General features: G+C 64.1%; 433 protein-coding genes, 1 tRNA gene and 7 pseudogenes (2 of these 441 cut by a window edge). 267 read left to right on the top strand and 174 right to left on the bottom strand.

What is annotated here, in order from left to right; translation table 11 throughout:
* Window positions 1-1,557, bottom strand: the 5' portion of a protein-coding gene (locus tag AC0L20_RS03325) for an aspartate-alanine antiporter-like transporter (protein WP_473287407.1). It extends 132 nt beyond the left edge of the window; 1,557 of the gene's 1,689 nt are visible here — the first part of the coding sequence; it begins with the start codon at window positions 1,555-1,557; its stop codon lies beyond the left edge, outside the window.
* Between the two features lie 130 nt (window positions 1,558-1,687).
* Between AC0L20_RS03325 and AC0L20_RS03320 the strand changes: the two genes are divergently transcribed.
* The 6 genes from AC0L20_RS03320 to AC0L20_RS03295 all read left to right on the top strand — a co-directional run bounded on the left by AC0L20_RS03320 (window position 1,688) and on the right by AC0L20_RS03295 (window position 9,820).
* Complete coding sequence (locus tag AC0L20_RS03320; RefSeq protein ID WP_473287406.1) at window positions 1,688-2,362, top strand: YoaK family protein; 675 nt, start codon at window positions 1,688-1,690, stop codon at window positions 2,360-2,362.
* Entirely contained in the window at window positions 2,362-4,080 is a 1,719-nt protein-coding gene (locus AC0L20_RS03315) for a SulP family inorganic anion transporter (RefSeq protein WP_473287405.1), read from the top strand. The genes AC0L20_RS03320 and AC0L20_RS03315 overlap by 1 nt, the downstream gene beginning before the upstream one ends.
* A 169-nt stretch (window positions 4,081-4,249) precedes the next feature.
* Window positions 4,250-7,003, top strand: a complete 2,754-nt coding sequence (locus AC0L20_RS03310; RefSeq protein ID WP_473287404.1) for a decarboxylase — start codon at window positions 4,250-4,252, stop codon at window positions 7,001-7,003.
* Between the two features lie 15 nt (window positions 7,004-7,018).
* Window positions 7,019-8,719: an aspartate:alanine exchanger family transporter gene (locus AC0L20_RS03305; RefSeq protein WP_456764929.1), complete on the top strand. Its 1,701-nt coding sequence runs from the start codon at window positions 7,019-7,021 to the stop codon at window positions 8,717-8,719.
* 31 nt (window positions 8,720-8,750) lie between these two features.
* Window positions 8,751-9,188, top strand: a complete 438-nt coding sequence (locus tag AC0L20_RS03300) for a hypothetical protein (RefSeq protein ID WP_007592965.1) — start codon at window positions 8,751-8,753, stop codon at window positions 9,186-9,188.
* Window positions 9,189-9,364: 176 nt separating this feature from the next.
* Window positions 9,365-9,820: a hypothetical protein gene (locus tag AC0L20_RS03295; RefSeq protein WP_473287403.1), complete on the top strand. Its 456-nt coding sequence runs from the start codon at window positions 9,365-9,367 to the stop codon at window positions 9,818-9,820.
* Window positions 9,821-9,917: 97 nt separating this feature from the next.
* On the opposite strand, the gene ppk2 is transcribed toward AC0L20_RS03295, so the two are convergent.
* A complete protein-coding gene (ppk2, locus tag AC0L20_RS03290) occupies window positions 9,918-10,718 on the bottom strand; it encodes a polyphosphate kinase 2 (RefSeq protein ID WP_473287402.1) in 801 nt (266 codons plus the stop codon).
* 36 nt (window positions 10,719-10,754) lie between these two features.
* Window positions 10,755-11,207 carry a hypothetical protein gene (locus AC0L20_RS03285; protein WP_085351234.1) on the bottom strand — a complete coding sequence of 151 codons (453 nt, stop codon included), beginning with the start codon at window positions 11,205-11,207 and terminating at the stop codon, window positions 10,755-10,757.
* 181 nt (window positions 11,208-11,388) lie between these two features.
* On the opposite strand from AC0L20_RS03285, the gene AC0L20_RS03280 reads away from it, so the two are divergent.
* The 6 genes from AC0L20_RS03280 (at window position 11,389) to AC0L20_RS03255 (ending at window position 18,271) form a co-directional block, all read left to right on the top strand.
* Entirely contained in the window at window positions 11,389-11,799 is a 411-nt protein-coding gene (locus AC0L20_RS03280; RefSeq protein WP_456769659.1) for a hypothetical protein, read from the top strand.
* Window positions 11,792-13,024: an HlyD family secretion protein gene (locus AC0L20_RS03275; protein WP_473287401.1), complete on the top strand. Its 1,233-nt coding sequence runs from the start codon at window positions 11,792-11,794 to the stop codon at window positions 13,022-13,024. Before AC0L20_RS03280 ends, AC0L20_RS03275 begins: the two co-directional genes overlap by 8 nt.
* Window positions 13,025-13,137: 113 nt before the next feature.
* On the top strand, window positions 13,138-14,481 hold the full coding sequence (locus AC0L20_RS03270) for a TAXI family TRAP transporter solute-binding subunit (RefSeq protein WP_473287473.1): 1,344 nt from the start codon (window positions 13,138-13,140) through the stop codon (window positions 14,479-14,481).
* A gap of 149 nt (window positions 14,482-14,630) precedes the next feature.
* Entirely contained in the window at window positions 14,631-15,623 is a 993-nt protein-coding gene (locus AC0L20_RS03265; RefSeq protein WP_473287400.1) for an ABC transporter substrate-binding protein, read from the top strand.
* Window positions 15,624-15,728: 105 nt separating this feature from the next.
* On the top strand, window positions 15,729-17,357 hold the full coding sequence (locus AC0L20_RS03260; RefSeq protein ID WP_473287472.1) for a DUF3300 domain-containing protein: 1,629 nt from the start codon (window positions 15,729-15,731) through the stop codon (window positions 17,355-17,357).
* Window positions 17,354-18,271: a DUF2950 domain-containing protein gene (locus tag AC0L20_RS03255; protein ID WP_473287399.1), complete on the top strand. Its 918-nt coding sequence runs from the start codon at window positions 17,354-17,356 to the stop codon at window positions 18,269-18,271. The genes AC0L20_RS03260 and AC0L20_RS03255 overlap by 4 nt, the downstream gene beginning before the upstream one ends.
* 114 nt (window positions 18,272-18,385) lie before the next feature.
* On the opposite strand, the gene AC0L20_RS03250 is transcribed toward AC0L20_RS03255, so the two are convergent.
* The 3 genes from AC0L20_RS03250 to AC0L20_RS03240 all read right to left on the bottom strand — a co-directional run bounded on the left by AC0L20_RS03250 (window position 18,386) and on the right by AC0L20_RS03240 (window position 22,727).
* A complete protein-coding gene (locus AC0L20_RS03250; RefSeq protein WP_473287398.1) occupies window positions 18,386-20,080 on the bottom strand; it encodes an MASE4 domain-containing protein in 1,695 nt (564 codons plus the stop codon).
* A 102-nt stretch (window positions 20,081-20,182) separates the two neighbouring features.
* On the bottom strand, window positions 20,183-21,550 hold the full coding sequence (locus tag AC0L20_RS03245; RefSeq protein WP_473287397.1) for an amidase: 1,368 nt from the start codon (window positions 21,548-21,550) through the stop codon (window positions 20,183-20,185).
* Complete coding sequence (locus AC0L20_RS03240; RefSeq protein WP_473287396.1) at window positions 21,531-22,727, bottom strand: MFS transporter; 1,197 nt, start codon at window positions 22,725-22,727, stop codon at window positions 21,531-21,533. Before AC0L20_RS03240 ends, AC0L20_RS03245 begins: the two co-directional genes overlap by 20 nt.
* 26 nt (window positions 22,728-22,753) lie before the next feature.
* Between AC0L20_RS03240 and AC0L20_RS03235 the strand changes: the two genes are divergently transcribed.
* The gene (locus AC0L20_RS03235; RefSeq protein ID WP_473287395.1) at window positions 22,754-23,089 is read left to right on the top strand and encodes a hydroxyisourate hydrolase; all 336 of its coding nucleotides are present in this window, start codon (window positions 22,754-22,756) and stop codon (window positions 23,087-23,089) included.
* On the opposite strand, the gene AC0L20_RS03230 is transcribed toward AC0L20_RS03235, so the two are convergent.
* The 4 genes from AC0L20_RS03230 to AC0L20_RS03215 are packed head-to-tail and all read right to left on the bottom strand — an operon-like array spanning window position 23,090 to window position 26,959.
* Window positions 23,090-23,905, bottom strand: a complete 816-nt coding sequence (locus AC0L20_RS03230) for an ABC transporter permease (protein ID WP_473287394.1) — start codon at window positions 23,903-23,905, stop codon at window positions 23,090-23,092.
* Window positions 23,905-24,768: an ABC transporter permease gene (locus AC0L20_RS03225; protein WP_473287393.1), complete on the bottom strand. Its 864-nt coding sequence runs from the start codon at window positions 24,766-24,768 to the stop codon at window positions 23,905-23,907. Before AC0L20_RS03225 ends, AC0L20_RS03230 begins: the two co-directional genes overlap by 1 nt.
* Window positions 24,769-24,787: 19 nt before the next feature.
* Window positions 24,788-25,834 carry an ABC transporter substrate-binding protein gene (locus tag AC0L20_RS03220; protein WP_008138281.1) on the bottom strand — a complete coding sequence of 349 codons (1,047 nt, stop codon included), beginning with the start codon at window positions 25,832-25,834 and terminating at the stop codon, window positions 24,788-24,790.
* 30 nt (window positions 25,835-25,864) lie between these two features.
* Window positions 25,865-26,959 (bottom strand): ABC transporter ATP-binding protein, encoded by a 1,095-nt coding sequence (locus tag AC0L20_RS03215; protein ID WP_473287392.1) that lies wholly within the window; start codon window positions 26,957-26,959, stop codon window positions 25,865-25,867.
* Between the two features lie 88 nt (window positions 26,960-27,047).
* On the opposite strand from AC0L20_RS03215, the gene AC0L20_RS03210 reads away from it, so the two are divergent.
* Entirely contained in the window at window positions 27,048-28,439 is a 1,392-nt protein-coding gene (locus AC0L20_RS03210; RefSeq protein WP_473287391.1) for an amidase, read from the top strand.
* Here AC0L20_RS03210 and AC0L20_RS03205 read toward each other — a convergent pair.
* Together AC0L20_RS03205 and AC0L20_RS03200 are read right to left on the bottom strand one after the other, a co-directional pair.
* Window positions 28,436-29,185, bottom strand: coding sequence for an aspartate/glutamate racemase family protein (locus AC0L20_RS03205; RefSeq protein WP_473287390.1), 750 nt, complete (start codon window positions 29,183-29,185; stop codon window positions 28,436-28,438). The two genes, AC0L20_RS03210 and AC0L20_RS03205, sit on opposite strands and share 4 nt — an antisense overlap.
* A gap of 2 nt (window positions 29,186-29,187) precedes the next feature.
* The gene (locus AC0L20_RS03200; RefSeq protein WP_473287389.1) at window positions 29,188-29,898 is read right to left on the bottom strand and encodes a GntR family transcriptional regulator; all 711 of its coding nucleotides are present in this window, start codon (window positions 29,896-29,898) and stop codon (window positions 29,188-29,190) included.
* 205 nt (window positions 29,899-30,103) lie between these two features.
* Here AC0L20_RS03200 and AC0L20_RS03195 point away from each other — a divergent pair, with 205 nt between their 5' ends.
* From AC0L20_RS03195 to dusA, 19 genes and pseudogenes are all read left to right on the top strand, one after another.
* Complete coding sequence (locus AC0L20_RS03195; RefSeq protein WP_473287388.1) at window positions 30,104-30,844, top strand: maleate cis-trans isomerase family protein; 741 nt, start codon at window positions 30,104-30,106, stop codon at window positions 30,842-30,844.
* An 11-nt stretch (window positions 30,845-30,855) separates the two neighbouring features.
* Window positions 30,856-32,265 (top strand): dihydropyrimidinase, encoded by a 1,410-nt coding sequence (gene hydA, locus AC0L20_RS03190; RefSeq protein ID WP_473287387.1) that lies wholly within the window; start codon window positions 30,856-30,858, stop codon window positions 32,263-32,265.
* Between the two features lie 251 nt (window positions 32,266-32,516).
* Window positions 32,517-33,179 carry a response regulator gene (locus AC0L20_RS03185; protein ID WP_473287386.1) on the top strand — a complete coding sequence of 221 codons (663 nt, stop codon included), beginning with the start codon at window positions 32,517-32,519 and terminating at the stop codon, window positions 33,177-33,179.
* Window positions 33,179-34,600, top strand: a complete 1,422-nt coding sequence (locus tag AC0L20_RS03180) for a sensor histidine kinase (RefSeq protein WP_473287385.1) — start codon at window positions 33,179-33,181, stop codon at window positions 34,598-34,600. Before AC0L20_RS03185 ends, AC0L20_RS03180 begins: the two co-directional genes overlap by 1 nt.
* Window positions 34,601-34,687: 87 nt before the next feature.
* On the top strand, window positions 34,688-35,764 hold the full coding sequence (locus AC0L20_RS03175; RefSeq protein WP_473287384.1) for an ABC transporter substrate-binding protein: 1,077 nt from the start codon (window positions 34,688-34,690) through the stop codon (window positions 35,762-35,764).
* Window positions 35,765-36,040: 276 nt separating this feature from the next.
* Window positions 36,041-37,348: a tricarballylate/proton symporter TcuC gene (gene tcuC / locus AC0L20_RS03170; protein WP_473287383.1), complete on the top strand. Its 1,308-nt coding sequence runs from the start codon at window positions 36,041-36,043 to the stop codon at window positions 37,346-37,348.
* Between the two features lie 77 nt (window positions 37,349-37,425).
* Window positions 37,426-38,223 (top strand): substrate-binding domain-containing protein, encoded by a 798-nt coding sequence (locus AC0L20_RS03165; protein ID WP_473287471.1) that lies wholly within the window; start codon window positions 37,426-37,428, stop codon window positions 38,221-38,223.
* A gap of 35 nt (window positions 38,224-38,258) precedes the next feature.
* Complete coding sequence (locus AC0L20_RS03160; protein ID WP_473287382.1) at window positions 38,259-39,581, top strand: MFS transporter; 1,323 nt, start codon at window positions 38,259-38,261, stop codon at window positions 39,579-39,581.
* 63 nt (window positions 39,582-39,644) lie between these two features.
* Window positions 39,645-40,682 (top strand): isocitrate/isopropylmalate dehydrogenase family protein, encoded by a 1,038-nt coding sequence (locus AC0L20_RS03155; RefSeq protein WP_473287381.1) that lies wholly within the window; start codon window positions 39,645-39,647, stop codon window positions 40,680-40,682.
* Between the two features lie 74 nt (window positions 40,683-40,756).
* Window positions 40,757-42,415: an acetolactate synthase large subunit gene (locus AC0L20_RS03150; protein WP_473287380.1), complete on the top strand. Its 1,659-nt coding sequence runs from the start codon at window positions 40,757-40,759 to the stop codon at window positions 42,413-42,415.
* Between the two features lie 72 nt (window positions 42,416-42,487).
* Window positions 42,488-42,856 (top strand): phasin family protein, encoded by a 369-nt coding sequence (locus AC0L20_RS03145; protein WP_473287379.1) that lies wholly within the window; start codon window positions 42,488-42,490, stop codon window positions 42,854-42,856.
* 141 nt (window positions 42,857-42,997) lie between these two features.
* The gene (locus tag AC0L20_RS03140; RefSeq protein WP_473287378.1) at window positions 42,998-43,612 is read left to right on the top strand and encodes an adenylate kinase; all 615 of its coding nucleotides are present in this window, start codon (window positions 42,998-43,000) and stop codon (window positions 43,610-43,612) included.
* On the top strand, window positions 43,609-44,781 hold the full coding sequence (locus tag AC0L20_RS03135; RefSeq protein ID WP_473287377.1) for an iron-containing alcohol dehydrogenase: 1,173 nt from the start codon (window positions 43,609-43,611) through the stop codon (window positions 44,779-44,781). The genes AC0L20_RS03140 and AC0L20_RS03135 overlap by 4 nt, the downstream gene beginning before the upstream one ends.
* Before the next feature lie 22 nt (window positions 44,782-44,803).
* Window positions 44,804-45,478 carry a poly(R)-hydroxyalkanoic acid synthase subunit PhaE gene (locus AC0L20_RS03130; RefSeq protein ID WP_473287376.1) on the top strand — a complete coding sequence of 225 codons (675 nt, stop codon included), beginning with the start codon at window positions 44,804-44,806 and terminating at the stop codon, window positions 45,476-45,478.
* The gene (gene phaC / locus AC0L20_RS03125; RefSeq protein ID WP_473287375.1) at window positions 45,475-46,596 is read left to right on the top strand and encodes a class III poly(R)-hydroxyalkanoic acid synthase subunit PhaC; all 1,122 of its coding nucleotides are present in this window, start codon (window positions 45,475-45,477) and stop codon (window positions 46,594-46,596) included. Before AC0L20_RS03130 ends, phaC begins: the two co-directional genes overlap by 4 nt.
* Window positions 46,596-48,518, top strand: coding sequence for an acyl CoA:acetate/3-ketoacid CoA transferase (locus tag AC0L20_RS03120; protein WP_473287374.1), 1,923 nt, complete (start codon window positions 46,596-46,598; stop codon window positions 48,516-48,518). Before phaC ends, AC0L20_RS03120 begins: the two co-directional genes overlap by 1 nt.
* A gap of 82 nt (window positions 48,519-48,600) precedes the next feature.
* The gene (locus tag AC0L20_RS03115) at window positions 48,601-49,452 is read left to right on the top strand and encodes an alpha/beta fold hydrolase (RefSeq protein WP_473287373.1); all 852 of its coding nucleotides are present in this window, start codon (window positions 48,601-48,603) and stop codon (window positions 49,450-49,452) included.
* 56 nt (window positions 49,453-49,508) lie between these two features.
* A pseudogene (locus tag AC0L20_RS03110) lies at window positions 49,509-49,984 on the top strand (aldehyde dehydrogenase family protein); the annotation flags it as partial.
* 624 nt (window positions 49,985-50,608) lie between these two features.
* On the top strand, window positions 50,609-51,598 hold the full coding sequence (gene dusA, locus AC0L20_RS03105) for a tRNA dihydrouridine(20/20a) synthase DusA (RefSeq protein ID WP_473287372.1): 990 nt from the start codon (window positions 50,609-50,611) through the stop codon (window positions 51,596-51,598).
* Between the two features lie 33 nt (window positions 51,599-51,631).
* Here dusA and AC0L20_RS03100 read toward each other — a convergent pair whose 3' ends face one another.
* The 5 genes from AC0L20_RS03100 to AC0L20_RS03080 all read right to left on the bottom strand — a co-directional run bounded on the left by AC0L20_RS03100 (window position 51,632) and on the right by AC0L20_RS03080 (window position 56,368).
* Entirely contained in the window at window positions 51,632-52,186 is a 555-nt protein-coding gene (locus AC0L20_RS03100; RefSeq protein WP_473287371.1) for a TIGR02281 family clan AA aspartic protease, read from the bottom strand.
* A gap of 28 nt (window positions 52,187-52,214) precedes the next feature.
* Window positions 52,215-52,418, bottom strand: a complete 204-nt coding sequence (locus AC0L20_RS03095) for a DUF1289 domain-containing protein (protein WP_473287370.1) — start codon at window positions 52,416-52,418, stop codon at window positions 52,215-52,217.
* Between the two features lie 44 nt (window positions 52,419-52,462).
* On the bottom strand, window positions 52,463-54,058 hold the full coding sequence (locus AC0L20_RS03090; protein ID WP_473287369.1) for a sensor histidine kinase: 1,596 nt from the start codon (window positions 54,056-54,058) through the stop codon (window positions 52,463-52,465).
* Window positions 54,059-54,195: 137 nt separating this feature from the next.
* The gene (gene nhaD, locus AC0L20_RS03085; RefSeq protein WP_473287368.1) at window positions 54,196-55,473 is read right to left on the bottom strand and encodes a sodium:proton antiporter NhaD; all 1,278 of its coding nucleotides are present in this window, start codon (window positions 55,471-55,473) and stop codon (window positions 54,196-54,198) included.
* 22 nt (window positions 55,474-55,495) lie between these two features.
* The gene (locus tag AC0L20_RS03080; RefSeq protein WP_354127830.1) at window positions 55,496-56,368 is read right to left on the bottom strand and encodes an NAD(P)-dependent oxidoreductase; all 873 of its coding nucleotides are present in this window, start codon (window positions 56,366-56,368) and stop codon (window positions 55,496-55,498) included.
* 182 nt (window positions 56,369-56,550) lie between these two features.
* Here AC0L20_RS03080 and AC0L20_RS03075 point away from each other — a divergent pair, with 182 nt between their 5' ends.
* The 4 genes from AC0L20_RS03075 (at window position 56,551) to AC0L20_RS03060 (ending at window position 60,266) form a co-directional block, all read left to right on the top strand.
* Entirely contained in the window at window positions 56,551-56,988 is a 438-nt protein-coding gene (locus tag AC0L20_RS03075; protein ID WP_027517244.1) for a VOC family protein, read from the top strand.
* Between the two features lie 53 nt (window positions 56,989-57,041).
* Window positions 57,042-58,184 carry an Mrp/NBP35 family ATP-binding protein gene (locus AC0L20_RS03070; RefSeq protein WP_247360352.1) on the top strand — a complete coding sequence of 381 codons (1,143 nt, stop codon included), beginning with the start codon at window positions 57,042-57,044 and terminating at the stop codon, window positions 58,182-58,184.
* A 217-nt stretch (window positions 58,185-58,401) separates the two neighbouring features.
* A complete protein-coding gene (locus AC0L20_RS03065; protein WP_007592593.1) occupies window positions 58,402-59,493 on the top strand; it encodes a TRAP transporter substrate-binding protein in 1,092 nt (363 codons plus the stop codon).
* 422 nt (window positions 59,494-59,915) lie between these two features.
* A complete protein-coding gene (locus AC0L20_RS03060; RefSeq protein WP_473287367.1) occupies window positions 59,916-60,266 on the top strand; it encodes a YunG family protein in 351 nt (116 codons plus the stop codon).
* Here the strand turns inward: AC0L20_RS03060 and AC0L20_RS03055 are convergent.
* Together AC0L20_RS03055 and AC0L20_RS03050 are read right to left on the bottom strand one after the other, a co-directional pair.
* A complete protein-coding gene (locus tag AC0L20_RS03055; protein ID WP_473287366.1) occupies window positions 60,263-60,754 on the bottom strand; it encodes a GNAT family N-acetyltransferase in 492 nt (163 codons plus the stop codon). The two genes, AC0L20_RS03060 and AC0L20_RS03055, sit on opposite strands and share 4 nt — an antisense overlap.
* A 150-nt stretch (window positions 60,755-60,904) precedes the next feature.
* Window positions 60,905-61,963 (bottom strand): alpha/beta fold hydrolase, encoded by a 1,059-nt coding sequence (locus tag AC0L20_RS03050; RefSeq protein WP_473287365.1) that lies wholly within the window; start codon window positions 61,961-61,963, stop codon window positions 60,905-60,907.
* Between the two features lie 313 nt (window positions 61,964-62,276).
* Between AC0L20_RS03050 and AC0L20_RS03045 the strand changes: the two genes are divergently transcribed.
* Window positions 62,277-62,951 carry a response regulator transcription factor gene (locus AC0L20_RS03045; RefSeq protein ID WP_007592584.1) on the top strand — a complete coding sequence of 225 codons (675 nt, stop codon included), beginning with the start codon at window positions 62,277-62,279 and terminating at the stop codon, window positions 62,949-62,951.
* Between the two features lies 1 nt (window position 62,952).
* On the top strand, window positions 62,953-64,407 hold the full coding sequence (locus AC0L20_RS03040) for a sensor histidine kinase (RefSeq protein ID WP_473287364.1): 1,455 nt from the start codon (window positions 62,953-62,955) through the stop codon (window positions 64,405-64,407).
* A 122-nt stretch (window positions 64,408-64,529) separates the two neighbouring features.
* Here the strand turns inward: AC0L20_RS03040 and AC0L20_RS03035 are convergent, their stop codons facing one another.
* Window positions 64,530-65,831 carry a M20/M25/M40 family metallo-hydrolase gene (locus AC0L20_RS03035; protein WP_473287363.1) on the bottom strand — a complete coding sequence of 434 codons (1,302 nt, stop codon included), beginning with the start codon at window positions 65,829-65,831 and terminating at the stop codon, window positions 64,530-64,532.
* Window positions 65,832-66,108: 277 nt separating this feature from the next.
* Here AC0L20_RS03035 and AC0L20_RS03030 point away from each other — a divergent pair, with 277 nt between their 5' ends.
* Complete coding sequence (locus AC0L20_RS03030; RefSeq protein WP_473287362.1) at window positions 66,109-67,197, top strand: TRAP transporter substrate-binding protein; 1,089 nt, start codon at window positions 66,109-66,111, stop codon at window positions 67,195-67,197.
* Between the two features lie 79 nt (window positions 67,198-67,276).
* Here AC0L20_RS03030 and AC0L20_RS03025 read toward each other — a convergent pair whose 3' ends face one another.
* The 5 genes and pseudogenes from AC0L20_RS03025 to AC0L20_RS03005 form a co-directional block, all read right to left on the bottom strand.
* Complete coding sequence (locus AC0L20_RS03025; RefSeq protein WP_473287361.1) at window positions 67,277-68,932, bottom strand: TRAP transporter large permease; 1,656 nt, start codon at window positions 68,930-68,932, stop codon at window positions 67,277-67,279.
* A 28-nt stretch (window positions 68,933-68,960) separates the two neighbouring features.
* Window positions 68,961-69,542: a TRAP transporter small permease subunit gene (locus tag AC0L20_RS03020; RefSeq protein ID WP_473287360.1), complete on the bottom strand. Its 582-nt coding sequence runs from the start codon at window positions 69,540-69,542 to the stop codon at window positions 68,961-68,963.
* Between the two features lie 169 nt (window positions 69,543-69,711).
* A complete protein-coding gene (moaA, locus tag AC0L20_RS03015; protein ID WP_456764883.1) occupies window positions 69,712-70,746 on the bottom strand; it encodes a GTP 3',8-cyclase MoaA in 1,035 nt (344 codons plus the stop codon).
* A 108-nt stretch (window positions 70,747-70,854) separates the two neighbouring features.
* Window positions 70,855-71,354 (bottom strand): annotated as a pseudogene (locus tag AC0L20_RS03010) (hypothetical protein).
* A gap of 136 nt (window positions 71,355-71,490) precedes the next feature.
* Entirely contained in the window at window positions 71,491-72,180 is a 690-nt protein-coding gene (locus AC0L20_RS03005) for an HAD-IA family hydrolase (RefSeq protein ID WP_473287359.1), read from the bottom strand.
* 176 nt (window positions 72,181-72,356) lie between these two features.
* Here AC0L20_RS03005 and rpiA point away from each other — a divergent pair, with 176 nt between their 5' ends.
* The 3 genes from rpiA to gor are packed head-to-tail and all read left to right on the top strand — an operon-like array spanning window position 72,357 to window position 75,035.
* Window positions 72,357-73,070 (top strand): ribose-5-phosphate isomerase RpiA, encoded by a 714-nt coding sequence (gene rpiA / locus AC0L20_RS03000; RefSeq protein ID WP_473287358.1) that lies wholly within the window; start codon window positions 72,357-72,359, stop codon window positions 73,068-73,070.
* A gap of 2 nt (window positions 73,071-73,072) precedes the next feature.
* Window positions 73,073-73,591: a DUF2059 domain-containing protein gene (locus AC0L20_RS02995; protein ID WP_456764880.1), complete on the top strand. Its 519-nt coding sequence runs from the start codon at window positions 73,073-73,075 to the stop codon at window positions 73,589-73,591.
* A gap of 55 nt (window positions 73,592-73,646) precedes the next feature.
* Window positions 73,647-75,035 (top strand): glutathione-disulfide reductase, encoded by a 1,389-nt coding sequence (gene gor, locus AC0L20_RS02990; RefSeq protein ID WP_473287357.1) that lies wholly within the window; start codon window positions 73,647-73,649, stop codon window positions 75,033-75,035.
* Window positions 75,036-75,041: 6 nt separating this feature from the next.
* Here gor and AC0L20_RS02985 read toward each other — a convergent pair whose 3' ends face one another.
* From AC0L20_RS02985 to AC0L20_RS02955, 7 genes are all read right to left on the bottom strand, one after another.
* The gene (locus AC0L20_RS02985) at window positions 75,042-76,181 is read right to left on the bottom strand and encodes a hypothetical protein (RefSeq protein WP_473287356.1); all 1,140 of its coding nucleotides are present in this window, start codon (window positions 76,179-76,181) and stop codon (window positions 75,042-75,044) included.
* A gap of 585 nt (window positions 76,182-76,766) precedes the next feature.
* The gene (locus tag AC0L20_RS02980) at window positions 76,767-77,993 is read right to left on the bottom strand and encodes a carboxylate-amine ligase (protein WP_473287355.1); all 1,227 of its coding nucleotides are present in this window, start codon (window positions 77,991-77,993) and stop codon (window positions 76,767-76,769) included.
* A gap of 21 nt (window positions 77,994-78,014) precedes the next feature.
* The gene (locus tag AC0L20_RS02975; protein WP_473287354.1) at window positions 78,015-78,842 is read right to left on the bottom strand and encodes a class II glutamine amidotransferase; all 828 of its coding nucleotides are present in this window, start codon (window positions 78,840-78,842) and stop codon (window positions 78,015-78,017) included.
* A 92-nt stretch (window positions 78,843-78,934) separates the two neighbouring features.
* Window positions 78,935-79,561, bottom strand: a complete 627-nt coding sequence (locus AC0L20_RS02970) for an FMN-binding negative transcriptional regulator (protein ID WP_473287353.1) — start codon at window positions 79,559-79,561, stop codon at window positions 78,935-78,937.
* Between the two features lie 73 nt (window positions 79,562-79,634).
* Window positions 79,635-81,101, bottom strand: coding sequence for a MocR-like pyridoxine biosynthesis transcription factor PdxR (pdxR, locus tag AC0L20_RS02965; protein ID WP_473287352.1), 1,467 nt, complete (start codon window positions 81,099-81,101; stop codon window positions 79,635-79,637).
* A 50-nt stretch (window positions 81,102-81,151) separates the two neighbouring features.
* Entirely contained in the window at window positions 81,152-81,748 is a 597-nt protein-coding gene (locus AC0L20_RS02960; protein WP_473287351.1) for a redoxin domain-containing protein, read from the bottom strand.
* A 15-nt stretch (window positions 81,749-81,763) separates the two neighbouring features.
* The gene (locus tag AC0L20_RS02955) at window positions 81,764-83,521 is read right to left on the bottom strand and encodes an MOSC domain-containing protein (RefSeq protein ID WP_473287350.1); all 1,758 of its coding nucleotides are present in this window, start codon (window positions 83,519-83,521) and stop codon (window positions 81,764-81,766) included.
* A gap of 170 nt (window positions 83,522-83,691) precedes the next feature.
* Here AC0L20_RS02955 and AC0L20_RS02950 point away from each other — a divergent pair, with 170 nt between their 5' ends.
* The 5 genes from AC0L20_RS02950 to AC0L20_RS02930 all read left to right on the top strand — a co-directional run bounded on the left by AC0L20_RS02950 (window position 83,692) and on the right by AC0L20_RS02930 (window position 86,420).
* On the top strand, window positions 83,692-84,072 hold the full coding sequence (locus tag AC0L20_RS02950; RefSeq protein WP_473287349.1) for a nuclear transport factor 2 family protein: 381 nt from the start codon (window positions 83,692-83,694) through the stop codon (window positions 84,070-84,072).
* A gap of 259 nt (window positions 84,073-84,331) precedes the next feature.
* Window positions 84,332-84,805: a tellurite resistance TerB family protein gene (locus AC0L20_RS02945; protein WP_473287348.1), complete on the top strand. Its 474-nt coding sequence runs from the start codon at window positions 84,332-84,334 to the stop codon at window positions 84,803-84,805.
* A gap of 2 nt (window positions 84,806-84,807) precedes the next feature.
* A complete protein-coding gene (locus AC0L20_RS02940; RefSeq protein ID WP_027569423.1) occupies window positions 84,808-85,170 on the top strand; it encodes a hypothetical protein in 363 nt (120 codons plus the stop codon).
* Complete coding sequence (locus AC0L20_RS02935; protein ID WP_473287347.1) at window positions 85,167-85,802, top strand: TerC family protein; 636 nt, start codon at window positions 85,167-85,169, stop codon at window positions 85,800-85,802. Before AC0L20_RS02940 ends, AC0L20_RS02935 begins: the two co-directional genes overlap by 4 nt.
* 33 nt (window positions 85,803-85,835) lie before the next feature.
* On the top strand, window positions 85,836-86,420 hold the full coding sequence (locus AC0L20_RS02930; protein WP_027517271.1) for a TIGR00645 family protein: 585 nt from the start codon (window positions 85,836-85,838) through the stop codon (window positions 86,418-86,420).
* A gap of 37 nt (window positions 86,421-86,457) precedes the next feature.
* Here AC0L20_RS02930 and AC0L20_RS02925 read toward each other — a convergent pair whose 3' ends face one another.
* Window positions 86,458-87,405, bottom strand: coding sequence for a helix-turn-helix domain-containing protein (locus tag AC0L20_RS02925; protein ID WP_473287346.1), 948 nt, complete (start codon window positions 87,403-87,405; stop codon window positions 86,458-86,460).
* A 130-nt stretch (window positions 87,406-87,535) separates the two neighbouring features.
* Window positions 87,536-88,474, bottom strand: a complete 939-nt coding sequence (locus AC0L20_RS02920; RefSeq protein ID WP_473287345.1) for a LysR family transcriptional regulator — start codon at window positions 88,472-88,474, stop codon at window positions 87,536-87,538.
* Window positions 88,475-88,632: 158 nt separating this feature from the next.
* On the opposite strand from AC0L20_RS02920, the gene AC0L20_RS02915 reads away from it, so the two are divergent.
* Complete coding sequence (locus AC0L20_RS02915) at window positions 88,633-89,208, top strand: hypothetical protein (RefSeq protein WP_473287344.1); 576 nt, start codon at window positions 88,633-88,635, stop codon at window positions 89,206-89,208.
* 30 nt (window positions 89,209-89,238) lie between these two features.
* On the opposite strand, the gene AC0L20_RS02910 is transcribed toward AC0L20_RS02915, so the two are convergent.
* Complete coding sequence (locus AC0L20_RS02910) at window positions 89,239-90,321, bottom strand: substrate-binding domain-containing protein (RefSeq protein ID WP_473287343.1); 1,083 nt, start codon at window positions 90,319-90,321, stop codon at window positions 89,239-89,241.
* A gap of 112 nt (window positions 90,322-90,433) precedes the next feature.
* Here AC0L20_RS02910 and AC0L20_RS02905 point away from each other — a divergent pair, with 112 nt between their 5' ends.
* Together AC0L20_RS02905 and AC0L20_RS02900 are read left to right on the top strand one after the other, a co-directional pair.
* Window positions 90,434-91,918, top strand: coding sequence for an aldehyde dehydrogenase family protein (locus tag AC0L20_RS02905; protein WP_473287342.1), 1,485 nt, complete (start codon window positions 90,434-90,436; stop codon window positions 91,916-91,918).
* A 187-nt stretch (window positions 91,919-92,105) separates the two neighbouring features.
* Window positions 92,106-92,369 carry a hypothetical protein gene (locus tag AC0L20_RS02900; protein WP_473287341.1) on the top strand — a complete coding sequence of 88 codons (264 nt, stop codon included), beginning with the start codon at window positions 92,106-92,108 and terminating at the stop codon, window positions 92,367-92,369.
* Window positions 92,370-92,376: 7 nt separating this feature from the next.
* Here AC0L20_RS02900 and AC0L20_RS02895 read toward each other — a convergent pair whose 3' ends face one another.
* Window positions 92,377-93,273 (bottom strand): alpha/beta hydrolase family protein, encoded by an 897-nt coding sequence (locus tag AC0L20_RS02895; RefSeq protein ID WP_473287340.1) that lies wholly within the window; start codon window positions 93,271-93,273, stop codon window positions 92,377-92,379.
* 181 nt (window positions 93,274-93,454) lie between these two features.
* On the opposite strand from AC0L20_RS02895, the gene AC0L20_RS02890 reads away from it, so the two are divergent.
* From AC0L20_RS02890 to AC0L20_RS02880, 3 genes are all read left to right on the top strand, one after another.
* Window positions 93,455-94,843, top strand: a complete 1,389-nt coding sequence (locus AC0L20_RS02890) for a class II 3-deoxy-7-phosphoheptulonate synthase (protein WP_247297630.1) — start codon at window positions 93,455-93,457, stop codon at window positions 94,841-94,843.
* Between the two features lie 4 nt (window positions 94,844-94,847).
* Entirely contained in the window at window positions 94,848-95,201 is a 354-nt protein-coding gene (locus AC0L20_RS02885; RefSeq protein ID WP_473287339.1) for a diacylglycerol kinase, read from the top strand.
* Between the two features lie 92 nt (window positions 95,202-95,293).
* On the top strand, window positions 95,294-97,051 hold the full coding sequence (locus AC0L20_RS02880) for an NAD+ synthase (protein ID WP_473287338.1): 1,758 nt from the start codon (window positions 95,294-95,296) through the stop codon (window positions 97,049-97,051).
* 210 nt (window positions 97,052-97,261) lie between these two features.
* On the opposite strand, the gene AC0L20_RS02875 is transcribed toward AC0L20_RS02880, so the two are convergent.
* Together AC0L20_RS02875 and AC0L20_RS02870 are read right to left on the bottom strand one after the other, a co-directional pair.
* Window positions 97,262-98,443, bottom strand: coding sequence for a DUF2865 domain-containing protein (locus AC0L20_RS02875; protein WP_473287337.1), 1,182 nt, complete (start codon window positions 98,441-98,443; stop codon window positions 97,262-97,264).
* Window positions 98,444-98,573: 130 nt separating this feature from the next.
* Complete coding sequence (locus AC0L20_RS02870; RefSeq protein ID WP_473287470.1) at window positions 98,574-98,879, bottom strand: hypothetical protein; 306 nt, start codon at window positions 98,877-98,879, stop codon at window positions 98,574-98,576.
* Between the two features lie 292 nt (window positions 98,880-99,171).
* Here AC0L20_RS02870 and cysS point away from each other — a divergent pair, with 292 nt between their 5' ends.
* The 4 genes from cysS to AC0L20_RS02850 all read left to right on the top strand — a co-directional run bounded on the left by cysS (window position 99,172) and on the right by AC0L20_RS02850 (window position 103,296).
* Window positions 99,172-100,554: a cysteine--tRNA ligase gene (cysS, locus tag AC0L20_RS02865; protein WP_473287336.1), complete on the top strand. Its 1,383-nt coding sequence runs from the start codon at window positions 99,172-99,174 to the stop codon at window positions 100,552-100,554.
* 115 nt (window positions 100,555-100,669) lie between these two features.
* Window positions 100,670-101,179 carry a GNAT family N-acetyltransferase gene (locus tag AC0L20_RS02860; RefSeq protein ID WP_473287335.1) on the top strand — a complete coding sequence of 170 codons (510 nt, stop codon included), beginning with the start codon at window positions 100,670-100,672 and terminating at the stop codon, window positions 101,177-101,179.
* On the top strand, window positions 101,176-102,774 hold the full coding sequence (gene cimA, locus AC0L20_RS02855; RefSeq protein ID WP_473287334.1) for a citramalate synthase: 1,599 nt from the start codon (window positions 101,176-101,178) through the stop codon (window positions 102,772-102,774). The genes AC0L20_RS02860 and cimA overlap by 4 nt, the downstream gene beginning before the upstream one ends.
* 144 nt (window positions 102,775-102,918) lie before the next feature.
* On the top strand, window positions 102,919-103,296 hold the full coding sequence (locus AC0L20_RS02850; protein WP_473287333.1) for a VOC family protein: 378 nt from the start codon (window positions 102,919-102,921) through the stop codon (window positions 103,294-103,296).
* On the opposite strand, the gene AC0L20_RS02845 is transcribed toward AC0L20_RS02850, so the two are convergent.
* A complete protein-coding gene (locus tag AC0L20_RS02845; RefSeq protein WP_018459347.1) occupies window positions 103,293-103,898 on the bottom strand; it encodes an LOG family protein in 606 nt (201 codons plus the stop codon). The genes AC0L20_RS02850 and AC0L20_RS02845 overlap by 4 nt on opposite strands.
* A 201-nt stretch (window positions 103,899-104,099) precedes the next feature.
* Here AC0L20_RS02845 and AC0L20_RS02840 point away from each other — a divergent pair, with 201 nt between their 5' ends.
* The 4 genes from AC0L20_RS02840 to AC0L20_RS02825 all read left to right on the top strand — a co-directional run bounded on the left by AC0L20_RS02840 (window position 104,100) and on the right by AC0L20_RS02825 (window position 108,662).
* Window positions 104,100-106,055 carry an ABCB family ABC transporter ATP-binding protein/permease gene (locus tag AC0L20_RS02840; protein ID WP_473287332.1) on the top strand — a complete coding sequence of 652 codons (1,956 nt, stop codon included), beginning with the start codon at window positions 104,100-104,102 and terminating at the stop codon, window positions 106,053-106,055.
* 77 nt (window positions 106,056-106,132) lie between these two features.
* Window positions 106,133-106,837, top strand: coding sequence for a phosphatidylserine decarboxylase (locus tag AC0L20_RS02835; RefSeq protein WP_473287469.1), 705 nt, complete (start codon window positions 106,133-106,135; stop codon window positions 106,835-106,837).
* Window positions 106,838-106,923: 86 nt separating this feature from the next.
* Window positions 106,924-107,805: a CDP-alcohol phosphatidyltransferase family protein gene (locus AC0L20_RS02830; protein WP_247408117.1), complete on the top strand. Its 882-nt coding sequence runs from the start codon at window positions 106,924-106,926 to the stop codon at window positions 107,803-107,805.
* A 137-nt stretch (window positions 107,806-107,942) separates the two neighbouring features.
* Window positions 107,943-108,662, top strand: coding sequence for an RraA family protein (locus AC0L20_RS02825; RefSeq protein ID WP_473287331.1), 720 nt, complete (start codon window positions 107,943-107,945; stop codon window positions 108,660-108,662).
* A gap of 18 nt (window positions 108,663-108,680) precedes the next feature.
* Here the strand turns inward: AC0L20_RS02825 and AC0L20_RS02820 are convergent, their stop codons facing one another.
* Window positions 108,681-108,974 carry a hypothetical protein gene (locus AC0L20_RS02820; RefSeq protein ID WP_473287330.1) on the bottom strand — a complete coding sequence of 98 codons (294 nt, stop codon included), beginning with the start codon at window positions 108,972-108,974 and terminating at the stop codon, window positions 108,681-108,683.
* A 336-nt stretch (window positions 108,975-109,310) separates the two neighbouring features.
* On the opposite strand from AC0L20_RS02820, the gene AC0L20_RS02815 reads away from it, so the two are divergent.
* The 7 genes from AC0L20_RS02815 (at window position 109,311) to AC0L20_RS02785 (ending at window position 117,973) form a co-directional block, all read left to right on the top strand.
* Window positions 109,311-110,084, top strand: coding sequence for a motility protein A (locus AC0L20_RS02815; protein WP_018459340.1), 774 nt, complete (start codon window positions 109,311-109,313; stop codon window positions 110,082-110,084).
* Between the two features lie 23 nt (window positions 110,085-110,107).
* Entirely contained in the window at window positions 110,108-110,938 is an 831-nt protein-coding gene (locus AC0L20_RS02810) for an OmpA/MotB family protein (protein WP_007608835.1), read from the top strand.
* A 272-nt stretch (window positions 110,939-111,210) separates the two neighbouring features.
* Complete coding sequence (locus AC0L20_RS02805) at window positions 111,211-113,109, top strand: potassium transporter Kup (protein WP_473287329.1); 1,899 nt, start codon at window positions 111,211-111,213, stop codon at window positions 113,107-113,109.
* A gap of 140 nt (window positions 113,110-113,249) precedes the next feature.
* Entirely contained in the window at window positions 113,250-115,178 is a 1,929-nt protein-coding gene (locus tag AC0L20_RS02800; RefSeq protein ID WP_473287328.1) for a potassium transporter Kup, read from the top strand.
* A 171-nt stretch (window positions 115,179-115,349) separates the two neighbouring features.
* Window positions 115,350-115,676, top strand: a complete 327-nt coding sequence (locus AC0L20_RS02795) for a rhodanese-like domain-containing protein (protein ID WP_473287327.1) — start codon at window positions 115,350-115,352, stop codon at window positions 115,674-115,676.
* Between the two features lie 8 nt (window positions 115,677-115,684).
* The gene (locus AC0L20_RS02790) at window positions 115,685-116,863 is read left to right on the top strand and encodes an aminotransferase (RefSeq protein ID WP_473287326.1); all 1,179 of its coding nucleotides are present in this window, start codon (window positions 115,685-115,687) and stop codon (window positions 116,861-116,863) included.
* A gap of 3 nt (window positions 116,864-116,866) precedes the next feature.
* Entirely contained in the window at window positions 116,867-117,973 is a 1,107-nt protein-coding gene (locus AC0L20_RS02785) for a polyamine ABC transporter substrate-binding protein (RefSeq protein WP_473287325.1), read from the top strand.
* Window positions 117,974-117,983: 10 nt separating this feature from the next.
* Here the strand turns inward: AC0L20_RS02785 and AC0L20_RS02780 are convergent, their stop codons facing one another.
* The 6 genes from AC0L20_RS02780 to AC0L20_RS02755 all read right to left on the bottom strand — a co-directional run bounded on the left by AC0L20_RS02780 (window position 117,984) and on the right by AC0L20_RS02755 (window position 122,825).
* Window positions 117,984-118,916 carry a lipid A biosynthesis lauroyl acyltransferase gene (locus tag AC0L20_RS02780; RefSeq protein WP_473287324.1) on the bottom strand — a complete coding sequence of 311 codons (933 nt, stop codon included), beginning with the start codon at window positions 118,914-118,916 and terminating at the stop codon, window positions 117,984-117,986.
* Window positions 118,917-118,924: 8 nt separating this feature from the next.
* Window positions 118,925-120,202 carry a beta-ketoacyl-ACP synthase gene (locus tag AC0L20_RS02775; RefSeq protein WP_027569448.1) on the bottom strand — a complete coding sequence of 426 codons (1,278 nt, stop codon included), beginning with the start codon at window positions 120,200-120,202 and terminating at the stop codon, window positions 118,925-118,927.
* A gap of 99 nt (window positions 120,203-120,301) precedes the next feature.
* Window positions 120,302-121,507, bottom strand: coding sequence for a beta-ketoacyl-ACP synthase (locus AC0L20_RS02770; RefSeq protein ID WP_473287323.1), 1,206 nt, complete (start codon window positions 121,505-121,507; stop codon window positions 120,302-120,304).
* On the bottom strand, window positions 121,504-121,974 hold the full coding sequence (locus tag AC0L20_RS02765) for a 3-hydroxyacyl-ACP dehydratase FabZ family protein (RefSeq protein WP_473287322.1): 471 nt from the start codon (window positions 121,972-121,974) through the stop codon (window positions 121,504-121,506). Before AC0L20_RS02765 ends, AC0L20_RS02770 begins: the two co-directional genes overlap by 4 nt.
* Window positions 121,975-121,984: 10 nt before the next feature.
* The gene (locus AC0L20_RS02760; RefSeq protein ID WP_007592476.1) at window positions 121,985-122,272 is read right to left on the bottom strand and encodes an acyl carrier protein; all 288 of its coding nucleotides are present in this window, start codon (window positions 122,270-122,272) and stop codon (window positions 121,985-121,987) included.
* A 211-nt stretch (window positions 122,273-122,483) separates the two neighbouring features.
* Window positions 122,484-122,825: a hypothetical protein gene (locus AC0L20_RS02755; RefSeq protein ID WP_247360403.1), complete on the bottom strand. Its 342-nt coding sequence runs from the start codon at window positions 122,823-122,825 to the stop codon at window positions 122,484-122,486.
* A gap of 270 nt (window positions 122,826-123,095) precedes the next feature.
* Here AC0L20_RS02755 and AC0L20_RS02750 point away from each other — a divergent pair, with 270 nt between their 5' ends.
* Together AC0L20_RS02750 and AC0L20_RS02745 are read left to right on the top strand one after the other, a co-directional pair.
* Window positions 123,096-123,719, top strand: a complete 624-nt coding sequence (locus AC0L20_RS02750; RefSeq protein ID WP_456764845.1) for a ParB-like protein — start codon at window positions 123,096-123,098, stop codon at window positions 123,717-123,719.
* A gap of 59 nt (window positions 123,720-123,778) precedes the next feature.
* Window positions 123,779-124,012 carry a hypothetical protein gene (locus AC0L20_RS02745; protein WP_473287321.1) on the top strand — a complete coding sequence of 78 codons (234 nt, stop codon included), beginning with the start codon at window positions 123,779-123,781 and terminating at the stop codon, window positions 124,010-124,012.
* A gap of 16 nt (window positions 124,013-124,028) precedes the next feature.
* Here the strand turns inward: AC0L20_RS02745 and AC0L20_RS02740 are convergent, their stop codons facing one another.
* The 3 genes from AC0L20_RS02740 to AC0L20_RS02730 form a co-directional block, all read right to left on the bottom strand.
* On the bottom strand, window positions 124,029-124,970 hold the full coding sequence (locus tag AC0L20_RS02740; protein ID WP_473287320.1) for a hypothetical protein: 942 nt from the start codon (window positions 124,968-124,970) through the stop codon (window positions 124,029-124,031).
* Between the two features lie 200 nt (window positions 124,971-125,170).
* Window positions 125,171-125,749, bottom strand: a complete 579-nt coding sequence (locus AC0L20_RS02735; RefSeq protein ID WP_473287319.1) for a peroxidase-related enzyme — start codon at window positions 125,747-125,749, stop codon at window positions 125,171-125,173.
* Between the two features lie 103 nt (window positions 125,750-125,852).
* Entirely contained in the window at window positions 125,853-127,592 is a 1,740-nt protein-coding gene (locus tag AC0L20_RS02730; protein WP_007592463.1) for an ATP-binding protein, read from the bottom strand.
* 439 nt (window positions 127,593-128,031) lie between these two features.
* Between AC0L20_RS02730 and AC0L20_RS02725 the strand changes: the two genes are divergently transcribed.
* Entirely contained in the window at window positions 128,032-128,994 is a 963-nt protein-coding gene (locus tag AC0L20_RS02725; protein ID WP_473287318.1) for a catechol 2,3-dioxygenase, read from the top strand.
* Between the two features lie 3 nt (window positions 128,995-128,997).
* Here the strand turns inward: AC0L20_RS02725 and AC0L20_RS02720 are convergent, their stop codons facing one another.
* Together AC0L20_RS02720 and AC0L20_RS02715 are read right to left on the bottom strand one after the other, a co-directional pair.
* Window positions 128,998-132,528 (bottom strand): molybdopterin cofactor-binding domain-containing protein, encoded by a 3,531-nt coding sequence (locus AC0L20_RS02720; RefSeq protein ID WP_473287317.1) that lies wholly within the window; start codon window positions 132,526-132,528, stop codon window positions 128,998-129,000.
* Window positions 132,528-133,010 (bottom strand): (2Fe-2S)-binding protein, encoded by a 483-nt coding sequence (locus tag AC0L20_RS02715; RefSeq protein ID WP_473287316.1) that lies wholly within the window; start codon window positions 133,008-133,010, stop codon window positions 132,528-132,530. The genes AC0L20_RS02720 and AC0L20_RS02715 overlap by 1 nt, the downstream gene beginning before the upstream one ends.
* Before the next feature lie 282 nt (window positions 133,011-133,292).
* Here AC0L20_RS02715 and AC0L20_RS02710 point away from each other — a divergent pair, with 282 nt between their 5' ends.
* From AC0L20_RS02710 to AC0L20_RS02670, 9 genes are all read left to right on the top strand, one after another.
* Complete coding sequence (locus AC0L20_RS02710) at window positions 133,293-134,750, top strand: 6-hydroxynicotinate reductase (RefSeq protein ID WP_473287315.1); 1,458 nt, start codon at window positions 133,293-133,295, stop codon at window positions 134,748-134,750.
* Window positions 134,747-135,643 (top strand): UPF0280 family protein, encoded by an 897-nt coding sequence (locus AC0L20_RS02705; protein WP_473287314.1) that lies wholly within the window; start codon window positions 134,747-134,749, stop codon window positions 135,641-135,643. Before AC0L20_RS02710 ends, AC0L20_RS02705 begins: the two co-directional genes overlap by 4 nt.
* A gap of 27 nt (window positions 135,644-135,670) precedes the next feature.
* Window positions 135,671-136,255, top strand: a complete 585-nt coding sequence (locus AC0L20_RS02700) for an amino acid synthesis family protein (RefSeq protein WP_473287313.1) — start codon at window positions 135,671-135,673, stop codon at window positions 136,253-136,255.
* Window positions 136,256-136,280: 25 nt separating this feature from the next.
* Window positions 136,281-137,483 carry an ABC transporter substrate-binding protein gene (locus AC0L20_RS02695; protein WP_456764837.1) on the top strand — a complete coding sequence of 401 codons (1,203 nt, stop codon included), beginning with the start codon at window positions 136,281-136,283 and terminating at the stop codon, window positions 137,481-137,483.
* Between the two features lie 152 nt (window positions 137,484-137,635).
* A complete protein-coding gene (locus AC0L20_RS02690) occupies window positions 137,636-139,525 on the top strand; it encodes an ABC transporter permease (RefSeq protein ID WP_473287312.1) in 1,890 nt (629 codons plus the stop codon).
* Window positions 139,522-140,313: an ABC transporter ATP-binding protein gene (locus tag AC0L20_RS02685; protein ID WP_473287311.1), complete on the top strand. Its 792-nt coding sequence runs from the start codon at window positions 139,522-139,524 to the stop codon at window positions 140,311-140,313. Before AC0L20_RS02690 ends, AC0L20_RS02685 begins: the two co-directional genes overlap by 4 nt.
* Window positions 140,310-141,014 carry an ABC transporter ATP-binding protein gene (locus tag AC0L20_RS02680; protein WP_473287310.1) on the top strand — a complete coding sequence of 235 codons (705 nt, stop codon included), beginning with the start codon at window positions 140,310-140,312 and terminating at the stop codon, window positions 141,012-141,014. Before AC0L20_RS02685 ends, AC0L20_RS02680 begins: the two co-directional genes overlap by 4 nt.
* Window positions 141,015-141,028: 14 nt before the next feature.
* Entirely contained in the window at window positions 141,029-141,484 is a 456-nt protein-coding gene (locus AC0L20_RS02675; protein ID WP_007592445.1) for a MarR family winged helix-turn-helix transcriptional regulator, read from the top strand.
* A gap of 42 nt (window positions 141,485-141,526) precedes the next feature.
* A complete protein-coding gene (locus AC0L20_RS02670; RefSeq protein WP_473287309.1) occupies window positions 141,527-141,916 on the top strand; it encodes a hypothetical protein in 390 nt (129 codons plus the stop codon).
* A 57-nt stretch (window positions 141,917-141,973) separates the two neighbouring features.
* Here the strand turns inward: AC0L20_RS02670 and AC0L20_RS02665 are convergent, their stop codons facing one another.
* Entirely contained in the window at window positions 141,974-143,170 is a 1,197-nt protein-coding gene (locus AC0L20_RS02665; RefSeq protein ID WP_456764835.1) for an amidohydrolase family protein, read from the bottom strand.
* A gap of 156 nt (window positions 143,171-143,326) precedes the next feature.
* Between AC0L20_RS02665 and AC0L20_RS02660 the strand changes: the two genes are divergently transcribed.
* The 8 genes from AC0L20_RS02660 to AC0L20_RS02625 all read left to right on the top strand — a co-directional run bounded on the left by AC0L20_RS02660 (window position 143,327) and on the right by AC0L20_RS02625 (window position 147,191).
* Window positions 143,327-144,100, top strand: a complete 774-nt coding sequence (locus AC0L20_RS02660) for a ferredoxin--NADP reductase (RefSeq protein WP_473287308.1) — start codon at window positions 143,327-143,329, stop codon at window positions 144,098-144,100.
* 104 nt (window positions 144,101-144,204) lie between these two features.
* Window positions 144,205-144,531: a hypothetical protein gene (locus AC0L20_RS02655; protein WP_027517320.1), complete on the top strand. Its 327-nt coding sequence runs from the start codon at window positions 144,205-144,207 to the stop codon at window positions 144,529-144,531.
* Between the two features lie 89 nt (window positions 144,532-144,620).
* Entirely contained in the window at window positions 144,621-145,877 is a 1,257-nt protein-coding gene (locus AC0L20_RS02650; protein WP_473287307.1) for a cytochrome P450, read from the top strand.
* Between the two features lie 133 nt (window positions 145,878-146,010).
* Window positions 146,011-146,193 (top strand): hypothetical protein, encoded by a 183-nt coding sequence (locus AC0L20_RS02645; RefSeq protein ID WP_007592434.1) that lies wholly within the window; start codon window positions 146,011-146,013, stop codon window positions 146,191-146,193.
* A gap of 9 nt (window positions 146,194-146,202) precedes the next feature.
* Window positions 146,203-146,403: a hypothetical protein gene (locus AC0L20_RS02640; protein WP_473287306.1), complete on the top strand. Its 201-nt coding sequence runs from the start codon at window positions 146,203-146,205 to the stop codon at window positions 146,401-146,403.
* A gap of 3 nt (window positions 146,404-146,406) precedes the next feature.
* Entirely contained in the window at window positions 146,407-146,634 is a 228-nt protein-coding gene (locus AC0L20_RS02635; protein WP_027517322.1) for a hypothetical protein, read from the top strand.
* A 15-nt stretch (window positions 146,635-146,649) separates the two neighbouring features.
* Window positions 146,650-146,913 (top strand): hypothetical protein, encoded by a 264-nt coding sequence (locus AC0L20_RS02630; protein WP_473287305.1) that lies wholly within the window; start codon window positions 146,650-146,652, stop codon window positions 146,911-146,913.
* Window positions 146,914-146,948: 35 nt separating this feature from the next.
* The gene (locus tag AC0L20_RS02625; RefSeq protein ID WP_027517324.1) at window positions 146,949-147,191 is read left to right on the top strand and encodes a hypothetical protein; all 243 of its coding nucleotides are present in this window, start codon (window positions 146,949-146,951) and stop codon (window positions 147,189-147,191) included.
* 37 nt (window positions 147,192-147,228) lie between these two features.
* Here AC0L20_RS02625 and AC0L20_RS02620 read toward each other — a convergent pair whose 3' ends face one another.
* Window positions 147,229-148,479 carry a DUF763 domain-containing protein gene (locus AC0L20_RS02620; RefSeq protein ID WP_473287304.1) on the bottom strand — a complete coding sequence of 417 codons (1,251 nt, stop codon included), beginning with the start codon at window positions 148,477-148,479 and terminating at the stop codon, window positions 147,229-147,231.
* A gap of 127 nt (window positions 148,480-148,606) precedes the next feature.
* On the opposite strand from AC0L20_RS02620, the gene AC0L20_RS02615 reads away from it, so the two are divergent.
* Window positions 148,607-149,755, top strand: coding sequence for a mechanosensitive ion channel family protein (locus AC0L20_RS02615; protein ID WP_473287303.1), 1,149 nt, complete (start codon window positions 148,607-148,609; stop codon window positions 149,753-149,755).
* 1 nt (window position 149,756) lies between these two features.
* Here AC0L20_RS02615 and AC0L20_RS02610 read toward each other — a convergent pair whose 3' ends face one another.
* Together AC0L20_RS02610 and AC0L20_RS02605 are read right to left on the bottom strand one after the other, a co-directional pair.
* Window positions 149,757-150,557, bottom strand: coding sequence for an ABC transporter substrate-binding protein (locus tag AC0L20_RS02610; RefSeq protein ID WP_473287302.1), 801 nt, complete (start codon window positions 150,555-150,557; stop codon window positions 149,757-149,759).
* Between the two features lie 10 nt (window positions 150,558-150,567).
* Window positions 150,568-151,548, bottom strand: a complete 981-nt coding sequence (locus AC0L20_RS02605; protein ID WP_473287301.1) for a tripartite tricarboxylate transporter substrate binding protein — start codon at window positions 151,546-151,548, stop codon at window positions 150,568-150,570.
* Window positions 151,549-151,663: 115 nt separating this feature from the next.
* Here AC0L20_RS02605 and AC0L20_RS02600 point away from each other — a divergent pair, with 115 nt between their 5' ends.
* From AC0L20_RS02600 to AC0L20_RS02570, 7 genes are read left to right on the top strand one after another with little or no spacing between them, the layout of a single operon-like run.
* The gene (locus AC0L20_RS02600) at window positions 151,664-152,374 is read left to right on the top strand and encodes a TetR/AcrR family transcriptional regulator (RefSeq protein ID WP_473287300.1); all 711 of its coding nucleotides are present in this window, start codon (window positions 151,664-151,666) and stop codon (window positions 152,372-152,374) included.
* Window positions 152,375-152,403: 29 nt separating this feature from the next.
* Entirely contained in the window at window positions 152,404-153,288 is an 885-nt protein-coding gene (locus tag AC0L20_RS02595; RefSeq protein WP_473287468.1) for an amidohydrolase family protein, read from the top strand.
* Complete coding sequence (gene dctA / locus AC0L20_RS02590; protein ID WP_473287299.1) at window positions 153,285-154,586, top strand: C4-dicarboxylate transporter DctA; 1,302 nt, start codon at window positions 153,285-153,287, stop codon at window positions 154,584-154,586. Before AC0L20_RS02595 ends, dctA begins: the two co-directional genes overlap by 4 nt.
* A 39-nt stretch (window positions 154,587-154,625) precedes the next feature.
* The gene (locus AC0L20_RS02585; RefSeq protein ID WP_473287298.1) at window positions 154,626-155,339 is read left to right on the top strand and encodes a PIG-L deacetylase family protein; all 714 of its coding nucleotides are present in this window, start codon (window positions 154,626-154,628) and stop codon (window positions 155,337-155,339) included.
* Window positions 155,336-156,019 carry a 4-carboxy-4-hydroxy-2-oxoadipate aldolase/oxaloacetate decarboxylase gene (locus AC0L20_RS02580; protein ID WP_473287297.1) on the top strand — a complete coding sequence of 228 codons (684 nt, stop codon included), beginning with the start codon at window positions 155,336-155,338 and terminating at the stop codon, window positions 156,017-156,019. Before AC0L20_RS02585 ends, AC0L20_RS02580 begins: the two co-directional genes overlap by 4 nt.
* 19 nt (window positions 156,020-156,038) lie before the next feature.
* Entirely contained in the window at window positions 156,039-156,908 is an 870-nt protein-coding gene (locus tag AC0L20_RS02575; protein WP_473287296.1) for a substrate-binding domain-containing protein, read from the top strand.
* On the top strand, window positions 156,908-157,831 hold the full coding sequence (locus AC0L20_RS02570; RefSeq protein ID WP_473287295.1) for a DUF1932 domain-containing protein: 924 nt from the start codon (window positions 156,908-156,910) through the stop codon (window positions 157,829-157,831). The genes AC0L20_RS02575 and AC0L20_RS02570 overlap by 1 nt, the downstream gene beginning before the upstream one ends.
* 12 nt (window positions 157,832-157,843) lie before the next feature.
* On the opposite strand, the gene AC0L20_RS02565 is transcribed toward AC0L20_RS02570, so the two are convergent.
* Entirely contained in the window at window positions 157,844-158,155 is a 312-nt protein-coding gene (locus tag AC0L20_RS02565; protein WP_473287294.1) for a hypothetical protein, read from the bottom strand.
* A 213-nt stretch (window positions 158,156-158,368) separates the two neighbouring features.
* Window positions 158,369-159,607, bottom strand: a complete 1,239-nt coding sequence (locus tag AC0L20_RS02560) for an amidohydrolase family protein (RefSeq protein ID WP_473287293.1) — start codon at window positions 159,605-159,607, stop codon at window positions 158,369-158,371.
* Between the two features lie 143 nt (window positions 159,608-159,750).
* Here AC0L20_RS02560 and AC0L20_RS02555 point away from each other — a divergent pair, with 143 nt between their 5' ends.
* The 5 genes from AC0L20_RS02555 (at window position 159,751) to AC0L20_RS02535 (ending at window position 164,591) form a co-directional block, all read left to right on the top strand.
* Window positions 159,751-160,170, top strand: coding sequence for a nuclear transport factor 2 family protein (locus AC0L20_RS02555; RefSeq protein ID WP_247360432.1), 420 nt, complete (start codon window positions 159,751-159,753; stop codon window positions 160,168-160,170).
* A 178-nt stretch (window positions 160,171-160,348) separates the two neighbouring features.
* Window positions 160,349-161,257 carry an amino acid ABC transporter substrate-binding protein gene (locus AC0L20_RS02550; protein ID WP_473287292.1) on the top strand — a complete coding sequence of 303 codons (909 nt, stop codon included), beginning with the start codon at window positions 160,349-160,351 and terminating at the stop codon, window positions 161,255-161,257.
* 216 nt (window positions 161,258-161,473) lie between these two features.
* Window positions 161,474-163,525, top strand: coding sequence for an FUSC family protein (locus tag AC0L20_RS02545; RefSeq protein WP_473287291.1), 2,052 nt, complete (start codon window positions 161,474-161,476; stop codon window positions 163,523-163,525).
* Complete coding sequence (locus AC0L20_RS02540; RefSeq protein WP_027517340.1) at window positions 163,522-163,728, top strand: DUF1656 domain-containing protein; 207 nt, start codon at window positions 163,522-163,524, stop codon at window positions 163,726-163,728. The genes AC0L20_RS02545 and AC0L20_RS02540 overlap by 4 nt, the downstream gene beginning before the upstream one ends.
* Window positions 163,725-164,591 carry an efflux RND transporter periplasmic adaptor subunit gene (locus AC0L20_RS02535; RefSeq protein WP_456764814.1) on the top strand — a complete coding sequence of 289 codons (867 nt, stop codon included), beginning with the start codon at window positions 163,725-163,727 and terminating at the stop codon, window positions 164,589-164,591. Before AC0L20_RS02540 ends, AC0L20_RS02535 begins: the two co-directional genes overlap by 4 nt.
* A gap of 21 nt (window positions 164,592-164,612) precedes the next feature.
* On the opposite strand, the gene AC0L20_RS02530 is transcribed toward AC0L20_RS02535, so the two are convergent.
* On the bottom strand, window positions 164,613-165,824 hold the full coding sequence (locus AC0L20_RS02530) for an acyl-CoA dehydrogenase family protein (protein ID WP_473287290.1): 1,212 nt from the start codon (window positions 165,822-165,824) through the stop codon (window positions 164,613-164,615).
* A gap of 41 nt (window positions 165,825-165,865) precedes the next feature.
* A complete protein-coding gene (locus tag AC0L20_RS02525; protein WP_473287289.1) occupies window positions 165,866-167,491 on the bottom strand; it encodes a long-chain fatty acid--CoA ligase in 1,626 nt (541 codons plus the stop codon).
* Window positions 167,492-167,668: 177 nt separating this feature from the next.
* On the opposite strand from AC0L20_RS02525, the gene AC0L20_RS02520 reads away from it, so the two are divergent.
* The 14 genes and pseudogenes from AC0L20_RS02520 to AC0L20_RS02455 all read left to right on the top strand — a co-directional run bounded on the left by AC0L20_RS02520 (window position 167,669) and on the right by AC0L20_RS02455 (window position 179,542).
* Complete coding sequence (locus AC0L20_RS02520; protein WP_473287288.1) at window positions 167,669-169,522, top strand: flavin-containing monooxygenase; 1,854 nt, start codon at window positions 167,669-167,671, stop codon at window positions 169,520-169,522.
* Between the two features lie 39 nt (window positions 169,523-169,561).
* The gene (locus tag AC0L20_RS02515; RefSeq protein WP_473287287.1) at window positions 169,562-170,380 is read left to right on the top strand and encodes a lytic murein transglycosylase; all 819 of its coding nucleotides are present in this window, start codon (window positions 169,562-169,564) and stop codon (window positions 170,378-170,380) included.
* A gap of 196 nt (window positions 170,381-170,576) precedes the next feature.
* Window positions 170,577-170,798 (top strand): hypothetical protein, encoded by a 222-nt coding sequence (locus AC0L20_RS02510; RefSeq protein ID WP_007592399.1) that lies wholly within the window; start codon window positions 170,577-170,579, stop codon window positions 170,796-170,798.
* Between the two features lie 12 nt (window positions 170,799-170,810).
* Window positions 170,811-171,233 (top strand): hypothetical protein, encoded by a 423-nt coding sequence (locus tag AC0L20_RS02505; RefSeq protein ID WP_473287286.1) that lies wholly within the window; start codon window positions 170,811-170,813, stop codon window positions 171,231-171,233.
* Window positions 171,234-171,636: 403 nt separating this feature from the next.
* Window positions 171,637-172,083 (top strand): MaoC family dehydratase, encoded by a 447-nt coding sequence (locus tag AC0L20_RS02500; RefSeq protein WP_247297582.1) that lies wholly within the window; start codon window positions 171,637-171,639, stop codon window positions 172,081-172,083.
* A gap of 93 nt (window positions 172,084-172,176) precedes the next feature.
* Window positions 172,177-172,689 (top strand): hypothetical protein, encoded by a 513-nt coding sequence (locus AC0L20_RS02495; RefSeq protein ID WP_473287285.1) that lies wholly within the window; start codon window positions 172,177-172,179, stop codon window positions 172,687-172,689.
* Window positions 172,690-172,932: 243 nt separating this feature from the next.
* On the top strand, window positions 172,933-174,090 hold the full coding sequence (locus AC0L20_RS02490; protein WP_473287284.1) for a helix-turn-helix transcriptional regulator: 1,158 nt from the start codon (window positions 172,933-172,935) through the stop codon (window positions 174,088-174,090).
* A gap of 229 nt (window positions 174,091-174,319) precedes the next feature.
* Window positions 174,320-175,291 (top strand): helix-turn-helix transcriptional regulator, encoded by a 972-nt coding sequence (locus AC0L20_RS02485; RefSeq protein WP_473287283.1) that lies wholly within the window; start codon window positions 174,320-174,322, stop codon window positions 175,289-175,291.
* An 82-nt stretch (window positions 175,292-175,373) separates the two neighbouring features.
* Window positions 175,374-175,622, top strand: a complete 249-nt coding sequence (locus AC0L20_RS02480) for a DUF6894 family protein (protein WP_247286603.1) — start codon at window positions 175,374-175,376, stop codon at window positions 175,620-175,622.
* Window positions 175,623-175,788: 166 nt separating this feature from the next.
* The gene (locus AC0L20_RS02475) at window positions 175,789-176,907 is read left to right on the top strand and encodes a helix-turn-helix transcriptional regulator (protein WP_473287282.1); all 1,119 of its coding nucleotides are present in this window, start codon (window positions 175,789-175,791) and stop codon (window positions 176,905-176,907) included.
* Window positions 176,908-177,019: 112 nt separating this feature from the next.
* Window positions 177,020-178,139: pseudogene (locus tag AC0L20_RS02470) on the top strand (helix-turn-helix transcriptional regulator).
* Window positions 178,140-178,369: 230 nt separating this feature from the next.
* Entirely contained in the window at window positions 178,370-178,627 is a 258-nt protein-coding gene (locus AC0L20_RS02465; protein ID WP_473287281.1) for a hypothetical protein, read from the top strand.
* Window positions 178,620-178,799: a hypothetical protein gene (locus AC0L20_RS02460; protein ID WP_473287280.1), complete on the top strand. Its 180-nt coding sequence runs from the start codon at window positions 178,620-178,622 to the stop codon at window positions 178,797-178,799. Before AC0L20_RS02465 ends, AC0L20_RS02460 begins: the two co-directional genes overlap by 8 nt.
* Before the next feature lie 14 nt (window positions 178,800-178,813).
* Window positions 178,814-179,542, top strand: coding sequence for a sulfite exporter TauE/SafE family protein (locus tag AC0L20_RS02455; protein ID WP_007592375.1), 729 nt, complete (start codon window positions 178,814-178,816; stop codon window positions 179,540-179,542).
* Here AC0L20_RS02455 and AC0L20_RS02450 read toward each other — a convergent pair.
* Both AC0L20_RS02450 and AC0L20_RS02445 read right to left on the bottom strand, forming a co-directional pair.
* On the bottom strand, window positions 179,539-182,727 hold the full coding sequence (locus AC0L20_RS02450) for an efflux RND transporter permease subunit (protein WP_473287279.1): 3,189 nt from the start codon (window positions 182,725-182,727) through the stop codon (window positions 179,539-179,541). The two genes, AC0L20_RS02455 and AC0L20_RS02450, sit on opposite strands and share 4 nt — an antisense overlap.
* A gap of 148 nt (window positions 182,728-182,875) precedes the next feature.
* On the bottom strand, window positions 182,876-184,117 hold the full coding sequence (locus AC0L20_RS02445; protein ID WP_473287278.1) for an efflux RND transporter periplasmic adaptor subunit: 1,242 nt from the start codon (window positions 184,115-184,117) through the stop codon (window positions 182,876-182,878).
* 201 nt (window positions 184,118-184,318) lie between these two features.
* Between AC0L20_RS02445 and AC0L20_RS02440 the strand changes: the two genes are divergently transcribed.
* Window positions 184,319-184,924 carry a TetR/AcrR family transcriptional regulator gene (locus tag AC0L20_RS02440; protein ID WP_473287277.1) on the top strand — a complete coding sequence of 202 codons (606 nt, stop codon included), beginning with the start codon at window positions 184,319-184,321 and terminating at the stop codon, window positions 184,922-184,924.
* Between the two features lie 22 nt (window positions 184,925-184,946).
* On the opposite strand, the gene AC0L20_RS02435 is transcribed toward AC0L20_RS02440, so the two are convergent.
* A complete protein-coding gene (locus tag AC0L20_RS02435) occupies window positions 184,947-186,461 on the bottom strand; it encodes an amidase (RefSeq protein WP_473287276.1) in 1,515 nt (504 codons plus the stop codon).
* Window positions 186,462-186,711: 250 nt separating this feature from the next.
* Here AC0L20_RS02435 and rnz point away from each other — a divergent pair, with 250 nt between their 5' ends.
* Window positions 186,712-187,614: a ribonuclease Z gene (gene rnz, locus AC0L20_RS02430; protein ID WP_473287275.1), complete on the top strand. Its 903-nt coding sequence runs from the start codon at window positions 186,712-186,714 to the stop codon at window positions 187,612-187,614.
* A 9-nt stretch (window positions 187,615-187,623) separates the two neighbouring features.
* Here the strand turns inward: rnz and AC0L20_RS02425 are convergent, their stop codons facing one another.
* Window positions 187,624-188,457 carry an IclR family transcriptional regulator gene (locus AC0L20_RS02425; RefSeq protein WP_473287274.1) on the bottom strand — a complete coding sequence of 278 codons (834 nt, stop codon included), beginning with the start codon at window positions 188,455-188,457 and terminating at the stop codon, window positions 187,624-187,626.
* A 121-nt stretch (window positions 188,458-188,578) separates the two neighbouring features.
* Between AC0L20_RS02425 and AC0L20_RS02420 the strand changes: the two genes are divergently transcribed.
* The 7 genes from AC0L20_RS02420 (at window position 188,579) to AC0L20_RS02390 (ending at window position 195,520) form a co-directional block, all read left to right on the top strand.
* The gene (locus AC0L20_RS02420) at window positions 188,579-189,493 is read left to right on the top strand and encodes a dihydrodipicolinate synthase family protein (protein ID WP_473287273.1); all 915 of its coding nucleotides are present in this window, start codon (window positions 188,579-188,581) and stop codon (window positions 189,491-189,493) included.
* Window positions 189,494-189,517: 24 nt separating this feature from the next.
* Window positions 189,518-190,963 carry an FAD-binding oxidoreductase gene (locus AC0L20_RS02415; RefSeq protein ID WP_473287272.1) on the top strand — a complete coding sequence of 482 codons (1,446 nt, stop codon included), beginning with the start codon at window positions 189,518-189,520 and terminating at the stop codon, window positions 190,961-190,963.
* Window positions 190,960-192,066, top strand: coding sequence for a four-carbon acid sugar kinase family protein (locus tag AC0L20_RS02410; protein ID WP_473287271.1), 1,107 nt, complete (start codon window positions 190,960-190,962; stop codon window positions 192,064-192,066). Before AC0L20_RS02415 ends, AC0L20_RS02410 begins: the two co-directional genes overlap by 4 nt.
* The gene (pdxA, locus tag AC0L20_RS02405) at window positions 192,063-193,100 is read left to right on the top strand and encodes a 4-hydroxythreonine-4-phosphate dehydrogenase PdxA (protein WP_473287270.1); all 1,038 of its coding nucleotides are present in this window, start codon (window positions 192,063-192,065) and stop codon (window positions 193,098-193,100) included. The genes AC0L20_RS02410 and pdxA (AC0L20_RS02405) overlap by 4 nt, the downstream gene beginning before the upstream one ends.
* Before the next feature lie 14 nt (window positions 193,101-193,114).
* Window positions 193,115-194,245 carry an iron-containing alcohol dehydrogenase gene (locus tag AC0L20_RS02400; protein ID WP_473287269.1) on the top strand — a complete coding sequence of 377 codons (1,131 nt, stop codon included), beginning with the start codon at window positions 193,115-193,117 and terminating at the stop codon, window positions 194,243-194,245.
* A 59-nt stretch (window positions 194,246-194,304) separates the two neighbouring features.
* On the top strand, window positions 194,305-195,276 hold the full coding sequence (locus tag AC0L20_RS02395; protein WP_473287268.1) for a Bug family tripartite tricarboxylate transporter substrate binding protein: 972 nt from the start codon (window positions 194,305-194,307) through the stop codon (window positions 195,274-195,276).
* Between the two features lie 170 nt (window positions 195,277-195,446).
* Window positions 195,447-195,520: transfer RNA gene (locus AC0L20_RS02390), tRNA-Gln, on the top strand.
* Between the two features lie 41 nt (window positions 195,521-195,561).
* On the opposite strand, the gene AC0L20_RS02385 is transcribed toward AC0L20_RS02390, so the two are convergent.
* Together AC0L20_RS02385 and AC0L20_RS02380 are read right to left on the bottom strand one after the other, a co-directional pair.
* The gene (locus AC0L20_RS02385) at window positions 195,562-196,125 is read right to left on the bottom strand and encodes a CocE/NonD family hydrolase (RefSeq protein WP_473287467.1); all 564 of its coding nucleotides are present in this window, start codon (window positions 196,123-196,125) and stop codon (window positions 195,562-195,564) included.
* Complete coding sequence (locus AC0L20_RS02380; RefSeq protein WP_473287267.1) at window positions 196,040-197,902, bottom strand: caspase family protein; 1,863 nt, start codon at window positions 197,900-197,902, stop codon at window positions 196,040-196,042. The genes AC0L20_RS02385 and AC0L20_RS02380 overlap by 86 nt, the downstream gene beginning before the upstream one ends.
* A 203-nt stretch (window positions 197,903-198,105) precedes the next feature.
* On the opposite strand from AC0L20_RS02380, the gene AC0L20_RS02375 reads away from it, so the two are divergent.
* Window positions 198,106-198,468 carry a DUF1428 domain-containing protein gene (locus tag AC0L20_RS02375; protein ID WP_473287266.1) on the top strand — a complete coding sequence of 121 codons (363 nt, stop codon included), beginning with the start codon at window positions 198,106-198,108 and terminating at the stop codon, window positions 198,466-198,468.
* A gap of 165 nt (window positions 198,469-198,633) precedes the next feature.
* On the opposite strand, the gene AC0L20_RS02370 is transcribed toward AC0L20_RS02375, so the two are convergent.
* From AC0L20_RS02370 to AC0L20_RS02360, 3 genes are all read right to left on the bottom strand, one after another.
* Window positions 198,634-199,206: an invasion associated locus B family protein gene (locus tag AC0L20_RS02370; protein WP_473287265.1), complete on the bottom strand. Its 573-nt coding sequence runs from the start codon at window positions 199,204-199,206 to the stop codon at window positions 198,634-198,636.
* A 66-nt stretch (window positions 199,207-199,272) separates the two neighbouring features.
* The gene (locus AC0L20_RS02365; protein WP_456764786.1) at window positions 199,273-202,419 is read right to left on the bottom strand and encodes an efflux RND transporter permease subunit; all 3,147 of its coding nucleotides are present in this window, start codon (window positions 202,417-202,419) and stop codon (window positions 199,273-199,275) included.
* Window positions 202,416-203,588, bottom strand: coding sequence for an efflux RND transporter periplasmic adaptor subunit (locus tag AC0L20_RS02360; RefSeq protein WP_473287264.1), 1,173 nt, complete (start codon window positions 203,586-203,588; stop codon window positions 202,416-202,418). The genes AC0L20_RS02365 and AC0L20_RS02360 overlap by 4 nt, the downstream gene beginning before the upstream one ends.
* Window positions 203,589-203,964: 376 nt before the next feature.
* Here AC0L20_RS02360 and AC0L20_RS02355 point away from each other — a divergent pair, with 376 nt between their 5' ends.
* From AC0L20_RS02355 to AC0L20_RS02330, 6 genes are all read left to right on the top strand, one after another.
* The gene (locus tag AC0L20_RS02355; RefSeq protein ID WP_456764784.1) at window positions 203,965-204,204 is read left to right on the top strand and encodes a hypothetical protein; all 240 of its coding nucleotides are present in this window, start codon (window positions 203,965-203,967) and stop codon (window positions 204,202-204,204) included.
* A 218-nt stretch (window positions 204,205-204,422) separates the two neighbouring features.
* Window positions 204,423-206,954 carry a TonB-dependent receptor gene (locus tag AC0L20_RS02350; RefSeq protein WP_473287263.1) on the top strand — a complete coding sequence of 844 codons (2,532 nt, stop codon included), beginning with the start codon at window positions 204,423-204,425 and terminating at the stop codon, window positions 206,952-206,954.
* 19 nt (window positions 206,955-206,973) lie between these two features.
* Window positions 206,974-207,663 (top strand): Fe2+-dependent dioxygenase, encoded by a 690-nt coding sequence (locus tag AC0L20_RS02345; protein WP_473287262.1) that lies wholly within the window; start codon window positions 206,974-206,976, stop codon window positions 207,661-207,663.
* Window positions 207,660-208,574: a tonB-system energizer ExbB gene (gene exbB / locus AC0L20_RS02340; RefSeq protein WP_473287261.1), complete on the top strand. Its 915-nt coding sequence runs from the start codon at window positions 207,660-207,662 to the stop codon at window positions 208,572-208,574. The genes AC0L20_RS02345 and exbB overlap by 4 nt, the downstream gene beginning before the upstream one ends.
* 3 nt (window positions 208,575-208,577) lie before the next feature.
* Window positions 208,578-209,033 (top strand): TonB system transport protein ExbD, encoded by a 456-nt coding sequence (gene exbD, locus AC0L20_RS02335; protein WP_018459254.1) that lies wholly within the window; start codon window positions 208,578-208,580, stop codon window positions 209,031-209,033.
* A gap of 9 nt (window positions 209,034-209,042) precedes the next feature.
* Window positions 209,043-209,858 carry an energy transducer TonB gene (locus AC0L20_RS02330; RefSeq protein WP_456764781.1) on the top strand — a complete coding sequence of 272 codons (816 nt, stop codon included), beginning with the start codon at window positions 209,043-209,045 and terminating at the stop codon, window positions 209,856-209,858.
* On the opposite strand, the gene AC0L20_RS02325 is transcribed toward AC0L20_RS02330, so the two are convergent.
* The 8 genes and pseudogenes from AC0L20_RS02325 to gntR all read right to left on the bottom strand — a co-directional run bounded on the left by AC0L20_RS02325 (window position 209,846) and on the right by gntR (window position 217,415).
* Window positions 209,846-210,268 (bottom strand): hypothetical protein, encoded by a 423-nt coding sequence (locus AC0L20_RS02325; RefSeq protein WP_473287466.1) that lies wholly within the window; start codon window positions 210,266-210,268, stop codon window positions 209,846-209,848. The two genes, AC0L20_RS02330 and AC0L20_RS02325, sit on opposite strands and share 13 nt — an antisense overlap.
* Window positions 210,269-210,333: 65 nt before the next feature.
* Window positions 210,334-211,014, bottom strand: coding sequence for a site-2 protease family protein (locus tag AC0L20_RS02320; RefSeq protein ID WP_473287465.1), 681 nt, complete (start codon window positions 211,012-211,014; stop codon window positions 210,334-210,336).
* Window positions 211,015-211,175: 161 nt separating this feature from the next.
* Window positions 211,176-211,568 carry a GFA family protein gene (locus AC0L20_RS02315; RefSeq protein ID WP_473287260.1) on the bottom strand — a complete coding sequence of 131 codons (393 nt, stop codon included), beginning with the start codon at window positions 211,566-211,568 and terminating at the stop codon, window positions 211,176-211,178.
* Window positions 211,565-212,561, bottom strand: a pseudogene (locus tag AC0L20_RS02310) (serine hydrolase domain-containing protein). The gene AC0L20_RS02315 and the pseudogene AC0L20_RS02310 overlap by 4 nt, the downstream one beginning before the upstream one ends.
* A gap of 183 nt (window positions 212,562-212,744) precedes the next feature.
* Window positions 212,745-213,491, bottom strand: a complete 747-nt coding sequence (locus tag AC0L20_RS02305) for an SDR family NAD(P)-dependent oxidoreductase (RefSeq protein WP_473287259.1) — start codon at window positions 213,489-213,491, stop codon at window positions 212,745-212,747.
* A 27-nt stretch (window positions 213,492-213,518) separates the two neighbouring features.
* Entirely contained in the window at window positions 213,519-214,250 is a 732-nt protein-coding gene (locus AC0L20_RS02300) for an SDR family oxidoreductase (RefSeq protein ID WP_456764778.1), read from the bottom strand.
* Window positions 214,251-214,362: 112 nt separating this feature from the next.
* Window positions 214,363-216,192 (bottom strand): IlvD/Edd family dehydratase, encoded by a 1,830-nt coding sequence (locus AC0L20_RS02295; protein WP_473287258.1) that lies wholly within the window; start codon window positions 216,190-216,192, stop codon window positions 214,363-214,365.
* Between the two features lie 122 nt (window positions 216,193-216,314).
* Window positions 216,315-217,415: an HTH-type transcriptional regulator GntR gene (gntR, locus tag AC0L20_RS02290; protein ID WP_473287257.1), complete on the bottom strand. Its 1,101-nt coding sequence runs from the start codon at window positions 217,413-217,415 to the stop codon at window positions 216,315-216,317.
* Window positions 217,416-217,616: 201 nt separating this feature from the next.
* On the opposite strand from gntR, the gene AC0L20_RS02285 reads away from it, so the two are divergent.
* From AC0L20_RS02285 to AC0L20_RS02220, 14 genes are all read left to right on the top strand, one after another.
* The gene (locus AC0L20_RS02285) at window positions 217,617-218,678 is read left to right on the top strand and encodes an ABC transporter ATP-binding protein (protein WP_007592328.1); all 1,062 of its coding nucleotides are present in this window, start codon (window positions 217,617-217,619) and stop codon (window positions 218,676-218,678) included.
* 77 nt (window positions 218,679-218,755) lie between these two features.
* The gene (locus AC0L20_RS02280) at window positions 218,756-220,069 is read left to right on the top strand and encodes an ABC transporter substrate-binding protein (RefSeq protein ID WP_027517383.1); all 1,314 of its coding nucleotides are present in this window, start codon (window positions 218,756-218,758) and stop codon (window positions 220,067-220,069) included.
* A 66-nt stretch (window positions 220,070-220,135) separates the two neighbouring features.
* Complete coding sequence (locus AC0L20_RS02275) at window positions 220,136-221,083, top strand: carbohydrate ABC transporter permease (RefSeq protein ID WP_456764775.1); 948 nt, start codon at window positions 220,136-220,138, stop codon at window positions 221,081-221,083.
* Between the two features lie 2 nt (window positions 221,084-221,085).
* Window positions 221,086-221,961, top strand: coding sequence for a carbohydrate ABC transporter permease (locus AC0L20_RS02270; RefSeq protein WP_007592322.1), 876 nt, complete (start codon window positions 221,086-221,088; stop codon window positions 221,959-221,961).
* Window positions 221,962-222,040: 79 nt separating this feature from the next.
* A complete protein-coding gene (gene denD, locus AC0L20_RS02265; RefSeq protein WP_473287256.1) occupies window positions 222,041-223,027 on the top strand; it encodes a D-erythronate dehydrogenase in 987 nt (328 codons plus the stop codon).
* Between the two features lie 23 nt (window positions 223,028-223,050).
* Window positions 223,051-224,031, top strand: a complete 981-nt coding sequence (locus AC0L20_RS02260; protein ID WP_473287255.1) for a sugar kinase — start codon at window positions 223,051-223,053, stop codon at window positions 224,029-224,031.
* A gap of 13 nt (window positions 224,032-224,044) precedes the next feature.
* On the top strand, window positions 224,045-224,695 hold the full coding sequence (eda, locus tag AC0L20_RS02255) for a bifunctional 4-hydroxy-2-oxoglutarate aldolase/2-dehydro-3-deoxy-phosphogluconate aldolase (protein WP_473287254.1): 651 nt from the start codon (window positions 224,045-224,047) through the stop codon (window positions 224,693-224,695).
* 59 nt (window positions 224,696-224,754) lie between these two features.
* Window positions 224,755-225,924 carry an acetyl-CoA acetyltransferase gene (locus AC0L20_RS02250; RefSeq protein ID WP_007592314.1) on the top strand — a complete coding sequence of 390 codons (1,170 nt, stop codon included), beginning with the start codon at window positions 224,755-224,757 and terminating at the stop codon, window positions 225,922-225,924.
* A gap of 198 nt (window positions 225,925-226,122) precedes the next feature.
* Window positions 226,123-226,329 carry a hypothetical protein gene (locus AC0L20_RS02245; RefSeq protein ID WP_473287253.1) on the top strand — a complete coding sequence of 69 codons (207 nt, stop codon included), beginning with the start codon at window positions 226,123-226,125 and terminating at the stop codon, window positions 226,327-226,329.
* A 120-nt stretch (window positions 226,330-226,449) separates the two neighbouring features.
* Complete coding sequence (locus AC0L20_RS02240; RefSeq protein ID WP_473287252.1) at window positions 226,450-227,673, top strand: CaiB/BaiF CoA transferase family protein; 1,224 nt, start codon at window positions 226,450-226,452, stop codon at window positions 227,671-227,673.
* Window positions 227,670-228,806 carry a thiolase family protein gene (locus AC0L20_RS02235; protein WP_473287251.1) on the top strand — a complete coding sequence of 379 codons (1,137 nt, stop codon included), beginning with the start codon at window positions 227,670-227,672 and terminating at the stop codon, window positions 228,804-228,806. The genes AC0L20_RS02240 and AC0L20_RS02235 overlap by 4 nt, the downstream gene beginning before the upstream one ends.
* Complete coding sequence (locus AC0L20_RS02230) at window positions 228,803-229,162, top strand: Zn-ribbon domain-containing OB-fold protein (RefSeq protein WP_473287250.1); 360 nt, start codon at window positions 228,803-228,805, stop codon at window positions 229,160-229,162. Before AC0L20_RS02235 ends, AC0L20_RS02230 begins: the two co-directional genes overlap by 4 nt.
* Before the next feature lie 608 nt (window positions 229,163-229,770).
* Window positions 229,771-230,298 (top strand): carboxymuconolactone decarboxylase family protein, encoded by a 528-nt coding sequence (locus AC0L20_RS02225; protein WP_473287249.1) that lies wholly within the window; start codon window positions 229,771-229,773, stop codon window positions 230,296-230,298.
* Window positions 230,299-230,324: 26 nt separating this feature from the next.
* A complete protein-coding gene (locus AC0L20_RS02220; protein WP_007609049.1) occupies window positions 230,325-230,627 on the top strand; it encodes a nucleoside triphosphate pyrophosphohydrolase family protein in 303 nt (100 codons plus the stop codon).
* Between the two features lie 5 nt (window positions 230,628-230,632).
* Here the strand turns inward: AC0L20_RS02220 and glsA are convergent, their stop codons facing one another.
* The 4 genes from glsA to AC0L20_RS02200 all read right to left on the bottom strand — a co-directional run bounded on the left by glsA (window position 230,633) and on the right by AC0L20_RS02200 (window position 236,171).
* A complete protein-coding gene (glsA, locus tag AC0L20_RS02215) occupies window positions 230,633-232,480 on the bottom strand; it encodes a glutaminase A (protein WP_473287248.1) in 1,848 nt (615 codons plus the stop codon).
* A gap of 22 nt (window positions 232,481-232,502) precedes the next feature.
* Entirely contained in the window at window positions 232,503-234,578 is a 2,076-nt protein-coding gene (locus tag AC0L20_RS02210; protein WP_473287247.1) for a TRAP transporter permease, read from the bottom strand.
* Between the two features lie 37 nt (window positions 234,579-234,615).
* Entirely contained in the window at window positions 234,616-235,782 is a 1,167-nt protein-coding gene (locus tag AC0L20_RS02205) for a TAXI family TRAP transporter solute-binding subunit (RefSeq protein ID WP_473287246.1), read from the bottom strand.
* 167 nt (window positions 235,783-235,949) lie between these two features.
* Window positions 235,950-236,171: an acyl-CoA carboxylase biotin carboxyl carrier protein subunit gene (locus tag AC0L20_RS02200; protein WP_473287245.1), complete on the bottom strand. Its 222-nt coding sequence runs from the start codon at window positions 236,169-236,171 to the stop codon at window positions 235,950-235,952.
* Between the two features lie 91 nt (window positions 236,172-236,262).
* Here AC0L20_RS02200 and AC0L20_RS02195 point away from each other — a divergent pair, with 91 nt between their 5' ends.
* The 6 genes from AC0L20_RS02195 (at window position 236,263) to AC0L20_RS02170 (ending at window position 245,183) form a co-directional block, all read left to right on the top strand.
* Window positions 236,263-237,237, top strand: a complete 975-nt coding sequence (locus AC0L20_RS02195) for an IclR family transcriptional regulator (RefSeq protein WP_473287244.1) — start codon at window positions 236,263-236,265, stop codon at window positions 237,235-237,237.
* Window positions 237,167-238,726, top strand: coding sequence for an acyl-CoA carboxylase subunit beta (locus AC0L20_RS02190; RefSeq protein ID WP_473287243.1), 1,560 nt, complete (start codon window positions 237,167-237,169; stop codon window positions 238,724-238,726). The genes AC0L20_RS02195 and AC0L20_RS02190 overlap by 71 nt, the downstream gene beginning before the upstream one ends.
* A gap of 420 nt (window positions 238,727-239,146) precedes the next feature.
* The gene (locus AC0L20_RS02185) at window positions 239,147-240,844 is read left to right on the top strand and encodes a GMC family oxidoreductase (protein WP_473287242.1); all 1,698 of its coding nucleotides are present in this window, start codon (window positions 239,147-239,149) and stop codon (window positions 240,842-240,844) included.
* A gap of 261 nt (window positions 240,845-241,105) precedes the next feature.
* Window positions 241,106-242,620, top strand: coding sequence for an ATPase domain-containing protein (locus AC0L20_RS02180; protein ID WP_473287241.1), 1,515 nt, complete (start codon window positions 241,106-241,108; stop codon window positions 242,618-242,620).
* Window positions 242,617-244,326 carry a response regulator gene (locus AC0L20_RS02175; protein ID WP_473287240.1) on the top strand — a complete coding sequence of 570 codons (1,710 nt, stop codon included), beginning with the start codon at window positions 242,617-242,619 and terminating at the stop codon, window positions 244,324-244,326. The genes AC0L20_RS02180 and AC0L20_RS02175 overlap by 4 nt, the downstream gene beginning before the upstream one ends.
* A 176-nt stretch (window positions 244,327-244,502) precedes the next feature.
* Window positions 244,503-245,183 carry a hypothetical protein gene (locus AC0L20_RS02170; protein WP_473287239.1) on the top strand — a complete coding sequence of 227 codons (681 nt, stop codon included), beginning with the start codon at window positions 244,503-244,505 and terminating at the stop codon, window positions 245,181-245,183.
* Window positions 245,184-245,899: 716 nt separating this feature from the next.
* Here the strand turns inward: AC0L20_RS02170 and AC0L20_RS02165 are convergent.
* Window positions 245,900-247,063, bottom strand: a complete 1,164-nt coding sequence (locus tag AC0L20_RS02165; protein WP_473287238.1) for a patatin-like phospholipase family protein — start codon at window positions 247,061-247,063, stop codon at window positions 245,900-245,902.
* Between the two features lie 230 nt (window positions 247,064-247,293).
* Between AC0L20_RS02165 and AC0L20_RS02160 the strand changes: the two genes are divergently transcribed.
* The 3 genes from AC0L20_RS02160 (at window position 247,294) to AC0L20_RS02150 (ending at window position 250,619) form a co-directional block, all read left to right on the top strand.
* Window positions 247,294-248,076 carry an acetoacetate decarboxylase gene (locus tag AC0L20_RS02160; RefSeq protein WP_473287237.1) on the top strand — a complete coding sequence of 261 codons (783 nt, stop codon included), beginning with the start codon at window positions 247,294-247,296 and terminating at the stop codon, window positions 248,074-248,076.
* Between the two features lie 109 nt (window positions 248,077-248,185).
* On the top strand, window positions 248,186-249,205 hold the full coding sequence (locus AC0L20_RS02155; RefSeq protein WP_473287236.1) for a transporter: 1,020 nt from the start codon (window positions 248,186-248,188) through the stop codon (window positions 249,203-249,205).
* Between the two features lie 73 nt (window positions 249,206-249,278).
* Window positions 249,279-250,619, top strand: coding sequence for a carbohydrate porin (locus AC0L20_RS02150; RefSeq protein WP_473287235.1), 1,341 nt, complete (start codon window positions 249,279-249,281; stop codon window positions 250,617-250,619).
* On the opposite strand, the gene AC0L20_RS02145 is transcribed toward AC0L20_RS02150, so the two are convergent.
* The 3 genes from AC0L20_RS02145 to AC0L20_RS02135 form a co-directional block, all read right to left on the bottom strand.
* A complete protein-coding gene (locus tag AC0L20_RS02145; protein ID WP_473287234.1) occupies window positions 250,616-251,911 on the bottom strand; it encodes an MFS transporter in 1,296 nt (431 codons plus the stop codon). The two genes, AC0L20_RS02150 and AC0L20_RS02145, sit on opposite strands and share 4 nt — an antisense overlap.
* Window positions 251,912-252,018: 107 nt before the next feature.
* Window positions 252,019-253,215: an acetyl-CoA C-acyltransferase gene (locus tag AC0L20_RS02140; RefSeq protein ID WP_473287233.1), complete on the bottom strand. Its 1,197-nt coding sequence runs from the start codon at window positions 253,213-253,215 to the stop codon at window positions 252,019-252,021.
* A gap of 264 nt (window positions 253,216-253,479) precedes the next feature.
* Complete coding sequence (locus tag AC0L20_RS02135; RefSeq protein WP_473287232.1) at window positions 253,480-254,250, bottom strand: enoyl-CoA hydratase; 771 nt, start codon at window positions 254,248-254,250, stop codon at window positions 253,480-253,482.
* A 149-nt stretch (window positions 254,251-254,399) separates the two neighbouring features.
* Between AC0L20_RS02135 and AC0L20_RS02130 the strand changes: the two genes are divergently transcribed.
* A complete protein-coding gene (locus AC0L20_RS02130) occupies window positions 254,400-254,939 on the top strand; it encodes a PaaI family thioesterase (RefSeq protein ID WP_473287231.1) in 540 nt (179 codons plus the stop codon).
* A 59-nt stretch (window positions 254,940-254,998) separates the two neighbouring features.
* A complete protein-coding gene (locus tag AC0L20_RS02125; RefSeq protein ID WP_473287230.1) occupies window positions 254,999-255,619 on the top strand; it encodes a TetR/AcrR family transcriptional regulator in 621 nt (206 codons plus the stop codon).
* Window positions 255,620-255,748: 129 nt separating this feature from the next.
* On the opposite strand, the gene AC0L20_RS02120 is transcribed toward AC0L20_RS02125, so the two are convergent.
* Entirely contained in the window at window positions 255,749-256,663 is a 915-nt protein-coding gene (locus AC0L20_RS02120) for a LysR family transcriptional regulator (RefSeq protein ID WP_473287229.1), read from the bottom strand.
* Between the two features lie 101 nt (window positions 256,664-256,764).
* Here AC0L20_RS02120 and AC0L20_RS02115 point away from each other — a divergent pair, with 101 nt between their 5' ends.
* From AC0L20_RS02115 to AC0L20_RS02080, 8 genes are all read left to right on the top strand, one after another.
* The gene (locus AC0L20_RS02115) at window positions 256,765-258,261 is read left to right on the top strand and encodes a CoA-acylating methylmalonate-semialdehyde dehydrogenase (protein WP_094896561.1); all 1,497 of its coding nucleotides are present in this window, start codon (window positions 256,765-256,767) and stop codon (window positions 258,259-258,261) included.
* A gap of 118 nt (window positions 258,262-258,379) precedes the next feature.
* Window positions 258,380-259,525, top strand: a complete 1,146-nt coding sequence (locus tag AC0L20_RS02110; RefSeq protein ID WP_473287228.1) for an isobutyryl-CoA dehydrogenase — start codon at window positions 258,380-258,382, stop codon at window positions 259,523-259,525.
* A complete protein-coding gene (locus AC0L20_RS02105) occupies window positions 259,522-260,589 on the top strand; it encodes an enoyl-CoA hydratase/isomerase family protein (protein ID WP_473287227.1) in 1,068 nt (355 codons plus the stop codon). Before AC0L20_RS02110 ends, AC0L20_RS02105 begins: the two co-directional genes overlap by 4 nt.
* A 30-nt stretch (window positions 260,590-260,619) precedes the next feature.
* The gene (mmsB, locus tag AC0L20_RS02100) at window positions 260,620-261,510 is read left to right on the top strand and encodes a 3-hydroxyisobutyrate dehydrogenase (protein WP_473280960.1); all 891 of its coding nucleotides are present in this window, start codon (window positions 260,620-260,622) and stop codon (window positions 261,508-261,510) included.
* On the top strand, window positions 261,510-263,228 hold the full coding sequence (locus AC0L20_RS02095; RefSeq protein WP_473287226.1) for an AMP-binding protein: 1,719 nt from the start codon (window positions 261,510-261,512) through the stop codon (window positions 263,226-263,228). The genes mmsB and AC0L20_RS02095 overlap by 1 nt, the downstream gene beginning before the upstream one ends.
* Window positions 263,229-263,705, top strand: coding sequence for a MaoC family dehydratase (locus tag AC0L20_RS02090; RefSeq protein ID WP_473287225.1), 477 nt, complete (start codon window positions 263,229-263,231; stop codon window positions 263,703-263,705).
* Between the two features lie 226 nt (window positions 263,706-263,931).
* A complete protein-coding gene (locus AC0L20_RS02085) occupies window positions 263,932-264,849 on the top strand; it encodes an SDR family NAD(P)-dependent oxidoreductase (RefSeq protein WP_473287224.1) in 918 nt (305 codons plus the stop codon).
* Window positions 264,846-266,072 carry a BaiN/RdsA family NAD(P)/FAD-dependent oxidoreductase gene (locus AC0L20_RS02080; protein WP_473287464.1) on the top strand — a complete coding sequence of 409 codons (1,227 nt, stop codon included), beginning with the start codon at window positions 264,846-264,848 and terminating at the stop codon, window positions 266,070-266,072. The genes AC0L20_RS02085 and AC0L20_RS02080 overlap by 4 nt, the downstream gene beginning before the upstream one ends.
* 8 nt (window positions 266,073-266,080) lie before the next feature.
* Here AC0L20_RS02080 and AC0L20_RS02075 read toward each other — a convergent pair whose 3' ends face one another.
* Window positions 266,081-267,298, bottom strand: a complete 1,218-nt coding sequence (locus AC0L20_RS02075) for an MFS transporter (RefSeq protein WP_473287223.1) — start codon at window positions 267,296-267,298, stop codon at window positions 266,081-266,083.
* A gap of 91 nt (window positions 267,299-267,389) precedes the next feature.
* Between AC0L20_RS02075 and AC0L20_RS02070 the strand changes: the two genes are divergently transcribed.
* The gene (locus AC0L20_RS02070) at window positions 267,390-268,292 is read left to right on the top strand and encodes a LysR family transcriptional regulator (protein ID WP_473287222.1); all 903 of its coding nucleotides are present in this window, start codon (window positions 267,390-267,392) and stop codon (window positions 268,290-268,292) included.
* Here AC0L20_RS02070 and AC0L20_RS02065 read toward each other — a convergent pair whose 3' ends face one another.
* From AC0L20_RS02065 to AC0L20_RS02055, 3 genes are all read right to left on the bottom strand, one after another.
* Window positions 268,293-269,372 (bottom strand): alanine racemase, encoded by a 1,080-nt coding sequence (locus tag AC0L20_RS02065; protein WP_473287221.1) that lies wholly within the window; start codon window positions 269,370-269,372, stop codon window positions 268,293-268,295.
* A gap of 63 nt (window positions 269,373-269,435) precedes the next feature.
* Window positions 269,436-271,241 (bottom strand): ABC-F family ATP-binding cassette domain-containing protein, encoded by a 1,806-nt coding sequence (locus AC0L20_RS02060; RefSeq protein ID WP_473257398.1) that lies wholly within the window; start codon window positions 271,239-271,241, stop codon window positions 269,436-269,438.
* 8 nt (window positions 271,242-271,249) lie between these two features.
* A complete protein-coding gene (locus tag AC0L20_RS02055; RefSeq protein WP_473287220.1) occupies window positions 271,250-271,747 on the bottom strand; it encodes a YaiI/YqxD family protein in 498 nt (165 codons plus the stop codon).
* Window positions 271,748-271,888: 141 nt separating this feature from the next.
* Here AC0L20_RS02055 and AC0L20_RS02050 point away from each other — a divergent pair, with 141 nt between their 5' ends.
* The gene (locus tag AC0L20_RS02050) at window positions 271,889-272,689 is read left to right on the top strand and encodes a hypothetical protein (RefSeq protein WP_473287219.1); all 801 of its coding nucleotides are present in this window, start codon (window positions 271,889-271,891) and stop codon (window positions 272,687-272,689) included.
* A 128-nt stretch (window positions 272,690-272,817) separates the two neighbouring features.
* Here AC0L20_RS02050 and AC0L20_RS02045 read toward each other — a convergent pair whose 3' ends face one another.
* The gene (locus AC0L20_RS02045; RefSeq protein ID WP_473287218.1) at window positions 272,818-275,187 is read right to left on the bottom strand and encodes a xanthine dehydrogenase family protein molybdopterin-binding subunit; all 2,370 of its coding nucleotides are present in this window, start codon (window positions 275,185-275,187) and stop codon (window positions 272,818-272,820) included.
* Window positions 275,188-275,399: 212 nt separating this feature from the next.
* Between AC0L20_RS02045 and AC0L20_RS02040 the strand changes: the two genes are divergently transcribed.
* Together AC0L20_RS02040 and AC0L20_RS02035 are read left to right on the top strand one after the other, a co-directional pair.
* Window positions 275,400-276,467, top strand: a complete 1,068-nt coding sequence (locus tag AC0L20_RS02040; RefSeq protein WP_473287217.1) for a Ppx/GppA phosphatase family protein — start codon at window positions 275,400-275,402, stop codon at window positions 276,465-276,467.
* 1 nt (window position 276,468) lies between these two features.
* Window positions 276,469-277,155, top strand: a complete 687-nt coding sequence (locus AC0L20_RS02035) for an RlmE family RNA methyltransferase (RefSeq protein WP_007592230.1) — start codon at window positions 276,469-276,471, stop codon at window positions 277,153-277,155.
* A 104-nt stretch (window positions 277,156-277,259) separates the two neighbouring features.
* Here the strand turns inward: AC0L20_RS02035 and AC0L20_RS02030 are convergent, their stop codons facing one another.
* Window positions 277,260-278,750 (bottom strand): MFS transporter, encoded by a 1,491-nt coding sequence (locus AC0L20_RS02030; RefSeq protein ID WP_473287216.1) that lies wholly within the window; start codon window positions 278,748-278,750, stop codon window positions 277,260-277,262.
* Between the two features lie 392 nt (window positions 278,751-279,142).
* Here AC0L20_RS02030 and guaB point away from each other — a divergent pair, with 392 nt between their 5' ends.
* The 3 genes from guaB to AC0L20_RS02015 all read left to right on the top strand — a co-directional run bounded on the left by guaB (window position 279,143) and on the right by AC0L20_RS02015 (window position 282,388).
* Window positions 279,143-280,633 (top strand): IMP dehydrogenase, encoded by a 1,491-nt coding sequence (gene guaB, locus AC0L20_RS02025; protein ID WP_007609139.1) that lies wholly within the window; start codon window positions 279,143-279,145, stop codon window positions 280,631-280,633.
* Window positions 280,634-280,917: 284 nt separating this feature from the next.
* Window positions 280,918-281,940 (top strand): NADP-dependent oxidoreductase, encoded by a 1,023-nt coding sequence (locus AC0L20_RS02020; protein WP_473287215.1) that lies wholly within the window; start codon window positions 280,918-280,920, stop codon window positions 281,938-281,940.
* A gap of 151 nt (window positions 281,941-282,091) precedes the next feature.
* Window positions 282,092-282,388: a hypothetical protein gene (locus tag AC0L20_RS02015; RefSeq protein WP_473287214.1), complete on the top strand. Its 297-nt coding sequence runs from the start codon at window positions 282,092-282,094 to the stop codon at window positions 282,386-282,388.
* A gap of 16 nt (window positions 282,389-282,404) precedes the next feature.
* On the opposite strand, the gene AC0L20_RS02010 is transcribed toward AC0L20_RS02015, so the two are convergent.
* A complete protein-coding gene (locus AC0L20_RS02010) occupies window positions 282,405-283,247 on the bottom strand; it encodes a metallophosphoesterase family protein (protein WP_473287213.1) in 843 nt (280 codons plus the stop codon).
* Window positions 283,248-283,317: 70 nt separating this feature from the next.
* On the bottom strand, window positions 283,318-283,977 hold the full coding sequence (locus AC0L20_RS02005; RefSeq protein ID WP_473287212.1) for an acriflavin resistance protein: 660 nt from the start codon (window positions 283,975-283,977) through the stop codon (window positions 283,318-283,320).
* A gap of 168 nt (window positions 283,978-284,145) precedes the next feature.
* On the opposite strand from AC0L20_RS02005, the gene AC0L20_RS02000 reads away from it, so the two are divergent.
* Both AC0L20_RS02000 and AC0L20_RS01995 read left to right on the top strand, forming a co-directional pair.
* Window positions 284,146-284,568, top strand: a complete 423-nt coding sequence (locus AC0L20_RS02000) for an MAPEG family protein (RefSeq protein WP_473287211.1) — start codon at window positions 284,146-284,148, stop codon at window positions 284,566-284,568.
* Between the two features lie 34 nt (window positions 284,569-284,602).
* Window positions 284,603-285,901, top strand: a complete 1,299-nt coding sequence (locus tag AC0L20_RS01995; RefSeq protein ID WP_473287210.1) for an RsmB/NOP family class I SAM-dependent RNA methyltransferase — start codon at window positions 284,603-284,605, stop codon at window positions 285,899-285,901.
* Window positions 285,902-286,026: 125 nt separating this feature from the next.
* Here AC0L20_RS01995 and AC0L20_RS01990 read toward each other — a convergent pair whose 3' ends face one another.
* The 3 genes from AC0L20_RS01990 to AC0L20_RS01980 form a co-directional block, all read right to left on the bottom strand.
* A complete protein-coding gene (locus AC0L20_RS01990; RefSeq protein WP_007592195.1) occupies window positions 286,027-286,236 on the bottom strand; it encodes a cold-shock protein in 210 nt (69 codons plus the stop codon).
* A 258-nt stretch (window positions 286,237-286,494) separates the two neighbouring features.
* Complete coding sequence (locus AC0L20_RS01985; RefSeq protein WP_473287209.1) at window positions 286,495-286,827, bottom strand: DHCW motif cupin fold protein; 333 nt, start codon at window positions 286,825-286,827, stop codon at window positions 286,495-286,497.
* Window positions 286,828-286,983: 156 nt separating this feature from the next.
* Window positions 286,984-287,355 (bottom strand): nuclear transport factor 2 family protein, encoded by a 372-nt coding sequence (locus AC0L20_RS01980; protein WP_473287208.1) that lies wholly within the window; start codon window positions 287,353-287,355, stop codon window positions 286,984-286,986.
* 148 nt (window positions 287,356-287,503) lie between these two features.
* On the opposite strand from AC0L20_RS01980, the gene guaA reads away from it, so the two are divergent.
* Both guaA and AC0L20_RS01970 read left to right on the top strand, forming a co-directional pair.
* Window positions 287,504-289,102, top strand: coding sequence for a glutamine-hydrolyzing GMP synthase (gene guaA / locus AC0L20_RS01975; protein ID WP_473287463.1), 1,599 nt, complete (start codon window positions 287,504-287,506; stop codon window positions 289,100-289,102).
* Window positions 289,103-289,119: 17 nt separating this feature from the next.
* On the top strand, window positions 289,120-289,509 hold the full coding sequence (locus AC0L20_RS01970; RefSeq protein ID WP_473287207.1) for a hypothetical protein: 390 nt from the start codon (window positions 289,120-289,122) through the stop codon (window positions 289,507-289,509).
* A 90-nt stretch (window positions 289,510-289,599) separates the two neighbouring features.
* On the opposite strand, the gene AC0L20_RS01965 is transcribed toward AC0L20_RS01970, so the two are convergent.
* The 5 genes from AC0L20_RS01965 to AC0L20_RS01945 form a co-directional block, all read right to left on the bottom strand.
* Window positions 289,600-290,232: a class I SAM-dependent methyltransferase gene (locus AC0L20_RS01965; RefSeq protein WP_473287206.1), complete on the bottom strand. Its 633-nt coding sequence runs from the start codon at window positions 290,230-290,232 to the stop codon at window positions 289,600-289,602.
* 11 nt (window positions 290,233-290,243) lie between these two features.
* Window positions 290,244-290,654: a nuclear transport factor 2 family protein gene (locus AC0L20_RS01960; RefSeq protein WP_473287205.1), complete on the bottom strand. Its 411-nt coding sequence runs from the start codon at window positions 290,652-290,654 to the stop codon at window positions 290,244-290,246.
* A gap of 84 nt (window positions 290,655-290,738) precedes the next feature.
* Complete coding sequence (locus tag AC0L20_RS01955) at window positions 290,739-291,338, bottom strand: NADPH-dependent F420 reductase (RefSeq protein WP_473287204.1); 600 nt, start codon at window positions 291,336-291,338, stop codon at window positions 290,739-290,741.
* A gap of 32 nt (window positions 291,339-291,370) precedes the next feature.
* Window positions 291,371-292,123, bottom strand: a complete 753-nt coding sequence (locus AC0L20_RS01950) for an SDR family NAD(P)-dependent oxidoreductase (RefSeq protein WP_473287203.1) — start codon at window positions 292,121-292,123, stop codon at window positions 291,371-291,373.
* A 50-nt stretch (window positions 292,124-292,173) separates the two neighbouring features.
* The gene (locus AC0L20_RS01945; protein WP_473287202.1) at window positions 292,174-292,908 is read right to left on the bottom strand and encodes an SDR family NAD(P)-dependent oxidoreductase; all 735 of its coding nucleotides are present in this window, start codon (window positions 292,906-292,908) and stop codon (window positions 292,174-292,176) included.
* Between the two features lie 265 nt (window positions 292,909-293,173).
* Here AC0L20_RS01945 and AC0L20_RS01940 point away from each other — a divergent pair, with 265 nt between their 5' ends.
* The 3 genes from AC0L20_RS01940 (at window position 293,174) to AC0L20_RS01930 (ending at window position 294,859) form a co-directional block, all read left to right on the top strand.
* The gene (locus AC0L20_RS01940) at window positions 293,174-294,070 is read left to right on the top strand and encodes a LysR family transcriptional regulator (protein WP_473287201.1); all 897 of its coding nucleotides are present in this window, start codon (window positions 293,174-293,176) and stop codon (window positions 294,068-294,070) included.
* Window positions 294,071-294,175: 105 nt separating this feature from the next.
* The gene (locus tag AC0L20_RS01935) at window positions 294,176-294,418 is read left to right on the top strand and encodes a type II toxin-antitoxin system Phd/YefM family antitoxin (RefSeq protein ID WP_473287200.1); all 243 of its coding nucleotides are present in this window, start codon (window positions 294,176-294,178) and stop codon (window positions 294,416-294,418) included.
* A gap of 3 nt (window positions 294,419-294,421) precedes the next feature.
* On the top strand, window positions 294,422-294,859 hold the full coding sequence (locus AC0L20_RS01930) for a PIN domain-containing protein (protein WP_473287199.1): 438 nt from the start codon (window positions 294,422-294,424) through the stop codon (window positions 294,857-294,859).
* Between the two features lie 45 nt (window positions 294,860-294,904).
* Here the strand turns inward: AC0L20_RS01930 and AC0L20_RS01925 are convergent, their stop codons facing one another.
* Complete coding sequence (locus AC0L20_RS01925; RefSeq protein WP_473287198.1) at window positions 294,905-295,810, bottom strand: LysR family transcriptional regulator; 906 nt, start codon at window positions 295,808-295,810, stop codon at window positions 294,905-294,907.
* A gap of 111 nt (window positions 295,811-295,921) precedes the next feature.
* Here AC0L20_RS01925 and AC0L20_RS01920 point away from each other — a divergent pair, with 111 nt between their 5' ends.
* From AC0L20_RS01920 to AC0L20_RS01910, 3 genes are all read left to right on the top strand, one after another.
* Window positions 295,922-296,566 (top strand): DsbA family protein, encoded by a 645-nt coding sequence (locus AC0L20_RS01920; protein ID WP_473287197.1) that lies wholly within the window; start codon window positions 295,922-295,924, stop codon window positions 296,564-296,566.
* Between the two features lie 72 nt (window positions 296,567-296,638).
* Complete coding sequence (locus AC0L20_RS01915) at window positions 296,639-297,535, top strand: MBL fold metallo-hydrolase (RefSeq protein WP_473287196.1); 897 nt, start codon at window positions 296,639-296,641, stop codon at window positions 297,533-297,535.
* A gap of 1 nt (window position 297,536) precedes the next feature.
* On the top strand, window positions 297,537-297,941 hold the full coding sequence (locus tag AC0L20_RS01910) for a nuclear transport factor 2 family protein (protein ID WP_473287195.1): 405 nt from the start codon (window positions 297,537-297,539) through the stop codon (window positions 297,939-297,941).
* A 74-nt stretch (window positions 297,942-298,015) separates the two neighbouring features.
* On the opposite strand, the gene AC0L20_RS01905 is transcribed toward AC0L20_RS01910, so the two are convergent.
* Window positions 298,016-298,660, bottom strand: coding sequence for an NADPH-dependent F420 reductase (locus AC0L20_RS01905; protein ID WP_473287194.1), 645 nt, complete (start codon window positions 298,658-298,660; stop codon window positions 298,016-298,018).
* A gap of 142 nt (window positions 298,661-298,802) precedes the next feature.
* Window positions 298,803-299,249, bottom strand: coding sequence for an Rrf2 family transcriptional regulator (locus AC0L20_RS01900; RefSeq protein WP_219683236.1), 447 nt, complete (start codon window positions 299,247-299,249; stop codon window positions 298,803-298,805).
* A gap of 266 nt (window positions 299,250-299,515) precedes the next feature.
* Here AC0L20_RS01900 and AC0L20_RS01895 point away from each other — a divergent pair, with 266 nt between their 5' ends.
* Window positions 299,516-300,088: a suppressor of fused domain protein gene (locus AC0L20_RS01895; RefSeq protein ID WP_473287193.1), complete on the top strand. Its 573-nt coding sequence runs from the start codon at window positions 299,516-299,518 to the stop codon at window positions 300,086-300,088.
* Window positions 300,089-300,130: 42 nt separating this feature from the next.
* Here the strand turns inward: AC0L20_RS01895 and AC0L20_RS01890 are convergent, their stop codons facing one another.
* Window positions 300,131-300,478, bottom strand: a complete 348-nt coding sequence (locus AC0L20_RS01890; protein ID WP_473287192.1) for a hypothetical protein — start codon at window positions 300,476-300,478, stop codon at window positions 300,131-300,133.
* A 324-nt stretch (window positions 300,479-300,802) separates the two neighbouring features.
* On the opposite strand from AC0L20_RS01890, the gene AC0L20_RS01885 reads away from it, so the two are divergent.
* The 3 genes from AC0L20_RS01885 (at window position 300,803) to AC0L20_RS01875 (ending at window position 303,981) form a co-directional block, all read left to right on the top strand.
* Window positions 300,803-301,684: an AraC family transcriptional regulator gene (locus AC0L20_RS01885; protein WP_473287191.1), complete on the top strand. Its 882-nt coding sequence runs from the start codon at window positions 300,803-300,805 to the stop codon at window positions 301,682-301,684.
* A 168-nt stretch (window positions 301,685-301,852) separates the two neighbouring features.
* Window positions 301,853-302,611: an SDR family oxidoreductase gene (locus AC0L20_RS01880; RefSeq protein ID WP_473287190.1), complete on the top strand. Its 759-nt coding sequence runs from the start codon at window positions 301,853-301,855 to the stop codon at window positions 302,609-302,611.
* 110 nt (window positions 302,612-302,721) lie between these two features.
* Complete coding sequence (locus tag AC0L20_RS01875) at window positions 302,722-303,981, top strand: serine hydrolase domain-containing protein (RefSeq protein ID WP_473287189.1); 1,260 nt, start codon at window positions 302,722-302,724, stop codon at window positions 303,979-303,981.
* A 6-nt stretch (window positions 303,982-303,987) separates the two neighbouring features.
* On the opposite strand, the gene AC0L20_RS01870 is transcribed toward AC0L20_RS01875, so the two are convergent.
* Window positions 303,988-305,538 (bottom strand): carboxylesterase/lipase family protein, encoded by a 1,551-nt coding sequence (locus tag AC0L20_RS01870; protein ID WP_473287188.1) that lies wholly within the window; start codon window positions 305,536-305,538, stop codon window positions 303,988-303,990.
* 124 nt (window positions 305,539-305,662) lie between these two features.
* Between AC0L20_RS01870 and AC0L20_RS01865 the strand changes: the two genes are divergently transcribed.
* From AC0L20_RS01865 to AC0L20_RS01855, 3 genes are read left to right on the top strand one after another with little or no spacing between them, the layout of a single operon-like run.
* On the top strand, window positions 305,663-306,460 hold the full coding sequence (locus AC0L20_RS01865; RefSeq protein ID WP_473287187.1) for an AraC family transcriptional regulator: 798 nt from the start codon (window positions 305,663-305,665) through the stop codon (window positions 306,458-306,460).
* A 55-nt stretch (window positions 306,461-306,515) separates the two neighbouring features.
* Complete coding sequence (locus AC0L20_RS01860) at window positions 306,516-307,178, top strand: SRPBCC family protein (RefSeq protein ID WP_473287186.1); 663 nt, start codon at window positions 306,516-306,518, stop codon at window positions 307,176-307,178.
* Window positions 307,178-307,540 carry an ArsR/SmtB family transcription factor gene (locus AC0L20_RS01855; protein ID WP_473287185.1) on the top strand — a complete coding sequence of 121 codons (363 nt, stop codon included), beginning with the start codon at window positions 307,178-307,180 and terminating at the stop codon, window positions 307,538-307,540. The genes AC0L20_RS01860 and AC0L20_RS01855 overlap by 1 nt, the downstream gene beginning before the upstream one ends.
* 38 nt (window positions 307,541-307,578) lie before the next feature.
* On the opposite strand, the gene AC0L20_RS01850 is transcribed toward AC0L20_RS01855, so the two are convergent.
* From AC0L20_RS01850 to AC0L20_RS01835, 4 genes and pseudogenes are all read right to left on the bottom strand, one after another.
* Window positions 307,579-307,983 (bottom strand): MAPEG family protein, encoded by a 405-nt coding sequence (locus tag AC0L20_RS01850; RefSeq protein ID WP_473287184.1) that lies wholly within the window; start codon window positions 307,981-307,983, stop codon window positions 307,579-307,581.
* A pseudogene (locus AC0L20_RS01845) lies at window positions 307,974-308,418 on the bottom strand (GFA family protein). Before AC0L20_RS01845 ends, AC0L20_RS01850 begins: the two are co-directional and overlap by 10 nt.
* Before the next feature lie 110 nt (window positions 308,419-308,528).
* Window positions 308,529-308,627 (bottom strand): annotated as a pseudogene (locus AC0L20_RS01840) (peptide deformylase); the annotation flags it as partial.
* Window positions 308,628-308,684: 57 nt separating this feature from the next.
* Complete coding sequence (locus AC0L20_RS01835; protein WP_473287183.1) at window positions 308,685-309,566, bottom strand: LysR family transcriptional regulator; 882 nt, start codon at window positions 309,564-309,566, stop codon at window positions 308,685-308,687.
* A gap of 153 nt (window positions 309,567-309,719) precedes the next feature.
* On the opposite strand from AC0L20_RS01835, the gene AC0L20_RS01830 reads away from it, so the two are divergent.
* Window positions 309,720-310,373 (top strand): hydrolase, encoded by a 654-nt coding sequence (locus AC0L20_RS01830; RefSeq protein ID WP_473287462.1) that lies wholly within the window; start codon window positions 309,720-309,722, stop codon window positions 310,371-310,373.
* A gap of 132 nt (window positions 310,374-310,505) precedes the next feature.
* On the opposite strand, the gene AC0L20_RS01825 is transcribed toward AC0L20_RS01830, so the two are convergent.
* A complete protein-coding gene (locus tag AC0L20_RS01825) occupies window positions 310,506-311,006 on the bottom strand; it encodes a peptide deformylase (protein ID WP_473287182.1) in 501 nt (166 codons plus the stop codon).
* 76 nt (window positions 311,007-311,082) lie between these two features.
* Between AC0L20_RS01825 and AC0L20_RS01820 the strand changes: the two genes are divergently transcribed.
* The 3 genes from AC0L20_RS01820 (at window position 311,083) to AC0L20_RS01810 (ending at window position 313,841) form a co-directional block, all read left to right on the top strand.
* On the top strand, window positions 311,083-311,667 hold the full coding sequence (locus tag AC0L20_RS01820; protein WP_473287181.1) for a TetR/AcrR family transcriptional regulator: 585 nt from the start codon (window positions 311,083-311,085) through the stop codon (window positions 311,665-311,667).
* A 100-nt stretch (window positions 311,668-311,767) separates the two neighbouring features.
* Window positions 311,768-312,346 carry a DUF308 domain-containing protein gene (locus AC0L20_RS01815; RefSeq protein ID WP_473287180.1) on the top strand — a complete coding sequence of 193 codons (579 nt, stop codon included), beginning with the start codon at window positions 311,768-311,770 and terminating at the stop codon, window positions 312,344-312,346.
* A 274-nt stretch (window positions 312,347-312,620) separates the two neighbouring features.
* Window positions 312,621-313,841 carry an MFS transporter gene (locus AC0L20_RS01810; RefSeq protein WP_473287179.1) on the top strand — a complete coding sequence of 407 codons (1,221 nt, stop codon included), beginning with the start codon at window positions 312,621-312,623 and terminating at the stop codon, window positions 313,839-313,841.
* A 22-nt stretch (window positions 313,842-313,863) separates the two neighbouring features.
* On the opposite strand, the gene AC0L20_RS01805 is transcribed toward AC0L20_RS01810, so the two are convergent.
* From AC0L20_RS01805 to AC0L20_RS01795, 3 genes are all read right to left on the bottom strand, one after another.
* Window positions 313,864-314,250 carry an ester cyclase gene (locus tag AC0L20_RS01805; RefSeq protein WP_473287178.1) on the bottom strand — a complete coding sequence of 129 codons (387 nt, stop codon included), beginning with the start codon at window positions 314,248-314,250 and terminating at the stop codon, window positions 313,864-313,866.
* A gap of 56 nt (window positions 314,251-314,306) precedes the next feature.
* A complete protein-coding gene (locus AC0L20_RS01800; protein WP_473287177.1) occupies window positions 314,307-315,179 on the bottom strand; it encodes a bifunctional helix-turn-helix transcriptional regulator/GNAT family N-acetyltransferase in 873 nt (290 codons plus the stop codon).
* 75 nt (window positions 315,180-315,254) lie between these two features.
* Window positions 315,255-315,608 carry an MmcQ/YjbR family DNA-binding protein gene (locus tag AC0L20_RS01795; RefSeq protein ID WP_247286471.1) on the bottom strand — a complete coding sequence of 118 codons (354 nt, stop codon included), beginning with the start codon at window positions 315,606-315,608 and terminating at the stop codon, window positions 315,255-315,257.
* Between the two features lie 162 nt (window positions 315,609-315,770).
* Here AC0L20_RS01795 and AC0L20_RS01790 point away from each other — a divergent pair, with 162 nt between their 5' ends.
* The 6 genes from AC0L20_RS01790 (at window position 315,771) to AC0L20_RS01765 (ending at window position 319,249) form a co-directional block, all read left to right on the top strand.
* Window positions 315,771-316,118: a Lin0512 family protein gene (locus AC0L20_RS01790; RefSeq protein ID WP_027517469.1), complete on the top strand. Its 348-nt coding sequence runs from the start codon at window positions 315,771-315,773 to the stop codon at window positions 316,116-316,118.
* 4 nt (window positions 316,119-316,122) lie between these two features.
* A complete protein-coding gene (locus tag AC0L20_RS01785; protein WP_473287176.1) occupies window positions 316,123-316,815 on the top strand; it encodes a GNAT family N-acetyltransferase in 693 nt (230 codons plus the stop codon).
* Window positions 316,816-316,890: 75 nt separating this feature from the next.
* On the top strand, window positions 316,891-318,075 hold the full coding sequence (locus AC0L20_RS01780) for a serine hydrolase domain-containing protein (protein WP_473287175.1): 1,185 nt from the start codon (window positions 316,891-316,893) through the stop codon (window positions 318,073-318,075).
* Window positions 318,076-318,170: 95 nt separating this feature from the next.
* Window positions 318,171-318,380, top strand: a complete 210-nt coding sequence (locus AC0L20_RS01775) for a YgaP family membrane protein (RefSeq protein WP_473287174.1) — start codon at window positions 318,171-318,173, stop codon at window positions 318,378-318,380.
* Window positions 318,377-318,898 (top strand): RNA polymerase sigma factor, encoded by a 522-nt coding sequence (locus AC0L20_RS01770; RefSeq protein WP_473287173.1) that lies wholly within the window; start codon window positions 318,377-318,379, stop codon window positions 318,896-318,898. The genes AC0L20_RS01775 and AC0L20_RS01770 overlap by 4 nt, the downstream gene beginning before the upstream one ends.
* 3 nt (window positions 318,899-318,901) lie before the next feature.
* Complete coding sequence (locus AC0L20_RS01765; RefSeq protein ID WP_473287172.1) at window positions 318,902-319,249, top strand: carboxymuconolactone decarboxylase family protein; 348 nt, start codon at window positions 318,902-318,904, stop codon at window positions 319,247-319,249.
* A gap of 41 nt (window positions 319,250-319,290) precedes the next feature.
* Here the strand turns inward: AC0L20_RS01765 and AC0L20_RS01760 are convergent, their stop codons facing one another.
* Window positions 319,291-320,631, bottom strand: coding sequence for an RtcB family protein (locus AC0L20_RS01760; RefSeq protein WP_473287171.1), 1,341 nt, complete (start codon window positions 320,629-320,631; stop codon window positions 319,291-319,293).
* Between the two features lie 311 nt (window positions 320,632-320,942).
* Here AC0L20_RS01760 and AC0L20_RS01755 point away from each other — a divergent pair, with 311 nt between their 5' ends.
* From AC0L20_RS01755 to AC0L20_RS01745, 3 genes are all read left to right on the top strand, one after another.
* Window positions 320,943-321,608, top strand: a complete 666-nt coding sequence (locus AC0L20_RS01755) for a DUF429 domain-containing protein (RefSeq protein ID WP_473287170.1) — start codon at window positions 320,943-320,945, stop codon at window positions 321,606-321,608.
* Window positions 321,609-321,722: 114 nt separating this feature from the next.
* The gene (locus AC0L20_RS01750) at window positions 321,723-321,866 is read left to right on the top strand and encodes a hypothetical protein (RefSeq protein ID WP_007609210.1); all 144 of its coding nucleotides are present in this window, start codon (window positions 321,723-321,725) and stop codon (window positions 321,864-321,866) included.
* A 93-nt stretch (window positions 321,867-321,959) separates the two neighbouring features.
* The gene (locus AC0L20_RS01745) at window positions 321,960-322,664 is read left to right on the top strand and encodes a glutathione S-transferase family protein (protein WP_473287461.1); all 705 of its coding nucleotides are present in this window, start codon (window positions 321,960-321,962) and stop codon (window positions 322,662-322,664) included.
* 2 nt (window positions 322,665-322,666) lie between these two features.
* On the opposite strand, the gene AC0L20_RS01740 is transcribed toward AC0L20_RS01745, so the two are convergent.
* The 3 genes from AC0L20_RS01740 to AC0L20_RS01730 form a co-directional block, all read right to left on the bottom strand.
* Window positions 322,667-323,449 (bottom strand): sulfite exporter TauE/SafE family protein, encoded by a 783-nt coding sequence (locus AC0L20_RS01740; protein ID WP_473287169.1) that lies wholly within the window; start codon window positions 323,447-323,449, stop codon window positions 322,667-322,669.
* A gap of 3 nt (window positions 323,450-323,452) precedes the next feature.
* Window positions 323,453-324,085, bottom strand: a complete 633-nt coding sequence (locus AC0L20_RS01735) for a TetR/AcrR family transcriptional regulator (protein WP_473287168.1) — start codon at window positions 324,083-324,085, stop codon at window positions 323,453-323,455.
* Between the two features lie 218 nt (window positions 324,086-324,303).
* Complete coding sequence (locus AC0L20_RS01730; RefSeq protein ID WP_473287167.1) at window positions 324,304-324,675, bottom strand: tRNA-binding protein; 372 nt, start codon at window positions 324,673-324,675, stop codon at window positions 324,304-324,306.
* 105 nt (window positions 324,676-324,780) lie between these two features.
* Here AC0L20_RS01730 and AC0L20_RS01725 point away from each other — a divergent pair, with 105 nt between their 5' ends.
* Window positions 324,781-325,134, top strand: a complete 354-nt coding sequence (locus tag AC0L20_RS01725; RefSeq protein ID WP_473287166.1) for an ArsC family reductase — start codon at window positions 324,781-324,783, stop codon at window positions 325,132-325,134.
* Between the two features lie 39 nt (window positions 325,135-325,173).
* Here the strand turns inward: AC0L20_RS01725 and AC0L20_RS01720 are convergent, their stop codons facing one another.
* Window positions 325,174-325,857, bottom strand: coding sequence for a hypothetical protein (locus AC0L20_RS01720; protein ID WP_473287165.1), 684 nt, complete (start codon window positions 325,855-325,857; stop codon window positions 325,174-325,176).
* Between the two features lie 335 nt (window positions 325,858-326,192).
* On the opposite strand from AC0L20_RS01720, the gene AC0L20_RS01715 reads away from it, so the two are divergent.
* From AC0L20_RS01715 to AC0L20_RS01685, 7 genes are all read left to right on the top strand, one after another.
* Complete coding sequence (locus AC0L20_RS01715; RefSeq protein ID WP_247376035.1) at window positions 326,193-326,948, top strand: ABC transporter ATP-binding protein; 756 nt, start codon at window positions 326,193-326,195, stop codon at window positions 326,946-326,948.
* Window positions 326,941-327,687, top strand: coding sequence for an ABC transporter ATP-binding protein (locus AC0L20_RS01710; protein ID WP_473287164.1), 747 nt, complete (start codon window positions 326,941-326,943; stop codon window positions 327,685-327,687). Before AC0L20_RS01715 ends, AC0L20_RS01710 begins: the two co-directional genes overlap by 8 nt.
* 33 nt (window positions 327,688-327,720) lie before the next feature.
* Entirely contained in the window at window positions 327,721-328,944 is a 1,224-nt protein-coding gene (locus AC0L20_RS01705) for an ABC transporter substrate-binding protein (protein WP_473287163.1), read from the top strand.
* Between the two features lie 72 nt (window positions 328,945-329,016).
* Window positions 329,017-329,880 (top strand): branched-chain amino acid ABC transporter permease, encoded by an 864-nt coding sequence (locus tag AC0L20_RS01700; protein WP_007609236.1) that lies wholly within the window; start codon window positions 329,017-329,019, stop codon window positions 329,878-329,880.
* A gap of 1 nt (window position 329,881) precedes the next feature.
* A complete protein-coding gene (locus AC0L20_RS01695; RefSeq protein WP_027517484.1) occupies window positions 329,882-330,850 on the top strand; it encodes a branched-chain amino acid ABC transporter permease in 969 nt (322 codons plus the stop codon).
* Window positions 330,851-331,008: 158 nt separating this feature from the next.
* Window positions 331,009-331,653, top strand: coding sequence for a DUF47 domain-containing protein (locus tag AC0L20_RS01690; RefSeq protein WP_027517485.1), 645 nt, complete (start codon window positions 331,009-331,011; stop codon window positions 331,651-331,653).
* Window positions 331,654-331,668: 15 nt separating this feature from the next.
* Window positions 331,669-332,676: an inorganic phosphate transporter gene (locus AC0L20_RS01685; protein WP_007609242.1), complete on the top strand. Its 1,008-nt coding sequence runs from the start codon at window positions 331,669-331,671 to the stop codon at window positions 332,674-332,676.
* Here AC0L20_RS01685 and sugE read toward each other — a convergent pair.
* Entirely contained in the window at window positions 332,669-332,983 is a 315-nt protein-coding gene (gene sugE, locus AC0L20_RS01680) for a quaternary ammonium compound efflux SMR transporter SugE (RefSeq protein WP_473287162.1), read from the bottom strand. The genes AC0L20_RS01685 and sugE overlap by 8 nt on opposite strands.
* Before the next feature lie 167 nt (window positions 332,984-333,150).
* On the opposite strand from sugE, the gene AC0L20_RS01675 reads away from it, so the two are divergent.
* From AC0L20_RS01675 to AC0L20_RS01640, 8 genes are all read left to right on the top strand, one after another.
* A complete protein-coding gene (locus AC0L20_RS01675; protein ID WP_247360559.1) occupies window positions 333,151-334,770 on the top strand; it encodes a peptide chain release factor 3 in 1,620 nt (539 codons plus the stop codon).
* Window positions 334,771-334,993: 223 nt separating this feature from the next.
* Window positions 334,994-335,572: a hypothetical protein gene (locus AC0L20_RS01670; protein ID WP_473287161.1), complete on the top strand. Its 579-nt coding sequence runs from the start codon at window positions 334,994-334,996 to the stop codon at window positions 335,570-335,572.
* A gap of 71 nt (window positions 335,573-335,643) precedes the next feature.
* The gene (locus AC0L20_RS01665; RefSeq protein ID WP_473287160.1) at window positions 335,644-336,225 is read left to right on the top strand and encodes an NnrU family protein; all 582 of its coding nucleotides are present in this window, start codon (window positions 335,644-335,646) and stop codon (window positions 336,223-336,225) included.
* Window positions 336,226-336,298: 73 nt separating this feature from the next.
* On the top strand, window positions 336,299-337,891 hold the full coding sequence (locus AC0L20_RS01660) for a class I adenylate-forming enzyme family protein (protein WP_473287159.1): 1,593 nt from the start codon (window positions 336,299-336,301) through the stop codon (window positions 337,889-337,891).
* 169 nt (window positions 337,892-338,060) lie between these two features.
* Entirely contained in the window at window positions 338,061-338,714 is a 654-nt protein-coding gene (locus AC0L20_RS01655) for a tetratricopeptide repeat protein (RefSeq protein ID WP_473287158.1), read from the top strand.
* Between the two features lie 28 nt (window positions 338,715-338,742).
* Window positions 338,743-339,291 carry a hypothetical protein gene (locus tag AC0L20_RS01650; RefSeq protein ID WP_247360563.1) on the top strand — a complete coding sequence of 183 codons (549 nt, stop codon included), beginning with the start codon at window positions 338,743-338,745 and terminating at the stop codon, window positions 339,289-339,291.
* Between the two features lie 104 nt (window positions 339,292-339,395).
* On the top strand, window positions 339,396-340,778 hold the full coding sequence (der, locus tag AC0L20_RS01645) for a ribosome biogenesis GTPase Der (protein ID WP_473287157.1): 1,383 nt from the start codon (window positions 339,396-339,398) through the stop codon (window positions 340,776-340,778).
* Window positions 340,775-342,028, top strand: coding sequence for a TCR/Tet family MFS transporter (locus tag AC0L20_RS01640; protein ID WP_473287156.1), 1,254 nt, complete (start codon window positions 340,775-340,777; stop codon window positions 342,026-342,028). Before der ends, AC0L20_RS01640 begins: the two co-directional genes overlap by 4 nt.
* 119 nt (window positions 342,029-342,147) lie before the next feature.
* Here the strand turns inward: AC0L20_RS01640 and AC0L20_RS01635 are convergent, their stop codons facing one another.
* The 6 genes from AC0L20_RS01635 to radA all read right to left on the bottom strand — a co-directional run bounded on the left by AC0L20_RS01635 (window position 342,148) and on the right by radA (window position 349,450).
* Entirely contained in the window at window positions 342,148-343,374 is a 1,227-nt protein-coding gene (locus tag AC0L20_RS01635; RefSeq protein WP_473287155.1) for an ABC transporter substrate-binding protein, read from the bottom strand.
* 170 nt (window positions 343,375-343,544) lie between these two features.
* Entirely contained in the window at window positions 343,545-344,693 is a 1,149-nt protein-coding gene (locus AC0L20_RS01630) for an NHL repeat-containing protein (protein WP_473287154.1), read from the bottom strand.
* 78 nt (window positions 344,694-344,771) lie between these two features.
* Window positions 344,772-345,512 (bottom strand): SDR family NAD(P)-dependent oxidoreductase, encoded by a 741-nt coding sequence (locus tag AC0L20_RS01625; protein ID WP_473287153.1) that lies wholly within the window; start codon window positions 345,510-345,512, stop codon window positions 344,772-344,774.
* Window positions 345,513-345,675: 163 nt separating this feature from the next.
* The gene (purF, locus tag AC0L20_RS01620; RefSeq protein WP_007609288.1) at window positions 345,676-347,181 is read right to left on the bottom strand and encodes an amidophosphoribosyltransferase; all 1,506 of its coding nucleotides are present in this window, start codon (window positions 347,179-347,181) and stop codon (window positions 345,676-345,678) included.
* A gap of 27 nt (window positions 347,182-347,208) precedes the next feature.
* A complete protein-coding gene (locus tag AC0L20_RS01615) occupies window positions 347,209-347,838 on the bottom strand; it encodes a CvpA family protein (RefSeq protein WP_007592055.1) in 630 nt (209 codons plus the stop codon).
* 166 nt (window positions 347,839-348,004) lie between these two features.
* Window positions 348,005-349,450, bottom strand: coding sequence for a DNA repair protein RadA (radA, locus tag AC0L20_RS01610; protein ID WP_027517500.1), 1,446 nt, complete (start codon window positions 349,448-349,450; stop codon window positions 348,005-348,007).
* A gap of 217 nt (window positions 349,451-349,667) precedes the next feature.
* Here radA and AC0L20_RS01605 point away from each other — a divergent pair, with 217 nt between their 5' ends.
* Together AC0L20_RS01605 and AC0L20_RS01600 are read left to right on the top strand one after the other, a co-directional pair.
* On the top strand, window positions 349,668-350,825 hold the full coding sequence (locus AC0L20_RS01605) for an ABC transporter substrate-binding protein (protein WP_473287152.1): 1,158 nt from the start codon (window positions 349,668-349,670) through the stop codon (window positions 350,823-350,825).
* A complete protein-coding gene (locus AC0L20_RS01600; protein WP_473287151.1) occupies window positions 350,825-352,894 on the top strand; it encodes a putative bifunctional diguanylate cyclase/phosphodiesterase in 2,070 nt (689 codons plus the stop codon). The genes AC0L20_RS01605 and AC0L20_RS01600 overlap by 1 nt, the downstream gene beginning before the upstream one ends.
* An 11-nt stretch (window positions 352,895-352,905) precedes the next feature.
* Here AC0L20_RS01600 and AC0L20_RS01595 read toward each other — a convergent pair whose 3' ends face one another.
* Window positions 352,906-353,631, bottom strand: a complete 726-nt coding sequence (locus AC0L20_RS01595; protein WP_473287150.1) for a sulfite exporter TauE/SafE family protein — start codon at window positions 353,629-353,631, stop codon at window positions 352,906-352,908.
* Window positions 353,632-353,822: 191 nt separating this feature from the next.
* Here AC0L20_RS01595 and AC0L20_RS01590 point away from each other — a divergent pair, with 191 nt between their 5' ends.
* From AC0L20_RS01590 to AC0L20_RS01575, 4 genes are all read left to right on the top strand, one after another.
* The gene (locus tag AC0L20_RS01590) at window positions 353,823-354,701 is read left to right on the top strand and encodes a L,D-transpeptidase (protein WP_473287459.1); all 879 of its coding nucleotides are present in this window, start codon (window positions 353,823-353,825) and stop codon (window positions 354,699-354,701) included.
* A gap of 120 nt (window positions 354,702-354,821) precedes the next feature.
* Complete coding sequence (locus tag AC0L20_RS01585; protein WP_473287149.1) at window positions 354,822-355,517, top strand: alpha/beta fold hydrolase; 696 nt, start codon at window positions 354,822-354,824, stop codon at window positions 355,515-355,517.
* A gap of 308 nt (window positions 355,518-355,825) precedes the next feature.
* Window positions 355,826-356,194 carry a GFA family protein gene (locus tag AC0L20_RS01580; protein WP_473287148.1) on the top strand — a complete coding sequence of 123 codons (369 nt, stop codon included), beginning with the start codon at window positions 355,826-355,828 and terminating at the stop codon, window positions 356,192-356,194.
* 98 nt (window positions 356,195-356,292) lie between these two features.
* Window positions 356,293-357,108, top strand: coding sequence for a hypothetical protein (locus AC0L20_RS01575; RefSeq protein WP_473287147.1), 816 nt, complete (start codon window positions 356,293-356,295; stop codon window positions 357,106-357,108).
* A gap of 1 nt (window position 357,109) precedes the next feature.
* On the opposite strand, the gene AC0L20_RS01570 is transcribed toward AC0L20_RS01575, so the two are convergent.
* Entirely contained in the window at window positions 357,110-357,880 is a 771-nt protein-coding gene (locus AC0L20_RS01570) for an exodeoxyribonuclease III (RefSeq protein WP_473287146.1), read from the bottom strand.
* A 40-nt stretch (window positions 357,881-357,920) separates the two neighbouring features.
* On the opposite strand from AC0L20_RS01570, the gene AC0L20_RS01565 reads away from it, so the two are divergent.
* On the top strand, window positions 357,921-358,139 hold the full coding sequence (locus AC0L20_RS01565; RefSeq protein ID WP_473287145.1) for a cysteine rich repeat-containing protein: 219 nt from the start codon (window positions 357,921-357,923) through the stop codon (window positions 358,137-358,139).
* Between the two features lie 12 nt (window positions 358,140-358,151).
* On the opposite strand, the gene alr is transcribed toward AC0L20_RS01565, so the two are convergent.
* The 3 genes from alr to AC0L20_RS01550 all read right to left on the bottom strand — a co-directional run bounded on the left by alr (window position 358,152) and on the right by AC0L20_RS01550 (window position 362,998).
* Window positions 358,152-359,432, bottom strand: coding sequence for an alanine racemase (gene alr / locus AC0L20_RS01560; protein WP_473287458.1), 1,281 nt, complete (start codon window positions 359,430-359,432; stop codon window positions 358,152-358,154).
* Window positions 359,433-359,483: 51 nt separating this feature from the next.
* Window positions 359,484-360,992 carry a replicative DNA helicase gene (locus AC0L20_RS01555; RefSeq protein WP_027569657.1) on the bottom strand — a complete coding sequence of 503 codons (1,509 nt, stop codon included), beginning with the start codon at window positions 360,990-360,992 and terminating at the stop codon, window positions 359,484-359,486.
* 755 nt (window positions 360,993-361,747) lie between these two features.
* Window positions 361,748-362,998 (bottom strand): class I SAM-dependent methyltransferase, encoded by a 1,251-nt coding sequence (locus AC0L20_RS01550; protein WP_473287144.1) that lies wholly within the window; start codon window positions 362,996-362,998, stop codon window positions 361,748-361,750.
* Window positions 362,999-363,279: 281 nt separating this feature from the next.
* On the opposite strand from AC0L20_RS01550, the gene AC0L20_RS01545 reads away from it, so the two are divergent.
* Window positions 363,280-364,296 carry a hypothetical protein gene (locus AC0L20_RS01545; RefSeq protein ID WP_473287143.1) on the top strand — a complete coding sequence of 339 codons (1,017 nt, stop codon included), beginning with the start codon at window positions 363,280-363,282 and terminating at the stop codon, window positions 364,294-364,296.
* A 26-nt stretch (window positions 364,297-364,322) separates the two neighbouring features.
* Window positions 364,323-364,562 (top strand): annotated as a pseudogene (locus tag AC0L20_RS01540) (hotdog family protein); the annotation flags it as partial.
* A 38-nt stretch (window positions 364,563-364,600) separates the two neighbouring features.
* Here the strand turns inward: AC0L20_RS01540 and rplI are convergent.
* The 4 genes from rplI to rpsF form a co-directional block, all read right to left on the bottom strand.
* Window positions 364,601-365,206, bottom strand: a complete 606-nt coding sequence (rplI, locus tag AC0L20_RS01535) for a 50S ribosomal protein L9 (RefSeq protein WP_473287142.1) — start codon at window positions 365,204-365,206, stop codon at window positions 364,601-364,603.
* Between the two features lie 63 nt (window positions 365,207-365,269).
* Window positions 365,270-366,247, bottom strand: a complete 978-nt coding sequence (locus AC0L20_RS01530; RefSeq protein WP_247360586.1) for a DUF2232 domain-containing protein — start codon at window positions 366,245-366,247, stop codon at window positions 365,270-365,272.
* Window positions 366,248-366,376: 129 nt separating this feature from the next.
* Complete coding sequence (gene rpsR, locus AC0L20_RS01525; RefSeq protein ID WP_007592020.1) at window positions 366,377-366,616, bottom strand: 30S ribosomal protein S18; 240 nt, start codon at window positions 366,614-366,616, stop codon at window positions 366,377-366,379.
* Window positions 366,617-366,621: 5 nt separating this feature from the next.
* Complete coding sequence (rpsF, locus tag AC0L20_RS01520) at window positions 366,622-367,137, bottom strand: 30S ribosomal protein S6 (RefSeq protein ID WP_473287141.1); 516 nt, start codon at window positions 367,135-367,137, stop codon at window positions 366,622-366,624.
* A 356-nt stretch (window positions 367,138-367,493) separates the two neighbouring features.
* Here rpsF and AC0L20_RS01515 point away from each other — a divergent pair, with 356 nt between their 5' ends.
* The 9 genes from AC0L20_RS01515 (at window position 367,494) to gmk (ending at window position 376,191) form a co-directional block, all read left to right on the top strand.
* Window positions 367,494-368,198, top strand: coding sequence for a TetR/AcrR family transcriptional regulator C-terminal domain-containing protein (locus AC0L20_RS01515; protein ID WP_473287140.1), 705 nt, complete (start codon window positions 367,494-367,496; stop codon window positions 368,196-368,198).
* Between the two features lie 3 nt (window positions 368,199-368,201).
* Window positions 368,202-369,227 (top strand): fatty acid desaturase family protein, encoded by a 1,026-nt coding sequence (locus AC0L20_RS01510; RefSeq protein ID WP_456764666.1) that lies wholly within the window; start codon window positions 368,202-368,204, stop codon window positions 369,225-369,227.
* A gap of 173 nt (window positions 369,228-369,400) precedes the next feature.
* Window positions 369,401-370,360, top strand: coding sequence for an ACP S-malonyltransferase (fabD, locus tag AC0L20_RS01505; RefSeq protein ID WP_456764665.1), 960 nt, complete (start codon window positions 369,401-369,403; stop codon window positions 370,358-370,360).
* 102 nt (window positions 370,361-370,462) lie between these two features.
* Window positions 370,463-371,200 (top strand): 3-oxoacyl-[acyl-carrier-protein] reductase, encoded by a 738-nt coding sequence (gene fabG / locus AC0L20_RS01500; protein ID WP_456764664.1) that lies wholly within the window; start codon window positions 370,463-370,465, stop codon window positions 371,198-371,200.
* Between the two features lie 309 nt (window positions 371,201-371,509).
* The gene (locus AC0L20_RS01495; RefSeq protein ID WP_006020277.1) at window positions 371,510-371,749 is read left to right on the top strand and encodes an acyl carrier protein; all 240 of its coding nucleotides are present in this window, start codon (window positions 371,510-371,512) and stop codon (window positions 371,747-371,749) included.
* A gap of 107 nt (window positions 371,750-371,856) precedes the next feature.
* Entirely contained in the window at window positions 371,857-373,122 is a 1,266-nt protein-coding gene (gene fabF, locus AC0L20_RS01490) for a beta-ketoacyl-ACP synthase II (RefSeq protein ID WP_456764663.1), read from the top strand.
* A gap of 125 nt (window positions 373,123-373,247) precedes the next feature.
* A complete protein-coding gene (mltG, locus tag AC0L20_RS01485; protein ID WP_473287139.1) occupies window positions 373,248-374,522 on the top strand; it encodes an endolytic transglycosylase MltG in 1,275 nt (424 codons plus the stop codon).
* A 118-nt stretch (window positions 374,523-374,640) separates the two neighbouring features.
* Window positions 374,641-375,528, top strand: coding sequence for a YicC/YloC family endoribonuclease (locus tag AC0L20_RS01480; protein WP_247396299.1), 888 nt, complete (start codon window positions 374,641-374,643; stop codon window positions 375,526-375,528).
* Between the two features lie 3 nt (window positions 375,529-375,531).
* The gene (gene gmk / locus AC0L20_RS01475) at window positions 375,532-376,191 is read left to right on the top strand and encodes a guanylate kinase (RefSeq protein WP_018459113.1); all 660 of its coding nucleotides are present in this window, start codon (window positions 375,532-375,534) and stop codon (window positions 376,189-376,191) included.
* Here the strand turns inward: gmk and AC0L20_RS01470 are convergent.
* The 5 genes from AC0L20_RS01470 to AC0L20_RS01450 all read right to left on the bottom strand — a co-directional run bounded on the left by AC0L20_RS01470 (window position 376,124) and on the right by AC0L20_RS01450 (window position 380,397).
* Window positions 376,124-377,311, bottom strand: a complete 1,188-nt coding sequence (locus AC0L20_RS01470; RefSeq protein WP_473287138.1) for a hypothetical protein — start codon at window positions 377,309-377,311, stop codon at window positions 376,124-376,126. The genes gmk and AC0L20_RS01470 overlap by 68 nt on opposite strands.
* Window positions 377,312-377,461: 150 nt before the next feature.
* Entirely contained in the window at window positions 377,462-377,956 is a 495-nt protein-coding gene (locus AC0L20_RS01465; protein WP_473287137.1) for a hypothetical protein, read from the bottom strand.
* Between the two features lie 27 nt (window positions 377,957-377,983).
* Window positions 377,984-379,330, bottom strand: a complete 1,347-nt coding sequence (locus AC0L20_RS01460) for a caspase family protein (protein ID WP_473287136.1) — start codon at window positions 379,328-379,330, stop codon at window positions 377,984-377,986.
* 108 nt (window positions 379,331-379,438) lie between these two features.
* Window positions 379,439-380,161: a Crp/Fnr family transcriptional regulator gene (locus tag AC0L20_RS01455; RefSeq protein ID WP_473287135.1), complete on the bottom strand. Its 723-nt coding sequence runs from the start codon at window positions 380,159-380,161 to the stop codon at window positions 379,439-379,441.
* The gene (locus AC0L20_RS01450) at window positions 380,158-380,397 is read right to left on the bottom strand and encodes a hypothetical protein (RefSeq protein ID WP_473287134.1); all 240 of its coding nucleotides are present in this window, start codon (window positions 380,395-380,397) and stop codon (window positions 380,158-380,160) included. The genes AC0L20_RS01455 and AC0L20_RS01450 overlap by 4 nt, the downstream gene beginning before the upstream one ends.
* Before the next feature lie 173 nt (window positions 380,398-380,570).
* Here AC0L20_RS01450 and AC0L20_RS01445 point away from each other — a divergent pair, with 173 nt between their 5' ends.
* Window positions 380,571-381,308, top strand: a complete 738-nt coding sequence (locus tag AC0L20_RS01445; protein ID WP_027517529.1) for a Crp/Fnr family transcriptional regulator — start codon at window positions 380,571-380,573, stop codon at window positions 381,306-381,308.
* On the opposite strand, the gene AC0L20_RS01440 is transcribed toward AC0L20_RS01445, so the two are convergent.
* From AC0L20_RS01440 to lptF, 10 genes are all read right to left on the bottom strand, one after another.
* The gene (locus tag AC0L20_RS01440; RefSeq protein ID WP_473287133.1) at window positions 381,287-382,039 is read right to left on the bottom strand and encodes a Crp/Fnr family transcriptional regulator; all 753 of its coding nucleotides are present in this window, start codon (window positions 382,037-382,039) and stop codon (window positions 381,287-381,289) included. The genes AC0L20_RS01445 and AC0L20_RS01440 overlap by 22 nt on opposite strands.
* A 368-nt stretch (window positions 382,040-382,407) precedes the next feature.
* Window positions 382,408-382,644 (bottom strand): hypothetical protein, encoded by a 237-nt coding sequence (locus AC0L20_RS01435; protein WP_007609339.1) that lies wholly within the window; start codon window positions 382,642-382,644, stop codon window positions 382,408-382,410.
* 73 nt (window positions 382,645-382,717) lie between these two features.
* Window positions 382,718-382,879, bottom strand: a complete 162-nt coding sequence (locus AC0L20_RS01430; protein WP_007609340.1) for a Flp family type IVb pilin — start codon at window positions 382,877-382,879, stop codon at window positions 382,718-382,720.
* Between the two features lie 161 nt (window positions 382,880-383,040).
* On the bottom strand, window positions 383,041-384,099 hold the full coding sequence (locus tag AC0L20_RS01425; RefSeq protein WP_027569676.1) for an alcohol dehydrogenase: 1,059 nt from the start codon (window positions 384,097-384,099) through the stop codon (window positions 383,041-383,043).
* Window positions 384,100-384,115: 16 nt separating this feature from the next.
* Window positions 384,116-384,976, bottom strand: a complete 861-nt coding sequence (gene rsmA / locus AC0L20_RS01420) for a 16S rRNA (adenine(1518)-N(6)/adenine(1519)-N(6))-dimethyltransferase RsmA (RefSeq protein WP_473287132.1) — start codon at window positions 384,974-384,976, stop codon at window positions 384,116-384,118.
* On the bottom strand, window positions 384,973-385,986 hold the full coding sequence (gene pdxA, locus AC0L20_RS01415; RefSeq protein ID WP_473287131.1) for a 4-hydroxythreonine-4-phosphate dehydrogenase PdxA: 1,014 nt from the start codon (window positions 385,984-385,986) through the stop codon (window positions 384,973-384,975). Before pdxA (AC0L20_RS01415) ends, rsmA begins: the two co-directional genes overlap by 4 nt.
* A complete protein-coding gene (locus tag AC0L20_RS01410; protein ID WP_456764652.1) occupies window positions 385,986-386,912 on the bottom strand; it encodes a peptidylprolyl isomerase family protein in 927 nt (308 codons plus the stop codon). Before AC0L20_RS01410 ends, pdxA (AC0L20_RS01415) begins: the two co-directional genes overlap by 1 nt.
* A gap of 69 nt (window positions 386,913-386,981) precedes the next feature.
* Window positions 386,982-389,471, bottom strand: coding sequence for an LPS-assembly protein LptD (locus AC0L20_RS01405; RefSeq protein WP_456764651.1), 2,490 nt, complete (start codon window positions 389,469-389,471; stop codon window positions 386,982-386,984).
* Window positions 389,471-390,568 (bottom strand): LPS export ABC transporter permease LptG, encoded by a 1,098-nt coding sequence (gene lptG / locus AC0L20_RS01400; protein WP_027569681.1) that lies wholly within the window; start codon window positions 390,566-390,568, stop codon window positions 389,471-389,473. The genes AC0L20_RS01405 and lptG overlap by 1 nt, the downstream gene beginning before the upstream one ends.
* Window positions 390,565-391,734 (bottom strand): LPS export ABC transporter permease LptF, encoded by a 1,170-nt coding sequence (gene lptF, locus AC0L20_RS01395; protein ID WP_027569682.1) that lies wholly within the window; start codon window positions 391,732-391,734, stop codon window positions 390,565-390,567. Before lptF ends, lptG begins: the two co-directional genes overlap by 4 nt.
* A gap of 340 nt (window positions 391,735-392,074) precedes the next feature.
* On the opposite strand from lptF, the gene AC0L20_RS01390 reads away from it, so the two are divergent.
* The 3 genes from AC0L20_RS01390 to AC0L20_RS01380 all read left to right on the top strand — a co-directional run bounded on the left by AC0L20_RS01390 (window position 392,075) and on the right by AC0L20_RS01380 (window position 394,690).
* Entirely contained in the window at window positions 392,075-393,574 is a 1,500-nt protein-coding gene (locus AC0L20_RS01390; RefSeq protein ID WP_473287130.1) for a leucyl aminopeptidase, read from the top strand.
* Between the two features lie 6 nt (window positions 393,575-393,580).
* Window positions 393,581-394,033, top strand: a complete 453-nt coding sequence (locus AC0L20_RS01385; RefSeq protein ID WP_473287129.1) for a DNA polymerase III subunit chi — start codon at window positions 393,581-393,583, stop codon at window positions 394,031-394,033.
* 165 nt (window positions 394,034-394,198) lie between these two features.
* Entirely contained in the window at window positions 394,199-394,690 is a 492-nt protein-coding gene (locus AC0L20_RS01380; RefSeq protein ID WP_473287128.1) for a hypothetical protein, read from the top strand.
* A gap of 176 nt (window positions 394,691-394,866) precedes the next feature.
* Here the strand turns inward: AC0L20_RS01380 and AC0L20_RS01375 are convergent, their stop codons facing one another.
* Entirely contained in the window at window positions 394,867-395,691 is an 825-nt protein-coding gene (locus AC0L20_RS01375) for a hypothetical protein (protein ID WP_473287127.1), read from the bottom strand.
* Window positions 395,692-396,061: 370 nt separating this feature from the next.
* On the opposite strand from AC0L20_RS01375, the gene AC0L20_RS01370 reads away from it, so the two are divergent.
* From AC0L20_RS01370 to AC0L20_RS01355, 4 genes are all read left to right on the top strand, one after another.
* Window positions 396,062-398,908 carry a beta strand repeat-containing protein gene (locus AC0L20_RS01370; RefSeq protein ID WP_473287126.1) on the top strand — a complete coding sequence of 949 codons (2,847 nt, stop codon included), beginning with the start codon at window positions 396,062-396,064 and terminating at the stop codon, window positions 398,906-398,908.
* 29 nt (window positions 398,909-398,937) lie between these two features.
* The gene (locus tag AC0L20_RS01365) at window positions 398,938-401,070 is read left to right on the top strand and encodes a type I secretion system permease/ATPase (RefSeq protein ID WP_473287125.1); all 2,133 of its coding nucleotides are present in this window, start codon (window positions 398,938-398,940) and stop codon (window positions 401,068-401,070) included.
* Window positions 401,057-402,511: an HlyD family type I secretion periplasmic adaptor subunit gene (locus AC0L20_RS01360; protein WP_473287124.1), complete on the top strand. Its 1,455-nt coding sequence runs from the start codon at window positions 401,057-401,059 to the stop codon at window positions 402,509-402,511. The genes AC0L20_RS01365 and AC0L20_RS01360 overlap by 14 nt, the downstream gene beginning before the upstream one ends.
* 166 nt (window positions 402,512-402,677) lie before the next feature.
* Entirely contained in the window at window positions 402,678-403,643 is a 966-nt protein-coding gene (locus AC0L20_RS01355; protein ID WP_473287123.1) for a tripartite tricarboxylate transporter substrate-binding protein, read from the top strand.
* A 159-nt stretch (window positions 403,644-403,802) separates the two neighbouring features.
* On the opposite strand, the gene AC0L20_RS01350 is transcribed toward AC0L20_RS01355, so the two are convergent.
* The 3 genes from AC0L20_RS01350 to AC0L20_RS01340 form a co-directional block, all read right to left on the bottom strand.
* Entirely contained in the window at window positions 403,803-405,665 is a 1,863-nt protein-coding gene (locus AC0L20_RS01350; protein WP_473287122.1) for an ABC-F family ATP-binding cassette domain-containing protein, read from the bottom strand.
* A gap of 71 nt (window positions 405,666-405,736) precedes the next feature.
* The gene (locus tag AC0L20_RS01345; protein ID WP_007609361.1) at window positions 405,737-405,910 is read right to left on the bottom strand and encodes a hypothetical protein; all 174 of its coding nucleotides are present in this window, start codon (window positions 405,908-405,910) and stop codon (window positions 405,737-405,739) included.
* A 252-nt stretch (window positions 405,911-406,162) separates the two neighbouring features.
* The gene (locus tag AC0L20_RS01340; RefSeq protein ID WP_473257158.1) at window positions 406,163-406,426 is read right to left on the bottom strand and encodes a sulfur globule protein precursor; all 264 of its coding nucleotides are present in this window, start codon (window positions 406,424-406,426) and stop codon (window positions 406,163-406,165) included.
* A gap of 310 nt (window positions 406,427-406,736) precedes the next feature.
* Between AC0L20_RS01340 and ndk the strand changes: the two genes are divergently transcribed.
* Window positions 406,737-407,159, top strand: a complete 423-nt coding sequence (gene ndk, locus AC0L20_RS01335; RefSeq protein WP_456764643.1) for a nucleoside-diphosphate kinase — start codon at window positions 406,737-406,739, stop codon at window positions 407,157-407,159.
* A 44-nt stretch (window positions 407,160-407,203) separates the two neighbouring features.
* Complete coding sequence (locus tag AC0L20_RS01330) at window positions 407,204-408,064, top strand: TerC family protein (RefSeq protein WP_027569692.1); 861 nt, start codon at window positions 407,204-407,206, stop codon at window positions 408,062-408,064.
* 59 nt (window positions 408,065-408,123) lie between these two features.
* Here AC0L20_RS01330 and ppx read toward each other — a convergent pair whose 3' ends face one another.
* The 4 genes from ppx to AC0L20_RS01310 all read right to left on the bottom strand — a co-directional run bounded on the left by ppx (window position 408,124) and on the right by AC0L20_RS01310 (window position 413,276).
* Window positions 408,124-409,626: an exopolyphosphatase gene (gene ppx, locus AC0L20_RS01325; RefSeq protein WP_247816116.1), complete on the bottom strand. Its 1,503-nt coding sequence runs from the start codon at window positions 409,624-409,626 to the stop codon at window positions 408,124-408,126.
* 15 nt (window positions 409,627-409,641) lie between these two features.
* Window positions 409,642-411,834: an RNA degradosome polyphosphate kinase gene (locus AC0L20_RS01320; RefSeq protein ID WP_473287457.1), complete on the bottom strand. Its 2,193-nt coding sequence runs from the start codon at window positions 411,832-411,834 to the stop codon at window positions 409,642-409,644.
* A 128-nt stretch (window positions 411,835-411,962) separates the two neighbouring features.
* Window positions 411,963-412,640, bottom strand: coding sequence for a P-loop NTPase family protein (locus AC0L20_RS01315; protein ID WP_473287121.1), 678 nt, complete (start codon window positions 412,638-412,640; stop codon window positions 411,963-411,965).
* A 93-nt stretch (window positions 412,641-412,733) separates the two neighbouring features.
* On the bottom strand, window positions 412,734-413,276 hold the full coding sequence (locus AC0L20_RS01310) for a CDP-alcohol phosphatidyltransferase family protein (protein ID WP_027569696.1): 543 nt from the start codon (window positions 413,274-413,276) through the stop codon (window positions 412,734-412,736).
* A gap of 155 nt (window positions 413,277-413,431) precedes the next feature.
* On the opposite strand from AC0L20_RS01310, the gene purM reads away from it, so the two are divergent.
* Window positions 413,432-414,505 carry a phosphoribosylformylglycinamidine cyclo-ligase gene (gene purM / locus AC0L20_RS01305; RefSeq protein WP_027569697.1) on the top strand — a complete coding sequence of 358 codons (1,074 nt, stop codon included), beginning with the start codon at window positions 413,432-413,434 and terminating at the stop codon, window positions 414,503-414,505.
* Window positions 414,505-415,158, top strand: coding sequence for a phosphoribosylglycinamide formyltransferase (gene purN, locus AC0L20_RS01300; RefSeq protein WP_007591940.1), 654 nt, complete (start codon window positions 414,505-414,507; stop codon window positions 415,156-415,158). Before purM ends, purN begins: the two co-directional genes overlap by 1 nt.
* Window positions 415,159-415,253: 95 nt before the next feature.
* Here the strand turns inward: purN and AC0L20_RS01295 are convergent, their stop codons facing one another.
* Window positions 415,254-415,460, bottom strand: coding sequence for a cold-shock protein (locus AC0L20_RS01295; RefSeq protein WP_007591938.1), 207 nt, complete (start codon window positions 415,458-415,460; stop codon window positions 415,254-415,256).
* Window positions 415,461-415,839: 379 nt separating this feature from the next.
* Here AC0L20_RS01295 and AC0L20_RS01290 point away from each other — a divergent pair, with 379 nt between their 5' ends.
* Window positions 415,840-416,985 carry an autotransporter outer membrane beta-barrel domain-containing protein gene (locus tag AC0L20_RS01290; protein ID WP_473287120.1) on the top strand — a complete coding sequence of 382 codons (1,146 nt, stop codon included), beginning with the start codon at window positions 415,840-415,842 and terminating at the stop codon, window positions 416,983-416,985.
* A 79-nt stretch (window positions 416,986-417,064) separates the two neighbouring features.
* On the opposite strand, the gene AC0L20_RS01285 is transcribed toward AC0L20_RS01290, so the two are convergent.
* Window positions 417,065-418,105, bottom strand: coding sequence for a LysR family transcriptional regulator (locus tag AC0L20_RS01285; RefSeq protein ID WP_473287119.1), 1,041 nt, complete (start codon window positions 418,103-418,105; stop codon window positions 417,065-417,067).
* A 71-nt stretch (window positions 418,106-418,176) separates the two neighbouring features.
* On the opposite strand from AC0L20_RS01285, the gene AC0L20_RS01280 reads away from it, so the two are divergent.
* The 5 genes from AC0L20_RS01280 (at window position 418,177) to AC0L20_RS01260 (ending at window position 421,732) form a co-directional block, all read left to right on the top strand.
* Window positions 418,177-418,794 carry a hypothetical protein gene (locus AC0L20_RS01280; protein ID WP_473287118.1) on the top strand — a complete coding sequence of 206 codons (618 nt, stop codon included), beginning with the start codon at window positions 418,177-418,179 and terminating at the stop codon, window positions 418,792-418,794.
* On the top strand, window positions 418,781-419,401 hold the full coding sequence (locus AC0L20_RS01275) for a GNAT family N-acetyltransferase (protein WP_007591919.1): 621 nt from the start codon (window positions 418,781-418,783) through the stop codon (window positions 419,399-419,401). The genes AC0L20_RS01280 and AC0L20_RS01275 overlap by 14 nt, the downstream gene beginning before the upstream one ends.
* A gap of 25 nt (window positions 419,402-419,426) precedes the next feature.
* Complete coding sequence (locus AC0L20_RS01270) at window positions 419,427-419,990, top strand: isochorismatase family protein (RefSeq protein WP_247360631.1); 564 nt, start codon at window positions 419,427-419,429, stop codon at window positions 419,988-419,990.
* A gap of 30 nt (window positions 419,991-420,020) precedes the next feature.
* Window positions 420,021-420,191 (top strand): hypothetical protein, encoded by a 171-nt coding sequence (locus AC0L20_RS01265; protein WP_473287117.1) that lies wholly within the window; start codon window positions 420,021-420,023, stop codon window positions 420,189-420,191.
* A 158-nt stretch (window positions 420,192-420,349) separates the two neighbouring features.
* A complete protein-coding gene (locus tag AC0L20_RS01260; RefSeq protein ID WP_027569703.1) occupies window positions 420,350-421,732 on the top strand; it encodes an aspartate aminotransferase family protein in 1,383 nt (460 codons plus the stop codon).
* A gap of 134 nt (window positions 421,733-421,866) precedes the next feature.
* On the opposite strand, the gene rnd is transcribed toward AC0L20_RS01260, so the two are convergent.
* From rnd to AC0L20_RS01230, 6 genes are all read right to left on the bottom strand, one after another.
* Window positions 421,867-423,018: a ribonuclease D gene (rnd, locus tag AC0L20_RS01255; protein WP_027517566.1), complete on the bottom strand. Its 1,152-nt coding sequence runs from the start codon at window positions 423,016-423,018 to the stop codon at window positions 421,867-421,869.
* A gap of 917 nt (window positions 423,019-423,935) precedes the next feature.
* A complete protein-coding gene (locus AC0L20_RS01250; RefSeq protein WP_473287116.1) occupies window positions 423,936-425,267 on the bottom strand; it encodes an ABC transporter substrate-binding protein in 1,332 nt (443 codons plus the stop codon).
* A gap of 11 nt (window positions 425,268-425,278) precedes the next feature.
* Window positions 425,279-426,148: a carbohydrate ABC transporter permease gene (locus AC0L20_RS01245; RefSeq protein WP_473287115.1), complete on the bottom strand. Its 870-nt coding sequence runs from the start codon at window positions 426,146-426,148 to the stop codon at window positions 425,279-425,281.
* Entirely contained in the window at window positions 426,145-427,095 is a 951-nt protein-coding gene (locus AC0L20_RS01240; protein WP_473287114.1) for a carbohydrate ABC transporter permease, read from the bottom strand. The genes AC0L20_RS01245 and AC0L20_RS01240 overlap by 4 nt, the downstream gene beginning before the upstream one ends.
* Before the next feature lies 1 nt (window position 427,096).
* Window positions 427,097-427,948 carry a phosphodiesterase gene (locus tag AC0L20_RS01235; RefSeq protein WP_473287113.1) on the bottom strand — a complete coding sequence of 284 codons (852 nt, stop codon included), beginning with the start codon at window positions 427,946-427,948 and terminating at the stop codon, window positions 427,097-427,099.
* Between the two features lie 173 nt (window positions 427,949-428,121).
* A complete protein-coding gene (locus tag AC0L20_RS01230) occupies window positions 428,122-429,597 on the bottom strand; it encodes a protein adenylyltransferase SelO (RefSeq protein ID WP_473287112.1) in 1,476 nt (491 codons plus the stop codon).
* A gap of 196 nt (window positions 429,598-429,793) precedes the next feature.
* Between AC0L20_RS01230 and aspS the strand changes: the two genes are divergently transcribed.
* Window positions 429,794-431,566: an aspartate--tRNA ligase gene (gene aspS / locus AC0L20_RS01225; protein WP_456764626.1), complete on the top strand. Its 1,773-nt coding sequence runs from the start codon at window positions 429,794-429,796 to the stop codon at window positions 431,564-431,566.
* Between the two features lie 137 nt (window positions 431,567-431,703).
* On the opposite strand, the gene AC0L20_RS01220 is transcribed toward aspS, so the two are convergent.
* Window positions 431,704-433,674, bottom strand: a complete 1,971-nt coding sequence (locus AC0L20_RS01220; RefSeq protein WP_473287111.1) for a hypothetical protein — start codon at window positions 433,672-433,674, stop codon at window positions 431,704-431,706.
* Window positions 433,675-433,919: 245 nt separating this feature from the next.
* Between AC0L20_RS01220 and AC0L20_RS01215 the strand changes: the two genes are divergently transcribed.
* Together AC0L20_RS01215 and AC0L20_RS01210 are read left to right on the top strand one after the other, a co-directional pair.
* Window positions 433,920-436,229: an NADP-dependent malic enzyme gene (locus AC0L20_RS01215; RefSeq protein ID WP_473287110.1), complete on the top strand. Its 2,310-nt coding sequence runs from the start codon at window positions 433,920-433,922 to the stop codon at window positions 436,227-436,229.
* A 298-nt stretch (window positions 436,230-436,527) separates the two neighbouring features.
* Window positions 436,528-436,980, top strand: a complete 453-nt coding sequence (locus tag AC0L20_RS01210; RefSeq protein ID WP_027569710.1) for a DoxX family protein — start codon at window positions 436,528-436,530, stop codon at window positions 436,978-436,980.
* 4 nt (window positions 436,981-436,984) lie between these two features.
* Here the strand turns inward: AC0L20_RS01210 and AC0L20_RS01205 are convergent, their stop codons facing one another.
* The 4 genes from AC0L20_RS01205 to AC0L20_RS01190 all read right to left on the bottom strand — a co-directional run bounded on the left by AC0L20_RS01205 (window position 436,985) and on the right by AC0L20_RS01190 (window position 440,988).
* Window positions 436,985-437,545: a dihydrofolate reductase gene (locus tag AC0L20_RS01205; RefSeq protein WP_473287109.1), complete on the bottom strand. Its 561-nt coding sequence runs from the start codon at window positions 437,543-437,545 to the stop codon at window positions 436,985-436,987.
* A 7-nt stretch (window positions 437,546-437,552) separates the two neighbouring features.
* Window positions 437,553-438,578, bottom strand: coding sequence for a polysaccharide deacetylase family protein (locus AC0L20_RS01200; RefSeq protein WP_473287108.1), 1,026 nt, complete (start codon window positions 438,576-438,578; stop codon window positions 437,553-437,555).
* A gap of 164 nt (window positions 438,579-438,742) precedes the next feature.
* Window positions 438,743-439,309, bottom strand: coding sequence for a glutathione peroxidase (locus tag AC0L20_RS01195; RefSeq protein WP_473287107.1), 567 nt, complete (start codon window positions 439,307-439,309; stop codon window positions 438,743-438,745).
* Between the two features lie 92 nt (window positions 439,310-439,401).
* On the bottom strand, window positions 439,402-440,988 hold the full coding sequence (locus AC0L20_RS01190; protein ID WP_473287106.1) for a L,D-transpeptidase: 1,587 nt from the start codon (window positions 440,986-440,988) through the stop codon (window positions 439,402-439,404).
* Between the two features lie 208 nt (window positions 440,989-441,196).
* On the opposite strand from AC0L20_RS01190, the gene AC0L20_RS01185 reads away from it, so the two are divergent.
* The 3 genes from AC0L20_RS01185 (at window position 441,197) to AC0L20_RS01175 (ending at window position 442,967) form a co-directional block, all read left to right on the top strand.
* Window positions 441,197-441,745 carry a CreA family protein gene (locus AC0L20_RS01185; protein WP_247360644.1) on the top strand — a complete coding sequence of 183 codons (549 nt, stop codon included), beginning with the start codon at window positions 441,197-441,199 and terminating at the stop codon, window positions 441,743-441,745.
* Between the two features lie 659 nt (window positions 441,746-442,404).
* Entirely contained in the window at window positions 442,405-442,569 is a 165-nt protein-coding gene (locus AC0L20_RS01180) for a hypothetical protein (protein WP_167552240.1), read from the top strand.
* A 35-nt stretch (window positions 442,570-442,604) separates the two neighbouring features.
* Window positions 442,605-442,967, top strand: a complete 363-nt coding sequence (locus AC0L20_RS01175) for a hypothetical protein (protein WP_007609442.1) — start codon at window positions 442,605-442,607, stop codon at window positions 442,965-442,967.
* A 3-nt stretch (window positions 442,968-442,970) separates the two neighbouring features.
* On the opposite strand, the gene AC0L20_RS01170 is transcribed toward AC0L20_RS01175, so the two are convergent.
* Together AC0L20_RS01170 and pdxR (AC0L20_RS01165) are read right to left on the bottom strand one after the other, a co-directional pair.
* Window positions 442,971-443,219 (bottom strand): DUF6719 family protein, encoded by a 249-nt coding sequence (locus AC0L20_RS01170; protein ID WP_473287105.1) that lies wholly within the window; start codon window positions 443,217-443,219, stop codon window positions 442,971-442,973.
* Window positions 443,220-443,286: 67 nt separating this feature from the next.
* Window positions 443,287-444,759: a MocR-like pyridoxine biosynthesis transcription factor PdxR gene (pdxR, locus tag AC0L20_RS01165; RefSeq protein WP_473287104.1), complete on the bottom strand. Its 1,473-nt coding sequence runs from the start codon at window positions 444,757-444,759 to the stop codon at window positions 443,287-443,289.
* A 74-nt stretch (window positions 444,760-444,833) separates the two neighbouring features.
* Between pdxR (AC0L20_RS01165) and AC0L20_RS01160 the strand changes: the two genes are divergently transcribed.
* The 7 genes from AC0L20_RS01160 to AC0L20_RS01130 all read left to right on the top strand — a co-directional run bounded on the left by AC0L20_RS01160 (window position 444,834) and on the right by AC0L20_RS01130 (window position 451,402).
* Window positions 444,834-445,559, top strand: coding sequence for a pyridoxamine 5'-phosphate oxidase family protein (locus AC0L20_RS01160; RefSeq protein WP_473287103.1), 726 nt, complete (start codon window positions 444,834-444,836; stop codon window positions 445,557-445,559).
* A gap of 55 nt (window positions 445,560-445,614) precedes the next feature.
* Window positions 445,615-446,892 carry an ArgE/DapE family deacylase gene (locus tag AC0L20_RS01155; RefSeq protein ID WP_473287102.1) on the top strand — a complete coding sequence of 426 codons (1,278 nt, stop codon included), beginning with the start codon at window positions 445,615-445,617 and terminating at the stop codon, window positions 446,890-446,892.
* A gap of 250 nt (window positions 446,893-447,142) precedes the next feature.
* Window positions 447,143-447,952, top strand: a complete 810-nt coding sequence (locus AC0L20_RS01150) for an alpha/beta hydrolase (protein WP_473287101.1) — start codon at window positions 447,143-447,145, stop codon at window positions 447,950-447,952.
* 33 nt (window positions 447,953-447,985) lie between these two features.
* Window positions 447,986-448,825 carry a tryptophan 2,3-dioxygenase gene (gene kynA / locus AC0L20_RS01145; protein ID WP_473287100.1) on the top strand — a complete coding sequence of 280 codons (840 nt, stop codon included), beginning with the start codon at window positions 447,986-447,988 and terminating at the stop codon, window positions 448,823-448,825.
* A 20-nt stretch (window positions 448,826-448,845) separates the two neighbouring features.
* On the top strand, window positions 448,846-450,048 hold the full coding sequence (gene kynU, locus AC0L20_RS01140) for a kynureninase (RefSeq protein ID WP_473287099.1): 1,203 nt from the start codon (window positions 448,846-448,848) through the stop codon (window positions 450,046-450,048).
* Window positions 450,049-450,220: 172 nt separating this feature from the next.
* On the top strand, window positions 450,221-450,622 hold the full coding sequence (locus AC0L20_RS01135) for a PaaI family thioesterase (protein WP_473287098.1): 402 nt from the start codon (window positions 450,221-450,223) through the stop codon (window positions 450,620-450,622).
* A 150-nt stretch (window positions 450,623-450,772) separates the two neighbouring features.
* Complete coding sequence (locus AC0L20_RS01130; RefSeq protein WP_007591845.1) at window positions 450,773-451,402, top strand: GNAT family N-acetyltransferase; 630 nt, start codon at window positions 450,773-450,775, stop codon at window positions 451,400-451,402.
* A 79-nt stretch (window positions 451,403-451,481) separates the two neighbouring features.
* Here AC0L20_RS01130 and AC0L20_RS01125 read toward each other — a convergent pair whose 3' ends face one another.
* Window positions 451,482-451,586, bottom strand: the 3' portion of a protein-coding gene (locus AC0L20_RS01125; RefSeq protein WP_007591844.1) for a hypothetical protein. The gene runs 201 nt beyond the window's last position; only the last 105 of its 306 coding nucleotides appear in the window; its start codon lies off the right edge, out of view; it ends in the stop codon at window positions 451,482-451,484.

Raw genomic sequence — 451,586 nt, 5'->3', positions numbered from 1 at the left:
GGCGTCGACAGTCATGGCGCCGGCCAGCGCGCCGCAAATGATGACCGGGTTCATGCGGAGCACGCGATGGGCAAACAGGGTCGTCACGATCAGCGGCACCAGCGTGACCACCAGGCCCATGCCCACCAGCAGCATGCCGTGCGACTGGATTGCGACCCAGGCCGCGTGGCCGTTCCCGAGCCCGATCGCGGCGATGAAGCCGCCAAGGCCGAGATCGCTCAGCGTCTGCTGCGCTGCAGGCGGGATTGCGCCCATGGTCGGCCGCCGCGAGCGGAGCCAGCCGCAGAAGAGCCCCGCAATCAGGGCGCCACCGCCACCGCCCAACGTCAGGGGCACCGACCCGATCTTGACGCTCGCGAGACCGGCGAGCAGACCCACGGCGATGCCTGCGGCAAGGAATGCGATGTCGGTGCGGTCTTCGGAGCTCAGGATCTGTCCAACCTGCGAGGCGGCGCGCTCGATGTTGCGGGTGCTGCCGACCAGCGTCATGACGTCACCGACATAGACGCGGGTGTCGGCGCTCAGGGGGACCTCGCGTCCCATCCGCGTCAAGGTGCGCAGGAACACGCCGCGCGCGGCGTCGCCGACGCGTTCAGCCATGTCCTTGACGGAGCGGCCGTGGAGTTTGCGGTTATCGACGAGGACGTCGACCACATTACCTGGAAGAGCCTTCAGGATCTCGTCAGCGTCGATTTCGGTGCCAACAATCGGCTTTGCGGCGACAATGGCCGCCGTGCGACCCGCGATGACGATGTCGTCGCTCGCTTCAAGCACCGTGTCGCGATGCGGCTCGACGTCAGCTCCCCCGCGCACGATCCGCTCGATCACGCTGCGGCTGCCGATCTCGTCTTCAACGGCGCCGACGGTCCGACCGGCCGCGGCCGACACTCGATAGGCGCGGGCCTGGAATTTGCGATAATGCAGATTCTCAGTTTGTGGCGGGTTGCCACCTGAAAGCTCCGCCTCGAGCTTTGCAGCTTCCGCTTTCAGATCGATCCGCATCAATTTCGGCGCGACAAACGGCACGTACAGGAGTGTGAGGATATAGCCGAGCACGTAGGTGACGGCGTAGCCGGCGGCGATATTGGCGTCCTGCTGCTGCAGCAACTCTTTGGGGAGTCCGAGCTGAGCTAGTGCGCCAGACGCGGTGCCGATGACCGACGACTGTGTCAGGGCTCCCGCAGCAAGACCGGAAGCGGTGCCGGGACCGAGCGCGAACACATGGGCAAATACGAGAACGATGACGAGGCCGGTGCCGCCAAGCACGAGTGCGAGCGCAACCTGCGCCAGGGTCCGGATGCTCAGCGAGGCGAAGAACTCAGGTCCGGACCGGTAGCCGATCGTGAACACGAACAGGCTGAAGAGGATGACCCTGAGCAAGGATGGAAACGTGAAGGTGCCGAGCTGCCCGATCAGAACGGCAACGATGAGCGTGCACGCGGTGGTGCCGATCGAAAAACCGCGAATCCGGACGCGGCCAAGAATGGTGCCCAGCGCGACCGACAGCAGCAGAAAGATTTCCGGAGCGGCGGAGATGATCCATCTGACCGTGCTCATGGTGCAGGCCCTCCAGCCATTTGCACCAAATCTGGTTGGTGATAGCCGGCGATGCTTGATCCAGATCAATCCTCGCGGTCGGCCAGTCGCTCCCTGTTGAGCCGCAGGATTCCAAAGCCGACGTTGGGACATGAGCACGATGGATACCGCCGTTGCTTCGTCGATACGCCGCGACGAAACGGTGCCGGTCGCGCTGTTGCTGGCGTTCGCGGGCGGCTATCTCGACGCCTATACGTGGATCATGCACGGCGTCATGGCTAACGCCCAGACTGCAAATCTCGTGCTGCTGTGGGTCTATGGATCGATCGGCGACTGGGCGAAAGCGCTCCACTTCGTCCCACCGATCCTTGCGTTCGCGGTCGGTATTGGCGTCGCGTCATGGCTGCGCCGGGCGGCGCGACAGCGCGCCAGTGCCATCAGCACGCTGGTCGAAATCCTCCTGCTGGTCACCATCGCCATTCTGCACAACCGCTTGCCGGATCTCGCCGGAACACTCGGCATTTCCTTCGTCGCCGCCGTGCAGAGCGCGGTCTTCACGAGGGTCGAGGGCGTGCTCTACAGCTCCGTCATGATCACGGGCAACATGCGGCAGGCGATTGAAGGGCTGTTCGCTGCGGCCTCCGGCAATGGGACGCTCCGTCCCCCCGGCATTTTCGCCACCCTATGCGTCACCTTTGGTCTAGGGGCGGCTGTGGGCGCCTTCGCGACCAAGCAAATCCCAAATCTGGCGCTCGGTCTCCCCGTGATCGCGCTGCTGGTCGTGCTGTTGCTCTGCGAAGTCTCAAGCGAGGAGGGCAGGCTCTGATGTCTTCCGGGCGGAAATGGCGCTGGATCTTCCTGTTCCCGCCCGCAACCTGGCTGGCGCAGTATCACCGTGCCTGGCTGCGTTCGGACGCCATCGCCGGCATTACGCTTGCGGCTTACGCCATTCCGGTGTCGCTGGCCTATGCCACGCTGGCGGGCCTGCCGCCCCAAATCGGCATCTACGGCTACATGCTCGGCGGCATCGGCTATGCGCTGCTGGGGTCGTCGCGCCAGCTTGCAATAGGTCCGACCTCGGCGATCTCGCTGATGATTGCGGCGACCGTCGGGACGCTGGCCGGCGGAGACGCGGCGAAATACGCCGAGATCGCGAGCCTGGCCGCCTGCGCGGTGGCGCTGCTTTGTCTTATTGCCTGGTTGTTTAAGCTCAGCGTTCTCGTCCGCCTGGTGAGCGACAGTATCCTGGTCGGCTTCAAGGCCGGCGCGGGGCTCACGATCATGATGAGCCAGCTGCCGAGCCTGTTCGGCGTCGCCGGAGGCGGTCACAATTTCTTCGATCGCGCCATCAAGCTCGCCGGTCAGCTCGGCGGCATCAATTGGCTGGTTCTGGCGATCGGAGCCATCGCGCTCTTGTTCCTGCTGGTGGGAGAGCGGCGGCTGCCCGGAAGGCCGGTCGGGCTCACGATCATGGCGTTGTCGATTGTCGTGGCGACATTGCTTGGCCTTCCGTCCCTTGGCGTGCCGGTCACCGGGAAAATCCCAGAGGGATTGCCGGCTATCGGGTTGCCGAGTTTTGGCCTGTTGGAGCCGGACGAACTGTTCCCGCTGGCTGCGGGATGCGTGCTGCTGGCTTATATCGAAGGCGTCTCCGCCGCCCGCAGCTTTGCTGCCAAGCACGGCTATGCCCTCGATGTTCGCCAGGAGTTTTTGGGGTTGGGCGCGGCGAACCTCGTCACCGCCTTCGGCCACGGCTATCCCGTGGCCGGGGGACTGTCGCAGTCTGCGGTCAACGACAATGCCGGGGCGCGCACGCCGTTGGCCCTGGTGATCTGCTCGGCAACGCTTGCGCTATGCCTGCTGTTCTTCACGGGGCTTTTGACGAATCTGCCAAAGGCGGTGCTTGCGGCGATCGTCTTTGCCGCCGTCTACCGGCTGGTGGACATCCGCGCGCTGTTGCGGATGTGGCAAGTCAGCCGCATCGACTTTTACGCTGCGACAATTGCCCTCCTATCCGTGTTGCTCCTGGGGATCCTGCAGGGCGTCCTGCTCGCGGCGGTCGCTTCGATCGTCCTCCTCCTGGCGCGAGCTTCACGCCCGAACGTCGCTTTCCTCGGTCGCCTCCCGGGTACCGGCCGTTACTCCGACGATGCGAGGCACGAAGGGGTCGAGCCATTGGTCGGCATTATCGCCTTTCGACCGGAAGCCTCGCTGCTTTACATCAATGCCGAAACAATCCTGGAAACAGTGTCGGATGCCTTGCTGAAGTCAGCCGATGTCAGATTGGTGGTCTGCGATCTCTCCGCGTCGCCGTACATCGATCTGGCTGGGGCGCGCATGTTGCACGACCTTTACGACAAACTCGCCTCGGCGCATATCGCCTTCTGCATTGTCGGCGCGCACGCACAATTGCGCGATCTGCTGCGGGCTGAGGGATTGGCGGAAAAGACCGACAGTGCGGCTTGGCTTCGCTCGGTCGACGACGTGCTCGGTGAGAACAAGCAATCGTCTGATCCGATATCGCTATTGCCCAGCCAGCTCTGATCCGATCTCCCGCCCGAAACCGGACGCCGGCAGCCACTTTGGCGATATTGCATCGCGAGGTGCATCGCACCTTCTTCAAGATGCGCGTCCGTTGACTTGGATCAATAGACCGACGTGAGCGGGCACCACGATCCCGGCCGAGACGTCGCAAAAAGATCCGGAGAGAGACATGTCCAAGGACGCCAAGGCTGCAGAAAAGCGCATCGATCAGTTCATCTCCGGGCCCGGCGGACGGGCGGACGACTGGCGCGATCTGGTCGAAGCAGCCAAAGCATGGGCGCGCGGCGGCGACCGCGCCAAGTATGATGCGGCGCTGGCCGATCTCTCCGTCATTGAAGAGTTTCACGGCTATCCCGGGCTACAACTGATGGCCGCTTTGCGCGAAGCGGCCTCGGCCGGGGATGCGGCGGGTTCACTTGGTCTTGCGACGCGGATTACGCAGGCCCTGATGACAAGATCCTTCCGCCAACATGCCGGCGATTGGGATCCCAAGGACGACGGCAGTGGCGATGCACCCGAGCTCGTGTCCTCGAGTTTCGGCTCACATGCAGCCCGGCGACCCTATTTCGAAACGCTCGTCGTCACCGGCGTCTCCTCCGAGAAGTGGCCGGCGCTCGCCGCCGAATGGCGCAAGTTGCGCCGTCCAGTCGATGCTTTTGTCTATGAGCCGGTGATCGTCGGCAGCCTCGAAGACGCCTTCTGCGCGACGATGCTCAACCCGAACATCGCGGCCGTCGTCATCAACGAAGGGTTCGGGCTGCGCTCGCGTCACGACGCGCCGGTATTGCGCACCATGACCGCCGCCGCGGGGATCAATGACGAGTCGGACGCGTCCGCTCTCCGGCTCGCACACATCATCAAGCGGGTGCGCCCCGAACTCGACCTTTATCTGATGTCGAATCGCGACGTGGAGGAAATGGCGGGGAACCCCGAGGCCAATGTGGTTCGGCGGATATTCTACTCCATCGAAGAGCTCCTCGAACTCCATCTCTCTATCCTCGAGGGTATCCAGGATCGCTTCGATACGCCGTTCTTCGACAATCTCAAGAAATACGCGCAACGCCCGATCGGGACGTTCCATGCGCTGCCGATCGCTCGCGGCAAATCTGTCTTCAGGTCGGACTGGATCCGCGATATGGGCGAGTTCTACGGCTTGAACCTGTTCCTGGCCGAAAGCAGCGCGACCACCGGCGGCCTCGACAGCCTGCTGGAGCCGACCGGCACCATCAAGAAAGCACAGGACAAGGCGGCGCGGGCGCTTGGCGCCGATCGCGTGTTCTTCGTGACCAACGGCACCTCGACGTCGAACAAGATGGCAGTGCAGGCGCTGCTCGGGCCAGGCGACATCGCGATCGTCGATCGCAACTGTCACAAATCGCACCATTACGGCATGGTGCTGGCCGGCGCCCAGCCGATCTATGTCGAAGCGTTCCCGATGACGGAATATTCGATGTATGGCGCGGTGCCGCTGAAGACCATCAAGCAGGCCCTGTTGAACGCGAGGGCCGACGGCCGGCTGGACCGCGTCAAGATGCTGGACCTGACCAACTGCACCTTTGATGGCCACATCTACAACACCCGCCGGGTGATGGAGGAATGTCTCGCGATCAAGCCCGATCTCATCTTCCTGTGGGACGAAGCCTGGTTCGGCTTCGCGCGCTTCTCGCCGTTCCTGCGTCGGCGGACCGCGATGGGCGCCGCGAATGAGATCGAGACGTGGATGCACGACCCGAAATCGGTCGCGGCTTACGAGAAGCAGCAGGCCGAGCTCGGCAAGACTCCCTCGGACGACGTGCTGCTCAAGACCCGTCTGATCCCGGATCCGCGCCAGATCCGCTTGCGCGTCTATCAGACCAACTCGACCCACAAGTCGATGTCGGCGATCCGGCAGGGTTCGATGCTGTCGGTCAAGGACGTCGAATTCCACACCGTCGAGCAGCAGTTCAAGGAAGCGGTGTTCACGCACGCGTCGACCAGCCCCAACCAGCAGCTCATCGCCAGCCTCGATGTCTCGCGGCGCCAGATGGAGCTCGAGGGCTACGGTCTCGTCGCCAACGCGATCGAAATTGCGTTCGCGATCCGGAGGGCGGTCAACAGCAATCCGCTGATCTCGAAATACTTCCGGATTCTCGGTGCGGACGCGATGGTGCCGGCGCAATATCGCCAGAGCGGCTTCACCGACTATCTCGCAACTGGCATGAACTGGGCGAACATCCTGAAGAGCCTGGACGACGACGAGTTCTGCCTGGATCCGACCCGCATGACCTTGGTGTGCGGCACCGCAGGTTACGACGGTACGCAGTTCAAGGGCATCCTCGCCAACGACTACAATATCCAGATCAACAAGACATCGCGCAACTCGGTGTTGTTCCAGTCGAACATCAACAACACCCGCAGCGACGTCGCGCATCTCGTGAGGGTACTGGCCGAGATCGCGGGAGAGGTCGACCGCGGGTTGGTTCAGGGCGGCGCCAATGCGAAGAAGACCTTCGAGGCGCGGGTCAAGAGCCTGATGACCGATGTGCCCGACCTGCCGAACTTCTCGCAGTTCCACGACAGTTTCCGTGGCGATGCCGGCACCAGGACCAACGAGGGCGACATTCGTAGCGGCTTCTACTCGGCCTATGATGCGGCGGGATGCGAATATATCCGGCTCGGCGATTCCGAGATCGACCGTCGCCTCAAGGCCGGTCCCGACCTCGTCTCGGCCAGTTTCGTGATCCCGTATCCGCCGGGTTTCCCGATCATGGTGCCGGGGCAGGTCATCACCCAGGAAACCATCGACTTCATGCGCAAGCTCGATGTGAAGGAAATCCACGGCTACGACGCCAAGGAAGGGCTGAAGCTCGTGCGTGCCGAGGCCCTGGCGAAGATTGGGCGGCCCAAGCCGGGCGCCGCGCCGAAGCTGAAGGCGGCATCGTAATAAAAGGGGACGGATATGCAGAGCTTTTTCACGTTCTTGCAGCAGAACCCGTTTCTGTTGCTGTTCTTCGTCGTCGGGCTCGCCGTCTGGATTGGCCGGGCCAGCATCAAGGGTTACGGCCTCGGCATGGTCGCCGGCGCCATCGTGGTGGGCGCAGCCCTTTCGGTTTGGGCGTCGGTCTACGGCGTGAAGCTTGAGCTGAACGCGTTCGCCAAGAGCCTGTTCTACTATTTGTTCATGTATGGCGTCGGCTTACGTGTGGGACCGTCCTTCATCAACAGCCTGAAGGGCGATGGTCTCAAGTTCTGCATCCTGGCACTGGTTTCGAGCGTTCTCGGTCTGGCGCTTGTCGTTATGCTTTCGAAGCTCTTTGCGCTGCCAATTGGTGCTGCCGGCGGCATGCTGGCAGGATCGCAGACCATGTCTGCCGCGATTGGCTCGGCTGAGCAGGCCATCACCTCGGGCGTCGTGAAGCTTCCCGAAGGCATGAAGCCCGAGGACGCGTCGGGCATGATCGCGCTGTCCTACGGCATCACTTATATCTGGGGCACCGTTGGCATCATCCTAATCTGCAAATATCTGCCGCGCTGGTGGGGCGTCGACGCCAAGGCCGCAGCCAAGCAGTACGAGCAGGAGTTTGGCGTCAAGGACCTCGAGGGTGGTGGCCTGACCGGTTACCGGCAATTCGGCCTGCGTGCCTACCGGCTCGATAATCCGGCCCAGGTCGGCATGAGCATTGCCAAATTCCGTGTGATGAATCCCGAATACCGCATCGTCAACGTAGCGCGCGGCGGAGAACCGCAGGGTGCCGATCCCGAATTCGTCCTGCAAAAGGGCGACGTCGTCGCGCTCGGCGGCTCGACCGAACATCTGACCGACAAGATGGGCCTGCTCGGGCCGGAGGTCGCCGACGCCAAGGCGCTCGGCATTCCCATGGATCAGGCGGACATCCTCGTCACCAACAAGGAGATGGCCGGGCGGACCTTTGAATCCTTCCGCGATACGGCCATCGCCGGCCAGCTGCAGGTCACCAAGGTCGAACGTGGCGGCGTGCAGATTCCGGCCGGTCTCAAGACCGAGTTGCAGCGGATGGACATCGTCTCGGTGGTCGGCATCAAGTCGGCTGTCAACGAGCTCGGCGACATGTGGGGACGCATTGCGCGGACCAACACCTCGACCGACCTGTTGACGCTCGCCGCCGGCATGATCATCGGCTTCCTGATCGGGATGATCGAATTTCCAGCCTTCGGCGCCAAGATCGGCCTTGGCAATGCCGGCGGATTGTTGCTGTCCGGCGTGATCGTCTCGTCGCTGGTCTCGCGGCTGCGCTTCTTCGGCAATACGCCGAACGCGGCGCGCAACGTGCTGGAGGATCTCGGCCTCGTGGTCTTCGTCGCCATCGTCGGCATCAATGCCGGCGCCGGACTACTGGCGCAGCTGACCGGGGCCGTGGCGCTGAAGATCTTCGTTGCCGGCTTCATTGCCTGCACGATTCCGCCGTTCATCGTCTGGGCGATCGGCTTCCACGTCTTCAAGATCAACCCGGCCGTGTTGATGGGCGGCGTCGCCGGTGCGCGGTCGCACTCCGGTCCGTGCCGCGAAGCCGCGGTGGAAATCCAGAGCTCCGTGCCCTGGATCGGATTCCCGGTCGGCTACGCCGTGTCGGGCATTCTGCTCACCGTGTTCGGCTATTTCGCAATGATCCTGGCTCAATAGCTCGGCGTCACAACCAGAGGAAAGAAAAGTCATGAGAAAAGTCGCTATCTATGCCGCCCTGGTCGCTTCGCTGGCAGGCGTCGCCGGCTTCAGCACGCCGTCGCGGGCAGAGACCGGCCAAGTTGCCGTTGTCTTCACCAAGGGCGGTTTCATCGTTGGCGTCGGTGGCGGCGAGGGCGTTCTGCTGTATCGTGGCCACAAATATCCCTTCACCGTCTCGGGCATGAGCGTCGGCTTTACGATCGGCGCCTCGACCACCAAGCTAGTCGGCCGCGCCCTCAACCTGAGGGGGCCGGAGTCGATCGAAGGCTCATACGCTGTCGGCGGTGCGGGCGGTGCTATCGCTGCCGGCGCAGGTGCCGTTCAGCTACAAAACGGCAATGGCGTGATTCTGCAGCTTAGCGGGCCGAAGGTTGGTGCGGAGCTGTCAGCCGCTGTGGGGGGCGTGACGATAGCCTTGAAGCGGTAGAGCGGCAGTCGCGCCGCTTCGGCGGTCGCGGCGCTCTAGCTGAATGGCGGCTGCTTTTCTCATGCACGTAAGTCAGTGAAGCCGCCGCAACTCAGTGCCAGGTTCGGGTGCCAATCGCGTTCCGCGAGGCATCGTCGAAAGCGGATCACGGTGCCCATAACGAGGGAGGACATGCCATGCTTCGTTATCTTCTCGCTCTCGCTGCGGCCGTCGTTCTTCTCGCGGCCGCGCTCGTTCCCGATGATGCCTATGCCCGCCGCGGAGGTGGCGGTGGAGGCTATCGCGGAGGTGGAGGGGGCATGCGCGCCGGAGGTTTCCATGGCGGCGCCGTTCACGCCGGACGGATCCATGGCGGAGGCGGACGCCATTACGCAGGAGGTCCGCGGCCGAGCCATCCCATAGCCGGTCGTCCGGGCCGCCCCGGTTACCCCGTTGCGGGCCGTCCCGGCCGTCCCGTCGCCGGTTATCCCGGAGGCTATCCGCGATATGGCTACCGAGGCGCCGCTTACGGTGCTGCCGCCGTCGGTGCGGCTGCCGCGGGCGCCTACGGATACTACAATAACAACTACAACAACGGCTGTTATCAGGACACGTACGGCAACTGGGTCTGCCCCAACCAGTACCCATATTGAAAGAATGCGCGGCTGACGGACCCAGCGAAGTCCGTCAGCAGCATCGATCTGACGGACAAGGATCGGATCGCGCGGGAGCGCGGCCCCGATCACCTCGTCAATATCGCTCGGTAACGAAGTTCATCCCACGCAGGCCGGCCTGGTCGTTGTAGCGTCCTTTGTCGGAGCGCTTCGGCAGCCTCACCTTGTCCTTCTTGATCCGCTTGTGCGGGATAGCCTCCAGGATGTGCGCGATACAGTTCAGCCGCGCCCGCCGCTTGTCGTCGGAGCGAATGATGTACCAAGGCGCCTCCTTCGTGCTCGTCTTCTTGAGCATCAGGTCGCGCGCGCGCGAATAATCATACCAGCGCTTGAAGGATTCGAGGTCCATCGGGCTCAGTTTCCATTGCCGCACCGGATCGTCGATGCGGGCGTTGAAGCGGCGCTCTTGCTCCTCCATCCCGACCTCGAGCCAGATCTTGATCAGGATGATGCCGCCGTCGATGGCGTACTTTTCCACCTGCGGGCAGAGCGACAGGAAACGATCGTGCTCGGCGGGCGAGCAGAATCCCATGACATATTCGACGCCGGCGCGGTTGTACCAGCTCCGGTCGAAGATCACGATCTCGCCGCCGGCCGGAAACTGCTTCATGTAGCGCTGGAAGAAAAGCTGCGTCTTTTCGCGATCCGATGGCGCCGGAAGCGCCACCACCCGGAATACGCGCGGGCTGACCTTTTCGGTGATCGCCTTGATCGTGCCGCCCTTGCCGGCCGCGTCGCGGCCTTCGAACAGGACGATGACCCGAAGCTTGTTTTCCTTTACATAATCCTGGAGATGGCAAAGCTCGATCTGGAGCTTTTCGAGCTCCTTCTCGTAGTCCTTGCGCTTCATCCGCTCTGAGGCTTCGTCCTTTGCCATGCCGCTCCGCCTTCTCTTAACTCGGCCGAAACGTGATCAGTCGCCCCACGAAATGATGACGCCGATGTCGCCGGGGACGCCGTCAGGAAAGTCGACGACCTGGTAGCCGATGCGATAGCCGCGCGGCTTGAGGTATTCGGTCCAGAGTTCGAAGATCTCTTTTGGAATTCCCGTCAGCGTTTTCTCCCAGCCCGCCTCCATCTGGTTGATCGCACGGCCCTTGTCCGTGCACAGCGTATTCGGGAAGCGATAGACCTGCACTTCGGTCAGGCCGTTGCGAACCGCGCGCTGGATGATGGTCGAGGCGAGCTTGATTTTCTCCTCCTCGGATTTGCCAGACGGTTTGCTCAGCCGTTCGATCAGAGCGCGTTTCTCGGCTTCGGCCGCGGCGGCGAGGCGAACATATTCCTCGGCCTTTCTGGCTTCCTCGAGCGCAGCTTCCTTGCGAATTTGCAGTGCGTTGGGAATGAGCTCATCGATGCCGGGCATGATTGGTGCGTTCCTGGCTTGCTGTGGGATCGGAGTCAGGGCTAAGCTAAGTTTCGCGCCGTTCGGACCTTTGATTCATATCAAGCAATTTTCTCACCTGCGCGGCCACAGTGACGAGCCGGCGCGCAGACCGCCCTGATCCCTTCCGTGGAGGCGACCATTGAGCGAGCAACTTCATCCGATGGCTCCGCATCATCTGCCGTTCTACCTCGCGCCGGGAAGCGGCACGGACGTTCTGATGGTGGTGATGGGGATCTTCCTGATCGGCACCGTACTCTGGGTTGGCACGCTCTATTGGAAGCTGCACAGCCTGCCCGAACGAATGGCGCACAAGTCGCAGAAGTTGCAATTCGAGATCGTGGCCGTGCTCGGCATCATCTCGCTCTTTACGCACATGCACATTTTCTGGGTGGCCGGCCTTCTGCTCGCAATGATCGACTTGCCGGATTTCGGCACGCCGCTGCGGAGTATCGCAGGCTCGGTCGAGAGGATCGCCGACGCCGCGCCCGGCGAGAGCCGCGAGCCAGAACTCCCCAGCTTGCCGCCGGTCGAAAAGCCGATCGTCAAGGGAAAGGAACACAGCCATGTTTGAGCTCATGTTCTGCTCCCTCCTGACCATCCTGCCGGACTACCTCTACCGCCGCTATGCCCAGGGCAAACGTTTCGGCAAGGAAATCACCTTCTTTTCCATCTGGTATGAATTGCGATGGGGCATCACCGGCTGCTTGATGCTGACGATTTCGCTGATCACCATGATCTTCTACTTTCACCCGTCAACGACCTCGGCCGCGCTCTATTTTCGGACAGTCCCGATCCTGCCTGAAGGCTCCGGCCGCGTCGCGGAAGTCAATGTCGGCTACAGCGAGGCAGTGAAGAAGGGCGACGTGCTGTTCAGGTTGGACAGTTCGAAGCAGAAGGCTGCTTTGGAGACGGCCACCCGCAAGATCGCCGAGGTTGACGCCGCGATGACAAGCGCCGAAAACGACGTGGTCAAGGCCGAAGCGCAGATCCAGGAAGCCAAGGCCAGCCTTCAGCAGGCCAAGGACGAGCTGGACGTCAAGACGGAGCTGCAGCGCCGCAATCCCGGTATCGTCCCGCAACGCGATATCGAAAAACTACAGGTCGTGGTCAACCAGCGGCAGGCTGGTGTGGACTCGGCCACCGCGTCCAAAACGTCGGCGACATTGCGGCTTTCGACACTGTTGCCGGCTGAAAAAGCGAGCGGCCAGGCGGCGTTGGCTGAAGCGCAGGTCGATCTCGACAAGACCTTCGTTCGCGCCGGCGTCGACGGTCGGGTCGAGCAGTTCCTCGTTCGGACGGGCGATCTCGTTGCCCAGATCATGCGACCAGCCGGCGTGTTGATACCGGCGGATGCCGGCAGGGGTAGGCTGCAGGCCGGGTTTGGACAGATTGAAGCGGGGGTAGTGAAGGTAGGGATGGTCGCAGAAGCGACCTGCATCTCCAAGCCATGGGTGATCATTCCGCTCCTTGTCACCGATGTGCAGGATTACATCGCCGCCGGCCAGGTCCAGGCTGGCCAGGAACTGATCGAAGCTCAGAATGCACGTAAGCCAGGTTCAATACTCGCCTTCCTGGAGCCGCTGTACAAGGGCGGCCTCGACGGCGTGACGCCGGGCAGCAGTTGCATCGTCAACGCCTATACCAGCAACCACGAGGAGATCTCCGCGAAGGAGACGGGCACGGCTCGTGCCGTCGCCCTGCATGTCGTCGATGGCGTCGGCCTCGTGCACGCCATGCTCTTGCGAATTCAGGCGCTGCTGCTGCCGATCAAGACGCTGGTGCTCAGCGGGCACTGACAGGCTTCGCTTTGGCTTGAATCGCACTTCGGTTCAGCGATGCGCCTCAGTTGAGCCGGTCTGGCGTCATGAGCCAGTCCGACCAGTCAGCGCATATTCACTGTGAGTGCCACATGGTCCCCGCGAAAATGCCGATCTGGCTCCGTTCCTTCATAGTCGCCAGCGCTGTTGTGCTCGTGCTTGGAGCTGGCCTGTTCGGCTACCGGTGGTATTCTCGCCCCACGACGCTGACGATCGCCGTCGGATCGCTGGACGGTGAGGCCGCGCGTCTGGTCTCGGCACTGGCGAGCCGGCTTGCCGTGGTGAACGCCTCGGTCCGGCTCAGGCTGGTGGAAACGACCAACGCGGTTGATGCTGCCGAGCAGTTTGCGGCGGAAAAGGTCGAGCTTGCTGTCGTCCGGGGCGACGTCGGCGATCTGTCGCAGGCGCAGGCTATCGTGGTTCTCGCCCACGCCGTTGTCCTGCTGGTTGCGCCGCCGGGCTCCTCCATTACCGAAATCGCTGGTCTGAAGCGCACCAGCGTCGGCGTGATCGGCGGCGAGATGAATCGCAAGGTCGTCGACGTCCTCAGCGACGAATACGGCCTTGGACGCGCCAACGTGACATTCCGAAATCTCCAACCGGCAGACGCGCGGCGGGCACTCGATGCCAAGGAGGTACGGGCGATTCTGATCGTCGTTCCTCTTGCCGACAGGTATCTGGCCCTCTTGCGCGGCCTCTTTCTGCAGACGCCGAAGACCGCGCCGGTCCTCCTTCCCGTCGAGGCGGCTGGTGCCATCGCTGAAAAGCAGCGCGCCTATGAAAGCTTCGATGTCCCGAAGGGCACGATGCGCGGTTCGCCGCCTGTCCCGAGCGAGGATCTCACCACGCTGCGGGTGTCGTTCTATGTGGTCGCGCAAAAGCAGCTCAGCGCAGAGGTGGCGGGCAGCCTGGCCGACGCGCTGATGAAGGCGCGCAGGGACCTGCTCGGCGAATTGCCGATCCTCTCGCAAATGACCGCACCGAGCACGGATTCGGACGCCTTCCTCCCGGTTCATCCTGGCGCCGCAGCATTCTACAACGGAACGCAGCAGAGCTTTCTGGACGAATGGGGAAACGCGATCTTCCTCGCGCCCATGATTTTCGGCGGCCTCATCTCCGTATTGGCGGCGGCGTGGAAATTCCTTCAGGTGCGTGATCCCTCTAAGGACGAACGGGGCCTGGACTTGCTGTATGCGCTGGGCGCGCGGATACGCAGGACGGAGGCGGAGGCCGAACTGTCCGATATCGAGGTCGAGATCGACCGGGTGCTCCAGGGCCAGCGCGCCAAGGCCGCTGCAGGAGACGAGAATGCGCTCGATGTCACGACATTGAATGTCGCTGCGCATCGTCTTCAGAGCCTGATTCACGACCGTCGGATCCTGTTGTCCGCGAACGGACATGAGCAAGCGCTCGGTCAGCCAGTTGACCGCACCTGACGGTGGTCACTCCAGACCAAGTCGAATCACGGCCGCACCCAAGCTCAGCGACCTTGATCTTGATCAAACCCTCCGACCGCGAACCCCGTTTCCTTCAGCAATCGCGTCATGCGAAGGGTGCGGGACATCAGGGGGATAGCGGACGGGCAATGAAGCGTCGTGAGTTCATGGCCTTGGTCGGTGCTGCAGCCGCTTGTCCGGTTTTCGCGCACGCTCAGGACGGGGCACCGCGGCCGATGCCGTCGGTCGGCGTGCTGACTGGCAATTTGGTGGGCGATGGCGGCGCTCAGATGCGCGTCAATGCCTTTCAGCAGGGTCTCGCCGACCTCGGCTGGATCGCCAATCAGAACTACCGACTCGATGTGCGCTGGCCGGGCTCCAATCCGACATGGCAGGAACGTGAAGCTCGCGAACTTGTTGCCACCGGACCCGACGTGCTGTTTGCGACCAGCACGGCGACGACACGGGCGCTGCGGGCTGCAACGCAGATCATTCCGATCATCTTTGTCGGGCTCTCGGATCCAGTCGGGACAGGCCTCGTCGTCGATCTGGCAAGGCCGACCAGCAATCTTACCGGCTTCTCGCTTTACGAGCATGCTATGAGCGGGAAATGGCTGAGCCTGTTGAAGGACATGGTGCCCAGCATGAGCAGTGCGATGCTTCTGTACAATCCCGAGACCGCGCCATATGCGCCCCTTTATCTTCAGGCCGCACACCAGGTGGAAAGTCGCCTGCGCATGACGGTTACCGGCGCCTCCGTCCGCAGCGGCGCCGAGATCGCGGGGGTCATCGAGACGGCGGCGCGGAATGGCAGCGGGATCGTCGTACTGCCGGACGGCGGCTTCTTCAGTACTCAGAGCGCCATGGCAATCCCGTTGCTGGCCCAGCGCCGCGTGCCGGCGATCTTCGCCGTCCGCTTCTATACTGTGAATGGCGGGCTGATGTCCTATGGCGCCGACCTGACGCAACAGTTTCGCGACGGCGCTGGCTATGTCGCTCGCATCCTTCGCGGCGCCGAGGTCCGCAGTCTTCCGGTGCAATTCGCCACAAGGTTTGATCTCGTTATCAACGTGAGAGCGGTCCACTCACTTGGGCTGGCGATCCCGGAACGATTGCTGATGGAGGCTGAGCTGATTGACTAGCTTGCTCGGGCGTCGCGGGGGATGAGGCAGCGTTTCGTTGATCTCGATCAACAAACGCCAGCTCTCGGGTCTGATGATCGCCGGAACATGTGTATGGAGGATCTGATGTTTTGCTGCGGCAGGACCTTGATGGCGCTTGCGCTCGTGATCGCGATTCCGCTGGCGGCGGCGGCGCAGACCGCAGATAAGGCGCCCGCCTCCAGCCCGCAGCAGGCAAATCCCCCCGCGCAAGCCGCAGAGCTTCTGAAACCGGAGCAGCTCGAAGCTCTGGTCGCGCCGATTGCGCTCTACCCCGACGAGTTGCTTGCCAACGTGCTCGCGGCTTCCACCTATCCTCTGGAAGTCGTTCAAGCCGATCGCTGGCTGAAAGAGCGCAAGACTCTGAAGGGTGATGTCCTGAAGACTGAAGTCGAGAAGCAGCCGTGGGATGACAGCATCAAGGCGCTGGCCTCGACTGCTGAGGTCTTGGCCATGATGAGCGACAAGCTCGACTGGACCAAGGCGCTCGGCGACGCCGTGCTGGCACAGCAGCCGGATGTGATGGATGCGGTCCAGCGGCTGCGGACCAAGGCTTATGACAACAAGAAGCTGGTGACCACCAAGCAGCAGAAGGTGAGCGTCAAGACCGAGGAAAGCAGGCAGGTGGTCGTGATTGAGCCGGCGGTTCCCGATACGATGTATGTGCCGTATTACGAGCCTGCGACAGTCTACGGCGCGTGGCCCTACACCGAGTATCCACCATATTACTTCGGCTACCCGTCCTACATCGGCGCAGGCGTCGTCGCGGCGGGTCTCGCCTTCGGCACGGCCTGGGCCATCGGTCGCTGGGGCAATTATTGGGGCGGCGGCTGCAACTGGGGCAACCGCAACGTCTATATCAATCACCGAACCACGAATATCGGAAATGGCTGGCAGCACAATCCCTCGCATCGCCAAGGGGTACGCTACAACAACGCCAACGTTCAGCAGCGCTTCGGCAATAGCAATCTGAAGGCCGGGGCCGCCGACCGGATGGATTTCCGCGGCCGCGACGGACAGCAGAAGCCGGGACAGGATCGGCCAGGTGCGGGAGATCGTGCCGGCGATCGCGCAGGTGATCGAGGCGGTGACCGACAAGGCGCGGGGGATCGTGCCAAGGCGGGAGGCGATCGTGCCAAAGCTGGTGGCGATCGCGCGGCCAAAGGCGGTGGTGCCAAGAATGCCGGCGCAAAGAGTGCTGGCCCTAAAGCGGGCGGTGCCAAGGGCGGCGGCACCAAGGCCGCGAACCGCGGTGGTGGCGGAAGCGCGCTGAACGTGTCGTCGGGGCGCTCGGCGGCCGCAGCGTCGGCCCGTGGCCAGGCGAGCATGGCGAGCATGGGACCGCGCGGCGGCGGTGGCGGAGGTGCGAGCTTCGCCGGCCGAGGCGGCGGCGGAGGCTTCCAGGGTGGAGGTGGCGGAGGCCGGGGTGGTGGTGGTGGCGGTGGACGGCGTTCCGATATCGCACTGAAGCACGATGTCGTTCTGCTCGGCCATCTCGCAAGCGGCCTTGGTTATTACCGCTTCAGCTATATCGGCAGCGACAAGGCCTATGTCGGCGTCATTGCGCAGGAAGTCGAGGAAGTGAAGCCGGTAGCCGTCACCCGCGAAGCCGACGGCTATCTCCGGGTGTATTACGAAAAGCTCGGTCTGAAATTCCGTACCTATCGCGATTGGCTCGAGAGCGGCGCGCGGATTCCTGCGGGGGTGACGCAATGATGGGTCTGAAGTCGCTTCATCGTGCGGCGTTGCCGGCCATCATGGCGCTGGCGCTCCTGAACTCGCCATCCCTTGCGCAGCAGTTTTATCCGACACCGGAGGATGCGGCAGCGGCGCTCGCTGCCGCCGTCAAAAGCGGGCCGGACCGGGCCATCCTGAAAGTCCTCGGCAGCGCTGCCGAGGACATCGTCTCGTCCGGTGATGAGGTCGCCGACGTCGACATTCGGAAACGCTTCACCTCGATGTACGACGCCAAGCATTCGATCAAGGCGGAGGGTAACAAGAAGGCAATGCTGATGTTGGGTCCGGACGACTTCCCGTTCCCGATCCCGCTCGTCAACACCAGGACCGGCTGGGAATTCGATGCCGCCGAAGGCCGCATCGAAGTGCTGTATCGCCGCATCGGCCGCAATGAGCTCGACGCGATTCAGACCAGCCTCGCGTTTGTCGATGCCGAGAACGACTACGCCGACAAGGATCGCGGCGAAGGGGCCGGCGTGTACGCACAACGCATCGTCAGCAGCGCGGGCAAGAAGGACGGGTTGTTCTGGCGTGACGACAATGACCAGAGCCCACTCGGCGCATTGGCAGCGCAGGCTTCGGCTGAAGGCTACAAGGCCGAGGAGGGTGCGGCGCCCTATCACGGCTATTATTTCCGGATCCTGAAGGGGCAGGGGTCGAACGCGCCAGGCGGCGCGCTCAACTATGTGGTCAAGGGCAAGATGATCGGAGGTTTTGCATTGGTCGCCTGGCCTGCCGAGTACGGCAATTCCGGCGTCATGACCTTCCTGGTCAACCATGCGGGCGTTATCTACCAGAAGGATCTCGGTTATCGGACCAAGGTTCTCGTTTCCCGCATGACTGCATTCGATCCGGACCAGACCTGGAAGAAGGTCGATGGTGCAAAACCCTGAGCGACGCACGCAGATAGTGCGTCTGGCACCCTCGTATCGGTCGCCAACCTCAGCACGATCATGATCTCTATGAAGTGAGCGAAAGGCGGAACGATCGTGACGGTCTCGTAGTGTTCATTGCGACGAAGTGGGAGCGGAGATTGGGATCTCCAACTCGAAAACGGAGCCCCTGACACCCGATTTGACCAGCCTCAACCTTCCTCCGCACCTTGCGACCAGGTTGGAGGAGATGGCCAGTCCCAACCCCATACCGCCTTGCTTCGTCGTAAAGAAAGGGTCGAAGATGCGCTCTTGATGACGCGGTGTGATGCCGGTGCCCGAGTCCTCGACGGACAAATGAACCGCTGTACCACCATCGAGGGCAGTTTTCAGACGGAGCTCTCGTTGGTCGGCGGGGACAGAGCTCATTGCGTCAATCGCGTTTTTGCAGAGGTTCAGGACAATCTGCTGAAGCTCAGTGCCGTCCAGTGCGACTGGAGGTATGTTGCCCTGAAGCTCCATCGTCACTGATACGCCATTGGCCAGGAGATCGTGCTTCAACAGTCTCAGCGTAAGCTCCGCGATGTCCTCGACGTTTGCCGAAGCGCCGCCGCGCGCCGTTTTGATTGTCATCTCGCGAATGCTCGATATGATGTCGGCCGCCCGACCGCCGTCGGCTTCGATGTCACAGAGGATGTTCTCGAGTTCCTCGAGTTCAGGGGAGGCAGCTCGCAAGTGACTCAACCCTGTCGCAGCATTGAGCGAGATGGCCCCCAATGGCGATCTCAGCTCATGGGCGATCGCGCCAGTGACCGCGTCGATGCTGAGAAGCCGGTTCGCTCGTTCGCGTCGCTGCAGGGCAATGACGCTGGCAAGGCGCGAATAGATAAACATCGTTTCGATGAGCAATACGGTCAGCAACATGCAACTGCCGACCAGAACGAAACCGCGTGCTGCGTACCAACCGATGGTGAAGCGAACCGAGCTGCCGATGATCGCTACCAGAAAGTTCGGCAAGTAGGCGAGCAAAGTCACCATCAGCCAAAGGTCAAGAATGGTGCGCATGCGCGCAAACAGGACGGTGAGAGCAGTCACATTCCAAAGCAAAAGTATCAGGTTGACTTGATTACCGAGAGGCGTCTGATGCCTGACGTCGTTCACGTAGAAGCTAGGGAGAAATTCGGCTTTCGCAGTCACCATCCACGTCAGTGCTGCCACGGTGGCAGCGATGCAGCCGAAGGCTAGTACGATCACGGCTATTGCCGGTCTGCCTGGTCGGCCGGCGGTGGAGTGATCCTTTGTGAATCCGTACACCAGGATAGCCGCGGGAAAAGCCGTGTGCCAAAGCACGTAAAGCCAAGCGGGGCTATCCAGTCCATTTCCAATGACACCTGCGGTAGCGTATCCGTTCGGAAAGGCGAGCGTTTGCAAGAATGCGAACGATCCGCTGAAAACGTATCCACTTGCGAGTGCGAGAAGTGCCCGTTGGGGCTGGATCGCAAATTGAGCAAACAGCAGGGCTGCCGTGATAAACTCGGCCAGGGCCAACGCGGTCTGCAATACTGGAACGAAACCATTGATCTGGCCCAACTGGATCCGGGCGAACGGCGCGATGGCCGCTGCAAGGACGATGAGCAAGACGGCGACACCCACCGCCCAGGCCTTTTGGCGAGGGGTTGCGGGCATGTTCGCGATGATCAATGGGAATTCTTGCTCATCATCGTACGGGGGCTCGGCGGCTGCATTGGCCGATCGCTGGCTCGCTCGCGCAATGCCCGGCCCTGATGCTGTCGCACCGCCGCCAAGTCCCATGAACTTGCGCTGGCTCATTCCGCCTCCGGGACCACGAGACAGCATCTTACTCGTCCCCGCGCCCGTTGAAAGCCCATAAGGGGGATCGGCGTGTTCGGAAGAGACATCTGACGGCCGGACTTATGTTCGCAACATGGCCTCGATCTCTTGCGCCGCTTCAAGCAGCGTGCGGTCTTGTCCGCGCGCGGCGATGACCTGAAGACCGAATGGAAGTCCGCACCGATCCGTTCCGCACGGTATCGAAATCGCCGGCAGGCGGGCATGATTGACAAAGGGAGTTAACGCCGCGTGCGCGCGCGGACTCGCCACGCGGCCACCGATCGTGTCGGGTCCGGACTGGGTGAATGGCCAGGCGACACAGGGCACGGTTGGCGCCAGCAGCAGATCGACCTCCGTGAAGAATGCAGCGAAAGCATTGGCGATCGCGGCGCTTGCCAGCAGCGCACCGGTAACGTCGACGCCCGACCACGACAGCCCTCGCTCGATCTGCCTGGCGATGTCAGGATCGAAGACGGCCGGATTCTCGCGGAACGCGTCTCGATAGAGTGCGGCGAGCCCGGCGTGCTGAAGCGGCATGATGGCCTCTTCCGTCGCGCCCGCCGGCCAGACGGGATCGCGCTGCGCGATGCTGAGGCCTGCGGCGGAGAGACGCGCGATGGCGACAACGAGCCCGTGAGCGACAACATCATCGACGGCGACGTCGAGCCCAAGGCGTGGCGAGAACGCGATGCGCAGACCGGCGATGTTTTTGGCCTCTTTAGCGATGTGGGCTGAATCCGGGTCGCGCGGATCGATACCGGCCATCGCCTCGAACGCCAACGCGATATCGGCGATATCGGTGGCGATCGGCGCGATGACGGAGAGGCCGAAGAACGGTTCGGCGAAGCCGGGCCCATAGGGGATCGCGCCATACGACGGCTTGAACCCGGCGATGCCGACATGAGCCGGCGGCCTGCGGCTCGATCCGCCCGCATCGGTGCCGATCGCCAGCGGCACGAGGCCGGCCGCAACCGCGGCAGCAGGGCCGCCCGACGAGCCGCCGGGCGTCAAGGTGGGATCGAGTGGATGCCGCGTTGGCCCATACAGCGGCGAGGTTGTCACGCCCTTGCAGGCGAATTCTGACGTTGCGCCGATGCCGACGACGACGGCGCCGGCCTTGCGCAGCCGCTCGATCGCAATCGCGTCCCGCGGTGCGACGAATTCGGCGAACAAGCGCGAGCCCTGTGTCACACGCCAGTCGCCGACCCAGATGTTGTCCTTGACGATGACGGGGACACCGGCGAGCGGCATCGTCTCGCCGGCACGCAAGCGATCGTCGACCGCTGTGGCATCGGCAAGCGTACGTGCGGGAGCGGTCGTCACCACCGCGTTCAGCGCCTTGGCGGCCTCGATGCGCGTAAGCGCGGCCTTGGCAGTCTCGACCGCACTCGTTCGACCGGCAGAAACGTCGGCCGCAATCTCGCACGCGCTACTTTTTCCCTTTGTCATGGCATCCCCAGATCAGTGCCAATGTGCCGCAGAGGGCGAGGCACGCCAAGGCGACGAAGGCGGCACCGAGACTGGCTGCGCCGTCCAGGAGCGACACCAGCGCCGGCGCCGCCAAGAGGCCGGCATAGGATGCGGTCAGCACCGCGCCGGTCGTTTCGCCAATCCTGTCCTGCGGGGCGAGGCGTGCGATCTCGGCCACGAAGACACCGTTCCAGCCCGAGGCCGTCAGGCCGAACAGAGTTGCAATCGCAAACTGGCCCGTCCGTCCGAGCGATGCGCCGTCGAGGCCGAGCAGCGCGGCGCAGAAAGTCATGCCGAGGCCGATGACGACGAGAACTCCGCGTGAGGCGTTGAGGCGCATTGCGACGAGGCCCCAGCCGAGCCGGCCGACTAGCCCGCCGGCCTGGGCGCAGGCAAGCGCCATGCCGGCCTCGACATGGCTGAGGCCGAGTTCGCGGGTGCCGAGCGTGACGAAGACCGTATTGAGCGACACCTGCATCGCGCTGAACGGCATCGAGGCCAGCGCCAGCATTGCGATGCGCCGGTCCGCGGTCACCAGTGCCAGCCGCGTTCGAAGGCCAAGCTCTGGCAGTGGAACGACCTTCACGGCGTAGGCCGGCCGCAGGCGCTCGAACCATGCTGTCGCCAGCAGCGCACAGGCGCCGACGACTGCGTAGCACCAGGCCGCTCCCAGCGAGATTGCGATCACGGGCAGAACCAGCGAGCCGCAGACCGCGCCGATCTGGTTTCCGGTCTGGCGAACCGAGAACACGAACGCGCGCCGCTCGGCCGTCACGAGCCGCGCCAGCAGCGCCGCGCTTGCGGGGGTCTCCGGTCCGAAGGCGAGGCCAAGACAGAGGCCGGCTGCGAGCAGGGCCGCCGTCGAGCCGAGGGAAGCCAGCGCCATGCTGGCGATGATCGCCGCCGCGCAGAGGCTCGCGATCCGCAGCGAGCCCAGACGGACGATGAACCCGCCGCCCCAGAACGAGGCGGGGATGCCGACCGCGAACACGGCGCAGGAGAACATCGAGAGCTGCCAGACCTCGATATGGGCGCGCGGTGCCACCACGCCCGGCGCGAACAGAGCTAGCGCCACCAGCGCCTGAAGCGAGGTCATAGCGCCAAGCGCCGGCAACAATGCGGGCGCTGGCCGAACGGCCGTGTTTGCGTCTACCATGGTGCTGCGTTCATTGGAGGAACATCGTGGCAGGCGGCATTTCCATTCACGCGGTCGATGTGGCGAGCGGACGCCCGGCGCAGGGTCTGCGTGTCGATATCTGGCGGATTGATCCGGACTCGCTGCGCGTCGCCGACGGACGGCTTGCTGCCAACGGCGTGCTCGATCATCCCGTTGCGCAGGGCGCGGGCGTGACGACAGGCGAGTACGAGGTCCTGTTTCATCTCGGCGAGTTCTTTGGCGAGCGCGACGGGTTTCTCACGGTGACGCCGTTCCGCTTTCGCATCAAGAATGTTGACGAGCATTTTCACCTGCCGCTGAAATTCACGCGCTGGGGCTATTCGCTGTTCCGCGGCGCCTGATCAGTTGGTCAGCCGCCGCGACAACCCCGTGACGCGCTCCATGATCGCGACCAGCGCGACGGTCGCAATGATCAGCACGCCCGACAGCGCGGCGATGGTGACGTCGAGCTTGCCCTCGAGGTCCTGCCACATCCGGATCGGTAGCATGTCGGTTGCTGCATCGCGCAGGAATAGCGACACCGGGACGTTGTCGAACGACGACATGAAGGCGATGAAGGCGCCCGCGATGATGCCCGGCCGGATCAGCGGCAGCACGATGCGGCGGAACGTGTAGATGCGGCTGGCGCCCAGCACGGCCGAACTTTCCAGGAGGGTCGGCTCGAGCTGGGCCAGCGCCGCAATCGTGTTGCGCACGACATAGGGCACGCACACCACGGTATGGCCGATCACCAATGTCAGCGGCGACACCGGCAGTCCGACCAGCGAGAACAGCATCAACGCGGCGAGACCGAAGGCCAGCGCCGGCAGCACCAGAGGGGACATGAACAGGGAATCGAGCAGCCGCGCCGACAGCTTCGGCGAGCGCGAGATCGCGAGCGCTGCGGCAACGCCGAGCACCACTGACAGTCCCGTCGCCCATACCGCCACAATGAGGCTGTTCTTGGCGGCGAAGTGCAACTGCCAGGCGTTCCACAGCTCCGCGTACCAGCGCAGCGAATAGCCCGGCGGCGGGAAACGCAGCGAGAAGCCGCTGGTGAAGGAGACGATCAGCACCACCAGCGACGGCGCGATGATGATGACCAGCGCGATGATCGCGACCACGGTCATGACCAGCTCGAAGCTGAACGCCTCCAGGGTACGCTTGCGCCCGCTCATCAGGCGCCTCCATAGCCGCGCGACAGGCGGCCCAGCGTAGTGAAGACGGAGACGACCGCGAGCACGGCGAGCAGGAAGATGATCGAGATCGCGGATGCAAACGGCCAGTTCTGCAGCGTGGAGGCCTGCTGATAGAGATACATCGGCATGAACAGCATCTGTCCGCCGCCGATCAGCGACTGGGTGATGAAAGCAGTGATGGCGGCGGCATAGGTCAGCGTGCAGCCGGCGATCACGCCGGGCAGCGACAGCGGCAGCACGATCTTGAAGAAGGTGCGCCAGCTTCCGGCGCCGAGCGAGCAGGAGGCATCGTCGAGATTGGAATCGATCCGGTTGAGCGCGGTGATCAGCGGCAACGTCATCAGCGGCATTTGCACTTGCGCCAGCGCGATCACCACGCCGAACTGGGTGTAGAGCAGCTTCAAGGGCGTATTGATGATGCCAAGCGATTGCAGCGTCGCGTTGATAATGCCTTGGCGGCCGAGAATGACGATCCAGGCGAAGGTGCGCACCACGACGCTGGTCAGGAGCGGTAGCAGCACGATCAGGATGATGATGGTCTGAAGCCGCGGCCCGACCCGTTGGTAGAGCCAGGCGATGGGAAAGCCGAGCACGAGGCAGACGGTAGTCACCTCCGCCCCCAGCAGCAGCGTCGAGCCGAGCACGCTGAGGCTGAAGGGGTCGGTGAGGAAGTGCAAATATTGGCCGAGCCCCCAATGGAGCGCGGCCGTGTCGTTGTGGAGCGAGAGCCAGAGCAGTTGCAGCAGCGGCGCCACGAAGAAGACCAGGAAGAACAGCGCCAGTGGCACTGCCAATCCCATCCCGTAGGAGGTGACGTCCCGTGGTGCCGGTGCTGCGCCCATCGTCAGGTCCCTAAAGCTCTTAGATCTTGATCTCGCGGTTGAAACGCTCGATCCAGGCCGAGCGCTGCTCGTTGATCTTCTTCCAGTCCTGGAACACGAATTTCTGCTTCAGCTCCGCGGTGTCCTTGGCGAGCACGCGCGCAATCTCGCCGCCCATCGTCACCTTGGAATTGGTCGGCACGATCAGATAGGGCGGGTTCATCAGCGTGGTCTGCACCTCGGGCGTCAACGACGCCTCGATCAGCTTGAAGGCGAGCTCGCGGTTGGGCGAGTTCTTGACGATGTGGATCGTGGTCTTGAAGGCGATGGCGCCTTCCTTCGGGGCCACGAACTCGACCGGCACGCCGCGCGCTTTCAGGATCTGGATGGCGTTGAAATTGCCGGGCGAGATGTCGATCTGGCCCTGCTGGAACAGGGTGGCGAGCGCGCCGGGATTGGCGGCCACCGCAGCGAGATTGGGCTTCAGCTCCTCGATCGCCTTGAAGCCGGGATCGACATTGGCCTCCGAGCCGCCGCGCATCTTTGCGATCTCGACCAGCCATCCGGTCCCGAGCGTCGAGTTGAGGTTGGTGATGCCGACGCGGCCCTTGAACTCGGGCTTCCACAGATCGGCCCACGATGTCGGCGGCGTCTTGACGGCCTCCGGATTGTAGGTGAGGCCGACGACCTGAAAGAACGGGGCAGGGCCCATCGGCTCCTGGGCCTCGGCGATCAGGTCCTTGTAATAGGCGCTCTTCTCGACGGGGTATGGCTCGACCAGATCTTGGCCGATCGCGACCAGGGCCGGGCCGGGATCGTGCAGCATGACGTCGATCGGCGGATTGGCCTTGGCGGCGTTCACCTTGGCGATCTGGTCAACCGAGAGCATGGGGTCGAGCACCATCGCGGCGTCCGCGTTGGCCTTACGGAAGGCCGGCACCAGCACGGCCTTGTGCGCCTCCTCCCAGCTTCCGGTGAAGGTCGCAAACACCAGCGGGCGGGCCTGGGCATAGCTCAATCCGGGAAACGCCTTCATGGCACCGAGTGTGAGTGCGGTCGTCATCAGGCTTCGGCGGTTCATGATCATGGTCGAACTCCCTTTGGACAAATGCTGAATTTAAAGCGTTGCAGGAAAAGCGTTGGCCAGCGACGGGGCGAGCGGCGCGAGGCGTACCGCGGCGCCGCTCTCGAGCGTGCGCGCCTCGCCGATGCGCGCCTGCGAGATCTTGACGCCGGAGCCGTCGGCGGTGGTGATCTCGTGCACGACCGTGGCCCCGAGCGGCAGCGACATGCCGACCACGCCCGCAAAGCCGGTCTCGTCGCCGACGAATTGCAGATGCTCGGGTCGGATACAGACGGTGACGCGGCCGCCCTCGGCAAGCGCGCCACCCGCCGGCCGCGCAATGATCTCAGCGCCGGCATCGAGACGGACTTTTGCTGCCGTCCGGTCCGCCGAGACGACCACGCCGGGCATGCGGTTGCTGGCGCCGACGAAGGTGTTCACGAACAGCGTCTGCGGCCGGTCATAGACGTCGGACGGCGATCCGAACTGCTCGAGCTTGCCGTGGCTCAGCACCGCGACGCGGTCGGCCATCGACAGCGCTTCTTCCTGGTCATGGGTCACGATCAATGTGGTGATGCCGGAGACGCGCTGGAGCCGCTTGACCTCGATCTGCATGTCGAGCCGCAAATTCTTGTCGAGCGCGGCAAAGGGCTCGTCGAGCAGCAGGATCGACGGCTTGATCGCCAGCGCGCGAGCGAGCGCCACGCGCTGCTGCTGGCCGCCGGAGAGCTGCCGTGGCAGTCGTTCCGACATGGTCGGCAGCTGCACCAGATCCAGCAGGCGTTGCGCTTCGCGCTGGCGGGTTGCCTTGTCGATGCCGCGCGCGGCAAGCCCGTAAGCGACATTCTCGCTGATGCTAAGATGAGGAAACAGCGCGTAGTTCTGGAACACGATGCCGACGGCGCGGCGGTTCGGCGGCAGCGCATCGACGACGTCGTCGCCGATGATGATCCGTCCCTGCGTCTGCGCGATGAAGCCGGCGATGATGCGCAGCAGGGTGGTCTTGCCGCAGCCGGAGGGGCCGAGCAGGGCGATGATCTCGCCGCCCTTGATGTCGAGATTGATGTTCTCGACCGCGAGCGCGCCGCTCGGATAGCGGTGGGTGACGGCGTCGACGACGAGCGATCGGCCGCCTTGCACTTCAGCCATGATGCTGCCTCCCGTTGGCCCAAAGCAGAAAGCAAGTCTTGTGCCCGCCGCGCTCGCCTTTCGATGCGAGGTTTGGCATGGTGGGGCGATGACATCGGATCGATCGGTTTGCGACCTCACCGCCACAACCCTTGCATGCGCCATTGCGAAGGGCGAGCTGTCGTCGCGCGAGGTTGTCGAGGCGCATCTCGAACGGATTGCGCACCGAGACGTGCAATTGGCGGCATTTATGACTGTCGATGCGGAGGGCGCCCACCGTGCCGCGGAAATCTGCGATGCCGCGCCCGCGCCATTCGGTCCGCTGCACGGTGTGCCCGTAGGGATCAAGGACCTCACGGACACGGCGGGGCTCGCGACCACCTATGGGTCGGTTCTGTTTCGTGATCACGTCCCGGCCGAGGACGATCTCGTGGTCGCGCGGCTGCGGCGTGCCGGCGCGATCATCCTGGGCAAGACCAACACGCCGGAATTCGGCTTCGGTGCGGTCTGCACCAACAAATTGTGCGGGCCGACTCGCAATCCGTTCGATTCCGCGCTGACCTCGGGCGGTTCGTCCGGCGGCTCCGCTGTCGCGGTCGCGGCCGGCATGGTGCCACTGGCGCACGGCACCGATTTCGGCGGCTCGGTGCGCACGCCTGCGAGCTTCTGCGATGTCGCCTCGATCCGGCCGACGGCCGGCCGCATTCCATCGCCGCGCCGCCCGCTCGGCTGGGACATGCTGGCCTCCCAAGGTTTTCTGGCCCGCGGCGTCGACGATCTCGAACTTGCGCTGTCGATCTGTGCGGGAGGCGATGTGCATGACCCGCTCTCGATGGGCGTCGTCAATGACGAGCGGCCGGTTGCAGCACGTCCCCGGATCGCAGTGACGCCCGATTTCGGTGTCGCGCCCGTTGCGCGCGACGTCCGTGCGCGTTTCGCCGCGGCCTGCGAGGCGCTCGCGGGTGTTGCCGATGTGGTGCCGTCCGCGCCCGATTGCGGCGGTGCGATCGAGACATTTCGGACGCTGCGCGCCGCGCACATCGCCAACAGTTATGGCGAGCTGCTGAGGACGCGCCGCGCCGAGCTCACGCCCACCGTGATCTGGAACATCGAGGCGGGCGCAAAGCTCGCCGCGGAGGACTATCTCAACGCCGAACGGCGCCGCACCGACATCTACCGCAGCTTTCGCGAGCTGTTCAGCCACGTCGATTTCCTGGTCGCGCCGGCGGCGTCCGTTTTCCCTTGGTCGAATGAGATCAGCGACGTCACCGCGATCGATGGCGCAGCACTGGAGACGCCGATCGACTATCTCGCCATCACCTTCATCGTATCGCTGGTCGGTTTCCCGGTGCTGACCCTGCCGGCGCCGCGAGAGGAGAGCGAGCTGCCGTTCGGCATCCAGATCATTGCGCCACCGGGATGCGAATCCCGCCTGTTTGCCTTCGGCCGTGCCATCGAGAACGAACTGGGTTTTTCGCATCGCTGGCCGAAGCTCCCCTAGTTGTCGCGATGTTCGAGCCGGGCGGCGAGCGCATCGGCAAGGCCAAGGGTGGGTTTGGCGGCGGGGCGGCGGTACGTGCCTGCAGTTGCCTTGCGCAGGCGTAGCGCCACCAGCGCCTCCGCTTGCTTCACTGCGGCGACGACCTGATCGACGACAGGAACGGGGATCCGTTCGGCGACGCGCTCGGCAAGGCCCGAAAGTGGCGCGCCCGCGAAAATCAAAACATCGGCGTCGTTCTCGACGATCGCACGCTGAGCAAGTCCGACAAGCACATCTTCCTTCTCGGTGCCGACCTCCGAGATCGCCTGGAACGGCGTATCGAGCATGCGGATACCGGCGCAGCGCTCCCACAGCCCGTGGGCGCGGACGCATTCCTCGTACCAGGGGCCGAGCGCCTGGGCGAAGGTGACGATTGCGAAGCGGCGCCCGGCCATGCAGGCGGTCAGCATCGCCGCTTCCGCCATGCCGACCACAGGAATGTCGAAGGTTTCGCGCGCGGCGAACAGGCCGGGATCGCCGAAGGCGGCGATGATCGCTGCGTCGACCTTGCGGTGCTGCTCGGCCAGCATTTCCAGTGCGATAGCGCCGCCGATCTGTGCCTCGGTGCGCGTCGAGATATAGGGCACGCCGCGGGTCGCGGTGCAGGGGATCAGCTCGGTCCCGGGCGCAGCCGCGCGCTGCCCGACATCCGTCATCAACTGGGTGACAGCGGTGCTGGTGTTCGGGTTGAGCAGCAGCAGCTTCATGATTACGCCGCCGTCTGCTTGGCTTGAGAGGTGCCGATCACTTCGAGCAGGGCGGTGCCGGTGCGCCGGACATGGGCGCCGAGCAGGCGTCCTGCGGTTTCGCTATCGCGCGCCTCGATCGCGGCAAGGATGCCGGCGTGCTCGTCGACCGAATTGCTCCAGCGGCGGTCGGCGCCGAGCGCGAGGTAACGCGCGCGTTCGGCGCGGGAGATCAGCGTCTCGTGCGCTTCCCGCAACGGCGTGTTGCGCGCCATGCGGACGATGGTGTTGTGGATCTCGCCGTTGATGGCGAAGTACTCGTCGAGCTTGCCGTTGCGATGATGACCTTCCATGCGGGTCTGGAGCGTGCGCAGGCGGGCGAGATCGCGCACGGTGGCGCGCTCCGCGGCGAGCTCGGCGGCCAGCCGCTCGATGCCGGCCAGCGCCTCGAACAATTCCGAGATGCCGTCGACCGCGAGGCCCGCGATGCGCGGGCTGCGGTTGGGGCGCAGTTCGATCAATCCCTCCGCTGCCAGCACCTTCATCGCCTCGCGCAGCGGCGTGCGCGACACGCCGAGCTCCTTCGACAGCCTGGTTTCCTGGGTCTGCGATCCCGGCGGCAGCTCGCCGCGAATGATCATCGTCCGCATCCGCGCGGCGGCGCGCTCGTGCAGACCCATCCGCTTGAGTTTGGGCGACTTTCGGCCCGTAACCGGTTCGGATTTCTGCTGCACGCCGACCTTCCTGCTGACGTGCGATCGTAACCAATTTCCTTCGTATGAGGTGCCCAAATAGAAGACGTATGTGGCTCAAAACACATGCATATCGAATAAATTGTATGCAGCATGCAGATTGCGGGTTGCGTGGACGGATGCGGACGCGGATGATCTTTTGAGGAAGCGGAGGAGCGCTTTCGCCGCAACGGAGCGACTGCGATCGATGTCAATTATGCGCAAACGCCTCGGCATGATCACGCCCTCCTCCAATTCGGTGCTGGAGCCCGTCACCAGCGCGATGCTCGCCGACATTGATGGCGTCACCGCGCATTTCTCGCGCTTCCGGGTCACCGAGATCGCGCTCGACGCCGCGGCGCTGAACCAGTTCGATGCCTCGGTGATGCTGCCGGCGGCGGACCTGCTCGCCGACGCGAAAGTCGATGCCATCGCCTGGAACGGCACGTCCGCAAGCTGGCTCGGCATCAGCCGAGACCGGAGCCTTTGCGAGGCAATCACGGGGCGCGCCGGCGTGCCCGCGACAACGTCGACGCTTGCCTGCATCGATGCCGCGCGTGCGCTCGGCGCCAAGCGCGTTGGTCTCGTATCGCCCTATACCGACGACGTGCAGCGGCGTATCGGTGACGTCTGGGCCGAGGAGGGGATCGCCCCGCACGCGGAGCGGCACCTCGGACTGCGCGACAATTTCTCTTTCGGCGAGGTGGCGCCTGCGACGATTGCTGGCATGATCCGCGCGGTGGCGGCTGACGGCGCTGATGCTGTCGTCATCCTCTGCACCAACCTCGATGGCGCCGCGCTGGCGGCCTCGCTCGAACGGGAATTGAATGTCGCGGTGCTCGATTCGGTCGCGGTCACGCTGTGGCGAACCCTGGAGCTCGCGGGCGGCGACATCGGAGCTCTTGCCGATTGGGGCCGGATCTTCCAGACATCGGCGGTCATCAAGTGATGGAGACTCCTGTGACGCAGCTCGACCTCGCCATTCGCGGCGGCACCATCGTGACGGCCAGCGACGAGTTTCGCGCCGATATCGGCATTCGCGACGGCCGCATCGTCAGCATTGCTGATCATATCGAGGGTGCTGCCCGCGAGATCGACGCGGCCGGGCTGCTGGCGCTGCCGGGCGGGATCGATAGCCATGTCCACATCTCGCAGGCCTCCGGCCCCGACGTGGTGATGGCCGACGACTTCGCCTCGGCGACCCGTTCGGCAGCCGCCGGCGGCAACACCATGGTCCTCCCGTTTGCGCTTCAGGAGAAAGGCACGTCGCTGCGGGCCTGCGTCGAGAACTACCGCAAGCTCGCCGAAGGCGAGTGCTATATCGACGCGGCGTTCCATCTCATCATCTCCGATCCGACCGCGGTCGTGCTCGGGCAGGAGCTGGCGGCGCTGGTCAAGGACGGCTACACCTCGTTCAAGGTGTTCATGACCTATGATGACCTCGTGCTCAGCGACCAGCAGCTGCTCGAGGTCTTCGAGGTCGCGCGCCGCGAGGAAGCGCTGGTGATGGTCCATTGCGAAGGCTACGACGCCATCCGCTTCCTGACCAACAGGCTGGAACGCGAGGGCCATATCGCGCCCTATTATCACGGCGTGTCGCGGCCACAGGCGGTCGAGCGCGAAGCCACGCATCGTGCCATCAGTCATGCCGAGGTGATCGGCGTTCCCATCATGATCGTGCATGTCTCCGGGCGCGAGGCGATGGAGCAGGTGCGCTGGGCCCAGCAGCGCGGATTGCCTGTTCATGCCGAGACCTGCCCGCAATACATCACGCTGACGGCCGACGACATGAAGGGCCTGAACATGGACATGTCGGGCGCGAAATATGTCTGCTCGCCGCCGCCGCGCGATGCCGAAAGCCAGCAGGCGATCTGGGAGGGCATCACGTCAGGCGTGTTCCAGACCTTCTCGTCCGATCACTGCCCGTTCCGCTACGACGATCCCAAGGGAAAGCTGACGCCGAACGGCCGTACCTCGTTCCGCTGGGTGCCGAACGGCATTCCGGGTGTCGAGACCCGGCTGCCGATCCTGTTCTCCGAGGGCGTGTCGAAGGGACGAATCAGCCTGCAAAAATTCGTCGAGCTAACCGCGACCAACCATGCGCGCATCTACGGCCTCTATCCGCGCAAGGGCTCGATCGGCGTCGGCTTCGATGCCGATATCGTGCTGTGGGACCCCAAATTGAAGAAACCTATTCGGCAGGCCGATCTGCATCATGGTTCGGATTACACGCCATGGGAAGGCTTCGACGTCACGGGATGGCCGGTAACGACGATCGCCCGTGGTCGGGTGGTGTACGAACACGGCAGGATCGTCGGCGCCAAAGGTGCAGGCGACATTCTCAGCCGCGGCAGGTCGAGCCTGATCTGATCGAGCTCAACACATTGCTGCTCAACTGTGCCGCGCGTGCGCGGGCGCGATGGCTGTCTCAAGTCCGGTCATGCTGAAGTCGGAAAAGAACCCGGGGTGGGCTGCCGATCGAGGTGTTCGACGGATACCTTCTGTCTGCGCCAGGACCTAGTATCCGCGAGGAAGCTCCGATTTGATCTTTCGATACTGTCCTTCTAGCCTCACGGTGACGTCTCCCTCGCACGGGTGGTGCGAACGCAAGGGCTTGTTCAGTGAGGATTCTGATTGTCGAGGACGATGCCGCCATGGCGCGGGGCCTTGCCGAGCGGCTCAAGCTGTCCGGGTTCGCCGTCGATATCGAGGCTGACGGGGCTTCGGCGGCGCAGACCGCGTTGCTGGAACCCTACAGCCTCATCATCCTGGACATCAACTTGCCGAACGTGTCGGGTTTCGGAGTCCTGCACAAGATACGGCAAGCCGGGTCGACCGTTCCGGTCATGATTCTGACTGCCCGTTATACGGTCGGCGACAAGGTCAGCGGGCTCGATCTCGGCGCCGACGATTACCTCTCCAAGCCGTTTGATATCGCCGAGTTTGATGCCCGCGTCCGTGCGCTCGTGAGAAGGGGGCAGGGGCTGCCCAATCCGACCTTGATCTGCGGCCCGCTCGCGTACGACCGCGCCGCGGGCACGATTACGCTGAGCGGCCGGCCGCTTGAGTTGCGACGGCGCGAGTTTGCCGTGTTGGAAGTGCTGATGACCCGCGCCGGCAAAGTCGTGTCCAAGGAGCGTCTGATCGCGGAGGTATTTGGCTTCGACGAGGCGGTAGCGCCTAACGCGGCGGAACTCTATGTTGGTCGCGTTCGCCAGAAACTCGGTCCCGACGGGCCGCGGATCCGCACCGTCCGCGGGCTAGGGTATCTGCTGGAGGTATAGTGATCGCCACCTGGCGGCCGTCGTTGAGGCGAACGCTCCTCACCAATCTGGTGGCGCCCGCCATTGTATTGGCGATCGTGCTTGGAATCGGCGGTATGTTGCTGATCCAGCGCGTTGTCCAGACAGTCCATGACCGGTTGCTCGATGGGTCGGTTCTCGCCATCGCCGAACGCGTCGGCGTGGAAGATGGCGAACTGACCGTCGACTTGCCGCAGGTTGCGCTCGGCATGCTGGAAAGCCAGTCGCACGATAGCATTTACTACAGCGTGACTTACCTCGGCGAATTGATCACCGGGTACAAGGATCTTCCATTGGCCGGCTTCGATCGATTGAAGGCTGGCGAAACCGGCCATCGCGATGGTGCGTATCGCGGCAAGACGGTTCGTATCGGCGCGCAGGCGCGGCAGGTCTACGGCAGGCCAGGGCTGGTCCTCGTCGCAGTGGCCGAAACGGTGCAGGCGCGCCGCGTCGTCGAACGTGAAATGCTGATCGGACTAGCGATGCTCGAGGCCGGGTTGATTAGCCTCATCGCTTGCCTCGGCTGGTACGCGGTCGATCGAGGCCTGAGGCCGCTTGGCGAACTCAAGCAAGAAATCGACGCGCGCGGTATTCAGGGCGGTCCAAATCTCAGTCCGCTCGACCTTTCCCGGGTGCCGCGGGAAGCTTTAGCACCGGCGCTCGCGGTAAATTCCCTGCTACAGCGGCTGGATCTGGCCATTGGACTGGTGCGCCGATTCACCGCCGATGCCTCGCATCAGATGCGAACGCCGTTGGCGATATTGCGGACGCATCTCGATCTGGTGCGACGCCTGGGGTCGGAGACGCCGGCGGGCCAATCTGCTCTCAACGAGGTCGATAACGCCATCAACCGTCTTGAACGGCTGCTCGGGCAGCTCGTGACACTGGCTCGGGCCGACGAGCAGAACATTGCGCAGCCGGCCGCCGAGAGCGTTGACCTGAACGAGGTCGCCTTCAATGTCCTGTCGGAGCGTGCCCCACAGGCTTTCGCGCGCGATATCGACGTCCAGTTCGATCGATCTGACGGTCCGGCGGTTATCGCCGGTAATACCGTCCTGATTGGCGAATTGCTGGCAAACCTGATTGACAATGCCATCCGCTACAACCGCCCCGGGGGGATGGTCCTGGTTCGCGCGGTTGCCGACGCCACGACCGCGCGAATTGAAGTCGAGGATACCGGTCCGGGAATTCCGGAGGCCCATCTGGCCCGTGTCTTCGAACGTTTTTATCGGATTCCGATGGCAAACGGCCCTGAGGGTAGCGGCCTTGGACTGGCCATCGTGAAAGCCTTGTCGGACCGTCTCGGAGCTCAAATCGTGCTTGCACCTGGCCCGGAAGGCCGGGGCCTGCGGGTTTCCGTGAGCTTTCCTCTTGCCAAGCGTGATGGTGAAAGCTCAAGTTGAGGCCGGATTGTGCGCTGCCGTACAAGTGGCTGCAGTCCCGAACAAACTGAGGTCCGCAAAGCGGATCATCGATGAGGAAGCGTCCCGATGGGGGCTGCCAAAGCCTTGGTCTTGTGCGTTGGAGTCTTGCTCGCATGGCCTGCCATGTCGGAGCAGGCGCAAGTAAGTCCTCCCAAGGAGCAAGCATCCGCTATCGCCGGAGTTCGAGAGCAACTCAACATCGTATCGACAACCCAGGACGCGGACGTCGCCGACTTGCTTGCCGATTTCCGGGCAAGTCATCCGGACATCGAGATCGTCCATACAAAGATCAATTCCAACGACATCTACAATCAAGTCGTGGATCCCTCGACCTCCAGCGCAGCACCCGGAGACATTGTCTGGAGCTCCGCGATGGATCTGCAGATTAAGCTCGTCAATGACGGCTATGCCCAACCCTATGTGTCGAAGGAAATTGCGCATATCCCGGATTGGGCAATCTGGAAAGACGAAGCCTATGCCATCACGGCGGAGCCGATTGTCATTGTTTATAACAAGAACCTCGTTGCGGAGTCCGACGTTCCCCGAACCCGCGCCGATCTGAAGAGCCTTCTAACCCGAAAGCCTGATACCTATCGGGGCAAGATCGCAACCTATGACCCGGAGCAGAGCGGGACCGGATTCCTGTTCATCACGCGTGATGCCGGAATCACCAGGACGACCTGGGATATGGTCCGCGCGTTTGGCAGCGCCGGCATCAAGCTTTATTCGACCACCGGAACGGTACTGGATCGGATTTCATCTGGCGAACATCTGATCGCCTACAATATGATAGGGTCTTACGCGATCGAACGGGCCAAGGAAGATGCCTCAATCGGAATAGTGTTTCCTGCCGACTACATCACGTTGATGTCGCGCATAGCCTTCATACCGGTCACCGCGCCGCACCCGGAATCCGCGAAACTGTTCCTCGATTACTTGCTTTCGGAACGCGGTCAGAAGTTTCTCCTGGCCCGATCGGTCGGTCCTGTGCGCCTCGGCCTCGGTGCAGAAGGTGTCATACCTGCGGATCGCAGCAACGCGGTCAAGCCGATCCATATTGGTGCGGAATTGCTCACCTATCTCGATCAAGCAAAACGAGCGAGCTTTCTCAAAGAGTGGCGCCGCGCATTGCAGGATCGATAGAGATCCACGGATTTGGATTTCGAACGGAATAACATCCGAGAGAAACCCCATATCTGCCGGCTCGCCAAGCGCACCGTCTTCACTCCGACTTCGACCAGATTTTCCTGCAGGGTGCATCAGCGACAGGTTGATGACAGGCAGCTGATATACGGTGAGGCAGCCTAGCTTGAACGATAGCGCCTCGCGTATCGGTCAATCCGGCCGCGATCAAGTTTGCAACACCTGCCAGACGGGTGAACAAGACAAAGAATCACAAACGATAAAAGGGAGGACGGCATGACGGCTACCACCGGACAGTCGAAGCTTGGCATGGTGCTCCGCGTCACCAGTGGCAACTTTCTTGAGATGTTCGATTTCTTTCTGTCAGGCGTCTACGCGTCGTACATCGCCAAAGCATTCTTCCCGCTGGAAAATGAATACGCGTCACTGCTGCTGACCTTTGTCGCGTTTGGCGCAGGCTTTCTGATGCGTCCGCTCGGCGCCATCATCCTCGGCGCCTACGTGGATCGGATCGGCCGGCGCCAAGGCCTGATCGTTACATTGTCCATCATGGCTGCCGGGACGGTGCTCATCGCGTTCGTGCCAAGTTACGCAACCATTGGCATATTGGCCCCGATTCTCGTCTTGATTGGACGCCTGCTGCAGGGCTTCTCGGCTGGCGTCGAGCTTGGTGGTGTTTCCGTCTATCTCTCGGAAATGGCCACACCGGGAAAGAAGGGTTTTTACGCCAGCTGGCAATCGGCAAGTCAACAAGTCGCGATCATTGTCTCGGCCTCGCTGGGATTCGCTCTGAATGCCTGGCTTGCACCGGCGCAGCTTGACGATTGGGGCTGGCGCATTCCGTTCTTCATCGGCTGCCTGATCGTTCCTTTCGTATTTTTCATTCGACGCTCGCTGCAGGAAACCGATGAATTCCTGGCGCGGAAGCATCATCCGACACCCCGCGAGATCTATCGCTCCATCCTCGCAAACTGGAGCATTGTTCTTGCCGGGATGATGATGGTGATCATGACCACGGTGTCGTTCTACCTCATTACCGTCTACACGCCGACGTTCGGCAAATCGGTCCTCAAGCTGACCGCGGGCGATGGCCTGATCGTGACGATTTGCGTGGGAATATCGAACTTCATCTGGCTTCCCATCATGGGCTCGTTGTCCGATCGGATTGGTCGTCGGCCGATCCTCATCGCCTTTTCGACTTTGGCATTTCTGACTGCATATCCCGCGCTTTCCTGGTTGGCCGCAGGCCCGACGTTCCCGAAGATGTTGACCGTCCTGCTTTGGTTGTCTTTCATCTACGCCAGCTACAACGGCGCGATGATCGTCGCATTGACCGAAGTCATGCCGGTGGGTGTACGAACGTCGGGATTCTCCCTCGCCTATAGTCTGGCAACGACGTTCGGTGGGTTTACGGCAGCGATCTGCACCTGGCTGATCGCTGCCACTGGTGACAATGCGTCGCCGGGATATTGGATGAGCGCGGCAGCACTCTGTGGTCTGGCCGGGACGTACCTCGTTTACAGGCCGCAGGAACGACGCGCGCTATCCGGGGCCAATTCGGCCGAGACAGTGATAGGGACGTGACCACCAAAGTGCTCGATGACGTCGATCGTCATCGAGCAAGCACAGTCCCCGACCAACTGCATCGAAGGAAATTGCCGATGAGCGTGACGATCGTCGTGCGCAGGCTAGTTGCGCTGAGCTTGCTGATTGTTTTGACGGCCGCGGCGGGACTAGCCGGGGCGTCCGAGGTCAGGGTCATGATCTCGGGAGGCTTGGCGACGCCTTATAAGGAGCTCGTACCGCAATTTGAACGCGCGACGGGAAACACGGTCGTCACGGCCTATGGCCCTTCGATGGGTAGGACGGAGAATGCCATCCCCGTGCGACTGGCACGCGGCGAGGCAGCGGACGTGCTCATCATGGTTGGCGACGCGCTTGGCGAAATGATCGAGCAGGGCAGGGCGGTCGGAACCAGCCGGGTCGACCTGGTACGCTCGCCGATCGGGATCGCGGTACGCGCCGGCACGCCAAAGCCTGACATCGGTACGCCTGATGCATTGAAACAGGCACTGTTGAACGCGAAGTCGGTTGCCTACTCCGATAGCGCCAGCGGCGTCTATGTCGGCACCGAGCTGTTCAAGCGTCTCGGGATTGCCGCCGAGATGAAGGACAAGGCCAAAATGATTCCGGCCGAGCCGGTCGCGAGTGTTGTTGCTCGCGGTGATGCCGAACTCGGCTTTCAACAGATCAGCGAACTTCTGCCGATCGCTGGAGCCGACCTTGTCGGGCCGCTCCCGCCAGACGTCCAGAAAATCACGATCTTTTCTGCAGGCATAACCTCCAGTGCCAGTCAGCCGGAAGCCGGACGGGCTCTCATTGCCTTCCTCGCTTCAGCTGCAGCCGCTCCAACCTTGAAAAAAGCGGGTCTCGATCCCTTTGCGGCATCGGAAAAATAGACCGGCTTCAGATCTGCGGGAGGCGAGAGGACGTCATGACTTCAACTGCTGCGCAGCCATCGCGCATGGAAAAGGAAACAATGCGGAAGGTGACGTTCCGCATCATTCCCTTCCTGATGGTCTGTTACTTCATCGCGTTCGTCGACCGCGTCAACGCCGGTTTCGCCGCGCTACAAATGAACCAGGATATCGGCCTCTCGTCGGCCGCGTTCGGCCTCGGAGGCGGGCTGTTCTACATCACCTATGTCCTTTGCGAGGTGCCGAGCAATCTGGCGATGGAGAAGGTGGGAGCTCGGCTCTGGATCGCGCGGATCATGATCACATGGGGCATCGTCGCCGCATGCATGGCGCTGGTGGTTGGGCCCAACTCGTTTTATCTCGTGCGGATGCTCCTGGGGGCTGCCGAGGCAGGGTTCTTTCCGGGCGTCATTCTCTACTTGACCTATTGGTTTCCCGCCGAATACCGCGGCCGGATCGTCGCGGTCTTCATGGTTGCGATTCCGATCTCGAGTTTCCTCGGCTCGCCGATTTCCGCCTCGTTGCTGCAGCTTGAGGGATATCTCGGCTATCACGGCTGGCAGTGGATGTTCGTGCTGGAGGCGGTACCTGCGGTACTTCTCGGTATAGCCTCGTTCTTCGTGCTGCCCAACGGGCCTGCCAATGCGCGATGGCTCACCGATGCGCAGCGCAACTGGCTGGCCAATCGACTGGCCGCCGACACTTCTTCGCCGAAAAAGGCCGCGGGGCATTTGTCGCTTTGGCAGGTCGTGTCGAACAAATATGTTCTCGCCGCCTCGCTGATCTATGCCGGCGCGTCCGGCTCGAGCCAGGTTCTTTCGCTGTGGCAGCCCCAGATCATCAAGTCGTTCGGCCTGAGCAACATGGAAACCGGATTGGTCAATTCCATCCCGTTCGGAATTGCGTCGGTGCTGATGGTGCTCTGGGGCCGGAATTCGGATCGCACGCGCGAGCGAACCTGGCATACAGCGATTCCGCTGCTGCTATTGGCGATCAGCCTTTCGGTAGCTCCATTCACCAGCGCGCTGCTTCCGGTCGTTCTGTTGCTGTGTGTCTCGGTCACGGCCACCTACATCGTCAAGGGGCCGTTCTGGGCCCTTGCCACGGAATGGATGTCGGCTGGCGTTGCCGCCGCTGCGATCGCCCAGGTCAACGCGATCGGAAACATCGGCGGATTTCTGGGGAGCTATCTTCTTGGCGTGATCAAGGACGCTACCGGCAGCTACTCACTGGGGCTGCTCCCGCTTGCCGCTCTTTCCGGTGCGGGGTGCATCATGGTGCTGGCGCTCAGCCGAAATCCACAACGCCACGCCGCGACCGTGCAGGAGCCGGTCCATTGAACGCGGGGCCAACGTTTCGAAGGACGCCGGCTGAAAACGCCGTTTCATTCATGGGGATTTGCGATGACCACAGCTAGATCACTGCAGAAGCGGCCCGCTACGCTCATTCCAGGCGATGGTATCGGCCCCGAGATCGTGAAATCGGCCGTCGACATTCTCGAAGCGCTCGGCTCTCCGTTCGAATGGGACATCCAGCAGGGTGGCCTGGCCGCGATCGAGGAAAGCCGTGATCCGCTGCCGCAGGCGACGCTGGACAGCATCCGGCGCACGCGGCTTGCCCTGAAGGGCCCGCTAACGACGCCGGTGGGGGGAGGATTCCGGTCGATCAATGTTCGTCTGCGCGAGGAGTTCGGCCTTTACGCCAATTTGCGGCCGGTTCGCAGCATGGTTCCCGGAGGACGATTCGACGAAATCGATATCGTGCTGGTGCGAGAGAACCTCGGCGGCCTCTATGTCGCTTTCGAACACTACATCCCGATTGGCGACGATCCGCACGCGGTCGCCATTTCGACCGGGGTCAACACCCGCGAAGGATCGCGCAAGATCATCGAATTCGCATTCCACTACGCGCTCAAAAACGGTCGCAAGAAGGTGACCGTCGTACATAAGGCCAACGTGCTGAAGGCGCTGACCGGCATCTTTCTCGAGGTTGGTCACGAGGTTGCAAAGAAGTACGAGGGCAGGGTCAAAATGGACGATCGCATCGTCGATGCCACGGCGATGCAGCTCGTCATGAATCCCTGGCAGTTCGACGTCATCGTCACCACCAATTTGTTCGGCGACATTCTGTCCGATCAGCTCGCCGGGTTGGTCGGCGGTCTCGGCATGGCTCCCGGTGCCAACATTGGACCGGATGCGGCCATCTTCGAGGCCGTGCACGGCTCGGCGCCGGATATCGCCGGCAAGGGAATCGCCAATCCGCTCGCTTTGCTGCTGGCGGTCGGGCTGATGCTGGAGCACATTGATCAGCCTGATCTTGCGAACCGTCTCAGAACGGCGATTGATCAGGTTTTACGGAAGGACGGAGTTCGTACTCCGGATCTTGGGGGTAAAGCATCCACCACCGATTTCACCCAAAGCATCATTCGTCGGTTGGGATAACCGGCAACCGGGAGAGCCGTCCTCGCTTGAGCACGATTGGTGCCACCTCGTTACCGCAAGATCAGGAGAACAAGATGCCGAAGGGTTCAGATTTATTGGTTGCCGCACTCGAGAACGAGGGCGTCGACCGAATTTTCGGCGTTCCCGGTGAAGAGAACCTCGATGTCGTGGAAAGCCTGCGCAACTCGTCGATCAAGCTGATCCTGACACGCCACGAGCAGGGCGCGGCCTTCATGGCCGCGACATATGGACGACTGACCGGCAAACCCGGCGTGTGCATCACCACGCTGGGCCCGGGCGCATTGAACCTGACGACTGGCGCCGCCTATGCGCTGCTCGGCGCCATGCCCATGATCATGCTCACGGGCCAGAAGGGCATCATGAGCAGCCGGCAGGCCAAATTCCAGATCGTCGACGTGGTCAGCGCTTTCAAGCCGTTGACCAAGCTGTCGCTCCAGATCGTCAGCACGACCAGCATTCCGACGATCGTTCGCGATGCCTTCCGGATCGCCATGGAAGAACGCCCGGGTCCGGTGCTGCTCGAATTGCCGGAGGACATCGCCGGCGAAGAATCCGAGGATGTCGCGATGGTGGCGCAGCATCCGATCGAGATCCCGGTCGCCCATCGTGCCTCGCTGGACCGCGCCGCCGACATGATCCTCAAGGCCAAGCGGCCATTGATCATGCTCGGTGCCGCGGCATCCCGGCCGCGGAGCACGGCGGGCATCGGCGGCTTTGTCCGCCGCACGCAGATTCCGTTCTTCACGACGCAAATGGGTAAGGGGACCGTACCCGGGGGCGGCAATCTCTATATGGGGACGGCGGCGCTCAGTGAACGTGACTACGTCCACGAGGCCGTTGATCGTGCCGACCTCATCATCGCGATCGGCCACGATACGATCGAGAAGCCGCCGTTCATCATGGGGCCGAAGGGTCCCCAGGTGATCCACGTCAGCTACACGCCGGCCAATGTGGAGCGGGTTTACTTTCCGCAATGCGAGGTGGTTGGCGATGTCGGGCCCAGCCTGGAACTGCTAGCGGATCGCGTGGAGGGTCGTCTGCACAACGCCGGCGCATTGCTCGGGCTTCGCGAAGGCATTTTGAAGCGGATCACCGACCGAAATACCGAGGATCGCTGGCCGCCGACCCCGCAACGCATCGTGCACGATGTGCGAAAGGTCATTCCTGAGGACGGCATCGTCGCGCTCGACAACGGAATGTACAAAATCTGGTTCGCCCGCAACTACCGCACTTATGTGGCGAACACGCTGCTGCTGGACAATGCGCTGGCGACAATGGGCGCCGGGCTGCCATCCGCCATGATGGCGGCGATGCTGTATCCGGAACGTCGCGTGCTCGCGGTCTGCGGCGACGGCGGCTTCATGATGAATTCGCAGGAGATGGAAACCGCGGTTCGCCTTAAATTGAATCTCGTCGTGCTGATCCTGGAAGACTCTGCTTATGGCATGATCCGCTGGAAGCAGGCGGTCGATAGTTTCCCGGATTTTGGCCTCACGTTCGGCAATCCGGATTTCGTCAAATATGCCGAGAGCTACGGCGCGAAAGGCTCGCGGGTCGAAAGTACGGATTCATTGATTCCGACGTTCGAAAACGCGTTCAAGGGCGGCGGTGTGCACCTCGTCGTGGTGCCGATCGACTACAGCGAAAATACCCGAGTGCTGGTGGATGAACTTCGCGAGAAGCTGAAACAGGTCGTTGAGCCGACCGTGTGAGCCGTCGGCAGGGTCAACTGATGAGCTGAGCTGAAATTGGCGTGGTCGCAAACGCCGGCTATGGAGAGTGCAATGAGTGAGCAGATCAACGAGCAGGCCGAGAAAATGCGGGAAATGGCGCAGACCACGCTCGATAAGGCGAAAGAGGCTGTGTCGAAGTACATAACCGAATCCCAGAAGTTGAGAGAGAAGGCCGATTCCAGCGTCCGCTCAACCTATTCGGCGGCGAAGGAGATGAACGAAAGGGCAGTCGCGTTCGCCGAGGAAAATGTGGCTTCGGGCTTCGAGCTTGCGCAACGGCTGTTGCGGGCCAAGGACCCGCAGGAAATGGGTGCAGTTTATCAAAGCCATCTCAAGGAGCAGATGGAAAAAATGAACGCGCAGTTTCGCGAGCTTGCAAGTGCAATGAGCCAGCCGCCGACGGTTGACCTGAATAAGTAGGGCCGGTCGCCTCAGAGCGAAATCAAATCGCTTGATCACGGGATGCTGCCTGGACGCGGTCCGAGCGCGGACGATCTGCGCCGGCTGATCGTCGAGGCGATCGCGCGGGCAAAGAGCTGAAACCGAGATATGGGCAACGATATGAGACTGGTTCTGTTGGGGCCGCCAGGCGCAGGCAAGGGCACGCAGGCGACGAGGATCGTCACTCGATTTGCGATCCCGCAATTGTCGACCGGCGACATGCTGCGCCGGGCGGTCGCGGAAGGCACGGCTGCGGGATTGCGCGTCAAGCACATCATGGATCGAGGTGAACTTGTGCCCGACGATGTCGTGGTGTCCGTGATCGCCAACCGTATCGATCATTCCGACGCGGCAAACGGCTTTGTTCTCGACGGCTTCCCGCGCACGGTCGCCCAGGCCGAAGCGCTCGATCGGGAACTCGCCACCCGGGGCATCAAGCTCGATGCGGTACTCGAGCTCGAGGTCGACGAAGATGCACTGCTCGACCGCATCAAGGGGCGTGCCGACGAGGCGGCAAGCCGCGGCGAGCCGGTGCGCCGCGACGATAATCCCAAGGTCTTCAAGACCCGGCTCGACGTTTATCGCGAGCAAACCGCGCCGGTCACGGAATACTACCGGTCGCAGGGACTGCTCAATATCGTCGACGGTTTGCAGCCGATTGACGCCGTGACCGAACAGCTCGCCGCGCCGCTTGGGGCAGTAACGTCCGATCAGATCAGGAGTGATGTCAGATGAAAGCTTTTACCTTCCAGGCGCCGCCCAACATCCTGTTCGAAGCAGGCGCATCGAAAAAGCTGGCGGAGTTGGTTGCGGGATACGTGGCAAAACGTGTCCTGCTGGTGACCGACAAGGGTGTACGCAATGCCGGCCTTACGAAAAACGCCGAGGCTGGCCTGATTGCCGGCGGTTGCGAACTGACAATATTCGAAGATGTGGAGGCGGATCCACCGTCGCATATCATCGAGCGGGCGGTCGCACTTTGCCGTGACAAGGACATCGAGCTGGTTGCCTCGATCGGCGGCGGCAGCGCGCTCGATACCGCGAAGTTGGTGGCCTATCTGGCCAAGACGCCTGATCGCCTCGAAGATATCTACGGCGTCGGCCTCGCGAAGGGCGAACGCCTTCCGCTGCTGCTGGTGCCGACAACGGCCGGAACGGGCTCGGAGGTGACCCCCATCGCGATCGTCACCACGCCGACGACTGAGAAAAAGGGCGTCGTTGCGTCCCGCCTGCTTCCGGACTGGGCGATCCTTGATCCGGAGCTGACGCTCGGCCTGCCCGCGCATGTCACCGCGGCGACCGGCATCGACGCCATGGTCCATGCGATCGAAGCCTATACCAGCAAGCACCGGAAGAATCCGATGTCGGACCAGTTGGCGCGGCAGGCTCTCGCCCTGCTGTCGGCGAATGTCCGGACAGTCTGTGCGGACGGATCCAATCTGGAGGCGCGGTCGCAAATGCTGCTGGGTTCGATGCTGGCCGGCATGGCGTTCGCGAATTCCCCGGTCGCCGCCGTGCATGCGCTGGCCTATCCGATCGGCGCGCTGTTTCACGTGCCGCATGGCTTGTCGAACGCCTTGGTGCTGACGCAGGTGCTGCGGTTCAATTTGCCGGAGGCAGAAGGGCTCTACGCTGAACTGGCGCCGATCGTCGATCCCAAGTCGGAAGGAATGAGTGTCAGCCAACGGGCACGGTTGTTCGTCGATGCGATCGCGGCGATCTGCCGGGATTGCAACGTGCCGGCCTCGCTGGCCGATGTCGGCATTGCGAGGGGCGACCTGAAGAAGCTCGCCGAGGACGCGATGAAGCAGACGCGGCTTCTCGTCAACAATCCCAGGGAATTGAGCTTCGACGATGCGTTGGCGATCTACACCGAGGCGTTCGGCAACCGCGCGGCGGCCTGAGCGGGCACAAAGAGTGAGCAGCATGAGCGAGAACGACAAATCGGCTTCCGCTGAGTCCGACCCCGGCCTGGAATGGGCGAAGCTTTGGCAGACGATGGCCGAATCCTCGAACCGCATGGTCGAGGCGTGGTCGGGGTCGATGGCACCGTTCATGCTGGCGCGTCTGTCGGAAAAGCCGGGTGGTTTTGGCGACGGCAACGAATTGTCGGCGGCGATCGAGCGGATGGCGCAGGGGCCGCGGCTTGCCGACGTCTGGGACATCGACCGGAAAATGGCGTTGGCCTTTGGCGCCTGGATCGAGATGCGTCAGCGGCTTGCGAGCTACAATGCGGTCGCCGCCGCTCCGTGGCCTGAAGCGTCGAAGCGGTTTTACGAGACGATGTCCGCAAGCGGTAGCGGTGGCTCCCCGCATCCGGAGTGGCGCGAGGCGTTCGCCAAATGGAGCGAAATCTCCAACGAGGAACTGATCCGAAACCAGCGCACCGACGGGTTTTTGCAAGCTCAGAAAGAGCTACTCCAGGCGGGACTCAAATTGCGGAGTCGGCAGGATGACGTGGCTGAAGCGGCGTCAGCCATGTTGGGTCTGCCGAATCGCAAGGATTTCGACGATGTGACGCGGCAATTGACCGAACTCCGCCGTGAAGTTCGTACGCTCACGCGCCAGATGCGGGACCAGAAGAGCGAAGGCGCACGATGAGCGGCCAGGAGAATCGGACCTCGCGCTTCGCCCGCGACATGGCGGCCAACGCCGAGAAAATGTTCAAGGCGACACAGCTGATCGCCAACACGCGGGATGAAGACGTCGCCATCGGTACGACGCCGAAGCATCTGGTCATGCGTCGCGACAAGGTCGAGCTGTTCCATTACGAGCCGATGGCGCAAGCCAGTGCGAAGACGCCCGTCCTTTTGGCCTACGGCCTGATCGGGCGGTACACCATGGCTGATTTACAGCCCGACCGCTCGCTGGTGCGCAGCCTGCTCGCAAAAGGGCTCGATCTCTGGTTGATCGACTGGGGTCAGCCGGGCCGAACCGAGCGATGGCTGAAGATCGATGATTACGTCGATGACTACATCGATGCCGCGGTCGATCGCATCGCGCAGGAAACCGGCCATGACAAGATCACGCTGCTCGGCATCTGCGAAGGTGGCGTCTTTACGACGTGCTACGCTGCTTTGCACCCGGAGAAGGTGAAAAATCTCGTCATCACCATCACGCCGATCGACTTCCATGCCGACGTCAAGGACAAGGCCGCGCACCACGGCTTCCTCAACATCTGGACCCGCAGCCTCGATCCTGATGACATCGACAAGTTGGTCGATACGTACGGCGTGCTGCCGGGCGAGTTCATGAGCTCGGTGTTCTCGATGATGACGCCGATGCGCTCGCTGACGAAGTACAATGTCGATCTCATCGACGTCGTCGATGACGAGGCGAAGTTCATGAATTTCCTCCGTATGGAAAAGTGGCTCGCGGACCGTCCGCATCATCCTGGCGAAGCGGCGAAGCAGTGGCTGAAGGATCTCTACCAGGAGAACCGCCTGGTCGATGGCAGCTTTGAACTGTCCGGCCGTCGGGTCGATCTGAAGTCGATCACGGCTCCCGTGCTGAATGTTTTTGCGCTGGATGACCATATCATTCCGCCGGACTGCTCGCGCGCGCTCGGGGCGAAGATCGGCAGCACGGATTACACCGAAATTCCGCTGCCCGGCGGCCATGTCGGCCTGTTCGTCTCCAGCAAATCGCAGGGCAAGCTGAGCCAGAGCATTGCCGACTGGCTGATGGCCCGCGACGCCAATCCCGGAAGTGAGGCCTGATGCGCAACAAGATCGTCGACGCCGCCGAGGCAGTGGCCATCATCCGTTCCGGTGACACCGTCGCATCGTCCGGCTTCGTCGGCGTGGGAACGCCTGACGAAATCATCAAGGCGCTGGAGCGGCGCTTCGTGCAGACCGGAGAGCCGCGGGACCTTTCGCTGGTGTTCGCGGCGGCGCCGGGGGACGGCGCCGATCGCGGCCTCAACCGCCTGGCGCATCCCGGCCTGATCAAACGCCTGGTCGGCGGACATTTCGGCCTGGTTCCGAAGCTCGCCCGGATGGCGGTCGACAATCATGTCGAGGCCTATAATTTGCCGCTCGGATGCGTATCGCATCTGTTTCGCGAAATTGCGGGGCGCAAGGCCGGGCTTCTCTCCAAGGTCGGGCTCGGCACCTTCGTCGACCCGGCCAATGGCGGCGGAAAGCTGAATGCGCGCACCACCGAAGAGCTGGTGCGGTTGATCGAAATCGACGGCGAACAATGGCTCTTCTACAAGGCATTTCCGATCAACGTTGCGATCATCAGAGGTACCACCGCCGACCACAATGGCAATATCTCGATGGAGAAAGAGGCGTTGACCCTCGACAGTCTGGCGTTGGCAACGGCCGCCAAGAACTGCAAGGGATTCGTCATCGCGCAGGTGGAGCGCATCGCCGCCTCCGGCTCGCTCAATCCACGTCATGTCAAGATTCCGAGTGTCTTGATCGACTGCGTCGTCGTTGCCCAGCCCGAAAACCATGTTCAGACCTATGCCACTGGCTACAACGGCGCGTTCTCGGGTGAATTGCGCGCGCCGGCCGATCGCAATGTTCCGATGGCGCTGGACAACCGCAAGATCATTGCGCGCCGCTGCGCCCTGGAATTGCCAATGGGCGGCGTGGTCAATCTCGGCATCGGCATGCCCGAGGGAGTTGCGTCGGTTGCCGCCGAGGAGAAGCTGTTCGACTTTGTGACGCTGACTGCCGAGCCCGGCATCATCGGCGGTATTCCGCAAGGCGGCCTCGATTTCGGTGCCTCGATCAATGCAGAATCGATCATCGACCAGAACCAGATGTTCGATTTCTACGACGGCGGCGGGCTCGATCTGGCCTGCCTCGGCATGGCTCAGGTCAATGGCCGCGGCGATGTCAACGTCAGCCTGTTCAATGACCGCCTGGCCGGCGCCGGCGGCTTCATCAACATATCCCAGAATGCGCGCCGGCTGATCTTCGCAGGCACCTTCACCACTGGCGGCCTCAAGACATCGGTCGTGGATGGCGAGCTCAAGATCCTCAGCGAAGGCAAATCATCGAAATTCATCGACAACGTCGATCAGATCACGTTTTCGGGCAAGCTTGCCGCAACCAACAGGCAGCCGGTTCTCTATGTGACCGAGCGATGCGTGTTCAAGCTTACCCAGGAAGGTCTCGAACTAACGGAGATCGCGCCGGGTGTCGACATGGAGCGCGACATCCTCGCGCTGATGGGCTTTCGCCCCATCATCCAAGCGCCGAAATCCATGGATGTTTCGCTGTTTAGCGAAGCGCTGATGCAGCTCGACGACCGGCTGCTCAACAGGCCTCTGGCGGAGCGGCTGTCGTACGATGCCCATCGCAACACACTATTCCTCGGGCTCGACGGCTATCGGGTCCATAGAGATGCCGACGTCGAGGTAATCCGGGCGTCGATCCTCGAGCTCTTCCATCGTGTCGGACGCCGGTTTTCCGCAGTCGTCAATTACGATTCGTCTTACATCGCTCCCGACATGGCGGAGAAATGGTTTTCGATGGCCGCGGAGGTCGAGCGGACCTGCTACGATCATGCCTCGCGCTACACCACCAGCGCATTCATGCGCCTGAAGCTCGGCGATGCGCTCTCCCGCCGCGACGTCGCGCCGCATATCTTCGAAACCTCGGCCGACGCCCACCGGTTTGTCGAATAGACCGATGCGGCTGAAATCCACCGAGGTGCGCCCCGCGGATTGGCCTGAAGGACGGCAGATGGCGCCCGACCGTATCGGATCGGTGCGCGGGCTGACCCGCCGCAGCTTCCATCGCATCGCATTCACGGATTGGGGGCCGGCGTCCGCGGTGCGGCCAGTACTCTGTGTCCACGGATTGACGAGAAACGGCCGGGACTTCGATCATCTCGCCGCAGTTCTCGCCCGCGCGGGCCGGCGCGTCATTTGCCCGGATTTGCCGGGCCGGGGACAAAGCGAGCGGCTGCAGGACAGCAGCGACTACGCATTGCCGCAATATTGCAGCGATATGACAGTGCTGATGGCAGGCCTCGGTGCAACGGAGATCGACTGGGTTGGCACGTCGCTCGGTGGCCTGATCGGGATGGTGCTGGCCGCCCTTCCGGGCAGTCCGATCCGTCGCATCGTCATCAACGATATCGGACCCTATCTGCCCTGGACTGGATTGCTTCGCCTCGGCGCCAAACTCAACGATGCGCCAAGATCCTTTGAGACGCTCGAACAGGCCGAAGGCTACTACCGGCGGGTTTTGGCGCCTTTCGGGCGATTGGAGGATGCGCACTGGCGGCATCTGACAACGCATAGTGTGATCTGGAGCGCGGAGGGGCGCTGCTTCAGGCCGCTGTGCGATCCGAATATCGCCCACGCCTTTCGTAACCCCTGGCACTACAGCGTCGATCTCTGGAAATACTGGGACGCGATCGACGTCCCCATTCTTGTGATACGCGGGCAGCAATCGGATTTGCTTCTCGAAGCCGTCCTCAGGGACATGATGCGGCGCAATCGTAATGTCCGCGTCCACACCATTGCAGATTGCGGCCATGCGCCGGCCCTGATCGCTGACGACCAGATCGAGGTCGTTGCCACGTTCCTCAGCAGCGAGCGCGGAACGCTTTAAGCGGTTTTGCGCCGGTGGCGGATCGATTCACTCCATTCATTTTGGCGGTCTTCATCATGACTTCGAAACTCACGCTCAAGGATCCGCCCCTGTTGCGCGATGCCTGTCCGGTGGCGGGGCGCGTGGGGAGCCGTCGATAACGGCGCCACCATCGCAGTCGATAATCCCTCGACCGGCGCCGTGGTCGGGCATGTCCCCAAGATGAGAATGGCCGAGACCCAGTGCGCGATCGAATTCGCCGACGCTGTGCTACCGGCGTGGCGCGCCCGGACCGCGAAAGAGCGCGCCGTGATCCTGCGACGCTGGTTCGATCTGATCATGGCGAACCAGGACGATCTCAGCGCGATCATGACTGCGGAGCAGGGGAAACCGCTTGCTGAAGCCAAAGGCGAGATCGAGTGATACGATTCCCGACTTCACGGCCGACCGCCTCATTATCGTGCTGAAGCAGCCGATCGGCGTTTGTGCCGCAATCATCCCGTGGAATTTCCCGGCCGGGATGATCACCCGCAAGGCCGGCCCGGCGCTTGCCCGTTGCAGGTGAGCTGAGCAATCAGCTGAGCCAGACGATTGATCCAGTTTGGTCAGGCCGTTCACCTTCTATTGAGGCGCTTCCTCAATCACGCTGAAACTGGTCCATCATCGATCTCTCACGGATGAGCTTGATCGATACGGATCTCGTTGCGGAAGACGATCTTTATTCCGGTTGAACGCTTGAGCTTCTCCCGTTTTTCATCTCGCCGCTCGCTAGCGTGAGTAAGTGGGACGGAAGATGTTTCCAGCAAAAATCTACATCGGTCAGATTACTGTCGTCTATTGCCGCCGCCGGCGGCATCGCAGACGTGCTGTTTGCGATGCAACCGGAGCTTCGACGATCCGTTGCGGTCTATGTCGCGCTCCATTTCGAGCGGCCATTCTTCGCCATCCTTGCGCTGTCGGAAAGTCTCAGCCACATAACGGGCTTGCGGTGGACTTGGACGCGTCAGTTTCCCGATGCCATTGAGTGAGGGTCGCCACGCGTGTGCACTCCGGCTTTCGTTTGCACTATGCGTGCATTGAGAGGTCAAAACGGGTACAAACGTGTGTAATTCCGGCTAGGTTGGAGTGCACATTTTCGTGTTTCATCCTATTGAGGCGGTAAGGTAAGTCATTGAAAATGCAGGGCTATCGTTTTTCTGTGGCGCCCATGATGGATTGGACCGACCGGCATTGCCGGGTGTTCCACCGTCACCTGACGCGGCGGGCGCTGCTCTATACGGAGATGCTGACCACCGGTGCCATCATTCATGGTGACCGGGAGCGGCTGCTTGGGTTCGACGTGGTCGAGCACCCGGTCGCGCTTCAGCTCGGCGGGTCGGATCCGCGCGAGCTGGCGCTGGCGGCGCGGATCGGCGAGGAGTTCGGTTATGACGAGATCAACCTCAACGTCGGCTGCCCCTCCGACCGCGTGAAGGACGGCCGTTTCGGCGCTTGCCTCATGGCGGAGCCTGATCTCGTGGCGAGGTGCGTCGAGGCGATGAAGGGTGCGGTTGCCGTGCCCGTCACCGTGAAGTGCCGCATCGGCATCGACGACCAGGATCCGGAGGTCGCGCTCGACAACCTTGCGCGCGCGGTCGTCGCTTCCGGCTGCGATGCGCTGATCGTGCATGCCCGGAAAGCATGGCTCAGCGGTTTGTCGCCGAAGGAAAATCGCGACATCCCGCCGCTCGACTATGATCGCGTCTATCGCCTCAAGCGAGCGATGCCCGATATGCCTGTCATCATCAACGGCGGCATCCCCGGTGTCGACGAGGCCAAAGCACATCTCGATCACGTTGACGGCGCGATGCTTGGACGAGCCGCCTATCAGGAGCCGTGGCGGCTGCTCTCGGTCGATACCGACATTTTCGGCGAGGCGGCGCCGCATGCCTCGATGCAGGATGCGCTCGAAGCGATGATGCCCTACATCGAACGACAGCTCGCGCGCGGCACGCGGCTGCACTCCATGACGAGGCATTTCGTCGGCGCATTCCATGCCGTGCCCGGCGCGCGCGCCTTCCGCCGGCATCTTGCCGAGCAGGGGGTGAAACCGGGCGCCGGCCTCGAGGTGCTGCGTGATGCGATTGCGCGTGTCGGTGCCCGCGCGCCGGCGGAGGCGGCGGCCTAGCCGGAGTCACATGGCGAGCCGGATCGGAGAAGTCTAGTCGACTGCCAGGCGCGAGCGGCGGTGACTGGTCTGGAGCTCCGGATAACCGGTGAGCATCAGCTTGTCGGCGCGCACGCCCCAGCTCTCCAGGCGATCGAGGAAGCTCATGCCGAGCAGGTTGGTCTTCATTTGACCGCGCGGCACGACGAGGGCGGGGACCGATTTCTCGACGAGGTGGCCGACCGAGAGGCGGTCGATCGTGAGGCGGGCCGCCTTGGTGCGACCGCCCGCGGTTTCGAGATCGACGTCGTATTCGAGCATCTCGAGCGGCAGCCCGATCGCTTTCGCAGTCTCCCAGGTCAGCACCACCGAAGTCGCGCCGGTGTCGATGACCATCGGTGCGGCCACGCCGTTGATCTTCGCGCGCAGCGCGAATTCTCCGCCCTGGCCGCGCGGGATCTGCACGGCGGGGGCGGGCGCTGCGGTCTGCGTGCGAAAGATGTGCGAGACCTTGCTGCTCGCGCGCGCGATCTGGTCGGAATCGCCATAGGCGACGACGGCGCCGGCCGTGCAGGCGAGCATGATGAGAACGAGCAGGAACCGGATCATTGCGCACCTCCCGATGCGCTCAGGCCGGTCAGGTGCGATCCGGCGATCCCGCGATGGGCGCAAGTCCAGCCTGATTCATGCGCGCCGGCAACAGCGCCATGACCGCGAGCCGTTCCGCGCTCTCCATGGCGTGCCAGCGCGCGATCTCCGGCAATGTACGTCCGCAGCCGAAGCACAGCCTGGTTTTGGGATCGATCATGCAGACGGCCACGCACGGCGTTTCTTTGCTCATTCGGACATAGTGGCGGATGGTCGGGCATGTCTGCAAGCATCTCGTTACGAGCCCGTACCTGCGCTCATGATAGGCTTGCGACGCGGCCGGCGCTTCTCGTCCGCTACCGCGGAACTCTCGGGCTGGAGCGGCGGAGAATCATCCGACATCGGCGCCAGCGCGCTCATCACGCGCTCGGGCGGGAAGGTGACGATCACCTCGGTGCCGATGCGCAGCTTCGATTTCAGCGTGAACGTACCGCCATGCAGGTCGACCAGATTCTTGGCGATCGGCAGGCCGAGACCGGCGCCCTGTTCGGCCGACTTGATCGAGTTGGAGCCTTGGCCGAACGAGGCCAGCACGACCGGGATCTCGTCCTCGGGGATTCCGGAGCCGGTATCCTTCACCGAGAGATATTGTCCGCCTGAAGCCGTCCAGCCGGCCTTGAGCCAGATCTCGCCGCCCTGCGGAGTGAACTTGATCGAGTTGGAGAGCAGATTGAGCACGACCTGGCGGATCGCGCGCTCGTCGGCCCACAGCCGCGGCATTGCCTGCTCGAACACCTCGTGGATGGTGATACCGCGGCTCGAGGCGCGCAGCTTCATCAGATGATGGCAGTCGGCGACAATGCCGACCAGCGAGACCGCCTCCTCGTTGAGCTCGTAGCGGCCAGCCTCGATCCGCGACAGATCGAGGATCTCGTTGATGAGGTTGAGCAGATGAACGCCGGAATTGTGGATGTCCGCCGAGTACTCCTTGTAGACCGGCACGGCATGCGCGCCGAAAATCTCGCTCTTCATCACCTCGGAGAAGCCGAGGATCGCATTGAGCGGCGTCCGCAGTTCGTGGCTCATCTGCGCCAGAAAGCGCGATTTGGCGACATTGGCGGATTCGGCGCGGTGGCGCGCTTCGTCCGAGATTGCCTTGGCCTGTTCGAGCTCGCCGATCAGCGCGTCCTTCTCGGCCCGCGCCTCGAGCGTGGCGAAGGTCGAGGAGTGCAGGCGGTGGGCCAGCAGCACGAAATAGCCTTCGGCGGCGAGGGCGAGCGCGGCCAGGATGTAATTGTCCAGCGAGCCCGTCATCACGAAGCTCAGCGCCATCGCGACCGCGACCGGTGCGGTGGCGGCGAGGGCGGCGATCGGCAGATTGGCGGCCAGCATGCTCGATACTGCGATCACCAGCAGCATCAGGAACATCATCAGCGATTCCGTGATCATGTCGAGCACGGGATGGATCAGGATCGCCATCCAGCAAAGGCCATAGAGCAGGTCGAGCACGACGAAGCGCGTCTGCCATGCGCGCGTTGCCGCGGGCGAGGCGGGCTCGGCCAGGAAGCGGTGGCAGCTGCGGATCATCGCGGCATGGATGCACAGCATGCCGACGGTCCAGGCCGCGGCGGGGATCGGCTGCATCCACAGCCCAAACAGCACGCCCGTCGCGACCACAAGCAGCATCACGACATAGGAGGCCGACAGCCGGGTCTGGGCGTAATGGCGCAGCATCTCGGCGTCGAAAGCCGGCCGGGTTCCACTGGTCGACGTTAACTTGTCGCGCGCTTCGCGCACCCGCTGTGCCGCAGCCCGGCGATGGCTCGCCGACGGTACGCTCACCGGCTCGGCCGGAAGCTGCACAACCTCGGGCTTTTCAGCGGGTTTACTCATCGCACAACAACAATTCCTGCCCGCGCGGGACGGGCCTTCTGCATTGTCTATCTCTGGCAAGAAATCCTTAAGAGGTGACTTAAGGAGCTAAAGAATTACGTTAACCCGGCGTTAATTTTGGATCCGGCGTGAGCGGCTCAATGCAGCGCCGCGTGCTGCGCGATGTACACCACGGCTCCCGCCAGATAGCCGGCGAGCGCCGGGAGGGCGATGCGACGGGCGTACCAGAGGAACTCGATGCGCTCGAGCCCCATGGCGGCGACGCCCGCGGCCGAGCCGATGATCAGGATCGAGCCGCCGGTTCCGGCGCAATAGGCGATGAACTCCCAGAGGAAGCTGTCGGGTGGATAATGCGCGAGGTCGTACATGCCCATGGTCGCGGCGACCAGCGGCACGTTGTCGATGACGGCGCTGAGCAGCCCGAGCACGATCACGATGATGTCCTGTCGGCCGATTGCGGTGTCCAGCCATTTGGCCAGCATGGAGAGCAAGCCGGCATGTTCGAGGCAGGCGACCGCAAGCAAGATGCCGAGGAAGAACACGATCGAGCCCATGTCGATCCGCGTCAGCGCATTCGCAAGCGTGAGCGGACCACGGACATGCTCGTCCTTGTCGCGATGAACGATCTCGCCGACCAACCACACGAGGCCAAGCCCGAGCAGGACGCCCATGAAGGGCGGCAGGTGCGTGACCGTCTTGAAGGCGGGCACCGCGATCAGTACGCCGAGACCGAGATAGAACATCACGTTGCGCTCGAACGGATCGACGCCCTGCAATCCGTCCTCTTTCGGCGGCGGAGCGATGGTCTTGCCCTTGAGCGAAAAGCTGATGAATGCGAGCGGCACCAGCAGGTTGAGCAGGGAGGGCAGGAACACCGCGCCCATGATTTTCAGGGGCGAAATCTGTCCGCCGATCCACAGCATGGTCGTGGTGACGTCGCCGATCACGGTCCATGCTCCGCCGGCATTCGCGGCGATGACGATGAGGGAGGCGAACAGCAGCCGGTCGTCGCGCTTGGCGATCAGCCGCTGGATCAGCGAGACCATGACGATGGTGGTGGTCAGATTGTCGAGGATTGCGCTGAGGAAGAAGGTCACGAAACCAATCAGCCATATCAGACGGACCTGGCTGGTCGTGCTGATGCGGGAGGTAATGACTTCGAAACCATCATGGGCGTCGATCACCTCGACGATCGTCATCGCGCCAATCAGGAAGAACACGATCTGCGCGGTGGAGGCGACGGACTCATCTAGCTGATGGCCGACCAGCGTGTGGTCGCCGGTCGCGAGCGCGTAGATGGTCCAGAGCACGCCTGCGCCGAGTAGTGCAGACGCGCTCTTGTTCACCCCGATCGGATGCTCGAGCGCGATCGCCGCATAGGCGAGGACGAAGATTGCGGCGAGTGCGATCAGCAAGGCAGGATCACTTCGTCAGAGGTCAGCGATTGAGGCGCGCGAGCAGGCTCGACGTATCCCAGCGCTTGCCGCCCATCTTCTCGACCTCCGCGTAGAACTGGTCGACCAGCGCGGTCACCGGCAAATTGGCGCCATTGCGGCGGGCTTCGGCCAGCGAGATCGAGAGATCCTTGCGCATCCATTCGACCGCGAAGCCGAAATCGTATTTGTCCTCGTTCATGGTCTTGTAGCGGTTTTCCATCTGCCAGGACTGCGCGGCGCCCTTTGAGATGGTTTCGATCACGGCGGCGACATCGAGGCCGCTCTTCTTGGCGAAGTGAATACCCTCGGAGAGGCCCTGGACCAGGCCGGCGATGCAGATCTGGTTGACCATTTTGGTCAGCTGGCCGGAGCCGGCCGGCCCCAGCAATTTGCACATCCGCGCATAGGCGCCTGTGATGATCGGCTCGGCACCCGCATAGGCGTCCTGCGTGCCGCCGCACATCACCGTCAGCACGCCGTTCTCTGCGCCGGCCTGGCCGCCGGACACGGGTGCGTCGATGAATTTGAAGCCGGCCTTGGTCGCGGCCGCATCGAGCTCACGGGCGACCTCGGCGGACGCGGTGGTATGGTCGACGAAGGTCGCACCCTTCTTCATGCCGGCAAACGCGCCGTCGGCACCGATCGTGACCGCGCGCAGATCGTTGTCGTTGCCGACGCAGCACATCACGAAATCCTGGCCCTCGGCTGCAGCTTTCGGGGTCGCCGCGGTCTTGCCGCCGAACTTGTCCGCCCACTCCTTCGCCTTGGCCGCGGTGCGGTTATAGACGGTGACCTCATGGCCCCCTTTTTTCACGAGGTGTCCGGCCATGGGGAAGCCCATCACGCCGAGACCGAGGAAAGCGACTTTAGCCATCTGTGGTACCTTGTCCGTAGTTTGGGTTTTACGGTTCTTGCCGGGCGAGGGCCGCCCGGTTCCGCCATTGCGGCAGATCGGCCGCACCATAAACCCTTGAGGCCGGAGGGCAACGGGTTCGTTTAGCCCCCGCTTGTGCTAGGATGGCGGACCTAAGGACTTCAAAAAAAGGGAGCGAAGGCATGGGCGGCGTAAGCGTGGGCGTGCTCGATCATTTCAACATCCGGACCCGGAATCTGGCCGAGACCGTCCGCTTCTACGAGGACGTGCTGGGCCTGGAAAAGGGCGCCCGGCCGAATTTCGCCTTCCCCGGCGCCTGGATGTACAGCGAGGGTAAGCCGGTGGTGCACCTCGTCGATATTTCTCCGACGGCCGAGCCACAAAAGCCGGATTCCGGCGTTGTCCACCACGTCGCCTTCGCCAGCCGCGGCTTTGACGGCATGAAACAGCGGCTGGCCTCAAAAGGGATGAAGTTCGACTCCCGCCAGGTGCCCGGCGGCGAGCTCTGGCAGATCTTCGTCCACGACCCCAATGGGGTCATGATCGAGCTCAACTACGAGGCTGCCCTGGAGCAGGGCGCGGCGCCCGCCGAGATGGCTGACGATATCGGCAGGCAGTAGCCTTTTGGGCGTTTCCGCTCTAATGGGGCATCTTGAATTCTAGGAGATGCGCTTTGAGCGTGACGCAGCAACAGGTTCTCGACAGCCTCGCCAGGATCAAGTCGCCCCGCGGGGTCGCGCTCACCAATGCCAATGTGCTGAGCGCGATCAGCGCGGCCGACGGCAAGGTGTTCTTCTCGATCAATGTCGATGCCGCCGAGGCGCGCGCCTGGGAATCCGTCCGGGCCGAGGCCGAGGCCGCGGTGCGCGCCATTCCCGGCGTCACCACTGTCATGGTGGCGCTCACGGCCGAGCGGAAGGCGGGCGCGGCACCACCGCCGCCGCCAACGCCCAGTCGCGGCACGCCGGGCGTGCAGCCGGTCCACGCCCATAAGCCGCCGCCGCAGGGCGGCGCCCAATCGCCGATGGCGCGGCAGTCCGAGATTCCGGGCGTCGCGGCCGTGATCGCGGTTGCCTCGGGCAAAGGCGGCGTCGGCAAGTCCACCACCGCGCTCAATCTTGCGTTGGGCCTGCGCGATCTCGGCCTCAAGGTCGGGCTGCTCGATGCCGACATCTACGGCCCCTCGGTGCCGCGGCTGACGGGCCTGCATGAGAAGCCGGAGCTGGATGGCGAGCGCAAGATGATTCCGCTCAGGCGCTTTGGCCTGGCCATCATGTCGATCGGCTTCCTGGTTGAGGAAGAGACCGCGATGATCTGGCGCGGGCCTATGGTGATGTCGGCGGTGACGCAGATGCTGCGCGACGTCGCATGGGGCCAGCTCGATGTGCTCGTCGTCGACATGCCGCCGGGCACCGGTGATGCCCAGCTCACGCTGGCGCAGAACGTCCCCTTGAAGGGCGCCGTGATCGTCTCGACCCCGCAGGACCTGTCGCTGATCGATGCAAGGCGGGGGCTTGCGATGTTCAAGAAAGTCAACGTGCCCGTGCTCGGCATCGTCGAGAACATGAGCTATTTCCAGTGCCCGCAATGCGGCACGAAATCCGACATTTTCGGCCATGGCGGCGCGCGCCACGAGGCCGAGAAGCTCGGGGTACCGTTCCTGGGCGAGGTCCCCCTGCACATGGCGATTCGCGCCACCTCGGACGCCGGCACGCCCGTGGTGGACAGCGAGCCGGACGGTCCCCATGCGGCGATCTACCGCGCCATTGCGGGACAGGTGCGGGACCAGCTCAAGGGCGTCATCGCCGCGGCCTGAGCGGATCCAGGCAATCCCTTCAAACCAGTACCTTGGGGACATGCGACTTTCGTAGAGCCCTGTCATGCCAATGTCGCGTTTCGAAAGCGGGGCTTCCGTGTTAAAGGCCCACGGCAGTCAAGCCCCTTCGGTTCGACGCGGCCCAAGAACGCGTCGCCGGAATGAGCGGCAGCAAAGAGGAAGTTAGGGGAAACGCCCCAACAAGGAGAGACTGAAGATGAAGCGTCGTGATTTTCTGAAAGTGTCGGCAGCCGGCGCGGCGGCGACCGCCGCGGTGGCCTCGCCGGCGATCGCGCAGTCCTCGCCCGAGATCAAGTGGCGCCTGACGTCGAGCTTCCCGAAGTCGCTCGACACCATCTATGGCGGTGCCGAGCAGATGGCGAAATACGTCGCCGAGATGACCGACAACAAGTTTCAGATCCAGGTCTTCCAGGCGGGTGAAATCGTTCCGGGCCTGCAGGCGCTGGATGCGACGCAGAAGGGCACCGTCGAGATGTGCCACACGGTGTCGTATTACTACGTCGGCAAGGACCCGACCTTCGCGATCTTCGCGTCGGTGCCTTTCGGCCTGAACGCACGCCAGCAGAATTCCTGGCTCTACCAGGGCGGCGGCAACGAACTCGCCAACGAGTTCTTCAAGAAGTCGAACGTGATGGGCTTCCCCTGCGGCAACACCGGCACCCAGATGGGCGGCTGGTTCCGCAAGGAGATCAAGACCGTTGCCGACCTCTCGGGCCTCAAGATGCGCATCGGCGGCATTGCCGGCCAGGTGCTCCAGAAGGTCGGCGTGGTGCCGCAGCAGCTCGCCGGCGGCGACATCTATCCGTCGCTCGAGAAGGGCACCATCGACGCGGCCGAATGGGTCGGCCCCTACGATGACGAGAAGCTCGGCTTCGCCAAGGTCGCCAAGTACTACTACTACCCGGGCTTCTGGGAAGGCGGTCCGACCGTTCACGCCTTCGCCAACATCGACAAGTGGAACGAGCTGCCGAAGAACTACCAGGCGATCCTCACCAACGCGACCGTCAACACCAACACCTGGATGGCCGCGCGCTACGACATGGTGAACCCCGGCGCGCTGAAGCGTCTGGTCGCCGGCGGAACGCAGCTTCGCCCGTTCACCAATGAAGTTCTGGAAGCCTGTCTCAAGGCGACCAACGAATTGTGGGGCGAGATCTCGGCCAAGAATCCCGACTTCAAGAAGTCGATCGACGCCATGCAGGCCTACCGCTCCGACGAATATCTGTGGTGGCAGGTCGCCGAATACACCTACGACAGCTTCATGATCCGCTCGCGCACCCGCGGCTGATCTTCGAACAAGTCGTAAGACGACACGCCCGGTCTCGTTCGCGAGGCCGGGCTTTTTCTTTGGGACGACGCGATCGGAATAGGCGAGGCGGAAGCCGCCGAGCGGCGTCGTCGCCGGGGTACGGGTGGGGCGCCAACAAAAAATCTGAAAAACAACCCCATGCACAGTAGACGAGGGGTGAGCGGACAAGGCGCCGCGAGTGCAGCCAACAGCTTGATGCGATGGAGCTAATTGGCAGGCACGCCAGAGCATCGCGGGGGCGATGAGAACTTCGCAATTTTGGGCGTCAAAGCGGGGCTGCCCAGGAGTACCAAGCGAGCGCTTCAGCGAGGGCCGTTTGACTCGTCGGGCAAAACAGTGGCATAAAGGCATTATCGCAAAATCCGAAATCAACGACTCGGGTGGCCAGCCTGGGATTGACGATGAGCTTCGATCCCGATGAGGTTCAAAGCGCGTTGCGCAAGGCCTGGTCGTTGGCAACCGCCAGTCAATGGACGGCGAGCAATCCCGCGGCAGGACAATGCAACGCTACCTCGCTGCTGATTCACGAGCTCTTCGGCGGCGACTTGCTGAAGACGCCGCTGCCGGCCGGCGACCATTTTTACAATCGCATCACAGGCCGGCGGTATGACTTCACGGCGAGCCAGTTCGATCAGCCGATTGCTTACAAGGATTTACCTGCAAGCCGTGCCGATGCGGAACGGGGAGCGACAAGCGATGAACTGGCCGAACTCAGAGCTGCTTTTCACAAGCACCGTACCAAGTCAGGTTAGGAGCACCTCCGAACCCAAAGGTTAGTCTGTGGGCAAAGATTCATCGCAAGTTTCGGCAGTGTTCTTCCCGGCACCGACCCTGATGGCACTTGGCCGACATCGTGAGCTCCCATTTTGCGGTAAAAGGGAGCTGCACCGGGATCCGCCTCGATTGTTAGCCGCTTGGCACCCAGTTTCCTCGCGACATCGGAAGCCCAAGCGAACAAGGCCTTACCCGTGCCGCTGCGAATCGCACTCGGCTCGACGAACAGCTTCAGCAAATCGGCCTCGTGATAGACGATTCTTAGCTGTGCAACTCCGATGGGTCTCCCGTGATTTTCGGCAACCGCGATGGACGTCACCTCCAGGTCGCGCGGTTCAAAGGAAAGCTCGCCACGACAGGCTTCCATGAACTCATTGTCGTAGCCCCAGACGGTTTTAGACCTGAAACACAAATCGGAAAGCCCGGATAGCTCATCGATCGTTGGCGGCCGGATGATCAGAGGCAAGCTAAACCTCCCTGCACTGAGGAAGTGTAGCACTTCGGCTTGCCGAAGTCTCCGTGGGTCAACCGGGTCGGTCTGCCTCTAACTGGACGGCTTCACAACCGCCGTCGTAGGCGCCGGCATGTCTTGGCGTAGGCGGCTCGGCCACGCTGCTCAGGCGTCCGAGGTCTGCCGAGCCTGTATTACGGGTGAGTCTTCCCTCCCATGAGTCAACACGGCCTCGGCAGCAGCTTCGTCGATGGCCGCCATCACATCAGCGGTTGCGGAATGATGAATCATGTGTCCCGCTCCGTCGATCCGGTGCAATTTGCTCTGCTTGAGCTCGCCATGCAGCCTGACCGACTGCTTGATATCGATCAGACGATCGTCCTGGCCCGCGATAATGATCGTGGGCATCTTGAGTTCTGCATAAGTCTTCGAACCTGAGAATGCGGCGGGGACCAACATCGTCGCTTCGGCCGCTGCGGCCCGCATCTGTGATGGGCGGAGCGCCATTTCTTTCGGAAAGCCCGCGAACTTGTTCGGGACCGGCCGCGGGCCAAACAGCTTGCGCAACATCGCGGGCCACATCATCCGACCGGCTAACGGCGAGATCGTGGAGCTGATGACGTCGCCGACCACCGGTAGGGCGGATAGCAGGGACGTGGCGCTGTCTGAGCGGGGCGTCGGGAAATAATAGCCCGAGGCCAGCACGAGAGCCTGCACGAACGAAGGATGTCTTGTCGCCAGCGCAACCGCAACCGACGCTCCCCACGAATGGCCGAGGACAATCGCTTGAGAGACGCCCAACTGATCGAGCGCCTTCTTGAACAAATCCGCTTGGGCATCCGGGGTCCAGAGGACGTGTCTCGGCCGCGAGCTATGCCCAAAACCGGGACGATCGAACACCATGACCCTGTAGTTCTCGGCTGCGAGATCGATCAATCCACTCGAGTCGAAATCCTGGACCATGCTGCCATTGCCGTGAAACAAAACCAGCGGCTTGCCCCTGCCGCGTTCCAGATAGTGCAGGCGAACCCCCTCGACGTCGATGAACCGACCCTGCGGAGGATTATCGCGTTGCGCTTTGTTCGCGAGCCGCCGATTTATGATCGCGGTAGCCGCAACGAGGGTCCCTGCGGCAGCAAATGCGGCGGCGCCCGGATGTCGCGTGATGGCGGTCAAGCAATCGGATAGGAGGGAGCTGGAACGTGTTCGTCGTGCAAGGCGCATGTGCATTACCTTAGGTGGTCTGCACGACGCCCCATCAAATGAGAAATGTTGCAGTTGAGCTAAACGGTCCGCGGGGGTGTTCGTTCCTTGGCAGGGTCGATGCGACGCGGACGGCAGGGCTCACGGAGGCAAGCTTCCGCGCCATGCGCGACCTCATCCGCGCATGCCCTGGTTGGCTTACAGGAACCTGACGGGAGGGAGCGGCCGGCCCGCCGGGCGCTTTTTCGCTGGCCGAGATGCCCCGGATGGTGGAAGACAGCCAACATGCGGCGCGAGCCGTGCGGTGTACCGGAACATCCCGCGGGACAATGCGATGCGCCTTCTGATCGTCGAGGACAATGCCGAGCTGTCGCGGCTGGTTGCCGGCGGGCTGTCGGCGGCCGGCTACGAGAGCGACATCGTCGGCAGCGCCGCCGAAGCGCGCGAGGCGGTCAGCAGCGTCAGCTATGCCGCGATGATCCTGGACCTCGGGCTGCCCGACGGCGATGGCCTGTCGGTGCTGCGCGAGCTGCGCCGGCAGATGGAGCCATTGCCGGTGCTGGTGCTGACCGCGCGCGGCGGCTTGCAGGACCGCGTCAGCGGCCTGCGCAGCGGCGCCGACGACTATCTGGCAAAACCGTTCGCGATGGAGGAGCTGGTGGCGCGGCTGGAAGCGATCCTGCGCCGTCCGGGCCAGTTGCTCGGCCGCTCGCTGCGCCTCGCCAACCTCGTCTATGACACCGAAAGCCGCCAGATCTTCGTTGACGACCAGCCGCGCATCATCTCCGCGCGCGAGACCTCCGTGCTTGAGATCCTGCTGCGCCGGCAGGGGCGGGTGGTGCCGAAGAAGAACGTCGAGGACCACATCTTCGGCCTCGATGGCGAGGTCGCCTCAAACGCGGTCGAGGTCTACGTCTCGCGGCTGCGCAAGCAGCTCGCCGAGCACGGCGCCAAGGTCGTGATCCACACTATCCGTGGCGTCGGCTATCTCATGGCCGAGGAGAAATAGCGTGGCCCCGATCGGATCTCACGACGGATTCCGCGCCGGGATCCATGCGAGGTCGCCCACGTTCAAATCGCTGATCTGGCGCATCGTGTTCCTGCACATCGTGGCGGTCGCGGTGGTCGCGATCTTCCTGCCGCTGGTGCTGTTCTGGCTGCTCAATTCCGAGATCGACCAGCTGCATCGCGATGCCATGCGCGCGCAGGCCGAGGTGTTGGCCGAGCGCATCGTCGCCCAGCCCGACGGCTTGTTGACGTTCAACCTGCCGGACAGTCTCAAGGGCCTTTATTCGGAAGCCTATGGCCGCTACCAGTACGACATCCGCGATGCCGAGGGGAATCTGCTGTTCTCGTCGCGGCGCAAGACCGGAACTGCCACGGCTGCGCCGCCGTCGCTCTCCGAGACGATTTCCGGCGCTGGCGTCACCCGCACCATCGACGGCAAGGTGATACGCATTCGCGTCGCGGAGGACCTCGCGCACCGCGACGTCATCATCGACGACATCGTGTCGAACTTCTTCCGGCGGGTCGGGTGGATCACCATTCCGATCCTGCTGGTCCTGCTCGGCATCGACATCATCATCTTTCGCCGCGCTGTCGCGCCGCTGTGGAAGGCCTCCGAGGAGGCCAGCAATATCGGCCCGGCGCGCACCGACATCCGCCTGCCGACGGAGCAGATCCCGCGCGAGATCATGCCGCTCGTCACCGCCGTCAACCAGGCGCTCGACCGCCTCGAGGACGGCTTTCGGGTGCAGCGGCAGTTCACGGCCGACGCCGCGCATCAATTGCGCACGCCGCTCGCGATCCTGCGCACGCGGATCGAGACGCTCGGCGACGGCGCTGCAAGGCAGGCGCTGCATGCCGACATCGAGGGCATGAGCCGCATCGTCGCGCAGCTGCTGGAGATCGCCGAGCTCGACACGCTGGTGCTCGATCCCGGCGAGACCGCGGATTTGCGCGCGGTCTGCGCCGAGGTGGTCGGTTCGATCGCGCCGCTCGCGATCGCGCAGCACAAGGATATCGCGCTGAGAGGCACCGAGGCGCCGGTGCTGATCCACGGCAACTCCGCGATGCTCCAGCGTGCGATCTTCAACCTCGCCGAAAACGCCATCAAGTTCACGGCAAAGGACACGTCGGTCGATGTCGATGTGAGCGAGGATGGTGCGGTGCGCGTGCGCGATTGCGGCCCGGGAATTGCGGAAGCCGAGCGCGAATTGATCTTCCAGCGCTTCTGGCGCGCCGACCGCCAGCGCAGCGACGGCGCCGGCCTCGGGCTGTCGATCGTGCGTGCGGTGGCGGATGATCACGCGGCGACGGTTGCGGTGGAGAATCTTCCGGGCGGCGGCGCGCAGTTCACGCTGCGGTTCAGGCTGGCGGAGGCAACCAAGGCGATTGAGAAGAACCGGCGCGTCATTGACGCTGCACCCTCTCCCCTTGTGGGAGAGGGTGGCTCGCCGCGGTAGCGGCGAGGCGGGTGAGGGGTTCTCTCCGCGAGTCCGACTGCGAGTTGAATGTGCGGGGGCAACCCCTCATTCGGCGCTTCGCGCCACCTTCTCCCACAAGGGGAGAAGGAGGAAAGCGATAGTTATTTCAGCTTGCCGGTGGACAAATCCATGATCATGCGCGTGGTCAGATAAAGCCGCGGCACGATGCTGTTGAGCTGCACATATTCGGCATCGTTGGAATGCGCGCCGAAGCCCGACAGGCCCATGCCTTCCACCACGGCTCCGCTGGTCTTCAGTGCGGCAAACGCCGCATCCGTGCCGCCGCCGGTCGCCTTCTCGTCGACCTTGAGGGGCAGTCCGAGCTCCCCATAGATCGTCTTGCCGTGGGCCGCGACGCGACGTGAGGCGTCGTTGGCCTCAAGCGGCGGACGGCGCACCTCGAATTTCAGCGCGACCTTGGAGTCGGGCAGCAGGTGATTCTTGATTTTGTCCTGAAGCGTTTTCTCCAGCTCGTCGAAATCGGCGACCTTGAGCGCGCGCGCGTCGGCCTGGGCCGTGGCCTCCGCGGGGATCACGTTGCGGTTGGTGCCGGCCTTGGAGACCGTCCAGTTCAGTTTCAGGCCTTGCTCTGGTTTGGACAGATCCTTCATCTGCAACAGCTGGTGCGAGAGTTCGTACAGCGCGTTGACGCCGCCCTCGGGCCGCGAGCCTGCATGCGACGACTTTCCCTGCACCGTGAGATAGGCCGAGCCGATGCCGCTGGTGGCCAGCCGCAGCGTGCCGTCGGTGCCGCCGCCTTCGAACGAGAACACCACGTCCTGATCCGCGGCGAACCTGGTGATGGTGCTGCGCCAGCCCGGCGACGAGATCTCCTCGTCCCCATTGGTGAGCACCGTGAGCGTGCCGTAATCCCGGAAGCTCAGCTTCTGCAGCAACGCCACCGTGTGAAGAATGAGCGCGACGCCCTGCTTGTCGTCGGCAATGCCGAGGCCGTAAGCCTTGTCGCCATCGATGCGGAACGGTTGATCCTTCAGCATGCCCTTCAGGTACACGGTGTCCATGTGGGCGATCAGCATGATCTTCTTGCTGCCCGTGCCCTTGAATACGGCGTGTACGGCCGGGCCGATCTTCTCGGGTGTGTCGTCGAGGCGATAGACGTCGGTGGGTTGCAGGATCTCCACCGTGCCGCCGAGCTGCTTGAGCTGGCCGGCAACGCGCTCGGCGATCTGATTCAAGCCTTCGACATCCTTGCTGCCGGATTCGATGCTGACGAGATCGCGCAACGTGTCGAGCAGCGGCTGCTGCTCCTTTTGCGCCAGCGCATGGACGTCGGCCATGACATTGGCGCTGGGCTCGGCATGGGCGGGCATTGCCGCACATGCCAGCCAGAGCGACGCGATCAAGGGACCAACGAACGATGGAGCAGGGTGCGATCGAGGCATGCGCGGCGGTCCTAGGGTTGGGGGATGGCGCGGTATGCCCGTGTTTCCGGCGCTTGTCACGCGCCCGGCGCACCCATCAGGCACCGCCGAGGCGAACGTGACGTGGAGGGCCAGGGCCGGTCGTCTAAGCCTAAAGTCGTAGGATCGGATCGCGCGGGAGCTGGGCATTTTTGTCCCTCACATCGTGAGGGATGGAAATCGGGCGACACATGTTCCATGCTGGCCGCCAAGCCTCGGCAAGAAGGCCCACCGTCACAATCCATCAGGGTAGGAAATCATGAAAAGACGAGATTTCATCAAGGTCACCGGGCTTGGTGCGGCGGGTGTCGCCACGCTCGCCGCTCCAGCGATCGCGCAGACGACGCCCGAGATCAAATGGCGCATGCCGACGAGCTGGCCGAAATCACTCGACACGCTCTATGGCGGTGCCGAGATGATGGCCAAGATGGTCGCGGAAGCGACCGACAACAAATTCCAGATTCAGACATTTGCCGGCGGCGAGATCGTGCCGGGCCTCCAGGTGCTCGATGCCGTGCAGAACGGCACCTGCGAGATCGGCCATACCGCGTCCTACTATTATTTTGGCAAGGACCCGACCTTCACCTTCGGCTCGGCGGTGCCGTTCGGACCGAACATGCGCATCAATCAGGCCTGGTACACACTCGGCGGCGGCAGGGACATCCTCAACGAGTTCTACAAGAAGTACAACGTCGTCTCGCTGCTTGCCGGCAACACCGGCTGTCAGATGGGTGGCTGGTTCCGCAAGGAGGTCAAGACGCCTCAGGACTTCAACGGGTTGAAATTCCGCATCGGCGGTTTCGCCGGAAAAGTGATGGCCAAACTCGGCGCGGTGCCGCAGCAGATCGCCGGAGGCGACATTTATCCGGCGCTGGAGAAGGGCACCATCGACGCTGCCGAATGGGTCGGGCCGTATGACGACGAGAAGCTCGGCTTCGTCAAGGTCGCGCCGCATTATTACTTCCCGGGCTGGTGGGAAGGCGGGCCGATGCTGCTGGCCTTCGTCAACCAGGACAAATGGAATGCGCTGCCGAAGCACTATCAGAGCATCCTCGAGCAGGCGGGGCACTACGCCAACAACTGGATGATGGCGAAGTACGACCAGTCCAATCCACCGGCGTTGCGGCGCCTGCTCGCCGCCGGAGCCAAGCTGCATCCGTTCTCGCCCGAGGTCATGCAGGCCTGCTTCAAGGCGTCAAAGGAGCTGCACACCGAAGTCTCGGCCACCAACCCGGACTTCAAGAAAGTCTATGAATCGCTGACCGCGTTCTCGAACAACGGATATCAGTGGTTCCAGGTCGCCGAAGTCGGCTATGACAACTTCATGGCGCGCAACTCGCAGAGCTGATCGCAGGGCGCGCGATCGGCCCAAACGAAAAAACCCGGAGCAAAAGCTCCGGGTTCTTTTTTTGCAGGCGGGCCGGGCGCTATTGCTTCGGCTGGCCGAAATCGAGCGGCGGCAGATCGATCTGGGGAATGTCGATCTTGATACTGTTGGGATCGACGGTGGACTGCACGCCCTTGTAGTGCATCACCATCGACGGGAACATGATCACGAGCAGCACCATGATCATCTGGATCACGACGAACGGCACCGCACCCCAATAGATCTGTCCCGTCGTGACCGGCTCCATGCGCTTGCCGGTGACGCGATCGGTATAACGTTCCTTCGGCGCGACCGAGCGCAAATAGAACAGCGCAAATCCGAACGGCGGATGCATGAACGACGTCTGCATGTTGACGCCCAGGATGACGCCGAACCAGATCAGGTCGATGCCGAGATGCTCGGCAGCCGGCCCGAGCAGCGGGATCACGATGAAGGCAAGCTCGAAGAAGTCGAGGAAGAACGCCAGCACGAACACGAAGGCGTTGACGAAGATCAGGAACCCGATCTGGCCGCCGGGCAGGGAGGTCAGCAGGTGCTCGACCCAAACGTGGCCACTGACGCCATAGAAGGTGAGCGAGAACACGCGCGCGCCGACCAGGATGAAGACGACGAAGGCGGACAGCTTCGCCGTCGACTCGGTGGCCTGACGGATCAGGTCCCAGGTCAGTCGTCGCTTCGCGGCTCCGAGAATGAGGGCGCCGGCTGCACCCATGGCGCCGCCTTCGGTGGGAGTCGCGACGCCGATGAAGATCGTGCCCAGCACCAGGAAGATCAGGAATAGCGGGGGCACCATGACGAAGGTGGTCTGTTGCGCCATCTTCGAGAGGAAGCGGTAGCCCGTCAGCTTGTCGAGGACCCAGTTCGCGATGGCGACGAAGAACGCGAAGAGGATGCCGAAGAACATGCTGAGCACGACGAAGTCGGCGCCGTGTGTCTCCGAATTCCGCATCATGAGCCAGCCGAACACGCAGCTCGCCAGGAACAGCACGCCGAGCGACTTCAGGCCGCGGTCGCCGCTCTCCTCGCGGAAACCGATCGCTTCCTTGGGCAGGCCCGGCGCCGCCTTCGGGAAAATCATGGTCACGAGGAACGCGTAACCCGCATAGAGACCGGCGAGCACCAGGCCCGGAATGAACGCGCCCTCGTACATGTCGCCGACCGACTTGCCGAGCTGGTCGGCCATCACGATCAGGACGAGCGAGGGCGGAATGATCTGCGCCAGCGTGCCGGACGCCGCGATGATGCCGGTCGCGACGCGGCGGTCGTAGCCGTAGCGCAGCATGATCGGCAGCGAGATCAGGCCCATCGAGATCACCGAGGCCGCCACGACGCCGGTCGTCGCCGCGAGCAGGGCGCCGACGAACACCACCGCGTAGGCGAGACCGCCGCGGATGGTGCCGAACAACTGGCCGATGGTGTCGAGCAGATCCTCCGCCATGCCGGAGCGCTCGAGCACCAAGCCCATGAAGGTGAAGAAGGGAATGGCGAGCAGCGTGTCGTTGTTCATCACGCCGTAGACGCGCTCGGGCAGGGCCTGGAGAAAGTCCGGGTGAAATTGCCCGAGCTGAACGCCGATGATGGCGAAGAACAGGCCGACGGCGCCGAGCGAAAATGCCGCCGGATAGCCGAGCAGCAGCACGATCACCAGCGTCGCGAACATGATGGGCGCCATATTGGCGACGATAAACGCGGTCATTGAATCCCCCTACGATGCCGCTTGGCGATCACTTCTGTTCGATCGCTTCAACGAGATGCTCGACTTCGGCTTCCAGCGCCGAAATCTGCGACTCGTGGGGATCCGGAATCATGCCACGCATGATGGCGATCCGCTTGATCAGTTCGGAGATGCCTTGAACAAGCAGGAGCGCAAAGCCGATCATGATGAGCGACTTGGCCGGCCATTGCGGCAGGCCGCCCGCATTGCCGGATTGCTCGTTGATCTGGAGTGAGCGCAGGAAGAACGGTATCCCGGTGACGATCATGACAACGGTCAGCGGGATCAGGAAGAAGATGTGCCCGATGATGTCGATGATGTTGCGCGCCCGCTTCGGCATCATGCTGTTGAAGATGTCGATCCGGATGTGCTCGTTATCGAGCAGCGTCCAGGACGCGCACAGCAGGAACACGATGCTGAAAAGCACCCATTGCAGCTCGAGCCACGAGTTGGAGGACGTGTCCAACGTCTTTCGAATGATCGCATTGACCGCCGAGATGACGACGGCGACCAGGATCAGCCAAGCCAAACGCTTGCCGGTCCAACGTGTGAACGCGTCAATTCCATTGCTCAGCTTCAGGAGCGCTTGCAAGATTGGTCCTCCCCGATTTGCCCCGGCCGTCTTGACTGCGCCGAGTGGCGCGTTGGCTTGTCTCGCCGCGCAGGCATGAGGCAGCCGCACCAAACCAGCGAGTTTGCCGCCAGTCAATCGGAAGTTTGTTGATAGTTAAGGGGAATAAGCCGCGGCCGGGCAGCCGATGCTAGCCGCCGGTGACGCTCATGTGCCTGCTGACGCTGGGGCGGTCGTGGCGGCGGTCGATGATGAAATCGTGGCCCTTGGGCTTCAGCCCAATGGCGCGATCGATCGCATCCGCAAGCAGCGAATCGTCGTCCGATGCACGCAGAGGTTTGCGCAAATCGGAGGCATCCTCGTGGCCGAGGCAAGTGTGCAACGTTCCCGTGCAAGTGACGCGCACGCGGTTGCAGGATTCGCAGAAATTATGAGTCATCGGGGTGATGAAGCCGAGCTTGCCGCCGGTCTCGGCGACGCTGACATAGCGCGCCGGCCCGCCGGTGCTCTCGGCCAGATCGGTCAGCGTGAACTGCTGGGCGAGGCGCGCGCGCACCAGCGACAGCGGCAGGTACTGGTCGATTCGTCCCGATCCGATCTCGCCCATCGGCATGACCTCGATCAGCGTTAGCCCCATGCTCTTGCCGTGGGCCCAGCGCATCAAGTCGGGAAGTTCGTCCTCATTGAGGTTCTTCAGCGCGACGGCGTTGATCTTGACCGCGAGACCCGCAGCGCGTGCGGCCTCGATGCCTTCCAGCACCTTGTCGATCTCGCCCCACCGGGTGATCTCGCGAAACTTCTGCGGATCGAGCGTATCGAGCGAGACGTTGATGCGACGGACGCCGCAATCGGCGAGCTCGCTTGCGTGTTTCGCAAGCTGGGTGCCGTTGGTGGTCAGCGTCAGCTCGCTCAGCGCGCCGCTCTTGAGATGCCGCGACAGCGAGCGCACCAGCGTCATCACGTTGCGGCGGACCAGCGGTTCGCCGCCGGTGAGCCGCAGCTTCTTCACGCCCTTGGCGATGAAAGCCGAGCAGAGCCGGTCGAGTTCCTCCAGCGTCAGCAAGTCCGCCTTGGGCAGGAACGTCATGTCTTCCGACATGCAGTAGAAGCAGCGCAGGTCGCAGCGGTCGGTAACGGAGACGCGCAAATATGAGATGGTCCGTCCGAACGGATCGGTCATCGCGCTCGACAGCGCGGCGCGGGGGCTCGCGGAAAGTCCGTTCATACCAAATGCCTTGTCACTTGCGGCGACCGGAACAGCTTTGCTTCAGCTGCGCCCTGAACGCAATCTAAGCATCGGTGGCGTCAGAGACAATTGGGGGGATGACGGAGGTCAGCGCTTGCCCGTGTTCGGATCGGGGAACGGCGAGCCCGCGGCCGGTGCGGCAGCAGCCGCCGGGGCAGCGGCGGGCGCCGCCGGTTTCGGCTTCTTCGGCCGGTGCGGCTTGCGGACCGGTTTCAGCGGAACGGCCGGCTGGAGCTCCGCGAAGACCGGGTTGGGGTCGGTGGTGACCGAGGCGGGGGTCGTGAAGTCGCCGGGATTCCTGATGACGTTCACCGGCACGCTCGCCGGCTGGTATTTCGGCAGCGCGAAAGCGACCGTGAAGGGGGCGTCGGGGGCGGGAACCGACACGGAGCAGGGGGTCTTGCAGCCTCCACCGAGTGAGGTCGTGGCGTCAGCGCCCGGAGGATTGGATTCGAGCCGGACCTGGACGGTCGGCGGGGCCGATTGAACATGTCCCAGGAAGTCGAAGACATTGAGGAGCAGCCGGCAAGGCTTGTTGCTCCGAGGACGCTCACTCCGGCTAATGCAAACGAGATGATACGACGCATAACATCCACCTGATGCGGCGAACCGCCACATCCCCAGACAAACTTAGGAGTGTCGTTCCAAGCGAGCAACCGGCGGGCCGCGCATAGTTAGTAGATGGTTAACGCGGGACTTTGCGGAATAACCAAGCTATCTCAGCTACTTGAGAGCTTCCTGCGTAGTCATCAGGCTGTGGGCTGCGGCCGGCAGGTCGCGCATGTGATGGATCAGCCGGTCCGGCTTCAGCTCGGCGATCGGCACGTCCGTATAGCCGAAGCTGACCCCGATCACGGGAACTCCGGCGCGCCGGGCCACGCCGACATCCGGTCCGGCGTCGCCGACCATGATGCTGGCTTTGACCTCGCCGCCGGCCCGCGCCACCGTTTCGCGGAAAATGGTCGGATCTGGCTTCTGGACGCCAAACGTGTCGGCGCCGCAGATCGCGGCAAAGCGCCGGCTCAGGTCGAGCTGATCCAGCAGGCGCTTCGACAACCATTCCAGCTTGTTGGTGCAGACCGCGAGGCGATGGCCTTGGACCGCAAAATGGTCGAGCGCGGCCTCCAGCCCGTCGAACGGCCGGGATTCGACGGCGATATTGTCGGCGTAATAGGCGATGAAATCGGCCGTCATCCGGTCCATGTCGGCAACCGTGACGCTGCGGCCCTCGGCCTCCAGCCCCCGCTCGATCAGCTTGCGGGCGCCGGCGCCGATCATGTTGCGGGCCGAGGCCATCGGCACGGGCGGCAGCCCTTCGCGGTCGAGCACGTAATTGAGCGCGGTGATCAGGTCGGGCGCCGTATCCACAAGCGTGCCGTCGAGATCGAAGACGATGGTGTGGGAGGGGATCATGGCCCAGCGCTACCGGCCCGGCCCCGCCCGCGCAAGGGCCGAAGCCATAAGATCACCTTATAAGGTGGACCCGGAGGCCCGTTCCCCCAGACCCTGTTCTCCGAGGGAAAACGAGGCTACACAGGCCGCCGCGAGCCTATCGGGCAGCACACTCGTAATTCAGGGACGGCGCAAACGTGAATATGGACCAGTTGAAGCGGCAGGCAGCGGCGCGCGCCCTCGAGGACGTCCGAGACGGCATGCAGCTCGGGCTTGGGACCGGCTCGACCGCCAAACATTTCGTCGAGCTGCTCGGCGAGCGGGTCCGCGCCGGACTGAAAGTGATCGGCGTGCCGACCTCCGAGGCGACGCGCCTCGATGCAATCCGCTGCGGCGTGCCGCTGACCACGCTGGATGAGATCGACCATCTCGACATCACCGTTGACGGCGCCGACGAGATCGACCCCGAACTCAACCTGATCAAGGGCGGCGGCGGCGCGCTGTTGCGCGAGAAGATCGTGGCGGCCGCCTCGGATCGCATGATCGTGATCGCCGACGACACCAAATGGGTGCCGACACTCGGCCGCTTCCCGCTGCCGGTCGAGGTCATCCCGTTCGGGCTCGGCGCAACGCGACGCGCGATCGAGAAGGCGTTTGCGGAATGCGGCGTTTCCGGGCAGATGGCGATCCGCAACGGCAAGGATGGCCACGTTTTCGTCACCGATGGCGGCCACTGGATCGTCGATGCCCAGCTCGAAAAGATTGCGGATCCCGCCCACCTCGCCACGGCGTTGAGCGCGATCCCCGGCGTCGTCGAGCATGGTTTGTTCATCGGCTTGGCCAGCTCGGCTGTTTTGGCGGGTGGCGAGGGAATTCGCGTGATTGAACGGCGAAAGCCGAAAGGAGACTAGGAATGAAGAGCGTTTTGAAATTGTTGCCGGTCGCGACCCTCGCTGTGGGACTGGCCCTCTCGGTCGCCCCGGCCGTGGCTCAGCAGGCCGCCGGGCCGAAATCGACGCCGGCGGCCATCGCGGCCGCCAAGGAGATCCTGGCAATCAAGAACGCCAGTGCGATGTACGCGAACGCCGTGCCCGGCCTGGTCGAGAAGACCAAGATCGCGCTGATCCAGCAGAACCTGAATTATCAGAAGGACCTCACCGAGGTCGCCCAGGTCGTCGCCCAGCAGCTCAAGGGCCGCGAGAACGAAATCGGCGAGGGCATGGCGCAGGTCTATGCCAGCGAGTTCACCGAGCAGGAGCTGAAGGATCTCGTCACCTTCTACAAATCGCCGCTGGGAAAGAAGCTGATCGAGGCCGAGCCCCGCGCCATCGGGCTGAGCATGGCCTTCATGAACTCCTGGGCCCAGAACTTCTCCGAGACCGTAATGGGCAACTTCCGGGCCGAGATGCGCAAGCGTGGCAAGGAGATCTGACAGTTCCTATCTGATCAGAATCCGGATCATGTTCTGAAAGAGGTCGGAGTGGACAATGGCTGAATTCGACGTCGACCTCTTTGTCATCGGTGGCGGTTCGGGCGGCGTGCGTGCCGCCCGCATCGCGGCCGGCTACGGCGCCCGCGTGATGATCGCGGAAGAGTACCGCATGGGCGGGACCTGCGTGATCCGCGGCTGCGTGCCGAAGAAGCTGTTCGTCATCGGCTCGCATTTCCGTCATGAGATCGAGGACGCCGCCGGTTTTGGCTGGACCGTTCCGCCTGTGACCTTCGACTGGCCGACGCTGATCGCCAACAAGGACAAGGAGATCGCACGTCTGGAGGCGGCTTACACCGCCAATGTCGAGAAGTCGGGCGCGCAGATCGTCAAGAGCCGCGCGGTGATCGAGGACAAGCACACGGTCCGCCTGCTCGAGAACGACAGGAAGATCACCGCAAAATACATTTTGATCGCCACCGGCGGCGCGCCCAATCACGGCGCTCCGATTCCCGGCATCGAGCACGTGATCTCCTCCAACGAGGCGTTTCACCTGACCAAGCTGCCGAAGCGGATCGTGATCCAGGGCGGCGGCTACATCGCGCTGGAGTTTGCCGGCATCTTCGCCGGCTTCGGCTCCGACGTCAGCGTGATCTATCGCGGCGACAACATTTTGCGCGGCTTTGACGAGGATGTTCGCGCCCACGTCCGCGCCGAGATGGAGAAGCAGGGCATCACCATTCTCACCGGCTGCACGGTGACGAAGGTCGATCGGCACGGCGAGGAATTCACCACGCATCTGTCGAACGGATCGAGCCTCGCCTCCGACCAGGTGATGTTCGCGATCGGCCGCCATCCCGCGGTCGCCAATCTCGGCCTGGAGAAGGCCGGCGTCGCCATCAACCCGCGGAACGGCGGCATCGCCGTCGACCATTTCTCGAAGAGTTCGGTCGACAGCATCTATGCAATCGGCGACGTCACCCATCGCTTCAACCTGACGCCGGTCGCGATCCGCGAGGGCCATGCGTTCGCCGACACCGTGTTTGGCAAGCGCGAGGTGCAGGTGGATCACGCCAACATCCCGACTGCCGTGTTCTCGCAGCCGGAGGTCGGCACCGTCGGCCTCACCGAGACCGAGGCCCGCGCGCAATTCAGCCATGTCGACATTTACAAGACCACGTTCCGCCCCATCAAGGCGACGATGTCGGGCCGCGATACCCGCGTGCTGATGAAGCTCGTCGTCGACGGTTCAACCGATCGCGTGCTCGGCTGTCACATCGTCGGCGACGCCGCGGCGGAGATCACGCAGGCGGTCGCGATTGCTGTGAAGATGAAGGCGACCAAGGCCGATTTCGATGCGACGATCGCGCTGCATCCGACCGCGTCCGAAGAGCTCGTCACCATGCGCACCCCGACCGCCCGCCACGTACGCCAGGCGGCGGAGTAACTCCGCTCAGTCGTAGAGATACCCGACGGGCTTGCCCTCGGTGCGCAGGGGACGGATGTCCTTCTGTGTGATGATCTGACCGGCGAGGCCGTCGATCTCGTCGCGTTGCGTCGGCGTCCAGCTGCGGAGGTCGTTCATGCCTTTGAGGAGGCCGAGCCGAAGGACCTGCGTGTTCTCACCCACGCCGACGAGACTTGTGGCGTTCTTGCCCGCCGTCACCACATCGCCGGCCGCGAGCTCAAAGGTCTCACCAGTCTTGTTCCTGAATTCGGCCGTGCCGCGGATGACGCGGTAGATCACGACCTCGCCCTTGGCGAAACATGTGGTGTCCGCCGCTGCCGCCGTGCTCTTGGGCAAGAGCGATTGGCCGCGCGGATCGGTTGCGATGATGTGGCCGGCGACGAGGTGACCGCTCGGGACTTCAATGCCGATGTCGCGCACATAGACCGGCATCGATGATTTGACCGGGCTGTCGGTGAGCGGTTTGAACAGCGCATCCAGCGCCAGCGGGTCCTGGAGCCAAAAACCTGCGTCCGCAGGGCGATCATGCAGAGAGTGGCTCCATGCCACCCGTGGCGTCTCGTCTTCGTTGATCTGATCCGGGCCGACAATGGTCGGGTTTGGAAACGTCGTCGGATCGGTGATGAAGGCTTCGAGGAATTTGCCGGAATAGCCCATGGAAATTGGATCCGGCGCCACCGTCTGCGGCGTCTTCAAATTCTCTTCGGTCGACAATCCCGACCAGGTGTAGAACAGCTGGCGATGCACGATCGCGCTTTGCAGCATCACCGCGCCGGGGCCGACATTGTAGAAGCGCCCGTCATAGTCAAAGGTGAACGCGCCCGAGGTGACCAACACGAGCTGAAAGCCGCCCGGCGGCAGATGAAGATGGAAATCTGTCGGACCGGTGTCGGGCAGATAGATCGGCAGATTGGTCGCGACTTCGTGTAGCAGGAAGGTTTCGTTGTTGGCGTGGAAACCCTCGTTGGCGCGATTGTAGAGGGCTTGCGGCCGGTACGTCGCCTCGAACTTCGCATTCCGGTCGCGGTCGATCGCCACGAAATCCTGAGCGTTGAGGCGAAGGGGGGCGCCGTCCGGGCGGGTGAGGCCGGTGATTTTGAGATCGCCGGCGGCATGCAAGTTCATGGCATTCTCCGATTCCAGACCGCTCACCCGGTCTCTCGGCGCACGCATCTTGCTGCTCCAATCGGGAGAGCAGGGATCAGGCCTGATGCTGCCTTGCGAATTTTGGGCCAGTCGAAGTGCTGTGCGGCATGCAAGGCTTGGCGACGAGCCGCCACGCGAGGAAAAATCGAGGTTGCACCTGAGGTTAGATGATACGCTTCGCCGGCCTGCATGGCCGGGTTCGCCCGGTCCGCAAGCCTGGCGACGAGAGGTGTCTTGTCTAATTTGTCGGCATTCTGGCGCGGACGTGCAGCCGCGCCGATCAGGCGAAGTCGGCGGCCGGATGTCTGAAGCCGTTCATTCGAAAGATCGACGGGCGGTCCGCTCGGGCTTGCCGTACGGGCTGTCAGCCCACTTCGCCATGTCCACTGCACGCGCCTCGATGAGCTCGCACCACAGGCAGCTGAGCTCCGCGCGCCCTTTGGCCGAGAGCATCGGAATAAGGCCATGGCCACAGCCGGCGCAACATTTGACGCGATTCATGGTTCTCTCCGCGACCTTCCGGATTCAGGAGCAACATCGTTGCTCCCGAAGCTTGCGCGGGCGCTATGAGGGCGCAGCGACGCCTGCGGCCGGGGTGCTCGTCCCCGAGATCGTCGCGTCTGCGATCCAGCGCGACACGGCGGCGATGTCTTCCGCATTGTCGCGGAAGGCGCGAAGCTGGAATTCAGCCGAGCTGCCACGTTCGACGATGGTACGACAGTGTTCGACCTCGGCGGCGCAGTTCAGCGCGGCGGCGTCTTCGGCGATGTCCTCGATCACGCGGGAGAGCAGCTCGGAGATCTCGACCGGCCCGTCCTTGGAGGCAAAGATGCAATCGGTGCCGTAACGCTGGGCGCGCCATTTGTTCTCCACCGCGATCGCGCGTTCGACCGCGGTGACCTCCTTCGACAGATGAGGTCGCAGGTAGAGATAGCGGGTCAGGCAGCGATAGAGCGAGGCGATGGCAACGGCGTCGTCGACGAAGGTGCAGGTATCGGGCGCACGCAGCTCGAGGGTCGGGTGCTTCATGGAGGGGCGCATGGCCCACCAGATGTGGCTTTCATCGGGGATCACGCCGGAGCGCTGCAACGCGCCGACATATTCGTCGTAATCCTGCCTGCTCTCGAACAATTCTGGCAGGCCGGTGCGCGGCAGCTCGGAATAGGCGGCGAGCCGATAGCCCTTCAGCCCTGTCTTGTGTGAATTCCAGAACGGGGAGGAGGCCGACAGGGCGATGAACAACGGCAGATGCGGCAGCATCGCTCGCATCACCGCCATGCGCTTCTCCGGATCGGGCAGCTGGACGTGGACATGCATGCCGCACATCAGGTTGCGGTGGCCGATGCTGCGCAGATCCTCGATCATCTCCTCGTAGCGCGGCTTCGGGCTCGGCTGCGACATGCGCCAGACCGCGGTCGGATGTGTGCCGCAGGCCATGATCACGAAGCCATATTGTGCCGCGACGTTTGCGACTTCGCGACGCAGGAAGCGAAGCTCTTCGCGCGCGTCGGCAACGTCGACATGAACGTTGGTGGCGACCTCGAGCTGCGACTGCAACATCTCCCGCATCGCCTGGCCGCCGGTGGACCAGTTCGCAGATTCGAACAGGGCATTTGGAGTTTCGATCGCAACGTCCAAAGTTTGCCGATCGGCGAGGAAGTATTCCTCTTCGATGCCGAACGAATATTCCGCGGCCTTGCCGCGTCCGCCGGCCGAGCGAATGACAAGGTGTTGCCTGTCCTCGGAGGAATCGAGCCGCAGCAGTTTCAAAACGTCTGATGCAAATGTCATTGTGCCACCCGGCCAAGGTATTTACCTGCGGGCGATAATCCTTCTGACAGGGGCGGGTTCCGCATCGGCCCCACCGGAAATTGCAAGGTCGAACGGAACAATCTTCGCGCTTTCGGACGCACGCGCAACCAGCGCGTGATTAGCGGGCACTTCCGTCCAGTCCGTTTCCTTGTCGAACGGCTCGGACACGACGATCACCTGGCCGCCAGCCTCGCGGAAATACAGCGTGTTGGCGGCATCGTTAACCGCAACCCGGAAGGCATAGAGATCCCGGCCGTTGGCGATGGCGCTGGTGAAGCGTAGCCGCTCGCGAAGCTCGCCTTCGTTGACGAGGCCGACGAGGGCTCGCAGCACGCGATGCGTTGCGCCGAGCGGATCAGCGTCGAGCCCCGCGCCCATCATGGCGAGAAATACGGCTTCCGAATCGGTCGTGCCTGTCCGCGAGGGGTAGTAGGCGTCGGGGATCAGCGCCTCGACCTTGCGCCGCAGGCGATTCCAGCTGCCGACGAAGCCGTTGTGCATGAACATCCACTGGCCGCAGGCAAAGGGATGACAGTTCTGCCGCGTCACCGCCGTGCCGGTGGCGGCGCGCACATGGGCGAAGAACAGATGCGAGCGCAGATGGCGGCAGAGGTAGCGGAGATTCTCGTCCGACCAGGCCGGCCGTGTTTCACGATAAAGACCAGGCTCCGGATGCTCGCCATACCAGCCGAGACCGAAGCCGTCGCCATTCGAGCCGGCGGTCGACTGGAGCGAGCGGATGCTTTGCGCGATCAGCGAATGCTCGGGCTCGGTGACGTAGGGTTCGAAAGACGTGGTCTCGCCCCGGTATGCGATCCAGCGACACATGGGAATCCTGTCAGGAGATGCTTGCTGAAATGTATCAACGAACCTGACAGGACGATGGTTCCCGACAGCGAGTGTCGGGAACCAAGTGGCCACTACACCGGAACCGGAATCAATGGCGCGACCTCGCGATCATCTGCATTCTCGCTCGCTGCGAGACCTTGTGCGACGCCGACCCGGTCGGCCTCGGGACGGTTCTGGCTCATCTTGCGCTTGCCTTCGAACCGCACGACTGGAATGCGCACGCCGACGATTCCGCGCAGCTGCGCGGCGATGAAATCCGCAGGGGCATCGGTCACGGCCCAAGGCTTGGCACGCGATCCTTCGTGCCTGTTCGTGAGCCGCGTCACGGCGTCGAGCAGGCGCTCGGGCTCCTGGAAGAATTCGACCGGGCCGTAGGCATGCACGGCGACGTAGTTCCAGGTCGGCACGACCTTTTCGGTCTCCTGCTTGGTCGCGTACCAGGACGGCGTCACATAGGCGTCGGGACCGCTGAAGATCGCCAGCGCATTTCCGATCGGCGGCAGTTTCCATTGCGGGTTGGCTTTCGCCACATGCCCATACAGCACGCCATGCTCGCCTTCGCCCTCGTCGAGAAAGAGCGGCAGCGGCGTGGCGACCGGGCCTTCGCTGGTGGCCGTGACCAGGCTGGCGAGGCGGGCGCCGTGAATGGTCGCCCGGATGCTCTCGATGTCGTCCTTGAAGGCGGGAGGGATGTACATGGTTATCTCCAGTGTTGGTCTGAAGATAGCCGGAATCTGGCCTGTAAGAAACTGCCAGTTATCGTCTATTTGATCAGTCCAGTTCGGCGACCGCCTGTGCGAGAAGCCTGCAGCCGCGCTCGATCTGTGACACCTCCAGTGCCGAATAGCCCATGACGAGGCCGACTGTCTTCCGCGGTCGGCGAGGTCCGACGAACAGTGCCGAGACGGGATAGATGCCGACGCCCTTGGCATGGGCCGCTTTGATCAACGCGTCCTCACGCTTCTGCGGCAGGTCGTCGAACCACGCCACGATGTGCAGGCCAGCGGCTGTGCCCTCGATCCGGACGCGATCCCCGAACCGGCGGCGAAGCGCGTCGAGCAGCGTGCGCTGGCGTTCGGCGTTGCGCCGGCGCACGCGCCTGATGTGGCCGTCATAGGCGCCGCTTTCGAGCATCGACGCGAGAGCGTCCTGTTCGATCAGTGGCGTGTGCCGGTCCATGATCTGCTTGGCGGCGGCGAACAGGGATCGCAGGGCGGCGGGCACCACCAGATAGCCGATCCGCAAGGTCGGCGAGAGCGTCTTGGAGACGGTGCCGAGATAGATCACGTTGCCGCCGCTTTCCAGCGCGTGCAGCGGCGGGATCGGCCTGGTGTCGTAGCGATACTCGCTGTCGTAATCGTCCTCGATCACGTAGGCGTCGTTTGTCCTGGCCCAGGCAAGCAGCTGGTGCCGGCGTCCGATCGGCATGACGCCGCCGAGCGGATATTGGTGCGACGGCGTGACATAGGCGAGGCGGGCTTCGACGCCGTCGAGCCGCGCTGTCTCCAGTCCATCCGCGTCGACCGGAATCGGGATCGTCTCGGCGCCCGTCGCCGCGAAAGTATGCCGCGCCATCTGGTAGCCGGGATCCTCCATCACGAAGCGGTCGCCGGCGTCGAGCAGCAGGCGCGCGCAGATGTCGAGGCCCTGCTGCGAGCCGTTCACGACCACGATCTGATCGACCTCGCAGCGGACGCTGCGCGACCGCCAGAGATAGCCTTGGAGCGCGGTCCGCAGCCGCAGCGCGCCGCAGGGATCGTCATAGGCCAGTCGCTCGGGTTTGCGCGCCATCGCGGCAGTCACGGCCTTCTTCCATGCCAATACCGGGAAATCCGACGGCGCGAGCTCGCCATAGCGGAAGTTCGCGACGAGCCCGCGCGGCGGCTCGGTCCAGCGCGGCGGGTCTTGAAGCAACCGGTCCCCGAAGGCCGACAGCCGCACCTTCCGCGCCGGCGGCCGTGATGCTACGCGCGCGTGTCCCCGCTCGACGACGGCGCGAGCCACCCGCGGCCGCGCCCCATGGCGTGTCTCGATGAAGCCTTCGGCGGCGAGCTGTTCGTAGGCGATCGTGACGGTCGAGCGCGCCACGCCCATCTCGCCGGCCAGCGCGCGCGAGGACGGCAGCAAGCCGTCGATCCCGAACACCCGCGCCATGATCTGATCCCGCAGGGCTTCGTAGATCTGGCGCGCGCCCATGCGGTCGGCACGGGCAGCGCGATTGGTCTTCATCTGGATCATCCACATTCCAAGCCGACATTCGCCCGAGCGGACCATGTCGGAATGTGGTTCTAATCCCGTTCGCCGAGAGTTTCGACGTAAGCCTTGCCGTAGGGATGAAAATGCTCCTTGCGGCCCTGGTCCCACAGGACCCTGAGGCCGGGCGCCGTAATGTCCCAATCCGGCCGGCACTTCATGCCGACTGCCCTGAGGTCCTGGCGGAGTTCTTCGACGGTTGGACGGCCGAAGAACCAGTAGCCGTTGTAGATCTTGTGAACCACGAGACCGGGCTCGAGGACGATCACGTGCGGAATCATCGGATTGTGGACGGGATCGGTGTATTCGGCGATGTCGAGATCTTTCTGAACGAGGCGCCGCGAATCCGAGAGGAAGGGCCAGTGCGCTCCGACGCCGCTGCGATATTCGCTGGTCTGGGTGATGTTGTCGGTCGTGATCGTGACCATCCGGCAATAGCCCACCTCCATCTCGCGATGGAGTTGCAGCAAGCCTTCGGCCTGGCGACGATCCTTCGGACAAAATCCGCCGCGGCCGAGCACGAGCACCATCGGATCGCCCGCCTGCAGTTCGGAGAGCTTCCGGTGCTTGCCGGTGTGGTCGCTGAGTTCGTAATCCGGGAAGGTTACTCCCGGCATCATGTCAGGTCGCATTACGCTCTCCCGGTTTTACAGATCAATCACGACGTCGTTTCGGGGCCGTGAGCAGCAGATCAGGACATTGCCGTCCGCCGGCGGATCGAGCGGATCCGGCGCATAGTCGACCGTCCCCGCGATCAATCCGCTCTCGCAATTGTGGCAGACGCCGGTCCGGCATGACCAGCGCACGGGGACGTCGCAAGCTTCGGCCAATTCCAGCAGGCTGGCGTAGGCCGGTCCCCAGCGGACATTGAGGCCACTGCGGGCGAACGACACCATCGGGCCGGGGCCGGGGGCGCCGACCGGCGAGTGCGCTCGCTTCTGCGGGGAGGACGCTATGCCGGGCGTCAAGGATGGTCCGGCGCCGAACAATTCGGTGTGGATGCGATCCGGTGCGACGCCCAAGGTGGCGAGGCCAGCTTTCAGATCGCTCATGAAAGCTGCCGGTCCGCACAGATAGAAATCGCCGTCACGCGGCACGCTCAGGCTCTGGAGCAGACGTGCGTCGAGATGTCCGACTGTGTCGAACGCCACATTGAGACGATCGTCCGGGTCAGGCGCGCTGTAGCAGACGTGGCTATGGTGACGAGAGAGTCCTCCCAGCAATTCGCGCGCCTCGGCGGCGAACGCATGTTCGCGGCCGTTGCGGGTGCCGTGCAGCCACCAGACGTCCCGCGCCGTCCCTTCGGCGGCGAGGGCGTGGAGCATCGCGAGGACCGGCGTAACGCCGATACCGGCGCTCAACAGGACGACGGGGCGCGCATCTTGCCGGAGCGTGAAACTGCCGCGTGGCGCACCGAGCTGCACGGCAGCGCCGTCCACCAGCTCGTCGGCGATGTAGCGGCTGGCGGCGCCGTGCGCTTCGCGCTTGACGCTGATGCGATAGGACGCGGCATCGGCGCCGCTCGACAGCGAATAGCTGCGCGTCATCGCCTGCGCACCGGAAGGCGCGAGCCGGATGACGACGAACTGACCGGGCAGGGCGGCCGCCACGGGACGTCCGTCGGCGGGTTCGAGGATCAGCGACGTCACGTTGCCGCTTTCCGCGATCTTGCGCGCCACGCGAAAGGAGCGGAATCCGCGCCAGGCCGGAGGAGGGCTCGCCGCCGGCCCAAGCCCGGCGTTTCCCGCGGTTTTGTTGACGTTCTGCTGCTCGAGCAGCGCCGCGAAGGAACGGTGCCAGCCGCGGCTCAGTGCGGGAATCCGCAGCGCGCGCTCCAGGCGTTCGCGCGGATGCGGCGGCAGGTAAAGCAGCGCATTGATCTCGAACACGCTCATGCGCTCGGGTCCCACGGCAATCTGCGTGATCTCGTCGCCGGCTTCGACGTCGCCTTCCTCGATCACACGAAGATAGAATCCGGGCCGGCCGTGCCTGACCAGCAGCGCGGGCATGTCCGGCTCGTCCATGCGAATGCCGAGCCGGTAACAGGTGACGCGCGGTTGCGTCACTTCGAACAGGGCAGAGCCGATCCTGTAGCGGTCCCCGACGCACACGTTGGTGTCGGCGAGGCCCTCGACCGTAAAGTTCTCGCCGAACTGGCCATGAACGAGGTTCGATCGACCGAGATGCTCCTGCCAGTACTGATAGGATTCGTCCTGATAGACGAATACGGCACGATGTTCGCCGCCATGACCGGCCGTATCGCCCTGGCCGTCGCCGTCGATGTTGAGCCGGCGCACCCTGCGCGGGCCTGTGACCTGCGCCTTCCAGATGCCGGTGTGGACGGTCCGACCCTGCCAGGCGACGTCGCGCGGCAGGCCGACATTGACCGAAAGTAGGCGTGCCATTGCGTGTTCCCAATCTCAGTGCGCCGCTCGGCCGTCATCCTTGCATCGGGAGGAGGTTTTTGGCTCGTTAGTCCTTGTTAGACGTTGCGAGCAAGCCTTGCCACCGGCGGCCTTGAGGCCAATCTGAGATGGCGTAAAGGAAAACGCAGTCGGGACAACGGGAGATCGCGATGGATGATCAGGGCAAGCTGGCCGCGCTTCAGCGCCATTGGGACGCTTCGGACGCGAACGATTTCGAGGCCGAGCACGACATCTATCGCGAGGACGCGGTGCTCGACTATCCGCAATCCGGCGAGCGGATCCGCGGTCGCAGCAACATCCAGCAGAGCCGGTTCGTGCAACCGAACAAGAAGCGCTTCACGGTTCGGCGCATCGTCGGCGGCAACGATCTCTGGGTGAGCGAATTCGTGCTGACCTATGACGGGGTGCCGTCTTACGTCGTGAGCATCATGGAATTCCGCGACGGCCTAGTGGCGCACGAGACGCAGTATTTCGGCGACAGGTTCGAGCCCTCGCCCTCGCGGGCGCATCTTCTCGAGCGGGTGGAGTAACACGGGAACCCGATGCGGCGGCTGGTCGCAGTCTCATCGCCTTGATTCCGACAGCCCCATCTTTATGTGTGGAAGGAACAAGAATCCGGGCCCCTCTGGCGAGGACGCCGACGCTGTCGGCAAACCTCGTGATGTCGGATGACCTGTCCCGCGCGAATGCGATGGATCGGCCGATCGTCGGGCCTTCTTGAGAGTCTCTCCGACCCAATCGTCCCCATCGCAGCTCCGTGCGGTCATTTCGCAAGATAAGGGAGCAACGATGTCTGACGCCAAGCATTCAAATCCGATCGAAATCGAGATCACCGAGCCGTCCAGCCTGAACGAGCAGGCTGCCGTGGCGCTGGTGATCGTCGGCGCGCTGGTTGCGGTTGCCGACCGGCAAGTTTCGCCGGTCGAACGCGACGAGGTCGTCCGGTTCATCCGCGATCGCAAGCTTGCACCGCACATATCGGAGGACCGGCTCTACGCCATGTTCGACGAGCTTGCCGAACGACTTGAGGAGCCGGATTTCGCCAATGTGGTGATCGACAATTTGCGCCCGGTTTCGAACCTGCCGCTGTCGGCTCATTTGATGGAACTGTCGGAACGCGTCGCGGCCGCGGACGAGGACGTGCATCCCCACGAAGTGCAGGCGATCAAGCTGTTGCGCCTGCTGACGCTGGTGCTGCCCCGCGCAAAGCAGGTGGCGCAGGGTGCAGTGCGGGCCGAACAACGCATCGCCGCCGAGGAGTAAGCATGAGCGTAGTTTCGGACGAAGATAAGACAGGGACTGCGGGCGCTACCGGCCAGATGGCCGGCGGCGACCCGCGCCTCGACAAGCTCGTCCGTCGCCTGCCGCCGCGTATGGGTGACACCGTCACCTATCTGCTCAAGCCGTCCAGCCGCTGGGTGAGAATCCCCTCGGGCGCGCTGCTCATTGTCGGGGGCGTGCTCTCGTTCCTGCCGGTGCTCGGAATCTGGATGCTCCCGCTCGGCCTCGCTTTGCTCGCGGAAGACGTGCCCGCGTTGCGATCCTCGCGCGGCAAGGTTCTGGATTGGGTCGAGCGGAAGAAGCCGCAATGGCTCGATCCTGCCGCACCGAAAAATGACCAATCATGACCGAATTCATCACCACCGAAGCGCTAACCGCGCTGCTTCAGGTCGTCCTGATCGACCTCGTGCTCGCCGGCGACAATGCCGTCGTCATCGGCCTTGCCGCAGCCGGCCTGCCGGCCGAGCAGCGCCGGCGCGCCATCGTCGTCGGCATCATCGCCGCCACCGCCCTGCGCATCGTCTTTGCCGGCGTCGCGACCCAGCTTCTGCAAGTGATCGGGCTGTTGCTCGCCGGCGGCGTGCTGCTGCTCTGGGTGTGCTGGAAGATGTGGCGCGAGCTGCGCGAGCAGTCCGCGCATGCGAACGAGCTCGCGTTCAGCCATGGCGGCAGCGGCGCTGCTCCTGCCTCCCAAAAGACCTTCAGACAGGCGGCCGTGCAGATCGTCGCCGCCGACGTGTCGATGTCGCTCGACAACGTGCTCGCGGTCGCGGGCGCTGCGCGCGAGCATCCCTACATCCTCGCCTTCGGCCTGTTGTTGTCGGTCGCGCTGATGGGCGTCGCCGCCGATTTGCTCGGCCGCGTGCTCCAGAAGCAGCGCTGGATCGGCTATGTCGGCCTCGCCATCATCGTTTACGTCGCCTTCGAGATGATCTATCGCGGGTCGCTCGAGCTCGCGCCTGTGATCGCGAGTCTCTGAGGCAACGTGCCTGTCCATCATCCGGAGTGATCAATGACGTCCGAACCCAAAGCACCTTCGGCGGTTTCCGTGCCGGCGCCGCAAATCGGCGCGTTTGCCCAACTCATCTTTGGCTCGCGCTGGCTGCAGGTGCCGCTTTATGTCGGCTTGATCGTCGCGCAGGCCGTCTATGTGCTGCTGTTTCTGAAGGAGCTCTGGCACCTGGTCGTGCACTCGTTCGACGCCAGCGAGCAGCAGATCATGCTCGTCGTGCTCGGGCTGATCGACGTCGTGATGATCTCGAACCTGCTGGTGATGGTGATCGTTGGCGGTTACGAGACCTTCGTCTCGCGCCTGAACCTCAGCGGTCATCCGGACGAGCCGGAATGGCTGAGCCACGTCAATGCCAGCGTGCTCAAGATCAAGCTTGCGATGGCGATCATCGGCATCTCCTCGATCTCGCTGCTCAGGACCTTCATCGAGGCCGGCAATCTCGGCACGACGCGGAGCAATTTCACCGAGAGCGGCGTGATGTGGCAGGTGCTGATCCACCTGACCTTCATCATCTCCGCGATCGGCATCGCCTGGGTCGACCGCCTCGGCGATAGCGGCCAGCGCAAGGGAGCCGGTCACGGCTGAACGTGACACACGGCCGCTCAAAGACCGAAGGCTGCGCTCAGGGACGTCGGCTTCGCGCCAGCGTCTCGGAGGGCGTCTCGCCGAACGCCAATCTGTAGCCGCGCGAGAACTCACCAAGATGCCAGAAGCCGTTGCCGAGCGCCGCGGCCTTGACGCTCATGCCGCCACCTCCGACCACGAGCTGGATGCGGGCGGACCACAGCCGCTTGAGGCGCAGATAGTGGTGCAGGCTCACGCCGTGCACCGCATGCGCGGCGGTCTGGAGCGTACGCACGGATACGCCGAGCGCAGAGGCGAGGTCGTCACTGTAGAGTGCCTTGCTGCCGGACCACATGACCATTTCGTCGAGGCGCGCGATCAGCTTGCGGTGCTTGGCGAACGATCCGCGTCGCGCGGTCAGCCCGCCGGCCGGCGCCATGGCGTCGTCGAGGCAGGCGAGCAGCGTCTCCTGGATGGGGCGGTTGAGCGCCTCGAACTGCCGGGGATCGTTGCACGCCGAGGCGAGCGAGAACATCTCCAGGATAGCGGCGCGCAATCGCGCCATCGGTTGGTCCGGCGCGCGAACATATGCGAGGCCCGTGTCGAAATCCGTCCAGCCGCGATGACGCATGTCCGAGTTGAAGCGCAGCATCAGGTAAGTGTTGGGATGATGCTCGATCGCGTCGACGGGGGCTTTTCCGCGCATCACGGCAATCGTTGAATTGTCAACCTCGCGGCCGTTGGAGGTGGAGTGAAACGCGAGGGGGACAACGAGGCCGACACCATTGTCCGTGCCGATCTCGGCCTCAAACCGCCGCGCAAAGGAGCGCTGGAGCACGAATAGCCCATCCTGGAGCGGCAGGATGGCGCGAGACAGCGAGAATTCGCGCGGGCGGAGCGGCGTGCTGATGCCGAGGCCGAGCACCTCGTTGGCGCGAAACTCGGCGAAATCCGAGAAGCGCTCGATGCCGAGGATTCGCGAAGGCTTCAGCCGACATAGCGGCATTTCGGAATCCTTGGGGCGTCAAAGTTGAGCAGGTTTGAAGAGGGTATCAATGGCCGGCCATCGGCCATATTCCGGAAAACTACTGTCGGCGCGATCACGTCCACGCGCATCGAAAGTTGATTTTGTTTGATCAGGCGATCTGCGGATGCGCCGCGTTTTCGCGCCGCTCGCGCTCGGCCAATTCGCGCACCAACTCCTGGAGGAAGGATTCCGTGTAGGCGGGCAGTGTGCGCTCGGCGCGAACGTAGATGCCGAGATCTGACCACACCGGACTGCCGGCGTTGTCGAGCGGCAGGAAGACGAGCCGGCTGTCGCGCGACAGTCGGTCGATGCCGAGCTGGGTCTGGAAGGCGATGCCGACGCCGCGCGCGGCGAGCTCGCGCATCAGGTCGATCGAGTTGGCCTGGATCGCCGGCTCCGGCGTCTCGGACAGCTGTGCGATCAGCGGCTGGAGCAGATGGTAGATCGACAGCTCCGGCAGTGCGTGGATGACGGGAAAGGCGAGACATTGGGTTAGCGTGACCGTCTTGCCGCGCGCGAGTGGATGATCGCCCGCCACGATTGCGCCGAGGCGAAACCGTTTCAAGGCGACCTGGCGCAGGTCCGGCGGATGCCGCAGCGCCATGGCGATACCAATGTCGGCCTCGCCGCGGCTCAAGGCCTCCAGCACATCCGACGATCCCTTCACCTCGGTGGTGAAGCTGACGCGCCGGGCGCGGCCACGATGGGAGGCGATCAGGTCCGGCAGCACCGACTCCGTGAGCGACTCGATGCAGGCGATGCTGACAGTGCCGTGCCAGGTCCCGGACAGGGACGCGACGTCCGAGCGGAAGCGGTCGAGGTCCTGGAGCACGTTCATGACGTGCCGGGCCAACATCTCGCCGACCGTCGTCAGCGTCAGGCCGCGTGCATTGCGCTCGAACAACGGTGACCCAACCTCTTGTTCAAGCTTGAGAATCTGGCGGCTTACGGCCGACGAGGCAACGTTCAGCAAACGCGCCGCGGCCCGGATCGAGCCGGTGCGGCGGACGGCGTGGAAGTACTGGATAGCCGGTGAGTGAAAGCGCATGGGACCCCTGGCCCGACTATAGCTGTTGCCGAAACGGCATCAATATGTACGAAATTCTGTGCTTTTCGAGCGCGCTCCTCCCACTTAGGTTCGCGCCCGGCTTGGCCGGTCCCGCCGGACCGTCATGCCATGCGCAACGAGGCGCCAGGGGATCCGGGGTGGACGAGAACATTGTTTGCGAGGTCGCGCCGGATACGCGTCTGGTCGATCGCCGTCGCGCGGCGGCCTATGTCGGCGTGACCGCCGGACGCTTCGAGCAACTGGTGCGCGACAGCGTCGTGCCACCGCCGGTCATGGTGGACAACAAGCGGCGCTGGCCGCTCGCGTTGCTCGACGTCGCGAAGGACGCGGTTGTCGGCAGCAGCATGCCGTGCCTGCCGCAGGTGACGGTCGAGATTATGCAGGATGCGCGTCCCTGCGAACGGACCCCGGCACCGGCCTCGCACGAACTGCCGGACCAGGCCTGGTTCGAGCAGCGCGCGCGGTTCGTTCAGCGCGTGCGCCGGTCGCTGCTGTCGGGCAACGAGATCCGTCTCTTGCGCGAGTTCAAGCTGCTCAGGCAGAACCAGATCAGCATGTTCGGCTATTACGGCAGCTTCGAAGCCCTGATGGTGCGCGGCTACATCGTGGAGCTCTCGCGAAAGCCGCCGTCGAGCCGTCCGCTGGTGACGTACCGGCTGACCGCGCAGGGCGAGCGGGTCCTGTCGGCGCTGAAGGACGAGCCGGCGATCTGACCGGCGCGGACAAGGCGACGGCATCCTTCATCATCGCACGGCGTGCATCTCCAGAAACGCCTTCACACCGGTGACGGTGCCCGTGTCCGACGGCACATAGCCGGGTAGCGTCGCGACAGACGCGCGAAAATCGGCGCTGCGGATGATCTCCAGGATGCGCTGCATCGGTCCGGTGTCCAGGAACGCGCGCTTGCAGACGAAGAAATAATCCTCGGTCAGGAGCCGGATGAAATCGAGGCCGAAATGGCGCGCAGCCGCCTCGACGCCAAAACTCGCATCCGCCATGCCGCTCGCGACATAAGCCGCGACGGCGGCGTGGGTGAACTCGATCTGCTGCGCGCCTTTGATGCGGCTCTCGTCGATGCCGTTTGCCGCGAGCAGTTGGTCGAACAGAAGCCGCGTGCCGGAATCGTGATCGCGGTTGACGAAGCGGACTTTGGGTCCGGTGAGATCATCAAGCGAAGCGATGCGTAGCGGATTGCCGCGCGCGACCATCAATCCCATTTCGCGTGTGACGAAGCTGATGATGCGATCCTCGCGTGGATCGAGCCATTCGCGCGCAGCCTTGATGCCCTGGGCACGCAGCGCGCCGTGCGGCAGATGCAGGCCCGAGAGATCGCAGGCGCCCTGCGCCAGCGAGACCAGCGAATGCTGGTTGCTGACATAGCGCAGATCGACGCCGATGCCGGGTTCGCGGTCGAGGAATTCGCGCAGTTTTGCGACCGCAAAGCCGTGGCTGGCATGAACGCGGATCACCGACGGGCGCTGCTCGAGGAATGGCTTGATCTCGCTCGCCAATTCCTGCGCCAGATTCTCGAGCTGAGGTCCGAGCCGGGCCTGCATGCGCTCGCCCGCCCACACCAGCCGCTCGCCGAACGGTGTGAGCTTCGAGCCTTTGCCGCGCTGCGTCTCCACCAGCGGCGTGCCGAAGAACTCCGACCATTGCTCGATCAGATTCCAGACGTGGCGATAGGAGAGGTGCGCGTCCTTGGCCGCGCTGGTGATCTTCCCGGTACGCCGGATTTCGTTCAGGACGCCGAGCATGACGATGGCGGTGCGCGGATTGCCCTCGCGGCGAAACCGCCAGACGGCCTCGATCTCGATCTGAAGCATTGGGCTTCCTTATGAACTGTACTTCATATGCGGACCGTCCACTTGCAATTCATATCATATTTACTCCCGCGTAAGGGCGCCTAGTCTGGTATACCAGAACTGGAGGAATATGATGTCTGTTGCATATGACTTTGCACACTCGCCGGCCACCGAGTTCATGTCCCGGCCACAGCATCTGCTGATCGACGGTCGCCGCGTCGCCGCAAGCTCCGGGCGCACCTTCAAATCGCTCAATCCGGCCACCGGGCAGGTCGTCGCCGTCGTCGCCGAAGGCAACGAGGCCGATGTGGAGTATGCGGTCGCCGCCGCGCGCCGGGCTTTCGAAGGCTCCTGGCGCACGATGCGGGCGTCCGAGCGCGGCCAGATCCTGCTGCGCTGGGCAGACCTGCTCAAGGCTCACGCCGAGGAGATCATCGAACTCGAGTCGATCGATGCGGGCAAGCCGATCGCCGCGACATCGCGGCAGGATTTTCCGGCCGCCGTCGACACGCTGATCTACTACGCCGGTTGGGCCGACAAGATCAGCGGCGACGTCGTGCCCGTGCGCGATGATGCCCTGACCTACACCGTGCGCGAGCCGGTCGGCGTGGTCGCCGCGATCGTGCCCTGGAATTTCCCGCTGATGATCGGGATGTGGAAGCTCGCGCCGGCGCTGGCCTGCGGCTGCACCATCGTGATGAAGCCGGCCGAGCTGACCTCGCTGTCGGCGCTGCGCATCGCCGAGCTCGCGCTCGAAGCCGGCCTGCCGGCGGGCGTCTTCAACGTCGTCACTGGCCCCGGCCGCGTCGTCGGCGACGCGCTGGTCAATCACCCTGACGTCGACAAGGTCACCTTCACCGGCTCTCCCGGTGTGGGCCGGGGAATCATGAAGGGCGCCGCAAGCAACTTCAAGCGCGTCTCGCTCGAGCTGGGCGGCAAGTCGGCCAACGTCATTTTCGACGATGCCGATCTCGAAGCCGCATCGAAAGCTGCGGCTTCCGGCATCTTCTTCAATGCCGGCCAGGTCTGCTCGGCCGGCTCTCGCGTGCTGGTGCAGGAGAAGGCCTATGACGAGGTCGTCGAGCGGCTGGTGGCGCGCGCAAAGTCGCTCAGGATCGGCGACCCGCTCGACCGCAAGACGACGCTCGGTCCCGTGATCTCAGAGAAGCAGATCAAGTCGATCCTCGACTATGTCGAGATCGGCCGGAAGGAGGGCGCGACCCTCGTCACCGGTGGCGAGAAGGTGGGCGATCGCGGCTACTTCATCAGCCCCGCGGTGTTCGCGAATGTCGCGCACGAGATGCGGATCTCACAGGAGGAGATCTTCGGACCCGTCGTCAGCGTCATCAAGTTCAAAGACGAGGCCGACGCTTTGCGCATCGCCAACGGCACGGCTTACAGCCTCGCCGCCGGAGTCTGGAGCCGCGACGTCGGCAAGCTGCAGCGCTTCACCAAGCGGGCGCGCGCGGGTACGGTCTGGATGAACACCTATGGCTATACCGACGTGCGCCTGCCCTGGGGCGGCGAGCGCGACTCCGGCCTCGGCCGCGAGCACGGCACCGCCGCGCTCGACAATTTCACCGAGCCCAAGGCTGTCTGGATGAATCTGGCCGTCTGATACCTCCCGAGCGGCCAAGCCTGGAGCCCGCCTGACCACCCGTGCAGGCGGGCTCTTTTTTCGAGATCGATAAAATTGTCTTCATTCCGCTCAGCGGCGGCAAACCCTGCGGACAAGAACTGTGCGGCCTTAAACCCCGGCTTTGGAACCGGCGTGCATCCTGCCTGCAACAGGGTGGGGCATCAGCATGTCAGTTCTCAGGGAGGTCGTCGTCGCGGTCGCGGGAGTCTATGCGCTCCTGTTCGCGTGCGACGCAGTGTTCGGGGTCGGCGAGGCACGCTTCGACGACACTTATTACCGCGCCAGCTTCTACGCGCCGCGGCCAAAGGAGTTTCGTTTCGCCGGCGATACGCCGCCGGCCGTCCGCGTCAGCGAGGCGTTTGCGCAATTCGCGCCGGGCGAGGCCAAGCCGAACAAGCGCTACTCGTCGCTGGCCACGATCCTCCGGTAAGCGCCGTCTACTCTCCCTGGATCCATTCAGCGAGGCCGCGCCACAATGTGTCGCGGTGGTCGGGGCGGAAGAAGCCGAAATGGCCAATCGTCTTGGCGCCGACGTCGGACGGCTTCACGTTGAGCACCTCCGGCTTGATTGCGGTGAACCCGCTCGCAAGCAGCTCGACCGCGGGCCGCGTCGCCCAGGGATCGTCGGAGAAGCAGAGTGTGCGCAGCTCGCCCTTGAACTTGGCGAAATTCTCCAGCTCAGGCAGCTTTGAATCGAAGAGATAGCGGGGGCTCGAGACCCACTCGGCCCATTGCAGGAAGACGCCCTTGGGCAAATCCTCACCTATACTAGCCCAGCCCGGCGCGTAACCGAGCGCGTGGGCGAGCGGCACGCCGACAAAATTCATGAAGGCGAAGACGCGGTATTTTTCCGGCGACGTCATCAGCCGCCAGGTCGCCGCCTGCGAGGCCACGAACGCGGCGCGCGAAATGTCCGTGTTGTTCGCGAGCAACCCGAGCGCCTGGCCGCCAAAGGAGTGCCCGACATAGGCCAAGGGCAGGGTGTTGTAGCGCTCGCGCATCCAGTGCACTGCGGCGGTGACGTCGAGCGCGGCCCAGTCCGACATCGAGGCCTTGAAGCCGACCAGCGATTTCGCCTGGTTGTAGCCGACCATCGCCGGCAGCCGGGAGTCGCCGATGCCGCGATAGTCGTAGGTCAGGACCGCGCAGCCGCGATGGGCGAGATAGGAGGCAAAGCCGCGATAGATTTTTCGCGGGACGGCCGTCGCCGAATTGACCAAGACGGCATGACGTTTGGTGCCGCGCGGCAAGAATAGCGTACCGCTCAGCGCATACCCGTCGGTCGCCGGGAAGCTGATCTCGTCGATAAAAACGTCGTCCAGTGCCACGTCCATGGGCCGAAGGTATCTTGCCAGTTTCCGAGCCGTTTCCCAGCAAATGCGAATTTGGCTTTCCCCGCAAGGCTTTGCAGTGCCAGACGGATTTACAACTGGCGGCCGGTGGTCAGCCTGTGTATAAGGCGACCCTCGCAACCCACAGATCAGGTTGTGCTTTTTGCTTCACGGAGAGATTGCGATGTCCGAGCGGTGGACGCCCGAATCCTGGCGCAGCAAGCCGGTGCTACAGGTGCCCGATTATCCCGACGCCAAGGCCCTGGCCGACGTCGAGGCGCAGCTTGCGACCTTTCCGCCGCTGGTGTTCGCGGGCGAGGCGCGCAATCTGAAGAAGGCCTTAGCGCGGGTCGCGGCCGGAGAGGCCTTCCTGCTGCAGGGCGGCGACTGCGCCGAGAGCTTTGCCGAGCACGGCGCCAACAATATCCGCGACTTCTTTCGCGTGCTGCTCCAGATGGCGGTGGTGCTGACCTATGCCGGCGCCGTCCCGGTGGTGAAGGTCGGGCGCGTCGCCGGCCAGTTCGCAAAACCCCGGTCCTCGCCAATGGAGAAGATCGACGGTGTCGAGCTGCCGAGCTATCGCGGCGACATCGTCAACGACATCGCCTTCACCAAGCAAGCGCGAATCCCTGATCCGCAGCGCCAGCTGATGGCCTATCGCCAGTCGGCCGCGACGCTGAATCTGCTCCGTGCGTTCGCCACCGGCGGCTACGCCAATCTCGGCAGCGTGCATCAGTGGATGCTGGGCTTCCTCAAGGACAGCCCGCAGTCCCGTCGCTACAAGGAATTGGCCGACCGCATCTCGGATGCGCTCAACTTCATGCGCGCCTGCGGCCTCGATCTCGAGGCCCATCCCGAGCTGCGCGCCACCGATTTCTACACCAGCCACGAGGCCCTGCTGCTCGGCTACGAGCAGGCCATGACCCGCGTCGATTCCACCACCGGCGACTGGTACGCGACCTCGGGCCACATGATCTGGATCGGTGACCGCACCCGCCAGCTCGACCACGGCCATATCGAATATTTCCGCGGCATCAAGAATCCGATCGGGCTCAAATGCGGCCCGTCGCTCAAGCCTGACGAGCTGCTGAAGCTGATCGACGTGCTCAATCCCGACAACGAGCCGGGCCGGCTGACGCTGATCGGCCGCTTCGGCTCCGACAAGATCGGCGAGCACCTGCCGAACATGATCCGCGCCGTGAAGCGCGAGGGCAAAGTGGTGGTCTGGTCGTGCGATCCTATGCACGGCAACACCATCACCTCGACGTCAGGTTACAAGACGCGGCCGTTCGACCGCATCCTGTCCGAGGTGAAGTCGTTCTTCGCGATCCACGCCGCGGAAGGCACCCATGCGGGCGGCGTGCATCTGGAGATGACCGGCCAGGACGTCACCGAGTGCCTCGGCGGCGCCCGCGCGATCACCGACGAGGATCTCAACGACCGCTATCACACGGTCTGTGATCCCCGGCTCAACGCCGAGCAATCCATCGACATGGCGTTCCTGGTCGCAGAACTGCTCAAGCAGGAACGCGCCGGCAAGGTCAGGCCGATGCCGGTCGCAGCGGGGCTCTGAGACCTTGCTGCGGATCTGGAAGGCCACGATCAATTCCCGTAACGGTCTGGCCTTTGCGTTCCGCTCGGAGCAGGCGGTCCGCGAGGAGATCGTCGCGCTCCTCTTGTCGCTGCCGCTTGCATGGTTGGTCGGCGCGACCGCAATGCGCGCGGTCGAGCTGATCTGCGCGGTGGCGTTCGTGCTGGTGGTCGAGCTGCTCAATACGGCGATCGAGAAGCTTGCCGACCGCCTGACCATGGATCACGACAAGCAGATCGGACGGGTCAAGGACATGGGCTCGGCCGCGGTCGGTATTGCGCTCCTGATGGCGGGCGCGTTCTGGATCATCGCCATCATCGAGCGATTGGGATTTCTCTAAAGCGCGTCTCGCGCTTTAGGTTGTTGTTTTGAGCATGATCTTTTCGGAAAACCGCTTCACACTTTTCCGGATCATGCTCTGATCGGAGTGCCATGACCGAACGTCTCAACGCATTCGCGGTCACGCTCGCCCAGCTCAATCCGACCATGGGCGACATCGAGGGCAATGCCGCGAAAGCGCGCGCGGCGCGCGTGCAGGCAGCCGCCGACGGCGCCGATCTCGTGCTGTTTCCGGAATTGTTCATCGCCGGTTACCCGCCGGAAGATCTGGTGCAGAAGGCTTCCTTTCAGGCGGCCTGCCGCGCCGCGATCGAAGCGCTGGCGCGCGAGACCGCCGATGGCGGGCCGGCCATGCTGATCGGCACGCCTTGGGTCGAGGAGGGCAGGCTCTACAATGCCTGCGCGCTGCTCGATGGCGGCCGTATCGCTGGCCTGCGCTTCAAATGCAATCTGCCGAATTACGGTGTGTTCGACGAGAAGCGGCTGTTTTCGCGCGGCCCTGCGGCGGGCCCCGTCACCGTGCGCGGCGTGCGCATCGGTGTGCCGATCTGCGAGGACATCTGGCTGGAGGAGTCCGAGGACTACGAGAACGTGGTCGAGACGCTGGCCGAGACCGGCGCCGAGATCATCCTTGTGCCGAACGGATCTCCTTACGCCCGCAACAAGGCCGACGTGCGTTTGTCGGTCGCGGTCGCGCGCGTCACCGAGAGCGGTCTGCCGCTGGTCTATCTCAACCAGGTTTGCGGCCAGGACGAACTGGTGTTCGACGGTGCTTCCTTCGCGCTCAACGGCGACCTTTCGCTCGCCGCGCAATTGCCGGCGTTCGCGGAGAGCGTCACCACACTGCGGTTTACACGAAGCGGCGACGATTGGCGCTGCACCGGTCCGATCGCCGCGCAGCCCGAGGGCGACCACGCCGACTACGCGGCCTGCGTGCTGGGTTTGCGCGACTACGTCGCCAAGAATGGCTTTCCTGGTGTGCTGCTCGGGATTTCCGGCGGCATCGACTCCGCGCTGTGCGCCGCGATCGCGGTCGATGCGCTGGGTGCGGATCAGGTGCATGGCGTGATGCTGCCTTATCGCTACACTGCGGCAAGCTCGATTGCGGACGCCGGCGAGCTCGCCGGCCATCTCGGCATCCGCTACGAGGTGCTGCCGATCGCGGAAGCGGTGACCGGGTTCGAGACCATCCTGTCCGGCGTCTTCAAGAATCTGCCGCCCGATGTCACCGAAGAAAATCTCCAGGCCCGGACCCGGGGCACGCTGCTGATGGCGATCTCCAACAAGACCGGCCTGATGGTGGTGACAACCGGCAACAAGTCGGAAATGTCGGTCGGCTACGCCACGCTTTACGGCGACATGAACGGCGGCTTCAATCCGATCAAGGACATCTACAAGACGCAGGTGTTTCGGTTGGCAAGCTTGCGCAATTCGTGGAAGCCCGAGGGGGCGCTGGGGCCGGCCGGCGAGGTGATCCCGCCCGACATCATCACGCGTCCGCCGACCGCGGAGCTACGCGAGAACCAGACCGACCAGGATTCGTTGCCGGCTTACGACGTGCTCGATGCCATCCTGGAGCGTCTCATCGAGCGCGAAGAGCCGCTCGACACGATCATCGCCGCCGGCTTCGACCGCGAGACGGTCACCCGCATCGATCATCTCCTCAACGTGGCCGAATACAAGCGCCGCCAGGCCGCGCCGGGCGTCAAGGTCACCGCCAGGAATTTCGGCCGCGACCGCCGCTATCCCATCACCAACCGTTTTCGCGACAAAGGCGAGCAGCTCGCCGCCCCGGACGAGACGCTGGTGTCGCGTGGGAGCAAAGCCTCGATGGACGCGTTCGAGGGGTGAGGCTGGCGCTTGCGCTGCCGTTTCCGCAAGCGAGATGGGCGTTGTTGTGCCCTCGCCCCTTGCGGGAGAGGGCAGCTCCGCCGTCGAAGCGAACTCATTCGGGTGAGGGGTCTATCTCCGCGTACTCATGTGCACATGTGGGCGCGGATAGAACCCCTCATCCGGCGCTTCGCGCCACCTTCTCCCGCAAGGGGAGAAGGGAAGAGCCGCCTACTTCTGCTGTTGCGGCAGGAAGCTTGGCCCGACCGAACGGATCGGCTTGTTCTCGGACGAGGTCGTAGCGGTGCCCGTTTCCGCCGGCGGCGTTGCTGCCGGCGCGGTTGCCGTTGCCGGCGCTGCGCCCTTCTTGGCATTCGCAGGCGTGCCCTTGTTGAGCTGCCGCTGCTGCATCTTCTTGGCGCTCTCTTCGGTGACGATGATGTCACCCTGCTGCTCGGCCGATGCCTTGTCGTCTGCCGATTTGAGTGCGTCCGCCCAGGTCTGGCCCGCGGCCTTGCAGGAGCAGGACGGGTTGAACTCGCTGCGGAATTTGAAGGCGGTCGGCAGCGCCGTGTAGGGCTGGCCGCTGGTGGAGACCGCGGAGTTCATGTCTTCGCCGGGATTGCGATGGGTGTAGAGCACGGCTTCGGCGGCCGGGCACAGCGCCTTGCAGGTCTTCTCATCGTCGGGGAAGCGCGCCGGCACGGTCGCAAATGAGACCGGGAAGTAGGCGCCGTCGCAGGTGCGTACGCACACGGTACGATAGGTGCCTGATTGCGGGCCGAGATCGGACGGCGGCACGCCTTGCGGATTGTTGGGGTTGTTGCCGCCGAACAGATTGCTCAGGAAATTGCCGCCGCCTTGCGACTGCGCGGCGTTGGCATATTGCGGGCCGCAATTGTTCTGCGCCAGCGCTGCCAGCACCGAGCGGCGCTGGTTGTCACGCTCGGGGCTGAAGCCGCCGGCGCCACCGCGCAGGCGTTCGAGATTGCCGGTGATCTGGTCCAGATTGGCGCGCATCTGCTGGATCTGGGTGTTGACCGGACCGCATTGCGCCGACTGGCCGCTAAACAGCGAGAAGAAGCCGGAGGAATCGCAACCCATGCGCTTGGCCTGCATGGTGACGCGGTCAAGCTCGGCCTGCTGCTTGCTCTGGGACTCCTGATAGCGGCGGATCTGGTCTTCGCGCGCGGGATCACCGCCGCCGCCACGATCGAGACCGGCGAGCTGGCCTTCCAGGCGCGCGCACATCGGGTTGGGTCCGAGCCCGTTCTGGCCGGGCTGAGGCGGCGGTCCCGGCGGGCCGGCCTGTGCGGAAGCACCATTGGCGAGCGCGACCGTGCTCAAGAGCACGGCGCAGGCAAGGATCGAGCGAGCACGGGAGAGAGACAAAAATTCAGGCATATCCGCCATTCTAGCGAGGTCACGGCCACGCGTGATGTGGGGGGCCGAAGCGCGCCCTCCCATAGCCGCTTCCTGCGGCATCGTCACGTCGTTTCAGAGGCCGGGGATTGGACCTAAGGTACGCCAGTTCCGAGCGAATTCAGCGCTGGCAGGTGATTGCGACATATTCATCGCAATGGCCATGGGAGCAGTTTGCGCCGGATTTGGGGACAGAGCCGGTAATTTCGTCGGGATCGACCCGGCGATAGGCCGAAGCCTGGGCAAAATCGCGTGACTGGCAGTAGGTGCGGGCGACCTGCGCGCCGCATTTGTCGCTTTTGGCCAGGCACTGATCGAGGCCGTAGCCATCCGCCTGGTTGGGGATGATGAAGACGCGGGTCTCGGCGAGAGCGCTGGAAACGACAAGAATGGAGGCGCAGGAAATGAGCGCGAGCAATGATCGCATGAAAACACCGGGGCAAAAAAATGGGAACTGCCAGTTCCAGAATGGGCTCAAATGGTTAAGGAGATAAGCCATCTGTGTGCGGCGGCTGCGCATTGCGGAGATAAAACGGCGTTTTCGCGGCTCTCTTGACGCGGGGCCGCCTCATAGCCCATATGTTCCGTCATGAACGGTCTCCTCGTCATTTGCGCCATTTGCCGCGAGATTACGAGCTAGCGATTCGCTGGCTGGAGCCGTCTTTTCTCAAAACCATTGAGAGCACTGGACGCCCGGCCAACAGCCGACGGGTATCCTTATGGAATTGCGCCTTTACGATACGCTGAGCCGGGAGAAGCGCACCTTCGTGCCGCTCGATGCCGAGGACGTCCGCATGTATGTCTGCGGACCGACGGTCTATGACTTCGCCCATATCGGCAACGCCCGGCCGGTGATCGTGTTCGACGTGCTGTTTCGGCTGCTGCGCCATCTCTATGGCGCGGCCCACGTCAAATATGTCCGCAACATCACCGACGTCGACGACAAGATCAACGACCGCGCCGCGCGGGATTTCCCCGGCCTGCCGCTGAACGAGGCGATCCGGAAAGTCACCGAGCAGACCGGCAAGCAGTTTCACGCCGACGTCGACGCACTCGGTGCGCTGCGGCCGAGCGTCGAGCCGCGTGCCACCGAGCATATCGGCGAAATGCGCGAGATCATCGAGCGGTTGGTCGCCGGCGGCTTCGCCTACGTTGCGGAGGATCACGTGCTGTTCTCGCCGCAGGCGATGAATGCGGCGAATGCCGGGCTGCCGCGCTATGGCGCGCTGTCCAATCGCTCGCTGGACGAGATGGTCGCCGGCGCCCGCGTCGATGTCGCGCCCTACAAGAAGGGCAACACCGACTTCGTGCTATGGAAGCCGTCCAAGCCCGGCGAGCCGTCATGGCCGTCACCGGCCGGCGTCGCCGCGCAGGGGCGCCCGGGCTGGCATGTCGAGTGCTCGGCCATGGCCTGGAAGCATCTCGGCGAGCACTTCGACATCCATGGCGGCGGCATCGATCTCGTGTTTCCGCATCACGAGAACGAGGTCGCGCAGACCTGCTGCGCCTTCCACCGGGAGCGCATGGCGAACTACTGGATGCATAACGGCTTCCTGCAGGTCGAGAGTGAGAAGATGTCGAAATCGCTCGGCAACTTCGTCACGATTCACGAGCTGCTCGCGGACTGGCCGGGCGAAGTGCTGCGCCTGAATATGCTCAAGACGCATTACCGCTCGCCGATCGACTGGACGATGAAATCGCTGGAGGAGAGCGCCAGGACGCTCGACGATTGGTATCGGGTCGCGGCTGACGTCGCGCCCGGCAAGCCGGCTCCATCAGTGATCGAGCCGCTGCTCGACGACCTCAACACGCCGCTGGCCATCGCGGCGCTGCATGGCCTGCGCGGCAGCGACGTTGGTGCCCTCGCGGCTTCGTTGCGGCTGCTCGGCTTTCTCTCCGAGAGTGCCGCGCAATGGGAAGGGCGCAAGCAGCAGGCGAGCGGCGTCGATGCCAAGGAAGTCGAGCGCCTGATCTCGGAGCGGACGGCGGCGCGTGCGCGCAAGGACTTTGCGGAGTCCGATCGTATCCGCGATCTGCTTGCCGCGATGGGCGTTGCGATCAAGGACTCCAAGGAAGGCACGACGTGGGAGGTCGCGCGATGAAGCGGCCCGACACGCCTTTTCCGCGGCACTGGTTCTATTACATCGCGCTGAAAATCCTGCTGCTCGGCGCCGCCGTGGCGCTGGCGCTGAAACTCTATGGGATGTGGTGAAGACGATGGCACAAGCACTCCCAAAGCCCGGCTTGCGGCCCTTCCTGCCGGAGGACGTGCCGGTTCTTGCCGCGATCTTCACCGCCAGCATCGAAGAGCTGACCGGCGACGACTATAGCGAAGCGCAGCAGCAGGCCTGGATGGCCGCAGCCGAGGACGAAGAATTCGGCAAGCGGCTCGCCTCCGACCTGACGCTGATCGCAACGCTGGAGGGATCGCCCGTGGGCTTCGCGTCGCTGCGCGGCAAGGATCACATCCGCATGCTCTATGTGCATCCGGCCGTGGCCGGGCAGGGACTCGCGACGATGCTCGTCGATGCGCTGGAAAAGCTTGCGGGCGGCCGCGGCGCCGACAAGCTGACGGTCGACGCCAGCGACAACGCGCAGGGCTTTTTCGCCAAGCGCGGCTATGTCGCCATGCAGCGCAACAGCATCACCGTCAACGACGAGTGGCTGGCCAACACCACCATGCAGAAGACGCTCGGCAGCGGGCCTGCGTCGGGAGCCCTGCAATGAGCAAGGAGCGTCTCTATCTGTTCGACACCACGCTGCGCGACGGCGCGCAGACCAATGGCGTCGATTTCACGCTGACCGACAAGCAGATCATCGCCCAGATGCTCGATGAACTCGGCATCGACTATGTCGAGGGCGGCTATCCCGGCGCCAATCCGACCGACACCGAGTTCTTCGGCGCCAAGCCCAAGTTTTCGCATGCGCGCTTCACTGCGTTCGGCATGACACGTCGGGCAGGGCGCTCGGTCTCCAACGATCCCGGCGTGGCCGGGCTGCTGGAAGCCAAAGCCGACGTGATCTGCTACGTGGCGAAGTCGTCGGCCTATCAGGTGCGCGTTGCGCTGGAGACGACCAAGGAGGAGAATCTCGCCTCGATCCGCGACAGCGTCGCAGCAGCGAGGGCCGCCGGCCGCGAGGTCATGCTCGACTGCGAGCATTTCTTCGACGGCTACAAAGAGGATTCCGGTTTCGCGCTCGCCTGCGCGAAAGCCGCCTATGAAGCCGGCGCGCGCTGGGTGGTGCTGTGCGACACCAACGGCGGCACCATGCCCAACGAGGTCGAGTCCATCGTTGCTGAAGTGACCAAGCACATCCCCGGCGACCATCTCGGCATCCACGCCCATAACGACACCGAGCAGGCGGTGGCGAATTCGCTCGCCGCGGTGCGCGCCGGCGCGCGGCAGATCCAGGGCACGCTGAACGGCCTCGGCGAGCGCTGCGGCAACGCCAATCTGTGCTCGCTGATCCCGACCTTGAAGCTGAAGGCCGAATTTGCCGACGCCTTCGAGATCGGCGTCACGACGGAGAAGCTCGCAACCCTCGTCAAGGTGTCGCGCACGCTCGACGACATGCTCAACCGCGTGCCGAACCGGCATGCGGCCTATGTCGGCGAGAGCGCCTTCGTCACCAAGACCGGCATCCATGCCTCTGCCGTGCTGAAGGATCCGCAGACCTACGAGCATGTCTTGCCGGAGCTGGTCGGCAATCATCGCAAGGTGCTGGTGTCCGACCAGGCCGGCCGCTCCAACGTCATTGCCGAGCTCAATCGCGCCGATATCGCCTATGAGAAGAGCGATCCGAAGCTGTCGCGGCTGGTCGAGGAGTTGAAGGAGCGCGAGGCGCAGGGCTACGCCTATGAATCCGCCAATGCCTCCTTCGAGCTGCTGGCGCGGCGCACGCTCGGCAAGGTGCCGCATTATTTCGAGGTCGAGCAGTTCGACGTCAATGTCGAGCAGCGCTACAATTCGCATGGCGAGCGCGTCACGGTGGCGCTGGCGGTGGTCAAGGTCGACGTCGCCGGCGAGCATCTGATCTCGGCGGCCGAAGGCAACGGTCCCGTCAACGCGCTCGACGTCGCGCTGCGCAAGGATCTCGGCAAGTACCAGAAATATATCGAAGGCCTGACGCTGATCGACTATCGCGTCCGTATCCTCAACGGCGGCACCGGTGCGGTCACGCGCGTCCTGATCGAGAGCGAGGATGAGAACGGCGACAGCTGGACCACGGTCGGGGTGTCCCCCAACATCATCGACGCCTCGTTCCAGGCACTGATGGATTCGGTGATCTACAAGCTGGTGAAGTCGGGCGCGCCGGCATAGGGGATGGTGGCGTGAGCTATGGCGGTGCCATATACGCCGTCATTGCAGGAGCGAAGCGACGAAGCAATCCAGACTGCTTCCGCTGAGCCAGTCTGGATTGCTTCGCTTCGCTCGCAATGACGAGGAGAGAGGGGAGCGCGACCCATGATCGATCACATCTCCGTCGGCGTCAGTGATCTCGAACGCTCGGCGACATTTTACGAAGCAACGCTCGGGGCCCTCGGACTCACGCGCGTCGTCACGCGGCCGCGGACGATCGGCTTTGGCAAGGCCTATCCCGAATTCTGGATCAATCTGCGCGAGGGAATGCCGCACGTCGCGCCGGAGAGCGGCGTGCATATCTGCCTGCGGGCCAGGACGACCGCCGAGGTCGATGCATTTCACGCCGCGGCGCTGTCCGCCGGCGGCGCGTCCGACGGCGCGCCGGGTATCCGCCCGCACGATCGCGTGCGTTATTACGCAGCTTTCGTCGTCGACCCCGATGGTAACCGGATCGAGGCGGTGACGTTTCCCGCGGACTAAAGCTTGCGCGCCATTTCCGGGGCGAGCTGCTTTTCCGCGTCTTCGATCTGCGCTGCAGCCGATTTCAGCTTCGGCAAAATCTCTTCGATCCGATCGGCCTTGAGGATGTCGACCGAAAGCCCGGCGCGGATGAACTCGGTCTGGCGCATGTGCGACAGCAGCGAGAATAGCGGCTCCCAGAAATTATCGATGTTGGCAAGCAGCACCGGCTTGGCGTGACGTCCCAACTGCTTCCAGGTCAATTGCTCGACCAGTTCCTCCAGCGTGCCGACGCCGCCCGGCAGCGCCACGAAGGCGTCGGAGCGTTCGAACATCAAGCGCTTGCGCTCGTGCATGTCGGGGGTGACGATCATCTCCTGCACGCGGGTCAGCGCGTTTTCGCGCATCCGGAGGAAATCGGGGATGATGCCGGTGACGGTGCCGCCGTGATCGAGCACGGAGGTCGCGACCGAGCCCATCAGGCCGAGCGAGCCGCCGCCATAGACGAGGCGGATGTTGTTCTCGGCGAGCGCCTTGCCGAACGCCTTGGCGCCTTCGGTGAAACGGGGATTTGTTCCTGGGCCGGAGCCGCAATAGACACAGACGGTTTTGATCGTGCTCATTGGTGCCATGATGCATTGCAGCGGAGAGGCGTCAAGCCCAATCGGTGATTCGGGACTTCCGGAAATCTACCGGTAAACGACGGCGAACAATCGAAGATTCGCCATCTGGCGGGTGCATGGGCATCGGTAAGGCTCTATATGACAAACGAAAATCCTTAATGGCAACACAGCCCGCATCCGACGGGCTTTTCAGGCTTCTTGATGGACCAAGCTCAATCGCCCGCCGGCCCCAACGTTCCTGATCCCGCCGGAGGGCCGCTGGAGCGGGCCACGCTGATGGGCACGCTGGCGCATCTGTGGCCCTATATCTGGCCGGGCGACCGCTTCGACCTGAAGATGCGCGTGGTCTGGTCGATGGTGCTGCTGCTTGCCGCCAAGCTGATCACGCTGACGGTTCCTTTCAGCTTCAAATGGGCGACCGACGCGCTGACCGGCGCCAACACCGCGCCGGTTCAGGCCGACAATTGGCACCTCTGGGTGATCGCCTCGCCGCTGCTGCTGACCGCCAGCTACGGCGTGATGCGTATCGTGATGGCGGTGCTGACGCAATGGCGCGACGGCATTTTCGCGCGCGTCGCCATGCACGCGGTGCGCAAGCTTGCCACCATCACCTTCATCCACATGCACGAGCTGTCGCTGCGCTTCCACCTGGAGCGCAAGACCGGCGGCCTGACGCGCGTGCTCGAGCGCGGCCGCGAGGGCATCGAGGTTATCGTGCGCATGGTGATCCTGCAGTTGATCCCGACCATCGTCGAGGTCTCGCTGCTGATGGCCGTGCTGCTGTGGCAGTTCGATTGGCGCTACGTGCTCGCGACCCTCGTCACTGTCGCGGTCTACATGTACTACACCTACATCGCGACCGAGTGGCGAATCGGTATCCGCCGCAAGATGAACGACGCCGACACCGAGGCGAACACCAAGGCGATCGACTCGCTGCTCAACTACGAGACCGTCAAATATTTCAGCGCCGAGACCCGTGAGGCGCAGCGCTACGACCGATCGGTCGCGCGTTACGAGGAGTCGAGCGTGCAGGCTTATACTTCGCTTGCCGTGCTCAACACCGGGCAGGCCGTGATCTTCACGCTGGGGCTGACCGCGACCATGCTGATGTGCGCGATCGGTGTGCGCAACGGCACCAACACGGTCGGCGATTTCGTGCTGGTCAACGCCATGATGATCCAGCTTTACCAGCCCTTGAACTTCATGGGCATGGTCTATCGCGAGATCAAGCAGGCGATCATCGACATCGAGAAGATGTTCAACGTGCTGGGGCGCGAGGCCGAGATCAAGGATGCGCCGGGCGCGAAGCCGCTGGTGGTCTCCGCGGGCAATGTGCGTTTCGAGGACGTGCGCTTCGCCTATGAGCCTGCGCGCCCGATCCTGAAGGGCATCAGCTTCGAGGTGCCAGCCGGCAAGACGGTGGCGATCGTCGGCCCGTCCGGCGCCGGCAAATCGACCATCTCGCGGCTGCTGTTCCGCCTCTACGACATCTCCGGCGGCCGCATCCTGATCGATGGCCAGGACATTCGCGAGGTCACGCAGGCGAGCTTGCGCGCGTCCATCGGCATGGTGCCGCAGGACACCGTGCTGTTCAACGACACCATCCGCTACAACATCCGCTACGGTCGCTGGGACGCCAGCGATATCGAGGTCGAGCAGGCAGCGCAGCTGGCGCAGATCGACCATTTCATCCGCATGGCGCCGAAAGGCTACGAGACCCAGGTCGGCGAACGCGGCCTGAAACTGTCCGGCGGCGAAAAACAGCGCGTCGCGATCGCGCGGACCGTATTGAAGGCGCCGCCGATCCTGGTGCTGGACGAGGCGACCTCCGCATTGGACACCCACACCGAGCACGAAATCCGGGGTGCGCTCGAGCGCGTGGCGAAGAACCGTACTTCGCTGGTGATCGCCCATCGGCTCTCGACCATCGTCGGCGCCGACGAGATCATCGTGCTGGACCAGGGCCGCATTGCCGAGCGTGGCACCCACGCAAAACTGCTCGCGGAGGGGGGACTTTACGCCAGCATGTGGAACAGGCAGCGCGAGGCCGAGGCGGCGCGCGAGAAACTGGCCAGGATGGCCGACCCTGACGAGGCGCCCAACCGGGAGCCACCGCCGGTCGCCGATGTCCTGACGGCGCCTGCGGCGGCGGAGTGACCTTGTCTCCGGTCCCAACTCTGGCCTAAACAACACCACCGCGCGGGACGACCTGCGCCATCAACCCTGAGCGGCAAATAGCGATGTCCATTCTCGATTCGATCCAGCGTCAGATCCCGCCGATCCACAAGGAGGGTTATCCCTTCATCGGCGGCTTTGCGCTGGCAAGCCTGGTCCTGTTCTGGCTGTGGTCGCCGTTGGGGTGGATCGGCACCATCCTGACCGTGTGGTGCGCGCTGTTCTTCCGCGACCCCGTGCGCGTGACCCCGGTGCGCGAGGGGCTCGTGGTGTCGCCCGCCGACGGCCGCGTCTCGATGATCACCATGGCGCTGCCGCCGGCCGAACTTGGGCTCGGCGACCGGCCGCTGCCGCGCGTCTCGGTGTTCATGAGCGTGTTCAACTGCCATGTGAACCGCAGCCCGATCGCGGGCCGGGTGGACCGTATCGCCTACCGCCCCGGCCTGTTCATCAATGCCGAGCTGGACAAGGCGAGCGAGGACAATGAGCGCAACTCGCTGGCGATCACGACGCCGACGGCGCGGATCGGCGTGGTCCAGATTGCAGGGCTCGTCGCCAAGCGCATCGTCTGCTTCGTCAAAGAAGGGCAGACGATCGGCGCCGGTGAGCGCTTCGGCCTGATCCGCTTCGGCTCGCGGCTCGACGTCTATCTGCCGCTGGGCACCAGGGCGCTGGTCTCGGAAGGGCAGACCGCGATCGCCGGCGAGACGATTCTGGCCGATCTCGCCGGAGACGACCCGAGCCGCGCCTACCGCTCCAATTAGCCAATAAGTCGGCCCGAGGGGCCTTCCGCCGCAATGGCGGAGGGGAACGCGGCTTGCTATATCTCGCCCCAAGGTGAGGACGAGCCATGACGCCCTACGACTCTAGAGATCCAGACGTGCGCCGCCGGCGGTTCCGCCCGATCCCGGTGCGCATGCTGGTACCCAACGTCATCACACTGCTGGCGATCTGCGCCGGCCTGACCTCGATCCGGCTCTCGATCGAGGGGCGGATGTCGCTCGCGGTCTACGCCATCGTGTTTGCGGCGGCGCTCGATGGGATCGACGGCCGCATCGCGCGCATGATCAAGGGGCAGTCCAAGTTCGGCGCCGAGCTCGACAGCCTCGCCGACTTCGTCAATTTCGGCGTGGCGCCCGGCCTGATGCTGTATTTCTGGCAGCTGCACGAGCTCGGCAATGCCGGCTGGATCGCCGCCATGGTGTTCGCGATCTCCGGTGGCCTCCGCCTGGCGCGCTTCAATGCCACCATGGACGATCCCAACAAGCCGGCCTTTGCCGCGAATTTCTTCACCGGCGTGCCGGCGCCGGCCGGCGCGATCACGGTGCTGCTGCCGATCTATGTCGCGTTCCTCGATCTCGGCCGGCTGCCTGCGGCGGTGACGGCTGCGTATACGCTGCTGATCGCCTTCCTGATGGTGTCGCGCCTGCCGGTGTTCTCCGGCAAGACCAAGCGCATGCGCGTGCCGCCCGAACTGGTGCTGCCGGCGTTCGTCGCGGTGGTCGTGTTCATCGCGATCCTGATCGCCTATCCCTGGCACGTGCTGTCCATCGGAACGGTGCTGTATCTCCTCGCTTTGCCGCTCGGCTACAAATCCTATCGCGACCAGGCGCGCGCGATGGAAGCCACGGCGCCGGCGGGAGGCGAGGTCTCGTCGCCGCCCTCGGCACCGACGCTGGCAAATCTGTCGGAGCCGCCGCGCGAAGACGACCGGCCCGACCGACTGCACTGAACGGCAAGGTCCTGAGCGGCAAGACTTGGATATCTGCCATGAGGCGCCCTGAGTTGGGTTGAGGCCCGATCTCGGCTATATCGCCCGGTGCAGGCGGCACCGCGCCAACAGCGGCCGCCAATCTGGGAGAGAACGCCGTGACGAATAACGCGACCGGGCCGCTGCCCGCTTCCGTCCTCGAAGCGCTGGGCCGCTATGACACGCCGACGATCTGCAATGCCATGGAGATCGTGGCGCCCGAGCGCCGGCTGATCGGCTACACCACCAAGCCGCTGGTCTGCCCATTTCCCGATCTGCCCCCGATCGTCGGCTATGCCCGCACGGTCGCGATCCGCTCGGTGCTGAAAAATTCGCTACCGCCGGAAGAGCAGTCCAAGCGCCGCATCGAATATTACGAATATGTCGGTACCGGCCACGGTCCGCGCATCTCGGTGATCCAGGACATCGACGGTCCCGACGTCGGCTACGGCGCGTTCTGGGGCGAGGTGCAGAGCAACGTGCACAAGGCGCTCGGCTGTCTCGGCGTCATCACCGACGGTTCGATCCGCGACATTCCGCAATGGGCACCGGGCTTCCAGGCACTGGCCGGCTCGATCGGCCCGTCGCATGCATGGGTGCATGCCGAGAGCTTTGGCGGCGAGGTGCGCGTCGCCGGCATGACCGTGAAGTCGGACGATTTGATCCACGCCGACCAGCACGGCGCCATCGTGATTCCGCACGATATCGCCGCAAAGCTGCCCGAGGCTGCCGAGCTCTGCGGCCGTCGCGAGACGCCGATCCTCGAGATCGCCCGCAGCCCCGACTTCTCGCTAGAGAAGTTGAAGGCCGCGCTGAAGCGCTCGGCGGAGATTCACTAACGGCGGGACTGGAACGATCTACGGCTGCGACGCCGCTCGCAGGCTGCCCTGTTCCGTCAGGAACAAGGCAGCTTGATCCGGCTCGCCGAGCACCGCGGCAGCGCATCCGATCAAGGTGAACCCGCCGGCAAAATCCCACAGGGTGATATCGTCTGCATTGTCCGGGATGTGGATCAGGCGCGCTGCGATCACGGCCAGGGCCGCCTCGACAAAGAGCAGCACGCTGAAGGCCGGCAGGACGAGCCCGGGTTCGAGCATGTGGAGCGCCAGCACTGCGGGAAGCGCGGTGAGAAGACTGAACAGCGTCACCATTGCGATGCCTTCCGCCCTGAGGAGCCGGCCCGCTCCAGAATACCAACTGATCGGTCGCCCCCGATGTGGCGCAGGGCCGCAGCCGAAGGGATCGCGCGCGCACGGCCTTGAGTGATGGGGTACGCGCAACGCCCTATGGTTAGCGAAATGTTGAAATCCCTGTCGGCACTCGGCAAAAGCCGGCGCCTTTCAGCGCGCTGCGGCCGCCAGGCGCGACGGCTCCACTTAACCTTTACGCGTCTTTAATCGCGGCTCACTAGGGTTTCCGATGCGGTTCGGGGTTGGGCCGCGCCATCGGCCAGGACGGCCGTTGTTGCGTTCGCGTTGGAGTCTCCCATGGATATCATGACGAGCATCGGGCTCGTGGCGGGTATTGTCGTCATCGCGACGATGATGCTGCTGGGCGGCGATCTCCACATGTTCGTTTCCGAGCATGCGATGATCATCATCTTCGGCGGCTCGACGGCTGCGACCATGATCCGCTTTCCGCTCTCGACGCTGATCCACGGCCTGCCGCTCGGCGCCAAGTTTGCCTTCACGATGAGCCGTCTGTCGGCGCACGATCTGGTCGACGAACTCGCCCGTATCGCCGAGATCGCCCGCAAGCAGGGCCCGGTGGGGCTGGAAAAAGTCGAGACCGACGAGCCGTTCCTCGCCAAGGGCATCCGCTACGTCGCCGACGGCTACGACCTCGATTTCATTCGCGACAATCTCGAGCGCGACCGCGATAATTTTTTGATGCATCTGGACGAAGGCAGCAAGATCTACCGCGCCATCGGCGACTGCGCCCCGGCCTTTGGCATGGTCGGCACGCTGATCGGCATGGTGCAGATGTTCGCCAACATGACCGACCCCTCAAAGCTCGGCCCGTTCATGGCGACCGCGCTGCTCGCGACTCTCTACGGCGCGCTGGTCGCCAACCTGTTCTGTACCCCGATCGCCGACAAGCTGCATGGCAAGCTCCTGGACGAAGAGACCAACCGCACGCTGATCATCGACGGCATCCTGATGATCCGCGACTCCAAGAGCCCGACGTTGGTCCGCGAAATGCTGCTGGCCTATCTGCCCGAGAAGCACCGCCACGCCGAAGGCGAGCCGGTGCCGGCCTGAGGCCGCGCATCGGGATTTGAGACATGGCCAAGAAGAAGCGCGGCGATTCACACGGAGGCGGTCACGGCTGGTTCGTGACCTTCGCCGACCTGATGGGCCTGATGATGAGCTTCTTCGTGATGCTCGTCGCGTTCTCGACCCAGGATGCCAACAAGCTCAAGGTCGTCGCTGGCTCCATGCGCGACGCCTTTGGTGTCCAGACCGAAGCGCGCTATTCCGGTATCGTCGAGTCCGACGGCCTGCCGACCCGCCCACGGCTGAAGAACGTCGATCACATTCAGCCCGAGGACTCCTCCAACACGCCGACGCCGGACCAGGAGGATCGTGACCGCACCTCGGGCGCCAAGATCAAGGTCGACCGCAATTTTGCACTGGCGGCGGCCTCGCTGCGCCAGGCATTGCAGGACATGCCGGAACTAACCGAGATGTCCAAGCACATCATGTTCGAGGAGACCAAGCAGGGCCTCAACCTCGAGATCGTGGACCAGGACGGCCGCTCGATGTTCGCCGACGGCTCCAAAGTGCCCTATGACCGCACCCGTCGCCTGATCGAGAAGCTCGCTGTCCCGCTCAAGGCGACGCCGCTGCGCGTCTCCATCGCCGGCCACACCGCGGCTGGATTCGTGCCGACCCGCAGCGACTACGGCGCCTTCGACCTGTCGGCCGACCGCGCCAATGCCGTGCGTCAGATCCTCGAACGCGAGGGCCTGCCGGGCGCCCATGTCTTTGCCGTCTCCGGCAAGGCGGACACCCAGCCGCTGTTTCCTGACGATCCCTCGCTCGCTGCCAACCGGCGGGTGACCATCACCCTGATGCGCGAAGATCCGCCGCTGCCGCCGAATCTGAAGCCGTAGGGCGCATTCGAGCGAAGCGGACCTGTTTCGCGCGAAGAAAACGCGACAAAACAAGGATGTAGAGCCAATTCCCGTTCGGTCGGGGACGGAAAGGCTCAGGGCTCTTGTGCCACAATCTTACCTGAGGCATGTCGTCGCGTGGGCGACGACCGTTGCTGCGCCGTCACAGCATCTGCCCCGGCGCCTGCTATGGTGATGTGCCGATTGACAGAGGCGCCGGAACCGTCAAAAGGCGCCGGATCAATTCTCGGGCAAAAGCGTTCCAGTTTCATATGACGGCGAGCATCACATCGACCGAAGCTCCGGACGGACCGGTCAGCTCGGGTTTCTGGGGCCTGACGCTCGGGAGCATCGGCGTCGTCTTCGGCGACATCGGGACGTCGCCGCTCTACGCATTCCACGAGGCCGTCAGGGGCGCGGCCCACGGTCAGCCGGTCTCGCGGGTCATGGTGCTCGGCGTGCTCTCGCTGATCCTCTGGGCGCTGCTGATCGTCGTCACCGCCAAATACGTTCTGCTGCTGCTGCGCGCCGACAACAACGGGGAGGGCGGCACGCTTTCCCTCATGGCCCTCGGTCAGCGCGCGCTCGGGCGGCGGAGCTGGTTCCTGACGGCGCTTGGCGTGGTCGGCGCCTCCATGTTCATCGGCGATTCCATGATTACGCCGGCGATCTCCGTGCTGTCGGCGGTCGAAGGTCTGAAGCTCGCAACACCCGCTTTCGAGCACTATGTCGTTCCCCTGACCGTTCTCATCCTGGCGCTGCTGTTCGCGGTCCAGAGCAAGGGGACGGCGCTGGTCGCCTCGGCCTTTGGGCCGGTGATGGTCGTCTGGTTCACCGTTCTTGCCGTGTTGGGCGCCGTTCACATCGCTGACGATCCGTCGGTGCTGGCAGCAATCAATCCCTATTACGCGCTGCAATTCCTGCTGTCGCACGGCACGATCGGCTTGGTGACACTGGGCGCGGTGTTCCTCGCGGTGACCGGCGGCGAGGCGCTTTACGCAGACCTCGGCCATTTCGGCCGCAAGCCGATCCAGTCGGCCTGGATGTTCTTCGTGCTGCCCGCGCTCCTGATCAACTATTTCGGGCAGGGCGCACTGGTGCTGTCGGATCCCAGCGCGATCGAGCACTCCTTCTATCGCATGGTGCCCGAGCATTTCGTGCTGCCGCTGGTCGGACTTGCGACCGCGGCGACCGTGATCGCGAGCCAGGCGGTGATCACCGGGGCCTATTCGCTGGTCTATCAGGCTGTGCAGCTCGGCCTCCTGCCGCGCTTCGAGGTGCGCTTCACCTCGGAAACTCATGCCGGCCAGATCTATCTGCCGCGTGTAAACCGGCTGCTCCTGATCGGGGTGATGCTGCTGGTGCTGTTGTTCCACACGCCCAGCAATCTAGCTTCGGCCTACGGCATCGCGGTCTCCACCACCATGGTTGCCGACGGCATCATGGGCTTCATCGTGATCTGGAAATTGTGGAACTGGCGCGCGGCGACGGCCGCGGCGGTGATCCTGCCCTTCGTCGTGGTCGACATCAGCTTCTTCAGCGCGAATCTTCTGAAGCTGCTGGAAGGCGCCTGGGTGCCGCTGCTGTTCGGCGTGCTCATGGCCGGGACAATCTGGACCTGGCGGCGAGGGTCCGCGATCCTGATCCAGAAAACGCGCCGCATCGAGGTGCCGCTGGACGATCTGATCCGGAGCCTGGAGAAGCGGCCGCCGCACATCGTCAAGGGCACCGCGGTGTTCCTGACCAGCGATCCCTCCTTTGTGCCGACCGCGCTGCTGCACAATCTCAAGCACAACAAGGTGCTGCACGAGCACAACGTGGTCCTGACCATCGAGACCGCGCACACGCCGCGGGTCGATCTGTCGGAGCGTTTCCGGATGGAGAAGATCAGCGACAAGTTCTTCAAGGTCCGCCTACGCTTCGGTTACATGGAGCAGCCAAACGTGCCCAAGGCGCTCGCGATCGCGCGCAAGCAGGGCTGGCAGTTCGACATCATGTCGACGTCGTTCTTCGTGTCGCGGCGCTCGCTGAAGGCGTCGGCGCAGTCCGGCATGCCGCTTTGGCAGGACCATTTATTCATCGCGCTGAGTCGGTCCGCCAACGACGCCACCGACTATTTCCAGATTCCCACCGGGCGGGTGGTTGAAGTCGGAACCCAGGTCACCATCTAGGCGATGATTGGCGAAGCCATGCAAAATTGCATGTCTAGGCCTCAAAATCGGGCTAGGCTATGCCGGTAGCGCAGGCCTATAAGCCGCGCGCCCTTCTGCCGTTGTGCAGTGAAGCATTTCAGAGGCCATCAGGCTCTCCCATGACAAGTGATGTAGCGATTTCCGCCCCGGAAACGGCGGCGGCCAATGGGCATGGTGACGCCCACACCACCGCCGGTTTCGGTGCGCTGACACTCGGCAGCATCGGCGTCGTGTACGGCGATATCGGCACCAGCCCGCTCTACGCGTTCCGCGAGGCGGTCATGGCGGCTTCTGGCGCGGAGGGGCTGCCGACGCCGGCGGCCGTGCTCGGCGTGCTCTCCCTGATCCTGTGGGCGCTCATCATCGTGGTGACGCTCAAATACGTCGTGATCCTGCTTCGCGCCGACAACAACGGCGAGGGCGGGACGCTGGCGCTGATGGCGCTGGCCCAGCGCGCAGTCGGCACCCGCGGAACAACCATCGTCCTGCTCGGCATCATTTCCGGCGCCCTGTTCTACGGCGACGCCGTGATCACGCCGGCGCTCTCGGTGCTGTCGGCGATCGAAGGCATGAAGGACGTCACCCTGCACTTCGAGCCCTACATCGTACCGCTGACCATCATCATCCTGGTCGGTCTGTTTGCAGTGCAGTCCCGTGGTACCGCTCGCGTCGCCGCCTTCTTCGGCCCGATCATGTGCGTCTGGTTCGCCGTGATCGCGATCGCGGCGATCCACCCGATCATCCAGCAGCCGCAGGTGCTGTTGGCGCTGAACCCGCTCTACGCCGTGTCCTTCATGATCCACCATGGCATCATCGGCTTCGTGACGCTCGGCGCGGTGTTCCTGGCGGTCACCGGTGCCGAGGCGCTCTATGCCGACCTCGGCCATTTCGGCAAGCGGCCGATCCAGACCGCCTGGCTGTTCATCGTGGTGCCGTCGCTGGCATTAAACTATCTGGGGCAGGGCGCCCTCGTGCTCGGCGATCCCGGCGCGATTGTCAGCCCGTTCTTTCAGCTCTTCCCGCAAGGTTTTTTCCGCGGCTGCATGGTCGTGCTGGCGACCGCCGCAACTGTCATCGCAAGCCAGGCGGTCATCACCGGTGCCTATTCGCTGACGCGCCAGGCGATCCAGCTCGGTCTGTTGCCGCGTTTTGAAATTCGCCATACGTCCGAAGCCCATTCGGGCCAGATCTTCATCCCGCGCATCAACCAGCTCCTGCTGGTGGCGGTGGTCCTGCTGGTGCTGCTGTTCCGCTCTTCCACCGCGCTGGCCTCGGCCTATGGCATCTCCGTCACCGGGACCATGGTGGTCACGGCGATGATGGGTTTTGTGGTGATCTGGAAGGTCTGGAAATGGTCGCCGTTTACGGCCGCCGCCCTGATCGCGCCGTTCCTGTTCCTCGACCTGACTTTCCTCGCCGCCAATCTGCTGAAGGTGTTCGAGGGCGGCTGGGTGCCACTGGCGCTCGGCGCAGTCATGATCATGCTGATGTACACGTGGCGGCGCGGCAGCCGGCTGCTGTTCGAGAAGTCGCGCAAACTCGAATTCCCGCTCGCCGACCTCGTGGCGATGCTGGAGAAGCGGCCGCCGCAGCGCGTGCCCGGCACCGCCGTGTTCCTGACCAGCGATCCCCTCAGCGCCCCAACCGCGCTGATGCATAGTCTGAAGCACTACAAGGTGCTGCACGAGAAGAACGTCATTCTCACCATCGAGACCGCACAGACCCCTCGGATCGATCCGGCCGAGCGGGTGAAGCTGGAACAGATCTCGCCGACCTTCTCCAAGGTGACGCTGAAGTTCGGCTTCATGGAATCGCCCAACGTGCCGAAGGCGCTGGCGATCGCCCGCAAGCTCGGCTGGCAGTTCGACATCATGTCGACCTCCTTCTTCCTGTCGCGGAGGGCGCTGAAACCGGCCGCCCATTCCGGCATGCCGCGCTGGCAGGACCGGCTGTTCATCTCGCTCAGCCGTTCCGCCAACGACGCCACCGACTATTTCCAGATCCCCTCCGGCCGCGTCGTCGAGGTCGGCACCCAGGTCACCATCTGAAGCGACGATCTGATCCTCCATTTGAAGGTCGCGCTTCAAGTCGCTGCGATTTAGCTTTAACTTGCGCAAGACAGCTCAAGCCTTTGTAGCGCTTGATTTTCACCGGCCGAGAGGCGAGGTTGCCGGCCGCCGGGATCGCCCCGGCAGCGGCCCGCGACGTTGGAGGATGATGTGGCAAATCAAGTACAGGATCTGACCCCGGACGAGGTCTCCAAGGGTGTCGCGGAAGGGCGCTATCTCCTCGTCGACGTGCGCGAGCCGAACGAGGTCGAGGCTGAGGCCTATCCTTTCGGCGTGGTCGTGCCGCTCTCGACCTTCGATCCCAAGGCGATCCCGGATCCGCAGGGCAAGGAGGTCGTGTTCGCCTGCCGCTCGGGCAAGCGTTCGGTGACGGCCTCGCTGGCGGCGCAGGCCGCGGGCCTGCCTTACGACAAGCATCTGGCCGGCGGCATGCTGGGCTGGAAGGCGGCGGGTCTTCCCAGCAAGGTCGGCGGCTGACCCCGCCGATGTCCAAGAGCTCGTCCCTCAACAAGGTCTTCGCGGACCTTCCCGTCACCATCTTCGAGGCAATGTCGCAGGCCGCGCGCGACAATGCCGCCATCAATCTTGGCCAGGGCTTTCCCGACGATCCGGGCCCCGAAGACATCCGCCGCGCCGCGGCCGAGGCCTCGCTGAACGGCTACAACCAGTACCCGTCGATGATGGGCCTGCCGGAGCTGCGCCAGGCGATCGCGACCCATTACGGACACTGGCATGGCCTCGAGCTCGATCCGACGAGCGAGGTGATGGTGACCTCCGGCGGCACCGAGGCCCTGACCTCGGCCATCCTCGCCGTCGTCCAGCCCGGAGACGAGGTGGTGTGCTTCCAGCCGGTGTACGATTCCTATCTGCCGATCATCCGCCAGGCCGGCGGCATTCCGCGCCTGGTCCGGCTCGAGCCGCCGCATTGGCGGCTGAATGAAGACATGCTGAAAAGCGTCTTCAATTCAAAGACCAAGGCGGTGCTCTTCAACAATCCCCTGAATCCGTCCGCGGTGGTGTTTCCGCGCGAGGACCTCGAGCTTTTGGCGCGCTACTGCCAGGAGTTCGACGTCATCGCGATCTGCGACGAGGTCTGGGAGCACGTCACTTTCGACGAGCACAAGCACATCCCGCTGATCACCATCCCGGGCATGCGCGACCGCACCATCAAGGTCGGCTCGGCCGGCAAGATCTTCTCGCTGACGGGCTGGAAGATCGGCTTCGTCTGCGCCGCGCCGCCGCTGCTGCGCGTTGCCGCCAAGGTGCACCAGTTCCTGACCTTCACCACCGCTCCGAACCTCCAGGCCGCCGTCGCTTACGGGCTCGGCAAGCCGGACGAGTATTTCCTGTCGATGCGCAAGGACCTGGCGCGGAGCAGGGACCGCCTCGCCAAGGGACTGGAGAGTCTCGGCTTCCCGGTGCTGAAGTCGCAGGGCACCTACTTCCTCACCGTCGACCTGTCCCCGCTGGGGCTGAACGAGAGCGATACCGAGTTCTGCTGGCGGATCGTGAAGGACTACAAGGTCGCGGCAATCCCGGTGTCGGCCTTCTACGAGCAGGACCCTGTGACCTCGGTGGTGCGCTTCTGCTTTGCCAAGAAGGACGAGACGCTCGACACCGCGCTGGAGCGGCTGTCGGACGCGGTGCGCGGGCGCAAGAGGTAGCAGATGACGATCGTCAGCCGCTTTGGTTTTGGCCTCGCGATCGCCGCCGCGCTGACGTTGCTCTCCGCCCCCGCAGGGGCCGAGGAGCGGGTCGTCAACTTCTACAATTGGTCGAACTATGTGGCGCCCGACGTCCTCGAGGCCTTCACCAGGGAGACCGGCATCAAGGTGGTCTACGACACTTTTGACGCCAACGAGACGCTGGAGACGCGCCTGATGGCTGGCAAGTCCGGCTATGACGTCGTGGTGCCGACGGCCTATTTTCTCCAGCGCCAGATCAAGGCCAACATCTTCCAGAAGCTCGATAGGTCGAAGCTGCCGAACCTGGCCAATGCCTGGCCGGTGGTGACCGAACGTCTCGCGATCTACGATCCCGGCAATGTCTACGCCGCCAATTACATGTGGGGCACGACGGGCATCGGCTACAACGTCGCCAAGCTGAAGCAGATACTCGGAGCGGATGCGAAGATCGACAGCTGGGACATCGTGTTCAAGCCGGAGAATCTCGCGAAATTCAAGGATTGCGGCGTCCACATGCTGGATTCCGCCGACGACATCTTTCCAGCGGCGTTGAACTATCTCGGGCTCGATCCGAACTCGACCAAGCAGGCCGACCTCGAAAAGGCCGCCGATGTCGTCGCCAAGGTCCGGCCCGCCGTGCGCAAGTTTCACTCGTCCGAATATTTAAGCGCGCTCGCAACGGGCGAGATCTGCTTCGTGGTCGGCTGGTCCGGCGACATCATGCAAGCCCGCGCCCGCGCTGCCGAAGCCAAAAGCGGCATCGAGATCGGCTATGCCATCCCGAAGGAGGGCGCGCAGATGTTCTTCGACAATCTCGCGATCCCCGCGGATGCCAGGAACGTCAAGGAAGCCTACGAGCTGATCAACTATCTCTACCGTCCGGACGTGGCCGCCAAGAATACGGACTTCCTGTCCTACGCCAACGGCAATTTCGCCAGCCAGAAGCTGGTCGACCCGAAGATCCTGAACGACAAGAATATCTATCCGGACGAGGCGACGCTCGCAAAGCTGTTCGTCATCACGGCGCGCGAGCCGGCGACGCAGCGGATCATCAACCGGCTCTGGACCAGGGTGAAGACGGGGCGGTAAGGACTGTCCGCTACCGCCACCTTCGGTGCAGCCACAACCACTGCTCCGGATGCTCGCGGACCCAGGCTTCTACCACGCTGGTGATCGCCTGAGTGGTGCCCTGGATGTCGATCTTGCCGTCGGCGTCGCGCACCGGGTGGACCTCTTCGGTGATCTCGGCGGTGAAGCGGCCGCCGGGCAGGCGGATGACGCGGACGCCGTGGATCGGGCATTCGATCTGGCGCAACAGGCGCGCCAACATCGGATTGGCGCGGGTCTTGCGGCCGAAGAAGGTGACCTCGACGCCGCCGGTCAGATACTGGTCGATCAGCATGGCGACGTGCTTGCCGTCCTTGAGCGCCTGCGCGAGCCGCAGCGGCGCGTCGCGCCCCGCGGGGATCAGCGTGCCCATGTTGACCTGGCGCATCTCCTGGATGATGCGGTCGGCGGACGCGATGTTCGGGCGGCGGTAGAGGATCGCCGCGTCGAGCCCGTGTGCGACGGCGGCGAGCGCCGGCAATTCCCAGTTGGCGAGATGCGCGGCGAAGATCAGCGCGGGTTTGCCGTCGTCGCGGATCTGATCGAACAGCTCGATGCTGCGCCTGGGCAGTTCGATCCGACTGTTTTCCGGATGATCGCGGTCATAATCCCAGACGTGATCCATATGAGCGAATTCGGCGCCGACGCGACCGAGATTGTCCCAGACGCCCATCAGGATGGATTCGATTTCCTCGGGCGATTTCTCCGGAAAGGCCGCGCTGAGGTTGGCGCGGCCGATGCGGTGCTCGCGTAGGCGCGGACCGATCGTCTTGGTGACGCGCGCGAAAAAGTCCGAGGTCTTGACCGGATCGAAATAACGCGTGGTGCGCAACATGCCGACGGTGGCGGCGCCGATCAGCCCTCCACCGATCGATTTGGCCGTCTCCCGCGCGCGGGCCTTCGTCCTCGCAGGAAGCAGCGCCATGCGTCCGGTCAGGCCGGTTCGCGGGTCAGGATCAGCGAGGCGTTCTGGCCGCCGAAGCCGAACGAGTTCGACATCACCGCGGTGACGCGGGCATCGCGTGCCTTGTTGCCGACGACGTCGAACAGGATCGTGGGATCCGGATTGTCGTAGTTGATCGTCGGCGGGATGCGCTGATGCTCCAGCGTCAGCAGCGAGAAGATCGCCTCGACCGCGCCGGCGGCCGAGATGGTGTGGCCGACCATCGACTTGTTGGAGGTGACCGGAATCTTCGAGACGAGATCGCCGAACACGGCCGATGTCGTATTGTACTCCATCTTGTCGTTCTCGGGCGTCGCGGTGCCGTGCGCGTTGATGTGGTCGATCTGGTCCGGCGTCATGCCGGCATCGGCCAGCGTCTTGTTCATGCAGCCGATGATCGGCTTGCCGTCGGGCGAGGAGCGGGTGCGATGGAAGGAATCGGTGAGCTCGCCGCAGCCGGCGATCACGCCGAGAATTTTTGCGCCGCGCGCGGTGGCGGCTTCATAGCTTTCGAGCACCAGCGCACCTGCGCCTTCGGCCATGACAAAACCGTCGCGGTTCTTGGAGAAGGGACGGGAGGCCGCCTGCGGCGGGTCGTTCTGGGTCGACAGCGCCGACAGCAGCGAGAAGCGCACCAGCGCCTCCGGATTCACGGTACCGTCGGTCGCTACGCACAGCGCGGCATCGGTTTCGCCGCGGCGGATCGCCTCGACGCCGAGCTGGATCGAGGTCGCGCCGGACGCGCAGGCCGTCGACAGCGAGATCGGCGAGCCCTTGGTGCCGAAGGTCTCGGCGAGGTAGGCCGCGACCGAACCGAACATGAAGCGGTGGTGATAGGCGCTGTACTTGCCGCCGCCGGAGATGCGCAGCAGATCGTCGTAATTGAAGTCGAGCTTACCGACGGCGCGGCCGAGCTCGCGGCGCTGCGGCCATTCGACTTCGACAGGTGCGACCGCAAGGAAGAGAGGACCCGGGAAATCCGCCTTGGCGCCGATGCCGGCCTGGTCCAGCGCTTCCTGCGTCACCAGTTCGGCCATCCGCTCGGACAGGCCGGTGGAGGAGAAAGGATCGACGCTGACGAAATCCACCGTGCCGGCCATCGTGGTTTTCAGGCCGTCGACTGGAAAGCGCGTGATGGTGCGGATGCCGGATTCGCCGGCGACGAGTTTCGCCCAATTGTCGGTCTTGCCGTTGCCGAGCGAGGTCATGATGCCCATGCCGGTGACGACGACGACGGGACGCCCGAGTTTGTCGCGTGGTGCAGTCATGTTGATCCCCGCTTGAGCTGGAGCATGATTCGAAAAAGCGTGACGCGATTTTCCGAGAAGATCATGCTCAAACAATAACCTGCCAAAGCGCAACGCGCTCTAGCTTACTGCCTCGACCAGCGCCATGCCTTCGCCGCGCCAGTGTCCGGCCCCCACCACCACAATCTGGGTGGGCGCTCCTTGCATTTCAATCTCGGTGCCCGTGGAATCGTTCGGCGGAAACAGCGCGCCGCGAGAGATCGACAGCGCGGCGAGCGCGATGCCGAGCGGGAATTGCGTCTCCATGGTGTGGCCGAACATCGTGCCGGTCGAGCGCACCGGGAACTCGGCGTGGCCCTTCAGGAAGCCGCGCTCTTCTGACGTCGCCGGCTCAGCGCCGGTCGCACCGGATATGATCGCGCCCTTGCCGTCGCGCTTGGGCAACTTTGCCCAAAGCTTCTCCAGCGTCGCGGCCATGTCGCCGGGGGTCTTGCGCCGGGCGAGGTCGGCAACGACGCTCGACAGCTTCGCGAACGGCTTGGCACCGCGCGCTTCCGCATGCGCCTTGGACTCCAGCACCAGAAACGCGCCAGCCGAGCCGAGCGCGAAGCCGGCGTTGTCCTCGCGCGCCCACACGGGTGCGAACTTGTCCTTGAGATTGAAGTCGCCGAATTCGTAGAGGACCATCAGGTCCTTGCGCTCGCCATTGTGCGAGCCGCCGATCAGCGCGATGTCGCTCTCGCCCGAGGCGATGCGCGACAATGCAATGCGGGCGGCATCGGCGCCGGCAACCTCTTCACCCATGAAGGTGCGCGAGGTGCCGCCAATGCCGTGCACGATGGCGATGTTGCCGGCGAGCAGGTTGGAGAGCTGGGCCAGGAACAGCGTCGGCCTGAGATCGCTCATCAGCCGCTCGTTGAGGAAGCCGGGCGCGTTGGCACCCTTGGCCTCGGCCGTGAGCACGCCGGTGTCGACGTTGAGATCGCGCTCACCGCCGCCAGCGGCGACCACCATGTCGATCTTCGACAGGATATCCTTGTTGCCCTTGATCCCGGCGGAGTCGAGCGCAAGCCCGGCCGCATAGGTGCCGATGCGCTGCCAGGCTTCCATCTGACGCTGGTCGCCCTTCTTCGGGATCTGGCTGTCGAAGGTAACAGGCATCAGGGGGTGCACGATGTAGGGCGCAAAGCCCTTCTCGTCGACATTGATGCGCTTCTCCTGAAGCGCGGCCCAGTTGGCGTCCAGGCCCTCGCCGAGCGAGGTGGCCAGGCCAATGCCGGTGATCCAGACTTCCGTCTGGGCGGGCTTCGAAGCAGTCTCGGTCATTGCGATACGGCCTGTTGCGGAAAGCCGACGCGCTTGGCGACCGCGTCCATGTGGGCGCGCATATCCGCATGGGGAAAGGGAATCTGCGTGAAGGTCAGCGTCGAATTCGCGCGCAGCTTGCCGCCGACCTTGATCTTGGCTTCGGTCACGGCGTAGCCCGAGCCCTGATGGGCCAGGCTCGCCTCGATGCTCATGAGATCGCCGGGGAAGACCGAGCCGCGGACCTTGGCCTCCTTGACGGCAGCCAGGATCGGCATGCGCTCGAATTTGAGCACGCCAAGCTGAAGCCAGCCAGAGGCCTGCGCCATCGATTCGATCAGGAGCACGCCGGGCATCAGGGGATAGCCCGGGAAGTGCCCCTCGAAGATGGTGCTCTCCATCGGGACCTGAGCCTCGACGACAATCGTCTTCGCGTCGACGTTGAGGTCGACGACGCGATCTATCATGTGGAAGTATTCGAGTTGCATGACCGCGCGCTTAGGCGCTCGCGCCCTTGGCCGCAACCAGTTCGTCGATGCGCGCGCACAGGTTTTTCAGCACGAAATACTGCTCGGTGGTCGCTTTGCCGTCGTTGACCTCCTGGGTCCACTTTTCCAGCGGCAGCTTGATACCGAACTGCTTGTCGATCGCGAACGCGATGTCCAGGAAATCGAGGCTGTCGATGCCGAGGTCATCGATGGCATGGCTATCCGGCGTGATCGTGTCGCGCGGGATGTCGCAGGTTTCAGCGATGATCGTAGCGACCTGATCGAATGTGGAGGACATCACTAAGCCTTTGATATATTGCAGTTGTTTGTCAGATTTTCCAGAGTGGAACGGTGGGTGGGCATCGCGCCCCGATGACGCCCTCAACCCCCCTCTGGCCGGGTCGAAAGCCCGTATATCGGAGCGCCGCCCTGAGTTCAATGGAGCCGGCGGGTGTGGGGACAGGGCTGGGGACGCCCCGGCTGAGCCGCTTCGGCCGAAGGACCGTCGCCTAGATGTGCGGCGTCGTGATCTTGACGCAGTCGCGGCGGCCCATCAGCACGCAATCCTGGGTCCGGCGCAGGTCGGCAATGCTCACCGCGAGCCAGATCCCGATCGCGGTCAGCGCGATGGTGAAGGCCAGCGCCGCGATGTTGGCGAGCATGCGATGGCGGAAATCGTCCGGTTCAGTGCGGGGCTGCTCGTAGCGCGACAGGTCGAGCGGCTCGGGCGCGACGCGCAATTGCTGCACGCTAGCGTTGCCGCGGTAGCCCGTCGGGGAAGGCGAGGTGCGCGGCCTGAACTGGAGCACCCGGTGCTCGTCATCCGAGCTTATGGGCCGCTGGGTTGTCATGGTGCAGGGATCACTCCGAAGCAGCGATTTTTAGATAGCATACGTGGGTAACACGTTGCAGAAAATCTTCTCAACGCGCACGTGCATTGTGCGTTCGCACTATCTTGCAGGGTTGCGAACGAAGGACCGTGGAACCGTGGTCGTTCCGGGCCTGCAGAGGGTGCGATGCAATATCTCCGCCCAGCCGAATGCATTGCCGGCACGATGCCCATGGCATAGTCCCAGGGAACCTGACCACGCAGCTGCAACCATGTGAAGGGCGTTTCGACCATGACCAATCCGCGCGAACCGAGAGTGCATCCGGTGTCGATCCTGTCGCTGCGGCCGACGCAGATGACGGTCGGGATGCGCGAGGTCAAGGAGAAGCGCAAGCGCTGGCGCGAGCACGACAAGAAGAAGCAGGCCGATCTGCTCGGCAAGCATATGATCCCCGTCGTGCATGGCCCCGACGAGCGCTATTACGTGATCGACCATCATCATCTCGGTCGCGCGCTGCACGACGAGGGCGTCAAGGAGGTGCTGGTCACCATCGTCGGCGACCTCAGGATGGTCGAGCGCGAAGCGTTCTGGGGCGTGATGGACAACAAGCGCTGGGTTTACCCCTACGACGCCAAGGGCGAACGGCGACCGTTCCGCGATTTGCCCAAATCCGTCGTCGATCTCAAGGACGATCCCTTCCGGAGCCTTGCCGGCGAGCTGCGCCGCATGGGCGGCTTCGCCAAGGACACCACGCCGTTCTCCGAATTCCTGTGGGCCGATTATCTGCGCCGAAAGCTGTCGCGCAAGGCTGTGGATGCCAATTTTGACAAGGCGCTCGAAAAGGCGATGTCCTCAGCCAAGAGCAAGGACGCGATCTATCTGCCCGGCTGGTGCGGTCCGGCTGACGATGATTAGGCGCAACGCTCACGTCAGTCCGGCATGTGGCCCCGCAAATCGGATCTGATCACAGCCTCTTGAGTGAAACCATCTTCCGTCCGCGCGAAGCAGTGCTGAAACAAAGCCGTGCCATCTGTGGGATTGTCGAGCTCACACAGGAGGCCGAAATGCGCCGTCTGGTTTTCACCGTTGCCCTGCTCGTGGTCGCTTCAGCCGGGATATCGGCATCGTTTGCCGCAGTACACCATGCCAAGACGTTGACGTTTTCCGAGCGCTTTGCCCCCGCGCTCGAGTTGATGGCGAAGCATTAGGACAGATCCCGCCAGTTCAACCAGCAGCGTCGCGATCGATTTTGCGCAGCCGCACAAAGGCGGCCCAGGCCCGCGGATAATCCTTGTCGGCGGGATCAATCGTAAGTAGCGCGCGGCATGCTTCCTTGATCTCCTCAGGCGAAGGACGCTTGGCCGGAACCCGGGATGATTTGGCGTCTTCCCAGCGAGCCTCGACATCTCTTGCAAAAGCCAGGGCCTCGGCGCTGGTCCGCTTCTGCGTCGATTTCGTCAGCGGATCGTCGGAGGGGAAATTCGGCCATGCGGCCGGCGGCTGGTCGACACGCCACGTCAGCTCATCTGCTTGTCGCGCCTCCACGCCTGAACTTGAATGCTGCGCTGCTGGCGCCCATCCTGCCCCTGCTGAGGCTGCCGAACCCGACGAGCCGGCTGATCTCCGCGCGACCGCCGAACCTGGCGCGACCGCCGCGGTCTGTCCGGCGAGCTGGCCAAGCTGTTGTTCCATCGTTCCGCCGCTGGACTTGGGGATGATTTTTTCGACGGTCTTGATCATCGACAGCGCGCCTGGCGATATCAGCGTGTTCTGGTCGGCAATTTTGTCTTCGGCCGCGCCCGGGCAGGGCTTGTAAGCAGAGCGCTGCGACGTCATCCGGCCGTCGTCGTCGATACGGGCAAAATCGATCGCGACGGTGTAAACGAACGCGGCCTCGACATACTGCCTCTCCTTGTCCATCGCCTTTACGGAGCCGCATACGTATTTTGCCTGGTTTGCATCGATCGTTCGCAGGCCGTTGAAGTGAGCTGAATTCGGCGCAATGAGGACGCGTAAGACAGCAGCCCGCGCCTTGCCATGCTCCGATTCGAACATGCTCCATATCTCGTTCGCGTTGATGATCTCCGGTTGATAGTTCCATGCGTATCCGGCCGCGAAGAATGCCGTGCCGATACAGGTCGCGATCACAAATGCCCGCACGTTCATGAGAAGCCCCTCAACAGGCACGACTCATCGGCGTCTCCGGTGACGGAAACTGCGCAAGTTGTGCCAAAGCGATTGTGCTAGTTGGGGGTGAGATTCTTAATTAAACGTGTGCGATTGCGAAAACATAGAGTTCCCGTAAAGCGGGAACTCATCCGCTGCATTTGTCGGTGATGCGTTCCTTCCGCGCTCGCGGCGGGCGCTCATTTCTTCGGCAGCCGTCCCATCAGATAGAATTCGTCGTTCGGCCGCATGCCGGTGAAATTCGCCAGCCGGTTCGACAGTGCGAAGAAGGCGGAGATTGCGGCGATGTCCCAGACGTCGTCGTCGCTGAACCCAAGCGGCGCGAGCGCGGTGAAATCGTCCTCGGAAATCCGCTGCGCATCGGCCGAGACCTTCATCGCGAAGTCGAGCATCGCCTTTTGCCGCGGCGTGATGTCGGCCTTGCGGTAGTTCGTGGCGATCTGGTCGGCGATCAGCGGGTTCTTGGCGCGGATCCGCAGGATCGCGCCATGCGCGATCACGCAATACTGGCACTGATTGGCTGCCGAGGTCGCGACCACGATCATCTCGCGCTCGGCCTTGGTGAGGCCGCCGTCCTTCTCCATCAGTGCGTCGTGATAGGCGAAGAAGGCACGGAACTCATCCGGGCGGTAGGCCAGCGTCAAGAACACGTTCGGCACGAAGCCGCTCTTCTCCTGCACGGCGAGGAGCCGTGTGCGGATGTCGTCGGGGAGCGCATCGAGGGCGGGAGCGGCGAAGCGTTGCGCGGGCTTTGTCATGGGCATGGATTCCGGCTTGGGGCCGGCAACCATAGTCGATGCCGGCGCCATGCTCAACGTGACGCCAGGCTCGCAATGCCGGAGCTGGAAAACGAGCGTTGCTTTACCGCAGCGGCTTCTTCAGCAGCGAGAAGCGGTCCGGATCCAGCCCCATCGACGGTTGCAGCATCGGGGCTTCGACGTTGGAGAGCGTCTTCGCGGGGGGCGCCGAGAACACTGGATCGTTTGGCACGTCGCGCTGCGAGGTGGCACCGCGCCAGCGCTCGAGCACGGCGCCGACAAAATGCATGTCGTGACCGGAGGTGACGGACGGCACGCTGCTGATGGTGGCTTCGCCGCGCGGCAATTGGTGCGGCGGCACCTCCTTGAAGCGCAGCCGCGTCGGCAGCGCGACACCTTCGCCGAAGGCCAGCACTTCGCGGGTGCCGAGCGAGGGCACGAACGAGAGCAGATTCGCGGCCGCATCCGACACCGCGGCGCGCAGCAGCGCCTGGTCGCGCTCGTTGGCAAGACGCATCGTGAACAGCGTGTTGCACTGGGAGATGATGGTGGCGTCGAGCTCGGCCGGACGCTGGGTGATGAGGCCAAGATAGACGCCGTATTTGCGGCCTTCCTTGGCAATGCGCGACACCGCCTTGCGGGTCGGCCCGAAGCCGACATTACGATCGGCGGAGGCGTAGCGGTGAGCCTCTTCGCAGACGAACAGCATCGGCGAAACGCCGTCGCTCCACAGGCCGAAGTCGAAGGCCATGCGGCAGAGCACCGAGACGACGGAATCGATGACCTCGGCCGGGAAGCCGGCGAGCTGCATCACCGTCATCGGCTTGCCGTTGGCCGGCAGGCGGAACAGATGGCTGATCACCTCCGCCATGGTGTCACCGCCGACATTGGCGTTGTCGAACATGAAGGCGTAGCGCGGGTCGTTGCGGACCGCCTCGATGCGGGAGATCAGCTTGTGATAGATGATGCGCGAGGAGCGGTTCTCGAGCTTGCCCATGCGCTCGTCGATCAGCGACATCAGGTCGACCAGGCGATAGGGCACCGGCGTATCGACGGTGTAGCCGATCTGCTTGGGATCGATGCGCTTCAGGCCAATGCGGTCGGCGTTCTGGTACTGGGTGTAGACGCCCTTGGCCAGCGGAATGACCTCGGCGAGGACGTCGAGCTCCTCGGGCACGCCGGCGCGGCCGCCGAACAGCACGTCGACGATTTCCTCGAAATTGAACAGCCAGAATGGCAGTTTCAAATTGCGCGGGTTGAGCACCAGCGCGCGGTCGCCGAAGCAGCGGCCATATTCGTTGTGCACATCGAGCAGGAAGATGCGCAAATTCGGGCGTGCCTTGAGGATCTCGTTGAGCAACAGTGACACACCAGTCGATTTGCCGACGCCGGTCGATCCCAGCACCGCAAAGTGCTTGGAGAGCATTTCCTCGATGTCGACATAGGCGACGACGGAGCTGTCCTGCTGAAGGAAGCCGACATTGATCTGGTCGGAGCCGGTAGGCGCGTAGATCGTGCGCAGCTCCTGGCTCGTGATCAGGTCGACGGAATCGCCGATGGTCGGATAGTTGGTGACGCCGCGCTGGAATTTGGCCTTGCCGGTGGCGTTGAGAATTTCGCCGAGCAGGTCGACCGAGGCGATGGCGATCAAATTGTCGTTGCTCGAGAGGTTCTCGCAGGACACTTCGGTGATCATGGCGACGATGACCGAGCTGGCGCAGCGGATACTGACGAAGCGGCCGACGGTGGCCCGCACTTCCGAGACCGGCATCCGGCTTTCAGCCAGCAGCCCGACCCGGGCGAGCGATCCGCGAACCGAAATCACGCGTCCAAAGGATGTCACAATGAATGAACCTGACAAGAGCAACGGGTTGCCCGGACTATGCACGGCCGTCGCTGGACAAACGGTTAAACGGCAGGCGCCGGCGCTTCGTTAAATCCGCGACAATTCGGGTGCGAGGTTTGTTCCCAATGGATATCCCTGGCGGAAGCGGCCGGAAAATGCTGCTTTTTCCCGGCCGACGGGTCCCGGAGTGTTTAAGGAAGATTTTACCATTCGGGCAGTCGGTCCGCGGTTCCGGGACGGGTTGGTCATCCGAGATGGCCCGTCATCTGTTCCGGGCGGCGATGCCTGATTTGTTGACGGGACCTAATCATTTGTACATTGGTACAAATGAACCGGCGGCTTCGGCGCCGCCCACCGGCGCGTGAGCGGATTACAGCCTGCGCCGGATCGCGAGGATCCGGTCCAGCGGATCGCAAGCCACCTCTTGGAGGACACCATGCAACCCGAACCGATCCTCGATCTCGCTCATCTCGGCCACATGGAGTTGTTGACACCGAAGCCGGACGAGAGCCTGAAATTCTTCGTCGACGTCATGGGCATGACCGTCAGCGGGCAAAAGGGCGATTCGGTCTATTTGCGCGGCTGGGACGATTACGAGCGCTATTCGCTCAAACTGACGGCGTCGAAGACGTCAGGCATGGAGCACATGGCGTTACGCGCGCGCAGCCAGCAGGCGCTGGAGCGCCGCGTCGCGGCGCTGAAGGGGTCCGGCTTCGACATCGGCTGGATCGACGGCGACATGGGGCAGGGGCCGACCTTCCGCTGCCGCGATCCCGATGGACACATCGTCGAGCTCTATTACGAGACCGAATGGTATCAGGCGCCGCCGGAATTGAAGCCGGCGCTGAAGAACCAGGCGCAGCGCTTTCCCGCGCGCGGCGTCAATGTCCGGCGCCTCGACCACCTCAATTGCCTCGCCGTCGACATCAAGGCCAACCGCGAGTTCTTCGAGAACTATCTCGGCTGCCGGCTTACCGAGCAGATCGTGCTCAACGACGGCCGCGAAGCGGCGATGTGGCTGACGATGTCCAACAAGAGCTACGATTTCGCCTATTCGCTCGACCATTCCGGCACGCCCGGCCGCTTCCACCACGTCACCTACGCGCTCGACAGCCGCGAAGAGATCCTGCGCGCCGCCGACATCTTCCTGGAGAACGGCATCCACATCGAGACCGGCCCGCACAAGCACGCGATCCAGCAGACCTTCTTCCTCTACGTCTACGAGCCCGGCGGCAACCGCGTCGAAGTCGCCAATGCCGGCGCGCGCCTCATCCTCGCGCCCGACTGGAAGCCGATCGTGTGGACGGAAGAGGAGCGCAAGAAGGGGCAGGCGTGGGGCCTAAAGACGATCGAATCGTTCCATACGCACGGCACGCCGCCGGTGGAGCACAAGAAGTAGCGCTCAGTTCGCGGCGGCTCTCACACGCGCGATCGTCTCCTTCACGCCGGTCCATGCCGGCCTCTCCGGGGCGAACTGCTTGCGCAGGAAGGTGACCAGTTCCTCGACCTGCGCATCGCTCATGCTGCCCTTGAAGGCCGGCATGTAGCCGAGATCGCTCGACGCCGGCTCGGCGATGCCATGCAGGATGATTTGGACGAGATTGTCCGATGTGACGCTGTGCAGATTGCTGTTGAGTGCCAGCGAAGGCCGGCTGCCGAACAGCGGCAGGCCGCCGACCTCATGGCAGACGGCGCAGGCGCCCTGATAGAGCCGTCCGCCGGTGGAGGACGCCATCGTGACTTGCGTTGAAGCTTCTAGCTTCAGAGCGATCGCATCCTGCGCTTTCGCGTCGGTCGCGGTGTCATTGAACGAGTTGAGATAGACCGCCATGGCGCGGATGTCCTGGTCGGGTAGGGCTTTGAGGTCCCTGACAACAGGCGCCATCGGCCCGGCGGCGACGCCATGATATCGCGAGTGGCCGGTACGCAAATAGGCGAAAAGCTCACCCTCGCTCCATGGGATCGGCGCGTGCGAGAGTGAAGTCAGCGGCGGCGCCTCCCAGCCCTCGGCAAAGCCGCCGGCGAGATAGGCGCCACGCTGCTCGGCGCCGAGCGCGTTGCGCGGCGAATGGCAGGCGCTGCAATGGCCGAGACCTTCGACCAGATAAGCGCCGCGATTCCAGACTTCGGACTTGGCAGGATCAGGCTTGAACTCGCGCGTCTGGTGGAACAGCGCATTCCATCCGGCAAGTAGCGGGCGGAGATTGAACGGGAAGGCGAGCGTATTCGCAGGCTGCGTCGTGCGCACCGCAGGTTGCGCCATCAGATAGGCATAAAGCGCCTGCATGTCGGCATCGCCAGTCTTCGCAAAGTGCGTGTAGGGGAAGGCGGGATAGAGTTGCCGTCCGTCGCGATGCAGCCCGTCGCGCATCGCGCGCTCGAATGCGGGATAGGACCAGGCGCCGATGCCGGTCTCGACGTCGGGCGTGATGTTGGTTGCGTAGATCGTGCCGAACGGCGTCTCCAACGCGCGGCCGCCGGCGTTGAGCGCACTGCCGATTGTAGTGTGGCACTCCGCGCAATTGCCGAGCGCCGCAAGCTGTGCGCCGCGCGCGATCGTCGCCGCGGAATAGACCGATGGATCGGGTCGGGTGATCGGCGCGATGGCGCGGCCAGGCAAAAGAGCCGCACCGATGCCGATCGCCGCGGTGCAGACGGCCGCAATCGCCGTGAAGATGCCGGCGCGTTTGGCGAAGGGATTTTCCCAGATGCGGGATGGCTGTGGCGCAGCGGGAGCGGGCAGCGCCTGCGGCGTGGCTGGTGCGCCGCCGTGCAAGCCCTTCAGGATGCGCTCGGGCGTGAACGGCGGCTCGCGAAAGCGCACGCCGGTGGCGTCGAAAATCGCGTTCGCAATCGCAGCCGCGCTCGGGACCGAGGCGGATTCGCCGACGCCAAGCGGCGGCTGGTCCGGCCGCGGCAGCAACAACACGTCGATCTTGGGCACGTCAGGGAAGGGGATGATCGGATAGGCACCCCACTCACGCGCCGCGACTGCGCCGCGCTCGAACGAGACCTCCTCCATCAGCGCGCGACTGGTGGACTGGATGACGTTGCCGTGGATCTGGTGGCGCACGCCGTCCGGGTTGATCATCAATCCGGAGTCCTGCCCGGCGACCACGCGCGTCACGCTGACGTCGCCGGTCGACTTGTTCACGGCAACGTCGGTGACCCAGGCCGACCACGCCGCGCCATAACCGGGAAATTTGCTGTGGACGTAGAGCGCATAGGCAAAGCCGCGCCCATGCACGATCTCGCCGTCTTTCTCTTGTCGCACCGGCCGCGGCGTCCAGCCCGCACGCTCGGCGACCGCATGGACGAGATCGACGGCGCGCTGATCCCTAAGGTAACGCAGGCGATATTCGATCGGGTCGACGCCCGCTTCTGTCGCGGCCTCGTCGATATAGGATTCATGCGCAAAGGTGTTCGGCAGGGCGGAGACGCCGCGAAACCAGGAGGCGCGCACGATCGGCGCCATGTCGTGGGCGACGACGCGCATATGGTCATAATCGTAAGGCGGGATCGCGGTGCGGTCGCCCATCTGGAGGACGTCCGGCTTCGGCGATATCAGCCCCGTCAGCAACAGCGCCAACGTCGGGGCGGCATTCGACGGATACCGCGTGGCAAGATCGTAGGCAGCGACGTCGCCTTCTGCGTTCAGACCGCCATTGACGTCGATGAGCTGCGCGGCGCCCTTGGGCTCCCAGGCGTGTTCCTGCTCGCGCGTCAGCTGCACGCGCACGGGCCGGCCGACCGCGCGCGAGAGCAACAGCGCGTCCGCGGTGACATCGTCGGCGCAGTTGCGGCCGTAGCAGCCGGCGGCCTCCAACCTGATGACCTCGATCTCGCTTTCGGGACGCTCGATCAGCAGCGCCAGGTCTGCGCGCAGCAGGTGCGGATTTTGCGTGCCCGACCAGACGCGGATGTTGCCGTCCTGGAAGTCGGCGACCGCGCAGGACGGGCCGATCGAGGCATGCATCTGATATGGCCAGACGTAAGTGCGCTGCATCGGCTTGGCCGCGCCGGCAATGGCAGCATCGACGTCGCCCTTGTCGATCAGCGTGCGCGGCGTCGATGGATTGGCGCGAAGCGCCGTCTCGACGTCGGCGAGATCCGTCAGTTCAGGCGTCGGTCGCCAGCTCACCGCAAGCTGCTCCGCCGCGCGGATCGCGTTCTCCTCGCGCTCCGCGACGATTCCGACGAAATCGCCGATGCGCACGACGGCTATGATGCCGGGAATGCCGCGCACCGAGGATTCATCGACCGAAATCAGGCTGGTGCCGACAAACGGGCCGGCGTCGACGCCGGCATAGGGCGGTCGTACCACACGGCCGTGCAGCATGCCGGGCATACGGATGTCGTGCACGAAGGTCAGCTCACCCGTGGCCTTGGCCGGCAGGTCGACGCGGGGCATCGATTGGCCGACAATGGCGTAATCGCCGACGGGCTTGACGGCGACGTCGTCGGCAAGCTCGAGACGAATGGTCTCGCCGCCGATCAACTCGCCATAACTGACGCTGCGATTGTCGTGCCCGCGCACGAGGCCGTCTTCGATCCTGAGATCGGCTGCCGGCAGCTCCAGGCGCTCGGCCGCACGTGCGATCAGGAAGTGTCGCGCCTGCGCGGCGGCTTTGCGCAGGGGAATGGCGGTGATCTGGATGGTCTCGCTCGCGATCGTGGCGCCCTGGTTCGGCACCGTTGCGGTGTCGCCGAGCACCACGACCACGCGGGCAAAGGAGACGTCGAGCTCTTCAGCAACGATCTGGCCAAGCGCCGTGCGGATGCCGGTGCCGAGGTCGACATGACCATTGTAGGCTGTGACCGAACCGTCCGCGGTGATGCGAACGAAGGTCTCGGATGTGCACTCGTCCACCGTGCGGACGACGACGAGCGAGCCGGATTGCAGCTCAGCTCCGTTCGAGGTAGGGGAGGCCATCAATCACCGGCCTCGGCGAGCTGGCCAGACGCACGCATCACGGCGCGCAGGATTTCGATATGCGTGCCACAGCGACAGAGATTGTAACGTAGCGCCGCCAGCGCCTCCTGTTCGGTGGGCTGGGGGTTGATCGCAAGCAGCGCTTTGGTGGTCATGATCATGCCGTTGAGGCAATAGCCGCATTGCGCGGCCTGTTCGTCGATGAAGGCCCCCTGCACCACATCTGGCTTGTCGCGGGTACCGAGCCCTTCGAGCGTCACGATGTCGCGGCCGGCGCAGCCACTGATCGGAATGACGCACGAGCGTGCCGCCGCGCCATCGATCAAGACAGTGCAGGTGCCGCATTCACCGAGGCCGCAACCGTATTTCGGACCGTTGAGCGCGAGATCGTTGCGCAGCACGTAGAGCAGCGGCGTGTCTCGCGCCGCAGTGATCTCGTGGATCCTGCCGTTCACGGTGAGGCGGATCGGTGTCTGCGTCATCCTCGTTCCCAAATCGACTCGTTGAGCGCCGCGGCCAAAGCTTCGCGAAATTCCAGGTCCGCTCAAAATCTACATTGCGACGATACCGTTTGTACACAAACGTGCAAGCCGCGCATGCCGCAGTGCAGCGCGAATGCCTTCTTTGTGGACAGGGCGGATAGGCAAATGAGGTTTTATGCGGCAGGCGTATGTTTTGCGCCGCACCGCCGCTTGACAGTCATCGGGAGGGCGCGCAACATCGTTCGTGTACAAATGATAACTGCACTGTCGGCTGGCTTTGACATGGTGACTGAACCTACGAGCGCCGCCATCGACAAGATCCGCTGCGATGCGTGTCCGGTGATGTGCTACATCAAGCCGGGCGCGGCGGGCGCCTGCGACCGCTATGCCAATCACGAGGGCAAGCTCGTTCGCGTCGATCCGCATGTGATCCTGGAGCGCACCGTGTCGCATGGCGGCAAGCTCGTTCCGTTCAGCCGCACCGAAGATTGGGACGGCAAGATCGTCCACGAGCCTTCCACCTTTGTAACGGCGATCGGCGCGGGGACGACCTATCCCGACTACAAGCCGGCGCCGTTCATCGTCTCCGCGGAAGTCGCCGGCGTCGACATGGTGACTGTCGTCACCGAGGGCATCTTCTCCTATTGCGGCATCAAGGTGAAGATCGACACCGACCGCTATCTCGGGCCGGAGACCGCGACCGTCCGTGCACAAGGCGAGGCGGTCGGTCATGTCACCACCAGCGAATACGGTTCGCAGATGCTGTCGCTCGGCGGCGTGCATCATCTGACCGGCGGCTCCAAGAAGGAAGGCCGCGTCACCTGCGACACGCTGATGGACCTCGCAAATTGCAAGGCGGTCGAACTCACCATCGACGGCGGCGCGAGCGTGGTGGTGCAGGCCGGCCAGCCGCCGATCGTCAACGGCATGAAAGAAGAGCGCATGCGCGTCGGCTGCGGCTCGGCGACGATCGGCATGTTCGCCAAGCAATGGCACGGCAAGGTCGACGAAGTCGTCGTGGTCGACGACCATATCACCGGCGTGCTCTCGGAGCACCAGGCCGGCAAGCTGCTCGATATCGCCGACACCGGCATCAAGATGAAGGGGCGCCGCTCGACGCCCGGCCGCTATTTCCAGGTCGCCGATCCCGGCACCGGTTGGGGCGGCACCAATATCTCCGATCCGCTCGCAATCCTCGGACCGTTCGACGCGAAGGAGGCCAGGGCCGGTCTTTCCATGCTGATGGTCTCCACGACCGGCGAGCATTCGTCCTATTACGTGCTCGACGAGGCCTTAAAGCCGGTCGAGACCGAGATGCCGGATGACCTCAAGTTTTCGGTCGAGCGCATTCAGGAGAATTGCGAGCCGGCGCTGTGTACAGTGCTGTTCATGGCGGGCGCCGGTGGTTCCTTGCGGGCGGGCGTGACCGACAATCCGGTGAGGCTGACGCGCTCGGTGAAGGACGCGCTCACGCGCGTCACCAGTGGCGGCGCGCCGGTCTATGTCTGGCCGGGCGGCGGCATCACCTACATGGTCGACGTGACGCAGATGCCGGCGGGCGCATTCGGCTACGTGCCGACGCCAGCGCTGGTCGCGCCGATCGAATTCACGATGAAGCTGTCGGACTATGCGGCGCTCGGCGGGCATATGGACTACGTGAAACCGCTGTCCGAGGTGCAGGACGGCGACGATGTCCGCCAATTGCCCTGGCAGAACCCGATTCCGGGACCTCGAGCATGACAAGGCTCCCGCAGATCGCGTTGCTGTCTGATGGCCGGCGGCTGCATTTGCAGGATGGACCGATTGATCTGATCGTCGAGGCGAGGGGGGCCGCCGACGCAGTGCGCGCGGCCTATGAGGCTGCGGCCGAACGGTTCACCGGACTTCTCGACGAGCTCTGCGCGGAACTGCCGGCACTGCGGACCGCTGTCGAGGAGCGGACCTCGTTGAGAGGCGTTGTGGCGCGTCGCATGCACGCCGCGGTGGCGCCCTATGCCGGTGATGGCTTCATCACGCCGATGGCCGCTGTGGCCGGCAGCGTGGCGGAGGAGGTGTTGGGCGCAATGTTGGACGCTGCGGCGCTCGATCGGGCCTATGTCAACAATGGCGGCGACATTGCCCTGCATCTCGGCGAGGGCGAGCATTTTTCGGTCGGCCTGATGGACCGGCCTGATCGCGACGGCGTGATGCGGACAATCAGGGTGGACGCCGATGATCCCGTGCGCGGCATCGCGACCAGTGGACGGCACGGCCGCAGCTTTTCGCTCGGGATTGCCGATGCGGTGACCGTGCTGGCCGGAACGGCGTCGCAAGCCGATGCCGCCGCGACGATCGTTGCGAATGCCGTCGATCTGCCGGGGCATCCCGCCATCATCAGAAAACCAGCGAGCGAGCTTCAGCCCGATAGCGATCTCGGCGCGCGGCTCGTGACCCGCAGCGTTGGTGGATTGTCGCAGGACGAGATCACCACCGCGCTCGAATCTGGCGCGGAATGTGCACGGCAACTATTCGATCGCGGATTGATCGAGGGTGCCGTGTTGCAGCTTTGTGGTGATATGCTTGTCATCGGGACCAAGGATATTGAACGGCAACGATCGCGCCCGCTTGTGCCGGAAATCGCGGTTCATGCCTGAACAGGGAAGCGGCTTGAGGAAACAATCATGAGCGCGATCATCCGCAAGATCGTCACCGTCGTCGAAGAGACGCAGATGGAGATGGGCCGCCAGGTCTCGCCGCCGACGCGGCGTGCGGCGGCAATCGCCGTGATCGAGAACCCGTTTGCTGGAAAATATGTCGAGGATCTCTCGCCGCTGATCGCGATCGGCGAGGAGCTTGGCGAGCTACTCTCGAAGCGCGCGGTGGCGGCGCTTGGCATCGACGGGTCCAAGGCGCAGAGCTATGGCAAGGCCGCGGCCGTCGGCGAGAACGGCGAGCTGGAGCATGCCGCCGCCATCCTTCACCCGAAAATGGGCGCGCCGGTCCGTAAAGTGCTGTGCAAGGGCGCTGCGTTGATCCCGTCGTCGAAGAAGCGCAGTGGACCCGGCACGACGCTGGACATTCCGCTGGGCCACAAGGATGCAGCCTTCGTGCGCAGTCATTTCGACGGCATGGAAGTGCAGATCAACGACGCGCCGCGCGCCAACGAGATCATGGTCGCGGTCGCCGTTACCGACAGCGGCCGTCCGCTGCCGCGCGTCGGCGGGCTGACCGTTGCGGAGATCAAGGGCGAAGACGGACTGCGTTAATCTTTTCAGAAAAGTGGAGGTTGGGATGCGAGCAAAGAACTATTTCGCCGGCGCGGCGTTCGCGCTGTTGGCAAGCGGCATGGCTCATTCGGCCCTGGCGGAAGACATCAAGATCGGTGAGATCAACAGTTATTCGTTGCTGCCGGCGTTCACGGAGCCCTATCGCAAGGGCTGGCAGCTCGCGGTCGAAGAGATCAACGCGGCCGGCGGCATCAACGGCAAGAAGCTGGTCGTCGTCTCCAAGGACGACGGCGGCAAGCCGGCGGATGCGCAGACCGCGGCCAACGAGCTGGTGTCGAGCGAAGGCGTGGCGATGCTGACGGGTACGTTCCTGTCGAACATCGGCCTTGCGGTCAGCGACTTCGCCAACCAGAAGAAGGTGTTCTTCCTGGCGGCCGAGCCGCTGACGGACGCCATCACCTGGTCCAAGGGCAACAAGTACACGTTCCGACTGCGTCCTTCCAACTACATGCAGGCGGCGATGCTGGTGGAAGCAGCCAGCAAGCTGCCGGCAAAGCGCTGGGCGACGATCGCGCCGAACTATGAATACGGCCAGTCCGCGGTCGCAGTGTTCAAGAAGCTGATGTCGGAGAAGCGGCCCGACATCCAGTGGGTCGATGAGCAGTGGCCGCCGCAGGGCAAGATCGACGCCGGTCCGGTGGTGCAGGCGGTTGCCGCGGCCAATCCCGAAGCGATCCTCAACGTCACCTTCGGCGCGGATCTCGTCAAGCTCGTGCGTGAAGGCAACACCCGCGGCCTGTTCAAGGGACGCGAGGTCGTCTCGTTCCTCACCGGCGAGCCCGAATATCTCGACCCGCTCAAGGAGGAGACGCCCGAGGGCTGGATCGTCACGGGCTATCCCTGGTACTCGATCAAGACGCCCGAGCACGACGCGTTCCTGAAGGCCTATCAGGCCAAGTACAACGACTATCCGCGCCTCGGCTCGATCGTCGGCTATCAGACCATCAAGTCGGCGGCGGCGATCCTGGCGAAGGCCAATTCGACCGATCCGGAGAAGCTGATCAGCGCGGCGGAAGGACTGTCGATGCCGTCGCCGCTGGGCGAGATCACCTTCCGCAAGATCGATCACCAGTCGACGCTCGGTGCCTATGTCGGCAAGACCGCGCTGAAGGACGGCAAGGGCGTGATGGTGGACTCGTCTTACAAGAAGGGCGCGGACTATCTGCCAAGTGATGCCGAAGTCGAGAAGCTGCGTCCGAAGGATTGATGCAGGGAGAGACCGGGGCCTCGTGGTTCGAGACGCGCGGCGCCGCCGCGCTCCTCACCATGAGGTCCCCGGACCTCATCCTGAGGAGGCGCGTAGCGCCGTCTCGAAGGATGAAGCCCAATACTGAGATTTATGCTTAACCCGGACCGCAGATGGCCTTTTACGTCGTACAGTTTCTGACCGGTCTCGCCAGCGCAGCGTCGCTGTTCCTGGTGGCGTCGGGCCTGTCGATCATCTTTGGCGTGACGCGGATCGTGAATTTCGCGCACGGCGCCTTCTACATGATCGGTGCCTATATCGCCTTCACGCTCACCGAGCGCCTATCGGGGACGTTCGGCTTCTGGGGTGGGATCGTCATCGCAGCGCTTGCCGTGGCAGTGATCGGTGTCATTGTCGAGATGGTGCTGCTCCGGCGCATCTATCACGCGCCCGAGCTGTTCCAGCTCCTTGCGACCTTCGGCCTGACCTTGATGGTCGAGGACCTCGTCGTCCTGATCTGGGGCCCAGACGATCTCGTCGGGCGCCGTGCACCCGGGTTCAAGGGGGCGATCGACTTTTTCGGCCAGAACATCCCGAGCTATGATTTGTTCCTGATCGTGCTCAGCCCGGTCGTGCTCGGCATCCTCTGGCTCCTGTTCCAGCGCACGCGCTGGGGCGTTCTGGTGCGCGCAGCGACCCAGGACCGCGACATGGTCGCAGCGCTCGGCGTCAACCAGAAATGGCTGTTCACGAGTGTGTTTGCGGTCGGCGTTTTCCTCGCCGCTCTCGGCGGTGCGCTCCAGATTCCGCGCGATGCCGTGCATCATGCGATGGATTTGCGTATCATCGTCGAGGTCTTCGTCGTCGTCGTGATCGGCGGCCTCGGCAGCATCATCGGCGCTTTCGTCGCGGCGGTGCTGGTCTCCGAGCTCAACGCCTTCGGCATCCTGATCTTTCCAAAAATCTCCATCATCCTGGTCTTCCTGGTGATGGCGGCAGTGCTGATCGTGCGGCCCTGGGGCCTGTTCGGTAGGCCCGAGGCGCCGGCGCGCAAGACGCCGGGTCTCACCGTCAATCCCTGGCGACCGCTGACGTCGAATGAGCGGCTGGCTGCACTTGCAGCGCTCGTCATCGCCGCGACGCTGCCGCTGTTCGCCGGCAATTATGCACTGACCGTCGGGTCGGAGATCGCGATCTCCGTGATCTTCGCCGTCAGCCTGCACTTCCTGATGTCGGTCGGCGGGCTCGCGTCCTTTGGCCACGCCGCCTATTTCGGCCTCGGCGCTTACGGCGTCGCTTTCCTCGCCAAGATGGCGGGACTGCCGATGATCGCCTGCCTGTTGCTCGGGCCGCTGCTGGGCTGCATGGGCGCTGCCGTGTTCGGCTTCTTCGCGGTGCAGCTCTCCGGCGTCTATTTTGCAATGCTGACGCTCGCCTTCGCGCAGATCGTCTGGTCGATTGCGTTCCAGTGGGTGAGCGTGACCGGCGGCGACAACGGCATCCTGGGCGTCTGGCCGGCGAGCTGGGCGGCGAGCCCATCGCATTTTTATTGGCTGTCGCTCGGCGTTGCGGCGCTCGTGACGATCGCGTTGCGGGCCATGGTGTTCTCGCCGTTCGGTTATGCGCTGAGGGCGACGCGCGACTCGCTGCTGCGCAGCGAAGCGGTCGGCATCAACGCCAAGCGCATCCAGTGGACGGCCTTCGTGATCGCGGGCACGACCGCCGGCATCGGCGGCGCGCTGTTCGCCTATCTCAAGGGCAGCGTCTTCCCGGACAATCTCGGCATCTCGCTCTCGGTCGATGCGCTTGTCATGGTGCTGCTCGGCGGCGTCGAGACGGTGTCGGGCGCGGTGATCGGCGCCATCGTCTACAAGGCGTTGAACATCTGGCTGGTCAGCCAGACCGACCTGTCAAAATTGGTGCTCGGCGGCTTCATCGTTCTGATCGTCGTCGTCTTCCCCAAGGGCATCGTCGGCATGCTGGAGATGCTTGCGCAGCGCCGCAGGAAGGCGTCGCCACCGGGGTCACCCTTGCTTGCCAAGCCGATCGAGTCCGCCGAATGAGCGTCGCCCCACCACTTCTCGCGGTCGAAAGCCTGACCAAATCCTATGGCGGCGTCCACGCCGTGCGCGGCGTCTCGTTCTCGTTGCGATCAGGCGAAATCCTGGCGCTGATCGGACCGAACGGCGCGGGCAAGAGCACCTGTTTCGACATGCTCAACGGCCAGAACAGGCCTGATAGCGGCCACGTCCGCCTGCTCGGCGAGGACACAACCGGCAGGAAGCCGCGCGAGATTTGGCGGATGGGCGTGGGCCGCACCTTCCAGATCACCGCGACCTTCGCGACCATGACGGTGCGCGAGAATGTGCAGGTCGCGCTGATCTCGCACGGCAAGCAATTGTACAATCTTTGGGGCTCGGCGCCGAACTTCGACCGCGGCGAAGCCGGGCGACTGCTCGAGCTGGTCGGCATGGGCGGCTATGCCGATCGCCCCTGTGGCGAGCTTGCCTATGGCGATCTCAAGCGGCTCGAGCTCGCCGTCGCGCTCGCCAATCAGCCGAAGCTGCTGCTGATGGACGAGCCGACCGCCGGCATGGCGCCGCGCGAGCGCGTCGATTTGATGCGGCTGACCGCGCAGATCGCCCGGGAAAAATCGATCGGCGTTCTCTTCACCGAGCACGACATGGACGTGGTGTTCGAGCACGCCGATCGCATCATCGTGCTCAATCGCGGCACGCTGATCGCCGAGGGCTCGCCCGCCGAGGTCCGCGGCAATCCGCAGGTGCAGGCGGTCTATCTCGGCGAGGGCCTCCTTTACGAGGCCGGGCATCGCGAGGGAGCATCGGTATGAAGCTCACGGTCGAGGGGCTCAATAGTCATTACGGCCCGGCGCATATCCTGTTCGACATCGGCTTCGAGGTCGGCGAGGGGGAAGTCGTGGCGTTGCTCGGCCGCAACGGCGCCGGCAAGTCGACGACGTTCCGCTCGATCGTCGGGCTGGTCGCGCAGCGCTCGGGGCGGATCATGTTCGAAGGCAAGGATGTCTCGGCGCGTCCGACACATGAGATTGTGCGGGATGGGCTTGGCTATGTGCCGGAGGAGCGGCGTATCTTCACCGACCTGACCGTGGAAGAAAATCTCGAAATCGGCCGCCAGCCGAAGCGCCCGAACGCGCCGCACTGGACCCGCGACAAGCTGTTTTCGCTGTTTCCTAACCTCGGCGAGATGAAAAATCGCCCGGGCGGCCGCATGAGCGGCGGCGAGCAGCAGATGCTCACCATCGCGCGCACGCTGATGGGCAATCCGTCGCTGGTGCTGCTGGATGAGCCCTCGGAGGGCCTGTCGCCGAAGATCGTGGAGCAGATGGTCGATGCCATCCTGACCATGAAGAAGGAGGGCGTGAGCATCGTCGTCTCCGAGCAGAATCTGCACTTTGCGCGGCTGATCTCCGATCGCGCCTATATCATCGAGCGCGGCCGCATCTGTTTCGGCGGCACCATGGCCGAGCTCGACGCGCGTCCGGATATCCGCGACGCGCATTTATCGTTGTAGGGGGCGGGGAGCGGATGGCGAGAAGCGTCGCGGCGAAGAAAAGCGTCAAACCGGCAAAGCCGCCTTACGTGCTCGACGAGCAGGTTGGCTTCATCCTCCGCCAGGTCTGGCAGCGCCACAGCGCGATCTTCTCTCGCGAGATCGGCACCAATATCACGCCGACGCAATGGGCGGCACTGTCGAAGCTCGCCGAGGCCGGGCCATGCTCGCAGAACCAGCTCGGGCGCCTGACGGCGATGGATGTGGCGACCATCAAGGGCGTGATCGATCGCTTGACGGCGCGCGGTCTCACCGAGACCAGCCAGGATCCCGAGGACGGGCGGCGGCTGCTGGTCAGCCTGACGCGCGCGGGCCAGCAGCTGGCGGAAAAGGTCGCGCCGAATGCGCTCGCGATCACCCGGGAGACGCTGGCGCCGCTCGAGGCAAAGGAGCGCGAGATGCTGATGGCGCTGTTGAACAAGCTGCGGTGAGGCGCGACTAACCTCGGTGAAGGTCTTGTCGAGGTTTTTGATATGAGAGCGGCGGCGCGGTTTGCGATGGCTCTGAGTATGAGTGCGGTGCTGGCGGGCCAGTGTGCTCCCGCCCTGGCGGCGCAAGCCTATGAGGGGTTCTGGGCGTCGACCAAAAAGGATTGCCGCGACCAGGACAGCGCCAACCGCATGAGCATCGAGGGTGGCAACCGCCTCTATTGGTACGAGACCAGGTGCCGTGCGAGCGAGATCACCGCCGATGGAAAGCTCAGCTGGAAAATGAAGCTCGCCTGCGAAGGCGAGGGCGAGAAGTATCGCTCCAGTCCCCGGGTTTCCATTGCTGCGGATGGCAAGCTGGTGATGGACAACAGCCCGGTCGGGCAAGGCAAGCGCCAGACCTACGTGCGTTGTGAAATCGCTAAGCGCCGTTGATTGGGTGATCAGCTTTTCCCGAGGGACCGCGCCGAGCGGCGAGCCGCTCCGGCTGCGTCACTTCGCCACCACCTCCGGCACCCGGCCGGCCGGCGGGGTGTTGCGGCTGCGCTGCGTGCGCACGATACCGTCGATGATGGTCATGCCGATGCCGGGGAGGTCGCCGAGCTGGACGCTGTCCAGGATGTTCTTGCCGGCCGAGTGCTGCGCCTTGTCCATGATGACGAAATCGGCGGAACGGCCGACTTCGATCAGGCCGCAATCCAATTCGCGCATCCGCGCCGTATTGCCGGTGGCCAGGCAAAACGCGACCTCGGCCGGCAGGTCGCCAAGCGAGGACAGCATCGACACCATGCGGAGAATGCCGAGCGGCTGCACGCCGGAGCCCGCCGGCGCGTCGGTGCCGAGGATGACGCGGTGCAGATCGCCCATCTCGCGCGCGATGCGCAACGTGAACAGCGCCGACCGCTCATTGCCATTGTGCACGAGCTCGAGGCCGCGTTTGCAGCCCTCGCAGATGCAGCGGATCTGGTCGTCGGGAAGCGCGGTGTGGCCGCCGTTGATGTGGCCGACCACGTCGGTGTCGGCCTCCAGCACCACGTCCTTGTCGATCAGGCCGGAGCCGGGGATCGAGGGTCCGCCGGTGTGGATCGTGCTCTGGATGCCGTATTTGCGGGCCCAGCCAACCATTTTTCGCGCTGTGGGGCCGTCCTTGACGCCGCCCAGGCCCACTTCGCCGAGTAGCTTGACGCCGGCTGCGGCCAACTCCTTGAAGTCCTCCTCCACCATCTCGCACTCGATCACAGGCGCGCCGGCGTGAACCTTCACGCCGCCAGGCCGCAGATTCCAGAATGCGCGCTGGGCGAAGATGGCCATCGCCTTCAACCCGACGACGTCGCGCGGGCGGCCGGGCATGTGCACCTCGCCTGCGGAAACCATCGTGGTGACGCCGCCATGCAAATTGCTGTCGATCCAGCCGATCTGGTTCTGGCGCGGCGTCCAGTCGCCCGCAACTGGGTGAACATGGCTGTCGATCAGGCCGGGCGCCACCGTGGTGCCGTTGGCCTCGACGATGGTGGTCGCGCCTTCGGTGTTGAGGTCCTTGAAGCGGCCGATCGCGGTGATCTTGCCGTTCTCGGCGACGATGGTGTCGCCGTCCAGGATCGGCTTTTCCAGCGCGCCGGACAGGATCAGGCCGATATTGCGGATCACGAGCTTCGAGGGTCCGGTGGCCTGGGGTGCGTCATGCGCCATGGAATGGGTCCTTATCCTTAACTGCAACGCTTCCGATCTTGGGCAGCCTTGACCGCGGGATCAAGCCGGATTATTCATTAGTATACAAATGATCGTGTACAAACGACGCATAGCTGCCGCCTTGAGAACCGCCACGACGCGCCACGGAAGGGTGAGATGAGCAATTTCAATCAGGAAGCCGTTTTGAGCGTCCACCACTGGACCGACACGCTGTTCTCCTTCAAGACCACCCGCAGCCCGACCTTCCGCTTCCGCAACGGCGAATTCACCATGATCGGGCTCAAGGTCGGCGAGAAGCCGCTGTTGCGGGCCTACAGCGTCGCCAGCGCCAATTACGAGGACACGCTGGAGTTCTTCTCGATCAAGGTGCCCGACGGCCCGCTCACCTCCCGGCTCCAGCATCTGAAGGAAGGCGACGAGATCATCGTCAGCCGCAAGGCCACCGGCACGCTGGTGATCGACAATCTGGAGGACGGCCGCAACCTCTACCTCATCGGCACAGGTACGGGCCTTGCGCCCTTCCTGAGCGTGATCAAGGACCCCGAAACCTACGAGCGGTTCGAGAAGGTGGTGCTGCTGCACGGTTGCCGGCACGTGAAGGAGCTCGCCTATGGCGAGATGATCACCGAGACGCTGCCCAAGGACGAGCTGATCGGCGAGTACATCCGCAACCAGTTGATCTACTATCCGACCGTGACGCGCGATCCCTTCCGCAATCGCGGCCGCATCACCGACCTCATCACCTCGGGCAAGCTGTTTTCCGATATCGGCCTGCCGGCCCTGGAAGCCGCCCACGACCGCGTCATGATCTGCGGCAGCCCGGCGCTGGTGGCGGACACCCGCGTGCTCCTTGGCGCGCGGGGGCTCGTCGAGGGTAATCACGGCGAACCGGCCCAATTCGTGGTCGAAAAGGCTTTCGCCGAGCGCTAGGCCGGAACCTCGCGCAGTAAGACCGTATTTTCGCCGCCGCGCGCCCGTTGCGGCGCCGATTCGGCACGCGATACACTGTGGGAACGAATCAGCGGAGTTCCCACATGGTTGCGGACAGCGACAGCAACATCGCCTGGCACCGGGTTCAGTTGAAGAAGAACCGCGCCGAGCTGAAGGCGCTCGAGACCGCGCGCTTCACGATGGGCGAGATCGCGTCTTCGAAACGGAACGGCCAGACCCAGAAGGCGGTTGGGGAACTCAAGCGCAAGATCGTGCAATCCGAGCGCGTGATCGCCGATCACGACAAGCGCACGCGCCGTCCGCTCACCACCGACCTGCGAAGCCTCAGCAACGGCAGCTGGAGCAATTGGGACGCTTACACCAACCAGCAGCAGCGCAAGATCGGCCCGCGTTCGCCCGGGCGGGGCTAGGCACTCAGCTCATCGCGCCGCTTCCGGCCCTTGCGGGCCGTCGCGTGCGCACCATCTGGTTGAGGCGCCACCAGCCACTCGGTGATCCCATGACACCGCGCCTCGATTTCACCAGCGAGGCCTTCTTTCGCGATCCGCCCAAGGCGATCGCAACGTTGCGCATGTCCGGTCCTGTGGTCGCGACGCGATTTCCTCTCGTCGGCGATGTCTGGATCACCACGACCCACGATGCCACGGCGCAGGTCCTGAAGGACGGCACCAATTTCACGCTGCGCAAGGAGGATGGCGACGTCGCAGGTCTGCGCTGGTGGATGCCGAACTACGTCAGAACCATCGCCAACAACATGCTGACGATGGACGAGCCGGACCATACAAGGCTGCGCAGCATCGTGGACGAGGCCTTCCGACGCCGCGCGATCGTCGCGATGGAGCCGCGTATCCGCGCCATCGCGGACGGTCTCGCCGACGAGCTATTCTCGGCAGGAAGCCCGGCCGATCTCGTCCAGCGCTATGCCCGCATCCTGCCGCTCGCGGTGATCTCCGAGCTGCTTGGGTTGCCGTTGGCCGATAGCCCTCGCTTCATCGCCTGGGCCAATACGATGTCCTCGCTCACGAACGTCGCCAGCTTCTTCCGCCTGCTGTTCGCGTTCCGAAAGATGCGAGCCTACCTCGAACGGCAGTTGCAGATTGCGCGCGTGCGGGGCGGCGACGGCTTGATCGCGGAGCTGGTCCAGGTCGAGCGCGAGGGCGGCCAGATCACGCCGGACGAAATGGTGTCGATGGTGTTCCTGCTGCTCGCGGCGGGCTCCGAGACCACCACGCATCTCATCAGCGGTTCCGTCTACGAGCTCCTCAGAAATCCCGGCGTCCGCGACTGGCTGGCACAGGACTGGAGCCGCGTCGGACTTGCAGTGGAGGAATTCCTGCGCTTCGTGTCGCCGGTGCAGTTCTCCAAGCCGCGCTATGTGCGGCGGGATATCGAGCTCGCGGGCGTGCGGCTCAAGAAGGGCGATCGCGTCATGGTGATGCTCGCCGCGGCGAACATGGACCCGGCGGCGCATGATCGTCCCGACAGCCTCGATCTCGCGCGCAAGCCGAACCGTCACATGTCCTTCGGAACGGGAATCCATTTCTGCCTCGGTCATCAACTTGCCCGGATCGAGGCAGCGTGTGCCTTGCAAGCGCTGTTTGTGCGATGGCCGAAACTTGGCTTTGCTGTGGACGTGTCTCAGATCCACTGGCGCAAGCGACCGGGCATGCGTGCGATCGCGAACCTCCCCGTTGTGCCCGACGGCCACGGAGCAGCTGGATCGATGATGGTTCGTTCCCAGCCAGCGGCCTGCTGAGACTTACACGCTTGCGGAATTTCTCTGGACTCGTCGGTAGGAACGGCATGCCGTTGCTCTCGTTGTTTTTGCGACATCGAAAGCCGGATGAGTTCCTCCGGTCGATGTCGTGTCAACAACAGGAGACAGCATCATGACCGGCAAGATGCCACCTGTTCCCGCCGAGAACCAAAGCCCGAAGGGAACCGGCGACAGCAAGCAAGTGTCCTCGACTGCCCCGCACGGCCAGCAGCGTGCGCAAAATCCGGACCAGCAAGGGCAGCAGGGCAACATCAAGCAGAACACCACCAACCAAGGCTATCAGCAAGATCGCTGAGGAGGTGACATGTCGACATCCACCAAGACACCGAACAGCATCCGTCAGGGCGGACCTGGCGCATCGCATGAGAATGCGAAGGCACCGCTCGAAGTGAAGAAGCCACCGGCGGATGACCCGCAGCGCGACCACAGCCGCGTCTCTGGCGGGGGTGGCGAGCACGATTCACATCACAGACATGACGAGGCCGGAAAGGGCGGAGGCAGGTGAGACATGACCAATAAGCAACCCAAACTCTACGCACCGACCGAAAAGGATCTGCACGAAAATCCCATGATCGGCGGATCGAAGGGCGCAACGATGGCCGGTATCTCGCCTGACGACCTCGAGGACGCCCTGGGCGAGAACACGATCGAAGGCGATGTCGAGAACGACGTGAACGCCGCTGGCGGCATCGACAAGGACGTCGCGCGCAGCGGCGCGCGCCGACGAGACCGATAGCTCCGGAGGACGAGCATGCAAGGCAAGAAGACCCACGAGCAACAGGTTCGCATCCTCGAGCGCAAGCCGGATGTTCCAGACGCGCGAGAGCTTGACCAGGCGATCGGCCACAATCCGGAGGACACGGCCGTTCATCGCGCGCGACTTGAGGCGCGGCAGAGTGAATTTCCGGTGAGCCGAGGCGGCCTCAACCAGGAAAGCGACCACAACAAGCACAATGATTCCGGCCAAAGCGGACACAAGCCCCCGAAACCGACGCCGGCACAGCAGAAGCACTGAGCTTCAGCGGGCGATCAAAGCAAGAGGAGAAAAAGATGCCAGGTGGTCATGGCAGCAAGACGCATTTCAGATCGGGCATGCACGGCAAGGGCGACGGCACCGGCGCCATGACGGACGTGCCCAAGGACAAGATCGGCGACAACATGGTGCTGTCCAACCGCGACAAGAAGCAGCATTCGGACATTCGCGGCATGGACGGCAAGTCGATCCAGACCGACCAATATCAGGACCACTCGGCCAACCGGCTCGACGAGGAGCCGGGCACCGACGAAACCTGAGAGAGGCGTTCCTCCCGACCAACTCGCGGACCGGTGTTCAGCCGGTCCGCTTTTTTGTCGATGCCAGGTCGCGTTCCCAGCCGAACACTGAGCGGCCGTCGAGATCGGGTGAGGCCGCACGCTCACCGGCGATGAACGCATCGACAGATGGCCCGTGCGCGGTGCGCTCCAGCCGCCGCGCCTGGTCGTCGAGGCGCTTGACGGCTTGCATCTCTTCCTCGCGTCCGAGCTTTGCGTTCTGAATCGCCCCTTTCAGCACGCGAATGGTTTCGTCATAGACCTTGATTGGAACCGGGTAGGGATGCCGGTCCTTGCCGCCGTGGGCGAGCGAGAAGCGGGCGGGATCGTTGAAGCGGTAGGGCGCGCCGTGCACCACTTCGGCGACCATCGCCAGCGAACGCACGGTGCGCGCGCCAACGCCGGGCGTCAGCAGCAGCTCCGGAAAGTCGACCGGGCCGCGCTCGGCCGCCGCGGCAAGTGTACCGTGCAGGCGGCGTGCGAACACATCTTTCGGCCGGACGTCGTGATGTGCCGGCATGATCAGGTGCGGCAGCATCGCCTGCGCGGGCTCTGGCGCAGTCCCGCTGAGCCGCTCGAATTCGGAAAGGATGCGATCCGGGCCGAGATCGCTCAGAAGCTCGAGCTGCGCGCTCCGCGAGAGACCGGCGCGATGGTCGGTGAGATTGACGATCTCGCCTTGCAGCGGCCCGTCGATCGCGCTGTGCGGGGTGTCGACAAAACTCTTCAGCGCCTCGGAATGCCAGTGATAGCGGCGGGCCTGTCGCTTGTCGCCGTTCATGCCCTGCTGCACCACGGTCCATTTGGCATCGGCGGTGACGAAGAAGCCGTGGAGGTAAAGGTCAAAGCCGTCCTGGACCGCGGCGCTGTCAACCTTGGCCACGAGGCGACTCGCACGCGTGAGCTTTGCGCCGTCGAAGCCGACGCGGTCGCCGAGCTGCATCAGTTCGTCCGGGGTCTTGCGCGAGTGCTGGCCACGTCCGCCGCAGACGTAGATTCCGAGCTCATCCTGGAGCGGGCCTAACCCCCGCTTCAGCGCCCCTATCACGGAGGTCGTGATGCCGGAGGAGTGCCAGTCCATCCCCATGACGGCGCCGAACGACTGGAACCAGAACGGGTGCGAGAGCCGCTGGAGGAATGCATCTCGTCCGTAGTGATGCACGATCGCTTGCGTGACGATCGCGCCCAGCGACGACATGCGGGTCGCCAGCCAGGGTGGAACCCGGCCGGTGTGAAGGGGAAGATCGGCGCTGCCGGTCCGTCGAGTCATGATTAACCAGAAATAGCGCAGTTCGGCGACGATTGCACCAGAGGGATGCTGCATTGCACAGAGCGGGGGAGCGAACCACGCTGCGACGCGTTGAACGGCAAGCGCGAATACAAATGCGGGGACTTTAATGAATCGGCAGACCCTTTTGGCCGACATCGACAGGATGTTCGGGTGGATACCGTCGTGGTTCGTCGGCCTCTGTCTGGTCGCTGGCGCTATTCTGATGGCCCTGTCGATCTATCGCCTCTCGGTTTGGCTGTTCAACCGCGCCTTCGGAACCCGTCTCCCGCTCGTGAGCGTGTTCATCGAGCGCACGGCTGGCCCTGCTCAGTTGGCCCTCAGTCTTGCCGCCGTAGCCTTGGTGCTGCCGCTCGCGCCACTGGACGATGCCTTCCGCACGCCGCTGACGCGCCTGTTCGTGGTCGCCTTCATCGCGCTGATCGGCTGGATCTCGATCCGGATCGTCGATATGAGCGCGGCACGGTATCTCCTGAACTTTCGCGACGTCACCGAGAATTTCGTCGCGCGCAAGCACGTCACCCAGGTCCGCGTCTTCAAGCGCGTCACCGATATCATCATCGTCATCATCACGGTGTCGACCGCGCTGATGACATTCGACTCGGTCAGGCAATACGGCGTCAGCCTGTTCGCCTCCGCCGGTGCCGCGGGTATCATCGTCGGTCTTGCCGCCCGGCCGCTGCTGAGCAATCTGATCGCGGGCATGCAGATCGCGATCACCCAGCCGATCCGCATCGAGGATGCCGTCATCATCGAGAACGAGTGGGGCTGGGTCGAGGACATCGCCTCGACCTATGTGGTGATCCGGCTGTGGGACTGGCGCCGCATGGTGGTGCCGCTGTCTTATTTTATCGAAAAGCCATTCCAGAACTGGACCCGCGACACCGCGTCCCTGATTGGCGTGATTGCGTTCCATGTCGATTATCGTGCCGACGTGCCGCGGATCCGGCGCTGGCTGGAAGAAGCAGTGAAGGAGTCCAAGCTCTGGGATGGCGAGGTGGTCAATCTCCAGGTGGTTGACGCGGATTCGCGCACCATCGAGCTCCGCGCCCTCGTCAGCGCCAGGAATGCGCCGCAGTCCTGGGACCTGCGCTGCGAGATGAGAGAGAAGCTCATCGCCTTCATCCGCGACGAGATGCCGGAAGCGCTGCCGCGCGAGCGCGCGATCCTGATCCCATCGGGAGGAGGCGACGATGACGCCGATTTCGTGCGGCGTCCCGCGCCGCCGGAGAAGATGCGGGCGAGCGCACGCAATTGACCTACTTGCGCGTCGCCTTCGTAGCGCCGCGCAAGCCTGCCTGCTGCTGGATCGAGTCCAGCGCGCCGGACGACTGCTCTTCAGTGACGAAGCGGTTGAGCAGTGGCAGGGCCGCCTCGCGTCCTTTGGGGATAGCGATGGCCATATGCTCCAGGCCCCAATTGCCGTCGAGGATCCGCGCGCCCGGCATCTGGTCGGACATCTCAAACAGTGTGGGCTTGTTGGTCGCGTAGAGATCGATCTCGCCGCGGCCGAACATGGCGACGGCAACCTTGACGCTTTCGGCGGGAACGATGGTCGCGTTCTTGAACTTGGCCGGCAGCGTACGCTCGGAGGTCGAGCCTTTGGTGACGCCGATCTTGACGCCTGGTTTGTCGATATCCTCGACCTTACCGATCGACGAGTTCGCCGGCACGAGATAGCCGAGCTCGATCGCCAGCACGGGCTGGCTGAAGCTGACCTCGGTAGCGCGAGCCGGCGTGGCATTGGTCACGGTGAAATCGACCTGGCCGTCATGGATCGCGGCGACGATGTCGGCGACGCGTTGGAACTTGACGTAATCGACGTTTACGCCGAGCCGTTTTGCAAGCTCGCCGCCGAGATCGTAAGCGAGCCCGTGCGGCTTGCCGGTTGCATCCGTCACCATCGAGGTCGGGCTGCCCGGGTAGACGCCGACGCGTAACATGCCACTCGGCGCCAGCAGCTTTGCTTCGCCGTCGGCATGCGCTGGCGCCCCAAAGAAGCTGATGACTACCGCCGCGAGCAGGGCGGCGCGCGAAAGCCGCGCGGAGGAGGTCCTCATGTGAAGAGCCTCACTGCGCTCGGATGTCGGCAGCCTTCAGCACCGGCTCCCATTTGGTCGCCTCGGCATGCATGTAGGCGTCGAAATCCTTGGACGAAGAGCCCACTGGAGTTGCGCCGATCTTGCCGAGCGTGGACAGCACGTTCGGGTCCTGCAGCGCCGCCTTCAGATCAGTTTCGAGCTTCGCCACGATCTCTGGCGGCATTTTCGCCGGGCCGAGAACGCCCCACCAGACGGAGACGTCGTAACCCGGCACGCCCGACTCGGCGACGGTCGGAACATTGGGTAGCGCCTTCGAGCGTTCGGCCGAGGTCACCGCGAGCGCGCGCACCGGACCGCCTTCGATTTGGCTGATGGCCTCGGCAAGCGGATTGATGCTGAGCGGGATGTCGCCGGCGATCACGGCAGTCAGCGCGGGCGCGCCGCCCTTGTAGGGGATCGCGACGATCTTGGTGCCGGACATGTATTTCAACAGTTCACCGGCGAGATGCGCCGAGGTGCCGTTGCCGGACATGCCGTAGGAGAGCTTGTCAGGGTCCTTCTTCGCCGCAGCGAGGAGATCGCCGAGCGTCTTGTAGGGGCTGTCCTTGGCGACGACGATTGCGAGCGGTGAGGAGGCGACCTCGGTGATCGCGGTAAAATCCCTAAACGTGTCGTAAGGCACGCTCGGATAGATGAACTGGTTGAGGGGATGACCGCTCGCGACCAGGATCAGCGTATAGCCGTCGGGGGCGGCCTGCGTCAGTGCCTGCGAGGCGACGACGCCCCCGGCCCCGGGGCGGTTGTCGACCACAGGCTGCTGGCCCCAGGTCTTCGCCAATGCCTGTCCGAGCGTGCGCGCGAGCACGTCGACCGCGCCGCCGGCAGCGTAGGGCACCAGGATGTGAACCGGCTTGCTCGGATAGCTGTCGGCGGCCTGCGCGGCGCCGCCTCCCAGCAGCAGACCGGCACCCAGCATCAAGCCGCCGATCTTCTTGTTCAAACCCAGCATTTTCCAGCACTCCTTGCGAGCATTGCGTGTGGACCGTCGGTCTTTTGAGCCGTCCGGACGCCGCCCATGGTTCTTGTTGACGAGACCTGATCTTTTGTACGATAGTACAAATCACATGACGCGCAACCCCGCCAGCAAGGAAACGGCCCGCAAGCCGAACATGCGCGAGGCTATCCTCGCCGCGGCCGAGGAGCTGTTCGCCACCAACGGCTTCAACGCCGTGTCGGTGCGCGATATTGCACAGGCCGCCGGCGCCAATCCCGGCAGCGTCACCTATCATTTCAAGACCAAGGACGGCCTGCTGCTGGAGATCTACCGGCGCCATTGCGGGCCAATGAACTTGCGCCGTTCCGAGCTGCTCGCGGCCGCCAAGCGCGTGCGCGATCTCCAGGACCGGCTCGAGGCGGTGGTGCGGGCCTATGTCGTGCCGGCCTTCACCTCGGGCAGTGATCTTGCCGGGGGCGGGGCGCGGTTCACGCGGCTGCGCGCGGTGATGTCCGCGGAGGGCAATGAGGTCGCGCGAAAGATCATCGCACAGACTTTTGACGACACCAGCCATGCCTTCATCGATGCTGTTCACGAAAGCCTGCCGCACGTTCCGCGCACCGATATCGTCTGGCGCAGCCACTTCCTGCTTGGCGCACTCTATTATTCGCTGGTGACGCCGGATCGCGTCTCGCGCCTGTCGCGCGGCGAGGCCGACGGCAGCGATGCCGCCAGCGCCATCGAGCAATTGGTGCAAGCCACCGTGGCCGCGTTCCAGGCGCCGGCGCTCGATCAGGCTGGACCGGCACGGCGACGACCGGTCGTCAGCAGCAAGACTTGAAGACGCGGTCCCGTTCGGCGGTTTATCTGATGGCAATGATGTACACGCCGACCATTCCGCCGCCCAACCCGAACACGCGCACGCCGAAGTTCAAGCTGCCGAAGCTGGCATGCGATGCGCATTGCCACATCTTCGGGCCCGGCGCGAAATACCCTTACGCGCCGGACCGTTCTTACACGCCGCCGGATGCGCCGCTCGAGGATTTCCGCGCGCTACATGCCAAGCTCGGCGTTGGACGTGCCGTCATCGTCAATGCCAGTGTGCATGGCACCGACAATACGGTGGCGCTCGACGCCATCGCGCAGAGCAACGGGGCCTATCGCGCGGTTGCCAATATCGACGACACCATCACCGAGCCCGCGCTCCGCGTGCTGCACGAGGGCGGCTTCCGCGGTTGCCGCTTCAATTTCGTCCGCCATCTCGGCGGCGTTCCCGATAAGCGGGGGTTCGACCGTATCGTCGCGATGGTCGCGCCGCTCGGCTGGCACATCGACCTGCATTTCGACGCGATCGACCTGCCCGAATATGCCGACACGCTGACAAGGCTGCCGCTGAGCTACACGATCGACCATATGGGACGGGTGAAGGCGTCCGAAGGGCTCGATCAATTGCCGTTCAATATCCTGATCGAGCTGATGCAGCGCGACGAGAAGTGCTGGGTCAAGATCTGCGGCTCAGAGCGGGTGTCCTCCAGCGGTCCGCCGTTCACCGAGGCCGTGCCGTTCGCACGTAAGATCGTCGAGACCGCGCCCGACCGGGTCATCTGGGGCACAGATTGGCCGCATCCCAACGTCAAGGCGATGCCGAATGACGGCGATCTCGTCGACCTGATCCCGCTGTTCGCGCCGGAGCCGGAGTATCAGCAGAAGATCCTCGTCGATAATCCGGCGCGCCTGTTCGAGTTCGACCAATGACGGCGCTTGCGATCGACAAGCCACGCGGCCGCGCCTGGTGGAAGGAGCTCTGGATCCAGGTGCTCATCGCCATGGCGGCCGGTATCGCGCTTGGGATCGTCAATCCCGAGGTGGGCGCCAGGATGCAGCCGCTTGGCGACGCCTTCATCAAAGCGATCCGGATGCTGATCGCGCCGATCATCTTCTGCACGGTCGTCCATGGCATCGCGCATATGGCCGACATGGCGCGGGTGGGGCGCGTCGCCGTCAAGGCGATCGTCTATTTCGAGATCATGACCACGATCGCGCTGATCATCGGCCTCATCGCGGTGAACGTGCTCAAGCCCGGCGTCGGCATGAACATCGATCCCGCCAGCATCAACGCCAGCGCGATCGAGCCCTATGTCAAGCAGACCGGCGTGATCGGCTTCGTGCCGTTCCTGATGAACATCGTGCCCGTGACGTTCGTCGGCGCCTTTGCCGAGGGCAACATCCTCCAGGTGCTCTTCATCGCCGTCCTGTGCGGGTTTGCGCTGGTGCAGCTCGGCGAGCGCGCCGCGCCGTTGGTCAATCTCATCGATATCGCCGCCAAGATGGTATTCACCGTCGTCGGATTCGTGATGTGGGCCGCGCCGATCGGCGCCTTCGGTGCCATCGCCTTCACGGTCGGCAAGTTCGGCGTGGGCTCGCTGGCCTCGCTCGGCAAGCTGCTCGGCGGCTTCTATCTCACCTGCGTGATCTTTATCATCGTGGCGCTCGGCCCGGTCGCGCGGCTGTGCGGCTTCTCGCTGCTCAAGCTGATCCGCTACATCTGGGAAGAGCTCCTCATCTGCATCGCCACGACATCGTCCGAGACGGTGCTGCCGCGCATGCTGACCAAGCTGGAGCAGGCCGGCTGCGAGCGCAGCGTCGTTGGGCTGGTGATCCCGACCGGCTATTCCTTCAATCTCGACGGCACCTGCCTCTACCTTGCCGCCGCCTCGGTGTTCCTGGCGCAGGCGACCAACACGCCGTTCGGTCTCGCCGAGCAGATCGAGCTGCTCTTGATCCTGCTCGTGACCTCCAAGGGCGCGGCGGGCATCGCGGGCGCCGCCTTCGTCGTGTTGGCGGCAACGCTGTCCGCCACCGGCAGCATTCCGGTGACGAGCGTGGCGCTCGTGCTCGGCATCCACCGCCTGATGTCGCAGGGGCTGACGCCGACCAATCTGATCGGGAACGCGGTCGCGACGATCGCGATTGCCAAATGGGAAGGCGCGCTTGATGCCGACCGCCTGAAGCGCGTGCTCGACGGCGAGGAATCCGCTGTCGCGGCTCGATGAGCCGATGACGTTGACGAACGAAAGAGGGGAGTTTGTCCCATGAAAACAGGTCTCGTGATCACGGCCCATCCGGGCGATTTCGTCTGGCGCGCTGGAGGTGCCATCGCGCTGCATGCGAAGAAGGGCTATCGCATGAAGATCGTCTGCTTGTCCTTCGGCGAACGTGGCGAGAGCCAGTTCGCTTGGAAGGAGAAGGGCGCGACGCTGGAGTCAGTCAAGGCCGGCCGCAAGGATGAGGCGGAGCGCGCTGCAAAGCTGCTCGGCGCCGAGATCGAGTTCTTCGATTGCGGCGACTATCCGCTGAAGCTGACGGAATCGCATTTCGACCGCATGGTCGACATCTACCGCGAGCTCAATCCAAGCTTCGTGCTGACGCATGCGCTGGAGGATCCCTATAATTTCGACCATCCGAACGCGGCGCATTTCGCGCAGGAAACCCGCGTGGTCGCGCAGGCCATGGGCCACAAGCCCGGTGCGCAGTACAAATACTCCGCACCCCCGCTGTTCCTGTTCGAGCCGCACCAGCCCGAGCAGTGCAATTACAAGCCGGACCTGCTCCTCAAGATCGACGAGGTCTGGAAGGAGAAGTATGAGGCATTCCAGATCCTCGCCGCGCAGAAGCATCTGTGGGGCTATTACGAGCGCGTCGCGCTCAATCGCGGCATTCAGGGCAGCCGCAACACCGGCGTGCCCATGACGTATGGCGAGGCCTATCAGCGCCTGTTTCCGACCGTTGCGGAGGAGCTGGCATGAAGCCGGTCGTCGTTCGCAACATTGCGCGTGCCGATCCCGCTGGGATGGCGGAGTACGGCGTCTCGACCGTGCACGAGGCCTATGGCCGCATCGGCCTGATGAAGCCGTATCTGCGGCCGGTCTGGGCCGGCGCGTCGATGGCCGGACCCGCCGTCACCGTGCTGGCGCAGCCGGGCGACAACTGGATGATCCATGTCGCGGTCGAGCAGTGCAGAAAGGGCGACATCCTCGTCGTCGGCTGTACCACCGACAACACCGACGGCATGTTCGGCGAGCTGCTCGCAACCTCGCTGCAGGCGCGCGGCGTGCAGGGGCTGATCATCGATGCCGGCTGCCGCGACGTCAGGGCGCTGCACGAGATGGAGTTTCCGGTGTGGTCGCGCGCGGTCTCGGCCAAGGGGACGGTGAAGGCGACGCTCGGCGCGGTCAATGTCCCAGTGGTCTGCGCCGGCGTCAATGTCGATCCCGGCGACATCATCGTGGCCGATGACGACGGCGTCGTGGTTGTGCCGAAGCGCTACGCGGCCGAAGTCGCCGAGAAGGCGAAGAAGCGCAACGCGGACGAAGCCGGCAAACGCACGCGGCTGGCTTCGGGCGAACTGGGCCTCGACATGTACAGCATGCGTGAGGCCTTGGCGAAGGCCGGGCTGGTCTATGTCGACAATCCCGAGGAAGTGTGAAGAGAAGCGGAGCGGGCCGATGGATCGTCTCAAGCTGAAGGCCGTGCTCGGCAGTCACCCCCATGTCCAGGCGGTGAAAAGCGGCGAGCTCCGCTCCGACCTGTTCGATCTCGATTTCATCGCGTACACGCCGACCAACACCGCGTTCAAGCCGATGGTGCGCGAGCAGGCCTTCGACGTCTGCGAGATGGCGATTGTCACCTATCTGATGGCGAAGGCGCATGGCAAGCCGCTCGTGCTGCTGCCTGCCGCCATGCTCGGCCGCTTTCAGCATTCCTACGCGCTCTATAATCCTGCGCGTGGAACGCTTGGGCCGTCCGATCTGGAAGGCAAGCGCGTCGGCATTCGCTCGTTCACGACCACGACGGGCGCCTGGATCAGGGGCATCCTCGCCAACGACTGCGGCGTCAATCTCGACGACATCCGCTGGGTCACGTTCGAAGACCCGCATGTCGCCGAATATGTCGACACCACCGAGCGCGCGCCGAAGGACAAGAAGATCCTCCAGATGCTGCTCGACGGCGAGCTCGATGCCGTCCTCGGCGAGGCCTCCGATGATCCCAAGCTGAAGACGCTATTCCCCGATCCGGCCGCGGAAGCCGCCGAATGGTACGCCCGTCGCGGCGTCGTGCCCGTCAACCATCTCGTAGTGGTGACCGAACAGCTGGCGAAATCGCGTCCTGACGTGGTTTCTGGCATTTATGATCTGCTCAAGCGAAACAAGGCGCAGGCGGGACCGGCGGCAACGCCCGATCTCGTTCCGTTCGGGATCGAGGCGAACAGGAAGCCGCTGGAGCTGATCGTCGACTATGCGTTCCAGCAGGCGCTGATCCCGCGCCGCTATGCGGTCGAGGAGCTGTTCGACGCAACAATACGAGGACTGAACTGATGGCGGGTGATCCCAAGCGATGGCAGATTGGACTGGTCGGTTACGGCGAGGTCGGCAGGATCCTGGCCGAAGATTTGCGCCAGCAGGACATCAAGGTCTCAGCCTATGACATCAAGCTCGGGGGCGAGCAGGGCGGTTCGCTGAAGGATCATGCGGAAAAATTCGGTGTGGCGCTGGCGGCGTCTCACACCGAACTGACCGCCAAATCCGATTTCATCATCTCCGCGGTCACCGCGAGTCAAACCGTGCCGGTGGCGAAGGCCTGCGCGGCCGCGATCAATCAAGGCACCTGGTTTCTCGATTTCAATTCGGCGTCTCCCGGTGCCAAGCAGCGCGCCGCCGCGCTGATCGATGGCGCCGCCGGACGCTATGTCGAGGGTGCTGTCATGACGTCGGTGCCGCCTTATCGCATCAAGGTGCCGTTGCTGCTCGGTGGTCCCGACGCCAGGGAGCTGGAGCCGCTCTTGAACGCGATCGGTTTTGCGGCAAAGGTTGCGAGCGACAAGCTCGGTGTTTCCTCGGCGGTGAAGATGTGTCGCAGCATCATGATCAAGGGCCTTGAGGCCATGGTGATCGAAAGCTTCACCACCGCGCGCGCCTATGGCGTCGAGGACGCGGTGCTGGCTTCGCTGGCGGAAACCTTTCCCACGATCGATTGGGAGATGCAGGGCGCTTATTGCTTCCAGCGCGTGATCGAGCATGGCCGCCGCCGCGCCGAGGAGGTCCGCGAGGTCGCCGAGACCGTGCGTGAAGCGGGGCTGACGCCGTGGTCCGCGCAGGGCACCGCCGAGCGGCAGGCCTGGGTGGCGGACCTCGCCGATGAGGGCCTGTTCGGAATGAAAGGTACCGAGGAGTTCGCCCGCAGCGCTGATTGGCGCACCGAGGCGGACCGAATCCTGGCGAGGATCAATCGCGAGAAATAGGGTGGCTCCTGCTCAGGACTTTGCCGTGCGAGAGCCAGTGAGCTCGTCGCGGGTGCGTTCGATCAACCCCATCAGGTCTTCGGCCTTGCGGGCCAGCCGATCGTTCGCGACTTCGGTCCGGAATTCTGCGCGGATCGATCGAATACACTTGTCGGCGGTATCGAGCGTCAGGAGCATGCGCGTCAGGTCATCCTGTGTCCGGACGCCCGCCAGATCGAGGTCCGACAGGACGTGCCCGATGCCGTCGAGCCGCTTCACGGCGACCTCGCTGGGCGTTCTCGCTCGAATGGAGTGAGTGTCGATGCCGCTGAATGCGCTGAACATGTCGATGCTTCCCCGTTGAATGCAGACATCAGTGCCGGTCCTACTATGACCGGCACCGCGGGACTTGCAATGCGCGCAGCTATCGAGAATCAGCAAGAATCTACTATCCGGGAATCTACCGGATTCGGAATTACGGAACGATGAGCGGTAACATCGAACGGAAGCTGCTCGGAAATAAGCCGCCCTTCAATGCAGATATGCATCAAGAGCGGATCAGCCGGGGCTGAACAGAGTGGGCCGTTGACGCGCAAAAGTCTGCCGGCCGCTCTTGAAGCCCATCACGACATCCGGCAACTCGGCGATGGCGAAGCGGCTGTCCTGCGTGTCGAGCACGACGAGATCGGCTGGATTCCCAACCTCGATGCCGTAATTCCCGAGGTTCATCAGCCGCGCCGGCAGCTCGGTCACGAGATCAAGGCAGGTATCGAAGTCGTTGACCGAGGCATGCGCGACGTTGGCGTAGAAATTCGCCATTCGCAGCAGTGAGGCATCACCGAACGGCGTGAAGGGATTGAGCACGTTGTTGGTCGCGATCGAGCACACCACGCCTTCGCCGGCGAGCTTGTGGGCGAGCGTCAGCCCGCGCGGCGCGTTGTGGGTCGCCTCGCGCCCCATCAGATAGAGATCGGTAGCCGGCAGCACGGTGACGGCAACGCCGGCCTTCATCAGCTGCGCGGTGGCGGCCTTCAGCCGCTCCGGCGGCAGCGCGGAGAGTTTCGTGGCATGGCCGATTGCCACGCGCCCGCCGTAGTTGCGCCGCTCGGTCTGCCGGCAGACCTCGTCGAGGTGCCACCAGGAGGGATCGAGATCGAAATCGAGATGGAGATCGACGTCCACGTCGAACGCCTCGGCGAGGTCGAAGATGCGTGCGAGATGGGCGTTCGGATCCGTGTCCGTATAGGGACAGCCGCCGATCACCTCGCCTCCGTCGCGCAGCGCCTGGACCAGAAGCTCCTCGCTGCCGGGATCGTTGGTGAGGCCTTCCTGCGGAAAGACACAGAGCGACAGGTCGATCGCCCAGGCATAGTCACGCTTCAGCGCCTTCACCGCCTCGAAGCCGCGCAAGCCGATGCGCGGATCGATCTCGACGTGGGTTCGCATGCGCGTGGTGCCGTGGACGATGGCACGTTCGAGCACCCGGGCGCCGCGCGCGTAGACGTCCTCGACCGAGAAATCCTTCTTCATCCCGGAGACGGCGCGGATCGCTTCCGAGACGCTGCCGTGATCATGCCCGCAGCGGCCGAGCAGGCAGGCCTTGTCGAGATGGATGTGGCTGTCGACGAAGCCGGGCAGGGCGAGACGCCCGCCGACATCGACTTCGACGGCCTCGCAGGCGAGCGTGGGTTCGATGGCGGTGATCCGGCCACGCGTGACGCCGATATCCATCGGGTCGGCGGCACCACGCAGCAAGGCGTTGCGAAAGATGAGGTCAAAGGCGGGTTGCGCGGTCATGGCTCTTGCGGAAGGAATTTAGTGCATTCGGCCGCGTTTGGCGGCTCCAGATTGTCGGCAGTGTAGCGACGGAATTGTTCAAAATATATGCACGTATTCCCCGGGAGCGGCGTTAGTATTCCGCAAGCCCGGGAGAATGAGCCATGTCCGCTGCCGCAAAAGCCGAAGCCGGTCCGTCGTCCGACGCCGAGATCGTTGAAGCCTATCTCACGGCGTCGATGATCCCCGATCCGGACGCCGCGGCGGCCTATATGGCGCCGGGCACGGTGATCACCTTTACCGGCGGGCGCGAGTTCGATCATCCGCGGGGCCCGACCGGGTTCAACGCCAAGCGCTACCGCTGGGTCAAGAAGAAGATGGATCGGTTCGACGTCTGCCCCGGCGACGGCGAGACCGTGGTCTATAGCGTCGGCACGCTCTACGGCGAATGGATGGATGGGACCGCGTTCGAGGGCAACCGCTACGTCGACCGCTTCGTGGTGCGGAATGGCCAGATCACCAAGATGGACGTCTGGAACGACAGCGCCGAGCGGATCCTGGTCCAGCGCGGCATCGACGCGTAACAGCCATCCTGGCGCTTGAGGAGCCTCGACTCCAGGCGGACAAAAGGCCGGTCACCATATCGCAAGCCGCGATAGCTGATAGATGCAAGCTCGTGTGGCGGCTGTCGCGGGCCTGCGCTATCAACGGTGCGATTGCTGCGCCCGGCATGGAGGCGCGAGCCTCCTCGAGGAGTTCCCGATGCGTTTACCCACTGTTGTCCTGGCCCTCACATGCCTTGCAACTGCCGCCTCCGCCGAAGACCTGTCGGGTACGCTTCAAAAGGTCAAAGAGACCAAGAAGATCACGCTTGGCTATCAAGAGGCCTCGGTCCCATTCAGCTATCTCGACGGCAACCAGAAGCCGGTCGGCTTTGCCATGGATATCTGCCTCAGGATCGTGGATGCCGTGAAGAAGCAGCTCGGTATGCCCGACATCGCGGTCGACACGCTCGCCGTGACGTCGTCGAACCGGATTCCGCTGATGGTCAACGGGACGCTCGACCTGCATTGCTCGGCGACCACCAACAATGCCGATCGCCAGAAGCAGGTCGCCTTCACCAACACGCACTTCCTCAGCGCAACGCGATTTGCAGCCAAGAAAGCCGCAAAGATCAACACCATCGACGATCTCAAGGGCAAAGCGGTGACGGCGGTGGCCGGCTCAGTCAACCTGACGCAGCTCGCCAAGGTCAACACCGAGCGCAATCTCGGCATCAATGTGATGCCGGCCAAGGACCAGGCCGAAGCCTTCCTGCTGCTGGAAACCGATCGCGCCCAGGCCTACGCGCTCGACGACGTGCAGCTCGCGGTCGCGATCGCGCGCTCGAAAGAACCTCAGCTCTTCATGATCAGCGAGGAGACGTTCTCGAAGCCTGAGCCTTACGGGATCATGCTGCGGCGGGAGGACGCGCCGTTCAAGGCGCTCGCCGACCGCGCGACTGCAGAGCTGTACGCGAGCCAGGAGATCGAGGTCCTCTACAAGAAGTGGCTGCAATCGCCGACGCCACCGAACGGCCTCAACTACAACGTCCCGATGTCGGGCGCCTTGCGCAACGCCTTCAAGAAGCCGAGCTCCAGCTTCGATCCGGATGTGTACGTCGTGAATTGAGGCGAGGACTGTCGCCGCCGGAGGCGTGTCGCGCGCGAGCGGTCCGCCGAGATGTCAGTAGGCCGTCGGGAACCCCCGCCGCGCCCCGGGTCCGGCCGGGGGCGGGCCAGCCTGCTGCATGATATCGGCCCCGAGGAACTTGCGGTCACCTTCGCGACTCTCCAGCGCATAGAACGGTGGGCAAGCCGCCAAGACCGACGCCGAAGCGAAATAGCCATGCGCGCAAATGAACCCTTCCTGGTCCGCCACGCGGACCTGATTTTCGCTTTGAAGACGTTCGCCGCGTCGATCCTGGCGCTCGTCATCGCGCTGGCAATGGATCTGCCGCGGCCTTATTGGGCGATGGCGACCGTATACATCACCTCGCAGCCGCTGGCGGGGGCGACCAGTTCGAAGGCGTTCTTCCGCGTGATGGGCACGCTGGTCGGCGCGATCACGACGGTGGCGCTGGTCCCAAACCTGATCGATGCACCCGAGTTGCTGTGCCTCGCGATCGCGCTCTGGGTCGGGCTCTGTCTTTATCTCTCGCTGCTCGATGGCACACCACGCAGCTACGTCTTCATGCTGGCCGGGTACACGGTGGCGCTGATCGGCTTTCCCTCGGTGTCCGAGCCGGGCGCCATTTTCGAGACCGCGGTGGCGAGGCTCGAGGAAATCTCGCTCGGCATCATCTGCGCCAGCCTGGTTTCGACCATCGTCTTTCCGCGCAGCGTCGCGCCGGCTGTTGCCAATCGGATCGAGAATTGGGTGGCGGACGCGCAGCGCCTAAGTCAAGTCGTCCTGCTGCGCCACGGGACGAACGAAACCCGCCGCGGCAAGCGCATCAAGCTTGCGACCGACGTCGTCGAAATCGACACGCTCTCCACCCATCTTGCTTATGATCGGTTGACCGACCGCAATGCCGTCGTCGGATTGGGTGAAATCCGGCTTCGCATGCTGATGCTTTTGCCGGTGATCGCTTCGCTCGAGGACCGGCTCGCCGCGCTGGGCGAGGAGGCGTTGAGGCGGCAACCCGAGCTGAGGCGGCTCCTGGAAGATCTCGCGGGATGGATCACCGGCGACGCCAACGCACGGCAGCCGGCCGAGCGAATTCGCGCCATGATCGCACGGCAGCAGGCGGTCCTAGACGACAGCGCGTCCTGGGAGCGGATCATCGTCACCAGCCTGTTGTCGCGGCTGCGCGAGCTGGTCGACCTCTCGCGCGATTGCCGCGCCCTGACGGAAGCGATCGTCGAGAACCGGAACGTCTCGACCCTCGATCTGGATTTCCAATCCGAAGCAGGTGCCGCGCCGGTGCGCCATAGGGATCGCGGCCTTGCCCTGTGGTCGGCTGCCGGCGCGTCGGCGGCCATCCTGATCTGCTGCGCGTTCTGGATCGGTACCGGATGGCCGGACGGCGCGTCTGCGCCGATGATGGCGGCCGTCGCCTGTTCGTTCTTCGCCGCGCAGGACGAGCCCGCGCGCTTCATCCGCAGTTTTGGCCTGTGGTCCCTGGTCGCCATTGTCGTCGTGGCGATCTACCTTTTTGCGCTGGTGCCCGCGATCTCGCATCTCGAGGTTTTGGTCGCCGCGCTCGCGCCAACGTTCCTCTTCTATGGCTTCCTGATCGCACGGCCCGCAACGACCGGAACCGGCATGGCGCTCGCGGCCAACACGGCGACGCTGCTGGCGCTGCAATCGACCTACAGCGCGGATTTCGCGTCCTACGCAAATTCCGCTGTCGCCTTCTTCGTCGGTGTCATCATTGCCGAGCTGGTGACGCGGATCGCGCGTGGGGTGGGGGCGGAGTGGATCGCCAACCGCCTGGTGCTGTCGAACTGGACGGCGCTCGCGGTCGCCGCCGAACGGCGCGGCAAGCGGGATCGCGCGGAGTTCGCGGGCCTGATGCTGCACCGGCTCGGCCTTCTGGTACAGCGCATCGCGTTTCTCTCCGAGAGTGACCGCCGCGACGCCGAGAGCCTGGTCCAGCTTCGTATCGGAATCAACATCATCGATCTGCGGCGCGCCCGCTACGGGCTTGCGGTATCCACCATCGCCGTGATCGACGACATGCTCGATCAGCTCGCCATCGCCTGCCGCAGATATGCGGGTGATGGAATGCCGGCCGAACTTCTGACAAGCGTCGATCGGGCACTGGCCCGGGCGGTGAAGGATCCCAACGGAAAGGCGCGCGAGGACGCCCTGGTCGGCCTCGTGGGCATAAGGCGCGGCCTGTTTCCGGACGCACCGGCCTATCGGCCGCGGGCAGGCGAGAGTGTTGCGGCATGAGATACGTGATCGATATCTACGGTGTGCTCGTGCCAGCGCTGCTGTTGTGGATCATCATCGCCTACGCGCTGAGTGCTCTGCTGCGCCGCTTCATGCAGCGCTTTGATCTTTACCGGCTGGTCTGGCACCGCGCGCTGTTCGATTTCGCGATCTACGTCTGCATTCTCGGCGTCGTCGTCTATCTCTCGGAGTATCTTGCATGAAAGGGAATGTTGCCTGGCTCGGGCGCCTCGCGTTGACGCTCCTTGCCGTTGTCGCCGCGCTCGCTGTCGGCCGCGAGCTCTGGGTCTATTACATGGAGCAGCCATGGACCCGCGACGGCCGGGTGCGCGCCGACGTGGTGCAGGTCGCGCCCGATGTGTCGGGCTTCGTGACCGAAGTGTTGGTCAAGGACAACCAGAAGGTCCATCGCGGTGACGTCCTGTTCAAGATCGACCGCGAGCGTTTTGCGCTGGCGCTGCGCCAGGCCGATGCGTCGGTGGCCGGTCACCAGGCTACGCTCGATCAGGCCAATGCCGATTTGAAGCGCTATAGCGCGCTGACGACCGACGCCGTGTCGCAGCAGAAACAGGAGCAGGTGCTGGCCACCCAGCTCCAGGCCAAGGCGGCTTTCGATGCGGCCGTTGCCGACCGCGCGGTCGCCCAGCTCAATCTCGATCGCAGCGAGGTGCATGCCTCCGTGAACGGCGTGATCACCAACATGGATCTGCGTCCCGGCGCCTATGTCACGGCCGGGAAAGGCGTGATGGCGCTAGTCGACAGCGATACGCTGCATGTGGAAGGCTATTTCGAGGAGACGAAACTCGCGCGCATTCGTATCGGTGACAAGGTGCAGGTCCGCCTGATGGGCGAGAAGGTGACGCTTTCAGGCCATGTCGAGAGCATTGCCGCCGGCATCGAGGACCGCGACCGCGTCGAGGGCGCCAGCCTGCTTGCCAACGTCAACCCGACCTTCAGTTGGGTGCGCCTCGCCCAGCGCGTGCCGGTACGCATCGCGCTGGATCATGTGCCTGACGGAATGTCGCTGGTGGCCGGGCGTTCGGCGACGGTGGAGGTGCTGAACTAGAAGCGATTGGCATCGCCCGATTCAGGCATTCGAATATTTCTTCAGCTCGAACCGCGCGATCTGGTTCCTGTGGACCTCGTCCGGGCCGTCGGCGAGACGCAGCAAGCGCGCGGTCGCATAGGCCTGCGTCAATCCAAAGTCGTTCGACGTGCCGCCGCCGCCATGGGCCTGGATTGCCCAGTCGATGATCTGGCAGGCCATGTTGGGCACGGCGACCTTGATCATCGCAATCTCCGCTTTCGCCACTTTGTTGCCGACGGTATCCATCGCGTAGGCGGCGTTGAGCGTCAGCAGCCGGGCCTGCTCGATCATGATGCGGGCTTCTGCGATGCGTTCCTGCGTCACCGTCTGCTCGGAAACCGGCTTGCCGAAGGCGACGCGGCTGCGCACCCTCCGGCACATCTTCTCCAGCGTGCGTTCGGAGAGCCCGATCAGCCGCATGCAGTGGTGGATACGCCCGGGGCCGAGGCGTCCCTGCGCGATCTCGAAACCGCGGCCTACGCCGAGCAGCATGTTCTCCTTGGGGACACGCACGTTGGTGAAGACGACCTCGGACGCACGGTCGGGCACGCCGTAGAAGCCGAACACGGGCAGGGCACGCTTGACCTCGACGCCCGCTGTGTCCATTGGCACCAGGATCATGGATTGCTGCTTGTGGCGGTCCGCATTGTCGGGATCGGTCTTGCCCATGAAGATGCAGATCTTGCAGCGCGGGTCGGTCGCGTTGGTGGTGTACCATTTGCGGCCGTTGATGACGTAATGGTCGCCCTCGCGAACGATCGAGCTTTCGATGTTGGTCGCATCGGACGAGGCGACAGCAGGCTCGGTCATGGCGAAGCAGGAGCGGATTTCGCCTGCGAGGAGCGGCTTCAGCCAGCGCTCCTTGTCCTTCTCCGTGCCATAGCGCTCCAGCACCTCCATGTTGCCGGTGTCGGGCGCCGAACAGTTGAACACTTCGGGTGCGAGATGCGAGCGGCCCATGACCTCGCAGAGCGGCGCATATTCGAGATTGGTCAGGCCTGCACCGTGGCCGGAGTCCGGCAGGAACAGATTCCAGAGGCCTTCGGCGCGCGCCAGCGGCTTCAGCTCCTCGACGACCGGATAGACTTTCCAGGGACCCAGCTCCTCCCCCTCGCGATAAAAGCGTTCCTCGTTCGGATAGATGTGCCGGTCCATGAAACTTTCGAGCCTGCGCTTGAGCTCGACGACTTTGGGCGACATCGGGTAGAGCATCTTTGTCTCCTTGATCAATCGACAGGCCGGGTGCAATCGGCTCAGGCGACGCGATACCCTTTGAATTTCTCGCGCAACGCTGATTTGAGCACCTTGCCGGTGCCGGTCATCGGGAACTCGTCCATGAACTCGACGGCGTCGGGCATCCACCAGCTCGCGATCTTCGGGCGCATGTGCTCGAGCAGCGTCTTGCCGTCGACGGTCGCGCCCTTCTTGCGGACGACGAGGAGCAGAGGCCGCTCCTGCCATTTCTCGTGGTTGATCGCGACCACGGCGGCTTGCAGCACATCGGGGTGAGACAAGGCGACGTCCTCGAGCTGGATCGAGGAGATCCATTCGCCGCCGGACTTGATCACGTCCTTGGAGCGGTCGGTCAGCGTGACGTGGCCCTGTGGGTCGATCACGGCCATGTCGCCGGTGACCAGCCAGCCGTCGCGGTCGAGGCCTTCGTCGAGCTTCATGTAGCCGGACGCAACCCACGGTCCCCGCGCGCGCAGATGGCCGACGCTCTTGCCGTCGCGCGGCAGCTCGTTGCCGCCGTCGTCGACGATGCGCAGGGCGGTGCCGAAACAGGCGCGGCCGGACACCTGGCGGCGGTCGAACTTCTCCTTGTCGTCGAGATGCTCGGAGCCTGGCCGCAAGCCCGGCATCGAGCAGCCCAGGGCTTCAGTCATGCCCCAGGCCTGGACGTAGTCGATGTCATACTCGCGCTTGAGCTTCTCGACCATGGTGCGCGGCGGCGCTGAGCCCGACGACAATGTTGCACGAAGTGTCGAGAACCTGTTGCCGGTCCGTCCGAGCCAGTCGAGCAGGATCAGCCAGAAGCTCGGCACGCCCGCCGACAGCGTCACCTTCTCGCCTTCGAGCAGCTCGTAGAGCTTGTCGGCCTCGTAATTGCGGCCGGGCAGCACCAGCTTCGAGCCGGTATACGGGGCGGTGAACGGCATGTTCCAGCCGTTGCCGTGGAACAGCGGCGCCATCGGCATCATCACCTCGCGCACGCCTTCCAGGTGGCCGGGCAGGAAGTCGAAATTGCAGGAGACCATGGTCTGCAGGATCGCGGCGCGGTGCGAATAGATCACGCCCTTCGGATTGCCGGTGGTGCCGGAGGTGTAGCAGATGGTGGACGCCGATTTTTCGTCGAACTCCGGCCAGGCGAAGCCGGCGTCGTTCTCCTTGTCCAGAAACTCCTCGTAGCAATGCACGTTGGCAAGCTTTGTCTCCGGCATCCGCTCGCGCGAGCACATCACGACGTAGGCTTCGATCGATTTGAGCTGCGGCGCGATCGCCTCGACGATCGGCAGTGTGGCGCGGTCGATGAACAGCAGCCGGTCCTCGGCGTGATTGACGATATAGACGAGCTGCTCGGGGAACAGCCGCGGGTTGATGGTGTGCAGCACATAGCCCATGCCGGGCGCGGCGTAGAACATCTCGAAATGCCGGTGCGTATTCCAGGCCAGCGTGCCGACCCTGTCGCCCGGCATCATGCCGAACCTCTTGAGCGCTAATGCCATGCGCTTGATGCGCGGATGGGCGTCGGCATAGGTGTAGCGATGGATGTCGCCTTCGATCTCGCGGGCGACGACCTCGGCCTCGCCGTGATAATCGGCGGCATACTGGATCAGGCCGCTGATCAGGAGCGGCATGTCCATCATCAATCCCTGCATCGTCTCCTCCGGACCGCCATGTCATTGCATGACGTACGCTTGTGATGTGCGTTTGAGGTTAGCGGAACGCCACGCCACGTTCACGCAAAAAGCGAGAGACGTGATTGCATGAGTCACTTTTTCAGGGCTAAGTGATGCGAGCTGCCGGCGAGGCAGTGCCCGCCGGGGAGGAAACGGATGTCAGCGGAAAGACACAAGACCGGTGCAGCCGGCGAATCTACAATCGACATTGCCGCACTCCGTGCGCGCTATCGCGACGAGCGCGATCGCCGCCTGCGCACTGAGGGCAAGGCGCAATATGTCGAAGTGACCGGCGAGTTCGGGCGCTATCTCGACGATCCCTGGGCCAATTCCGGATTTGCGCGCGAGGCCGTCAGCGAGCAGACCGAGGTGCTCATCGTCGGCGGCGGCTTCGGTGGCCTTCTGTGTGGCGCGCGACTGCGCGCGGCCGGCATCGATGATTTCCGGGTCGTGGAAAAGGCCGCCGATTTCGGCGGCACCTGGTACTGGAATCGCTACCCTGGTGCGGCCTGCGATACCGAGAGCTACATCTACCTGCCCTTGCTGGAAGAGACCGGCTACATGCCGGTGCGAAAATATGCGCGAGCCCCCGAGATCTACGAACATTCGCGCCGCATCGGCCGTCACTTCGGCCTCTATGAGCGTGCGCTGTTTCAGACCGTCATCACGCGCATGGAATGGCAAGAGCAGGAGGCAATTTGGCTGGTCGAGACCGATCGCGGTGATTGCATCCGCGCGCGCTTCGTCATCCTTGCTGGAGGCCCACTGAGCCGTCCGAAGCTGCCGGGCATTCCCGGTATCGAAAGCTTCAAGGGGCACAGCTTCCACACCAGCCGCTGGGATTACGCCTACACCGGCGGCACGGCCGAAGGTGATCTTAGTGGTCTTGGCGACAAACGCGTCGGGATCATCGGCACCGGTGCCACCGCCGTGCAATGCGTGCCGCATCTCGGCCGCTCGGCCAAGGAGCTCTACGTTTTCCAGCGTACGCCATCGGCGATCGGCGTGCGGGACGACCGCCCGACGGATCAGAGCTGGGCGCAGCGGCTCAGGCCTGGCTGGCAGCGCGAACGCATGGACAATTTCACCGCCGTGATCTCGGGCGAGCCATTCGAACAGGATCTGGTGCAGGACGGCTGGACCGGCCTGCTCGGCGAGATCCTGCTGGCGCCGCGCCGCCAGCCCCAACCGGTGACCTCGATCGAGGAAGCGCTCAAGGTCATCGAGCAGGCCGATTATCGCAAGATGGAGGAGATCCGAGCGCGCGTCGATGCGATCGTCAAGGACGAGGCGACGGCTTCGGCGTTGAAGCCCTGGTACAAGGCCTTCTGCAAGCGGCCGTGTTTCCACGACGAATATCTCGACACCTTCAATCGTCCCAACGTGCATCTCGTCGACACCAGGGGGCAGGGCGTCGAGCGCATCACCGAGAACGCCGTCGTGGTCGGCGGCAAGGCCTATGAGCTCGACTGCCTGATCTATGCCAGCGGTTTTGAAGTCGGCACCGATTACGCCCGTCGTATGGGCTTCGAGATCTATGGACGCGATGGCACGAGCCTGTCCGAGCGCTGGCGCGACGGCGTGAAGACGATGCATGGCTTCTACAGCCGCGGCTTCCCGAACTGCTTCCTGATCGTCATGGTGCAGGCCGGCCAGAGCGCCAATTTCCCGCACATCATCGACGAGCAGTCGCAGCACATCGCCTACGTGATCGCCGAAGCGCGCAAGCGCAAGGCGCGAACCCTCGAGCCGACGCTGGCGGCCGAAAACGCCTGGGTCGAGGAGGTGGTCAAAGCCGCGCTCGGCCGCCAGACCTATCTCGCCGAATGCACGCCCGGCTACTACAACAATGAAGGCGTGTTCGATCCGATCGCGGCGAGAAACAGCCAGTATTGGCGCGGGCCGGTGGCATTCCTGCGGCTGCTCGACAAGTGGCGCAAGGAGGGCAATTTGGATGGACTGGAACTGTCGTATGATCACGCCATGGAGTCGGCGCCTTCGTCCGGGTAAGCTCGGGCATTGGATCGCGCCAGAAAGAGGACATCGGACATGATCAGGGGCAGAACTGTAGTTGGGGCAGTTTTTGGGGCGATGACGCTGCTCAGCTGCCTGGCGCCCGCCGCCCACGCCGCGCAATGCGGCAGTTCGTCGGCCGGCTTCGAGGCCTGGAAGCGCGAGTTCAGCGCGGAGGCGCAGGGCAAGGGCGTTGGCCAGACCGCGCTCTCGGCGCTGATGCAGACCAATTACGCCAGTGCCACCATCGCGGCCGACCGCGGCCAGCGCAGCTTCTCGCTGTCGCTCGACCAGTTCCTCGCCAAGCGCGGTGCCACCACCATCGTGGCCAAGGGTCGCCAGCTCAAGCAGTCGCAGGCGGCCTTGTTCGCCTCGATCCAGCAGCGCTATGGCGTCCCGCCGGGGCCGCTGATCGCGATCTGGGGCATGGAGACCGGGTTCGGCAGCCAGCGCGGCAAGCAGAACATGCTCTCCTCGATCGCGACGCTCGCCTATGACTGCCGCCGTCCCGAATTCTTCACCGAGCAGCTCTATGCGGCGCTGAAGCTGATCGATCGCGGCACGCTGTCGGGGGCAACCCGCGGCTCGATGCACGGCGAAGTCGGTCAGACCCAGTTCATGCCCAAGAACATCCTGGCCTATGGCACCGGCAATCTCGAGGTTGCCGCCAATGCGCTGAACTCGACGGCGAATTTCCTCAAGGCCCATGGCTGGCGTGCAGGAGCCGGTTACCAGCCGGGTGAAGCGAATTTCGTCGCCATCGAAGCTTGGAATGCCGCCGGCGTTTATCAGAAGGCGATCGCCCTCATGGGACGGCAGATCGACGAGGGCGGAGGAACGGCCGCCTCGCGTTGACGCGAGCCCCGTTTCGAACGGGGCTCTCGATTCTTGTTTTGACGCGTTTTCTTGACGCGAACCGGCATCCACTTCGCTCGAAAACGCTTTTGCTCAGCAAGGCGTGATGCGCGGGCAAGAGAAAGTTGTTGCCATCTGGAACCGACGGCACGAGGTTTGCTTTGATCGAACAGGGCTGGGCATGAGGAGACTCAACATGGCAACCCAGATCGTGATGGACCAGACTGGCGACACGCGCCACGAGTTTGATCCTGGCAATGCCGAAGCGCTGGCGCGGGCCGAACGGCGCTTTCGGGAGCTGACCGGAGCGGGCTTCACCGCCGCGCTGCGAACCGGACCTGGCGAAGTCACCCGGATCCGATCGTTTGACCCGACCGCGCAGGAAACGCTGTTCTATCCCCGCCTGGTCGGCGGTTGATCTGAGCTGCTCATGATCGCGGCGGTCTGGCTCCGCGCGCCGGCGCGTGCGCGTCTGCATGCGCTACGCGAACTCTATCGGCGCTTCTTCGGCGAGAACACGCCGGATGCCCGCGGCCGCCGGCTCCTGGCCGAATGGCTGTCACCAGCGCAGCGCGCCCAATTCGAGCAGTACCGGCATTTCGATGTCGTCGGCTGCGATACCGGCAAGACCTATCGCATCCATTATGGCACCGCCGCCAATGTCCACGAGATCGACGCCGCCGGAAACGCGACGATGGGGTGGTGCTTCGTCCCGTCAGGCTTTCTCGTCCCCGGCGACGTCATGCTCGCACAGAAGATCGCGCTCGAAACCGACGAAAAGGGAGCTCTCGCGCTCGCCAACAGGTTTCCGCCGGCAACACATTCGGAGCACTTCTACCGGCGGCCGTTCTAGGGCAAGGCTATCAGCCTAGAGCAAGGCTATCAGCGCAAGGTTATCAATAATGTGTGGTGCGATAGGCATCCACCGCGTGCGCTGCAAAAACGCCGACGCTGCAAAGCGCGAGCAAGGCCGAGATCAGCTCGATCATAGCTCACCCTCCTGCGGCGGCAGGGTGACGAGGTGCTGGCAGCAGGAATAATCCCAGATCAGGTCGAGGAAGAATTGCATGGTGGCCGTCCCTGTATGATTTTGACAACCAGATAACCGACCATCTGTTTCAGGCGTGTTTCGTCGCATCTGGAAACGGGTTTCTTGGGGAACCCCGGGCTGGTTTGTGCACTGCGGAGCCGCTACATCCTGCCCTTGCTCAATCTCATTAGCCGCGAGGCGGCACATCGCATGGCGAGGCGAAATCATGGCGCAGGTCGAGTGGTTCGACGATCTCACCATTGGAATGCAGTTCAAATCCCCCGAAGTTCACGTCACCGAGGCCGACATCAAGCGGTTCGCGGCGGAGTTTGATCCGCAGCCGATGCATCTCGACCACGAAGCCGCCAAGCAGACGCTGTTCAGGGGTCTCGCTGCCTCGGGCTGGCACACCGCCGCGATTGCCATGAGCCTCGCGATCCAGACCCGCCCCTTCGGCCCGCATCCGCTGATCGGCGCCGGCGTCGACGGGTTGCGCTGGACCATCCCGGTACGGCCCGATGACCGCCTGCATCTGGTTGGGGAGGTCATGAGCCTGACGCCGTCGAAGTCGAAGCCGCAGGGCATCGCATTGGTGAAATGGACCATGTTCAACCAGAACGGCGAGGAGGTTTACACCTTCACCCCGATCGCGATCGTGCCGCGGCGGGAGTAGGGCAAGGTCGGCGCCCTCCGCAACCGCCCGAAGCCCTTGCGGGTCACCGGCAGAGGTGGTCATCTCAGTCCGGGCAACACGCTGGAGGCTGACATGAAACGATCTCTTCTCGCCGCCGGGCTGCTGGCCGGCGCCTTGAGCGCCGTCGTTTTGACCGCGAGGCCGGTGCAGGCGCAACAATCCAAGGTCGGCGACTGGACCATCGAAAAGCGTACGCAAGACGCACATTGCAATGCGAGCCGCGGCTACAAGGACAAGGAAGACGAGAACCGGGACTACGTCATCGTCATCACCTATTCCGAGAAGGCTATCGTCATCGTGATGATCTATGACGGCTGGGAGTGGGACAAGGTGGGCGAGATTCTCCGGGCCGATGTCGGCACCGATGACGCCGATATCATGAAGAAGGCGAAGTGGGAGGTCATGGATAAGACCACCGTGCGCGGCATCTTCGAATACGAACAGTCCATGATGGACCGGCTGTCCAAGGCCAAGCGTCTCTCGCTCGATTTCGAGGACGATGACGACGATAGCATCGAGATGCAGGTGCCGCGTGCCGGTGAAGCGCTGGCGGCGCTGAAATTCTGCGAGGAGAATCGCAAGTAGATTGCCGGAGCCGGATGCGGGGCCGGCGGCATCGGGTGAAGACAGGGTTCTGCAGCGCGAACGGTGCCTGACGCATCGCACGCGTGACTCATCGCACACAGTCCGCGCGCTGTTCGCTTTAATCCTAGTCTTTGGCGAAAACGTCCAAGCCGCATCCTGCGGTTGACGTTACGCAAGGGCGATGTTCGATATTCCAGCATTTCGTTGCAACGTTTTCTCGGTGTCGATTGCGTCGTCCGGCCGATGACAATCCTCCACGCAAATCGATTCTCGTCCCTCGTCGGCGAGATCTACGACGCGGCGGTCGATCCCGCGCTGCGCAGCGGGGTGCTGGAACAGGTTTCGCATTTCGTCGGCGGATGTGCCGTGACCATCCTGTCCAGGGACAGAGCCAGGCTCTCGATCGAGATCCATGAGCATTTCGGCAGCGAACCCCACTTCCGCCAGCTATATCGCGACCGATATGTGGAACTTGACCCTCTGCTCGATCGTCATCTCACGCTCGCGGCGGAACAGACGATCGGCATCGCCGACATCATGTCTCAGGCGGATTTCCTGGCAACGAGCTTCTATCGCGAGTGGGTGGAACCGCAAGGAGCGATAGACCTTGCAACCGTTGCCCTCGAGAAGTCGGAGACGCGCACCACGATCCTGCAGGTGTTGCGCCACCGGTCGCGCGGAATCGTTGACGAGCCGATGCGTGAGCGCATGCGGCTGCTTGCTCCGCACCTCCAGCGCTCCAGGATCATGGGCCGGCAGATCAGGGCGCGCTCTCATACCGTGGACGACCTTGCCGATGTCTTGGATGGGCTGAGAACGGCGATCTGCCTGCTCGACGCAGATGGCCGCGTCGTGCATGCCAACGCAGCATGCCGCGGGCTCTTCGCCGATGCCAGCCTGCTCGCAATGGTCGGCGACCGGATCGTGGCCCGCAACACCCAGACCGACAAAATATTCCGCGGTCTGTGCGAAATCGATTCAGGCAGCGAAACTCGTTCCGCTGCCCGCCGCCAGATCGAGCTTGCGACATCAGTTGATGGGCAGCACTATCTGCTCCACGCTTTTCCCCTGAAGCGCGATCGCATTCCATCGCGAGATGCTGCAGCCACGGTTCTGTTCGTGCAGAAGGCCTCGGCAGCGACATGGCTGGCAGCCGATGCGATCGCTGCGGCCTTCAGGCTGACACCGTCCGAACTGCGCGTATTGATGGCCATTATCGAGATTGGCGGCGTTCCCGATATCGCTGCAAAGCTCGGCATCGCAGAAACCACGGTGAAGACGCATCTCGGCCGCCTGTTCGAGAAGACCGGCGCCGGCAGGCAGGCCGACCTGGTCAAGATCGCCACCGGCTTTGCCGTTCCGTTCGCGCGGCGAACGAACGGTGATGGCGACGCGATGTGATCCATTTCACATGGTTCGCCGGTATGTGCCGCGATCTCAATCCATTGTGATGAGCCAAGCTCCCGTGTCCTCCGAATGCAGGACGCGAGTCATTTGATACTTTCGTATATCGCGATCCAGAAAAGTGAAGAGCAGCAAGCGCCGCGAAGCGATGCCACGACGGCGTCAAACGCGAGTGTGAGGAAACGACAGCGCACGGCCGGACCTGCTCGTCGGTTGGAGGATTGCAGTGAGCCAATTTGATTTTTCCGTTATCAATGTTTCAACGAACGAAATTCCCGAAAACGAGCGTATCCCGCTGCTTCGCGATTTCTACTGCCGCGGGGTATTGAAGGCGGAGGTCGAGGTGAGGGAAGGAAAGCCGTTCGCGGCGAGCTTCACCTCCCACGTCTTGCCGGAAGCCCAATTGCTGATGGGAGGATTGTGCGGAGCGCGGGTCATGCGCACCAAGCACCTGGTTGCCGACGGCGATGACAGTCTGGCCCTGATCGTGAATCGATCTGGCGTGCTTGGGATATCCGAGCGGGGACACGATCTGAGCCTTCGGGCGGGAGAAGCCGTCCTGACCAGCGCGGAGGACGTCACGACGTTCGAGCGATTGTCCCTGGGTAGCTGTTTCTCGCTCCGTGTGCCGAGACGCGTGCTGGCGCCGATGATCGTGGATGTCGATGACGCCGTGATGCGGGTGATGCCGGAGAGCTCTACGGGACTTCGATTGCTGGTCGATTACGCGGTGACACTGGTGCGGGAGAATGCGTTCGCGATGCCAAATTTGCGCAAGCTCGGGGTCGGGCATCTGCACGATCTTCTGGCAATCGTCCTCGGTGCCACCAACGAGCCGCGGGAGCTGGCCGGGCGGCGCGGCGTCAAGGCGGCACGGCTGCAGAAGGCCAAAGTCTCCATCGCCAACAATTGCTGGCGGCAGGATCTCTCCGTTGCCACGGTCGCCCAGGAGCTCGGCGTCACGCCGCGTTATCTCCAGCGCCTGTTCGAGGCCGACGGCAAGACGTTCTCGTCCTTCCTGATCGAACAACGCGTCAAGCGTGCGCATCGCATGTTGCGCGAACCCGGATACGCCGAGCGGACGGTCAGCTCGATCGCCTACGATGTCGGTTTCGGCGATCTCTCCTATTTCAACCGCTGCTTCCGGCGGACTTATGGCGCCACGCCCAGTGACGTCAGGAGCCGCGAGATGTCGTGACCGCGCGCGATTGAATGTCAGGTCAAATGCCGATTGGAGACGGCACGGGCGTGCGCCGCCCGCAGTTGGAGTGTTGTGTTGCATGCGCCGTTTTTTCTTTGATCTTATGCTCGGCAATATCGTGAAGATCGATCCGGGTGGCATGGTGTTCGAATGCCCCGAAGCGACATTCGTGGTGGCCAACGAGATGGCAAGCCACCTGTTCGTCTGGCGCGACGATTTGCGCGGCCGCGATGCCTGCATCCGGGTCAGAGACACCGACGGGCGCGAGATCTATCGCGCCGCGGTCTGGTCGGAGAATGTGGAGAAGGTCGGCTGGGACGAGACGTGAGCATCCCGGTGCGGTATCGCAACCCCGCATCGGTAGCGCCCGAAACGGATATCCGTTCGTTCCGGCCGGGCTCGCTCCGCCGGGCCAGCCTCATCCGATCGGAGGATGCCGCATGCTGAGGTTGTGGTATGCTTGGTGATATTGATCACTCAGGCCATTTATAGCCATGCATGGACCACGGAAACTGCCCGACCTGGTCGAGGCCATCTACGATGCCGGACTCGATCCCTCGCTGTGGAATAACGTCGTCACCGGCATCCGCGACTTCGTCGGCGGCCAGGCCTGCGGGCTGTTTTCCAAGGACTCGATCAGCAAATTCGGCGTCACGCACTATTATTGCGGGGCGGACCCGCACTACATCCGGCTCTATTCCGAGACGCATTCGAAGTTCGATCCGCTGACGGTCCTGCCGCCGCATGGCCAGATCGTCAGCATCCCGGATCTCGTCAATTTCGATGAATATCGGCGGGGACGCTTTTACCAGGAATGGATGCGGCCGCAGGGTTGCAGCGATGCGGCCAACGTCGTGCTCGAGAATTCGAATGCGAACTGCCCCGTGATGATGACGGTGCTGTCGGGCCGCCGGATGGTGGATCCGGTGATGAAGCACCGCCTCTCGCTGGTCGTCCCGCACGCCAGCCGCGCGTTGCTGATCAACCGCGCCATGACCTCGCAATTGACGCTGGCGACGGCGCTGGCGGAGGTCCTGGACAATCTTGCATGCGGCATCTTCCTGCTCGATGGCTTCTGCCGGGTGGTGCACGCGAATTCCGCGGGGCACGACATGCTTGCGGCCGACGATCTGGTTCGGTCCGTTGCGGGGCAATTGGTGACCAGCAGTGCGGAGGCCAATCAAACGCTGCGGGAAGCGTTCGCGACCCGCAATGAAATTACCCTGCTTACCACAAAGGGGCATGCGTTTTCGCTGCTTTCGCCTTCGGGCGAGCGCTACGTCGCGCACATCCTGCCGCTGTCGTCCGTCCTGCGGGACCGCAGCGAGCGGGTGGTCGATGCCGTCGGTGCGCTGCTGCTGCGCAAGGTATCGCTCGGCGGACAGTCCTACGGCGAATTGATCGCGCGGACATTCGACCTTACGCCGGCCGAGCTGCGCGTGTTCCTGTCAATCGTCGAGGTTGGCGGCGTCCCGGAGACGGCGGTCGCGCTCGGTATCGCAGAAACGACGGCGAAGACGCATCTGCATCGCGTGTTCGCCAAGACGGGCGTTTCGCGTCAGGCCGATCTCGTCAAGCTTGCGGCAGGATTCTCCAATCCGCTCGTCAACTAGACCGTCGATTTTGCCTTCACGATTGAACCTTTCGCTCCCGCGAAAGACTCACGGAAGCCGCCAGGCATGAAGAACATGTCGCCATCTCCATGTGTCAATATTGGCTCTTCCGATGCCCCGACCTCCAAAGCCGTCCGAGTTGATCGAGACTATCTATGACGCGGGTCTCCACCCAGAGTTGTGGAGCGAGGTCGTTGTCAAACTCAATGCCTTCATCGGCAGCCAGGCCTGTGGTCTGATTTCGAAGGACCCGGTCAGCAAATCGGGCGCGACGCATTATTACTGTGGAGTCGATCCGCACTACATTCAGCTCTATGCGGAGACCTACTCCCGGTACGACCCGCTCGCTCGGCTTCCGCGCTACGGCGAGGTGCGCAACATCCCCGATCTCGTGGATTTCGACGAATATCGCCGCGGCCGCTTCTACCAGGAATGGCTGCGCCCCCAGGGCTGCGTCGACGTCGCCAACGTGGTGCTGGAGCAGTCGAAGTCGCCCTGTCCGATGCTGATGACGGTGATCCCGGGCAGGGGGATGCTCGACGCCGAGCAACGGGCGCGGATGCAGTTCCTGGTTCCGCATGCGAGCCGGGCGTTGCTGATCAACCGGGCGATCGACCGGAAGCAGCAGCGCGCGATCGCGCTCGCCGACGTCGTGGACCAGTTGAATGCGGGCGTCATCCTGCTCGATTCGACCTGTCATATCGTCCACAGCAATCCGGCCGCGGAGACAATCCTGGCCGTCGATGATGTCCTGCGGTCTGTCTCGGGCCGGTTGGTGGCAAGCTCCTCCACTGTAAATTCGGGCGTTGCGCGATATTTTCCGCGACACAAGCGAAGTTGCGTTGGCGGCATCTTCGGGTCGGAAAATTCCGCTGATATCGCGTGACGGTTCCTACTACGTCGCGCAAATCATCGCGCTGCCATCATTGCTGCGAGAGGGTAGGGCCGAGCGCAGTTCGGCCGTAGGAGCCTTGTTCATCTGGAAAGCGGAACTCGACGGCCGCTCGAGTGCCGGTCTCATTGATCGCACCTTCGAACTCACGCCTGCGGAACTGAGGGTCTTGCAGTCGATCGTCGATGTCGGCGGCGTGCCGGAGACCGCGGTTGCGCTCGGCATCGCGGAGACGACGGTGAAGACGCATCTGCATCGGGTGTTCGCCAAGACCGGCGTTTCTCGTCAAGCCGATCTCGTCAAGCTCGCAGCTGGATTCTCCAATCCGCTCGTGCACTGAGACGCGTTCAAAAACGCAGGCGAGTCGCTGCAGCTCGCAATAGGTTCAATCAGAAGCATCATTAGAAAGTTATCGCGCGTCGTTCGATCGAATGACGCGATTTTCCGCGCTCTATTCTACTGAACATCACACGGTCTGTTGTTCGACGTATCGGGCATTTGTGTGAAGCAATTCACTGCAGGCGGAAGTGGATCCCGTCAACCTCTCGAACAGGTTGAGAGGAGATTGTCATGCGAACGGCGTCACCGGTTTTTGCAGGCAGGTTCCGCGATATCGTCGCCCGCATAGGCGCGGTGCTCCGCGCGCAGCGGGAAATCGACGCGCAGCGCGTGTTGCATCGCTATCGCCATCTGCTGGAGCAGCCGCACGAAACATTGCGTTTGAATGAAATCATTCCGGTCAGCAACGAAGAGGATATTGCAGAAAATGCCAACGGATCTGATGGGTGCGAGTGCGCCGCCGGACACCCCAAATTCGAACGTGCGTAACGTCAACGTCGTCGCGATCGCGCTGACCGCGGCGCTCGTCACGCTCCAACTGGTCGGCCTCGCGATGGTGGAGCGATCTCACGCTTACGCGATGCATCCGTCGGCTCCACTCGAGCCGGCCGCTTGCACGGAGAGCGCCGAGGTTCCTGTCTCGCAAATTCCCCACGATTGACCGGAGGGCGGATTGTGCCTGATGTCACGACTCTGATGCTGCTCAGCGTTGCCGTGTTCGCCGGTGCCTTCGTCTCGGGGCTCTCGGGATTTGCCTTCTCGGCGGTGGCGGGCGCCATCCTGCTCCGGGTGTTTCAGCCGCTCGAAGCCGTGCCGCTGATGATGGCGTGCAGCATCGGCGTGCAGGCCACCAATCTGTGGGCGCTTCGACGCAATATCCGCTGGGAAGGCAGCCTGCTGCTGATCGTCGGTGGCTTGATCGGAGTTCCCATCGCGGTATCGCTGCTCCAGAGCACCGATACGCATCTGCTCCGGCGCGGCTTCGGCATCATCGTTGCACTCTATGCGGCCTACATGTTGCTGCGGCCGACGTTGGTGACGGCCGGCGAGGCGGTCGGGCGGCATTGGGTTGCCTTGATCGGGTTCGGGGGAGGGCTGGTCGGCGGGCTGACCGCGATGCCCGGCGCGATCCCGACGATCTGGTGCGACATGCGCGGCATGCCCAAGAGCGAGCAGCGCGGCCTGGTGCAGCCGTTCATCGCCGCGATGCAGCTGTTCGCGATCGCGCTGCTGGTCGGACATCAGGATCTGTCGTCAAAAGTCTTCGTCGATCTCGCGGTCAGCCTGCCGGCGCTCTTCGCAGGCTCCGCGCTTGGCGTGATCGCCTTCCACAGGGTCAACGAGACGGTCTTTCGCAAGACCGTGCTCGTTTTGTTGTTGCTGTCGGGGATTTCCCTGATCTAGTGCCCGACGGGTTGCACCGGCGCCGCGCTGGTGTCGCTGCCGTGATGCGTCAGCGGCTTCATGCCGGTGACGGTCCGCAGCAGCACATAGAACACCGGCGTCAGGAACAGGCCGAATACGGTGACGCCAATCATGCCGGAGAACACGGCGACGCCCATGGCGCGCCGCATCTCCGAGCCTGCGCCGGTGGACAACACCAGCGGCAGCACGCCCATGATGAACGCCATCGACGTCATCAGGATCGGGCGCAACCGCAGTCGGCTCGCCTCGATCGCTGCCCGGATCGGCGTGCGGCCTGCGAACTCGAGCTCGCGCGCGAATTCGACGATCAGGATCGCGTTCTTGGCCGAGAGTCCCACCAGCACGATCAAGCCGATCTGGGTGAAGACGTTGTTGTCGCCCTTGGAGATCCAGACCCCGAACATCCCAGCCAGCAGGCCCATCGGCACGATCATGAGGATCGAGAGCGGCAAGGTCAGGCTTTCATAGAGTGCGGCCAGCACCAGGAACACCAGCAGGATCGCCAGCGGGAACACCCAGAGGCCGGAATTTCCGGCGATGAACTCCTGATAGGTCAGGTCGGTCCATTCAAAGGCGAAGCCGGGCGGCAATGTCTCCGCCGCGATCCGCGTCGCGACCTCCTGTGCCTGGCCGGAGGAAAAGCCGGGCGCAGCCGCCGCGTTGATGTCGGAGGACAGAAAGCCGTTGTAGCGGATCGCGCGCTCGGGGCCGGCGCTCTGGCGGATCGTGAGCAACGCCGACAGCGGCACCATGTCGCCGGAGGACGAGCGCACCTTCAACTGCCTGATGTCGTCGGCACGCGCGCGGAAGGGCGCGTCGGCCTGCACGTAGACGGAATAGGTGCGGCCAAACTTGTTGAAGTCGTTGACGTAGTAGGAACCGAGATAGATCTGGAGGGTGTTGAACACCTCCGTCACGGGGACCCCGAGCTGCAGCGCCTTGGTGCGGTCAATGTCGGCAAAGAGCTGGGGCACGTTGACCTGGAAGCTCGAGAACACGCCGGCGATCTCCGGTGCTTTCTGCATCGCCGCCATGAACGCATTCGTCGCCTGGTTCAGCGCCTCATAGCCGAGGCCGGCGCGATCCTCGATCTGCAGCTTGAATCCGCCGATGGTGCCGAGACCGTTGACCGGCGGCGGCGGGAACATGGCGATAAAGGCTTCCTGAATCCCGGAGTATTTCTTGTTGAGGTCGGCCGCGATTGCATTGCCGCTCAGCGCGGGGCTCTTGCGCTCGTCGAACGGCTTCAGCGTCGAGAACACAATGCCGGCGTTGGAGGAGTTGGTGAAGCCCGAGATCGACAGGCCCGGGAATGCAACCGAGCTCTCGACACCGGGCTGGGTCAGCGCGATGTCGCTCATCTTGCGGATGACGTCTTCGGTGCGGTCCAGCGTTGCGCCATCAGGCAGTCGTGAGAACCCGACCAGATACTGCTTGTCCTGACCCGGCACGAAGCCGCTCGGGACCTGCTGGAACAGGAGGGCGGTGAGGCCGACCAGGACCACATAGAGGCCCATGACGGCCGCCTTGCCCGAGATCACCTTGGTGACGGTGCCGCTGTAATTCTCCGACGAACGTGTGAACACCTTGTTGAAGCCGCGGAAGAACCAGCCGAGGCCCTTTTCCATGATGATCGTCAGCCGGTCCTTCGGCTCGTTGTGTCCCTTGAGCAGCAGGGCCGACAGCGCCGGCGACAGCGTCAGCGAGTTGATGGCCGAGATCACCGTCGAGATCGCGATCGTCAGCGCGAACTGCTTGTAGAATTGCCCGGTGAGGCCGGAGATGAAGGCGAGCGGCACGAACACGGCGATCAGAACCATGGCGATCGCGATGATCGGCCCCGACACCTCGCGCATCGCCTGGTAGGTCGCATCGCGCGGCGACAGCCCGCCCTCGATGTTGCGCTCGACGTTCTCGACCACGACGATGGCGTCGTCGACCACGATGCCGATCGCAAGCACCAGGCCGAACAGGCTGAGCGCGTTGATGGAGAAGCCGAAGACGTGCATCACCGCGAAGGTGCCGACGATCGACACGGGCACCGCCAGCAGCGGAATGATCGAGGCGCGCCAGGTCTGGAGGAACAGGATCACCACCAGCACCACCAGCGCGATCGCCTCCAGCAGCGTGTGGATCACGGCCTCGATCGACGAGCGGACGAATTGGGTCGGGTCGTAGACGATCTGGTAGGACACGCCTTCCGGCATGTTCTTCTTGATTTCGGCCATGGTGGCGCGAACGTGGTCGGAAATCTCGAGCGCATTGGAGCCGGGCGCCTGGAAGATCGGGATCGCAACCGCCTGCTTGTTGTCGAGCAGCGAACGCAGGCCGTATTGCGAGGCGCCGAGCTCGATGCGTGCGACGTCGCGCAGCCGCACCACCTCGCCACGCGTGCCGGTCTTGACCACGATGTCGCCGAACTGCTCCTCGTTCGCCAGCCGTCCCTCGGCGTTGACGGACAGTTGCAGGTCGATGCCCTTGACGTTCGGAGAGGAGCCGACCACGCCGGCGGCGGCTTCGACGTTCTGCGCCTGGATCGACTTGACGATATCGCTCGCCGTGAGGCCGTGCTCGGCTGCCTTCTGCGGATCGACCCACACCCGCATCGAATAGTCGCCGGCGCCATAGAGTTGAACGTCGCCGACGCCGTCGATCCGCGCCAGCCGGTCCTTGACGTTGAGCACGGCGTAGTTGCGCAAATACGTCATGTCGTAGCGATTGTTCGGCGACAGCAGATGCACGACCATGGTGAGGTCGGGCGAGGACTTCTTGGTGATGATGCCGAGCTGCCGCACCACAGCGGGCAGGCGCGGCTCGGCCTGCTGCACGCGGTTCTGCACCAGCTGCGTCGCCTTGTCAGGATCGGTGCCGAGCCGGAACGTCACCGTCAGAGTCATCGCGCCGTCGGTGGTCGCCTGGCTCGACATGTAGAGCATGTTCTCGACGCCGTTGATCTGCTCCTCGATCGGCGTCGCCACCGTTTCCGCGATCACCTTCGGATTGGCGCCGGGATAGGTCGCGCGCACCACCACCGAGGGCGGCACGACGTCGGGATATTCCGAGATCGGCATCGCGAACAGCGAGATCAGGCCCGCGAGAAAGATCAGGACCGACAGCACGCCGGCGAAAATCGGACGATCGATGAAGAATTTCGAGAGATTCATGGCCTTGCCCCTGCGCGAGAGACGACTCTCCCGTCATTCCGGGGCGCAGACAAAGCCGCGAACCCGGAATCCAGAAGTATGTCTAGGTAGTTCAACGATTTCGACATTCCGGTTCGCGCTGCCCGCGCGCTCCGGCATGGCGGAGACGCTAACGCTGCACGACGTCCTGATTGCTGTGGTTGGATGCCTGCTGCGGCCCGCGCGCGCCCATTGCCGCGATCTCCGTCTTGAGCAGGGCACCCGGGCGCACGCGCTGGAGGCCGTTGACGATGATGCGGTCGCCGGTCTTCAGCCCCGCCGTCACGATACGCAACCCGTCCACCGAGCCACCGAGCGTGATCGACCGGTAGACCGCGCGGCTATCGTCGCCGACCGCCATCACGAACTTCTTGTCCTGATCGGTGCCGATCGCGCGCTCGTCGATCATGACCAGCGATTGCTGCTTGGGTTGGCCCATGCGCACGCGGGCGAACTGACCGGGGATGAGACGCCCGTCCTCGTTGTCGAACACCGCGCGGACACGGATGGTGCCGCTCTGGCCGTTGACCTGGTTGTCGATGAGCTGGATGTGCCCCTTCGCCGAGAGACCGCCGGAGGTCGCCATCGCGACCGGGATCTGATCGAGATTGCCGCGCTTGCCGGAGTCCTCGGAAATCGAGTTCAACGCCCGCACCACCAGCTCTTCATCCGCATCGAACGACGCATAGATCGGATTGACCGAGACCAGCGAGGTCAGCACCGGAGAGGCGGTGCCGGCGGCGACGAGATTGCCGACGGTGATTTCGATCTTGCCGACGCGGCCGTCCACGGGCGCACGTACCTCGGTGTAATCGAGATTGAGTTTTGCGGTCTGGAGCGTCGCCTCGGCCGCCTTCACGTTGGCGATGGCCTCGCGGTTGGCGTTGTCGCGCTGGTCGTAGTCGCGCCGCGTGACTACCGCGTTGCCGACCAGTTGCGCGCCGCGCTCGAGCTCATTCTGCGTGAACACGACGCGCGCTTTCGCGGCTTCGAGCTGGGCCGCGGCCTTGTCGACCTCGGCCGCGTAGGGCGCTGGGTCGATCTTGAACAGGACGTCGCCTGCCTTCACCAGCGCACCTTCGGTGAAGTTGGTCGACAGGATCGCACCGGCCACGCGCGGGCGAAGCTCGACGCGTTGGATGGCCTCGAGCCGGCCGGAGAAATCGTCCCACAGCACCGTCTGCTTTGGTTCGATCAGAGCGACAGTGACGGGGACGGCTTGCTCGGCCGCGGCGGTCGCGGTCGCCTGCGCGGCACGAAAGTAATGGCCGGTCGCGATCGAGCCGGCTGCGACGAGAGCGCCCACGATGGCGACGCCGCCGAGAAGGCGGCGGACACGGCCAGGGCGAGAGGTATTTTGGGAGGGGGGCATTTGCGCGCTCCAGATATGTAGTGTTGACTACAGATGTGGAGCTGGATACCGCAGCGCAAGATACTTATGTACCGTCCGCTAAGAAAATTGTAGCCGCTTACCGCAAGAGTTGGCAAGTGGAAGAGAAAATAAAGCGAGAACAAAGAGATAGGATCAGGCGTTAGGTTGAGAGACGACGCCGATTTCGAGGAGAACAGGCACATGGGCATGGGACGCCCCCGCGAATTCGACGCCGAAACGGCGTTGGACCAGGCGATGGAAGTGTTTTGGCGCCATGGCTACGAGGGTGCCACGATCGCTCAGTTGACCGAGGCCATGGGGATCAATCCGCCCAGCCTCTATGCCTGTTTCGGCAACAAGGAAGGGCTGCTGAAGGCCGCACTCGACCGCTATACCAAACTGCGCAACGTCTGGATGGACGAGGTGGTGGCGGCACCCACCGCCCGCGAGGTCGCCGAGCGGATGCTGATGGGCATCGCCGACAAGCAAACCGATCCGGCCAACCCGCCCGGCTGCCTGCTCGTGCAGGGCGGTATTGCGTGCGGCACCGGATCAGAGAGCGTCCCCTTCGAGCTCGCCGCCCGTCGCGCCCAGAACGAGGACCAGCTTCGCGACCGTTTCATCCACGCCAAGACCGAAGGCGATCTCAAGCCGGGCTCGGATCCCGCAGCACTTGCGCGCTATGTCTCGGCCGTCGCGGTCGGCATGGGCGTGATGGCGTCCTCAGGCTCCGATCGCGAAGCGTTGCAGCAGGTCGCGAGCGTCGCCGTGCAGGCGGTCGAGGCGCAGTCGACTGAAAGAACCTGACGACCGTTGCCGCCTTCCTCTCTCAACTCACCGATTGCGTGGCAGCCAACGACGGCGGCGGAACGAAGCCGCCGAACGCGCGTTCGATCAATCCGGCGAGCGCAATCGTGGTGCGATCCTCGAGATAAGGCCCGATGATCTGGACGCCGATCGGCAGGCCCGACGGCGTGCGCTCGATCGGAACGGCGGTCGCAGGCAGTCCGCAGGTCGAAGCGGGGTCTGCCCAGATGAAGCATGCATCGGCATAGTTGTAGAGCTGTCCGTCGATATCGAGTTGCCGCGCGTCGAACGGCTCGGACTGGTCCTGTGGAAACGCCGGCACGGCCGCGGCCGGATAGATCACTGCGTCGAAATCTCGGAACAGCTCCTGCCACCGTTGTTGCAGCCGCAAGCGCGCCGCATCGGTCGCCAGCCATTCGCGATGGACCATCGCCCAGCCGCGCGCGCGCTCGGCCTGCAGGCTGCGGTCGTCGGGCGAAAGTGCCGCGGCAACTCCTTGCGCCTCTGCGAGGGCGGCCGGTGTCAGGCGTGGACTTCGCGCCGCGTTGAGCAGCTTCATGTAGAGCCGCGCGGATTCGGCGAGGTCGGGCAGCGACGCACTCGATCGCGAAACCCGCGCGCCTGATCGTTCGAGCCGTTCCGCCAACCGCCCGATGGCGGAACGCACGGCATCGCCTGTCGGCATCAACGGATGCGTATCGATCACGAGAATCCTGAAATCCCTGAGCTGGTCGTGGCGCGGGGCCGGCAACGCAAGACGATAGCCGATCCCCTCGCGCGTCTCGTCGGGGCCGGCGATCACGTCGAGGGCGAGCGCGAGGTCCGAGGCGGTGCGCGTCATCGGCCCGACGACGGCGAGATCACCCTGGCCAGGCACAGGCGGCGCCGGCGGCAGGCTGTATCCGCGCAGCGGGACCAGGCCGAGGCTCGGCTTGTGTCCGAACACACCGCAGAAATGCGCGGGCACCCGGATCGAGCCGCCGATATCCGAGCCGATCGAGAGCGGTCCGAACCCTGCGGCCAGCGCCGCGCCGGATCCGCCTGAGGAGCCGCCGGGCGATCGGCCGAGATCCCATGGATTGTTCGTCGTCCCGTAGATCTCATTGTAGCTCTGGAAATCTCTGAGACCGATCGGGATGTTGGTCTTGCCGATGATGACAGCGCCCGCTGCCTTCAACCGCGAGACGACAAGGGCGTCCTCCGCCGGCTGGAAATCCCTGGAATGCGGAAAGCCCCATGTCGTCGGCAGGCGGGCGACGTTGAACGGTTCTTTCAATGTCACGGGGATGCCAAGCAATGGCAGCCGCTCGCCGCGGCCAAGTGCGGCATCGGCGGCGCGTGCGGCGTCTCTTGCGCCATCGAAATCGCGAACGACGACGGCATTGATCCGCCCGTCCAGCGCCTCGATGCGCGCGATCGTATGCTCGATCAACTCCGACGCGGAAACCTTGCGCGCGTGCAGGGCGCTCAGCATTGTGCTGATCGAACCGTAGTCCCAGTCGCTGGCGGTCAGTCCGGGCGGCATCACGATCTCCATTGTCTCGCCTCGCCGCGTCGATGTCTCGGCTGCAAACCTATCCGAGCATCGAGCATGCAATTTGGCAGATGTAATGAGGAGGCCGCGCAACGGGAACCAGATCTGTCCGCCGGTCGGGGGCCGAAGGCGGCGTCCGACCGCCAGATCGCGGGATACGCACTTCTTGCCGCGGTCTATGCGCGATCGATGGGCTCTGTACGCGCTGCTGCTCGCGTGGCATTGGGGGTGGTGAAGCCTGGATACTGACAGCATGTTCGCCCTGACATTCCTTGGGACCTCGGCAAGCGTTCCGTCGACGGAGCGCAACCATCCGGCTCTCCTCGTGGAGGCAGCGGGCAAGCGCGTCCTCATCGATTGCGGCGAGGGTACGCAGCGTCAGTTGCTGCGCAGCGGTGCGGGGTTTCGGCGGCTTGACCGCATTCTGCTGACGCATGCCCATCTCGATCACGTGCTCGGCATTCCAGGTCTCTTCTCGACGCTGGGGTTGCGCCAGCAATCGGACGTGATGACCGTCCATGGAGGGCAGGGGACACTCGACATCGTCATCCGCATGCTTGCCGGCCTGTGGGGCGCGGGCAGGGCGCCGATCCCTGCGGAGTTCGCGCCGCTGATTGAAGGACAGGTTATCGACGCCGGTGACTTCACCATCGACTGCTTTCCGGTCCGCCACCGGGACACCGACAGCTTTGGTTTTTCCTTCCGGAGCCCCGCACGTCGCCATCTGGAGCGGGAGCGCCTCGCCGAGCTCGGTGTTCCCGATGGGCCCATGCGCGGAGAACTGGCCGCGGGACGACCGGTCGTGATCGCCGGCCGCACGATTGATCCGGAAGACGTTCTGGGGCCGCCGAGCGGCGGCAGGAAGCTCGTGGTAATCGGCGACACCGAAACCACCGACGGGCTATCCAAACATGTCGTCGATGCCGATCTACTGGTGGTCGAGGCGACCTTCCTCGATCGCGACGCTGCGACCGCACGGGACTATGGCCACCTCACCGCCCGCGAGGCGGCTTCATTTGCCGCCGCGAACAACGTCGGGCAACTCGTGCTGAATCACATGTCGGGGCGTTATCGGGACGAAGAAATTCTGGCCGAAGCGATAGGGGTTTTTCCAAACACGCGGATCGCCGCCGACTTCGATCACATCGTGATTTGAACGCCGCCCTCAGCTCGTCAATCCCGACTTGATCGCGAGGTCCTGCACCTCTCGCGTCGCCTGCATCAGCCTTGGCAGTGCCTGGTCGCGGAAGGTCTGCATGTCCATGCGCATCGCATCGACCGTGACGCTCAATCCCCCGATCACGAGACCCCGGGCATCGAAGATCGGCGTTGCCAGCGTGCGCAGGCCATAGGCGTTCTCGCCGTCGGAGACGGCATGGCCCTTCTTCTTCACCTGATCGAGCCGGGCGAGCAGGGCATCGAGATCGGTCAGCGTTCGCTCCGACAACTTGACGCGAGGGCGCGCTTCTAGTCGCTCGATCTGCTCGTGCCGCGCCAGATGCGCCAGCATGGCATGGCCGAGCGCGGCGCTGTAGGCGGGAATGCGCGTGCCCGGCCGGCGATCCATCTTGTGGCGGTCGAGGCCCGCGCCGATGCGCGCGAGATAGATCACGTCGCCGCCGTCGAGGATCCCGAGCGAGGCCGCATCGCCGACATCAGGCACGAGATCGCGCAGCAGCGGCTCGACGATCGGCCGCAACGATCCGTGCGACAGCACGGTGTAGCCAAGGTCGAGACAGGCAACCCCGAGGCGGAACCGGCGGCTTTGCGGAACCGCCTGGACATAGCCGAGCTCGACCAGGGTCTGGATCAGCCGGAATGCCGTCCCGCGATCGAGATCGGCGCGTGCGGCAATCTCACTCAGGGTCAACTCGAAGGCCTCGCTGGTGAAGCCCTTGAGCACAGCGAAGGCCTTGCCGACGGAAGCGACATAATTCTTGGGATTCTTCGGGGTGGTTTCCGGTGCGCGCTTCGTGGCCTTCTTTTCGATCTTGGCCATGCTCTAATGTCTCGCCATGACATGTCGCCCTTGACGTGGCGCCAAGCTGATTTTACGACAGGTCAAGCCAATAACAAATGTTCGCATTCCGAACAATATTGATTTGACGATCGGAGGAAGTTTGTCGACATCATCGCTGCACCCTCATGGCGTGTTCTCCGCCGCGCTGACGCCGCTCGACGCCGAGCTCGCCCCCGATCATGCGCGCTTCATCGCGCATTGCCGCCATCTTCTGGACGAGGGCTGCGATGGCATCGCGTTGCTGGGCACGACAGGCGAGGCGAACTCCTTCTCGGCAGCCGAGCGCATGGCACTGCTCGAGGCGGTGGTCGCCGCCGGCAACGCACCGCAGCGGCTGCTGCCGGGCACCGGCGTTGCCGCGCTCAGCGAGACCATTGCCCTGACGCGCCACGCGCTTTCGGTCGGCGTCGATACCGTCGTGATGTTGCCGCCGTTCTACTACAAGGGCGTCACCGATGACGGCATCTTCGCCTCCTACAGCGAAGTCGTGCAGCGCATCGGCGATGCCAGGCTCAAGGTCGTGCTCTATCACATCCCGCAGATGTCGGCGCAGCCGATCTCGCATGCCCTGATTGAGCGGCTGCGCGCGGCTTATCCGTCCACCTTCACCGGCATCAAGGATTCCTCCGGCGACTTCGCCAACATGACCGCGATGGTCGAGCGCTTCCCGGGCTTTTCGGTCCTGGTCGGGGCCGATCCGCTGCTGTTGCCGCTGCTGCGCAAGGGCGGCGCCGGCTGCATCACCGCCACTTCCAATCTCGTCGCGCGCGATCTCGCCTATGTCTACAAGCATTTTCGCGATAGCGACGACGACGCGGCACTCAAGACTGCGCAGGCGCGCATCGTGAAGGCGCGCGAATTGGTCTCGCGTTTCCCGCAGATGGCCTCCCTGAAGGCGCTGGTGGCCGAGCGCACCGGCCATGCCGGATGGCAGCGCCTGCGGCCGCCGCTGGAATCCTTGCCGTCGGAGCAGGTCAAACAGCTGCTCGCGAACGCGACGGCAATCGCTGCCTAGCGCGGCGCGCGACGAGGCGATCCGATGTCCGACCCTTTCCGTGATGCGTTGACCGGGCTTGCCGCCATCGTCGGCGACAAGAACGTCATTGCGTCCGGGCCCGACCAGGAGCCGTACGTCGTGGACTGGCGCGGGCGTTATCACGGTCGCGCGGCCGCCGTGGTGAAGCCCGGCTCGACCGCGGAGGTCGCCTCCGTCGTCGAGTACTGTGCGGCAAGGCAGCTCGCGATCGTACCGCAAGGTGGCAACACCGGGATGTGCGGCGCCGCGACCCCGGATGATCGTGCGGGCAATGTCGTGATCCGGCTCGACCGGATGCGGGCCGTGCGCGACGTCAGCCCGCTTGCCAACACCATCACGGTCGAGGCCGGATGCATTCTCGCCGAGGTGCAGAACGCGGCCCGGGACGTCGATCGCTATTTTCCCCTGAGCCTGGGTGCCGAGGGCTCCTGCCAGATCGGCGGCAACATCTCGACCAATGCCGGCGGCACGGCCGTGCTGCGCTACGGGCCGACGCGCGATCTCGTGCTCGGGCTGGAGGTCGTGCTGCCCGACGGGAGAATTTTCAACGGCCTGCGTGCGCTTCGCAAGGACAACACAGGTTACGCGCTCAAGCAGCTTTTCATCGGCGCAGAGGGGACGCTCGGCATTGTCACCGCTACCGTGCTGAAATTGTTCTCGCCACCGCGCAGCTCGGCGCTGGCGCTGCTCAAATTGCAGGGCGTCGAGCAGGCGCTGGAGATCATGCAACGCCTGCGCGGTGCGGTCGGCGACCGGCTCGGCAGTCTCGAGATCATGTCGCGATCACAGATCGAGGCGATCGCTGAGACCGTGCCGCATGTCACGATCCCGTTCGAGCTGACGACGCCGTGGTATCTGATCGTCGAGCTGACCGACACGCTCGCGGGCGTCGACCTTGATGAGCCGCTCGGCACGGTGCTCGTGGAGGCGATGGAGGCGGGGCTCGCCGAAGACGTCATCCTGGCGTCCAACCTGGCGCAGGCGAAGGCGATCTGGGCCGTCAGGCACAGCGTGTCCGAAGGCAACAAGCGCAGCGGTTATGTCGTGTCGCACGACAGCGTGGTGCCGTTGGAGCGTCAGGCCGCCTTCGTCACCAATGTCGAGGCCCGGATCAACGCCGCCGTGCCGCATGCGCGCGTCGTGATGCACGGCCATATCGGCGACGGCAACATCCACGTGATCGCCCTGATCGACCGCGCGCATGGCCGGAATCCGGATGCGATGGCCGCGCTGGTGGCTGAGATCAACGAGATCGTGGACGACGAGACCGTGGCGCAGGGCGGGGCGATCAGTGCCGAGCATGGCATCGGGATCACCAATCGCAGCCGGCTTGCCCGCGTCACCGATCCCCTCGAGATCGAGCTGATGCGCGATATCAAGCAATTGCTCGATCCCAAGGGCCTGATGAACCCGGGTAAGATCTTCAATGCCGGAGGCGCGCGACGATGACGAGCGTCCGCCTGCTTGCCGATGATCTCACCGGTGCGCTCGACACCGCGGCGGAGTTTGTCGGCCTGTGCGGACCGTTCAACGTCACCTGGCCGGAAGCGTCTGCGTCGCAGGATTCCGGAAGCCTCGCAATCGACAGCGGCAGCCGCGAGCGGTCGAAGGCCGAGAGCACCGAGATCGTCGGACGGCTGGCGCCGCGGCTTCAGGGTGGGACGATCGCCTACAAGAAGGTCGACAGCCTGCTGCGTGGCTCATGGGCCGCTGAGCTCGGGGCCTGCCTGCGCAGCGGCCATTGGGCGTCATGCGTTGTCGCACCCGCCTTCGACTATCAGGGGCGCCGCACCGTGGGTGGACAGCAATTTGCGCGTACGGTGCAGGGCGACTGGCATCGTGTCGGAGAGAATCTCCTGACCCAGTTGCAGGTGGAGGGCATCGAAGCGCGGCAGGGCCGGGCCGATACGCTCTCGCAGGGCGGCGTTCAGGTCTTCGATGCCGAGAGCGATATCGAGCTCGATCGTGTGGTCGAGATGGGACGGCGCATGCCGGGGCCCGTGCTCTGGTGCGGCAGCGGAGGGCTGGCCGGCGCGCTCGCCCGCAGTCATCGCGCCGATGCGCCGGACCAGTTGAAGCTGCCGGTGCTGGGGCTGTTCGGCTCCGACCAGGTTGCCACCGCCTCCCAACTTGCAGCATGCGGTGAGGCAACCATCACGCTTGCGGGAGCCGAGGGCACGCCGCGCGTCCAGCGCAAACTGGCCGCCGACGGCGTTGCGCTGGTCAGGTTCTCCCTCGCCGACGGTCTGACCCGCGCCGAGGCAGCGCGACGGATCGCGCGCGAGATGACGGCGCTGATCGCGGCACTTGAACCGCCGGGTACGCTGATCGTTGCCGGCGGAGAGACTTTGAAAGCCGCATGCGTTGCCCTCGGCGCGCATGCGTTGCAGGTGACAGGACGTATCGTGCCGGGATTGCCGCGTTCGATCTTGCAGGGCGGCCGCTGGGCCGGCGTCGATGTGATCTCGAAATCCGGCGCGTTCGGCCCCAGCGAGCTGTGGCGCGATCTGCTTCGGACCAATCATTTGCTCAACATGGAGAGTCCGACATGACCTCTCGCCATCTTGCCATCACCATGGGCGATCCGGCCGGAATCGGGCCGGAGATCATCGTCAAGGCCTGCGTCGGCCTGAAGGACCGGATCGCGACGGGCGATCTGCGTCTGTTGATCATCGGCAGCGGCGCGGCGCTCGATGGTGCGAAAGCCACGCTCGGTGCGGGCATTGCGATCCCGGAGGTTACGCCCGACGATCGCGAGTGGCCAAACCTGTGCTTCCTCCAGGCCGACGCCGAAGGCAACCCGATCAAGCCCGGCGTGCTCTCGGCCGATGGCGGCCGTTTTGCCTACAAGGCGATCGAGCAGGGCGTCCGCCTGACGCAGGCGGGACGGACCGCGGCCATCGTCACGGCACCGCTCAACAAGGAAGCGCTCAACAAGGCTGGCTATCATTTCCCCGGTCATACCGAGATGCTGGCGCATCTCACCGGTGTGCGCGGCTCGGTGATGCTGCTCGCCCATGGCAACATGCGCGTCAGCCATGTCTCGACCCACGTGGCGCTCGAGGACGTGCCGAAGCGTCTGACGCCGGAGCGCCTGCGCATGGTCATCGACCTCACCAACGATGCGCTGCTCAGGCTCGGCATCGCCAAGCCGAAGATCGCCATCGCCGCGCTCAATCCGCACGCCGGCGAGGGCGGCCTGTTCGGCCGGCAGGACATCGACGTGTCCGCGCCGACGATTGCGAGGGCGGTCGCCGACGGCCTTGATGTCGTCGGTCCCGTGCCCGGCGACACCGTCTTCGTCAAGCTGCGGGCTGGCCAGTACGATGCCGTGGTGGCGATGTATCACGACCAGGGGCACATCCCCGTCAAGCTGCTCGGCTTCCAGATCGATCCTGCGACCGGGCGCTGGCAGGAGCTCTCCGGCGTCAACATCACGCTGGGCCTGCCGATCATCCGCACCTCCGTCGATCATGGCACCGCCTTTGATATCGCCGGCAAGGGCATCGCCAACGAGCACAGCCTGATCGAGGCCATCGACTATGCCGAACGGCTGGCCGTGGGCGCCTCCGCATCCAAATCATGAGATCGATCGCGACGATGACCAACGCTTTCACACCCATCGAAATCCTTCGTCCGACCGTCCTCGAGTTCGGCTGCGGCACGATCGCCGCAGCGGCGCGCTTCGCCGAGCGCATTCGCGCCAAACGACCGCTCGTGATTTCCGATCCGTTCAACGCGCGCCGTGTCGACACGCTGGCGCTGCCGGGTGCAGTGAAGGTGTTCGGCGAGGTCAAGCCCGAGCCGGACCTGCCCAACCTCGACAAGGCCGTGGCGATGGCGCGCGACGTCAAACCCGATCTCGTCATCGGCTTCGGTGGTGGCAGTGCGATGGATCTCGCCAAGCTGGTCGCGGTGCTGTGTACCTCCGAGGTAGCCTTTGCCGATATCATCGGTCCCGAGAAGGTGGCCGGCCGCAGCGTGGCGCTGATGCAGATTCCGACGACGTCTGGCACCGGCAGCGAGGCCGGCACCCGCGCGCTCGTCACCGATCCCGTCAGCCAGAACAAGCAGGCGGTGCAGAGCCGCTTCATGCTGGCAGATATCGCCATCGTGGATCCGGACCTGACGATGACCGTGCCGAAGGAGGTCACTGCCGCCACCGGCGTCGATGCTCTGGCGCATTGCGTCGAGGCCTATACCAGCCGCAAGGCGCATCCGGCGATCGACCTCTACGCGCTCGAAGGCGCCCGGCTGGTCGGCCAATATCTCAAGCGCGCGGTCGCCGACGGCGGCGATCGTGAGGCGCGCGCGGGTCTGGCGCTGGCCTCGCTGTACGGCGGCTATTGCCTCGGACCGGTGAACACGACCGCCGGCCATGCGGTGGCTTATCCGCTCGGCACGCGCCATCATGTGGCGCATGGGCTCGCCTGCGCGGTGATCTTCCCGCATACGCTGGCGTTCAACATGCCGGCGGCCGAGGCGAAGACGGTGGCGGTGCTGGCGGCACTCGGACTGCCGGCGCAGAGTGATGCGAAGCTTGCGTTCGAGGCGACTTATGGATTCTGCAGGAATCTCGGAATCGAGATGCGGCTGTCCGCACTCGGCGTGCCCCGGGACGATCTCGGCGTGATGGCTGGCGAGGCGCACGCAATTCGCCGCCTGCTCGACAACAATCCGCGCGACCTCGGCCGGGATGCGATCCTGAGCATGTACGAGGTCGCGTTCTAGCCATCTCCGCGCACGCGCGCGTCAGCCAATCAACAACAGGAAATGCAGAGGAAACTTCGATGAGATCGATGTGGCTTGTTCTTGCCTCGGCCGCGCTGCTGGCGACGTCGCCGGCGAAGGCCCAGGACGGCTATCCGTCCAAGCAGGTGACCGTGATCGTTCCCTTCGCCGCCGGCGGCACCGCGGACATTTTCGCACGTATGGTCTCGAACCATCTGCAACTGAAGTTCGGCAAGCCGTTCGTGGTCGAGAATGTCGGCGGCGCCGGTTCGATCCTCGGCGTGACGCGGCTGGCGAAGTCGGCGCCTGACGGCATCACGCTCGGGCTTGCCAGCACGTCCGCGCTCGCAATCAACCCCACTCTCTACGGACCGAAGCTCAGTTACCAACCGGACAAGGATCTGGCGCCGGTTGCCCAGATCAGCGTGGTGCCCAACGTTCTCGTCGTCAACCCCGACAAGATCAAGGCGCGCACCGTGCCGAAGTTGATCGCCTATCTCAAGGCGAACCCGGACAAGGTCTCGTTCGGCTCGGCCGGCGTCGGCACTTCGCAGCATCTTGCCGGCGAGTTGTTTCAGCAGATGACCGGCACCAGGATGGTGCACGTGCCCTACAAGGGCTCGAGCCAGATGCTGACGGATCTGCTCAGTGGCCAGATCGATCTGGCCTTCGACAACGTGCCGTTGCTGCTGCCGCAGGTGAAAACCGGCCAGCTCGCGATGCTTGCGACCGCAACGCCCAAGCGCGCCGCCTTCGATCCGGAAACGCCCGCGGTCGCCGAATTCCTGCCCGGCTTCGAGGCCGTCGCCTGGCATGGCTTCTTCGTTCCCGCCGCGACGCCGAAGCCGATCGTCGAAAAGCTCTCGGCCGAGATCCGCGCCTTCATGCAGCAGCCGGAGACGGTGCAGAAGATGGCCGAGCTCGGCGCAACCGCGGCTGCGGTGGATTCCGAACCGTTCGCGGCCTATATCGCCGCGGAAACGGCGCGCTGGAAGAAGGTGATCGAAGCTGCCAACATCAAGCTGGAGTAGCTGTCCGCGGGATCTCCGGGGGAGGCACGCAGCCCATCCACTGCAGCGCTTGCCAGCCCACGGCCGAGCGGGTAGAACGCTGCCACGCCTGAGCCGTGATTTGCGCCGAATGCGCTTCCGGCCCCAGCCGGGCTGTTCAATAAGCCATTGAATTTGTTCGGCTATTCCGTTGGGGAATGGTGTAACGGTAGCACAACAGACTCTGACTCTGTTTGTCTAGGTTCGAATCCTAGTTCCCCAGCCAATTCCGGCGCCTTTCTGTTTCCCCGCTGCGCCGTCTCGGCGCTACCTCGAATTTCTCCGCTCCGGATTCTTTGCTTTTTTCGCTGCTGATTTCTTTTTCTTCGCTACGGGCTTCTTCGTCTTGGCCAGGGTGAAGGGGCGGGCGGCCATGAAGGCCGGATTGCTGGCGCCCACCAGCGACAGTTTGGGTGACTGATCCGGCGGCATCTTGGCGCCGATGGCGGTGTGGAAGCGCCGGTAAGATCCCTTGAATGTCCCGCCGTTCCAGACCGCCTTCAGCGTTCCCGTGAACAGGCCGTTGAATGTGCCGTCCTGCGAGAGCTGGTTGTCCTGGCAGCCGGAGATCAGCAGCACCGACGCCTTGATCTTGGAGAAGGCCTCGGAAAGGTCGCGCCGCTTCAGGATCGGATCATAGGTCTTCCTGTTGGCCTGGTAGACGCGCAGCGCCATCTCGTCCGGCATCGCACGATAGATGGTGCCGGGGACGGTGCGTGCCCTAGCCTGATCGCGCGATGCTTTGCTATCTCTTCTTTCTCGTCGCCTTCTTTGTCGCCGGCGCCTGCTTGCGCCCCGTCTTACGCGGCCGCCTGGACGGTGTTTTCGCAGCAGGCCTGGCGGACGCCGCGCCTTGCGAATTGCCCCACGGCACGGGAGCCGCACAGCGAACCTTGGCGCCGACCAGATTCGGCGTCTGGCTGTATCGCATCCGCCTCAGTTTCTCCGTGACCAGCTCGTTGAGCGTCTTGAACGAGGGATTTTCGCCCTTGGCCCTCAGTTCGCGCAGAGTCCCGGCCATGGAGTAGGTGTAGACGCCGTAAGACGTCGCGCCGTCCCGGTATTCGTAGGAGAGCTGCTGCTCCTGACAGGCCTCGAGCAGGATCGGCATGTACGGGCCGAGATGGTCGAGCTCCTTGCGCGTCTTGTCGTAGTCCTTGTCCGGCTTGGTTCGCAGCATCATGGCGCGCCCCAGCCGTTGTGTTGCCCCGTTCTCCCCGAGGAAGTCGGCGCCATTTTTCCTGTCGTTCAGGCTCCTGTTCAGAGGCGTGAAGTCGCGCGGCACCCACATCCGCTCGGCCGCATCCCACTTCAGCGCACGGTGGCGGATGTCGTCTGGAGGGCTCAAGCCCCGGACACGGGGACCGCCGTCGCGCGTCAACCCGCCCGAATGGCAGCAATCGAACATCGCCACGAAATAGCTGTCATAGGGCAGTTGCGAGTACAGCTCGGCGAACTGGCGGTCCAGAATGGCGTGGGCCGGGGACCAGTCGAAATCATAGGGAACGAGACATTCGTCGACGTGATCAGGCTCGCCCTGGATGTTGTAGCGGGGAATTTGGGCGCCGTGCCCCGAATAGAACAGCATGCGCTCGTCGCCGCCACGAACGCCGTCGAGCAACCAATGCAACCGGTCCATGATCCCTTGCGTCGTCGCGCGGTCGTTGAGAACGATGCGGATATCTTCCGGCTCGAAACCGCTCTCCTGGAGCACCGAGCTCATCAGGAACACATCGTTGACGCAGCCTTCGAGCCTGCTGGCCGGGTCAGGATAGTCGTTGATGCCGATCAGCAGCGCGCGGCGGCCGGGTTTGACAGCAAGGCTCGCCATCTCGCGCGCGGCGCTCACGATCGCACGCGGGGCAGGCGTCGGAACGCCGTCATGCCAGACGGTCGCAATTGTGCTGGTGTGCGACAGGTACCACGTCGCATCGTGATTGAGCGCGTCGTTGGGAACGTCGAAGGACACGATGACCTGCTGGTAATTATCCGCACGAATGTCGAGCGGATAGGTCAGCACGTGATCGCCGGGATTATAGAGGTGATACCATTTTCGGCAGGTTAGGGGCTGAATGCGGCCGGCAAAGACGTCGCGCACCGCCGGGTTGCCGATTTGCGAGCCGAAGCTGACGAAGATCGCGTCCTTGATCGCGTCGCCGTCGTGCAGGAAGGTGTCGTAGCAGATCAGCGAGCCGAGGCTGTGCGCCAGGACCATGTCGTAGGTCTTGCCGTCGATCTTGTCGAGAATGAGCTGGCGGAGGTCCTTGCGGAGCTGTTCGTCGGTTGACCACTGGGCGATCATGCCTGCGGTCCATTTGATGACGGCGGGGATGTCGCCGATGCCGCGTGCGCCAGTCAGGAGATCGCCGATGCCGTGAACGACCGCGCTCGCCAGCAGCTTGGCCGCGGCCGCGGCGTAGGTGAGGGAATTGAGCGGGGCCTTCTCGAACAGATCGTCATAGCGAACGAAATCAATATCGAGCTGGACTCCCTGGTCGACCTGCTCGACGGCACGCGTGATGACTTCGGACCAGGACTGCTGAAACCCGGCATCGATCTCCGCGTGACCGACGCCGTGGACGCAAAGCAACGACAGGCGGGTCCTCATGAAAGCGGCCTCCCCAAATACAATCTGAAATAGCGGCTGTGCGGATGCAAACGTCAGGGATGATGTCACGGAGCCGCGACGGACGAATGTGAAGTAGCGCACGAATTGCTCGCGACAGTTTGCCTCACCTTGTGGGTGCCACGACGAGTCGGGCCGCCGCGCGCTGGATCGTCCTCCGGACACACAACCCAAGGAGATCCGTGATGCCCTATGTCGATGGTTTCGTGCTGGCCGTGCCGAAGGACAACATCGAGGCCTACAAGGCGCTGGCGACAACGGCCTGCGCGATCTGGATGGAGCACGGTGCGGTCGATTGTGTCGAATGCATTGGCGACGACGTGCCCTATGGCGAGCTGACCTCGTTTCCGCGCGCGGTGATGGCGAAGGAGGACGAGATCGTGGTGTTCTCATGGATCGTCTATCGCGACCGGGAGACTCGCGACGCCGTCAACAAGAAGGTGATGGCGGACCCGCGGCTGAAGTTGGAGGGCATGCCGTTCGACGGCAAGCGCATGATCTATGGCGGCTTCACGACGCTGCTGAGGGCGAGCGATCCCGTGGAGTGAGGGCGCCGACCCGGCCTACACATCGGTGCTTGCCCATGCAGCAGCATCGTGGCTAGCCGTTTCACTTGCTTTCGCGCGTCACTGTCATCATGCACGACGACCAGAAGCTCGACGGCGACTCCGTCGGCAACGCGCAGATGGCGCGGCAGTGAACGCGCGAAAGAGCTACTTGATCTTGTCGTAGGCCGCCGCGAAATCGCTCAGCGGCATCGGGATCGCGATCGTTTCCTTCGCCATGTTCTGGAAGGAGACCTTGAGCTGCTTGCCCGACCGCAAGGTCGCAAGCAGGTCTGGCGCGATCGGCGTCGAGGCGTAGCAGCCGCGGTTCTCGCAGGTCTGGATTGGGAGATCGACCGTCTTGCCGTCGTCGACCTGGAGCTTGGCGCCGATGGGAAGGTTGAGGCCGAGCGGCAATTGCAGCAGCGCCACGGGTGTGCGGGTGTCGGGCGCGATGCGGATGTTGATCAGGACGATGGTCTGGCCGGTCTTGGTGAGCACCGCGTTCTGCTCCATCGCGCATTCGAGCGGTGCGTCGCGGCTGACGCTGGTGCAGCGCACGACCCAGCCGGGCTGCTGCGCCGCAGCGCCGTCAGCCTGCGGCTGCGTCGGAGCCGGCGCGGGCTGTGCCGCCGGGGCAGAGGGAGCCGCGCTCTTCTTGGCGCCTTGCTGGGCATGCGCGGCACTCGCCGACAACAGGACAGCGGCGGCAAGGGCGACAAGTCTGGATTGCATGCACATAGCAAAACCGCGTTGACGTGAACCGAGGGCCTCGCTGTAACGTCGCGAGGCGCGCGGTGCAAGCTACTACTCGGCAGCTTCCTTAACGCTGCCGTGCTCGACCGTCTCGTCGCCTTCGCCGTCACCCTTACGGCCCCAGCCCGAGAACCAGTTGTTGAGCTCGTCGAGATAGAGATAGACGACCGGGGTGGTGAACAGCGTCAGCGCCTGGCTGACGATCAGACCGCCGACCATGGCGTAGCCGAGCGGCTGGCGAATCTCGGCGCCGGTGCCGTGGCCGAGCATCAGCGGCACGCCGCCGAGCAGGGCAGCCATCGTCGTCATCATGATCGGACGGAAGCGCAACAGCGCCGCCTGCCGGATCGATTCCGCCGGCGTCTTGTGCTCGTCGCGCTCGGCGGCGATGGCGAAGTCCACCATCATGATGCCGTTCTTCTTCACGATGCCGATCAGCAGAATGACTCCGATCAAAGCAATGAGGCTGAACTCGAAGCCCGCCGCCATCAGGATCGCGAGCGCGCCGACGCCGGCCGAGGGCAGGGTCGACAGAATCGTGATCGGATGGATGTAGCTCTCGTAGAGGATGCCGAGGATCAGATAGACCACGACCAGCGCGGCGAGGATGAGGAGCGGTACGGTGCCGAGCGATTGCTGGAACGCCTGTGCCGTGCCCTGGAAGCTCGAATTGAGCGTCGGCGGCGCGCCGAGATCGGCCATCGCCTTCTGCACGGCCTCGGTGGCCTGGCCGAGCGCGACGCCCTGGGCGAGGTTGAAGCTGATCGTGATCGCCGGGAACTGGCCCTGGTGGCTGATCGAGAGCGGGCGCACCGGATCGGTGCTCCAGGTCGCGAAGGTCGACAGCGGCACCTGGTCGCCGGTCAGCGGAGATTTCAGGTAGAGCTTGTTCAGGCTCTCGAGGCTGCCCTGCATCTCCGGCAGGATCTCGAGGATCACCTTGTAGGTGTTGAGCTGGGTGAAATACTGCGTGACCTGGCGCTGTCCGAAGGCGTCGTACAGCGTGTCGTCGATCAGCTGCGGCTGGATTCCGTAACGCGCTGCAGTATCGCGGTTGATCTTGAGCTGAACCGTGGTGCCCTGGGTCTGCTGGTCTGTCGCAACGTCGCGCAGTTGCGGCAGGGTCTGCATCTTGGCGAGGATCTTCGGCGCCCAGTCATTGAGCTCGGCGAGATCGGCGTCCTGCAGGGTGAACTCGAACTGCGTACGCGTCGGCCGGCCGCCGAGCCGGACGTCCTGGGCCGCCTGCATGTAGAGGCGGGCGCCGGACACCTTCTCGAGCTTGGGACGCAGCCGGGCGATGATCTGCTGCGCAGAGGCATTGCGGACGCTGAGCGGCTTCAACGTAATGAACATGTTGCCGTTGTTGCCGGCGCGGCCGCTGCCGCCGATGTTCATTGCGATCGTTGCGACGTCGGGATCGTCCATCACAATCTTGCCAAGTTCGACCTGGCGACGCTGCATCTCCGCGAACGAGATGTCCTGGGAGGCTTCCGAGGTCGCGGTGATCAGGCCGACGTCCTGTTGCGGGAAGAACCCTTTCGGGATCAGGACGAACAGATAGATCGACAGGGCAAGGGTCGCGAAGAAGATCGTGAGCGTCGTGCGGCGCCAGCTCAGGGCATGGTCGAGCACCCATTCATAGCCGCGCAGCATCGCATCGAAGCCGCGCTCGCTCCATTGGTAGAACTTGCCGTGGGTGACCTCGCCATGGGCGCGCAGGAAGCGCGAGGCCATCATCGGGGTCAGGGTCAGCGACACGAACATCGAGACGAAGATCGTCATCGCCAGGACGACGGCGAATTCGCGGAACAGGCGTCCGATGATGCCGCCCATCAGCAGCAGCGGAATCAGCACCGCGACCAGCGAGATGCTGATCGACACGATGGTGAAGCCGATTTCCTTGGAGCCCTTGAAGGCGGCCGCCATCGGCGATTCGCCTTCCTCGATGTAGCGCGTGATGTTCTCGAGCATCACGATGGCGTCGTCGACCACGAATCCGACCGCGATGGTGAGGGCCATCAGCGACAGATTGTCTAGCGAATAGCCGACGACCCACATCAAGGCGCACGCGCCCAGCAGCGCCAGCGGCACCGTGATGGTGGGAATGACGGTCGCCCAGAAACTGCGCAGGAAAATGAAGATGACCATGACCACCAGCGCAATGGTCAGCAGCAGCGTGAACTGGACGTCCTCGACCGCGGCGCGGATTGTCGTGGTGCGGTCGCTGATGAGCTCTATCTTGATCGCGGGCGGGATCGCGGCGACGAGGCGAGGCAGGGTGGCCTTGATCCGGTCGACAGTCTCGATGACGTTGGCGCCCGGCTGCTTGAATATCACCAGGAACACGCCGCGCTTGCCGTTGGCCCAGGCCGCCTGCTTGGCGTCTTCGGCGCCGCTGACCGCCTGGCCGACATCGCGGATTCGCAAGGGACCGCCATTGCGGTAAGCGATGATGACGTCGTTCCAGTCCTTGGCCTGGGTGAGCTGGTCGTTGGCGTAGATCGTGTAGGCGCGCTTCGGACCGTCGATGTTACCCTTCGGGCTGTCGACCGTGGTGATCGCGATCTGGCTGCGCACGTCCTCCATCGACAGGCCCTTGGCGACGAGCTTCGCCGGGTCGATCTGAATGCGGATCGAGGGCTTCTGCTGGCCGCCGATGAAGACCTGCGCGACGCCGGAGAGCTGGCTGATCTGCTGGGCGAGCTGGGCGTCGACCGCGTCGCTGACACTGGTCAGCGGCAATGTCTCGGAGGTCGCCGACAGTAGCAGGATCGGAGCGTCGGCCGGGTTGACCTTGCGGTAGGTCGGTGGCGAGGGCAGGTTCTTCGGCAGCTGACCGCTCGCGGCGTTGATGGCGCCCTGCACGTCGTTGGCGGCGCCGTCGATGCTGCGGTTGAGATCGAACTGGATGGTGATCGACGCGGTGCCCAGATAGCTCGTCGAGGTCATCTGGGCGATGCCCGGGATCTGGGCGAATTGCCGTTCGAGCGGCTGGGCCACCGACGAGGCCATGGTCTCGGGGCTGCCGCCCGGCAGATTGGCGGTGATCTGGATGGTCGGGAAGTCCACCTGCGGCAGGGGCGCGACGGGCAGCAGAGGATAGGCGACGAGACCGACGAAGAGAATGCCGGCCATCAGCAGCGAGGTGCCGATGGGATAACGGATGAAAGGTGCCGAAATCCCGCCCGCGTTCATTCCTGTCGAACCTTGTTCTGCGCCGGATCCGTACTCGCCACGGCCGTGGAGACGAGGCTTCCGGGCTGGACCTTGAATTGGCCCCCGGTGATCACCTGCTGCCCGGGCGCCAGCCCTTCGTCGACGACCGAACGTCCGTCGATGGCGTAGCTAACCTTGATCTTGTGCACCTCGGCCTTGCTGTCCTGATTGACGGTATAGGCGTAGAGGCCATTGGTGGAGTGCTGGACCGCGTCATCCGGGACAACGGTCGCATCCTTCAGAGTGCGCACCAGCAGGCGCGTCGACACCGACTGCCCGGGCCACAGCGCGTGGTCCTTGTTGTCGAACACCGCCTTGAGCCGGATCGTGCCGCTGCTGGTGTCGACCTGGTTGTTGATGACGGCGAGCTTGCCCTCGGCCAGCGTCTTCTTGCCGTCGGTGGTGAAGGCGATCACCCTGAGTGCGCCGGCCTTCTGGCCCTCGCTGATATAAGGCAACTGATCTTCCGGCGCCGTGAAGATCACCGAGATCGGCTCGACCTGCGAGATCGTGACGATGCCGGTCTGCGTCGAGGCGTTGACGATGTTGCCGACGTCGACCTGGCGCAGGCCCGCGACGCCGGTGATCGGCGCCTTGACCTGGGTGTAGTCGAGCTGGGTCTGCGCGTTGGAGATCGAAGCTTCGTCGGCGGCGATCTGGGCGGTGAGCTGGGCGACCGTGGAGCGCTGGGTGTCGACCCGCTGGGCGGTGGCGAATTCGCCGAGCTTCATGGCGCGCTGGAGCTCGAGATTGGCGTTGGCCAGATTTGCCTCGTCCTGCGCCTTCTTGGCCTTGGCCTGGTCGAGCGTGGCCTGATAGGGGCGGGGATCGATCGAGGCGAGAAGCTCGCCTTCCTTGACGATCTGGCCTTCGGTGAAGGCGATCTTGTCGATCTGGCCATCCACCCGGGTCCGGACTTGGACGGTGTTGAAGCCCGCAACCGTGCCGAGACCGGTCAGGTAAACCGGAAAGTCCACCTTCTGGACCGGGGAAACGCTCACGGGGACGGCGGGCGGGCGCTGCGGCCCCTTCTGTGCGGTCTGGGTTTTCCCGGCGTCGGGCGCGCCGAATTTCTGCCAACCATAGTAACCCGCGGAGGCCACGGCCGCGATGATCAGAATCCAGAGGATCGGCCGGGACTTTTTCATATCGTCTCGTGTCGGCTCTTATGCCTTAAGCTACGAATTATGAGGCAATCATAGGGTTCCAGGGCGCTTGTATAATACACGCCAAGTTCCAGTGTAAACAGCACTATCGGCTGAGAATCCTAAACAATTGGAAAGCTTTGCACTGCCTAGGCAGCTCCGTGTCACTACGGTGTGCAGTGCTGCATTTTCCTGTCAGGAACGATCAGCGTGCAAAGCTTGTGCAATGCTCGAAAGCGGTGTGCTCTGGACCGAGCGGCGCTGCGCATAGGCCGCAAGGCGTCGGCTCGCGAGAACGGTTCTAAATCGTGCGGAGGCCGTTTCGGTTGTCAGGAAAACCGGCATCAGTCATATCGGCGCTCCACAACGGGAGCGCAGCATGGACGAACTGAACGGCAAGCTGATCGCGTGTCAGATCCTGATCACGGGACTGATCGCACGCGTCGCCAACGAGCAGCGTGATCCCTTGCGCTTTCTCACCGACTTCCGCGACGAGATCAGAGCCGTCGTCGGCGGCGTCAACATTGCCGGCATGGACGACAGCGATCGCGTGCGCGCGGTGGCGCAGAAGACCGTCGACGAATTGTTCTCGCTGATGAAGCCGCCCAGCAGCGATTGACGATGCGCGCGCGACCGCCGATTCTCGCGCTCTCTTTAGAACAAATCCAATCTTGATTTAGAACGATTTGAAACTGCAGTTTAGAATCGTTTTGATCTGGACTTATTCAAGCGTTCTCGCGGCTTGCTCGCATTGACCCGCTATTTTGCGGCCGATACCAACACTCCAATCGCTCATCGAAGTGAATGGGCGAACAGGAATATGGGGCGTGTTTGGTAATGGGGCAGGTGGTCGCACCGAAGTCGTTGCGTTCGGTCGCAGCATTCGATGAAAAGTTCACGGGCGTTTCCGGCAAGAAGGTCTCCGCTGTCGCGGGCCTGATCGCGGCAGCATCGGTGTCGAGCGGTGCGGAGGCGCAGCAGTCGAACCTGCCGCCGGTAACGGTCGATGCGCCGGTCGCGCGTCCGCGCCCGGTGGCTTCGAAGCCGACGGCGGACCAGGTCCGCGCGCGCAATGCGCTTCGCCGCGCCGCGCAGCGGCAGCAGGCGGCGCAGCAGACCGCTCCCACCCGGCCGTCCGGTTCGGCCGACGCCAATCCGTATGCGGATCCGGCCGCGCCCTACAAGGTCGATCACGTGCAGGCCGGCGGAAAATTCCCGGAGAAGCTGGTCGATACGCCGAAATCCATCACGGTTCTCAGCAAGGAAGTGCTCGCGGACAAGAACGCCACGTCGCTGAAGCAGGCGATTCTGAGCACGGCCGGCGTGACGCTCGGTTCAGGCGAGGGCGGCAATGCGTTCGGCGACCGCTTTTTCATTCGCGGCTTCGATGCTCGCAACGACATCTTCATCGACGGCGTACGCGATTCCGGCGTGAGCGTTCGTGAGAACTTCTTCACCGAGCAAGTTGAGATCCTGCGGGGCCCCGGCTCGACCTTTTCCGGCCGCGGTGTCGCTGGCGGTGCGATCAACATCGTCACCAAGCAGGCAAATTCGGACAAGAGCTTCTACAACATGGACACGACGTTTGGCACCGACCAGACCAAGCGTGTCACGCTCGACGTCAACCAGGTGATCAATCCGACGCTCGCCGTTCGCGCGGGCGGTCTGTTCCAGGACGCCAATGTCGCCGGTCGTGACTACGTCAAGGACGACCGCAACGGCGCCTTCGTCGCGACGACCTGGAAGCCTGTCGACGCCGTCAAGGTCACCGCTGGCTACATCCATACCGAATTGACGGGAGTTCCGGACTTCGGTGTGCCCTATTATCGGCCGAGCACCTCGACCACCGCCGGCGGTCCATTCCCGGACTTCGGTGCCAACCGCAACAATTGGTATGGTCAGATCAACCGGGACTTCTTCCGGACCGGTCAGGACATCGGCACGCTCAACGCCGAGGTGCAGATCACCCCGGACCTGATCGTCAGCAACAAGTTCCGCGCGTCGCGTTCGACGCAGAATTATGTCGGAACGCTGCCGGAGAGCCCGGTCATCGCCACTCCGCTCTCGGCGTCGACGCTCACGATGAATCCGCAGAGCCGCCTGCAGATCACCGACGTGCTCGCCAACCAGACGGAGGCGACCTACAAATTCCAGGATGGGGCCGGCTTCAAGCATACCGCGCTGGCAGGAATCGAAGTCGATCGCGAGAGATCGTCGATCGATAAGTACCTCGGGCTTACCTCGGAGGGAAATGGTGTTCTCGTAACGCCAGGTGGCTCGCCGACGGGCGTCAGTGTGTTCTCTCCCCAGGACACTTATCTGCCAGGCAAAGCGCTCGCACTGGCAGGTCTGCCCATCAGCGTCGGCATCGACACCGTCAGCGGCTACGTCATGGACAGCGCGAATTATCGCGACCTGCTGATCCTCAACGGCGGCTTTCGCTACGACAATTACAGCATCAATTCATCCGGCTATGCGGCAAATGGCACGCTCGGCCAGCAGTCGGCGGAATTCCTGATCCCCAACTTCAATCTCGGGCTGACGCTCAAGCCTGCTCCGAACGGCAGCGTCTATGTGGCCTATGCCACTTCGGCGAACCCCGTCGGTGCCGAGTTCGACGGCACCAGCACGCCCTATGGCGCCTTCAATCCGACTCTCGCCGGCGGCAACACCCAGATCTTCGGGCCCGAGAAAAACAAGGCGATCGAACTCGGCACCAAATGGGAGCTGTTCGATCGTCATCTTTTGCTCACCGCGGCGCTGTTCCAGACCACCAAGGACAATGCGCGCGAGTCGCAGAACGTCGGTAGTGCGGCCGCCGCTGCGCCCTTGGGATGCGTCTATCCGACCGGAACGACCGGCAACATATCTTGCATTACCGCCGGTGCAGCCTACCGCATCCGCGGCATCGATCTCGGTATCGGTGGCAAGATCACCGACAAGTGGAGCGTGTTCGGCGGTCTCGTGCTGATGCAGTCGGAGGTGACGCAGTCGCTGGCGCCGTCGGCGAACAAGGCGCTGTATCCGACAAATGTCGGGCGTCCGCTCGCCAACGTCGCCCATGAGTCCTTCAGCTTGCTCACGAAGTACCAGCTCACCGACGTCTGGGAACTGGGTGGACAGGCGGTCTACCGTTCGAAGATCTACGGCGGCACTTTGCTCGCGGCGAACGTGGGCACGTCGCTTCCGAGCTATTGGCGTTTCGACATGTTTGCTGAGGCCAAGATCAACAAGAACTGGCAGGTCAAGCTGTTCGTGAACAACATCTTCGACAAACGCTATTACGACGCGCTGTACCAGAGCGCTGCGCCCTTCGTGCTGGAAGCACCGGGCCGTGCCGCCTATGTGGTGCTCTCGGCGCGCTACTGATGGAGCGACAGCCAGTTTCATGCTGACATGCATAGAAAACGTTCTGAGCAAAGATGATGTGGCGGATTTCCGCCGCATCATGGACGCCAGCGAATGGGAGGACGGCCGTTCCACCGCCGGCTCGCAGTCGGCCATGGTCAAGCGCAACGAGCAACTGCCGCCCGATAGCGAAATCGCGCGAAAACTCGGCAACCGCATCATCTCGGCGCTGACGTCGAACCCGCGCTTCATCGCGGCGGCGATCCCGCTCCAGATATTCCCGCCGCTGTTCAACCGCTATGCGGCCAGCAGCGGCCACCATTTCGGCCTGCATGTCGACAATGCCATCCGCGGCGACCGCCTGACCGGCCTTCGCATCCGCACAGACCTGTCGGTGACGCTGTTCCTGGCCGAGCCGGAGGAGTACGACGGTGGCGAACTTGTGATCGAGGACAGCTACGGTTCGCACGAAGTCAAGTTGCAGGCCGGGGACTGCGTGCTCTATCCCTCGACCAGCCTCCATCTCGTGACGCCGGTGACCAGGGGAACGCGGGTTGCGTCTTTCTTCTGGCTTCAGAGCATGATACGGGACGATCAAGCCCGGAGCATGATCTTTGACCTCGACACCGCGATACAGGCGCTGGTGGAACGGCTCGGGCGTGACGATCCCGAAACGGTCAAATTGACGGGTATCTATCACAACCTCATTCGCTACTGGGCCGAAGTATGAAGATCATGTCCTTCCAAGCAAGCCTTGCCGCAGCTCTGGTGCTGGCGGCCGCCTGGCTTGCATCCCCTGTTTCTGCCCAGACACAAGCCGCGCCCGCGGCACCGGTCCAGTCGACGGCTCAGCCGTCCGCGGTCAGCCCGGCCCCGGTTGTTGCTCCGCCTGCGGCGCCCCAAGCTGTCGCGCCCGCAAAGTCCGATCCGGCGGCCGGCATCGCGCCCGCCATGAAGGAATTGTCGCCCTGGGTGATGTTCCAGTCGGCGGACATCATCGTGAAGGCGGTGATGATTGGGCTCGCTTTTGCATCGCTGATGACCTGGACGGTGCTGATCGCCAAGTCGATCGAATTGTCGATCGCCGCGACCAAGCTTCGTTCGGCGCTGAAGAAGATCGCAGAGGCGCGCTCGCTCGCGGAAGCGCAGATGGCGCTCGGCGCCAAGGAGGGCATCCTGCCGTCCTTCCTGGCGGCGGCGCTGCGGGAGGCGCGGATGTCGGCCGGGCTCTCCAGCGACACCGGCATCAAGGAGCGGGCGGCTTCGAGCTTCTCCGAGATCATGCGCGCGGAGGCGCGGCGCATCCGCGTCGGCATGGGCGTGCTCGCCACCATCGGCTCGACCTCGCCCTTCGTCGGCCTGTTCGGCACGGTGTGGGGCATCATGAACAGCTTCATCGGCATCTCGAAGTCGCAGACCACGAACCTCGCCGTCGTCGCGCCCGGCATCGCCGAGGCGCTGCTCGCCACCGCGATCGGTCTGGTCGCCGCCATTCCCGCCGTCATCATCTACAATTACTTCTCGCGCGTGACGAAGAGCTATCTCGAGCTCGTCAGCCGTGCCTCGGGCGCTGCGGGGCGGTTGCTCTCGCGCGATCTCGACCGCAGCCACGGCAGCGTGCATTCGCGCGCGGCGGAGTGAACCATGGGCGTTTCGCTCGCAGACAATGATGACGACGACGATTTCGGCGAAACGCATGAAATCAACGTCACGCCGTTCATCGACGTCATCCTGGTGCTGCTGATCATCTTCATGGTCGCAGCGCCGCTGTCGACCGTCGACCTGCCGATCGATCTGCCGACGTCGAGTGCGACGCCGCAGAAGAAGCCGGACAAGCCGACCTATCTCAGCATCAAGCCCGATTTGACGCTTGCCATCGGAGAGAACCCGGTTCACCGCGCCGAGTTGATCGGCACGCTGGACGGTCTGTCCGACATGAGCAAGGACAAGTATGTCTTCCTGCGCGCCGATCGCTCGGTGCCGTATGGCGAATTGATGGGCGTCATGGAGCTGTTGCGCTCAGGCGGCTATTCGCGGGTGAAGCTGGTTGCGCTGGAAGGCGCTCCGGGAGCGCCTGCGGCAGGCGCCGCTCAGCCTTAGAGGCCCGCGATGTCGGACGAGTCCAGACCAGCCCGGACGCTTTGGATTTTGGCAGCTCTGGCGGCGCTCGCGCTCCATCTCGGTGGTGCCGCGCTCGCGCTGGCGCACCTGCGGGCCGATGACGGCGACGATGGCCTCGGCGCGGCCGGCGCGGAGTTCGCTGTCGAGATGGCCTCGCCGAAGGCGCCCGACACCGACCTTCCGCCGGGACCGGATAGCGAAGCGATGCAGGAACAGCAGGCGCTTCCCGAGCAAAAGGCCGAGACCAAGGAAACCGAGCTTCCAAAGGATCAGTCGCAACAGGTCGACGATCCCGATCGGGTCGTCACCGAGAACATCTCGAAGAAGCCGCAGGACGAGGATCCGAAGATTGCGGCGGTCGAAACGCCCGCTGCGGAAGCCTCGCCGAAGTCCGTTGCGACGGCGCGGCAGACGCTCGACGAGGACGCGCGCGAGGCCGAGAAGGCGCTGGCGCCCGTGCTCGGCATCGGCAAGGACATTCTGAAGCTCACGGCGGATTGGAATCGCAAGATCAGCGCGCATCTCACGGCCCACAAGGTCAACCCGGAGGGCAAGGAGCCCAACAATCAGAAGGTCAAGGTTAGCTTTGCGATCAACCGACGGGGCAACGTGCTTTCAGTCGACGTTGTCGAGTCGTCCGGGGATGCAGCTTACGATGCGGCGGCGATCTCGATTGTCCGCAAATCCGATCCCATCCCGCAGCCGCCCGCCAGCCTGACCGACGACCGGTTCGAGCGCACCGTCGACATCATCTTCACGCCGCCGGACGCAAAGAAAAAGAAGAAGTCGGCTCAGCGCCAGTAGAGCCTGATCCCGACATAGACCACGACCAGGCAGGCGAAGATCAGCGCCACCGGGAGCGGCCGTTTCTGGGTTGCGCCAGCGGTCGCTGCCGCGAAGAAACTGGTCTTCTTCGGCTTCGGGTCTGGGCGACGGAAAGCGGTAACATTGTCCGCCGCCGGTTCGGCCGCCCGGGGGCGGACGTCAGGCGGGGTTCCCGCGCCGCCCATCTCGGCATAGTAGGCCTTGTAGATGGCACCGATGGTGGCCTCGGTAGCCTCGCCCTCGTTCATCTGCGCCTGCAGGTTCTTGTAGCTCACGAGGAACTCCTGCGCCCCCGGAGGCAGCGCGGACGACCCGTTGAGCTTGGCCATCATCTTCCAGGTGGCGAAATCGGCGCGGGCGCGGGTGTCGGCGCGTCGCGCGATCAGCATATCGGCAGCTTTGACCAAGTCGGCCTCGAGCCCTTCGGCTTGTGTTCGGGTGTGTCGCTGTTCAACTACGCATTGCCGGTCAGAATGAGAACACCCTGAATCACATAACCGGTCAACGTTCGCAGTATTGCTGAAATAACATCAAGATTTAGACCGAACTGGGAGCCCGCCAGCGGTAGCAGGATCAGCAAGCCGATCAGGATCAGCATCCCGAACGGTTCGAGCCGGGCCAGCGGCAAGGCGAGCGCGCGGGGCAACAGCCCCACCGCGACGCGCCCGCCATCGAGCGGCGGGATGGGCATCATGTTGAACACCGCCAGCACCGCGTTGATCAGCAGTGCGTTCTTGAGATTGTCGAAGATCCATTGCGCCGAGTTGGCCGGAGCCCAGGGGAGGGCGTGCAGGGCAAGAGCTGCGGTCAGCGCCAGCAGGATGTTGGTGGCGGGCCCGGCCAGCGCCACCCATACCATGCCGAGCCTGGGGTCGTTGAGCTTGCGGAAATTCACCGGCACAGGCTTGGCATAGCCGAACAGGAACGGCGAATGCGCGAACAGCAGCATCGCCGGCAATATCAGCGTGCCGAACGGGTCGATGTGGCGGAGCGGGTTGAAGCTGACACGGCCGAGCTGCCATGCGGTGTCGTCACCGAGACGGTATGCGACGAAGGCGTGCGCAGCCTCGTGGAATGTGATGGCGAGCACCAGCGGCAGCACCCACACCGAGAGGTCATACAAAGAAATGTTCACGGCTCGTCCGTCCCGGTTTGCCTGCGGTCTTGCAGCCGACCCAGCCAACCGGTGGTGCAGCAACGCTTCACCCCAACATAGGGTGGCCGGCTCCGAAATGCCACGCTGCAAATGATCGGCGAGACCGGCGGCCATGACGTCGAGCCTTGGCGCCGGATGAGCTACGTCGGGATCGTCCCCTCATATCGGATCATGCCGTCCTCGATCGTCACCCAGCCCATCTTTTCGCTGACCCAGATGTGCTCGGTCGGTACAAACGCGTTGCGATCGTCGAACGTCGCCAGCGCGACGCCAGCCAGCGTGCCGTTGCGCCGCCAGGCGAACAGGCGCGTGCCGCAGTGCTTGCAGAACACGCGGTCGATGTTCTCGGAGGATGCATAGCGGGCGGTGTCGCCCTCGACGGTCAGCGCGCGCTGGTCGAACTGCGCGCGGGCGAAGTAGGGCGAGCCCATCGCCTTCTGACACATGCGGCAATGGCAGATGCGAACGTTGAGCGGCTCACCTTCCGCCTTGAACCGCACCGCGCCGCACAGGCATCCGCCTTCCCGGATCATGCGACCCGCCACTCGGCGACCTGACGCGCCATGTTCCAGTTGAGATTGTCGAGATCGCCATCCATGCTCGAATTCCCCCGTCTGGTGTTGGTGAAGGCGGCCCAGCAGAAGCCGCCATGGGTTCTGACCGCAATGGTGCTGGTGCCCGGCAGGCTGCCATTGTGCCACCAATTGTCCGACCTGTTGACGCAAAAGCCCTTGGCGTAGTTCGGGCTGTCAGCGGGCGCGGTGGTCATGATCTCTATGGTGCGCGGCCGTAGGATGTTCGCGGGCTTCGTGTAGCCGTCGACATGCATCAGAAACTGAACCAGGTCCGCCGGCGTCGCGATCCAGCCGCCATGGGAATCCATCCGCGGGACGTTCATGCCGTAGGGATTTTTCGCCTTGGCCGTAATAGACGACTTCGCCGGCCTGGCGCTGCTCGCGCGTATTGCCCGCGATCGTCATGTCGGTGACGCTGCAGCGCGCCAGCACCTCACTGCGGACATGCTCGGCGTAGGGCCAGCCGGTGAGCTTCTCGATGACGCGGCCGAGCACGCAATATCCGAAATTAGAATAGGCGTAGCGCTGCCCCGGCGGGCGGTCGAGCGGCCGGTTGGCGAGCGTCCAGGCGATCAGCCCGGCATGATCCATCCGGGGATGACTGAACATGGGATCGCGGTTGTCGTTGCTCCAGCCGCCGGCGGTGTGCGTCAGCAGATGCTCGAGCGTGATCTGGTCGATACCGGGCGAGTAGGGCGGTTGGCCATAGTCGGTGCCGAGCAGTGCGCCTGGGCCGAACACGCTGTCTGTCAGCTTGAGGCGGTTCTCCTCGATCAGGCGGAAGATCGTGACCGACGTGATCATCTTGCTGACGCTGGCGATCCGGAACAGATGCCGCGGCGTCACGGCCTCGTTCCGCTCGACATCAGCAACACCGAAGGCGTCTTCGTAGACAACATTGCCGGCATAGCCGATCGCAAAGGACAACGCCGGCACGCCGTATTTGCCCATGAAGCTGTGCGCGAGCCGTGCCATGGCGTCGCGCTCGGCCGGCGAGGGCGCGCGGATGCTAGCCGGGTTGGGCGCAAGTTGCGCAAGCGCATCGTGCGAAAGCAACGGCAGCGCGCCCGCTGCGAGCTTCACAAAATCCCGCCGTCCAAACCGCATGGTGCACCCCTTCGGACGGCCGTTGCCTCAGTACGTCGCCCGTCCCCCGGAAATATCAAACACCGCGCCGGTGGAGAAGGCACAATCTGCGGACGAAAGCCACGCCACCATCGCGGCGAGCTCGTCCACCAGCACGAAGCGGCCTTTTGGAATCTTCGACAGCATGAAGTCGATATGCTGCTGCGTCATCTGGTCGAAGATCGCGGTCTTCGCAGCCGCGGGCGTCACCGCATTGACGAGGATGTCATGTGCCGCCAGTTCCTTGCCGAGCGACTTCGTCAGCGCGATCAAGCCGGCCTTGGACGCCGAATAGTGCGAGGCGTTGGGATTGCCTTCCTTGCCGGCGATCGAGGCGATGTTGACGATGCGCCCGTATTTCTGCTTGAGCATCGCGGGCACGATCGCCTTGCAGACGATGAAGGGGCCGTCGAGGTTGATGCGCAGAACTTTCCGCCATTCCTCGAGATCGGTCTCCCAGACCGGCTTGTTGACGCCGGCGATGCCGGCATTGTTGACGAGGATGTCGATCTTGCCGAAGGCGGCAAGCGTCGCGTCGCGGGCCTGCTCGACGGCCGCGGCATCGGTGACGTCGACCTTGAAGACGCGGGCATTGTCGCCGATTTCCTTTGCCGTCTTCTCGGCGAGGGCTGCATCAAAATCCCAGATCGCGACGTTGGCGCCGGAGGCGACGAAGCGCTGAACGATGGCGCGGCCAAAACCCTGCGCGCCGCCGGTGACGATGGCGACACGGCCGTTGAGATCGATCTTGTTCATGCTGGATGCCTTCTGGATGCCTTGGCGTCAGAGCATGTAGCCGCCGTCGACGACGAGGTCGACGCCGGTGGTGAAGGCGCTCTCGTCACTGCCGAGATAGACCGCCATGGACGCGATCTCGTCGGCGGTGCCGAGCCGGCCCATCTTCTGGCGGGAGACGAACATCTCCTTGCCCTGCGGCCCTTGCGCCGCGGCGCGGTCGAGCATCGAAGGCGTCTCGACGGTGCCCGGGCAGATGCTGTTGCAGCGGATGCCCTTGGTGATGAAGTCGAGCGCGACCGCGCGCGTCAGCAGCGACACCGCGGCCTTCGAGGCGCTGTAGACGTAGCGGTTGGCCGGCGGCCGCAGCGCCGCGCAGGAGGAGATGTTGACGATGCTGCCGCCGCCGCCCGCGAGCATGTCCGGCAGGAAGGCCCTGATCGTCCGGTGCATCGACTTGACGTTGAGGTCGAACGAGAAATCAAAATCCTCTTCCGAGCATTCGAGGATGGTGCCGTGGTGCACGAAGCCGGCCGCGTTGAGCAGGATGTCGACCTTGCCGACGCGCTTGGCGAAGGCGTTGACGTCGGCGGTGTTGCGGACGTCGAGCTTGGCGACCTCGGCGATACCTTCCTTGGTCAGGCCCGCGATGCCGCTCTCGTTGATGTCGGTGGCGATGACGGTTGCGCCTTCACGCGCGAATGCGATGGCGCATGCGCGTCCGATGCCTGCCGCTGCAGCCGTGATGACGGCGCGCTTTCCCTTGAGGCGGTCTGCCATTTGTTGTTCTCCTTGATACTCAGTGCCGTAGCCCGGATGAGCGCGCGAGCGCGATATCCGGGAGCGGATGTCCCGGGTGTCGCTTCGCTCACCCGGGCTACGTGTTCCTAACTCAGTGATTATCCCGCGCCACACCAAAGCTGCCGGCGACGTTCTGGTAGCGCGTGGCGAGCTCCATGCAGGCGCCGGTCGCGTGCTGGCCGACGGTGTTGCGATAAAGCTCCTGCCACGGCGTCTGGTTCGGCGGATGCTTGAAGCCGCCATTGGCCTTGAGCTCGGCATGGCGCTTCTTCACCTCGTCGTCGGAGATAAGAATGTTGGCGCTGCCCTTGTTCAGATCGACGCGCACCTTGTCGCCGTTCCTGAGGATCGCGAGCCCGCCATTGGCGGCGGCTTCCGGCGAAGCATTGAGGATCGAAGGCGAGCCCGAGGTGCCCGACTGCCGGCCGTCACCGATGCAGGGGAGGGACATGATGCCGCGTTTGATCAGCGCCGCAGGCGGCTGCATGTTCACGACCTCGGCGCCGCCGGGATAGCCGATCGGGCCGGTGCCGCGGATGAACAGCACGCAGCGCTCGTCGATCTCGAGCGAGGGATCGTCGATCCGCTCGTGATAGTCCTCAGGCCCCTCGAACACGACGGCGCGGCCCTCGAAGGCATTGAGATCGGTCGGATTGCTGAGGTAGCGATCGCGGAATTCCTTGGAGATCACGCTGGTCTTCATGATCGCGGAATCGAACAAATTGCCCTTCAGCACCAGGAAGCCGGCGTCCTTCACCAGCGGCTTGTCGTAAGCCCAGATCACGTCGTTGTCCGGCTTTGGCGCATTGGCGCAGTTCTCGCCGATGCCGCGGCCGTTGACCGTGACAGCGTTCTCGTGGATCCGCTTGTGCTTCATCAATTCGCGTACCACGGCCGGCACGCCGCCGGCGCGGTGGAATTCCTCGCCGAGATAGAAGCCGGCCGGCTGCATGTTGACCAGCAGCGGCACGTCGTGGCCGACCTTCTGCCAGTCGTCGATCGAGAGCTCGACGCCGATGTGGCGCGCCAGCGCGTTGATGTGGATCGGCGCGTTGGTCGAGCCGCCGATCGCCGAGTTGATCACGATGCAGTTCTCGAACGCCTCGCGGGTCAGGATGTCCGAAGGCTTGAGGTCTTCCCAGACCATGTCGACGATACGCTTTCCCGTCTCGTAGGCGATCTGGCCGCGCTCGCGGTAGGGAGCGGGGATCGCCGCACAGCCCGGCAGGGAGAAGCCGAGCGCTTCCGCGAGCCCGTTCATGGTGGAGGCGGTGCCCATGGTGTTGCAATGGCCGACCGAGGGCGCCGAGGACGCCACGATCTCCATGAACTCTTCATAGTCGATCTCGCCGGCGGCGAGCCGCTCGCGCGACTTCCAGACGATGGTGCCGGAGCCAGTGCGCTCGCCATTGTGCCAGCCGTTCAGCATCGGCCCGCCCGACAGCACGATCGCGGGTAGGTTGACGGTCGCTGCCGCCATCATGCAGGCCGGGGTGGTCTTGTCGCAGCCGGTGGTCAGCACCACGCCGTCAAGCGGATAGCCGTAGAGGATTTCGACGAGGCCCAGATAAGCGAGGTTGCGGTCGAGCGCCGCAGTCGGGCGCTTGCCGGTCTCCTGGATTGGATGGGTCGGGAATTCCATCGCAATGCCGCCGGCCTCGCGGATGCCTTCGCGGACGCGATGGGCAAGCTCGATATGGTGGCGGTTGCAGGGGGAGAGGTCGTTGCCGGTCTGCGCGATGCCGATGATCGGTTTGCCGGACTGGAGCTCGGAGCGGGTGAGACCATAGTTCAAATAGCGCTCCATATAGAGCGCGGTCATGCCCGGGTTATGCGGATTGTTGAACCATTCCTGCGAGCGGAGGTGGCGGCGAGCGCCGTTGCCGGCGGGGGCATGCCCATTAGTTGGTTTTTTTGTCATTGGTTTCTCCTGCAATGCAAACGCACTGGCGTCCGTTTTATGGTATCGGCTTGTGCGATGCCCAACGGCGCGAGCGACGATTTGCCTGCCCGCTGGCGGGTCGTTTCCTCACAAATCCGATACTAATCATGGCCGCTTGGTAACGCTACCATTTTGTTCGCAGCGCCCGTGCCTGAAGCGGCTGGCCGGTTGTCCGACCGCCGGGCCAACGAGCTTTGCCGCTCGATCACCTTGAAGCCGAGATCGAGCACCGGATGCTCCGGGCGCCGTCCGTCGATCGCGTCGATCAACATGCTGGCGGCCGTGTTGCCCATCTCGTAGCGATTGGTGCGCACGCTCGTGAGAGTCGGGACGGCGGAGGCCATGAATTCGAGATCGTTGAAGCCGACGATCGCGATCTGTTCGGGGATGGCGATCTCGCGGCGCCTGCATTCGAACAGCACACCCAGCGCGAGGTCGTCATTGGCGCAGAACACCGCGTCCATGCCGGGCTCCCGCGCCAGGAGATCGGTGAACAGGGCGCCGCCGAGCGTTACCGAGGTCGGTGTCGCCGTCGTCACGACGAGGCGTTGCTCGAACAGTCCTGCGTCCTTCATGGCCGAGACATATCCGTCGAGCCGCCGCTGCACCCGCGGATCCATCCGCGCGCCGACGAAGCCGATCTTGCGGTGACCTTGCGCGAACAGATGCGCAACCGCCGCACGGGCTGCGTCATAGTGCGAAAAGCCGATCATCATGTCGACCGGATGGGGTCCGATCTCCATGATTTGCACGATCGGGCAGTCGGCGGCATCGAGCATCGCGCGCGATTCCGTGGTCTGGTCGATGCCGGTGACGATCAGCCCGGCCGGCTTCTGCGCAAGAAACAGCCGCAGCAGCTTCTCCTCCTGGAGAATACTGTAGCGTGTGTTGGACAGCTGGATCGAGTAACGGCTGTTTTCGGAGGCGTCGTAGATGCCGCGCAGCACGTCGGAGAACACATTATTGGTCAGTGACGGAATCAAGACACCGATCACCTCGGTGCGCTGCGAGGCCAACGCACGTGCCGCCAGGTTCGGCACATAGCCGAGCTCCCTGGCCGCGCTCTCGACCCGGGTCCGCTTGGCGACCGACAGCGCCTCGGGATTGCGGAAGAAGCGGGACGCCGTGATCGGGCTTACGCCGGCGAGCTCGGCGACTTCCGCCAGCCGGATTTTGCCTGACTTGGTGCGGTTTCGACCCATTTGCTGCTCTTAACACACTCACTCTCGCAAACAAAGGAACGTTGACAGCGCTACCAGCACAGACTAACCAAAGACAAATTGCCAAAACCGCACAAACTGCCGACAATGTCGCCCGCTAAGGTTGGGCTTCGTCGGTGAAGTCTGAAAAAACAAGACGGTCGCGGCGCGAGATGCGTCGTGGACTTTCGAGGAGGGAGCTAGATGTCGTCTGTGCAAATCCGCGACGTGCGGAAATCGTTCGGCAATTTTGAAGTCCTGCACGGCGTTTCGATTCCGATCGAGGACGGCCAGTTCGTCGTCCTGGTTGGCCCCTCCGGCTGCGGCAAGTCGACGCTTCTGCGCATGCTCGCCGGTCTCGAGAACATCACCTCAGGCACGATCTCGATCGGCGACCGCGTCGTCAACAATGTCCAGCCCAAGGAGCGGGACATTGCGATGGTGTTCCAGAACTACGCGCTCTATCCGCACATGACGGTCGGCGAGAACATGGGCTTCTCGATGAAGCTGCGGGGCGAGAGCACCGAAGAGATCAACAAACGCGTCAAGCGCGCCGCCGAGATCCTTGCTCTGTCGCCGCTGCTCGAACGCTATCCCCGCCAGCTCTCCGGCGGCCAGCGCCAGCGCGTCGCCATGGGCCGCGCCATCGTGCGCGATCCGCAGGTGTTCCTGTTCGACGAGCCCTTGTCGAACCTCGACGCCAAGCTGCGCGTCGCCATGCGTACCGAGATCAAGGAGCTGCACCAGCGGCTGAAGACCACGACGGTCTACGTCACTCACGATCAGATCGAGGCCATGACCATGGCCGACAAGATCGTCGTCATGCACGATGGCATCGTCGAGCAGATGGGTACGCCGCTCGAGCTCTACGACAAGCCCGAGAACCAGTTCGTCGCCGGCTTCATCGGCTCGCCGTCCATGAACTTCCTGAAGGGGCATGTGCGCGTCAACGGCGTTGCGACCTTTGAGGGGCCGAATGGGGTCAAGCTGCCGCTCAGGAACGCGCCGGCGGCGTCCGACGGGCGTCCTGTCGTTTACGGCGTGCGTCCCGAGCATTTCACCATCGCTGACGACGGCGCCGATGCCGAGATCGTGGTGGTCGAACCGACCGGCTCGGAAACGCAGGTGTTTGCGAAGCTCGGCGGTGAGCAGGTCGTCGCGGTCTTCCGCGAACGTCACCAGTTCAATCCGGGTGACAAGGTCAAGCTGAAGCCCGATCCCTCCGTGATTCATCTGTTCGACGAGGCGACGGGCAAACGCGTGTAGCGACGCCGAAGAACTGCCCAAGTAGAACTGCCCAATACAAGACGACCCAATACAAATATAAAATTAGGGAGAGAACGATGAGCGATTTCGACAGGCGAAGTGTGCTTAAAGTCGGTCTGGGCGGCGCGGCGCTGCTGGCCGGCCCGGGCATCGTCCCGGTGCGCGCGGCGGAGTGGACCAACACGCCCGAGCCGAACGCTTCCATCCGCGTCTTGCGCTGGAAGCAGTTCATTCAGGCCGAGTTCGACAAATTCGCCGAGCAGACCAAGGCGTTCTCCGAGAAGACCGGCGTCAAGATCAAGCTCGAGGCCGAGAGCTGGGAGGACATCCGCCCGAAAGCTGCGGTCGCCGCCAATGTCGGCGCCGGTCCCGACCTGATCATCGGCACGCTCGATGATCCCCACAAATTCCCGGAAAAGCTGATCGACATGACTGACGTCGCCGACTATCTCGGCGCGCAGTATGGCGGCTGGTATCCGGTTGCCGAACGCTACGGCAAGAAGGGCAACAGCTGGATCGCCATTCCGCAGGGCGCGACCGGCGGCTGCCTGAACTACCGCGTCAGCCACGTGAAGGCCGCCGGCTTCGATGAATTTCCCAAGGACACCGCCGGCTTCCTCAAGCTCTGCCAGGCGCTGAAGAAGAACAACACGCCGGCCGGCTTCGCGCTCGGCCACGCCACGGGCGACGCCAACGGCTGGTGCCAGTGGGCGCTGTGGGCCTTCGGCGGCAAGGTCGTCAACGACAAGAACGAGGTCGTGATCGACTCGCCGGAGACGATCGCCGCGCTCGAATACGTCAAGCAGCTCTACGAGACCTTCATCCCCGGCGTGCTGTCGTGGAACGACTCGAACAACAACAAGGCGTTCCTCAACGGCGAGCTCAGCCTGACGCTGAACGGCATCTCGATCTGGACCGTCGGAAAGAACTCGACCGATCCGAAGCAGCAGGAAATCGCCAAGGACATGAACCACGCGCCGATGCCGATCGGTCCCGTGGGCGTGTCGACCGAGCAGCAGAACGTGCTCGTCTATTACGGTTACAAGCACTCCAAGTACCCCAAGGCGGTCAAGGAATACATCAAGTTCATGATGGACAAGGCGAACTACGACGCCTGGGAGGTCTCCTCCAACGGCTACGTGTCGCCGCCGCTGCCGGCCTACAACGACAACCCGGTTTGGACGTCGGATCCCAAGATCACGCCGTATCGCGACTGCCTGAAGCGCTGCCGCGACAACGGCTATGCCGGCGATCTCGGCTATGCCTCCGCCGCCGTCATGGGCGACTTCGTCGTCGTCGACATGTTCGCGGAAGCCGCGTCGGGCTCCGTGACGCCGAAGGCGGCAGCCGCGCGCGCGGCCGAGCGCGCCAAGCGCTACTACCAGGTCTGATCAGCTCCAATCTACGCGGCGTCCGGTTCGCCGGACGCCGCGACTTTTCGTCAAGGGGAATCCGACATGGCAGTTATGGCCGAGTCCACTGTCGCGCAGGTCAAGCGCAGCAGCTTGTGGACCAGAGCATTCGAGAGCCGGCATTTCCTCGGCGCGATGTTCATGGTGCCGGCGATCGCCATCCTCATCCTGTTTCTGGCCTACCCGCTGGCGCTGGGCTTCTGGCTCGGCATGACCGACACCAAGATCGGTGGCGCCGGGCGCTACATCGGCTTCCAGAATTTCGTCTCGCTGGCGAAGGACTCGGTGTTCTGGCTTTCGGTGTTCAACACCATCTTCTACACGGTCGCCGCCAGCGCGGTGAAATTCGCCATCGGCCTCTATTTGGCGCTGCTGCTCAACGAACGGCTGCCGATGAAGTCGATGGTCCGCGCCATCGTCCTGTTGCCCTTCGTCGTGCCGACGGTGCTCTCTGCGATCGCGTTCTGGTGGATCTATGACAGCCAGTTCTCGATCATCTCCTGGGTGTTGATCAAGGCCGGCCTGATCACACGCTATATCGACTTCCTCGGCGATCCCTGGAATGCGCGCTGGTCGGTCGTTGCCGCCAATATCTGGCGTGGCGTGCCCTTCGTGGCGATCACGCTGCTGGCGGGATTACAGACCATCTCGCCCTCGCTCTATGAGGCCGCCAATCTCGACGGCGCCACCAATCTGCAGCGCTTCCGCCACATCACGCTGCCGATGCTGTCGCCGATCATCGCGGTCGTGATGACGTTCTCGGTGCTGATGACCTTCACCGACTTCCAGCTCATCTACACCATCACGCGGGGTGGGCCGATCAACTCCACCCATCTGATGGCGACGCTGTCGTTCCAGCGTGCCATCACCGGCGGCAATCTGGGCGAGGGCGCGGCGATCTCGAACGCGATGATTCCGTTCCTGGTCGCGGCGATCCTGCTCAGCTTCTTTGGGCTTCAGCGTTCCCGCTGGCAGCAGGGCGGGAGGGACTGACAATGACCACGGCAGACGACCAAAGCGTCGGAATGGACTACCTCGAGAGCTTCCCTCGGAAGTTTTTTCGGGTCTACCTTCCGCTCGGCTTGATCATCTTCTTCCTGCTGTTCCCGTTCTACTGGATGGCGGTCGCGACGTTCAAGCCGGACGCGGAAATGTACGACTACGAAAAGTACAATCCGTTCTGGATCGTGCACCCGACGCTGGAGCACATCAAGAAGCTGTTCTTCGACACCGACTATCCGCTCTGGATGTGGAACACCGTGATCGTCTCGGTGTCGTCGACCTTCATTTCGCTGTTCGCCAGCGTCTGCGCCGCCTACGCGATCGAGCGCCTGCGCTACAAGGGCTCGCGCTATGTCGGCCTTGCGATCTTCCTCGGCTATCTCGTGCCGCCCTCGATCCTGTTCATTCCGCTGGCGGCGATCGTGTTTCAGCTCGGCCTGTTCGACGGCAATCTGGCGCTGATCCTGACCTATCCGACCTTCCTGATCCCGTTCTGCACCTGGCTGCTGATGGGCTATTTCCGCACCATCCCCTATGAGCTGGAGGAGTGTGCGCTGATCGACGGGGCGACACGGCTGCAGATTCTGATGAAGATCACGCTGCCGCTGTCGCTGCCGGGCGTGATCTCGGCGGGCATCTTCGCCTTCACGCTATCCTGGAACGAGTTCATCTACGCGCTGACCTTCATCTCCTCGTCCGAGAACAAGACGATCCCCGTCGGCGCGATCACCGAGCTCGTCAATGGCGACGTCTACCATTGGGGCGCGTTGATGGCGGCGGCTCTGACCGGCTCGGTTCCCGTAGTTATCCTTTATTCCTTCTTCGTGGAGTACTATGTGTCGGCGATGACCGGCGCCGTGAAGGAATGATCGCGGGGCCTGCCTTGAGAGCGCGCCAGGACGAATCGCCGAAATCGGCGCGTTCCGGCCAATAAAAAGGAGTAGGCTCTTGCACATTCTGGTTCTGGGCGCCGCCGGCATGGTCGGCCGCAAATTGTGCGAACGGCTGTTGCGCGACGGCCGGCTCGGCAAGAGCGATATCACCAAGCTGACCATGCATGACGTGGTCGAGCCGAAGACGCCGGAAAAAGCCGGCTTTGCCGTCGAGACAGTTTCGAGCGATTTCGCCGTGCCGGGTGCGGCCGAAAAGCTGATCGCCGGCCGTCCGGACGTGATCTTTCATCTCGCCGCGATCGTCTCGGGCGAGGCCGAGCTCGATTTCGACAAGGGCTACCGCATCAATCTCGACGGCACGCGGATGCTGCTCGATGCCGTCAGGCTCGCGGGCGGCGGCTACAAGCCGCGCGTGGTCTTCACGTCCTCGATCGCGGTGTTCGGCGCGCCGTTCCCCGATGCCATCGGCGACGAGTTCTTCCACACGCCGCTTCTGAGCTACGGTACGCAGAAGGCGATCGGTGAATTGCTGCTGGCCGACTATTCCCGCCGCGGCTTCCTCGACGGCATCGGCATCCGCCTGCCGACCATCTGCATCAGGCCCGGCTTGCCCAACAAGGCGGCATCGGGCTTCTTCTCCAACATCCTGCGCGAGCCGCTGGCCGGCAAGGAAGTGGTCCTTCCCGTGTCCGAGGACGTCCGCCACTGGCATGCCACGCCGCGCTCCGCCGTCGGCTTCCTGCTGCATGCCGGCACCATGGACCTCGCCGCGGTGGGGCCGCGCCGTAATTTGACCATGCCGGGCCTGTCGGCGACGGTTGGCGAGCAGATCGCTGCGCTGAAACGCGTTGCCGGCGACAAGGTCGCCGCCCGCATCAAGCGGGAGCCCGATCCTTTCATCGTCGGCATCGTCGGCGGCTGGCCACGCAACTTCAATGCAAAGCGGTCGCTCGAGCTCGGCTTCACCACCGCCGAGAAGACTTTCGACGACATCATCCGCATTCACATCGAAGACGAGCTCGGCGGCAAATTCGTCGCGTGATCTCTGACTGAGCGGGTAAAGTGATGGCGAGCGTTGCTTGCATCGGCGAATGCATGGTCGAGCTCCGGCAGGCCCAGGGTGGACAATCCGCCGGACATTCCAGCGGGCAGGGCGGGGGCCTCTACTCGCGTGGATTCGGCGGCGACACTCTCAATACGGCCGTGTACCTCGCGCGGCTCGAGGTCAAGGTCGATTATCTCACGGCGCTCGGCGACGATGCCCTGAGCGATGAGATGATCGCGGCCTGGACTGCCGAGGGCGTCGGCACGAGGCGCGTCGCGCGGCTGCCCGGCAAGCTGCCCGGCCTCTACATGATCCAGCTGGACGCGAAGGGCGAGCGCCAGTTCTTCCACTGGCGCGACAGTGCGGCGGCGCGCCAGCTGATGAATCTGCCGGAGACGGACGATCTCCTCAACTCCCTGATGAGCTACGACATCATCTATCTCTCTGCCATCACGCTCTCGATCTACGACGCGGCCGGGCGCGAGCGTCTGTTCGCGGCGATCAAGCGCGCGCGCCTGCTCGGCACCCGCTTCGTGTTCGACACCAATTTCCGTGCGCGGGGATGGCCCGATCACGACGTCGCGCGCGAGGTGTTTTCAGCCGCCTTCGCGGCTGCCGACATCGTGCTGACCTCGACCGAGGATCTGCTCGCCCTCTATCCCGGCGAGAGCCACGAGCAGTTGATGGCGCGCATCCCGAGTCCCGAGCTGGTGTTCCGGCTCGCGGAGCCGGTCAGCCTGCTGCGCTTTCCCGGGGGGCCCTACGAGGTCCGCGCCGAGCCCATGACCAAACCCGTGGTCGACACCACCGCGGCCGGCGACAGCTTTGCGGCGGCCTATATCGCGGCGCGGCTTGCCGGTTCCGACCCGGTCGAGGCCGCCCAGGCCGGGCACCGCCTCGCCAGCCTCGTGATCTGCTATTCCGGCGCCATCATTCCGGGTTATGCCATGCCGCCGAAGAAACGGCACCGGTCGGCGACGACGCGTCAAGCGACCAAGTGAAACGAAAGCCAAGATGACCACGACTGCCCAACAGAACCACCTCGCCGCGCTGTTCAAGGCCGCGACCGTCATTCCCGTCCTCACCATCGAGCGTATCCAGGATGCGGTGCCGCTGGCGCGTGCGCTGGTGGCCGGCGGCGTCCGTACGCTGGAGGTGACCATGCGTACCCCTGTTGCGATCGAGGCTGCGAGGGCGATGATGGCCGAGGTGCCCGAGGCGATCGTCGGCATCGGCACGATTCTCAATCCGGCCGACTTTACGCGTGTCGAGAAGCTCGGCGTCGCGTTCGGCATCAGCCCGGGCTTGACCCCGGACCTGTTGAAGGCCGCCACCCATAGCTCCTTGCCGTTTGCGCCGGGTATCGCCACCGCGTCCGAGCTGATGATGGCGCTGTCCTACGGCTTCGACATTGCAAAATTTTTCCCGGCCGAGCAGGCCGGCGGCATCAAGGGGCTGCGCTCGCTGGGTGGGCCGTTCCGGAACGTGCGGTTCTGCCCGACCGGCGGGGTCGGCGAGGCCAATGCGGCAACCTGGCTCGCGGAGCCCAATGTGGTCGCGGTCGGCGGTTCCTGGCTGTGCCCGGCGGCGGAGATTAGGGCCGGGAACTGGGCCGGCATAACTGCCATCTGCCAGCGCACCCTCCAGGCCCTTAAACCCGCGTGAAGTCTTGCCATCGCTGGGCTAAGACTTAGGTCAGCAAGAGACCGCCAGGGAGAAAGACCATGACCGCCAGTATCGTCGGATGGGCGCATACGCCGTTCGGCAAGTTCGACACCGAGACCGTGGAAAGCCTCGTGGTGAAGGTCGCCAATGAGGCGCTGGCGGATGCCGGCATTTCGGCTGGCGATGTCGACGAGATCGTGCTCGGTCATTTCAATGCTGGCTTCTCGCCCCAGGATTTTACCGCCTCGCTGGTGCTCCAGGCCGACCCGCAGCTGCGCTTCAAGCCGGCGACCCGGGTTGAGAACGCCTGCGCCACCGGCTCCGCCGCCGTCCATCAGGGCGTGCGCGCGATCGCGGCCGGCGCGGCCAGGATTGTCCTCGTCGTCGGCGTCGAACAGATGACGCGCACGCCGGGGCCGGAGATCGGCAAGAACCTGCTCAAGGCGTCCTATCTGCCTGAGGACGGCGACACCGTCGGCGGCTTCGCCGGCGTGTTCGGCAAGATCGCCAGCTCCTATTTCCAGAAATACGGCGACCAGTCCGACGCACTGGCGCTGATCGCGGCCAAGAACCACAAGAACGGCGTCGCCAATCCCTTCGCCCAGATGCGCAAGGACTTTGGCTTCGAGTTCTGCCGCGCCGAGAGCGAGAAGAACCCCTACGTTGCCGGCCCCCTGAAGCGCACCGACTGCTCGCTGGTCTCAGACGGTGCCGCTGCCCTGGTGCTGGCCGACGCGGAAACCGCCAAGGGCATGAGCAAGTCGATCGGCTTCCGCGCCACCGCGCACGCCCAGGATTTCCTGCCGATGTCCAAGCGCGACATCCTCCAGTTCGAGGGCTGCACGGTCGCCTGGCAGCGCGCGCTGGAGAAGGCGGGCGTTACACTTTCCGATCTCTCCTTCGTCGAGACCCATGACTGCTTCACCGTCGCCGAGCTGATCGAGTACGAAGCGATGGGCCTGACGCCGAGGGGGCAGGGCGCCCGCGCCATCAAGGAAGGCTGGACGCTCAAGGATGGCAAGCTGCCGGTCAATCCGTCCGGCGGTCTGAAGGCCAAGGGCCATCCGATCGGCGCCACCGGCGTCTCCATGCACGTGATGACCGCGATGCAGCTCGCTGGGCAAGCGCCCGAGGGCATGCAGCTCAAGAATGCAAAGCTCGGCGGCATCTTCAACATGGGTGGTGCGGCGGTTGCCAACTACGTCTCCGTGCTGGAGCCGTTGAAGTAAGGTTGCGTAGGGTGGGTTAGCCCTGCAGATGCGCGACGCGCATCTGCTCGGCGTAACCCACCACCTTTCTTTCCTCGGCGACAAAGTTGGTGGATTATGCCTTCGGCTAATCCATCCTACGGCCTTTGCGCTAGATCATGGTGGGCACGCTTCGCTTTGCCCACCCTACGGCTCTGATTGATTCGCGGGACATGCATCATGAGCAATGACTACGAAGATTCGCTGTCGATGGACGCACTCAACGATCGCATCGCGATTCTCGAGGACAATATCCGCCAGCTCATCGAGCAGGCCGCGGCCGCCTCGGGTGAGCAGAACGAGTCGCGGATCGCGGACCGCATCAACCATCAGAACGAGGAGCTCGACCGTCTCCTCAAGATTCGCGAATCCCGTCAGAAGAAATAGCGGCCCTTCGCCGCCGGCGCATGCGGCCATACGCCGGCCGCCCTTGCGCACGCGACGCCGCTGCCGTTAGCTGGACCGAAATCGCGGGGTCATTTGAGCCCGCGCAATCGGGAGCGAACGATGGGACCGCTGAAGGGCATCAAGGTCGTCGACATGACCACCGTGCTGATGGGGCCCTATGCGACCCAGATGCTCGGCGACTACGGCGCAGACGTCATCAAGGTGGAATCTCTGGACGGCGACGTCACCCGCCTGATCGGTCCGATGCGGCACGCCGGCATGGGCCCGGTGTTCCTCAACACCAACCGCAGCAAGCGCTCGATCTGCCTCGACCTGAAGAAGCCCGCCGGCCGCGAGGCCGTGCTGCGCTTGCTGAAAGACGCCGACGTTCTCGTATACAATGTCCGCCCGCAGGCGATGGCGCGGCTTCAACTGGGCTATGACGTTGTTGCTAAGATCAATCCGCGTCTGGTCTATGCCGGCGTGTTCGGCTTCGGCCAGGACGGGCCGTATGCTGCAAAACCCGCCTATGACGATCTGATCCAGGGCGCCACCGCGCTGCCGGCCTTGATGGCGCAGACCGGTGACGGCGTGCCGCGCTATGTGCCGAACGCACTGGTCGATCGCATCGTAGGCTTGACCGCCGTCGGCGCGATCTGCGCCAGCCTCGTGCACCGCGACCGCACCGGACGCGGTCAGCGCGTCGACATCCCGATGTTCGAGACCATGGCCGGCTTCGTCATGGGCGATCACATGGGCGGGCTCACCTACGAGCCCCCGCTCGACAAAGGCGGTTACGCCCGCCATCTCTCGCGCGACCGCCGGCCCTACAAGACGTCGGACGGCTATCTCAGCGTCATCGTCTACAACGACAAGCAGTGGGAGAACTTCTTCAAGGCGACGGGACGCGACGATCTGCGGGCCGACGCGATGTTCGCGACATTCGCCGGCCGCGCCGCCAATATCGACGTCGTCTATGCCGAGCTCGCGCGCATCTTCGAGACGCGTTCCACGGCGGAATGGATCGACCTGCTCACCAAGGCCGACGTGCCTGTGATGCCGATGCACGACCTCGCGTCGATGCTGCACGACGAGCATCTGGAAGCGACCAACTTCTTTCCGGTGGTGAACCATCCAACCGAAGGGCCGATTCGGAGCATGAGGGTGACGGCGACCTGGTCCGAGACCGAAGCCGAACCGGTGCGGCTCGCGCCGCAGCTGAACGAGCACGGCGCGGAAATCCTGCGTGAGGTCGGCTATTCCGCCGACGAGATCGATGCCATGGTCCGCGAAGGCGTCACCCGTTCGCCGCCCCAGAATGACGATGCGCAGGTGCGCCCGTGAGCTTCATCACCGGCGTCGGCCTCACGCCTTTCGGCAGGCACGAAGGCTCGTCCTCGCTCGACCTAATGAGCAAGGCCGCGCAGGCCGCGCTCGACGATGCCGGGCTCGAGCGCGCCGAGATCGACGGCATCCTCTGCGGCTATTCCACCGTCTCGCCGCACATCATGCTGGCGACCGTCTTTGCCGAGCATTTTGGCATCCGGCCCGCTTACGCCCATGCCGTCCAGGTCGGCGGCGCGACCGGGCTCGCGATGACCATGCTCGCCCATCATCTCGTCGAAGCAGGCATCGCCCGCAATGTGCTCGTCGTCGCCGGCGAGAACCGTCTCACCGGGCAGAGCCGCGATGCCTCGATCCAGGCGCTGGCGCAGGTCGGCCATCCCGACTACGAGATGCCGCTCGGCCCGACCATTCCCGCCTATTACGGTCTGGTCGCCAACAGATACATGCACGAATACGGCGTGACGGAAGAAGATCTCGCCGAATTCGCGGTGCTGATGCGCGCCCACGCCTGCACCCATCCCGGTGCGCAATTCCGTGATGCCATCACTGTTTCCGACGTCATGGCGTCGAAGGCGGTGGCGATGCCGCTGAAGCTGCTCGATTGCTGCCCGGTGTCCGACGGCGGTGCCGCCTTCGTCATCAGCCGTGAGCGGACCGGGGAGGCCGGCGTGCGCATTCGCGGCTGTGCCCAGGCCCATACCCATCAGCACGTCACCGCCGCGCCGCGCTTAAGCGAGCTCGGTGCCGAGATCTCCGTCGCCCGCGCCAGGGAGGCCACCGGCCTCGCGATTTCCGACGTGCGCTACGCGGCGATCTACGACAGCTTTACGATCACGCTCGCGATGCTGCTGGAAGATCTCGGCCTCGCTGGCCGCGGCGAGGCAGCCGAGCGCGTGCGCGCCGGCCATTTCAGCCGCGACGGCGCGATGCCGCTGAACACCCACGGTGGCCTGCTCAGCTACGGTCATTGCGGCGTCGGTGGCGCCATGGCGCATCTGGTCGAGGCCCATACGCAGATGACGGGGCGGGCGGCGAATCGTCAGGTGCGCGACGCCTCGATCGCGCTGCTGCACGGCGATGGCGGCGTGCTGTCGTCTCACGTCAGCATGTTCCTGGAGCGGGCGCGATGAGCGAGCGAATCGCGGATTGGACCCAAGGTGAGCAGGTCATCACCTTTCAGACCTGCACCGCATGCAGCCATGTGCAGTATTTTCGTCGCGCCTTCTGCGCGGCCTGCGGCGCGTCCGATCCGCGCGCGCAGCGCGCCAGCGGCAAGGGCACGGTCTACGCGACGTCGCTGGTCTGCCGCGCCGCCACGCCCGAGACGCGCGCGCACGTGCCCTACAACATCCTGCTGGTCGATTGCGCCGAGGGTTTTCGCATGATGGCGCATGGTGAGAATGATCTCGCCATCGGCGATGAGGTCAATGCGAGCTTCAAGCTGTTCGCCGGAAAGATTGTGCCGTTCTTTGCCAAAGACAGATAGCGAACTTTGGATGCTCGAATGTAGCCCGGATGGAGCGAAGCGAAATCCGGGTTTTCACCTCACCGACAGACTTTCCCGGATTGCGCTGCACTCCATCCGGGCTACCGCAGCAAAGCAAACGGTGGGATCCGTCATTCGGGGGCGGTCCTGAGAGACCGAGCCTGGAACGGGAATTCTGGGCCTGGCCTGTGCGAGGGCCACCCCGGAATGACGAAAGCTCTCATCCGACTCTTAACTAGCGCCCGTAGAACAGGATGCTGGCGATGACGAGCATCGCCATCACCGCCAGCATATGCGCGAACGCTTCCGAGGCAGCCCCCTTGGTGGCTTCCTTCATGCCGTTTTCTCCCTAGACTTGGGCGTGACTCATCGATGCGCGGTTAGCGCCCAACGGCCAATTGTTTTTACTCGGAACACCCCTTGCGAGTATCCGCCGCGATCAAGTCCCCACGCGGCGAATATCGACTGTCCCAAGGTCGTTCAGCAATGCGGCGGCATTTTGACTCGATGTTGTTGCTCCTGCGGACGCGCAAGAATACAGTTTCGTGGAACTTTCGCCGCTAACGACAAAAAGCATCAAAGGCTTAGGGAAAAACTTCAGGAAAATCATGGCCCGCATCAACTACAGCGACCCATCCAAAGCATCCGACCGCACCCGCGAAATCCTCGACAAGAACCGTAATGCCAACATCTTCCGGATGATGTCGCATTCGCCGAGCTATTTCGAGCAATACTGCCGGCTCGGCGGCGCCATCCGCCACAAGGGCGAGCTCGATCCGATCGTGCGTGAGCTCGCGATCACTCGCACTGGCATCCTGTGCGAGGCGCCGTATGAGATCGTCGCGCACAAGCGCATCGGCAAGAATGTCGGCGTCACCGACGAGCAGAATGAGGCGCTCGAGAACTGGCAGACCGCGAGCTGTTTCGACGAGACCCAGCGTGCCGCGCTCGCCTTCACCGACGAGATCGTGAAATTGAACAAGCCGACGGATGCGACCTTCAAGGCGATCTCATCGAAACTGACGTCGGCCGCGCTTGTCGAGCTGCAGCTCTCGGTCGGCTTCTACATCATGACATCAAAGTTTCTGGAGACCTTTGAGATCGACCTTCAGCCGGTCACCGAAGTGGTAGGCTGATCGAGGCATTGCTGTGAGGGATGCTCATGACGATCGATGAATATGCCGCCTGGGCTGCAACGATTGCGAAAGTCGATGAGCGTCCGTCCAACGAACGGCTGGCCTATCTGGGCCTCGGTCTCGCCGGCGAATCCGGCGAGGTGGCCGAGCACATCAAGAAGCTGCTCCGCGATGACTGGCTCGATCAGGCCGGCCTCGTCGATGAACTGGGTGATGTCATCTATTACTGGGCATGCCTGTGCGTGGCGACCGGCCAGCAGCCATCCGAGCTGCTCAAGACCAGTGCCGCCAAGATCAAGCGGCGGATCAGCGAGGCGGCGAGCCGCTAGGCCGCTCAGGTCGACGTCAAGATATCCACCCTGGCGTTGGCGACGATCAGGCGGTCGGCGAGAAGCTGCGCCAGATTGCGCATGATGCGTTCGCTGGCGTGGGGGTGCTGCTTACGGAAGCGCTCAAACGCTTTCAGGGGCGCCTCGAACGCCGTCGCCGCCATGTCCGCGAACACGTCGGCGGAGCGAGTGGTCTCGATCAGGGCCATTTCGCCGAAGGCCATGCCGGCGGTGAGCGTCGCCAGCCGCACGCCGTCCGGCAGGGTGACATGCACCGCGCCGCTGCGCAGGAAGAACAGGGAATCGGCCGCGGCGCCAGTGGTGAGGATTTTCGCGCCAGACTGATAGGTCCGGATCGTGCAGATGGAGGCGAGGTCGGTCAGCTCTTCCTCGCTCATGCCGGCCAGCAGCGGCTGCTCGGCAAGCTCGGTGGTCTCGTGGAAATCGATCGAGCCTCCGTACCGATAGATGATCTGGTCTTCGGCCCATTCGATCGCGGTGTCGAGCAAATAGAAGTCGCGGACGTTCTTGAGCTCGGCGGTCCATTCCCGCAGGCTGTCCCATTCCTTAGAGGCGCGCCTGACGCCTGACAGTACGACGGTCACATTCAGCGCCGCGAGTTCCTCGAACGCTTCGGCCACCAGCCGCGCCCCGGCGCGTGTGGTGGAGGTGACGCGGTGGAGATCGAAGATCACGAATTGCGGCCGCGGCCGACCCGCAAGCCGGCGCGAGACATAGTCAACCGCCGACAGCGACAGCGTGCCGACCAGCTCGATGATCCTCACCTCCTGCTCGTGGGCTGCGAGAATATCGCGCTCCTGCGGGCGGCGCACGCGCCGCGACGGACTCTTGCCGATGTCGTAATCGGCGATGACGGCGTTGCGCGCGTCGTCGCTGCGGTTGAGCATGTGCAAATCGTAATGCGAGGACAGCGCCTCGCACACCTTGATGCCGCGCACGCTGTTGCCGTGCTTGTCGAGTCTTGGCGAATAGCTGCCGAGCCCGAGGCGAGCGGGGAGGGCGGCGAGAATTCCGCCGCCGACGCCACTCTTGGCGGGGATGCCGATCCGGTAGATCCATTCGCCGGCATAGTCGTACATGCCCGACGACGTCATCACCGAGAGCGTGCGCGAGATCGCATACGGCGTCAGCACCTGCTCGCCGGTGACGGGGTTGACGCCGCGGTTGGCGAGGGTTGCCGCCATCACGGCGATGTCGCGCGCGGTGACCAGCACCGCGCATTGCCGGAAATAGACGTCGAGCACGGCGGCGACATTGTCCGAGATCACCGCATTGGTCTTGAGGAGATAGCCGATGGCGCGATTGCGGTCGCCGGTCTGGCTTTCGGAAGCGTAGACGGCCTCGTCGACGGCGAGGTCGCGGCCGGCAAACCGACCGAGCGCGAGGCGAATGTGCTCGAAAGCGTCCGGACCCTTGCTGTCGTGGATCAGCCCGGTGCACGCGATGGCGCCGGCATTGACCATCGGGTTGAACGGATGGTTCTCCGAGTTGAGCCGGATCGAGTTGAAGGGATCGCCGGAAGGCTCGACGCCGATCGCGCTCTCGACCCTGTTTGCGCCGAGCAGGTCCAGCGCCAGTGCGAACACAAACGGCTTTGACATCGACTGGATGGTGAAGGGCGCCCTGGAGTCGCCGACCTCGTAGACATGACCGTCCAGGGTCGCGAGGCTGATGCCGAAACAGGCAGGATCGGCCTTGCCGAGCTCGGGAATGTAGTCGGCGACCGCGCCCGAGGTCTCCGCCGAGAATTCGTTGAGGCAATTGTCCAGAAACCGCAGCAAAGGCGGCTTCGAACGGGTCCATGCGGTGGCGAGAGGCGAAAGCGGTTTCATCGCCTCTCTTTGTGCAACGCAATCAGGGCACGCGCAACCCGTTCGGCACCATGGCTTGTCGCCGGACCAGCAGCAGGGCGAGCAAAACCGTGGGCACGAGGATGGCGAGGCCGAGCGCCGTCACCTGCATCTGCGACAGCGGCATGATGCCGCCGCCGGGGGTGGCCACCACGAACCCGCCGATCACCAGCAGCACGCGGATCGGCCATTCCAGCGCACCGGCGCCGCGGAGATCGCCGACGAAGGGCTGGTAGCCCTGGATGCCGCCGCAGATGAACAGCGTGCCGAACGCCGCCAGCGCCATCAAGCCGAGGCCGGCGAAATAGGGGCTCGGCCCCTGCAGCACCAGCGCGGGATTGAGCACGAAGAAGAACGGGATGAAATAGATGATGCTGCCGACCCACATCGATTCCCAGCCCGTCTTCATCGCCGGCGAGCCGGCAATACCTGCCGCTGCGAACGAGGCGATGGCCACCGGCGGGGTGATCGACGACAGCATGCCCCAGTAGAAGATGAACATGTGCACGGCCATCCTGTTCAGCCCGAGCTTTTCCAGCGCCGGCGCGACCAGGATCGCGAGGAAGATGTAGCAGGCCGTCGTGGTCAGCCCGAGCCCTAGGATCAGGCTGGTGAGGGCACACATGCCGAGCAGCAGGAACGGATTGTCACCGGCAATGCGCAGCAAATCGTTGGCGAGGCTCGACACCACGCCGGTCATCGAGAAGGCGCCGATCAGCAGGCCGCAGCCGGCGAGGATGCCGACCAGCTCGACGAAGGTGCGGCCGTTGACCTCGAGGAATTTGCCGATGGTCGCGACAGTCCAGCGCGTGTCCTTTGCGAACAGCTGGTTGAGGACCAGAAGCAGGGCGGTGGCGTAGAACGGCGCATGGCTCTCGCGCTTGAAGTAGAGCAGCATGACGATCAGGAGCGCGATCACGAAGACGTAGTACCAGCCGTCCTTGATTGTATCCATGACCCGCGGCAGCTCCGCGCGCGGAATGCCCTTCAGCCCGTGTCGCGCGGCATAGGAATCGACCTGCATGAAGAGGCCGATGTAGTAGAGCGCGGCCGGAATGATGGCGGCGATCGCGACATCGGCGTAGCTGACATTGAGGAATTGCGCGATCACGAAGGCGGTCGCGCCCATCACCGGCGGCGCCAGCACTGCGCCGGTCGAGGCACAGGCCTCGATCGCGCCGGCATAGGAGGCGCGAAAGCCGCTCTTCTTCATCACCGGAATGGTCATGGTGCCGGCGGTGAGCACGTTTGAGATGATCGAGCCCGACATCATGCCGAGCAGGCCGCTGGCGAAGATGCAGACCTTCGCCGCGCCGCCGCGGAAGGTACCGCACAGCGCGAAGGCGAGATTGATGAAGAACTTTCCGGCGCCGGTCATCATCAGCGCGGTGCCGAATACCAGGAATCCGATCACGGTGTCGGCAAAGGCCTGGATGGGAATGCCGAGCAGGCTCTCGCCTGACAGCACGTGATAGGCGGTCGCCTGCTCCAGCGTGGACTGCGTGCCGCGGAACGGACCTAACCAGCTGGATTCCGCGAACAGCGGATAGACGGTGAAGGGAAGCACGCTCAGGAGCAGGCTCCAGCCGCCGGTCCGGCGCAGCGCCTCCATCAGCATCACCCACATCACGAGACCCGCGGCTGTCACGCTGTTCGGCGCGCCGCCGAATTCCCAGCCGGCCTCCGCGGCCTTGCGGACGTTCAACATCAGCAGCAGCGCCGCGGCAAAGGTCACGACAAAGCAGAGAAGGTCATACCATGGAATGCGGTCGAGCGGCGCGCGCGCGGTTCCCGGGAAGATCAGGAACGTGAACGGCAGCATCAGCGCGATCAGGAGATAGAAGTACTCGGTGTTGAGCTGGGTGTAGCCGACGAAGAAGCGCAGCGAGAATTGCTGGTTGATGCAGAGCAGGATGGTCGCGGCGGTCGCGACGACGAGCATCCAGCGCCACGCGCCGGGCAAGCTTCGGACGCGCGTGACCTCCGCTTCCTGCATGTTGCCGGCGGCGCCATGCGGATCGTCGAACACGATCCGCTTGGCCTCGTCCTGCGCGGCGGTGGAGACTGAAGCAGACGACATGATCGACCCCCGCGCGTGGGCAATTGACTGCTGAGAATTAATCCTCGAACCCGTTCGGCATGTCGGCCTTCGCAAGCGCTGCGGCACGCGCTTTCATCCAGCCGTCGAGGAACGCCTTGTCATCCGCAGGCGGATTGGATTTTCCGTAGTCGGTCCACGCTGCGCCAAGCACCTCCTGGCGCTTGATCAGTCTGTTGTTGTGCGCGTCCTGCGCGTCGCTCCACTGCCCGGCTTCCTTCAGCGCCTTCACCGCGCCGGGATGCACCGGCACCACCCAGTTCTTGGTCTGGCGATCGGCCGCAAGCCCGCCGGCGCCGGGCGCGGAGTCCTTGTAGGAATCGTAGTTCACGATCATCGCCTTGGTGATCGCATAGACCTGGTCGGGGGCTTGCGAGGCGTAGGCGACGAAGATCGGGTAGGGGTAGTTGCCGAGCTCGATCGGTTTGTCCGGCGAGATCCCGGCGCCGCAGGTCGCGGTCTGCGGGAAGAAGAACGAGCCGACCTTCTGCATTCGCGCCCAGCCTTCCTTGTCCTTGGCGGGCAGCGGCGGCCAGATCAGGCCGCGCGGCGACGTCTCGGCTTCCTTGGCGGGGCCGGTGATCGTGGTGCCGAAGGCCGCGTCGGTGTCGTTGTTGATCAGGCCCTTCCACATCGCGCCGTAGCTTGCGAACTCGACGACCTTGACGTCCTTCTGCGTCAGGCCGGCAAAGGCGAGCACCGCGAGCGAGTTCTGGTTCAGCGCCGGCGAGCCGACGACGAATCCGACGCGCTTGGCCTTGAGATCCTTCAGCTCCTTCACGCCTGTATCCGCAGCCACGCCGAGCGTGCCGCAATTGCAGTCGACGGATGAGAGCAGGATCTGGAGCGGTTGCGGACCCCATTCCCTGGAGCCGAACTCGAACACGCCTTCCTGCGCGAAATAGGTCCCCGATCCCATCGCCGCGGAGACCGCACGCTTGGCGCGCAGCGGCGCCAGACGCGCGACGTCGTTGCCTGCGGGGAGCACGCGCACGTCGGTTGAGTATTTGTCCTTCATCATCTTGCCGACGCCGACCGCGATGTTGAAGCCGGCGGTGCCGGTGTCATAGGCCGTGAACGTCAATGTCGCCGGCAGCTTGATGTCTTCGGCGGCTGCATAGCGTGTAGACACAAAAGAAAGGCCCGCCACCAAGGCAGGCGCGAGCATGACCAGCCCACGAAGCATGTTTCCCTCCAATGATCCTCGCGTTTGCCGCGACGATTTTCTTTCTTTGTTTGAAACAGGTTTTGTTTGAAACGGATCATGTCATCGCGATCAGGCGATGGCAACGCCGTACCGCGAATGCCGCAATGAGGCTGACAGATTGTCGCGGAAACGACGGATAATTGCAGTCAGCTCGCGATGATCGCGATCGCCTGTCCCTCGGCAACGACGTCGTCGAGCTTGACCAGAAGCGATGTCATCTCGCCGCTCGCAGGAGAAAGCACAGGTATCTCCATCTTCATCGCTTCGACCACCACAATCTCATCACCATCCGCAACGGTTCCTCCAACTTGCACGGGAGTTGAGCAGATGCGACCCGCGATCTCCGTGACGACCTTAATCTCTGGCATGCCATCGCCTTCTTGTGGTCGCAAAATGCCTGAGGTAGTTTCTTCTGCAAGCGGAATTTAATTCCGCACAGCGGAACAAGCGGTAGGGATCATGGGACGACGTTCAGAGCGGTTGAGTAGACAAGGTGCGCTCGCCGGCGATGCCGGTGAGGGTGATGTCATCCAAGTGGTGTCGCGCGCGTTCGACGTGTTGCGATGCTTCGAGGGCCACGATAGCAGGCTCGGCAATCTCGAAATTTCAAACCGCTGCGGCCTGCCGCGCTCGACCGTGTCGCGGCTCACGCACACGCTGACGCGAATGGGTCAGCTGGTCTATCTGCCGCGCGATCAGAAATATCGCATCGGGCCGAGCGCTGTGGCGATGAGCGCCTCGATGATGAAGGGCGCGCAGCTGCGCAGCATGATTCGCCAGCGGCTTCAGGAAGTCGCCGAGCAACTGCCCGGCACCGTCGGCTTCGTGGTCCCCGATCGCTTCCATCTGGTCTATCTCCAGTTTGCACGCTCGGCCTCGGCACTCGGCCTGCACGAGGGCACCGGCAGCCGCATCTCGATGGCCTCCACTGCCGCGGGCGCAGCCTACACCGCGGCATTGGCGCCCGAGGTCGGCGATGCCTTCATCGCGGACATGGAGCGGGAAGCTCCCGAGGCCGCGAAGATCCTGCGGCCGCGCATTGACGCCAACCGGCAGTCGCTGCATGAGCGCGGCTATGTCGTGGCCTGTGGCTTGTGGAGCCCGCATATCAACGGGCTCGCGGTGCCGATCTGGTCGCCGCAGTATCAGACGTTTGTGGTGATCACGATCGGTCTTCTGTCGTCGATGTATGACGAGCAGCGTCTGCATGCCGAAGTCGCCCCGTTGATGGTCGCGCTCGGCCGCTCGCTCGGCAGCCTGATGGACGGCGCGGAGGGCGACGTATTCAACGCCCGCATCCCGCGCAAACCGGTCGCCATGGCCGTGCACAACAATAACAAGCCGATCAATTCGGAGGGAGTGAATGAACTGGAAGTCGGAACTCGACGAGCTCGCCCGGCGCGAAGCCTTCGCGCGGGAGATGGGCGGCGTTGACAAGGTCAAGCGTCAACATGACCAGGGCCGACTGACTGTTCGGGAACGTATCGACAGACTGACCGACAAAGGCAGCTTTCACGAAATCGGCGCCGTCTCCGGCGTCGGCGAGTACGATTCCAGCGGCGAGTTGCAGAAATTGACGCCGGCGAACTGCGTGTTCGGCCGCGCCCGCGTCGAGGGCCGTACCGTCGTCGTTGTCGGCGACGATTTCACCGTGCGCGGCGGCTCGGCGGACGCGTCCATCTCCGCAAAACCGCTGATGGCGGAGGAGATGGCGCATGATCTCCGCCTGCCCATCGTCCGCATCATCGAAGGCTCGGGCGGCGGCGGCTCGGTCAAGACCATCGAGACCAAGGGCGCGGCGAACTTGCCGGGCGGCATCGGCGGCACACGCTGGTATCGCTTCACGACGGAGAATTTGTCGCGCGTGCCCGTGGTCGCGCTCGGCCTCGGCTCGGTCGCAGGGCTCGGTGCCGCGCGTCTTGCCGCCAGCCATTATTCCATCATGACCCGAAAGTCGGCGATGTTCGTCGCAGGTCCGCCGGTGGTGAAGGCGCTGGGGCAGGACCTCTCGAAGGAAGAGCTCGGCGGCGCCGACATCCAGACCCGCGCCGGCGCGGTCGATCATGCCGTCGACACCGAGGAGGAGGCGTTTGCTTGCGCGCGGCGATTCCTGTCCTATCTGCCGTCGTCGGTTGACGGGCTGCCGCCGACCTTGCCCTGCACCGACGATCCGGAGCGCACCGAAGAGGCGCTGATGAACGCAGTGCCGCGTAACCGCAAGCAGGTCTACAAGATACGGCCGATCGTCGAGCAGGTCGTGGACAAGGGCTCGTTCTTCGAGGTCGGCAAGAATTTCGGCAAGCCGATCATTGTCGGCCTCGCGCGCCTCGAGGGCAGGGCGGTGATGGTGCTTGCCAGCGACAGCTTTCACTATGGCGGCTCCTGGACGGCGGATGCCTGCCAGAAGGTGGTGCGCTGGGTGGACTTCGCCGAGACCTTCCATTTGCCGATCGTCTATCTGATGGACTGCCCCGGCTTCATGATCGGCCTCGATGCGGAGAAGGCGGGCACCATCCGCCATGGCGTTCGCGCCATGGCCGCGGTCAACCAGACCACGGTGCCCTGGTGCACGGTGATCCTGCGCAATGCCTTCGGCGTCGCCGGCGTGGTGCATCAGCCCGCCGACCGCTTCTCGATCCGCTACGCCTGGCCGTCGGCCTATTGGGGCTCGCTCCCGCTCGAAGGCGGCATCGAAGCGGCCTACCGCGCGGACATCGACGCGGCCGAGGACAAGGCGGCCAAGCTGGAGGAGATACAGGATCGCCTCAACAAGCTGCGCTCGCCGTTCCGCTCGGCCGAAAAGTTCTGGGTCGAAGAGATCATCGATCCCAGGAAGACGCGGTCGCTGCTGTGCGAGTTCGCGCGGCTGGCGGAGCCATTGCGAAAGCCAGGGCCGCCGGGGAATTTTTCGATCAGGCCGTAGCTTCGGCCGTCACTGCGAGCTGCTGATACCGGCCTCAGCCCAATGGCAGTTGGGCAAAATTGATCTAGCGCAACGCCTCGCGTCCCATTGTCTGCAAGCGTCTCGTTTGAAACGAGGGAGAGACGTCATGACAAATGCGGGTAACGCGCTGCTTTGGACGGCCATATTTTCCTGCCTGTCGTTTGCTTCAATTTTTGTAGTCTGGTTTGCCGAGCGGTTGCGCGCGGGCTTCGTGAGGAAGCCGTAAAGCCTCCGGGGTTCGGTAGCTCGTCAGTTGCTGACCCGACGATGGGTGCCCGCCGATAGGGCGCCTTCGATGTTGCCGGCGTCTGTGCTCCGCTTTGCCGCGGCAGTGATGACGTGACCTCAAAACAATAACGCGCTACGCTTCTTGGGCAAGAACAAGAGGAAGCGCCAATCGTGTACGACTTCATTATCGTGGGCGGCGGCTCGGCGGGATCCGTGCTGGCCCACCGGCTCTCCGCGAAGAGCGCCAACAAGGTCCTGCTCTGCGAGGCCGGACAGGACACACCGCCCGGAGACGAGCCGGCCGAGATCAGGGACAGCTATCCCGGGACGGCCTATTTCGATCCGCGCTTCCACTGGACCGAGCTCAAGGTCACGACCCAGATCGTCAGCCACAACAATCCAAACGAAGGACGTCCGCCCTTACGCAAATACGAGCAGGCACGCGTGCTTGGCGGCGGCTCTTCGATCAACGGCCAGATGGCCAACCGCGGTGCGCCGACCGACTACGACGAATGGGACGCGCGCGGCGCTGCGGGGTGGAGCTGGAACGATGTGCTGCCCTTCTTCAAGAAGGTCGAGCGCGACCTCGATTTCGACGGTCCCTACCACGGCAAGGACGGCCGCATTCCGGTCCGCCGAATTCCAAGGGAGCACTGGACGCGGCATTCGCAGGCGTTCGCGCAAGCCTTCCAGCAGGCCGGACATCAGTTCGTAGCCGACCAGAATGGCGAGTTCGTCGACGGGTTTTTCCCGGTGACGCACTCGAACCAGGCCGAGCAACGCGTCTCGGCTGCCATGGGCTATCTCGATCGCGACACGCGCAAGCGCGCCAACCTCACGATCTCCACCAACACGCAAGTCAGGGAATTGCTGTTCGAAGGCACGCAATGCGTCGGCGTGAAGGCTGTGGTCGACGGGCGGGAGCAGGAATTCCGCGCCCGCGAGATCATTCTCTCCAGCGGCGCCATCCATTCGCCGGCGCATCTGTTGCGCGCCGGCATCGGCCCGGTCGGTCACCTCAAGGACATGGGCATTCCCGTGCTGATGGGGCTACAGGGCGTCGGCCAGCGGCTGATGGATCATCCCTCGATCTCTCTGTCGTCCTTTGTCCGCCGCGGCGCGCGGATGAACGAGCATACCAGGCGCCACATGCAGCTTGGCCTGCGTTACTCGTCCGGGCTCGAAGGCGTACCGAAAGGCGACATGTTCGTCGTCCTGCTCAGCAAATCGGCCTGGCACGCCGTCGGCGAGCAGATCGGATCGCTGCTGACATTCGTCAACAAGACCTATTCCGAGACCGGACAGGTCAAGCTTGCCTCGCGCGACCCGGCAGCCGAGCCGATCGTCGAGTTCAACCTGTTGTCCGACCGGCGCGACCTCGATCGCCTGATGAGCGGTTTCCGCAAGATGGCGGCCGTGCAGATGAGCGACGCCGTCAGGGCCGTGACGGACAAGCCGTTCCCGGCCTCCTATACCGACCGCGTGCGCAAGATCGGGGTGGTCAACACCAAAAATCGGATTCTGACCAAGATCGCCGCGGCCCTAATGGACGGGCCGGCGGCGCTGCGCCACTACATGATCGACAATTTCGTGGTCGAGGGCTTCACCTTCGACGATGTCATCAACGACGACGAGGCGCTGGAAGCCTTCGTGCGCAAGGCCACCATCGGCGTGTGGCACGCCTCCTGCTCGTGCCGCATGGGGCGGGCCGACGATCCGATGGCGGTGGTCGACCCGGAGGGGCGCGTCAAGGGCGTGCAGGGCCTGCGCGTCGTCGATGCCTCGATCTTCCCGGTGGTGCCGTGCGCCAACACCAATTTTCCAGTCCTGATGTCGGCGGAGAAGATCTCGGCCGCGATGATGCAGTGAGCTGGCGCGGCTTTCGGGGCAGCGAACTGGCTTGTCGACGCTGACGCCTGGGACCGCCAGTCAGACCGCAAAAGCTAAAATCGGGGGCGAGAACGGTTCCGCGGCGAACGGTCTGGCGGACATGCGTCCGAAGGCGGAACTTGGAACCCGGCTTGGGCGTTCTTTGCCAGATTTCGCCTTACGGCCGGGGCCGGACCGCTGACCGCGCGTCCATCTCCGGGCCGGAGCGCACTTTTGGCGATGGAGCTTCACGGGGGTTCAATGATCAATTCATCGAGCCGGGCGCAAACCAGCGACCCCGGAGAGTTGCCCAGGATTTCGACCGGCAGTGACGGCCTCGACGATATCCTCTATGGCGGGCTCGATCCCAATCGCATGTACCTCTACGAGGGTCGGCCCGGCTCGGGCAAGACCACCATGGCGCTTCAATTCCTTCTCGAGGGCGCCCGCTGCGGTGAACGCGTGCTCTATATCTCCTTGTCGGAAACCAAGCGTGAGCTGACACTGGTTGCACAGCGGCACGGCTGGTCGCTGCAAGGCGTCGACATCTTCGAACTGGTGCCGCCGGAGACGACGCTCGATCCGGAGCGCGAGCTCACCGTCTTCCACCCCGCCGAAATGGAGCTGAGCGAAACCACGAGCCTGATATTCAAGGAGGTCGAACGGATCAATCCCGCGCGCGTGGTGCTGGACAGCCTGTCCGAACTGCGCCTCCTTGCGCAGAACCCGCTGCGGTACCGGCGCCAGGTTCTGGCCCTGAAGCACTTTTTCACCAACCGCAATTGCACGGTCATCCTCCTCGACGATCTCTCGTCCTCCCAGGACGATCTGCAACTCCATTCGATCGCGCATGGCGTCGTGATGCTCGAACAGCTCGCCATTGATTATGGCGCGGAGCGCCGGCGGCTTCGCGTGATCAAGATGCGCGGCATTCGATTTCGCGGCGGCTTCCACGATTTCACGATCGAAGCGGGAGGGGTGCGGATATTCCCCCGTCTGGTGGCGGCGGAACATCACACCTCGTTCATCGGTGAGTTGACGCCCAGCGGCAATGCGCAACTCGACCAGCTCCTGGGAGGAGGGCTGGAGCGCGGCACCAGTGCGCTGCTTTTGGGCGCCGCCGGTGTCGGCAAGTCGTCTCTCGCGCTGACCTATGCGATCGCGGCGGCGGATCGCGGTGAGCATACGGTGTTCTTTGCCTTCGATGAAGGTCGCGGTACGGTGGAGGCCCGGGCTCGAACGCTGGGCCTGCCCCTTGAAAGCCATCTGCAATCGGGGCTCATTCGGTTTAAGCAGATCGATCCCGCCGAGATGTCGCCCGGCGAATTCGCCGCCAATGTGCGCAACAGCGTCGAACAGGATAACGCCCGAATTGTTATCATCGACAGTCTGAACGGCTACCTCAACGCAATGCCGGATGAGCGATTTCTCATCCTCCAGATGCACGAGCTCCTGAGCTATCTCGGGCAGAAAGGCGTGCTGACCGTCCTGATCCTCGCCCAGCATGGGCTGGTCGGTCCGATGGAAACGGCTCTCGATATCAGCTATTTGAGCGATGCCGTGCTGATGCTGCGCTATTTCGAAGTCGGCGGAACGGTGCGGCGCGCCCTCTCGGTCGTGAAGAAGCGCAGCGGCAATCATGAAAATTCCATCCGCGAGTTTCGTCTTGGCCGTGCGGGCATTACGGTCGGTCCTCCGCTGACCGGATTCAGCGGCATCTTTTCCGGGAATCCGCGTTACTCGGGCACGGAGATGCCGGAAGGGCTGTCGGAATGAGCGCTGACCGCGATCATTGCGTCCTCGTGTTTGCTCCCATCGGCCGCGATGGACCGGCATCGGTCGAGCTTTTCCGCAATTCGAATCTCCTGGCAATCAATTGTCGGGGTCTGCCTGAGTTGGTCAGCGAGATGTCGGCGGGCGTGGGCGCGGTCCTTCTCGCCGAGGAGGGCTTGTTCGGGAAGGATACCCAGCCGCTGGCACATTGGATCGAGCGGCAGCCGCCCTGGTCCGACCTGCCCTTTGTCATTCTCACCAGCCATAGGGAGCAGCCGGCGGTGGTTGCCTGGCGCCGCAGCATCGTCGAGACACTCCGCAACGTTTCGCTGCTCGAGCGCCCGGTCCAGCCGATCACGCTGACGAGCGCAATTCAATCCGCAATGCGGGCCCGCCGGCGGCAATATGAAATTCGAACCTTGCTGCAGGCGCGCGAGCGGACGGCCCAGGAGCTCGAGAAGCTCGTGGTCGAGCGCACCCGTGCCCTCGAGGAAGCCAACAAGCATCTGCGGGCCGAAATGGAAGAGCGCGCCCGCGTCGAGGAGACCCTTCGTCAGGCCCAGAAGATCGAAGCCATCGGACAATTGACCGGCGGAGTAGCTCACGACTTCAATAATCTGCTGATGGTGATCTCCGGTGGATTGGACATGCTCGATCGGCAGACCGATCCTGATCGGCGGCGTCGGCTGTTGGAAGGAATGGTTCAGGCGGCGCAGCGTGGTGCCGGCCTGACCAGGCAGCTTCTGGCTTTTTCGCGGCGGCAGAAGCTGCGGCCCGAGGCCGTCGACATCCCGGCGCAGATCGGCGGCATGCGCGAATTGCTCGATCGGAGCCTGAGAGGCGACGTTCACGTCGAGTTCGATTTTCCGGAGGGGCTTTGGCCGGTGGAGGTCGATCCGGGAGAGCTCGAACTGGTCGTTCTCAACCTGGCGGTCAACGCCCGCGACGCGATGCCGAACGGTGGCACGATCGTTGTCCGTGGCGAGAACCTGGCCGGCCTGAACGAGAACGAGATCGCGGGCGATTACGTTCGTCTGTCCGTGGTCGACAGGGGCGTTGGAATGAGCCCCGAGATCCTGGCGCGGGTCTTCGAGCCGTTCTTCACGACCAAGGATGTCGGGAAAGGCTCGGGTCTGGGGCTTGCGCAGGTGCACGGATTTGCCACGCAATCACGCGGGATGGTTCGAATAAAATCGGTCGTCGACGAGGGCACCAGCATCGAGCTGTATTTGCCGCGATCCAGGAATATCCCTTCGGGTGAACGGCATCTCATCGACCTGAACAGGGCCCGGCCCAAGAAGGCCAATCATGGCAGGATCCTCCTCGTCGAAGACGACGACGAGGTCGCCGCGCTGGTCAGCGAGATGCTTGCGCAGCTCGGTTACCAGGTCACGCGCGCGGCCAGCGCTGCGGCGGCTCTCGGTGCCCTAGCGGACGGCCGTTCCGTCGATCTGGTGTTTTCCGATATCATGATGCCGGGCGGCATGAACGGTGTCGAACTCGCGCGCGAAATTCAGCGACGGCGAAGCGACATCCCGGTCCTGCTGACGAGCGGATACGCCGAAGCCGCGGTTCACGACGCCGAAATGGCCGGGATCCGGATCCTGTCGAAACCCTACCACATCGACGAGCTCGCCGCAGCGCTCAGTGCTGCAAAATCGGACTTTGCGACAACCGCAGGATCTGCCTTAGCGAAGACTCGGGGCTGACCATTCGCGCGACAATCATCGGCCGGGCTATGGCTTCCGGGAGCCCCTGCGCAATTGCGCGCTCGGCCGATCGTGCCACGGCGTACAACGATACGAGGAACGAATGCAAAGCAGTTGCGAAGACACGCATTCGTTCTCTGCGAGTTAAACATTTCCGCCGCTACGTGTGGGCTGTGATGATTGCCAAAATCGGCCCGCAAAGCAGCCACTTTCAGCCGCTATTTGAGACCATTTCAGCCAAACTGTTGTTGGTTTCTTTGCAGGGGCAGGGACCTTCAGTTTGGAGCCCTGCAATGTTCAAGTCGGTTCTTTCCGCGTGTCTCTTCGTTGCCCTTAGTTTCGTCGCTTCCGAAGCGCGGCCCTATCGCATTCATCAAGCAACCGAATGCAACGTCACGATGCCCTGCGACTTCTCGTATTCGCAAACGCGCCGTGAGCGGACTTCCAGGTCGTTCCTAACTCCCAGGTCGTCACTCCAATCCTATCGCGCGACGCAACTGATAGCGACCGACGCAGGCGGCGCCGCGACGGCGAGCCTCTCGGGTGGTCGCATCGTCGGTAGTCGTCCCGCAGGTTGCCCTTCCTCCTTCTGCGGCTGCGGCGCTGCTCTGCGCGTGTTCGGCCGTATCGTGCCGGAATTGAATCTTGCGTCGAACTGGCTGCGCTTCCCGCGGACGTCACCCGCACCGGGAATGGTCGCAGCCCGACACGGACATGTGTTCGTCCTCGAGCAACACCTAAGCGGGGATACCTGGCTGGCGTACGACGCCAACTCGGGCGGACACGCGACGCGAATGCATGCGCGTTCATTGCGTGGCTACACGATCGTCAACCCGCGCGGCGGTTCGGTCGCTTGAGACGCGGGCCGACAGGTGCGTCACGAGACCTGGTGCGCCATCGCGCGAAACACCTTGTCAACCCCGCACTGAAATAATATTCGTATTTACAGAAGTTCGGATAAGGCGTAGTTTGCGCGCATCCCGGCCTGCTACAAGGGCGTTTCGCGATCGTCACGAGACGCGGGCCGGGAGGCGGTGGCCGCGACTGCGTCGACGCGCTGGGCAGGCTGCAGGGCGGGTTTCCCGTGAGCAGCTGCACACGCGGTACGACACGGCGCTGACAGCCTTCTCGTTCGGTCTCGATGGCGAGCGCACGCCAGGCATCGAGGACAGGGACGGGGAGGTGCGCGGACGGCAAAATCGTGTGGTCCTGACGCCCGGGGTCTGTGCGTCAAGTCTTGTGGTGATGCTCTGCCCAACCGGGTCAGCACATCAGCGATCCGCAAGGCGACGGGGGCAATAGTGCATCGCTCCCCGGGGAGAGCGCGTCATAAGCCTTAAAACCATTCGCGCAGGGAAGGCCGGTTGCCGGCGTCACCTGTCGTCCACCCCGTGCGCGTCTTGCTCGCACACGGGACTACGGGTGCCAGCCGGCGCCCGGCCTTCCCTGCGCCCTTTCTTTCGAGAGGGTGCGAAGACGAGAGCAAAGCTCGGGCAAAATGAGCCGCGAGAATGCGAAAGTGTGCCTGCAACCCGGGAACGGGAATTGGGTGATCGCGATGGGGTCGATAGAGCTACGCGCTCTCCGTCTCACGGTGCACGTCGTGCACCACGAGGCCCATGCCTTCGTCGGGCATCTTGATCCAGTCACGGCGCTTCAGGGTACGCTTGGTGTCTTCGTAGCCGGAGGTCCAGTGCTCGCGCATCGAGGTGCCCGAGAATTCGTGGTCCTTGGCGTCGCCCTCATAGGCCTTCTGTTGGTAGATCAGATGCAGGATCGCGATCTCCGGCATGTGGCGCAGGTTTGACTTGAGTTTGCGCTCCTCCTCGGAGAGCTGCTCGCCGGGCAGCTTGGCCAAGGCCTTGTAGAGCAGGACCTTGAGGTTGTGGGTTCGGCGGTAGACGTCGGTGTTGTGGCGGGTGCGCGAGGAATACATGATGTCCTTGTGGCGGGCCATCACGTCCTGGATCGAGCGCGGCAGCACGCCCCGCGCACTGAAGAGGTCGACCTGGAACACCAGGGAATTGAGCGCGTCCTCCTGGTCGAGCAGGTGCTGAAGCGGCGTGTTGGAAACGATGCCGCCGTCCCAGAAATGATCGGTGCCGATCCGTACCATCGGCAGTGCCGGGGGCAGGGCTCCGGAAGCCATGATGTGCTCCGGCTCGATCTCGTCATGGGAGTTGTCGAAATAGATGAAATTGCCGGAGAGCACGTTCACGGCGCCGACCGCGAAGCGAACCTTCTTCTCGTTGATGAGGTCGAAGTCGACCAGCTCGAGCAGGCTCTCCTTCAGCGGCATCGTGTCGTAATAGCTGGTGGCGGTCCGGGCTCCGACCGGGCTGAGCCAGGGATTGACTTGATGCGGGCTGAAGAAGCCCGGCTGGCCCATTGCCGACGTCATCCAGGCGCTGGTGAGATTGCGCCACTGGCGGAAGATGTCTCCGTCAGGCGTGTAGTGCCAGATCTTGCGGTTGGTGATGCGCTCCCAGAAGATGCGCAGCGCCTCAAGTCGCTTCTCCGGCTTGTTGCCGGCGATGATGGCGGAGTTGATCGCGCCGATCGAGACGCCGCAGACCCAGTCGGGCTCGATGCCGGCTTCGTGCAGTGCCTGGTAGACGCCGGCCTGGTAGGCGCCGAGCGCGCCGCCACCTTGCAGTACCAGCGCGACGCGGTCGCAGCGCTCGGGCCGCCAACCTCGTGAAGAAGGCTGATGTGTCTGATATGTGCGGGCGTCCATGGTCGGTGCTCCCTGTTTCGCCAAACGATTGCGTCCGGCGGTGACGGCGTAATGACAATTCCGGCGCCGATGCATCGCTTGCATGCGCCATGATCGCCTTGGGAATGGCTGCGGTCGTGCGGCTGACGGAAATCCTTCACATCGCAGTCAATGACGGCGGCTAGCAATCTGCATCGCCGCCTGACGCTGCCGGGCGGGCATCACATGAGCACCACGAGAGGAGACCGGCGATGCGCAGGGAAGATTTACTGAGACTTCCGTCGATGCCGGCGGCCGGGCCGAGCTATCCGGCCGGGCCCTATCGCTTCGTCAACCGCGAATTCCTCGTCATCACCTACGAGACCGATCCGGACCTGATCCGCGCCGGCCTGCCTGAGCCGCTGGAGCCGATCGACCAGCCGATTGTGCATTACGAGTGGATCCGGATGCCGGACTCTTCCGGCTTCGGCAGCTACACCGAATCCGGCCTCGTCATCCCCGCGCGCTTGCACGGCGAGGAGGTTAATTTTGTCTCGCAGATGTATCTGGACGACGATCCGCCGATCGCCGCCGGGCGCGAGATCTGGGGCTTCCCCAAGAAATACGCCCATCCCAAACTCGAGATCGTCAAGGACACGCTGACGGGCACGCTGGAATATGCCGGCCAGCTCGTCGCCATGGGCACGATGGGCTACAAGCACGAGAGCATGGCCGGCAATGGCGATCTGACCCGGGCGACACTGTCGAAGACGCAGATCAATCTGAAGATGATCCCCGGCGTCGACGGACGCCTTGAGATCTGCCAGCTGGTCGCGATCAACCTCATCGACATCGTGCCGAAGGGCTCCTGGATGGGGCCGGGCCGGCTGCATCTGGTGCCGCATGTCAACGCGCCCGTCGCCGATTTCCCGGTCCGCCGCTGCCTCGGCGCGCATCATTACATCGCCGACCTGACGCTGCCGTTCGGCCGCGTCGTGCACGACTACATCAGGGAAGCCGAGGCGGTGGCCGCGACCGGGCTGGCGGCCGAGTAGGGCGGCATCATCAAACTGTAACAATGCCGTAATTGAGTACCCGCGAGGGTCCGGAAGATGCCGTCAGCCATCTTCCGGAGCGGGGCTTTCGTTGACGGTGGGGTTGGTCATGGCTGAGCCGGCGAAGCTTGTCAGCGCGACATCGGATTTCGTGCCTGGCATTCCTGGCCTGGTGTGGGCGTTCCGCCTCCACAACGACGGCAGCGCCGAGGCGCTGCCGATCGACCAGCCGATCGAGTTCAGTCACGACGGCCGGCTCTGGCTGCATTTCAACCTCACGGACACGCGTTCACGGCCGTGGATCGCCGCGTCGCAGCTGCCGCCGCTCGCGCGCGAGCTCTTGCTGTCCAACGACACCTTCCAGCAGCTTCACGTCATCGACCACTGCGTCTACGGCGTGTTCTCCGACCTCGTGCGCGACATTGGCAGCGCGACGGAGGAGACCGCGTTCCTGCGCTTCGCCATGACCGAGCGGCTCCTGATCAGCGGCCGCCATCAGGCGCTGTGCTCGGCGGATGCGACACGCCGGGTGCTCGAAGGCGGCTACCGCGTCGACAATGTCGCCCATCTCCTCGAAAAGATCGTCGACGAGGTCGCCGACACGCTTGATAGGATGGCCGACAAGCTCGGCCAGGAGATCGACGAGATCGAGGAGCGGATTCTGGCCGACGACGTCAAGCCGGAGATGCGCCGTAATCTCGGCCGGCTGCGCCGGACCTGCGTCAGGCTGCATCGCCAGCTCACCGGCCTGCGTACGCTGTTCCATCGCCTCGACCAGAAGAACACCGACCACCTGTCGCCGGATTTGCGTATCCAGGCCGGCAAGCTGGCGCAGCGGCTGGACGGCCTCGACCACGACATCGTGGAGCTGCGCGAACGCAGCCGCCTGCTTGAGGAGGAGCTGCGTTTCAAGAACGAGGAGGAAAGCAACAACCACCTCCACACGCTCTCGATCGTGACCTCGCTGCTGCTGCCGCCGACGCTGATCACCGGCATTTTTGGTATGAACACGAAAGGCCTGCCGCTGACCGATGTCGAGAGCGGATTCTTCGTGGCGGCGCTGCTGATGGCCTCGTCGGTCGCTGCCGCCTATCTCTTCATGCGGCGCAGCGGTATTTTCAAGAAATAGCATATCGATCGTGAGTTCGCGTGATCCTCAATCTCCATTGCGACGCGCGGCTGCGATCGCATTGGCTTCGGCAATGGCGAGCACCAGCGCGCTCGCCGGTGCCAAGGACGAGAGCGCGGCGGAGTGGCTGGCTCCAAGATGGTTCAACGCGTGGCATGACGGCCTCGCCGACAAGGGCCTGAATTTCGGCGCCACCTACATCGGCGACAATATCGGCAATGTGTCGGGCGGCGTTAAGCGCGGCGCCATCCATTTCGGCCGGCTCGATCTGTCGATCGATGCCGATCTCGACAAGCTGGTCGGCTGGACCGGCGGCCGCTTCTACGCCAATGCCTTCGTGATCTACGGGCGAGGCCTGAGCCGCAACTACGTCATGAATCTCGCGACCATCAGCGAGATCGAGGCGCTGCCGGACCAGCGGCTCTACAACGCCTATTTCGAGCAGAGCCTCTTCAATGACAGGCTGAACATCAGGGCCGGCCAGCAGGCCGCCGATGTCGAGTTCTTCGACAGCCAGACCGACGACCTCTTCATCAACGGCACGTTCGGCTGGCCGGCGATCAAGGCGTCCAACCTTCCGGCCGGCGGCCCGGCGCCGCCAATCGCGGTCCCCGGCATTCGCATCAAGGCCGCGCTGACGGACCAGGTCACCCTGTTCGGTGCAGTGTTCAATGGCGATCCGTCAGGCCCGGGCAATCAGGATCCGCAGCTTCGCGACCATCATGGTCTCGCCTTCCGCATCAACGACCCGCCGTGGGTGATCGGGCAGGTCCGCTTCAACTACGACATCGATATCGGCGGCCGTCCGCTCGCCGGCAATGTCACCCCGGGCGCCTGGAAGCACTATGGCTCCTTCGACAGCCAGCGCTTGACGGCGGAGGGGCTGTCGATCGCCGATCCCGGCGGGAGCGGCGTTCCGGCGAAGCTTCGCGGCAATTATGGAATCTTCGCGGTCATCGAGCAGGTGCTCTACCGCCCGCCGGAGGTCAGGGAGAACAGCACGTCGGCCTCGCTCCCGGGTGTCACTGCGTTCGGCCGCATCGCCTACAGCCCGCCGGACCGCAATCTGATTGATCTCTATCTCGACGGCGGCATCGGCTTTGTCGGCTTCATGCCTGGCCGTCCGCTCGACCGGTTTGGCGTGGCGATGGCCTACATGCGGATCTCGAACACCGCGCGCAATCTTGATGTTGATACCCAATTCTTCACCGGCATCCAGAGCCCGGTGCGCAGCAACGAAACCCTGATCGAGATGATCTACGAAGCGCATGTCAAGCCGGGCTGGCTGGTCGCGCCGTACTTCCAATATGTGTTCCGCCCCTCGGGCGGCATCCCGAACCCGAACGACCCGAGCGGTGTCGCGCGGATCGGTGACGCCGCAGTCTTCGGCGTCACCACCACGATCAGGTACTAAGCCATCGCGGCTTGCGGCTTCGGCTTCGGTTGTCGCGAGAGCGTCAGCACGATCAGCGAGGCGAACACGCAAAGCGCGCCGGCGATGAAGAAGGCGGGCAGGTAGCTCTGATAAACCGTCCGCGAGAAACCGGCGCCAAAGGCGGCGGTGCCCGCGCCGAGCTGGTGGCCGGCAAAGATCCAGCCGAACACCAGATTGGCGCGCTCGGGCCCGAATTTCTGCGCGGTGAGACGCACCGTGGGCGGCACGGTTGCGATCCAGTCGAGCCCGTAGAACATCGCGAAGATCGAGAGCCCATAGAACGAGAAATCGCTGAAGGGGAGGAAGATCAGCGAGAGCCCGCGCAAGCCGTAGTACCAGAACAGGAGGTAGCGGTTGTCGTAGCGGTCCGACAGCCAGCCCGACATGATGGTGCCGAAGAAGTCGAAGATGCCCATCGCAGCCAAGAGGCCTGCGGCCTGCACCTGCGGGATGCCGAAATCGAGGCACATCGGAATCAGATGCACCTGCACGAGGCCATTGGTGGAGGCGCCGCAGACGAAGAACGTCGCAAACAGGACCCAGAACGCGCTGCTCTTCGAGGCGTCGCGCAGCGTGCCGAGTGCCACACCCGTGATCGAGCCATGGCTGACGGGCGGGGCGGGCAGGGGCGTGGTGCCTTCGTCGCCGAACGGGCGCAGGCCCAGATCGCTCGGACGGTCGCGCATCGCGAGCAGGACCGCGAGGGCGGAAACACCAAGCGCGATGCAGACGAAGCCGAGCGCAAGCCGCCAGCCGAAACGTTCGGTGAGGCTTGCCAGCAGCGGCAGGAACACGAGCTGGCCGGTGGCGACGCTCGCGGTCATGATGCCGACAACGAGGCCGCGCCTCGCCGCGAACCAGCGCGTCGCGATGGTGGCGCCCAGCACCAGTGCGGTCATGCCGGTGCCGATCCCGATCACGACGCCCCACAGCGCGACGAGCTGCCAGACCTCGGTCATGCCGAGCGACAGCACCAGCGCCGAGACGACGATGAGCTGCGCGGTCAGCGTGACGTTGCGCAGGCCGTAGCGGTTGAGCAGGGCTGCCGCGAACGGCGCCATCAGCCCGAACAGGATGAAGCGGATCGACAGCGCCGACGAGATCTCCGCCGTGCTCCAGCCGAACTCCTTCTGAAGCGGAACGATGAACACGCCGGGCGCGCCGACCGTGCCGGCGCTGATCAGCGCGGTGAGGAAGGTCACGCCGACCATCACCCAGCCGTAGTGGATATTGCGGCGGCCGAGTGCTGCCGCGAGCCAGTTCGAGATCATTGGGCCTCAATCTTGATGGGCAGGCGAGAGACCTGCGCGAGTTTGCAGAATGGCACGGGACGCGTCCGTCTGAAATGACAGAGTTCCCTCATTTACGGACTTTAACGTTAGTGCGTCAGGCGCTCCACCGCGATTGCTGTGGCTTCGCCGCCGCCGATGCAGAGCGCCGCCACGCCGCGCTTGAGGTTACGCGCCTCGAGCGCATGCAGCAGCGTCACGATCAGCCGTGCGCCGGTGGCACCGATGGGATGGCCGAGCGCGCAGGCGCCGCCGTTGATGTTGAGCTTGTCGCGGGGAATGCCGAGATCGCGCTGCGCCGCCATCGCCACCACGGCGAAGGCTTCGTTGATCTCGAACAGGTCGACATCGTCGGCGCTCCAGCCGACCTTGTCGAGCAGCTTGCGGATCGCCGGGATCGGTGCCGTGGTGAACCATTGCGGCTCCTGGCTGTGAGTGGCGTGGCCCTTGATCTCGGCCAGAGCCGGCAGGCCGCTGCGATCGGCGAGCGAGCGCTTCGTCAGCACCAGCGCAGCGGCGCCGTCGGCGTTGGCGGAGGAGGCCGCCGGCGTGATGGTGCCGTTGGCGCGGAACGCCGGCTTCAGCCCGGGGATCTTTGCGGGATCGACCTTCAGCGGATGCTCGTCATTGGCGACGATGCGGGGGCCGGCTTTCTCGCTCAGCGTGATCGGCGCGATCTCGGCCTTGAAGGCGCCGCCCTCGACCGCCTTGCGCGCGCGGCTCAACGTTTCCATCGCGAAGGCGTCCTGGTCCTTGCGGGTGAACTGATAGGCTTCGGCGGTGGCCTCGCCGAAATCGCCCATGGAGCGGCCGGTCTCGTAGGCGTCTTCGAGCCCGTCCATCATCATGTGGTCGATGATGCGGTCATGGCCGGCGCGATAGCCGCCACGCGCCTTGGCGAGCAGATACGGCGCGTTGCTCATGCTTTCCATGCCGCCGGAGACGACGATCTCGGCCGAGCCGGCGCGGATGATGTCGTGCGCCAGCATGGTCGCTTTCATGCCCGAGCCGCAGACCTTGTTGACGGTGGTCGCGCCGGTGGCATCGGGCAGGCCGGCGGCACGCGCAGCCTGGCGCGCCGGGGCCTGGCCCTGGCCCGCGGGAAGGACGCAGCCCATGAAGACCTCGTCGACCTTCTCCGGCGCAAGCTTGGCACGCTCCAGTGCCGCGCCGATCACGTGCGATCCGAGCTTGTGTGCGGGGAGCGGCGACAGCTCGCCCATGAAACGGCCGAGCGGGCTACGGACGGCGGAGACAATGACGACGGGATCGGCGGCTTCGGCCATGGGGGAGACTCCCTAAGATGTCGGAGATGTAAGATTATGATCATCATATGATGCGGCGCAAAAAATGCAACTGCGTCGGGCATGAGAAAATCTTGTGGTTCGCATGAGATTTGGTCGTGCGAACGGAAGAGGTTGTCCCACAACTTGCTGCCATCGCCCGCGCAGGCGGGCGATCCAGTACACCGAGGCGGTTGTGATTGAACCGATGGCGCGCGGAGTACTGGATGCCCGCCTTCGCGGGGCATGACACCGTTGCTGATGGCCCTACCGCTTCCGATTCACAAACGCGCCCATCAGCCGCGTCGGCTCGTCCGTCAGGAACGACTCGCCGAACACCTTCACGCTCAAATTCACCGACTCCGTCAGCGGCAGTTCCTCCCATTGCCGCAGCAGTGCTTTCTGCGAGCGCAGCGCCTCGGGGCCGCATTCGAGCAGCGCCTGCACAAGGTGCTCGACCTCGGCGTCGAGCCCGCCCTCCGGCGCGACCTTGTCGACCAGTCCCCAGGCCAGCGCCGTCGGCGCGTCGATGTTCTCCGCGGTCATCACCAGCCAGCGTGCGCGGGCCCACCCGATCAGACGCGGCAGCAGCGCGGCATGGATTACTGAGGGAATGCCGACGCGCACCTCCGGCATGCCGAAATGCGCGTCATGCGCCGCGATCCGGAAATCGCAGGCGGCAGCGACTTCGAGCCCACCGCCAAGGCACCAGCCGGGCATGCGCGCGATCATGGGAGCCGGGAAAGTGCGCACCGCTTCGCAGAGATCGCGCAGGCGGCTGATAAAGGCCTCGGCGGACTTCTGGTCGAGCCTGGCCATCTCCTTGATGTCGGCGCCGCCGATCATGCTCTTCTCGCTCTGGCCGCGCAGCACCGCAACCCGGATGCTGCGGTCGGACGAGAGCTGCTGCAAGCCTTCGCGCACCGCATCGGTGACGGGCGAGCCCAAAATGTTCAGCGAGCCGGCATTGCAGATCGCGACATGAACGACGCCGCGCGCATCGCGCGTCACGCCGCAGTGGTGGTTGAGCATTTCCATGAGAGGATCTCTGAGTTTCGTAGACGTGCGAATACGCCGGTCAGGTCACACTTCCGAGCCGAAACGCATTGCTTGTCAAGCGGGCGGGAAGCAGTTGCCAGCGCGAAGTCCGCAGCATAGTATGATGGAAGTCATACCAAGAGGTCACGATGACCAGCAACGATCAACTCGACCTGTTTTCGCCTGCGGGCCGGCGCGAGCGGGTGGTGGAGTGGCAGGTGCCTGCGCCGGTTGCGAAAGTGGCGATGGGCCTGTCAGGCATGGATGCGATGCTGGGCATCCGCGACGGAAGGCTGCCGCCGCCGCCCTTTGCCAAGCTGATCGGCTTCGTCATGGCCGTGGTCGAGCCGGGCCGGATCGTCATGGAACTCGAGCCGCGCGATGATCTCGAGAACACTATTGGCCTCCTGCACGGAGCCACAGCCGCCGCGCTGATCGACACCGCCATGGGGTGTGCGATCTCGACCCGGCTGGAGCCCGGGCAGGGCTCCGTCACCCTCGATCTGAAAATGACCTTTCTGCGTCCGCTCTCGGTCCGGTCCGGGTTGATCTCCGCCGAAGGCAAGGTGATCAAGCTGGGACGCCTGACCAGCTACACCGAGGGGTTCGTCCGCGACGGTCAGGGGGCGCTTGCGGTGCACGCAACCGCGACCTTTTCCATGATCGGCAACAATTTTACCGGGAATTAATGCGCCGTCCGGCCGATATCCGTGTTATTAGATGACCTCCGACATCCAATGAGATCCGCATGCGCTATTCCCGGGAACACAAGCAGGAAACCCACGACCGCATCGTAAAGAAGGCCTCCGTGCGGCTGCGCGAAAAGGGCGCCCACGGCATCGGTGTCGCCGACCTCATGAAGGAAGCGGGCCTGACCCATGGCGGCTTCTACGCCCATTTCGATTCCCGCGAGGCGCTGGTGATCGAGGCGTTTGACTACGCCATGGATCGCTCGATGGAGCACTGGCGCAAGCAGTCCGATCAGGTCGCGCCGGAGAAGCAGCTCCCCCAGATCGTCGAGACCTATCTCTCGACGGTGCATCGCGACAACCCCGGTCACGGCTGCTCGATCCCCGCGCTCGGTGCCGAGATCGCCCGCGAGAGTCCGAAGACGCGAAAGGCCTTTGCCGGCAAGCTCGACGAGATGATCGAGATGATCACGGACTTCATCCCGAATCTGCCGCGCAAGGCCGCGCGCAAGCAGGCGATCGCGACCCTGGCGACCATGGCCGGCACCATGCTGCTCGCGCGCATTGCCGGCTCGAGCGAGCTGTCGGACGAGGTGCTGAAGACGGGCAAGGACAGCGCGCTCGATGGCGCGCGGCGTGAGCCGAAGGTGGCGGCTGCGAAGAAGGTGAAGCAGAGTTAGGCCGAGGTGCCGTTGAATGCGTAGGGTGGGTTAGCGAAGCGTAACCCACCATGCTTCAGTGAGCACTGGACGAAGTTGGCGGGTTACGCCGAGCAGATGCGCTTTGCGCATCTGCAGGGCTAACCCACCCTACGAAGTCCGCCCCGCAAACAGCGCCCGCTCGCGCTCCACAATCTCGGAAATATAATCCGCCACCGCGCGGATGCGTGCGAGGTCCTTGCTGTCGGCGTGCATCAGCATCCAGAAGGTGCGGGTGATCGAGACCTCTTCCGCCAGCACCGCAATCAGCTGCGGATAGTCAGCCGCCATGAAGTGCGGCAGCACGGCGATACCGAAGCCGGCGAGCGTGGCATTGAGTTGTGCGATCAGATTGGCGCTGCGCAAGCGTGCGGAGACCTTCGGCGACACCTGCGGCAGATAGTCGAGCTCGGGCGTGAACAAGAGCTCCTCAATATAGCCGACGAATCGATGCTGCGGCAGGACCTCGCGCGAGGTGATTTTCGGGAAGCGGTCGAGATAGGCGGGCGCGGCATAGAGTCCGAGTCGGTAGTCGAGCAGCTTGCGGCCGACGATGCGGCCTTCCTTCGGCATGGTCAGGCTGATGGCGATATCGGCCTCGCGCTTGGAGAGGCTGAACAGCCGCGCGGTTGCCACCAGTTGCAAATCGAGATCGGGATACCGGTCGGCGAACTGAGCGAGCCGGGGCGCCAGGAAGGCGGTGCCAAATCCGTCGGGGGCGCCGATCCGCACCGTTCCGGTCAGCCGCGCCACGGAGCCACCGACCTGCTCCTGGTTGGCGACGATGGTCGATTCCATGGCTTCCGCGCTGTCGGCGACGCGCTGGCCGGCCTCTGTCAGCAGGTAGCCGGTCTTGCGCCGGTCAAACAGCTTGGCCGAGAGGTGCTTCTCCAGCCGGTCGACGCGGCGGATGACGGTAGCATGGTCGACGCCGAGCTGTTTTGCCGCAGCCGAAACCGAGCCGCCCCGCACGATGGCCAGCACGAAGCGGAAGTCGTCCCAGTCGATAGCGCCTTGATCCAGCATTTTCGCACATCTATGGTGCATTATCTCAGACTTGAATCCTATAAAATGCAGGTCGATAGGATTTGTCAAAGCGTTCAAGCTTGCCTTAAGGAGACCATTCCATGCGTTCAGTCGGACATTTCATTGGTGGCAAGGAGGTCAAGGGCACCTCGGGCCGCACCGCCGACGTTTTCGAGCCGATGACGGGTGACGTCCAGGCCAAGGTGGCGCTGGCGTCCAAGGCCGAGGTTCGCGCCGCCGTGGAGAACGCCCGCGCCGCGCAGCCGGAATGGGCCGCGACCAACCCGCAGCGCCGCGCCCGCGTCATGATGAAATTCGTCGAGCTGGTGCAGCGCGACTACGACAAGCTCGCCGAACTGCTCGCCCGCGAGCATGGCAAGACCGTTCCGGACGCCAAGGGCGACATCCAGCGCGGCCTCGAAGTCGCGGAATTCGCCTGCGGCATCCCGCACCTGATGAAGGGCGAATACACCGAAGGCGCCGGGCCCGGCATCGACATCTACTCGATGCGCCAGGCGCTCGGCGTCGTCGCCGGCATCACGCCGTTCAATTTCCCGGCGATGATCCCGATGTGGAAGTTCGCGCCTGCGATTGCCTGCGGCAACGCCTTCATTCTGAAGCCATCGGAGCGCGATCCCGGCGTGCCGATGATGCTTGCCGAGCTGATGATCGAGGCGGGTCTGCCGGCCGGCATTCTCAATGTCGTCAACGGCGACAAGGAAGCGGTCGACGCCATCCTCGACGATCCCGATATCAAGGCCGTCGGCTTCGTCGGCTCCACGCCGATCGCGCAATACATCTACGAGCGTGCAGCCCAGACCGGCAAGCGCTGCCAGTGCTTTGGCGGCGCCAAGAACCACGCCATCATCATGCCGGATGCCGACATGGACCAGGCGGTCGACGCCCTGATCGGCGCCGGCTACGGTTCGGCCGGCGAACGCTGCATGGCCGTGTCCGTCGCGGTCCCCGTCGGCAAGTCCACCGCCGACCGCTTGATGGAAAAGCTGATCCCGCGCGTCGAGTCGCTCAAGATCGGCACCTCGATCGATCCGTCCGCCGATTATGGTCCGCTGGTGACGCGGGAGGCGGTCGAGAAGGTCAAGGGCTATATCGACATCGGCATCAAGGAAGGCGCGACGCTCGCCGTCGACGGCCGCGGCTTCAAGATGCAGGGCTACGAGAACGGCTTCTATCTCGGCGGTTCGCTGTTCGACAACGTCACCAAGGACATGCGAATCTACAAGGAAGAGATTTTTGGCCCCGTGCTCTCGGTCGTGCGCGCGCACGATTACAAGGAAGCGCTGGCGCTGCCGTCGGAGCATGATTACGGCAACGGCGTTGCGATTTTCACCCGCGACGGCGATGCCGCGCGCGATTTCGCTGCCAAGGTCAATGTCGGCATGGTCGGCATCAACGTGCCGATTCCGGTGCCGATCGCCTATTACACCTTCGGCGGCTGGAAGAAGTCGGGCTTCGGCGATCTCAACCAGCACGGTCCGGATTCGGTCCGCTTCTACACCAAGACCAAGACGGTGACCTCGCGCTGGCCGTCCGGCGTCAAGGAAGGCGCGGAGTTCTCGATCCCGCTGATGAAGTGATCTCCTCGGCCGTCATTGCGAGGAGCGCAGCGACGAAGCAATCCAGTATCTTTCCGCGGAGGCGGTCTGGATTGCTTCGCTTCGCTCGCAATGACGAGTAAGAAATGAGCAGCCCATCATGCAGTTCGCTCTGAACGAGGATCAGATCGCGGTTCGCGACATGGCGTTGGCGTTTGCGGCGGAAAAGATCGCGCCGCACGCGCTGCGCTGGGACGAGGAGAAGCATTTTCCGGTCGAGGTCATGCGCGAGGCCGCTACGCTCGGCATGGGCGGCATCTACATCCGCGACGATGTCGGCGGCTCCGCGATGTCGCGGTTCGACGCGGCGCTGATCTTCGAGGCGCTGGCGACAGGCTGTCCGACCACCTCGGCCTTCATCTCCATCCACAACATGGCGTCCTGGATGATCGATGCCTACGGCAGCGACACCCAGCGCCACACATGGTTGCCCAAGCTCTGCACCATGGAGCTGATCGCGAGCTACTGCCTGACCGAGCCCGGCGCCGGCTCGGACGCGGCGGCGCTGCGCACCCGCGCCGTGCGCGATGGCAATCATTACCTCCTCAACGGCCAGAAGCAGTTCATCTCCGGCGCCGGCGACACCGATCTGCTGGTCACGATGGTGCGCACCGGTGGCGACGGCCCCGGCGGCATCTCGACGCTCGTGATCGACGGCAAGACGCCGGGCGTCTCGTTCGGCGCCAACGAGCGCAAGATGGGCTGGAACGCGCAGCCGACCCGCGCCGTGATCTTCGAGAACGCGCGCGTTCCGGTTGCCAATCGCTTGAGCGAGGAGCGCGTCGGCTTCAAGATCGCGATGGCGGGCCTCGACGGCGGGCGTCTCAACATCACGGCGTGCTCACTAGGCGGCGCGCAGACCGCGCTGGACAAGGCGCGCGCCTACATGAAAGAGCGCAAGGCTTTTGGAAAGCGGCTCGACGAATTCCAGGCGCTGCAGTTCAAGCTCGCTGACATGGCGATCGAGTTAGAAGCTGCGCGTACCTTCTTGTGGCGGGCAGCGGCCGCACTCGACCGGAAAGATCCGGACGCCACCATGCTGTGCGCCATGGCAAAACGGTTTGGCACCGATGCCGGCTTTGAGGTCGCAAACCAGGCGCTCCAGCTTCACGGCGGCTACGGCTATCTCAGCGAATACGGCATCGAGAAGATCGTGCGCGATTTGCGCGTGCACCAGATTCTCGAAGGCACCAATGAAATCATGCGGCTGATCGTGGCGCGCAAATTGATCGAGAGCGCCCGATGAGTGGAGTGGAGGAGGGCGACCTGGTCGCGCGGGTCGAGGGCGCGGCCGGCATTGTCAGGCTCAACCGTCCGAAGGCAATCAATGCCGTGACGCTGGAGATGTTTCGCGACATCGACAAGGCGCTCGACCGTTTTCAGGCCGATCCCGCCGTTGCCGTGATCGTGCTGGAAGGTGCCGGCGAGCGCGGCCTGTGTGCGGGCGGCGACATCCGTGCGCTCTGGGAGAGCTCCAAGGTCGGCGGCGACCTCGGCAAGATCCTGTGGCGGGAAGAGTACATCCTCAACGCCCGGATCAAGAAATTCCCGAAACCCTATGTCGCCTTCATGGACGGCATCGTGATGGGCGGCGGCGTCGGGCTTTCGGCACATGCGAGCCATCGAATCGTGACCGACCGCACCAGGCTCGCGATGCCCGAGGTCGGGCTCGGTTTCTTCCCCGATGTCGGCGGCACCTGGCTGTTGTCACGCGCGCCGGGCGAGATCGGCACTTATTTTGGCCTGACCGGCCAGACCATGAACGGCCCCGATGCGATCCACGCGAAGTTTGCCGACGCGGTGGTACCGGCGGCCAAATGGCCCGAGTTGCGCGACGCGCTGACCAAAGTTCGCCAGGGCGTCACGGCGGCCGATGTCAGCAAGGTCATCAACGGTTTTGCGACCGGGGAGATCGCGGGGCCGGTGGCAGCCAAAGAGGCGGCGATAGACGCGCTGTTCGGCTTTGACCGCATGGAAGACATCTTTGCCGCGCTCAAGCGCGACGGTTCCGAGTTCGCGCTCGCGACGTTGAAGACGCTCAACGAAAAATCGCCGCGCGGCATGGTGGTGACGCTCAAGCTGCTGCGGCTCGCGCGCATCGCGTCGAGCCTGGAAGAATGCCTGGTGCGCGAATATCGGGCTGCGCTGGAAGTCTTTCGCAGCGACGACTTTCGCGAAGGCGTGCGCGCCGCGGTGATCGACAAGGACCGCAATCCGACCTGGTCGCCGTCGCGGATCGAGGACGTCACGCCGGACATGCTTGCGTACTATCTCGCCGAGATCGGCGCCGACGAATTGAAGTTCAACTAATCAACGAAACGTTCAGCGGAGGAAACCAAGATGGCCACGATCGCATTCATCGGTCTCGGCAACATGGGCGGCCCCATGGCCGCCAATCTGGTCAAGGCCGGCCACAAGGTCGTCGCTTTCGACCTCGCCGAGGCCTCCCGCAACCAGGCCAAGGCTGACGGTGCCGGCATCGCCGAGAGCGCGGCAGGCGCCGTGAAGGGCGCCGATGTCGTTGTCACCATGCTGCCGGCCGGCAAGCATGTGCTCGGCGTGTGGGGCGAGGTCGTTCCTGTCATGACCAAGGGCGCGCTGATCATCGACTCCTCCACCATCGACGTCGAGAGCGCGCGCCAGGCGCATGTGCTGGCGGCCAAGCACGGGGTGCTTTCGGTCGACGCGCCGGTCTCCGGTGGCACTGGCGGCGCCAAGGGCGCAACGCTCACCTTCATGTGCGGCGGCGAAGACAACGCGTTTGCAGCGGCAAAGCCCGTGCTGGAGAACATGGGCAAGAAGATCGTGCATTGCGGCGGCGCCGGCGCGGGCCAGGCCGCAAAAATCTGCAACAACATGATCCTCGGCATTTCCATGATCGCGGTGAGCGAGGCGTTCGCGCTGGCCGAGAAGCTCGGGCTCTCCCATCAGGCGCTGTTCGACGTCGCCTCGACCTCGTCGGGCCAGTGCTGGTCGCTGACGACCTATTGCCCGGTGCCCGGGCCGGTGCCGACCTCGCCCGCCAACAACGATTACAAGCCGGGTTTTGCCTCGGCGCTGATGGTGAAGGATCTGACGCTGGCGCAGGACGCCGCCAAGGCCGCCGGCGCGGCGACGCCGCTCGGCAAGCATGCGCAGGAGATCTATCAGTCATTCGACGCAGCCGGCCAGGGCGGGGTGGATTTTTCCGGAATTATCAAGCACGTTAGGGGGCTGGCCGGGAAAGCTTGATGACGACATTTCAGGAAGCGCGCGCGTTTCTGCTTCATAACCGCACGGACTACGAGACAGCGGTCAAGGGCTTCCGCTGGCCCGATCCTGTTCCCTTCAACTGGGCACTCGACTGGTTCGACGCCGAGCTGGCGGCGAATGCGGACAGCAAGGATCGTCCTGCGCTCTGGATCGTCGATGCCGCGCAGGACCGGCAGACCAAGCTCTCGTTCGGAGCGTTGTCGCGCCGCTCCAACCAGGTCGCGAACTTCCTTCGTGCACAGGGCTTGAAGCGCGGCGATCATCTCCTGCTGCTGCTCGGCAATGTCGTTCCGCTGTGGGAGACGATGCTGGCCGCGATCAAGCTCGGCGTCGTCGTGATTCCCGCAACGACGCTGCTCACCGCCGACGAGCTCCGCGACCGGCTCGATCGCGGCAAGGCGAAGGCGGTCGTGGCAGCGCAGGACCAGGTTGCGAAGTTCGCAAGTCTTGGTGCCGACAATATCGTCCGCATTGTCGTGGGCGAAGCCTCCGATGGCTGGCTTTCCTATGATGACGCGGCAAAGGCGTCGGAGAGTTTTGCAGCTGACGGCCCGACCAACGCCGACGACCCGATGCTGCTCTATTTCACCTCAGGCACCACCGCAAAGCCAAAACTGGTGCGGCACAGCCAGCGCAGTTATCCCGTCGGCCATCTCTCGACCATGTACTGGATCGGGTTGAAGCCCGGCGATGTCCATCTCAACATCTCCTCGCCCGGCTGGGCCAAGCACGCCTGGAGCTGCTTCTTCGCGCCGTGGAACGCGGGCGCAACCGTCTTTGTGGTCAACCAGCCGCGCTTCGACGCCAAGGGGCTGCTGGCCACCATCGGCCGCTGCGGTGTCACCACGCTGTGCGCGCCGCCGACGGTGTGGCGGCTGTTCATCCAGGAGAACCTGGCGTCGTTCAAGGTGGCCTTGCGCGAGGTCTGCGGTGCCGGCGAGCCGCTCAATCCTGAGGTGATCGACCAGGTGCAGGCCGCCTGGGGGCTCACCATCCGCGACGGTTACGGCCAGACCGAAACGACCGCGCTCGCCGGCAATTCGCCGGGGCAAAGGATCAAGATCGGCTCGATGGGACGGCCGCTACCGGGCTATCGCGTGCAGGTCAGCGACGCCGATGGTCATCCGGCCAAGGAGGGCGAGGTGGCTCTGGTGCTCGGCGAAGACCGCCCCGCCGGCTTGATGCAGGGCTATCAGAGCGACGACGGCAGGTTGTCCGGCGCCGAAGGCGAGCTTTATCGCAGCGGCGACGTCGTGTTCGAGGACGACGATGGCTATCTCACCTTCGTCGGCCGGTCCGACGACGTGTTCAAATCCTCCGACTATCGCATCAGCCCGTTCGAGCTCGAGAGCGTGTTGCTCGAGCACGAGCTCGTCGCGGAAGCCGCCGTGGTGCCGAGCCCGGATCCGATCCGGCTCGCGATTCCCAAAGCTTTTGTGCTGCTGACATCCGGCGCGGAGCGCTCGCCGGAAACCGCGCTCTCCATCTTCAGGCATCTGCACACGCGCCTTGCGCCGTTCAAGCGCATCCGCCGCCTCGAAATCGTCACGGAGCTGCCGAAGACGATCTCGGGAAAGATCCGCCGGGTTCAGCTCAGACGCCTTGAGCGTGACGACGATCGCAACGATCCCCTGCGCGGCCGGGAATTCCGCGAAGAGGATTTTCCGGAGCTGCCGAAAACACGGAGTGAGACCTAAGTGAACGAAGTCTGGAAGAAGCCGCCGATTGCCTTGGACGCCTATCAGGCCATGGTCGGCAAGGAGATCGGCGTGTCGTCGTGGCACCTGGTCGATCAGCCCCGCATCGACACCTATGCCAACGTGATCGAGGATCACCAGTTCATTCACGTCGACCCGGAGCGTGCGAAGGAGACGGCGTTCGGCACCACCATCGCGCACGGTTTCCTGACGATGTCGCTGCTGTCGATCATGTCCTACGAGGTGATGCCCGTCATCGCGGGCACCACGATGGGCGTCAATTACGGTTTCGACAAGCTGCGTTTCATCTCGCCGGTGCGCTCGGGCAAGCGCGTTCGCGGCCGTTTCGTGCTGGCGGAAGCCAAGCTGCGCAAGCCGAATGAATTGCAGTCGCGCACCAACGTCACGGTGGAGATCGAAGGCGAGGACAAGCCCGCGCTGGTCGCGGAGTGGCTGGGGTTGATCTATTTTGCCTGAGGCGGGCCGGCACGGTCGGGCTTGACCCGGCAACCCATCGCTGGTCAAAAAGCGACCCAAAGCGCGGTCTGACCCTCTCCCCTTGTGGGAGAGGGTGGCTTCGCGGAGCGAAGCCGGGTGAGGGGTATCTCTCCGCGGACTCGCTCGTCGAGACAACCCCTCATCCGGCGCTTCGCGCCACCGTCTCCCACAAGGGGAGAAGGAAGAAGAAGCAGGAACTGCACTCATGGCAATTAGGTTCGACGGACGCGTCGCCATCGTCACCGGCGCGGGCAATGGTCTGGGGCGCGCGCACGCGCTGGGATTGGCAAGCCGTGGCGCCAACGTCGTGGTCAACGATTTCGGCGGCGCGCGCGACGGCAGCGGCGGCTCGCTCTCGCCGGCGGAAGCCGTGGTCGAGGAGATCCGTAAAGCGGGCGGCATTGCCATGGCCGACGGTGCCGACGTCTCCAATTTCGAGCAGGTCACCGCGATGGTCGAGCGCGCCACCAAGGAGTGGGGCAGCGTCGATCTCTTGTGCGCCAATGCCGGCATTTTGCGCGACAAGTCGTTCGGCAAGATGGAAGCGGCCGATTTCCAGAAGGTACTCGACGTGCATCTCGTCGGCACCTTCTATTGCTGCAAGGCGGCCTGGGCCGGCATGCGCGATCGCAACTATGGCCGCATCGTGCTGACGACGTCGTCCTCCGGCCTCTACGGCAATTTCGGCCAGGCCAATTACGGTGCGGCCAAGTCCGGCATGGTCGGCCTGATGAACGTGCTGGCGGAAGAGGGCCGCAAGACCGACATCCGCGTCAACATCATCTCGCCGACAGCGGCAACCCGGATGACGGAAGAGCTGCTGCCGCCGCAGGCGCTGCAATTGATGAAGCCGAACGCGATCACGCCGGCGGTCGAGTACATGCTGAGCGAGGATGCGCCGACCCGCACCATCATGGGCGCTGGCGCCGGCTCGTTCGCGGTGATCAAGATCGTCGAAAGCGAAGGCATCAACCTGCCGGAGTCCGAGTGGACCCCGGACGCGGTCGCAGCGCATTTCGCCGAGATCAGCGACATGTCGAAGGCGAAGGCGCTGCAGGGGGCGTTCGAGCAGACGCAGAAGTATGTGGCGCAGGCCGCTGCGCGCGCCGGGGTGAAACTCTGACAGCCGTCGCCGTCATCGGCGCCGGCCCTGCCGGGCTGATGGCGGCCGAAGTGCTCGCGCAGGGCGGTGCTCGTGTGACCGTCCACGATTCGATGCCGTCCGCGGGCCGCAAATTTTTGATGGCCGGCCGCGGCGGGCTCAATCTCACCCACAGCGAACCGCTGCCGCAGTTCATGGCGCGCTATCGCGAGGCGGCGCCGAAGCTAACAGCGGCGATCGACGCCTTTCCGCCTGACGCGCTGCGCGCCTGGAGCGAGGCGCTGGGCGAGCCGACCTTTGTCGGCTCCAGCGGGCGTGTGTTTCCGAAAGCGTTCAAGGCATCGCCCTTGCTGCGGGCCTGGCTGCGGCGCCTCGATGCTGCTGGCGTGCGCTTTGCCTTTCGCCAACGCTGGATGGGCTGGGACGGGAAAGGACGACTGGTCTTTGACGCACCCGGCGGTGCTACCGCCATCACCGCGGACGCGACAGTGCTGGCACTCGGCGGCGCCAGCTGGCCGCGACTGGGCTCCGATGGCGGCTGGACGACGATCCTCGCCGACAAAGGCGTTGCGATCTCGCCGCTGCGGCCAGCGAACTCCGGCTTCACCGTCGACTGGTCCGAAATCTTCCGCGCGCGCTTCGAAGGCCAGCCGCTCAAGGGCATCACGCTGTCCTTCGGCCCACACCGCGTGCGCGGCGAGGCCATGATCACAAGCGGCGGGATCGAGGGCGGGGCGATCTATGCACTATCGGCCGAACTGCGCGAGGCGATCGCGGCGAGCGGCGCAGCGCTCCTGCACGTCGCGTTGCGGCCGGATGTCGATCATGGCGAACTCGTCAAGCGCCTGTCCGCCTCGCGCGGCAAGCAATCGTTCTCGAACTTCCTGCGCAAGGCTGCGCAGCTGTCGCCAGTCGCGGGCGGGCTGTTGCAGGAAGCCGCCATCGGTGCTGACCAGTCGTTGTCGGCAATACCGGCTGAGCGATTGGCGGAGCTCATCAACGCCGTGCCGATCAAGCTCATAGGCGTCGCGCCGATCGCGCGCGCGATCTCCAGCGCCGGCGGGATTTCCTTCGACGAGCTCGACGCCGACTTCATGATCCGCAAGCTGCCGGGCGTGTTCGCGGCCGGTGAGATGCTGGACTGGGAGGCGCCGACGGGGGGCTATTTGCTCCAGGCCTCGTTCGCGATCGGAGCTGCGGCGGGCAGGGGCGTCTTGCAACGGCTCGCCCAATTGTCGTCCTGACCATCCCATCACGATGTTCCGGTCCGGGTTGCGAGATCCGTCAGGAGGCCGAGCACGCCAAAGCTTGCCGCCACCGCGCAGACCATCGTCCAGCCGCCAAAACTCCAGGCCAGCGATGCCGCCGCCGCGCCGACGCCACCGCCGATAAAGAACAGCGCGACGAACAGGCCGTTCATGCGACCGCGGGCCTCGGGGCGCAACAGGTTGATGGCGCGACGGCCCAACGTCTGGTCGGTGGTGATGCCGACGTCGAGCAGGATCGTGCCGAGGCTCAGGACCAGCAGACTAGTGATCTGGGAGTCCAGCGCTCCCGCCCAGGCACAGAGCGCGAGCGACCCGATGATGAGCAGATGGGCGGCAAAGAACATCGGCCGCGCCCGGCCCTTGTCGCCCCAGCGGCCAGCCATCGGTGTCGCCGCGGCGCCCGCTACGCCGATCAGTGCAAAAGCGGCAACTCCCTTGGCATCGAGATCGAACGGCTCCTCCGGCAGCCGCAGCGCGACCGCCGACCAGAACGCCGTGAAGGAGGCCATGACAAGAGATGCGGTCCAGGCCCGCACGCGCAGCACGGGCTCTTCGCGCAGCAGTCTTGGAAAGGACAGCAGCAACTCGGTGTAGCTCGCGCGTGCCGTCGGTCGAAGGGTTGGAAGGTAGCGGGCGAGCGCGCCGGCAAGCAGGGCCATCAGAGCGGCCGAGACGACATAGTAGGCGCGCCAGCTCCAGAGATCGGCGATCAGGCTCGCCGCCGGTCGTGACAACAGGATGCCGATCATCAATCCGCCCATCACCTCGCCGATGGCCTGGCCGCGGCGATCCGGCGCCACCATCGATGCGACCAGCGGAACCATCATCTGGATCGCCGCGCAGCAGGCGCCAAGGATGAAGGTGGCGAGCAGCAGAAGCGCGGGCGTCGGCGCGAGCGCCGTTGCGAGAGCGGCGAGGATCGCGCAGCCGAGTGTGCGGAGGATGACAAGCCGGTTCTCGACCAGATCGACCAGAGGTACGAGCAGCAGCAGGCCGAGTGCGTAGCCCAGCAAGGTCAGCGTGCTGATCAGCCCCGCCTGCCACGCCGGCATCGACATCGACCGGCCGATCGAGCCGAGCAGGATCTGCGGCGCGAACAAATTGGTGACGACGACACCGGCAGTGATCGCGCCGAGCCAGATCAGCGGCCGCTCGGCGAGCTGGTTTCGGGACGCAGGCCTGGTGGTTTCGGAGACAGTCATGGGACCTCGCAACTGTGGCGCGGGACCCTTTAAGCGGGGACATCAATATGCTACAATTCAAATAAGCCTATAAAGAATATGCGGGTTTGTTATGAATACCCATGACCTTGTTGCTTTCGTCGCCGTGGTTGAGACCGGATCGATTGTCGCAGCGTCGGCGCGTCTCAATCTCACCCAGCCTGGCGTGACCCGACGTATCCAGAATCTCGAGGAGATGTTGGGGGCGCAGCTTCTGGATCGGCTCTCGAAGCCCCTGAAGCCCACGGCAGCGGGCCATGAGGCCTACGAGCAGGGCAGGCGTCTGCTCAGGATGCTGGACGACCTCAAGTCGGGCGTGGCCAACGACGGAATGGTCCGCGGCGAGTTCAGGCTCGGTCTGACGCCGTTTCTCTCGGAGGCGGGCCTGACCGCACCACTCGATGCGGTGCGCGCCGAATTTCCCGCGCTGGCGGTGCAGGTGGTCTCCGGTTGGTCACCGAACCAGCTCGAGCGTGTCTGCCGCAACGAGCTCGATGCAGCCGCGATCTGTCTCCCCGACGGTGCAGTGCCGCCCGCCGATCTCGCGGCCGACGATCTCGGCGCGCAGCCCGTCGTCTTCGTCGTCGCACGTGAGATGAAGATCCCGCGCACCGTCGACCTGGAACGGCTGTCCCAATTATCGTGGGTGATCAACCAGGACGGCTGTGGATTTCGCGATACGCTGAAGCGGAAATTCGACGCCTCGCATCTGCCGTTCAACATCGCCGTCGAGGCGCTGGACAGTGAGCTCCGCCTGTCGCTGGTGTCGCGTGGCCTCGGCGTCGGGCTGGTCACCCCGATCGCCCTGAAACGCAGCGCATTTCGCGACAGGCTCAAGCCGGTCGCTGCGCGCGACTTCAAACCCGCCGTGCGCGCATGGGTGGTGCATCGCGCCCCCGCCGGTCGGCTGGAGCGGCCGATCAAACTCTTCCGCGATGGCTTGGTCCGGGAACTCCAGGCGCTGATCGGGGGCTAGCTACCGCAGCTTCCCCCGTGCCGCCACCGGCAGCGTGCCGATGATCTCCTCGCCGCGCACCATCACCACTTCGTCCATCATGTTGACGACGACGCAGACATGATTTGGCACGACCCGCACGATGTCGCCGACATTGGGCCGGGTGTTGCTGCGGGAGAGATCGAGGAAGCCGTGCTCCTCGGCGAAGCGCGCGATCTTGGCTTCGGGGTGCTCAAGGATCAGGCCGTGGCCGTCGAGCCCGCCGGTATCCGTGGTCAGCGTCTTGGAGCCGGCATCGAGGATGCCGCGCTCGGGCGCGGCACGGCTCACCACGGTTGAATAGATGTGCAGCGCGCAGTCGTCCCAGGTGGCGACGCCGGCCGCGACCTGCATGCGATCGTTGTAGATGTAGGTGCCGAAGCGGTGCTCGGTGCCGCCCTTGAGCTTGCCGAGATTCTTCAGGTTCGGCGTCCCGCCGGTCGAGACGATCTTTGCATCCAGCCCGTGCGCGCGCACGCCGGCCAGAGCTTCGTCATAGAATTTTTGCGCGTCCGCCCAGCCAGTCTCGGTCGGATACATCATGAAGCCGGCGAATTGCAGTCCCTTGGATGCAGCAATCTCCTGCGCCAGGGCAATGGCCTCGGCGGGCGTCTCGACGCCGGCGCGCTTGCGGCCGGTATCGCATTCGACCACGACCGACAGCGGTCGGCCTGAGGCCGCAGCGGCCTTGGGCAGGCCGGCAACGACGGTCGAATTGTCGGCGGCGACCGTCATGTTCGCCTTTGCCTGCAGCGCCCCTAACCGCGCCATCTTCTCCTCGCCGAGCAGGTTGTAGCTGATCAGGATGTCATCGACACCGGCATTGACCATGATCTCAGCTTCACCGAGCTTCTGGCAGGTGATGCCCTTGGCGCCCGCAGCAATCTGCATCTTCGCAATGGTGGGGTTCTTGTGCGTCTTGATGTGGGGACGGTTGGCGATCCCCGCGTCATCGCAGGCCTTCTGAATCCGCGCGATGTTGCGCTCGACCTTGTCCATGTCGATGACGGCGCAGGGCGTGCCGTATTCGCGGGCGATCTTGGCGGCGAGGGTCGTTGTCATGGAAGTCTCTGAGTTGGCGCGCATTCTGTTTGCAAAGCGGTGTCCACTTTTGCGAAATGCACGCTAGGCCTGTTCAATCTCTTCGCGCCGCACTTCGAGCTCCAGCCATTTGTCTTCGGCCTCCGCCAGCTCCTTTTGCGCCTTCGTCAGAGCATCGGAGGCCTGGTCGAAGCGCTTGCGATCCTTGCGGAAGAGATCGGGGTCGTCAAGGAAGCGCTGCTGCTTGGCGATCTCGGCTTGCAGCTTGGCGATGGTCTTGGGCAGCGTCTCCAGCGCGTGTTGCTCGTTGAAGGTCAGCCGTCGTCTCGCGACGCCGGAAGGCGCGGCTGATCGCTGTTCTCTTGTCTCTTCGACGGCCTTCGCTGTCGCGCGCTTCACGTCGGCGCCGCGCTGGGCCAGCATGTCGGTATAGCCGCCGGCATATTCGAGCCAGCGTCCGTTGCCCTCGGGCACGATCACGGAGGTCACGACGCGGTCGAGAAAATCGCGATCGTGGCTGATCAGGATCACGGTGCCCTCGTAGTCGCTGAGCATTTCCTCGAGGACGTCGAGGGTCTCGAGGTCGAGGTCGTTGGTCGGCTCGTCCAGCACCAGGAGGTTGGAAGGCTTCGCCAGCGCGCGTGCCAGCATCAGCCGGCCGCGCTCACCGCCCGACAGCACCTCCAGCGGCGTGCGCATCTGTTCCTGGGCGAACAGGAAGTCTTTCATATAGCTCACGACATGCTTCGGCTTGCCGCCGACCATAACATGGTCGCCGCGGCCGCCGGTGAGCGCCTCGGCCAGCGTCGTCTTCGGATCGAGACTTTCCCGATGCTGGTCGAGCGTCGCCATCTCGATGTTGGCGCCGAGCCGTATGCTGCCGCTGTCCGGTGCGCTGCCGCCGGTCAGCATCTCGATCAGCGTGGTCTTGCCGGCGCCGTTCGGGCCGACGATACCGATGCGATCGCCGCGCTGGACGCGGATCGAGAAGCCGTCGACGATCTTTCGCTCGCCATAGGACCGGCTGATATTCTTGGCCTCGATGACGAGCTTGCCGGATTTGTCGGCTTCGGCAGCCGCGAGGTTGGCGTTGCCCGTCGCGCCGCGATGGGTGCGGCGCTGGTCGCGCAGCGCGTGGAGATTGCCGAGCCGCTTGACGTTGCGCTTGCGGCGGCCCGAGACGCCGTAGCGCAACCAATGCTCTTCGTTGACGATCTTGCGGTCGAGCTTGTGCTGGTCGCGCTCTTCCTCCGCGAGCACCTCGTCGCGCCAGGCCTCGAAGGCACTGAAGCCCCGGTCGATCTGCCGGATCTGGCCGCGGTCGAGCCAGGCGGTGCTGCGCGATAGATTGCCCAGGAAGCGCCGATCGTGGCTGATGATCACCAGCGCGCAGCGGCGGCTCTCCAGTTCGCTCTCCAGCCATTCGATGGTCGGAAGATCCAGATGGTTGGTCGGCTCGTCCAGCAGCAGGATGTCGGGTGAGGGCGCCAGCACGCGCGCCAGCGCCGCGCGGCGGGCTTCGCCGCCGGAGACATGCGCCGGATCTTCTTCGCCGCTGAGACCAAGCTGTTCGACCAGATAGCGCGCCTGATAGTGGTCGTCGCCGGCATTGAGGCCCGCCTCGACATAGGCGAGCGTGGTGGAGAAACCGGAAAAATCCGGCTCCTGCGGCAGGTAGCGAATGGTGGCGCCGGGCTGCACGAAGCGGCTGCCGCCATCCGGTTCGACCAGGCCGGCGGCGATCTTGAGCAGCGTCGATTTACCGGAACCGTTGCGGCCGATCAGGCAGACGCGCTCGCCGGTCGAAACCGACAGTTCGACGCCCGCCAGGAGCGGCGTGCCGCCAAAGGTCAGCTTGATATCGCGCAGTTGAATCAGCGGTGGCGCCATGCGGTGTCTCAGTCCTGTCTTGTTGCGGCCTGATCGGCGCGGCGGCGCTGGATGCGGCGGATGGTCTGGTCGAGCGTCGACAGAAACGTCGAGCGGTCGCGCGGTGAATATGATTTCGGACCGCCGGTGACTTCGCCGGCCGAGCGCAGATCGGTCATCAGGTCGCGGACCGCGAGCGTCATCCCGATCGATTCCTCGGTGAACGCCTTGCCGTTGGACGCAATCACATCGGCGCCGGCCTTCACGCAGCGGCTCGCGAGCGGAATATCCGAGGTAATGACGATATCGCCGGGCCCGGCGCGTTCTGCGATCCAGTCATCGGCCGCGTCCATGCCGGCACCCGCGGCGACCCGCTCGATCAGCGGATCCTGGGGCACGCGGATGAAATTGCCCGCGACCACGCTCACGGGCAGGCGGTGTCTGCCGGCGACGCGATAGATCTCGTCCTTCACCGGACAGGCGTCGGCGTCGACATAGATGCGTGTGGTGTTTTGACGGTTCGTCATTGTCCGTAGATGGGGCTTGCGAAGCGGTTCCGCAGCAGCCGCGTGGTACCCCATTCGGGCCGCAAAGGCGAGGGGATTGACCCCGGTTCCTCAGGGCCTACGATCGGCCCGAAACAACAAGAATTTGGGGAAAGCCAAGCCATGCCGAACCGGCTCGAAACCTATCGTGTCGAGGCCTACAACACGGCCAAGCAATCCGAAAACAAGATGCATGACGACAATGTGGCGCGCCGTTTCGGCTTTTCCGGTGGGCTGGTTCCCGGCGTCGACGTCTTCGCCTACATGATGCATGTGCCGGTGGCGCGCTGGGGCCGCGATTTCCTGTCGCGCGGGCTGATCGAGGCGCGTTTCATCAAACCGGTCTATGACGGCGAGACCGCCGACGTCGATGCGACCGAGCACAACGGCCTGCTCACGATCGAGGTGTTCAGCCGCATCGAGCTCTGCGCGACGGGGACGGCGTCGCTGCCGGCAACTGCGACTGCGGTGTCGTTGAGCGACTATCTCGAGGTCCCCGCGATTGCCGAGCGCAAACCGGTCAGCCCGGCAACATTCGAGACCGGCAAATGGCTCGGTACGACGCCGCGCCGCTGGGCCGGGCAGGATGCGGCCGACTATCTCGCCGACATCCGCGAGGCCGATCCGATCTTCGCGCGCGAGGGGCTCGGCCACCCCGGCCTGATCCAGCGCGTCATGAACCGCGTGCTGGTGGACAACACGATCCTCGGCCCGTGGATCCATGTCGGCAGCCGCATGCAATTGCTGTCAGCCGCGCGCGCCGGCGACGAGATCACCGCGCGGGCCAAAGTCACCGCGAACTACGAGAAGAAGGGCCACCGCTTCGTCGAGCTCGACGCGCTGGTGGTCGCCAACGGCACGACGCCGCTGGCGCACTGCCAGCACACCGCGATCTACCAGCCGCGCGAGCAGGCGGCGGCGTAGGCGGTAGGTACGGGGCACATCATCACCACATCGTCATGCCCGGGCTTGTCCCGGGCATCCACGTTCTTGATGCCTCACGGCGTGGATGGCCGGGTCAAGCCCGGCCATGACGAAGGAGAGAGCGTGATTTACGCCGCTTTCCCCTTCGCATCCTGGATCGCGCGCCACACACGCTCCGGCGTCAGCGGCATGTCGATGTGCTTGATGCCGTAGTCGGAGAGCGCGTCGATCACCGCGTTCACGACTGTCGACAGGCTGCCGGCGCAGCCGGCTTCGCCGCAGCCCTTGCTGCCGAGTGGATTGGTCGTGGCCGGCACCGGGTGGTCGCCGATCGTCATGTTCGGAACGTCCTCGGCGCGGGGCAGTGCGTAGTCCATCAGCGAGCCCGTGATCGGCTGACCGCTCTCGTCGTAGCGGACGTGCTCCATCAGAGCCTGGCCGATGCCCTGGACGACGCCGCCATGGAGCTGGCCCGCGACCAGCAGCGGATTGATCACCGTGCCGAAATCGTTGACCGCGCTGTAGCGCACGATCTGCACGACGCCGGTCTCAGGGTCGATTTCAACTTCGGCGACATGGCAGCCGTTCGGGAAGGCCGAGGGCACCGGTTCGCTGGTGTGATCGACGTCGAGGCTGTCGGGCACGCCCTCCGGCGTGCCGTCGTGCAGGCGCTTGGCGAGCTCCATGATGTCGATGCTGCGGTCGGTGCCGGCGATCGTGAAACTGCCGCCTTCGAATTCGATGTCGGCTTCGGATGCCTCGAGCATATGCGCGGCGGCGCGCTTGCCCTTTTCGATCACGAGCTTGGCGGCACCCACGATCGCCATGCCGGTCGCGGTGATCGAGCGCGAGCCGCCGGTGCCATTGCCGGTGTGGACGATGTCGCTGTCGCCCTGCACCAGCTTGACGCTGTCGAAGGGGACACCGAGCTGCGCACACAGCACCTGCGCGAATGCGGATGCGTGGCCCTGGCCGTAATCGAGCGTACCGGTGATGAGCTGCACGGATCCGTCGGGATCGAACACGATCTTGCCGAGTTCGACGCCGGGAGGTGCGGTCACCTCCAGATAGGAGCCGACGGCGATGCCGCGCAGCTTGCCGGACTTCTTGCTCTCCTTCTTGCGCTTGGCAAAATTCTCGTGGTCGGAGATTTCGAGCGCCTTGTTGAAGACAGCCTGGAAGTCTCCGCTGTCATAGGTGACGCCGGAGGACGCGGCGAACGGCATCTGGTTCTGCTTGATGAAGTTACGCTTGCGCATCGTCAGGCGGTTGATGCCCATCTCGTCGGCGGCGCGGTCGATCAGCCGCTCCATGTAATAGTTCGCCTCGGGCCGGCCGGCGCCGCGATAGGCGCCCATCAGCGTGGTGTTGGTCAGCACCGTCTTGATGTCGACGGCCATCAGCGGCGTGCGGTAGACGCTGGAGAAGTTCTTGCTGGTGTTGAGCGAGAGCGGACTGGGCGCAACCCCGGTGATGTAGGCACCGAGATTGCCGTAGCCCGATAGCTTGGCGGCGAGGAAATGCCCCTCGGCGTCCAGCGCGAGCTCCGCGTGAATCTTCTGCGCACGGCCGTGGCTGTCCGACAAGAAGCTGGTCGAGCGTTCGTCCAGCCATTTCACCGGCCGTCCCAATTCCTTGGCCGCGTACAGGATGCACATGTATTCGGGATAATTGACGTTCTTCATGCCGAAGGAGCCGCCGACATTGGCGGTGAGGATGCGCACCTTCTCGTTCGGCACCTTCAGGTTCTTGGCGAGGTTGGCGCGGTTGCCGGCGACACCCTGTGTCGGCATCTGGATGGTGTAGCGCTCGGTCTTCTTGTCGTAGGAGGCAAGGCCGACGCGCGGCTCCATCGAGACCACGGCGACACGGGTGTTTTCGATGTCGACCTTGGTCACGTGAGCGGCGCTGGCGAAGGCGGCGTCGACCTTGTCGATGTCGCCATAGTGGTAGTCGAGCGCGACATTGTTCGGGATGTGGTCGTAGAGTTGCGGTGCGCCGGGTTTTGCGGCTTGCTCGGGATCGGTCACCGCCGGCAGCGGCTCGATATCGAGCTCGACCGCCTCGGCCGCGTCGCGCGCCTGGGCCAGCGTGTCCGCCACCACGAAGGCGACGGGATCGCCGACGAAGCGGACCTTGTCGGTTGCGAGCGGCTGGCGGTTGGTCTGGAGCAGGGGCGAGCCGTCACGGCTCTTCAGCGGCAGGCCGCAGGTGAAGGGGCCGTAGCCGGCCGCATCGAGGTCTTTGCCGGTCCACACCCCGAGCACGCCCGGCATCGCCCTGGCGGCATCGATGTTGATGCCGCGAATGACGCCGTGGGCATGGGTCGAGCGAACGATCGCAGCATGGACCTGGCCGGGCAGGTTGAAATCGTCGGTGTAGCGGCCCTTGCCGCGCACCAGGGTATCGTCCTCCTTGCGGCGGACCGGCTGCCCGACGCCATATTTTTGCAGTGCAATAGCGTTTTCGAGCGTGGAGGATTTGGTGTGTTCTTGCATGGAATTGACCTGAAAAGCCGGCAATTGCGCGGTTTTGGGGGGCGCCTGGGGGACCGGACCCCTCAAAAATAGCCCACCGGCCCGTTCACGACAACGCACGAATGGGCATGGTCCCATGTGATGCGTTGTTGCGCAGGATTGGCGCGCTGCTAAGGTTTCAGGCGAAAAAGCAATTCCAGATCGGCCCTACCGGCCGCGGAAAGACAGTTTGTATGAATGACCACACGCGGCTCCGCGACGGCCTTGCGCCGCACGGTGAGCTGGGGTCGATGGCGGCGGCGTTCGCCACTGAACCGGCCGTCGGCGCGCAAGCGCCGGGAACCGGCGTCTACGCGGCGCTCGACCTCGGCACCAACAATTGCAGGCTCCTGATCGCCTGTCCGACCCACGACGGCTTTCGGGTGGTCGATTCCTTCTCGCGCATCATCCGGCTCGGCGAGGGCGTCTCGGCAACCGGGTGCATCAGCGAGGCCGCGATCGAGCGCGCCATCGTGGCGCTCGGCATCTGCCGCGACAAGATCAACCTGCGCAAGGCGCGGCGGCTGCGGCTGATCGCCACCGAAGCCTGCCGCGCCGCCTCGAATGCCGAAGGCTTTCGCAGCCGCGTCGCTGCCGAGACCGGCATCGAGCTCGAGGTGATCGACCGCGAGACCGAGGCGGCGCTCGCCGTGCTCGGCTGCTCGCCGCTGGTCGATCCCAGGGGCCGCGGCGCGATCCTGTTCGACATCGGCGGCGGCTCGACCGAGCTGGTGCGGATCGAGCGCGACGCCGCAAATCCGGAGCCGCGCATCAAAGCCTGGATGTCGATCCCGTTCGGGGTGGTCACGCTTGCCGAGCAGTTCGGCGGGCGCGACGTGACGCCGGAGATCTACGCCGCGATGGAGCGCGAGGTCGCCCATCACATCAAGCCGTTCGCCGAACAGCATGGCGGCGATCTCACTGATATGCATCTGCTCGGCACGTCAGGCACCGTGACGACGCTCGCCGGCATCCATCTCAACCTCGCGCGCTACGACCGCCGCCGCATCGACAGCGTCTGGATGAACGACACCGACGTCACAGCGACCATCAACAAGCTGCTCGGCATGAGCTACGAGGAGCGCGCCGCGAACAGCTGCATCAGCGTCGAGCGCGCCGATCTCGTCCTGGCCGGCTGCGCCATCCTCGACGCGATCCGCGGCGCCTTTCCGCTGCCACGCCTGCGCGTCGCCGATCGGGGCCTGCGCGAAGGCATGCTGGTCGAGATGATGCGCGAAGACGGCGCGCTCAGGAGCTGGTGAGATGGCCAAGGACACCACCGGCCGCTTGCACGTCCAGGTCAAGACCCACGGCAAGCGCAAATTGTCATCGAAGCTCTGGCTGGAGCGGCAGCTCAACGACCCCTATGTGGTGAAGGCGAAGGCGCTGGGCTATCGCTCGCGCGCCGCGTTCAAGCTGCTCGAGATCGACGACAAATACCGGCTGCTCAAGCACGGCATGGCCGTGGTCGATCTCGGTGCGGCGCCGGGCGGCTGGAGCCAGATCGCTGCCAAGCGCGTCGGCTCGGTCGACGGCAAGGGCAAGGTCATCGCGATCGACCTGCTGGAAATCCCCGAGATTGCCGGGGTCGAGTTCGCGCAGCTCGACTTCATGGACAATGACGCGCCGGACAAGCTCAAGGCCATGCTCGACGGCGGCGCCGACATCGTGATGTCCGACATGGCCGCCAACACCACCGGCCACCGCAAGACCGACCAGCTCCGCATCGTCGGCCTGATCGAGACCGCCGCCGCGTTCGCCTGCGACGTGCTGAAGCCGGGCGGGACCTTCCTGGCGAAGGCGTTCCAGAGCGGGGCCGACGCCGAGCTGCTCGCCCAGCTCAAGCGCGATTTCGCCACGGTACGTCACGTCAAGCCGGCCGCGAGCCGCGCGGATTCCTCCGAGCGCTACGTGCTCGCGACGGGATTTCGGGGCGGGGCGACGGAATAGCAACAAACTCGGTCATTGCGAGGAGCTCTTGCGACGAAGCAATCCAGACTGTCTCCGCGGAGGGATTCTGGATTGCTTCGCTTCGCTCGCAATGACGAGATGGGCTACCCCAGCCGCTGATCCCGCACGTCCTGCGTATCCTCGGTTGCGGCCTTCACGGCCGCCTTGGCCGCGCCCTTGCCGGCACCCTTGCGGCTCGCGATCTCCACGGCCTTGCGGCCGGAGACTTCGTGGCCGGCATCGGCTGGCATCTGCCAGAAGAACCAGCTCGATGCCGCCGAGGTGAGTGCGACCACGACGAAGGCGGGCGCGAATACGGTGGCGTTGAGCTCGCTGGCGTGGCTGAGCCACATCGTCGTCTCCACGGACGCGGCGCCGACGGCGACGCCGGCCGAGACCGCGAGCTGCTGGTTGACGCTGACGAGCGTGGTGGCGCGGCTCATCTGCGCCTGCTCCACCTCAGCGTAGGCCACCGTGTTGATTGCGGTGAACTCGAGCGAACGGAAGAAGCCGCCGACCACCAGGATGATCATGATGATCAGCAGCGGCGTCGTCACGGTGAAGAGGGCACAGGCGGCGAGAAAGACGGCACTGATGATCGCGTTCACCGTCATCAGGTTGCGGAAGCCGAAGGCGCGGATGATGCGCGCGGCTAGCGCCTTCATGCCCATGGCGCCAAGCGAGGAGCCAAACGTGACGAGGCCGGACTTGAACGGCGAGAGGCCGAAGCCGATCTGCATCAGGAGCGGCAACAGGAATGGCAGCGCGCCGATGCCGAGCCGGAACATGAAGCCGCCGAGAACGGCCGCGCGCAGCGTCGGCAGCCTCAGCAGGGTGAAGTCCAGCACCGGCGACCCCGTTCGCCGCGCGTGAATGACATACAGCGTCATCGAGATCGATCCGCCGGCGACCAGGGCGGCAACCGTGCTCCACGGCAGCAGATTGAGTCCGGCGACCGACAGCCCGAAGGCAATGCCGGCGAGCCCGAGGCCGGCGAGCACCATGCCGTAGAGGTCGAACGGCTCTCGTTCCTCGCTTTTGATGGGATCGATGAAGCGCAAGGCCATGAAGATGCCGAGCAGCCCGATCGGGATGTTGATCAGGAAGATCCAGTGCCACGACGCGTAAGTCGTGATGAAACCGCCGAGCGGCGGCCCGATCACGGGGCCGATCAGGGCAGGGACCGTCACCCACGCCATGGCATTGACTAGCGCGCTTTTGTCGACCGACCGCAACAGCACGAGGCGCCCGACCGGCGTCATCATCGCCCCGCCCATGCCTTGCAGGATGCGGGCGAACACGAAATCGGTGACCGATGTCGAGAGCGCGCAGCCGACCGAGCCGACCATGAACACGCCGACGGCAATCGCAAACACCATGCGCGCCCCGAACCGGTCGGCGGTCCAGCCACTCGCCGGGATGAACACCGCAAGCGACAGCAGATAGGAGGTGATTGCGAGCTTGAGCGTCAGTGGGCTGGTGCCGATGTCGGCCGCAATCGCGGGCAGCGATGTGGCGATCACCGTCGAATCCATGTTCTCCATGAAGAGAGCAGTGGCCACGATCAGCGGAATGACACGTTGCTTGTCGACCATGACGGATTGGTAATGGAAATCAGAAGGAGGGGCGGGAATTGCGGCTTATCACCGCCGCTGGGCCGCGACCATTGCGGATCGACGCATGGCACCTAAATCCTGCGTGAGCCTAGGTGGGGTGCGCCCTGCGCCGGAGATCGCGATGATCTACCGGCACGGGGGCGTCGTTCGCCAGTACGAGGCGCCGCGAGGCTGTCCCCCGCTGAATTTGCCTAAAAAGCCTGTGCATGGCTGGCCGGCGGTCCGATTTGCTTTGATTCGTCACCCACCCGTGCTATCGACCCGCGTCAACCCCACCGATGGGCTCCGATTCTCCGGCGTTGCCGCAAGGCACGCCGAGGGCGGCGCTCATCCATAGCTATTTGCGGCAGGGCCGCGGAAGGAGTTGGCACATGGCCACCGTGCAACAAGGCATTCGCGAAGCCCTCACGTTCGACGACGTGCTGCTGAAGCCGGGCCTGTCGGACGTCATGCCGGGCGAGGTTGACATCCGCTCCCGCGTCACCCGCGCGATTCCGCTCAACATTCCGATCATGGCTTCCGCCATGGACACGGTCACCGAAGCCCGCATGGCGATCGCCATGGCGCAGGCCGGCGGCATCGGCGTCATCCATCGCAATTTCGATCCCGAAGGGCAGGCCGCCCAGGTGCGGCAGGTCAAGCGCTACGAGTCGGGCATGGTGGTGAACCCGCTCACCATCAGCCCCGATGCCACGCTGGACGACGCGCTCAAGCTGATGAGCGATCACGGCATCTCCGGCATTCCCGTCGTCACCGGCGCGGGCAAGTCCACGCCGGGCAAGCTGGTCGGCATTCTCACCAACCGCGACGTCCGCTTCGCCACCGACCGCCAGCAAAAGATCTCTGAGCTGATGACACATGAAGGTCTCGTCACGGTGCGCGAGAATGTCAGCCAGGACGAGGCGCGGCGGATGCTGCATCAGCATCGCATCGAGAAGCTGCTCGTGGTCGACGAGCAATATCGCTGCGTCGGCCTGGTCACCGTAAAGGACATGGAGAAGGCGGTCGCCCATCCGCTGGCCTGCAAGGACGCGCAGGGCCGCCTCCGCGTCGCCGCCGCCACCACGGTCGGTGATAGCGGCTTCGAGCGCACCGAGCGGCTGATCGACGCCGGCGTCGATCTCGTCGTGGTCGACACCGCGCACGGTCATTCCCGTCACGTGCTCCATGCGGTCAACCGCATCAAGCGCCTGTCCAATTCCGTGCAGGTCGTTGCCGGCAACGTCGCGACCTCGGAGGGTGCGCAGGCGCTGATCGACGCGGGCGCGGACTGCATCAAGGTCGGCATCGGCCCGGGCTCGATCTGCACCACGCGCATCGTCGCCGGCGTCGGCGTTCCCCAACTCACTGCGATCATGGATGCGGTCGAGGCGGCGAAGAAGTCCGACATCCCCGTCATCGCCGACGGCGGTATCAAGTTCTCCGGCGACCTGGCGAAAGCGCTCGCTGCCGGTGCCGACATCGCGATGGTCGGCTCACTGCTCGCCGGCACCGACGAGACGCCCGGCGAAGTGTTCTTGTGGCAGGGCCGCTCCTACAAGGCCTATCGCGGCATGGGCTCGGTGGGCGCGATGGCCCGCGGCTCGGCCGACCGCTACTTCCAGCAAGACATCAAGGACACGCTCAAGCTGGTGCCCGAAGGCATCGAAGGCCAGGTGCCTTACAAGGGCCCGGTCGGCAACGTCATGCACCAGCTCGCCGGCGGCCTGCGCGCCGCGATGGGATATGTTGGTGCAAAGGACATGAAGGACCTGCACGACAAGGCCCAGTTCGTCCGCATCACCGGCGCGGGCCTGCGCGAAAGCCACGTCCACGACGTCACCATCACGCGCGAGGCGCCGAACTATCCGGGCGGGGGTTAGTCTCGCGGCTGCGCGTTGGAATTCGCGCGCTTGCCCAAATGACGGTGTCATGCCCCGCGAAGGCGGGGTATCCAGTACGCCGCGGCCTTTCGGCTCTATCATAACCGTCTCGGAGTACTGGATCGTCCGCCTTCGCGGACGATGACGGCGAGTGTGTGGCGTGCGCGTGCCAAAAGCTCGTCATTGCGAGGAGCACTTGCGACGAAGCAATCCAGTCCTTTTGTGTTGACGGGACTGGATTGCTTCGCTTCGCTCGCAACGACAGAAAATTGGAGGAAGCCATCATGTCCCAAGGCAAACGCATCGTTCTCGCCGCGCGTCCCGTCGGCGAGCCAAAGCCGTCCGATTTCCGCATCGAGGAATTCGCCGTGCCGACGCCTGGCGCAGGTGAAGTCCTGCTGCGCACCATCTGGCTCTCCCTCGATCCCTATATGCGCGGGCGCATGAGCGACGGTCCGTCCTACGCGACCCCGGTGCCCGTCGGCGGCGTGATGGAAGCCGGGACGGTCTGCGAGGTCGCAGCCTCCAACAATCCGAGCTTCGCCAAGGGCGACATCGTGCTCTCGCGCGCAGGCTGGCAGACGCACGCGATCTCCGACGGCAAGGGCCTGAACAAGATCGACCCGAAGCTCGCGCCGATCTCGACGGCCGTCGGCGTGCTGGGCATGCCCGGCATGACCGCCTACACGGGCCTGCTCGATATCGGCAAGCCGCAAGCAGGCGAGACCGTCGTCGTCGCCGGTGCCTCCGGTGCGGTCGGTTCGGCCGTGGGACAGATCGCGAAGATCAAGGGCGCACGCGCGGTTGGAATCGCCGGCGGCAAGGACAAATGCGATTACGTCGTGAAGGAGCTCGGCTTCGATGCCTGCATCGATCACCGCGATCCCGATCTGGCGGCGAAGCTGAAGGACGCCTGTCCGAAGGGCATCGACGTCTATTTCGAGAATGTCGGCGGCGCGGTGTTCGAAGCGGTGTTCCCGCTGCTCAATGCGTTTGCGCGCGTGCCGGTCTGCGGCCTCATCGCCCATTACAACGACACCGAAGCGAAGCCGCCGAAATGGGCCGCCGGCATGATGCGCGCGACGCTGACGAAGCGGCTGACCTTTCGCGGCTTCATCGTCTCCGACTTCGCCTCCCGCCATGGCGACTTCCTGCGCGACATGTCCGGCTGGGTCCGCGAGGGCAAGGTCAAGTACAAGGAGTTCGTCACCGAGGGCCTGGAGAGCGCGCCCGAAGCCTTCATGGGGCTTCTCAAGGGGGCCAATTTCGGCAAGCAGCTGGTGCGGGTTGGGCCGGACAAAGCTTGATCCGCCGCTCTCGGCCCCCTCGGGGGTCGGGTATGGTTAACAAAGAGTGACCGATCGGCCACACCCGCCCGTAAAAGCCGCAGGTGTGACCGTCGGTTCATTGACGGGCTCGCGAAGGCATTGAATCATTGCGCATATTTCAGGTGCGATGATGTTAGAGCTTGTTGTTTTCTGCGTAATCCTTGTGGCCGCCGGTTATTGGGCGACGATGTTTGTCATGGGCCGTCGCGACGACGTCATCCATGGCAAGTTCGTACACGCCGAGGACGCTGGCGCGTTCGCGCAATCCGCGATGCCCACGCCCACGCCGCCGTTCCCCAAGCGTCCGGTCAAAGCCGCGCGGCCCGCCAACCTTGCGCCTGCCAATACCGCGGCCAAGCCGGTGAACAGCGACGCGCTGCAGTCCTTGCTTGCCGCGATCCAGCAGGATCTCAAAAGCGTCGCTTGAGCAGCCATGGGAAGCGCTAATGCTCGCCGTCCATCTGGGCGAGCAGCTCCTCGATATCGATATCGACCTGGCCGGCGGCCCTGACGTGGCGAACCTCGAAGCCGTTGGGCTGGAAGCGGTACTCCACGAGCCCGACCTCCTTGATCGCGATCCGGTCCTGGCGCGCATCGTTGATCTTGAAGCCGGCCGACGGTGCCCAGACGTGGCGGGTGTGCCGCCAGGTGAAGTCGCGCCGCTGGTGCACGTGACCGCTGGCGATGAGGCGCAGGTCGACATGTGCAAACATCTCAATCAGCCGCGCGCGGGCCGGCTGCGGCACGTAGCGGATCGACGTCTCCGGCGCCTCGGGGTCGTCGGGCCCGTTGAGAAATATCGGCTTGTGTACGAACAGCGCCACCGGCTTGCCGTTCGTGCGCGAAGCTTCCGAGGCGAGCCAGTCGAACTGCTCGGCCTCGAAGGCGAGCCCTGATTTCATCACCAGCGAGTTCAGGCCGATGAAGCACCAGCCCGCGGCCTCGAACGACCAATGGTCCTCGCCGATGATCTCGCGGAATTGCTGGCGATGCGCTTCCGCGACCGGCGGCTTCGGCGCAGGGCCGATCGCGGTCGGATTGTCGCCAATGTCGTGATTGCCGGGGATGTAGCGGCAGGCGACGGGCAGGGCGTCGTGCAGGCCTTTGGCGAATTCGACATCGTCGCGGCTGGTCGGTCCGTCGAACGAGACGTCGCCGGTGTTGACGACGAGATCGGGCCTATCGGTGTCGATATGCGCGCTCAGCGCCTGGAAGTTGGCGATCAGGCCAGGGAAGCGCCGGCCAAGATGGGTGTCGGAGATCTGTGTCAGGCGAAATTCGGACATGGATCGATCATAGGCCACGCCCGACGTCGGAACGATGACGGCGCGTTCGTGGCCAGCGATCGAACAATGTTTAAAGCACGCGATAGCGGATCATGTAGGCGTCCTGCGGCGCGACGGGGCTTGCCAGCGGCGAGGCGATGCGGTCGGCGAGGTGCCAAGGACCGAACTGAGCACCGGACTGGGCTCCGAATTGCTCGGAGCGACGCGGCTCGGCGGGCAGGCGGAGGCGGAATTCGAAGGTGCCCTTGGCGGGCAGGTTCACGACCAGCACGCGGTCCGCGGTGCGGTGGTTGAGCACCACCGCGCCACGCAGGACGGAGCGGCCATCACCGAGCTCCCGCACGCCCTCGACGAGTGCCAGCGTCTGGTTGCGGTCGGTATGCAGCTCGATCTGGGTGTCGGACGCCGCCGCCAAGGTCTCCCTGGGCATGCGGATCTCGAACTCGACCGCGGGTTTTGAGGGATTGAGGCCGAGATAGGCCAGCGCGGCATGGCGCATGTCGTAGGCGGCAAAAGCGAACAGAGCGAGGGCGGCGAGCGCAGCGGGGCCATGCCTGAGGACATCGCGCCAGGTCCGATAGCTCATTCGGGAGTAGACCGTCATGGCCAGCGCCACCGCAAGCGCCGTCGCGATGCCGGCCAGCGCCGACATCAGGATGCCGAACTGGCCATCGGCGGACTCGGTCAAAGCGCCGGTCAGGCTGCCGATCTGGCTGAAGAGGGTGTTCATGGCGGTCTCTCGCCTTGCGCCCCAGAGGGGCCAAAATCGCTTTAACTGTCGGCAGTTGGTCGCCTCATCGGGAACGCCGGTTCAACTCGTTGATTGTCAGGACCAGCGGTGACCGCTAATGGACGCTAGCTGTGGCTTCCGCCCGATGGGAAATCCCGGGAAATTCCGATGTCCGTTCAAGTGGTTTTGCTGCCGGTCTTCGTGCAGGTTGGTCTCACCTTCGCACTCCTGATCGCCATGGCGATGGGACGCCGGCGCGCGCTCGTCTCCGGCGAGACCAAGAGCCGTGACATTGCGCTGGGGGAGCCCAACTGGCCCAAGGGCGCCACACAATTCGCCAATTGCTACCGCAACCAGTTCGAATTGCCGGTGCTGTTCTATGCCCTGATCGCGCTGGCGCTCCCGTTGCGCCACGCCGATCTCTTCATCGTGCTGATGTCCTGGGTGTTCGTGGTGACGCGCTTCGTCCATGCCGGAATCTTCGTCTCCTCCAACAATCTCGGGCGCCGCTCCACGATCTGGCTCGCCGGCGTGCTCGTCCTGCTCGCGATGTGGATCTACTTCGCGTTGAAAATGCTGTTGCTGATCTAGGCGCTACTCGCCGATCCTGATCTGAAAGATTCAAATGACTCCCGCTGCCCGGCTGTCCGCAGCCATCGAACTGATCGACACCATCGAGAAAGACCGTGTGCCCGCGGCCAAGGCGCTGAAGGAATGGGGCACCGCGCACCGCTTCGCCGGCTCCGGCGACCGCGCCGCCATTGCCGGCCTGGTCTGGGACGTGCTGCGCCGCTATGCCTCCAGCGCCTACCTGATGGATTCGGATACCGCGCGGTCGCGGCTGATCGGCATGCTTCGCCTCGAGCGCAACATGGATGCGGCCACGATGGCCGCGCTGTTCGACGGCAGCCGCTTTGCCCCTGCGCCATTGACCGAGGCCGAGCAGGCCGCGCTCGCCTCGCGGTCCCTTGAAGGTGCCCCGGCCGCGATCGCCGGCGACTATCCGGAATGGCTGGATCCGTATTTGGCAAAGGCGTTCGGCGACGAGCGCGTCGCGGAGGCGGCCGCGATGGCGAGCCGGGCGCCGCTCGACCTGCGCGTCAACACGCTAAAATCCAATCGCGACAAGGCGCTGGGGGCGCTTGCTCATCTTCATGCGAAACCGACGCAGTGGTCGGCAACCGGCCTGCGCATCGAGCTTTCGGCCGATGCGCGCAACCCCGGCATCCAGGCCGAAGAGGATTTCATCAAGGGCGCCATTGAAGTGCAGGATGAGGGGTCGCAGCTTGCGGCGGCCCTGACCGCGGCAAAACCCGGCGAGCAGGTGATCGATCTCTGTGCCGGGGCCGGCGGCAAGACGCTGGCGCTCGCCGCGATGATGCAGGGCAAGGGCCGGCTGATCGCGACCGACAGCGACAAGCGGCAGCTTGCGCCCATTCACGAACGCCTGTCGCGCGCCGGCGTCCACAATGCCGATGTGCGCACGCCCAAGGGCGAGGCCGATCCGCTGGCCGAGATCAGCGCCACCGCCGACCTCGTCGTGATCGACGCGCCGTGCACGGGAACCGGAACCTGGCGCCGCAACCCCGACGCCAAATGGCGCATGCGCCCGGGCGCGCTGGAGATTCGCCTGCGCGACCAGACCGAGGTGCTCGAGCGCGCTGTTCCGCTGGTCAAGGCCGGCGGCCGCATCGCCTACATCACTTGCTCGGTGCTTTCAGAGGAGAACGGCGAACAGGTGAGGGCGTTCACTGGCCGCCATCCCGAATTCGCGGTGGTGCCGCCCGAGCAGACCGCGAGCGTGCTCTGGGACAAGGCGGAGGAGTTTGCGCAAGCCGCGCTGCAATCGCCGGAAGGCTGGCTGATGACGCCGCGGCGGACGGGGACGGACGGGTTTTTCGTCTCGGTCTTGAAGAAGGCATAACCCACCCCCGTCACCGCGGATGCGGCGGGCCCCAAAACAAAAACCCCGCGAACCGGAACCCGGTCGCGGGGCTTTCTGAGTCTACGTTCTGCCGGTACGTCCGTGGTCAGAACGGTGCGCGGGCTTTAGCCGACGCGGAGATTGTCAGCCGAGGACTTGCCGCTGCGACGATCGGCGACGATGTCGAACGAGACCTTCTGACCTTCGTTGAGGGTCGAGAGGCCAGCGCGCTCGACGGCGCTGATGTGCACGAACACGTCCTTGTCGCCGTCATCCGGCTGAATGAAACCAAAACCCTTTTGATTGTTGAACCACTTCACGGTGCCCATAGCCATGGGAATTTCCTTTGCTTAAGAAGTTAACACGCGGACCGGTACGCACTATTGCGCCCATAATCCTGATCAGTCGATGTTGGAGAAATCATCTGAAGCGTGCGCGCCCGTCAGCAACGAAGCGAAGCGGCCCAGTCGTTCGGCCAAGTATCGATGATCACAATATAGCGAGATTTTGGGGCCACTTCAAGGCACCACCCGTCGCTCGGAATGTCGCCGCATTTTGCTATTTTGCGGTGCAAATTAACCCTTCCGGGGCGCTCAATCGACGATAAACAGCGTCGCCCCCGTCGCAGTCGAGGACCGGTGCGCGGCGTCGCCGAAATCCGAGACCTGGTAGCTCATCCCCGCCGTGAGCTTGAACTTGCGGCCGTCGCGCAGCTCGCTGTCGAGCTCGCCCTGCAGCACGTAGAGCACGTGGCCGCGGTCGCACCAATGGTCGGCGAGATAGCCCGGCGAATATTCGACCATCCGCACCCGGAGATCGCCGATGTTGAGCATGCGCCACTGGGCTTGCCCGGTCTCGCCGGGATGGATGGTCGGCTCGACCTTGCTCCAGTCGGTAACGGTGAAGGGGGAGGTGGGGAGCTTCATCTGGAATCCTGTGTCAGAGCCGGCGCCGGTGTTGTTAGCGTATGTGCTCGCCACAGTCTCCGTCATTGCGAGGAGCCCTTGCGACGAAGCAATCCAGTCTGTCACCGCAGAGACAGTCTGGATTGCTTCGCTGCGCTCGCAATGACGGGGAACAGGCTAGTGCGCCGGATGATTCGCCGATCCCTGCACGATCTTTCCGGCCGCATTCACCCGCAGATATTCGCAGATTCGCTTTCTCCGCTCGTTCTCGTAGAACACCACCACGCTATCAGGGCTGACGAACAATTCGATCAGCGAGAAATGCAGCTCCGGCAACAGGGCGAGCGCCTTGCCCCAATAGGCGCGCAACGCATCCTTGCCGCGCACGGTGCCGCTTTCATCGAAGCCCATCGCGGGGATGCGGTCCGAGGTCATCACGACGTCCTCGTCATAGAGCGTGAGCACGCGTTCGAGGTCGCGCGCGTTCCAGGCCTCGACCCAGGTGCGGCCGAGCGCGGCGAGATTCGACGGCTGATGATGGTGTGGCATGACGTTCTCCCTGTTCGGCCCTTGGTGAGTGACGGACCATATTAGGTCAATAATACTTACCTATATCGATTTGTCCATGTCCAAAGAAGAATGTGGGCGCGCGGCGTGCGCGGTTGCGGGAAAAGCCCCCGTCGCGTATCTGCTTGCCATGACAGCAGCACAGACCGACCGCTCAGCGTCGACGCCCTCGGTGGCCTCGGCGCACGACAAGATTCTCATCGTCGACTTCGGCAGCCAGGTGACGCAGCTCATCGCGCGTCGCGTGCGCGAGGACGGCGTCTATTGCGAGATCGTCCCGTTCAACAAGGCCGAACAGGCATTCAACGAGATGAAGCCGAAGGCGGTGATTCTATCCGGCGGCCCTGAATCGGTGCATGAGGCCGGCTCGCCCCGCGCCCCGCAAGCGATCTTCGATTCCGGCGTGCCCGTGATGGGCATCTGCTACGGTCAGATGGCCATGGCGGAGCAGCTCGGGGGCACAGTCGAGGGCGGCCATCACCGCGAATTCGGCCGCGCCGATGTCGAGGTGAAGGCGCCGAGCAAGCTGTTCGAGGACGTCTGGTCGCCAGGCGGCAAGAACCAGGTCTGGATGAGCCATGGCGATCGCATTACCAAGATGCCGCCGGGCTTCTCGGTCGCCGGCACGTCGCCGAACGCGCCGTTCGCGATCATCCAGGACGAGACGCGCAAATATTACGGCCTGATGTTCCACCCGGAAGTGGTGCACACGCCCGACGGCGCCAAACTGATCCGCAATTTCGTCCGCAAGATCGCAGGCCTGTCCGGCGACTGGACCATGCGCGCCTTCCGCGAGGAGGAGATCGCGAAGATCCGCAGCCAAGTCGGCAAGGGCAGGGTGCTCTGCGGCCTGTCCGGCGGAGTCGATTCCGCGGTCGCGGCCGTGCTGATCCACGAAGCGATCGGCGAGCAGCTCACCTGCGTGTTCGTCGATCACGGCATGCTGCGCCTTGACGAAGCCAAGACCGTGGTCGATTTGTTCCGCCACCACTACAACATCCCGCTCGTGCACGTGGATGCCTCGAAGCAGTTTCTCGGCGAGCTCGAAGGCGTCACCGATCCCGAGACCAAGCGCAAGACCATCGGCCGCCTCTTCATCGAGGTGTTCGAGGCGGAGGCCAAGAAGATCGGCGGCGCCGACTTCCTGGCGCAAGGCACACTCTATCCCGACGTGATCGAGAGCGTCTCCTTCACCGGCGGCCCCTCGGTGACGATCAAGTCGCACCACAATGTCGGCGGTCTCCCCGAGCGCATGAACATGAAGCTGGTCGAGCCGCTGCGCGAGCTGTTCAAGGATGAGGTGCGCAAGCTCGGCCGCGAACTCGGTCTCCCCGAAATCTTCGTCGGCCGCCACCCGTTCCCGGGCCCCGGCCTCGCCATCCGCTGCCCCGGCGACATCACCCGCGAAAAACTCGACATCCTGCGCAAGGCCGACGCGGTCTATATCGACCAGATCCGGAAGCACGGTCTCTACGACGACATCTGGCAGGCCTTTGCCGTGTTGCTCCCGGTCAAGACCGTCGGCGTCATGGGCGACGGCCGCACCTACGACTTCGTGGTCGGCCTGCGCGCCGTCACCTCCACCGACGGTATGACCGCGGACTTCTACCAATTCGACATGAAGTTCTTAGGCGAGACCGCCACGCGCATCATCAACGAGGTGAAGGGCGTGAACCGGGTGGTGTACGACGTGACGAGCAAGCCGCCCGGGACGATTGAGTGGGAGTAGTTTTTGGAGACCAAGCCATGCTGATGCGCGCCGCGTTGAAAGCGGGGATGGCCGCAATATTGGCCATGCCGGCTGCGGGGGCTCTGGCGAAGTCTCCGGACTGCGCGAGTTGGCCCACGAACATGGCTCTCGTGCACCTCAAGAACGCCGGCCTGATCGATATCCCATCAGTGATCGAGGCGCAGACCAAGGCCGTTCGTCTCGCATCCGAAAAGATCGGCAAAGACCTCTACCAGCAGGTTTACGACATCACCTTTCACACCAGGGATGGCAAGACGATCGAAGTCATCACGAAAAACCAGGCATCGAGCGAGGAATGCTCGATGAGCGGCGTCGACGTCTACGTGGTCTCGAACAAAATCGGCGGGTCGGCAGAGCTGCCATCTGCCGGCACGCCTAAAAAGTGATCCGGCTGCACCGAATGCTCAAGTCTTGCAACTGGCCGCAGCAGTCGCGTAGGGCGGATTACGCTTCGCTAATCCGCCCTACGACCTCCGTCACGGCTTCACGAACCGATAGATGAAGCGATCGGTCTTGCCCTTGATGGCGGGATCAAACACCTTGATCGTGTGCGGATCGTCCTTGTTCGCGAGCAGGGTGCTTTCCGCATCCAGGACGAAGCCGGCCGCCTCCACCTCCGCGCGAACGGAGGCAGGCTCGATCCGATGCAGCGACTGGGCCTCGCTCGTGCCCGCGCCGAGCGCGGCGTCGTGGTCGACGATGACGTAGCACCCGCCGGGCTTCAGCCGCTCGTAGACAGCGCGATTGAAGCGGGCCGCCGTCGCGCCCCTGGCCTGCATCAGCGCGGTGTGGAGATCGTGGTAGAACAGGTGCAGCCACAAGGCGTCCGCGGATTGCGTGACCTGCGGCATCGCCACAAGGTCCGCCGAGACGGCTTCGACATTCTCTCGGCCCGGCTCCTTTGCAAGCGTCTGGATGCGACCGACTGGATCGTTCTTGAAATGCGCGACTTCGGCCGGCACGAAGCTGTCAACCCGTCCTTCGCCTCCCACGATCTCGGAGAAGAGACGGGTCCAGTCGCCGTCGCCTGGGTAAACGTCGATGACGGTGGAGCCCGCGTTTACGCGTGCGAACCGGATCAACTCGGCTAGCTTGGATTGGTCGTACATCGGAATCTCCGTTAGGCTTGGGCATTCGACGCGCGCGCGGCTCGCGCCAGTGCTTGCGTGTCGACGTACTCCCGGATGTTCGTCAGTTTGCCGTTTCGAACGGTGATGGCGAAGACCCAGTCGTCCCTAAACGTCTTGTTCGTGGCTTTGATCTTTCCCTTCGCGAAGCCGACGACCAGGACCCGGTCTCCTTGCGCGACGAACTCGCGGGGGTCCGTGGACGTTTCGATCGACTTGGATGCCGTCTCCAGCAGATCCGTCACCCCGTCGTGCCCGCGATGCGTTCCGGCCAGCGGCCAGTCCTCGCCGGGGATGATCCACTCGATGTCGTCAGTGATCAGCGCCAGCAGAGCCTCGCTGTCGCCGCGTCCGATCGCGGCGAAGAAGTCCTTCACGGTCTGGATGTTTTTCTCGATGCTCATGGGATTTCTCCATTTCGCTCGGATCGGATCGCGCGCGATCCGATCCGGTGTGTCGTATCCCCAAGGGTGGGGACGTCGTATTCGTCAGTCGAACTTGACCAGATCCTTGAAGATCAGCTGGCCCCAGCTGTTTCCGCGCGCCTGCACCAGCAGCCCGCCTTCCGAAAGCCCGCCGAGCTTGACCGGCGCGAAGCCGAGCTTTTCCGCAAGCGCGGCAATCTCCGCTGCGGCAGCGTCATCGTCGCTCGCCAGGAACACGACTCTCCTGCCGCCATGGACGGCCGGATCCTGGCCAAGCACGGCAGCACCCAAATGGTTGAAGCCCTTGACCAGTCGACCGCCGGTGAAGGCTTGCGCGAGGGCCTTGGACGAAGGTTGTCCCCCGAGTTTCTCAGGCCGGACGCCGTAGGCATTGGTCACATCGACGATGGTCTTGCCCTGCCAGGTGGGCAGCGCCTTCGCGACATCCTGGTGCGACTCGAAACGGACCGCCAAAAAGATGATGTCCGCCTTGACGGCGTCCGCCAGCTTTTTGGGAATGATCGTGGGTCCGATCGCGGCCGCGGCGGAGGCAAAGCTTTCCGGGTCGCGCGTGGTTGCGACGGAGACTTCGATCCCGTTGCGGGCAAACGCCCTGGCCAGGGCCCGGCCGATATGGCCGAAGCCGATAATTGCGTAGCTCATGATGTTTCTCCGATCTTGTGTCGATGGCGCGGTCAGACCTGCGCCATGCCGCCATCGACGGCGAGATCCACGCCGGTGATGTAAGAACTTTCATCGGAGGCGAGGAACGTGACGGCAGCCGCGATTTCCTCCGGCTTGCCCCTGCGACCCATCGGGACCTGTGAAGCAAATCCGGCGGCGGCTTGCTCGGCTTGCTCGCGGGTCAAGCCCGTCGTCGTCTCCAAAGCGGGGGTCTCGGTTGGCCCGGGGCTCATCGTATTGACGCGGATTTTGCGGTCCTTCAGCTCCAGCGTCCAAGCGCGCGAGAAGCTGCGCACCGCCGCCTTGCTCGCGGCGTAGACGCTGAACCCCGGCAGCCCCTTCACGTTCGACACCGAAGAGTTCAGGATGATCGAACCGCCGTCCCTAAAGAGGGGGAGGGCCTTCTGCACCGTAAAGAACAGCCCTTTCACGTTCACGTCGAAGGTCTGGTCGAAATGGGCCTCGGTAGCCATCGCGAGCGGTGCGATCGTCCCTGCGCCCGCATTCGCGAAGAGAATGTCGATGTGACCATGTTTCTCTTTCACGATGGCATAGAGCCGGTCCAGATCTTCCAGGCGCGACACGTCGCCGATGACCGTCGTCACGTTTCTCTCGATGAAGGCTGCGGCCTCCTTCAGCTCTTTCTCGCGTCGTCCGGTGATCACGACATGCGCACCTTCGTCCACGAAGCGCTTCGCTGTGGCCAATCCAATGCCGCTGCTGCCGCCGGTGATGACTGCGATCTTGCCTTCTAGTTTTTTCATGATGTTTTCTCTTTCGTTGTGTGTGGGCCAGGCGCGGGACTGCGCCGGGATCAGAGTTGCGCTAGGCCGCCGTCGACGGCGACTTCGCTGGCGGTCATGAAGCTGCTGTCCGACGAGGCGAGAAAGGCAGCCACGGCCCCGATCTCCGAGGGATCGGCCATGCGCTGGAGCGGAGTCATCGCGGCAAAGACCTTCTGGCCTTCCTCGCCCAGCGCTTCCTTCGCGAGTTCGGTCGCGGTCGCCCCGGGCGACAGCACGTTGACCCGGATGCCGCTGCCTTTCAGGTCCTCGGCCCAGGTCCGCGCGAGGTTGCGCACGGCCGCCTTGCTTGCGCTGTAGGCGCTCATGGCCGGCGCGCCCGTGGTGCCGGCGCTCGATCCGGTCAGGATGATCGAGCCGCCCCGGCGCATCAGCGGCAGCGCTTTCTGCACCGTGAAGATCGTACCCTTTACATTGGTGTCGAAAGTTTCGTCGATGTGCGCGGCGGTGATCTTGCCGAGCGCAAGCTGGCTTCCCGCGCCGGCATTGGCGAAGACGATGTCGAGGGTTCCGCGCTCGGCCTTCACCGCCGCGTAGAGTCGGTCGAGGTCGGCCTCATCCGAGACCGAGCCCTTCACCGCGCGGGCATTGGGCCCAAGCGCGGCAACAGCCGCATCGAGTGCTTGCTGTCGGCGGCCGAAGATGAAGACGAAGGCGCCGTCCTCGATGAAGCGCTTTGCCGCGGCGCGGCCGATGCCAGTCGCGCCACCCGTGATGACTGCAACCTTGCCGTCAAGCTTTCCCATGATGTCTCCTGTCGTGGTGTCGGGACAGCATCTGCCCCCGAGGTCCCCGAGATAGGTCCGCCGGCGTCAGGCGTTGAGTGCGGAAGCGCGCACATCGGTGGTGCGAAATCGATCCGGCCGGACGACCGACGTGAGCCGCGACGAGCGGTATCCGCCGTTGGGAACGGGCCGCGTCTGCCGGAACAGGCTATGATGACCGCCCGTACTGCGGTACGAGGCGTTGGACAGGGCCTGGAAGGCGCACCGCGCGGTGCGGGATTGCACCATGATCGACTGGGACGATGTTCGCTATTTTCTAGCCGTCGCGCGCGGAGGCTCGGTGCGGGCCGCCGCCGAGGCGCTCGGCGTGAACCACGCGACCGTGCTGCGACGCATCGCCCAGCTCGAGGAACGCCTCGGGGTCCAGATGTTCGAAAAGCTGCCTTCGGGCTACCGCCTGACCGCTGCAGGCGAGGAGGTCCTCGAATTCGCCGACCAGATGGAAGCCTCGTCACACCAGCTCGAGACGCGCGTGTTCGGGCGCGACCAGAGCGTGCGCGGGCGTCTGCGGGTGACGCTGGCGCCGCCGATGGCGACACATTTGCTGATGCCTGATGTCGCCGACTTCGCGCGTCTGCATCCCGATATCGAGATGGATATCTTGTCGGCTGGCGAACTTGCAAACCTGACCAACCGGGAGGCCGACGTCGCGATCCGCGTCGTCTACGACCGCAAAACCCTGCCGCAAAATCTTCACGGCACGAAGGGACCGGAGCTGTTCGGCGGCGTCTACATGTCGCGCGATAGACTAGCCGCGTGGCGTGCCGGCGCGCCTGATCCCATCCGCTGGATCGTCATCAGCATTCACGGCATCCCGGATTGGGCCAGCGCGGGTGAGGTCCGCACCACGGGCGTTCCATTCAGGGTCACGGACGCCGGGGCGCAGATCGTTGCGGTCCGGCAAGGGCTCGGCATCACGACACTGCCGTGCTTCGTCGGCGATGCCGACCCGCTGCTCGTGAGGGTGCCGGGCAGCGAGTTGCACATGTACGGCACGGTCTGGCTCCTCACACAGGGCGAGACACGCAAGACCAAGCGCGTGCGGCTCTTCACCGAGTTCGTATCCCGCCGGCTCGCCGCGTACGCGCCGCTTCTCGCAGGGCTGTCGGTGGCGCGCGACTGACGCGCGGCAGGTCGCTCCATTCGGATGCCGTCCGCTGGTCGGCCGGGAATGCCTTGAAATACAAGCCGTCCTCCTATATGACTACTGTAGTCATATAGGTGAAAGATGCGAGAGATTCAGCTTCGTGACGCAAAGGCCAACCTCTCCGCGGTCATCGATGAAGCGGTCGATGGCAAGCCCGCGATCATCACGCGTCACGGTAAAAAGCAGGCGGTGCTCTTGAGCTACGAGGAGTGGCGGCGTCTGTCGCAGGTGCCGAGCTTCGGGCGCCTGCTGATGGCGGCCCCCGTGAGGGCCGGCGATGTGCCGACGCGCAATCGCGCCAAGCTGCGCAAGACCGATTTCTGAGACGTGTACCTCGTCGATACCAATGTCATATCTGCCGTCTCGCCGAACCGGCCGACGCCTGCGGCACTCGTCGAGTGGATGGATGCGCAATCCGCCTCCTTGTTCTTGTCCGTCGTGACGATTGCGGAGGTTGAGGACGGGATAGCCAAATTGCGACGCGAGAAAGCCACGCGCAGAAGCAGAGATTTGGCCCAATGGCTGGAAGCCGTGCTGCACCTGTATGAGGATCGAATCCTGGCGTTCGATACCCCCACTGCGCGGATCGCCGGACAATTGTCGGACCGCGCGCGCGGGCGGGGGCATTCTCCGGGATTTGCCGATATCATGATTGCCGCAACTGCGCGTCAACACTCGTTGACGGTCTTGTCACGCAACGCGAGGCATTTCCTGCCGCTCGGCGTACCCGTGCATGATCCCTTCGGCGAGCTGCCGCCGTCCTGATCATCGCGCAGGCATATGGAGGCCGGCTGCTAATTGGCTCCCCAGCTAGTCCGTCCCCACCGAACCCTCCCGTCGCTGAGCCGCAATCAGCATCTCCACAAATGCCGTCACCTTGGGCGGCCGGAAACGGGCCGCGGGATATACGGTGTGGATGCCGCCGGATGGCAGTTGCCATTGCGGCAGGATGTGGATGAGGCGACCCGCCGCGAGATCGTCGGCCACCAGGAAATCCGGCAGCACCGAAAGGCCGCCGCCGGCGAGCACGGCCGCGAGCACGCCCGGCGTCGTGTCGATGGCGATGCTCGCCTGCAGGCGCACGGCGCGTCGATCGAGATCGCCGCGCGAAAACTGCCACAGCAGTGGCTCGCGCAGTGCCATGTTGGCGACGAACGGTAGCGTCGCGAGGTCGTCGGGATCGCGCGCGGCGGCGATCCGATCCGTGAACGCGGGAGCGCCGACCAGACATTGCCGGAACGATCCGATCTTGCGCGCCTGCAGGCTGGAATCGACCAGCCAGCCGACACGGATTGCCATGTCGATCTGGCCTGAGGCGAGATCGACCGTCTGATCTTCGAGCGTCAACTCCACCCGGCAGTTGGGATAGCGTGCCGCGTAGGCGGTGACGACGCCGACGACGACGGCGGTGCCGTAGTCGTTGGGCGCCGTGATCCGCAATGTGCCGGTCGGCGCGGCGGCGGCCTGGGCGAGTTCGTCGAAGGCATCCTCCGCTTCGCGCAGGATCATGACGCAGCGCGCATGAAACATGCGGCCCGCCTCGGTCGGATGCACCCGGCGCGTCGTGCGCACGAGCAGGCTGGTGCCGAGATCGCGCTCCAGCTGCGCCACCTGCTGGCTCACCACGGCCTTCGTGATGCCGAGCCGTTCGGCGGCTCGCGTGAACGATCCGGTGTCCACGACCGCTGCGAAATAGGCCAGTCGGTTCAGGTTCATGGGTTCTGTCCGGGTGGCTCGAATTGTCAGTCTATAACATACGTTCTGTCTATTTTGTTGATATTTATCTACCAATCAGCGCGTGCCACATTGCGGTTCAAGGAGATCGCCATGTCCGCGCCCATTCAAATCACGTACCTGTTCGATCCGCTCTGCGGCTGGTGCTACGGCGCCGCCACGCTGCTCGAACAGCTCGTGGCCCGACCGGATTTCGCTGTCGAACTTGCGCCGACAGGCCTGTTCGCCGGCGAGGGCGCCCGTCCGATGGACGATGGCTTTGCCGCTTATGCCTGGACCAACGACCAGCGGATTTCGCGTCTGAGCGGCCAGCCTTTCAGCGAAGCCTATCGTCGCGATGTGCTGGGCGACCGCACGCGCCTGTTCGATTCCGGCCCGGCGACATTGGCGCTCACGGCTGTCGCGCTCACGGCGCCTGATCGGGAGTTCGCGGCGCTGAAGGCCTTCCAGCTCGTCCGCTATGTCGAAGGCCGCGACAGCACCGACATGTCCGTTCTGGCGGATGTGCTCTGCGCGATGAATTTGCCGGAGGTTGCCGCCCGCCTGGCGAGCCCCGACGCCGCATTGATCGCCGCGTATCGCGCGCGTCTCGAGGCGGCGCGTGCCGAGATGCGCCGGTTCGGCGCCAACGGCGTCCCGGCCCTGATCATCGGGCCGGGCCATGATCGCCGCCTCGTGCAAGCAAGCGCGCTATTCGGCAGCCTCGACGTCCTCGTCGACGGACTGAAGGCGGCCTGAGCGCAGCGATCAACAGAGACCGGACCATCCAGCCTTCATTTCGCGATTCCAGACCAGCACCAGGAGACCAACATGCCGACAAGGAGAACCATCATGAAAACCACTCTCGCCGCAGGCGCTGCCGCCATCTTCGCACCCGCAGGCCTCGGCCACGCCGCCGGCGGGCTAGCCTGGAAGCATTTTCCAGCCGGACAGAACGGCTTCTTCCGGGCTCCCGTTCTGGTGTCCGGGCCGAGCGAAGCCGTGCTGATCGATGGCGGCTTCACGCTTTCAGATGGCAAGGCTGTCGCAGACGCCATCAAGGCAACCGGCAAGAAGCTCACCACCATCTATATCAGCCAGTCGGACCCGGATTATTATTTCAGCCTCGGCGCGATCAAGGCTGCGTTTCCGGAGGCCCGCGTGCTCGCGGCGCCCGCAACATTGGCGGCCATTAACGCCAGCGTCGAAAAGAAGCTTGCCGTCTGGGGGCCGCAGCTCAAGGCGAACGGCCCGCAGGTGCTTGCCGATGTGGTCATTCCCGAAGCGTTCGAGGGCAAGACGCTCAGCGTGGACGGCGAGACCATCGAGATCGTCAGCGCGGACGGCCTGGTCAACCGGCGCTATCTGTTCGTTCCCTCGCTCAACGCGGTGTTCGGCGGCGTGCTGATCTTCTCGGGCGTCCATGTCTGGACCGCCGACACGCCGAGCAGGGAGCAGCGCGCCGCCTGGATCGCCAATCTCGAAAAGATCGCGGCGCGCAAGCCGGCGGTCGTCGTCCCCGGCCATCTGTCGGTGGATGCAAAGACCGACCTGTCCGGTGTCGAGCACACCATCACCTACCTCAAGGCGTTCGACGAAGAGCTGGCCAAGGCCAAGGAGTCCGCGGCGCTCAAGGCGGCGATGGAAGCGCGCTTCCCCGGCCTCGGCATGGGCGTTGCGCTCGACATCGGCGCCAAGGTCGCCACCGGCGAGATGAAGTGGGGTTGAGATGGGGGCGAACCTAGACCTGATCCACGCCACTTATGAGGGATCGTCGTCGGAAGAGAACGGCCGCAACTTGCTGGCCGCTCTCGCTCCCGATGCCGCATGGACCGAAGCGGAAGGCTTTCCGTACGCGGGCACTTATGTCGGAACCGACGCGATCATATCAGGCGTGTTCCGGCGTCTCGCCACCGAATGGACCGGCTACCGCGCCGATGTTCACACCTATCTCGAAGACGGCGACCGCGTCGCCGCCTTCGGTGTCTACTCCGGGACCTACAAGGCGACGGGCAAATCCATGCGCGCCAGTTTCGCGCATCTTTATCTGGTGAAGGACGGCAAGATCGCCAGCATGACCCAATATGTCGACACCGCGATGGTGCGGAAGGCGCTAGAGCCTGCTGGCCTGTAACAGCGGTATGATGTCGGAATCTAGGAGAGGGGAGCCCGCGACATGCGGGCTCCCCTTTTTCGTTCCGGCGTCTGCTAGATCTTGATGAAGTTGTGCGCGGCCAGCGCGCCGAAGGGCAATGTTGCCAATCGTCCGCCGACGTCGAGCGAGCCCAGATCGACCGGGAAGAAGCCGGCGCCTTCGATGAGCTTGCGGACCTCGGCCTTTGCGGCAGCGTCATCGCCCGAATAGAACAGTACGTGCCGGCCACCCGCCACGTCCGGATTCGACAGCGCCGCGACGTCGTTATGGTTGAACGCCTTGACGACGCGGGCGCCCGGAACGAACTGGCTGAAGACGTCGCTCGAATGCTTGTCGCCGAGATCGACGGCCTTGATGCCGTAGGCCGCGAGCGGGTTGCTCGGGTCCTTCGCATCCGCCGAGTTGGGATCGAGGAATTCCACAGGGTTGGTGGCGTCGATGACGATGCGACCGTTCCAGGCCGGCAAGCGGCTGAACACCTTCTCCACATCAGTCCAGCGGACGGCGGCGATGACGATATCGGCGCCGGCCGCCTCTTCCACGGTGCCGGCCTTGATCGAGGGGCCGAGCTCCTGGACCAGCGACGCGAGCGATTCCGGTCCGCGGCTGTTGGAAATGGTGGCCGAGATGCCCTTTTTGGCGAGAGCGCGTGCGAGGTTCGAGCCGAGGGCGCCAGAACCGATGATACCAATACTCATGATGGACTCCTGTGAGGTGAGGGGCTTGAAAATCAGGACCGCCAGCGCCCCGAAGGCTGGTCGGGCCATCCGCTGATCAACGCCGTTCGGCATTGGAGAGATCATGTGTCAACGACACGATTACATTTAAGGGCAAAACAAATCACCAGGCGAGCGGAATGGAGAACTTGCCCAGCCGCGCCACCTCGGCTGCAACATCCGCCACTGTCGTTTTTGCGAGTTCAGCCTCGAGCGCTTTGCGCGCGCGGTCTAGGGCGGGTTGTATCGCCGCAATGATGTTGCCGCCGACCGCGCAACTCTCGCAGGGCGGGGTCCGGTGCAGCGAAAACAGCTCGGTGTCCTCGACCGCCGCATAGACATCGAGCAGCCGTATCTTCTTCGCCGGTTTCGCCAGCAAGGAGCCGCCACCCGCTCCGAGCTGCGAACGCGTCAACCCGGCATCGCTCAGGCGGGACAACAGCCCGCGGATGACGACGGCACCCGTGTTTGCCGACCAGGCGAGATCCTCGGACCGCAGCGGCTTTCCCTCGCTCACCGCAAGTCCGGTGAGGATATGAACGGCGACGGCGAAGCGGGTGCTGGTCGGCATGATTGGTCTCGTTTGTGTGTAATCATCATTATTACACACTTTCGGCGATGTCAACACTGGTGCGTCTGCAACCGGCTGGATGCGCGGCTGTGCCGGAGCTAAAGGTAAGCGCCTTTTGGCGACGCGCGCGTGCACGAGGTCATGGATATGACCACCGGCCTCGTCTATACCGAGGTCCGACGAGAGGCCAAAGCGGCGATCGTATGCTCGCAGTCATCGCGGTGAAGATATGACTGCCGACGATCTTGGATTTTGCGTGAGGAGCCATGGCGGTTTCGGAAGACAACAAATCTCTCGCCCGCTATTTGAGAGATGTTACGCAGAGCTCACCGACGGTTACGAAATATTGGGATGACGCCCACGTCTGCGACGTCGACATCATGATCATCAAGAACGTCCCGGCACGAGGCGTTTCCACCTATGCCACCCTCGCGCTCTCTGATGCGAAGACAGGCCTGACGTCCGGCGACAAGGCCCTGGGCATCGAGATTCTGCTGGCTCTGGCGACGGAATGCGCCGAGGGCGCCAACATGATCGCGACCTGCGCTTTCAGCATCAAGAAGGGCGAAATCACACCCTTGCCCGGCGTCGTCATTCCGCGAGCCCTGGAACTGTATGGCGAAGGGCGCGAGATGAAGCACGCCATGCTCATCTCTCCGTTCTTGTGGGACCTGGAAACACAGTCCTTCTCGGCCAAGTCCGTCGCCTGGCTGCAGGTGCTGCCCATTTCCGACGCCGAGCGGGACTACGCGCTGGCGAACGGGCCCGAAGCGCTGGAGGATTTGTTCCAGGACCGACAGATCGACGTATTCGACATCGATCGTCCCAGCGCTCTTTGATACCCTGACCGCCGCCATCTTCGTGGACGCCTGCGCCTCGCGCTAGCGCGGCGCCAGCCCCGCGCCGTTTTGAAATGCCAACAGCCCAATGCAGAAAATCGCTGCGCCAACCCACAGCACCACCGGCACCAGATACGGCGACGAAATGACTTCCAGCACCGGGAATGCTTTGTCTGAAACAAACCTTCTGTGCGCCACCCATGCGGTTGCGACGAGGGGCGTAAAGGCGACAATGAAGTAAAGCGCCCCCAGGACCCAGCCAAAGGCGGTCAGATCCCTGGATCGCGTGACCTCTCCCGCGAAGCCGAGCGCGGCAATTGACACGAACGCGCCCAACGCGCTGATGAGGAGCTCGGCAGCCAGGACGACGATGGATAGAGTTGCATTCATGCTTGGATTCCGTTTGCGAATGAGAATTCCCCGAAGCGGCGGCCCGGATAGCCGCTGACCGCATCAGCCACGATTGAAGTCCTCGAGATCGCGGATGAAGCGTTCGAAGTCGGGCGCCAGTTCGTGCATGTTCGGGAAGTCGGCTCGAAGGGGAACGCCCACTTGTGGGTCAAGGGGGTTCCGACAGTTTAGCGCGGAGAGGAAGGTGCTTGCAATCGGCGTGGTCATTCGAACTTGGATTGGCCAGACTCGGCCAAACCGCAAGATCGGTCGAGCGTGTCATGGCCGTCAGCGACTAGATGGAGCCGCCACGGAGGAGGGAAGATGAAGGCGGCGCTGCAAAACTATCAGGACCGGATGCGACGGGTGCTTGATCATATCGACCGGCATCTCGACGATGATCTGGATCTGGACACGGTGAGTGCTGTTGCGGCTTTCTCAAAATTTCATTTCCACCGGCAGTTCTCGGCAACCTTCGGATTATCAGTGCATCGCTATGTCCAGTTGGCCCGCATGAAGCGGGCTTCGCATCAGCTGGCCTTTATGGACGCCCTTGATGTCACGGAGATTGCGATGGATGCCGGTTACGACGCACCGGATGCCTTCGCCCGCGCCTTTCGGCAACGGTTCGGGCAATCGCCGTCGTCGTTCCGGAAGTCTCCCGACTGGGAGCCGTGGCTTGCGGCCTTCGGGCCTCTCGACAATGCGAGGAGCAAGCTCATGCAGAAGATTTTTACCACCGACGACGTGACGATCCGCGATGTGCAACCCACCAAGGTGGCGATCATGGAGCATCGCGGCGACCCGTCGACGCTTCCCGCCACGATCCAGCGCTTCATCGCGTGGCGCAAGGCGGCGAACCTGCACCCCAGCACAAGTCCGACCTTCACGGTCTGGCGCTCCGAGCGGCGTCCTGCCTCGCCGGCGGAGTACAGCACGGACCTCTGTGTCGGGACCGACCAGCCGATCGCGGCGAACGGCGAAGAGATCAAGGCCGGCGAGATCCCCGGCGGACGCTGCGCGGTGCTGCGCGTCGTCGGCTACACCGACAATCTCGAGCCGGCCGCGCTCTTCCTTTATCGCGACTGGCTTCCCGCCAGCGGCGAAGAAGCGCGCGACTTCCCGATCTATTGCCAGCGGTTGAGCTTGTTCCCGGAGGTGCCGGAGCACGAGACGGTCGCGGACGTTTTCTTGCCGCTGAAGTAGCGTCTGCTGACGGCGGCCTGTCACTTGCGATCACAGAAATCGGCAGGCCGCCATTGGCGGATCAATACCGCCACGATGTGATCCCGCGTTCAACTCGGGAAACGGGTGGCAGCTCGCTGGTGCCTGATGTCTTGTTCGGCTCCTTTTTGACATCAGGAGAGTCTCGCGGTGGAACTGGCAAACAAGACGATCATCATAACCGGAGCCAGCAGCGGTATCGGTGCTGCCGCGGCATCGCTGTTCGCGTCCGAAGGCGCCGATGTGGTGCTCGGGGCGCGTCGCGGCCCCGAGCTGCAGGCCGTTGTTGCAAGCATCAAGAACGCCGGAGGGCGCGCGACGTTTCTCGCCGGCGATGTTCGGGACACCGGCTATGCAGCCCGCCTTGTCGAGCACGCCGTCACGACCTTCGGAAAGCTCGACGGCGCGTTCAACAATGCCGGCATCCTCGGCGACATGACGCCGGTGCCCGAGATGAAGTTCGAAAATTGGACCGATGTGCTTGCGGTGAACCTCACCTCTGCCTTCCTCAGCGCGAAGGCGCAGATCCCGGCGCTGCGCAAGCAGGGCGGCGGTTCGATCGTTTTTACCTCGTCCTTCGTTGGCTTCAGCAACGGGGGCCTGCCGGGCATGGCGGCGTACGCAGCCTCAAAGGCCGGACTGATCGGCCTGGCTCAATCACTGGGCGCCGAGCATGCGGCCGAAAGCATTCGCGTCAACGCGCTTCTGCCTGGAGGGACCGTCACCCCGGCGGCAGGCGAGGGAAATCCCGACGCCTTGAATTTCATCGCCGGGCTTCACCCGATGAAGCGGATGGCCAGTCCCAAAGAGATCGCGCAGGCGGCGGTTTTTCTCCTGAGCGACCGGGCATCGTTCATGACAGGAAGTCCCATGACGGTTGATGGCGGCATGTCGGTCCGCCTGACCTGACGACGAACCCGCCAAGCGCGCGGCGACGGTCACCTCGGCGCAAACATTGGATGTTCGCCACGTATCTCCATGATACGAAATCCCGTCGTTCGCTTCCGGAGCCAATATTGATGTCCGCCGCCATCGCGCCGAGTCAGCCGCCCGCAACCGCCGCCGAAACCGATCCCGAAATCCTCGGCTGGATGAAGGGCTTCCCGCCGCCGGAAAACCGCACCATCAGTTTCCGGAACGGCTCGTTCCGCAGCTTCCCCGAGCTGCGCTGGGCATGGAGCAACATCCGCCAGCTGGTGCCGACCGTGAACGTCTGGCGCGGGGCGGGCCCTGCATCGGTGCTGCCGCGCCAAGAGCATGACATCGGCGCGTTGGCCTCGATCACGATGGACGGCCGGCCCATGACCTTCGCGAAGATGCTCGAGGAGACCTACACCGACGGCATCGCCGTGCTGCATCGGGGCAGGCTGATCTATGAGCGCTATTTCGGCGCGTTGAAGCCGCACAAGCCGCATATCGCGATGTCGGTGACGAAGTCGTTCACGGGCGTGCTCGCCGGCATTCTGGTCGCCGAGGGCAAGATCGATCCGCAGGCGCCTGTCACGGAGTATGTGCCGGAGCTGAAGGCCAGCGCCTTCGGCGATGCGCGCGTGCACGAGGTCATGGATATGACCACCGGGCTCGAATACACGGAGGTCTATACCGACAAGAACTCTCACGTCTGGGGCCTCCGGCGGGCGAACGGCATGGCACCGATTCCGCCGGATTACGACGGCCCGACCACCATCTTCGAATTTCTGATGGCGCAGAAGAAGCAGGGCGAGCACGGCAAGGCCTTCGCCTACAAGACCGTCAACACCGACGTGCTCGCGTGGATCATCCGGCGCGTCGGCGGCATGAACTTGTCCGATCTGCTGTCCGAGCGCATCTGGCAGCCGATCGGCGCGGAGGAGGACGCGCATTACCATGTCGATCGCATCGGCACCGAAAGCGGCGGCGGCGGCCTCTCCACCACCTTGCGCGATCTCGCCCGCTTCGGCGAGACCATGCGCAATCACGGCCGCTTCAACGGCCGGCAGATCGTGCCTTCATCTGTTGTCGAGGACATCGCGCGCGGCGGCGATCCTGAGAAATTCAAGCCCGCCGGTTACACCACGCTGCCGGGCGCATCCTATCGTAATCAATGGTGGGTCACGCACAACGCTCACGGCGCCTACATGGCGCGCGGCGTTCACGGCCAGGGCATCTATATCGATCCCAAGGCCGAGATGGTGATCGCGCGCTACGCCTCGCACCCCGCAGCGGGCAACGCCGCCAACGATCCCGTGACGCTGCCGGCCTACATGGCGCTGGCGAAGCAGCTGATGGCGGGCGGGTGAGCGCGCCTACGGCAGCTCCCGCCAGCGCATCGGCAAAATGCCGTCCTGCCTGAAACTGTCGAGGAAGCGGAAGCGGGCGGCTTGCGGATTGGCGCGGGCTTCGATCGGTGTGCCCAGGATCTGCATGACGTCCGTCTCGTCATAGGCGGGCCAGGGTGGCAGGCCCGATCCGTTCGGGTCCCCGTGCGCCGCGAAATTCACCCAATAGCTCATCATGGTCCGCGCCAGGGCGCGGTCCTGTTCGGCCGGCGGTGCCGAGCTGCCGATCACCTGTTGCGGTGTCAGTGTGCCGAACACGAACGGAATTTCGGTGACGTGCGAGGCGATCGGCGTGTAGTGCGAGGTATAGCTGAAGTGATAGCCGTAGACCGGCGCGCGCCCTCCGCGCCGATGCAATCGTAGCCACTGCCAGCATTGCTCGCCGACAACATAGTCGCCGTTAAGCGCCGCCGCGGAAGTCCTGGCCTCCGCCTCGGTCGCCGCGGGATAGACCTTCAGGAAATCGGCCATGCGCTCCTTGCCGAACATCGCCTCGGCCGCGGCGAGAAAGGCTTGCACCGATTGATCGGGCAGTGACTGCGAACGGAAAGGAAATTCCTCGGCCGCATTCCAGCCCGCCAGCAGCGGGATGTGCATCTGTTCGCCGCGCAGGAAGCGCCGCGCGGGCACATCAGGCACAACATGACCATCGATACTCGGCGAGAAGGCTGTCACGACCGGGCTGGTCCTGAAACTCCACGGCGCGGCTGCATTCAACCGATCGGCCGGCATGCTGCGCAAAGCTGCGATCGACGCGTTGCCCTGTTGCCGGGCAAAAGCCAGACCACGCGCGCGGGCTTCTTCAAAGCCCTGGAGCGGGCCGTGTTTGCCATCCCAGAACGCGCCGCTCTGTCCCATGGCCTTGTGAAACAGTCCGTGCGCGAGCGGCGAGGCCATCAGGATGCCGACGGCCATGGCGCCGGCGGATTCGCCGAACAGGGTAACGTTATCGGGGTCGCCGCCAAAGCCCGCGATGTTGGCCTTGACCCAGTGCAGCGCCATCAGTTGATCCTGCAGGCCGTAATTGCCTGAGGGCGCCTCCATGTCGAGGTCGGGATGGGCGAAAAAGCCGAGGATGCCGAGCCGGTAGTTGAAGCTGACGACGACGACACCTTTCGCTGCTAGCGCGTTGCCATCGGTTGCAGGATTCGCCGAGGAGCCGAACTGAAAGCCGCCGCCGTGAATCCACACCATCACGGGCCGCTTCTCGTCCGCGTGCTTCGCCGCGGTCCAGACGTTGAGATAGAGGCAATCCTCGTCGCGCGGTCCCGGCCGCTGGTCGTTTTCGAGCGCCGATAGACACCCCGCGCCGAACACGAGCGCGTCGCGCACGCCATCCCAGGGCTCCCGCGGCTGCGGTGCGCACCAACGCAGACGCCCGACCGGTGGCGCGGCATACGGAATGCCTTTGAACGCCAGCACGCCGCTTGCATCGCGCGGGCCGCCACGCACGAAGCCGGCTTGCGTGCGGACCCCACGCTCCAGCCCGGCTGCTGTCGCACTGGCGAAACCATGCATCGTCGTTTCTCCTAATCGCAGAGCGTGCCCCACCGCCGCCGGGCAGGTTCAGACAGCAGCCTATCGACATTCCTGTCCGCTCGATTTAGATATTCTGCCAATCGATTGCTAAAAACCGGCAAGCATGCGGCAGCCGCTCCGTTTTCCATGGCCTGATCTCGACGTGGACGATGTCTCCGCGCCTGTGATCGCGGTGCGCGTCGACGTGATCGGGACCAAGGGCGAAGTGCCCGACCACAGGCACCGCAAGGGGCAACTTGTCTTTGCGCTGGGCGGCGCCGTGACGTGCCGCGTTCCCACCGGTCTGTGGATGGTGCCGCCGCATTGCGCGGTGTGGATTCCAGGAGGCATGCAGCACAGCAACCTCGCGACAGAAAATGCCCGGCTGTTCTTCATCTACATCGAGCCTGACGTCGTGGACCTGCCGGATCGTTGCTGCACGCTCTCGATCTCCCCGCTGCTGCGTGAAGTGATCATCGAATTGTCCGATCAGACCGCGGATGACGAGGCGAGGGGGGACCTTCTGGCGAGCGTCCTGCTACGCGAGCTTCCCCGCATGCCGGTTCAGCAGCTTCATCTGCCGCTCTCGCCCGAGCCGCGCTTGAAGAAGATCGCTGCCGCGCTGGCAAAAGACCCCTCCGATCGCAGGACGCTGGCCGAATGGGCCGATCGCGTCGCCCTGAGCGAGAGCAGCCTCGCGCGTCTTGTCGTCAGGGAGACGGGCTTGAGCTTCGGGCGCTGGCGCCAGCAATTGCACCTGATCGTCGCTTTGCGGGAACTGACGTCCGGCGCGAGCGTGCAGCAGGTGTCCGCCGATCTCGGCTACGACTCCGTCGCGGCTTTCATCACCATGTTCAAGAAGGCGCTCGGGAAACCGCCGGCGAAATATCTGAGCGGCATCTCTCCTAAATATAAGAATTGACTTATATTAGCTTCGGCCGATATTAATCCTGGCACGCAACGTGGGGAGCAAGCGGATGGAGATCGACGTCGCAAGAGCATTGGGGTTGGTTACGCGTTCGGTGAGGAATTTCGAGAAGGACGGGAAAGCGGCCAGTGCGGTGACGCTGACGCGACTATACGAGACCAGCGTCGACGATCTCTGGGACGCCGTGACCAGCCCGCAACGCATTCCGCGCTGGTTCTTGCCGGTCGAGGGAGATCTCCAGCTCGGTGGAAAGTACCAGCTCAAGGGAAATGCCGGCGGGACTATCACGGCGTGCACGCCGCCGACCCATTTCGCGGCGACGTGGGAATTCAGCGGCGCGATGAGCTGGATCGACGTCAAGCTGACGGCGGAACGAAGCCAGGCGCGGCTGACGCTCGAGCACACCGCGATGATCGAGGATCATTGGAATCAGTTCGGTCCAGGGGCAGTCGGCATCGGCTGGGATCTCGCCATTGCGGGGCTGGAGCGATATGTTGCGACCGGGGTATCGGTCGACCACGAGACGGCCGAGGCATGGATGGGCTCTCCCGCGGGTAAGGAATTCATGACGAGCAGCGGCGAGTATTGGCGCGCGGCGCACGTCGCAAGCGGCGTGGATCCTGCCTCCGCGAAGCAGCGGTCGGACCGCACCATCGCTTTCTATCGCGGCGAGACGCCGCCCGACGTCGCGCATCCGGGCACAGGAAGCTGATGCAAGTCTTCGATGTCCTTGCCGATCCCGTCCGCCGTCGCATCCTCGAGCTGCTTGCGCCCGGCGAGATGGCGTCCGGCGAGGTCGTCGAAGTGATCGGAGCGGAGTTCGGGATCACGCAGGCCGCCGTGTCGCAGCACCTCAAGGTGCTGCGCGAGAGCGGCTTTGCGACGGTTCGGGCGGAGGCGCAACGACGGCTCTATTCGGTCGATGCTGCGGGGCTCCAAGCGGTGGATGCATGGGTCGGTCAGTTCCGCAATTTCTGGGAGCCGAAGCTGGATGCGCTGGCGACGGAAATCGCGCGCGGCAAACGCGAGCGGCGTAACGCGCCAATGACCAAGCGGAGCGGGAAGCGGGCGTGAAGGCATCGCGGCAAAGGCAAAGTCGCGATCGCGCCGCTTCAGTGAGGCACGAAAGCCGCTGCCAAAACTGCAAGCATGCCAAAGCTGGCGATATTCCAGAACAGTGAGCGGATGAGCGGTATGCCGGATAGGTAGAGCGCGGTGTAGGCGATGCGTCCGCCAAGATAGGCGATCGATCCCCAATAAGTCAGCTCATTGTGAACGCCTGCGGCGTGAGAGATGAGGATCGCGGCGGCAAAGAACGGAAACGTCTCCATGTAGTTGCGGAAATTTCGGTTGAGGCGGCCGGGGATGGGCTTGAGCGGCGGCATCTCGGTGTCGCGCGGGCTCGCAGCCCATCTGAGGCCGTACTGCAGGTTCGCGGCTTGCGCGGCGGCGACAAGCTGTACGAAGCCCCAGACGATTGCGGCGGCCAGCATCGACAGCTCGAAGCTCATCGCCATTGGCTGTCCCCCATCTGCAAGAAATCAGCGCGATCCCGGGTGCCATTCCGGGAGTTTGGGAATCTCGGGATCGAGGTGATCCCAGGCATATCCGCGCGAGCAGAACAGCACGACGGACGGTTTGAACGTGCTGCATCGTCAAGCGTGCCGACATAGATGCCGATGAACTCCGGCTTCTCGTCCGGCTTGTTGTAGATCGGCGAGCCGCAGTTCGGACAGAACCCTTCGCTTGACTGCGCCGCTGTCGGCCGTGCGCGCGATTTCGCGCACCTCGCCGGTTACCGAGACTGCGCTGCGCGCGAACACGAAGATTGAGCTATGGCCACTGCCGGTGTCGCGCTGACAGTCACTGCACTGGCATTGGAAGCCGCGGATCGGCGCGGACGCGATAGTGTAACGAACCGCGCCACAGGCGCAGCGACCTGAATGAGTCATTCGTGTCCCTCCCGACGGGGCCGACCGTTCCAATCATATCAGGCTGGTCTGATTTCTCCACATCCAACAGCCGGCGCGATTTCACAGAAGACCGATCTTCGCCGGCACACTCACCCTCGCGACATCTTCTCGAACCGCTTCACCAGCCGCTCGCGCTTCAGACGCGACAGCCGCTGGATCCAGAATCTGCGTCCGTCGTCCCTTTCGTGATCCAGACTATCGTGATCCAGATTATCAAGGTGGATGGACCACCCCAGCGGGGGAGCTCACGCGGGGTGCGGAGCCGGTTCGCAATACTCGATCAGCAATTCGGTGAGGACCCGTATTTTCCGTGCGGGATGCTGACCCGGCGGGCGGACCACATAGGCACCCGCCGGAGGTGGAGGATAGCGTGTCATGACCGGCACCAGCGCCCCGGAGGCCACATACTCGTGGGTGAGGCAATTGGGCAGGTAAGCGAACCCGAGCCCTGCTGCCGCGGCGGCGACTAGAGCAGGGCCGTTGTCGGCCTTGAAGCGCCCCTGCGGACGAACCGTGATGATCTTGTCGCCATCCGTGAGTTGCCAGCTTTCGGTACTCTGCATGAGAGCTTCATGAGCGACGAGCTCCTCCGGCGTCTCGGGCGACCCATGCGCCTTGATGTAGTCCGGGCTCGCGACGAACTTCCCATGGATCGGTCCGACACGTCTTGCGATCAAGTTGGAGTCCTGAAGATAGCCAACCCGTATCGCACAATCATACCCCTCCGTGATGAGATCGACGAACCGATCACTGTAGCAGGTGTGGATCTGGAGCTGAGGGTGGCGTCGGGCCATTTCCGCGATGATAGGAGCGAAGTGAGACTGGCCGAACGAAAGTGGCACGGCCACTCGCAACCGGCCGCGAAGGTCACCGGCGGGTAGGATCGCTTCCCTGGCCACGTCGACCTCGGCGCAGACTCTGGCTGCATGGTCTCGGAAAGTGACCCCGGCTTCCGTGAGAGCAGCCCCGCGGGTCGTTCGTGCAAGGAGCTGGACGCCAAGTTCCGCTTCAAGCCGGAACAATCGACGACTGACGATCGACTTGGCGACGCCGAGCCGGAGCGCGGCGGACGAAATCCCCCCGGTATCAGCAACTTCGACGAATGTCCGCAACTCTTCGATATCCAATTCACTGTTCCCCATTTCGCGACACAGCGTACCGCAATGCGACGCTACCGCAGCGCATCTGGGAACGCCAATGTCCGTCTTGGGCAACGTCGCTGCTGACGTATGTCTGCGAAAAAACCAGTGCCGCTCACAACGGCAGCAAAGGATGGAACAATGACTTTTCGTAACGGCCTTGCTTCGCTTCTTCGCCCCGAAGATTCGGTACTCGTCCTGATTGACCACCAGCCTTATCAACTCGCGAACGTGAACAGCCACGAACCGCAGATGGTGATCAACAATACGACGGGCCTGGCGAAGGCCGCCAAGGCTTTCGGTGTCCCCACGATCCTGACCACTGTGATCGCTGAGCGGGGCGGTCTCCTGTTCCCTCAGATCACGGATGTTTTCGCTGGCCAGAAAGTGATCGACCGCACGCTCATCAACACTTGGCAGGATCGGAAGGTGGTGGACGCAGTCAAGGCAACGGGCCGCAAGCAGCTGGTCATCGCGGGCCTTTGGACCGAGGTCTGCGTCGCAATGCCGACGATTCAGGCCCTCGGCGAAGGTTGGGATGTAACTGTGATCACCGATGCCTCCGGCGCCGTTTCGGTCGAGGCCCACGAGGTCGCAATTCAGCGCATGATCGCGGCGGGCGCGAACATGATGACCTGGATGGCGCTGGCGGCCGAATGGCAGCGCGACTGGGCCAGGACCGATCAAGCTGCCGCGCTGACGGAGGTGATCACGCAGCATGCCGGCGGCAGCGGAATCGTGTTCCTGTGGGAGCAGCAGCTGCTCAACACGCCTGTCCCAGGCAACGCCAGGTGATCTGCAAGGTGATCTGCAAGGTGATCTGAGCGGGTGCGTAGGGTGGATTTGCCCGCGGCTGCGCGAAAGCAGGCCGTTGGCGTAGTTTGTCATCGCGCCGGGGGATGGCGGATTACGGTTCGCCAATCCACCCTACAAATTCCGCGACAGCTTCTCGAACTTCTTCACCAGCCGCTCGCGCTTGAGCCGCGACAGCCGCTGGATCCAGAACATGCCGTCGAGCTGGTCGATCTCGTGCTGGTGGCAGACGGCGCGCAAGGCGTCCGACTCCTCGCTTTGCATGTTGCCGTCGAGATCCCGATAGCTGATACGCACGCGGGCGTGGCGTTGCACCTCGTCATTGACGCCGGGCATCGAGACGCTGCCCTCGCGGTGCATGATCATCTCGGGTGAGGCCCACTCGATCTCCGGGTTGACGTAGGTCTGCGGGCCGTCCTTGGCGTCGAGCTCGAGCACGACGACGCGCAAGGGCACGCCGATATGCGGCGCCGTGATGCCGATGCCGGGCGCGGCGCGCATGGTTTCGAGCAGATCCGCTGCGAGCTCGCGCAGCGTTGCGTCGAATGCGGTGACGGGGCGGGCCGGCATCGCGAGGCGGCGGTCGGGATAGCGGACGATCGGGCGAATGGTCATGCAGGCTCGTACCACTCACGGATGGTTGAAGCATCTCGTTCTTGACGCCCTACCAACTGGAAGGTAGCTACGGGCCATGACCAACGTTTCCTCGACTGCCGACGACATCCTGGCCTGCGCGCGCAGCTTGATCATCGCGGGCGGCTATAACGGCTTCAGCTACGCCGACGTGGCCGAGGTTGTCGGCATCCGCAAGCCAAGCATCCACCACCATTTCGCCAGCAAGGTCGATCTGGTCCGCACCCTCGTGTCGCGCTACCGCGCCGAAGCCGAGGCGGGACTGTCCGCGCTCGAGCGCAATGTCCCTGATCCGCGCGGCCAGCTCGAAAACTATGTCGCGTACTGGAAGGCGTGCATCAATGATGCGACGGCGCCGTTCTGCGTCTGCGCGCTGCTGGCCAGCGAGCTTCCGATCCTGCCGGAGGAGGTTGCGCTCGAAGTCCGCGCGCACTTCCGCTCCTTGGCTTCCTGGCTGACGGCCGTCATGGAGCGCGGCAAGCGGAAAGGGCAATTCAAACTCTCCGGCACAGCTCGCGTCGAGGCCGAAGGGTTCATGGCGACCGTTCACGGCGCGATGCTGTCGGCGCGTGCCTATGGCGATCCAAAGATGTTCGGTGTGATCACCACCCCGCTGCTGGACCGGCTGTCCAACAAACACTGAGAGACATCAGCGAGACGATGGCGACAGCCCGCAAGCGGGCTGGAGCGAAGTCGGTTGTGTGCATGTAAACTACCAACTAGTAGGTATAGGAGAGACTGTGATGGCGCGATATCAATTGGATCCGGTTCATACCGACCGCGAGCGATGGCTGAAGCAATACTACTTCGTGCGAGCGGCATTCTCGGTTGCCTGGGTCGCTGCTGCGTTTGCCGCCGGGGCTTCTTCTCCGGTGATCGCCGGCGCCTTGCTCGTCCTCTATCCCGCATGGGACGCCGCAGCCAATTTCGCGGACGCGCTTCGCAGCGGTGGGCTTGCTCAAAGCCGCACGCAGGCTCTGAACGTTGTGGTCAGCCTGGCGACCACCGTCGCGGTGCTTGTGACCTTGCAGATGGGCATGAACCGGGTGCTCGGAATCTTCGGGGCCTGGGCGATCCTGTCGGGATTGCTCCAACTCGGAACGGCAATCCGGCGCTGGCGGAGTCTTGGCGCGCAATGGGCCATGGTGCTCAGCGGTGGCCAGTCGGCGCTTGCAGGCGGCTTCTTCATCTTTCAGGCGACGATGCCTGCGGTTCCCTCGATCGCGAATGTCGCGGGCTATGCTGCAGTCGGTGCGCTCTACTTCATGGTTTCGGCAGTCTGGCTCACGGTCGGCGAGCGGCGGCGTAACGCGGCTGCTTGAGGCCTGTTTGCGAGGGGACGAAATCAATAGCGGCGGGATGATGCCATCGTGCAGGTGTTTTGCCCGACGAGTCAAACGGCGAGTCTTCCTTCGCACTGCAAAGAGCTGTGCTGTAAGTCCTTGATCCCAAAGCGCCCGGCTACTGTGCATGGGGTTGTTTTCGCGTTTTTTGTTTGGCAGGTCACAAAAGCGTGCCGCAAAAACTTGCGTCGGCCTGTCGGCCCACCATGTTCCCATTCGTCTTCCACCCAGACAGACCTGACGGGAGACCAAAATGAACTCTTCCTCCTATCGCTGGGTGATCGTCGCCGCGGGCGGCTTGCTCGGCTGCGTCGCCATCGGCGGCATGTTTTCGCTGCCGGTGTTCCTGCAGCCGATCGCAAAGGATACCGGCTGGTCCGTGACCGGTATCTCCAGCGCGATGACGATCGGCTTTCTGGCGATGGCCTGCACCAGCATGGCCTGGGGCACGCTGACGGACCGGTTCGGACCGCGGCTGGTGGTGCTGACGGGATCGACGGTGCTGACCGTGAGCCTGTTCGCGGCGAGCCACGCGACCTCGCTATTGGCGTTTCAGTTCGTCTTCGGCCTTCTGGTCGGGGCCTCCTGTGCCGCGATCTTCGCGCCGATGATGGCGACCGTGACCGGCTGGTTCGACACCCATCGCAGCCTCGCGGTCTCGCTGGTGTCGGCGGGCATGGGCATGGCGCCGATGACGATGGCCCCGCTCGCGGCCTGGCTCGTCTCCGGTCATGACTGGCGCACCTCGATGCAGATCGTGGCGCTGGTGGTCGGCGCCATCATGATCCCGGTCTCGTTCCTGGTGCGCCGCCCGCCGGCGCTCGCGCACGCCGTGGCCGCGCCTACGGGCGAGGGCGCCGTGCAAGGTGAGATGTCGATGGGAGAGGCGCTGCGCTCGCCGCAATTCCTGATCCTGCTCGCGACCAATTTCTTCTGCTGCGCCACCCATTCCGGCCCGATCATCCACACCGTCTCCTATGCCGTGAGCTGCGGCATCCCGCTGGTCGCGGCGGTGACGATCTACAGCATCGAAGGTTTTGCCGGCCTCGGCGGACGCATCGCCTTCGGTCTGATGGGTGACCGCTTCGGCGCCAAGCGCGTGCTCGTCTCGGGCCTGCTGTTGCAGGCGTTCGGCGCACTCGCCTATGTCTTCGCGCACCAGCTCACGACATTCTATGCGGTCGGGGCCGTGTTCGGCTTCATCTATGCCGGCACCATGCCGCTCTACGCGGTGCTGATCCGCGAAAATTTCCCGCTCAAGATGATGGGCACCGTGATCGGCGGCACCGCCATGGCCGGCAGTCTCGGCATGGCCACGGGCCCGCTCGCCGGCGGCCTGATCTACGATGCGTTCTCGAGCTACGCCTGGCTCTATATCGCCTCCTGGGCGATGGGCCTCGGCGCCTTCCTGATGGCGATGAATTTCAAGCCGTTCCCGAAGCCGCAAGCGGAGTTGGCGCCGGCGGCGGCGTAAGCAGGTTCGTCGAGGCGCAGCGCTAGAGCTGCGCCTCGATCGCTCCCTTGTCGATGATGGACCACACGTGCCGTATTTTTCCGTCGTGAAATTGATAGAACACGTTTTCGCAGAAGGACACGCGCCTGCCGTTCACATCCAGCCCCAGAAACTTTCCAGCCGGCGTGCAATCGAACTTCAGCCGGGAGGCGATCTGGGGCGGATCGCAGACCAGCAGCTCGATGTTGAAATGCAGATCCGGAATTGAGCGAAAATCCTGCTCCAGCATGGCGCGATAGCCGGACAATCCGAACGGTCGCGCATTGTGGACGACGTCATCGTGGACGAACTGTCCGAGCGCGGGCCAATCCTGCCGGTTCAGGCAGGCGATGTAGTCGCGGTAGATGTCGGCGAGATCGGACCTGGTCATGGCGTGCTCCTGCAGCTCCGGCCATAACGCGGCAACGGGAGAAAAGGCGCCGGCGCTCACAGACGTTTTTCGAAGAACAGGTCCGGGTAGGGGTCGTCATTGAAGCGGGGGATCTCGCTCCAGCCGCTTCGTCGGTAGAGCTGGCCGGCCTCCGCCAGCGCGCTGTTGGTGTCGAGCCGCAGCAGCTTGATGCCGAGCCCGCGCGCGACATCCTCGGTCATGTCCATCAGGCGCCGGCCGAGCCGCAATCCGCGCGCCGCCGGTGCGACCCAGAGACGCTTGATCTCGGCATAGCCGTGATCCGTGCCCTTCAGCCCGACGCAGCCAATCGGCAGCGTGTCCGAGATCGCGACGATGAACGTGCCGCGCGGGCGGCGCATATCCTTGGCGTCGGGATCGCGCGACAGCGAGACGTCAAAGCCCTGCTCGAAGCGGCGGCCGAGCTCGCCATAATATTCGCCGAGGCAATAGCGGGCCTGCTCGCTCCGCGGATCCATCTCGTCCAGGGTGACGCGCTCGCGCGTCAATGCGGAAGCAATCAGATCCATCGCCGCCAGCAGCGCTTCGCGTTGCGAGTGCTGGGCGAGGAAGCCCTCGGCCTGCGTATTCGACAGCGCCTCATAGGCCGCGAACTCGCGCCGGCCCGCACGTGTCAACGTCGCCACGCGGCGACGCGCATCGTCCTCATGCGCAATGGTCTCGACCAGCCCTTCGTCCTCGAGGCTGCGGAGCAGGCGGCTCATCAGGCCGGAATCGAGGCCGAGATAGTCGCGGATCTCGGCCACGTCCGAACGTCCATGCCCGATCGCGTTGAGCACGCGCGCCGCCCCCAGTGGCCGCCCGCGCCCCAGGAATGACGTGTCGAGCGCGCCGACAGCGGACGTGACGGCGCGATTGAAGCGGCGAACGCGGGAAACAGGGTCGAGCATGATATATCTGACTTTAGTCAGGCATATCATCGATGTCAATCAGCGCAGGCTTTCGCTTCACCGGCGAGCTGCGGTTCAATCCAGGCCCAACGCCTTGCGGGATTTCCGCGTGAGTTTCGTCGCGACCATCGCGTGCGCCTGCGCCAGATAGGCCGTGAGCTCGGCGTCCGGCAGCGCATTGTTGCCGACGAGCTGCACCCATTTGGCGCGCGCCAGATACGGCGCCGGCCGCGCGAGGCCGTGCTCGATCAGCATGGCATAGGCCATGTTCGAGACCTTGAACATGTAGCCGCCGGAGCGCGCGGCAAAGCCGCCGCCGAGTGCGAACATCTTGCCGCCGACCTTGAACACCGAGGTGCCCTCCCACTGCACCACCTTGGTGACGGCGGGCAGGCGCAGGCAGCGGGTTTCGAAAGTTTTGGGAGTCATCGCCCGAGCGATAGCACAGCGCCCGCGACTTGCAACGCCGCAACGTCGGAGCGCCACGGCGTGCCGCACCGCATCCGGGACACGAGAGGAACGACCCTACTTGTATCGTGCCGTCCGATCCCCCACACTCCCCACCACTCAATCAGTCACAGGAATAAGAACATGGCTCGCGTTCGCTGTATCACCGAGATGGGTATGGGCGTCGACGTCCATGGCAGGGACGCCACAAAGGCGGCGAGGCGTGCCGTCTCTGATGCCATCAGGCATTCGAGCCTCGGCTTCTTCCGGATGATCGACAAGACTGCGAACGACATGTTCGTGGACGTCACGATCGCGGTGCCGAATCCGGAAAGCGTCGATAAGGATGCGGTCGCGAAGGAACTGCCTTACGGCACTGTCACCGTCAACGCGGTGAAGGGCGGGCTGGAGATTCCGTCGGCCCCGGAACAGGGCAACGACCCCATCCTCATCGCCAATGCCGCCGTCATCGTCAGCTTCGAGAAGGAGTGAAACGGTGTCCGACGGTGACGAGACCCTACTGGATCGCCCGATCTGGAGCGCGCTGACGACCAGCCACAAACATCTGGCCGAAGGCGGTCCGCGCGCGTTGCGCTATCCGGTGGACGTGACGCCTTTTGCCGACATGGTCGACATGTCCGAGGCGAGCTTTGCCGCGCTCCGTGATCTCCTGTCGGGCCCGCAGGTCGCCGCGCTGTTCACCCCGGAGGCCGTCGACGTTCCCGCCGGCTTCAAGGTCGTCCTTGCCGAGACCGGCGAGCAGATGATCGGCTCGCCGGCCGACAGTCCGCTTCGCGATGCCGAGATCGTTCGGCTGGGGGCGGCCGACGTTCCCGCCATGATGGCGCTGACGGAGTTGACCAAGCCCGGTCCATTCGCGCGGCGCACCCACGAAGTCGGGACGTTTCTCGGCATCCGTGCCGGCGGTGAATTGGTCGCGATGGCCGGCGAGCGCATGAAGCCGGGCAATTTCGTCGAGATGACAGCCGTCTGCGTCCACCCCGATCATCGCGGGCGGGGCTACGCGCAGGCGCTGCTGGCGGCGGTCGCGCGCCAGATCGAGGCACGCGGCGAAATTCCGTTCCTGCACGTGTTCTCGAGCAACTCATCGGCCATCGCGCTGTACCAGCGGCAGGGGATGCGGATTCGGCGCCGCCTGCACGTCACCGCGTTCATGAAGCAGGAATAAGCCGCGCCGTCCGATCAGGCTTCTCATCCGGCGAATTCACGCTATATCGATCCCAACGATCATTGGGGGAAGCACATGGACGCCAGAACGCCTGATTTTTCCGCCACGCGGACGGCAATGCAGCGTTACGTCGATCAGGAGATCATTCCGGGTGCTTCCTGGGCGGTGCTGCGGGGCCGCGAAGTCGTCGATCAGCAATGCGTCGGTTTCGCGGATCGCGAGGCGAGCACCGCGCTGCGGCCCGATCACATTTTTCGCGCGTTTTCCAACACCAAGATCTTTGTCACCTGTGCGATCATGCTGCTGGTCGAGGAAGGCCGCATCGGGCTCGACGACGTTGTCGAGAAATTCCTGCCGCAACTCGGCAATCGCACGGTTCTGAAGCCGGGCGCTTTAAGCCTTGCCGACGTCGAGCCGGCGAAAAGCCCGATCATGATCCGGCAGCTTCTGACCCATACCTCCGGCCTCAGCTACGGCATCTTCGATCCCGGTACGGTGCTGTTCAAAGGCTATAACGAGGCGCGCGTTCTCAATCCGATGACGCCGCTGACCGGCATGATCGACCAGCTCGCCGATCTGCCGCTGTCCTTTCATCCCGGCGCGTCCTGGGAATATTCGGTTGCGACCGACGTGCTCGGGCGTGTCGTGGAGGTCGTCTCCGGCAAGCCGCTCGACGCCGTGCTCAAGGCGCGCATTTTCGAGCCGCTCGGCATGACCGACACCGGCTTCCACGTGCCGGACGCGCAGCAGGGAAGGCTGGTCGCACTCTACAACGGCGCGGATGTCCTTGATCCCATGAAGCCCGGCCTGACCCGGGCCGACGACCTGCCTTATCCGCAGGCCTATCGGCGGCAATTCCCGCGGCTGTCGGGCGGCGGCGGACTGGTCTCGACCTTGCCCGACATGCTTGCTCTCGTCCGCGCGCTGCTCCCGGGCTCGGATGCGCTGCTGAAGCCGGAGACGCTGCGGCTGATGATGACGAACCAGCTGCCCGCCGGCGAGAACATCCGCTTCGCCAATCTCGGCCCGATCCCCGGCAAGGGCTTTGGCCTCGGTGGCGCCGTCACCTTCGCGCCGATGCCGTTCGATCCTCCGAATTCGACCGGCGAATTCCAATGGGGCGGCCTTGCCGGTACCCATTGGTGGATCTGCGCGCAGGCCAATACCGCCGGTGTGCTGATGGCGCAGCGCTACATGGGCTTCTGGAATCCGTTCTTCTTCGAATTCAAGCGTCTGGCTTATCAGGCCGTCGGAGGCTGATCGCGAAAATTGCAGGTTGCCGCGAATCCTTTCCGGTCGTCGCGCCCTCTCTTGACGGTCGAGGCATTTTGCTTCGGCTTATGTCGGAGGATGTGATGGCATTTTACAGGAAGAACATCGGGAGCCTGCATCAGGCCGTGCGGATCGCCTTGGGCGTCGCGGTGGTCGTCGCGGCATTCGTGTACCTTACCGGCGCCGCGGCGTGGCTCGTGGCGCTCGGCGGCGGCAGCTTCGCACTGACCGGCCTCGTCGGCTATTGTCCGATGTGCGCGATGGCCGGCATCGGAAGGGGAGGCGTGTCGTGAGCGCCACTGTGATCTCGACGGACCTGTTCGAGGCCGCGCGCCTCGGCGATCCCCAGGCGATCGCGTCTCTGCTCGAGACGGCGCAGCCGAATATCCGCCGCTACGCCCGCGCCACCTGTCGCAGCTCGGCGGATGCCGAGGATGCGACGCAGGAGGCGCTATGGATCCTGTTTCGCCATGTCGGCACGATCCGCTCGTGGCTGGCGTTTTCGGCCTGGCTGTTCAGTGTGGTCCGCCGCGAATGCCTGCGGCTCGCCCGTAAGGCAGGCCTGGCGTCGGCGATCGATGACGGAGAGGCGGAGGCGCTGCTGCTGTCGCGTCCTGAAGCCGATTTGCGGATCGACGTCGCTGCGGCCTTCGAAGCGCTGCCGCCGCACTATCGCGACGTCGCGCTGATGCGCGACGTCAAGGAAATGACCATCGACGAAATCGCCGTCGCGCTCGGCGCGACCCGGCAGACCGTGAAGGCACGTCTGCATCGCGCCCGCGCCCTGATGCGCGAATATCTGACGAGGTGAGCCATGACCTGTTATCAAGGCCCTGACGATCTGAAATCCATCCCGGCCTTCGTGGCGCTCGCGCCGGTCGAGGCCAACGCGTTCCTTGCGTTCAGCCACGCGGTCGAGCGCAAGGACGGATTGATTCCGCCAAAATATCGCGAGCTGATCTCGCTCGCGGTCGCGCTCACCACGCAATGCGCCTATTGCCTCGATGTGCACACGGCGCAGGCGGCGAAGGCCGGTGTAACGCGCGAAGAAATCGCGGAAGCCGCGCTGATTGCGGCGGCGGTTCGCGCCGGCGGCACGCTCGGCCACGCCTTGCTGGCGCAACGCCTGTTCGAGCGGCATCGGGGCGAGGAACCGGGATAGAGGGGCGGGCGGGAGTCTGAGCCTCCCGCCCACTGTTCGCATTAGTCCTTCCACGGATCGAATTCGCCTTCGCCGGCCATGGCGACGGCGAACGGCCGCAGCGTGTGCAACACCCCGACGGTGCCGGCGTGCTGCGCGAGCACGTCGGGCAGGCGGCGATAGGCCATCGGGCTCTCGTCGAGGTCGGCACCGATCAAGGTGACTCCACGCTCGGTGAGCCAGCGGTCCATCTCCGCGCGCGAGAAGCGCCGCTTCGCTTCCCTTCGTCCGAACAGGCGGCCGGCGCCGTGCACGGTCGAGTAGAGTGAGGCCTTGGCTTCGGGGCTGTCGATGCCTTCGAGGATGACGGCGTCGTCGCCCATCGAGCCACCGACGAATCCCTTCTGGCCGGGAAACGCCGGCGTAGCGCCCTTGCGCACCACCCACAGATCCTTGCCGTCGTGGGTCTCACGCCAAGCATAGTTGTGATGGTTGTGCACGCTCTCGGTCACGCTGCCGCCGATGATCTGGCGGACGCGCTCGACGACCCACTCGCGGCCCGCATAGGCATAACGCCCGGCGAGCTGCATCGCCGCTATGTAGCGGCGGCCGAGCTCGGACTCCTCGTCGACCACGGCGGGCGGGACGTTCATGCCGTCCTTGCCGCCGGCAGCTTTGAGGTAGCGCGTCGCAGAGGTATGCCCGAAACCGCGGCTTCCGAAGTGGACGCCGATCCAGACAAAGCCTTCCTCGTCCCGCATGAGGTCGACATAGTGGTTGCCCGACCCGACCGTGCCGAGCTGCGCCACCGCTTTTTGTCGGTAGGCCTCCATGTCACTCTCGCGCCAGGCATCGCCGTCGTCGAACAGCATGTGCTCGGCCCGTTCGGCGTTGGCGCGGCCAACTCCGAACGAGATTACCTTGGCGACATCGCGGATGATGGTAGGCACGCGGCCTGCAATGTCGTCGAAGCGCGTGTCGAGCCGTGCGGCCATGTTGCCGCAGCCAATGTCGAAGCCGACGCCGGAGATGCTGATCTGCTTCTCGTAGGCGATGACCCCGCCGACCGGCTGGGCGTAGCCAAGATGGCCGTCCGCGCAGATCACGCCGGACACGACGTTGCCGACCGCCATGCAGTTGCGCATCTGCGCGACGGTTGCTTCCTCGTGCGGGCCAAAAATCTTCAGCGGCGCATTCTGGTAGCGGGCGTCCTGCGCCCGGAGTTGGTCGATCGCGCTCGCGGTCGCATCGGCCTCTCGTGCCAGATGCTCCCTGCGCGCGGCGTCCTTGTACAGGCACCAGGCTGGTTGTCCTCGTCCTTCACCGACGCGCGAGTCCGGATCGACGCCGGCGGCGAGGCAGAGTTCTCGGGCGCGTTCCATGTAGGGATCAGATCGTCGCATGGTCGTGTGTCCTGCTTAACATATTGCTTTGGGCAACAAAAAACCCTCCGGAGCGTTGCTCGGGAGGGTCCGTGAGACGTGGACTTTTTGATCTCGCTGTCAGGCAAGACCTCTCCCATGAGCCGAGCGTGCGCGATCGATTGACCGTAGGTCATTCGACGGGCGGACCAGGATTGCGTAGCGGTGCGGCATTGCTCGGTTCATGATGCTTGTCACGAACGGAAATGTTCGTGAGGGCGCGGGAAATACCTCTGCAACTTGCGGCTGTCAAGTGACCCGCGCGTGGAAACTGAAAATGACGGACACAGGAAGTGCCAAACTATCTCGGCCTTGACGGATTTCGCTTCGGCTGGGTCGCCGCCTGGATTGACGAGTGCGGCGATCACGGGTTCGACTATTCGCCGGGTCTCGCGCGGCTGCTTGCGCTGCCGCATGCCCGGGCGATGATCGACATGCCGATCGGATTGAAATGGAGCGGATATTGCATCTGCGATTTGCGCGCGCGCGAGCTGGTCGGTCCTGCCGTGTTTCTCGGCGCGCGCCGCGACCTCTGGAAATTTTCCGACATGGCCGCAGCTAACCGTCACTACTGGGAGTGCGAGGGCAAGGGCAGGGGCGTGTCAGCGCAGCTCTGGAACATCAGGGACAAGATCAGGGACGCCGACGAGATCATGACGCCGACGCGGCAGACGACGACCGGCGAAGCGCATCCGGAATTGATTTTCTGGAATCTCGCTGGGCGGGCCCGGCTTGCAAAGAAGACGTCTACTGAGGGCCGGGAGCAGCGCATCGCACTCCTGCAGCAGCGCGGCTTCGCGCGCTTGCCGACTTGGCTGTCTCAACGACATTGCACCGGCATCGGCCGTGACGACCTCATCGACGCCTGTGCCTGCGCGGTCGCGGCACGCGACAGCACGCAGCGGTTCGGCGGGGAGGAGACCGACCCGCGGGGCTTGCGGATGGAGATCAATTATTGAGGTCGTCGAACTGCGAAGGACCGGGAAAAAGCGGCAATTTATTTGAAGCTTGCAGGAACTGACGATGGCCGGCCCGCGTTCCTCGTGCGAACCGAACACGGAGAAGCTCGTCCGATGAGGGATGCCAGTCAATTCGCGACCGCGATGCTTGCGCTCGTCTTCACCGGAGCACTGCTCGTCACCGGCCAGCTCTTCATCGAGCAACGCGCACAGCGCGACGTGATGCACGCCACCAACCATTTGCTGCGGCCGTTGTGACCTGTGCGGGAAAATGATCTGACCACTCGACCTTGCGTCGTTCGTCCGCTGGCCTAGACTAGGCGGCATCTCATGAACGAAGCCGGGGTCCTGATGTCCGATCTGTCCGCCTTTCCCATCACCAAGCGCTGGCCGGCCAAGCACCCGGAGCTGCTCCAGCTCTATTCGCTGCCGACGCCGAACGGCGTCAAGGTCTCGATCATGCTGGAAGAGATCGGGCTTCCCTACGAAGTCCATCTCGTCGATTTCGGCAAGGACGACCAGAAGACGCCGGAGTTCCTCTCGCTCAATCCGAACGGAAAGATTCCGGCGATCCTCGATCCCGATGGTCCCGGCGGCAGGCCGCTGCCGCTATTCGAATCCGGAGCGATCCTGCAATACCTCGCGGAGAAGACCGGCAAGCTGCTGCCGCAGGATGCCGCGCGGCGCTACCAGGCCATCCAGTGGCTGCATTTCCAGATGGGCGGCATCGGGCCGATGTTCGGCCAGGTCGGTTTTTTCCACAAATTCGCCGGCAAGGATTTCGAGGACAAGCGGCCGCTCGATCGCTATGCGGGCGAGGCCAAGCGGCTGCTCGGGGTGATGGAGATGCATCTTGCCGGCCGGCAATGGTTCATGGACGACGACTACACCATCGCCGACATCTCCATGCTCGGTTGGGTGCGCAATCTCATTGGTTTCTACGGCGCCGCCGATCTCGTCGCGTTCAGCCAATTCAAATCCGTCGCCGCCTGGCTCGAACGCGGGCTGGCGCGTCCGGCGGTCGAGCGCGGGCTCAACATTCCGAAGCGGCCGTAAGATCAGGTTAGCGCCTTGTGGGTCATGTAGAGCGCCATCAGCAGGATGACGGCGATCATGACCCGGCGCAGCACCGATTTGCTGACGCGATTGGCTGCGCGCGCACCGAGATCAGTGCCGACCCAGAGGCCGGCAAGAATGCCGATGATGGCGGGCCAGCCGACCATGAGTCCCTTGCTCCAGTAGATCCCGGCGGCCGGAACATTGGTCGGGATGACCGAGAAGACGAGGCTGACGAGCTGCGCCTGGTGCTGCGGCACCCGCAGGCCCGCTGCGAGCCCGACGGTGATCGCCAGCCCGCCGCCGATGCCCATGAAGCCAGAGGAAAATCCGGCAAGCATGCCGATGAGGAGCAGCGGCAGCCAGGGCAGGTTGTCTCGGTCGCCGGTCTCACTGCTTTTGTCCTCGCGGTCGCGGCGCAGGATCAGGAGAGCGATCAGCGCGACGAGATAGACGACGTAGGTCCATTGCAACACCGAGTCGGAGACCGCCGCCGCAGCGTAGCCGCCGCCGGCGCCGCCGAACAGAAACCCGATGCCGATCCAGACGATCCATAGCAACGGGCTGCGATTGCCGCTCTGCCAATAGCGGCGAACGCCCGCGAGTCCGGTCGGCGGAACCTGCGTGATCAGCGACGTCCCCTGGGCGACGTGTTGCTCGGCGCCGAGCAGCAGCACGCTGAAGATCACGAGACCGCCCCCGGGACTCGTGCCCATGAAGCCCGATGTCAGCCCGCCGATGAGGCCGACCCCAATGCCTGCGAGCAGGTCATGGATCCATGACATCGCTCAGTTCCTGGTCCGTCGCTTGACGTCGGCCTTCGTGGTGCGAAATCCATCGATCACGCCGGTCACGGCCGCCATGCAGGCCCCGATGTCAAAATCCTGGCCCCAGCATTTTTGCAGCACAAAGCCCTGGAAGATCGCGATCAGCACGCGCGCGATCGCTTCCGCACCGAGATCGCGCTTGATGAGGCCGTCATGCTGGCCGCGCTCGACCAGCGCGACAATCAGGGCGCGCGGCATGTCGATGCCTTCTACGATGCTGGTGCGGACGCGGCGGTTGCGCAGGGCCTCGGCCCAGCCGTGGATGCCGACGCGGCGGCGCGCTTCGCCGGCGGGGTCGGTGAGCCATTGCGCGTAGACGCCGACCAGCGCGTGAAGTCCTTCGATCGGATCGCCCGATCCTTGCGCGACCGAGTTGAGCACGGCCTCGCGCCGGTGCCGGTCGTCGGCGAGTGCCTCGATCAGATCATCCTTGCTCTGGAAGTAGAGATAGACCGCACCGTGGCTCAGCCCCGACCGTTTGACGATGTCGGCCATCCCGGTCTGGTGAAAACCGTCCTCGGCGAAGCAGGCGAGGGCGGCTTCGAGAATCTGCTGCCGCCGGCCTTCACGTTGCTTGTCGCTGATCTTGGGCATCCGGCCATCCATAAATAACTGACAGATCAATCGTTTTAGTCGCTCTGCGGGCAAAGGCACCTAAGAGCGCTGATCAATATAAAAAACGATCAGTCAGTCGTTTTTATTACCGAAGCGGATCCCGGTCAAGCCCGACAACCCGGACTGGGAAACAGGCGCAGCGAATCGTGAAGGAGGGCCGCCGGCGGGCCTGAAAACCGCCCCTCGATCGCGCGGTGCTAGAACAGCCGTCCGCCGTTCGGCACGGGCTTGCTCGGCTGCACCAACACGACCTTGCCGCTGGCATCGGGGAAACCGAGGGTCAGCACCTCCGAGACGACAGGGCCGATCTGGCGCGGCGGGAAATTCACGACCGCCGCCACCTGTTGGCCCACCAGCGTTTCAAGCGGATGGTTTTCAGTGATCTGCGCCGAACTCTTGCGCACACCGATCGAGGGACCGAAGTCGATCCACAGACGCCAGGCCGGCTTGCGCGCCTCCGGGAACGGCTTTGCATCGACGATGGTGCCGACGCGGATATCGACCGCGAGAAAAGCGTCGAAGTCGATGGTCGGCGACGCAGTCGCGCCTGGATCGTGGGTGACGTGCATGGAGTGTCCGTTCCAAGAGATGGCATCGTTCGCAATATTGTCGCGCGAACCGGAGTTGCGTACAACGCCTTGGGATCACGACACGACGGATGCGCGAGGACTGTCTTGCCTAACATCATCTACGGCATCAAGAACTGCGACACCATGAAGAAGGCGCGCGCCTGGCTCGACAGCCATGGCGTCGCCTACACGTTCCACGACTACAAGGCGACGGGGGTGGAGAAGGACAAGCTCAAGCAGTGGAGCGACAAGGTCGGTTGGGAGACGCTGCTCAATCGCGCCGGAACGACCTTCAAGAAGCTGCCCGATGCCGACAAGGAAGGACTCTCCGAGGAAAAGGCGCTGGCGTTGATGCTAGCGCAACCATCGATGATCAAGCGGCCGGTGCTTGAAGCTGGCGGCAAGCTGCTGGTCGGCTTCAAGCCAGACCTCTATGCCAAGGAAGTCACCACCAAGTAAGTCACGACCAAGGAAGCCGCCGCCAAATCGCGCTGACCGCTAGTTCAGCTCGATGATCTCGGTGGGAACACCGGAGCCCTGCTGGTCCGTGAACTCGACCAGCTCGGCCGGCGCGATGCGGCCTGGGGTGCGGTGGAACAGGTCGCGGTCGATCACCGCGCGCAATCTCGGGCGCGGCAGCGCGTCATTTCCGCGCATCAGATTCTTGATCTCGAAGCCGCCGTCTTCGCAGAAGGTCTTGAGCGATGCGATGATGTGACAGACCTTGCCGTCGGTCTGGAACGGCAGCAGCAGGCGCTCATAGGCGACGATACGGCCGTAGATGTCATCGACGTCGGCAACGCTGTAGACCGGCACCCCGCGCGCCACGCATTCATGATAGACCGGCATTACCAGGGGCACGAGACGCGGTCCGATATAGTCGTCGAGCAGAACGCCCTTACCGGTGTGTCCATAGGCGCGCGAGATGCGCGTACCTTCGCTCTGGATGGTCAGACGCGGTGTCGGCGTCGACATGTCCACGGTATAATAGATCAGATCGGAGAGCTCTTCCTCGAGCCGCGCAGGCTGGTATTCCCAGATCGCCGGGGCGGTCTGCTCGCGCGCATAGAGCCGCAGCCACGTGTTCAGGAGATCACGCTGCCTGATCGACTTGACCACGGAAGGAGCGGCGCTTGCAAAATCCAAGACAATATTCCCGGCGAATAGAAATTCCGGACGCATGAAACCCGCGCATGATCCTCGTTGCGGGAAAATTTTCAATGAAGGCTGGCGCATGGAACGAAAGACCGTTAACGACGGCTTGATAACCGGCGCTTTGCGAACCGGGAAGCCGGGCAGGCGCGACATCAAAACACGTCCGACTAAGGGAGCATAAGTCTCCCGGCCGGAGGCCTGACCTGCTCAGCTTTCCGCCTTGCCTAACCCCCGTCACCTCCGGCATATTCCGCGCCCGGAGGCGACGTTCCGGATGGGCTCCAGGGAGTGGCTCCAAGGCCTCCGGAAAGCCGAAGCAACAAGGATAGCCACGCGCGTTGTGCGGGCAGGGGGAAAACTGTTTGGCCGATGAGTTCATTCTCGAAACGGAAGGCTTGACCAAGGAGTTCGCGGGCTTCTTCGCCGTCCGCGACGTTGCGCTCAAGGTTCGCCGTGGGAGCATTCACGCGTTGATCGGCCCGAACGGCGCCGGCAAGACGACGTGCTTCAATCTTTTGACCAAGTTCCTCAAACCGTCTGCCGGAAAAATCCTGTACAAGGGGCAGGACATCACCGCGATGGCGCCCGCCGACGTGGCCCGCCTGGGGCTGGTTCGCTCGTTCCAGATCTCGGCGGTATTTCCCCATCTCACCGCGCTGGAAAACGTCCGCGTCGCGCTTCAGCGCCAGCACGGAAGCTCCTTCGATTTCTGGCGCTCCAAATCCGTGCTGAACCAGTTCAACGATCGCGCGCGCGAGCTGTTGAACGATGTCGGCCTCAGCGAGTTTTCCAATACGCCCGCGGTCGAGATGCCCTACGGGCGCAAGCGCGCACTGGAGATCGCAACCACGCTCGCGCTCGACCCCGAGATGATGCTGCTGGACGAGCCGATGGCCGGCATGGGCCACGAGGACATCGACAAGATCGCGGCGCTGATCAAGCGCATCTCCGCGAAATACACCATCCTGATGGTCGAGCATAATCTGAACGTCGTGGCCAATCTCTCCGACATCATCACCGTGTTGACGCGCGGGCAGGTGCTCGCGCAGGGCCATTACAGCGAGCTCACCAAGGACGAACGCGTCAAGGAAGCCTATCTGGGAGCCGGTCATGGCTGAGACTGCAACGGCGGAAGCTCCCGCAAAGGCCGCGGACGGCGGCAACCTCCTCCAGGTCCGCAACCTGGAAGCCTGGTACGGCGAGTCCCACATCCTGCACGGGATCAACTTCGACGTGAACGCGGGCGAGGTCGTCACCCTGCTCGGGCGCAACGGCGCCGGCAAGACCACCACGCTGAAGTCGATCATGGGCATCATCGGCAAGCGCACCGGCTCGGTGAAGTTCAACAACCAGGACATCATCCGCACGACCTCGGACAAGATCGCGCGGATGGGAATCGCGTTCTGCCCGGAGGAGCGCGGAATTTTCGCCAGCCTCGATGTCCGGGAGAACCTGCTGCTGCCGCCGGTGGTGCGTCCCGGCGGATTGCCGCTCGAGCAGATCTTCGATCTGTTTCCGAACTTGAAGGAACGGCTCAACAGCCAGGGAACCAAACTCTCCGGCGGCGAGCAGCAGATGCTCGCGATCGCGCGCATCCTGCGCACCGGCGCGAACTTCCTGATGCTGGACGAGCCGACCGAGGGTCTCGCGCCCGTCATCATCCAGCAGATCGGCCACACCATTGCGCGGCTCAAGAAGGAGGGTTTTACGATCCTCCTGGTCGAGCAGAACTTCCGGTTCGCATCCACCGTCGCCGACCGCTATTACGTGGTCGAGCACGGCAAGATCATTGACGGATTTTCCAATGCGGAGCTTGCCGCCAACATGGACAAGCTCCACACCTATCTCGGTGTCTAGAACTGCCAACAAAAAGATTCATAGGGAAGTAGCATGATGACAAAGTCGATTGCGTCGTTTCTGCTCGGCACGGCGCTGGCCGTGACCGCCACCGGTGCAGCTTTCGCGCAGGACAAGACCGTCAAGATCGGCGCGCTGTCCGATCAGTCCGGGCTCTATGCCGACCTCGGCGGACCGGGCTCGACGCTCGCCGCGCAGATGGCCATTGAAGATTCCGGCCTGGCTGCGAAGGGCTGGAAGATCGACATCATCTCGGGCGATCACCAGAACAAGCCCGACATCGGCACCGCGATCGCGCGGCAATGGTTCGACGTCGACAAGGTCGACGTCATCGTCGACGTGCCGAATTCCGGCGTGGCGCTCGCGGTCAACAACGTCATCAAGGAAAAGAACGGCGTCTATATCAACTCGGGCGCGGCGACCTCGGATTTGACCAACGCGCAGTGCTCGCCCAACACCGTGCACTGGACCTACGACACCTACATGCTGGCCCACACCACCGGCCAGGCACTGGTGAAGGCCGGCGGCGACACCTGGTTCTTCCTGACCGCGGACTACGCCTTCGGCGCGGCGCTGGAGCGCGACACCACCGCTGTCGTGACCGCAAATGGCGGTAAGGTGGTCGGCGGCGTCAAGCACCCGCTCAACACGCCGGACTTCTCGTCCTTCCTGCTCCAGGCGCAGGCCTCCAAGGCCAAGATCATCGGCCTTGCCAATGCCGGCGGCGACACCACCAACACGATCAAGCAGGCGGCCGAGTTCGGCATCGTCAAGGGCGGCCAGAAGCTCGCAGCGCTGCTGCTGTTTCTCACCGACGTCAAGGCGATCGGGCTCGAGACGGCACAGGGCCTCAACTTCACCGAGACCTTCTACTGGGACATGAACGACCAGACCCGGGCGTTCTCCAAGCGCTTCGCCGACAAGATGAAGAACAACGCGCCGCCCACCATGGTGCAGGCCGGCGTCTATGCGGGCGTGCGTCACTATTTCAAGGCACTGGAAGCGCTCGGCGGCAACCCGCATGACGGCGCCAAGGTCGTCGAGAAGATGAAGTCGATGCCGACGGAAGACGATCTGTTCGGCAAGGGCCAGATCCAGCCCAACGGCCGCACCATCCACAATGCCTATCTGTTCGAGGTGAAGAAGCCCTCCGAGTCCAAGGGACCGTGGGATTTCTACAAGCTGGTCGGCACGGTGCCAGGCGACCAGGCCTTCACGCCGCTGTCCGAGAGCAAGTGCGCTCTGTTGAAGAAGTAAGATAACCGCCCGCAGGCCATCAGGCCGGCGGGCGACTTTCAGGGAACGCCGAAGGGACCGGGTGCGGGATCGATGCAGGCTCTTTACGCTCAGCTACTGGTGGGACTGATCAACGGCTCGTTCTACGCGCTGCTCAGTCTCGGGCTTGCCGTGATCTTCGGCATGCTCAACATCATCAATTTCGCCCATGGCGCGCTCTACATGATGGGCGCGTTCGTCGCCTACTTCCTGCTGAACATCGGCGGCATCAACTATTGGTGGGCGTTGCTGCTTGCCCCGATCATCGTCGGCATTTTCGGCATGATCCTGGAACGGACCATGCTGCAATGGCTGACGGGGCTCGATCATCTCTACGGCCTGCTCCTGACCTTCGGCATTGCGCTGATCGTGCAGGGCGTGTTCCAGAACTATTTCGGCTCCTCTGGCATGCCTTACGCCATTCCGGACCAGCTCAAGGGCGGCATGAATCTCGGCTTCATGTTCCTGCCCATCTATCGCGGCTGGGTCGTCATCTTCTCGCTGGTGGTCTGCATCGCGACCTGGTTCCTGATCGAGAAGACGCGTCTCGGCGCCTATTTGCGTGCCGCGACCGAAAACCCGACGCTGGTGCGCGCCTTCGGCGTCAACGTGCCGCGCATGATCACGCTGACCTATGGTTTGGGTGTCGGCCTGGCCGCGCTCGCCGGCGTGCTCTCGGCGCCGATCAACCAGGTGCGGCCGCTGATGGGCGCCGACCTGATCATCGTGGTGTTCGCGGTGGTGGTGATCGGCGGCATGGGATCGATCATGGGCTCCATCATCACCGGCTTCGCGCTCGGTGTGATCGAGGGCATGACCAAATATTTCTACCCCGAGGCCTCCAACACCGTCGTGTTCGTGCTGATGGTGCTGGTGCTCTTGGTGAAGCCAACCGGATTGACGGGAAGGGCGGCCTGATATGACAGCCTTGACGGACGACACGCTGCCGGTAACCCCGCGCACGATCCGCGACGAGATGATCGTCTTCGTGGTGATGGCGCTGCTGCTGGCTTCGGTGCCATTCACGGGGGTCTACCCTTTCTTCGTGATGCAGGCGCTGTGCTTCGCGCTGCTCGCCTGCGCCTTCAACCTGCTGATCGGCTACGGCGGTTTGCTGTCCTTCGGCCATGCGATGTTCCTGGGCACGGCCGGCTATTGCAGCGCGCATGCGCTGAAGGTCTGGGCGTTGCCGCCGGAGCTCGGCATCCTCGTCGGCGTCGCCGGTGCCTTCGTGCTCTCGCTCATCACGGGCTATATCTCGATCCGCCGCCAGGGCATCTATTTCTCGATGATCACGCTGGCGCTGTCGCAGCTTTTGTACTTCATCTACCTCCAGGCGCCGTTCACCCATGGCGAAGACGGCATCCAGGGCATCCCGCAGGGACGCATGTTCGGCGTCTTCGATCTGACCAAGCCGACCGTGCTCTACTACGTCGTGCTGGTCGGTTTCCTCGCCGGCTTCCTGCTGATCTTCCGCATCATCAACTCGCCGTTCGGCGAAGTCCTCAAGGCGATCCGCGAGAACGAGCCGCGCGCGATCTCGCTGGGTTACCGCACCGATCAGTACAAGTTCCTGGCTTTCGTCCTGTCGGGCACGCTGGCCGGCTTTGCCGGTGCGCTGAAAGTCTTCGTGGCGCAGAACGCCTCGCTCACCGACGTGCACTGGTCGATGTCGGGCGAAGTCGTGCTGATGACGCTGGTCGGCGGACTCGGAACCGTGTTCGGTCCCGTGGTCGGTGCCTTCGTGATCATCGCCATGCAGCAATATCTGGCGGGGTTCGGCCAGTGGGTGACCGTGATCCAGGGCTCGATCTTCGTGATCTGCGTGCTCACCTTCCGCCGCGGCGTCATCGGCGAAATCGCGCATTACTTCCGGCGGTCGCTGTAAGCCATTGATACAATGGGAAATCTAGTGACGCGCGAAAGCGGTGGATGATCCGGCTCCGCGGGCGTGAGGTGGCACGCGCGTGGATCGAAAATGGTCTATGACAGTTTCATGACGGCCCGCTTGGGCCAGGCCATTATCCAACCGGTAGTCTCTCTCCCATGATGCGATTGTTTCGCGCTTTCCTGCCCAAGGAAGAACGGTTCTTCGACCTGTTCGACCGCCACGCCCAGACCGTGATCCAGGGCTCGATCGCGCTCCAGAGCATGCTCAACGGGGGCGAGGAGACGCCGGTCTATTGCCAGCGTGTCAACCAGTTCGAGAACGATGCCGACAACATCACCCGTGAGGTGCTGACGGCGGTGCGCCGCACCTTCATCACCCCGTTCGACCGCGGCGACATCAAGAACCTGATCACCTCGATGGACGACGCCATCGACCAGATGCAACAGACCGCCAAGGCCGTGATGCTGTTCGAGGTCCGCAGCTTCGAGCCGCCGATGCGGGAGATCGGCGGGCTCCTGATCGAATGCGCCAATCTGGTCGGTCGTGCGCTGCCGTTGATGCAGAAGATCGGCCAGAACGTGGCCATGCTGACCGCGATCACGGAAGAGCTGGGCAAGCTGGAAGGCCGCGTCGACGATCTCCATGATATCGGGCTGAAGGAACTGTTCCTCAAGCATCGCAACGGCAACGCGATGGATTTCATCGTCGGCGCAGAGATCTACGACCATCTCGAGAAGGTCGCCGACCGCTTCGACGACGTCGCGAACGAGATCAACAGCATCGTCATCGAGCAAGTTTAGGGCAGGGGCCACGCCGTGGATGTTGCGTTGGGTCTTCCCGTCCTGGTCGGATTGATCGCCGTCGCGCTGCTGTTCGACTTCCTGAACGGCCTGCACGACGCCGCCAATTCGATTGCGACCATCGTCTCGACCCGCGTGTTGCGGCCGCAATACGCGGTGTTCTGGGCCGCGTTCTTCAATTTCGTCGCCTTCATGGTGTTCGGGCTGCACGTCGCCCAGACCATCGGCACCGGTATCATCGATCCCGCGATCGTGGATGCCCAGGTGATCTTCGCTGCGCTGGTCGGCGCCATCGTCTGGAACCTGGTGACATGGGCGCTCGGCATCCCATCGTCCTCGTCTCACGCATTGATCGGCGGCTTGTTTGGTGCCGGTGTTGCCAAAGCCGGCCTTTCGGCGGCGGTCTGGAGCGGATTGTCCAAGACGGTGATCGCCATCGTGCTGTCTCCGCTGGTCGGCTTCCTGCTCGCGATGGTGCTGGTTGCGATCGTCTCCTGGGCGTCGGTACGCTCCACGCCCTTTGCCGTGGATCGCGCCTTCCGCATCCTGCAATTCGCCTCCGCCTCGCTCTATTCGCTCGGCCATGGCGGCAACGACGCGCAGAAGACCATGGGCATCATCGCGGTGCTGCTCTATTCGCAGGGCCAGCTCGGCGGCGAATTCTTCGTCCCCTTCTGGGTGGTGCTCTCGTGCCAGGCCGCGATGGCCATGGGGACGCTGATGGGCGGCTGGCGCATCGTTCGCACCATGGGCCTGCGCATCACCAAGCTGACCCCGATGCAGGGCTTTTGCGCCGAGACCGGCGGTGCCGCGACCCTGTTCATGGCGACCTTCCTCGGCGTTCCCGTCTCGACCACCCACACCATCACCGGCGCCATCGTCGGTGTTGGCGCCGCTCGCCGCCTCTCGGCGGTGCGCTGGAACGTCGCCAGCTCGATCGTCTATGCTTGGGTGATCACGATGCCGGCCTCGGCCATCGTCGCCGCGCTGAGCTGGTGGGCGGTCAAGATCTTCCTCAGGTAACCAGCTTCAGTCCGACAATCCCGGCGACGATCAGCCCAATGCTGGCGAGGCGGAATGCGGTGGCCGGCTCGCCGAACAGGACGATGCCGAGCGTCGCGGTACCGACCGCGCCGATGCCGGTCCAGACTGCATAAGCGGTTCCAATCGGCAGCGATTTGAGGGCGAGCCCGAGCAGGAGGATGCTGCCGGCCATGGCCCCAAGCGTGAGGACTGACGGAACGAGCTTGGTGAACCCCTCGGTATATTTGAGGCCGATCGCCCAGGAGACCTCCAGCAGACCGGCGACGAACAGGATGCTCCAGGCCATGACGACCCTCCATTCAAGGCAGGGTCGTCCCCGCGACTGGTGTGCTGACAGGAACGGAAGGCCGTCCTCCCAACCTGATCCGAGCCGGATATGGGGCTGGCCGTCAGGCTCCGCAATCACCAGATGAGGCTTGATCAGGCCCATTTTCCCTGCCAAACGCTGCCGCAATGTCCGACATCGCCACCACAGCCGAATCGACGGCCCGTTCCTCGCTTGCTGCTGAAGTGTCGCGGCGGCGTACCTTTGCCATCATCTCGCATCCGGACGCCGGCAAGACCACGCTGACCGAAAAGCTGCTGCTGTTCGGCGGCGCCATCAATCTGGCCGGCCAGGTCAAGGCCAAGGGCGAGCGGCGCAACACGCGTTCGGACTGGATGAAGATCGAGCGCGAGCGCGGCATCTCGGTCGTGACCTCGGTCATGACCTTCGAGTTCGAGGGCCTCGTGTTCAACCTGCTGGACACGCCGGGCCACGAGGACTTTTCGGAAGACACCTATCGCACGCTCACGGCGGTCGATTCCGCGGTCATGGTGATCGACGCCGCCAAGGGCATCGAGGCGCGTACCCGAAAGCTGTTCGAGGTGTGTCGTCTTCGCGACATCCCGATCATCACCTTCATCAACAAGATGGACCGCGAGAGCCGCGACGTCTTCGAGCTGCTCGACGAGATCGAGAAGACGCTGGCGCTCGATACCACGCCGATGACCTGGCCTGTCGGCCGCGGCCGCGAGTTCCTCGGCACCTACGACGTCGTCAATGGCGGCGTGCGCCTGCTCGAAGGCGGCGGCGCCAAGACCGGCGCGGCGCAGCAGATCGAGATCGCCGAGCTCGCCAAGCTCAACGCAAATCTCGACGTGTCGGCGGTCAAGGACGAGCTCGAGCTCGTCACCGCGGCTTCAAAGCCGTTCGAGCTCGAAGCGTTTCGCGAGGGCCATCTGACGCCGGTTTATTTCGGCAGCGCGCTGCGCAATTTCGGCGTCGGCGACCTGCTGCAAGGACTCGGCAAGTTCGCGCCCGAGCCGCGCGCGCAGGAGAGCGACCAGCGCAAGGTCGAAGCCACCGACCCGCGCATGAGCGCCTTCGTGTTCAAGATCCAGGCCAACATGGATCCCAACCACCGCGATCGCATCGCGTTTGCGCGGCTGTGCTCCGGCAAGCTGAGCCGCGGCATGAAGGCGAAGCTCGTGCGCACCGGCAAGAGCATGCCGCTGTCGAGCCCGCAATTCTTCTTCGCGCAGGACCGTTCGGTTGCGGACGAGGCCTATGCCGGCGACGTCGTCGGCATTCCCAATCACGGCACGCTGCGCATCGGCGATACGCTGACCGACGGCGAGGATTTCAACTTCGTCGGCGTGCCGAGCTTCGCGCCGGAAATCGTCCGCCGCGTGCGTCTCACCGATGCGATGAAAGCGAAGAAGCTGAAGGAAGCGCTTCAGCAGATGTCGGAAGAGGGCGTAGTACAGGTGTTCCGTCCGCGCGACGGCGCGCCCGCATTGGTTGGCGTCGTCGGCGCGCTGCAGCTCGACGTGCTCAAGGCGCGGCTGGATGCGGAATATTCCCTGCCGGTCGAATTCGAGGTCAGCGAGTTCCAGCTCGCCCGCTGGGTCTCTTCGGAAGACCGCAAGAAGCTCGATACCTTCATCGCTGCCAACACCTCCAGCATCGCCGACGATGTCGACGGCGATCCCGTCTATCTGGCGCGGAACGAGTTCTATCTCGGCTACACCAGGGAACGTGCCGAGGGCATCGAGTTCACCAACGTCAAAGACGTCAAGAAGAAGGGCTAGGGGCGTAGCTCAGTCCGCTCCGCACCCTCCGCCGTCATGCCCCGCGAAGGCGGGGCATCCAGTACGCCGCAGCCTCTCGGCTCAACCACAATCGCCTCTGGAATACTGGTTCGTCCGGTCAAGCCGGACGACGACACCTTGAACGCGCGCATGTGAACAGCCGCAGGCTTGACGTTGCCGGCGGCAATGCCACGTTCACCCATGTGGCTTGCGAGTTCACTTCATGTGGCGCGGCATCCTTGTTTTCCTCCTGCTGGCGATCTCGATGATCGCCGCCGATGCGCGGCCGCGACAAATCAATCCAATTCCGTTTTCGCACGAGCCGTGCAGCGTGCTCGACGGCAGGCCCTGCACGCCATCCTATTGCAGCCCGCTTGAGCCTGGTCCCTGCATTCCCGAGATCGACTATCCCTACGGCCAGAACCTCCAGCTCACGATCCAAAGCGTGCCGGCGGAGGCCGATCGCGCCAAATACCAGAAGCCGGATCACGATCTCGACACGATCGGCGATCTCTTCGCCGAGCTGCGCAGCTGCTGGTCGCCGCCGTCGGACAATGCGCGCGCGGGCATGCAGATCGCCGTGCGTTTCAGCTTCAACAAATCGGGCGGCCTGATCGGCCCGCCGCGCCTGACCTATGCGACGGCGGGCGTCCCGGCGGAGACGAGAACCACCTACCTCAATGCGATCAATTCATCGCTGAAAGCCTGCCTGCCGCTGAAATTCACCGGCGGTCTTGGCGGCGCCCTCGCCGGGCGGCCGATCGCGATCCGGTATGTCGACAATCGCGAGATCCACAACTAGCGCATCAGTTGCGACCCGCGGCCAATCGATGATACGCCATGGGCTGGGGCGCTGGTTGAGGGGAGAATCTCGTGGGTCTTCTGGTCATGATCCTGGGGCTTGCGCTGTTTTTTGCGGCGCATGTGTTCACGACGAAACGCGATGCACGCGCGCAGGCCATCGCGAGACTGGGCGAGGGGACCTACAAGATCCTCTATTCGCTTGCCTCGATCGCAGGGCTCGCGTTGATCATCTGGGGCTTCGCGCATTATCGTGCGACGGGCTGGATCGACGTCTGGTATCCGCCGAAGGCGCTGAAGCACATCACGCTCGCGCTGATGCTGCCCGCGGTCATCCTGGTGGTTGCGTCCTATCTGCGCGGCCGCATCTATGCGACGCTGAAGCATCCGATGCTCGCCGGCATCAAGCTGTGGGCGGCGGCGCATCTTCTGGCCAATGGCGACCTCGGCTCCATCATCCTGTTCGGCTCCTTCCTGGGCTGGGCGGTGTATGACCGCATCACGCTGAAGCGTCGCACCGATGGTGGCGGTCCGCCGATTCCGGTGGGCGGCGTCACCAACGATCTGATCGCGATCGCGGTCGGGACCGTCGCTTATCTGGCGCTGGCGTTTGCGTTCCATCCGGTCGTGATCGGCGTTCCCGTGATGGGCTAGCTGATCAGCACAAGACAGGACCGCATGCCCATGCGCGGAAGGTAACGAGAGCAACAATGCCAAGGGCATCCCGATGGACTGGTCGCATTCTCAGATCCCGCCAATGCGGTTGGAGGCGCGCTTCGGCGATCGGGTCGTGCCGGCATTTTGCGATCGGCAGTCGAGCCTGTGGGCGATGATCGCGGACGCCTGCGCCCGCAATCCCGACGGCGAAGCGCTGATCGCAGGCCATGTCCGTCTCAGCTGGCAGCAGGCCGCGGAGCAGGCTGCGCGGATCGCGGCGGGATTTCGCAAGCTCGGATTGCAGCGCGGCGATCGTGTCGCGATCCTGCTCGGCAACCGCGTCGAATTCCCGCTGCTGCTGTTTGCTGCCGCGCATGAAGGGCTTGTCACGGTGCTGCTCAGCACGCGCCAGCAGAAGCCGGAAATCGCCTATGTCCTCAGCGATTGCGGTGCAAAGCTATTGATCCACGAGGCGGCGCTCGCGGCGCGTCTGCCGGACGCGCGGGATGTGCCCGACATAATCCACCGCATCGCCGTCGACGACGATCCGGCTTTGTCGCGCTTCGCGGCGCTGGCAGACAACGCGCCGGCCGCGGCGCCGGTCGAGACGAGCGAGGAGGACACCGCGATGATCCTCTACACCTCCGGCACGACAGGCAAGCCGAAGGGTGCGATGCTGGCCCATTGCAACATCGTCCATTCCTCGATGATCTTCGTGTCCTGCCTGCAATTGACGCAAGCCGACCGCTCGATCGCGGCGGTGCCGCTCGGCCACGTCACCGGCGTCGTCGCCAACATCACGACGATGATCTGCTGCGGTGGCGCGCTGATCATCATGCCGGAGTTCAAGGCCGGCGAATATCTCAAGCTCGCCGCGCGCGAGCGCGTCACCTACACGGTGATGGTGCCGGCGATGTACAATCTCTGCCTGCTCCAGCCAGATTTCGAGAGCTACGATCTGTCGAGCTGGCGTATCGGCGGCTTTGGTGGTGCACCGATGCCGGTCGCCACCATCGAGAAGCTCAAGGCGATTATTCCCGGTCTCGAGCTGGCGAATTGCTACGGTGCGACCGAGACCACGTCGCCGTCCACGATCATGCCGGGCAGATTGACGGCAAGCCATATCGACAGCGTCGGCCTGCCGTGTCCGGGTGCGCGCATCCTGGCGATGGACGCGGACGGGCGTGAGCTGCCGCCTGGGGAAATCGGCGAGCTCTGGATCCAGAGTGCCTCCGTGATCAAGGGCTATTGGAACAATCCAAAAGCCACGACCGAAAGCTTCACCAGCGGGTTCTGGCATTCCGGTGATCTCGGCTCGGTCGACGCGGAGGGATTTGTCCGGGTGTTCGATCGGCAGAAGGACATGATCAACCGGGGCGGCCTCAAGATCTATTCGGCCGAGGTCGAATCCGTGCTGGCCGGCCACCCGGCGGTGGTCGAGAGCGCGATCGTCGCCAAGACGTGCCCGGTGCTGGGCGAACGCGTCCACGCTGTGGTCGTGGCGCGTGCGCCGGTGGACAGCGAGGCCTTGCGCGCCTGGTGCGCGGAGCGGCTGTCCGACTACAAGGTCCCGGAGACCATGGTGATCACAGCGGAGCCGCTGCCGCGCAATGCCAATGGCAAGGTGCTGAAGCGGCAGCTGCGGGAGCTGTTGGGAACCTGACCCGGGGAGGCGGTCTCTCCGGGCGGTCCCGGGTGGTTAACGCCTTGATCGGGCTCGCTTTGCCTTGCCACCGCCATATCGTTAGGGTACCCCGCCGCCACGTGGGGGACGGGATTCCTGACGCGAACGCTTTGGCGCGCGCACCCGGACGGGCATGGGATTAGCATAAGTGTCTGAATTATTTGACGAAGTCGACGAGGAAGTACGTCGCGAACAGCTCAAGAAGCTGTGGGACAAGTATTCGATCGTTTTCATCGCCCTGATGGTGCTGATCGTCGCCGCCGTGGGTGGCTGGCGCGCTTACCAGTATCTGGAAGCCAAGAAGGCCGCCGAGGCCGGCGCCGCGTTCGAGAAAGCCGCCGAGCTGTCCGAGCAGGACAAGCATGCGGAGGCCGAGGCCGCCTTCACCGAGCTCGCTGCCAAGGCTCCATCGGGCTATCGCACCCTGGCGCGGCTGCGTGCTGCGGCCGAGGCGGCGGCTCGCGATCCCAAGGCGGGCGCCAAGCTGTATGACGACATCGCCGCCGACCGCAGCGTAGGCGGCGAGTGGCAGGATCTGGCAAAGATCCGCGCCGCTGGTCTCCTGCTCGACAGCGCCGGCTATGCCGACATGCAGCAGCGGCTGGACGCCTCCACCGCGCCCAAATCGACCTTCCGTCATACCGCCCGCGAAATGCTGGCGCTGTCGGCCTGGCGCAACAACGACATGACTGCGGCCCGCAAATGGCTCGATGCGATTGCCGAGGACGGCGAAACGCCGCCCGGCCTGCGCTCACGCGCCGAGGCGCTGCAGGCGCTGCTGCCGCCCGTAGCGAAAAGCTGACGGTCCAGAGCTGAGACGAGATACCGATATGCGCCGCACGCCACGCTTGATCGCAGCCGCCGTCCTGATCGCCTTCACGGGCGTGCTGGGCGGTTGCTCCAGCTTCGATCCGAGCGACATGCTCGACTTCCTCGATACCAAGAAGAAGCTGCCGGGCGACCGCAAGCCGGTGTTCCCGGAAGGCGTGCCGGGCCTCGAGCAGGGCGTTCCGAAGGACATGTACAAGGGCGCGCAGCAACAGCCCGATCCGAACGGACCCGCCGTCGCGGCTCTGCCCACCGAGCCTGCGCCCGAGCCGAAGCCGGCGAAGGGTGCCAAAGCGAAAAAGACCAGGCAGCCGGCCAGTGCGGCCGTCGCGCCGGCTGGGGCGCCCGCCGGCGAAGTCGATGGCGAGGCCCAGCCCGAGGCCGCGCCGCCCGCGGCCACTCCGCCGCCCAGGCAGAAGATCGTCCGCAAGCGCACCACCGCGCCGCCGCCCGATCAGCCGGTCCAGCAGGCGCAACCGACCCAGACCACCCAGCAGCAAACGCAGGGCGCCTTTCCGGCACCGATGCCGAGCGGCAGCTTCTCGCGCTAGAGCATGATCCGGAAAAGTGTGAAGCGGTTTTCCGAAAAGATCATGCTCAAACAATTGTCTTCATTTCATTGACAGGCGCGGCTCCGGCAGCGCACGAATGACCCATGTCCTTTAAGATTGCCATTATCGGCCGACCCAATGTCGGCAAGTCGACGCTGTTCAACCGCCTGGTCGGGCAGAAGCTCGCGCTTGTCGATGACCTGCCGGGCGTCACCCGCGATCGCCGCGAGGGCGAGGCCAGGCTCGGCGATCTCGACTTCACGATCATCGACACCGCCGGCCTCGATGAAGGCGCCAAGGGCTCGCTGACCGCCCGCATGCAGGAGCAGACGGAGGCCGCGATCGCACAGGCCGACGCGCTGTTCTTCGTGATCGATGCCCGCATGGGCCTCACGCCCAACGATCGCGCCTTCGCCGATTTCGCCCGCAAGGCCAACAAGCCGGTGCTGCTCGTCGCCAACAAGAGCGAAGGCAAGCATGGCGATGCCGGCGCGATGGAGGCTTTCGCGCTCGGCCTCGGCGATCCCATCCAGATCTCGGCCGAGCACGGCGAGGGCATGGGCGAGCTCTACGACGCTCTGCGACCGCTGATGCCGGAGCCGGTGGAGGAGGATGAGTTCGAAGACGACGAACCGCTGACGGAGGAAGAGGCCGCCACGCGTCCGATCCGGGTCGCGATCGTCGGCCGGCCCAACGCCGGCAAGTCGACCATGATCAATCATCTGCTCGGCGAGGAGCGCCTGCTGACGAGCCCGGAGGCCGGCACCACGCGCGATTCCATCGCGGTCGAGATCAACTGGAAGGGCCGCGAGTTTCGCGTGTTCGACACCGCGGGTCTGCGCCGGCGCTCGCGGATCGAGGAGAAGCTCGAAAAGCTCTCGGTCGCCGACGCACTGCGCGCGGTGCGCTTTGCCGAAGTCGTCGTGATGATGATGGACGCGCAGAACCGCTTCGAGGAGCAGGATCTTCGCATCGCCGACCTGATCGAGCGCGAGGGGCGCGCCGTCGTGCTCGCCGTCAACAAATGGGACCTGATGGAGAGCAAGGGTGGCGGTGCGATCTCGAATCTGCGCCGCGATGCCGATCATCTGCTGCCGCGGATCAAGGGCGTGCCGATCGTCGCCGTCTCCGGCTTGATGGGCGAAGGCATCGATCGATTGATGCAGGCGATCCAGGATGCCTATGCGCTTTGGAACAGGCGTGTGTCGACCGCGGCGCTGAACCGCTGGTTCGAGGAGGCGGTCCAGGCCAATCCGCCGCCGGCCGTGTCCGGACGACGACTCAAGCTGAACTACATCACGCAAACCAAGGCGCGCCCGCCGAGCTTCGTGCTGTTCTGCTCGCGTGCGGACGCGGTGCCGCAGTCCTATCTGCGCTACCTCACCAATTCGCTGCGTGAGGCCTTCGAGCTGCCGGGCACACCGGTGCGCATCACCTTGCGCGAGAAGGCCAATCCGTTCGCCCACAAGCGCAAGCGGCCGTCGTGAGCAACGAGGCCGGCGAGGCGATGGCGCAGGGCGCAGCGCCAGTCCGGCGCGGTGCGGTCGCCTTCATCTTCGTCACCATCCTGCTGGACATGCTCGCGCTCGGCGTGATCATGCCGATCCTGCCCAAACTGATCGAGAGCTTCGTCGACAACGACACGGCGCATGCGGCCCGCATCTTCGGCCTGTTCGGGACCGCCTGGGCGCTGATGCAGTTCGTGTTCTCGCCGGTGCTTGGCGCGCTGTCGGACCGCTTCGGGCGGCGGCCGGTGGTGCTGCTGTCGAATTTCGGGCTCGCGGCCGATTACGTGCTGATGGCGCTGGCGCCGTCGCTGGTCTGGCTGTTCGTCGGCCGCGTCATCTCAGGCATCACCTCGGCCAGCATCTCGACCGCCTTTGCCTATATTGCCGACATCACGCCGCCGGAGCGGCGCGCAGCGGTGTTCGGCAGGATTGGCGCTGCCTTCGGCGCCGGCTTCGTGCTGGGCCCGGCACTGGGCGGTCTGCTCGGCGATATCGATCCGCGTCTGCCGTTCTGGGCCTCGGCCGCCTTAAGCTTTGCCAATGCACTCTATGGGCTCTTCGTCCTGCCGGAATCGCTGGCGCCGGACAAGCGCGCGCCGTTCCGCTGGAGGAGCGCCAATCCGCTCGGTGCGCTCCGCCTGCTGCGTTCCAACGCGGTGCTCGCTGCGTTGTCCGTCGTCAACTTCATCGCGCAGGTCGCGCATGTCGTGCTGCCCTCGACCTTCGTGCTCTACGCGACCTATCGCTACGGCTGGGATTCGAAAACCGTGGGATTGACGCTGGCGATGGTCGGCATCTGCGCCATGGTGGTGCAGGGGCTCGCGATCGGCCCGATCGTGCGCGTGCTCGGCGAGCGCAACGCCTTGTTGCTCGGCCTGTGCTGTGGCGCGATCGGTTTCGTGATCTTCGGCGCGGCGCCGACCGGGCCGCTGTTCTGGATCGGCATTCCCGTGATGTCGTTGTGGGGCATTTCGGGCGCCGCCATGCAATCGCTGATGACGCGGCTGGTCGCGCCCGATCAGCAGGGCCAGTTGCAGGGCGCGACCGCGAGCGTGCAGAGCGTGTCGCAGCTCGTCGGCCCGTTCCTGTTCACGCTGACGTTTTCATACTTCATCGGCGCCAGCGCGCCGTGGCAGCTGCCCGGCGCGCCGTTCCTGCTCGCGGCGGTGCTGATGGTGGCGTGCGTGGCGATCGCGGTGCGGGCACTGGGAACGGCGAAGAGCGCCTGACGCGTCCGTCGTGGCCGGGCTTGTCCCGGCCATCCACGTCTTTGTCCGGGCTTCAAACGTAGATGCCCGGGACAAGCCCGGGCATGACGTCGTTAGGGATTTGCCTGACCGCTACGCGGTCACTTCTTCACCAGCGGGCACTCGCTGTCCTTGAGCGGCTTGGCCGCATCTTCCGCCGGGATGGTCGCGACCAGCTTGTAATAGTCCCACGGTCCCTTCGATTCTTCCGGCTTCTTCACCTCGAACAGGAAGGCGGGAATGATCCGGCGGCCGTCCTCGCGGAGCGGGCCCTTGCCGAACAGCGGATCGTCGGTCGGTAGCTCCTTCATCTTGGCGACGACCTTGGCGCCGTCATGCGGATTGCCGCCGAGGGCGTCCATCGCCTTCAGAAGATGCAGCACGGCAGCATAATTGCCGGCCTGCGTCATCGAGGGCATCGCCTTGTTGGCGACCTTGTCCTGGAAGCGCTTCGAGAAGGCGCGCGTGCCTTCGTTGAGATCCCAGTAGAAGGATTCTGTGAAGGTCAGGCCGTGCGCGGTCTTCAGACCGAGCGAGTGGACGTCGTTGATGAACAGCAACAGCGCGGCGAGCTTCTGGCCGCCTTCGACGATGCCGAACTCGGCCGCCTGCTTGATCGAGTTGGTGGTGTCACCGCCGGCATTGGCGAGACCGACGATCTTCGCCTTCGAGTTCTGCGCCTGCAGCAGGAAGGAGGAGAAATCCGACGTGTTGAGCGGATGCTTGACGCCGCCGAGCACCTTGCCGCCGTTCGCGGTGACGACCGCGCTGGTGTCACGCTCGAGCGCGGCACCGAAGGCGTAGTCGGCGGTCAGGAAGAACCAGCTGTCGCCGCCGGCCTTGGTCAGCGCCTTGCCGGTGCCGTTGGCGAGCATGTAGGTGTCGTAAGTATAGGAAATGGTGTTGGCGTTGCAGGCCTTGCCGGTGAGGTCGGCACTGGCGCCGCCATTGTTGAGCAGGACCGCGTTCTTTTCCTTGACGACGTTGCTGACGGCCAGCGCCACGCCGGAGTTCGGGGTGTCGGCGATCACATCGACCTTCTGGGTGTCGATCCACTGCCGCGCGATGTTGACGCCAACGTCCGGCTTGTTCTGGTGGTCGCCGCTGATCACATCGATCTTCCAGCCCTTGGCGCGAAGACCGGAATCTTCCACCGCCATGTTGACCGCCGCCACGGCGCCGGGGCCGCCGATGTCGGCATAGAGGCTGGACATGTCGTTGAGCACGCCGATCGTGACGGATTTTTCCTGGGCGAAGGCGGATGTGGCAAAACCGAAGGCGGCACAGGCCAGAAGGGCCGCGGAGCGGCGCGCGAACGTCGTCGTCATAAAAGATTTCCTCCATTGTCAAACATGCGGACGGCTCTCTTGAACGGAGCCCTGTTCCGGCTGATGGCTCTACCGTGTCCCACGGCCGGCGGCAATGCGCCTAAAGCCGGATGACGCTGCGTCGCAGCGTCATCCATCGGTTAACTTTTGGGGAAAAATGCGTCGAGACGCTATTTCAGCGCGTCCGATGTCAGCTTGAATTTCTGGATGCGCTTTCCGGTGTCGACCTCGGCGGTATAGACGTTACCCTTGGCGTCGATCGCCATGGCATGCACCCAGTGGAATTGTCCGGCATTGCGGCCGTTGTGGCCGAAGCTGCCGACCACGCTGCCGTCGTCTCGCCTGATCACCCTGATCTCGTTGTTCTCGCCGTCGGCGCTGAGCAGCCAGGTCTGCTTCGGATCGGGCCAGATCGCGATGTCCCACACCGCGCCGTTGCCGAGCGTATTCTTCTCGAAGAAGAACTCCTTCACGAAGCTGCCGTCCTTCTTGAACACCTGGATGCGGTTGTTGATGCGGTCGCAGACGTAGACGAGCCCGTCATTGGCGAGCTTCACGCAGTGGACGGGATTGCCGAACTGCTGCGCAACCGGCGCCTTGGGATCATACGCCGCCTGCTTGGTGTCGTCGGGCTTGTTGCCGTAGGCGCCCCAGTGCCGCTTGTAGGCGAGCGTGGTTGCGTCGAACACGATGACGCGGCGATTGCCGTAGCCGTCGGCGACGTAGATTTCGTTGGCGGCCTTGTCGATCGCGGTCTCGGCGGGCTTGCCGAGCTGCGTCGTGTCGCTGCTGCCGAGGCTCGGCGCGATCTTGCCGATCTGGGCGACGAACTTGCCGTCGAGCGTGAATTTCAGGATGGCGTTGTCGTTGTCGGCATTGCCGCCGACCCAGACGAAGCCGCGCTCGTCGACCTCGATGCCGTGCTCGCGGCCGACCCATTCATAGCCTTCGCCCGCGCCGCCCCACGATCGCAGCAGATTGCCGTCGCTGTCGAATTCGAGCACCGGCGGCGCCGACACGCAGCATTTCGAGCGCGGCGGAGTGAGGCTCGCACCTTTCTCGTCGTCGGTGAGCGAGCGGGGACGATGGATCACCCAGATGTGGCCTTGCCAGTCGACGGTGATGCCGCCGACCTGGCCGAGGATCCAGTTGTTCGGCAACGGCTTTGGCCAGGACGCATCGACCGCGAAGGTCGGGACGTCGCCGGCGATCGCCGCGCCCGGAAGCGCAAACGCGATGGCCGCGATCAGGACGGAGAGGACGCGAGAGACATTTGCGAGCGCACGCGTAAAACCTGCGCGATTCCGCCATGACGCCATGGCAACCTCCCTTTTTCGGCCTGCAGCTTGCTGCCGCTTGAGCGCGGGCAGTCAATCGCGGGGAGGCCGTCAAGTCAATCAGGCCGGGGAGCGGAAGCTCATCAGGCTGCGCGTTTTGTAGTCGTAGAACTTGCCGGTCTCGGTCCAATCAGGCGCGCACATCGGCACGATGAATTCGGTGACCTGCTCGGCCGTATCGAGCGTCGCCGGGTCTTCGCCCGGCATCAACGTGGCGCGCATCCGGGTGCGGACGGGGCCAGGATTGAACAGATTGACGCGCAGCTTGGTGTTCGCGGTCTCCTGCGCCCAGGCGCGCGCCAGCGTCTCCAGCGCCGCCTTGGAGGCGGCGTAGGGGCTGACATAGGCGGTGGCCTTGTTGGCCGCGCCGGAAGTGATGAACACCGCGCGGCCGGCGTCGGACTGCTTCAGCAGCGGCTCCATGCAGCGGATCAGCTGGAAGTTCGCGGAGACGTTGACCGCCATCACGTCGGTGAAGGCCTTCAGCTCGATATGGCCGATCGGTGAGGAGGGCCCAAGCACGCCCGCATTGCCGACGAGGATGTCCAGCTTGCCGTAGCGCTCATGCAGGCCGGCGCCCAGCCGCGCGATGCCGTCGGAATCGGTGAGGTTGAGCGGCACCAGCGTGGCGCTGCCGCCGTCCTTGCGGATCTCGTCGTCGAGTTCTTCCAGCCCGCCCTGCGTACGCGCCACGGCGACGATATGCGCGCCGGCCTTGGCCAGCGCCTTGGCCGTGGCGAAGCCGATGCCGCGCGAGGCGCCGGTGACGAGAGCGATGCGATTGGCGAGGGGTTTTGTCATTGAAAGGTTCTATCCAGCGTCGTCCTGGCGAAAGCCAGGACCCATACGCCGTGACGTTTATGGCTAGGGAAGATGATTGTCACACCTTCTTCGAACCAGAGAGGCCGGTGGCAATGGGTCCCGGCCCCCGTGCGCAATTGCGCGCTAGGCCGGGACGATGAGCCTAGCTCGCCTCCGCCAGCAACGACAATTGCCGCGGCTGCTGCTCGGTCTGGGTCTGGTCGGTGAGGTGGGTCGGATAGGCCCCGGTGAAGCAATGATCCGAGAATTTCGGATTGGCGGGGTCGCGGCCGGGCTCGCCCATGGCGCGGTACATGCCGTCGATCGACAGGAAGGCGAGCGAGTCGGCGCCGATGATCTCGCGCATCTCTTCCAGCGAATGTGTCGCCGCAAGAAGACCGCCGCGGTCCGGCAGGTCGATGCCGTAATAATCGGGATAGAGGATCGGCGGCGAGGCGAGGCGGAAGTGCACTTCCTTGGCGCCGGCATCGCGCATCATGCGTACGATCTTCTTCGAGGTGGTTCCGCGCACCAGCGAATCGTCGATCAGGATGATGCGCTTGCCTTCGATTGCGGCGCGGTTGGCCGAATGCTTCATGCGCACGCCGGATTCGCGGATCGCCTGCGTCGGCTGGATGAAGGTGCGGCCGACATAGTGGTTGCGGATGATGCCGAGTTCGAACGGGATGCCGGAATGCTGGCTGTAGCCGACCGCGGCGGGCACGCCGGAATCCGGCACCGGCACCACGACGTCGACCGGCACGTGGCTCTCGCGCGCGAGCTGCGCACCGAAGGCCTTGCGCACCTCGTAGACCGAGCGACCGTGGACGATGGAATCCGGACGGGAGAAGTAGATGTACTCGAAGATGCAGGGGCGTGGCGCGATCGGCGGGAACGGCTTGTGAATGTCCTGCCCGTTCTCGTCGAACACGATGACCTCGCCGGGCTCGATGTCGCGGACGAAGCGCGCGCCGATGATGTCGAGGGCGCAGGTCTCGGAGGTCAGGATCGGGCAACCATCGAGTTCGCCGAGCACCAGCGGACGGATGCCGCGCGGATCGCGCGCGCCGACCAGCTTCTTGTTGGTCAGCGACACCAGCGCATAGGCGCCCTCGATCTCGCGCAGCGCGTCGATATAGCGCTCGATGAAGCGGCTGCGTCTGGAGCGCGCGACCAGGTGCAGGATCACCTCGGTGTCGGTGGTCGACTGCATCATCGCGCCGTTCTTCACGAGCTCGCGGCGCAGCGTCAGGCCGTTGGTGAGGTTGCCGTTGTGGGCGACCGCAAGGCCGCCGGCATTCAGTTCGGCGAACAGGGGCTGCACGTTGCGCAGGATGGTCGCGCCGGTGGTGGAATAGCGGACATGGCCGACTGCCATCGTGCCGGGGAGGCGGTCGATCACCTCGCGGCGGGAGAAGGTGTCGCCGACGAGGCCGAGGCGGCGTTCGGAATGAAAGCGGCCGCCGTCATAGGAGACGATGCCGGCGGCTTCCTGACCGCGGTGCTGAAGGGCGTGGAGGCCGAGCGCCGTGATGGCCGCGGCATCGGGATGGCCGTAGATGCCGAAGACGCCGCATTCCTCGCGTAGCGTATCCCCCTCCAGATCGTCTTGAAGTTCCAGCGCGGCCGGGCCGAGATCAAGTAGGGCGTCCTGGTCAGGATTTCGCATCTCGTCCGAGCCTCTCGTTAGGGCTTATCAACGCGCCGCGGGTTTCTCGATCAGCTTTTTAAGGCTGTCACGAGCCGGTTTGCTGTATCCGTCGCCACTGCCCGAAGGCTGCTGCTCGGAATCAGTTTGCTCTTCATCTGGTTTGTTTTTCTTGAATCTCTTCAAGATGGTGTTCTCGGGGTCGTCAGGCAAGAGGGCCATCAGCCAATCCCCGGTTCCCTGCAGCACCACGCGGGATTTGGCCCCCGTGACCCAGTCCGGGCGCTGCTTGTCCGGCACCAGCCAGGTGAAGAACAGGAAGGCGACCACGACGATCAAAAGTCCGCGTGCCAGCCCGAACAGAAAGCCGAGCGTGCGGTCCAGCGCGCCGATGCGCGAATCCAGGATCATGTCGGAGATCCGGACCGTGATCACGGAGACCACGACCAAAGTACCCACAAACACGCCGGCGACCACGACCACGCTCGCGACGGTATCGTTGTTGAAATAGGTCTTTGCGGTCGGCAGCAGCTTCGAGAATGAATAAAGGGTGACGATTGCCGCCGTGCCCCAGGCCGCGATCGACAGGATTTCGCGCATGAAGCCGCGAACCATGGCGAGCAGGCCCGAAATCAGCATCACACCGAGCAGGATCAGGTCGAGGATGGTTACTGGCATCGGCTGGTCTGGTCCGCTCGTACTTCAAGGTGCTCAGCGAATCGGTGTTTGGCCGCCCGCCCTAAGTGAGGGCCAGACGACGTTCCCGGCAAGGCCGCAACCACGCAATCCCATGCTGCTTTTGTGACGGCTGTATAGCGGCGAGGGCGGGGGACGTCACCATCGGCTAACCCTCTCCACGGCGGAATCTTGCCGGTGTGGCATTTTTCTCTGCCGGCGCGCTCGAGTCGCCCCGCCGGGAGCCGCGCGCGGCGATCTCGGCGACCAGCGTGGTCAGGCTGTTGATCGCGTTCAGCGACAGGCCGGCATCGCCGCCGGCTTCGCCCCGGGCCGATTCGGGCAGCACGGCACGCTGAAAGCCGAGTTTTGCCGCTTCTTTCAGCCGGGCCGGGGTCTGCGCCACCGGGCGCACCACGCCGGAGAGCGAGATCTCGCCGAAATAGACCGCATCGGTGGGTAACTGCGCATTAACCAGCGAGGACACCAGCGCCGCCGCGGCGGCCAGATCGGCCGCGGGCTCGTGGATGCGCAGGCCGCCTGCGACGTTCAGATAGACGTCGTGGCCGGACAGCTTGACCCCGCAATGGGCTTCCAGCACCGCCAGCACCATCGAAAGCCGGCTCGGATCCCAGCCGACCACGGCCCGTCGCGGGGTGCCGAGCGAGGTCGGCGCCACCAGCGCCTGCAATTCGACCAGAACGGGCCTTGTGCCCTCGATGCCCGCGAAGACTGCGGTGCCGGGCGTGCCGAGATCGCGCTCGGACAAGAACAGCTCGGAGGGGTTGGTGACTTCGCGCAGGCCAAGCCCGGTCATCTCGAACACGCCGATCTCGTCGGTCGGCCCGAAGCGGTTCTTCACGGCGCGCAGGATGCGGAATTGCTGCGAGCCTTCGCCCTCGAACGACAGCACCGCATCGACCATGTGCTCGACCACGCGAGGGCCTGCGATCTGGCCGTCCTTGGTGACGTGGCCGACCAGGATGATGGCCGCGCCGGTCCTTTTGGCAAAACGAATCAGGGCCTGTGCCGAGGCGCGCACCTGCGTCACCGTGCCGGGTGCCGATTCCACCGTGTCGGTCCACATGGTCTGGATCGAATCGATCACGATCAGCCGGGGCACCGCGCCCTCGGACAGCGTCGAGACGATGTCTTCCACCGACGTTTCGGCGGCGAGCTGCACCGGCGCATCCGACAGCCCGAGCCGCTCCGCGCGCAACCGCACCTGTGCGACCGCCTCTTCGCCGGAGATGTAGACGACGCGGTGACCGGCGCGTGCGAGCAGGCTTGTGGCCTGCGTCAGCAGCGTCGACTTGCCGATGCCGGGATCGCCGCCGACCAGCAGCACCGAGCCGCGGACGAAGCCGCCACCGGTGACGCGATCGAGCTCCGTCATGCCCGAGGACAGGCGCGGGGCGTCCTGGGTTTTTCCGGACAGGCTCTCCAGCGCGAACGTCCGCCCCTTGCGCTTGGAGCGGATCGACACCGGCACGCTGCCGGTCGTGTCCTCCTCCGCGAGCGTATTCCACTCGCCGCAGGACTCGCACTTGCCCTGCCAGCGGTTATAGGCCGCGCCGCAGTTCTGGCAGACGAAGGAAAGTGTGTTCTTGGCCATGGGGACAGCGAGTCCGGGGACAGCGAGTCGGGGGTTTCAGGTTTGCTGATAGCACGGAATGACGGGTCGAGAGCGTCAGTCCGAGCGGACCGCATATCGCAGTTCGGCACGCCTGATACACCCTTTGTTAGCTCTATGCCGCCGCGTCCGGCCGGACTTTGCCAAATATTAGCGGACGGGGGTCCAGTTTCGGAACCGATACGGGATGGCGAAACGAATGACAGGACTTTTGCGGATATTGCTGGCTTTCGGCATCGCCTGCGGCGTTCTGATGCCGCCTGGCGCCGCTGCTGCGGCCGATGCGAAGCGTCTCAACGTCGTCTTCGTCAACCCGGGCAAGTCCGGCGAGGTCTATTGGGACATGGTTTCGCTGACCATGCAGGCCGCCGGCCGCAAGCTCGGCGCGCATGTCGAGGTGCTGACCAGCGAGCGCAATTACCGCACCATGCAGGAGCTCGGGTTCGGCGTGGTGGCACGCAGCGACAAGCCCGACTTTCTCATTCTCTCGAACGAGGAATCGGCCGCCGTCCCGATCATGGAGGCAGCTGAGGCCGCTGGGATCAGGACGCTGCTGCTCTCGAACACGCTGATCGGTGACGATGCGGCGCGTTTGGGACCGCCGCGTCAAAAGCTCAAGACCTGGCTCGGCGACATCACGACCGATCTTCAGACCGCAGGCGCGCGGATGGCCAATGCCCTGATCGACGCGGCGCGTGCCGAGAAATGGCAGAGCCCGGACGGCAAGATTCACATTCTCGGCATCGGTGGCGACGAGATCACGCCCTCCTCGATCGCCCGCAACGCGGGTCTCAAGCTCGCGGTGGACGCCGCGCCCGACGTCGTGGTGGATCGGATGCTGTTCGCCAACTGGACGCGGTCGGAGGCCGAGCATGTCACCACGAATTATCTGAGCTGGGCCGCGCGCAAAGAGATCCGGCCCGCAGGCATATGGGCCGGAAACGATCCGATGGCGCTGGGAGCGCTTCGCGCGGTAAGCGCTGCCGGCCTCACGCCCGGGCGGAACATCCAATTGGTCGGCCTCAACTGGTCGGAGGATGCGCTGCGCGAGATCAAGGCGGGCCGCTTGCTTCTGACCGACGGCGGTCACTTCCTGCTCGGCGGCTGGTCGATCGTACTGTTGCGCGACTACGCCGATGGCTGCGATTTTGCGGACGTATCATCCCGTGTCGAGGTCAAGACGTCCGCGATCACGCGCGACAACCTCGCTGCGGTTGGCGAGCTCATCACCACGCGTGCCTTCGACCGGATCGATTTCGCGCGTTTCAGGGCCAAGGCAGGGCGCTGCGGCCAGTACGACTTCTCCGTCGATGCGCTGATCTCGTCGTTGGCCCCTGTGGAAGGCGCTGCCGACTGATGCGAAACGGCGACAACATGACCGATCCGGATCGCAAGCAGCAGGCGGCGCCGCCGCGCTTGCGCTCGGTCGTCCGTGCGATGATCTGGGCGACAGTACCTGTTCTGTTGCTGGTGCAATTGCTCGCCTCCGCCGGCGTGGAGGCGTCGAGCTTCTGGTCGCAGATCAGGCAGCTCGACGCGCGCATCGCCCGCCTCGCCGAGAGCCGCGCCGAGCTGATTGCCGAACCGCTCTGGAAGATGCGCTACGACCAGGTCACGAGCGTGCTCAACGAGATCATGCACGACGAGAGCATCGCCGCGGCGGCCGTTTACGACGATACCGGAATCGCGATTGCCCGCGTGGTGGCGCGCCCGACGAGGCAGGCGGTCGCGGAGATCTCGCGTCCGATCAACTACAGCAACGGCAACATGGCGGTCCAGGCCGGCCGCATCGCGATCGTATATTCGCATGCGGCGCTCTACGCAGACGCGGGCAGCCGGCTGGTGCTGCTGCTGGTCGTCGGCCTGTTGGCAACGTTTGCGACCCTGATCGCCATGCGGATCTCCGCCAATCTCTTCATCGGCAGACCGCTGGCGGCGATGATGTCCGCGATCCAGCGCAGCAAGCAGGACGGCCGCGCCTATCCGGCGGAGGTCAAATCCTCGAACGAGTTCGGTCAGCTCGCGCATGCCTTCAACGCCATGCAGCACACGACGTCGGGTGCGCTCGACCGGCTCGGCCACATGGCCGCGCACGATCCGCTCACGGGGCTGCCTAATCGCCGTTCGCTCTCCGAGCACCTCGCGACCCTGAGTCACGATGCCGGCTCACCGGACGCGCTGATCGCGCTCTGCTTCATCGATCTCGACGACTTCAAGGGCATCAACGACACCTTTGGCCATGATTCCGGCGACAAGTTCCTGGTGCACATTTCCGAGCGCCTTCGTGGTGCGGTCGAACCGCAAGATTGGGTGGCTCGGCTCGGCGGCGATGAATTCGTCGTCATTCGACCCGAGGTCAGCAACGAGGAGACCGCGCAGAGGTTTTCGCGCCACTTGCTGGATGCGATTTCGGAGCCGATCCGGCTTCACGACAAGCAAGTCGTGCCGCGTGCCAGCATCGGCCTTGCCGTGCGCCGTGCCGGAGATCCCGAGCTTTCGCACCTGCCGGCGCTCGCCGACATCGCGCTCTACCATGCCAAGAGCAAGGCGCCCGGCACGGTCGCGGTGCTCGACGAAGCGCTTCAGCGCGACTATCGCCGCCGCCGGGAGCTCGAACTTGCCATTCCCACAGGCTTCGACGAGAGGCAATTCGAGGTCTGGTATCAAAGCCAGGTCGATCTCGAAAGCCACGACATCGTCGGCCTGGAAGCGCTGATCCGCTGGCGCCATCCGGAACATGGCGTGATCGGTCCGGGCGAATTCTTGCCGCTAATCGAGCGCAGCGGCAACAATGCGCGGCTGACGCGCTATGTGCTCACCGATGCCTGCCGCGCCCTGCAACATCTGGCTGCGGCCGGCAGGCCGCATATCCGGATCGCGATCAATCTGCCGCCGTCTGAGCTCGCCGACCATTCGTTCGCCGCCGAGCTGCGCGCGACCTGCGCGCGCTTCGACGTGGCGGCATCATTGCTGGAGCTCGAGATCACCGAGGGATCGCTGATCAACAACATGGCCAGCGCATCCGAGACACTGCACCGCCTGCGGCGCCTGGGTGCCACCATCGCGCTCGACGATTTCGGCACCGGCTACAGCTCGCTCGCCCATCTCAGGCGGTTTCCGCTGGACAAGGTCAAGATCGACAAGGCCTTCATCAGCGAGATCCCCGATAGTGCGGAAGACAAGGCGATTGTTGGCGTCATCGCATCGCTTGCCGGCACGCTGGGCCTCACTTTGGTGGCCGAAGGCATCGAGCGTGCCGAGCAGGCCCAGGCGATGCGCGAGATGGGCGTGAGGTTCGGGCAGGGCTTTCTCTATCATCGGCCGCAGCCACTCGAGGCCGTGTTGGTATGGCTCCAGGGACGGCCGGCCCACCAGAGCCGCGTCATTGAGGATAGCCCGTCGATCGCACCCGAATTTGCGGTCTGAGCGCAACGCGGCTACGGCTGCGCCGCATTCCACAGCATGGAGAGGCCGGCGGCGATCATGATGGCGTCCATCACGACGCGGAACATCTCCGGCTTCAGGCGCAGCACGAAGCGTTTGGCGATGAAGGCGCCCGCCATCAACGACGATCCTGCGACCAGGCCTTTGACGAACACGTCGCCGGTCAGCGCGCCGAACCGTTCGAAGGTCACGGATTTCGCGGCATAGAGCCCGAGCGAAGAAGCCGCTTCGGTCGCGAGGAAGGCACCCCGGGACAAGCCGTAGAACAGGAACAGCGGGACGCTGAGCGGGCCGGTGGAGACGACGATGCCGGTGAGGTAACCAATGACGGCCCCGCCGATCGCCAGATGCCAGAGATTGGCCTTGAGGTCGTGCCGCGCCAGCCAGTGCCGCACCGGCACCATCGCGATCAGGAAGACCCCGATGGCGAGATCGACGGCGTGAGAGGGCAGGGCCAGCAGCGTCCGCGCGCCGAGCACGGCGGCCGGAATGCCTGTCACCGAATAGGCCGCGCAGGCCCGCCAATCGACCTCGCGCCACCAGGCCAGGATTCGCGAGAAGTTGGCCATCACGGCGGCCACCGCCATGATCGGCACCGCCTCCTTGGGCCCATAGGCATAGACAAGCACCGGCATCAGCATGATCGACGAGCCCGTGCCGACGATGCCGGAAATGGTGCCTGCGACGAGGCCGACGATGAGGACGAAGAGGAAAGCCAAAACGGTCTCCACGAATCGGGAGAGTTTAGCCGCGGCCAGCGGCGCGGGCGATCCGCGCGGCTAGGGAACCCGGTCTTGCCGAGAGCCCGGCGTTAACCATCGCCGACGGTTCCAGTCTGAGCGAAATCGCTTCGAAGTTTCTTAAATCTTACTGGGTACCTCTCGTGAGCATAGTGACCTGGGGGAAGAGTATGGCTAAGCGGTCCAAGCGCGGAAAGGCGGAGACGTTCGCAATCCCGATGGCCGCGAGAGTTGCAATTGGCGCCGTGGCCGTCGCCGCGTTGGGGTACGGTTTGCTGTCCCGACCGACGAACGTGCAACCGGCACGAAAGCCGTCCGCGCACGAAGCCCAAGCGTCGTCCACTCCGGTTTACGTCTCGACGCCGGTTCGTGCATCACCGTCAGCACCGGCTCCGATGCCGGCTTCGGCTCCGCTTCCGGCCCCTGCGCCTCTGGTCGAACCGCCCAAAGCGGCCGACGTTCCCGGAGCATTGGTGCGGCAGGTGGTCGACTACGCCAGCCGCCAGACGCCGGGCACCGTGATCATCGATACCAAGAACACATTCCTCTATCTCGTTCTGAACGACGCGCAGGCACTGCGCTACGGCATCGGTGTTGGCCGCGAAGGTTTCACATGGTCCGGTGAGCAGACTGTGGCTCGCAAGGCGGAATGGCCGGATTGGCATCCGCCTGCGGAGATGGTCTCGCGTCAGCCTTATCTGCCGCGGTTCATGGCAGGAGGTCCCGGCAACCCCCTTGGCGCTCGGGCGATGTATCTGGGCGACACCGAATATCGAATTCACGGCACCAACAAGCCCGATACGATCGGGAAGCGGGTCTCGTCCGGCTGTATCCGACTGACCAATGAGGACGTCGTTGACCTCTATGATCGCGTGAAAGTCGGCGCGAAAGTGATCGTGCTTCCGACAACCGTTGCCCGCCGAGCACCCCAGGGAGCGCCGGCCGACGCCGCTTTCCGATTACCGGACCCGGCATCGCCGTCGAACCGGTTCTCGGCAACTCACGCGCAGATGCCGTCATCTGGAGCGAAGATCGCCGAGGCCCAGTAACGCGTCCTCGGTCTTCATCCTGCAACTCAAGAACAAGCCTTCCCGTGCCATTTCGGAAGACGCGCCTTACCGCCTCACTATCCTGTCGCCCTTCAATTGTGATCAGGAAGGCAAGGCCCCATGAGCGCCAAACCGACGATCGTTTTCTGCCACGGCATTTGGGCCGACGGCTCCTGCTTCAGTAAGGTCATCCCTGCATTGCAGGCCGATGGTTACGAGGTGATCGCCGTCCAATATGGTTTGGACTCTTACGAGGAGGATCTGGCGACGGTTAAGCGCACACTCAATCGTGTGGGCAGCCCCGTCCTGCTGGTCGGTCATTCTTACGGCGGGGCAACGATTACAGGCGCAGGCACGGATGAGCGCGTGGTTGGGCTGGTGTACATTGCAGCGGTGGCTCCGGATGCCGGCGAAACCGTACAGGATCAGCTCGACAAATATCCGTCGGACATTTTCTCTCGCGTCGAGGTGGCGGATGGGCGTGCCTGGATGCTTCCGAGCGGCACCGAGTTCTTCGCGGGTGACCTCTCCGAGGCAGACCAGAAACTGGTTTGGGCCACCCATTATGCGCCCGTCTACAATCTGTTCCAGCAGCAAAAGCTCAGCGCGGACAAGGTCGCGTGGAGATCGAAGCCAAGCTGGTACGTCCTGGCCACGAAAGACCACACCGTGCATCCCGATCTGCAACGTTGGGTCTCAAAGCGCATGGGAGCGACGATTACCGAGGTCGCGAGCAGCCACGTGCCAATGTTGTCCCAGCCTGATGTTGTGATCGACGTCATACGCAAGGCCGCGGCCGCCGTTCAAAAAGGCTGATCGCAGTCCACTGCGCTGAAGGCGAAGGAGAGGTCGTTCGCGGGCGATCTCTCCTGTTCACTGTCTGGTGGGCGACGACTGCTTCCGGAGACATGCCGCGGGTGTTTTGCCCGTTTCGGAGCATGCGTAACCCATTGATTCGCCAGCGGTCGGCTACTGTGCATGGGGTTGTTTTTCATGTTTTTGTTGAGTTGGCGCGGCAAGTCGGGGTTCGCAGCACATGGGTCAAGTCCGGCTGTGCGCTGCTGACAGCATGTTGGCAGCAGGGTCCGGCTACGACCATCTCCTGACAAAACGGAGAGCGGGTCATGCGGGTCGAGGGAAGCTGTCATTGCGGTGAGACGGTGTTCGAGGTGACGGAGCCGCCCGCGAGCGTGACCCGTTGCACCTGCTCGCTCTGCGCCAAGCGCGGCGCGTTGTGGGCCTATTACACGCCGGCGCAGTTTCGGCTGCTATCGCCCGCGGAGAACGTCGCGACTTATCTCTGGGGCAGCCGCATGGTCAAACACCATTTCTGCGCAAGCTGCGGCTGCGGTACCTATTCGGAGTCGCCGGACTGGTCGACCGGCAAGCCCGATTTCGACAATCCCAGGGTCGGCGTCAACGCGCGCCTGTTCGACGAGTTCGATCTCGAGGCCGTGCCGGTGACCATGATCGACGGCAAGAATCTGTGGTGAGCATGCGCTCTCACGCATGTCTGCTGCTCGTCAGTCCCCTTGAGGCACTCCTGAAAAGCTGATCTGTTTCCGGCCCGATAGAACAAGGGAGGAAGCCGATGATGCGTCTTTTCGCGCGAGTGATGCTCGCGATGTGTCTGGCCGTTGTAGCCGGCTTCAATGCGCAGGCGCAGACCAAGCCCAAGGTCACGACACCGGGACCGGATTTCCCCAAGGCCGCGCTGTTCGTCGGCAACAGCTTCTTCTACTACAACAACGGCATGCCCGGGCATCTCTCCTTCATGGAGCGGGCTGCGTATCCCGAAGCCAAGGCGGCCTATCGCAACACCATGGCAACGATCGGCGGCTCCGGCCTCGATTGGCACGACATGGACAATCTGCTGCGGCCGGGCGGCCTCGGCGCCTATTCGTTCGACGAGCAGAACAACGTCGTCTTCAACAAGCCGGGCAGGCAGTACGACGCCGTCGTGATGATGGATTGCAGCCAGTGTCCGATCCATCCGCAGTTGAAGGACGCGTTCGCGACCTTCGTGAAGAAGGACGGCGAGATCGTCCGCACGCATGGCATGCGGCCGGTCCTGTTCATGTCATGGGCTTATGCCGACAAGCCTGAGATGACGGAAGCGTTGGCCGAAGCCTACACGATCGCAGGCAATGCCAATGATGCGCTGGTGATCCCCGCAGGCCTTGCCTTCGCGCGCGTGCGCAAGCTGCAGCCCGAGCTCAATCTGTATGCGCCGGACAAGCGGCACCCGAGCCCCGCAGGCACGTATCTGGCGACCTGCGTGACGTTCGCCGCGCTGACGGGCCGCTCGCCGGTCGGCAATTCCTACACGATGGGACTGGACGCACCGACGGTGGAGCTTCTGCAAAAGGCAGCGTGGGACACGGTGCAGGAATATTACGGGCGTTGAGCTAGCGCAGTACGACCCAGGCCGGTGCGTGATCGCTCGCGCCTTCCTCGCCGCGAACCTTCTTGTCCACGCCGGCTTTTGCCAGGCGTGAGGCGAGGGCAGGGCTGAGCAGGAGATGATCGAGCCGCAGGCCCGCATCGCGCGGCCAGCGGTTTCGCTTATAATCCCAGAAGGTGTAGATGCGTTGCTCCGGGTGCAGTTCGCGGATCGCGTCACACCAGCCTTGTGCCACCAGCGAGGCAAAGGCCGCACGGCTCTTCGGCTGGATCAAGGCATCCTTGTCCCACGAGCGCGTCGGATAGATGTCGATCTCATCAGGCGCAACGTTGTAGTCGCCGGCGAGCACCACCGGCAGATCCTGCTTGATCAAGGTTCTGGCATGGCGCCTGAGCCGCGCGAACCAGTCGAGCTTGTAGTCGAATTTCGGTCCCGGCTGCGGATTGCCGTTCGGCAGGTAGATGCTGGTGACGATGACACCGCGTACCGCGGCCTCGATGTAGCGGGCTTCGTGATCGGCAGGCTTTCCCGGCAAGCGATCGCGGGTGAGAACGGGCTCGGCATTGCGGGCCAGGATGGCGACGCCGTTCCAGGTCTTCTGTCCACACCACACTGCGCCGTAACCGGCCTTTTCGATCGCGGCCGCCGGAAATTCGCCATCACTTGCCTTCAACTCCTGAAGTGCGACGACGTCGGGCTTCGCCGTTCGCATCCATGCCAACAGATTGGGCAGGCGGCGATTGATGTTGTTGATGTTGAACGTCGCGATCTTCATGTAGAGCTACCGGCTCCTGCCTTCCGTTACCGGAGAAACAATGTCCAAGTTGAGCTTTGCCGTTATCGCCGTCGCCGTTGCGTTCTCCGGGGGCGTCTCGGCACAATCATCCGATCCACGCGGCGCGTGCAAGGCGGACTATGACAAATTCTGCGCCGGCATTGCGCCGGGCGGCGGCATCGTCGCGTGCCTCAACGCCAAGCGCGATCAGCTCAGCGCGACCTGCAGGACGGCGCTGGACAGCAGGAAGAAGAAGTAAGCGGCGCGCTGCTCAGCCCGGCAGCGGCGGCGGGTTTGCGGGCTGCTCGACCGGCGGCGGAGCGGGCGTCTGCTGCTCGGCTGCCTGCGCGAGAGCCGGCCTGGCCAGCGGCTCGACCACATTCCCGCCCTTGTAGATGCGGGCGTAGCGGCGGCCGAGGCTGGTCAGCACCTCGTAGCCGATCGTTCCGAAATGATGCGCGAGCTCGTCGACGGTGATGCCCTCGCCGAGCAGCGTCACCATGTGGCCGCGCCGCGCCGCGTTCGGCGGCAGATCGGTGATGTCGATCGCGATCAGATCCATCGAGACGCGGCCGGCGACCGGACAGCGCTTGCCCGCGACGATGACCTCGGCACCGCGGGTGCCGTCGTTGGAGCTTGCGGCGCGGAAATAGCCGTCGGCATAACCGACCGCGATGATCGCGAGTTTCGTCGGCCGCCGTGCGGTCCAGGTGCCGCCATAGCCGACGCTCTCGCCGCGCTCGATATTGCGGATCTGCACGATGCGGGCCTTGAGATCGACCACCGGCTGCATCGGATTGTCGGCCTCCGGCGTCGGGTTGACGCCGTAGAGCGCGGCGCCCGGCCGCACCATGTCGAACTGGAAGGGCGCGCCGAGGAAGACGCCGGACGAATTGGCGAGTGCCGCCGGCACGCCGGAGAATTCGCTGGCGATGCCGCGGAAGGCCGCGAGTTGCTTGGCGTTCACCGGGCTGTTGAGCTGCTCGGCCGAAACCAGATGGCTCATCACCAGCGTGATGCCGTGATCGCCGGCGTTGATGCGGGGGATGATGGCCTGTGCTTCCGCAAGCGTCAGGCCGAGCCGATTCATGCCGGTGTCGATGTGGATGGCGGCGCCACCGGTCCAGCCGGTGCGGCGGCAGAACACGTCCCATTCGGCGAGCTCGTTGAGATCGCCGATCACGGGGCGGCAGTTGATCTGGGCGTAGTGCTCGCCGGTGTTCTGGAAATAGCCGCCGAGCACGTAGATCGCAGGCTCCGGCACCGCCGCGCGCACCTTGCGCGCTTCCTCGATAGTGGCGACGAAGAACGTCTTGCAGCCGGCCTTGTTCAGGGCACGCGCGACCTGGTCGGCGCCGCAGCCATAGGCGTCTGCCTTGATCACCGCCGAGCATTCGGCCGGCACCGCCGTCTTCTCGAGCTTGCGCCAATTGGCGATGATGGCGTCGAGATCGACGGTGAGCACGCCGCCGAAGGTCGCGAGCGCGGCAGCCTGATTGGCCTCCGCGGAGAGAAGGCCGGATTGCGGGATCATTTTCGGGTCGGACGCCATTGTCATGGCGCCGTTTTACGCAAGAGGCCGGTCGGGTTCAACCCAGGGAACTCAGTAGTCGTTGCCGCTGCGGTCCGGCACCTGGCTGTCCGGCGCAAGATCGCCGAACCGTGTGATCGACGCTTCGAAGGCCACATCGACGGTGCCGGTCGGGCCGTGGCGCTGCTTGCCGATGATGACTTCGGCCTTGCCATGCGCAAGATCCATGTCCAGACGCCATTTTTCGTGCTCGGGCGTGCCCGGGCGCGGCTCCTTGTTTCCGAGGTAATATTCCTCGCGGTAGACGAACAGCACGACGTCGGCGTCCTGCTCGATCGAGCCCGATTCGCGCAAATCCGACAGCTGCGGCCGCTTGTCGTCACGCGACTCGACCTGGCGCGAGAGCTGCGAGAGCGCAATCACGGGCACGCTCAGTTCCTTGGCGAGCGCCTTCAGACTGGTCGTGATCTCGGTGATTTCCTGCACGCGGTTTTCGCTCCGCTTGCCCGAACCCGACAAGAGCTGAATGTAGTCGATGACGATGAGGTCGAGGCCCTTCTGCCGCTTCAGCCGGCGGGCGCGCGCCATCAGCTGCGCAATGGAGAGACCGCCGGTCTCGTCGACATAGAAGGGCAGCGACTGCAGCTCGATCGAGACCTCGCGGATCTTCTCGAAATCGGCCTCCGAGATGCCGCCGCGGCGGATCGAGGAGGAAGGGATGCCGGTGCGCTCGGCCACGATACGCGTGGCGAGCTGGTCGGCCGACATTTCGCAGGAGAAGAAGCCGATGACGCCGCCATGGGCGGCCTTCATGGTGCCGTCGGCCTGGAGTTCTGGAACGTAGGCCCGGGCGACGTTGTAGGCGATGTTGGTTGCAAGCGAGGTCTTGCCCATGCCGGGGCGGCCGGCGACGATGATGAGGTCGGAGTGCTGCAATCCGCCCATCTTGGTGTCGAGGTCGCGCAGGCCGGTCGAGATGCCCGACAGCTTTCCGTCGCGCTGGAACGCTTTCGCGGCCAGATCGACCGCAAGCGTCAGCGCCTGCGAGAATTTCTGGAAGCCGCCGTCATAGCGGCCGGATTCGGCGAGTTCGTAGAGGCGGCGCTCGGCGTCCTCGATCTGCGCCCGCGGCGCGAAGTCGACCGGGGCGTCATAGGCGACATTGACCATGTCCTCGCCGATGCCGATCAGGTCGCGTCGCAATGCCAGATCGTAGATGGTGCGCCCATAATCCTGCGCATTGATAATGGTGGTCGCTTCGGCGGCGAGGCGCGCCAGATATTGCCCGATGGTCATGCCGCCAATATCGGTGTCGGCGGGCAGGAAGGTCTTCAGCGTGACGGGCGTCGCGATCTTGCCCATCCGGATCAGGCTCGAGGCGGTCTCGAAGATGGTCTGGTGCAACGGCTCGAAATAGTGCTTCGGCTCCAGGAAGTCGGAGACGCGGTAAAACGCGTCGTTGTTGACCAGGATCGCGCCCAGCAGGCTCTGTTCCGCCTCAATATTATGCGGCGCGCTACGATAGGCGGGAGTTCCGGCTTCGGGCGCGAGTTTGAGAACGTTCGAATCAGTCAGGGCCATGGTCGAGCGATAGCAATTTTCTGGGGCGGATGCGGGGCCGGGATAAAGCGCCGCCTCAGACCAAAGCGGAAGCAAAAGCTCGCCGCTATCAACCGATCATTAAAATGGTGGATGATTGGCCGCCGTAGCCCGCGCAGCGCTTGACGGATTTTCCTGGACCATGCCGGGACCGGAAAGCCGTCGCTACCGCGCCACGGAAAACGCTCGTTGAAGTGAACCTAATGGGTTGGCGGGCCGACGTATCGAGACGCGCGCGAAATGCCGCACGCTGGGCGCTTTCGGCTCGGTTCAGACCAGCAGGAGGTAAACCAGTGCAACCAGAGCCGCCCCGACGCCGGTAGCAATCAGGGCGTAATCGGTGCGGAGGTCGTCCTGCACGTCGAATGAGGTTTGGGTCTCTTTGCTCATGGCGACGGTCTAAGCCAGGGCCGACGAGACTTATGTGAAGCAGATCACATCTCCCCGGATTCTTTCGGGGGTCCAGTCGGAACAGGCAAGCGGACGGGGGGTTGTCTCCCGTCTGCCACCAGGGAACGAGGCAAGCGATGCGGCCAGAACGGCAGCCCCGGAATTGGCGAAGCGAAGCAGGCAGCCGACTTTGGCTGTCGGGGCTGATCGCGGCCATGGAGCACGCTGCGAGGCCGGAAGTGCGTCGGGAGCCGGCCGCCCCCGAAATCCTGAAGGAACTGCGGATGCAATTGGCCTTGACGGCCTCTTTCCGGTCCGCTCCGATTTCGACCCTGCGCCACTAGGACTTATTCACCAGCCAGCTTCAGCCTCGGCTTGGCGCCGGCCTCGACGGCCCGCAGCCGGGCTTCTTCACGCGCGATGTAGTTGCGTGTCATCGGCACGACGCCCTGACGCCGGGTGAGTTGAATTTGGAAGTTCATCATATCCTGCTTGCGGAACGTCATCTCGCTGGCTGCCAGATAAAATTCCCACATCAGCGCGAAGCGCTCGTCATATAGCTGCACGGCTTCTTCGCGCCGCGCCATGAAGCGCTCGCGCCATGCCTTCAGCGTTTCGGCGTAATGCAGGCGCAGAATCTCGATGTCGCAGATCAGCAGGCCGGCCCGCTCGATCGCCGGCAGCACCTCCGAGAGAGCAGGGATGTAGCCGCCGGGAAATATGTATTTGGCGATCCACGGATTGGTGGAGTCCGGGCCCTGCGAACGGCCGATCGAGTGCAGCAACATGACGCCGTCCTTGTCCAGCAGTTCGGCGCAGCGCTGGAAGTAGGTGTCGTAGAAGCGCGCGCCGACATGCTCCAACATGCCGACTGAGACGATGCGGTCGAACGGGCCGGCGATGTCGCGATAGTCCTGAAGCAGGAATTTGGCCGATCCGGTCAGGCCCTTTTCGGCTGCGCGCGTATTGGCGATCTGCAACTGCTCGGTCGACAGCGTTATGCCGGTGACGTCAGCACCTGCGATCTCGGCGAGATAGAGCCCAAGTCCGCCCCAGCCCGAGCCGATGTCGAGGACGCGCTGGCCGCTCTTGACGAGCAGCTTTGCGGCAACGTGCCGTTTCTTGGCGAGCTGTGCATCGTCGAGCGTGCTCTCCGGCGTCTCGAAATAGGCGCAGCTGTATTGCTTGTCGGCGTCGAGGAAGAGCGAATAGAGCCTTGCATCGAGATCGTAATGGTGTGCGACGTTGCTGCGGGAGCGCGGGCGCGGATTGAACTGCTTCAGGTGCCGCACCAGATAACGCAGGTGCCACCAGGGTTTTGCCCAGTGCGGCAATAGGTCGGGTTGATCGAGCAGGATCGCGAGGGCATCAGCTATGGTGCCGTGCTCGACGACGAACTCGCCGTCCATGTAGGCCTCGCCAAGCCCGAGCTCGGGATTGACGAGGATCTTCCGCTCTGCGTCCGCGGTGACGAAGCGGACTGCGACCGGTTCGCCCGAGCCGTCGCCGACGGTGAACTTCGAGCCCTTTGCCGTGGTCACCGTCATCGACCCGCGGCGGATAAATTGAGACAGGAATTGACGCAACAATCGATCCATCGGCACCCATCCTCTCGAGCGGACCCGAAGAGATGCGACTAACCCGGCCTTTGACACCCTACGCCCGGGCATCTCAGCGGTTCCTATGCGTTTGCATCTAGATCTAGGGAGGTGTCCCGGGCCCGCTATTGCGCTGTGCTCAAAGCGGATATTCCAAAACCGCTTAATCACATCCTTGCGCGCGGAGGCTGCTTCCATTCGCGGCTCAATCGGATAAAAGGTGACCCGCCGCGGCGCCGCCTACCGGCTGCACCTCTCGGAATTCAATGGAGATGATGGGAATGTCGAGCCGAGCGCTCAGCCTCGCGACGATCTTGCTTCTGATCGGCTTCGGCGCGACCGATACCGTTCTCGCGCAGGCGACGAACCTCGAGGCCGGCAAGGCCCCATCCCAGCTTTTCGCGCAGACCTGCAATGCATGTCACAAGAGCCCGCGCGGCCTGTTGAAAACGGTGGCGCCGGGCTCGCTGCCGGGCTTCCTGCGCCAGCATTACACGACCAGCTCCGACATGGCCGGCGTGCTCGCCTCCTACCTCGTCTCCAACGGAGCCACCGACACCCGCTACCAGGCCAAGGACGGCAAGGACAAGAAGGACGGCGCCAAGGACAAAGACAAGGAAGCCAATACCAATCCCGCGCAGTCCCCTGAACGTCAGGGTCGCCGGCAACGTTCCCAGGAATCCGCCAAGCCGGAAGGCGAGGGTGCCGCTCCCGCGGCCGAGGGCGCGCGTCAGAAGCGTGCCGCGCGGCCGGCCGAAGAAGGAACGAAGGAAGGCGCGAAGCCCGAGAGCCAGGCTGCCCCCGAAGGGCGCAAGGCCAAGCGTCTCGGCAAGCGTGGCAAGCCGGGAAGTGATGAGGCGCCGAAGGTCGATGCCGCGGCGCCCACGACAGACGACAAGAAGTCCGAGCCGAAGGTCGAGTCCAGGCCCGAGACAAAGCCCGAGACTGCGAAGGGGGACACCGGCGAGGCTAAATCCGAAGGCAACAAATCTGAAGGCAGCAAGCCGTCCGAGAAGCCCGCCGAGGCCAAGCCGGAAAGTGCCAAGGTTGAGCCGCGCGGCAGCGAGACTCCGGCGTTGCGGCCCGATCCAGTGCCGCAGGTGACGCCGGCAGCACCGTCCGCCGCGAAGCCCGCCGAGCCAGCTGCGCCCAAGGCGGCGGAAGAGGCTGCTCCCAAGCCCGCCGCGAGGTCCGAACCGCCAGCGAAGTCGCAGGAGCCGGCGCCGCCCGCAACCGCTGCGGCCCCACCGCCGCCAGCCGAATCGTCCGGTCCGCCAACGCCGCCGATTTCGCGATAAGCGACCATATATTACGACATGCGAAGGCCGCGCTCTCGCGCGGCCTTCGTCGTCTTGGGTACAAGCTCAATCTGTTGTCGCCCGCGGTCAGCGAGAGCTGATCTGCCGGGCGGGGGGTGATCAAGCCGGGGCGTCAGGTCTCCGTGGTCGCAGCCGACGTTTTCTGCGTCACCGACGGCGTCGAGAAGCAACCGGCAACGGTGCTCGCGTCGATCGCGATGCTGAGCGAGGACGTTGCCGCCAAAACGAAAAGCCCGGCCGCCTGAGGCGACCGGGCTACGAAAGCCTTGCGCGAATGCGAGGCTTATTTCTCGGTCTCTTCCGCAGCCGGCGCCGGCTCGGCGTCGTCCTGCTGGGCTTCCGGATCGAAGAACTCGCCGGCAGCTGCGATCGCTTCGGCCGCAGCATCCCGGTCTTCGTTCCGGCTCGAGATGTCCTCGCCGCGGTTGATGCGCTCGGCCTCGTCCTGGCTGCGCGCCACGGTGACACTGATCTCGATCTCGACCTCGGGGTGGATGGCGACCGTGATGGTGTGCTTGCCGATGGTCTTGATCGGCGCGTCGAGCTGAACCTGCGGGCGGGACAGTGAAACACCGTCAGCTTCGAACGCCACGACGATGTCGCGCACGTTGACCGAGCCGAACAGCTGGCCGGCTTCCGAAGCCTGACGGATCACGATGATGTTCTTGCCCTGGATCTTCTCGGCGACCTTGGACGCCTCGCCCTTGGACTCAAGGTTGCGAGCCTCGAGCTCGGCCTTCATGCCGTCGTACCTGGCACGGTTGTCGGCGGTGGCGCGCAGCGCCTTGCCGCGCTTGAGCAGGAAATTGCGGGCATAGCCGTCGCGAACCTTCACGACTTCGCCCATGTGACCGAGCTTGTTGACGCGTTCCAGCAAAATGACTTCCATATTCGTTCTCCTTTGATGTGTTGAGTGAGTTGGAATTTCGAACTTGAACTTTCGGATTTGAACTCAAGATGTCGGCAGCGGCGGTGGCTGGCGCGTACGAAGGAAGCGTTCGCGGAGGCCGAACACGGCATCCGCGAGGCCGAGGATCACCATCGCCATGACGGGCCATCCGAACACGACCACGACGGCGTAGGTCGAGCCGAGCCAGAAGGTGCGGCTCTTCAGCGCCAGCGTCAGCGTGTGCAGCACGGCAAAGCCGGTCAGCGCATATCCCATCATCAGCGCCGCCGCCGCGATCTGCGCCACGATCGCAAGCAGTCCGCCGGTGAAGCAGAAGGCGAGCGCGATGCAGAGCGCCACGAGCGTCATCGGCGGCAGCTCCGCCGTCATCAGGTCCGGCCAGGGGCGTCGCAGCCGGCCCGACGTCGCCGTCACTTTGGTGCTGAGCCAGAGGTTGAGGGTCAGCGTCATCATCGCGACGATGGTGGCGGCGGCCGGCACGATCCGCACCAGTGCGTCGACGAATTGGTCGGTCTCGCCGGAGGTCTGCGGGTCGGCGGCGCGGAGGAGGCGCATCAGGCCACGGCGCAGCGTGCCGGTGATGGTCTCGGCGTCGGTGCCGAGCGTGAGCAGGGCGGCGAGCGTGGTCAGTGTGGCGAAGCCCGCGATCCACAGCAGGATGCGGCCGACCGGATACCACTCGAGCACAGGCTCAGTGGGCGGCTCGGCGGCGGGCTTCGGCGCGGCGGGGCCGACCTGGCGACTGAGCAGGACGAGATGGCCGAGCCACCAGGCCGGCAATGCGACGGTGACGGCGAAGGCAATGCAGTAGGGCAGGCCGAACAGCGCGCCGAGGCCAACCGCGGCGGCGATGCCGCCGAGGCTCGCGCAAAGCGGTCCCCAGCCGATCGAAGCGACCATCAGCGGCAGCGGTGCGAGATAGAACAGGACGAGCGAGATCAGCGCGCCCGAAGCGATCGAGGCGAACATCAGGGCCGACGCAGCGCCGGCGATCAGGGCTATCAGTCCAAAGGCCATCATCAGCTGTCCCGCTCCCTTCGAGCGGTTAGAGGCATCTCGCCCCAACCATCGGCGACCGGACGACCCGGAAGCCTTATGAGAAACTAGGTAGCTCGGCCGGCGGCGATGTCGCCGCCGGCCGAATTCGTCTTAGCGAATGACGTAGGGCAGCAGGCCCAGGAACCGCGCGCGCTTGATGGCGCGGGCGAGCTCACGCTGCTTCTTCGCGGACACCGCGGTGATGCGGCTCGGCACGATCTTGCCGCGCTCGGAGACGTAACGCATCAGCAGCTTGGAGTCCTTGTAGTCGATCTTCGGAGCATTCGCGCCCGTGAACGGGCAGCTCTTGCGGCGACGGAAAAACGGGCGGCGTGCACCAGCTTCAGCCATTGTTCTTACTCCCCATCCGGCGTGGTGGTGGTGGTGGTTTCAGCGTCTTCGCGCGGACGGCGCGGACCGCGGTCACCGCGGAAGCCGCCACCTTCACGATCGCCACCACGGAAACCACCCTCGCGGTCGCCACGGAAGCCACCGCCTTCGCGATCGCCACGGAAGCCGCCGCCACGGTCGTCACGCTCGCGGTCACGGTCGGCCTTGCGCATCATCGCGGACGGGCCTTCCTCGAGCTCCTCGACGCGGACGCTGAGATAGCGGATCACGTCTTCGCTGATGCGCTCCTGGCGCTCGATCTCGGCGATCGCCGCGGACGGGGCGTCGATGTTGAGCAGCACGAAATGCGCCTTGCGGTTCTTGTTCATGCGGTAGGTGAGGGAGCGTACGCCCCAATTCTCGGTCTTGGTGACCTTGCCGCCGAGACCCTCGACGATGCCGGTCATCTGCGCAGTCAGCTCTTCGACCTGCTGCGTGCTCGCGTCTTGGCGCGCGAGAAAAACATGCTCATAGAGAGCCATGGAAGTCCTTTCCTCATGTTGGCGCATCGCCCGGCGTCAAGCCCTTAAGAGGCCTTCGGAAAGGACTCTGGGATTAAGCTCAGAAGGCGGAAGCACGGGACGACGGGCCGACTGGCCCTGCCACACCAAAATCACGAATGATTTGTTGAGACCGTCCGTTCAGCTCCCGGCCGGGGTCTGCGGATGGGCGCGTTATACGGATTTCGGCTGACTTGGCAAGGTTTCTGGCAAGGTTGCAGGCGGCGTTTTGGCGCGGACGGTCCCGATGCGGGCGGCTAGATCCCCGCGGACCACCATACCGGCTTGATTTGTTTGTTTGTATATCATACAAATAAATCTGACGGGAGCGAACCCCAATGGCAGAAAAGCCGGCCCACGAGCCGCTCGAGGCGGCAGGCGACCCCAAGCACGCCACCCGCGCCACGCGGTCGGCCGGCCGCAAAATGCGCTCGCTGCTGCTGGATGCCGCGAGCCCGCTGTTTCGGGAGCGGGGGCTGTCGGGCACGGCGATCACCGACATCGCAGCCGCTGCGAACGCGTTCCCGAGCCAGATCACCTATTACTTCCGCACCAAGGAGGCGCTGTTCGTCGAATGCGCCTGCCGCGAGCTGCTGTACCTGGCGCGAGCGACCGAGCAGGCGGCGCTGAAGGCGCGCACGCCGCAGGATTATACCCACGCGCTGGCCGAGACCGTCACGACGAGCGATTCGGTGGTCTTCTTCGCTGAGGCGCTGACGCTGACGCGGCGGCGCCAGGATCTCGCGCCGCTGGTCGAGCGCACCATTGAGCGCCTGCACAGTGAGGGTGCGCGAGCCTATGCGAGCCAGGTCGCGCGGCACGGCTGGCGCTCCCTGCGCGCGCCCGATGAGAGTTCGCGGCGGTTCTGGGCCGTCGCCATCGGCGTCATCCTCGAGGGCTACGCGATGGGCCGTTCGCCCGAGGCGCTGTGCGCCGAGATGCTGCGCGTGCTGGGTGAACAGGCGAAATCCGATCATGACGCGGCGCGCCTGCGCCTCGTCGACGCGCGCGACGCGTCGAGCAATTCGAATGAGGAGAGTTAGGCCATGACTGCGCTACGCATGCGTGCCCGCGATTTCCTGACCGACAACCAGCTTGCCGACGTGCGCCAGCGCGTGACCTGGAAAGGCGTCGCGCTGATCGCGCACGCCTGGGCGCTCATCATCGCGGCAATCGCCCTGGTCGCGTGGTGGCCCAACCCGATCACCTACATCTTCGCCGTCGCCATCATCGGCTCGCGCCAGCTCGGGCTCGCGATCCTCATGCATGACGGCGCGCATGGCTGCCTGTCCGCCGACGAGAAAACCAATTTGACTCTAAGCCAGTGGTTCTGCGCCTATCCTCTGTTTGCGGAGACGCGCAGCTACCGGCGCTATCACCTTCAGCATCATGCGCGCACGCAGCAGGAGGATGATCCCGATCTCGTGCTGTCGGCGCCGTTTCCCATCACGAAGCTGAGCTATCGCCGCAAGTTCTTTCGCGACCTCACAGGGCAGACCGGCTACCAGCAGCGCAAGGCGCAGTTGCTCAATGCACTGGGGCCGAAGGACTGGCCGTTGCGACAGCGCGCGGCGCATTTTTGGGAGAAGCTCGGCCCGCAATGTCTGGTCAATGGCGCGATGTTCGCAGCGCTCACGGCGGCCGGCGTGTGGTGGGCCTATCCGCTGCTATGGCTGGTGCCGCTCCTGACCTGGATGATGGTGATCACCCGCATCCGCAACATTGCCGAGCACGCGGTCGTGCCCGACAGCAGCGATCCCTTGCGTAACACCCGCACCACCTACGCCAATTTCCTCGAGCGTCTGTTCATCGCGCCATACTACGTGAACTACCACCTCGAACATCATCTCTTGTTCTATGTGCCCTGCTACAATCTGCCCAAGGTTCATCGCCTGCTGAGCCAAAGCCGGCACGCGAGCCGCATGGAGGTGCAACCGAGCTACGCGGCCGTGCTGCGGCTTGCGACCGCGAAGCCGAACCGGGATGACCGACCGGGGCAATTGGTCAACAGCGCGCGCCGCGCGCAGGCGGGGTCCGAGGTCGACGCCAACCAGACGGCCGGCGGATTCTAGGGATCCGTTTCCCCGGTTGAATGCTGGTCGAAGTTCCTATCTTGGCTTGACATTCCCGCCCCGGACAGTGTCTACGGCCCCCTTTGGAGCATGATCCGGAACCATGGCCTACGGCCGTGCGTAATCGGCTGCCGGTTCTCGCAGAGATCACGCCCGACAAGCAGGGAGCCCCGATGACGGCAGCATTCACATTTCCGGGGCAGGGTTCCCAGGCGGTCGGCATGGGCAAGGCCTTGGCGGATGCCTTTCCGGTGGCGCGCGCCGTGTTCGACGAGGTCGATGCCGCGCTGGGGGAGAAGCTGACGGCGACCATCTGGGATGGTCCGGCCGAAACCCTCCAGCTCACCCAAAACGCCCAGCCGGCCCTGATGGCGGTGTCCGTCGCCACCCTACGCGTGCTGGAGGCCGAAGCCGGGTTTTCCGTGGGGCGGGATGCGGCCTTCGTCGCCGGCCACTCGCTCGGTGAATATTCGGCGCTGGCTGCGGCCGGCAGCCTGACGATTTCCGACACCGCGCGGCTGCTTCGCATCCGCGGTCTCGCAATGCAAAAAGCCGTTCCGGTCGGCGTCGGTGCGATGGCCGCTCTGCTCGGCCTCGACTACGAGGCCGCCGTGGCGGTGGCGGACGAGGCCGCGCAGGGGCAGGTCTGCCAGGCAGCCAACGACAATGGCGGCGGGCAAGTGGTCGTCTCCGGCGACAAGGCCGCGGTCGATCGCGCCGTCGAGATCGCCAAAACCAAGGGCGCCAAGCGCGCAATGTTGCTGCCGGTGTCCGCACCGTTCCATTGCAAGCTGATGCAGCCGGCTGCCGACGCGATGGCGGAGGCGCTGGCCGGGGTCGCGATCAAGGCCCCGGCGGCCCCGCTGGTGTCGAACGTGCTGGCGAGCGCGATCACCGATCCCGACGAGATCCGCCGCCGCCTGGTCGAGCAGGTCACGGGCACCGTGCGCTGGCGCGAGTCGGTTGCCTATATGGCGGAGCAGGGCGTCACCCGTTTCTTCGAGATCGGTGCCGGCAAGGTGCTGACCGGCCTCGTCAAGCGTATTGCGGACGGTGCCATTGGCGTTGCGGTCGGTGGTCCCAACGACATTGCTGCCGCCAAGGATGCATTGGCCGCTGCGAAGCAGGCCTGACGCGCGATGATTCGTCGTCGCGATCGAGTTCTTTAGTTGACGCACGATCCTTTCGGAGAACCGCTGCGCATTTTTCCGGATCGTGCCTTGGAGGAGTTATCGATGTTCGATCTGACTGGCAAAAAGGCGCTCGTTACCGGCGCAACCGGCGGCATCGGCGGCGCGATCGCACAGGCGCTGCACGCGCAGGGCGCCACCGTTGCGATATCAGGGACGCGCAAGGAAGTGCTGGATGAGCTTGCCGGCAAGCTCGGCGAGCGCACCCATGTGTTGCCCTGCAATCTCTCCAAGGCCGAAGAGGTCGAGGCGCTGGTGCCCGCTGCGGAAGCGGCGATGGGACAGGTCGACATCCTCGTCGCCAATGCCGGCATCACCCGCGACAACCTCTTCGTGCAGCTCCGTGACGAGGACTGGGAGGAGGTCATCAACATCAATTTGACCTCGACGTTCCGGCTTGCCCGCGCCGCCACCAAATTGATGATGCGCAAGCGCTTCGGCCGCATCATCGCGATCACTTCGGTGGTCGGCGTCACCGGCAACCCGGGGCAGGGCAATTATACTGCGTCGAAGGCAGGCCTGATCGGCATGATCAAGACGTTGGGTGCCGAATACGCCAAGCGCGGCGTCACCGCGAATTGCATCGCTCCCGGCTTCATCAAGACGCCGATGACCGATGCGCTCAACGACAAGCAGCGCGAAACGATTCTGACCAAGGTTCCGGCCAATCGCCTGGGCACGCCAGAGGACATCGCGGCGGCCGCCGTCTACCTGAGTTCGAACGAAGCAGCCTATGTCACCGGCCAAACCATCCACGTCAACGGCGGCATGGCCATGATCTGACGCCTCATGCCGCACCGCCCCCCTGGCGGCGCGGAATGCGGCAAACGGCCGTTTCCGGAGCGAAATGAGGCTTGTAGTCAACGCAATTGAAGTATGATAACCGGACCTTCAACGGATGGGCAAAGAACGCCATTGCAGGTTTTTGAAACCCTGTATATTGGCGATGCGGAGCCTTGGCCGTCATTCGCCGGGCCTGCATCGGTTAGGGTGGGGCCAAATCAAAGTTCGTAAGCGAAGGCAGTCAACGACCACGACGGCTCGTATCGTCCCGGGGGGTCGGGTCTACAGGGAACAACACGAGGTTATGCAATGAGTGAGATTGGCGAGCGGGTTAAGAAGATCGTGGTCGAACACCTTGGTGTTGAACCCGAGAAGGTTGTCGATGCTGCGAGCTTCATCGACGACCTCGGCGCCGACAGTCTGGACACCGTCGAGCTGGTGATGGCGTTCGAAGAGGAATTCGGTTGCGAGATTCCGGACGATGCCGCGGAAACGATTCTCACCGTCGGCGACGCCACCAAGTTTCTCGAGAAGAACGCGAAGAGCTAAGGCTCTTCATTTCGCGGGGACAACATTGAAACCGGACGGACCGCCCAACAGCGGTCAGCCGGTTTCTTGTTATTGGCCGTGAATGTTTCGATGCGGAGTTTTCGGATATGAGGCGGGTTGTCGTCACGGGTCTTGGCATGGTTTCGCCACTCGGCTGCGGTGTCGAGCCGACCTGGAAACGCATCCTCGACGGCCAAAGTGGCGCACGCAAAATCGAGAGCTTCGATGTCTCCGATCTTCAGACCAAGATCGGCTGCACGGTCGTGCGCGGCGACGGCACCAACGACACTTTCAATCCCGATATCTGGATGGAGCCGAAGGACCAGCGCAAGGTCGACGACTTCATCATCTTCGGCATGGCCGCAGCCGGCCAGGCGCTCGACGATGCAAACTGGCATCCCGAGACCGAAGAGGACAAATGCGCCACCGGCACCATGATTGGGTCCGGCATCGGCGGCCTCAACGGCATCGCCGAAACTGCGGTCCTGCTGAAGGAACGCGGGCCGCGCCGGGTCTCGCCGTTCTTCATTCCGGGCCGACTGATCAATCTCGCCTCCGGCTATGTCTCGATCAAGCATGGGCTGAAGGGGCCGAACCATTCGGTGGTCACGGCCTGCTCGACCGGCGCTCACGCGGTCGGCGATGCCGCCCGCCTGATCGCGCTCGGCGATGCCGACGTCATGGTTGCCGGCGGTGCGGAATCGCCGATCGGTCGCATCGGCATTGCCGGCTTCAACGCCGCGCGTGCGCTCTCGACAGCCTTCAACGAAACGCCCGAGAAGGCCTCGCGTCCCTACGACAAGGACCGCGACGGCTTCGTGATGGGCGAGGGCGCCGGCGTTCTCGTCCTGGAAGAGCTCGAACACGCCAAGCGCCGCGGCGCGAAGATCTATGCCGAGGTGATCGGCTACGGTCTTTCGGGCGATGCCTATCACATCACCTCGCCGTCACCTGACGGCGACGGCGGCTTCCGCAGCATGGCGGCGGCGCTCAAGCGCGCCGGTCTCACCGCGTCCGATCTCGACTACATCAACGCGCACGGCACCTCGACACCGCTCGGTGACGAGATCGAGCTCGGTGCGGTCGAACGTCTGCTCGGCAATGCCGCTTCCAAGGTCGCGATGTCCTCGACCAAGTCGTCGACCGGTCATCTCCTGGGCGCGGCCGGCGCGATCGAGGCCATCTTCGCCATTCTCGCGATTCGCGATAATGTCGTGCCGCCGACCATCAACCTGGACAATCCGTCGGTAGAGACTGCGATCGATCTCGTGCCGCACAAGGCGAAGAAGCGCGAGGTCAACGTCGCGTTGTCGAATTCTTTCGGTTTTGGCGGTACCAACGCGTCGGTGATCTTCCGGCGTCCGGTCCAATAGTTTGTGTTTGCGACGAATCCACCGTTTTGCCGTATTCGGCGATAGTCATGGAAGTGGGCGCGTGTACTTGGCCAGACAAGCGATTGTCGGGTCGCATTTGAACCGGCAGGATTCAGGTTGCTTCGATGAGTGAAAGGCCGCCCATTTCGCCCCGGAGTCCGCGGGCAGCGCTCGAGCCCGAGCAGGTCCCGCCGCCGCCGAAGCGATCGGACCGCGCGCGCAATCCCTTCGTGATCGTCGGCAACGCCATCATCACCCTGCTGCTGATTGCGATGATCGGTGCGGGCGGCGTGTACTATTACGGCCGACAGGTGCTCGAGGCGCCGGGACCGCTGAAGGAAGACAAGATCGTCAACATCCCGCAGCGTGCCGGCAAGCGCGACATCGCCGAGACGCTGAATCGGGAAGGCGTGACCGACGTCAATCCGTGGGCGTTCATTGCCAGCGTCGCTGCGTTGAAGGCGAGTTCGGACCTCAAGCCAGGTGAATACTCATTCCAGAAAAACGCATCCTTACGCGACGTCATTGCCACCATCGTTGAGGGCAAGGTGGTGCAGCATGCCGTGACGATTCCGGAAGGGCTGACCTCCGAGCAGATCGTGGCGCGCCTGTCCGACAACGACATCTTCACCGGCAGCGTGCGTGAGCTGCCGCGCGAAGGCACGCTGCTGCCCGAGACCTACAAGTTCCCGCGCGGCACCCCGCGCGATCAGGTGATCCAGCGCATGCAGCAGGCGCACAAGCGCGTGCTGACCGAGATCTGGGAGCGCCGCAGTCAGGACATTCCGGTCAAGAGTCCGGAGCAATTGGTGACGCTGGCCTCGATCGTCGAGAAGGAGACCGGCAAGCCGGACGAGCGCAGCCGCGTCGCCGCGGTGTTCGTCAATCGCCTGAAGCAGAGGATCAAGCTGCAGTCCGATCCCACGATCATCTATGGCCTCGTCGGCGGCAAGGGCACGCTCGGCCGTCCGATCAAGCGCAGCGAGATCACGCAGCCCTCGCCCTACAACACCTATGTCATCGAGGGTCTGCCGCCGGGCCCGATCTCGAACCCCGGCCGCGCTTCGCTCGAGGCTGCCGCCAACCCGGCCCGGACCCGCGACCTCTATTTCGTCGCGGACGGTACCGGCGGGCATTCCTTCACCGAGACCTACGACGCGCATCAGAAGAACGTCGCCAAGTTGCGCGCGATGGAAAAGCAGATCCAGAACGACACGGTCGAGCCGGCCGAGGACGCGCAGGCGCCGGCCGCCGCCGCGCCCGGTGCCGCCGATACGCCGACGGCGACCACGCCGGCGCGCCCTAACCAGCAGAAAAAGCCGCCGGCCGCTCGCCCCGCGGGTCCGCCGCCGGCCCGGCAAGGCGCGGTGCAGGCCTCGCCCCCGGTGGTGCAGCGCTAGGCCTGCGCGCAGACCTGCCCCGCGGGACTTTGCGGATTACATTTTCCTGCAAAATAGTCTTAAGATTCGCGTGGCTTGATGGCCGCGCGAATCCCGTGCTTCTGGAGAAATTGACCTGATGGCGTTGTCGTCCATGACTGGCTTTGCCCGAAGCCACGGCGCGAGTGGGCCGTATACGTTCGAATGGGAATTGAAGTCGGTCAACGCCAAGGGCTTTGACTTGCGGGTGCGGCTACCGCAGGGGTTCGACGAGCTCGAGGCTCATGCCAAGAAGCGCGCCGCCGAGCTGCTCTCGCGGGGCACCGTCTACGCCAATCTGACCGTCAAGCGCGCCAATGCGGCCACCAGCGTCCGCGTCAACGAGGACGTGCTCAACGCCGTCCTCAAGGCCGCCGCCGTGATCGCCGGCAAGGTCGATGCGGTCGCGCCGAGCGTCGACGGGCTTTTGGCCATCAAGGGTGTCATTGAAGTCGCCGAGCCCGAGGGCGACGAGGAGGAGGACAAGGCCGCGCGCGCCGCCGCCGCGGACGCCTTCGACAAGGCGCTCGCCGAACTCGTCGAGATGCGCAAGCGCGAGGGGACCTCGCTCGGGCAGATCCTGATCCAGCGCGTGGACGAGGTCGAGCAGCTGGCCAAGAAGGCGGAGGCCGCGCCCGGCCGCAAGCCCGAGGCGATCAAGGCGAGGCTCGCCGAGCAGATCGCGAGCCTGCTCGACACTTCCGACCGTTTCGATTCCGACCGCCTGATGCAGGAAGCGATTCTGATTGCGACCAGGGCCGACATCCGCGAGGAGCTCGACCGCATCGCCTCGCACATCGCGCAGGCGCGCGAGCTGATCGGCAAGGGCGGCCCGGTCGGACGCAAGCTCGACTTCCTGGCGCAGGAGTTTCACCGCGAGGTCAACACCTGTTGCTCGAAGTCGAACGACATCGAGCTGACCAATACGGGGCTCGCCATGAAGAACGTGGTCGAGCAGTTCCGCGAGCAGGTCCAGAATCTGGAGTGATCGATGACGATTGGCGGTCACGGAACTGATGGTGTCGAGCGGCGCGGATTGATGTTCGTGCTGTCCTCGCCGTCGGGCGCGGGCAAGACGACGCTGTCGCGCATGTTGATCGACCGTATGCCTGGCCTTCGAATGTCGGTGTCGGCGACCACGCGGGCGATGCGGCCGGGCGAGGTCGACGGCAGGGATTATTCGTTCGTCGACAAGGCCACCTTCGGCGCGATGGTGAAGGCCGACCAGCTGCTGGAATGGGCGACCGTGTTCGACAACAGTTACGGCACGCCGCGTGCGCCGGTTGAGGCGGCGCTGTCAGCCGGGCAGGACGTGCTGTTCGACATCGACTGGCAGGGCACGCAGCAGCTCCGAGAGAAAGCACGCGCCGACGTCGTCAGCGTGTTCATCCTGCCGCCCTCGGCTGCCGATCTCGAGAAGCGGCTGCATTCGCGCGCGCAGGATTCCGACGAGGTGATCCGCAAGCGAATGAGCCGCGCCAGCCACGAGATGAGCCACTGGGCCGAATACGACTACATCGTCATCAACCACGACGTCGACGAGGCCTTCGCCGAGGTGCAGTCGATCCTGAAGGCCGAACGCCTCAAGCGCGAGCGGCAGACCGGCCTCGTGGGCTTCGTGCGAGGTCTGCAAGGTCAGCTTCAAGGTTAGGCTGCGTCAGCCGCGGCCCGTCCTTCGCGAGCCGTTCCAGCATCGTCGTGATCACGTCGACGTCGATCACGTCCTCGACTCCCGCATCCTCATCGCGATCGGCCGGCTCTTCGTCATCGACCTCGTTGGCCGCGAGCCGCGGCGCGGCCTCGATCTGGAATTCTCCGTTGAAGATATCCGCGTCGTCGAGCTCTGCGGTATCTTCGTGCGCTTGCGGGACGCGCTTGTCGATCACATCAATCTCGCGATCGATTGCGGCGAGCTGCGCGGTCTTGAGCTGGGCTGCCTGCGGACGCACGGCATCGAAATCCACCGGGCGCGGCTGCCGAGCGTGCGGCGACGCGTTGAGCCAGGGCGCACGGCCATCGTCGTGATCGTGCGGCTCAAAATTGTCCCAGTTGACGCGGCGCTGGTCGGCGGCCTGGACGCGGATGCGTCCACCGGCGAAGCGGTAGACGAGGCTGGCGAGGATGCCGGCAAGCGTCAGCGCGCCGCCGATCACGAGCAGCAGCATCTGGAGCGAGCCGGTCTGCTTGTCGGCGGTGCTGTCTGCCGCGGCCAGTACAATCGGAGCAGAGGACTTCGCCGGCTTCGCGGTGGACGGCGCGGCGACCGCGACAGGCGCAGGCGACGGCTGCTCTGTGGGCGCGGCGGACGCCGTGGAGGCGTCGGGCCAGCGCCCGGCGACGGCGGGCTGCTGAGCGTTGACGTCGGCGGAGGGGCTCGCAGCCTGTTGCGTTGGCGCCGGTCCCGCCTGTGCAGCCGTCTTCACAGTGGCGATGCTCTGCGGCGTCAGATATTCGGCGCGCGCGTCCTGGACCGAGTGCTGCTGCGGCACGGCTGAATCCGCTGCAGGCATATCCGGCGCAGCCTGTGCGGTTTGAGTGGCCTTGCCGCCTTCGGCACGCAGATACCAGCACTGCCGCTTGGTCCCGCGCTCGAGGCGATAATGCCAATGCTGGCCCTGCGGGGCGGCGCCCTTTGGCGAGCCAAGGCAGTCGCTCGCGGCATTTGCCGTGCTCGGTGGCGTCGATGCATTCTGCGACACCGCGGCAAGTGGCGCGCCGGCAATGATGCTGCCTACGAGGGCAGATAAGAATTTTGCGGTGCGGTTGCCCATCCTGGTCTCCCGATTACGCATGACGCAACTCGTTACCTTCCCTTTGTCGTCAAAGACTTGGGTGGCAATGAGCCGCAAATCCGGAGAGGATGTGGCCTGAATCGGGCCTGCACGGCGTTCGTTCCGCCGCGAAATCAGACTTTTTCGGTGCTATTGCTTGGTCGAAGTCCAGGTTCCGCCGCAGCCGTCCGAGCGGCGGAAGGATCCGGAGCCGCTGCGGGCAGCGAGGCGGCCGGAGCCAGTGAAGGTCACGCCATCGCCTTGACCGAACGTGCTGACCGCGCCGCTCGCGCTGACGGTACCCGTGACGCCTTGGCCTATGACCTTGCCTGAGGAGACCACGACCGCGCCGGAGGTGGTGCCGCCGCAGCCGACGCTGACGACCATCCAGGCGCCGTCGAAACTCCCGCCACCGCCACCTCCACCGCCGCGTCGCGAGGAGCTGCGCGGCTCCTCGGCCGGCTTGCTGCGACGCGCCGAGGGCGCCGGCTCGGCGGAACGGTCCGATCGCGAGCCGGACAGCGACTTCTCGTCATTGCCGATCGAGCCGCCGGCGCTGCCGGACTGCGCAACGGCGGACGGTGGAGCGATGGTGACGGACAGGAATAAGGCAAGGGCAATCGCGGGGATGACGGCATTGCGCATGAGCAAAAATCCAAATGAAAAATCGTATCAGCGGCCGGAGCCGTCGGCACAGACGGAACCGATAATGCGGCAAGTTTTGCCAGCCTTGCCGCATTCGTCAAGCGCGGCGTCCTTCGCGCGCTGCACGCTGTCGCGCTGGACCAGCGACCAGGATTTGTCGGAGATCGCGAACGCGCCGCAGCGGTTGCCATAGAAGGACAGCTCGATCGGACATTTGGCGCCGGCGCAATTGCCGCGCGCATCCGCCACCGCCGCGCGCCGCGAGGCGTGGTTCCAGGATATGCCCCATTTGCTGCCGTCGGGGCCGTAGACGATCGAGCCCCATGGCTTCAGATCCTCCATCTTGCGCATCCGCAGCAGCAGGCCTTCGGTGGCTTCGCCCGTCGGGGGCATGGAAATCCGCTGCTGCAGCTTCGTGATCGCGCGGGTCATTCCATCAGGGCTGTCAGGATCGAAATTGAGCTCGTAGAGCCGCTCGCTGAGTTCGCTCAGCAGGGCGGCATCGCGCAACGGGACGCGGTCCGGATCGGCTCGCAGCCGATCCGCCGGCAAGGGATCAGGCTGCATCGCTGCGACCTGCGGCGGGGCGGTTTGCGTCGGGGGTACGAAATAGAAGGTGCCGTCGATCGGCGAGGACGACACCCAGGGCTGCTGCGCGCCGGAGGTGGCGCGCTTCACCGCGAGGCCGACCTGGTTGAAGGTCTGGAACACGTCGAGGCCCGCGGTCCGGACCGTCGCGGCCAATGCTTTTGTATAGGGGCTGTGGCCGTCGCTTCCGTCCTGGGCGACATTGCCGGGTTGCGTTGCGTAGGAGATCAGCGTGCCTTCGGGCGCGCGCATCTGCGCGAGACCGCCATCGGAGGCGCGCAGGCCGCGTGAGCCGAACGGGTTGTTGCGGCAGGCGTCCAGGATCACGAGGTTGAGGCGCGTGCCCGATCCCTGCATCTGGCGCAGCACGAGGTTGACGTCGGTCATCTGGAAGTCGACGTCGGCCTCGCGCGTCGGGTTGGCGCCGACCGGCACGAGATAGTTGGCGCCCGAGACCTGCACGCCGTGGCCGGCATAATAGAACAGCGCGACGTCGGCGCCCTGCACCTGCCGGCCAAAGCTCTGCACCGCCAGGTCCATCGCGCCCTTGTCGAGATCGAGCTGGGCGCGGCCTCCGACCAGCGTGAAGCCGAGCAGGCCAAGCGTCTCCGCCATCAGGCTCGCGTCCTTGGATGGATTGTCGAGCGGCGTGATGTTCTTGTAGGCGGAGTTGCCGACCACGAGCGCGATGCGCTTCTCGGCCGATGCAGGGTGCGTGGCGACGACGAGCAGGGCCGCGACCAGCGTCGCCAGCCCCGGGACGCGATTGAAAATCCTCGCGCGCATCAAAATTCCCCAAAACAATGGCATCAGTCTAGCAGGCCCACGCGCCGGCGAAAAGCGGTGCGGCGTTTGTACAGACCCCGGCGCGTCCCCCCGAGTTGCCCGCCTCGCTCACGTCAGATAATCCGGCGTGAAATCCGCGAGCGCGCGGAGCTCGTCGGGTTGCAACAGCTCGATCTCGCTTCCCTCCCAGGCAATCAATCGGCGGCCTCTCAGCTCCTGGATGGTGCGATTGACGTGGACGATCGACAATCCGCAGGCGTCGGCGACATGCCGCTGCGTCATCGGCATCTGGAAGCGGCGGTTCTTGACGAGGCCCACGACCTCCAGCCTTGCGGCGAGCTCGCAGATCAGATGCGCCACCTTCGGCAGCGCCGCCTGTGCGCCGAGGCGCGCGATCCATTGTCGCGAGATCGCCGCATCGATCAGCGTCTCGCGCCAGAACGCGCGAGTCAGGTGAATGGAGCCGTCAAGCAGCTGCTTGAGTTGGCTGTGTGCGACGTAGCCGACGATGGTGGGGCCGAGACCGACGAGGTCCGCATCCATCGGCGAGACCAGCAGCGTGTGCAGACACGGCATGTCGCCCGGAACGTGGAAGGCGAGGATCTGGCTGCGATCGCCGACGATGCGAGCCTGGTAGAGAAAGCCGCTGACGACGAAAACGCAGCGAGAGGCATCTTCACCCTGGCGCAGCACGATCTCGCCGTCCGAAACCTGACGGAGCGTGGACGGCAGGCCAGCGATCTGGCGGCGTTCGTCTTCTGAGAGGCCTTCAATCGCCTGGAGATGAGCGATGAACTTCGGGTGCGGCATGGACAGCAGGAAATGTTTCACTCGTCACGCGGCATCGCCGGGTCGAGCAGGCGTTGGGAGAGTTTTGCGATGGTCCAATCGGAGACGGGAACCGCCTGGAACTCGCGGATGGCGCGCGCAAGCTCCTGATCCGACATCGGCTGCGCCGGCTCCCTCAACCGGCCTTGCAGGAAGGCATGGCTGATACTGTCCAGGTGCTCGCCCGAATCCGATGCGAACAGGTGGCGAATGCGCTTCAGGATCGTCGTGGGGCTCATGCGAAGGGCGGGCGCAGTGTGCGATCGAGGGACGGTGGGGCTGCGACCCTGTACCGTCGCAAACCGGTAGCAACCTGTGCTTCCGACCAGCGTTCTAGTCGGCTGGATACGGGCCGGATGTATCATTTGATCGAACCGGCAGGATTTTTGGCGGGACACATGGAACGGGACACATGGAAAAAGCCCATGACGTGCTGATCCGGAACCTGGGCGAGCACACCGCGCTCGCACAGGAGGATGTCGCCGAAATTCGCGGGCTGACCTTTGTGCAGCGCGAGTTCGCGCCGAACGAGGATTTCATCCGTCAGGGTGACGAGCCCGAGCATTCGGCGCTGGTCGTCTCCGGCATGATCGCGCGCTACCATCTGCTCGACAGCGGCCGGCGGCAATATCTCGCGTTCCATCTGTCCGGCGATCTGCCTGATTCCCAGGGCTTGTTCATCGACCAGATGGACCATGGCCTCTGCGCCCTCGGGCCCGCCTCGGTGGCCTTCATCCCGCATCGCGAATTGCTCAACGCGTTCCGTCGGCGGCCGACCTTCGCGCTCTCGGTCTGGCGCGAGACCCTGCTCGATGCCGCGATCTTTCGCGAGGCCATCACCAACAACAGCGCCCGGCCGATGCACACGCGCATGGCACACCTGTTCTGCGAGCTGTTCTACCGCGCGCGGGCCGCGCAGCTCGTTCGCGGCAATCGCTGCCGTCTGCCGATCAGCCTGGCGCAGCTCGGCGAGACGCTGGGCATGGCGATCGCGACGGTGAACCGGACGCTCGCCGACCTCAGGCGGAGCGGGACCATGGACTTGCGCGACAGCGAGCTGATCGTGCTGAAATGGCGCGAACTGCAGCGGCTCGGAGGCTTCAGTCCGACCTATCTGCATCTCAAGCGTCAGTCGCCACCGCGCGCGTGAGGCCGCAATGTGTCAGCCGCTGGCAGCTGCCGCGCGCCCAGCATCTCGTCGAAATGCTTCTTCACCCAATCGTTGCAACGGCAGGCTCTGGCTTCGAGCGCCGGCGCGTCGAGGATCAGGATGGCGCCACGGCGTGTCGCGAGGATCCGCCTCGCCTTGAACATCTGGATGACGCGGCTGGCATAGCTGCGGGAGACGCCGAGCATGCCGGCAAGCTGCTCGTGGGTGAGGGGGATCTCGGGGCCGCCGACGTGCTCCTGCGCGGAGATGATCCACTTGGCTGCGCGCTGCTCGATCGAATGCGCGGCATTGCAGGCCGCGGTCTGGAGCAGCTGCGCGAACTGGCAGTCGGCGTAGCGCGAGAACACCTGCTGGAGCGTGGCCGACCTCTGCTGGGCCTGCTCGAGCGCGCGCGGCGGCAGCCGCATCAGGGTGCCGCCCAGCTTCACGACGATGCGCGAATAGGCCAGCGAGGCGCTGCGGCCGGCGGCAATGCCCACCGCGCCCTCGCGCCCGACCAGCAGGCTTTCGACCTCGCGATCGTCCTCGACCGGCACGGCGAACGACACGAGTGTCGAGCGGCAGGGAAAATGCACCGCCGTGACCTCGTCGCCGGCGTGATGCAGGATGTGGCTCGCCTCGAGTTCGACCAGCTGGAGGTGCGGCGCGAGCAGTTCGAAATCCGGGCGGCTGAGCCGCTGGAGAAGATCGTTCTGGGGCCGACCGGTCACATGTGTTGCTCTGGCCGGGAATCGGCACCGGCCAGAACCCTACGTTTCCGTGACCGAGCCGACGGTTCCAAAGTGCACACAAGGCGTTTTTCATGCGTTGAAAAATTGGCCTCCGGTCTGCGGAATTACGGAAATCGCTGGTGAGGCGCTTGGTACGCGAGGCAAATGGCGCGGCCGAACCCGAGGGCCCTTCAACTTCACGAGCTCTGTGCAGGAGTGCACACAGCAGGGGCGCGGACCGGCGTAGCGTGCTCGTCGCGGAGCGACGCAGCCCGTGCGCTCTGCCCGACGGACCGCCGGCCTATATCTCAAACGCCGCCGGGCCGGCGGGCCCGAGGGCGGCGAGGATGATCATCACCCGAAGTACGTCACCCGAAGCGTGCTTCGCAATCATGCGCGGGCCGGCTTTTTTCCGCGTGGGCGCGATAGGCATCGATCGCCCTGTTGGCGAGCATCAGTTGCCGGCGTTCACCGGTCCTGAGCTGGGCCTCAATGGCGTCGAGCAGGACGTTCGCCGTCTCGTCCGGAGAGCCGAGCTCTCCGCTCTGCTCCAGGAAGCTCCAGGCGATGAAGAATGCGTTCTCGACGGTGCAGCGAATGGACATGCCTGCCAACGCGGCGCGGCCGTTGCCGTTCCGCGGGACAGACGAATGCCGTGAATTAGCGCGCGTGCCCGCGTTACTTCAGCGAGCTGCTGATCGAGGTGAACTTCTTGTTCAGCGTCGCGCCGAGATTGTTGACGACGGCGATGATCGCGAGCGCGATGCCGGCGGCGATCAGGCCGTACTCGATCGCTGTGGCGCCGGACTCGTCGGCGAGGAAGCGGCGGATGGTCTGCATGGTCTTGCCAGAATTCCAATAAGAGAGCTGGCGAGGACCATAATTCGCACAGAACGGGTTCCCCAATTTGGAACGCCGGCTTGCGTCAAGTTCGGGTCAATCGCGATCATTGAAGCCGGCAGCGAGATGCTGACCCCGCCGCCTCGCGCTTCTCGCGCATGCTAATTCTTGAGTACGATGCGGCCAACGACCTTGCCGGCGCGAAGCTCGTCGATCCAGGTCTGGACGTCGCCCATCGGCTCCTCGCGCATCGGCGTCGGCTTGATCTTGCCGGCGCGGGCGAGTGCCATCAGCTCGTGGGCCTCGGTGAGCGTGCCGACCATGAAGCCCTCGATGGTCATGCGCTTGTAGACCCATTGCACCATCGGCAATGTGAACTGGCCGCCCATCAGGCCGGAGACCACGATCTTGCCGCCGCGCGCGGCGACCGCGACCGCGAAAGCCATGGACTTCTCGTTGCCCGCGAAATCGACGATCTCGTCGAAGCCGCCATCGGTTTCCTTGAGGATGCGCTTAATCACGTCGGGCTCGGCCGGATCGTAGGCCACTGCCGCGCCGTTCTTCAGCGCGGTCTCGCGCGCGGCACCGCTGAGATCGGCGACCGTGATCGGCTGCTTGAACATGGCCGCCGCGAAGGAAAGGCCCATCATGCCAACGCCGCCGAGGCCGATCAGCAGGAGATTGCGCTGGCGCGGACGATCGACCAGTCGCTTGAGCGCGCCATAGGCGGTGACGCCGGAGCACATCAGTGTCGCGGCCTGGTTGACGGGCAGGGGATCGTAGTCGAGCAGATATTTCGCGTCGGGCACCAGCACGTGGGTGGCGAAGCCGCCGTCGATGGAGACGCCGAGAAAGCGCTGCCTGGCGCAGAGGTTCTCGTCGCCATTGGCGCAGTCGCGGCACTGGCCGCAACCGATCCACGGAAACACCGCCTTCTTGCTACCGACGAGACCGGCGAACACGTCGGGGCCGACTTCGTCGACCACGCCCGCGATCTCGTGGCCGAGCGTGAAGGGCAGCGTCATGCCGCGCGTGGTGTCGAGCTTCTTGCCGCCGCCGAGATCGGCGTAGCCGTCCTGGATGTGCAGATCGGAGTGGCAGAGGCCGCAGCGCTCGATGCGCACCAGCACCTCGCCTCCTTGCGGCTTCGGCGTGTCGACGATGGTCTCGCACAGCGGCGCATCGAACTTGACGAGGGACTGCCGACGCATCAACGCCATATTTCTTCCTCCGAAATTATCTCTCTGTTTCGCTGCGTATATTGGCCAATTCACGGGCCATGGCAACAAAGCCGGAAATCGGAACGGTCTCCGCGCGCCGCGTCGCGTCGACGCCGGCAGCTGCGGCGAGCCGCGCGGGATCTGCGCCCAGCGCCTTCAGGCTTTGCCGCAGCATCTTGCGGCGCTGGCCGAACGCGGCGGCCGCGACCTGTTCGAGCAGCTTGCGATCGCAGGCGAGAGGGTTTTCGCGCGGGATCAGTCGCACGACGGAAGACGTGACCTTCGGCGGCGGCACGAAGGCGGACGGCGCAATGTCGAACAGGATCTTGGTCTCGCAGCGCCAGTTGGCGAGCACGCCGAGCCGGCCGAAGGCCTCCTCGTCCTCGCGCGCCACGATGCGCTCGCCGACCTCGCGCTGGAACATCAGGACCATCATGTCGTACCAGGGCGGCCAGGGCTCGGTGGTGAGCCAGCCGACGAGAAGGTGGGTCGCGATGTTGTAGGGCAGGTTGGCGACGATTTTTGCTCGTTCGCCCGACAGCAGCGGGCGCGGGTCGAAGGTCATGGCGTCGCCATGCACGATCTCGAGACGGCCGGGATAGCGCGCAGAAATATCCTGCAAGGCAGGGATCGCGCGCTCGTCATGCTCGATGGCGATGACGCGTCTGGCGCCGAGCGCGAGCAAGGCGCGCGTCAACCCGCCCGGGCCGGGACCGATCTCGATGATGGTGGAGTCCTCGAGCGGAGCCGCCGCACGCGCGATGCGCGCGGTGAGATTAAGGTCGAGGAGGAAGTTCTGGCCGAGCGATTTGCGGGCCGACAAAGCGTGCTGGCGAATGACCTCGCGAAGCGGCGGGAGGTCGTCGATCGCGCTCATCGGGTTTTCGCAGCCGCCATCCGGCTCGCAAGCCTCAACGCGGCGATCAGGCTTGCCGGATTGGCCTTGCCGGTCCCGGCGATGTCGAAGGCGGTGCCGTGGTCGGGCGAGGTGCGGATGAAGGGCAGGCCGAGCGTGACGTTGACCGCGTCCTCGAAGGCCACCGTCTTGATCGGGATCAGAGCCTGGTCGTGGTACATGCAGACGGCGCAGTCGTAGCTGTTTCGCGCGGCTTCGTGGAACATGGTGTCGGCGGGGAGCGGTCCCTTCGCCTCGATGCCGTCGCTGCGCAACGTCTTGATCGCCGGCGCGATCACGGTCTGCTCCTCGTGGCCGAGCGAGCCGTCCTCGCCCGCGTGCGGATTGAGGCCGGAGATCGCAATGCGCGGATTCCCGATGCCGAAGTGGGATTTGAGTTCGGTCGCGACAATGCGCACGCTCGAGACGATCAGCTCGCTGGTGAGCTGGGCCAGTGCATCGCGCAAGGAGACGTGGATGGTCACGGGCACCACGGCGAGCCGCGGCGACCACAGCATCATCACCGGCTGCGGCACGCGGCCGTCTTCCGCGGCGAGCTCGGCGAGGAATTCGGTATGGCCGGGATGGCGGAAGCCGGCGCGATAGAGCACGCTCTTGGCGATCGGATTGGTGACGACGGCGCCGGCGCGACCGTCGCGGACATCAGTGACCGCCTGGCGGATCGAGGCGAGCGCGGCCGGCGCGCTCGATGCGTCGGGCTTGCCGGGCTCGGCACTCGCGGGCTCGCCGGTCGCGACCACGGGCAGGGCCTCGGGGAAGGCGGCCCCGGCCTCGCCGGCGCTCACCGAAGCGATCCTGACGTCGGCGCCGAGCGCTTTGGCGCGGCGCGCGATCAGCGCCTCGTCGCCGAGCAGATAGAAGGCGGGCAGGTCCAGTTCGCGGCGCTTGAGCCAGGCTGCGATGGTGATGTCGGGGCCGATGCCGGCAGGTTCTCCCAGCGTCAGGGCGAGAGGCTTGGCAGGCTGGGCCATCAGCGGTTGCGATACTCGATCATCGCCGCCTTGCGGAGGTCCTCGAGATAGGCCTTCTGGGTCTTCTCGTACTTCTCCTGATACATCTTCTCGCGGACCTCGCGCTTCTTCGGCGTGTCGATCATGGTCGGCTTGCGCGAGCACAGCACCACCATCTCGATGCCCGCCTTGGTCGTCTCGGGGGCGGTGAGGTGGCCGATCGGCGTGTCGTCGAGGACCTTGCGTAGCGCCTCGGGCAATTCGGCGGTGGTCTTGGTGACGATGTCGCGGATGGTGGCGTTCGGTGTGGAGCGGAACAACGAATTGGCTTCTTCGCAGCTTCCGACGCGCGAGCGATATTGCTCGGCTTCCTTGTGCCGCGTCTCCAGGAACGCCGGCGACGATCCGCGTGGCACGATCAGCACGATCGGCTGCATCTTGTATTCGGTGCCCTCGATCTGCAGCTTGTCGCCGGTCTGGGCCTGCACGGCCTGCGCGACGTCCTTCTCACCGACCAACAGCTTTTCCTTGAAGCGGCCGCGCACGAGGCTGGTCCAGACCATCTCGGCCTTCATGCGGCTCTTCAGGGTTTCGGGGCGGACGCCCTTGACCTCAAGCGACTTGGTGAGCTGGTCCGGCGAGATGCGCATGCGCTGCGCCATGCCATCGTAGGACTGGTTGATGTCGGAGACGCCGGGATCGACCCCGTATTTCTTGCCTTCCTTCATCTTCACCCGGTCGTCGATCAGCTCGTTGATGACCTCCTGACGGGCCGGTGTCTTCTGCGTCGTCAGCTGGTCGAGCTTGGAGCGCTGGTCAATGTCGAAGTCGGTGATGGGATCGCCGTTCACCATCACGACGATGTTCTGCGCGCGCGACGGCGTGCCGGCCAGGAGCAGGGCGGTGAGGAGGAGGAAGAGGCGGAAGACAGGCAGTGGGATCGTCATATTTGTCGCTCGCATGTCAGCCGCGGTGAACCTGCGATCGGAAACACGCGGCCGGCACCTTCAAACCAATCACTGGAGACCGCCGCCGGAACTGCTGGTCGTCGCTGTGTTCGCCAGCGTGCGCAGGCCGATCTGGAACATGATCGCGTGGTTCAGCACGGGCGGCGTCGCGCCTGCGGAATAGCTATACGCTGTTACATAGTTCAAGCCGAGCACAAAACAATCGTCGACGTAGCCGGCACCGAGCACATACTGGTTGATCTTGTTGGCCTCCAGGTCCCAGCGCGCCGAGCCCGTCACCACCCAATTGGCCGCGACCTTGATCGAGCCCGTCGTCAGGATGCCCTCGCGGCGTGTCAGATAGCCGAGTTCCGGCTGCGCCGCGTAATTGCCGTACAGCATGCTGACGGACCAGCGGTTGAAGTTGGCGCGGCCTTCCGCCTCGAAGCGCTGGACGTTCCAGGTCTGCTCGTCCATGCGCGAGCGAACGCTGAACGTATAGGTGCTGTTCGGCGAATAGGCGGCGCTCGCCACATAGTCGGAGCGCGGCCTTTGCAGACCGGAATCCACGCCCGTATTGATGGAGTCCTGGACCGCGAAGGAGTTCATGCCGAACAGCTGGTAGGACTGGCCGAACAGCGTCTTGATGGCGCCGCCCCTGTCGAACTGCATGGTGGACTGCACGCCGACATTGGCGCGGCCGCCGCCCTCGACACGGTCGTAACCGGAGAACTTGTCGACGCTGAACAGGTTCGAGGCGTCGAACACCATGCTCTGCGCGTCCTCGTTCGGGAGCTTGCCGGCATAGGTCTCGTTCGGCCGAATGATGATCTGCGCGATCGGCTCGATGGTGGTCGAGCCCCAGGGCTGAACGTTGATGAAGGGGTAGCGGTATTCGAGGCCAACGGTCGGCATCAGGCGGAACGCCTGGGTGTCGCCGACAGGAAGATAGTTCGACACGCCCGGCTGGTTGGAGACCGAGGAGTTGATCGCATCGGCGCGGAGAATGGCGAACGGCGTCCAGATTTCACCGAACGGATCGGTGAAGGATTTGCGCCATTGCGCTTCGGCCGTCAGGCGGGTGTACGTGCCCGGGAAGCCGCGCATCAGGCACTGCGACGGCGTGCGCGCGAGCGGATCGGCCGATGCCGTCGTGCACAGGCTGTTGGTGTTGGCGAGCGTCGTGATCGGATCGAACACCGCGGTGTCACGCGACAGGTTCACGAAATTGGTCTTGTAGCTGAACTCGCCGCCGAAGACCGGATAGTTCAGCACGTTCGAATAGTCGATCACGGGGTAGACGACCGGCACCTGGCTCTGGTTGCCCGAGTAGCTCAGCCAGTACATCGTGCGCGCGTCGAAGAAGCTGCGATTGCCCACGCCGGTCAGGTAAAGCTGCGAGAGCGCATCCGTCGGCAGATACAGGAACGAGCCCAGCGGATCGCGATATTGCGACAACCGATAGTCCGAGAAGAAATAATAGTCGGACATCAGGACGCCGTCCCAACCCCAGACCCATTTGTCGTTCAGCGCGAACTGACCCTTGGTGTCGACGGCGCCGCGGAATTGCTTGTCGCCGGGCTGGCCGGCAAGCGCGCTCCGATCGAGCTGGTCGATGCCGTAGACGCGGATCTGATAGGCGCCGTCCATCAGGCGCTGGCGGAATTCGGCCTGGAACAGCACGCCCTGCTTGGACGTGATGCGCGGGCTGAAGGTCGCGTCCATGTCGGGCGCGATCGCCCAGTAGAACGGAACCTCGACGCCGTAGCCGAACGGCGTATTCGACGTGAAGCCCGGCATCAGGAAGCCGGTCTTACGCTTCACGGTCGGGTCGGGCGTCGAGAAATAGGGCATATAGGCGATCGGCACGCCGAAGAATTCGAGCTGCGCCGTCTCGAAATACAGCATCTTCTCCTGCTGGTCGTGGATGATGCGCGCACCCTTGACCTGCCATAGCGGCGGCTTCTTCGGATCGTCCTTGCACGGCGCGCAGGCCGTGTAGACGCCGTTCTCGAACACCGTGTAGTTGCCGCTGGAGCGATCGGAGCGGCTCGCCGCCATGCGGGTCTGGTCGGCCGTGTCGACGCGCAGCGAATCGACGAAACCGTCACGGTAGTCGTCGGACAGGTCCAGGATCTCGGCATAGGTGATCTTGCCGTCGGCATCCGTCATGCGGATGTTGCCTTCGGCATGGAGCCGCTTGGTCTTCTGGTCGTAGATGACCTTGTCGGCCTCGACGCTGGTGCCGTTGTAGAACAGCTGGACGTTACCGACCGCGGAGACGCGCGAATTGTTGTAGTCGTAGTCGACCTCGGTCGCCTGAACCAGCATCTGGTTGTCGTTGACGGCCTTCGGCGGCTTCGCACGCGGCGGCAGCGGATTGTAGGTGAAGCTCTGGGCGGAGGCCGGCGCCACAGCGGCAACGTCCACCACGCCACCGAGCGATGCCACGGCGGCGACAGCAAGCAGGAACCTGCGAATGGACAAGCCACACCCGTTCGCGCGCACCAATGTGCGCCGCGTCAAACGAGACACGGGCCCTCGGTGGACGGCCGTCACTATCCGTCCTCCTGATACAGCAAGGCCAAAAAGCCGGTGAGGCCGCCCACCACCACGGGCAACCACGCCGCAGCGATCGGATGCATCAACTCAGCCTTGCTCAAATCTTCAGTCACTTTCGACAGAACGTAGAGCAGAAAGCCTGCACCCACGCCACTCAAAACCATCTTCTGCACGCCGCCCATCCGGAAGAAGCGCAACGACACCGAGGCCGCGAGCATCACCATGGCGGCGAGCAAAAACGGCTGTGCCAGAAGCTTCTGATACTGGAGTCGGTATCCGGCTGTCGCGAAGCCCGAGCTTTCGGACGAGCGGATGTAGCTCGGTAGTTGCCAAAAGGACACAGTCTCAGGTGTGGAAAAGCTGTTGCGGACCTGCGCCTCGGTCAGCGTCGTCGGAATCTCCAGGCTGGCTTGATCGACCGGCGGCGAATCCAGCGAGAAGCGGCGGACGCCCTTGAACAGCCAACGGCCGGCCTCGAGCGTCGCCTCGCGCGCCTCGACCCGCTCCTTGAAGTGCTGCTCTGTGTCAAACCGGAACAGGGTGAGCCCAGTGAGCCGGACGCCCTGCTGCTCGCTGCGCGCCGCGTTGATGATGGTCTGGCCGTCATTGGTGACCTGATTGAGCCAGAAGCCGGAGGCGTCCTGAATGCCGCCGCCGGGCGCCGAGCCGAACAGCTCGGCTTCCATGCGCTTGGAGAGCTCGCGCAGATTGGCCGACATCGGATTGTAGGCGACGGTGGCGATCACGCCGATCAGCAGCGCGCTGCCGAGCGCCGGCGAGATGAATTGCCATGCGGAGACGCCGGCGGCGCGCGCGACCACGAGTTCGAGCCGGCGGGAGAGGGCGAGATAGCAGGTCATGGCGCCGATCAGCATGCAGAACGGCGTCAGCTTCTCCAGCAGCTGCGGCACGCGGAACAGCGAGGTCTCGGCCACCATCACGGCGGAGGCGGATGCGAGCCCCGAGGTCTTGCGCACCATCTCGATGTAATCGACCAGCACCAGCAACAGGAAAATGCTGGCGAACACGCCGAGCGCCGCGACCACGAAACGGCCGGCGAAATAGCGCCCGAGTGTGTTGGTGAGCATGCTCATGCGGTGGCCGGCCGTCGGAACAGCCGCGCGATGCGCGCGTTCGATCTGTTGATGGCCTCCATGAGGCGCGGCGGCGGCTCGACCACGAGGCCGCCAATGATGATCGCCAGCCCGAGGCCGATGGCACCGATGACCATCGCATATTGGACCAGCACCGCGCCCGGCGATTTCACCGCCATCACCGAGCAGGCAAAGCCGGCCATGCGCAGGCCGAACACGGCGAGAATCGATGAGCCGATCGAGAAGTTGCGGCTCTGGCGCGTGGTGCGAGGCGCACCGAGGAACGCGAAGGTCAGCACGGCAAAGGCGAAGGGATAGATCGGCGCCAGCAGGCTGTCATGCAGGGCCGAGCGGAACTGGCCGGGAATCTGCTTGTAGACAGGGTCGTCCTCGGACGGCGAGAGCAGCTCCCAGAGATAACGCTCGCGGATGCCGAGGGTGACGTCGCGGCCCTGGCCCGAGAACTTCGACATGTCGAAGCCGTAGCGGCCGAACGCCACCAGCGCGGGATCGCGCTTGCCGGCCTCGAAGCGCTGGAGATTGCCGGTCTCCAGCACCAGGAACGATCCGTTGTCGTTCTTCACGACTTCGCCGTGCTCGGCGACGATCGAGACCCGCTCGTTCGGATCGCGGCGGTCGTCGATGAAGATGCCGGCGAGGATGCCGCCGGGCTGGCGTTCGCGAATCCGGATCGTCAGGTTCTTGTCGAGCTGGGCGAAGCGGCCGGGCTGCAGGATGTTGGTGAGCACGTCGGCGGTGATCTCGGCGTCCCACTGCTTGATCCGCCGCATGCCATCGGGAGCGAGATAGGCCGCGATGAAGGCGACCAGCAGCGCCACCACGCAGGTGGCGTAGAAGAACGGATAGAACAGCCGGAACGGCGAGAAGCCGGCGGCATTCATCACGATGATCTCGGAATCGGTCGCGAGCTTGTTCAGCGTGTGCGAGATCGCGATCATCAGCGCGATCGGCGAGATGATCAGGACCAGCGCGGGCACGACGAGGCTGGTGATGCCGAGGAAGGTCAGGATGGTCTGGCCCTGGCTCGTCATCAGGTCGATGCCGCGCAACGCCTGCGTAATCCAGATCACGCCCGTGAGGCTGACCAGGACCAACGCAAACGACGCGAGCGTCGTGCGGAAGATATACCTATCGATTGACCCCATGCGCTACCGCACGAATCCCACCAAGTCCCCAATGCCGGCCGGAATTCCGGCTGTCCAACCAATCCCCGCAAAGGGATCCCCAAGGTCGGCCAACCATCTCATCCGCCGGCTTACTCTCTCAGTACCATCCCTTTGATCCGTCAACAAAATGGCTGCCCCGTGGCACCCTCAATATATGGTTAATATTTCCCTCGTTGTGGCCCCTCGGCCACGGGGGGTGCTTGGCATCTGCCGGGCCGGTGGCCCATAGTGCGGCACGCTCAGTGAATCGCCGTTCAGCTCCGGCCCGTGGCCGGGACCGCCGATCGGTAAAAAGCGCAATGTTTTTGAGGAGTTACTCATGTCCGATGCCATCAAGGTCGGCTTCGTTCCATTGTCTGCCGCCGTCCGTGGCATCATGGTCGTGTTCTGCGACGACGCTCTGAAGCTCGGCCCGGCGACCGCCAAGGCGCTCGGCGGCGCCACCGAACTCGTGAAGCGGGCGGCCATCGCCGCCGCCTTCAAGGGCAAAAGCGGTGCTGCGCTCGACATCCTTGCACCCGAGGGCGTGAAGGCCACCCGCCTGATCGTGATCGGCGCCGGCAAGGGGGCCGGCCTGAAGGCCAACGACTTCCTCAAATTCGGCGGCGTGGCGGCGAGCAAGCTTCCGGCCGGGGCGGCGGCCATGACCATCATGGCGGAACTGCCCAATGGCGCCATGACGAGCGAGCAGGCGGTCGCGATCGCCTCGGGGCTGCGGCTGCGCACCTACAAGTTCGACCGCTACAAGACCAAGAAGAAGGACGGGGAGGAGGGTGGCACGCGCGCCGACGTCTCGTTTGCGGTCGGCGATGTCGTCGCCGCGAAGAAGGCGTTTGCATCGGCTGCTGCAATCGTGGACGGCGTGGTCATTGCGCGCGACCTCGTCAACGAGCCGCCGAACGTACTTTTTCCCGAGGAGTTCGCGCGCCGCGCGGGCCTGCTCCGCAAGCTCGGCGTCAAGATCGAGGTGCTCGACGTCAAGGCGATGGACAAGCTCGGCATGGGCGCGCTGCTCGGCGTCGGCCAGGGCTCGGCGCGGCCGAGCCGCACCGTGATCATGCGTTGGGACGGCGGCAAGAAGGGCGAGGCGCCGGTTGCCTTCGTCGGCAAGGGCGTCTGCTTCGACACCGGCGGCATTTCGATCAAGCCGGCCGGCAGCATGGAGGACATGAAGGGCGACATGGGCGGCGCTGCCTGCGTCGTCGGCCTGATGCATGCGCTCGCGGCACGCAAGGCCAAGGTCAACGTCGTCGGTGCCATCGGCCTCGTCGAGAACATGCCGGACGGCAACGCGCAGCGCCCGGGCGACATCGTCACCTCGATGTCGGGCCAGACCATCGAGATCATCAACACCGACGCGGAAGGCCGCCTGGTGCTCGCCGACGTGCTCTGGTACGTCGCCAAGAAAACCAAGCCGAAATTCATGGTGGATCTGGCGACGTTGACCGGCGCCATCGTGGTCGCGCTCGGCACCGAGCATGCCGGCATGTTCTCCAACAATGACGAGCTTGCCGAGCGGCTGCTGGCGGCCGGCATCGAGAGCGGCGAGAAGGTCTGGCGCCTGCCGCTTGGCCCCGAATACGACAAGCTGATCGATTCCCAGTTCGCCGACATGAAGAACACCGGCGGCCGCCATGGCGGCTCGATCACCGCGGCGCAGTTCCTCCAGCGATTCGTGGACGGCACGCCCTGGGCGCATCTCGACATCGCCGGGACCGCCATGGGCGCGCCGAAGACCGACATCAACCACAGCTGGGGAAGCGGCTATGGCGTTCGCTTGCTCGACCGTCTGGTCGCCGACCATTACGAGCGCAAATGACCCGAGATGACTGAAGTCCTTTTCTACCATCTGCAAAACATGACGGTGGAGAACGTGTTGCCGCCGCTTCTCGAGAAATCGCTCGAGCGCGGCTGGCGCGTCGTGGTGCAATCGACTTCGCCGGAGCGCGCCGATACGCTCGACGCCCATTTGTGGACCTATCGCGACGATTCCTTCCTGCCGCACGCGACATGGCGGGTCAGCGACGCAGCCGAGCAGCCGATCGTGCTGGCGGTCGAGGAGGACAATCCGAACGGTGCCAATGTTCGCTTCCTCGTCGACAACGCCGCGCTGCCGCAGGACGCCCAGGGCTATGAGCGCATGGTGCTGCTGTTCGATGGCGACGATCCGGACGCGCTTGCGTTCGCCCGCAGCGCCTGGACGGATTGCAAGGCGCGGGGATTTGATGTCACCTATTGGCAGGCCGACGAACGGGGCCGGTGGCAGAAGCGGAATTAGCGGTCGCTCGCAATTAATGATAATTTGCACTTTTCGGGTGATGATGGCTTTTGTCACCTTCGTGCCGCAAAGTGATGTTGGTACAATTGCTTAGGGCCGATCCTTCACTCGGGGAATTAGTTTATCGTGCGACATCAAAAGCTTCCCAGCTCGCTCATAATTGCGTTGGCGGCCGTAGCCCCGCTGGTCGCGGGCTGTTCGGGCGGGACCGATCTGTTGTCCAGGGATGCCCAGTGGTTCAACACGCCCAGCCGCCTGTTCATCAAAAGCATCTCGATTGAGTCGCCGCCGCTGACCCCCGACAAGCCGGTTGGGGCCGAGGATCTGGTCAGCGCCGACGGTGCTTGTGCCGGCATGGCGCCGCCGCCCGGGCCGGCTGATGCGAATGCGTCGACGACCGCGCCGGCTCCCATGGGCGGCACCGTGGCGCTCGGCCACACCGAATGCGATGTGGTGCGCGGCATCGGCGCGCCCTCGAGCGTCAACCTCTCCGGTGATGCCGCCGGTAGGCGCGTCGCTGTCGTGACCTGGACGACCGGTCCGCGCGCCGGCATCTACACCTTCACGGCCGGCCGCCTGTCCTCGATCGAGGGCACGCCGGAAGCGCCGGTCATGCCGAAGGCGAGCAAGCCGAAGCCGAAGAAGAAGTCGGCGTAAGGCGAGCGTGCGGGGCGGCTACGGCCGTCCCTTCATTGCATCTTCGAACGACAGCATCTGACCACTGGGTCCCCGGAACGTCGTTCTCCGGGGCCAAATTGTCTCGATCTCACTGAGGACATCACGAGCGAGCGGTTTCCAGTCCACGTCTGGCTTCAGCGAGTAGATGCTGAGCGTCATGCCGTTATCGGCACGAGGCGAATGCACGCTTGCCAGCCAAGGCTCATCGTACACGTTGATGCTGATACCGGTCTCGTTGCACAGGTCCACTGTGCGCCATGTGCTGCGCCCGTTTGAACCTGTTCGTCGCCGCGAATTGACAGCGCATGTGCGTGACCGAAATCAGCGAATGTTTGCTCGAGTGTTCTCCAGTCTTCGGCAGGCACCTTCAAATTTGCATAAACCTGCGGTCCGACGGATGTGCGTCCGTCTCTGAACAGGTTGTGGCAGCTTCTGTCCCTTACGACGACCGGCAAGATGAAGACGCCACACGTCAGAAGCGCGGCCGCAGAAACGACACCACACGATCGCCGGGCGGCCCCGTACCGCATGGCCGCCCAAAAAGCGACGCCGCCAACAAGGCCCGGAAAACCGGCCAGTCCTACCGCGCGAATGTAGTCGATCCAGAAGAACAGGGTTGGCACGCCATTGACGATCGTTGGCTTCCCGTCAGTCGAAGCATTCTGGGTACTGAGCACGGACATCAATGCCAGGAGACCGAATGGTAGTGCTGCGACGACGAAGCCTCCGAGAGCGCAGGCTGCAATCCCGACGTCGGATCGCACACGGCGGACGAGAAGAAAGAGTGGAAGACCAAGCAGCACGGCGTGGGCCATTGCGACCATGAACGTCGTCATCATCAAGTTCAGGACTTGCGTGACGACAAGGATGTTGATCGGCTCTTCGATCTGCACGCAAAATGGGACGACGAACGCAACGGTCGCCCCAAACGCCGCAAGCAGGGTTGCTGCCAACAGCTGCAAATACTGCTGAAGTCGCATGTCCAGCGGTTGCCCACAGGTTGTCGTGGTGGATCCCACAACTGATCAACCTAAAGCATGATGCGGAAAATTGCGAAGCGGTTTCCGGAGAGTTCGTATCCGAGGCGATCCGCAAGTCGTTTTGCCCGGCAGTTCGGTTGCATCAGTGCGCGTTCAACGACCGGCGCCTGTTTCAAGAAGACGCTACACGCGAACAGGCAGCCCGAATGTGACAGTCTTCACATCCGCGGCCGGCCCGACATCGGCTCGCGGCAAATCTGGAGGGAATCTCCAGAATAATCACGCGCGTCTCAAGGAACTCTTCAAGAAACTCATGTTGGCGGCTGCTACGCCTCGAAAGGAGGGGCTAGATCGATCGAAGGATATTTGGATGTCCATTAACTCTGTGTTTTCCCCGGTTACGGGGCAACTCACCATTTTCGGCGACAGCGCGAATAACGGCCTCGTGATAAGTCGCGACAAGTCCGGCCGCATCCTGGTCAATAACGGGCACGTGAAAACGGTTGGTGGCGAACCCACGGTCGGCAACACCACCGCGATCGACATCTTCGGTCAAGGCGGTGACGACACGATCACCGTCGACGAATGCCACGGACCGATGCCGGCGGTGCACATCTTCGGCGGCGACGGCAATGACAGGATCACCGGCGGCTCGGGAGCCGATCTTCTGTTCGGTCAGGCTGGCAACGATTTGATCAAAGGGGGCGGCGGCAACGATCTGCTCTTCGGCGGAGCGGGTAACGACGTGCTGGACGGCGGCAGCGGCGACAACCAGCTGTTCGGCGAGGCCGGCGACGACGTCATGATCTGGAATCCCGGCGGTGGCACCAATCTGTTCGAGGGTGGTGAGGGCAACGATACGGCTCAGGTCAACGGAAACAACGGCGCCGAGACGTTCACGATCACGGCGAACGGCACCCGCGTGCGGCTCGACGGGACGGGCGCGGCGCCGTTCTCGCTCGACATCGGCACAACGGAAAATCTCGTCCTGCACGGTGGCGGCGGCGACGATGTCATCACCGCGGGCAACGGACTCGGCAGCCTGATCTCGCTGACGCTCGATGGCGGCGCCGGCAACGACAGGATCATCGGCGGCGACGGCAACGACCTCATCATCGGCGGCAGCGGCGACGATATCGTCAATGGCGGACGCGGCAATGACGTCGCCCAGCTCGGGAGTGGCGACGACACTTTCATCTGGAATCCCGGTGACGGCAGCGACACGGTCGAAGGCGGATCGGGCAGCGACAAGCTGCTTTTCAATGGGGCCAACATCAACGAGACCATCGACATCTCGGCCAATGGCGGCCGGGTGCGCTTCACCCGCGACGTCGCCAACATCACGATGGATCTCAACAGCGTCGAGCAGATCGAATTCGATGCGCGCGGGGGCGCCGACAACATCACCGTCGGCGACCTCACCGGGACCGGCGTCAAGCAGGTGCTGGTTGATCTCGGAGCCGTTCCGGGAGGGACGCAAGGCGACGGCGCAGCTGATACGGTGACCGTCAACGGCAGCAACGGCAATCAGCACATCGAGCTCACAGCCACGGGCACAACGGTAACGGTCACGGGGCTGCCAGAGGTCGTGACGATCGCAAATGCAGAGGCCGGCAACGACCGGCTGGTCGTGCGGGCGCTCGGCGGCAATGACGTGATCGATGCATCCACGCTCGGCGCGGCAATCGGGCTGACCATCGACGGTGGGGCGGGCAACGACACCATCACCGGCAGCCAGGGAGCCGACACCCTGATCGGCGGCGACGGCAACGACAAGGTCATCGGCGGCCGCGGCAATGACGTCGCGCTTCTTGGCGCAGGCGACGACATCTTCACGTGGAATCCCGGTGACGGCAGCGACACTGTCGAAGGCGGCACGGGAGCCGATACGTTGGTGTTCAACGGCGCCAATGTGGCCGAGACCATGTCGATCTCGGCGAACGGAAGCCGTGCGCTACTCACCCGTGACGTCGGTGCTATCGTCATGGACCTCGCTGCCGTCGAGCACGTGCAGATCGCGGCAGCAGGCGGCGCCGACAACATCACCGTCAACGATCTGACCGGGACAGGAATCACGCAGGTTGCCATCGACCTCAGTGCCGGCCCCGGCAGCCAGAGCGGCGACGGCGCGGCGGACCGCGTAACCGTGAACGGCACGAATGGTGACGACAACATATCCGTCGTGACCGCCGGCGGATCGATCGTGGTCAACGGCCTCGCTGCGCAGGTGACCCTTGCACACGCGGACGCCGGTGATGTGCTCGGCATCAACGGCGGACAAGGCAATGACGTCATCAATGCGTCTTCCATCAAGGCGGGACAGTCGTTCAGCCTCAACATCAATGGCGGCGACGGCAACGACACCATCACCGGCAGTGCCGGCAATGACATTGTGAACGGCGGACGCGGCAACGATTTCGCCAATCTCGGCGCGGGCGACGACACTTTCGTCTGGAACCCCGGCGACGGCAGCGACACCGTCGAAGGCTGGAAGGGCACCGACACGCTGGCATTCAACGGCGCCAATATCAGCGAGACCATCAACATCTCGGCCAATGGCGGCCGGGTGCTGTTCACGCGAGATGTCGCCGCCATTGCGATGGACCTGAACGGGGTCGAACATGTCGACTTCAATGCTCTCGGCGGTGCCGACAACATTACGGTCGGTGACCTCTCCGGCACCGGCGTGAGCCAGGTCGACCTCGATCTCGGCGCCAATGACGGCGCCGCGGATACCGTGACCATCAACGCAACCGGCGGCAACGACGTCATCACGGTGACCGAGCACGACGGCATCATCACGGTGTCGGGGCTTGGCCAGGACATCAACATCACCGATGCCGGCGCGGGCGACAGGATCGTCATCAACGGTCTCGATGGCGATGACGTCATCACGGCTTCCGGCTTGCACGGCGGCATCCAGCTCGTTGCCAATGGCGGCAACGGCGACGACGTGCTGATCGGCAGCCCCGGCAACGACACGCTGGCAGGTGGTGCCGGCGATGACGTGCTGATCGGCGGCGGCGGCCTCGACATCCTGGACGGCGGCACCGGCAACAACGTTGTTATCCAGGGCGGAGCGTTCGCGGCCGCGATGCTGCTCAACCAGGCCATGGCCGCGAGCTTCGTCCCGGCAGGTGAGGGCAACGGCGAGATGCCGCTGCCCGATCCGCACGCGGCGCAGAGCCAGGTGCTCGCACCGCCCCAGCACGCCTGAAGCTGGCGGCTGCGGCCCGGAGAACGCTCATGACCACCAACGCGGTCTCGGCCGATACGGGGCTCGATGCGTTGCTGACGCTGCTGCATCTGCAAGGTGTTGCGGCCGATCGCGAGCAGCTCAGGCACCGGCTCGGCGCGGCAAGCTTCGGCGCAGCGGATATCGTCCGCTGCGCCAGGTCTCTCGGACTTAAAGCGCGAACCTACCGAACGCAGTGGAGCCGTCTGTCGGACACCCCGCTGCCTGCGATCGCGATGCTGCGGGACGGCGGCTTCATGGTCATCGCAAAGGCCTCCGCCGACAAGGTGCTGGTACAGTCCCCGGAGGCGCAGCGCCCGGTGCTGATGGATCGCGACGAGCTGTGCGCGATCTGGGACGGCGGCTTGATCCTGATGGTCCGGCGCGCCGGCCTGTCCGACCTCGGCCGGCACTTCGATATCACCTGGTTCATCGGCGCGATCGGCAAATACCGGCGGCTGCTGGGCGAGGTGCTGGCGGCTTCGTTCTTCCTCCAGCTTTTTGCGCTGGTCTCGCCGCTGTTCTTCCAGGTCGTGATCGACAAGGTTCTGGTGCACCGCTCGCTGTCCACGCTCGACGTCCTCGTCATCGGCCTCGTCGTCGTCTCCCTGTTCGACACCGTGCTCGGGATCCTGCGCAATTACCTGTTTGCGCACACGACCAACCGTATCGACGTCGAGCTCGGGGCCCGCCTGTTCCACCATCTGCTGGCGCTGCCGATGGCGTGGTTTCAGGCCAGGCGCGTCGGCGATTCCGTGGCGCGGGTCCGTGAGCTCGAGAACATCCGCAATTTCATCACCAGCTCGTCGCTGACGCTTCTCATCGACCTGGTCTTCACCTCGGTGTTCCTCGCGGTGATGTTCGCCTATTCGGCGCAGATGAGCTTCATCGTGCTCGCATCGTTCCCGTTCTACATCGCGATCTCGGCCGTGGCGACGCCGCTGTTTCGCCGCAGGCTGGACGAGAAATTCCGCCGTGGCGCCGAGAACCAGGCCTTCCTGGTCGAGAGCGTCAGCGGCATCGAAACGTTGAAGGCGATGGCGGTCGAGCCGCAGATGCAGCGCCGCTGGGAAGAGCAGCTCGCCGGCTATGTCTCCGCGAGCTTCGGTGTCACCAGCCTCGGCAACACGGCAAGCCAGCTGGTGCAGCTCGTCAGCAAGGTCGTCACGGCCGCCATTCTCTATGTCGGAGCCAGGCTGGTGATCGGTGACGCACTGACCGTCGGCGAGCTCGTGGCCTTCAACATCTTCGCAGGGCGGGTGTCGGCCCCGGTACTGCGGCTCGCGCAGGTCTGGCAGGATTTTCATCAGGCGCGACTGTCGATCGCCCGGCTCGGCGACATCCTCAACAGCGCGGCGGAGCCTGCTTACTCCGCCGCCCGCGCGGGGCTGCCGCCGATCCGGGGCAACATCCGCTTCGAGCACGTGTCTTTCCGCTACCGGCCCGATGGGCCGGAGATCCTGCACGATGTCTCATTCGATATTCCAGCCGGACAAACCGTCGGCATCGTCGGATCGTCCGGTTCGGGCAAAAGCACCTTCGCCAAGCTGGTGCAGCGGCTCTACGTTCCGCAAGGCGGCCGCGTGCTGGTCGACGGAATGGATCTGATGACGACGGATCCGGCAGGGCTCCGTCGGCAGATCGGAATCGTGCTCCAGGACAACATGCTGTTCAACCGGTCGGTGCGCGACAACATCGCGCTGGCCGATCCAAGCCTGCCGATGGACCGCATTATCGACGCGGCGAAGCTGGCGGGCGCGCATGATTTCATTCTGGAGCTCCCCGAGGGCTACGATACGGTAGTCGGCGAGCGCGGCTCGACGCTCTCGGGCGGGCAGCGCCAGCGCATTGCGATCGCCCGCGCGCTGGTGGGCAATCCCCGGATCCTGATCTTCGACGAAGCCACCAGCGCGCTCGACTATGAAAGCGAGCGGATCATCCATGACAACATGAAGGAGATCGCGAAAGGCCGCACCGTCCTGATCATCGCGCACCGTCTGTCCACCGTCCGCGGCGCCGATCGCATCTTCACCCTGGAACGCGGCCGTCTGGTCGAGGACGGCACGCATGATGCGCTGATCAAGACCGGCGGCCGCTACGCCGCCCTGCATCGTCTCCAGGGAGGCATTTATGAGGTCGGCTAGCACTGTGCCGGCCGCTCGTCCGGAGCAGACCGTGATCCCGTTCCGGAATGGAAAGGACCGACGCGCCGAGGAAGTCGCGTTCCTGCCGGCGGCGCTGGAAATCACGGAAACACCGCCGTCGCCGATCGGCCGCGCCATCGCAATGGCCCTGATGCTGCTTGTCTGCGCGGCGCTGGCCTGGTCGGCCTGGGGCACGATCGACATCGTGGCGTCCGCAACCGGCAAGGTCGTGTCGAGCGGGCGAAGCAAGGTGGTCCAGCCGTTCGAGACCGGCGTTGTGCGTGCCATTCACGTGCAGGACGGGCAATCGGTCAAATCAGGCGACCTGCTGATCGAGCTTGATCCGACCGTGAACGCCGCAGAGCGCGATCGTCTGCACGACGATCTCATGGCCGAGCGGCTCAACGTCGCGCGCCTCCGCGCCGCATTGGCGGGCGGCGAAGAGGTGTCCGCCGATCTCGTCGTACCAGAGGACGCCGATCCCATGCTGGTCGCGACGCAACGGCAGCTCCTCGCCAATCAGGTCAGCGAGAACAGGGCCAAGCTCGCGGCACTGGCGCGTCAGGAAGCGCAGAAGGAGGCCGAACATCAGACGATTGCGGCGACGATTCACAAGCTTGATGCGTTGCTGCCGGTCACCCAGCAGCGTGTCGAGATTCGCAAGACGCTGATGGAGAAGGAGATCGGCTCGAAGCTGACCTACTATGAGACCCTCCAGCTCCAGATCGAGCAGCAGGAGGAGCTGCGCGTCCAGAGCAGTCGCTTGAAGGAGGCCGAGGCGGCCGTCGCCGCGATCCGGGAGACCCGCATCCAGGCCTTGGCCGAGTACAGGAAAAGTCTCTCCGACGAGCTTGCCAAGAGCGAACAGAAAGCCAATGGCGTCGCGCGCGATCTCATCAAGGCGCAGCAGAGGACGAGGCTTCAGCAACTGACGTCGCCGGTCGACGGCGTCGTGCAGCAGCTCGCGGTCCACACTGTGGGCGGCGTGGTCACGCCCGCACAGTCGCTGCTGGTGATCGTGCCGACCGATACGCGGCTCGAGATCGAGGCGATGATCTCCAACCGCGATATCGGATTTGTCGAGGCCGGACAGGGCGCCGCCATCAAGATCGACACTTTCAATTTTACCCGCTACGGGCTTCTCGCAGGCCGGGTCGTGAGCGTCTCGCAGGACGCCATCATTCGCGACCGGCCGCAGGAGCGCGGGAGCGACCGTGCGCTTGGGACGCAACGGGACAGCAGCGAGCCCAGCGGGCAGGAGTTGAGTTACAGCGCCCGTATCTCGCTCGATCGCAGCCAGATGCAGGTGGACGACCGCCTCGTCAATCTGTCCCCGGGGATGGCGGTGACCGTCGAGATCAGGACCGGCTCGCGCAGCATCCTGAGCTATCTCCTGTCGCCCCTGCAGCGTTACCGGCACGAGATCATGCGGGAGCGTTAGTTCCCGCATGCTGCCGACGACGCTTCGCGAGGCGCGCTGAGGACCGATCAGGCTTTTCGGCAGCTACACCATGCCGCGGACGCTCCACCCCTGATGAAGTCGTTTTCGTGTGGCCGCGCGGCCCGGAATGCGTACATAGGAGCAAGCAAAAAATTTGGAGGAAAGCATGCGGCTCATTGCCCTCGTATCGGCTCTGGCCCTGCCGTTTGGTGCGGCGCTCGCCCAGGACTATCCGGTCAGGCCCGTCACCATCTTGGTGCCGTTCGCCGCCGGCGGACCTACGGACACCATTGCGCGCCTGACGGCGGCAGGCATGGCGAAATCGCTTGGCCAACAGGTCATCGTGGAGAACGCGCCCGGCGCCGGTGGTACCATCGCCACGACCCGCGCCTCGCGAGCCCAGCCCGACGGATACACGCTGCTGATCCATCATGTCGGCCTCTCGACCGCCGCCACACTGTACCGCAACCTCAGCTATGACACGAAGACGGCCTTTGCGCCGATCGGGCTTGTGACCAATGCGCCGATGACCATCATCGCGCGTCCGGATTTTCCGGCCGACACGCTGAAGGAATTGGTCGCCTACGCCCAACAGCAGGGCGACAAATTGACCTATGCCAATGCCGGACTCGGAGCGGCGTCGCACCTCTGCGGCATGCTGTTCATGACGGCGATCCAGAAGCAGCTCACCGCAGTGCCCTACAAGGGCAACGGCCCCATCATGAACGATCTTCTCGGCAGGCAGATCGATCTCACCTGCGACCAGGCGACGAATACCACCGGCCCGATCATGTCGAAGCAGGTCAAGGCCTATGCGATCACCACCAGGGAGCGGCTGAAGAGCCTGCCCGATCTGCCGACGGCCGACGAGGCCGGCCTCAAAGGGTTCGAGCTTGGTGTCTGGCACGGCATCTATGCCCCCAAGGGCACACCGCCGGCGGTCGTTCAGAAGCTGACCGCGGCGCTCCAGTCCGCCCTTAGGGACTCCACGCTGATCGCCCGGTTCAACGACATCAACACGGAGCCGGTCCCGCAGGAGAAGGCGACGCCGGAGGCGCTGGCCGCGATGCTCGCGAGCGAAGTCGACCGCTGGGCTCCGATGATCAAGGCAGCCGGCCAATTCGCGGACTGAGCCATTTCTGCCCAATTCGTGCCGACATCGCTGCGTGAGCGGGCTAAGTCAGCAGGGTAAAGAACAGTCCATTCAACAGCTAATCACCGGGTAGCAAAATACCGGTACTGTGCATGGGGTTGTTTTTGCGATTTTGAGGTCGGCCCGGTCGTGGAGGCGTCAACCCGCCGCCGCGTCGAACTGCGTGCTCGCCTCGAGCCACTGCTCCTCGGCGCGCGCCAGCGCATCGGCCGCATTGGCGCGTGCTTTCGACAATTGCGCGGCCTGCTTGGGGTCGCGGGTGAAGATGTCGGGCAGGGCCAGCGCAGTGTCGATCTTGCTGATGATCGCGCTGACGCGGGCGATCTCGGTTTCGGCTTCCGCGATACGCTTCTTCAGCGAGCCGCGATTGTCCGATCTCGGACGCTGCGGCTTCTCGCTCGCGGCGCTTCGCTCGCGCGGGGCGGGCTCGCCATTGCGCGCGGACAGCACCAGACGGCGATATTCGTCGAGGTTGCCGTCGTAATTGGTCACGGTGCGATCGGCGACGATCCAGAGTTGATCGGCGCAGGACTCGATCAGATAGCGGTCGTGCGAGACCATGATGACAGCGCCGGGGAATTCGTTGATGGCTTCCGCGAGCGCGGCGCGGCTGTCGATGTCGAGATGGTTGGTCGGCTCGTCCAGGATGATCATGTTGGGGCCGAAGAAGGTCGCAAGTCCCAGCAGGAGCCGCGCCTTCTCGCCGCCCGACAATTTTCCAACCTTGGTGTCGGCCGCTTTGCCGGAAAAGCCGATCGCGCCGGCGCGGGCGCGTACTTTGGCTTCGGGCGCCTCGCCCATCAGCTTGCGGACGTGGTCGTAGGTCGAGGCATCCTCATTCAATTCGTCGAGCTGGTGCTGCGCGAAATAGGCGATCGACAGCTTGTCGGCGCGGGTCACTTTGCCCGAGAACGGCGCGAGGCGGCCGGCGAGCAGTTTCACAAGGGTCGACTTGCCGTTGCCATTGGAGCCGAGCAGCGCAATGCGGTCGTCATTGTCGACGCGCAAGGTGACGCGGTTCAGCACGGGCGCGTTCGGATCGTAGCCGACCACGACGTTGTCGGCGGCGATGATCGGCGGCGACAGGATTTTCTCCGGCGCGGGAAAGCTGATCTCGCGCACATCCTGGGTGACAAGCGCCGTGATCGGCTTCAGCCGCTCCAGCATTTTCACACGGGACTGCGCCTGGCGGGCTTTCGAGGCTTTGGCCTTGAAGCGGTCGACGAAGGCCTGCAGGCGCGCGCGTTCGGCTTCCTGGCGCTTGACCGCTTTGGCGTCGAGCATCTCGCGCATGGCGCGTTGCTCTTCGAAGGAGGAGTAGGTGCCCTTGTAAAGTGTGAGCTTGCTGCGATCCAGATGCAGGATCTGGTCGACCGAGCTTTCAAGAAGGTCGCGGTCATGGCTGATCACGATCACGGTGCGCGGATAATGCGCGAGGTGATCCTCCAGCCACAGCGTGCCTTCGAGGTCGAGATAGTTGGTAGGCTCGTCGAGCAGCAACAGGTCGGGCGCCGCAAACAGCGTTGCGGCGAGCGCAACGCGCATGCGCCAGCCGCCGGAGAATTCGGCGCAGGGGCGGAGCTGGTCGGTGGCGGAGAAGCCGAGGCCGGAAAGGATGGCGGCGGCGCGGCTCGGCGCCGAATGTGCATCGATGTCGACCAGCCGGGTCTGGATCTCGGCGATCCGGTGCGGGTCGGTCGCGCTCTCGGCCTCGGTGAGCAGCGCGTCGCGTTCGAGGTCGGCCTTGAGCACGACCGAGATCAGGCTCTCGGGGCCGTTCGGCGCTTCCTGCGCGAGGCTGCCGACGCGCCAGCGGGGCGGCAGGGTCACCGTGCCGTGCTCGGCCGCGAGCTCGCCGCGGATCACCTTGAACAGGGTCGATTTGCCGGTGCCGTTGCGACCGACCATGCCAACGCGGGATCCGGGCGTGATCTGCACGGAACTCTGGTCAATCAGAAGGCGTCCGGCGAGGCGGATGGAGAGGTCGGTGATGGCAAGCATGCGGCCTTGTCACCGCACCCGCGATCAAACGCAACCCGTTTTTCCGTGTCTGCAAGCCGGTGCGTGTCAACTCAGTGCGAATCGCGCTCGCGCTGCTTCAGCTCATTGAGGAGTTGCTCGAGGTGCGTCGGCAGCCTGGCTTCGGGCCGCAGGCTCTGCTGGAGCCGTTCGCCCACCGCATCGCGGATCGAGCGGCTGGTGCGCCGGTCGATTTGCTCGCTGTCATCGGCGAAAAGGCTAACCATCGCAGGGTTCCGTGTTCTCAAAGAAGCGACACGGTACCAAGTCCTTGGCCCCCAAATGGTTTCGCCACTCGCGGCGATTGCGCGGCATTCTAGCAAAAATTGTGTGAAGCCACGCAACACGCCCCTCTGAACACAAAGCCCCGGCGCTGGGGGACGCCGGGGCTTCGCTTGGAAGGTACCTTGGGGGGCTCAGGTACCCTTTTGGTTCAGGTATTCTTTGGTTCAGGTATTCTTGGAAAGGTGCTGTCGGGCTCAGTAGCAGCGGTTGATCATCCGCCAGCGGGGTCCCCAGGGGGTCGGGACCAGCCGGCGCACATAGCAGCCGCCATAGCCGTAGGAGACGACGGGGCCGCGGGCATAAAAGCGCGGTCCACCCCAGCCGTGGCCGTGGTGCCAGCCACCGCCGCCGTGCCAGCCGCCGCCGCCGCCATGCCAATGAGCGGACGCGGAGGTCGGCGCCAGCGCGGCACCAAGCGCGACCGCGGCAACTGCGGCGAGCGAAAGTTTCCTCAACATGGTGATCTCCTCAAAACTGCCGGCGCGGGGCTATCGCGTCGATGGAAAGGCCGCCGAAACGGTCCGCCTCGGGCAGAGGCTTTGGTTTCGATGGACCTGAGGTTATCCGAGCGAGGCTGAACCAAACCCTGACGAGGCCTTCAGATTGGGTTCATTTGGGTGAAATCGTCGTAATCCAGGTTGGCATTCGGGCCGCTGGCCTGCGGCGAAGCGCCCGCGAGTCGGTTTTGGCGGTCGCTTGCCGTATGGCGAAGGCGCCGATATAAGCCCGGCAACTCCGAACCACCGTTTTCTCTTCAAGGACAAGATCATGGCCATCGAACGCACCTTCTCGATCATCAAGCCCGACGCCACCGCGCGTAACCTCACCGGGGCGGTTAACGCCGTGATCGAGAAGGCGGGCCTGCGCATCGTCGCGCAGAAGCGCATCCGCATGAGCAAGGAACAGGCCGAGACCTTCTATGCGGTCCACAAGGCGCGCCCCTTCTTCGGTGAGCTCGTGGACTTCATGACCTCGGGCCCGGTGGTGGTCCAGGTGCTGGAAGGCGAGGGTGCCGTCTCCAAGTATCGCGACGTGATGGGGGCGACCGATCCGTCCAAGGCGGCTGACGGCACCATCCGCAAGCTCTACGCAAAGTCGATCGGCGAGAACTCCGCGCACGGTTCGGATGCGCCGGAAACCGCCGCCATCGAGATCGCGCAGTTCTTCTCGGGCAACGAGATCGTCGGCTGATCCGTCAGCCGATAAGGTAACGAGACGCGGCGAAAGGACGTAGTGTGAACTGGCTCTGGCAGATCTTCGATCCCGCTACGATCGGGGCATTCTTCACCCAGTTCCGCGTTGAGATGGCCGAACCGACCTTCTGGGTCGCGGTCGGCAAGATCATCTGGATCAACATCCTCTTGTCCGGCGACAATGCGCTGGTGATCGCGCTCGCCTGCCGCGGCCTCAAGCCGCGGCATCGGCTGTGGGGCATGATCCTCGGTGCCGGCGCGGCGGTGCTGCTGCGGATCATCTTCACGGGCATCGTCGCGAGCCTGATGGAGCTGCCGTACCTCAAGCTGGTCGGCGGTCTTGCGTTGATCGTGATTGCGGCAAAGCTGCTGGTGCCGGAACAGGAGGACGAGGACGGCGTCGAGTCGGCTTCGCATCTGTGGCAGGCCGTGCAGATCGTCGTCGTCGCCGACATCGTCATGAGCCTGGACAACGTCATTGCGGTGGCCGCGGCCGCCAATGGCAGCGCGCCCCTGCTGGTGCTCGGACTTGCCATCAGCGTGCCCTTGATCGTCGCCGGTGCGGCGCTGATCATGGCGCTGCTCGCAAAGCTCCCGGTTCTGGTGTGGGCCGGCGCGGCGCTGCTCGGCTGGATCGCGGGCGAGGTGATCGCGACCGATCCCGGCATCGCGCCGAGGCTGCACACGCTGTTCGACGGTCCGTTCGGCGCCTCGCTGGACAACATGCTCGGCGCCTTGCGCATCCCGCCGCAATTCGCCCATGGCGGCGGAGGCGGCGAATATCTCTGCGCAGCTCTCGGCGTCGTCGTCGTGCTGGTCGTCGGCTCCATCTGGCGCCGACGCAGCATGAGCGCAGCCGCGCTGGAATCATCCGAGCGCCACGCCAAGGCCTCGGCGGAGTAGATCTATCTTTTGAGCATGATCTTTTCGGAAAAGCGCTTCAGGCTTTTCCGGATCATGCGCTAGCGCCGCACGATCGAGCCGGCGCGGTTGATCAGACGGGCGAGCGCGCGGAAGCGGCTACCGACGCGGTCCGCGACGAGATCGCCGAGGCGGTGCTCGAACACCAGCAAGAGCTTACGGCCCACGCTGCGGAAATGCGTCGCGGGCAAGACGCCCGGACGCGCCGCCGAGATCAGATGCGCGACGCGGAAGGCCGCGCCCAGCAGGCGGGCGCGTTCGAGTTGCGCCGGCGTCAGCAACTCCTGCATGGCGACCGGCGGCTGGTTCTCCTCGCTGAGCCCCGCATAGCGATAGAACACGGACAGGCCGACGAAGGCGCGCTCGGTGTGGGTGATCGCGCCGAAATTGCCGTTGACGACGAGGCTCAGCGTCTGCTCGCCGCGATGGTCGGGATGCACCCGCCAGCCGATGTCGGACAGCAGGCACGCGGCGTGGCGCAGCCGGCGGTCCTCCTCGGTCTCGCGCAGCTTCACCACACGCGCGAGGCGGTCGGTCCAGGCGATCAGCTCGCGCGCGTGCTTTGCCGAACGCGACAGCAGCTGGTTCAGCTCCTCGGCCGCGCAGATCAGTCCGTCCTTGTTGCGTTCGGACTCCGGCAGCTTCTCGTGGAGCAGGCCCTCGCGCACGCCGAAGGTCGAGAACACGATGGTCTTCGGCTTCGCCACCCGGATGATGTGCTCGAGCACCAGTGCCGCATAGGTGAGGAGCGGGCGCCGGGCGTCGGCGACGATCTCGATGTCGGCGAGCATGCCGGCGGCCGCAAGCCGGCGGAGACGGCGGGAAAAATCGAGCGCCTCGGCCGCTGAAATCGAATAGCCGTGCATCACCTGGAGCGGATAGCCGCTCTGGATGATGTGGATGCGCGCAAGCGCGCGCCAAGTGCCGCCGACAGCGTAGAAGCTGCGGCCGCTCCCTGCCTTGAGCTGCGGCACCCCGTCGAGCGCTTCGCGCACGATGCGGTCGGCGCGTTTCAGGGATTTATGCGCGAGGTCCTGCAGCGCGAGCCCGCCGAGCGGCAGCGTCACGCCGCTGCGCACGGTGTTTTTGCGCACGTCGATCAGTTCGAGCGAGCCGCCGCCGAGATCGCCGACGATGCCGTCGGGATGATGGATGCCGGAGATCACGCCGAGCGCCGACAGCCGCGCCTCGCGCGGGCCCGACAGGATCTCGATCTTCACCGCGCAGATGCGCTCGGCCTTCGCGATGAAGTCGGCGCCGTTGGAGGCGTCGCGGCAGGCGGCGGTCGCAATCGCAAACACCCGTCCGACCTGCATCACCCGGCACAGCGCACGGAAGCGCTTGAGCGAGGTCAGCGCCTTGTCGACGGCGTCGGGGGCAAGCAGTCCCGTGCTCTGCACCTCGCGGCCGAGCCCGCACAGCGTCTTCTCGTTGAAGATCGGAATCAGGCTCCGCGTCAGTCCCTCGTAGACGACGAGACGGACCGAGTTGGAGCCGATGTCGATGACCGCGACGCTCGAGCCGCGCTTGCGCGGCCGCTTCACGTCGACGATCCCGGATCAGGATTGATGACGTTCATTACGGCGCGTGAGGCGGCGCGGCGAGGATTCCTTGAGCGACTTACCACGGCCAGACAGACTCGGATTTGTCATGAAGTAGTTGTGGACGTTGAAAGGCTCCTCGCCCTTCGCGGTCTTCATACGCGTTGAGGACCCGTCCGGCAACAATTGCCAGCTCTGTTCATTGTCCTTGAGATTCGCGACCATGATCTGTTCGAGAACCTGCTGATGCACCGTGGGATTTTGCAGCGGACACAGCACCTCGACGCGGCGGTCGAGATTGCGCGGCATCATGTCGGCCGAGGAGATATACACAGCCGCTTTCGCGCTCGGCAGGCCCTGGCCCATGCCGAAGCAGTAAATTCGGCCGTGTTCGAGGAATCGTCCGATGATCGACTTGACGCGGATGTTCTCCGACAGTCCGGGAATACCGGGCCGCAGGCAGCAGATACCGCGCACCACGAGCTCGACCTGCACGCCGGCCTGTGAGGCCTCGTAGAGCGCGTCGATGATGTCGGGATCGACCAGCGCGTTCATCTTCATCCAGACCGCACCGGGCCGGCCGTGCCGCGCATGCGCGGTCTCGCCCTGGATGTGCTCGATGATGCGCTTGCGCAGGGTCAGCGGCGACACCGCCATCTTTTCCAGATCGCTCGGCGCGGCATAGCCGGTAATGAAGTTGAACACGCGGGCAGCGTCGCGGCCGATGGTCGGATCCGAGGTGAAATAGGAGAGGTCGGTGTAGATGCGCGCGGTTACCGGGTGGTAGTTGCCGGTGCCGGTGTGGACGTAAGTTGTGAGGCTGCCGCCCTCGCGGCGCACCACCATCGAGAGTTTTGCGTGCGTCTTCAGTTCGAGGAAGCCGTAGACGACCTGCACGCCGGCGCGCTCGAGGTCGCGCGCCCAGCGGATGTTGGCCTCCTCGTCGAAGCGCGCCTTCAGCTCGATCAGCGCGGTGACGGATTTGCCGGCTTCGGCAGCTTCCACGAGCGCGCGCACGATCGGTGAGTTGCTGGAGGTGCGGTAGAGCGTCTGCTTGATGGCGACGACGTCGGGGTCGCGCGTCGCCTGCTGGAGAAACTGCACCACGACGTCGAAGGATTCGTAGGGGTGATGGACGACGAGGTCCTTCTGCCGGATCGCAGCGAAGATGTCGCCGCCTTGCTCGCGGACGCGCTCGGGATGGCGGGGCACGTAAGGGGTGAATTCCAGGTCGGGCCGGTCGAGGCGGGTGAGCTGCGAGAGCTCGTTCATGGCGAGCACGCCATCGACCAGGAACACCTCGTCGTCCGCGGTCGACAGGGCATGCTGCACGAAGCTGCGCAGCTGTTCCGGCATCTTGGCGTCGATCTCGAGCCGGATCACCGAGCCGCGGCGGCGGCGCTTCAGCGCCGTCTCGAACAGGCGCACGAGATCCTCGGCCTCTTCCTCGATTTCGAGTTCGGAGTCGCGGATGACACGGAAGGCGCCCTGGCCGTGCAGATTGTAGCCGGGGAACAGGCGGTTGATGAACAGCGCGGTGGCCTGCTCCAGCGAGATCAGCCGGACGACCTTGCCCTCGGCCGGCAGGCGAATGAAGCGGTCGATCTTGCCGGGCATGCGGATCAGCGCGTTCATCTGCTTGCCGTCGGCGGCGCGCGTGAGCTGGAGCGCGATGGTGAAGCCGAGGCTCGGAATGAACGGGAAGGGGTGGGCCGGGTCGATCGCGAGCGGAGTCAGCAGCGGGAACACGTTGCTGAGGAAGTAGTCCTCGACCCAGGTTCGTTCCGCCTTGGTGACTTCCTTGCCCTCGACCAGCACGATGCCCTCGTCGGCGAGTGTCCCGCGCAGGTCGCGCCAGATTGCCTGCTGGTCGGAGGCAAGCTGCGAGACGGTCCGGTTGATGAGCGCGAGCTGCTCGGACGGGGTCAGACCGTCGGGGCTGCGCTCGGCAATGCCCTCGCGCACCTGGGCCTTGATGCCGGCGACGCGGACCATGAAGAACTCGTCGAGGTTATTCGCTGAAATCGACAGGAATCGTACCCGCTCCAGCATGGGGTGGCTGGGATTGACCGATTCCTCCAGGACGCGGCGGTTGAAGTGCAGCCAGGAGAGCTCGCGATTGATGAACCGCTCGGGGCTCGATGCGATCGCCGGCGGGCCTTCGGCCTCCGGGGCTTTTTCTTTAATTTCAACAGCTTGCGCAGAGTCCATCAGAAGTCGATCCATCCAGTTCGCCCCAATTTGCGACTTAGCCGCAAAACCCGCGGGAGCATGTGTTAGAGCGATGACGTTTCGATGACATTGATGTTCCGCCGCCCGGCCGCGTCAAGCCGCCTTGGTCAGACATCCCGGAGCAGCTCGGCCGCCAGGGCCCTTGTGACGGGACGGCCGAGGCGCAGGGCCTCGCTGTCCAGCAGGTCGACTGCCCGTCGGGCGGCGGCCGAGGACCGCTCCAGGCGAGTGGCGAGGTAGCTGACCACGCTCTCGTCCACCGCGAGCTGGCGGTCGGCGCAGAATTTGACGATCAGGCCGCGGAAGAGCTGGTCGTCAGGCGGCAGCAGCGAGATAACGGGGACGGCGCGGAGCCGCGAGCGCAGGTCGGCAAGCTCGATCTCGAGAGAAGCGGGCGCCTCGCGTCCGGTGAAGAGGACGAAGGCGCCGTCCTCACGGGCCAGATTCATCAGATGGAACAGGGCGCGCTCGTCGAATTCCCTGGCCTTGGGGTCCTCGACCACCAGCGCGCCGGTGGCGAGCGCAGCCGGGACGGCTTCGGCGGTCAGCCCATTGGCCGTGGTCGAGCGGGCGCCCGAAGCCTCGGCCCAGATCGCGGCGAGATGGCTCTTGCCGCTTCCTTCCGGGCCGGCCAGCCACATGATCCGGTTCGGCCATTCCGGCCAGGCGTCGACCAGCGCAAGACCGGCGGCATTGACGGGGCCTTCGAGGAAATTGTCCCGGCTCAGGCTCTCCGCATGCGGAAGCGAAAACGCCAATTGTCGGGGATGGACGCGGCCTGGCACGCTTGCTTTGCTCCGTGCCGGCGTGCCGGCTTCGTTTGACGAGATGCGACTTCATCGAGCGGGAGTTGGCCTTTTACGGGGCCGCTTCCCAACTCACTTGGCCTCGATCGTGCTCATGTGCCGCAACCACTCAACGAGATAGAGCGACACGGAGGAGAGCGTGAAGACCGTAACGAGGCCCATCAGGATGATATCATAAGGACCGGCTTTGAAGCCGAAGGCGAGGGCGGCCAGCACCAGCGCTGCGAACGCCACCTGGGCCACAGTGTTGAGCTTGGATACCTTCGAGGGCTTCATCTCCACAGGGCGGTCGAACAGCCACGATATGATCACGGCGGCGACGATCATGATGTCGCGCGAGACCACCAGGATGACGATCCAGCGCGGAATCGCGCCCCAGATGCCCAAGGCCATGTAGATCGAGACCAGCAGCGCCTTGTCGGCGAGCGGATCGAGCAAGGCGCCGAGCTCGCTCGTCATGTTGAAGCGCTTGGCAAGGAAGCCGTCGACCGCGTCGCTGATCCCGGCGATCAGGAAGACGGCGAACGCCACCTCCATTTGGCTCGACACGATGGCCCAGACGATGATCGGGACCAGCATGATGCGGCCCAAAGTAATGATGTTCGGTATACTCACACGGCGCTTCCCGGCACCCGGCCTGACCTCGAATTCGGCCCTTTGGAGGCTGAACCGGTTGATATCTCTACATAGTATACGGAGGCGCGCCATGCGAGCCATTGCGCGTCCCCGGAATTCGACGTAACCAGCCGCAAACCCACTGGAAATCGGGCATGACCGACCGCAAAAACGGCCTCACTTACGCCGATTCAGGCGTCGATATCGACGCGGGCAACCGCCTGGTCGACCTGATCAAGCCAATGGTGCGCGCAACCGCGCGGGCCGGCGCCGACGCCGAAATCGGCGGATTCGGCGGCCTGTTCGACCTCAAGGCGGCCGGTTTCAAGGATCCCATCCTGGTGGCCGCGACCGATGGCGTCGGCACCAAGGTCAAGATCGCGATCGAGACCGGCCTGCATGGCGGGATCGGCATCGATCTCGTCGCCATGAGTGTCAACGATCTCGTGGTGCAGGGCGCCGAGCCGCTGTTCTTCCTGGACTATTTTGCCTGCGGCAAGCTCGATCCGGAGGCGACCGCATCGATCGTCGCCGGTGTCGCCGAAGGCTGCCGCGAATCCGGCTGCGCCCTGATCGGCGGCGAGACGGCCGAGATGCCCGGCCTCTACAAGGACGGCGACTACGACCTCGGCGGCTTTGCCGTCGGCGCCGCGGAGCGGGGCACGCTGTTGCCGCGCAAGGACATCGCCGCCGGCGATGCCGTGATCGGGCTCGCCTCGTCGGGTGTGCACTCCAACGGTTTCTCGCTGGTGCGCAAGATCGTCGAACAATCCGGCCTCGGTTTCGGGGCGCAGGCGCCGTTTGCGCCCGTCATGACGCTCGGCGGCGCGCTGCTGACGCCGACGCGGCTCTACGTCAAATCCTGCCTGCGCGCGATCCGCGAGACCGGCGCGGTGAAGGGGCTTGCCCACATCACCGGAGGCGGCTTCACCGACAACATTCCGCGCGTGCTGCCGAACCATCTCGGCGTCGGTATCGATCTGGCGCGCCTGCCAGTGCTGCCGGTATTCAAATGGCTGGCAGCCCAAGCCGGCATCGCCGAACTCGAAATGCTGCGGACCTTCAATTGCGGGATCGGCATGATCGCGATCGTCGAGCCGGACAAGGTCGACGAGGTCGTGGAGGTCTTCACTGACGCCGGTGAGACCGTCGCACAGCTCGGTACCGTGATCCCGGCTGAGGGCGAGCACCGCGTTATCTATAACGGCCACCTCGATCTGGCGCTGTGATGAAACGCCGCGTCGCCATCCTGATTTCCGGCCGCGGCTCCAACATGGCCGCGCTGATCAAGGGTGCGGCCGCGCCGGATTTTCCGGCGGAGATTTCGCTCGTCATCTCGAACAAGGCCGATGCGCAGGGGCTGGAAAGGGCCAAAGCGAGCGGCGTGAAGACGCTGGTGATCGAAAGCAAGCCGTTCGGCAAGGACCGCGCCGGCTTCGAGAAGGTGCTGCAAGCAGCGCTCGATCAGCACGGCATCGAGCTGATTTGCCTCGGCGGCTTCATGCGGCTGTTCACAGCCGAATTCACAAAAGCCTGGTACGGGCGGATGCTCAACATCCATCCCTCGCTGCTGCCGTCGTTCCCCGGTCTCGACCCGCACGGCCAGGCCTTGCGCGCCGGCGTCAAGCTGTCCGGCGCAACGGTGCACTTCGTGATCCCCGAGACCGACGCCGGCCCAATCGTGATGCAGGGCGCGGTTCCGGTCAGCGACCACGACACGGCGGACACACTGTCGGAGCGTATCCTCGAAGTCGAGCACCGCATCTATCCCGCAGCGCTGAGCCTGCTCGCGACCGGCAAGGTCCGGATCGAAGGCGATGTGTGCAAGACCGCGGGCAGCGGGCCGTCGGAGAATTTTCTGGTTGCGCCGTTGGTGCGGTGAAGCGCCGTCGCACTCGGAATACTTTCATCCCAAACAAAAACCCCCGGCAGAGCCGGGGGCAACGTCATGATCCCTCGCGCAGACCGCGAGAGAAATCAGGAGACCTTGAGGTTCTCCGCGGATGCTTTGCCGCGGTTCTCCACGAGGTCGTATTCAACCACCTGGTTTTCATTGAGGGTGGAGAGTCCGGCGCGCTCGACGGCGGAGATGTGGACGAAGACGTCCTTGTCACTGCCGTTCGGCTTGATGAACCCATATCCCTTGGTCGGGTTGAACCATTTGACGGTGCCCTTTTGCGGCATCCTCAGTCTCCTCCGCTAGATACAAAAACGACGCGGCCGCTTTTCGCGTGCCACGCCACAAACGGGCTTCCGGTAGTCTGTTCGAGTCTTGAGTCTCAATGTCGCGAAACGCACAGTCGAGCGGCCAATTCCGATTGTGTCCGATATTGCAACATGAAAATCGCCCGTTAGCAAGCCGCGCGCGAATTTCAAGTCCGGGCCCGGGGTCGTCATCTGCAATTTACGACCTGTGGCCGGGGAACCACAATCGAGGGCAATCGCCTCGGCGATGAGGTCTGGACCGATTGACCCTCGGGGGCAGTTCAGCACAAATCGTCGCATGCAGTGTGGCGCGTGTTGCATTTTTGCGCGCCGCCATTTTGCTTTGGGATTCATCGTCATGCGCTGCACATTGCAGCTTTCCAGGACGCGGCGGGTGATTGGCGGAGACCGGGTTCGTCGGACGGCGGCCAAGGTCGCGAGTGCCATCGTGCTTGGCTTGGTGACGACGGCTGCTCCCGTTCTCGCTCAGGTCGCCCCGCCGCTGCCACCGCCACCGCCACCGCCTCCCACGCCGTCGGCCACCTCCACCAATTACGACCAATCGGCCGGCAACAGCGCGCTCAATCTCGGGTCGAATTTCCTGGAGCGGCTCGGAAACCAGGCATCTGGCGGCGTCAACCGGGCGTTCCGGACCAATCCCGGCGGCGGCGGCGCATCGGCGGGCGCGGAAGATCCGCGCTACCGCACCTGGTTCGAGGGCTACGGCATCTCGGTCCGGACCGATGCGCAAGGAGACTTTGTCGGCGACAAGCGGAAGACCTTTGGCGGTGTCGCGGGCTTTGGCGCGCGGCTCGCACCGGGCGTCAATCTCGGCTTCTCAGTCGACCAGAGCCACACCGACATCGACGTGCCGCTCGCGCTCCAGTCCGCGACGCTGGACCTGACGCAACTCGGCTTCAGCGGCTCCGTCGACAAGGGCCCGTGGACCTGGGCTTTCGCGCTGGTGCACGGTTTCGGCAAGGTCCGCTCCAGCCGGGATACCGGCCTGGGCCTTGCGACCGCGGGTTATCGCGCCGCAGTCGACGGCGCGCTGAGCGAGATCAGCTATTACTGGACCAAGGACCAGATGCGCATCGTGCCCAAGGGCGCACTGGAATATGTCCGCGCCACCAGCGTCGCGTTCCAGGAGGTTGGCGGCCTCGATCCACTCAATGTCGGCTCGACGGCGCTCTCGCGCGCGCGCGTCATGATCGGAGCCGAGATCGGACGCTACTTCATCTTCGACCAGAAGATCCTGGACCTGTCCGCCTACGGCAAGTTCGTCGACAATTTCCATCAGAACCTGGGATCGGTGCAGGTCAGCCTCGGGACCCAGAGTATCGTCGTTCCCGGCATCGGCGAGAGCCGCTACGGCATGGATGCCGGCGCCTCGGCCTCGCTCAGCCTGACCAACACGGCGCGGCTCTACGTCAACTATGACGGCAAGTTCCGCAGCGAGCTGACGTCGCACCAGGGCACGGTCGGCTTCGAATATCGGTGGTGAGGCGAAGCCTGCCCACGTCCGCCCAGAGCGGGATCTGGAAAACCGCGAAGCGGTTTTCCGGAGAGATCATGTTCAAGCTTCAAGTCGGCATTGCCGCGACATAACCCGTCAATCCAAAGCCCTCGCGCGCGGCCGTCATCATCGGCGCCAGCGCGTTCGGGTGGATGAACTCGTCGCGGAAACAGGGATGGATCTTGGGATCGAAGATTTTCTTCAGCCAATCGACCACGATCTTGTGGCGCTCGGAGGCGCGGAACTCCTTGTGATAGGTGAGCCAGAGATCGGCGTGGTGGCTGACGCCGAGATCGACGGCAACGAGCGGGGCGCCGAGCGCGATCGAGACCGTCGGCAGGAACCCGATGCCGGCGCCGCGCTCCACCGCATAGAGCACGCCGACCGAGGAATTGGTCTTGATCCCGACGATGCCCTCGAGCGACTTCAGTCCGAGCACGCGGGCGTAGGCGCCGTCGTCAACCTGCGGGGCGCTCTGCTTGATGATGCGATGGTCCTTCAGCTCGGCCAGGCTCGCCGGCACGCCGTAGAGGTTTTCGTACTCCTTGGACACGAAGGGATAGATGTGCAGCCGGCCGAGCTTGGCGACGATCAGATCGGGATTGGTCGGCGGCTCGAGCTGGATCGCGATATCGGATTCGAGCCGCGCGACGTCGGCCTGTTCCATCGCGCAGCGCAGATCGACGGTGATCTTGCGATAGGTCTTCTGGAAGTCGATCAGTCGCGGCAGGATCCAGAAATTGCCGGGGCCTTCCGTCACCGCGACGCGCACGGTGCCTGACATGTCGTTCGACGATCGCGAAGCACGCCGGAACACGTTGAAGGCATGACGCTCCATATGCGCGACGTCGGCGATCATCGCGCTGCCTTCGTCGCTGAGCGTGAGCCCGCTCTGGTCGCGCAGGAACAGCTTGCAGTCGATGCTCTCTTCGAGCCGGTCGATCCTGCGCATCAGGGTGGTGGAGGTGAGCCCGAGCTCCTCGGCGGCGTTGCGGAAGCTTTTATATTTTGCGCAAGCTAAAAACAGTTTCAAATCGTCCCAGGACATATCCAGGGCTTCTTCACGGTGCTGCATCATCGCAGCACCCCGGTGCAATAACTGCTGCATACGCCTGATCCCCAGCCGCTAAGCTCTTGGCCATAGCGGGGTACGAAAGCCGCGAACGATAGAGGGGTGACATGGGTATTGAAAGGGGCTCGTTTGCCGCAAGGCATGATTTCGACGCATTGCCGCTCAGTCCGGATGTCGACGTCCGTCGCGCCCAGTTTTCCGAAATCGCCGCGCTTTCGCAGTTGGCGCACCGGCTGGTGCCGGGTGTTCGGATCGGGGCGGCGGAGCTTGCAAAATATTTCGCCTTTGATCCCGAGAGCATCCTGACTTTCAGCCGGAAGGGCAACCTCGTCGGCGGCATGGCCTTCCTGTTTCTCAACGATCGCGGGCATGATGCGCTGCTGCTCGACGAGATCTGCCTCACCGCGCCGGAGACGCGCCATCTCGCGTCCGCGAAGGAAGACGTTTCCGCCATCTACATCTGGGCGATCGCGGCGACGGGGCGCGGCGTCGCCGGTCTCGGCAAGGCCGCGGCTCATCTGAGGCAGCTAAGGTTTCGCAACGCGGATTGCTATGCGCAGCCGTCAACCGTGGCCGGACGCGACATCATGAAGGCGACGGGATTCGAGCCTGTTCCAAGCTTCCAACCCGATCTCTGGTGCTACGAGCGGCCCTGGCATCGGCAGCCGATGCGCATGCCGGGCGCGATCATTCAAGCAAGGAGTTTTGCAGATGCACGGTACTAGGATTCCTCTCGCGAAGCCCGATTCCCGCGCCATCACCATTCGCCTCGCACGCGATCTCAGCGATCTCATGCTGGTCACCTCGATCCGCTCGGCCGTCTATCTCGCCGAGCAGGATTGCCCGTTCGACGAGGAGTTCGACGGCAACGACATGGTCGCCGCGCATTTCATCGGCTATGTCGGCAACGAGCCTGCGGGCTGTCTGCGAGTGCGGTTCTTCGGCGATTTCGCCAAGGTCGAACGACTTGCGGTGCGGCACCAATATCGGCGCTCGCGGGTCTCGTTCAAGCTGGTGCAGGCGAGCGTCGACTATGTGAAGCGCAAGGGCTTTCGCAAGATCTACGGCCAGGCGCAGGACCGGCTGGTCGATTTCTGGGCCCATTTCGGCGCCAAGCCGCTCGGCCACAATCGCAAGATCACTTTCTCCGACTTCTCCTACACGGAAATGCTGCTGGAGATCGAACCGGGCCCGGATGCCATTACGCTGGACAGCGATCCGTACGTGATCATCCGACCCGAGGGCGATTGGGACCGGCCGGGCGTGCTCGACGCCTCGGCAGGACGGGCCGTGACGTCGCCGCTGCGGGACGTCGCGCTCGCTGGCCGTTGAAACTGGTGCAGCTGCGCGCAAAAACATGCTGGTTTCCATCACCGACGATCCGCCGATCCTGGTCTGCGCGGATCTCCAGGTCGAATATCTGACCCCCGGACGTCGCCACGTCATCCTCGACGGCGACGCCGCGACGGCGCGCTGCGTGGAACTGTTGACGTTCTGGCGAGACAATCTCTGGCCGGTGATGCATCTGAAGCGCATCGCGCAGGCCGCCTGGTTCAATCCGGCATCCAAGCTGACCGATTGGATCGCGGAGGCGAAGCCGCGGCCTGGAGAAATGACGTTCGAGCACCCGCTGCCGTCGGCCTACAGTTCGGCGCGTTTTGTGGACTACATGTCCAATATCCGCAATGTCCGTTGCGTGCTCGCGGGCTTTTCCCTGGACGAAACGGTCCTGGCCACCGCCATCGACGGGTTTCACCGCAGTCATCGCTTCCAGGTGGTGGCCGACGCGGTGGCCTGCCGGCAGCCGGGGACTGGCGATGCTGCCGCCTACAAGCATGCGGTAGTGAATGTGATCGGGAATTTTGCTACAATCCAGTCCAGCGCCGAACTGATCAGAACCAGCGGCGCCGTTGCGGTGTAGGCGGCCGCGATCGACGGATGGAGTGGGACATTGTCACGGGGAGATCAGCTCGAGGAGCTGGCAAGCGACCTGTCGCGTGCCGCCGAGGCGGCGCGCCGTCTTGGCCTGCCCACGACGGTGTATCTGCTCTCGATGGCGCTGGTGGAGGTGCGGGAGGCCGCTGCCGGCGATAGCGATGGAAATGACGACGGCGCGGCGTGACAGCTGCCCGATGTGCGGCTTTGTGCAACGCTGCTGAGCGCTTGCTGCCGACGAATTGACGTTGCAAGTTTTGCGCGGTGGCAATAGCCAAGGAGCTGGATCATCAAGTGATGACGCTGGCCGCGCCGGCGACGTGACGCTTTCAAGGATGCCTGCAAATGTCCATGTTGCCCAATTCGCAAGAGGCCCGGGATGTGGCCTACCAGCTCCATCCCTACACCAACGCGCGCGCCCATCAGCAGGCCGGTCCCCTGGTGATCGAACGCGGAGAGGGCCCTTACGTGTTCGACGCCTCGGGCAAGCGCTATTTCGAGGCGATGGCAGGCCTGTGGAGCGTCGGGCTCGGCTTCAACGAGAAGCGGCTGGTCGAAGCCGCGCACAAGCAGATGCAGGCGCTGCCGTTCTATCACACCTTCTCCGCCAAATCGCACGGGCCCTCGATTGATCTCGCCGAGAAGCTGGTGGCGCTGTCGCCGGTGCCGATGAGCAAGGTCTTCTTCACCAATTCCGGCTCGGAGGCCAACGACACCGTTCTGAAGTTGATTGCCTATCGCTCCAATGCGCTCGGCCAGCCACAGCGCAAGAAGGTGATCAGCCGGATGCGCGCCTATCACGGCGTCACGATTGCGTCCGCCAGCCTCACCGGGCTGCCGAACAACCACCGCTCTTTCGACTTGCCGCTCCCGAACATCCTGCACACGGGCTCGCCGCATTTCTACAAGGACGGCGCGCCCGGGGAGAGCGAGGAAGCCTTCGCGACGCGGCGGGCCGAGGAGCTCGATGCGCTGATCCAGAAGGAAGGCCCGGACACGATCGCGGCGTTCTTCGGCGAGCCGGTGATGGGCGCGGGCGGCGTCATCGTGCCGCCGGCGACCTATTGGGACAAGATCCAGAAGGTGCTGAACAAGTACGACATCCTGTTGGTTGCCGACGAGGTCATCTGCGGCTTCGGCCGCACCGGCAAGATGTTCGGCTGCGAAACCTACGGCATCAAGCCCGACGCGATCGTGGTCTCCAAGCAGATCACCTCGAGCTATTTTCCGCTGTCGGCCATCATGATGAACGATCGTATGTTCGAGCCGATCGCCGATGAGAGCAATAAGATCGGCGTGCTCGGCCACGGCTTCACCGCGGGCGGCCATCCCGTCGGCTCGGCGATTGCGCTGGAGAATTTGAAAATCATCGAGGAGCGGGGCCTCGTTGCGCATGCCGCCGAGCTCGGTGGCTACATGCAAGGCAAGCTGCGTGAACTCACCAGCCATCCGCTGGTCGGCGAGGTCCGCGGTGTCGGCATGATCGCGGCGATCGAACTGGTGCTGGACAAGGCGCGCAAGACGGCTGCGGCAACGCCGGGCGCCGTCGGCGGCATGGCCAGCCGCATGCTGCAGGAGCGCGGCGTGATCTCGCGCAACATGCTCGATGCCATCGCCATCTGCCCGCCGCTGATTGTCACCAAGGCCCAGATCGACGAGCTGGTCGCGGCGATTTCAGGTGTGCTGGACGACATGAAGCCGGAAGTGGCGAAGCTGACGCCGGCGTAGGAGGAGCTTTCAGCTTTCACCTCGTCATTGCGAGGAGCGAAGCGACGAAGCAATCCAGACTGAATCCGAGAAAAGATTCTGGATTGCTTCGCTGCGCTCGCAATGACGATGTAGCGAGAGCGAGGGATCGGGGCCTATTCCGCCCGCTGAACCCCGATCACGCGGCCTTTCTCCACCGCCAGCGCCAGCTCGCCGCGCTTCAGTTTCAGTGCGGCCTCGCCGAACAGCTCGCGGCGCCAGCCGCGTAGCGCCGGCACGTCGGCCTCGTCGTCGGCCGCGATCTCCTCGAGATCGTCGACGGTCGCAATCACCTTGCTGGCGACCGCGTGGCGCTCCGCGGTCATGCGCAGCAGCACCTTCAACAGCTCGACGATCGCGGCGCCATTGTTGTTGTTGCGCGGCTTTTCCAGCTTCGGCAGCGTGGCGTGATCCCGCGCCAGCCCGCGCTCGACGGCGGCGACGATGTCGGCGCCCCATTTGGATTTCTCAAAACCCTTCGGCACGGAGCGGAGGTTTGCGAGCTTCTCGATCGTATTCGGCGCGTGGGTTGCGATGTCGCTGACGGCCTCGTCGCGCAGCACGCGGCCGCGCGGCACGTCGCGGCTCTGCGCCTCCTGCTCGCGCCAGGCGGCGACCTCCATCAGAACTGCGAGGTCCTTGGGCTTGCGCACCCGCGTCTTGAGCCGTTCCCAGGCGCGCTCGGGGTGGAAGTCGTAGGTCTTGGGCGAGGTCAGGACCTCCATCTCGATCGAGACCCATTCGCTGCGCCGGCGCTTCTTGAGGTCGGCATCGAGCGCTGCGAAGACGTCGCGCAGATGCGTGACGTCGGACACGGCGTAGTGCATCTGCTCCTTGGTCAGCGGCCGGCGCGACCAGTCAGTGAAGCGATGAGTCTTGTCCGGGCGGTGTCCGGTGACCTTCTCGACCAGCGCGTCGTAGGCGATGCTGTCGCCGTAGCCGAGCACCATGGCCGCGACCTGGGTGTCGAACACCGGGTGCGGAATGATGCCCGCCTGATGCCAGATGATCTCGATGTCCTGACGCGCGGCGTGGAACACCTTCAACACGCCCTCGTTGCCCATCAGCTCGAAGAACGGCTTGAGGTCAATGCCGGCAGCCAGGGTGTCGATGACGATCGCTTCCTCGGCGCTGGCCATCTGCACCACGCACAGCAGCGGGTAGTAGGTGGTCTCGCGCAGGAACTCGGTATCGACGGTAATGACGGGGTGCTTGGCCAGCCGGCTGCAGGCAGCCGCAAGGTCAGCGGTGGTGGTAATCAAATCCATGAACGGCCCATGACAAGTCCATCAGCCGTTCTGCCGAAAGCGCTGTGATGTCAAGGGGCTCGAAGCGAATTCGAGCCTTGCATTTGGGCCGGAATCGCATTTTCCGACGAAAATTCTATTCGTAGCGGACCCGCCGGGAGGGTTTGCGCGCGCAAGGCAGTGCCACCACGACCACGCACATGGCGACCAGCGCCAGCCCCAGGAACTCGAAAACCAACAGATCCACGGCAAAACCCCTCAGAAACATTGCTAAACTTGTCTGGGGTGCGTTGAGGGTCTGTTAATGCTCGTGGTTACCGGCGGGAGGGTGGGCCGGATGGTGGACGGGGGGTTAACGGGGGCTCTGGTGGATCAGTCAGTCGCCCCGGCCAAAGGCTCCGTCGGCGCGTCGACCCACTGAACTTTTTCGGATTTGAACCGGGTGCTCGGGATCGACCTTGAGGCGGTCGCCGATCAGTTTCGTGAGTTCGTCGTGACGTTGACGGTCCTTCGGGCAGGGCGGGGTGGGTTTTGTGGGGACTCTTTCCCTGCCGATAGGTACTGTCCCACCGCAGCCAGATCTCCCAATCTTCCAGCACCAACGAAAGCAAATCCGGATCGATAGGGCTCAGCAGGAAGCGCGACGAGTAGTCGTCTCTCTCCGCGTCGAACTGCCTTTCGTAGACGTGCGGCTTTCCCAGATAGTCAGCAACGCCGAGTTCTGGCCCGTCGTAATATTTGTTGACGGTGTGGACGCGGTCCCAGATGTCTGTGCTCATCATGCCAGCATGGCAGGATCGATCGCATACCTCCAGTGTGCTGCGGAGAGGTGGCCTAGGCCTGACCGCCATTCTGTCGGCCAAGATGGTCTTTCAAGAAACGACTGCGGCGCCCCGCATGACGGAGCGCCGAGGCTTGTCGTGCCGATGTTGCCCGCCTTACGGCAGCTTCAGCGAGGTCTCCGCGTTGTACGGCTTGAGCGTCTCGTCGGCGGCCTTCTGGGCGGCGACGAGAGCCTCCTTCGGCTGCTTCTTGCCGTTGAGAACCAGCATCACCTCGTCCTCCAGCGTCTTGCGCACCGGCACGGTCTTGTAGGTCGCAAACCACGGCTTTGCGACGTCGAGCTGCTCGACGGCGGTCTTGGCGTCCGGGTTCTTGTTGAGGAATTCCACCATGTCAGGTGTCTTGTAGGCGGCCATGTTGGGGGCGAAATAGCCGGTGGCGCGGCTCCACCAGCCGCTCTTCTCGGGCGAGGTCATCCACTTGATCAGCGTCCAGGCGGCCTTCTGCTTGTCGGCTTCCTGGCCCGCCGGAACGATCAGCGAGGCGCCGCCGATCGGCACGGCGTTGCGGACGTTGCGCGGGATGAACGCGACCTTGTAGGCGAACTTGGCGTTGTCGCGCACATAGGTGAGCGAGCCCGTCGAAAGCATCATCATCGCGGCGTTGCCCGAGATGAAGGAGGTGCTGACGGCAGGACCAGGCGTGGCGCCGGGCGCGTGGACCTTGTGCTTATAGACGAGGTCGTTCCACCAGGTCAGCGCGCCCAGCATCGAGGGCGTGTCGTAATAGACCTCGCCGCCGAACTCCTCGTTGTAGTAGCGCCCGCCATTGCTCATGGTGAGCGTTTCCATCATCCAGCCGCAATAGTCGTAGGCGCAGGGGATCGCGATGCCCCATTGGGTCACCTTGTCGCCCTCGCGCTTGGTGAGCTTCTTGGCCCAGTCGGTCAATTCGGCCCAGGTCTGCGGCGGCTTGCTCGGATCGAGGCCCGCTTCCTTGGCCTTGTCGGCGTTGATGTAGAGCAGCGGCGTCGAGTTATGGAATGGCACGCCATAGACCGAGCGGTTGATCACCGCGTTGCCCTGCAGCGCCGAAAAGAACTGGCCCAGAAACTGCTCCTTGGTGGCGCCGTCGGCGGCGATCAGGGGATCGAGGTTTGTGAGCTCGTTCTCGATCTGCATATCGAGCAGGAAGTTTGCCGACATGATCACGGCAGCCGGCGGCTTGCCGGCCTTGATCGAGGCGCGCGTCTTGATCAGCGTGTCGTCATAGGAGCCGGTGTAGACCGCGGTCGCCTTGATCGCGGGATGGGTCTCGTTGAATTCCTTGATCAGGGTGCCCATGTCGCGGGCGAGCTTGCCGTCGACGGGAACGGGGAAGAACAGGTCGATCTCGGTCGGGCCTTCGGCCAGCGCCGGGAAGGTGAGGGCGCTTGCCAAAGTGCCTGCAATGGCAAGGCCAAGCATGAGCCTGCGGGAAAACAGCATCGAGAAATCTCCTATTTGATGCCTGAGGTGACGAAAGAGCTGATGAAGCGTTTCTGGAAGATCAGGAAGGTGATGAGCAGCGGTGCGATCACCATCAGCGTGCCGGCGGCGATGGTGCCCCAGGCCTGCGTGCCTTCGGCGGTCGCGGTGAACACCGAGAGCCCGACCGTGAGCGGCCGCTTGTCCGGCGAGTTGATCACCATCAGAGGCCACAGGAAGTCGTTCCAGTGGCTGGTGACCGAGATGATCGCGAAGGCGGAAAAGCTCGGCATCGACAGCGGCACGTAGATGTGGCGGATGCGCTGGAGCAGGCTGGCGCCGTCGATCAGGGCAGCGTCTTCCAGCTCGGTCGGGATAGCCTCGAACGCCTGGCGCATCAGGAAGGTGCCGAAGGCGGAAGCGAAGAACGGCATCATCACGCCGGTGAGCGTGTCGTACAGGCCGAGCTGCGCCACGAGGCTCAAATTGGGTACGATCAGCAGCACCGGCACCAGCATCAGCTGCATCAGGAACAGATAGAAGATCAGCGATTTTCCGGCGAAGTCGAGCCGCGCAAAGGCAAAACCGGCCAACGTGATCGTGAAGACCTGCACCAGCAGAATGCCAGTGCAGATGATGATGGTGTTGAGGGTGTAACGCGGGAAATCGCCGATTTCCCAGGCATCCCTGATATTGTCGAGCGTCGGCTTCAGGCTCGGCATCAGCTCGGCCATCAGATTGATGCTGTCGGATGCCGGGCGCAGCGTCGCCACCCCCATCCACAGGAACGGGATCAGCCAGATGATTGCCAGCAGTACGGTCAGCAAGAAGCCGAGCTTTGGCGTGATCTCGCGCCGCGTGGCGAGTGGGACGTCCTTGAGCAGCCAGTCGATCAGCCTCATCGCCCGCCCTCCCGGTTCGCCATGGTGCGGAATGAGAGCGCGGTGAGGCCCATCAGCGCCGCAAGCGTCAGCAGTGTCGCTGCCGAGGCCTTGCCGATGTCGTAATGCTCGACCGCCTGCTGGTAGATGTAGAACAGCACGAGATTGGTCGCGTTGGACGGCCCGCCCTTGGTCATGACGAAGACGTGGTCGACCTGCGTGACCGCGTTGAGCGTGGCGATGACCGTGACGAACAGGAAGGTGGGCTTGAGTTCCGGCAGGATGATGTGGCGCAGTCGCTGGTACGGTCCGGCGCCGTCCAGATGTGCGGCTTCCATGACATCTCCCGGCACCGCCTGGAGGCCGGCCAGGAAGAACAGCATGTAGTAGCCGGCGTTCTTCCAGATCGTGATGACCATGATCGCATAAAGCGCGATATCGGAATCGCCGAGCCAGTTCGGCAGCACCGGAAGCAGGCCGCCGATGTAATAGTCGAGCAGCCCGACATTGGGCAGGAAGATGAACAGGAAGAGCGCGGAGGCCGCGACCATCGGGATCAGCACCGGCAGGAATAGCGCGGCGCGCAGCGCGCTGGTCACGGCATTGGTGCGCGACAGCGCCAGCGCGAACAGCAATGCGAGGGCGATGCTCGGGACCGCGGTGCCGACGGCATAGACGAGATTGTTGACGACTGCGCCGGTGAAGGCGGAGTCCGCAAGCACCGCTGCGATGTTATCGAGACCGACGAAACGGACCGGAGCCCTGGGCGTGGCGCGCTGATAGAGCGCGTCGACGAGGACGCGGCCCATCGCACCATAGGTGAACAGCGCGAGGAAGACGAGCGAGGGCAGCAGCAGCAGATAGGCCGGCAGCGAGGTTTTGAAGCGGTGAGAAAACCGATTCAGGATATGCAGGCGCGGCGGCGCCGAGGCCGCGACCGGGAGAGCCGCGGGTTCTGCGAAGCTCATCTCATCGCGCCGGGAAATTAAGCGCATAGTCGCGGCCGTCCACTCCCGCCGGTGGCTCGAAGGGAAAACGCAGACTGGTGTCGAGGAAGTCGTGGCTGTGCACGACCAGGTTCTCGCCGTCGATCAGCGCCACGCCGTAGGCTGGCGGCTCATGGCTGGCGAGATGCTCGGCCGCGGCAGCGTCGAGCTCGAACCAGACCTGGTGGTTGGTGCCGCGGAGCGTCGAGAACGGGATGTTGCCGTAGCTGCCGAAGATCGGCCGGTGCACATGGCCGAAGAAGAGGTGGCGGATGCGCGACCGGTAGGGCGCGATCACCTTTGCGAACTCCGCGCTTTGCTTCAACGCGATCTCGTCCATGACGTGCACGCCGACCGGGAACGGCGGATGATGCATGAACACGACGAACGGCATGTCCGCCGGCGCGGCTGCCAGCGTGCTTGCGAGCCACCCCAGGCGCTTGGCACACATCTCGCCGGCATGGCTGGTCTCGTCCAACGTGTCGAGGAAGACGAACAGCCCGTGCTCGGTGGTGCGGGTGCCTTGCACGAAGCCGTTGGGATCGCGCGGGGCCGCCTTCAGACTATCGAGGCAGGTGACGCGGCGGTCGTGATTGCCGACCATGGCGATGTAGGGGATTTTCAGCGCCGCCATTGCGTCGGCGAAGTTGGCGTAGGATTCAGGCTCGCCCCAATGGGTGAGGTCGCCGGTCACGACCGCGAAGGCCGCATCCACGTGATGCTTGTTGACGTCGGCAATCGCAGCGTCCAGCCGGGCGCGCGGGTCGAGGCCATACAGCTTCAGCCCGGGGTTCGCGAGATGCGTGTCGGTGATGTGGATGAATTTGAAGGGCATGGCGCGCTTGTCAGGACCGTTGGAGGATGGGCGCCTCCGGCAAGACAGCCCTGACAGGCCGTTAGAGCGCGAGTGTTTCAGTTTGATGACAGCGGTTCCGGTGGCGCCAGGCGTCCACAAGCTCGCCTCGGTACGCCTTCGGCTCTAATCCACGCTACGCACCGAGTTCGTCGCTACGTCCCGCAGAACGTCTGCAGCACCCGCTGGTCCGGCAGCGGGGGATCGGCGTAGGCGGCGTAGTCCGGCTGGTCCTCGAACGGCTTTGCCAGCACCTTCACCAATTCCTCGAACGGCGCGTAGTTGTCATCGTTGACTGCGGCCTGGATCACGGCCTCGATGCGGTGGTTGCGCGGGATGAAGATCGGGTTAACGGCGTGCATGGCGGCTTGCCGTTCGGCTGCGGTTTGCGGCTCAAGCGCCGTGCGCTCGTGCCAGCGCCTGGCCCACTCGTCGAAGGCGGCGGGGTCCATGAACTGGGCGCGTGCATCGTCGGCAGCTGGATCGCCAGCTGCGTCACCGAGCTTGCGGAAGGTGAGGGTGAAGTCGGCCTGGTTCTTCGCCATGGCGTCGAGCAGGTCCTGGATCAGCGCGTCGTCGCCGTCGCGCTCCGTGAACAGGCCGACCTTCTTGCGCAGGCCCGCCTGATAGGCGTCGCTGAACGTCTCGGAGAAGGCGCCGAGAATGTCCTGGGCTTCGGCGATCGCCTTTTCCTGATCGTCGGAGAACAGCGGCAGCAGGCATTCGGCCAGTCGGGTCAGATTCCACAGCGCGATGCGCGGCTGGTTGGCATAAGCGTAGCGGCCCATCTCGTCGATCGAGGAAAACACCTGCGACGGATTGTAGGAATCCATGAAGGCGCACGGACCATAATCGATGGTCTCGCCTGATATCGATGAGTTGTCGGTGTTCATCACGCCGTGGATGAAGCCGACCAGCAGCCAGCGTGCGACCAGATTGGCCTGGCGCGCGACGACGCCACCGAGCAGCGCGTGATAGGGCCGCTCGGCGCCGAGCAGCTCCGGATAGTGCCTCGCGATGACATGGTCGGCGAGCCGGCGAATGGCGTCGGTGTCGCGGCGGACGGCGAAGAACTGGAAGGTACCGACGCGGATGTGGCTCGAGGCAACACGGGTCAGCACCGCGCCGGGCAGCGCGGTTTCGCGGATGACGTGCTCGCCGGTGACGACGGCAGCGAGTGAGCGCGTTGTCGGAATGCCGAGCGCGAACATCGCCTCGCTGACGATGTATTCGCGCAGCACCGGCCCGAGCGCGGCACGGCCGTCGCCGCGGCGGGAGAACGGGGTGGGTCCCGAGCCCTTGAGCTGAATGTCGCGGCGGATGCCATCCTTGTCGATGACTTCGCCGAGCAGCACCGCCCGTCCGTCGCCGAGCTGCGGCACGAAATTCCCGAACTGGTGGCCGGCATAGGCCATGGCGATCGGATCGGCTCCGACGGGAACCGTCTTGCCGGCCAGGATTTCGGCGCCCTCAGGGGTCTCCAGCACATCTGGATCGAGCCCGAGCTGGACCGCCAGCGGCCGGTTCAGCTTGATGAGCCGGGGCGCCGCCACCGGCGTCGGTGCGACACGGGCGAAAAAGCTGTCCGGCAGCGCCGAATAGGAGTTCTGGAACGGAAAATGGACTGTCATGGCCTCAAGATAGGCGTGGAACGCCTGATGGCAAAGGCTTGAGCCCGGATTGAGCAAAAATGGGCACTTCCGGCCGAAAACGGGCCGTTCCCTTGGTTGCCGCCCCGGGCCTCGTCGGGTAAACCCTGCCGAACTTTTGGATAGGCCATTTTGGCCTACTCGATTCGACCCCTCCGACATTGATTTTGGAACGACCATGCATCGCTACCGGTCACATACATGCGGCGCGCTCCGCGAGAGCAACATCGGCGAGACGGTCCGCCTTTCAGGCTGGGTCCATCGCGTTCGCGACCACGGCGGCGTGCTGTTCATCGACCTGCGCGACCATTACGGCCTGACCCAGTGCGTGGTCGATCCGGACTCGCCGGCGTTTTCGCAAGCCGAGAAGCTGCGCTCGGAATTCGTGGTCAAGATGGACGGCAAGGTCCGCCGCCGCCCCGAAGGCACCGACAATGACGATTTGCCGACCGGCAAGATCGAGATCTATGTCAGCGAGATCGAGGTGCTGGGACCTGCCGGCGATCTGCCGCTGCCGGTGTTCGGCGACCAGGAATATCCCGAGGACATCCGCCTGAAGTACCGCTTCCTCGACCTGCGTCGCGAGAAGCTGCACCAGAACATCATGACGCGCGTCGAGATCATCAAGTCGATGCGAAGGCGGATGGAGGGGCAGGGCTTCTTCGAGTTCAACACGCCGATCCTGACCGCGTCCTCGCCGGAGGGCGCGCGCGACTTCCTGGTGCCGTCGCGCATCCATCCCGGCAAGTTCTATGCGCTGCCGCAGGCGCCGCAGCAGTACAAGCAGCTGTTGATGATGTCGGGCTTCGATCGTTACTTCCAGATCGCGCCCTGCTTCCGCGACGAGGACCCGCGCGCGGATCGTCTGCCGGGCGAGTTCTACCAGCTCGACGTCGAGATGAGCTTTGTCACGCAGGAAGACGTCTTCGCCGCGATGGAGCCCGTCATCACCGGCGTGTTCGAAGAGTTTGCCAAGGGTAAGCCGGTGACCAAGGGCTGGCGCCGGATTCCGTTCGCGGAAGCCTTGCGCAAATACGGCTCCGACAAGCCGGACCTGCGCAACCCGATCGAGATGCAGGATGTGTCCGAACACTTCCGCGGCTCCGGCTTCAAGGTGTTCGCGCGCATGCTCGAAGATCCGAAGAACCAGGTCTGGGCGATCCCGGCGCCGGGCGGCGGCTCGCGCGCCTTCTGCGACCGCATGAATTCATGGGCGCAGGGCGAGGGACAGCCGGGCCTTGGCTACATCATGTGGCGCGAGGGCGGCGAAGGTGCCGGTCCGCTCGCCAACAACATCGGTGCTGAGCGCACCGCCGCGATCCGCGCCCAGATCGGCGTGAAGGAAGGCGATGCCGCGTTCTTCGTTGCCGGCGATCCCGACAAGTTCTGGAAGTTCTCAGGGTTGGCCCGCAACAAGGTCGGCGAGGAGTTGAACCTCACCGACAAGGAGCGGTTCGAGCTCGCCTGGATCGTTGACTTCCCGATGTACGAGTACAACGAGGAAGACAAGAAGGTCGACTTCTCGCACAACCCGTTCTCGATGCCGCAGGGCGGTCTCGATGCCTTGAAGGGCCAGGACCCGTTGACCATCAAGGCGTTCCAGTACGATATCACCTGCAACGGTTACGAGATCGCCTCGGGCGGAATCCGCAACCATGTGCCGGAAGCAATGGTGAAGGCGTTCGAGATCGCCGGCTATGGCGAGCAGGAAGTCGTCGATCGCTTCGGCGGCATGTACCGCGCCTTCCAGTATGGCGCCCCGCCGCATGGCGGCATGGCCGCCGGCGTCGACCGCATCGTCATGCTCTTGTGCGGCACCAACAATCTGCGCGAGATCTCGCTATTCCCGATGAACCAGCAGGCCATGGACCTCCTGATGGGCGCGCCGTCGGAGCCCAGCACCAAGCAGCTCCGCGAGCTGCATGTGAAGGTGAATCTGCCGCAGAAGTGAGGCTGTCTCCACATCGTCATTGCGAGCGTAGCGAAGCAATCCAGAATCTTTCCGCGGAGGGATCCTGGATTGCTTCGCTGCGCTCGCAATGACGGGGAGGGATTTCGCTACTCCACTGCCATCCTCCGCGCAGCGCCTTACAGCCCCGTCGACGCCTCGATCCTGAACTGCGCAAGCGCGCTCTGTGGGTCGGTTTGCAAGAGCTGCATCAATTGCATCAGCGGGGCCTTGGCGCGCGGCGACAGCTTGATGGAAAGCGTCTGGCCCGGCGTCTCGACAAAGCGGGCGATCGCGTCCACGGCCGCGTTCGCATCCGGATTGGCGGAAGCAACTTGCTCCCGTTTAGCTTTGATGCTCTCGACGAGCGCCTGGCGTGCGGTATCGCGGCTGACATTCTGCATGCGCGCGAACTGTGCCGCGACGAGATCGACGACGCCGCTGTCGCGCAATGAGAATTCGAGCGTGCCCGCCTCGATCCGGGCCGCCGGGCCCATGAGCTGGGCCGGATCGGCCGAAAACACCTCGCGTGGTACGTTGCCGAGCGCGATATGCAATTGCGCTCTTGCGACCCCTCCGATGTCGAGGGTCGCTGGCGTCAGAGCGAAGCCTTTTGACGATTCTGTCCAGACAGCGCCGAGATCGAGGTCGATCGCGAGCTTGTCTAAGCCGGCGGCTAGCAATGGAAGCTGCTTCGGATCGGAAGGATCTGTGGGCGTGACAAATTTGGCAACCACATGCGCCTTGCTCGGGATCGAGCCGACCATCTGCCCCCAGTCCAGGCTCAATGTGTCGATCATGACCAGCTTCTTGGTGGTCTTGTACGGCGCAGACACGCCCTTGATCTCCGCGCCTGAGAGCACGCCGAACAGGCCCAGCATCTGAGCCGGCGAGGGCGGCTGTCCGGGATGGGTGAGGCTCGCCGCCCACCGCATAAGGTTCGTGATGCTGAACGATTTGAGTGCGAAGCGCTCCATCTTGATTTGCCCTTGTGGCGTCGGCGCATCGAGGCCTTCGAGCGCGAACTCGCCCTCTTGGTATCTGATGGACCTAAGCCGGGGCGTCCCTTGCGGGGTCGTCATCGACATGGTGCCGATCTCGATCTTGCCGACGCGAAGGCCTTCATAGAACCCGGCGAGCTTTTCCATGATCTCGCGCGATTGCGCCGGCGTCGGCGGGGCCGAGCTGTCCGCGGGCAGCAGCGCCAGGATCTCGGCGGGCCGGAATTTCGATGGTTGCACCGCGATGTCGGTGATGGCGATCCCGTCGACCTGCATTCGGATGCCGAGCGTCGAGGTCACGACATAAGTGCCGCTGGACATCTGCCCGTAGATACGATGATAACTGTCGTCGTCGGCCTTCTGGGGATCGAGCGCAGCGGCGATCGCAGTCGAATCGAAATCATTGATGATGATGTCGGACACCTCGCCGGTCAGCTTGTCCGCCTTGCCCGGCTGCGGCACGTTGATCGTGAAACTGGCGCGCTCCGCCTTGATCGCGGCGATCTTGCCTTGGCCGAGCTTCTGGATCGCGAGGCCCGAATAGACGACCTCGCCACTGCCTCCGGCGCTTTTGCCCGCATCGAAGGCGACTGCGAGGGTTGGCGCTATCACGGAAGAAGCCGTCACGTTTGCGTACTGGTCGAGCACGAAACGGTACATGTCGAACAGGGAGCCTGACGCCGGCGCGTTCTGAGCATGAATGGGACCGACGTAATCCCGCATGGTCAACTGCGGGACCTTGTAGGAGACTTTCAGCTTCCCGGGGCCGACCTCGTCGAGCGCGATCTCGAAGCCCGAGACATCGATGCTGTCGGCCGCGAAGCGTGTCTCCTCGACCTGGCGGATGCCCACGCCCTTGATGGCGGCGATCTTGACATGCGCCTGTGGCTGGTCGGCGGGCTCAACCGCGATATCCTCGATCGTCAACGTCCGACTCGTCAAATCGAACGCCACCTTGCCGTGGCTCGCCTTGCCGCCGCTGGAGCGCATGTGCGCGAAGGCCGCCTCGATCTCGGCGGTGACGCGATGTTTTGCGTAGAAGCTGAAGCCGAACCATCCGCCCGCGGCCACCACGGCCGCGACGATCAGGCCGATCAGGATTCGCTTCATTCCCAGCTCCAGTTGCTCGCGTTGCAGGACGCAACCTGCCATATTCGCAAAGCAACGCGCGGTCCAGGGAAAGTGAGCGCTATCAGATATTTGACCGCGCGCGCTGTTGATGGGGCCGCAATCGGATGTTGCCACCGGGGCGCCCGGCGTGCTTCATCCCGTTTCCATGACCCGGAAATACCACCCGAAGGCGGGCCGGTCAGGACAACGTAGTTTGAGGCCGGTAACGCGAGGCGAGACACCGCATGTCGTCTTATTCCGATGATCTCCACCAGGCGGCGCTGGCCTATCACCGGCTGCCGCGCCCCGGAAAGCTCGAGATCCAGGCGAGCAAGCCGCTTGCCAACCAGCGCGACCTCGCGCTGGCCTATTCGCCGGGCGTCGCCGCCGCCTGCCTGGAGATCGCCAAGAACCCGGCGGAAGCGGCGACGCTGACGATCCGCTCCAATCTGGTCGCCGTGGTTTCGAACGGCACCGCCGTGCTCGGCCTCGGCAATATCGGTCCGCTGGCCTCGAAGCCGGTGATGGAGGGCAAGGCGGTCCTGTTCAAGAAATTCGCCGGCATCGACGTGTTCGACATCGAGATCGCGGCCGACACCATCGAGCGCGTGGTCGAGACCGTGGCCGCGCTCGAGCCGACCTTCGGCGGCATCAATCTGGAAGACATCCGCGGACCGGAATGCTTCGAGATCGAGGCGCAGCTGAAAGAGCGCATGAAGATCCCGGTCTTCCATGACGACCAGCACGGCACCGCGATCATCGTTGCCGCCGCCGTCACCAACGCCCTGCGACTCAACGGCAAGAAGCTCTCCGACGTGAAGATCGTAGCATCGGGGGCAGGGGCCGCGGCGATCGCGACCCTGAACCTGCTGGTGTCGATGGGCGCGCAGCGCAAGAACATCTGGGTCTGCGACATCGACGGCCTTGTTCACGAAGGCCGCAACACCACGATGGACCGCTGGAAGGCGGTCTATGCGCAGAAGACCGACAAGCGCACGCTTGGCGACGTCATCGGCGGCGCCGACATCTTCATCGGCCTGTCGGCACCGGGCGTGCTCAAGCCCGAGATGGCCAAGGCGATGGGTGACAAGCCGCTTATCATGGCGCTCGCCAATCCGACGCCGGAGATCATGCCGGAGGAGGCGCGCAAGGTGCGCCCCGACGCCATGATCTGCACCGGCCGCTCCGACTTTCCGAACCAGGTCAACAACGTCCTCTGCTTCCCCTTCATCTTCCGCGGCGCGCTCGACGTCGGCGCCAGCGCGATCAACGAGGAGATGAAGCTCGCCGCCGTCGAGGCCATCGCGCAGCTCGCGCGCGAGGCGCCGTCGGATGCGGTCGCGCAGGGCTTCGACACCGGCGAGACGCAAGGTTTCGGCCCGGGCTCGCTGATCCCGTCTCCGTTTGATCCGCGGTTGATTTTGCGAATCTCGCCGGCGGTCGCCAAGGCTGCGATGGATTCCGGCGTCGCGACCCGGCCCATCACCAATTTCGACGAGTACACCGCGCTGCTCGAGCGCTTTGCCTTCCGCTCCGGCCTCGTCATGAAACCGATGTTCGCGAAGGCCAAGACCCAACCGGTGCGTGTGATCTACGCCGAAGGCGAGGACGAGCGGGTGCTGCGTGCCACCCAGGTGGTGCTGGAAGAGAAGCTGGCGACGCCGATCCTGGTCGGACGTCCGTCGGTGGTCGAGGCCCGCATCGAGCGCTTCGGCCTGTCGATCAAGGCCGGCAGGGACTTCGATCTCGTCAATCCCGAGGACGATCCGCGCTACCGCTCCTACGTGCAGTCCTATGTCGAGGTCGCCGGCCGCCGCGGCGTGACGCCGGATGCGGCGCGCACGGTGGTGCGCACCAACAACACCGTCATCGCGGCGCTCGCGGTGGTGCGCGGAGAGGCGGACGCCATGCTCTGCGGCGTCGAAGGCCGCTACATGAGCCATCTTCGCCATGTCCGCGAGATCGTCGGGTTCACGCCGGGGATCAGCGACTACGCGGCGCTGGCCCTGCTGATCACGAGCAAGGGCGCCTTCTTCATCGCCGACACCCAGGTGCGGCCCAATCCGAGCGCCGAAGAGCTCGCCGAGATAGCCTCGCTCGCGGCGGTCCACGTCCAGCGCTTCAACATCAAGCCGAAGATTGCCTTCGTCTCGCATTCGGATTTCGGCAGCTACGACACGGAATCCTCGCGCAAGATGCGCCGGGCGACCCAGCTCCTGAAGGAGAAGCATCCGGAGCTCGAGGCTGACGGTGAGATGCAGGGCGACACCGCGCTCTCGGCCGCGGCGCGCAAAATGGTGCTGCCGCACTCCAACCTCGAGGGCGAAGCCAACATCATGATCATGCCAAGCCTCGACACGGCCAACGTCGCCTATCAGATGATCAAGTCGCTGGCGGACGCGCTGCCCGTCGGTCCGATCCTGATCGGGCCGGCGCGTCCAGCCCACATCCTCACCCCGTCCGTGACGGCGCGAGGCATCCTCAACATGACCGCGGTGGCTGTGGTGGAAGCGCAGGAGCGCGCGTCGCGGCAGCAGCCGACGTTGTTTACGTAGGGGGGCTCTTCACCTCGCCCCGCTTGCGGGGAGAGGTCGAATTCGCGCGCAGCTCGAATTCGGGTGAGGGGGACTCTCCGCGAGTCCAACTTTCGCCGTCCCCGCCGAGGCTCCCCCTCACTCCAACCCTCTCCCCGCAAGCGAGGCGAGGGAGCGCACTTGCCGCGCGTCGGCACTTCGATGCTTTCAAAACGACTTTCGCCATTTCCCCGTTTGTAAACCGGCGAATGACTCTCCATAATCCTTCAGTGCTTTCGTCAAAATCCGGTTTCAAAAAGCCTGAGCAAAGAGGCCGATCATGCCAGCGTTCGTGACTTTCGGGCGGATCCTGTTCGCCGTGCTGTTCATCTACACAGGCGCGGCAAGACTGTTTGCCATGCAGGCGACCGTTGATTTCATCGCCGCCAAGGTCGTGGTGCCCGACATGATCGCGCCTTACGCCAAGCAGGTCGAGACGGCGACGGCCATGACGACGCCGCAACTGCTGGCGATCGCGGTCGGCGTGCTCGAGATCATCGCAGGCGTGATGATCGCGCTGAATTTCGGCGCGCGCTTCTTCGCGATGCTGATGATCATCTATGTCGCGGTCGCGACCTTCCTGTTCTACGATTTCTGGAACCAGGTGCCGCCTGACAACGGCAAGATGCTGGTCGACGCGCTCAAGAACCTGTCGATTATCGGCGCGCTGTTCATGATCATGGGTTACGGTCGCGCCACGCGTCCGGCTGAGGCAGCCTACGGGGACGTGTAAGGGTTCAAACCACCTGCGTCCTGCGCCACGGCGTCACTGTCACCCCATGCGCGGCGTCGAGCAGATACGGCCCGCCTGGTTTCATCCCGTGTGAGGCCAGCACCTCCTGAGGCGTACGCCCCGGTACTTCGACAAAACAGCCCTCGCCGCCGGGCAGCCGCAGATGCGGGGCTTCCGACAGCCAGAACGTGTCGTAGCGATCCATGAACATGTCGAACACGACGGGGCCGCCGATGATCGCGACGGTGCCGGAAGCGACATCGGCGAACGCGCAGGCGTCTTCGAAGCTGGCGTGGTCCGGATTCCACAAGGTCGCGTTCGGCATTTCGGGATCGACGGTCAGCGCCTTGATCTTGCGGGTCAGGATCAGGCGCTTGCGCTTGGGTGAATTCGGCTGCTGCTCGTGCGAGTGACGGCCGTGCACGATCAGCGCAGCGCGATCGAGCGCCTGCTCGAAGAACAGCTTGTCGCCTTCGAACTTCAGGCTGTCGGGCATGACATGCGCCGCGTCGGCGAGCATGCCGTCCGCGGAGACGATGACGTAGCCTTCGATGCGAAAGGACAAGGCGCGGCTATTCGGAAACCGTCGTCACGACGCTGTTGACCGGCCGGGTGCTCACCGTCGGCAGCTTGACGTCCTTGAGCAGCTCCTGGTCGTATTCCGGCAGCGTAGAGGCCGGGAACTTGGCGCGCATCGCCACAACCTTGTAGCCGCCGGCCTTCAGGCGCTTGAGCAACTCGGGCAGGGCCTCCGCGGTGTGCTTCTGGAAGTCGTGCATCAGGATGATGCCCTTGCCTTTGCTGTCCAGCTTCTTCATGACGGTCTCGACCACCTTCTCGGGCTTCGAGGCCTTGAAGTCGAAGGAGTCGATGTCGCAGGAGAAGATCGCCGTGTTGCGGTTGCCGAGATAGGTGACCATCTCCGGCGGATGCTGGAGCGCCGGGAAGCGGAAGAACGGCGAGGGCGAGATGCCGCCGAGCGCCCATTTCACTGCGGAAAGGCCCTTCTCGATCTCTTCCTTGCGCTGCGCTTCCGTGAGCTTCTTGTTGTTGAGGTTGGCGTGCGACCAGGTGTGGGTGCCCACGGTATGGCCCGCCGCGTAGACCTGCTTGAGAATCTCCGGCTCGTAGGTCGCGTGCTTGCCGATGGAGAAGAAGATGCCGGTGGTGCACTCGTCGGCGAGCGCCTTCAGCACCGCGGGCGTGTTCTTGGGCCAGGGGCCGTCGTCGAAGGTCAGCACGACCTCCTTGTCGCGCAGGAAGTCGAGCTCCTTGAAATGCTCGAAGCCGAAGCCGGGACCGCCCGTGGTGTCGATCTCGACGGTGCGGGCGACCCCGAGCGCGCCCGGCGTGTTGCAAGCCGCGCGCGCGGGCTGCGGCGCCTGTTTAGGCGGGGGAGGATTGACGAAGCCCGCCGGCGCGGCGGCTGCTGGTGGAGCGGGTGCCGGAGCCGCAGCGGGCGCAACTGCAGCCGGTGTTGCCGCCGGTGCGGCCTGCGTCGCGGCAGCGGGCTTTGCAGCCGGGGTCTGCGACCATGCCGCGCCCGTCATCGCCAGAGACATCGCGCTTGCCAAAATCAGTCCTGCCGCCACACGCATGGTGTTGTCCTCGAGATTGATCCCGTTGTTCCGCCGCGGCTTTTCGCCTCCGGCAAAACCATCCTGCCCCTAACGATCCTAGCCTAGATGGTGGGCCCTCGCCATTGCAACGGCTGTTTGGCGCGCCGGCCCAATTGTGCCCAACCGGGTTGGGACGCGTGGCGTCAAGTGTCGGCCAACGCCTTGGCGATCGCCGTCTTGATCCGCGTGTCGGCCGGCTCGACCGTGGACGCAAAGACATCGGCGATATAGCCGTCCCGCCCAATCAGATATTTGTGGAAGTTCCAGCGAGGAACTTCTCGCGGGCGCGCCTCTGCCGCCCATTTGTAGAACGGATGCGCCTTCGCACCGACCACGACAGCCTTGGCCGCGATTGGGAAGGTAACGCCGTATTGGTGGTGGGCGGTCTCCGAGATCTCACTGGTGCCGCCGGGCTCCTGTCCGCCGAAGTCGTTGGAGGGCACGCCAATGACGGTGAGGCCGCGTTCGCGAAACTCGCCCCAGATGTCTTGCAGGCCGGCATATTGCGGCGTGTAACCGCAGAGCGAAGCGGTGTTGACCACCAGCAGCGGCTTGCCGGTGAAGGCCGCAAGGCGGATGTCGTCGCCTGATAATGCCGGAAAGGAGAAAGCGTAGGCGGAGATCCGGCTCATGCCGCCATCGGCCAGTGCGCCTCTAGCAGATGCGGTCGTAGCGACAAGCGCGGCGAGCATGGTCCTGCGGTTCAACATGGCAACGTCCCCCGACGTGATCCGGAACGCACTGTACTCCGTCGGCGCGAGGCGCCTGCTCAACACCGCGTTATCGGACGTGGCGAGGCGCGTCAGTACAGGCGGACGATGAAGTCGGTGCCTTCGCCAGTCTCACCCTGGTTGATGCCCTGGTCGGAGACGATGATCGAGCCGCCTGACGTCAGCATTTCGTTGATCTTCGCGATCGTGTCGGCCGGGATCGAGACGCGGTCGAGGGCCTCGGCCGGGCTGTCCGGCGTGACCACGGGCTTGGCAGCGACGGGAATCACGGCTGCGCCACGCTGGTGGCCTGTCATGCGGCGATCATCCTCGCGCGCGGCAGAGCGGACCGACACCGGCAAGGACACCACCGACCAATGCAGCGCATTGGAATCGGCCTTGTCGATCTCGGCGGTAAAGACATGCGTGCCGAGTGGCCGATCGCTCGCGGCGATCGTGACAGGCACCTCGAACAGCGGCGCAAAGTTCTGCCGCACGTAGAGCTTGGAATCCTTGCGGCTGATGAAGACCGCGATCTGGCCCGTCCGCTTGGGCGCTTCAGGTTTTGCCACGGGCGCCGGATCCGCGACGCGGGTCTCGTCCTTCTTGACGTCGGGTGTGGCCGCCTGCGCTGCCGCCGCGGCCGGTGCATCGGGCGTCTTCGCGGTTTCGGACTTGGCGGTTTCGGATTTCGGCGTCTCCGCGGCCTCGACAGGCCTCGCTTCGGCGTTCGCGGGCTGCGCGGCATCTCCGGCCTGGGGCTTGGCCTCGGCGGTCCTGGTCTCGGGCTTTGCCGTTGTCTCGGTCTGGTCGGCCGATACCGAGGCCTCCTCGCGGGCCGGGGCATATCCGGTGGTCACGTCCGACATGATGGTGTGACCGACCGACGAGCGCAGCTCGAGCACGCCGTCGGCGCTGGCGGTCTTCGTTTCGGCCGGGTTCGCTGCGGCGGCTCCGGTATTGGCCGCGCCTTTGTCGGCCTTGTCACCGGCATTGGTCTGCGGCTCGAGGCTGGCCGCGGGTTGCAGCGGCACGCGCAGCGAGGCAAGCAGCGGATGTGAGAAGTTCTGCGGCGACATCTGGCCCGGCGAAACGATCACGCGCGCGCCCATCCTGGTCCAGTTCCACATCTTCACAGCGAACGCCATCGGCATGCGGATGCAGCCGTGCGAAGCCGGGTAGCCCGGCAGCACGCCGGCATGCATGGCAACGCCCGACCACGTAATCCGCTGCATGTACGGCATCGGCGCGCCGCTATAGATGTTGGAGTGGTGAAATTTGTGCTTCTGGATGACGCTGAACACACCCATCGGCGTCGAATGGCCCTTCATGCCCGTCGACACCGGGGATTCCGCGAACACGCCGTTGGTGTCGTAGACCGTGACCTTCTGCCGGTCGATCGAGACGACGATGACGAGGGGACCTTGCGGTTTCGTGCCGGCTTCCTTTTCGGCAACGAGGTCTTTCTTGCCGGCCGCACCACGCTTCTGCGGCTTCTGGCGCGGGACTTCGGGATGGCGCTCCTGGCGCCCGTAGGACCCGTCAGAATAATCCGTCCAGTAATAAAACGCTGCGTCCGCCTGGCTCGCCGTGCCGATCGCACCCGCCGCCGTCAAAATGGCGACCTGCCAAAATCGCGCCGGCTTGGCAGAAAAACCAGACCCGTTCACGCTGTTCATCATCGAATCCATAATCCAAATCAGATGTTAGTCTCTCAGAGGGGATACGCGTTCACCAGCATGGCGGTTCTGCGATCAGCTACTTTTGTCCAAAGCGTAGCAAAAAAGCCTCACGGAGCGGTAAACGGCGGCCGTGTCGGCTTGCCGGTCGTCTTCCTGATCGGTCGCCCGATGCCTACATTGCTGGGACTTGTTACTGGAGAACTTCATGTCATCTCGTTTCCCCGGTCTTTCCAGCATCCGCTTGAAAGGCCTCGCTTTATTCCTCCTGGCGCTGACCGTGCCGGCAGCGTCCGCATCCGCCGCGGACGAGCCGGATCTGATCTTCCGCCGCTCGACCGTGTTCAAATGGATGAGCCCGAACGACAAGCTTGCGACCTATGGCCTCGACGACCCCGAAGTCGAGGGCGTGGCCTGTCATTTCACGGTGCCGGAGAAGGGCGGCTTCAAGGGCTGGCTGGGCCTTGCCGAGGAGGTCTCGGACATTTCGCTCGCCTGCCGTCAGGTCGGCCCGATCAAGTTCAAGAACAAGATGGAGCAGGGCGACGACATGTTCCGCCAGCGCCGCTCGCTGTTCTTCAAGAAGATGCAGATCGTGCGCGGCTGTGACGCCAAGCGCAACGTGCTGGTCTACATGGTCTATTCGGACAGGCTGATCGAGGGCTCGCCGAAGAACTCGACCTCGACCGTCCCGGTCATGCCGTGGGGACCGGCGGACGCAAACGTCCAGAAGTGCGGAGAGTTCTTCACTCAGTGACGCATTTGCGTTCGCTCAGTGAGGGGTTTGCGTTCACTCAGTGATGTCAGCGCGGCTGGCGCGCGGTTTTGCAAGATGGGAGCCGGTCAGCCGCACGAATGACTGCGGCGTGGCCTCAAACCCCCGGCTCGATTGCAGCGCCATTTCGCCAGGCGAATTGGCGCTGCTGCGAACAGGCCGTTGCTCCCGGCGGTCCGTTCGTTGGTCCGCATCGCGCGTCGTTGCGCGATTCTGCGCCGTCATGATGGCCGTTCCTCACATGAACGCGCTCGGTGATTCCCGGGCGTCTCGGTCTCGATAGCTTGGGTCGCCGTCGAAGCGCCCCCGGTTCGACAGGGCCCAGCCTTCGTTCGGATCCTCTTCAGCAGAAAAACGTAAAACGCGTGTGAAGGGTGTGAGGCGGGATCATGACGACGCCAGCGTTCCGGCGCGCAGCCGAGCACGCACGGACCTGCCAAGTCACTTTGGGCTGCCGCACGACGCATCTGAAAAGATTGAGATTTTCCGTTGAATATGTCGTCGCCCCGAGCGGGACGAAACAATTCTCACGGAGATGAAACCATTTTCCGGCTTTGGCGCATCACGCGCGAAACCGCCCATGGTTATCAACCTCACAACGACGACGGCGCACGCCGGCCACCGAATTCGGAGAGAACTCCATGCGCACGCTCAGCCTCATCCTTGCTTTCGGTTTCGTGCTTGCCGGCTCCTCGTTCGCAGGCTCGCCGGATGGCAATGTCCCGGGCATCGGCACTTTCCAGTACAGCGGCTCGCCGATCATGACCCCGGCACCGCAGCCGATCGTGGTTGCCGCGCGCTTCTGATCGCCAACAAGAAAAATCAGCCGATAAAGGCCATCATGATTGTTCGTACTTTCGCTGCGGCGTTCATATCCCTTCTGACGATCAGTGCCGTTCAGGCGCAGGTGCGCTCTCCCTCCAGATTACCCGATCCCCGTACCGAGTTCGTGAGGCAATGCGCGCCGCGCATGCTCGGGCGGTGGGAGCATCCGGAAGAGGTCTGCGGCTGCCTGCACGATCATGCTGCCGCGGTCGTCGAGGATCGCGATCTCCGCGAGGCCCTGCTGCGCGGCATCAGCGAGACCGGGGTGCCGACGATCGAGACCGATTGGGTGCCGGCCGCAAAGCAGACCGAAATCGGGCCGACCTTCACCAAGATCGCCAAGCCGACCCTGCAATGCATGTTCGATCCGGCGAAGTAGCGCTCATCGCTTTGATTTCGGACCAAACCGCGACACGCAGGTGCTGGTCCGCGCGACGCCCTTGTCGGTCATCTTGGCGCCGCGCACTTCCTTGACCTGTCCGGCGGGACAGGTTCCGTCGTCCACTTGCACGCGCTGGCCAAGCTTGAGATCGACGATGTCCTGCTCGCGTCCAACCGTGCCTGCGCGCGCCGTTCCGGCGAGTGCGATGAAGATCAGGAGCGAGAGGCAAGTCGCGCGGCGTAGCAGCATGGTGTGAGCTCCCGGCATCGGTGCCGCAATGTAGGGAGCGGCAGCCGATTCTCATAGTGAACGTTCGTCATGCCCGCCGGGCCGGCTTGCGCCGCGCACGCAAGGCCGCTCGTGATTCCCGCGCGAGCCGCTCGGCGGATGCCACGAGCTTTGGAATCGCGTGGCCGGAAAATCCCAGCACGAAACCGGGCAGTGGACGTGAGCGTGAATAGGTGTCGGCCAACAGCCAGCCTTCGGCGCCGGCGGCCTGCTTGGCTTGTGCCGCTACCAGCAGATCGACCGAGGGATCGAACCGGGCGACAAGATGCAGGCCCTGTGATGGGACCGGCACCGACAGCACGCCGTCGGATGCGGCTTCGAGCGTCCCGGCGAGCGCGTCGCGCGCCTCGCGGTAAAGCTTGCGCACGCGTTTCAGGTTCGCCGCGAACGCGCCGGAATTGAGCATGTCGGCCACCGCGCCCTCCATCAGCGTGCCGGGAAAGCGGTCGAGCGCGGCCCGCGCGGCAGTGACATCCGCAATCAAGCGCTCGGGCAGGGCGCAGTAGCCGATGCGCAAGCCCGGAAACAACGTCTTGGCGAACGTGCCCATGTAGATCACGCGCTGGAGGTGATCGATGCCGGCCAGCGACATCAGCGGCGCGCCGTCGTAACGGAATTCGCTGTCGTAATCGTCTTCCAGCACGAAGGCGCCGGCCTGCCTGGCCCAGTCCAGCAGCTCGAGCCGCCGCGGCATCGACATCTGCACACCCAGCGGAAACTGGTGCGACGGCGTCACATAGGCTGCGCGCGCGGACGGCGCCGCTGCGCGGCCTCTGGCGATCCGCATGCCGTGCGCGTCGACGGGAACGGACACGGCACGATAGCCGCAATGCGCGATAGTCTTGCGCGCGGCGGGATAACCTGGATCCTCGCACCAGACCTGATCATTGGGCTTCAGAATCGCGCTCAGCACGATGCGCAGCGCGTGCAGCGTGCCTGACGTCAGCATGATCTGATCGGGATCGCAGCGCAGACCTCGCGCCGACAACAGATGATCGGCGATCGCCGAACGCAGCTCGCGGCTGCCGCGGGGATCGCCATAGTGCAGATGCTCCGCGCCGAAGGAGCGCATGCGACGGCCGACAAAGGCCCGGAAACGCTGCACGGCGCGCGCGTCGATATGGGTGCAGCCGAGCGAAAACGCGCCTTGCCCCGGCGTTTCGACGCTGATTTTCGGCCGCTTCGGCTCGGCCGCGCGCGCGGGGATGCGCGCGGCGACGAAGGTGCCGGAGCCGATGGTGGCGTCGGCAAAGCCGTCGGCGATCAGCCGCTCATAGGCAGTGACGACGGCATTGCGCCGAAAGCCAGTCTGTTTGGCCAGCGTGCGCGACGGCGGCAGCGACTCGCCGGGTTTCACAAGGCCGCCGACGATCATCTCGCACAGCGCCTGGTACAGCCGGTGCGCCGACGAGGCGCCAGCCGTGATGTGCGGGCCTGCGAGGTCGAGCGGCAGCTCGGCTTTGGCCGGCGAGGAGACGGAATTGGTCGGAATTTTTCGCATGGAATTGGCACTATCGCAGACCAAATCCTTAGCTACAACTGCGCTGGAAGTGATCCAATCCGACAGGAGCGGCCGTGAGCCAGACCGAGAACCAAAATTCCTATCCGACATCCGCGCGCAACCAGGTGAAGCGCCGTCACGACCGCGGCTTCTACGATCACGACACCGTTCATCGCATCCTGGATTCCTCGATGCTCTGCCACGTCTCCTACGCCATCGACGGCCAACCCTATTGCACGCCGACCTTCTTCTGGCGCGAAGGGACGAAGCTGTATTGGCATGGCTCGAGCGCCAGCCGCATGCTGCGCAACCAGACCCGGGGCGAGCGTGTGTGCCTGACGGTCGCCCATCTCGACAGCCTCGTGCTGGCGCGCTGCGGGTTCAATCACTCGGCCGACTACCGCGCCGTGATGGCGTTCGGCACCGCCTATCTCGTCACCGATCCCGAGGAGAAAGAGCGCGCGGTGATCGCGATGGTCGACCGCTTTTTCACGGATCGCACCGCCAGCCTGCGGGCGAGCAACACGCAGGAGATCAAGGCGACCTCCTTTATCGCGATGGAGATCGAGGAAGCCTCCGCGAAAGTCCGCGCCAAGGGTGTCGCCGACGACGACGAGGACTATGAATTGCCGATCTATGCCGAGCGCATCCCGGTGCGCACCGTGCTCGGCGCGCCGGAGCCTTGTCCGCGGCTGCTCGACGGCGTGCGCCGGCCGGCGACACTGAATGGCTATTCGGAGGGCCGGCTGCTCGAAGATGCATTGCGGGATGCCTATTTTGCAGAGTACCCGAACGGCTGAAATCGGTTAGCTTGCGCTCCATCGATGACCATTAATGCCCGATTGGAGTTGCCGGATGAATGCCGAAACGCAGCAGAGGATTCTTGACGCCGTCGATGCCGGCTTCGAAGCCCAGCTCGCGACCACACGCGATTTCGTCGCGATCCCCTCGACGCGCGGTGCGGAGGGGCCATGCCAGGACATGATCGGCGACCTCCTGCGCGCGCGCGGCTACGAGATCGACGACTGGCACATTGATGTCGACGACCTCAAGGATCTGCGCGGCTTCGGGCCCATCGAGCACGATTTTTCGAAGGCGCGCACTGTGGTCGGCACGTACCGGCCTAAAACCGAGGCGGGCAAATCCCTGATCCTCCAGGGCCATTGCGACGTCGTACCGGCCGGCCCGCTGGAACTGTGGGACACCCCGCCGTTCTCGCCCGTCATCAAGGACGGCAAGATGTTCGGTCGCGGTGCCTGCGACATGAAGTCGGGCACCATCGCAGCGCTCTCCGCGCTCGATGCGATCAAGGCCGCGGGCCTCAGGCCGACGGCGCGGATTCACTTCCAGTCCGTGATCGAGGAGGAGAGCACCGGCGTCGGCGCGCTCTCGACGCTTCAGCGCGGCTATCGTGCCGATGCTTGCTTCATTCCTGAGCCGACCGGCGGCAAGATGGTGCGCTCGCAGGTCGGCGTGATCTGGTTCCGCTTGCGCGTGAAGGGCCATCCGACCCATGTCGCCTTCGCCGGCTCCGGCGCGAACGCAATCATGGCGGCCTATCATTTGATCCAGGCGCTGCAAAAACTCGAGATCGAGTGGAATGAGCGCGCGAAAGCCGATCGTCACTTCAAGACGCTGAACCATCCCATCAACTTCAACCCTGGCATCATCAAGGGCGGCGACTGGGCCTCCAGCGTGCCGGCCTGGTGCGACGTCGATTGCCGGATTGCCGTGTTGCCGGGCTGGTCGATCGCCGATCACCAGAAGGAGATCATGGCCTGCGTTGCTGCTGCCGCGCGCAACCATCGCTTCCTCGCCAACAATCCCCCGGAGGTCGAATGGTCGGGCTTTTTGTCGGAAGGCTACGAGCTGACCGACGCCGCCGCGCCGGAAGCCGCGTTCGGCAGGGCCTTCAGCGCCGTCTATGGCGGCGAAATCGAAGACCTCGTCTTCACCGCGCTCACCGACACCCGCTTCTACGGACTCAATCACGGTATCCCGAGCCTCTGCTTCGGCGCGAGTGGGGGCGAGATGCACGGCTTCAATGAATATGTCGATCTGGATTCGCTGAAGAAGACGACCAAGGCGATGGCGCTGTTCATCGCGGATTGGTGCGGGGTGGAGAAGGGGTAGCGACGGGCTCGGCTCTCTCGGCCGTCATTGCGAGCGCAGCGAAGCAATCCAGTATCCCCCCGCCGGGGCAGTCTGGATTGCTTCGTCGCTACGCTCCTCGCAATGACGAAGCAAATATCCTGCCGGTCAGCTGCCCAATCCACCGGCGTTCCAAAATCCTTTAAGCTTAAACTAAAGACTAGGATGCCGCCCGCGCCGGTGGCAGACTGGCGCCAGGCCCACAAGGCCTTGAGTCCGTCGAGGAAGCACGATGCGCGATTGGGATGACGCTTACGCCAATTCGGCCCATATCCCGGGCTCGGACAAGATACCGGCGCTGTGGGCCGAGCGGGCGGCGGCTTATCGCGCCGGGCTGAAGGAGTTTCGCGCTGACATCGCCTATGGCGGCGGCGAGCGCCAGCGCCTCGATCTGATCTTGCCCGACGGCGACAGCAAGGGCCTCGTCGTGTTCGTCCACGGCGGCTATTGGATGCGCTTCGACAAATCGGCATGGACTGATCTCGCCGAAGGCGCGCGGCATCATGGCTGGACGGTTGCGCTGCCGAGCTACACATTGACGCCGGCCGCACGCATCTCCGACATTACCGCGGAAATCACCACAGCGATCGCCAAGGCGGCCGCGCTGGTCGCGGGTCCGATCCGGCTCGCCGGCCATTCCGCCGGCGGTCATCTCGTCACGCGCATACTCTGCGACGACAGCAGGCTCGATCCCGCCGTCGCCAACCGCATCGCCGGGACGCTGTCCATCAGCGGCCTGCACGATCTGCGTCCGCTGCTCAAGACCAGGATGAACGAGACCCTGCGCATGACGATGGAGGAGGCCACGCTGGAAAGCGCGGCGCTGCATCTGCCGCGCGGGCCTTCGCCCGTGACCGCCTGGGTCGGTGGCAACGAGCGGCCCGAATTCATCCGCCAGTCCGATCTGATGGCCAATGTCTGGACTGGATTCGACGTGCCGACGCGTCTTGTGGTCGATCCCGGGCTGAACCATTTCACCGTAATCGACGCTCTCAAGGATCCGTCGTCGCCAATCACCGCGCGCCTGATCGGCCTCGACTGACGAGGCCTCAAAGATCGATCGAAAGGGCCTGCCATGACGTCCAGCCAATACGATCCCGCAAGCGAAGGCGCCGAGACCGATTTCGCCCGGCGCATGTCCTACGGCAATTATCTAGCGCTGGACGCGATCCTCGGCGCGCAGCATCCGCTGTCGGAAGCGCATGACGAGATGCTGTTCATCATCCAGCATCAGACCACCGAACTCTGGATGCGGCTCGCCATCCACGAGCTCAGCGCCGCACGCCGTTCGATCGCGAAGGATGAGGTGCAGCCTGCGATGAAGATGCTGGCACGGATGTCGCGCATCTTCGAGCAGCTCAACGGCGCCTGGGACGTGCTGCGCACCATGACGCCCAGCGAGTATACGCGCTTCCGCTCGCAGCTTGGCCAGTCCTCGGGCTTCCAGTCGCGGCAGTACCGGTTGATCGAATTCCTGCTCGGCAACCGCAACCACGCCATGCTCAAGCCGCACGCGCACGATCCGGAAACCACGCAGCTGCTCGAAGCCGAGCTCGCGACGCCAAGCCTCTATGACGAGGTGCTGCGGCTCGCCGACCGCAACGGGCTCAAGATGCCTGCGGCGGTGCTGGCGCGCGATGTTCGCGAGACCCATAGCTTCAACGAAGGTGTGCTGCAGGCCTGGCGTATCGTCTACGAAGCGCCGGAAACGCACTGGATGCTCTACGAGCTCGCCGAGAAGCTGGTCGATTTCGAGGATTATTTCCGGCGCTGGCGCTTCAACCACGTGACGACGGTCGAGCGCGTCATCGGCTTCAAGCGCGGCACCGGCGGCACCGGCGGCGTCAGCTACCTCAAGAGGATGCTGGAAGTCGAACTGTTTCCGGAACTCTGGCGCGTGCGCACGATCCTGTAGAGATTTCCATAGAGAATTCGATGATCAAGCTTCGCGTCTACGACGACACCAAAGCGCTGTTCCATATGCCGGATGGTGTGATCTATCTCGACGGCAATTCGCTCGGCGCGTTGCCGCTTGGCGTTGCCGAGCGCGTCAGCCGCGTCATCACCGCCGAATGGGGCGACGAGCTGATCCGCGCCTGGAACACGGCGGGCTGGTACGCCCAGCCGCGTCATGTCGGCGATCGCATCGCGCGTCTGATCGGTGCGGAAACCGGCTCCGTCATGGTCGGAGATACGCTGTCGCTCAAGGTTTATCAGGCGCTCGCCGCCGCGCTCGATATGAACGCATCGCGCAAGCTCGTCCTGTCGGACACCGGCAATTTTCCGACCGACCTCTATATGGCCGAAGGCCTGATCGCGACGCTCGGCCGTGGCCATCAATTGCGCCTGGTCGCGCCGGAGGAGATCGAGGCTTCGTTGTCGGAGGAGATCGCGGTGCTCTACATCACCGAGGTCGATTACCGCACCGGACGGCGCCACGACATGGCGAAGCTGACTGCAAGAGCGCATGCGCTCGGCATCGTCACGGTGTGGGATCTCGCGCATTCGGCCGGGGCGCTGCCGGTTGATCTTGCCGGCACCAGCGCTGATTTCGCCGCCGGATGCACCTACAAATACATCAACGCCGGCCCCGGCGCGCCAGCCTTCCTCTACGTCGCGCCGCGCCATGCCGACGGCGTGCGCGCCGCTTTGTCGGGGTGGATGGGGCACGCAAAGCCGTTCGCGTTCGAGCTTGCCTATGCGGCTGCGGGCGGTGTCGAGCGCATGCGCGTCGGCACGCCGCCGGTGCTGGCAATGGCAGCGCTGGAGGCTTCGCTCGACATCTGGGACCGCGTCGATATCGGGGAGATCCGGGCCCGCTCGCTGGCGCTTGGCGATCTCCTGATTGCCGAGGTCGAACGCCGCTGCCCCTCCTTGAAGCTCGTCACCCCGCGCGCTCATCAGCGTCGCGGCTCGCAAGTCTCATTCGCCTTCGCAGGCGGCTACGCTGCGATGCAGGCCCTCATCGCCCGCGGCGTGATCGGGGATTTCCGCGCGCCTGACATCACGAGGTTTGGCATCACGCCGCTGTATATCGGCGAGAGCGAGATCGTGCGGGCAGCCGAGCTCATCGAGGAGGTGATTGCGGGCGAGGTGTGGCGGCGTCCGGAGTATCAGGTAGTGAATGCGGTGACGTGAGGTATGAAGGCTGTCTCCCTCGTCATTGCGAGCGCAGCGAAGCAATCCAGGATCTTTCCGCGGATACATTTCTGGACTGCTTCGCTGCGCTCGCAATGATGACCTCGGACGTCACTGCATTGCCGCGCGGAGCAATTCACCCTGTGAGCAGAATGATTTGGGAGGAGATCCGATGACGCCACTCGAAAGACTTAAAGCGATGAAGATGCCGTTTGCCGAACTCAAGGGCGTCGAGTTCGTCGAGGCCGGGAAAGATCGCGTGGTGGCGCGGATGACGGTCAGGCCCGATCTCTGCACGCTTCATCACACTATCCACGGCGGCGCGGTGATGGCGCTGGCCGATTCCGTCGGCGCGGCGGCCACCGTGATCAATCTGCCGGAGGACGCCAAGGGCACGACCACGCTCGAGAGCAAGACCAACTTCATCGGCGGGGCCAAGGAGGGAACCACGGTGATCGCGACCGCCACCCCAATCCACAGAGGCCGGCGCACCCAGGTCTGGACCACCCGGCTGGAAACCGAGGACGGCAAGCTGGTTGCCGTGGTGACGCAGACCCAGCTGGTCCTCGTATGAATACGGGGGCTTGATTTTATTAACGAATTAGTCGCTTCCGATGCCCGAAACTTGGGCAGGTTCCCGTCTTGAAAAGTTTGTTGCGATGCACAATATTGGAGGCCTAGGGATTCGAACGCCTCCTCGAGGGACACCAAGAGGAGTTTTGACTTGTCACTCGCAGCAGATTTTGGACTTGAAGTAACCAGCCGCCCGAAGTCCGTTCAGGGCTACGTGCGCACCTTGAGCCAGCAGGAAGAATTGCCGCTTTTGCGCGATCATCTGCTGAGGCTCGATGCCGAAAGCCGGCACGACCGCTTCAACGGTTTTCTCGACGACAGTTTCATCGAGCGTTACGCCGCCCGCTGTGCCGAGGACGGCACCGTGATCGTCGCCTATATCGTCGACGGCGTGGTCCGCGGTGCGGCCGAGCTGCATCCGCCCGAGGGCGATTCGCTGCCCGAGGTCGCCTTCAGCGTGGAAGCCTCGGCGCGGCGCCAGAACGTCGGCACCGTGCTGTTCAGCCGCCTGATCGCGGAAGCGCGCTGGAAAGGCTACAAGCGCCTGCGCATCACCACCGGCGCCGAGAATCACGCGATGCGCGCGCTCGCCAGGAAGTTCGGGGCGCATCTGCAATTCCGTCATGGCGAGTCAACCGGTACGATCGATCTCGCCAAGGCGCCGGAGGACGAGCTCGCTGATCTCGCGGCCTCGCCATTCACGGCCGGCCGCGCTCTGATCAGCTTCAACTCGACCTGCTGGAAGATCATCTCCAGCATCTATGGCAATCGCGCCGCCTGACCTGAAAAAGCCGACTGGAATCAAAAAGCGGACCGGCAAAACCGGTCCGCTTTCGTATTCAGAATAGCGAGCTCAGCGCTCAGGTGCCGGTGCGCTTGTCGTTGCCGAAGCGGCGCACGACACGGCGTTCGACCACCACGGAGCGCTGCGCGCCCTGTTCGCCGGCGATCACGCGGGTCGAGGT

This window comes from Bradyrhizobium sp. Kon58, from assembly GCF_055807455.1.
This window is presented reverse-complemented; position numbering and strand designations above follow the sequence as displayed.

Bases quoted from the DNA above. Each gene is read 5' to 3' on its own strand.
- AC0L20_RS02115 (WP_094896561.1), top strand. From the start codon at position 256,765: ATGCGTTCAGTCGGACATTTCATTGGTGGCAAGGAGGTCAAGGGCACC.
- AC0L20_RS02845 (WP_018459347.1), bottom strand. From the start codon at position 103,898: ATGAGCACGATCAAAACCGTCTGTGTCTATTGCGGCTCCGGCCCAGGA.
- AC0L20_RS02570 (WP_473287295.1), top strand. From the start codon at position 156,908: ATGGCGGGTGATCCCAAGCGATGGCAGATTGGACTGGTCGGTTACGGC.
- AC0L20_RS01615 (WP_007592055.1), bottom strand. From the start codon at position 347,838: ATGCCAGTAACCATCCTCGACCTGATCCTGCTCGGTGTGATGCTGATT.
- AC0L20_RS03140 (WP_473287378.1), top strand. From the start codon at position 42,998: ATGAGACTGGTTCTGTTGGGGCCGCCAGGCGCAGGCAAGGGCACGCAG.
- phaC (WP_473287375.1), top strand. From the start codon at position 45,475: ATGAGCGGCCAGGAGAATCGGACCTCGCGCTTCGCCCGCGACATGGCG.
- AC0L20_RS02125 (WP_473287230.1), top strand. From the start codon at position 254,999: ATGCGCTATTCCCGGGAACACAAGCAGGAAACCCACGACCGCATCGTA.
- AC0L20_RS01870 (WP_473287188.1), bottom strand. From the start codon at position 305,538: ATGCATGGTTTCGCCAGTGCGACAGCAGCCGGGCTGGAGCGTGGGGTC.
- dusA (WP_473287372.1), top strand. From the start codon at position 50,609: ATGCAGGGCTATCGTTTTTCTGTGGCGCCCATGATGGATTGGACCGAC.
- AC0L20_RS01480 (WP_247396299.1), top strand. From the start codon at position 374,641: ATGGCGTTGTCGTCCATGACTGGCTTTGCCCGAAGCCACGGCGCGAGT.
- AC0L20_RS01240 (WP_473287114.1), bottom strand. From the start codon at position 427,095: ATGAGCTTCGCAGAACCCGCGGCTCTCCCGGTCGCGGCCTCGGCGCCG.
- AC0L20_RS03295 (WP_473287403.1), top strand. From the start codon at position 9,365: ATGCTTCGTTATCTTCTCGCTCTCGCTGCGGCCGTCGTTCTTCTCGCG.
- AC0L20_RS01730 (WP_473287167.1), bottom strand. From the start codon at position 324,675: ATGCACGTCACCCACGATCCAGGCGCGACTGCGTCGCCGACCATCGAC.
- AC0L20_RS02820 (WP_473287330.1), bottom strand. From the start codon at position 108,974: ATGGTGACGCTGTTCAGTCTTCTCACCGCGCTTCCCGCAGTGCTGGCG.
- AC0L20_RS02065 (WP_473287221.1), bottom strand. From the start codon at position 269,372: ATGACAACGACCCTCGCCGCCAAGATCGCCCGCGAATACGGCACGCCC.
- AC0L20_RS01815 (WP_473287180.1), top strand. From the start codon at position 311,768: ATGGCGCGATATCAATTGGATCCGGTTCATACCGACCGCGAGCGATGG.
- AC0L20_RS02110 (WP_473287228.1), top strand. From the start codon at position 258,380: ATGCAGTTCGCTCTGAACGAGGATCAGATCGCGGTTCGCGACATGGCG.
- AC0L20_RS02530 (WP_473287290.1), bottom strand. From the start codon at position 165,824: ATGCTCTACCCGATGTCGCCCAAAGTCGTCGAGCTCAAGCGCAGGCTC.
- AC0L20_RS02560 (WP_473287293.1), bottom strand. From the start codon at position 159,607: ATGACCGCGCAACCCGCCTTTGACCTCATCTTTCGCAACGCCTTGCTG.
- AC0L20_RS01530 (WP_247360586.1), bottom strand. From the start codon at position 366,247: ATGATGGCCTTTGGACTGATAGCCCTGATCGCCGGCGCTGCGTCGGCC.
- AC0L20_RS02120 (WP_473287229.1), bottom strand. From the start codon at position 256,663: ATGCTGGATCAAGGCGCTATCGACTGGGACGACTTCCGCTTCGTGCTG.
- AC0L20_RS03195 (WP_473287388.1), top strand. From the start codon at position 30,104: ATGTCAATTATGCGCAAACGCCTCGGCATGATCACGCCCTCCTCCAAT.
- rnd (WP_027517566.1), bottom strand. From the start codon at position 423,018: ATGGATTTGATTACCACCACCGCTGACCTTGCGGCTGCCTGCAGCCGG.
- AC0L20_RS02495 (WP_473287285.1), top strand. From the start codon at position 172,177: ATGAAACGATCTCTTCTCGCCGCCGGGCTGCTGGCCGGCGCCTTGAGC.
- AC0L20_RS02970 (WP_473287353.1), bottom strand. From the start codon at position 79,561: ATGTACATCCCTCCCGCCTTCAAGGACGACATCGAGAGCATCCGGGCG.
- AC0L20_RS02480 (WP_247286603.1), top strand. From the start codon at position 175,374: ATGCGCCGTTTTTTCTTTGATCTTATGCTCGGCAATATCGTGAAGATC.
- AC0L20_RS01285 (WP_473287119.1), bottom strand. From the start codon at position 418,105: ATGCAGCAGTTATTGCACCGGGGTGCTGCGATGATGCAGCACCGTGAA.
- lptF (WP_027569682.1), bottom strand. From the start codon at position 391,734: ATGGGGTCAATCGATAGGTATATCTTCCGCACGACGCTCGCGTCGTTT.
- AC0L20_RS01320 (WP_473287457.1), bottom strand. From the start codon at position 411,834: ATGGACTCTGCGCAAGCTGTTGAAATTAAAGAAAAAGCCCCGGAGGCC.
- AC0L20_RS01445 (WP_027517529.1), top strand. From the start codon at position 380,571: ATGGAAAAAGCCCATGACGTGCTGATCCGGAACCTGGGCGAGCACACC.
- AC0L20_RS02580 (WP_473287297.1), top strand. From the start codon at position 155,336: ATGAAGCCGGTCGTCGTTCGCAACATTGCGCGTGCCGATCCCGCTGGG.
- AC0L20_RS02645 (WP_007592434.1), top strand. From the start codon at position 146,011: ATGACCGGCAAGATGCCACCTGTTCCCGCCGAGAACCAAAGCCCGAAG.
- AC0L20_RS01935 (WP_473287200.1), top strand. From the start codon at position 294,176: ATGCGAGAGATTCAGCTTCGTGACGCAAAGGCCAACCTCTCCGCGGTC.
- sugE (WP_473287162.1), bottom strand. From the start codon at position 332,983: ATGGCCTGGAGCATCCTGTTCGTCGCCGGTCTGCTGGAGGTCTCCTGG.
- AC0L20_RS01825 (WP_473287182.1), bottom strand. From the start codon at position 311,006: ATGACCATTCGCCCGATCGTCCGCTATCCCGACCGCCGCCTCGCGATG.
- AC0L20_RS01720 (WP_473287165.1), bottom strand. From the start codon at position 325,857: ATGCGTCCGGAATTTCTATTCGCCGGGAATATTGTCTTGGATTTTGCA.
- AC0L20_RS02440 (WP_473287277.1), top strand. From the start codon at position 184,319: ATGGGCATGGGACGCCCCCGCGAATTCGACGCCGAAACGGCGTTGGAC.
- AC0L20_RS03145 (WP_473287379.1), top strand. From the start codon at position 42,488: ATGAGTGAGCAGATCAACGAGCAGGCCGAGAAAATGCGGGAAATGGCG.
- AC0L20_RS02980 (WP_473287355.1), bottom strand. From the start codon at position 77,993: ATGACATTTGCATCAGACGTTTTGAAACTGCTGCGGCTCGATTCCTCC.
- AC0L20_RS01700 (WP_007609236.1), top strand. From the start codon at position 329,017: ATGCAGGCTCTTTACGCTCAGCTACTGGTGGGACTGATCAACGGCTCG.
- AC0L20_RS01985 (WP_473287209.1), bottom strand. From the start codon at position 286,827: ATGAAGCTCCCCACCTCCCCCTTCACCGTTACCGACTGGAGCAAGGTC.
- AC0L20_RS03230 (WP_473287394.1), bottom strand. From the start codon at position 23,905: ATGAGCGGGCGCAAGCGTACCCTGGAGGCGTTCAGCTTCGAGCTGGTC.
- guaA (WP_473287463.1), top strand. From the start codon at position 287,504: ATGACAGCAGCACAGACCGACCGCTCAGCGTCGACGCCCTCGGTGGCC.
- glsA (WP_473287248.1), bottom strand. From the start codon at position 232,480: ATGAAACCGCTTTCGCCTCTCGCCACCGCATGGACCCGTTCGAAGCCG.
- moaA (WP_456764883.1), bottom strand. From the start codon at position 70,746: ATGAACGGACTTTCCGCGAGCCCCCGCGCCGCGCTGTCGAGCGCGATG.
- AC0L20_RS01745 (WP_473287461.1), top strand. From the start codon at position 321,960: ATGTCCGATCTGTCCGCCTTTCCCATCACCAAGCGCTGGCCGGCCAAG.
- AC0L20_RS02595 (WP_473287468.1), top strand. From the start codon at position 152,404: ATGGCAATGATGTACACGCCGACCATTCCGCCGCCCAACCCGAACACG.
- AC0L20_RS01675 (WP_247360559.1), top strand. From the start codon at position 333,151: ATGTCCGACATCGCCACCACAGCCGAATCGACGGCCCGTTCCTCGCTT.
- AC0L20_RS02360 (WP_473287264.1), bottom strand. From the start codon at position 203,588: ATGAAAAAGTCCCGGCCGATCCTCTGGATTCTGATCATCGCGGCCGTG.
- AC0L20_RS02535 (WP_456764814.1), top strand. From the start codon at position 163,725: ATGAAAGGGAATGTTGCCTGGCTCGGGCGCCTCGCGTTGACGCTCCTT.
- AC0L20_RS03210 (WP_473287391.1), top strand. From the start codon at position 27,048: ATGACATCGGATCGATCGGTTTGCGACCTCACCGCCACAACCCTTGCA.
- AC0L20_RS02975 (WP_473287354.1), bottom strand. From the start codon at position 78,842: ATGTGTCGCTGGATCGCATACCGGGGCGAGACCACGTCTTTCGAACCC.
- AC0L20_RS01855 (WP_473287185.1), top strand. From the start codon at position 307,178: ATGCAAGTCTTCGATGTCCTTGCCGATCCCGTCCGCCGTCGCATCCTC.
- AC0L20_RS03135 (WP_473287377.1), top strand. From the start codon at position 43,609: ATGAAAGCTTTTACCTTCCAGGCGCCGCCCAACATCCTGTTCGAAGCA.
- AC0L20_RS01905 (WP_473287194.1), bottom strand. From the start codon at position 298,660: ATGAGTATTGGTATCATCGGTTCTGGCGCCCTCGGCTCGAACCTCGCA.
- AC0L20_RS02850 (WP_473287333.1), top strand. From the start codon at position 102,919: ATGATCGATCACATCTCCGTCGGCGTCAGTGATCTCGAACGCTCGGCG.
- AC0L20_RS01635 (WP_473287155.1), bottom strand. From the start codon at position 343,374: ATGACGACGACGTTCGCGCGCCGCTCCGCGGCCCTTCTGGCCTGTGCC.
- AC0L20_RS02050 (WP_473287219.1), top strand. From the start codon at position 271,889: ATGCCGAACCGGCTCGAAACCTATCGTGTCGAGGCCTACAACACGGCC.
- AC0L20_RS01435 (WP_007609339.1), bottom strand. From the start codon at position 382,644: ATGTCCATTCGCTGCACCGTCGAGAACGCATTCTTCATCGCCTGGAGC.
- AC0L20_RS02690 (WP_473287312.1), top strand. From the start codon at position 137,636: ATGGCCTTTTACGTCGTACAGTTTCTGACCGGTCTCGCCAGCGCAGCG.
- AC0L20_RS02175 (WP_473287240.1), top strand. From the start codon at position 242,617: ATGAGCGCTGACCGCGATCATTGCGTCCTCGTGTTTGCTCCCATCGGC.
- AC0L20_RS01890 (WP_473287192.1), bottom strand. From the start codon at position 300,478: ATGAATGCAACTCTATCCATCGTCGTCCTGGCTGCCGAGCTCCTCATC.
- AC0L20_RS02410 (WP_473287271.1), top strand. From the start codon at position 190,960: ATGACGAGCGTCCGCCTGCTTGCCGATGATCTCACCGGTGCGCTCGAC.
- AC0L20_RS02985 (WP_473287356.1), bottom strand. From the start codon at position 76,181: ATGAACTTGCATGCCGCCGGCGATCTCAAAATCACCGGCCTCACCCGC.
- AC0L20_RS02695 (WP_456764837.1), top strand. From the start codon at position 136,281: ATGCGAGCAAAGAACTATTTCGCCGGCGCGGCGTTCGCGCTGTTGGCA.
- AC0L20_RS01375 (WP_473287127.1), bottom strand. From the start codon at position 395,691: ATGCGACTTCAGCAGTATTTGCAGCTGTTGGCAGCAACCCTGCTTGCG.
- AC0L20_RS01215 (WP_473287110.1), top strand. From the start codon at position 433,920: ATGTCGTCTTATTCCGATGATCTCCACCAGGCGGCGCTGGCCTATCAC.
- AC0L20_RS02515 (WP_473287287.1), top strand. From the start codon at position 169,562: ATGATCAGGGGCAGAACTGTAGTTGGGGCAGTTTTTGGGGCGATGACG.
- AC0L20_RS02240 (WP_473287252.1), top strand. From the start codon at position 226,450: ATGGGACCGCTGAAGGGCATCAAGGTCGTCGACATGACCACCGTGCTG.
- AC0L20_RS03315 (WP_473287405.1), top strand. From the start codon at position 2,362: ATGTCTTCCGGGCGGAAATGGCGCTGGATCTTCCTGTTCCCGCCCGCA.
- mltG (WP_473287139.1), top strand. From the start codon at position 373,248: ATGAGTGAAAGGCCGCCCATTTCGCCCCGGAGTCCGCGGGCAGCGCTC.
- rsmA (WP_473287132.1), bottom strand. From the start codon at position 384,976: ATGAGCGCGATCGACGACCTCCCGCCGCTTCGCGAGGTCATTCGCCAG.
- AC0L20_RS02895 (WP_473287340.1), bottom strand. From the start codon at position 93,273: ATGGACGTGGCACTGGACGACGTTTTTATCGACGAGATCAGCTTCCCG.
- AC0L20_RS02575 (WP_473287296.1), top strand. From the start codon at position 156,039: ATGGATCGTCTCAAGCTGAAGGCCGTGCTCGGCAGTCACCCCCATGTC.
- AC0L20_RS01590 (WP_473287459.1), top strand. From the start codon at position 353,823: ATGGCTAAGCGGTCCAAGCGCGGAAAGGCGGAGACGTTCGCAATCCCG.
- purM (WP_027569697.1), top strand. From the start codon at position 413,432: ATGACCGACCGCAAAAACGGCCTCACTTACGCCGATTCAGGCGTCGAT.
- AC0L20_RS01990 (WP_007592195.1), bottom strand. From the start codon at position 286,236: ATGGCTATGGGCACCGTGAAGTGGTTCAACAATCAAAAGGGTTTTGGT.
- AC0L20_RS02670 (WP_473287309.1), top strand. From the start codon at position 141,527: ATGAGAGCGGCGGCGCGGTTTGCGATGGCTCTGAGTATGAGTGCGGTG.
- AC0L20_RS02395 (WP_473287268.1), top strand. From the start codon at position 194,305: ATGAGATCGATGTGGCTTGTTCTTGCCTCGGCCGCGCTGCTGGCGACG.
- AC0L20_RS01365 (WP_473287125.1), top strand. From the start codon at position 398,938: ATGACCACCAACGCGGTCTCGGCCGATACGGGGCTCGATGCGTTGCTG.
- pdxR (WP_473287104.1), bottom strand. From the start codon at position 444,759: ATGCGAAAAATTCCGACCAATTCCGTCTCCTCGCCGGCCAAAGCCGAG.
- AC0L20_RS02005 (WP_473287212.1), bottom strand. From the start codon at position 283,977: ATGAACACCCTCTTCAGCCAGATCGGCAGCCTGACCGGCGCTTTGACC.
- AC0L20_RS01340 (WP_473257158.1), bottom strand. From the start codon at position 406,426: ATGTTGAGGAAACTTTCGCTCGCCGCAGTTGCCGCGGTCGCGCTTGGT.
- AC0L20_RS03155 (WP_473287381.1), top strand. From the start codon at position 39,645: ATGACCACAGCTAGATCACTGCAGAAGCGGCCCGCTACGCTCATTCCA.
- AC0L20_RS01355 (WP_473287123.1), top strand. From the start codon at position 402,678: ATGCGGCTCATTGCCCTCGTATCGGCTCTGGCCCTGCCGTTTGGTGCG.
- AC0L20_RS01570 (WP_473287146.1), bottom strand. From the start codon at position 357,880: ATGAAGATCGCGACGTTCAACATCAACAACATCAATCGCCGCCTGCCC.
- AC0L20_RS02375 (WP_473287266.1), top strand. From the start codon at position 198,106: ATGCCCTATGTCGATGGTTTCGTGCTGGCCGTGCCGAAGGACAACATC.
- AC0L20_RS02060 (WP_473257398.1), bottom strand. From the start codon at position 271,241: ATGGCGCCACCGCTGATTCAACTGCGCGATATCAAGCTGACCTTTGGC.
- AC0L20_RS02325 (WP_473287466.1), bottom strand. From the start codon at position 210,268: ATGCTGATCGCGCGACGCGCCGACACCCGCGCCCGCGCCGATTTCGCC.
- AC0L20_RS01185 (WP_247360644.1), top strand. From the start codon at position 441,197: ATGTCATCTCGTTTCCCCGGTCTTTCCAGCATCCGCTTGAAAGGCCTC.
- AC0L20_RS01915 (WP_473287196.1), top strand. From the start codon at position 296,639: ATGCCGACAAGGAGAACCATCATGAAAACCACTCTCGCCGCAGGCGCT.
- fabG (WP_456764664.1), top strand. From the start codon at position 370,463: ATGTTCGATCTGACTGGCAAAAAGGCGCTCGTTACCGGCGCAACCGGC.
- AC0L20_RS02890 (WP_247297630.1), top strand. From the start codon at position 93,455: ATGTCCGAGCGGTGGACGCCCGAATCCTGGCGCAGCAAGCCGGTGCTA.
- AC0L20_RS02870 (WP_473287470.1), bottom strand. From the start codon at position 98,879: ATGCGATCATTGCTCGCGCTCATTTCCTGCGCCTCCATTCTTGTCGTT.
- AC0L20_RS01450 (WP_473287134.1), bottom strand. From the start codon at position 380,397: ATGAGCCCCACGACGATCCTGAAGCGCATTCGCCACCTGTTCGCATCG.
- AC0L20_RS03305 (WP_456764929.1), top strand. From the start codon at position 7,019: ATGCAGAGCTTTTTCACGTTCTTGCAGCAGAACCCGTTTCTGTTGCTG.
- AC0L20_RS02155 (WP_473287236.1), top strand. From the start codon at position 248,186: ATGGCTGAGCCGGCGAAGCTTGTCAGCGCGACATCGGATTTCGTGCCT.
- AC0L20_RS01875 (WP_473287189.1), top strand. From the start codon at position 302,722: ATGTCCGCCGCCATCGCGCCGAGTCAGCCGCCCGCAACCGCCGCCGAA.
- AC0L20_RS02545 (WP_473287291.1), top strand. From the start codon at position 161,474: ATGCGCGCAAATGAACCCTTCCTGGTCCGCCACGCGGACCTGATTTTC.
- AC0L20_RS02465 (WP_473287281.1), top strand. From the start codon at position 178,370: ATGCGAACGGCGTCACCGGTTTTTGCAGGCAGGTTCCGCGATATCGTC.
- AC0L20_RS01900 (WP_219683236.1), bottom strand. From the start codon at position 299,249: ATGCCGACCAGCACCCGCTTCGCCGTCGCCGTTCATATCCTCACCGGA.
- AC0L20_RS02550 (WP_473287292.1), top strand. From the start codon at position 160,349: ATGCGTTTACCCACTGTTGTCCTGGCCCTCACATGCCTTGCAACTGCC.
- AC0L20_RS02225 (WP_473287249.1), top strand. From the start codon at position 229,771: ATGGCCCGCATCAACTACAGCGACCCATCCAAAGCATCCGACCGCACC.
- gntR (WP_473287257.1), bottom strand. From the start codon at position 217,415: ATGGGTCGAAACCGCACCAAGTCAGGCAAAATCCGGCTGGCGGAAGTC.
- cysS (WP_473287336.1), top strand. From the start codon at position 99,172: ATGGAATTGCGCCTTTACGATACGCTGAGCCGGGAGAAGCGCACCTTC.
- AC0L20_RS02010 (WP_473287213.1), bottom strand. From the start codon at position 283,247: ATGTCCGAATTTCGCCTGACACAGATCTCCGACACCCATCTTGGCCGG.
- AC0L20_RS03095 (WP_473287370.1), bottom strand. From the start codon at position 52,418: ATGAGCAAAGAAACGCCGTGCGTGGCCGTCTGCATGATCGATCCCAAA.
- AC0L20_RS01960 (WP_473287205.1), bottom strand. From the start codon at position 290,654: ATGAGCATCGAGAAAAACATCCAGACCGTGAAGGACTTCTTCGCCGCG.
- AC0L20_RS02660 (WP_473287308.1), top strand. From the start codon at position 143,327: ATGAGCAATTTCAATCAGGAAGCCGTTTTGAGCGTCCACCACTGGACC.
- fabD (WP_456764665.1), top strand. From the start codon at position 369,401: ATGACGGCAGCATTCACATTTCCGGGGCAGGGTTCCCAGGCGGTCGGC.
- AC0L20_RS02160 (WP_473287237.1), top strand. From the start codon at position 247,294: ATGCGCAGGGAAGATTTACTGAGACTTCCGTCGATGCCGGCGGCCGGG.
- AC0L20_RS02105 (WP_473287227.1), top strand. From the start codon at position 259,522: ATGAGTGGAGTGGAGGAGGGCGACCTGGTCGCGCGGGTCGAGGGCGCG.
- AC0L20_RS02355 (WP_456764784.1), top strand. From the start codon at position 203,965: ATGGACGAACTGAACGGCAAGCTGATCGCGTGTCAGATCCTGATCACG.
- AC0L20_RS02095 (WP_473287226.1), top strand. From the start codon at position 261,510: ATGACGACATTTCAGGAAGCGCGCGCGTTTCTGCTTCATAACCGCACG.
- AC0L20_RS02055 (WP_473287220.1), bottom strand. From the start codon at position 271,747: ATGACGAACCGTCAAAACACCACACGCATCTATGTCGACGCCGACGCC.
- AC0L20_RS02170 (WP_473287239.1), top strand. From the start codon at position 244,503: ATGATTGCCAAAATCGGCCCGCAAAGCAGCCACTTTCAGCCGCTATTT.
- AC0L20_RS02995 (WP_456764880.1), top strand. From the start codon at position 73,073: ATGAAGAGCGTTTTGAAATTGTTGCCGGTCGCGACCCTCGCTGTGGGA.
- AC0L20_RS01360 (WP_473287124.1), top strand. From the start codon at position 401,057: ATGAGGTCGGCTAGCACTGTGCCGGCCGCTCGTCCGGAGCAGACCGTG.
- AC0L20_RS01235 (WP_473287113.1), bottom strand. From the start codon at position 427,948: ATGCCCTTCAAATTCATCCACATCACCGACACGCATCTCGCGAACCCC.
- AC0L20_RS02345 (WP_473287262.1), top strand. From the start codon at position 206,974: ATGCTGACATGCATAGAAAACGTTCTGAGCAAAGATGATGTGGCGGAT.
- AC0L20_RS02685 (WP_473287311.1), top strand. From the start codon at position 139,522: ATGAGCGTCGCCCCACCACTTCTCGCGGTCGAAAGCCTGACCAAATCC.
- AC0L20_RS03260 (WP_473287472.1), top strand. From the start codon at position 15,729: ATGTTTTGCTGCGGCAGGACCTTGATGGCGCTTGCGCTCGTGATCGCG.
- AC0L20_RS03065 (WP_007592593.1), top strand. From the start codon at position 58,402: ATGAAGCGTCGTGATTTTCTGAAAGTGTCGGCAGCCGGCGCGGCGGCG.
- pdxA (WP_473287131.1), bottom strand. From the start codon at position 385,986: ATGGCCCAGCCTGCCAAGCCTCTCGCCCTGACGCTGGGAGAACCTGCC.
- aspS (WP_456764626.1), top strand. From the start codon at position 429,794: ATGCATCGCTACCGGTCACATACATGCGGCGCGCTCCGCGAGAGCAAC.
- AC0L20_RS03220 (WP_008138281.1), bottom strand. From the start codon at position 25,834: ATGATCATGAACCGCCGAAGCCTGATGACGACCGCACTCACACTCGGT.
- AC0L20_RS02450 (WP_473287279.1), bottom strand. From the start codon at position 182,727: ATGAATCTCTCGAAATTCTTCATCGATCGTCCGATTTTCGCCGGCGTG.
- AC0L20_RS03080 (WP_354127830.1), bottom strand. From the start codon at position 56,368: ATGGCTAAAGTCGCTTTCCTCGGTCTCGGCGTGATGGGCTTCCCCATG.
- AC0L20_RS01910 (WP_473287195.1), top strand. From the start codon at position 297,537: ATGGGGGCGAACCTAGACCTGATCCACGCCACTTATGAGGGATCGTCG.
- AC0L20_RS01465 (WP_473287137.1), bottom strand. From the start codon at position 377,956: ATGCGCAATGCCGTCATCCCCGCGATTGCCCTTGCCTTATTCCTGTCC.
- kynU (WP_473287099.1), top strand. From the start codon at position 448,846: ATGATCAAGCTTCGCGTCTACGACGACACCAAAGCGCTGTTCCATATG.
- AC0L20_RS02740 (WP_473287320.1), bottom strand. From the start codon at position 124,970: ATGAACGTGCGGGCATTTGTGATCGCGACCTGTATCGGCACGGCATTC.
- AC0L20_RS01585 (WP_473287149.1), top strand. From the start codon at position 354,822: ATGAGCGCCAAACCGACGATCGTTTTCTGCCACGGCATTTGGGCCGAC.
- AC0L20_RS01600 (WP_473287151.1), top strand. From the start codon at position 350,825: ATGCGAAACGGCGACAACATGACCGATCCGGATCGCAAGCAGCAGGCG.
- AC0L20_RS02960 (WP_473287351.1), bottom strand. From the start codon at position 81,748: ATGCGACCTGACATGATGCCGGGAGTAACCTTCCCGGATTACGAACTC.
- AC0L20_RS01150 (WP_473287101.1), top strand. From the start codon at position 447,143: ATGCGCGATTGGGATGACGCTTACGCCAATTCGGCCCATATCCCGGGC.
- AC0L20_RS01295 (WP_007591938.1), bottom strand. From the start codon at position 415,460: ATGCCGCAAAAGGGCACCGTCAAATGGTTCAACCCGACCAAGGGATAT.
- AC0L20_RS02230 (WP_473287250.1), top strand. From the start codon at position 228,803: ATGAGCGAGCGAATCGCGGATTGGACCCAAGGTGAGCAGGTCATCACC.
- AC0L20_RS01810 (WP_473287179.1), top strand. From the start codon at position 312,621: ATGAACTCTTCCTCCTATCGCTGGGTGATCGTCGCCGCGGGCGGCTTG.
- AC0L20_RS02475 (WP_473287282.1), top strand. From the start codon at position 175,789: ATGCATGGACCACGGAAACTGCCCGACCTGGTCGAGGCCATCTACGAT.
- AC0L20_RS01795 (WP_247286471.1), bottom strand. From the start codon at position 315,608: ATGACTCCCAAAACTTTCGAAACCCGCTGCCTGCGCCTGCCCGCCGTC.
- AC0L20_RS02910 (WP_473287343.1), bottom strand. From the start codon at position 90,321: ATGCTTCAGATCGAGATCGAGGCCGTCTGGCGGTTTCGCCGCGAGGGC.
- AC0L20_RS02520 (WP_473287288.1), top strand. From the start codon at position 167,669: ATGTCAGCGGAAAGACACAAGACCGGTGCAGCCGGCGAATCTACAATC.
- AC0L20_RS03275 (WP_473287401.1), top strand. From the start codon at position 11,792: ATGTTTGAGCTCATGTTCTGCTCCCTCCTGACCATCCTGCCGGACTAC.
- AC0L20_RS01425 (WP_027569676.1), bottom strand. From the start codon at position 384,099: ATGGCGTTGATGCGTCGGCAGTCCCTCGTCAAGTTCGATGCGCCGCTG.
- AC0L20_RS02500 (WP_247297582.1), top strand. From the start codon at position 171,637: ATGGCGCAGGTCGAGTGGTTCGACGATCTCACCATTGGAATGCAGTTC.
- AC0L20_RS01660 (WP_473287159.1), top strand. From the start codon at position 336,299: ATGGACTGGTCGCATTCTCAGATCCCGCCAATGCGGTTGGAGGCGCGC.
- AC0L20_RS02940 (WP_027569423.1), top strand. From the start codon at position 84,808: ATGAGCGTAGTTTCGGACGAAGATAAGACAGGGACTGCGGGCGCTACC.
- AC0L20_RS03100 (WP_473287371.1), bottom strand. From the start codon at position 52,186: ATGATCCGGTTCCTGCTCGTTCTCATCATGCTCGCCTGCACGGCCGGC.
- pdxA (WP_473287270.1), top strand. From the start codon at position 192,063: ATGACCTCTCGCCATCTTGCCATCACCATGGGCGATCCGGCCGGAATC.
- AC0L20_RS01765 (WP_473287172.1), top strand. From the start codon at position 318,902: ATGACCTGTTATCAAGGCCCTGACGATCTGAAATCCATCCCGGCCTTC.
- AC0L20_RS01155 (WP_473287102.1), top strand. From the start codon at position 445,615: ATGAATGCCGAAACGCAGCAGAGGATTCTTGACGCCGTCGATGCCGGC.
- AC0L20_RS03075 (WP_027517244.1), top strand. From the start codon at position 56,551: ATGGGCGGCGTAAGCGTGGGCGTGCTCGATCATTTCAACATCCGGACC.
- AC0L20_RS01565 (WP_473287145.1), top strand. From the start codon at position 357,921: ATGTCCAAGTTGAGCTTTGCCGTTATCGCCGTCGCCGTTGCGTTCTCC.
- rnz (WP_473287275.1), top strand. From the start codon at position 186,712: ATGTTCGCCCTGACATTCCTTGGGACCTCGGCAAGCGTTCCGTCGACG.
- eda (WP_473287254.1), top strand. From the start codon at position 224,045: ATGACCACGACTGCCCAACAGAACCACCTCGCCGCGCTGTTCAAGGCC.
- AC0L20_RS02035 (WP_007592230.1), top strand. From the start codon at position 276,469: ATGGCCAAGGACACCACCGGCCGCTTGCACGTCCAGGTCAAGACCCAC.
- AC0L20_RS01670 (WP_473287161.1), top strand. From the start codon at position 334,994: ATGTGGCGCGGCATCCTTGTTTTCCTCCTGCTGGCGATCTCGATGATC.
- AC0L20_RS03045 (WP_007592584.1), top strand. From the start codon at position 62,277: ATGCGCCTTCTGATCGTCGAGGACAATGCCGAGCTGTCGCGGCTGGTT.
- AC0L20_RS02830 (WP_247408117.1), top strand. From the start codon at position 106,924: ATGACGCCCTACGACTCTAGAGATCCAGACGTGCGCCGCCGGCGGTTC.
- AC0L20_RS01735 (WP_473287168.1), bottom strand. From the start codon at position 324,085: ATGCCCAAGATCAGCGACAAGCAACGTGAAGGCCGGCGGCAGCAGATT.
- AC0L20_RS02735 (WP_473287319.1), bottom strand. From the start codon at position 125,749: ATGACAAAGCCCGCGCAACGCTTCGCCGCTCCCGCCCTCGATGCGCTC.
- AC0L20_RS02280 (WP_027517383.1), top strand. From the start codon at position 218,756: ATGAGCGATTTCGACAGGCGAAGTGTGCTTAAAGTCGGTCTGGGCGGC.
- AC0L20_RS02540 (WP_027517340.1), top strand. From the start codon at position 163,522: ATGAGATACGTGATCGATATCTACGGTGTGCTCGTGCCAGCGCTGCTG.
- AC0L20_RS02445 (WP_473287278.1), bottom strand. From the start codon at position 184,117: ATGCCCCCCTCCCAAAATACCTCTCGCCCTGGCCGTGTCCGCCGCCTT.
- der (WP_473287157.1), top strand. From the start codon at position 339,396: ATGTCCTTTAAGATTGCCATTATCGGCCGACCCAATGTCGGCAAGTCG.
- AC0L20_RS02720 (WP_473287317.1), bottom strand. From the start codon at position 132,528: ATGGCCTCCCCTACCTCGAACGGAGCTGAGCTGCAATCCGGCTCGCTC.
- AC0L20_RS01965 (WP_473287206.1), bottom strand. From the start codon at position 290,232: ATGTACGACCAATCCAAGCTAGCCGAGTTGATCCGGTTCGCACGCGTA.
- AC0L20_RS03250 (WP_473287398.1), bottom strand. From the start codon at position 20,080: ATGAGCCAGCGCAAGTTCATGGGACTTGGCGGCGGTGCGACAGCATCA.
- AC0L20_RS02600 (WP_473287300.1), top strand. From the start codon at position 151,664: ATGACGCGCAACCCCGCCAGCAAGGAAACGGCCCGCAAGCCGAACATG.
- AC0L20_RS01385 (WP_473287129.1), top strand. From the start codon at position 393,581: ATGACTGAAGTCCTTTTCTACCATCTGCAAAACATGACGGTGGAGAAC.
- dctA (WP_473287299.1), top strand. From the start codon at position 153,285: ATGACGGCGCTTGCGATCGACAAGCCACGCGGCCGCGCCTGGTGGAAG.
- kynA (WP_473287100.1), top strand. From the start codon at position 447,986: ATGACGTCCAGCCAATACGATCCCGCAAGCGAAGGCGCCGAGACCGAT.
- AC0L20_RS02150 (WP_473287235.1), top strand. From the start codon at position 249,279: ATGGCGAGCACCAGCGCGCTCGCCGGTGCCAAGGACGAGAGCGCGGCG.
- AC0L20_RS01850 (WP_473287184.1), bottom strand. From the start codon at position 307,983: ATGGCGATGAGCTTCGAGCTGTCGATGCTGGCCGCCGCAATCGTCTGG.
- AC0L20_RS02260 (WP_473287255.1), top strand. From the start codon at position 223,051: ATGGCGAGCGTTGCTTGCATCGGCGAATGCATGGTCGAGCTCCGGCAG.
- AC0L20_RS01705 (WP_473287163.1), top strand. From the start codon at position 327,721: ATGATGACAAAGTCGATTGCGTCGTTTCTGCTCGGCACGGCGCTGGCC.
- AC0L20_RS02270 (WP_007592322.1), top strand. From the start codon at position 221,086: ATGACCACGGCAGACGACCAAAGCGTCGGAATGGACTACCTCGAGAGC.
- AC0L20_RS01605 (WP_473287152.1), top strand. From the start codon at position 349,668: ATGACAGGACTTTTGCGGATATTGCTGGCTTTCGGCATCGCCTGCGGC.
- AC0L20_RS03225 (WP_473287393.1), bottom strand. From the start codon at position 24,768: ATGGGCGCAGCACCGGCACCACGGGACGTCACCTCCTACGGGATGGGA.
- AC0L20_RS01695 (WP_027517484.1), top strand. From the start codon at position 329,882: ATGACAGCCTTGACGGACGACACGCTGCCGGTAACCCCGCGCACGATC.
- AC0L20_RS02610 (WP_473287302.1), bottom strand. From the start codon at position 150,557: ATGAGGACCTCCTCCGCGCGGCTTTCGCGCGCCGCCCTGCTCGCGGCG.
- AC0L20_RS03280 (WP_456769659.1), top strand. From the start codon at position 11,389: ATGGCTCCGCATCATCTGCCGTTCTACCTCGCGCCGGGAAGCGGCACG.
- AC0L20_RS01750 (WP_007609210.1), top strand. From the start codon at position 321,723: ATGAGGGATGCCAGTCAATTCGCGACCGCGATGCTTGCGCTCGTCTTC.
- AC0L20_RS01895 (WP_473287193.1), top strand. From the start codon at position 299,516: ATGGCGGTTTCGGAAGACAACAAATCTCTCGCCCGCTATTTGAGAGAT.
- AC0L20_RS02400 (WP_473287269.1), top strand. From the start codon at position 193,115: ATGACCAACGCTTTCACACCCATCGAAATCCTTCGTCCGACCGTCCTC.
- AC0L20_RS02840 (WP_473287332.1), top strand. From the start codon at position 104,100: ATGGACCAAGCTCAATCGCCCGCCGGCCCCAACGTTCCTGATCCCGCC.
- purN (WP_007591940.1), top strand. From the start codon at position 414,505: ATGAAACGCCGCGTCGCCATCCTGATTTCCGGCCGCGGCTCCAACATG.
- AC0L20_RS01950 (WP_473287203.1), bottom strand. From the start codon at position 292,123: ATGAAAAAACTAGAAGGCAAGATCGCAGTCATCACCGGCGGCAGCAGC.
- AC0L20_RS02925 (WP_473287346.1), bottom strand. From the start codon at position 87,405: ATGCCGCTATGTCGGCTGAAGCCTTCGCGAATCCTCGGCATCGAGCGC.
- AC0L20_RS02650 (WP_473287307.1), top strand. From the start codon at position 144,621: ATGACACCGCGCCTCGATTTCACCAGCGAGGCCTTCTTTCGCGATCCG.
- AC0L20_RS01245 (WP_473287115.1), bottom strand. From the start codon at position 426,148: ATGAGGCTGATCGACTGGCTGCTCAAGGACGTCCCACTCGCCACGCGG.
- AC0L20_RS03205 (WP_473287390.1), bottom strand. From the start codon at position 29,185: ATGAAGCTGCTGCTGCTCAACCCGAACACCAGCACCGCTGTCACCCAG.
- AC0L20_RS02190 (WP_473287243.1), top strand. From the start codon at position 237,167: ATGAACTGGAAGTCGGAACTCGACGAGCTCGCCCGGCGCGAAGCCTTC.
- AC0L20_RS01175 (WP_007609442.1), top strand. From the start codon at position 442,605: ATGATTGTTCGTACTTTCGCTGCGGCGTTCATATCCCTTCTGACGATC.
- AC0L20_RS02330 (WP_456764781.1), top strand. From the start codon at position 209,043: ATGTCGGACGAGTCCAGACCAGCCCGGACGCTTTGGATTTTGGCAGCT.
- AC0L20_RS01345 (WP_007609361.1), bottom strand. From the start codon at position 405,910: ATGGTTAGCCTTTTCGCCGATGACAGCGAGCAAATCGACCGGCGCACC.
- AC0L20_RS03130 (WP_473287376.1), top strand. From the start codon at position 44,804: ATGAGCGAGAACGACAAATCGGCTTCCGCTGAGTCCGACCCCGGCCTG.
- AC0L20_RS01545 (WP_473287143.1), top strand. From the start codon at position 363,280: ATGTCGAGCCGAGCGCTCAGCCTCGCGACGATCTTGCTTCTGATCGGC.
- AC0L20_RS01860 (WP_473287186.1), top strand. From the start codon at position 306,516: ATGGAGATCGACGTCGCAAGAGCATTGGGGTTGGTTACGCGTTCGGTG.
- lptG (WP_027569681.1), bottom strand. From the start codon at position 390,568: ATGAGCATGCTCACCAACACACTCGGGCGCTATTTCGCCGGCCGTTTC.
- AC0L20_RS01180 (WP_167552240.1), top strand. From the start codon at position 442,405: ATGCGCACGCTCAGCCTCATCCTTGCTTTCGGTTTCGTGCTTGCCGGC.
- AC0L20_RS01980 (WP_473287208.1), bottom strand. From the start codon at position 287,355: ATGCCACACCATCATCAGCCGTCGAATCTCGCCGCGCTCGGCCGCACC.
- AC0L20_RS02920 (WP_473287345.1), bottom strand. From the start codon at position 88,474: ATGCGCTTTCACTCACCGGCTATCCAGTACTTCCACGCCGTCCGCCGC.
- AC0L20_RS02165 (WP_473287238.1), bottom strand. From the start codon at position 247,063: ATGGACGCCCGCACATATCAGACACATCAGCCTTCTTCACGAGGTTGG.
- AC0L20_RS02665 (WP_456764835.1), bottom strand. From the start codon at position 143,170: ATGGCGCATGACGCACCCCAGGCCACCGGACCCTCGAAGCTCGTGATC.
- AC0L20_RS02875 (WP_473287337.1), bottom strand. From the start codon at position 98,443: ATGGCGGATATGCCTGAATTTTTGTCTCTCTCCCGTGCTCGCTCGATC.
- AC0L20_RS01955 (WP_473287204.1), bottom strand. From the start codon at position 291,338: ATGAGCTACGCAATTATCGGCTTCGGCCATATCGGCCGGGCCCTGGCC.
- AC0L20_RS02350 (WP_473287263.1), top strand. From the start codon at position 204,423: ATGGGGCAGGTGGTCGCACCGAAGTCGTTGCGTTCGGTCGCAGCATTC.
- AC0L20_RS01390 (WP_473287130.1), top strand. From the start codon at position 392,075: ATGTCCGATGCCATCAAGGTCGGCTTCGTTCCATTGTCTGCCGCCGTC.
- AC0L20_RS02305 (WP_473287259.1), bottom strand. From the start codon at position 213,491: ATGAACAAGATCGATCTCAACGGCCGTGTCGCCATCGTCACCGGCGGC.
- AC0L20_RS02555 (WP_247360432.1), top strand. From the start codon at position 159,751: ATGTCCGCTGCCGCAAAAGCCGAAGCCGGTCCGTCGTCCGACGCCGAG.
- AC0L20_RS02765 (WP_473287322.1), bottom strand. From the start codon at position 121,974: ATGCAACTCGAATACTTCCACATGATAGATCGCGTCGTCGACCTCAAC.
- AC0L20_RS02790 (WP_473287326.1), top strand. From the start codon at position 115,685: ATGTCCAAGAGCTCGTCCCTCAACAAGGTCTTCGCGGACCTTCCCGTC.
- AC0L20_RS03120 (WP_473287374.1), top strand. From the start codon at position 46,596: ATGCGCAACAAGATCGTCGACGCCGCCGAGGCAGTGGCCATCATCCGT.
- AC0L20_RS03030 (WP_473287362.1), top strand. From the start codon at position 66,109: ATGAAAAGACGAGATTTCATCAAGGTCACCGGGCTTGGTGCGGCGGGT.
- AC0L20_RS02285 (WP_007592328.1), top strand. From the start codon at position 217,617: ATGTCGTCTGTGCAAATCCGCGACGTGCGGAAATCGTTCGGCAATTTT.
- AC0L20_RS01925 (WP_473287198.1), bottom strand. From the start codon at position 295,810: ATGAACCTGAACCGACTGGCCTATTTCGCAGCGGTCGTGGACACCGGA.
- guaB (WP_007609139.1), top strand. From the start codon at position 279,143: ATGGCCACCGTGCAACAAGGCATTCGCGAAGCCCTCACGTTCGACGAC.
- AC0L20_RS02425 (WP_473287274.1), bottom strand. From the start codon at position 188,457: ATGGCCAAGATCGAAAAGAAGGCCACGAAGCGCGCACCGGAAACCACC.
- AC0L20_RS01920 (WP_473287197.1), top strand. From the start codon at position 295,922: ATGTCCGCGCCCATTCAAATCACGTACCTGTTCGATCCGCTCTGCGGC.
- gmk (WP_018459113.1), top strand. From the start codon at position 375,532: ATGACGATTGGCGGTCACGGAACTGATGGTGTCGAGCGGCGCGGATTG.
- pdxR (WP_473287352.1), bottom strand. From the start codon at position 81,101: ATGATCCAGATGAAGACCAATCGCGCTGCCCGTGCCGACCGCATGGGC.
- AC0L20_RS03035 (WP_473287363.1), bottom strand. From the start codon at position 65,831: ATGCCTCGATCGCACCCTGCTCCATCGTTCGTTGGTCCCTTGATCGCG.
- AC0L20_RS02250 (WP_007592314.1), top strand. From the start codon at position 224,755: ATGACCGCCAGTATCGTCGGATGGGCGCATACGCCGTTCGGCAAGTTC.
- AC0L20_RS01280 (WP_473287118.1), top strand. From the start codon at position 418,177: ATGGGTATTGAAAGGGGCTCGTTTGCCGCAAGGCATGATTTCGACGCA.
- cimA (WP_473287334.1), top strand. From the start codon at position 101,176: ATGAGCAAGGAGCGTCTCTATCTGTTCGACACCACGCTGCGCGACGGC.
- AC0L20_RS02140 (WP_473287233.1), bottom strand. From the start codon at position 253,215: ATGGCCGAAGCCGCCGATCCCGTCGTCATTGTCTCCGCCGTCCGTAGC.
- AC0L20_RS02015 (WP_473287214.1), top strand. From the start codon at position 282,092: ATGTTAGAGCTTGTTGTTTTCTGCGTAATCCTTGTGGCCGCCGGTTAT.
- AC0L20_RS01885 (WP_473287191.1), top strand. From the start codon at position 300,803: ATGAAGGCGGCGCTGCAAAACTATCAGGACCGGATGCGACGGGTGCTT.
- AC0L20_RS02905 (WP_473287342.1), top strand. From the start codon at position 90,434: ATGTCTGTTGCATATGACTTTGCACACTCGCCGGCCACCGAGTTCATG.
- AC0L20_RS02145 (WP_473287234.1), bottom strand. From the start codon at position 251,911: ATGATCTCGAACTGGCTCGCGGCAGCACTCGGCCGCCGCAATATCCAC.
- AC0L20_RS01690 (WP_027517485.1), top strand. From the start codon at position 331,009: ATGATGCGATTGTTTCGCGCTTTCCTGCCCAAGGAAGAACGGTTCTTC.
- AC0L20_RS02935 (WP_473287347.1), top strand. From the start codon at position 85,167: ATGACCGAATTCATCACCACCGAAGCGCTAACCGCGCTGCTTCAGGTC.
- mmsB (WP_473280960.1), top strand. From the start codon at position 260,620: ATGGCCACGATCGCATTCATCGGTCTCGGCAACATGGGCGGCCCCATG.
- AC0L20_RS03310 (WP_473287404.1), top strand. From the start codon at position 4,250: ATGTCCAAGGACGCCAAGGCTGCAGAAAAGCGCATCGATCAGTTCATC.
- AC0L20_RS01350 (WP_473287122.1), bottom strand. From the start codon at position 405,665: ATGCTTGCCATCACCGACCTCTCCATCCGCCTCGCCGGACGCCTTCTG.
- AC0L20_RS02805 (WP_473287329.1), top strand. From the start codon at position 111,211: ATGACGGCGAGCATCACATCGACCGAAGCTCCGGACGGACCGGTCAGC.
- AC0L20_RS02900 (WP_473287341.1), top strand. From the start codon at position 92,106: ATGTCAGTTCTCAGGGAGGTCGTCGTCGCGGTCGCGGGAGTCTATGCG.
- radA (WP_027517500.1), bottom strand. From the start codon at position 349,450: ATGGCCAAGAACACACTTTCCTTCGTCTGCCAGAACTGCGGCGCGGCC.
- AC0L20_RS03320 (WP_473287406.1), top strand. From the start codon at position 1,688: ATGAGCACGATGGATACCGCCGTTGCTTCGTCGATACGCCGCGACGAA.
- AC0L20_RS03005 (WP_473287359.1), bottom strand. From the start codon at position 72,180: ATGATCCCCTCCCACACCATCGTCTTCGATCTCGACGGCACGCTTGTG.
- AC0L20_RS02210 (WP_473287247.1), bottom strand. From the start codon at position 234,578: ATGTCGTCTGCTTCAGTCTCCACCGCCGCGCAGGACGAGGCCAAGCGG.
- AC0L20_RS02585 (WP_473287298.1), top strand. From the start codon at position 154,626: ATGAAAACAGGTCTCGTGATCACGGCCCATCCGGGCGATTTCGTCTGG.
- AC0L20_RS03255 (WP_473287399.1), top strand. From the start codon at position 17,354: ATGATGGGTCTGAAGTCGCTTCATCGTGCGGCGTTGCCGGCCATCATG.
- AC0L20_RS02880 (WP_473287338.1), top strand. From the start codon at position 95,294: ATGACCGAACGTCTCAACGCATTCGCGGTCACGCTCGCCCAGCTCAAT.
- AC0L20_RS02130 (WP_473287231.1), top strand. From the start codon at position 254,400: ATGACCAGCAACGATCAACTCGACCTGTTTTCGCCTGCGGGCCGGCGC.
- rpsF (WP_473287141.1), bottom strand. From the start codon at position 367,137: ATGGCTCTCTATGAGCATGTTTTTCTCGCGCGCCAAGACGCGAGCACG.
- AC0L20_RS02785 (WP_473287325.1), top strand. From the start codon at position 116,867: ATGACGATCGTCAGCCGCTTTGGTTTTGGCCTCGCGATCGCCGCCGCG.
- AC0L20_RS02625 (WP_027517324.1), top strand. From the start codon at position 146,949: ATGCCAGGTGGTCATGGCAGCAAGACGCATTTCAGATCGGGCATGCAC.
- AC0L20_RS01820 (WP_473287181.1), top strand. From the start codon at position 311,083: ATGACCAACGTTTCCTCGACTGCCGACGACATCCTGGCCTGCGCGCGC.
- AC0L20_RS02040 (WP_473287217.1), top strand. From the start codon at position 275,400: ATGAATGACCACACGCGGCTCCGCGACGGCCTTGCGCCGCACGGTGAG.
- AC0L20_RS03160 (WP_473287382.1), top strand. From the start codon at position 38,259: ATGACTTCAACTGCTGCGCAGCCATCGCGCATGGAAAAGGAAACAATG.
- AC0L20_RS01135 (WP_473287098.1), top strand. From the start codon at position 450,221: ATGACGCCACTCGAAAGACTTAAAGCGATGAAGATGCCGTTTGCCGAA.
- AC0L20_RS02810 (WP_007608835.1), top strand. From the start codon at position 110,108: ATGGCCAAGAAGAAGCGCGGCGATTCACACGGAGGCGGTCACGGCTGG.
- AC0L20_RS01370 (WP_473287126.1), top strand. From the start codon at position 396,062: ATGTCCATTAACTCTGTGTTTTCCCCGGTTACGGGGCAACTCACCATT.
- AC0L20_RS02245 (WP_473287253.1), top strand. From the start codon at position 226,123: ATGAGCAATGACTACGAAGATTCGCTGTCGATGGACGCACTCAACGAT.
- AC0L20_RS02815 (WP_018459340.1), top strand. From the start codon at position 109,311: ATGGATATCATGACGAGCATCGGGCTCGTGGCGGGTATTGTCGTCATC.
- AC0L20_RS01510 (WP_456764666.1), top strand. From the start codon at position 368,202: ATGACTGCGCTACGCATGCGTGCCCGCGATTTCCTGACCGACAACCAG.
- AC0L20_RS01710 (WP_473287164.1), top strand. From the start codon at position 326,941: ATGGCTGAGACTGCAACGGCGGAAGCTCCCGCAAAGGCCGCGGACGGC.
- AC0L20_RS01195 (WP_473287107.1), bottom strand. From the start codon at position 439,309: ATGTTGAACCGCAGGACCATGCTCGCCGCGCTTGTCGCTACGACCGCA.
- AC0L20_RS02075 (WP_473287223.1), bottom strand. From the start codon at position 267,298: ATGACTGTCTCCGAAACCACCAGGCCTGCGTCCCGAAACCAGCTCGCC.
- AC0L20_RS01970 (WP_473287207.1), top strand. From the start codon at position 289,120: ATGCTGATGCGCGCCGCGTTGAAAGCGGGGATGGCCGCAATATTGGCC.
- AC0L20_RS02605 (WP_473287301.1), bottom strand. From the start codon at position 151,548: ATGCTGGGTTTGAACAAGAAGATCGGCGGCTTGATGCTGGGTGCCGGT.
- AC0L20_RS02945 (WP_473287348.1), top strand. From the start codon at position 84,332: ATGTCTGACGCCAAGCATTCAAATCCGATCGAAATCGAGATCACCGAG.
- AC0L20_RS01790 (WP_027517469.1), top strand. From the start codon at position 315,771: ATGGCTCGCGTTCGCTGTATCACCGAGATGGGTATGGGCGTCGACGTC.
- AC0L20_RS01775 (WP_473287174.1), top strand. From the start codon at position 318,171: ATGGCATTTTACAGGAAGAACATCGGGAGCCTGCATCAGGCCGTGCGG.
- AC0L20_RS02800 (WP_473287328.1), top strand. From the start codon at position 113,250: ATGACAAGTGATGTAGCGATTTCCGCCCCGGAAACGGCGGCGGCCAAT.
- AC0L20_RS02700 (WP_473287313.1), top strand. From the start codon at position 135,671: ATGAGCGCGATCATCCGCAAGATCGTCACCGTCGTCGAAGAGACGCAG.
- AC0L20_RS02275 (WP_456764775.1), top strand. From the start codon at position 220,136: ATGGCAGTTATGGCCGAGTCCACTGTCGCGCAGGTCAAGCGCAGCAGC.
- AC0L20_RS01270 (WP_247360631.1), top strand. From the start codon at position 419,427: ATGCTGGTTTCCATCACCGACGATCCGCCGATCCTGGTCTGCGCGGAT.
- AC0L20_RS02020 (WP_473287215.1), top strand. From the start codon at position 280,918: ATGTCCCAAGGCAAACGCATCGTTCTCGCCGCGCGTCCCGTCGGCGAG.
- AC0L20_RS01515 (WP_473287140.1), top strand. From the start codon at position 367,494: ATGGCAGAAAAGCCGGCCCACGAGCCGCTCGAGGCGGCAGGCGACCCC.
- exbD (WP_018459254.1), top strand. From the start codon at position 208,578: ATGGGCGTTTCGCTCGCAGACAATGATGACGACGACGATTTCGGCGAA.
- tcuC (WP_473287383.1), top strand. From the start codon at position 36,041: ATGACGGCTACCACCGGACAGTCGAAGCTTGGCATGGTGCTCCGCGTC.
- AC0L20_RS01575 (WP_473287147.1), top strand. From the start codon at position 356,293: ATGATGCGTCTTTTCGCGCGAGTGATGCTCGCGATGTGTCTGGCCGTT.
- AC0L20_RS02725 (WP_473287318.1), top strand. From the start codon at position 128,032: ATGCAACCCGAACCGATCCTCGATCTCGCTCATCTCGGCCACATGGAG.
- AC0L20_RS03215 (WP_473287392.1), bottom strand. From the start codon at position 26,959: ATGGCTGAAGTGCAAGGCGGCCGATCGCTCGTCGTCGACGCCGTCACC.
- AC0L20_RS02370 (WP_473287265.1), bottom strand. From the start codon at position 199,206: ATGTGCATGCAATCCAGACTTGTCGCCCTTGCCGCCGCTGTCCTGTTG.
- AC0L20_RS01630 (WP_473287154.1), bottom strand. From the start codon at position 344,693: ATGGCGTCATGGCGGAATCGCGCAGGTTTTACGCGTGCGCTCGCAAAT.
- AC0L20_RS02705 (WP_473287314.1), top strand. From the start codon at position 134,747: ATGACAAGGCTCCCGCAGATCGCGTTGCTGTCTGATGGCCGGCGGCTG.
- AC0L20_RS02415 (WP_473287272.1), top strand. From the start codon at position 189,518: ATGTCCGACCCTTTCCGTGATGCGTTGACCGGGCTTGCCGCCATCGTC.
- AC0L20_RS02490 (WP_473287284.1), top strand. From the start codon at position 172,933: ATGACAATCCTCCACGCAAATCGATTCTCGTCCCTCGTCGGCGAGATC.
- AC0L20_RS02775 (WP_027569448.1), bottom strand. From the start codon at position 120,202: ATGACTGCACCACGCGACAAACTCGGGCGTCCCGTCGTCGTCGTCACC.
- AC0L20_RS01410 (WP_456764652.1), bottom strand. From the start codon at position 386,912: ATGACGATCCCACTGCCTGTCTTCCGCCTCTTCCTCCTCCTCACCGCC.
- AC0L20_RS03025 (WP_473287361.1), bottom strand. From the start codon at position 68,932: ATGACCGCGTTTATCGTCGCCAATATGGCGCCCATCATGTTCGCGACG.
- AC0L20_RS02200 (WP_473287245.1), bottom strand. From the start codon at position 236,171: ATGCCAGAGATTAAGGTCGTCACGGAGATCGCGGGTCGCATCTGCTCA.
- AC0L20_RS02435 (WP_473287276.1), bottom strand. From the start codon at position 186,461: ATGGAGATCGTGATGCCGCCCGGACTGACCGCCAGCGACTGGGACTAC.
- AC0L20_RS02615 (WP_473287303.1), top strand. From the start codon at position 148,607: ATGAATCGGCAGACCCTTTTGGCCGACATCGACAGGATGTTCGGGTGG.
- alr (WP_473287458.1), bottom strand. From the start codon at position 359,432: ATGGCGTCCGACCCGAAAATGATCCCGCAATCCGGCCTTCTCTCCGCG.
- AC0L20_RS02770 (WP_473287323.1), bottom strand. From the start codon at position 121,507: ATGACCGAGACTGCTTCGAAGCCCGCCCAGACGGAAGTCTGGATCACC.
- AC0L20_RS02630 (WP_473287305.1), top strand. From the start codon at position 146,650: ATGCAAGGCAAGAAGACCCACGAGCAACAGGTTCGCATCCTCGAGCGC.
- AC0L20_RS02955 (WP_473287350.1), bottom strand. From the start codon at position 83,521: ATGGCACGCCTACTTTCGGTCAATGTCGGCCTGCCGCGCGACGTCGCC.
- AC0L20_RS03245 (WP_473287397.1), bottom strand. From the start codon at position 21,550: ATGACAAAGGGAAAAAGTAGCGCGTGCGAGATTGCGGCCGACGTTTCT.
- AC0L20_RS03265 (WP_473287400.1), top strand. From the start codon at position 14,631: ATGAAGCGTCGTGAGTTCATGGCCTTGGTCGGTGCTGCAGCCGCTTGT.
- purF (WP_007609288.1), bottom strand. From the start codon at position 347,181: ATGCGAAATCCTGACCAGGACGCCCTACTTGATCTCGGCCCGGCCGCG.
- AC0L20_RS02860 (WP_473287335.1), top strand. From the start codon at position 100,670: ATGGCACAAGCACTCCCAAAGCCCGGCTTGCGGCCCTTCCTGCCGGAG.
- AC0L20_RS02565 (WP_473287294.1), bottom strand. From the start codon at position 158,155: ATGTTCAGCGCATTCAGCGGCATCGACACTCACTCCATTCGAGCGAGA.
- AC0L20_RS02205 (WP_473287246.1), bottom strand. From the start codon at position 235,782: ATGCTTCGTGGGCTGGTCATGCTCGCGCCTGCCTTGGTGGCGGGCCTT.
- AC0L20_RS02635 (WP_027517322.1), top strand. From the start codon at position 146,407: ATGACCAATAAGCAACCCAAACTCTACGCACCGACCGAAAAGGATCTG.
- AC0L20_RS01830 (WP_473287462.1), top strand. From the start codon at position 309,720: ATGACTTTTCGTAACGGCCTTGCTTCGCTTCTTCGCCCCGAAGATTCG.
- fabF (WP_456764663.1), top strand. From the start codon at position 371,857: ATGAGGCGGGTTGTCGTCACGGGTCTTGGCATGGTTTCGCCACTCGGC.
- AC0L20_RS02085 (WP_473287224.1), top strand. From the start codon at position 263,932: ATGGCAATTAGGTTCGACGGACGCGTCGCCATCGTCACCGGCGCGGGC.
- AC0L20_RS02715 (WP_473287316.1), bottom strand. From the start codon at position 133,010: ATGACGCAGACACCGATCCGCCTCACCGTGAACGGCAGGATCCACGAG.
- AC0L20_RS02365 (WP_456764786.1), bottom strand. From the start codon at position 202,419: ATGAACGCGGGCGGGATTTCGGCACCTTTCATCCGTTATCCCATCGGC.
- AC0L20_RS01495 (WP_006020277.1), top strand. From the start codon at position 371,510: ATGAGTGAGATTGGCGAGCGGGTTAAGAAGATCGTGGTCGAACACCTT.
- AC0L20_RS01250 (WP_473287116.1), bottom strand. From the start codon at position 425,267: ATGCTGTTTTCCCGCAGGCTCATGCTTGGCCTTGCCATTGCAGGCACT.
- AC0L20_RS01945 (WP_473287202.1), bottom strand. From the start codon at position 292,908: ATGGGAAAGCTTGACGGCAAGGTTGCAGTCATCACGGGTGGCGCGACT.
- AC0L20_RS02070 (WP_473287222.1), top strand. From the start codon at position 267,390: ATGAATACCCATGACCTTGTTGCTTTCGTCGCCGTGGTTGAGACCGGA.
- AC0L20_RS01460 (WP_473287136.1), bottom strand. From the start codon at position 379,330: ATGCGCGCGAGGATTTTCAATCGCGTCCCGGGGCTGGCGACGCTGGTC.
- AC0L20_RS02710 (WP_473287315.1), top strand. From the start codon at position 133,293: ATGGTGACTGAACCTACGAGCGCCGCCATCGACAAGATCCGCTGCGAT.
- AC0L20_RS02760 (WP_007592476.1), bottom strand. From the start codon at position 122,272: ATGTCCTCCACATTCGATCAGGTCGCTACGATCATCGCTGAAACCTGC.
- AC0L20_RS03050 (WP_473287365.1), bottom strand. From the start codon at position 61,963: ATGCGCCTTGCACGACGAACACGTTCCAGCTCCCTCCTATCCGATTGC.
- AC0L20_RS01210 (WP_027569710.1), top strand. From the start codon at position 436,528: ATGCCAGCGTTCGTGACTTTCGGGCGGATCCTGTTCGCCGTGCTGTTC.
- AC0L20_RS01170 (WP_473287105.1), bottom strand. From the start codon at position 443,219: ATGCTGCTACGCCGCGCGACTTGCCTCTCGCTCCTGATCTTCATCGCA.
- AC0L20_RS03090 (WP_473287369.1), bottom strand. From the start codon at position 54,058: ATGAGTAAACCCGCTGAAAAGCCCGAGGTTGTGCAGCTTCCGGCCGAG.
- AC0L20_RS02380 (WP_473287267.1), bottom strand. From the start codon at position 197,902: ATGAGGACCCGCCTGTCGTTGCTTTGCGTCCACGGCGTCGGTCACGCG.
- AC0L20_RS03150 (WP_473287380.1), top strand. From the start codon at position 40,757: ATGCCGAAGGGTTCAGATTTATTGGTTGCCGCACTCGAGAACGAGGGC.
- AC0L20_RS01625 (WP_473287153.1), bottom strand. From the start codon at position 345,512: ATGACAAAACCCCTCGCCAATCGCATCGCTCTCGTCACCGGCGCCTCG.
- AC0L20_RS02180 (WP_473287241.1), top strand. From the start codon at position 241,106: ATGATCAATTCATCGAGCCGGGCGCAAACCAGCGACCCCGGAGAGTTG.
- AC0L20_RS03285 (WP_085351234.1), bottom strand. From the start codon at position 11,207: ATGCCCGGCATCGATGAGCTCATTCCCAACGCACTGCAAATTCGCAAG.
- AC0L20_RS01805 (WP_473287178.1), bottom strand. From the start codon at position 314,250: ATGACCAGGTCCGATCTCGCCGACATCTACCGCGACTACATCGCCTGC.
- AC0L20_RS02655 (WP_027517320.1), top strand. From the start codon at position 144,205: ATGGTTGCGGACAGCGACAGCAACATCGCCTGGCACCGGGTTCAGTTG.
- AC0L20_RS03175 (WP_473287384.1), top strand. From the start codon at position 34,688: ATGGGGGCTGCCAAAGCCTTGGTCTTGTGCGTTGGAGTCTTGCTCGCA.
- AC0L20_RS01740 (WP_473287169.1), bottom strand. From the start codon at position 323,449: ATGTCATGGATCCATGACCTGCTCGCAGGCATTGGGGTCGGCCTCATC.
- AC0L20_RS02300 (WP_456764778.1), bottom strand. From the start codon at position 214,250: ATGGCAGACCGCCTCAAGGGAAAGCGCGCCGTCATCACGGCTGCAGCG.
- AC0L20_RS02030 (WP_473287216.1), bottom strand. From the start codon at position 278,750: ATGGTCGACAAGCAACGTGTCATTCCGCTGATCGTGGCCACTGCTCTC.
- gor (WP_473287357.1), top strand. From the start codon at position 73,647: ATGGCTGAATTCGACGTCGACCTCTTTGTCATCGGTGGCGGTTCGGGC.
- AC0L20_RS02220 (WP_007609049.1), top strand. From the start codon at position 230,325: ATGACGATCGATGAATATGCCGCCTGGGCTGCAACGATTGCGAAAGTC.
- AC0L20_RS02675 (WP_007592445.1), top strand. From the start codon at position 141,029: ATGGCGAGAAGCGTCGCGGCGAAGAAAAGCGTCAAACCGGCAAAGCCG.
- AC0L20_RS01580 (WP_473287148.1), top strand. From the start codon at position 355,826: ATGCGGGTCGAGGGAAGCTGTCATTGCGGTGAGACGGTGTTCGAGGTG.
- AC0L20_RS01220 (WP_473287111.1), bottom strand. From the start codon at position 433,674: ATGAAGCGAATCCTGATCGGCCTGATCGTCGCGGCCGTGGTGGCCGCG.
- AC0L20_RS01260 (WP_027569703.1), top strand. From the start codon at position 420,350: ATGTCCATGTTGCCCAATTCGCAAGAGGCCCGGGATGTGGCCTACCAG.
- AC0L20_RS02195 (WP_473287244.1), top strand. From the start codon at position 236,263: ATGGGACGACGTTCAGAGCGGTTGAGTAGACAAGGTGCGCTCGCCGGC.
- AC0L20_RS01995 (WP_473287210.1), top strand. From the start codon at position 284,603: ATGACTCCCGCTGCCCGGCTGTCCGCAGCCATCGAACTGATCGACACC.
- AC0L20_RS03165 (WP_473287471.1), top strand. From the start codon at position 37,426: ATGAGCGTGACGATCGTCGTGCGCAGGCTAGTTGCGCTGAGCTTGCTG.
- AC0L20_RS02525 (WP_473287289.1), bottom strand. From the start codon at position 167,491: ATGCAGGGATTGATGATGGACATGCCGCTCCTGATCAGCGGCCTGATC.
- AC0L20_RS02930 (WP_027517271.1), top strand. From the start codon at position 85,836: ATGACGTCCGAACCCAAAGCACCTTCGGCGGTTTCCGTGCCGGCGCCG.
- AC0L20_RS03060 (WP_473287367.1), top strand. From the start codon at position 59,916: ATGAGCTTCGATCCCGATGAGGTTCAAAGCGCGTTGCGCAAGGCCTGG.
- AC0L20_RS02045 (WP_473287218.1), bottom strand. From the start codon at position 275,187: ATGCAAGAACACACCAAATCCTCCACGCTCGAAAACGCTATTGCACTG.
- AC0L20_RS02755 (WP_247360403.1), bottom strand. From the start codon at position 122,825: ATGACAACCCAGCGGCCCATAAGCTCGGATGACGAGCACCGGGTGCTC.
- AC0L20_RS03300 (WP_007592965.1), top strand. From the start codon at position 8,751: ATGAGAAAAGTCGCTATCTATGCCGCCCTGGTCGCTTCGCTGGCAGGC.
- AC0L20_RS01760 (WP_473287171.1), bottom strand. From the start codon at position 320,631: ATGCGACGATCTGATCCCTACATGGAACGCGCCCGAGAACTCTGCCTC.
- AC0L20_RS01230 (WP_473287112.1), bottom strand. From the start codon at position 429,597: ATGACAGTCCATTTTCCGTTCCAGAACTCCTATTCGGCGCTGCCGGAC.
- AC0L20_RS01275 (WP_007591919.1), top strand. From the start codon at position 418,781: ATGCACGGTACTAGGATTCCTCTCGCGAAGCCCGATTCCCGCGCCATC.
- AC0L20_RS01470 (WP_473287138.1), bottom strand. From the start codon at position 377,311: ATGGGCAACCGCACCGCAAAATTCTTATCTGCCCTCGTAGGCAGCATC.
- AC0L20_RS02680 (WP_473287310.1), top strand. From the start codon at position 140,310: ATGAAGCTCACGGTCGAGGGGCTCAATAGTCATTACGGCCCGGCGCAT.
- AC0L20_RS02950 (WP_473287349.1), top strand. From the start codon at position 83,692: ATGGATGATCAGGGCAAGCTGGCCGCGCTTCAGCGCCATTGGGACGCT.
- AC0L20_RS02135 (WP_473287232.1), bottom strand. From the start codon at position 254,250: ATGGAAATGCTCAACCACCACTGCGGCGTGACGCGCGATGCGCGCGGC.
- AC0L20_RS02510 (WP_007592399.1), top strand. From the start codon at position 170,577: ATGGCAACCCAGATCGTGATGGACCAGACTGGCGACACGCGCCACGAG.
- ndk (WP_456764643.1), top strand. From the start codon at position 406,737: ATGGCCATCGAACGCACCTTCTCGATCATCAAGCCCGACGCCACCGCG.
- AC0L20_RS01430 (WP_007609340.1), bottom strand. From the start codon at position 382,879: ATGCAGACCATCCGCCGCTTCCTCGCCGACGAGTCCGGCGCCACAGCG.
- AC0L20_RS01555 (WP_027569657.1), bottom strand. From the start codon at position 360,992: ATGGCCCTGACTGATTCGAACGTTCTCAAACTCGCGCCCGAAGCCGGA.
- AC0L20_RS01550 (WP_473287144.1), bottom strand. From the start codon at position 362,998: ATGGATCGATTGTTGCGTCAATTCCTGTCTCAATTTATCCGCCGCGGG.
- exbB (WP_473287261.1), top strand. From the start codon at position 207,660: ATGAAGATCATGTCCTTCCAAGCAAGCCTTGCCGCAGCTCTGGTGCTG.
- AC0L20_RS02315 (WP_473287260.1), bottom strand. From the start codon at position 211,568: ATGATCCGGGAAGGCGGATGCCTGTGCGGCGCGGTGCGGTTCAAGGCG.
- AC0L20_RS01865 (WP_473287187.1), top strand. From the start codon at position 305,663: ATGCGGCAGCCGCTCCGTTTTCCATGGCCTGATCTCGACGTGGACGAT.
- AC0L20_RS01780 (WP_473287175.1), top strand. From the start codon at position 316,891: ATGGACGCCAGAACGCCTGATTTTTCCGCCACGCGGACGGCAATGCAG.
- rpsR (WP_007592020.1), bottom strand. From the start codon at position 366,616: ATGGCTGAAGCTGGTGCACGCCGCCCGTTTTTCCGTCGCCGCAAGAGC.
- AC0L20_RS02780 (WP_473287324.1), bottom strand. From the start codon at position 118,916: ATGGCGCTGCTTCCTGCGAGGACGAAGGCCCGCGCGCGGGAGACGGCC.
- AC0L20_RS01940 (WP_473287201.1), top strand. From the start codon at position 293,174: ATGATCGACTGGGACGATGTTCGCTATTTTCTAGCCGTCGCGCGCGGA.
- AC0L20_RS03240 (WP_473287396.1), bottom strand. From the start codon at position 22,727: ATGGTAGACGCAAACACGGCCGTTCGGCCAGCGCCCGCATTGTTGCCG.
- AC0L20_RS03270 (WP_473287473.1), top strand. From the start codon at position 13,138: ATGGTCCCCGCGAAAATGCCGATCTGGCTCCGTTCCTTCATAGTCGCC.
- AC0L20_RS02640 (WP_473287306.1), top strand. From the start codon at position 146,203: ATGTCGACATCCACCAAGACACCGAACAGCATCCGTCAGGGCGGACCT.
- AC0L20_RS02505 (WP_473287286.1), top strand. From the start codon at position 170,811: ATGATCGCGGCGGTCTGGCTCCGCGCGCCGGCGCGTGCGCGTCTGCAT.
- AC0L20_RS01200 (WP_473287108.1), bottom strand. From the start codon at position 438,578: ATGCGTGTGGCGGCAGGACTGATTTTGGCAAGCGCGATGTCTCTGGCG.
- AC0L20_RS01800 (WP_473287177.1), bottom strand. From the start codon at position 315,179: ATGCTCGACCCTGTTTCCCGCGTTCGCCGCTTCAATCGCGCCGTCACG.
- AC0L20_RS02000 (WP_473287211.1), top strand. From the start codon at position 284,146: ATGTCCGTTCAAGTGGTTTTGCTGCCGGTCTTCGTGCAGGTTGGTCTC.
- AC0L20_RS02750 (WP_456764845.1), top strand. From the start codon at position 123,096: ATGACCAATCCGCGCGAACCGAGAGTGCATCCGGTGTCGATCCTGTCG.
- AC0L20_RS02295 (WP_473287258.1), bottom strand. From the start codon at position 216,192: ATGACAAAAAAACCAACTAATGGGCATGCCCCCGCCGGCAACGGCGCT.
- AC0L20_RS01290 (WP_473287120.1), top strand. From the start codon at position 415,840: ATGCGCTGCACATTGCAGCTTTCCAGGACGCGGCGGGTGATTGGCGGA.
- ppk2 (WP_473287402.1), bottom strand. From the start codon at position 10,718: ATGGCAAAGGACGAAGCCTCAGAGCGGATGAAGCGCAAGGACTACGAG.
- AC0L20_RS02620 (WP_473287304.1), bottom strand. From the start codon at position 148,479: ATGACTCGACGGACCGGCAGCGCCGATCTTCCCCTTCACACCGGCCGG.
- rplI (WP_473287142.1), bottom strand. From the start codon at position 365,206: ATGGAAGTCATTTTGCTGGAACGCGTCAACAAGCTCGGTCACATGGGC.
- AC0L20_RS01190 (WP_473287106.1), bottom strand. From the start codon at position 440,988: ATGAACAGCGTGAACGGGTCTGGTTTTTCTGCCAAGCCGGCGCGATTT.
- AC0L20_RS01650 (WP_247360563.1), top strand. From the start codon at position 338,743: ATGCGCCGCACGCCACGCTTGATCGCAGCCGCCGTCCTGATCGCCTTC.